Raw genomic sequence first — 459,497 nt, forward strand, 5'->3', positions numbered from 1 at the left:
CCAAGTCCGACATTTTGGTAATCCGTGCCTGCGCCATTTCAGCGATAGGGGTGAGGTAGCTATCATTGAGCGCCCATGCTTTCACGGCATCCAAGAATTCCGAAACGCTGAGTTCTTCGCGCAAATAGCGGCCATTGAGCCAGTCCAGCTTTGACGTGTCGAACACGGGGCCGCCGAGCGAGATATTGTGCACGTCAAATTCATCAATAAGCGTTTGTAGCGAGGTTTTCTCATCTTCTTCGCTGGCCGATTTGATGAAAAGGCCCAAGAAGTTCTGCATCGCCTGCGGCAGGTAACCTGCGCGCTGATAATATAAGATACTGGTTGGATTTTTGCGCTTCGACAGCTTCGATTTGTCGGCATTGCGGAGCAACGGCAAATGCGTAAGCACGGGCGGTTCCCAGCCGAAATATTGGTACAGCAATAGATGCTTTGGCGCGGATGAAATCCACTCCTCACCGCGCATGACATGCGTGATGCCCATCAGATGGTCATCGACAACATTGGCGAGATGGTAGGTCGGCAAGCCGTCCGACTTCATCAGCACCTGCATGTCAACAACCGCATATTCGAACGCAATTTCGCCGCGCAGCGTATCTTGCACAATGCATGTGCCCGTCGTTGGAATTTTCATCCGGACAACGTGCGAAACGCCTTCACTGTCGAGCTTTGCGATATCGTCAGCAGTTAGCGAAAGGCATGCGCCATCATATTTTGGTGGTTGCTTCGCCGCCATTTGCGCCGCGCGTGATGCCGCCAGCTTTTCTGGCGTACAATAGCATTTGAATGCATGGCCATCGGCCAGCAACTGGTCGCAATGCGCGGTGTAAATCGCGCTGCGTTCTGACTGGCGATAGGGACCGTGCGGGCCGCCAACATCAGGACCTTCGTCCCAGCTAAGGCCCAGCCAACGCAGCGATTCTAAAATCATTTTTTCTGATTGCGGTGTTGACCGTGCCTGATCCGTATCCTCAATCCGCAACAGAAATTCGCCCCCATGCTTCTTGGCAAAGCAATAATTGATGAGCGCAATATAAGCGGTGCCGACATGTGGATCGCCAGTGGGGGATGGTGCGACCCTGGTGCGGACAGGACGGGTGATGGCATTCATGATGGAGACTTCTTTCAATGTCGGTTCGGCGGCCCTCTAACAAGCTGCAGCCCGCTTGTCATCTGTGCGGTGCGTTGCCGGAAATTCGCTTAGGGGTAAAGTCTGCCTAGCGGAAACCTGTGAACGGGCGTAGCGGTTACGCTTAATGCCACAGATTCTCCCCAAACTCATGTCGCTTGGTACTGCCGTACCGCAACACCGTATCACGCAAGCAGACGTTTTGGCGATTTTGGCGCAGGCCAAAGGGCAGGCCCTGCCGCCGCGCATGGCTGAAATATTGGGCAACACAGGCATATCGCAGCGCCATATAGCAATGCCGCCCGAATATTATTTTGACGCCAGAAGCTGGGCAAAGCGGGCAGGCGTTTATGAGGTTGTTGCCGCACAGATTTTTGAAGCTGCGGCCATGCAGGCTTTGGCGCGGGCAAATTTACAGGCCGCTGACATAGGTCAGATTGTTTTCGTTTCCACGACGGGAACAATGACGCCCAGCCTGCCAAGCCGGATGATCGCGAAAATGGGTTTCGCGCCTAACACGCGCTGCGTGCCTTTATTTGGCTATGGTTGTGCAGGCGGTGTTATCGGCCTTGGCGTTGCCGCTGATCTGTTTCTTGCCTGCCCCGACAAACCGGTCCTGCTGGTCAGTCTTGAGCTATGCAGCCTCGCTTATGACCATGCGCGCATGGATAAAAAAGATATGGTCGCACTGGCCTTGTTTGCCGATGGCTGCGCAGCTGCGGTTATCGGGGCGGGGGCAGGGCCGCAATTGGGCGCGTTTGCGAGCCATGTCTGGCCCGACACCCTCGATATGATGGGCTGGCAGATTGGCGATACAGGATTTGATCTGGTGCTAGCACGCGACATACCTGTTTTCGTGAACAGCCATTTTGCGCCCGTATGCGACGCATTTCTCGCTCAGCAAGGCCTGACCAAAGTAGGCATGGCTGAACCCGCCTGCCACCCGGGCGGTGGGCGCGTGGTCGATGCGCTATCCGATTATCTCGGGCATAATCTGTCCGCGACGCGCAGTATCTTGCGCGATCATGGTAATATGAGTTCGCCGACGGTGTTGTTTGTGTTGGAATCCTTGCTTAGCGCAGGGTCGATTAGCAAGCCGACCTTGCTAACCGCGCTTGGACCCGGCTTTGTGGGCGCGATGGGAGTTTTGACGCCATGACAATATTTGATTGGCCGTTGTGGGCGATGGTGGTTTGTATTTATGTTATCATGCAGCGGCTGGCGGAACTGGTCTATGCCAATGCCAACACGCGTCGCTTGCGCGCTGAAGGTGGTCGTGAGCATGGCGCGAAACATTATCCTCTGTTCATACTGCTCCATAGCGGGTGGTTGATCGCTATCACCTTGTTTGCAAGGCCTTCCCCCGCACCGAACATGCTTTTGCTTATCATCTTTATCGCAAGCCAAGCCTTCCGTTTCTGGACGCTGGCGAGTATTGGCCGATGGTGGACCACGCGGATCATTAGCGCGCCGCATTTCCCCCGAGTGAAGCGAGGACCCTATCGTTTTATCAAGCACCCCAATTATGCTTTGGTCGTTGTGGAGATTGCTGTGTTGCCCCTTCTTTTGGGTGCGCCTGCGATGGCGATTATCTTCTCGATACTGAATGCCGCGTTGCTATGGTGGCGGATCAGGATCGAAAATGATGTGCTGATGGAGCGGGTAGGCACTACTTGACCCAATAGCCATCGGACGCTAATGGCGCGCATTCTCGGGACCAGAAGGGTGATTCTTTCTGGCACGTGGGAAATACTCAGAATAGCAGCACATTGTGTGATCGGCCGGGTGGGCCAAAGGCTGAGCCTCCACCGCAAAATACGGCTGCCCATCCAAAGTAACCGCTTAATAAAGGTGAAGATATGCCAACGATTAACCAGCTGGTCCGCAAGGGCCGGACTCCGCAGAAGACCAAGTCCAAGGTCCCTGCGATGGAGCAAAATCCACAGAAGCGCGGCGTTTGCACCCGCGTTTACACAACGACCCCGAAAAAGCCGAACTCGGCTTTGCGTAAGGTTGCGAAGATTCGCCTGACAAACCAGCGCGAAGTTATTTCCTATATCCCAGGTGAAGGCCACAACCTTCAGGAGCACAGCGTTGTGCTTATCCGTGGCGGCCGCGTACGCGACCTTCCCGGTGTGCGTTACCACGTGCTTCGCGGCGTACTCGATACGCAGGGCGTCAAGGACCGCAAGCAATCGCGTTCCAAATATGGTGCAAAGCGTCCGAAGTAATTCGAACGTCACCATTGGCCGGCCCGATTGGCGCGCTTCTGCGCTGCCACTGGTCCCAAGAGATAAAGGAAATAAAATATGTCACGTCGTCGTCGTCCTGAAAAGCGCATCATTCTTCCCGATCCCAAATTCGGTGATATCGTGCTTTCGAAATTTATGAACAACCTGATGCTTGATGGTAAAAAATCGGCAGCAGAGCGTATCGTTTATGGTGCTTTGGAAACTGTTGAAGCCCGCGCTAAGAAGGATCCTATCCAGACCTTCCATGAAGCGCTGGACAACGTAAAGCCAGGCATCGAAGTCCGCAGCCGCCGGGTCGGTGGTGCGACCTATCAGGTTCCTTGCGAAGTGCGTCCAGAGCGCGCGCAAGCACTTGCGATCCGTTGGTTGATCGGCGCTGCACGTAACCGCAGCGAAACCACCATGGCTGCCCGTTTGTCGGGTGAGTTGATGGATGCCGCATCGAACCGCGGAAACGCTGTCAAAAAACGTGAAGATACGCATCGTATGGCAGAAGCCAACCGGGCGTTCGCACACTACCGCTGGTAACAGCATGATTTTTTCCGTCATCCCGGCTCTCGCTGCGGTGGCGCGTTTGAAAAGCGTAAATCGGGGGCTGGCATAAACCAGCCCCTTTCCCTATAGGGCAGCGCGAACCGCAGCCCCGCACTGGAGTAACGAATATGGCACGCAGCCATCCACTCAATATGTATCGCAACATCGGTATTATGGCGCACATCGACGCCGGTAAGACCACCACAACCGAGCGTATCCTTTTTTACACCGGCAAGTCCTACAAAATCGGCGAAGTGCATGATGGCGCTGCCACGATGGACTGGATGGAGCAAGAGCAAGAGCGCGGCATCACGATTACGTCGGCTGCTACCACCTGCTTCTGGAACGATCACCGAATCAACATCATTGATACGCCAGGCCACGTTGACTTCACCATTGAAGTTGAGCGTTCGCTCCGCGTTCTTGATGGCGCAGTAGCCTGTTTTGACGGCGTTGCAGGCGTTGAGCCTCAGTCAGAAACCGTATGGCGTCAGGCTGACAAGTACGGCGTTCCGCGCATGTGCTTCATCAACAAGCTTGACCGTACCGGCGCAAACTTCAAATATTGCGTGCAGTCGATTATCGATCGTCTGGGTGCAAAGCCTGCTGTTCTGTACATTCCAATCGGTTTGGAAGCGGACCTTAAGGGTCTCGTCGACCTCGTGCACAACCGTGCGATCATCTGGAAAGACGAATCGCTTGGTGCGGACTTCTTTTACGAAGATATCCCCGCTGATCTGGCTGACGAAGCTGCGAAGTATCGCAGCGACCTCATCGAGCTTGCCGTTGAGCAAGACGATGTCGCCATGGAAGCCTATCTTGAAGGCAATGAGCCTGACGTTGCAACGCTGAAGGCGTTGATCCGCAAGGGCACGTTGAACCAGTCGTTTGTTCCTGTCTGCTGTGGTTCGGCGTTCAAGAACAAGGGCGTTCAGCCATTGCTCGACGCTGTTGTCGACTATCTGCCTTCGCCGCTCGACATTGAAGACGTTCAAGGCGTCAAGATGGACAGCCTTGAACCAGACAGCCGCCCAGCAGCTGACGATGCGCCGTTCTCGGCACTCGCGTTCAAGGTCATGAACGATCCTTTCGTTGGTTCGCTGACCTTCATCCGCATCTATTCGGGTACGCTCGTCAAGGGCACCTATCTGAACTCGGTGAAGGATAAGAAGGAAAAAGTCGGCCGCATGCTCGAAATGCACGCTAACGAACGTAAGGACGTTGATGAAGCATTTGCAGGTGACATTATCGCGCTTGCCGGCATGAAGGAAACGACAACTGGTGACACATTGTGTGCCGAACGTTTCCCAATCATTCTTGAGCGTATGGAGTTCCCTGAGCCAGTTATCGAACTGTCGGTAGAACCAAAGACCAAGGCTGACCAAGAAAAGATGGGCATCGCGCTCAATCGTCTGTCTGCTGAAGATCCATCGTTCCGCGTTTCGACTGATCATGAATCTGGTCAAACAATCATCAAGGGCATGGGCGAGCTTCACCTCGACATCATCGTTGATCGTATGCGTCGTGAATTCAAGGTAGAAGCAAATGTCGGTGCGCCGCAGGTTGCATATCGTGAATATCTCGCGCGTGAAGTTGACGTTGATTACACCCATAAGAAGCAGTCGGGTGGTTCAGGTCAGTTTGGCCGTATCAAGTTCACGGTAAAGCCAGGCGAGCGTGGCACGGGCATCATCTTCAAGGATGAGGTCAAGGGCGGTAACATTCCAAAGGAATATATCCCCTCAGTAGAAAAGGGTATGCGCGAAACAGCCGAATCAGGTTCGCTCATCGGCTTCCCAATCATCGACTTTGAAATCACGCTGTATGACGGCGCTTATCATGACGTCGATTCGTCGGCGCTGGCATTTGAAATCGCGGGTCGTGCTGGTATGCGCGAAGCCGCTCAAAAAGCCGGCATCAAACTGCTTGAACCAATCATGAAGGTCGAAGTTGTATCGCCTGAGGAATATCTGGGCGATGTGATCGGCGACATGAACTCACGTCGTGGTCAAATCCAGGGCACTGACAGCCGCGGTAATGCACAGGTTGTCGAGTCCATGGTGCCTTTGGCCAACATGTTCGGCTATGTGAATCAGCTCCGCTCGTTCACGCAAGGACGTGCAAACTACTCGATGTTCTTCAACCATTATGATGAAGTGCCGTCGAACGTTGCAGCCGAAATCAAGGAGAAGCTTGCCTGATAGGCAAAAGCCGACTAATGGCGGCGCCTGATTCAGACGGCGTCGTCCCACCTGATCAAAATATTACCTAATCGAAAGAAGGTTTGAGAAAATGGCAAAAGCTAAATTTGAGCGGACGAAACCGCATTGCAACATTGGTACCATCGGTCACGTCGACCATGGTAAAACCACGCTGACAGCAGCAATAACAAAGATTATGGCAGAAACATACGGCGGTACTGCTGTTGATTTCGCTAACATCGATAAGGCACCTGAAGAGCGTGAGCGCGGCATCACCATTTCGACTGCACACGTTGAATATGAAACTGCAAACCGTCACTACGCACACGTCGACTGCCCAGGCCACGCTGACTATGTTAAGAACATGATCACCGGTGCGGCTCAGATGGACGGCGCTATACTCGTTGTGAACGCAGCTGACGGCCCGATGCCACAGACTCGTGAGCACATCCTGCTTGCACGTCAGGTTGGCGTTCCTGCACTTGTGGTTTACATGAACAAGGTCGATCAGGTTGACGACGAAGAAATTCTCGAGCTGGTTGAAATGGAAATCCGTGAACTTCTTTCGAAGTATGATTTCCCAGGCGACGATATTCCAATCGTTCGTGGTTCGGCACTTGCTGCACTCGAAGGCCGTGACGACAACATCGGTAAGGAATCTGTTCTTGCACTGATGGCTGCCGTTGATGAAGCCATACCTCAGCCAGAGCGTCCAATCGACAAGCCATTCCTGATGCCAGTTGAAGACGTGTTCTCGATCTCGGGTCGCGGTACCGTTGTTACTGGCCGCGTTGAAACCGGTATCGTTAAGGTTGGCGAAGAAGTTGAAATCGTCGGTATCAAGGACACCAAGAAAACGACCGTTACCGGCGTTGAAATGTTCCGCAAGCTGCTCGACGAAGGTCGTGCAGGCGACAACATCGGTGCGCTTGTTCGTGGCGTAGGCCGTGAAGAAGTTGAGCGTGGTCAGGTTCTCTGCAAGCCAGGTTCGGTTACGCCGCACACTGAGTTTTCCGCAGAAATCTACGTCCTTTCAAAGGACGAAGGCGGCCGTCATACGCCATTCTTTGCAAACTATCGTCCACAGTTCTACTTCCGTACGACTGACGTAACCGGCGAAGTGATTCTTCCAGAAGGCACTGAAATGGTTATGCCAGGCGACAACGTAACGATCGCTGTTAAGTTGATTGCACCAATTGCTATGGACCCAGGTCTTCGCTTCGCAATTCGCGAAGGCGGACGGACTGTCGGTTCTGGGGTTGTCAGCACCATCACGAAGTAATATAGGCCGCGCATCCCGCCTGAATCCTTGATTCGGGCGGGGCGGTTTTAAGAAATTTAAAACAGCTGTTCCGGCTTCGAAAGCGTGAGTCGGAATTGCTGTTTTTCGGCTCTTTGATATTGATAGAATTTGGAAATTGGTGATACCATGGAAACGCAAAATATTCGCATCCGCCTGAAAGCATTTGACCATCGCGTCCTCGATCAGGCGACTGGCGATATTGCTGACACAGCACGCCGCACTGGCGCGCTTATTCGTGGACCAATTCCACTTCCTACCCGTATCGAAAAGTTCACAGTGAACCGCGGACCGCACGTCGATAAAAAATCGCGCGAGCAGTTCGAAGTTCGGACATATAAAAGGTTGCTCGACATTGTGCAGCCCACGCCACAGACCGTAGACGCGCTTATGAAGCTCGATCTTGCTGCTGGTGTGAATGTCGAAATCAAATTGGCGTAAGCCGATGCCTCTACGCAAGTAGAGTGAGACACTAGGAATACCGCCGAGTTCACTCGGGCTGCGTTCCCCGTCTTACCAGATTGTTCACTAAGGTGAGCGACTGGTACCTAGCCCGGACGGGGCAATGTTTAAAAATCAGGGCTGGATTTAGGCGTCACGCCCTCCTGGCAATCGTGCCAGCCGGGCCTCTGACATAAGTTGGAGTATGGATCATGCGCACTGGCGTGATCGCGAAAAAGATGGGTATGATGCGCCTCTTCAATGAAGATGGCCGTCACGTTCCTGTCACCGTTTTGGCGCTGGAAGGCTGCCAAGTGGTCGGAGCTCGTAACGAAGAGCGGGATGGTTATTTTGCCGTCCGCCTTGGTGCAGGAGCCCGTAAAGCGAAAAATGTAAACAAACCGCAGCGTGGTGAATTCGCAAAAGCACAAGTCGAGCCGAAGGCTCGCGTTGCCGAATTCCGCGTTGATAATGCCGACGGCTTGCTGCCAGTCGGCGCAACTGTTTCTGCAGACCATTTCATTGACGGCCAATTGGTCGACATCACTGGCCACACGCAGGGTAAAGGCTTTGCCGGCGCTATGAAGCGTTGGGGCTTCGGCGGTATGCGTGCGTCGCATGGTGTGTCGATTACCCACCGTGCCCATGGTTCGACTGGCCAACGTCAGGATCCAGGTAAGGTTTTCAAGAATAAAAAGATGGCCGGCCATATGGGTGACCGTCAGCGTACACAGCAAAATCTTGAAATCGTCCGCACGGATGTTGCGCGCGGCTTGATCTTCGTAAAGGGTTCGGTCCCTGGTGCGAAGAACGGTTGGTTGCTAGTGCGCGATGCCGTCAAGGTTCCAACCCCAGAAGCTGCTCCGTTCCCAGGTTCGCTGAAGAATGACAATGAGGCTCCAGTAGTCGAAGACGTCATCATCAATACCGAAGTTGAAGTTGCAGACACCCCAGCCGTCGAAGCCGAAGCGCCTGCCGCTGAAGCTGCTCCCGCTGTCGAAGCCGTTGCTGTTGAAGCGCCTGCTGCAGACGCCGGCGAAGAAAAGAAGGAGGGCTAAACCATGAAGCTCAAGGTTCAAACCCTCGACGCCAAAGCAAAGGGCGACATCGATCTGAATGACGACGTATTTGGCATTGAGCCCCGCGCCGACATTCTGCACCGTGTTGTTACTTGGCAGCGTGAGAAGGCTCGTGGTACGGCTCGTCCTACCCGTGAGCGTTCGGACGTTGCGCGTACCGGTAAGAAATTTGGTAACCAGAAGGGTGGCGGTACTGCCCGTCACGGTGACCGCGCTGCTCCAATCTTCATTGGTGGTGGTAAGGCTCATGGTGCCCGTCTGCGTGATTTTAACCCGTCGTTGAACAAGAAGATCCGTGCATTGGGTCTGAAGATGGCGCTATCGAGCAAGGCTAAGTCGGGTTCGTTGATCGTTCTTGAAAATCTTGATCTAGCTGCTGCGAAGACTGCGGCTCTTAAAGGTCAAGTTGGCAAGCTCGGTTTCGGCAAGTCGACACTGGTCATCGATGGCGACGCCGTCAGCGACAATTTCCGTCTGGCTTCCGCTAACTTGGTGGGTATCAACGTGATGCCAGCTGTTGGCGCGAATGTTTATGACATCCTGAAGCATGAAACTCTGGTTTTGACCCGCGCTGCGGTTGAGAAGCTCGAAGCACGCTTCGCCCTCACGGGAGGTGCCAACTAATGGCTAAGGATAAAGCAATCGACGTGCGTCATTATGACGTCATCGTTGCCCCGCACATCACCGAAAAAGCAACACTGCTGTCGGAACATAACGCTGTTGTGTTCAAGGTAACGGGAAGCTCGACCAAACCGCAGATCAAGGCAGCTGTTGAAGCTTTGTTCGACGTGAAGGTCACGAACGTGAACACCCTCGTGCAAAAGGGCAAGACCAAGCGTTGGAAGGGCAAGCCCTACACACGCTCGGATGTCAAAAAAGCGATCGTAACTTTGGCCGAAGGTCAAAGCATCGACGTGACCACCGGTATTTAAGGGCAGGATAATGGCACTCAAAAGCTACAAACCAACTAGCCCCGCCCGTCGCGGCCTTGTGCTGGTTGACCGGTCAAGCTTGTACAAAGGCAGTCCTGTAAAGGGTCTTACCGAAGGCAAGAGCAAGACCGGCGGCCGTAACAACAAGGGTCATGTGACATCGCGCGGTATCGGCGGCGGTCACAAGCAGAAATATCGTCTGATCGACTTTAAGCGTCGTAAGTGGGATATGCCTGCAACGGTCGAGCGTCTGGAATATGACCCCAACCGTTCTGCCTTCATCGCGCTCGTAAAGTACGAAGATGGCGAACTGGCCTACATCATTGCACCGCAGCGTCTTGCCGTTGGCGATACGATTGTCGCAGGTGAAAAAACCGACGTTAAGCCTGGCAACGCAATGTTGCTGAGCCAGATGCCTGTCGGCACCATTTGCCACAACATCGAAATGAAGCCCGGCAAGGGTGGCCAGATCGCACGTTCGGCAGGCACATATGTGCAGCTCGTTGGTCGTGACGGTGGCCGCGTTATCGTTCGCCTGAACTCAGGTGAGCAGCGCTACATTCTCGGTACGTGCATGGGCACTGTTGGTGCGGTTTCGAACCCTGACAATTCAAACACGACGTTGGCCAAGGCAGGCCGCAATCGCTGGCGTGGCATCCGCCCGCTGACGCGCGGTGTTGCTAAGAACCCTGTCGATCACCCGCATGGTGGTGGTGAAGGTCGAACATCAGGTGGCCGTCATCCGGTTACACCTTGGGGTAAGCCAACAAAGGGTGCTCGTACCCGCAGCAACAAGTCGACCGACCGGATGATCATCCGTTCGCGGCATGCTAAGAAGAAGAGGTAACTCATGTCTCGTTCCGTCTGGAAAGGTCCGTTTGTTGACCTCTATCTGCTGAAAAAAGCAGAAACCGCTCAGGAAACATCGAAGGCTGCGCCAATCAAGACTTGGTCGCGTCGCTCGACAATCCTGCCTCAGTTCGTTGGCCTGACGTTCAGCGTCTATAATGGCCACAAGTTCATTCCCGTTTCGGTGAATGAGGACATGGTCGGTCATAAGCTTGGTGAGTTCGCGCCTACGCGTACATATCATGGTCATGGCGCAGATAAGAAGGGCAAACGCTAATGGGTAAGGCATCCGCACCCCGTCGCGTCGCCGACAATGAAGCACTGGCTGTGGGCACAACCATCCGTGGTTCGGCTCAAAAGCTTGGCCTCGTTGCCGCGCTGATCCGTGGCAAGAAAGCCGAAGACGCGCTCAACATTCTGAAATTCTCCACCAAGGGGATGGCAGAAGATGTGCGTAAGGTTCTGGCATCCGCCATTGCCAACGCCGAAAACAACCATAACCTTGACGTCGACAGCCTTGTCGTTGCCGAGGCGAGTGTTGGCAAGGCGCTGACCATGAAGCGTTTCATGGCACGCGGCCGCGGCAAGTCGAGCCGGATCGTAAAACCATTCAGCCGTCTGCGTATCGTTGTGCGCGAACAGCAAGAAGAGGCATAAGTCATGGGTCAGAAATCAAATCCAATCGGGCTTCGCCTGCAAATCAACCGGACTTGGGATAGCCGTTGGTACGCCGAAGGTGCGGAATATGGCCGCATGCTTCTGGAAGATATCAAGATCCGTAAGTTCATCTTTGAAACTCTGCCACAAGCAGCGATTTCGAAGGTTGTTATCGAGCGTCCTGCTAAGAACTGCCGCGTTTCAATCTACGCAGCACGTCCTGGCGTGATCATCGGCAAAAAGGGTGCGGACATTGAAAAGCTGAAAAAGCTGATCAACAAATTCACCACCGCTGAAGTGTCGTTGAACATTGTCGAAATCCGTAAGCCGGAAGTTGACGCCAAACTCGTAGCGCAAGGCATTGCTGACCAGCTAATCCGTCGTATCGCTTTCCGTCGTGCCATGAAGCGCGCGATGCAGTCGGCCATGCGTCTGGGTGCAGAAGGTATCAAGATTACCTGCGGTGGTCGTTTGGGCGGCGCAGAAATTGCCCGCGTTGAATCATACCGTGAAGGTCGCGTGCCTGCACATACCCTTCGTGCCAACATTGACTATGCCGAAGCCGAAGCACTGACTGCTTATGGTATCATCGGCATCAAATGCTGGATCTTCAAAGGCGAAATTTTGGGTCATGACCCAATGGCAACTGACCGACTGATGATGGAAGCCCAGACTTCCGGCGTCCGTCCGCAGTCTGACCGCCGCTAAAGGTTAGGAACTAGACATGTTGCAACCAAAGAAAACAAAGTTCCGTAAGCAATTCAAGGGACGCATTAAGGGCGAAGCCAAGGGCGGGTCTGACCTGAACTTCGGTTCCTACGGCCTGAAGGCGCTTGAGCCAGAGCGGATTACTGCACGTCAGATCGAAGCGGCTCGTCGCGCGATTACACGTCACATCAAACGTCAGGGACGTTTGTGGATCCGTATCTTTCCAGACGTGCCAGTCACGAAAAAGCCTGCCGAAGTTCGTCAGGGTAAGGGCAAGGGCTCGGTCGAATATTGGGCAGCCAAGGTTAAGCCTGGCCGCATCATGTTTGAACTTGATGGCGTTCCTGGTCCACTCGCGGCTGTCGCATTTCAGCGCGCAGCCATGAAACTGCCAATTAAGACCAAGGTCGTGGCGCGTCTCGGCGACACCTCGCATCTGGGAGCATCATAAGATGAGCAAAACCGAAGATCTCCGCGTCAAGAGCGACGATCAGCTTGCTGTTCAGCTCGGCGAATTGAAGCGCGAAGCGTTCAACCTGCGTTTCCAATCGGCCACTGGTCAGATGGAAAAGCCGGCACGTGTGCGTGAAGTGCGTCGTGACATCGCCCGCATCAAAACCCTGCAGGGTGAGCGCCAGCGCGCCGCCGCAAAGTCGGCATAAGGAGCTACCCATGCCAAAACGTATTCTCACCGGGACTGTAGTCTCCGACAAGAATGACAAGACGATTGTCGTTCTGGTCGAGCGCAAAGTAAAGCACCCGCTTTACGGCAAGATCATCCGTCGCACGAAGAAATATCACGCCCATGACGAAAACAACGTCGTCAAAGAGGGCCAAGTCGTCCGCATCGAAGAGTGCGCGCCGATTTCTAAGAACAAGACCTGGCGCTTGGTGGCTGATGCCGCTGTAGACCCGGTCGCAGCAACAACGGAGGATTGATCCCATGATTCAGATGCAATCCAACCTCGATGTTGCGGACAACAGCGGCGCAAAGCGCGTGCAGTGTATTAAGGTGCTTGGCGGTTCCAAGCGTCGTGTGGCTGGCGTTGGCGACATCATCGTGGTGTCGATCAAGGAAGCTGCTCCGCGTGGTAAGGTGAAGAAGGGTGACGTGCACAAGGCCGTCATCGTTCGTACCCGTAAAGACATCCGCCGTGCCGATGGCTCGGTCATTCGCTTCGACTCTAACGCTGCTGTGCTTATCGGTAACAATAAGGAGCCGATTGGCACACGTATTTTCGGACCAGTTGTTCGTGAATTGCGCGCCAAGAACCACATGAAAATCATCAGCTTGGCACCGGAGGTGCTATAACAATGGCTCTCGCAAAAATCAAAAAGGGTGACACGGTCGTCGTGCTCGCCGGTAAAGACAAGGGCAAATCTGGCGAAGTAACCGCCGTAATGCCTAAGGACAGCAAAGTCGTCGTCGCTGGCGTAAATATTGCTGTACGTCACCGGAAGGCTTCGCAGGCTAACCCGCAAGGCGGTCTCGACCGCTTCGAAGCTCCGCTGCACATTTCGAATGTGGCATTGGCGGATCCCAAGACCGGCAAGGCAACACGCGTTCGCGTGGAAACCAAGGACGGCAAGAAGGTCCGTGTGGCCGTGAAGTCCGGGGAGACGATCAGTGGCTGATATTAAATACACCCCTCGTATGAAGAAGCTTTACGACGAAGCTGTCGTAAAGGGACTGACTGAGAAGTTCGGTTACACCAACCGTTTTGCTGTTCCAAAGATCGAGAAAATCACACTTAACATGGGTGTGGGTGAAGGATCGCAGGACAAGAAGAAGGTTACGACCGCTCTTGCTGAAATGGAATTGATTGCTGGTCAAAAGCCAGTCATCACCAAGGCGAAGAAATCGATCGCTGGTTTCAAGCTGCGTGAAGGTATGCCAATCGGCGTGAAGGTCACGCTGCGTGGCGCCCAAATGTACGAATTTCTTGACCGTTTGGTTACAATCGCAATGCCACGCATTCGCGACTTCCGCGGACTGAACCCAAAGAGCTTTGATGGTCGTGGCAACTTCGCCATGGGTCTTAAGGAACAGATCATCTTCCCAGAAATCAGCTATGACGCCATCGATGTGGTGCGCGGAATGGATGTGATCGTAACGACTTCGGCAAACTCGGATGATGAGGCGCGCGAACTGCTTAAGCTGTTCGGCTTCCCGTTCCCAGTAGAAGAAGCTGATGAAAAGGCGGCTGCATAATGGCTAAACTGAGCTCCATAAACAAGAATGAGCGTCGCAAGAAGCTGGCTAAGAAATATGCCGGTCGCTACGCAAAGCTCAAGGCGATGGCGAAAGACCAGTCGCTTGATGATAGCGATCGTTTGATCGCTCGTCTCAAAATGGCTGAAATTCCTCGTAATGGTAACCCGCACCGCGTGCGTAACCGTTGTGAAACCACCGGGCGTCCTCGCGGCGTGTACCGTAAATTCAAGCTGAACCGTATCGAACTGCGTAATCTTGCCAATAAGGGCATGATCCCGGGCGTTACGAAGTCGAGCTGGTAAGGATAAGATAGATGGCAATGACCGATCCTTTGGGTGATATGCTCACCCGTATCCGCAACGGCCAGCGGGCGAAGAAAGACTCTGTAGTCTCGCCAGCGTCCAGCCTGCGGACCCGCGTTCTCGATGTGCTGCAGCGTGAAGGCTATATTCGTGGTTACAGCGAAGAAGCTTTGGGTGCGCACAAGGGCATTCGCATCGAGCTGAAATATTTCGAAGGCGCACCTGCAATCCAGCATGTCGCCCGTGTTTCAAAGCCAGGTCGCCGCGTCTATTCAGGAAGCCAAGAGCTTCCGGTTATTCGCAACGGTCTTGGTATCACCATCGTTTCGACGCCCAAGGGCGTTCTGTCGGACGCTGAAGCGCGTGCACAGAATGTCGGCGGCGAAATCCTGGCGGAGGTATTCTAATGAGCCGCATTGGTAAGAAACCTGTTCCTATTCCTGCTGGTGTTACCGCCAGCATGGAAGCGGGCACACTTTCGGTCAAAGGACCGAAGGGCGAACTGAAAATGCCGATGAGCGAACTGATCTCTTACGAGATGCAGGACGACGGTCTCTTGGTGAAGCCTGCGAATGGCAGCAAAGCGGCGCGCGCCTTTTGGGGTATGCAGCGGACATTGGTACAGAATTTGGTCACCGGCGTGACTGAAGGCTTTACCAAGGTGCTTGAAATCACCGGTGTTGGTTATCGTGCCAACAGCCAGGGCAAGATGTTGAAATTGCAACTTGGCTACAGCCATGATGTTGACTTCGCGATCCCTGAGGGCATTGAAATCAAGACGCCTGATAACACTACGGTGGAAATTTCGGGTATCGATAAGCAGAAGGTTGGGCAGGTTGCTGCCGAAATCCGTCGCTGGAGAAAGCCAGAGCCATATAAGGGCAAGGGCATCAAGTACCGCGGCGAATATATCTTCCGCAAGGAAGGGAAGAAGAAATAATGGCAAAATTGTCTCTCTTTGCACGCCGCCGTCAGCGCGTTCGCTCCAAGTTGCGGGCGCAGGTTGCTGGACGTCCGCGTCTTTCCGTACACCGCACTGGCCGTCATATTTACGCACAAGTCATTGACGATTCGAAGGGTGCGACGCTTGCGTCTGCTTCAACGCTCGACAAAGACGTGAAGGCGAAGAACGGTTCGACAACTGAAGCTGCTGCTGATGTAGGCAAGCGGGTTGCCGAAGCTGCCAAGAAAGCTGGCATTTCCAGCGTGGTATTTGATCGTGGTGGGTTCCTGTTCCACGGTCGCGTCAAAGCGCTTGCAGATGCAGCGCGCGAAGGCGGATTGGAGTTTTAATGATGGCTGAGAACACTGAAAGCACTGCACCTGTGACTGACGGCGCAGCCCCTGAAGCAGCCGAAGGCCAGCGTCGCGGACGCGGCGGCCGTGGCGGCGGTGACAATCGCGGTAGCGGCGGTGGCCGTGGTCGTAACAATGATCGCCGTCCTGCGCAGGAAGAAGATGATGGTACGATTGAAAAGCTCGTGCACATCAACCGTGTTTCGAAAACGGTTAAAGGCGGTAAGCGCTTTGGTTTCGCAGCGCTCGTCGTTGTTGGCGATGGTCAGGGCCGCGTTGGTTTTGGCCATGGCAAGGCTCGCGAAGTGCCGGAAGCCATTAACAAGGCAACTGCTGCTGCGAAAAAATCGATGATACGCGTTGCATTGAAAGATGGCCGCACATTGCACCATGACGGCAAGGGCCATTTCGGCGCAGGCAAGGTTACCTTGCGTTCGGCGCCTGCGGGTACCGGCATCATCGCAGGTGGCCCAATGCGCGCTGTCTTCGAAAGCCTTGGCGTTGCGGACGTTGTGACCAAGTCGGTTGGTACGTCGAACCCATATAACATGATCCGTGCTACTTTTGCGGCTTTGTCTGAACAGACCAGCCCCAAGTCGGTAGCGCAGCGTCGCGGCAAGAAAATCGCTGACCTTCTTGGTCGCGGTGGCAGCAAAACTGCTGAAGCCGACGCAGAAGCTATTGCGGAGTAATCGATATGGCGAAGATTAAAATCAAACAGACCGGTTCGCCGATCCGTCGTCCCGCTTCACAACGCGCAACTTTAAAGGGCCTTGGCCTCGACAAGATGAATCGCGTTGTTGAAATTGAAGATACTGCCGAAGTGCGCGGAATGATCCGCACGGTTCGTCACATGGTCCAAATTCAGGACTAATAACATTAGCGCGAATTAAAGCGAAAGCGAGTGCACGACATGAAATTAAATGACATTAAAGATAACGAAGGCGCACGCCATCGTCGTATGCGCGTTGGCCGTGGTATCGGTTCGGGCAAGGGTAAGACCTCAGGGCGTGGTCAAAAAGGCCAGACCAGCCGTTCAGGTGTTTCGATCAACGGATTTGAAGGCGGCCAGATGCCACTTCACATGCGTATCCCAAAGCGCGGCTTTAACAATATCTTCGCTAAGGATCATGCAGAGGTCAATCTGGGCATGATTCAGAAGTTTATTGATGCGAAGAAAATCGACATCAAGTCCGTTGTTGACCATGCTGCATTGAAGGCCGCTGGCCTCGCACGTGGCGGCAAGGACGGTGTCCGTCTGCTCGCAAAGGGTCAATTGACATCTAAGGTCAATTTCTCCGTTGCTGGTGCTTCAAAGGCAGCGATTGAAGCTGTTGAAAAGGCAGGCGGCAAGGTTGATGTATTGACCAAGGTTTCTGCTTCGGAAAAGGCGGCTGCAAAGAAATCTTCCGTCAAGAACGCTGCTAAAGAAGCTGCGGCTAAGAAATAAGACTGGAGCGACGACTTCGCTCTTGTCATGCCAGCCCCGCTTCCCGATATGGGCTAGCGGGGTTTGACATTTCTGGGGGGCGTCCGGATACAGTCAGGCATAATTTTTGGGATTAAACCGATGCGTATGCAAATTGCGCTCGGCGTCAATCCGGAACCAAGGAACGATTATTATGGCATCTAGGGCCGATCAAATGGCCTCGAACCTCAATCTATCGAAGTTCGGGCAGGCAACAGAGCTGAAGAACCGCATTTGGTTCACTATAGGCGCGCTCATCATATTCCGTTTATTGAGCTTCGTGCCACTGCCCGGCGTCGATCCTGTCGCGCAAGCAGCCCTTTATGCCAACAACGCCGCTGGCGGCGTTCTCGACATCTTTAACACCTTCTCGGGCGGTAGCCTCGAGCGCATGAGCCTCATCGCGCTTGGCGTTATGCCCTATATTACCGCCTCGATTGTGGTGCAGCTTGCGGCATCCCTGTCGCCAACGCTTGCCGCCATCAAGAAAGAGGGTGAGAGCGGGCGCAAGAAGCTGAACCAATATACGCGTTATGGCACAGTGTTCCTGACTGCGGTGCAGGGCTATTTCCTTGCTGCTGGTCTTGAAAGTCTTGCTGCGGCCAATGGTATTGGCGCTGTAGTCGAACCTGGGTTGATGTTCCGCATTGTTGCGACCATCAGCCTCATCGGTGGCACCATGTTCCTCATGTGGCTGGGTGAACAAATAACCTCGCGGGGTATTGGTAACGGTATTTCGCTGATCATTATGGCGGGTATCGTTGCGCAAATGCCGCGTTTATTTGCACAATTGCTTGAAGGCGGCCGTACGGGGTCGATCAGCGGGTTTGTCATTGTCGGCTTCATCGCGATGTTCATTAGCCTGACACTGCTGATCTGCTTTATGGAGCGCGGCCAGCGACGTGTACTTATTCAATATCCCAAGCGGGCAACGCAACGTGGGATGATGCAGGCGGACCGCAGCCATCTACCTTTGAAAATCAACACAGCTGGGGTTATTCCACCCATCTTCGCTTCATCGCTGCTGCTATTGCCTATTACGATTACGCAATTGGGCGGCAATAATGTTGCAGGCGAAAGCGCCATGGGTGACTTTGTGATTTCGCTGAACCAATATCTTGCGCATGGGCAGCCAGTCTATTTAGCGCTCTACGGCCTTGGGATTGTCTTTTTCTGCTTTTTCTACACAGCGGTGGTGTTCAATCCGGAAGAGACGTCAGAGAATCTAAAGAAGGCCGGTGGTTTCATTCCAGGCATCCGCCCAGGTAAAAACACCGAATCCTATCTCGATTATGTGCTCACGCGCATCACGGTGCTTGGCGCAGCCTATTTGACATTGGTGTGCTTGCTACCAGATTATGTGATGGCCCAGACGGGGCAGCAGCAATTCTTTGCCATTGGCGGAACCAGTCTGCTTATTCTAGTCAATGTGACCATCGACACGATCTCACAGATACAGAGCCACTTGCTTGCGCACCAATATGGTGACCTGCTGAAAAAGGCGAAGCTGAAGGGTGGACGCGCCCGCTAAGCAGCGCGACATCGAAACGAAGCAGGGGATACGTTTCATGAATATCATCCTTTTGGGACCTCCGGGCGCAGGCAAAGGCACACAGGCTGCCTCGCTTGTTCAGAAATATGACATGGTCCAATTGTCTACAGGTGACATCCTGCGTGCGGCAGTTAAGGCTGGTTCGGATGTCGGTAAAATGGCTGATGAAATCATGAAAGCTGGGAAATTGTTTCCCGACGAGTTGATGGCGGAAATTCTTGGCGAACATATGGATGCCATTCCTGCTGACAAGGGCCTGATCTTCGACGGATACCCGCGCACTGCGCCGCAGGTGGCGTTGTTGGATGGTTTGCTTTCTGGGCGTAACCGGACGTTGAATCATGTCGTTGAGCTGGTTGTCGATGAAGACGCGTTGGTTGCGCGCGTGGTCGGCCGCTACACCTGCGCACATTGCGGTGAGGGCTATCATGATGTGTTCAAGCAACCTGTCGTTGCTGGCATCTGCGACAAATGCGGTGCACATGAATTTAAACGCAGGCCAGATGACAATGAGGAAACTGTGCGGACCCGCATGGCGGAATATCGCGCAAAGACCGAACCGATTTTACCTCTGTACGACGCACGCGGCCTAGTCAGCCGGGTTGATGGCATGGCATCGATTGAAGATGTGACCGATGCCATTGACGCCATTATTGGGTGACGTTGATTAGCATTGGAATTAATTGGCGTTAGCGTTCATGCAGTGCCGACGGAATGCTCTATTCTGATCAATATGAACGATGCTTTTATTTCCGTTAAATCAGGGCTAGACCTTTCACATGAAAAGCGTTCTTTCGTCTGCTGCACTACTTATGGTGACATCTTCTCCTGCTTTTGCTGACGTCAAAGCCGCGTCAGATGCGGGCTTCAATTCGGTCCATATTGCGACGGTGAACGCGACGCCTGAGGAAATCTGGAAACGCCTCATTGTACCCAAGGATTATTGGAACAAAGCACATAGCTGGTCCGGTTCAAGCGCGGGTTTTTATATTGATGTGCAGGCCGGTGGTTGTTTTTGCGAATTGTTTCAGGAAGCCGACGAAAATGGCACTTTGAAGACCGTCGGTAGCGTTGAACATATGCGGGTTATATTCGCACTCCCTGGCAAAGTATTGCGTATGCAAGGAGCGCTCGGCCCACTTCAGTCGGAGGCTGTGATAGGTACGCTAACCGTTGCTATGGAGCCTGCTAAGGATAATGCAGGTACGCGGGTCAGCTTCTCCTACGTCGTAGGTGGTTACATGCGCTACAAGGTTCCGGAAATTGCACCTGCCGTTGATAAAGTTCTTGGTGAGCAATTTAAAAGCATGCTGGCCCCTTTTGCCGCCGCAGAAACAGAAGTACCCAAGTTGGACAGCTTCAAGTTAGATATTGAGACGATTACGGAAGTAGCTTCTGATGAAACATCTGAAGCAACACCTAATGATAGTGCCTCCGCAAGTGAGCCGCCTCAAACGGAGCCAAATTAGTTGCCGAAGGGGCCACGCAGCACGAAATCCAGCAATAAAATCGAAATAGGCTGGTGCGAGATGGTTGATGTGCCAAGTCTTGGCCTGTCACAATTGCACGCCAAGATGGACACGGGCGCAGCAACATCGTCTATCCACGCCACGCGGATTAAACCCATTTTGCGCGACGGCAAACCCTATGTCGAGTTTTGGTTCCGGCTCAACGCAGGAGAAAAGCCCAAACGTTATGAAGCACCTGTTATCGACCGCCGCATGGTGCGGTCCTCCAACGGGGAACGACAAGATCGTTATGTAATCTCCGCGCAATTTTGTTTTGGTAAAATATGTTGGAACGGTCAGCTTACCTTAGCGAATCGGCGATCAATGGCCTTTCCCTTGCTAATTGGTCGGCGGGCGTTAAGGCGCGGCTTTCTCGTTAATAGCGGGCGGCGGTGGGTGTTGGGAAAACCCGCCAATCAAGGAAGCATAAGCACATGAAAATCGCAATGTTGGCACGGAATGCCAACCTATATTCCCACCAACGTCTCGTTGAGGCGGCACAAGCGCGTGGCCATGAGATTGACATATTAAACACCTTGCGTGTGACAATGAACATCACCTCACATCGGCCCGAAGCATATTATCAGGGAACAAAGCTCGGCAAATATGACGCGGTTATCCCGCGCATCGGGGCGTCCATTACCTTTTATGGCCTTGCTGTTTTGCGCCAGTTTGAGATGATGAATGTGTGGTCGTTGAATGAGAGTGTTGCCATTGGCCGTTCGCGCGACAAATTGCGGTCATTGCAGATTTTGGCGCGCAAGGGCCTCGGTCTACCGGTGACGGCCTTTGCTCATGACCCGCGCCAGACCGACGAAGTCATCCAGATGGTGGGCGGCGCGCCTGTTGTCATTAAGTTGCTTGAGGGCACGCAAGGGATTGGCGTTGTCTTGGGTGAGACCGAGAAATCGGCGCGTTCCGTTATCGAGGCGTTTCGCGGGGCAAATGTGAATATCTTGGTTCAGGAATTTATCAAAGAGGCCAACGCGACCGACATTCGCTGCTTCGTTATTGGTAATAAGGTTGTCGCGTCGATGCAGCGTCAGGGCGCCGAGGGCGACTTCCGGTCCAATCTGCATCGCGGCGGTACCGCATCATCCATTAAGATTACCCCCGAGGAGCGATCCACGGCAGTCCGCGCGGCCCGCGCCATGGGCCTCAATGTTGCGGGTGTAGATATGCTGCGGTCCAACCACGGCCCCGTAATCATGGAAGTAAACAGCTCGCCGGGACTTGAGGGCATCGAAAAAGCTAGCGGTAAAGATATTGCGAGCAAGATCATCGAATTCATCGAGGAAAACGCCAGCGACGGTAAAACCAAGACGAAAGGCAAGGGATAGCGCGCCTCTGGCCTTGACAGCGCGCGCGACTCACCGTAAGGCGCGGCTAATTCCGAACCTCTGGTACAGCCAGCAGCGCGATTATGCGTCAGCTGGTTTTGTGCGTTTCGGGATATCATCAGCGTTGAGATAGGGTTTGTCCTTTAGGGGGCACCTGTGGAGCAGGAGTAAATAAATTGGCACGTATTGCCGGAGTTAACATTCCAACCAACAAGCGCGTGATCATTGCGCTTACCTACATTCACGGTATCGGCCGCACTAAAGCCGTCGAAATCGCGACTAAGCTGGGAATTGATCATAGCCGTCGTGTGCAGGACCTTTCGGATGCCGAAGTTCTGCAAATCCGCGAAACTATCGATGCGGGCTATACCGTAGAAGGCGATCTTCGCCGCAACACATCGATGAACATCAAGCGTTTGATGGATCTCGCCTGCTACCGTGGCCTTCGCCATCGTAAGGGCCTTCCCGTCCGTGGTCAGCGCACGCATACCAATGCGCGCACCCGTAAGGGCAAGTCCAAGGCAATCGCGGGCAAGAAGAAGTAATTACTGGCCTTGGCCTAATTATTTTTTCTTCGCATTTTCGAATAGGATACACATTATATGGCACGCGAACCACAGCGCATTAAAAAGCGGGAGCGCAAAAATATCTCGGCAGGCGTCGCGCACGTCAACGCTAGCTTTAACAACACCATGATCACGATCACAGATGCCCAGGGCAACGCGATCAGCTGGTCGTCTGCAGGAACTATGGGCTTTAAGGGTAGCCGCAAGTCGACCCCTTATGCCGCGCAGGTTGCAGCAGAAGATGCCGGCAAGAAAGCTGCTGAACATGGCGTTCGCACTTTGGAAGTTGAAGTTAAGGGCCCAGGTTCGGGTCGCGAATCGGCGTTGCGCGCATTGCAGGCCGTGGGATTCACCATCACATCGATCCGCGACGTGACATCTATCCCGCATAACGGCGTGCGTCCTTCCAAGCGTCGCCGCGTCTAAGCATTCGTTTCAGGGGCGGCTGTTCAGTCGTTCCTTCTTTTACCCGCGAGCCGGCACGGTGCACCAAATTGCCGGTTTTGCAAAACCCAAGGGGAAATCCATGTCCGTCAATATTAAGAACTGGCAGGAACTGAAAAAGCCCAACGCACTTGAACTCAAATCAGGTAGCGATGCGAAGCGTAAGGCTGTATTTGTTGCCGAGCCACTTGAGCGTGGCTTTGGCTTGACGCTCGGCAACGCGCTGCGTCGCGTCTTGCTTTCATCGTTGCAGGGCGCAGCCATCACGTCGATCAAAATCGAGAATGTGTTACACGAATTCTCGTCGCTGGCTGGCGTGCGTGAAGATGTCACGGACATCGTTTTGAATATCAAGCAGGTTGCGTTGAAGATGGAAGGCGAAGGTCCAAAGCGTCTACAGCTTTCGGCCACTGGCCCTGGCGCTGTAACCGCTGGTGACATTGCTGTTTCGGGCGACATCCAAGTGATGAACCCTGATCTTGTCATCTGCCATCTTGACGATGGCGCAACGTTGAACATGGAAATCACTGCCGACAGCGGCAAGGGCTATGTGCCTGCGGTTGCCAATCGTCCGGCAGATGCGCCAATTGGCCTGATCCCAGTCGACAGTCTTTATTCGCCTGTGCGTCAAGTTGCCTACAAGGTCGACAACGCCCGCATCGGTCAAGAATTGGACTATGACAAGCTGTCGCTGACCATCGAAACTGACGGCACCGTTACGCCTGAGGATGCCGTGGCTTATGCTGCCCGTATCCTTCAGGATCAACTGCAAGTGTTCGTTCACTTCGAAGACTCGATGGCCGCATCTTCACCAATGGTAGGTATGTCCGCACCATCGGCTTCTTCGGAAGAATCGGATGCAAATCAGCTCAACCGTTATCTTCTCAAGAAGGTCGACGAGTTGGAACTGTCGGTCCGCAGCGCAAACTGCCTCAAGAACGACAACATCATCTACATTGGCGATCTCGTTCAAAAGAGCGAAGCCGAAATGTTGCGTACGCCTAATTTCGGCCGCAAGTCGCTGAACGAAATTAAGGAAGTATTGTCGTCGATGGGCCTCCGTCTGGGCATGGATATTCCCGGATGGCCACCAGAGAACATCGAAGAAATGGCTAAGAAGCTCGAACAAGAACTGCTTGGTTAAAAAATATTTGGGCCAAGGCAGTGCTTTGGCCCAACACACAGGGAAATGGCCGCCCTTAATTGGCCAGGATCGGGGTACCTAATACGGCCCCCCTACGAACGAAGGAATGAATTATGCGCCATAAAGTTGGCCACCGTAAGCTGCAGCGTACCACGTCGCACCGTACCGCGATGCTTCGCAATATGGCAGCGTCGCTTATCAAGCATGAGCAAATCAAGACGACTTTGCCAAAGGCGAAAGAATTGCGTCCTTACATCGAAAAGCTGATCACGCTTGCGAAAAAGGGTGGCCTGTCCAACCGTCGTCTGGCGATGAGCCGTTTGATGGATGACACGCAGCTGGTAAAGTTGTTTGACGAATTGGCAACGCGCTATGCCGACCGCAGCGGTGGTTACAGCCGTGTTATCAAGGCTGGTTTCCGTGGTTCGGATGCTGCGCCTATGGGCGTCATTGAGCTTGTTGACCGCAACGTAGATGCTAAGGGCCAAGACAGCGGTCCTGTAGAAGTGCTCGACGACGGCGAGTAAACACCTCTCACCTTAGAAATTTAAAAGGGTGGTATCCTATTGGGTGCCGCCCTTTTTCGTGGTTTCAATCCTGAACATTACGCTTTTGTCGTGCGTACCAGAAAAACAAGCTCGCTATAAACCACGCCACCGATAGGACGATCGTAAACTTGCCGCCGCGCATGTCGCCGCCTAAAATGCCGGCAAAGATTCCAATGGCGACTTGCAGAGCGCCGGATAAGAACATGGTGAATGGCAAGATGCGCTTGCGAAAACGCGATGCGATGCTGCCTACAATGGCAACAAATAGAACCGCGCCGAACCAAAGGTTCACGGGATTGTCTTCATTGCCGATCATGCCGACGGCCAAATTTGCCCAAACGACCATAAACCCGGCCAGCACCGCGAACATGGCCCCGATGCGGAAATACCAATTAGACGAAAGGCGCACGGCAAGTTCGATAAGGCCGCCGACAATACCGAAGATGATGGTTGCTACAATGAAGTCGGTTTCGTCCCAGTCCACTTCACTCGTGAATTGCATGGCCACCAATGGTGTCAGAATCAGCGCTATGGCCCCGCCCCAGCCTATGACGCGCCAAGGGCTCGCACTTGTGCGTTGAGACTGTTTACTCGTCATATGCATAACATTGCCCTTTTCGATAAATGAAGGCTATGCATTTATGGCGAAGCAATATTGTAAGCATGAGCAAGAAATGAGCATTTGGTGAAAAATGAAATCAGCTAGCTTTCGCTTCGGCCCCTTCACACTTGATGCTGAAAGCAGGTTGCTTGCACGCGATGGTGCGGCCTTGGACGTCTCCAGCCGCTATTTTGATGCGCTAGTCCTCTTGGTGCGCAATGCTGGCGACCTAGTGCCCAAAGCGCAGTTCATGGATGAAGTTTGGCGCGGCGTTCCCGTTACCGATGAGGCGCTGACTCAATGTGTGCGCTGTTTGCGCCGCATTCTACAAGATGACGCCGCGCGTCCCAGCTTTATCGAGACAGTACCAAAGCATGGCTATCGTTTTATAGCGACGGTGGACGTAGATACTGCAGTGTCGGTTAACGACCCGCCTGCAGGATATTCGGGCAAGTGGGATTGGCGAACATTTCGGAGGTTAGGCGGTGCTGGCATCATAGGCGGCGGCATTGCTGGTCTGCTTGGCGGAGTTTTTTATGGATTTGCAAGCGGTGCGCAAGGCATGGGCGGCGCATCTATTGTCCTCGTACTTACCGCCCTCACAGTAATGATTGCGCTGATTGGTGCCGTTGGTGTGAGTTTCGGCATGGCGACGATTGGTCTTATGAAGCCTGACCGAGGTCTATCGACAATTCTGGGTGGCGCGGCGGGTGGTTTCCTTGTTGGAGGCATCGTGAAGCTGCTTGGCCTGGATGCGTTTAATCTGATGCTTGGGCAATCGCCTGCCCACATCACTGGCGCACTGGAAGGAGCTATTTTAGGAGGAGCTGTGGGGCTTAGTTTGTATTTGGCTAGTCACAGATCATTTGGTCAGAGTTTGTCGCGTAGGATGCTCTCAGCGGCGTTCGTAGGGGCAAGTGCGGGCGTGGCCATTCCTTCTGCTGGTGGGCAATTGCTTGGCGGCAGCTTACATGCTTTGGCACAATTGTTTCCGCAATCACGGCTGCGCCTTGACCAGATCGGTGAACTACTTGGTGAGGATGGCTTTGGCCGAATGAGCCAAATGGCAACTGGGGGTCTTGAAGGAATGCTGTTTGTCGTCTGCATGACTGTTGCGATTATGTTGGCAGAGGGCCAACTGACCAAATAATTTCGACGAAGACGCAATTTAAGCTGGTGGACGACGCGTGAAATGATTGGCGTTCTTCGGTCAAGGCTATAGTCCTAAAAACGATATTCGAAAGATGGGGAAATGAATTTATGCGAAGCGCAATTTTGCTTGGGGCTGCGATCATGATGGCGTCAAGTTCGTCCATCGCTTTGGCCCAGAGTGCGGCAAGCGCCTCTGCTCCTGCGGGACTGACCTATCCTAAGACCAAGGCAGTCGATGTCGTTGATGAACAATTCGGCGTAAAGGTTGCGGACCCCTATCGCTGGCTTGAGGATGATGTCCGCGTCAATGCCGAAGTCGCGGAGTGGGTGAAATCACAAAATGCCGTTACCGACGCCTATTTGGAAAGTTTGCCGGGCAAGCAAATTCTTGCCGACCGGATGAAGAAGCTGTTCGACTATGAACGCTTTGGCTTACCTGAAAAAGCGGGTGGCTATTATTTCTTTAACAAGAATGACGGGCTACAAAATCAGTCTGTGCTATATGTTCGTAAGGGCCTAGATGGCGCCGACCGCATGTTGCTTGACCCGAATAGCTGGGCAAAGGATGGGGCGACCGCGCTCGATAGCTGGGTGCCATCGAAAAATGGCAAGCTGCTCGCTTATTCTATACAGGATGGCGGATCTGATTGGCGCACAATCAAGGTGCTCGATACCGCGACTGGCAAAGTTTTGGCCGACGAAATTAAATGGGCTAAATTCACGAATATCAGCTGGGTCGGTAATGAGGGTTTTCTATATTCCCGTTTTGCCGAACCAAAAGAAGGCGCGGCATTCCAGCAGCTGAATTATAACCAGACAGTATATTTTCACAAAATCGGTACGCCACAGTCCGAAGACAAAGCGATTTATGCTACACCTGATAAGCCCGAATATGGGCATAGTGCGCAGGTGACGCATGATGGCAAATGGGCGGTAATCACCACCTCGTCGGGCACAGATGAGAAATATGAACTGCACATCATGCCGCTCGGCAAAAAACCGACTTGGAAGGCGCAGCCTTTGGTCAAAGGATTAGAGCATGACTGGGGCCTTATCGAAGGCATGGGCAATATCTTGTGGTTTACCACCAACAAGGATGCGCCAAAGCTGAAGGTTGTGCGCGTCGACCTTAGTGGGAAAGCGCCGGTATTTACCGATGTTATCCCGGAGCGTGCAGAAACGCTTTCGCGGGCACAAATCGTCGGAAATCGCATGATCCTGTCGTACATCAAGGACGCCAAATCGATGGCACTTATGACCGACCTTACTGGGCAGCCTGTACAGGAAATACAACTCAACGCGATTGGCACTGCCAGTGGCTTCTCCGGTACACCTGGCGATGCAGAGACATTTTATGGCTTTTCGAGCTTTAATCAGCCTGGCGCCGTCTACCGATTTGATAGCAATAGCGGAGCATCGACGCCTTTTGCGGAACCGAAGTTGAGCTTCAACCCGCAAGACTTCAGCATTAGCCAAGTATTTTATCCGTCAAAGGACGGCACAAAGATTCCGATGTTCATCGTGCATAAGAAGGATATTGATCTTTCCCAAGGCGCGCCAACTTTGTTATATTCTTATGGCGGGTTCAACATTTCGCAGACGCCGACTTATTCGGCAACGCGTATGGCTTGGCTTCAGTCGGGCGGCGTATTTGCGCTGGCGAATATTCGTGGCGGCGGGGAATATGGCAAGCCATGGCATGATGCAGGTCGCCTTATGAACAAGCAAAACGTCTTTGATGATTTTGCAGCAGCAGCGGAATATCTGATTGCCAGCGGCATTTCGGCGAAAGGCAAAATTGCTATCGAGGGCCGCTCCAATGGCGGTTTGTTGGTGGGAGCTTCTTTGAACCAGCGGCCTGACCTTTTTGCGGCAGGACATGCCGCCGTGGGCGTTATGGACATGGTCCGCTTTGATAGGTTTACTGCAGGTCGTTATTGGGTCGACGATTATGGCTACCCGAGCAAGGAAGCGGACTTCAAAAAGCAGATGACCTATTCGCCGTATCACAACATCAAGTCAGGTGTTGAATATCCGGCGGTCATCGTTTCGACAGCTGATACCGACGATCGCGTGGTCCCAGGCCATAGCTTTAAATATATCGCTGCCCTTCAAGCTGCAGAAACTGGAAACAAACCGAAAATTATCCGTATTGAAAGCCGTGCGGGCCACGGGTCGGGTAAACCAACGGACAAGGTTATCGATGAATATTCGGATATTTACGCATTTCTGGCAAAGTGGACGGGTCTCACCCTTACTGAATAAATGATCATAAAAATCCCTGTTTAGATGATCGGATGCTGACAAGTTAGTGCAGCGTCCGATCAAGCCATATTCGATTGCCGTTTCATATTTGGTTACCTCGATTGCACATGCGAGCTACCTTTACTTGCCAGACCACCTAAAACGCGGCACAGTCTGCGCATGGCAAATATGATCGCGTTTCTTCTGGGCCTTATTGCCCTTGTTATGGCCTTTATCGGGTTCATTCCGCTGCTGGGGTGGTTGAACTGGCTGATTATTCTGATCGCGGGTTTAGGCGCTGCATTTGGGTTTCTTTCGGATAAGAATGCGGGCCGTAACTTCTGCCTTTTGGTAATGGCCATTTGCGCACTGCGCCTCTGGATGGGCGGCGGGATTATCTGACCCTCAATTGAGGGCCGGGGGCTTCACAACATGGCAGATGAAACAAAAACTGCGCAGCCCAGCGGGCTGCCTTATGCGATATCAGCCTATCTGATCTGGGGCGTGGTGCCTGTATACTTCAAGCTCTTAAGCCATGTACCGCCAATCGCCATAGTGGCGCAGCGGATCCTATGGTCCATCCCCTTGCTACTGATCATCATGGCGTTCCGCAAACAGTTGGGCGAATATACAGCTATTTTCCGGCACAACGCGCACTTACGCAACTTGCTCGCCTCCGCAGCGCTGATTGCGATTAATTGGCTCATTTACATCTGGGCCGTGTCGACCGACCACATATTGGCGGCCAGCCTCGGCTACTATCTTAATCCGCTAGTGAACGTGCTTTTGGGCCGTCTGTTTTTGGGTGAGCGGCTTCGTCCGTTGCAAATGGTGGCGGTCGCTGTTGCCGCCATCGGTGTTGCTATTCTCATCGGCGATGCGCTCGATACATTATGGGTCTCGGTGTCTTTGGCCTTCAGCTTTGGCCTATATGGTCTCATCCGCAAGGTGACGCCGGTTGGCTCAGTGCCTGGCCTCGCCATTGAAACGACGTTGCTTGCGCCCTTATCGCTTGGCGCAGTGTCTTGGTATGCGCAGGCTGGCACTGGCGGCTTTGGCGACGATTTGACGACGTCCGGACTTCTGATCCTTGCAGGTGCAGTCACGGCTATTCCGTTGTTGATGTTCGCAACTGCGGCGCGGCGGATGAGTTATGCCAGCCTCGGCTTCGTGCAATATATCGCCCCTTCGATTGCATTTTTATTGGGGATCTATGTCTATGGCGAGCCGTTAAGCACAACCAAGCTGGCCTGCTTCATCCTGATCTGGTTCAGTATTGCGATATTCTGCGCCGATGCGATCAAAACCTATCGGGCGGCTAAAGCTTAGGGGAAGCTAAGCCCTATACCGCCAGCGCAAAGTTTCGCCTGCGTGAAAGGGCACAACTGAAACGCCATCCAACTCAAGCAGTTCTGGTACTGGCGTATCGATACGCTCCAAAGTGACGCGGTCCTCATTCAGAGGCAGGCGATAAAAGCGAGGCCCGTTCTCTGACGCAAACGCCTCAAGCTTATCTAACGCGCCTTCTTCTTCAAAAACCGCTGCGTAGCTTTCCATAGCAAAGGGCGCGTTGAAGATTCCGGCACAGCCACAGGCGCTTTCCTTGGCGGATTTGTCATGCGGCGCGCTGTCGGTGCCAAGAAAATATTTGGCGCTGCCCGATGTTGCGGCCTTGCGCAGCGCAAGCCTGTGCACTTCGCGCTTCGCCACGGGCAGGCAATAGGCATGCGGGCGGATGCCACCTTCGAACATGGCGTTACGATTGATGTGCAAATGCTGCGGGGTGATAGTGGCGGCGATATTATCGCTGGCATCATCGACAAAGGCGACCGCATCCGCCGTGGTGATATGTTCAAATACGACGCGCAGCTCAGGCAATTCGCGGACCAGCTTTGACAAAGTGCGTTCGATAAACACCGCTTCCCGGTCGAATATGTCAACATGTGAATCGGTGACTTCGCCATGGATGAGCAACGGCATGCCGATGCGCGCCATATGCTCAAGCGCGGGCATGATGTTGGCAATGTTGGTTACGCCATGTGCGCTTCCGGTTGTTGCATGGGCAGGGTATAATTTTGCCGCCGTAAACACGCCTTCGGCAAAACCACGCGCCAGCTCTTCGCCTTTCGACGCGTCGGTCAGATAGGCCGTAATTAAAGGCGTAAAGTTGACCCCTTGGGGCACAGCCGCCAATATCCGTTCGCGATAGGCCGCGCCTGCTTCAACTGTTGTCACTGGCGGTGACAGGTTGGGCATAACAATAGCCCGTGCGAATTGCGCTGCGGTATATGGCACAACACTCCGCATCACGGCATTATCGCGCAAATGAACATGCCAGTCATCGGGGCGGCGGATGGAGAGAATCGTCTGATCGGTCATGGCTTCCCTTTACGCGTTTGCCGCCCTATCTGTCACCTATGCGAAACACCCGTCTATATGACCGACACATCATCCGTTTGTCACCTACCGAAACAGGGGAAGATGTGCGCCAATTCCTGCAGGGGTTGGTGACGCAGGATACTGCAGCAGAGATGCCCTTATGGGCGGGGCTTTTGAACCCACAAGGCAAAGCTTTGTTTGATTTCTTTTTGTGGGCCGATGGCGACGATGTGTTGATCGATTGCGAACGCGTGCAGGCAGAGGCACTTTTTCGGCGGCTGTCAATCTACCGGTTGCGGCGCAAGATTATGATTACAATGGATTCTGCCTGCGCGGTCTTTTGGAATGCAGACGGTAGTAGCGACCCACGTCATCCCAATATGGGTGAGCGATGGCTCGGAGCGTCTGCAGATGGTGATGTGGACGTTAGCGCCGAATATCGCGCACATCGGTTGGCTTTGGGCATCACTGAAGGGTTAGCAGAGCTTGGAAGTGAGCAAACCTTATGGCTTGAGGCAAACGCTGCCGAGTTGAACGGCGTTTCGTTTAACAAAGGATGCTATGTCGGGCAGGAAAACACAGCGAGAATGAACTGGCGGCAAAAGGTCAACCGGCGGCTGGTGGTTGTGCCGATGGAACAGGCCGATCTCAGCCGTCAACGCTGTGCCTACCCAGAACTCGGCCTGTCGGTAGAATTGCGCCGTGTGGAGGATATGACGACGCTGCAACTGCCGGAATGGCAGCGGGCGGCAATCACTTAATTCAGCAATTCGAGCTTCACCTTAGCAGTGCCAGTGAGGTGCATGCCAAGTTGCTTGGCCGCTGCATAAGACACATCCACAATGCGTGATTTGCCCCAAGGGCCACGGTCGTTGATACGGACAATGACTTCCTGACCATTGGCTAAGTTAGTAACGGCAACGCGGCTGCCGAAGGCCAAGGTGCGGTGCGCAGCCGTCATGGCGCTAGGGTCAAAGCGTTCGCCGCTCGCGGTGCGCCTTCCGCTCAGTTCGGCGCCATAATAGCTTGCGACACCAGTGCCGATTTCGACACGGCTGTCGTCGGCCTGCGCCAAGACGGGCAATGCCAGACATGCCATCATGAAAAACCCGTGCCTGTGCATAATGCCTCTCCAACAAAGAAAGGCACATATACAAAGCTTTTTGTCACGCCAACGACCGAGCGATATGTTGACCAAAAGCTGCGATTATCCGAAAACCTAAGTCCGCAATGCCTGCCGCCTACACGTCCAGATTGGCGACATTGAGCGCGTTTTCTACAATAAAGTCACGCCGTGGCTCAACGACTTCACCCATCAACTTTGTGAAAATATCGTCTGCGAGGTCGGCCTGATCAATCTCCACGCGCAGCAAGGAGCGATGATCCGGATCAAGGGTGGTTTCCCACAATTGCTCGGCATTCATTTCGCCAAGACCCTTGTATCGAGAAATCGAGAGCCCCTTACGGCCCGCAATCAATATAGCCTCAAGCAATTCGGACGGGCGCGTAATTGCACCCTTGTTTCCGACGCTCACCGCAGTGGTCGCGCGCTTGGCTTGATCGCCAACTGCGTCACCAGTCTCTTCGTCGCTCTCCACCTCGTCAACTGCTTCGGCCGACGCGGCGGAGACTTTAACAAGCCGCGCTGGGGTTTCGTAGCTTGCGGTCTCTTCGCTCGCCAACTTATGCAATTTGCGGGCTTCAGCGGACATGAGGAAGGCGGCCTCAATGATGTGATGATCCGTCACCCCACGCCATAGGCGTTCGAAATGATAGCCGCCATCTTCGGATACGCGGCCGGACCATTTGCCCTCCACATCCTGTGCAGCCATCCACGCTGCAGCCTTGGCAACGGCGGCGTTGCGGTCGGTGGCGTCAGGGTCCAGCGCGCCCGTGAGCGCCATGGCTTCGACAATCGTTGGGTCATAACGACGCGGCACAAATGCCATCAGGCTGCGCATACGGCGTGCATGGTCGACCAACGCGCCTAAATCCGCACCCGCGCGTTGTCCGCCTGCACCTTCCAAAACAACCCCGCTTAGGCCAAGTTCGGCTAGATGGTCGTCAAGTGCTTTGTCATCTTTCACATAGATTTCACTGCGGCCCTTCGCGACCTTGTATAAAGGCGGTTGCGCAATGAAGAGATGTCCGTTTTCGATAATTTCGGGCATTTGGCGATAGAAAAATGTGAGCAACAATGTGCGAATGTGCGAACCGTCAACGTCAGCGTCGGTCATGATCACGATCTTGTGATAGCGCAATTTCTCGATGTTGAAATCTTCGCGTCCAATACCTGTGCCCATCGCTTGAATCAGCGTGCCGACTTCTTTTGATGACAGCATCCGGTCAAAGCGTGCGCGTTCGACGTTGAGAATTTTACCCTTTAGCGGCAAAATCGCCTGATAATGCCGGTCGCGGCCTTGCTTGGCTGATCCGCCTGCCGAGTCACCTTCGACCAGGAACAGTTCGGACTTGGCAGGATCTTTCTCCTGACAGTCGGCAAGCTTACCGGGTAGCGATGCTACGCTCATGACGGATTTGCGGCTGGCCTCGCGTGCCTTGCGCGCGGCTTCGCGAGCGGCAGCGGCGTCGATGACTTTTTGGATGACGGTGCGTGCGTGGCCGGGATTCTCTTCCAGCCATTCGCTCATCCGATCTGCCATCAGGCTCTCCAAAGGCTGACGCACTTCAGAGGAGACCAATTTGTCTTTCGTTTGTGACGAGAATTTGGGATCAGGCAACTTAACCGAGACAATGGCGGTTAACCCTTCACGCATGTCATCGCCGGTCAGCGTGACTTTCTCTTTCTTTAAAACGCCCGATTTTTCAGCATAATTGTTCAAGGTGCGCGTGAGCGCCGAACGGAATGCTGCCAAATGGGTTCCGCCGTCGCGTTGCGGAATGTTATTGGTGAAGCACAATACGTTTTCATAATAGCTGTCGTTCCACTCCAACGCGACATCAATGCCTATGCCGTCGCGGTTGGACGTGATCGTGATGGGGTCGGCCAACAATGCCGCCTTGTTGCGGTCCAGATATTTTACGAACGCGCCAATACCGCCTTCATAATAAAGATCATGTTCTTTGACGTCAGAATGTCGGTTGTCGCGCAGCAAGATACGCACGCCGGAGTTCAAGAACGCGAGTTCACGATAGCGATGTTCAAGCTTGTCAAAGTCAAATTCTAGAACGTTTTTGAACGTGTCGGTTGACGCCATGAAGGTTACGCGCGTGCCCTTTTTGGGCTTACCCTCAACAATCGGTGCGTCACCGCGTACAACCAAAGGACCTACGGCATCGCCATGCTCGAAACGCATCCAATGCTCTTTGCCTTCGCGCCAGATGGTAAGTTCCAAAAACTCCGACAGTGCGTTGACAACCGAAACGCCAACGCCGTGGAGTCCGCCGGACACCTTATAGGCATTGTCGTCGGACGTGTTCTCGAACTTGCCGCCGGCATGCAACTGAGTCATGATAACTTCAGCTGCCGAAACGCCTTCTTCCTTGTGCATGCCAGTTGGAATGCCGCGACCATTATCTTCGACAGATACCGAACCATCGGAATTGAGTTCGATCAGTACAAGATCGCAATGCCCCGCTAGCGCCTCGTCGATGGCATTGTCGGAAACCTCAAACACCATGTGATGCAGGCCACTGCCATCATCGGTGTCGCCAATATACATGCCGGGGCGCTTGCGCACTGCATCCAAGCCTTTCAGAACCTTGATGCTATCGGCACCATATTCATTCTGATTGGGGTTGGCTGCGCTGTCCGCAGAGTAGTTGTCTTGCGGGTTTTCCGTTGTTTCTTCAGTCATAGTTGCACTGTAGGCCCAAAGCCCAAGAAACCCAAGGAAAAGCGCCTTAAAGTCGCCATTTTTCCACAGTCTTTTATGGTTGGCGATAACGAAAAATTTAACTCCGGATTTGCCATCTAAAATTAGGCAATGAAACTTTCGTATATCGCGCTAAGTCTAAAGACAAACCGGCGAACGGGAGACGGGAATTTACATGCTTATCGAAACCGAACTGGAAAAATCCTTTGGTGATTTCGGCGCGCTCATTGGCGCTTGGGGTGAAGAAAAGCCTGATGCGCGGGCGCTTGCCGATAGCATTTCTGAATACTCGTGGCGCGAAGTTGCGCTAGCAACAGCACGCATAGCGGCCCAGTTGCAACGCGATGGCCTGCAACGGGGGCAGGCGGTTGCCATATTGGGGACCAGCAATATTCCATATGCATTGGTGTATCTTGCCGTTTTGCGTGCAGGCGGCTGCGCTGCACCATTGACTACATCGGCAACGTCCGCGCAACTCGCCGCGATGTTCAAGGATTCCGGCGCAATGCATTTGTTCGTCGATTCTGCGAAACTGGCTGACATTCAAAATGTGGCGCTGGGTGATGTTAAAATCATCATGCTTGACAATGCCGTTGGTGAGCATCCAGCGCTGACCAACTGGATGGCAGAGCAAGACGCGCATTTCGACGCAACGCCACCTGCTGCGACGGATCCGTTCAACATCATTTATTCCAGTGGCACCACAGGAACGCCCAAAGGCATCATCCATTCGCACGCTATGCGCTGGCACCAGATGGCTGGGGGATTTAAGTCAATCTACACCCGCGATACGCGGTCGTTGGTTTCAACGCCTTTATATTCGAACACGACATTGGCGGTATTCCTGCCAACGGTTTGTCATGGCGGTTTTGCCCGGATTATGGAAAAATTTGATGCTCGGGCCTATCTTGACCACGCGCTAACCGATCAGACTACGCACACCATGCTCGTGCCTGTGCAATATCAACGGCTCATGGCGCATCCGCAATTTGATAGTTATGATCTCAGTAGCTTCATCGTGAAATTTTGTACCAGCGCACCTTTTGCTGCTGAACTGAAAGCGGATGTGCTCCAGCGTTGGCCGGGCGGTCTTGTCGAAATTTACGGTATGACCGAAGGCGGTGTTGTTTGCATGTTGCAGGCCCATCATCATCCCCACAAATTGCATACCGTTGGACAACCCGTCACGGGCCATGAACTGATCGTGTTGGACGAGGATGATAATCGCCTGCCCGCCGGTTCAAAAGGCGTGCTGACCGGTCGTTCGCCGACCATGATGTCCGGTTACAAAAACCAACCAGAAAAAACACGCGAGATGGAATGGCGCGACGAGGAGGGCAATATTTGGTTAAAAACAGGCGATATTGGCATTGTTGACGAGGATGGCTTCGTTTCGATCGTGGGTCGCGCCAAGGACATGATAATTTCTGGCGGGTTTAATATTTATCCGAAAGACCTTGAGGAATTGTTGGAGCAGCAGCCCGAAGTGGCCGAAGCTGCGGTGGTCGGCATGCCTTCCGATGCGTGGGGCGAAACACCTGTTGGCTTTGTACGGTTGAGGGACGAGGCAGCTTCGCCGGAATCCATTCTTGCGCGTGTGAATGGGCAGCTTGGTAAGACGCAGCGGATATCGATGCTATACTCTATCGATGAAATGCCGCGCAGCCACATTGGCAAATTGCTAAAGACAGACTTACGCGCTTTGGCGGCGGAGAAGCAAAATGGACGGTGAATTTGGGCCCGACCTTGTCGCCGTCATTTCTGTTTTACAAACGGCGCTGACACCTGCTTTCTTGCTGGTGGCGGTGGGCAGCCTCCTCAACGTGCTCACTGGCCGACTGGCCCGAATTATAGACCGTTCACGCGATTTGCAGCGCCAATATCCAAACACCGAAGGGGCCGCGCATGAACGCGTCGTTTTCGAATTGCGTATCATCGAAAAACGCATGCGCGTTGTCGGGGCGTCCATTTTGTTCGCGGTTCTGTCGGCCATTTCGGTTTGCATCATGATCGTAGCCCTGTTTGTGCTGGGGCTAACGAACGCGTCTGCAGCTTGGGTGGCGGTAGCATTATTTATGCTCGCATTGGCGTTGCTATCTGCCTGCTTGTTTCAGTTCGTCCGTGAAATCCGGCTGGCGACCTATGCCATTTATGTGCCAGAGGAATATCTCGAACTACCGCCGCCTTCAAAGCCTATGGAACGCAAGCGAGGCAAACGGACGTAGCACTTAACCGCCTTTTTTGGCCAATTTTTCCACGCGCGCAACAACCTCGTCACGAATATAGGGAGTGACAAACTTCCCGATTTCCCCGCCGTAAATCGCGATTTCCTTTACCAAACGGGAGGCAATAGGTTGTAGTGACACATCTGCCATTAGAAACAGCGTTTCGACGCGATCGTTCAATTGGCGGTTCATGCCCGTGAGCTGATATTCATATTCGAAATCCGTAACGCCGCGAATGCCGCGAATAACGGTGCTGGCACCTTGCGCTTCGGCAAAATCCATAAGCAGCGAATCGAACCCTACAACGCGAATATGCGCCGAACCGATGCTAGCGACTTCGCGCTCGACCATTGCAATCCGTTCATCATCAGAAAACATCGGGGATTTGGCTGCATTCGTAGTTACGCCGATGATCAGTTCATCCACCAGTTTTGCGCCGCGCCGTATGATGTCCATATGGCCCAGAGTGATGGGGTCAAATGTCCCAGGATATACGCCAATCCGGTGTGTCATTTAGCGATCCCTTTCGGTGATGTAATTTGCAATTGCGCGCAAAAGATCGGCTTCGGCGCCATAATTCGACAGATGGTCGTTGGCCTGCTGCACAAGCATTTCCGCTTGCTGCTTGGCGCGTTCGAGGCCCATGAGAGATACAAATGTGCCTTTATTGGCTGCCGCGTCTTTTTGAAGCGCTTTGCCGGCAAGTTCTGGATCACCTTCAACATCTAAGATGTCGTCGGCAATCTGAAAGGCGAGGCCAATGTCCCGGGCATATCCCCGCAAATGCGTCCGACCTTCCGCCGGGATATGTCCTAATATTGCGCCCATTTCAACGCTTGCTGCAATAAGCGCACCGGTCTTCAGAGCTTGCAGGCGCATGACGGTTTGAAGATCGAATGTTGATTTCTCTGCCTCGATATCCATCATCTGTCCGCCGGCCATGCCTTCTGGACCGCTAGCTAAAGCCAAAGTTGATACCAATTCGCCGCGCACGAATGGGTCGCCATGTGTTTGTGGGTTTGCGAGTATTTCAAATGCCAAAGCGTGCAGAGAATCGCCTGCCAGGACAGCAGTCGCGTCATCGAACGCACGGTGCACTGTTGGCTTGCCACGCCGCATGTCGTCATCATCCATGCAGGGCAAGTCGTCGTGGACCAAAGAGTAAACATGAATGGCTTCTACTGCCGTACCAACCCGCAGAGCAACCGCACGGTCCACATGGAACAGAGCTGCGGTCGCAGTTACAAGCAAGGGTCGGAGGCGCTTGCCACCGCCAATCGCCGCATGGCGCATAGCTGCATATAGGCGATCTCGGGCGTCGCCGGGTAGCTTCAGAAGCCCATCAAATTCCTGATCAATGTCTGCAGCAATTTGCGCGAGCGAGTCTTGTAGCAATGATGGGGGCGCCGCCATGGTGCTTATCCGGCGCCGAATGTTGTTGTGCCCGTTGGGGATCCGTCTGGCCCTTGCACAATTGCTTCAATGCGCGCTTTCGCTGTATCAAGCCGTTGTTGGCACAAAGCCCGCAACTCATTGCCGCGTTCGTACAAGGCTATGGATTCATCGAGCGGAGCTTCGCCGCTTTCCAGCTTGTGGACGATGTCTTCAAGCGCAAGCAACGCCTGTTCGAAATTCATATCGGCTACGTCTTGGGTCATTTCTCTGCAATGACGCCCGCTGCCGTTTGGGTCAAGTGCTTCGCGCTATCGCCATCTGTTGAAGGTCAGGCATAGGAGTGAAGGAGTCCCGCACATTTACACGCCTGCCTTCAACAACCAGTCGTGAAAGATTTTCACGGCTCTTTGCTTCAGCGCACGGGGACGGCAAACGAAGTAATAGCTGTATGGGCTTTCGACTTCTGTATTGAAAAGCCTTGTCAGGCGCGGGTCGCGCGCGTCGGAGAAGTGGCTTCCGTGCATGATAGCAACGCCAAGACCGTTTGCGGCAGCCTCCAGCATCAATGCGCCACTGTCCAAGCTATCGATAGCAGCCGGCTTCAGGCGGGGGACACCCATGGCCTGCCGCCATGCGTCAAATATCATAGGCATGTCGCTGTGTACCATGACTGTATGCTTTGCGAGATCCTCGGGCTTTTCGACATTATGCTCCTTCGCCCATTTTTCAGATGCGATAGCGTAAACAAGATTGCGGTCTAAGCGGACACTGTAAAGCTTGGAATCGACGTCTGCCGATATGATAATAGCTGCGTCGACTACATCACCTAGCAGATTTTCCGCATGGCCAGATGTGTCCACATCGATATGTAGCTTGGGAAACGCCTTACGCAGTTCAGGTAAGCGCGGTATCAGCCGTTGTGAGCCAAAAAGTGGCAATAGCCCCAAACGCAGGCGATATTCCCCGCCTCGACCGGCAAGCTCGTCCACCGCCTCGGCCATCGCGTCCATTGCTGGTTCAACGGCTGCCAGAAGTGCCTCACCATCGGCGTTAATGACCATCGCTTGGGCACGGCGATCAAAAAGAGATTTGCCGATAAAGTCCTCTAGCGCCTTGATACGGCGGCTAAGTGCGGGCGGAGATAGGGCAAGTTCGCTCGCGGCAGCTTTTGCCGAACCAAGCTTAGCGACGCGCAAAAAGGCTTCCAGTGAACGTAAAGGGGGCAATCTGCGCATATCATCTCCTCATTCTGTTGCGCTGCAACAAAAAATTCTCGATCCCGCAATCGTTCAAATGCCGCGAAATTCAGGTTAATCATATAGGTTGCAGTTGCATCATTTGCAACAGCCATTGCACTGTTCGCACTTGCACAAAAAATCAAATCGAGCCATATGAACGGGGCCTTATAGGCATCCTCTCCTAAAGACTATTTCAGGGTCGGCTTCGGTCGGCCCTTTTTTTTATCCAAATTCGGCCTTCGCGTGAATGCAGTATAGGCTTTTCGCGCCTGTCAGGATCAAGGGGGGAGCCATTAACTCCTAGATTTCCGGGACAACCAATGCGCGCCGTCCCCAAATGATCAGGAACAGTAAAGCCGCCGAGATCAGGATGAATGTGGCAGGCTCCCAATAATTGAACAAAGCAACACCAACCGCAGGTGCGACAATATAGGCGGCACCGTTAATCGAGGCGATTTTGCCTGCAACGTCGCCTTGCTCATGGCGATGGACTGCGAGAGATGCACCTGCCGTAAAGCCTGGCCGGAACAGCCCAAAGCCAAGCGAAGCAATGGCAAAGCCTGTGCTAATGCCATAAAAATCATGGCTGATGCCTGTCAAAATCGTGCCCACTAACGCCAAGATTGCGCCCAAGAGCACGGAATTTCTCGCCGCAAGTGAAAGCATAGGGATGAGGCCCCATTGTGCCAACAAGGTTGCCATTGCGCCAATGAGCATCACGGAGCCACTAGCTTGCACGGCCTCCCACGGGCGATCATGTAATCCAAGCCGGTCTCGTACCAGAAAGCCGACTACGCCTAAAATAATTGCCTGAGCATGGCCGCCGATCAACCCGGCAATCAGCCAAGACGCCATCCGTTCGTCGCGCCAAGGTAACCGGACCTCGCTGTCAGGCAATACCGAACCCAAGGCATCACCATCGACATCTTCATCATCTGGTGAATTCATAGATGCGGCATTTGGATAAGCTGCAACGGCACCGCGGGCTTCAAAACGCGGGGTATCATTGGGCAATTGAACGTGTAGTGCAATCAACACTGCCACACCAAAGGCAGCAAACATGATCAGCGGCCCAGCTAGACCGAAAGGTGGGAATAGAAAATAATGCGCTGTGGCCGGGCCAATCACGGTGCCAACACCAAAAGACGATGCAAGCATTGATAACGCCTTGGTGCGCTCGGCGCGTTCGGTTCGGGCGGCGACATAGGCCTGAACAGCGGGTGGTGCAGCCGAACCAAAACCGCCGTAAAGGCTTCGGAATAACGCAAACAGGATGAAGGTTACGACTGGGCCTATCAGGCCCGCGAGCCCCAGCCAGAGTACCAATCCGCACAAGCCCATTGATGCCGCAAAGCCGATCACGCCAACGCTCATCAGTTGTTTGCGACCACGACGGTCCGACAGGCGTGCCCATTTGGGGGCTGTTATAACCCACAATAATGCAGACCAACTAAAGGCAAGGCTGACCCATACGTCTGGCATATCCAATTCGCTGGCGATCGCGGGAAGGGCCGACTGCATTGCGGTGTTGCCCGCCGCGGCAACGAGCATCACCATGAACAATATGACAACGCGGCTACTGGGAATGGCTTGTACCGCGCTCATGCTTTTTTCCAATCATAACTGCGCGTCACTTTTGCCACATGCAGGCTGTAATCCGAATACCATAGATCTCGTCCAGCATCGCGTATTGCCGAATGATCGGGGTGGTCGCGCCACGCCTTTGCGCTTGCTTCGTCCGTCCAATAGCTGATGGTAATGCCAAGTCCATCGGTGCCACGTGTCGAATCTATGCCGATATAGCCGTCTTGCTGCGCGGCCAGCTCACTCATCATTGCGGCAGCCTTAGCGTAACCGTCGGCGTCCAGCTCCGTGCGCTGTGCTACAAAGATAACCGAAATTGTGCCGTTGCTTAGCTTTGCCATGTGAAAGGCATAGGACCGATAGACAATATATTGCAAGCCAAGGGGAACAGAATGTCATCTGACGCGGTTAAAGGAATCGCGGCCATTTGTGACTGTGCGTGTTTCCTGACAACCACCTCTGGATCCCTTTTATGATATCTACAAACTGGACTAAAAAAACGGTGTTGAAACGCATGAAGGGCCGCGTGCAACTCTTTTTGGGTCCGTGGGGCGTTTTCTTGAAAGGCTTTATCAAACATCCGATGATGGTCGGGTCGATCGTCCCATCGTCGTCGCAGACAGTGAAAAAAATGTTGGCGCCAGTCGATTGGGACAACACGAAATTGTTTGTGGAATTTGGACCGGGCATTGGGACTTTCTGCCAGCCCATATTGGACCTCATGCGCCCCGATGCCACGCTGCTGGTCATCGATTTAAACAAAGATTTTATTGGATATCTGCGCCACAATATTCGCGATAGTCGCTTCATCGCGGTCCATGGTTCGGCGGCGGAGGTGAACGCAATCATAAACAATTTCGGGTTTGCACATGCGGACTATATTCTATCAGGCCTACCATTTTCGACACTGCCCAAGGATCTTGGGCCAATAATTGCCAAGGAAACTGCAACGGCGATCCGGCCCGGTGGTGCATTTCTTGTCTATCAATTTCGCGCCCGAGCGCGTGATTTTATGACACCGCATTTCCGCAGGATCGTCCATGGGTATTCTTTATGGAATATATTGCCTTGCCACCTGTTCTGGGGCTGGAAAGATTGATTATGATTTTCGGATCAAGCGGAATTTGATCCGGCGACCAATCGTGTAATCGACGGAATTGACCAAAAAATAGGCAATGCCAGCCTTAAACCGGCTCCAAATAGTGTCCCGCTTTTTTAACAGAACCCGTGTCTGCTCTTCCGATTGGGAGACAAGTTCGTCAATCAGCGTGCACATATGCAAAGCAAGGCCAGCGTCTTTGATGCGCACCATAATTTCCAAATTGATAAACATGCTGCGGATATCCAAATTTGCGGAACCAATATAGACCATGTCATCAATGACCATAAGCTTCATATGGAGTGGACGCGGTTGATATTCGAAAATCCGAGTTTTGCGGCGCATCAGATAGCGATAAAGCAACCGCGCAGCGGCAATGGTTGCCCCATTATCGGTCTTTCCAGCCATTATGAGGCGCGACCCTTTGTTGCGCCTGGCGGTCTTGGCAAGGCGCCGTAATATGGTTTGGGAAGGCGAAAAATAGGCAGAAACAATGTCAAATTTCTTGCCGATATCCAAGGATCGTTTGAAGGTGAGCGCCCATGGCGAAATCCGGTTCGTTGGGCCGCCTAGTAACCATTGCACTTGACCAATACCCGGCCGCCATTGGCGAATAATATTGCGTATCTGTCGGAAACTGACGTTGCCGCCATTCGACGCTTGCGCCATATCCTCGAAATAATCGCTCAGTCGTTGGGCCTGCGGACCAGATACGATTATGCCAAGATCTTCCCAGCTATCGTCACCTGCACGCCCGAAATAGGAATCGGCAATGTTGAAACCGCCTACAAGCGCGTGGATAGCATCAATGATCAGCATCTTCTGGTGATTACGGATCAGGTAGCCAAGGCCCTTGCGGGTACTGAAGCTGTGATATTCGCCGCCTGCGTCAAGCAAAGCGTCGAAGAACCTATCGCTCACCTGTGTTGATCCAAAGCTGTCTATAATCAATTGCACGCGCACGCCGCGCGTCGCCGCCATAACGAGCGCGTCACGCATTTGCTGACCGGTCTCGTCTGCACAAAACATATAGAAAAACATTTGTATCGATTTTTGCGCCATTGCGATGAGCTGCAAAAGGGCGTTCAGGCGATCTTGCGGCTGATGAACCAAGTGCAGGTCATGGTCCCCAACCTGAAAGTGCGTTCCGGGGAAGCGGAGCTTGCCTGATTGGACTGTCATGTTGTTAGCGATACCGCTTTGCACAGTGCGCCGCAAGCGAGCCGCCCTTTTCATTGACATTTTGCCCTTTAATCTTTAGTGGCAAGCAACTTTCCGAAAATACGAAGAATCAGGAGCCAATATGGCACGCGTTACTGTTGAAGATTGCATCGACAAGATCACCAACCGGTTTGACCTTGTATTACTCGCCGCCGAGCGTGCGCGTGAAATCTCTGGTGGCGCTGAACTGACCATCGATCGTGATCGTGATAAAAATCCTGTCGTTGCTTTGCGCGAAATCGCCGAGGAAACCGTTCGTCCCGACCAGTTGAAGGAAGGCCTTGTGCAGTCGCTTCAGAAGGTACAGGTTGATGAGGATGAAGAAGCGGATGAGGTTGGCTCGATCAGCTTGTCCGCCGAGGCTCTCCGTTTGACTGCCGCTGCGCCAGCACGTGGTGCAGGCATGCAGCGCGATTACGATCGGTAATATTCACATCATTGTGGAATGGATCAGGCCCGGCTCGTCCGGGCCTTTTCTTTTGGCTTTCGGACACCGTGCTGATAAACAAATGAAATGGACGGAGATTTGGGGGAAGCAGCAGATATCGTCACCGGTGCAGCAGTTGCCCGGGCCGTCGAACCGTCAGCAGGCGAGGGATGTGGGCAATCTGGGACATGCCTTAATTGCGGCACCGATCTGCTTGGTGCGCATTGCCACGCCTGCGGACAAAAGGGGTCTGTGCACCGGACGATTGGAGCGTTTGGGCATGATATCCTACACAGTGTGCTGCACTTTGATGGCAAGATTTGGCGGACGTTGCCGCTTTTGTTTTGGAATCCCGGTGAACTGACGCGTCGTTATGTCCACGGCGAGCGGGCGAAGTTTGTATCTCCATTGGCACTGTTTCTGTTCACTGTTTTTCTTACCTTTGCGGTGGTTAACCAGCTGATGCCAGATGACACGGGCATGAGCGGCGCAGATGACGGCTCCCTCCAGGTGACAATTGATAGTCCCGATTTCGCGCTGGAACGGCAAAAGTTACAAACAAAAATAACGCGTTTAGAAAATGAAATCATTGATGCGCGTGACGCGGGCAAGCCAACAGCCGCGCTTGAAGAACAGCTTAGCTCTGACAAGCTCGGTTTGCGGTTTATGGGTACAGCGGCCGGAACCTTTGGCGCCAATAAAGGGAAGACTGACAACCCAAGCCTTAGGGACACCGATTTTCCAGGTGCCGCTGCTCTAATAAAAGCGGCTGAAACAGCGACCAAAAACCCACAGTTGCTGCTCTACAAAATGCAGTCCAATGCATATAAATATAGCTGGGCCCTAATTCCGATTTCGGTGCCCTTTGTTTGGCTGCTTTTTTTCTGGCGGCGGCAATATAAGATGTTCGATCATGCTGTATTTGTGACCTATTCGCTGACGTTCATTATGCAATTAGGTGTGATATGCACATTGTTAATCAGCTTCCCTCAAACCGAGGTTATAGGCGGATTACTGCTTAGTCTTTATCCGCCGATCCATATGTATCGGCAATTGCGAGGCGCTTATCAGACATCACGATTTAGTGCTTTCTTGCGTATGTGCTTGCTATCCGTTTTTGCGATTACGGCGCTGACCTTATTTGCCGTTCTCGTCATCACAATTGGCGTTACTTGAAAGCATATATGGCGTTTTTTTCTGTTGCCCAAATTTGACGCGATAGCCGCCAATTTGTGATGAGCGCTATTACCTGCGCATCGTTTTGATTCTGAAATTCAGCAAGGAAAGCGGCGGATGACTATTTCACGCCACGCATCGCGAACCGACTGAACTTGCCTGCGTTCTTTCGGAATTTTACTGAATTCACCAATGAACTGCTCTGCATTTAGCCTATATTTCTTAGGCGCGCAGAATAATGGGGACCCTGCTGCGCGCGCTGCCTCATTCTCGGCTTTGACAGACTTCGCCGCTTCTTCAAAAACGCGGATCATTGGCTTCAAGTCTTTCGCAAAGACCGCGCCCATGCCCTTTTTTTGCAAAGCTACAGCTTTTACAAAAAAGGTTTCAGCGTCCATGGCATTGGCTGGAACAGAGCACAACAGAGCACCCACGACCACAAGCACAGCATATTTCATTTTGTGACCTCAACTCTCTCCCGATTGGGGATAATGCGTAGAGGTCGCAAATAAAAGCTGAAAACTAAATGCCTTGTGGCGTAGCATCTCCGACCGGCGCAGATTTGCCGCGTCCAGCCTTCGGTATGGCGGTGCCTACCGTTGGAATGGACGAAGGCTTTACGACCTTGCCATCATCACGTTCGAATTTGCCAGTTTCCAAAAGCTGATTTATTTCGTCGCCAGAGAGCGTTTCAAATTCTAGAAGCGCGTTGGCTAGCAGCTGCAGCTGATCATTATGTTCAGTCAGCAAATCGGTTGCCCGTTTATGCCCGCCTTCAACCAACTTGCGAATTTCGGCATCGATCTTGCGCGCTGTTTCGTCCGACATGGCTGAACGTTGCGACATGCCATAGCCAAGATAGCCTTCTTGACGCTCTTCATATTGGAGTGGACCCATAGTGTCCGACATACCCCATTGCGTGACCATGTCGCGCGCAAGGCTGGTTGCATATTGGATATCGCTCGATGCACCTGAACTGACCTTGTCATAGCCGAAGATTAATTCTTCTGCCACACGGCCACCCATGGATACCGCAAGGTTGGCATGCATCTTGTCACGGTGATAACTGTAATTATCGCGCTCAGGCAGCCGCATGACCATACCCAAAGCGCGACCACGAGGAATAATCGTTGCCTTGTGGATGGGGTCCGATGCTGCCTCATGGATCGATACGATAGCATGGCCCGCCTCATGATAAGCCGTCATCTTCTTTTCATCTTCAGTCATGACCATCGACTTACGCTCGGTGCCCATCATCACCTTGTCTTTGGCATCCTCAAATTCTTGCATCGCGACCAACCGTTTGCCACGACGTGCGGCCAGTAAGGCGGCTTCGTTCACGAGGTTGGCAAGGTCAGCTCCGGAGAATCCCGGCGTTCCTCGCGCAATCACACGCCCATCGACATCAGGGGCCAACGGCACTTTTTTCATGTGTACTGCGAGGATCTTGACACGGCCATCAATGTCCGGACGCGGCACAACAACCTGACGGTCGAAACGGCCGGGACGTAGCAAAGCTGGGTCAAGGACATCAGGTCGGTTGGTCGCTGCAACGATGATGATACCTTCATTGGCTTCAAAACCGTCCATTTCGACTAGCAACTGGTTCAATGTCTGTTCGCGCTCATCATTCTGATTGCCAAGGCCCGCGCCACGACTGCGGCCTACTGCGTCGATTTCGTCAATGAAAACTATGCAGGGTGCGTTTTTCTTCGCTTGCTCAAACATATCGCGTACACGGCTGGCGCCAACGCCCACAAACATTTCAACAAAGTCAGAACCCGAGATCGAAAAAAATGGTACGCCAGCTTCGCCGGCAATTGCGCGGGCAAGCAATGTCTTACCGGTGCCCGGCGAACCAACAAGCAAAGCGCCCTTTGGAATCTTACCACCAAGGCGGCTGAATTTTTGCGGGTCTTTCAAAAATTCGACGATTTCCTGAAGCTCTTCGCGGGCCTCATCAATTCCGGCGACGTCATCAAAGGTTACCTTGCCATGTTTTTCTGTCAGCAATTTAGCCTTCGACTTACCAAAGCCCATGGCGCCACCCGCGCCGCCGCCCTTTTGCATTTGCCGCAAAACGAAAAACGCGATGCCTAGGATGAGCAGAAACGGCAGCGCTTGATATAACAGGATTAGAATCAGGCTCGGCTGCTCTTCCGCTTTGCCTTGAACATCTACGCCTTTTTCATCCAGCAACGGATAGAGGCTATTATCGCCCGGAATTGGAACGGTAACGAAAGCTTCGTCATTTTGCAGCTTGCCGCTGATACGCTCTGGCGCGATCGCGACGGATTTGACTTCGCCCGCCTCAACCTTGTCGCGGAAAGACGAATAGCTGATGCCCTTCGCCGTTTCTGACGAACCGTTAAATATCGAGGCGACAAGCAAAAGCGCCACAATAATCCCAGACCAAATGGCCAAGTTGCGGAGCATCGGGTTGCTTTTGGGCTCTTGTTCGTCGTTCATCATTGCTGCCTTGTTCTGTGCCCGCGTTCAATACGTGGATTAACTAGGCTAATGTAGGGTCGAATGTGTGAATGACAATATAGCGATTGGCAAAATTACGGGCTGTTTTTCTCAACTACGCCTGGGGGGTGCTTTGGAAAACTGCCAATCATCTCCACCCAGGCATTTGATATTGCCAATCATGGCAGTTCGGGCATTTTCAAGGTCGGCTAACAATCGGTCAATCGCTTCACCCCGCGGCGCAATATTGATGTCCATTGTCCTGATGCAGCGGATTAAGAGCCGTCGTTTCAATTCACGAGGAAGGCCGCTTGCCTTGCAGATGATAACGTCATTTACTTGGTTTATTCTCTGTGCGGCCAGCGTGTCTGTCATCCAGGCCAAAGCATCGGACGCATCTGCTAATGCACGTGCTGTCCGCAGCGCCCGAGGTGCAGAAAATGGATGCTGCGTGCTAGACAACCAGTTCCGCATCGCAACCCGATCAAAGTCGATGTTTGCGTTACTGGGGTCGTCGACTGCTTGAATGCCGGCAATGGAGCAGATCTCGGCAAGCTCCGCTTTTGTGAATTCTAAAACTGGCCGGATGACGCGGCCATTGCGGGCGCGAATGCTGGACAAGCCATCGACGCCGCTGCCCCGTGCAAGCCGCATAAGCAGTGTTTCCAATTGGTCATCGGCATGATGCGCTGTGGCAATGTGCTTGCAATTTTGCGCATCGGCCGCACGTTCCAACAAGGTGTAACGGGCCGTGCGCGCGGATGATTGCAGGTTGCCAGATATTTTTGCATCAGGTGTTAAAATGATATGCGGTATGTCCAAGTTGCGGCAAATTTCTGCAACAATTTTCGCCTCGCCAGCGGACTCTGGTCGCAATTGATGGTCTACAGTTACCGCAACCAATTTGCCGGGCAACGCTTGCTGCGCCAGCAGCAAAAGGGCAAGACTATCGGGGCCGCCCGAAACCGCACACAATAAGCGATCATCAGCACAGCCTAGACGGCAAAGTGCTGCCCTAAAACGGTCGAGAAAGACCGGTTCTAGCGTTACTTGCACTTAGCCCTTGTTTTGCTGGATGTGAGGCGTTCGGCCAAGCGACCAGTCGCCGCATCAGGATATGCCTTTGCTAATTCACCAAAAGCTTCGCATGCCTCCACTGCCTTTCCAAGGTCAGTCAAAGCTGAGCCCAAGAAAAGTAAGCTATCCGGCGCGCGGTCACCACGTGGATCAGCCTTATAATTTTCGTAAAAAACCTTCACCGCAGTTGCTGGTTTTTTGTCGTCTAACCATGCTCGGCCAAGCAAATTTCGCGCATAGCTTGCACGTTTATGTTTCGGAAATTTTGTGACGATTTCTTCAAGTATCGCTTGCGATTCCGGATAGAATTTGGCTTCCCATAAGCGGTAGCCATAAGTGTAGCCATCTTCGAACACATCACCACTTGCGGGGCGCTCGATTGCGGCCACCGCAGCGACGCGAGCTGGGTTTGGCTTAGCGGAGCTTGCCGGCTTTGTTGGAGATACGCTGGTTTTAGTTTTCGGCGCTGCAGCAGTGGGCACTGCTGTTGGCGCAACTGTCTCAACAGACGCTACCGCCTGGGCAGCCAGTTGCGCCTCAATCATTTTCAACCGGCCCTCAAGTCCGCGCATATTGTTGCCTTGCAATTCGACTTGCCCAGTCAGTGTTGCGAGCTGCGCTTCGAGCGCATCTATGCGCGCGGTTAGATCAACCGCTACAGATGTTGAACTGTTCGTTATGCTTGGTGCTGCCGGTGACTGAATCTCAGGTTCGACAAATTTACCGGCGCCATTAGGGAATACCTGGCGCTGAACAGCCCGCATTTCCTTCTCGAGTTTGCCTACGCGTCCGTCAATATTCGCATCCTGCGCCATTACTGGTGCGCTGAGCGCGAAAGCTGCACAGCCAAGAATAACGCCCCGAATATACATTAAGTTACTTCCCTTTACTAAACTCGAACGACGGGTATAGCTTACTGCAATCCTGCGATAAAGGCCATCGCTGCATTTCGATAAAAAAATTGAACTATATCGTAAATTCGTGCCGTAAAAATTAGGATCACTGATTTGGGTTGGCTACCAAAGATGCCGCAGGCGGCGGCGCATTTTCATTTATGCTACCACTCGTAACAGCTGTATCATCCACGGTCGTGTTTGGCTTTAGCGTTTTAGCCGTTGGCACCGTTTTGGGCACTGACGTTGGTGTTTGCGGCTCTGGATTTGGCTGTAATGCGTAAGTTCTGAAAATCAGATAAGCGGCTAGAACCAACGCGGCAAATGACGCTGCTGTCCATGCCAAATTCTTAGAAGGAACACGTGCGGGATCGGTTGGCTCATAATTTTGGAGCGGGGCCTCATATCTTTCATGTCCGCCGCTCGATAACTCGGCGCGCAGTGCATTCACTATCGCAATATCGTCTAGAGAAACCGTGCGTGCGTAAGATCGAACAAAACCAATCGTATATGTATGCCCCGGCAACGCGCTGAATTCGGATCTTTCAATAGATTCCAAATGGCGCATGGGCACGCGTGTCTCGGCTGCGAGGTCAGAGAGGCTCATGCCCATCCGCGCGCGCGCAGCCTTGAGCTCTTGACCTACAGTCATAGGCTCCGCTTCCACAAGAGGCATTTCGTTCACTGCAATCTCCACGACCCGCTCCCCCGCCTCTGCGTGCAGTTGCGCGGATAATGAGCGCCAATTCAATAATGTCAATGTTAATTGCAGAAAATTAGATAATACAGGCGCAATTCTTTATCCGATTTCAATACCTTGACCAATTGCCCAAGCTGTCAATTCTTCACGCAAATTCTCTGTAGGATTGTTGAGCAGTTCATTCATTTTTGCGCGAATATCAGAATGGCTGGTTGATCGGATCATGGCCTTGATAGGTCCAACGGCGGCTGGTGTAATCGACAATCGACGAATGCCGATGCCCATCAAGGCTAGTGCTTCCAGCGTCCGTCCACCCATTTCGCCACACACTGCGACGTCGACCTCGTGGCCGTCTGTAGCTTTCACAACCCGCCTAATGAACCGCAGGATAGCAGGGCTCAGCCAGTCATAGCGCTCTGCCAAGCGGGGATCTGCGCGGTCCGCCGCAAAAAGAAATTGGGTCAGATCGTTGGTGCCAATGGACAGAAAGTCAATCTTGGGCAGAAGGATATCAAGCGTTTCAGCCAAGGCCGGAACCTCAAGCATAGCGCCAAAACGGATTTTGTTAGGCAGCACTTTCTTCTGCCGACTTAAAAATTCAATCTGGCCGTCGAAAATGGCCTTAGCAGCATCAAATTCCCACGGCTCGGAAACCATCGGGAACATGACGTTTAGCGTGCGACCAGCCGCTGCCTCGATCAACGCGCGCGCCTGCGCCTTCATTAATCCGGCGTGATCAAGCGATAGCCGAAGTGCGCGCCATCCAAGCGCGGGGTTTTCCTCTTCGTTTGTCTCATCCTTCAGATAGGGGAGCGCCTTGTCTCCGCCGATATCCAGCGTGCGGAAAATGACTGGCTTGTCGCCCGCCGCGTCTAAAACGTCTCGGTAAAAGCGCTGCTGACGCTCGCGTTGTGGTAAGGTCGCCGAAATTAGAAACTGGAACTCAGTCCGAAAAAGGCCCACACCTTCCGCGCCGGTGGTCGCTAAAGCTGACATGTCATCGCGCAAGCCAGCGTTAATCATTAATGTAACTGGCACCCCGTCTTTAGTAACGGATGCTTCATCGCGCATCGCGGCATAGCGCGCCTTTTTCTTCTGCCGATCAACAAGATCATGTTGAAATATTTCCTCTGCGGCAGAGGAAGGGCGCACGATGACGCTTTTGTCATCGGCGTTCAGTAATAACATGTCGCCGTCGCGCACCTTGTGTCGAATGCCACGCACCCGACCAAGAACCGGAATGCCCATGGCACGTGCCACGATAACCACATGCGCGGTAAGCGAGCCTTCTTCTAGGACCACGCCGCGCAGACGCCTTTTGTCATATTCCAGCAGTTCTGCTGGGCCCAAATTGCGCGCGATCAGGATAGAATCTTTCTTTAGCCCCAGTTGCGCGGCGGTGCTCATTTGCCCGGAAACGATACGCAGCAATCGGTTCGAAAGATCCTCCAGATCGTGCATGCGATCGGCAAGCAGTGCGTCGTCAATCTGCCGCATGCGCATGCGCGTGCGTTGCTGAACGCGCTCAATGGCGGCTTCGGCCGTTAGACCGCTATCAATGGCCTCATTGATCCGGCGGCTCCAGCCTTCATCATAAGCGAACATTTTGTATGTCGCGATGACCTCTTCATGTTCTCCGCCAGTGCCAAAATCAATCTGGCTGGTCATGCGGTCGATTTGTTCACGCATTTTATCGAAGGCGGAATAAACGCGTTGGCGCTCGGCTTCGATATCCTCGGCGACCGTATGCTCGATGCGCACATTCGGCTGGTGGAAAATAGCGACGCCAGCGGCCGCGCCTTTAACAAGCGGTAATCCCGTTAGACTGATCGTGCCGGTTTCATTGCTGCCCCGTGCGGTTGGCTCGTCAATTAGGTCGGCGTTGGCAATGAGTTCCGACAACACCATGGCAACGGTTTGAAGCGCCTCAATCTCGACTTCTTCATATTTACGCGGCTCGACATGCTGGACCGCGAGCACGCCGACAGCCCGTTCGGACCGTACAATCGGCACGCCGGCAAAGCTGTGAAAGCGTTCTTCACCCGTTTCTGGGACATAACGAAAATTCGGATGTGCCGCTGCCTGATCCAGGTTCAGCGTTTCGACATTTTCAGCAATTGTCCCAACAAGACCTTCGCCCAGACCCAGTCGCGTGATATGCACGGCAGCTTGGTTCAACCCGCGCGTGGCAAATAATTCAAGTGCACCATCGCGTAATAAATAAATCGAGCACACTTCGCTCGACAGCGCTTCGCCAATGATGTTGACCACATGGTTCAGCTTACCCTGCGCATGATTTTTCGAGGCCATTACCTCGTGCAGACCAGTCAGGATATTACGGGCAGAACGTGTAGCGCTTTCCATCGGCTACACCTAGCAGAGACCGAACGGGCAGGCGATAGAAACTATTAAATTATTCGTAGTCAACCTGTTGAGGCCGTTTCATGCAGTATAGCCTCTTTAAGATGTAACTTTTGTTTTTTCAGATCGAGAATGGTTTTGCTGTCTGGATGCGGTCTGTTTTCTTCGCGCTCCAGCTTTTGTTCGAGTTCGGCATGCTTGTTACGAAGCGCGGACAGATGATTATTATGCACATTATTCTCCTTCAGTCTGAGACTCGGCTTTCTGATCCAAGGAGTAAATCACGAATTTTTGTGAGAGTCTTGAGGATAATTATCGGTCCAGCGCGCCTAAAAACCAGATTTGGGCTAATCGTGGTTTTTTAACGATGACTTGTAGACCACAGTCTGTGTAGAGCAGTTGCATGAACGATGATGGGTATCAGCAACAGCTTGTACAGCTTAAGATTGAGCATCGCGATCTTGATGATGCCATTAAGGCGCTCACCGCGCAGACGTTAAGCGACCAACTTCAAATCGCCCGTCTTAAAAAGAAAAAGCTTGTCTTGAAGGACCAGATCATGCGCCTAGAAGACCAATTGGTCCCAGACATTATCGCTTAGTTGTGAACGGCTAGTTTCGGCTTTTTACGCATCAAATTGCAGGCTGGCGAGACGGGCATATAATCCGCCTGCGGCGCTCAGCGTCGCATGATCGCCCTCTTCAACAATTTTGCCTTGGTCCATCACGATGATGCGGTCGGCCGAACGCACGGTCGCCAGACGATGTGCAATCACGATTGTGGTACGCCCAACCATCAGGCGCTCCAGCGCATCTTGAACCAGCTTCTCACTTTCCGCGTCCAAGGCGCTCGTAGCCTCGTCCAGTAACAAGATCGGCGAATCGCGCAGCAATGCGCGGGCAATGGCAAGACGTTGCCGCTGGCCACCAGACAGCCGTGCACCGCCTTCGCCGAGATAGGTTTCAAGACCTTCTGGCAATTCACTTAGGAAGCCCGCTGCATTCGCTTTTTCAGCCGCTGCCCAGATTGCGTCGTCGCTCGCGTCCCATTGGCCGTAACGCAGATTGTCGCGCGCGGAAGCTGCGAACAACACCGTGTCTTGCGGCACCAACGATATACGGCGCCGGAATTCGGCAGGATCTGCGCTGGTCAACGCGACACCGTCAATGCGCACGGTGCCTACTTCAGGGTCGTAGAAACGCTCAGCCAGTTGGAACAATGTGGATTTGCCTGCGCCTGACGGCCCGACAACTGCAACGGTTTCGCCCGGCGATACTTTCAGGCTGAAATCATCAAGCGCCGCTACCTCAGGGCGCGTGGGATAGCGAAAGCGGACATGTTGGAATTCCAACTGACCGCGCGCAGGCGGCATGATAACCGGGTTAGCGGGCGGCGCGATCTCAGGCACTTCATTCAGCAATTCGGCCAAGCGCGAAGCCGCGCCCGAGGCGCGCACAAGGTCGCCATAGACTTCCGTCAGCGCGCCAAATGACCCTGCGACCAATGCACCGTATAAGACAACCGCAAACAAGGTTCCCGAGGTAATAACGCCGTCCTTAACTTGGTCGGTGCCTTCCCAAACGAGTAAGGTGATACCACCAAATATCAAAGCCATAACGAGTGCGGTCAGAAACGCCCGCAATCTGATGCGCTTCTTCGCGGCATTGAAGGTGCCTTCAACTGCATCGGCAAATCTTATGCCTTCGCGACTTTCTTGGCCGAAGGCCTGAACAATCTTTATGGCCCCCAGCGCTTCTGAAATGATTGTGCCGACACTGGCGACATTGTCCTGGCTTTTGCGCGAAGCCTTTTCCAGCCGCCGTCCGAGAAACACAATTGGTAAAACGACGACCGGAATACCCGCGAGCAGCCATATGGTTAGGCTTGGCGCGAGGCCGAAGAGCAAGGTCACGCCGCCAATGCCGATAAAGATATTGCGCAGCGCAACGGATACGGTGGTACCGACAATTTGTTCGATAATCGCTGTATCGGCAGTCATGCGGCTGGCGATTTCGCCTGGACGATTTTCTTCAAAAAAACGTGGAGCCAAGCGCAATAGATTTTGTTGCACCGCAACACGAATGTCGCCCACCACACGTTCACCGAGCCAACTGACAAAGTAAAAGCGAAACGCCGTCGAAACACCGATGATAACCACGATGCCCAGCAGCAAATAGAAATAAGGCGCTGGATCTCCCCCATTTTTGACAAAGCCTTCATCGATGATCAGGCGCAAGCCATAAGGGATTGCAAGCGTAGACGCCGCTGCTCCAATCAACGCGAGCAGGGCATAAGTGATCTGGCGCGGGTATTTGATTGTAAAATGCCCGATCATCCGCAAGCTGCCAAAGTTAAGCTTAGGCTTAGCGGGAGCCGCCTCTTCGGATGGCGCTGTGGTTGGCGTATCGGAAATATCGTTTGTCATTGCGCCCGCCTAGCAGTGCGCCGAACCGGTAACAATCCGCCACAGTTCATGAAGGTGCTTTTCCTATGGTGCAATGCACAATAAATGCGTAAAGCATCAGGCCATTGCGGCAGAATATTACCGTCGCAAACTTTAAAGGCCTGAATATGCTTTACACAGGATATGACCTTCAACGCAGCTGGCTTGCCGGCGCAGGCTGGGTGGCGCAAAAACAGGCGGAATGGATTAGCGCGCTGCCTTCGCCGTTCAAATATGGCGGTGTGGCGCCGATAACGGCCTCTGCGTTGGAAGTTTTTGCCCATTCGGTTCAACCGCGCGGAAAGCCCGCATTCGGATTGCGTGAAGTTGTCATCGATGGCAAAAATTTCGCGGTTCAGGAAGAAAATTTAGCGCGCAAACCTTTCGGCCAGTTGAAGCGTTTCGTGTACGAAGGGAGCAGTGCAAAGCCGCGGCTTCTCATCTGCGCGCCGATGTCTGGGCATTTTGCGACGCTTTTGCGTGGGACAGTCGAGCGCATGATGGTCACGCATGATGTCTACATCACCGATTGGAAAGATGCGCGCGATGTGCCGCTGACGGGCGGTGGCTTTGACCTCGAAACCTATATTGATTATCTCATTGAGTGGCTCGAATTTCTCGGCCCCGACGCAGGCGGACGCGGCGCGCATATGTTGGCCGTCTGCCAGCCGTCTGTTCCGGCCTATGCCGCGACCGCAGTGATGGCGGCGAAGGACCATCCGCTGCGTCCGCGCACGTTGACGATGATGGGCGGGCCGATCGATACGCGCGAAGCGCCAACGGCGGTGAACAACCATGCGACCCAGCGCCCGCATGAATGGTTTGTGCAAAATGTGATCGCAACTGTCCCGCCTTATTACAAGGGCGCTGGCCGCCGTGTATATCCCGGTTTTCTGCAGCTTTCGGGTTTCATGTCGATGAACCTTGGCAATCATATGATGAGCCATTGGTCGATGTTTTCCGACCTCGTCAAAGGCGATGGTGAAAGTGCCGATCGGCATAAGGAATTTTACGACGAATATCGCGCGGTGTGCGATATGACGGCAGAATTCTACCTGCAAACCGTGGATACGGTTTTCCAGCGCCATTTGCTGCCCAAGGGGGAATTCAACTATCGGGGCAAGCTGGTGGATCCTGCGGCCATCACCGATATTGGTTTGCTGGCGATTGAGGGCGAACGCGACGACATTAGCGGATTGGGCCAGACACAGGCCGCGTTGAACATTGCAACGGGCTTGCCTGCGGCGTTCAAAAAATATCATATGGCACCAGAAGTCGGCCATTATGGCATTTTCAACGGCAGCAAATGGCGCGAAAAAATTGCGCCCGTTGTGGAAGAATGGATATCCAGCCACAATTGAGTGACGATATGTTCCTCCCTATTCGAACCTGCTTAATAGCATTTTGCGTAGCACGGATTTTTGCGGGTTTTCAGCTATGACCTTGCTTATTAAAGCCACTGTCGAACGCTGGCCGGTCAATGGGCATTTTACCATCGCGCGCGGGGCAAAGACATTTGTAGACCTGCTCATGGTCGCGGTGAGCGATGGCACGCATATCGGACAAGGCGAGGGCACGGCGATTTATTATCTCGGGGAGACGGCTGAAAAATGTCTGCGTCAGGTCGAGGGCATCGCCGACGCACTTGCGGCGCACCCGGTCCCGATGGCGCGTGCGCTTTTGCAAACCCAACTGCCACCTGGCGCGGCGCGTAATGCGTTGGACTGTGCGCTGTGGGATTTGGAGACCAAGCAGACCGGACAGCCGCTTTGGGTGTTGATCGGCATGAAATCACCACCCACGCCGTTGGAGACTGCCTTCACCATTTCCTTGGGCACGCCCGATGCGATGCATGCCGATGCACGCGCTGCGGCCGAAGGTGGCTATGGCATATTGAAGCTCAAACTAAATGGCGATGCGGATCGTGACCGTGTTGCTGCCGTCCGTGCTGGCGCACCCAAAGCGCGGATCATTGTGGACGCGAATGAAAGCTGGCGCGCGATGGATATTGTGGCCGAGGCAGAAGTCCTCAAGACGCTTGGCGTTGCGATGATTGAGCAGCCCTTGCCCGCGGGACAAGACGCTGCGCTTGCCAACCTATCGTCGCCCTTGCCGATTTTTGCGGATGAAAGCTGCCATGTTGCGGCGGACGTCCCACGCCTCGCCGGATTATATCAGGGCGTGAATATCAAGCTGGATAAAGCCGGTGGCCTGACCGAGGTGCTGGCGCTCTCTAAGGCCGCGGAGAACGCAAAGATGGATATCATGGTTGGTTGTATGCTGTCGACCAGCCTTGCCATTCAGGCGGCGTTTCTGGTGGCGCAGTCGGCATCATGGGTTGACCTTGATGGACCTGCGTTATTGCAAAAGGATCGGCCGGGCGGGTTCGTCTTTGCAGACGGACGCCTGTCCCCGACCTAATGCAGATTGTAAGCCTTATAGGCCGTCGAGATACTCAATCTCCGGTGCGCCAGCGAGGCAGGCGCCAAGTTTGGGGCCAGCGGCCTTGAAATAGTCGCTGGCGCCATGTGCGGTGAGCGCGTCTTGATCGACATATTGCTCCAGCACTTTGTAAACTTGCGGGTTGGACCGCGACCGGGTGAGCGTATAAAATAGGTTCCCCGGTTCATTGGCCCGAACCGCTGCAGACAATTCTGCAAAAACAGCCTCAAAATCTGCGTTCTTGCCTTCGGCAACGGTTAATGTTGCTATTACACCAATGGCGGACATGAGGCTGTTCCTTATGTGCGATTAAAAGATTTCGAAGAGGCCAGCGGCGCCCATGCCACCGCCAACGCACATGGTGACAACACCATATTTCGCACCGCGACGCTTGCCTTCGATCAAGGCATGGCCCGTGCAACGTGCGCCTGTCATGCCATAAGGGTGGCCAATCGAGATGGACCCGCCATTGACGTTCAGCAATTCGTTTGGAATGCCCAATTTGTCGCGGCAGTACAGGACTTGCACGGCAAAGGCTTCGTTCAGTTCCCAGATGCCGATATCGTCCATCTTCAGGCCAAAGCGCTGCAGCAATTTGGGGATGGCGAATACGGGACCAATGCCCATTTCGTCTGGCTCTGTGCCTGCAACCGCCATGCCGACATAACGGCCAAGCGGGTTGAGGCCCTTCTTCTCCGCCAATTTTGCTTCCATCAGGATGGAGGCCGATGACCCGTCGGACAGCTGGCTTGCGTTACCGGCGGTGATCGTCATGTCAGGGCCAAGCACCGGCTGAAGCGCCTGTAGGCCAGCCAGCTGCGTATCCGCACGATTGCCTTCATCCTTTGCTATGGTCACTTCTTTCTGGCTGACTTCGCCGGTTTCCTTGTTCACGACGTTCATGGTCGTGGTCACGGGCACGATTTCGGCGTCGAAATAGCCAGCGGCCTGTGCAGCGGCGGTGCGCTGCTGCGATTGCAGGGCATACTCATCCATCGCATCGCGGCTGATATTGTACCGCTTGGCAACAACTTCCGCGGTTTGCAGCATTGGCATGTAAATGGCATTGTGCATTTCGATCAGTTCACGGTCTGGCTGAACGCGCATTTCCTTGGTTTGCACCAATGAGATCGATTCTTGACCGCCAGCCGCCATCACATCAACATTGTCGACGATGATTTGCTTTGCTGCAGTCGCAATCGACATCAGGCCCGACGAACATTGACGATCCATCGTCATGCCCGATACCGACACGGGCAGGCCAGCGCGCAAACCAACTTGGCGGGCAAGGTTGCCGCCTTGTGTGCCCTGCTGCAGCGCGGAGCCCCAAAGGACGTCATCGATTTCGCCGCCTTCGATGCCAGCGCGCGCAACAGCGGCCTTCAACGAGTAGCTGCCGAGCGTTGCGCCCGATGTTGCGTTGAACCCGCCGCGATAGGCTTTGCCAATGGCGGTACGGGCGGTGGATACGATTACTGCGTCACGCATGAGAGAGGTTCCTTAAAGTGAAATTTATACGAAAAACTGGCTGATCCATTCTGCCTGAAGGGCTGGCTTGTCCTCACCCTCAATCTCGACAGTGAATTCAAGTGTCTGTTGCCATTGGCCGGGGCGCTTTTCAGCAAGCTCCAGCAATTTGAAATGGCCGCGCACGCGCTTGCCCGAACGGACAGGGGCCAGAAAACGGGTTTTGTTGCCGCCATAATTTACGCCCATTTTGACGCCCGCAACCTTGGGGCAATCGGACTTGGCGCTCATCACTGGGAACAAAGACAAGGTTAGAAAGCCATGGGCAATCGTGCCGCCGAACGGCGTTTGCTTGGCCATTTCTTCGTTGATATGAATGAATTGATGATCGCCTGTGGCATCGGCGAATTTGTTGATCATATCCTGATCCACCAAAATCCATTCCGATACGCCAATCTTTTCGCCGACTTTGGTCGCGAGTTCAGCGGGTGTAATTGCGGTCATACGGAGTCTCCTGCTTCCTAATTTGCTCGTATCGTGGCGGTTTCAAACGCGCAATACAAGCCCCGCCTGTTTGCCGTTACGGCATGCTAGCGGCGCTTTGACTTGTAAACGGCGAATCAGCTTTTTGAACGCGCCTTGGCTGTTTTGGGCGGCGCGGCATATGGCATCACCATCGTGCCGTCTGGCGCGGCGGTGAAAGTCGTCTGCGTGGGATAGGCAAAGGATATCCCTTCGCGGGCGAAGCTGTCGATAATCGCAATGCCAATATTGTGGCGCGCCTGAAACATGTCTTCAACATCATCGCTTTCAATGTCGAACACCAAATGGAAATCGAGCGAGCTTGCGGCAAAATTGTTGAAGCCTGCGCGGATGAATTGCGCATTATTCGCTTCCACCGCTTGGCGCAAAATGTCCGGCACACGGCGGGCAAGGGCAGGGGGTGTTTGATAGACAAGGGTCAGCACGAAGGTGACGCGCCGATATAAGGTCATGGTGTTGTTGGTGATTTCCTTTTCCAGCAATTTGCTGTTGGAAATAATCTTCTCTTCCCCCGTCAACGCACGAAGCCGCGTGCTTTTCATCCCGATGACTTCAACCCGCGCCACCGTATTGTCATAAGACACCGTGTCGCCGCGCCGGAACGGTTTGTCGAAAATGATTGAGATGGCGGCAAATAGGTCGGAGAAAATACCTTGCGCGGCAAGGCCTATGGCAATGCCGCCCACACCAAGCCCGGCAACAAGGCCCGTGACATTGACGCCCAGATTGTCGAGCACGACAATGGCGGCTACCGCAAATAAGACGAAGCTGACGAGCAAGCGAATGAGGACCATCGCGCTTTGCAACGTGTCATGTTCATGAATGCCTTCGCCCGCGCGCCGTTCAATCAGACCCAAGATGATTTCGCGCAGCCAGATCGCAACCTGAATAACAATCGCGATGGTGAACAAAATGTCGACGGTCTGGGTCAGTGCCGGTGGTGCATTGGCAATTTGGTTGACCAATTCAATCGACACCATGACGCGGAAAAATTTGCTCGTGCGGGCCAAGGTGCGGGCGATAATGGATTTCAGATGTGCGCGGTGCTCGCTATCGCGCGCGACCTTTGCAGCTATTCTTTTCAGCCAGCTTAGCGCAATAAACACCATGATGGCCGCCGCCAAGGCAATGCCCAGCTCAACATAATTGGTCTGCACCCAGATGGTCAGGGCGTTCCAATAGCTTTGCAGATGCGTGCCAATGGCTTCTGGAGCGATGCGCGGTAAGGTCGGTGCGGTGTGTGTGGTCATGCACCTTGTTTACGGTCGATGGCGACGGTGCACAAGTTTTGCGGTGTGTTAGCCCTCAAGCAATAAAGCATCGATAATCAGACATTGCGCGCCTTGGGCCACAAGGGCCCGCGATATCGCAATGTCGGCGACGATGTGGCGGGGCAAATCAAATTCATATTCGGCCAACATCTGCGTCAGCGCCGCCACATCGCCGTGCCATGTTCCATCCTGCATCTGTGCCGATAGGCATATTTGCGCCCCGGAAAAGGTCAGGCTGTGCCACGGCCGTTCATGCAATATGCCGATGTCGGCAATGGGCATGATTGCGCGTAAGGCATGTATGAGAGCGCCCGATTCTGTCCGCATGCTCATGACCCTTTCCGGCCGTGGATATGGCCCTGTTGGTTATAATTGGACATGAAGTGCCGCAGCTTTAACTCCATTTCGGGTCTAATTTCTCGCCCCATGCGTATGTCCAGCACAAGCCGCGGATCCCCCGCTGCCATGCGCCCGAATTTGGTCGGTGGTAGGCCCTGTTCCCGAAGAAACCGTTCAATAAGGCGCGTGATGTGCATCTTGTCTCCTCCACGTTCGACCCGGATTGGCTTGCCCGAATCAGTAAGAACAAATATAGAACAAAAGTGATAGGATAAATCCTACAAGTCTAGGAAATTTCCAACCGAACCGGAGGGAACAATATGGGGGAAGATCCAAGGGCTGCATTGGAGCGCTTGATTGCCGAAAATGCAGAAGATTTTGCGGGTCTGTCGAAATTGGTCGGCCGTAATCCGACCTATATTCAACAATTTATAAAGCGCGGGTCGCCCAAAAAACTGCCCGAGACGGAACGCGGGATATTAGCGCGATATTTTGGTGTGGACGAAAGCGTGCTGGGTGGGCCGGATGCGCGCGCGGCCAGAACGGGGATGCAGCTTATTCCAAAGCTTGCGGTCGGCGCGTCGGCGGGGCCCGGCGCGATTCCGGGGCGCGAAACGCTCGCGGGGAAAATCGGCTTTGACGAAAAATGGCTGCGTAAGCAGGGGCTGGATCCGGCCAAGCTATCACTGATTCAAGTGGAGGGCGATTCGATGGCGCCCACGTTGAACCATGGCGATGACATCATGGTCGACAACCGTGCGGCAGAAAGCCCATTGCGCGACGGCATTCATGTTATTCGGCTGGATGATGTCTTGATGGTCAAACGGCTGGCCAGCGGACCCGGCGGGCGTTTGTCGGTTTTGTCCGATAATCCGGCCTATCCCGCTTGGCCCGATGTGGACGGCGCAACCGTCGCGATCATCGGCAGGGTGGTGTGGGCAGGGCGGCGGCTTTGAAGGCTTGCCTCGGCCGCTTCGGTGCGGCACATGAATATCTATGTCTAACGTCACATCCACGCCCACACAGACGCCGCCGTTGAAGGCTGCGATCATTCCCGTCACCCCGTTGCAGCAGAATTGCACTTTGTTTTGGTGCACCGAAACGAACAAAGGCGCTTTGGTTGACCCGGGCGGTGACCTCGACAAGTTAAAGGCAGCTGTCGCGCAAACGGGCGTCGAGCTTGAAAAATTATTGGTGACGCATGGTCATCTTGACCATTGCGGGCAAGCAGGGATGCTGGCGCAGGAATTGGGCCTGAAGATTGAAGGCCCGCATGAAGATGACCGTTTCTGGATTGAAAAGCTCGACGGTGACGGTGCGCGTTACGGGATGGAAGCGCATAGTTTTGAGCCTGACCGCTGGTTGGTCGACGGCGACATAGTGACCGTGGGTAATCTGACGCTCGATGTCATCCACTGCCCCGGCCACACGCCCGGACACGTGATTTTTCACCACCAACCCAGCCGTTTGGCGATTGTGGGGGATGTATTGTTTCAAGGGTCCATCGGTCGCACCGATTTCCCGCGCGGCAATCATGCCGACCTGATCAATGCGATCACGACGAAACTGTGGCCATTGGGGGATGATGTGACCTTCATTCCCGGCCACGGTCCGACCAGCCAATTTGGCTATGAGCGCAAGCACAACGCCTTTGTGGCAGACGATGTGCTTGCTGCTCGATAAGTCAGAGAATGGCTGCGTAGACGTTCCACAAGGCCCAGCCAGCAAGGGCCAGCAAACTAATCATCGTGGTCAGCGTGCCGACCATACGGCCCTTGCCCAATGATCCGCCATCCATGCCGATGCCATGGGCGAAACGACCAATGATATAGACGAGGCCAAGGCCCCAAAGCCATTGGTTGGTTCCGCTTGTTGCCTCAAGCGCGGCGATGAGTATCAAAATGAACGGCGCGCTTTCGACGAAGTTTGCGTGCGCGCGCATCCGGCGGATAACAAATTCATTGCCGCCATCACCAATCGATACGCTTTCCTTAGTACGGGCCTGACCACAACGGATCATGAGCCAGATATTCACCAAAGCCGCGCCGGCAGCGATGGTAAGGGTTACGGGTAAACTCAACATATATTCTCTCCCTGTTTGTGTTGGCGTGCTTAACTGCTATCTCTCGGCTTGCAAAGCACCGAAAAACAAGTATAGCGCGCCGCTCACACAGACATGTGCGGACGAATGCGGCTGATTCTGGCGATTGCTTGCCACGACCATCTCTTTCGCCTAGCATGGCTTAGAACTTATTGACTTTGAAATGGAACAGGTGCCGAAATGGCTGTCCCCAAAAGAAAAACATCCCCTTCGAAGCGCGGCATGCGCCGTAGCCATGATTCGCTTAAGGTTGCTGCATATCAAGAATGCGCAAACTGCGGCGAACTGAAGCGTCCACATCATCTGTGCGACGCCTGTGGCCATTATAATGGTCGCGAAGTGGTGGCAGTCGCCTAATCCTGTTCAAGGAGAATAGCTGGTGTCGATGAAACCGCGTATCGCCATAGACGCGATGGGCGGTGACGAAGGCGTTCCTGTGATGATCGCAGGTGCGGCTTTGGCACGTCACCGGCATGAAAACTTCCAATTTCTATTGGTGGGCGACGAAACGCAGATTAAATCTGCGCTCGATCAGCACCCCAATTTGCGCGCGGCCTCCGAAATCCTGCACAGCGATGTTGTCGTCACAGGTGATGACAAGGTCAGCGCCGCCTTGCGCAAGGCCAAGACCAGTTCCATGGGCATGGCAATCGATGCCGTGAAGTCTGGCCATGCCAGCGCCGCCGTCAGCGCGGGCAATACCGGCGCATTAATGGCCACCGCCAAACTCGCCCTGCGCACGATGCCCGGTATCGACCGGCCGGCTTTATCTGCTTTGCTGCCGACGTTGGAAGACACCGATGTCGTAATGCTGGATTTGGGCGCCAACACCGAATGTGAGGCAAAGAATCTTGTCCAGTTTGCCGTCATGGGTGCGGCCTATTCGCGTATCATTTTCGGCTTTGACCGTCCGCGTGTCCGCTTGCTGAATATCGGTACCGAGGAAATGAAGGGCACGGACCAATTACGCGATGCGGCGCAGCATTTGCGCGACGCAACTGGCCTGAACATGGATTTTCAGGGCTTTGTTGAGGCTGATAAGATTAACCGTGGCGAATGTGATGTCGTTGTCTGCGATGGCTTTACCGGCAACATCGCGTTGAAGTCGATTGAAGGCACGGCGCGCTTCGTGACGGATCTTTTGCGCCGGGCCTTCACCAGCTCCATCCGTTCAAAATTCGGATTTTTGGTATCACGGCCCGCGACCGAATTGCTGCGGCATCATCTTGATCCCAATAATCATAACGGCGCGGTGTTCATGGGGCTGAATGGCGTGGTCGTCAAAAGCCATGGCAGCGCCAACATCAAGGGCGTGGCCAATGCCGTCGAAGTGGCGGCGCGATTGGTCGAAGAAGACATTACAGCGCGGATCACGCAAGATCTGGCGCGGATACAGGCCGAGTGACGCAAGTCGCTCTTCGTGCCGTTATCAAGGGCACTGGATCGGCGCTTCCACGCAGCCGCGTTTCGAACGCGGAACTGGCCAATAAGGTCGATACCACCGACGCATGGATTACCGAGCGGACCGGTATCAAATTCCGTCACATTGCCGAACCTGATGAAACAACATCCAGCCTAGCGATTGAAGCATCGCGCAAGGCGCTCGACGCCGCGGGCATGGCGGCAGGTGACATTGATCTCATCATTTTGGCGACCGCAACGCCCGACCAAACATTTCCCGCTTCGGCCACCATCGTGCAACATGCGCTGGGCTGCAATGGCGGCGTCGCTTTTGATGTGGCGGCGGTATGCTCGGGCTTCCTCTATGCTTTTTCCGTTGCAGAAAGCATGATCCGCGCGGGGTCCGCGCATAACGCATTAGTCATCGGCGCCGAAACATTCAGCCGGATATTGGACTGGGAAGACCGCACGACATGCGTGCTTTTCGGTGATGGCGCGGGCGCCGTTGTCCTGTCGGGGGAAGTTGGCACGCGCGGGGCGCTGGCGACAAAATTGCATGCCGATGGCCAGCATAATGAATTATTATATGTCGATGGCGGTCCATCCACCACGGGTACGGTCGGTAAATTGCGGATGAAGGGGCGCGAGGTGTTCCGCCATGCCGTGACCAATCTCACCAGCGTATTGCATGAGGTGCTTGCCGCGACAGAATTGACGCCAGCCGACATCGACTGGGTCGTTCCGCATCAGGCAAATGCGCGGATTATTGAGGCAACGGCCAAGAAATTGGCGCTCGACCCGAGCAAAGTTGTCCTGACGGTTGATCAGCACGCCAATACATCGGCAGCATCAGTTCCCTTGGCCTTAGATGTCGCGGTGCGCGATGGCCGGATCAAAGCGGGGGACATTGTCGTTTTGGAAGCCATGGGTGGTGGATTTACGTGGGGCGCATCCATAATAAGGATGTAATTTTCCAAATTATCGCTATTTTACAATTCCAATTTCTATTGTATGCAAAGTGCTGAACAATAAAAGTTACGGTCCGGAGATGAACATGGCTGATGCAGGAACATTAACACGCGCCGATTTGGCCGACATGCTCAACCGTCAAATCGGTTTGTCGCGTGCAGACGCCGCGGCGATGATTGAATCGATTTTGGGTCATATGACCACCGCCTTACTTGATGGCGAAAATGTCAAAATTTCCGGTTTTGGCACCTTCGTTCTGCGCGACAAAGCAGAGCGTATCGGACGCAACCCGAAAACAGGTGTTGAAGTGCCGATTACGCCACGCCGGGTTCTGACATTCCGTGCAAGCCAAGGCATGCGCCAAAAGGTTAAATAACTTTTATGCGCGAAAAATCGGCTGACGCCTTCCGTAATATTGGTGAAATGGCGGAGGCGTTGGGCGTTCGGACGCATATATTGCGCTATTGGGAAGAACAGTTTCCCATGTTGCGGCCCTTGACGCGTGCGGGTGGTCGGCGGCTGTATCGGCCTGACGATGTCGCATTGCTGCACACTATTCACCGTTTATTATATGAAGAAGGCTATACGGTGAAGGGCGCGCGGCGTTTCCTCACGGAAGGCGGGGCGCAAGATGCGCAACCGAAGGCACCGGCACCAGCACCAGCAGCGCCAGCACCGACGCAATCGTCCATATCTGCGTTCGATTTTGGCGCTTTGCAGGCGGTGCGCGACCGGCTGGCGTCCGCTTTGGCTGCGGCCTGATTAGGCCATATTCCGGGCGTAGACCAAGTCGCGGAACGGCACGGGGCCGACCATGAAGACGGTTTCGCCAATGGCCGCAAAGCCAGCCCGTTCGTAAAAGCCGATGGCGCGGGCATTTTTTTCGTAGACGGACAGCAATAGGCGTTTTGCCCCGCGTTTTTCGGCCAGCGCGAACACGAGATCTAACAGGGCTTTGCCATGACCACCGCCCTGCCATGGGCCCAGCATATAGATACGCTTCAGTTCGATATCGCCATCTTGCTGCAACGCAGGATGCGCAGCTGGTGTGACCATGGCATAGGCAATGGGTGCGCCCAGCGGGGTTTCACCAAGCAGGATATCCGTTCCCGGATCGCGAAGTGCCACGGCGTAATATGCGGCGCTATGTTCTTGCCGCAGATGTTCCATCATAGGTTGGCCGGGATGGTCAAAAGCGAAGGTGGCCATGAATGTCGCCGTACCCAGATACGCCAGCGCTTCGGCATCATCCGCATTGGCGGAGCGCCAGATAATGGGTGTCATTCGTCTTCGGGCCCGAGTTCGGGGTCAAGGTCGCGGGGGCGGATGAAATGGGTCAGTTGCCCGCATCGGCGATCCACATCGGCCCAGCGTGTTATGTTCAATTCCATCCGCGCAATCGCCGCCGTTGGATATTTTTCCCAGACCAAATCGCGTAAGGGCGAGCTGCCATCATCGGGGCAAATATCGAATACAAGATCTTCTAGCCCCGGATTATGCCCGACCATCAACAGATTTTTATGTTCGTCAGACTGATCGCGCAGTACGTCCATCAACGTCGCTGAGGAGGCGAGATAAATTCGGCGGTCCCAATTGGGGTCCATGCGCACGCCTGTGCCCTTCACAAATTGGTCAATGGTATCAATCACGCGGACAGCGGGGCTTGCGACCACATGGTCAAAAGTCAATCCGTTGCGCTTGGCCCAGACGCCCATAGTGACCGCTGCCTTTTCACCGCGCTTATTGAGCGGACGGTCAAAGTCCCGCGGGACCGTGTCATCCCAGCTCGATTTGGCATGGCGGAACAAGGTAAGGGTAAAGGTCAAATCGGGTTGCTCTCTTCCAACGGCTTTAAAGCGTCCTGCCGCAAATTTGTGTCAGACGAAAGACCTGATTTCACCGATTTGACCGCTTCTTCCAATGTCACGCGACGAATGGGCGTGCCCGGCGGGAATGCCGACAAAAGCCGGCTTGGGACCGCCGATGACAAGAGCACAAAATGGCCTTTGTCGCCTGCGCTGCGGATCAGGCGGCCAAAGGCCTGCGCCATTTTGGCGCGGATGATACGATCATCATATTCCATGCCGCCATGTTTCAAACGTCGCGCGCGGTGCAATATGTCGGGGCGGGGCCATGGAATTTGCTCCATGACAACCAAGCGTAGCGAATGGCCCGGCACATCCACCCCGTCGCGCAATGCGTCGGTGCCCAGCAAGCTGGCATGTGGGTCATCGCGGAATATGTCGACCAATGTCCCTGTATCAATGGGGTCCACATGTTGCGCATATAAAGGTAGGCCATCGCGCGCCAAGCGGTCGGCGATCCGCGCATATGTGGATCGCAACCGCCGTATCGCGGTGAACAGGCCCAGCACGCCGCCGCCCGATGCGGAAATCAACGCGGCATAGGCCCCCGCGAGTGCAGCAGGATCGCCCTTTTTAATATCCGTGACGATTAGCACTTCGGCCTGTGCGCTATAATCAAACGGGCTGATTGCCGAAAAATGCGTCGCGGGCTTGTCCAGATGACTGGCCCCAGTTCGCGCTTCAGCATTTTGCCAGTCGCCACCGCTGCGCAAAGTGGCCGAGGTGGCGAGCACGCCATGGCTGGGTTTCAGCACGATTTCTGCCACGGGCTTCATTGGGTCGAGCCAACGGCGGTGCATGCCAATGTCCATTTCGCGGCCTTCAAAGCGGTCAATCGCCAGCCAATCAACATATTCAGGGTCAATGGGGCCAACGGCGCGCGCTAACATAGATATCCATGCGCGCAACGTGTCGATGCGCCAGCTCAAGCTTGCGGTTGCGCCCTCAACGCGCGCACGGGCACTGCCATCGAGCCAATCGGGTGGGTCGGCTATCATCGCCTCCAACCGCTGCCCCAATATCGTCAGCGGCCTTGCCAGCGCCTCCAGCGCAATGGCGGCGTCGGCGGCTGCGTCAATGACTTGCGGGTCGGGATCGGCAAGCTCGGTCTCTAGACCATAACCGCTTTCGGTCGCGTTGGTTTCGTCGCGGGCAAATACCATCGCCCGAATTGCGGCGAGCAAATGCTCAATGGGTCCCGATGGTGTCCCTTCGGCCAAACGCGCAAGCCACCCGTCGCCGGGCAAAGCTTCGGCGGCGACGCGCGCCATTTCAATGGCGAGGCCACCCTCTTCATCATAAGAGGCAACGTCAGCGAGCCGCGCCGAAAGCCCGCGCCGCCGCCCACGTGCCTTGCCTTCGGGGCCAATGACCCAGCGGCGTAGCTCAATCGTTTCTTGGCCCGTCAGCGCGGCTGCAAACATCGAATCTGCGGCGTCGAACAGATGATGGCCTTCGTCAAAAATGATCCGGCTGGGCCGATTTTGTTCATCTCGTCCGCGCGCAGCGTTGACCATCATTAGCGCGTGATTGGCGATGACGATTTCAGCCTGTACCGATGAACGTGCGGCGCGTTCAATGAAGCATTTTTTATAATGTGGGCATCCGGCATAAATGCATTCGCCGCGCCGGTCGGTCAAAGCGGTCGAGCCATTGCGCCGGAACAGGGTTGGCAACCAACCGGGCAAATCACCGCCGATCATATCGCCATCATGCGAATAGGCCGCCCAGCGTGCGACCAGATGCGCAAGGATCGCCGCGCGTCCGGCAAAGCCGCCTTGCAAGGCATCCTCCAAATTGAGCAGGCACAGATAATTTTCGCGCCCCTTGCGCACGACGACCTTGGACTTGAACGTCTCATGGTCGGGGTAAATGCGCTTTGCTTCGCGCACCAATTGCCGTTGCAGCGCCTTGGTAAAGGTAGAAATCCACACGGTGCCATCGGCGGCAGTGGCCCACAGGCTGGCCGGCGCCAAATAACCAAGCGTCTTGCCAATGCCTGTGCCAGCCTCCGCCAACACCATATGCGGTTCGCCCTTGCCCTTGCGCGGCGCGAAAATATTGGCCGCCACTTGGGCAAAATCGCGCTGGCCCTGTCGCGTTTCGGCAGAGCCGCCGACGAGAGATGCCAAGCGGTCTTGAACGGCATCGGGCTGCAATGTCACGATGCGGGGCGGGGTGCGCGGCGGGGCTTCCTCCCATTCGGGCAGGCGGCTGAACAACCAACGTTCGGGCCGCTCGGGCTTTTTGAGTGCAGCCAACACCATATTGGCCCATGGCCAACGCAGCCGCATCAACGCTTGCGCCGAATCCCAAGCGCCCTCACGTTCGGCCCAATCTGCTGCGCGCAGCACCGACAGCAAATAATGCGCGGCGCGTAGTAAGAACAGTGGAACCTCTTGATCGGTGATTGGCGCGGGCAGACCCAGCGTCTTTGCCAAACCCTTTGGCGTCGGCACGGCAAAGCGCGCGGGGTAGACAAAAGCATATAGCTCCAGAAGGTCCAGCCCAGACAAATCAGGATAGCCAAGCCTTTGTGCGACCAAAGGTGCATTGAGCATGACCATCGGCGTTTCTGCTGCGCGGCCCGCCGCTTCGCCCTTGCTTATGCTTTGCACTTGTCCGTCGCTGTTGTTCATCCAAATACCGGCATGGCTTGCATGGAGCGCAGGAAAGGCTAGTGGAGTTTCCATCAGCCCTGATAGGCGTATTTGGAACGAAAGAGCAACACGTGACTGACCTTCGCGACATAGCATTGGCATCAAAAGCTTGGCCTTATGAAGAGGCGCGGCGTTTGCTGAAACGCTATCCCAATGGCAAGGCCGATGGTCAGGCGATTATTTTCGAATGTGGCTATGGCCCATCGGGCTTGCCGCATATCGGCACGTTTAACGAAGTGCTGCGCACGACAATGGTGCGCAATGCGTTCCGGACCTTGTCCGACGCGCCGTCGCGGCTCATCGAATTTTCCGACGATATGGATGGCCTGCGTAAGGTGCCGGACAATGTACCGAACCAAGCCATGCTCGCCGAACATTTGGGTAAGCCTTTGTCGCGAATCCCGGATCCGTTTGAAAAGTTTGAGAGCTTTGCCGCGCATAACAATGCTATGCTGCGCGATTTTCTGGATCAGTTCGGCTTTGAATATGAATTCATCTCATCCGCGTCACAATATGAAAGCGGCGCGTTTGACGATGCATTGAAAAATGTGCTGCGCAATTATCAGGGCATATTGGACATCATGCTGCCCACCTTGCGTAAGGAACGCGCGGCGACCTATTCGCCCATACTGCCGATCAGCGAAAAAAGCGGTGTCGTGCTGCAGGTGCCGGTTGAGGTTGTCGATGCCGAGGCGGGCCTTGTCCGCTTTGATGATAATGGCGACATGGTCACGCAATCGGTGTTGGGCGGCAAGTCAAAGCTGCAATGGAAGGTCGACTGGGCAATGCGCTGGGTCGCGTTGGGCGTTGATTATGAAATGTATGGCAAGGATTTGACCGACAGCGGCGTGCAATCGGGCAAAATCGCGCGCGTGCTCGGCGGACGCCCGCCCGAAAGCCTGATTTACGAAATGTTCCTCGACGAAAAAGGCGAGAAGATTTCCAAGTCCAAAGGCAACGGCCTCGCGCTGGAGGATTGGTTGAAATATGGCACGGAAAATAGCGTCGCTTTTTACGCCTTTCGCGAACCCAAAAGCGCCAAGCAACTGCATTTGGGCGTGGTGCCAAAGGCCGTGGACGAATATTTCCAATTCCGCGCGCAATGGCATGACCAACCGGTTGAAAAGCGGCTGGGCAACCCCGTGCATCATGTCCACAATGGCCAAGTCCCAAGCGGGCAGCCGCCGGTCACGTTCGGCCTGTTGCTGAACCTTGTCGGCGTGATGGGGGCAGGCGCGACAGAGGAGCAGGTTTGGGCCTATCTCGGCAATTATGCCGATAATGTCTCGCCCGAAAATGCGCCCGAGCTGGCAGAACTGATCCCGATTGCCTTGGCCTATAACCGCGATTTTGTCGCGCCGACCTTGCAAAAGCGTAAGCCCGAAGGTGTTGAAATTGCCGCCTTGCAAACGCTGGATGCGCGGCTGGCGGAATTGCCTGCCGATGCCAGCGCTGAGGATATTCAGAACATCGTCTATGAAATTGGCAAAGAGGGCGGATTTGAAAATCTGCGCGACTGGTTCAAGGCCTTGTACGAAACGCTTTTGGGTTCAAGCGCAGGACCGCGCATGGGCAGTTTCATTGCGTTATATGGCTTGGCCAATAGCCGCCAACTTATTGCAGAGGCGCTTGCATAGCCAAGGCGAGGGGCGACCAGTTCGAACATCGCAGGAGTGTTAACATGAAAGAACTGCCGTCCGTCGAGAAGCTGGCGATTGACCTCCTGGGAAAGTCGCTGGACCAGTTGGAGGTCGAAGAGGCCAAGGTACTACAACATATTCACCATGTGCAGCGCACCAGCCGTGATGTCGGCGATATTGTCGACGAGCAGGCTACCTTTGGTGAGCGCCTGTCAGACAAGGTTGCGGCGGTGGGTGGATCGTGGAAATTCATCATGGTCTTTGCCGCTGTATTGCTGGGCTGGATGCTTTTGAACACTGAGATATTGGGCAAATTGGGCAAAGCCTTTGACCCTTATCCGTTCATCTTTCTAAACCTGATGCTATCCACGGTTGCGGCGATTCAGGCCCCCATCATCATGATGAGCCAAAATCGCCAGTCGTCCAAAGACCGCATTGCCGCCGCGCATGATTATGAAGTGAATTTGCGGGCTGAATTGGAAATCATGCGGCTGCATGCAAAAATCGATGCGCTGCTGGAAATCATCAAGCGCGAAAATGCGGGTGCACCCTCCCTTAGGTGACCGCCTGCGCCAAAACGTCGCGATAATTGGGCGATAAAGTCATCTTCGGATGATGGCCGCCAGCTCCAAGCAAGCGATGGGTTTTTGCCAGATGATAGCAAGGCACGCCCATGAACAGATGATGCTCGCTGTGATAATTGACCCAATAAGGCGCGACTGTCGCGCGGGCGATAAGGCCCGCGTAAGTGGTCCGCGCATGGGTGAACGGATCGCCGCTGCCCGTAGGCGTGCAGGCATGTTCGGCGATGTTGCGGACACGCAGGAACAATTGAAAACTTGTGGCCAGCGCCGCCAGCCACAGCAGGAATGGCGTCCAACCCCAGACGAGCAAAGATATTGTCAGCAATATGGCTTGCAAGGTTAAGAAGCGGCCCACCGTGCGCGCCGTGGTCTTTGCGCCATCGATATTGATAACGGGCGCAGCAACGCCCGTCCGGCTTTGCATGTTGAGGGCGCGGCCCGCATGTGTGTCGGCTTTGCCATTGCTGCTTTCGCGGGTCAGCATGGCCTTCGCCCCGCGCAAAGCGACCGCAAATTGCGCACGGCGTTGCTTGTAAAATGTTTGCCCCGTCAGGTCACGGATGAATTTGCGGCGCAGGCTATCGCGGCTGGTGGGGAAGGGCGCGGACAAGGATAAATCGGGGTCTTCGGGCTGCTGCGTAAATTTATGATGCGTCAAATGATAGCTGCGATAAGCGAACAAATCGCTGCCCGTCGCCGCGCCTGTCGGCCATTGGCCTAGCCAATTGTTGATTGTCCGGTCGGGGTGCAGCAAACCATGCGCGCCATCATGCATCAGGATCGATAGGCCCAATTGCCGCCCGCCCAATATTGCCAGCGCCAAGGGCGTCACCAATAGCCCCACAAGCCAGTGATAGTCCCATGCCGCCGCGCCTCCAAAGGCTGCGAGCGCCACAACCGCCCAACCATGCAGAACTAGCCAGATGCCGCGCCAACGCGACAGGCGGGTAATGGCGCGCCAATCCTCTGCCGCGAAAACATCGCGCGGGTTGGCGGCCTTTACCGCTGGCATGGTGCGTCCTTATTCATGCAGAAAGCATAAAGCCTATTTGGGCGGCACGCAAATATGTCAGACCACCGCTGGCGTGACAAAATTGGCCATTTTTGCCTGCGCCTTGCGCGATTCACTGAAGCTGAAAATGGGCCAATCATGCAGCATGCCCGCAAGCTCGATCAGCTCCACCGAAGGCAGCTTGGCCTTCAATGCCCGTGAGTCCGTGACCAAAATATCATCGCCACCGGCAAAGGCCAATATCGGCGGTAATCCCTCCCAATTGCCGAAAATCGGGCTGCATCTTGGGTCAGTGCGGGGCAAGTCGCCCGCATATAGCAATCCGCCAGCGGCAATGCCGTTGATGGTCAGGATGCCGTCGCGGGGTTCCGTTTTCAACTGGTCGGGATGCGCAGGGTCAAGGTCCAGCCATGGGCAAATGAGCAATAGGCTGGCAGGCAAATTATGCCCTGCATCGCGTGCCATGTGCGCCAACGCGGCGGTCAAACCGCCCCCTGCAGAATCGCCGCCCATGACAAAGGCTGTGTCCCCCATGTCCGCCAGATAAGCGGTATAATAATCCATGGCCCAATTGGTGATATGCGCGGCCGTATTTTCCGGTGCGAGTGGATAGAGCGGCGCAGTGATGGACCAGCCATGTACCGACGCCATGCGTGACAGAAATTTCCAATGAATGTCCGTCGCCGGATAGACATAGCCACCGCCATGCCAGAACAGGATATGTGCCGTTGGCGCGCGGTCCTTTGGCGCAAGGTGCCACACAGAACGGCCCTGAAATTCGCTGTGCCGAATATCGACATCTGCATGCGCCTTGGGCGCTGGCGAGGGCGCGGAACGCACTTTTGCGATATTCTGTTCAAATTGCGGCCCGCCGCTGAACATCCGGCGATAATAGCCTGTGGTGCGAAGCACAAAGCCAGCAAGGCTGGCGGCAAAACTTGGCATAATTCACTCTCCCCTGACAAGGGAGCTATATCAACCCGCCACACCAATCAAGCAGTTCGCTTCCCGACAAGCCTGCTCGCCGGGAAGCGCATGCGTTTACTTCGACGCTGATATCCAATCGTCGATTTTCTTTTCGAGAACCGTCAGCGGCAACGCGCCAGTGTTCAAAACCTGATTATGAAATTCGCGTACGTCGAATTTTTTGCCCAATTGCGCTTTGGCCTTATCCTTCAGACGCATGATCGTCAGCGCGCCGATTTTATACGCCAAGGCCTGCGTTGGAATGGCGATATAGCGTTCCACCTCTGCGGTTGCGTCGGTTTTGCCCATGTCGCTATTGGCGAGCATATAATCGATCGCTTGTTCGCGCGTCCAACCCTTGCTGTGCAGGCCAGTGTCAACGACAAGACGCATGGCGCGGAGCATTTCGTCCGACAATGTGCCGAAGCGTTGATACGGGTCTTTGAACAGGCCCATGTCATAGCCCAAGGTTTCCGAATAAAGCGCCCAGCCTTCGACATAAGCGGTGTTGCCGCCAAAGCGCATGAAGGCAGGCAATTTCTCATTTTCCTGCGCGATGCTGATCTGGAAATGGTGCCCCGGCGCACCTTCGTGCAGATAGAGCGTTGTCATGCCAGGGGTTGTGCGGCTTGGCAGGTCATAGGCGTTGAAATAAAATGTGCCGGCGCGCGAACCGTCGGGCGTGCCGGGCTGATAGCTGCCGCCGGCTTCATATTTTTCGCGGAATTCTTCATAAGGCTTGATCTCAAGCGGTGCCTTGGGAAGATATTTGAACTGCGTCGAAATCTTTGAATCGACAATTTTGCCGATGTCATAATAGCCCTGCGTCAAGGCTTCACGGCTGGCGAGTTTGAACTTTGGATCCGAACGCAGATGTTCGAAAAACTCGGGCAAAGTGCCTTTGAAGCCAACTTCCTTGCGGATCGCTTCCATCCCCGATGTAATCCGCGCGACTTCGGATAGGCCAAGATTATGGATTTCGTCGGCCTTCAACGGCAGGGTCGTCGTTTGCTCGATCATATATTGATACAGGCCTTCGCCGCCCTTCATTGCCGATAGGCCCACTTGCTCACGCGCCAGTGGCAAATAGCTGTCGCGCAGAAAATCGCGCAGGCGGGCATTGGCAGGGTAAAGGCCGTTTTCGATAATATCGCGATATTCGGCCGTCAGCCGTGCCTTGTCGGCATCGCTGAAACCTTCTGGGAATTTCAGGACTGGACCATAATAAGGCGATTCTTCGGTTTTTTGGGCGAGCTGCGTATTCAATTGATCGACAACGTTTGTGATTGTCATCTTCGTTTCGAACACGCCCGTCGCCATGCCCTGACGGAAGCGGTCAATCGACCGGTCCATGAGCACGATAAATTCCTTATGGCGTTTCAGGTTATTGTCATAATCCTGCACTGTCTTGAACGGTGCTGCACCCTGTCCGCTAGCAAAGGTCGGGTAGAAAGTGTGAAAACCGAAAAAGTGATTGAGCGGACGGACAACGGTCAGGTCCATAATCTCTTTGGACAAGCCCTTGAGCGCGTCGGTCTGGTTTTGCTTAAATACGTCATAAGCGATTTTGTCGGTCGCGTTCAGCTGGTCACGGTCAATGCTTTTCAGCGCTTCCAAATTGGCTTCGGCGGCTTTGCGTTCATTGTCGAAATAGGCATCGCTGATGAAATCACCAAAACGGTCGGCATAGCGCATATCGCCCCGGAACATGGCGTTCAGCGGGTTACGCTGCAGGCTTGCCTCATCATCGGCGGCAAATAATGCCGAGAGCTTCTGGCTTTCGGTCGCGGCGGTTTCGGTCGCGGCCGTCTGGGCCTGCGCGGCGAAAGGCGACAGCAAGGCGGCGCTCGCGAGTAATAGGATATGGCGCTTCATTTTCATGCGATATTCTCCGACAATATTTCTTATGCACCTAAGGGGTGCGCTGTGGGTATGGCGCTTGCTGTCGGCTTCCTGACGGCCAAGCGCAATATGGTTTCGACAGACGACAATAAGCGCTGGGCAAGCGAACTGCGATGCCCTTTACGACATTTGTGCGGACGTTGCCTCCAGCCAGTCATTTTGCCGGTACCATTTGGTGATGATATGTTTCACCCCGCGCGTGACCGGCGTGCCGGTGTGCAATGTTTTGTAATTAAGCGTCCCGTCGGGTTTTGCATTGTTCCACATCAGCATCATGCCGGCCTGAGGACGAATGCCAAGGCCAAGATGCGGAAATTCGGTCGCGCCGCCCTCTTTGGGTTCGTTTAAGAAAATCATTGCGGTCCAACTGCGCTGGCCGCCCCCTGGGCCTTCATGTGCCCAATAGCTTTGGCTTGGGTGGAAAAAATCGTGATGCGCCTTAAACTCTTGGCCGACCTGATAGCGCTGCCCCTGCATGGTTTCGGCATAATTATTATCTATACCCAAAACATCGCTCATCCGGGCCTCAACCTTGGCGATGAATGGATCCCATCGGTTGAGATGGCAACTGTAACTGGTGCGAAAACCCTGTTGCTCCGTACCTTTGTATAAGGTGGAGGGCACGGCATCCGCATCAATTTTCGCAATCAATGTTTTGCAGTCTTTGGCGCTCAAAAAGCCCTGATACAGATATAATTGCGCGTCTTCATGGTCGACCTGCTGTACCAGCGGATTGGCGTTCAATCTTTTGGTCACATGCGCGCCGATCCGCGCCAGCTTGGCGGGATCATTATTGGGGTCAAATTCTGTTGCGGGCGTATCTGTCTGCATAAGATCACCGAATCACGGAATGATGCGCCCTCTTACCATGACCCACTCCGCCTTTTCGAGGGTGCTAATATTGGTCAGCGGATTTTCATTCACTGCGACCAGATCCGCGGAATAGCCAATGGCAATGCGGCCGATTTCATTTTCTAGCCCAAGCGTTTTGGCGGCCACTGTGGTGGCGCTGGCCAATGCTTCGGTTGGGGTCATGCCTGCGTTGACCAATAAGGCAAATTCGCTGCCATTGCGGCCATGTTCAAATACGCCCGCGTCGGTACCAAAGGCGACGGTGACACCCATTGCCTTGGCGCGCCGAACCTGACGGCCAGCGGCCTCAACGGCTTGCTTGGCCTTGACCTCAACCGTGGGGGTGTAAATGCCCTTGCCCAGTCGGGCGCGCACGCCCTCTAGCGCCATCAAAGTTGGAACCAAGGCAGTGCCCTTGGCTTTCATCACCTTCAACGCTGCCTCATCGGCAAATGTGCCATGTTCGATGGAATCAATGCCTGCTGCGGATGCCGCTTCAATACCGCGGGCACCATGGGCATGCGCCATGACCTTTAGGCCAAGCGAATGGGCGGTGTTGGTGATGGACAGCATTTCCTCGCTGGTAAAATGTGCCTCCAGACCGCGGCCCTGTTGCGACAAAACGCCGCCGGTTGCCGTTATTTTGATGACATCTGCACCCGCGCGCGACGATTTGCGCACTTTTTCGGCGCATTCTACGGGGCCTGTGCAGGTGTAGCCCGATTCCAGCGTGGCAATGACGTCATTGCGGAAACCGGACACATCGCCATGGCCGCCGACGATGGACAAAGCTGGGCCAGCCGCGATGATACGCGGGCCAATGATGCGCCCTTCTGCGGTGCCACGGCGCAAGACAAAAGCGGTATTTTGCGCAGAGCCCGCCTCACGCACAGTCGTAAAGCCAGCCTTGACCGTCAACGCGGCGTTCTTCACGCCCATGACCACGCCCCATTCATCAGGGTTCACCGCTTCGTCGCGAAAATCATCGCCGGGATCGCCAGTTAAATGAACATGAAGGTCAATGAGGCCGGGGACCAAGGTCTTGGTCGACAGGTCAACGACGCTGTCTGCTTGAAACGGGTTGTTGATGCCTTTGGCGATGTCTTTAATCCGCCCATCTTCGACCAAGATGACGGCAGGCCCAGTGGGGCCGGTTGCGGCATCGGGGATGAGATTGCCAACGATGATGGCTTGCGTCGCGGCGGACGCGGGCGCGGCCAATGACAAAGCGGCGCTTGCAAATAATAGGCAACGTAACATCAAAAACTCTCCCCCACTGATGGGCGCGAGTTTGGTCAGCTTGGGCCAAGGTTACAAGTAAAAAAGCCCGGACGCGGATGTCCGGGCCATTTCGTTTTTACGTGCTTACCAGAAAAAAGCGGGAATGACGTCAACCACACGGCCATTGCGCACATCGACCAAAAGGACATCGTCATAATAACGCACCCAACGGTAGCTGCCATAGGCGGCGGGCAGGCGATACTGCCAAGGGTCATTGATCCAAAAGCGCGGACCAAAATAAGCCGAACCTAAAGAAAAACCGATGGAGATGCGGCTATATTTACGGTCACGATAGGGGGCGTAATAGCGGCCGGGACGGTAATAATTTCTGTTCTGCTCGCGATATTTGCGCCAATTATAGCGGCCGTCATTGCGCCAATTGTCGCTCCAGCGGCCCATTTGATTGCGGTCTAGCCGGCCGTCACGGTTCCGGTCGTAGCGACGGTCAATGCGTTCATCGTCATTGCGGTCAAAGCGGCGATCCAGCCGGCCATCACGGTTCCGATCCCAATTCCGGTCCAGATTGCCATCGCGATTGCGGTCCCAGCGGCGGTCGAGGTTACCATCACGATTGCGATCATAATATCGGCCGACCTGACGCGCTTCGCGGCGTTCGGTGGGCACACTAGCGCGCTGGGGTTCGGCGCGACTTTTGACTTCCTCTGCTGGTGTAGGCTCTTGCCAGGACTGCAAGCGCCGCTGCATGCTTTGCTGCCGCGCGGCCCGACGTTCGGCGCGTTGTTCAGGCATAGGGTTGGCGCGGGCCTCTTGCCGTTCGGCACGCCGTTCCTCGCGCTGAAAATCCGCGACACCGTCAACCATCATGTCGGCGCGAACGGGTGCGGACGGGGCCGCATAGGCCGCGATAGGCGCAAGCGCGGTCGCGGTTGCCAAAGTCATGAGTATATATTTTTTCATGGCAGGTCTCCATGGCAGAGGCACTATGCGACTGCGTTGGACCCCGTCTGAACCGATTCTGCTGAAGCGAAGCTGAACCATGTATTCACGTTCATGAAAGGAAGCATTTTGATGAACGAAGGGGTTAGCGGATTTTGTTAAACGGAATATCCATGACGGGGAACTGCTCCCATCCCGTAAAATCAAAATGCCACCATTCGTTGGATAGGCCGACAAAACCTTCGGCTTCCAGATAGCCTGCCAAGCGCGCACGGTTGGCAATGGCCGCCGCAGAAGAGCCCATATAATCACGGTGCGCTTTTTCCGAAAAATCATCAAACTCGGTTGGCATTTCGACAAGCTGTCCGGTTTGCAGATCATGCAAGGTCAGGTCAACGGCGCAGCCCCGATTATGTTTCGACCCGCGTTTGGGGTTGGCGACATATTCTTTTTTCGGGCCAATCGGCGTTGCATCCCACAGCTTTTTGGTAATGCGCCAAGGGCGATAGGCATCGTAAATGGTCAGGCCAAAGCCATCGGCCAAAGCTGCCTTGCTGGCGCGGGCGACGGCCAAAGCTGCTGGAGCTGCCAAAAAGGCGCGGGCTTCGTCATATAATATTCGGCCGGTAAAATTGTTGGCGGTCGCATAGCGCATATCGAGCCGGATCATGGGATCGAGCTTGATCAGCTCTAACAGCCGCTTCGGATCATCGGGTGTGAGCGCGGCGGCCTTGTCCGCGGGAATGAAAAACACATCCCGGTCGGGACCGACAGGCGCACAACCGACGAGCGGCAGGGCCGCCAGCCCAAAGGCCACCTCACGGCGCGAAAAGATTATTCCGCGTCCTTCGCCAGCCATTCTTCAAGCCATTTGATGGTGTAATTGCCGTTCTGGAAATCCGGCTCTTCCAACAATCGTTGATGCAACGGAATGGTGGTCTTCATACCCTCAATCACAAATTCGCCCAGCGCACGGCGCAAGCGCATCAAGCACCCTTCGCGTGTCTGGCCATAGACAATAAGCTTGGCAATCATGCTGTCATAATATGGCGGGACTTTATAGCCATGATAGAGGCCACTATCGACGCGAACATACAGGCCGCCGGGAGGGTGATACCAGCTGACGGTGCCCGGTGACGGCATGAAGGTGCGCGGGTCTTCGGCGTTGATCCGGCATTCCACCGCATGGCCCGTGAAGGTAACCTCTTCTTGCTTAAACGAAAGCGGCTTGCCTTCGGCCACACGTATTTGTTCGCGCACAAGGTCAATGCCCGTAATCATTTCGGTGACAGGATGTTCGACCTGCAACCGTGTGTTCATTTCGATGAAATAAAATTCACCATTTTCCCACAAAAATTCGATAGTGCCTGCGCCGCGATAGCCCATATCGGCCATTGCCTTGGCGCATATATTGCCCATGCGATCCCGCTCGGCCGTTGCCAGCACAGGGGAGGGCGCTTCTTCCAACACCTTTTGGTGGCGCCGCTGCAAGGAGCAATCGCGCTCGCCAAGGTGGACGGCATGGCCATTGCCATCGCCGAAGACCTGAAATTCGATATGGCGCGGGTTGCCGAGATATTTTTCCAGATAGACCGTCGCGTCGCCAAAGGCGGCTTTCGCTTCGGACCCTGCTTGCTGCATCTGGGTTTCCAGCTCTTCTTCGCTGTTCACGACCTTCATGCCGCGCCCGCCGCCGCCAGAGGCGGCCTTGATGATAACCGGATAGCCAATGTCGCGCGCTATGGCTTTGGCTTCTTCGACATCCTCAATCGCGCCGTCGGAGCCGGGGACGAGTGGCAAGCCCAACGCGCCTGCGGTCCGCTTCGCCTCGACCTTATCGCCCATTGTGCGGATATGTTCGGGCTTGGGGCCAATCCATGTGATGCCATGGCTTTCGACGATTTCGGCAAATTGTGCGTTTTCGGACAAGAAACCATAGCCGGGGTGGATCGCATCGGCATGACTGATTTCAGCGGCGGAAATAATCGCAGGAATGTTCAAATAGCTGTCGGTCGCAGAAGGTGGCCCGATGCAAATGGCCTCATCCGCCAACCGCACATGCATGGCGTCGGCGTCTGCGGTCGAATGTACCGCGACCGTCTTGATCCCCATTTCATGCGCCGCACGGTGAATACGCAGCGCAATTTCGCCACGGTTGGCGATAAGGATTTTTTCAATGGCCATGTTTACGCAATCACCAACAAGGGTTGGTCAAATTCAACCGGCTGGCCGCTTTCGACCAAGATTTCGGTAACTGTGCCGGATGTGGCGGCGACAATCGGGTTCATGACCTTCATCGCTTCGATAATCAAAACGGTGTCGCCTGCCTTCACTTGTTGGCCCACGCTGACAAAAGGTGCGGCATCGGGCTCAGGCGTCAGATAGGCCGTGCCGACCATCGGTGACTTCATGGCGTTGGCGGAAACGGCAGGGGCGCTTGGCGCGGCTGCGGCGGCAACTGGTGCGGCAGCTGGGGCCGCGGCGGGCGCTGCCATCATCGGCGCGGCAACAGCGGTCATATTGCGGGATACGCGGATTTTGCGTTCGCCGTCCTCAACCTCAATCTCGCTGAGACCCGTGTCGTTCAGCATCGCCGCCAGTTCGCGAACAAGGTCCGTGTCGACCTGCATGCTGCCAGTGGTTCCTGTCTTTGCCGCCATGTAAAACTCCTTGGCCCCTAAATTACTTTGGAGCGCCTAATGTCAAAGTTGTAACGCTACGTCCAGCGCCAGTTCGTACGACTTTGCGCCATGCCCCGCAAACACCGCTTTTGCGGCCATGCCAACATAACTCAAATGCCGGAAATCTTCCCGTTGATGCGGGTCGGATAAATGCACTTCAAACACCGGAACAGTAATCGCCTTGATCGCGTCTAAGATTGCGATGGATGTGTGGGTATAGCCTGCGGCGTTCAGCAACACCGCCTTTGCACCAACGGCTTGCGCTTCATGCAGCCAATCGATCAAATGGCCTTCATGGTTGGACTGCCGAAAATCAATGACGGCCCCTGCGGCGCGCGCGCGGTCGTCCAAATGGCCGGCGATATCGTCTAGCGTATCTGTACCGTAAATTTCGGGCTCTCTTGTGCCCAGCAAATTGAGATTTGGTCCATTTAGAACAAAGATTACCGGCTGGTTAGCCAAAGTATATTCCCCAGATAATGTCAAAGCAGCGGTTGCGCACACTGCCCGCCCGTCACTATATGCAAGTGAATAAAAATTGCGAGATGAAATGACTTCTACCCTGTCCTCCGATACTATCTCCCTGACGCTCAATGGTGATCTGCGCCGTTTTCGTAGCCATGCCACCGTGGCCGATCTGGTCCGCGATATTGGCCTTGATCCGGCAAAGGTCGCGGTGGAACGTAATTTGGAGATAGTCTCGCGCTCCACCTTGGAAGACGTGGTCTTGGTAGATGGTGACCGTTTGGAAATCGTCCATTTTGTCGGCGGCGGACAGGACAGCACCCCTAATGATAGCTGGTCCGTGGCCGGACGCACGTTTCATTCGCGGCTGATTGTCGGGACGGGCAAATATAAGGATTTCGAACAAAACGCCGCCGCGCTTGTGGCGTCGGGTGCGGAAATTATCACCGTGGCCGTGCGACGCGTCAATGTGTCGGACCCCAAGGCACCGATGCTGACCGATTATATTGACCCTAAAAAATACACCTATCTGCCCAACACCGCCGGATGCTTCACCGCCGATGATGCAATCCGCACTCTGCGGTTGGCGCGCGAAGCTGGCGGCTGGGATTTGGTCAAGCTGGAGGTATTGGGCGAAGCGAAGACGCTCTATCCCGATATGCGCGAAACGTTAAAAGCGACCGAGGTTTTGGCCAAGGAAGGTTTCCTGCCGATGGTCTATTGCGTCGATGACCCCATTGCCGCCAAGCAATTGGAAGATGCAGGCGCCGTGGCCGTGATGCCGTTGGGGGCGCCGATTGGTTCGGGGCTTGGCATCCAAAACCGCGTGACGATCCGCTTAATTGTGGAAGGCGCAAAGGTTCCGGTTCTGGTTGATGCGGGCGTGGGTACGGCGTCCGATGCGGCAGTTGCAATGGAATTGGGCTGCGAAGGCGTGTTGATGAACACCGCGATTGCCGAGGCCAAAAATCCTATCGCCATGGCAACGGCAATGAAATTGGCGGTCCAGTCAGGCCGGATGGCCTATATGGCGGGCCGAATGGGTAGGCGTATGTATGCGGACCCCTCTAGCCCGCTTGCGGGATTGATTTAAAAGCATAAATTTATCGACCAAATGACCAAATAGGGCGTTGGTCGACCAATTTGGTGCGTTCGCGGTGACTTTGGTCGAACCGTCGACTGTCTTTGCGCTTTATCGAAACTGTCATGCATAGGTAACACAGTCGGTGTATCTATCTGTGCGTAGGCGGGCTTCTTTTCATGCTCCCCAGCTTCGGATGTTGGTCCGCCTGCAACCCTCTCCCCCCTTTGGCGGACTGCGCAATGCAGCGGCCAATTTGAAAGGTATATTTATGGCTACCCCCAAGCACATGATGTTATCGTTAACCCTTGCCTCTGCCGTGTTGGTCACCACGCCTGCCATGGCCACTGCAAAAACGCAGGAAGTGCGTCACGCCGATCTGGATCTTTCGTCGGCAGAAGGCCGCACACGGCTCGACACGCGAATTCGGCAGGCCGTGAAGCAAGTATGCGGCGCCCCACGCGGATGGACATTGGCCGAACGCCAAGACCAACAGAATTGCGAAGCCGCCGCATATCGTAAAGTGGGACCAATGCGGGAACGCATTGTCGCTGCCTATCTGGAAAAACGTGGGCTGGCTTTCGATAGCCGAGCAAGCGTCGCTACGAACTGATTAGAACCGAACCATGAAACCTCGGCAGACCGCTGCCGAGGTTTTTTATTTGCCCGCAAGCCGTTTGACGTCGGCGAGATATTTCCGCCCGATGCGCATCGCCTGATCCTCACCCAGCAAAGCGTGCCAGACTCCGCCACCTTCATGTCGAAGGCCCGTGATGAGATCGCGCCGCACAATATGGCTGCGGTGTATGCGCTGAAATTGTTCGGGGTCCAATCTTTGTTCCAGCGCTGAAATCGTCTGGTGCAGCAAATAGCTGCGGCCATTGGTATGCAGCCGCATATAATCCCGCTCGGCTTCAATCCGTTCAATGTCCATCGCCGCGACCCGAATAAGCTCCGCGCGGTGGGACACCCAAAATTCATGCGCGTATCGGCTATGCGTTTTTGCCGAAGTTTCGGGCACAGCCGCCTCAGCCTCAGGCGCACCAGATGCGCGGGTGATCGCACGGCCAAGACGCTCGCTCGACACAGGTTTCAGCACATAGTCGACGACGTCGAGGTCAAAGGCCTCAACCGCGAAATTATCATAAGCGGTAATCAGGATGATGGCAGGCTTTTTGGGCATTAACCCTAAGGCGCGGGCGGCGTTGATGCCGTCCATTTTGGGCATGCCAATATCGAGAAAAATCAAGTCCGGCGTCAATGTCTGGGCAATACGCAGCGCCTCCACGCCATCATTTGCCGTGCCGACGATTTCAATCATCGGATGATCCGCGCTCAATATTTGTAAGCGCTCAATCGCCAGCGGCTCGTCGTCAACAATCAACGTCCGCAACCGCTTCATGCTTTCATCCTCCGGCTCAGTGGCAAGGTCAGCATGGCTACAAAACCGCCGCCCGCAATCGCCTGCGCATCCAAGCGCGCCGCCGATTTATAGCGTGCTTCCAATCGGTCGCGGACATTGGCTAAGCCAATTCCGTTTCCGCCAACATCGTCTGCATCGACGGCTTCACCATCATCGCGCACGCTGAGGATAAGAACATTGCCTTCGGCCTTGGCGCTGATGGACAATTCTACGGGGCGGGTGGTGCGCGAGACACCATATTTAATGGCGTTTTCGACCAAAGGTTGCAGGATCAATGCGGGCACATGCTGGCCCATCAAGGCGTCTGGAATGTCGATTTTGACACGCAGCCTTTTGGGATAGCGCACGCTCTCAATGTCGAGATAAAGCCGCTGGAGTTCGACTTCTTCGGCAAGGGTGACATCTTCCAGCGGGTCGGACGACAGGCTATTGCGATAAAAATTGGACAGATTCTGGATCATCGCTTCGGCCTCTTTGGGCTTTCCAGTCATGACGAGGCTGGACAGCGAATTGAGCGTATTGAACAGGAAATGCGGATTGACCTGATAGCGTAAGGACCGCAGCTCAGCATCTTGGGCTGCTTGCGCAAAGCGGGAGGTTTTACGTTCGGCCTCGCGCACTTCACGCGCATAGCCAATGGCAACGTAGAGCGAACCCCATGCGATCAGGAAAAAATAATGCGTCACTGAAATATCGGCAATTTCCTGCCAAAAGGACAGGCCCAGTTGCGCTTTCAAATCTTCAACCGAGCGGCCAATGCTGGGGTCTTTAAACAGGCTGATAGGGTCATACAGGTTGAAGATATAGAAATTGGCAGATGCTAATATCATGGCGCACGGAATGGCACCCAAAAAGGTCAGACTGACCCGAAAGCTCAGCGATCGGCGGTCGGCCATACGTAAACCGACATAGAGCAGCCAAGTTACCAGCACGCCGACCAAGGCCACTATCAAGCGCCGTTCGAACAAGATTGCTTGCGCAGGAAAGTCCAGCAATGCGGCGCGCAGCGACAAGATCAACGCATAAAAGGCCCAAAAGCCCATTATCGTAAGCAATGCCATCTGATGGCCAATGAGCGGATGCGGGGATTTAGCTCTCTCCATATCCTTTCATACCGCATTTTGCGTGGCGTGCACCATGCGCATCGTTTCTCGTCGAACGCTTCGCCAAGTTCGTCGAATGTTTATCTTTGGCTTAAGGCCTGTCCCTAGGCTTCTTTGCGCCGATAGCGGAAATACCAGACCTCGTGTCCAAGGCGGCGTGCTTTCGCTTCATAGCGTGTTTCTGGCCAACCACCGGGGCGGTTCTGGAAATCGGATGCGTTGTTACACAACCAGTCAAATTGCTGCCGATGGCGTTGCATAATCATCAGCGCGTGGCGGACATAAATGGGATGGTCGGTGCCAAAGCGGAATTCCCCGCCGGGTTTCAATTTTGCCGCAATCAAATCGACAGGGCCGTCATTCATCATCCGGCGCTTTACATGGCGCGCCTTTGGCCAAGGGTCGGGATGCAGCAGATAGACGAAGGACAATGACCCATCGGGCACGCGGCGCAACATTTCCAGCGCATCACCCATATGCAGGCGGACATTGTGCAGGCCGCCTTCGCGGATATGCGATAGCGCTTGGGCAACGCCGTTCAGAAACGGCTCGCAACCAATAAATCCGTGATCGGGCAAAAGGTCGGCGCGGAAGGCCATATGCTCGCCGCCGCCAAAGCCGATTTCGAAATGCATCGCGCGGTCGTCACCGAACAGCTCTCTGCTCCCCAGCGGCCCTTCGTCCGGCACGGAAATCTGTGGCAGAAGATTATCGACCAAGTCATTCTGCTCGGAACGCAGCTTTTTGCCCTTTGAACGGCCATAGAGGCGGTTCAGTGTCGTTGGATCACCGATTTTGTTCGCAGTCATGCGGGTGGCGGCTAAACTTTCGGCCGCCACCCTGCAAGTTGAATTACGCCAAAGCCGCTTTCAAATCGTCGACCAAGTCGGTGCGTTCCCATGGGAAGAAGTCGCCTTCGGGCTTACGACCGAAATGACCATAAGCCGCGGTCTTGCGATAAATCGGCTTGTTCAGGCCCAGATGCGTGCGAATAGCGCGCGGCGTGAGGCCGCCCAGTTTCGCGATGCCTATGATCGCCGCTTCAATCTGATCATCGCCGACCGTGCCGGTGCGGTGCGTATCGACATAAAGTGACAAAGGCTTTGATACTCCAATGGCATAAGCAAGTTGAATAGTGCAGCGTGTGGCGAGACCAGCGGCAACGATATTCTTCGCCAAATAACGCGTGATGTATGCGGCAGAACGGTCAACCTTCGTAGGATCCTTGCCCGAAAACGCGCCGCCGCCATGCGGAGCTGCGCCGCCATAAGTGTCGACAATGATTTTGCGGCCAGTCAGGCCAGCATCGCCATCAGGCCCGCCGATTTCAAAGCTGCCCGTTGGGTTGATGTGATATTCGGTTTCGGTCAGCAGGCTTGCCGGCAAAATATCAGCGACAACGCTCTTCACATATGCATGAAGCTGCGCCTCTTTCTCGCCTTGGTCATAACCCGGCGCGTGCTGTGTGGACACAACGATAGCGGTCGCGGCCTCTGGCTTGCCTTCGCTGTTGTAGCGCAAGGTGACTTGGCTTTTGGCATCGGGCTCAAGGAAAGGCGCTGCGCCCGAATGACGGTCGGCGGCCATGCGCTCCAGGATCTTGTGGCTGTAATCCAGCGTCGCTGGCATCAGGTCAGGTGTTTCGGTGGAGGCATAACCGAACATGATGCCTTGGTCGCCAGCGCCTTCGTCCTTATCGCCCGAGGCGTCTACGCCCTGTGCAATATGGGCAGACTGGCCATGTAGGTTATTTTCGAAACGCAGGGTTTCCCAATGAAAACCATTTTGTGCGTAGCCGATTTCCTTAACGGTGCGGCGTACGGTGGCTTCAATCTCTGCCTTGGCGCCTTCGGCCCATTGACCATTTTCATACACGCCTTTGCAGCGAATTTCACCCGCGAGCACAACCAATTGCGTCGTGGTCAATGTTTCGCACGCGATGCGCGCTTCGGGGTCTTTGGATAAAAACAGGTCGACGATGGCGTCGGAAATCTGGTCCGAAACCTTATCAGGATGTCCTTCGGACACGGATTCGGACGTGAAGAGGTAATTTGAGCGCATGGTTTTTCCAGTCTATTACTGTGTCTGCGTATAAAGAATTCTTTATATCGTGAAGTGCCCTTAGCCTTAAGCGCGACGGTGGGCAAGCGGTAACAACGTCAGCAAGACAAGCACGCCCGCCAGAGCCAGCGGAATGATATTTCCAAATTGCGCGAAGAGGGTCGGTGCTTTGGCGCGCGGCAAAAACGCATCTATGCGGCCATCTGTGCCCAAAGGCAGGCTCTGCAATATCCGGCCATCGGCGTCGATTATCGCGCTTATCCCCGTGGGTGTGGACCGGATGACGGGCAAGCCTTCCTCAATAGCGCGCAGCCGGGCCTGCGCCAAATGCTGCGGCGGGCCAATCGTGCCGAACCATGCGTCGTTGGATGGGTTGAAGATGAAATCGGGCCGGTTTTTACGGTCCACCGTCTGGCCGGAGAAAATCATTTCATAACAAATTTGCATGCCAATTTTTACTGGCTTGCCGTCAACCGTCACGGTCATAGTCCGCGCGCCGGGGCCAGGCCAGAAATCGAGGCTGCCCGGCACCAATCGCGCCAATCCAAGCGGTTTCAGTAACCAAGGCAAAGGCAAATATTCGCCATAAGGCACCAAATGCGCTTTGTCATAATGGCCAAGTATCCGGCCATATGCGTCCATCATGGCGACGCTGTTGCGTGCGGCGACCAATGCACCTTTTTCAAAAATAAGGCGGTTTGCACCGGTCACCAGCACATCTTCATCGGCCATTAACGTGGTGAGCCGCGCACGCGCGCCAGCGGCGCTCTCCCCCGGCTGCCCGTAATAATAACGATAAGGATATCCGTCCTCCAGATAGTCCGGAATGGCGGCCTCCGGCCACAGGATCAGGCGCGGTGCTTGGGCGGGCAAGGGGCGGCTGTGCATTGCCAGCTTGGCGAAATTCAACGCGTCATAGCCGGGCGCATATTTGTCGGCTTGGGAGATATTGGGTTGGACCACGGTGATGGCGGTTCGCGCGCTGAGTGACGGCTCCGTCACATATATTTTGGCCGACGACACAATGGCCACGCCGACAATCGCCGCCAAAACAAATCCGCTTTTCCAACGCCGACTGCCGAGCAGCGCCATCGCACCGCTGACCAAGATCATCAGACCCCCAACGCCGTAGGTCCCGATTGTCGGAAGCCAAAGATCAAACCAGTGCGAAACAAAGCCGACCGCGAGCGGGTTCCAGACATAGCCGGTGAACACCCAACTGCGGAGCCATTCAGTGAGGATCCAAAGGCCCGCAAAGGCCAAGATGAGCGGGAGTTTTTTACCAGAAGCTTCCGCAACGCCACCTTCGTCTGCACGAGATTGACCCACAATTTTCGTTGAGAAACCGCGCAACCAATAAGCGCCACTGGCTGCCAAGGCGGGATACACCGCCAAATAGAGCGCAAGCCCCACCACCGCGATATAGCCAAGCCAAATCGGCATCGCCGCTTGAAAGGTAAATGCGACCGCAATCCATTGATTGCCAAAGGTGAAATGCCCGACCCCGAAAAGCCAGCCAATCGCAAAAGCACGCTTTGTATTTTGGGCATGCGCGATCAGGTGGATTAGCAACGCAAAACAAGCGAGCGTTAGCGGCCACAGCCCCCAAGGCGCAAAGCCGTAGGCCGACAGGGCGCCAGCGCCGATAGCGAACCAGCGCGGAAAACGATGAAGCAGGGCGGAGATTTTCTGCACATCCCGCCTTTGCCGCCCCAATGTGACAAATGCAATCGGACAAAGAAGGTCTTGAGCCTAAGTCGCGATGGACGAGGCAGCCAAAGCAGAGTTTCAGCAGCCAAGTGAACTTGCGCGGATTAACGATTGTCCAGTGCAAATGACGGCGGAGCTTGCTAGTGCCGACAGCATCAACAATCCCTTGCCCAAGCCGGTGATATCAAAATGCACTTACGTCCGTTCCATTTGGCCTTTCCCGTCCACGACCTTGCCGAAGCACGGCATTTTTACGGCGCTGTCATGGGCTGCGCCGAAGGGCGTTCATCCGACCAATGGATTGATTTCAACTTTTTCGGGCATCAGCTTGTCGCGCATTTGGATCCATCTGCGCGCAGTGTATCGACGCATAATCCCGTCGATGGGCATGACGTGCCCGTCCCACATTTCGGCGTTGTTTTGGACATGGACCAATGGGAGGCATTGGCCGAGCGCGTGAAGGCGGCGGGCATCCGCTTCGGCATCGAACCACATATCCGGTTCAAGGGGCAAGTGGGCGAACAAGCCACGATGTTCTTTTATGACCCAAGCGGCAATGCGTTGGAGTTCAAAGCCTTTGCCGATGATGCGAATTTGTTTGCGCGCTGACGCTTGCTTTTTAGCGCTTTAGGCGACAGCGCAAAGCGATGGACCTTCAAAATTTCGACATTGACCAATTTCTGCGGGAATATTGGCAGAAAAAACCACTGCTGATCCGCAATGCGTTTCGGGACTGGCAAAACCCGTTGGAGCCTGATGAGTTGGCGGGGCTGGCGTGCGAAGAGGAAATTGAATCGCGGCTGATTTGCCAAACCGAATCTGGTTGGGAGATGGAGCAGGGGCCGCTGGCCGAAGAACGGCTTTCTGGCCTTCATGAAAGCCATTGGACGTTGCTGGTGCAAGCGGTCGACCATCATGTGCCCGCCGTTGCCGACTTGATCGCGCCGTTTCGTTTCATCCCCAATTGGCGCATTGACGATGTGATGGTCAGCCTTGCCGCCGACCAAGGCGGGGTGGGGCCGCATTTCGACCAATATGATGTTTTCCTCATCCAAGGGCTTGGCCGCCGCCGTTGGCAGATTGGCGGGCACTGCGACGCCGATACCTTGTTGCTGCCGCATGAAGATTTGAAGCTGCTGGCCGAATTTGAGGCGACCGAGGAATGGGTGCTGGAACCCGGCGATATGCTTTATGTCCCGCCGGGCATCGCGCATAATGGCGTTGCGGTCGGTTCGGATTGCATGACCTATTCGGTTGGTTTCCGCGCACCATCGCGCGCCGACCTTTTGGGGCATTATGTTGACGATGTTCTCGACGGCATTCCAGATGATGAACTCTATCGCGACCCGGATTTGAAGGCCCAAGCCAATGCAGGCGAGATTTTGCCCGAGGCGCTTGCAGGTTTGCAGCAGATGGTGCTGGAATCGTTGTCCGACCCCGCCCATTTTGCGCGCTGGTTCGGTACCTTCAACAGCACGCCCAAATATCCCGATATGGACTGGCGGCCCGAAGTGCCCGTTACGCCGGAGGAACTGCGCGCGGCAATCACCGCGCAACTGCCGCTTTCGCGTAATCCGGCGAGCCGTTTGGCCTTTATAGCCACAGGCGCGGACGCGCTCATGCTGTTTGCCGATGGTGTCTGTTTCGACTGCATTGGCGAGACGGCGGCGTTGGCGAAAGCTCTCTGCGCGGACGACAGACTGTCTCTCGACGTTGAGGTGGCGGGTAACGCGGCGGCCATCGATTTGCTGACCCAGCTTTCCAACAATGGCTGCATCGCCTTCGACAGCGGGGATTGATCTGCGCACGCGGTTAAGCATCTGCGCGAAGAAAGCGCGTTATGCAAATGAGGCGGACGCGCTATCGGCGGTGGCAAAAGCGACAATCACGCTGCGACATTATGCCTGCGATCGTTGCGGGCAGTTTCACCTGACCAGCCGGACCAAAAGCAAGCGCATCCCGCGGCCGGTAACGCCTTAGCCTTCGACTTCGCGCCATGTTCCCGGCGCAAGGCCATCCATCGTCCATTCGCCAATCGCGCGGCGGACGAGGCGCAAGGTCGGATGCCCGACCGCCGCCGTCATACGCCGGACTTGCCGGTTGCGGCCTTCGCGAATGGTCAGCATGATCCAGCTATCAGGTACCGACAGCCGCACGCGTATGGGCGGGTCGCGCGGCCAGAGCATGGGGTCGGCAATCCGCTCGGCTTCGCAGGGCAGGGTCAAGCCATCCTTCAACGAAACGCCGCGCCGCAATTGCACCAGCGCATCGTCGGTCACATCGCCTTCGACTTGCACCAGATAGCTTTTGGCCATTTTATATTTCGGGTCCGAAATCCGCGCCTGCAACCGGCCATCATCGGTCAGCAGCATCAACCCCTCACTATCCATATCTAGCCGCCCCGCCGGATAGACGCCGGGCACATCGACAAATTGCGACAAGGTCGGCCGCGGCGAGCCCTCCGTCCCCTTGTCGGTAAATTGCGGCAAGACGCCATAAGGTTTGTTGAACAGAATGATGCGCGACATGCAGGTGCTGTAGCGAAAGCGCGGGGGGATGGGAAGTTAAGGAAGGTCGTGAGTCACGAAGCGGGCTTTGTAGATAGTGAGACCTTAAGTTATTCCGCCATTGTCATTGTCATTGCCTTGGCGATCGCTTTCTTTCAGGTTCGAGACTATGTCTTTTAAGAACTTCAGATAAACACAAAAAACCAGCCAAGCAACGCTTGCTAGTATAGGGTCTGGAATCTGAGCCCATGCCCCTTCGGGAACACTACCCCGCTTGCTCACAAAGGATAAGGCGTCACCAAAGCCTGCTGAATAGCCTATGGCTCCAGTCAGGGCTGCAAAACCCATCGCATATAGAAGTTCATCTGCGAAGGCATAGACCTTCGGGTGTTGATAAGCTAAAAATGTAATGCCTGTGACAGTGGCTATCGCCAAACCCACTAAAAAATCGTGCACTTAAGGCGCCCTCCAAACAATTAGAAGAGAATGTCACCTATCTGGAAATAGTCGAGTCATTCCGGAACTACTTCCGATAAGTTTACAAATTAAAATAACCAAATAGGCTAAAAAAATATTGACATCGTAACCATAAAAGGTTAGTTTATGTCATAGTCGAAAATTGCGAGTCGCGCTGTGACCCGCTTTCATCATCACCTTTGGGGTCGAAGAGCAATCTTCGGCCCTTTTTCTTTGCGCTCAGGAGGGCTTTTATGGCCATCAATAAAACAGCCGTGCCGGATGCGCGGTTGAATATGAAAATCCGTAGCCTTTTTCTGGACCATTTGGCGCAGACCGCCAATGTGTCCGCGTCTGCACTGGCGGCAGGTGTAAAGAGCAGTGCGGTCTATGCCGAGCGGCGGCGGACGCCGGCGTTTCGCGATGCTTGGGCGCTGGCTTTGGCAGAGGGCTATGCCCGGTTGGAGACAGAATTGCTGGCCGAAGCGTTGCAGTCCGCGAGCGGGCGGACCGCCGATGGCACGTTAAAGGCGCGCGCGCAAAAGCATAGGCTGGCGATTGCATTGCTCAACGCGCATCGTGCATCGGTGAAGGGTGGCGCACCTGTCGCGGCTGCCAAGCCTGCAGTACCGGATTTGGCGACATTAAAGGCGCAATTGGTCCTGAAGCTGACGCACATGCGGCAACGCGCCGAAGACAATGCCGCGGCGCGGCCCGAACCCGAAACGGAACCCGAAATTGAGGGCGCACCACATGCCGACGCTTAATGCGCAGGCGTTGCTGGCGCTACCTTATGAACAGATGGTTGAAGTCATCCGCCGCTGGACCCGGAAAAACATGGCCGACACGCAAAGCTGGAATTTTTGGGCGCGCGATGATCAGGCGGAGCCACCGGAAGATTGGCGCATATGGCTGGTGATGGCGGGGCGCGGCTATGGCAAGACGCGCATGGGGGCGGAATGGGTAAGCGCCATGGCCGCGCAACATCCCGGTGCGCGGTTTGCGCTTGTCGGCGCGACCTTGAATGAGGCGCGTCAGGTGATGGTGGAGGGCGAAAGCGGCCTGCTATCTCTGCCCTTTGGCGAACGGCCCGCTTTTGAACCCAGCCTGCGCCGCCTGACATGGGCCAATCAGGCAACGGCGACGTTATTTTCGGGCGCAGAACCCGAAAGCCTGCGCGGGCCGCAGCATGACTTTGCCTGGGCCGATGAAATTGCAAAATGGCCAAGCGGGATCGCCGCGTGGGACAATCTCATGCTTGGGCTTCGCCTTGGGGAGAGGCCGCGCGCAATGGCGACAACAACGCCGCGTCCGGTGCCTTTGGTCCGGCGGCTCAACACGGAAAAAGGGGTCGTGGTCACGCACGGACGGACAATGGATAACAATATGCATTTGCCGCCGGACTTCATTGCCTCGGTCCGCGCAATATATGCCGGCACGCGGCTGGGGCGGCAGGAATTGGATGGCGAGCTTATCGCCGATGCCGCCGGTGCGCTGTGGTCGAGGGACTTGCTGGAACGGCAACGCGCCGCGTGCGCGCCCGAACTCAAACGCGTGGTCATAGGCGTGGACCCGCCGGTGTCGGAAAAGGGCGACGCGTGCGGCATCGTCGCGGTCGGGCTGGGCGTGGATAAAAACGCCTATGTGCTGGCGGATCATAGCATCTCTGGCGCATCGCCCGAACGCTGGGCCCGCGCGGTGGCGGCGGCGGCCGACGCGTGGCAGGCGGACCGTGTGGTGGCCGAGGATAATCAGGGCGGCAATATGGTCGAAACCGTGTTGCGCGCGGCGGACATTGCGATGCCCATAAAGCGGGCGCATGCGAGCAAAAACAAATCCGTCCGCGCCGAGCCTATCGCGACACTATACGAAGCTGGGCGCGTCTTTCATGTCCGTGTTTTTCAAGAGTTGGAGGACCAGATGTGCGGCCTGATCGTAGGCGGCGGCTATGAAGGTCCGGGCCGCTCCCCCGACCGCGCCGATGCGTTGGTATGGGCCTTAAACGAATTGATGCTGGGCAAATCAGATCGCGAGCCGCGCGTGCGGTTGTTGTAAGCAAAAGGACAAAACACATGAATATCTTCGGTTGGAAATCAGCCGGGCGTGGGTATCTGCGTCCGGCCAAAACGCGTGTGCAGCAAGATCGTCTGCCGGGCCTGCGCGGCTATGCTTTGGGAAGCCTCGGCGAATGGCCCCGGCATTATGAAGCGCAGATGCGCGAAGGCTATTTGTCCAACGCGATTGCGCAACGCGCCGTTCGGTTAATTGCCGAAGGTTTGGCGTCCGCGCCGCTGACCGCGAGCGATGCCCGCGTGCTGGAGTTGGTGCGCGCTACGTCGGCGGGGCAAGCGTTGATGGAGACGGTGGCGACGCATTTGTTGCTGCACGGCAATGCTTATATCGAGATATTGTCCGGCAATGACGGGCGTCCCGCCGAGCTGTTCGCCCTGCGGCCCGAACGCATGACGATAGAGGCCGACACGCGCGGCTGGCCCGTGGCATTTGTGTATAAGGCTGGCGAGATTGCGAGCCGTTTGCCCGCCGATCATGTGATCCACATCCGGTCGATCCACCCGCTCGATGACCATTATGGCTTGGGCTGTTTGGGCGCGGCGTCGGGCGCGGTGGCGACGCATAATGCGGCGACGAAGTGGAACAAGGCGCTGCTTGATAATGCCGCGCGGCCATCAGGCGCTTTGGTCTATGACATGGGCGATAGCGGGACGTTGAACGGCGAACAATATGCGCGGTTGAAGGAGGAGCTTGCCGTCAGTTTTCAAGGCGCGGGCAATGCCGGACGGCCGATGTTGCTGGAGGGCGGCCTGAAATGGCAGGCCATGGCTTTGACCCCGGCGGAGATGGATTTTGCCGGACTGAAGGAAGCGGCGGCGCGCGAAATCTCGCTCGCTTTTGGCGTGCCACCGGTGCTGCTTGGTCTGCCGGGTGATGCGACCTATGCCAATTATCGCGAGGCAAACCGCGCCTTGTGGAACCAAAGCATCATCCCGCTCGCGCGCAAGATTTTGGACGCGCTCGCGCAAGGGCTGCGGCCCTATTTTGACGGATTGACACTGGACTTGGATTTGGATGCGGTCCCTGCGCTGGCCGAAGACCGCGAGCGGTTGTGGGCGCAAGTGGGCGCAGCGGATTTCCTAACCATCGCGGAGAAACGCGCAGCGGTCGGCCTTGGGGACGTGGATGAGGGCGCTATATCGAACGAAACAGGTGCAATCGAATTCAAGTTCAATCCGTGGCATGACACCGAAAACGGCCAGTTCACGTTTAAGGGACAAGGGCAGAGATTTTCTGGCGGCGGCGGAAGTTTCGGCGGTGGCGGTGCTTCGGGTAAGTGGAGTAAGCCCAAGGCACCAAAGCCAAAGAATGATGGCGGCGGTTTCCGAGGCGGGCAATCGGGCGGCGATGGAGCGAGTCGAAGTTGGGATGGGGCCAAACCGACCACGCCACCGACAAAACCGCTCTCCAAACCATTAGCAAAGCCAATAGAAACCCAGCCGGAAATCGTCAGAACCACTGTTCCGAAAGTTCTGGAAACACCTGTCGAGCGACCGTTGCCTTCAACGCGGAAAATTTCTGCAGGCGGCTATGATTTTGAGGCGGATGAGCAGGATCGGACGGTCCGGGCGTCTGGTCAGTTACGTTTACAGCCCGATCAGCCACGATCTCGCTCCGCGCAGACCAACGCAGGAAAACCCAATCGCGAACCAAAAGATCATGGCGGCCACTTCATTGCCCGCGAATTCGCCGGACCGGAGATCAGCTATAACCATTTTGCCCAGAATGCACGTTTCAATCTCAGCGAATACCGAGCCATTGAAAACAAATGGAAAAAGGCTTTGAAAGCTGGTAAGCGTGTGACTGTTGACATTAGAGCCGCTTACACCGGAAATTCGCGGCGACCAGATTGGATATTCGTGTTTTCAAATATTGGCGGCATTGATGAAATCGACCGCATGCCCAATAAAAAATAGGAGGAAAATCATGGCAACCGAAGAAATGGGCAAATTGCTGAATCAAATTGGGCAGCTTGTCGCCAAAACGCTTGGCAAAGTTCCCGATGATGTCTTTGTTTTTATCCGGGCTGCCGACCAGTTGAGCGGCGGGGCAATTTTTGAAAATCTGCCTGAACAAGTCATCTATCATGACTTCGGACATGACGTTCATGACACGATATTGGAATTATGGGACGCTGCGCCGGCTGACAAGAAATGGTCGATGCTGCTGTACGATATCAAGGACGGCCGTTTCGACGCCAAGTTCTTGTATACCGAGGACCTCAAGGATGACTGGGATTCGCTGGACTATCGGCAGGATGCTCTTCGCGCACGTTATGGCGACAAGCCTGTCATTTACCCCAAGAGGGACGGAAAATTCCGTATTCTGACGTTGGACGATTTTCCCAACGAAGATGAGAATCCCGCAGCCTAACTGGCGCCGCATTTCCAGCGCGTGTAATTCCACGTTTACCCAACGACAAATAGGAGGAAAATCGTGGCAACCGAAGAAATGGGTAAATTGCTGAATCAAATTGGTCAGCTTGTCGCCAAAACGCTTGGCAAAGTTCCCGATGATGTTTTCGTCTTCATCCAAGCTGCTGACCAAATGAGCGGTGGGGCAATTTTTGAAAATCTGCCTGAACAAGTCATCTATCATGATTTCGGACATGACGTTCATGACACGATATTGGAATTATGGGACGCTGCGCCGGCTGACAAGAAATGGTCAATGCTGCTGTACGATATCAAGGACGGCCGTTTCGATGTCGAGTTCATATACACAGATGATCTCGAGGATGAATGGGACTCGCTGGACTATCGGCAGGACGCTCTTCGTGCACGCTATGGCGACAAGCCCGTGATCTACCCGCCGATGTATGATGGCGATTGGCATGAAATAACCGAAAACGACCTGTCGGGTGACGCAAATCCCGCGACCTAACGGTCGTCGCATTTCCAAAAGACACAATGACCGCCGTTTGCCGTCTGCGCTACGCATGACGCTGCGCAGATCGCGCGCCCCGTAACGGCGGATACAGCCTGTTTGGGGCCGCTTTTTACATAGGAAACATCAATGGTTGATAAAGAACTGCAAGGTCTGCTGGAGCAGGCCTCCGAAACCGGTGCGCGTCGTGCGCTGGCCCAGTTGGGGCTGGATGATGCCAGCGCCGCCAAGGATATGGGCGAATTGCGCGAGCTTTTGTCCGCATGGCGTGACGCCAAACGCTCGGCGCGTAAGGCGGCGATTGGCTGGGTCGTGCGCATGGTGCTGGCGTTGTTGTTGATTGGCATTGCGTTCAGATTGGGCCTGCCCGGATTGGTCAGCCAATGAGGTTGGCGGGCTATGCCGCGATATTCGATGCACCGGACAAGGGCGGCGATATTGTCCGCAAGGGGGCATTTGCACGCGCGGCAAAGGCAGGACTGCCGTTGCTGTGGCAACATGACCAACGCCGCCGCATCGGCTTTGTCGAAAGCTTGAGCGAGGATGCACGCGGCCTGCGTGTGATAGCGCAGCTCGATGACGACAGCGCCGTTGTGCTGGCGGGTAGCGGCCTGTCCTTTGGCTATCGCGTGCGCGCAATGCAGCAACAGGAATATCGCGAGCTCACTGATCTCGACCTGATCGAAGTCAGCGTTGTCGCAACCCCCATGCAACCGCTCGCCCGCGTGCTGGCGGTGGAGGCGGGCGACCCAAGTTCCCCAGACATTAAAGATTTTACGCAAGGAGAATGACATGGATTATGAAACCAAAGCAGACAATTTGGACGCCGTTTTTGATGGGGCGGTGCCAGCGGTGGCCGTGTCTCGGCCCGTTTTGTCAGGGGGCAAAGTGACTGACCCGGCGCGGTCGGCCTTTGTCGATGGCTATTTGCGGCGCGGGTCGGAGGTCGAGTTGAAAAGCTTCACCGGCGTAACCCCTGCCGATGGCGGCTTTGCCGTGCCGCGCGAAATTGATGAAGTCATCGACAGCGTTTTGAAATCAATCTCCCCCATTCGGGCGATTTCGAGCGTGGTGCGCGTCGGGTCGGCTGGCTATCGCAAGCTCGTTACACAAAGTGGCGTGACATCGGGTTGGACCGCAGAAACCGCGACGCGTCCGGAAACGGGAACGCCGACATTCAACGAAATCGTGCCCAGCTTTGGCGATTTATACGCCAATCCGGCAGCGACACAGGCGATGCTGGATGATGCGGCATTTGATGTGGAAGCCTGGCTGGCGGATGAAATTGCGACCGAATTTGCGAAGGCCGAAGGCGCGGCGTTCATCACCGGCAATGGCACCAACCGTCCGCGCGGATTTCTAACAGCGCCGGTGGCGGCAACACATGATGCAACGCGGCCCTTTGGCACGTTGCAATATGTGCCAACGGGCGTGGCGGGCGGCTTTGCAGCGACCAATCCGCAAGATAAATTGGTGGAGCTGGTGCATGCGGTGCGTGCGCCATATCGGCAGGGGGCGAGCTGGGTGATGAATGCATCGACCTTGTCGATCATTCGCCGGTTTAAGACGAGCGATGGCGCGTTCATCTGGCAACCGGGCCTTACCGCCGGACAGCCGGATACGTTAATGGGCTATCCCGTCATTGAGGCCGAGGACATGCCCGACATTGCGGCGAACAGCCTGTCGATTGCCTTTGGTAACTTCAAGGCGGGTTATTTGATTGCGGAGCGGAGCGAGACCAATATCTTGCGCGATCCTTATTCGAACAAGCCTTATGTCCATTTCTACGCCACGAAGCGGATTGGCGGCGCGCTGATCAATTCGGCGGCGATTAAGTTGATGCGCTTTTCACTCACCTAAAAATTTCGGCCTCCGCCCGCTGCGTTGGTGGGTGGAGGCATTTTGGTTAAAATTCACCATATAATTTGCCATTATGGCTAAAAATAGCGCTGCTACCGTGCCGCGCGTCCCCTCCCCCCTATTTCAAAGGAACATCAGATGTTGAGCCTTGATCCGCTCGGCCTCGACAGCGCCATGCTGGCTGAGGTGCGGGCTTATGTGCGTGTCGATGCAGGTGTTGATGACAATATGATCGCCGCCTGCGCAGTCGCCGCCATTGAACATGCCGAGCAGTTCACACGGCAGATCCTCATTCGACGTGGCGCAAATGATATAGTCACCACAGGGTCAGGCTGGCAGATTTTGCAGGCGATGCCCGTGCAATCCGTCGTCAGCGTGACGGGCATTCCAGCAGAGGGCGCACGTTTCGCGATGGCTGCGTCCGCGTGGGAGACAAAGATTAGCTCACGCGGAGAGGCGTATTTTCGGGTGCTACAGCCCGGTATCGCCGGGCGTGCGGAGGTATCGCTTATCGCGGGCCTATCGGCGAATTGGGCGAGCTTGCCGGAATCGCTGAGGCTCGGTTTGCTGCGGCTGGCGTCCTATTTTTACAACAACCGCGATGCGGGGGATGACGCGGGGCCACCTGCCGCTGCATTGGCATTGTTGCTGCCATTTCGCCGGATGCAATTGGCATGAGCGGGGAATTCGCCGGCACGTTGCGCGAACGTGTCGTAATCGAAACGCGGCTAAGCACACGCGACAGCCGCGCAGGGGCGGTGGGAAATTATCGCTATGACGGGGAGGCCTGGGCCGCCGTGTCGCCCTTAATGCCCGCTGATTTGACGCGGGCCGATGCGCTGTCTGCATTGCCGCGTTGGCGCGTGACATTGCGCAAACGCGAAGGGCTTGGCCTAAGCACAAGGCTGACTTGGCGGGGGAAGTATCTGGCGGTGCGTGGCGCGCATAATGACCCGCAGACGCCCGCGCAGATGCAGCTGACCTGCGAAGAAGTGCGATGAATACCGAACGCTTGATGGCCAAGGCGGAGTCCTTGGGCGCGGCGCGCGTGCAGCAGGTCAGCGACCGATTGATAGCGGCGGACCTACCGCAAGGCGTGCGCGCTGAACGCAGTGAAGACGGCGTGACTTTGGTGGCCAAAAACCTGCGCCGCCGGATGCTGGACGACGCGATATTACGGAGTTTCGGACGATGAGCGATGCAGTGCAAGCCGTGCAAGCAGCCGCCGTGGCGGCGCTTTCGGCGCACCCGGTGTTGGCCGCGCAACTGAGCGGTATTTATGATGGTCCGCCACCGCGCGCCGCCTTTCCTTATCTCGCTGTCACCGACGGGCTGGTGAGCGATTGGAGCACCAAAACGCAGCAGGGACGGGAAGTCCGGCTGGCGTTTACCATCTGGGATGATGGCGAGGCCGCGACGAGGCTGGCCGACCTGATGGGCCATGTCGACGACGCCTTAAGGGCGATCCCACGCGATGTGCCGGGCTGGCGGATCGCGAGCTTGGTCTTCCTGCGGTCCTTCGTCGTGCGCGATCCGGCAGGGCCATGGGCGGGTCTGGTCGAACACCGCGTCCGGTTGCTGGCGGTCTAACCAAAGCAATTTTTCTCCGCCGATGCGCGGGCATTCTTGAAAGGATAAGGGCATATGCCAGTAGAAAGAGGAAGCGCCTTCCTGTTGAAGGTTGGCGATGGTGCAGCGACGCCCGTGTACGCAACGGTCGCTGGCCTACGCACTACGCAATTGTCGATCAATGGCGATCCAGTGGTCATCACCCATAAGGGTAGCGGCGCGTGGCGCGAATTGCTGTCGGGCGCAGGTGTGCGGTCGGTGTCCGTATCCGGAGCAGGCGTCTTTACCGGCTCATCGGCGGAAACGCGGATTAAAAACAACGCCCTTTCGGGGCAGTTGGACGATTATGAACTAAGCTTTGAAGGTGGAGAGCGGTTGCGTGGAAAATTCCTGGTCGCGCGGTTGGATTATGCCGGCGACTTCAATGGTGAGCGGTCCTACACGTTGGCGTTGGAAAGCAGCGGACAGGTAACGTCCTTATGATGCGGTCCGCCAATAAGGCGCGCGGTGAGGCGTCGTTAACGCTGGAAAGCGGGACGGTGGTGCTGCGCCCCAGCTTTGCCGCCTTGGTCGCGGCGGAGGAGGAATTGGGGCCGTTATTTGCATTGGTCGAACGCGCTGCGGCAGGCAATTTGAAGCTATCCGAAATGGTCGCTTTGTTCTGGCATTGCCGCCATGACGCGGATGCCAAAATGACGCGTGACAGCTTCAGCGAGAGCGTTGCCAAGGCGGGGCTTTCGGTGATGACGCCCGCGCTGAAAATCCTCCTTGGTCAGATATTGAGCGGGCAATGACCTTTGCCGATGTCGCGGCCCAATTGGCGGCGCGCACGGCCCTGATTTTAGGGTGGCGGCCAGATGATTTCTGGAACGCCACACCTGCAGAATTGCTGGGCATATTGCAGGCGATGGCAGGCGAAGGGGACGCGCCGCCCAACGCGGACGCCGTGCACCAACTGATGATGCGGTTTCCAGATAGCCCAAGCGGAGAGACATGATGGATGAAGAAATTGACAGGCTGGTCGTGTCGGTGCGCGCCGACACGCGGGCCTTTGCGCAAGACGTTGCCGCAATGCGTGCGGAACTCGATGGGCCATTTGCCGATGGGTTGGAACGCGCTGGGTCCGCGCTGGAACGCGGGCTGATGAGCGCCATTCAGCGCGGCAAATTCGGCTTTGACGATTTGCGCCGCGTGGCGTTGTCGGCATTATCCGAGATTGCGGCGGCGGCCATTCGTTCGGGCTTAAATGGCGGCGGTGGCGACGGCGCTGGAAACCTGCTTGGCACATTGGGGAGTTTGCTGGGCACGGCATTGGGCGCGCCGGGCCGCGCGACGGGTGGGCCAGTGTCCCCGGGCAAGGCCTATCGCATCGGCGAACGCGGGCCTGAATTATTTGTGCCGACGAGCAGCGGGAGGGTTGAAGCGTCGCCAGCGTCGGGCGCGACCACGCATGTGCGGATGACGATTAACGTGTCGGATGCGCGCGACACGGCGCCCGCGGCGCTTGAGCGATCATCACGCCATGTCGCGCGGGCCGTCCGCCAAGCTTTGGCGCGGGATTGAACCATGGCTTATTGGCTATGCGACAAACGTCGGCAGCAAAAATCATCACCAGTTATGCGTTTTGATCCGCGCTTTTGGACGGTGAACTTCCCCCGCCCGATGATGGCCTCGGTCGTCACGACGGGCCCGGAATCCTTACGCGCCGAGGCGGTGTTTTATCGCGGCAATGATCTGGCAGGCCTGATCTGGGACAGCGTCGATGCATGGGATCATCCCTTGCTAAGCTATGAAACCAACCGCGATTACCGCCGACTGACCGTTAGTTTTCGCTGGCGGTCTGAAGGCATCATGCCTCTGGATGCCGTGAATGGCCCGACGCTGACCATATCCGGCCGTGACGCCAATGGCGCGGACAAAAACTGGTATGTGCGGCTGTGGAACTATGCCGTTGGCACGCCGCAGGACGCCGAGATTGTCCTTGATTTTAGCGATCTGTCTGGCGGGTTTTTATTGCCGCAAGAAAGCGATCCTGTGTTTGCAGGCGATATTGACCGCATGTTCATTTCGCTCGTCCCGCCAAACTATACGGGCCAACCGAACAGCTTGAGCGCCCCAGCACAAGGCTGGGTTGAACTGTCGGAAATTCGCTGTGATGGGGCGGGTGTCATGCTCGATACGGGGGATGTGATGCTCCCCGAGCATGACCTGAAAATGGCGACGGGCTATGATGATGCCTATAACCAGACGCCCGCGCGACTAATCAGGCAAATTCACGCTTTGGGTTATCGCGGGACGATCAACCATTATGTCGGTATGAGCCATTATTTTCGGTTAGAGCCGCTGGGCAATGCGCATTATGTGAGCTTGAATGGCGGAGCGTTAAATGCACCTTGCATCGCCTGGCACCGCAGCTTTGCCGCGCAAGCCAAAGCGCTTGGGTATGATCTGATATTCTCGTTAAGCTATGAATTGTTTGACGCGCATAGCTGGAATGATTGGAAGCAGCGTGCGGCCAATGGCGACCCGGCGTTAACGGGTTGGGAGCCGCCCTCGACGCTTTTGTCGCCCGCGCATACAGGCGCGATGAACTACCTGAAGGCCGTTGCACGGGCCTTTGTCGCGATATTGAGAGACGCCGGATTGCCGGTGAAGTTTCAGATTGGCGAGCCATGGTGGTGGATCATGCCTGATGGGCGGATGTGCCTTTATGATGCGGCGACGACAGCAGCCTTTGGCGCGCTATCGGTCAGCATCCCGAGCATAAAGGGCCCCAAGACGGCGGCGCAAAAGGCGATGCTGGATAGGGCCGGACAATTGCTCGCCGCGTCCACAGCATCGATCTGCGATGCTGCGCGGGCGGAAGCCGGGAGCGCAGGCGCGCAGACTTTGTTATTGGTGTATTTGCCCACGGTGCTCGACGCCGAAGCGCCTGAGGCGATGCGCGCGAATGTGCCCTTGGGCTGGGCCAAGCCCGCGTTCGATGTTTTGCAACTGGAAGATTATGACTGGGTCATCACGGGTAATCATGGGGCTACGCGGCGTGCAGTGCCCTTGATGGCGACGCGTTTGGGCTATCCGATTGCCGAGCAACATTATTTCACCGGCTTCGTCCTTAAGCCCGAAGACAAAGCGCAATGGAGCGAAATTGCCTTTGCTGCCGCGCAAAGCCGCGCGCGCGAGACGGCACAAACCTATGTCTGGGCGCTGCCACAGGTCGCGCGAGATGGTTTTACCTATTTTGAAATTCGGCAAGAGGAGGATGCGGTGCAGGAATTTGATGATGTGCTTTTTCCGCTGCAAATCGGACGCGAAGCAGAGATGACGGCCGCATTTTCAACCAATATTGTTACCACCTTGTCGGGCCATGAACGCCGCAACAGCAGTTGGAGCAATGCGCGGCTCAGTTATGATGTTGGTCCGGGCGTCAGGTCCGAAGCCGAGCTGGGGCAATTGGTGTCTTTCTTTCGTGCGCGACGGGGGCCGGCAGTCGGATTTCGCTTCACGGATCCGTTCGATAATAGCTCAAACGGGATGACGGGAAATCCCAATAGGACGGACCAAAGCCTTGGGCTGGGCGACGGAGTACGCACATTGTTTCCCTTGCTGAAAACCTACGGCCTCGACGGCCAAGTCCGGCGGATTACCCGTCCGGTTGCGGCTTCGGTTCAGGTTGCAGTGAATGGCGTGCTAGCCACGGGCTGGTCGCTCGCAGCAGGCGGGATCATTAGCTTTGTCATTGCACCGCCAGCGGACGCAGTTGTGACCGCTGGCTATCGTTTTGACGTTCCGGTGCGCTTTGCCTCTGACCAAATGGATATGGCGCGGGCGACCTTCGGGGCGGGCGATATGCCGCATATTCCCTTGGTCGAAATTCGGGAAGCCATGTGATGGACGCGTGGATGGAAGGGCCATTGACCAGCATTGCCTATGGCTGGCGGCTGGAGCGAACCGATGGGGTGACTTTGGGATTCACGTCGCATGATGCCGATGTGGCGCATAACGGCCTATTATTGCGCGCAAGCCCCGGAATGCAGCCCACAACGATTTTGCAAAGCGTGGGACTGGACAAGGACGGGTTGGACGTGTCGGGCGCGCTGACATCGGATGATATCCGCGCCGATGATCTTGCGGCGGGCCGCTGGGACGGTGCGTATCTGGAGATATTCCTTTTTGACTGGGCCGACCCAACAAGCGGCAAGCGCACACTGGCCGCTGGAGAATTGGGGGCGGTGTCCTTCACCGATGATGCGTTCGAGGCCGAGCTTATCGGTGTGCAAGCGCGGTTGGAAAAAGCGGTGGCGCCGCAAACATCACCGTCCTGCCGTGCACAATTTTGCGACGCGGCCTGTGCCCTGAACAGTGCACGTTTCCGGCATTTGGCCATAATAGCCAGCAGCGATGATAACGAGATTTCGATCACTGCGCCTTTGGGCATAGCTGACGGGTATTTGGCTTATGGCACATTGCGTTGGCTTTCCGGCCCCAATTGCGGAGCGACGGCAAAAATAGCAGGCCATATAGGCAGGGTAATTCATCTATATAACGCCCCGTTTCACGTCGCAAAAGCGGGCGATTGCATCGCGTTGATGGAGGGGTGTGACAAGGTCATGGCCACCTGCGCTGGGCGGTTTGGCAATGGCGCAAACTTTCGCGGTGAACCTTATTTGCCCGGAAACGACCTCCTTACCCGTTACCCCGGTGGCAATTAGGATACAGCCGCCGTACACCGCGCCCCAAACCCACATAGCCGAATGTGCGATGACATGTGTTGGTGCACCGTTCCGACTGCATGGACGTTCGCCCGAAACTGGGCTGGATTGCGTGGGCGTGGTTGCGGCCTGTCTTTTTGCTGCGGGCCATCGTTTTGAAGCTCCAACCGGTTATCACCTGCGCGGTGATTTTGAAGTGCGCGCGCAGGCCTTTTTTGCGGACTCACGATTTCAGAATGTAGGTGACGGATCGTGGCGCGCTGGCGACATTATGCTGCTTCGGCCCGGGGCGCGGCAAATCCATTTGGCGGTATTGACGCAATTTGGCGCCGTCCATGCCCATATCGGCTTGGCTCGCGTCGTCCTTACGCCCCTTCCCATGCCTTATGACAAAATTGCCCAATGGCGCTTTCAAGGAGACTGACATGGCAACGCTTGTTTTGACCGCCGTGGGTTCCGCGATTGGTGGGCCACTTGGCGGCGCGATTGGGGGCGCAATTGGCAGGCAGATTGATGCGGAAATATTCGCGCCGCCTGCGCAGCAGGGCAGCCGCCTGAAAGAACTGGCGGTTCAGACATCAAGCTATGGCACCCAGATCCCCGCTATATTTGGCGTTATGCGGGTGGCGGGCACCGTAATCTGGTCCACAGATTTGATCGAAGAGCGCACGAAAAGTGGTGGCGGCAAGGGCCGACCTTCAACGGTGAATTACAGCTACCGCGTCAGCCTTGCCGTCGCCCTATCGAGCCGGCCAATCGCGCGGGTTGGTCGTATATGGGCGGATGGTAACCTGATCCGTGGTGCACAAGGCGACTTTAAAATTGATGCCCAGATGCGTGTGCATGACGGTCACGACAATCAACAACTTGATCCGTTATTGGCCTCGGCAGAAGCGCAGGGGCAATGCCCTGCGCATCGTGGCATTGCGTATGTTGTTTTCGAAGATTTTGCGCTCGCCGATTTTGGCAACCGCATACCGTCGCTCACCTTTGAGATTTTCGAACGTGATGGATCACTGGCTTTATCCGATTTGCTGCCAAAGATTTCGAAGGGCGAAATTGTCGGCAAAAGCACTATCGACATTGGCGGTTTTGCCGTTGCCGGCGCGAGTGTGCGCGAGGCCCTGGCGCCGCTTTTGGAGATATGTCCTTTGGAGCTTGTCGTTTGCGACAGCACGCTTGTTGTGCGCGACCTAGGCGTGCCGCAAGACTATCTCCATAACATCGACATTGCAGTTGAAGAAAATGGGCAGGTGTTGGAAAAACCCCAGAATGTCCTGCCAGCGGCGGCCAAAATTCCTGCCCATGTTTCCTTGCGTTATTATGATGCGGAGCGGGATTATCAGGCCGGTATTCAGCAAAGCCATAATGACGCAGGTGGCCGGGGAGAGATGCGATTGGAATTGCCTGCGGTGCTTAGCGCTGCCGCTGCAAAGGCCATCGTTGAAGCCAAGGATAGCGATCTTCGCTATGCGCGCCATTTCTGGTCCGGGGCCGCCGCAGCATCGGGCCGCTCTTACCAGCCCGGCGATCATTTCCGGACATCTGATAACCAGAAATGGCAAATTTCAGAAGCTGAAGTCGGCTTTGGAACTACGCACATCAAGGCAAAGGTACTGCCTCGGGCTATAGTAAAGGGCGCCTTGGCTAGCTCAGCGGGGCGGCATGTGCCATCCGCGGATCAGCCCATTGGTCAGACGCGGATTATCGCCATTGATATGCCTTTGGCTCCGGGGAGCGATCCGCATAAGCCAGCCTTGGCATTATTTGCAGCGGGCACAAAAGCGGGTTGGAAGCGGGCCGCGATTTCGCTTTCAGTCGATAATCAATGGAGCGACATCGGAACCACTGCTCTGCCTGCGGTGATGGGCAATACGCAAAATGCAATAGGACCGCATTCCCCGTTTTTGCTGGATGAGGCCAGCGTCTTGGATATCGAATTGCTGCACGCTGCGATGCATATGACGACGCGGGACGCATCGCCCTTGGCCGTCGATGCCCCGATATTCTGGATTGATGGAGAATTTGTGCGCGTTGGGCGCATCGCCGCTTTAGGGGGCAAGCGTTACCGGCTTTCGCGGCTCAGCCGGGGTGTCGCCGCGTCAGAAATGCATGCCCCTGCGCATGCCGCTGGTGCGCAAATTGTGCACATGGATGCATCTTCTGCGCACATAATATCTGAGAATTTATATCAGATGGGGCAAAGGGTAGCGCTGGATGTTCAGGGCCTTGGGGATGTCGAACCTGTAACGACTTCCGTTTTTGCGGCGGGACTGGCGATTACGCCTCTACCGCCGGTTCATGGCCGTGCGCAAAATGATGGCAGCGGGAATTTTGATCTCCACTGGAAACGTCGTTCGCGGCTTGATCTGGGATGGGTTGATGGCGTTGATCAAGCACAAGCAGAGGATCAGGAAAGCTACCGCGTTGGGCTTTATTGGGATGACGGCATCTTACGCGAATGGACGCTAACCGAAAATCGCCTGCGCATTTCGGCAAGCGAAATGGCCGCTTCAGGGACACCGCAAAACAGTTTGGTCACCGTTAAAGTGCAGCAAATAGGACGTTTTGCACTGTCTGGACCGCTAACCTTCGATCTGCGTTGATGCGTAAGCTCGGCGCAATTCATCTTACAAGGAGGATTTATGTCAGCATTAGAAACAGGACGTCATCGCCTGCCGCTTTTGGCTGTGTCGCAGGCGCAGAAAGAAATTACGCATAATGAAGCGCTCGTGTTGATCGATGCGCTTCTTCATATGGCTGTTGAAGCTGTCCAGCCGACTGCACCTGCCGTAACCGACAATGATATTGGAAAATCTTGGGTCATACATGGAGCGCCAACCGGGGTATGGGCGAATAAAGCGGGGCAGATTGCATGCTGGGTTGGCGGCAGTTGGCGTTTTGTTGAACCCCATGAAGGGATGCGGATTTGGAACAAATCCACACGGCGTCAGAGCCTGTTTATTTCGGGCCAATGGACGCTTGCGCCGGCGATACCTAGCCCAATCGGAGGCACTACAGTGGACAGCGAAGCGCGCGCTGCACTGGCAGCGATTTTACAATATTTCCGGTTGATAGGCATATTTGCAACATGAACCGGAAACGTCAGAAAACCTGACAAATATTATGATAAATCTGCAAAAATGGCGACATTTTGGCAACAGTATAGAGACATAGCGACTTGCATCAACGGAACAGAATTGGTAGACACGCGTTCTCGAATTTCTGTTCCTAATATATATAAGGGGAAAGTTGATGCGTAAGATAGCCATAAGTTTGGCGCTCGCTTCTACTACTCTGGCGTCACCGGCTTTGGCCCGCGACAACCAGTGGTATGTGGGAGTTGATGGCGGTGCCATGATAGTAGAAGACCTAAGCCTGAAGATATCCGGGAAAGCTAATGCTGCTTCAACGGATACAAAAAAGGCTTTTGATATTGGCGGTATTGTCGGTTATGATTTTGGTGGTTTCCGTCTTGAATCAGAAGTCTCGTACCGTAATGCCGATGTGTCGGGCTTCAAAAGCCAAGCACCACAACTCCCAATCAATTCGACTTCTACGTTGGCCCCAGGTGGCTCCTACAAAGTGGGTGGTAATACAACTGCTCTGAGCTTCATGGTCAACGGTTTGTTGGATTTCGGTGACGATGACGGTATACAGGGCTTTGTTGGCGCTGGTGTCGGTGTCGCACGCGTTGATTTACAAGCTGTTTATGCACCGCCTCCCCTCCTTGACGACTCCGACACTGGTTTCGCATGGCAGACACTTGCTGGTGTACGCGCGCCTTTGAACGACAGCTGGGATGTTGGTCTGAAGTATCGTTACTTTAACGCGGACAAGGTTGGTCTGGTTGATCGTCTTGGTCGTGCTGTAGAGACGCGCTTCCGTTCGCACAGCTTAATGGGTAGCTTGGTCTATAATTTCGGCGGCGAACCTGCGCCTGTTGAAGTTGCACCACCACCACCGCCACCACCCTATGTGGCTCCACCAGCTCCACCACCACCACCACCGCCGCCACCTGCGCCGGTTTGCAACACGGGTCCTTATATCGTGTTTTTCGATTGGGATAATTCGAACCTGCGTCCAGACGCGGCTTCGGTTCTCGATAATGCCGTTGCACAATATGCAAACTGTGGCAGCGCGAAGGTCATGCTTGCAGGTCACGCCGATAAATCGGGTACTGCAAAGTATAACGTTGGTCTCTCAGAGCGTCGTAACGGTACCGTTCGTGCGTATCTTGAGTCCAAGGGCGTATCGGCTGGTGCGATTGCTACCGAAGCATTCGGTGAAACTGCACCATTGGTACAAACTGCAGATGGTGAGCGTGAACCGCAAAACCGTCGCGTGGAAGTTACCTACGGTCCAGGTTCAGGAATGTAATTCCCAATCTGATTTCAGATTAAAAGAAAGGCTGGTCGAAAGACCGGCCTTTTTTTTGCTCTACGTGCGCGACCTTGCGGTTGACCGTGCCGACTAGACTTCAGGCTGCCGCCTTTGCCTTCACACGCGCCTGTACAGTTGCAGCTTCCAAAAGCCGAGCTTCAAGCCCTTTTAACTTGTTTTTATTTTCAATTTTGCCGCCGAATAAATCCGTCACATAAAATGTGTCGACAGCGCGCTCCCCGTATGTGGCGATATGCGCACTGTGTAATGTGACTTTGGATTCAAACAGCGCGAGCGCTAAATTGTTGAGCAAGGCTGGACGATCCAGCGCATTCACTTCGATCACAGTAAACCGATTGGACGCTTGATTATCGATCAATACCGATGGTGCTATTTTGAACGCATCGGCGCGGCGTAGCGCTTTTGGTTTTGCGTCCAATTGTATCATCAATCGCGCGCGGTTGGTCAGTGCATCTTCAATGTTTCGCTTCAGGCGGGTTAACTGGCTTTGCTCCTGAAAAGGACGGCCCAGAGGGTCTTGGATAAGGAAATTGTCGACCGCCATGCCATCGCTACTGGTGTGAATTCTCGCATCGATAATATTGCCGCCTGCCAAATGAATGGCGCCCGCTATCCGGTAGAATAGCCCTGGATGGTCAGCGGCAAAAACCGTGACGAGCGTTGCGCCTCTATCGGGATAGAAGCACGCATCAATCGCAAGGTCAGTGCCCGCATTGGACAGAAGGTGGCGGGCGTTGCGTTCAATAATGTCATCGGGCTCGGCAATCCAATAGGCATCGGGAAGCGTTTTAGCGAAAGTCGCGAAGTTACCGGCAGGCAGTTTCAACGCCGTCTCCAGCTTCGCTTTTTTCGAAATTATCCGTTCGTCCCGCCCGCGTTGCTTATGTCCCAAACGCAGCACTTCTTCGGTGGCTTCAAACAGGTCCGACAAAAGCTGCCGTTTCCAACTGTTCCAAACCCCCGGTCCAACGGCGCGGATGTCTACGACGGTCAAGACCAATAACAGCTTTAATCGCTCGGGTGATTGGACGGCTTGGGCAAAATCCAAAATGGTCTTGAAATCTGCCAAGTCTCGCTTGAACGCAGTGGCAGACATCAACAAATGATAACGGACGAGCCAAGCGACGGTTTCCGTCTCAGCTGGCGAAAGACCAAGCCGAGGGCATAAGGTTTCGGCAATTTCCGCACCTAAAACACTGTGGTCGCCCCCACGTCCCTTCGCAATATCGTGGAGCAATGTTGCAACGAACAATACCCGCTTGCTGACAATCTGCTGCACCATCACCGTAGACAGCGGGTGATCCTGCTTTAACTTGCCTCGGTTGATATCGGCCAGCAGACCGATGGCGCGGATCGAATGTTCATCGACCGTATAATGGTGATACATGTCGAACTGCATTTGGGCGACGACACGGCGGAAATCAGGAATAAATCGTCCAAAAACCGTGGATTCATTCATCCAGCGCAATACCGTTTCCGGGTCGCGCGGGGAGGTCAATATATCGAGGAACAACGCGTTCGCTCTTGGGTCCCGTCGCACAATTTTGTCAATCAGCCGGGCATCCCTTTGCGCAGCGCGCATCGCCAGCGGGTGGATTTCCAATTCATGCACATCTGCCAAATGAAATATTTCAAGCAAACGCACAGGGTCTTGCGCAAAAAAGTCATCATCGGGCAGCGCCAATCGTCCGCGATCCAGTTGAAAGCCGTTTAACTTTCGCGGTTTCCGACCAAAGCTGGGCAAGAAACGACGGCCTTTTTTAGCCATAGCTTCGTCCAAATGCGCAAGGAAAAGCCCCGTAACGTCGCCAACTGTTTTCGCGTTCAAAAAGTAAAACTGCATGAACCGCTCAACCGCCGAGCGTCCGGGACGGTCGGCAAATTGCATGAGCTCTGCAACTTCGCGTTGCAAATCAAATGTCAGGCGCTCTTCCGCGCGCCCAGTTATATTGTGCATATGGCAGCGCACGGACCACAAGAAATTCTCGGCTTTTCTAAACCGATTATATTCATCAATTGTGAGCAGGCCTACGTCGACAAGTTCCGCCGCGGCGGACACTTTGTGGATATATTTTCCAATCCAATAGAGGGTATGAAGGTCACGAAGCCCGCCCTTACCATCTTTGATATTGGGCTCGACGACATAGCGGCTATCGCCCATGCGCCGGTGCCGCCCATCCCGCTCCATCATTTTCAGGCGTACAAAGTCAGATGCTGAGTTGGCGACGACTTCATTCCAAAAACGCAGCGAAGCCTCTTTGTAAACGCCCCTATCGCCCCAAACAAATCGGCTTTCAAGCAAAGCGGTGCGGATGGTGAGATCCTCTTGTGCCATCTTTACGGTTTCATCGAGTGACCTGCTCGATTGGCCTACCTTCAACCCAAGGTCCCAGAGAAAATAGAGGATTGCTTCGACAACCTGCTCGGTCCATGAGCTGCGCTTAAACGGTGTTATAAAGGCAATATCGACATCGCTATGCGGGGCCATTTCCCCGCGACCATATCCACCGACGGCCAGAACTGCGATCCTTTCGGATGCGGAACGGTTGGCGGCGGGATATGCATGGACAGTGACATAATCATAGATCAGCCGCACAATCTGATCGACAAGAAATGCTTGCTCCGCCGACGCGCGATAGCCTTGTGACGGCGCAGCATTTAGGCGTCGTTGAATCTCAGCCCGACCGTTGGCCAGTGCCGTTTGCAATATCTCAACCACGCGTGGACGGCGCACCTCAGCCCCGCATTCACGCACAATGCCCTCAATCTGTTCGGCAAGCGCGCTCCGGTCGATAATGTCGCGCTGCTTCAATATCCGTTCTGCTGTTGATGCCATCAGGCGACCTTAGTCGCCATCCGGCATCATGTCAGCATTAACCAGATATTTTGGCATTATATTCGCGTCGCAACGTCACCCTGTCAATTTTCTGCGTGCCGAGACGGGGCAGGGGTTCGGCAACTTGCCAGAAATGCACAGGGATTTTGAAAGGTGCAAGACGCGCGGCCAAAAACGCTTTCAACTCATCTTCGGTGAGCGTGACGCCATCCTTTGTGTGATAGACAATGCCGGGTACCTCTCCATATTTGTCATCAGCGATGCCAAATACCGACAATTCCGCAATTGATTCATGCTCATAGGCGGCAGCTTCAACCTCGGGGCAACTGATATTCTCACCGCCTCGAATGATGATGTCTTTCTTGCGATCAACGATGAATAAATAGCCGTCTTCGTCCAGATAACCGATGTCGCCAGTCCGGAAAAATCCATCTGCGGTGAAGGCTTGGCGTGTGGCCTCTTCATTATTCCAATAGCCATTGAAATTGGCAATCGTCCGAATGCCGACTTCACCGCGTTCACCTTGCGGCAAGACATTGCCGTCATCGTCCAGCATTTGGACTTCGACAAGTGGCTTGGTGGCAGGACCAGTGCTGGTTGGCTTTTCCAGATAATTGTCGGTGAAGTTTCCGCAACCAACGCCGTTGGTTTCGGTGAGGCCATAGCCCAATAATGGATAGCCCCAGCTCATTTCCTTACGGATTTTCTTAACATGCTCGACCGGGCGCGGGGCGCCGCCAGCGGCAAATGCAGTGCAGCTTGTTAAATCATATTTGTGGCGCGCCGGGTGCGTCGCAAGTTCGATGCTCATCAACGGAACGCCCACGAAATAGGTAATGCGTTCTTTTTCAATGATCCGCATCGCCTCTTCGGCATCCCATTTTGGCATCAACACGAGTTTGCGGCCAATGGCGAAGCTTTGCAGCACCAAAGGTATCGACGCTGTGACGTGGAACAATGGTACGTTGACGAGCGCCGAAGGCTGCGCCGGCATCGCTTGGCCACTGGCGGACATAAGCTCGAAGAAGACAAGCGTTTGGCCCACATAGCTCATGGCGCCTTGGACGACAGCACGGTGGTCTGACACCGCACCCTTTGACTGTCCGGTCGAGCCCGAGGTGTATAAAATCGTTGCGTTATCGAGCGGGTCTAATGTGGGCAGCGCTGTTGCCGCGCCGCCACCTTTAGCGGTCAAAACGGATAGACCATCCAAGGGGAGAGTATCATGATTGATGATGAGGAGCTCGCAACCGCCAAGATCTTGTCCGGCCATGCGCGCTGCGCGCTGTTCATCGGCAAGGACAAAGCGGCAGCCTACCATGCGAATGCCTTCGGCCAACTCCCCGCCTTGCCACCAGCCATTGAGCAAAGTGGCAACGCCGCCGGCCATCACAATCGCCATATAAGCAATAATCCAATTGGCGGAATTGCGTGCCGCAATGCCCACACGCTCGCCCTTTTGCAGCTTGTGCCCTTCGACAAGGCCGCCTGCCAAGGCGCGCGCCGCTCCATAAGTTTCTGCGAAACTTAAGCGGATGTCGCCATCGACCAAAAATTCCTTGTCGGCGTGGGTCGCGCAGAAAAATGCAAAATAGTCCGCCATATTCCCTGGCGCTTTCGCGAAAACCGGCATTTGCACACCGTTTTTCTCGGCATATGTAACGGCCAAGGGGCCATCATTGGCCATGAGCCGGTTAATAGTGGCATCGATTGCAAGGTCCAACTGCGACGGCATATGATTCTCTCCTAAACTCTTTGTGCGACTTCTATTTGGCTCTATAGGAATGTCAAAAGATCCTGAGGAAATATTGTGTCATTCGAGATTATTTCAACCGCTGCTAGCTATATTCAATTTACCGACCTTGGCGTAGGTCCTGTTGCCCTTGATTTGGGCTTCTTCCAAATCCGTTGGTATTCGCTTGGATATCTGGTCGGCATCTTGCTTGGTTATTGGATGTTGCTGAAATTGCTTGCCCGTCCTGGTGCACCAATGTCACGCGAGCAAGCCGATGACATAATCCTTTACGCTACCTTGGGTATCATTTTGGGCGGACGTATTGGGTATATTTTATTCTACCAACCCTCCATTTTGCAGAACCCCATAGATGTCTTCAAATTGTGGGAAGGGGGTATGTCGTTCCATGGCGGCGCGATTGGTATCATTTTTTCGATTTGGCTTTTGGCGCGCAAGCATAAGCTCTCTTTCTTGCGGGTCTGTGATTATGTCGCCTGCGTTGTGCCCTTTGGCCTATTCCTCGTGCGCTTGGCGAATTTTGTGAATGATGAACTTTGGGGGCGCGTCACCGACGTGCCTTGGGCCGTTGTCTTTCCCAATGGCGGGGATTTGCCGCGCCACCCAAGCCAGATTTATGAAGCGGTGCTTGAAGGGCTATTGATGGCGGCGATATTGTGGCCATTATTCTGGAAAACTGCCGCGCGGTATAAACCTGGGTTCCTGACGGGTCTGGCCGCAGTCATTTACGGCACAGCCCGATTTTCCATCGAGTTTGTCAGGGAACCGGATCAGCAGTTACAGTGGCTGGTGGACACAAGCGGCTTGAGCATGGGCCAGTGGCTCACCCTGCCGATGATATTGGTGGGACTGTTCCTGATATTCACCGCAAGTGCCCGCAGGCAGCGCGCTGAGTCCTAACAGTGCTGTCTGACAGTGAGGACGTATCTGTCCGCCTGAGGCAACAGATAGAGGCATCAGGACCGATCAGCGTTGCCGAATATATGCGTGTTGCCAACACCGCATATTATGGGCGCGCTGACCCGCTGGGCGCAGAAGGGGATTTCATCACTGCGCCTGAAATCAGCCAGATGTTTGGCGAGATGGTGGGTATTTGGTTGAGCGATCTATGGCTGCGCCAACGCCCCGCTCGCTGCCATTATGTGGAACTTGGTCCTGGCCGTGGGACTTTGGCGGCCGACGCGCTACGCACAATGCGGCGTTTTGGTTGGACGCCTTCGGTGCATTTCGTTGAAAACAGCCCCGCATTGCGTGCCAAACAGTTGCAGGTAGTGCCAAGCGCGGTGTTCCATGACACTCTAGAGAGCCTGCCGACTGATACGCCATTGTTCGTCGTGGCAAATGAGTTTTTTGACGCACTGCCGGTTCGGCAGATGGTTTCAACACAAGGCGGCTGGCGTGAGCGGGTCGTTGTGCGGAATAACGAGGCGGGCTTTGCCGCAATGTCCGGCGCTACTGCGACCGATGACCTGATCCCCGAACAATTTCGTTCCGCCGCCATAGGTAGTATTTACGAAGTCTGTCCGGATGCGTCATCGATTATGCAGCAGCTTTCGGTCAGGCTTGCAAAGCAAGGCGGGGTGATGTTGGTCATTGACTATGGTTACACACAGGCTGCGTTGGGCGACACTGTGCAAGCAGTTCAGAGCCACCAATATGCCGACCCTTTCACGCATTCGGGCCAAGTTGACCTGACTGCGCATGTCGACTTTTTTGAATTGTCGAATTGTGCGAAAAAATATGGTCTTTTGGTCGCTGGGCCCAACGACCAAGGCGCCTGGCTCTCCGGTCTTGGTATTGACCAGCGTGCGCAAATTTTGGCGGCTTCGAATCCCAGCAGGGCCGCTGACATCAGCGCCGCGCGCAATCGACTGGTCGCGCCGGACGCCATGGGGGCCTTGTTCAAGGTATTGGCAGTGTATGCCCAAGATTGGCCTCAACCACAGGGCTTTGGTCTTTAACCAGCCCAGTCGGCGATCTGCCCCGCAACATCATTCGCGGCGGCATTTAGAGCCGCGCCTGCCGGTGCGGGCGCAATCGCGGTTACGGCACGGCGCGCCTCAAACCGGCGCTTTTCGGTGGCGTTGCCGCGGATGATTTTGACCACGTCATAGGTGACTACAGCTTCGTTCGTTTCGGCATCAATCCCAAATTCCAACAGACTCCCTGATATATAGCGCACGGCCTTTCCGCCTGCATCCACTTCATTGAGTACAAGATTGCCGGTCTTTGCCGATACAGTTTCGGCGACTAACATCTGCATCAAGCGGGCGGGCTTATCCGCCCAAAATGCGTCTTTCAGATAGGCAATACTGCTGGCGTCAATCTGAACCGGCACGCGATTGGTATCCAGCTTGCGGGGTACTTGTGGTATCTGGATAACCAAAGCGTCTGCCGCAGCTGCTGTTCGGGCTGTCCCGGCAGCTACCACATTGTCAGCCGTCAGAACCAGCATGGAGGCTGGCGCCTTGCCGCCGAAGCTAACACACGCACCAAGGGCCATGATGAGAGGTAACGCACATAAGCGTGATCCGGAGATTGTGCTGAACATCATTTTTGGTTCCTGCTGCCGGGTTTATAATCGGGTAAGGCGGGGGCGCCAACGACGCTGCCGATACCGCCTTGGTCCACTTTCTCGGTCACCGACTTTAACGATACCGACAAATCTCTCAAGTCGCGTGCCAGTTGCGTTACTTCGGGCAAGGTCTGGGTATTTAACGTTTCAATCGCGGGGTTCGCGTTGTTCAAGGTCGTTTCCAACGCAGCCAGACTGCCATTTGCGGACCGCAATGTTTTGCGTAATTCATCCAGCATCGGGCGACCTTCGCTGTCGAGTAGCTTATTAGTCGTGCCTGCCATTTTGGTGATTTCATCCGCGGCCAACCCTGCCTTTTGTAGGGTGATACGTGATTCCTGTATGGCCGCACGTAAATCAGGACCTTGCGTTGCCAATGTTCCCGAAAGGCTTTCCACATTGTCCAAAATTTGTTCGATAGATTGCTGATTTTTGTCAGACAATATGTTGGTCAGCCGTTCGGTCAAAGTCGACAACCGCTCCAAAAGCAAAGGCGCGTTGTTTAGCAATTCCCCCAAAGCGCCGGGCTTTGTGGGAATGACGGGTACGCCAGTTGGACATGCGCTCTGTGGGTTCGCCTTCGTACAATCGAGCGCGGGCGCGCCTTTGACAGCACCATCCAGTTGAATCTCAGACACACCGGTGAAACCGATGCCGTTGATCGTCGCAGTCGTTCCCTGAAGCACGGGCACGGTGCTCTTGATGCTGATGCGCACACGAACAAACTCCGGATCCGGTTCCCATAATTCGATGCTCTCTATCTGGCCGACCGGAACACCCGAAAAGGACACGCCTGAGCCTTTGGCCAAGCCATTGACCGATTGCTGAAAGAAAATGTCATATTCTTTCTTGTCGCCATCGCTTGTCCGCGACAGCCAAACGGTAAAGGCCGCCAGCAGCGCCAGAAGGAGAAGCGTGACAGCACCCACCATCACATAGTTGGATTTGGTTTCCATCGTACTGCCTTATGACCTTCCTAGCTGCTGCGTCTTTGCATGTGCGGTTTCGCCTTGGTCGCTGTGACCGCGCCGTGCCGCGCGGCCGCGTGGACCGCTGAAATATTCGTTGATCCACGGGTGGTCGATGGCGAGCAATTCTTCAATCGCACCAATTGCTATAACTTTCCGATCGGCCAAAACGGCCACGCGGTCACAAATAGAATAGAGCGTATCCAGATCATGCGTAATCAAAAAAACTGTGAGACCAAGCGTCTCTTTTAAATCGCGCGTTAAACTGTCGAATTTGGCAGCGCTTATGGGATCAAGCCCGGCGGTTGGTTCATCCAGAAACAACAATTCCGGATCCATCGCCAATGCCCGCGCCACACCCGCGCGCTTGCGCATGCCGCCCGATAGCTCGGATGGATATTTATCCGCAGCTTCTGGCGGCAAGCCGCTTAAGAAGATTTTGTAGCGTGCGATCTCTTCGAGCAATTCTTTGCTAAAATCAGGGTAAAATTCGCGCAAGGGCACCTGCACATTTTCCGCGACCGTTAAGGTCGAAAACAATGCACCGCCCTGAAACAAAACGCCCCAGCGCCGCCGGACGTCAGTTGCCTCGTCAACTTCCTTGCCAATCATGCCTTCATCAAAGACGCGGATTTCCCCCGCATCTGGTTCTTGCAAGCCGATGATGGACCGCATGAGCACCGATTTGCCAGTTCCCGACCCGCCAACGACGCCCAATATCTCCCCACGGCGGACTTCGATGTTGAGGTCTTGATGAATGATTTGGTCGCCAAAGCTGTTGCACAGGCCAGTGACGGAAATGATGTTGGGTGTGTGCATCGCTTAACCCCAACCAATTTCGCTAAAGAATACGGCAAAAAATGCGTCGAGGACGATAACTAGGAAAATAGCCTGCACGACGGCAGCGGTGGTCTTAAGGCCAACCTGCTCCGCATTGCCTTTGACCTGCATCCCCTGGAAACAGCCGGCCATCGCGATGATTGCGCCAAAGACCGGGGCTTTGATCATGCCGATCCAGAAATCGGTCATGGGCGTGACTTCGCGCAGGCGCTGCACAAATGTAGCGGGCGGGATATCTAGAACAATCCAGCACAATAACCCGCCGCCGATTATGGACATTAATGAAGCGAAAATACCCAGCAATGGCATCATCACCACAGCGGCAATGACGCGCGGCACGACCAATGCTTCTACGGGGACAACGCCAATGGTGCGCATGGCGTCAATTTCTTCGGTAATCTTCATCGTTCCGATTTGTGCGGCAAAGGCAGATCCGGAACGGCCCGCGACCATGATTGCGGTCATCAATATGCCAAGTTCACGCAGCGTGAGGCGCCCAATGAGGTTGATGGTAAAAACCTCCGCTCCAAATTGGCGCAGCTGCACTGCGCCTTGCTGCGCAATGACAATGCCGATGAGGAAGCTCATCAAGCCGACAATGCCCAATGCGCGGACACCGACCATATCGAAATGCTGCACAACGGCGTGCCAACGAAAGCGGCGCGGGTTCATTAGCAGGCTGAAAAATGCTTTGACCACTTGCCCGACGAATCCAAGGAATTGCAAAAAAGTCGTTATGCTAACGACAACACCGCCGCCGACTTCCGCCAAAAAGCGATGGAATGACGAACTCCGAGGTTTGACGGCGACTTCAGCCTGATCGACACCGCGAACGGCATCAATCAAGCGGCTTGCGTCCACTGCGCCGCCGGTGATTTGTGCATTATGTTCCTTAGCGGTTCGATAGACGAGCCAAGCACCCACGGTGTCCATATGGGTGACGCCGGAAATGTCGATTTCACAAACGGCGTCGCTAATCTCTCGCAAACTGCGGTCTACGTCACCAATTGACGCAATAGCGAAGTTACCGGACAGCCGGAGAACTTGCCCGCTGGGCAGATCTTCAACAGTGAAATCGGCAGGGTTAGCCATAGCCCTATAATTGGCCTATTATAGGGATTATCACAAGTCTGTAGACTTTGTCGGTAAAGTTATGCCTTTATGGGCATAATGACCGAAACCAAAACGACCTTGCTGGCCATATATGATATGGACAAGACTGTGACGCGGCGCGCTACCTATAATGGTTTTCTTTTGCATATGGCGTTTAACAAGGCACCGTGGCGATTGTTGCTTGCACCATTTTTGCCGATTGGTTTGCTGCTATATGCGCTAAAGATTTGGGACCGGTCGCGGTTGAAGCAATTTTCGCAAATTCTGTTGATTGGCAGACGCGTGCCAAAGGCGCATTTTGCCAAATATCTGGAAAGCCATGCGGATCTGGTTGTTGGCAAAAACGTCTATCCGCAATTGTTGGCGCGCGTGGCCGAGGAGAAAGCGGCGGGCTATCGCCATGTCATGGCAACTGCCTCTTATCGCTTATATGTCGAAGCGATTGCCAAAAGATTGGGCTTTGATGACGTCATTGCAACAGACCTATCGACCGACAGCAGCGGCCATGTGCTGGCGCGGATTGACGGGCATAACTGTTATGACGCGGCAAAGCTGGAGCTTGTGAAGGGCTGGATGGACAGCCACGGCCTTGACCGCGCCACTTGCCATATCCGCGCCTATTCCGATCATGTGTCCGACGCGCCGTTGCTGTGCTATGCCGACGAACCTTTCGCCACCAACCCGCATGGCCCGCTTGCGCGATTGGCGGAAACGAAGGGCTGGCCAATCCTCGACTGGCGCGTCGCGGAAACCTGATCCTACCCTAGTTCACCCACGAGCCAAACCGCCCCTACGATGAGTGGAATGCCCGCAAGGTCGAGATAAAATCCGGCCTTCACCATTTTGGGCAAGGCAATATGCCCGCTGGCCCATGCAATGGCATTTGGTCCTGTGCCTGACGGCATCATAAAGCCCCAGCTTGCCGCCATGGATGCCGCCATCGCCATCAACCATGGGTCAGCGCCCGTTGCCGCTACGAGGCCTGCTACCACGGGCAGCACGCCGCTGGCGGTCGCGACATTGCTGGCAAATTCAGTAATCAAAATGACCAAGGCGGTCAGCGCCAGCGCGATGATAACGGGATGCACCACAGATAATGGCTCCAGTGCCTCACCAAGCCACGCCGCGAGCCCGGACTGGGTGATGCCAGCCGCCAAAGCCAAGCCACCTCCAAACATCATGATGACGCCCCAGGGGGCTCTGTCTGCCTCCTGCCATGTTAGCAATGGACGCCCCGTACCATCAGGAATCAGGAACAGCAGCAAAGATCCCGCAATCGCTATGCTGCCGTCGGTTATCCCACCCTTGGGCAATAGTGGTTCCAACAAAGGTTGCCCAATCCATAGGCCGATAACCAGCATGAATATGGGCACCAGCCGCTTTTCCGCCACGGACATGGGCTGTGCCTTACCAATCGACGCGCGCGCGGCATCGACGTCAAAACTACCCGCGGTCACGTTCTGCACGCGCATCAGGATGAACGCGCATAAAGGAACGCCGACAATCACAACGGGCAGGCCATAGAGCATCCACGTTAGAAAGTTGATCTGGATGCCCAGTTGTTTTTCCACAAGCGCGGCGGCAATCGCGTTGGTCGGCGATCCGACAAGCGTTCCAAGTCCGCCAATCGACGCCGCAAAGGCAACTCCCATAATGAGCGCGCCTGCCAGCCCGTCGGTTTCACCAGACTTGGTTCCGCCAGCTGCCAGCACCGCGATCGCAATCGGCACCATGATGAGCACGATGGATGTGTTGGACATAACCATGCTGAGCAAGGCAGTTGACCCCATAAATGCAATCATGAGGCCTGTGACGCTATGTCCTGACCGCGCGAGGATCGCCAGTGCCACCCTTCGGTGCATGCCCGTACGTTCAATCGTGAGCGCCAAAAACGCGCCGCCCAAAATAAGGAACAGGATAGGCGAATAATATTCCTTCGCCACATCCGGTGCCGTCATAATATTCATTAACGGTAGCGCTAGAAACGGCAGCAATGCGGTCACCGTCAACGGCAAGGCTTGCGTCATCCACCACGTCGCCATCAAGATGGTGAGGGCTGCAACATGCCAGGCAGATGTCTCCATCCCCACAGGGGCAGGCAACGCAAGCATGGAGGCAAAGACGGCAAGTCCGCCCCAAAAGCCGATCCTTTCTGCCGTCATGGGTGCAGGCCAATCAGCGAGAGTTGGCGTCCATAGCCGGGTTCGCCCAAATGGCAACTGCGCCGGTAACTGAAGAAACGATCCGGCTGGCTATAGGTGTCTTCGCCCAGACATTCGACCGTCCTGATACCCGCCGCCGCCAGTCGCGCCGCGACATAGCCTTCGATATCAAATTGATAATGGCCTGCTTTGCCATCGGCAAAGAAGCGTTCGTTGGACGCGGTATGTTCGACGAAATTGCGGAAAAATCCTTCGTCCACTTCATAGCTTTTTTGCGCAATGCAGGGGCCAATGGCGCAGCTTATGCGACCTGCCTGCGCGCCGAGTTTCTCCATCGCATTTATGGTGTTTTCCAGCACGCCATGGATGGCGCCTTTCCAACCAGCATGGGCCGCGCCGATGACGCCTGCATCGGTATCTGCAAATAAAACGGGCACGCAATCGGCGGTCACTATGCCTAAAAGCACATTGGGACGGTCGGTCACCATAGCGTCGCCCTGTGGCGGGTCATCTTGCGAAATGGCATTGTCGACCTGCACAACATCGGCAGAATGGAACTGATGGACGCGGGCAAGCATCGCGCCGGGCAGCACCGATTGCACGCCGAGTAGCCGATTTGCAATGACGGATTCCCGCGCATCTTCAGCACCCAACCCGACGTTTAGCCCAGCATAGATTCCGGTCGACACCCCGCCCTTTCGTCCCAGAAAACCATGGGCGACTTTGCGCAATACGCCTGATTGGATTACCTCAACTGCCATGCCTTGCATGCCCTCCCTTCGCCTCTATTCGCAACTGCCGCGCTTGACGGCAAGCCATTAGGGTCAGAATCTATTAAATGCACCTTCGCGGCGTCAAAATGGCAAAGATATCGAGGTGAAATGTCCACCGCAGGCTGTTATTCTGCCTGCAAGGGCATTTTGTTTCGAGATCGCAGCCATTTTGGCGTCCTTCGGATTTGACCCATTTTGTCCATTGCCACGTTGGCAAGCTTGGACTTAGAACCACTAAGCCCCGCGCTTACCGCCTTGCACTGAACAAAATGGCCTCAAACCGCGAAGTTGCATTTAATAGATCCTGACCCTAGATTGCGAACCAGAAGATATGCAGCGACATATGCTTATATTTGGAATGGGCTACACCGCCACCCGCCTTGCCGACGCTTTGCGTGCCGATGGTTGGCTGGTGACGGGGACCAAGCGGATGAGCGGCGGCGATGCCATTGCCTTTGACGATGTAGTCGCGGTGCTGACCGCGCTGGAGACCGCGACGCATATATTGTCGAGTGTGCCGCCCATGGCCGAAGGCGGCGATCCGGTGCTTTTAAAATATGGCGCGGCGATTGCTGCGCGCGCGCCTGCATGGATTGGCTATCTGTCCTCCACCGGCGTCTATGGCGATACCGGCGGCGCATGGGTCGATGAACGTGCGCCAATAGGCAGCGGGCGACGCACCGCGCGGGCCGAAGCCGACCTTGCATGGCAAGCGTTGCGCGATGACGTCTGTGTCTTCCGTTTGCCGGGCATTTACGGCCCGGGCCGATCGGCGCTGGAGCGGGTAGTGGAGGGCAAGGCGCATCGTATCGACATGCCTGATCAAATTTTCAGCCGCGTCCATGTTGATGACATCGTCGCAGCGGTCATTGCCGCCTTTGATGGCCCCGCGGGTGTTTACAATATCGCCGATGATAGGCCCGCGCCGCAGAATGATGTCATCACCTATGCATGCGACCTGCTGCACCGCGATTGGCCGCCGTTATTGTCTATCGAGGCGGCCGGTCTGACACCCATGGCGCGTGGATTTTACGCCGAAAACCGCCGGATTGCGAATGGCAAAGCGAAGCGGCTTTTACACTGGACGCCGCAATATCCCGATTATCGGCTGGGCCTAGGGTCAGGACTACTTAAATCCACCTTCGCGGTTTGAGGCCATTTTGTTCAGTGCCAGGCGGCAAGTGCAGGGCTTAGTGGTTCTAAGTCCAAGCTTGCCAACGCAGCAATGGACAATATGGGTCAAATCCGAAGGACGCCAAAATGGCTTCGATCTCGAAACAAAATGCCCTTGCAGGCAGAATAACTGCCTGCGGCGGACATTTTACTTCGATATCTTTGCCATTTTGACGCCGCGAAGGTGGATTTAAGTGGTCCTGACCCTCGGCGTCTGCATGGCGACGACCAAGCCGAGCATCGCCAACGCGCCGCCCGCCAGCGCTAGCGTGGACCAGACATAGCCTTCGAATATCGTCGACAGGATCATTGCGACGACGGGAATGACGACGCCCGTATAGGCCGCCTTGCCGGGGCCAATGTCGCGGATCAGGCGGAAATAGAGCGGGAAGGTGACGACCGTTCCAATGATGCTGAGATATAGGACGCCGCCGATATAGCCCGGGCGCATGTCCAGTACAGGCGGACCCGCCGTGATGAAGGCATATATGCTATTGCCAATGCTGCCCCACAACATCGACCATGCCAATATCGTGATGGTTGGAAAACGCGCAATCTTTGGCGTGACCTGCAGCACGTTAGACACAGATACCGTCGCCACCGAACATAACACCAGAAAGAGCCCAAAAAGAACATCCGCCCCGCCCATGGGTGCAGCGCGATATTCCTGTAACATCAAAAGTCCGACCCCGACGCTGGCAATAATAGAGCCCCATTTGAACGCGCCGCTTATCGGCCGCCCCAACCAATATTTGGCCAACAATGCATTGGGCACAATCAACAAGGCGAACACCACCGCGACAAGACCAGAGGTCACATAATGTTCGGCCGTATAGACAAAGTTAAAGTTCATCCCGAATTGCAATAGGCCAAGCAACATCGTCCAACCGACCATCGACCGGTCAATTTTCAGCGATTGCCGCATGACCAGCGCGAGGATGAACATGCCGATTGCCGCCACGATGAAACGATAGGTCACCGACCATGTCGTGGGCACCGTGCCCAATTGATCGCGGATCACCAGCCAAGTCGAACCCCAGATCAATGACGTTACCATGAAGGGTATCCATACCCGCGGCGTGAGGAACCCTGGTTCCTCGGTGCGCTCCGTTTCGGACATGCTCATAATGCCGCTATCGCGCGGGCCAATGGGGCCACATCGGTTTCTGTATGCTGCCAACTGGTCACCAGCCGCGCCGCGCCCCAATTTTCGTCGACCACGCCCCAATCGTAAAAGTCAAAACCTTGCGCGCGTAACGCTGCCGCTTCGGCGGGCGTGAGACGCAGGAAAAGCTCATTGGCTTGCACAGGGTATAACAAGCGTTCACCCGCCGCCTGCGCAATGACCATCGCCGCTGTATTGGCGGACCGCGCATTGTGCAGCCACAGATCATCCTTCAACATCGCGAGCAATTGCACCGCAAGGAACCGGCCCTTTGACTGCAAATGCCCCGCGCGTTTGCGGCGATAGCGCGCAGCATCCGCCAGAGCAGGGTCAAAATAGACCAAGGCCTCTGCGCCCATGCCGCCATTTTTGACAAAGCCGAAGCTTAAGATGTCGACGCCTGCGTTCACCGTGACATCGGCGGGCGTGCAGCCCAGATGCGCCACCGCATTGGCAAAGCGCGCGCCGTCCATATGCAGGCCAAGCCCGCGTTCGCGGCACAAAGCCCCCAACGCCGCGACCTCGGCTGGGGTGTAGACCATGCCATATTCGGTGGCGTTGGTGATCGACACGGCGGCGGCCTGCACCTGATGCACATCCTTGCGAATGGCGTCGAGCGTGTTGGTGACGGTCGCGGGCGTTATCTTCGCCCCGTCGCCATCGACCAACATCAACTTTGCACCCGCGGTGTAGAAACCCGGCGCGCCGCATTCATCCACCTCAATATGCGCCTCACGGTGGCAAATAACGCCCTGATGCGGTTGCAATATGGAGGCAAGCGCAAGGCAATTTGCGCTGGTGCCCGTTGCCACCCACAAAACCGCGGCATCGCGGCCAAAAAGTTCGGAAAACGCCGCATCCAACCGCGCGCTATATTGGTCCCCGTCATAAGCGGTGTCGATATGATTGGCATCGGCCATGGCTTGCATGACAGCAGGATGCACCGGGGCGGCATTGTCGGAAAAGAAACGCATGGGCAGCGCATGGCGGGAAACCCCGTGCGGCGTCAAGGGCTAAGGGGAGGGGGGGGGATATTCAGTAACCCCTCCTTCCGTCGCCCCAGCGCAGGCTGGGGCCTATCGCGCCTATCGATCTAGCCGGACAGACGGAATGGGCACCAGCCTGCGCTGGGGCGGCTTATTGCCCACGTGCCGGGACGCTATCCGGAAACCAGCGCTTGCCCAACCAAAACGCGGCATTGACCAGCAGAATCAGCACGGGAACCTCAACCAACGGACCAATTGCGGCGGCGAAGGCAACGGGGGATGCCAACCCGAAGGCGGCGATCGCAACAGCAATTGCCAGTTCGAAATTGTTACCCGCCGCGGTAAAGGCCACCGCAGTCGTACGCGGATAATCGCTGGTGATCAACTTACCCATGAAAAAGCTGATCGTGAATTGCACTACGAAGTAAATGGTGAGCGGAATAGCGATGCGAACAGCATCGCCGGGCAAGGACAATATTTCATTACCCTTCAAACTAAACATCGCGGCAATGGTGAACAATAAAGCGATAAGTGTAACCGGACCAATTTTGGGCAAAAATACATGATCGTACCAAGTATCGCCCTTGGTCTTTGCCAGCCATTTGCGGGTTAGGTACCCACCTACAAAAGGGATGCCGAGGTAAATCAACACAGCCTCTGCTATGGTCCAGAAGCTGACGTCGATCACGCTGCCTTCCAAGCCGAACAATGGTGGCAAGAAGGCAAGAAAGAACCAAGCATAGATGCTGAAAAACAGGATTTGAAAGACAGAATTGAACGCTACAAGCGCCGCGACATATTGATTGTCTCCCTTCGCAAGCTGGTTCCAGACGATAACCATGGCAATGCAGCGGGCAAGACCAATGAGGATCAGCCCAGTCATATATTCGGGCTTGTCGGACAAGAAAATGACCGCAAGCGCAAACATCAATGCCGGGCCAATTATCCAGTTTTGGATCAGCGATATGGCGAGTACGCGCTTATCATGAAACACGCGGGGCAATTCATTGTAACGCACACGCGCCAGAGGCGGATACATCATCAGTATAAGGCCAATCGCGATAGGGATGTTGGTTGTGCCCCATGTCATATTGCTGATTGCCGCTGGTAGCGCATCAAAAGTCGAACCCAGCCCTACGCCAAGCGCCATTGCAAGGAATATCCACAAGGTGAGATAACGGTCAAGGAACGATAGGCGTTCAGACTTGGACAAATCGGTCATTTTGTCTCTCTTTTGGCAGGCAGTGACCACGCGCACCTTGATTCTTTGCAACCGTGGTTATGACCTGCTTCCACACTGGCATATTTTTAGAAAACTCCGAATAACTCGACTGTTTTTGAAGTCAATTGATAGTTCGAAATCTGTCGAGACGTCAGGATATCGGGATTTTGGCCCGCACATCATCGATATCTAAAAATTTGAGGGGCGATGTAGTTGGCGCCTTAGATGCGCAATAGGCTATCTTCCACATTTCCCCACGCGCCATGATGGACAAATTGCGACGCTGCGGCCAAGGTGTTGGGATATGCCATAAACGATAAGGATGCCCCACATGCCATTGACCGCCGGTTTGCTGATAATCGCTTCTTTAGGCGCAACGATGACGCCCGCGAAAGGCGATGATGCGGTGCAGAAGGTGGCGCAAAGCGCACGTTATAATGCTTTGGTGCAGCAGCTGGATTCCGAACATGACCGTATCGTGGATGAGATTATCACGCTCGTCGAAATTCCCGCGCCGCCGTTCAAAGAGGCTGAGCGGGCCAAGGCCTATCACGACATGTTGCGCGCGGCAGGGCTACAGGATGTTGAAATAGATGCCGAGGGTAATGCGATGGGCCTATATCGCGGGTCGGGCCCTGCGGGTGGGCCCGTGCTCGTCCTTGCGGCGCATCTTGATACGGTCTTTCCCGAAGGCACGCCGTTGAAGGTGCGCCGGGACGGCACCCGATTATATGCGCCGGGCATTGGCGATGATACACGAAGCCTTGCCGTCCTTTTGGCCTATGCACGGGCGATGAAGGACAAGAATGTCCGTCCGCGGACCGATATATTGTTTGTCGGCAATGTCGGCGAAGAGGGGCCGGGCGACTTGCGCGGTGTGCGTTATCTGCTCACCAAGGGCAAATATAAGGATCGGGTGAAAGCCTTTGTGTCGATGGACGGCACTGACCCCGAACGCGTGGTTAATGGCGGCGTGGGATCGCGGCGGTACCGGATTAGCTATAAGGGGCCAGGCGGCCATAGCTATGGCGCCTTTGGCTTGGTGAACCCCATGGTGGCGATGGGCCAGACGGTCACTGAATTATATAAAATACCCGTGCCGGCTTCCCCGAAAACCACTTATGCCGCGTCGGTCACGGGTGGCGGCACGTCGGTAAACTCCATTCCCAATGAAGTGTTTATGGAATTTGATTTCCGGTCCGAAAGTCCGGCGGAGCTGGCCAAAATCGAACAACGGTTTTTGTCGATCGTGCAGGACAGCGTAAATGCCGAAAATACGGCGCGCGCGGTTAGAGAGGGTAAGATTGTCGCGGAAACAAAGCTGATTGGTGACCGGCCAGCGGGGCTGACGGCGCAAAATGCCGCGATTACGCAAATTGCGGCGGCGGCCATACGCGCCAAAGGTATGACGCCGCAATTGTCCGCGTCTTCGACCGATTCCAATTTACCCATGAGCTTAAGCGTGCCCGCCATAACCATCGGATCGGGCGGAAGTGGCGGCCGCGCGCACGCGCTCGACGAATGGATTGACGTCGAAAAAGCGCAAAGCGTCAAGGGCATGTCGACAGGATTGCTGATGTTATTGACCATGGCGGATATGCCATAGCCCCCCGCATAACCTAGGATAACATCTAGCTTGTTGCGCGGCGCTTTAGGCAGTAGCAGCGAGGCAATTAGGGGTTATCCAAAATGTTGCGACGTAAAGCAGTTGTCATTGGTGCAGGTATTGGCGGCATAGCATGCGCCATGCGGTTACAAAGCCTTGGCTTTGACACCGAGATATTGGAGGCGTTGGACGCCCCCGGCGGCCGCGCTTATGTCCGCAAGGCGGATGGCTTTGTCTTTGACATGGGGCCAACGGTTTTGACCGTGCCGCATTTCATTGAGGAATTGTTTAGCCTGCAGCAAGACCATGCCATGCTGGGAGAGCCGGACTTTCCAGCCCATGTTTTGGATGAAGATAAGCGCGTGCGTGAAGGCATTTCGGGCGGACCGAATACCAGCAAATATGTCGAGATAGTGCCAATTCTTCCATTCTACCGCATCTATTTTGATGACGGCACATATTTTGATTATGACGGTGATCCGGTCAGCACGCGGACACAGATACAGCGTCTGGCGCCGGAGGATCTTGCAGGATATGAAGCCTTTCACGAGAAAGCCCGCGCGATCTTTAAACGCGGCTTTTTGACATTGGGCTATACTTATTTCGGCAGCCTTGGCTCGATGCTGCGCGTGGTGCCTGATTTGCTGAAGTTGGGCGCGGTGCGGTCTTTGTTCGGCATGGTCAGCACCTATTTCAAATCGGACAAAATGCGTCAGGTGTTCAGTTTCGAACCCCTTCTGGTCGGCGGCAACCCGATGAAGGTGCCGGCGATTTATGCGATGATCCATTTTGTCGAAAAAACCTGGGGCATTCATTATGCCAAGGGCGGCACGGGCGCGTTGGTGGCTGGCTTAGTCAAAAAATATGAGGATATGGGCGGCCTGTTGCGGTTGAATGCACCGGTGCAGCGCATTTTAGTGGAAGACGGCGTTGCCAAAGGCGTCGAGCTGGCAAGCGGTGAGATGATAACTGCCGATGTTGTGGTGTCGAATGCCGATTATGCGACCACCTATCTCAAGCTGGTCGATAAGGCGCATCGGCGCATTAACCGCGATGCTTTGGTGAAATTCCGCAAGCAATCCATGTCGTTGATGGTGATTTATTTCGGCTATGAATGCCGCGACAATGACCCGGATTTGCGCCATCACAACATCATATTGGGCCCGCGCTACGAAGCGTTGTTGGATGAGATTTTCGAGAAAAAGGTTATGAGCCCGGACTTCTCGCAATATCTGCATATTCCGACGCTAACGGACCCAAGCTTGGCGCCTGCGGGGCATCATGCGGCCTATACGCTTATCCCTGTACCCAATAACGCCAGCGGCATTGACTGGGACGTCGAAGGACCAAAGTTGAGCGCGCGGGTGCTGACCTTCTTGGAAGAACGCGGCTATATCCCCGATCTTGCCGCGCGGTTGAAGCATATGAGCTTCATCACGCCCGATTATTTTGCCGAAACATTGGGCTCTTATCTGGGCAACGGCTTTGGTGTCGAACCCGTCCTGACCCAAACCGCATTCTTCCGCCCGCACAATAAATCGGAAGATGTGCATAATCTCTATCTGGTGGGCCAAGGGACGCAGCCTGGGGGCGGCACGCCATCGGTTATGATGTCCGCCAAAATGACCGCCCGCGAAATCGCCCGCGACTTGGGCGTGGATGAAGCCATCGTAAACGGCGTGCCAAGTCAGCATTAGGCAAGACGACACCCCATAGCTGAAATTGTGGGAGAGTTATTGCCCGCAGCAAATATTAGAAAACGGGGAAAAAATCCTGGTGCTGCTGGGGAGGATTGAACTCCCGACCTCGTCATTACCAATGACGCGCTCTACCACTGAGCTACAGCAGCAATACCGAAGGTGCGGCCCTATGCGAAGGCTGGGGCTTAATGTCAAGCGGCTTGCGCGCTGGCTTGGCATTTGGCATCGCGCGGGCAGAGCGATAGCGCGCACAGGAGAATGGCATTGGCAAAAGATGCAGAGGACAAAGAGCGGATAAAGGCAGAGCGGCTGCGTGAAGCACTGCGCGCCAATTTGCGCCGACGCAAGGCAAAGCCAGCAGCTCCAGCAGCCGAAGATAAGGGAGCGGCGCCTTTGACGGAGAAAATCCGTCCCAAGGCATGACTATCTTCGTTGCACGTCGCGAAAGAGTCGTGAATAGGCTTGGACATGTTCTACCAGTTTGCACGCCCTTTTTTGTTCAAGGCTGATGCCGAGAGCGCACATAATCTGTCGCTGACCGCGTTAAAGCTTCTGCCGATTCCGTCGGTTGGTGCGGATAGCCCATCACTTGCCCAGACATTTGCGGGGTTGCATTTTGCTAACCCTATCGGTCTTGCACCTGGCTATGACAAAAATGCGGAGGTTCCGGTCGAAATCCTGAAATTGGGTTTTGGCTTTACCGAGGTGGGAACGCTGACGCCGTTGCCGCAAGAAGGCAATCCCAAACCGCGGCTGTTTCGCTTGGTTGAGGATGAAGCCGTCATTAACCGCATGGGTTTTAACAATGCAGGACAGCAAGCGGCCAGTGCGCTGCTGCGGAATATTCCCGAACAGGCACGGACAGGCCCAATTGGTATCAACATTGGGGCCAATAAGGACAGCGCCGACCGCGTGGCCGATTATGTCATTGGTGTGCGTGATATGGAGGCGCTAGCCGATTATTTGACCGTCAATATTAGCTCGCCCAATACGCCGGGCCTTCGCGCTTTGCAGGACAAGGCTGCGCTGGACGATTTGCTGGCGCAGGTCATGGCCGCGCGGACGCGCGATACGCCTGTGTTTTTGAAAGTTGCCCCTGATCTGCAGCCTGCGGACATTGATGATATTGTCGGCGTTGCCATGGCACGCGGCATTGCGGCGTTGATTGTGTCGAACACGACGATATCGCGCCCTGCTTTGCTATCACGCCATGCGGGGGAGGCCGGCGGGTTATCCGGCGCACCTTTGCGCGATATGGCGCAACAGCGTATCATCGATTTCCGTAAGGCCAGCGGTGGGCAGATGCCGCTGATTGGCGTCGGCGGCATTGCGTCGGCGCAGGATGCCTATGCCCGCATCCGTGCTGGGGCGTCTTTGGTGCAAATTTATAGTGCTTTGGTATATCAGGGGCCGGGTTTGGCGCGTAAGATAAACAAGCAGCTTGCACGCCTTTTGCAGGCCGATGGCTTTACCAACATAACCGAAGCGATTGGCGTCGACGGATAAATCTGCACTTGGCTTTATTGACCGAAGGTGGCTAAGCTGCGGGCATGAAAAAATCACTCTTCGCGTTTACCGCATCGGCCATCCTTTTCACCCAAGCGGCAACCGCCCAAAATGTTGGTGTTACCTCTTCTGCGGATCCTCGTGTGACAGAGGCAGGGATAGAAATGCTGCGCCAAGGCGGCTCTGCGGCAGATGCGGCGATGGCGATGATGCTTGCCCTGACGGTGGTTGAACCGCAATCGAGCGGCATCGGCGGCGGCGGTTTCTTGCTGTATCAGGATAATGCCAAGGGCATTTTAACGACAATCAACGGACGAGAAACCGCGCCAGCGGCCGCAAAGGCCGATCGTTTCGTTGGACCAGATGGCAAACCGCTCAGTTTTCTTGAGGCATTTCAAGGCGGTCATTCGGTTGGCGTGCCAGGCAATATACAGCTGATGGCGCAAACGCATGCCAAATGGGGTAAGTTGCCGTGGGCGACCGTGTTCAAGCCTGCAATTCGCCTTTCGGACAAAGGCTTCATCGTCAACAAGACGCTCGAATCACGGTTGCAGGCTATTCAGCGGCTGTGGCCTAATTTCGATGAGGCCCGGGCGATTTACTGGCGCGATGGCAAGCCCGTAAAGGCAGGTACGAAGCTCAAAAATCCTAAACTCGCGGCTACGTTGAAGCTGCTAGCAAAAAAAGGGCCTGATGCTTTTTATACCGGTACGGTTGCAAGCCAGATTGTGCAGGCTGTCACCACCAGCAAGTTAAGCCCCGGTGACATGACGATGACGGATCTCGCGCAATATCGTGCCAAAGAGCAGCAAGCGGTGTGCGCGCCCTATAGGGTCTATGTCGTGTGTGGCATGGCGCCGCCTTCATCGGGTGCAACCACTGTGCTTCAGATTTTGGGCACTTTGCAGCGTTTTGATTTGACCGCAACGGGCAAGGATAGCCCCAAAAGCTGGCATTTGATTGGCCAAGCGATGCAGTTGGCATATGCAGACCGCGAAAAATATTTGGCGGATGATGCCTTTGTTGATGTGCCGGTCGCTGGGCTTTTAAACCCCGAATATATTCAAGAACGCTCTGCGCTGATTGATCCAGAAAAAGCGCGCAGCGACTATCCCGCTGGTAAACCACCCGGTGCCGCGCCGCGCACAGCCGCGATTTCCAGCGAAGTTGCGGGCACGACGCATTTCACGGCGGTCGATGCCAATGGTAATATCGCCAATATGACGTCAACTATTGAAGGTCCATTTGGCAGCCAGCTCGTCGCAGGCGGGTTCTTTTTGAACAATGAACTTACGGACTTTACTTTTGCGCCCGAAAAGGACGGCGCACCTGTGGCAAATCGCGTTGCTGGCGGAAAGCGGCCTTTGTCTTCGATGTCACCAACGATGGTCTTTGACCGCGATGGACGGGCAGTACTGACGCTGGGTTCGGCCGGTGGTAAGCGGATCATCATGCATGTGACCAAAACGCTGATTGGCGTGCTGGACTTCGGCTTGCCACTTGATCAAGCGATAAAGCTGCCGAATATCTATTTTGGCGGCGGGCAGTTGGAGGTAGAGCAAGACACGCCGCTTGCGGCCATGGCGGATCAGATTTCTGCGTTCGGACAAAAGGTTCGGATCGCAGATCTCGGATCAAAGGTGAACGGCGCGCAATATATCAATGGCGCTTGGACTGGTGCTGCGGATCCCCGGAGCGAAGGGACATCGGCAACGATAGATGCGCAGGGTAAGGTCACGATTATTAGGCCCCCCGCCGCTGCGGACGTGCCTTTGCCCAGCGTCGGATAAAAGCGTCGGATAAAAGACACGCATTGCACCTGATTGCGAGTGACGCTACCCCAAATAAGATAACAAAACAGGCCAAGGCATGGCTGGAATTTTGCAGGAGAGCATATATGGCTGCTGAACAGTTTGACGACTTTGACAGCTTCCCTAATCTTGTAACTATGTTTTTCGCGCGTGCGCGTCACCGCGGCAACGCGCCATTTTTATGGGCAAAGCATGACGGGGATTGGCATTCAATCAGCTGGTCGGACGCTGCGCGGCAAGTAGCGGGTTTTGCAAAATCGCTACGTCAACTGGGCCTGCAAAAGGGCGACCGTGTCATGTTGGTGTCGGAAAACCGGCCCGAATGGTGCATTGCCGATTTGGGTATTATGGCGGCGGGTTGCGTTACTGTGCCGACCTATGTCACCAACACCGAACGCGACCATCAGCACATACTGGACAATAGCGACGCGCGCGCCGTGATCGTATCGACGGCTAAGCTTGCCAAGACATTGACGCCAGCGGCGCTGCGGTCATCGCAGGCGGAATTCATCATTGCCATTGACCCCCAGCCAGCGATGCAAAAGGGCCAATTATCGATGCATCACTGGGCCGATATGGTCAAAGGTACCGATGCTGATGTGCGCGCCAGCGAAACGGCGATGTTGTCTGTTACCCGCGACGATTTGGCTTGCATCATTTACACCAGCGGAACCGGCGGGGCACCTCGCGGTGTGATGCAACATCATGGCGCGATTTTGCATAACGCCGACGGCGCGGCAGCCGTCCTGCGGGAAGATTTCGGTTTGGACGAAGAAGAAGTTTTCTTGTCTTTCCTGCCTTTGTCGCACGCCTATGAACATAGCGGTGGGCAATTCCTACCGATCGGCGTGGGTGCGCAAATCTATTATGCTGAAGGGCTGGAGAAACTGGCCTCCAACATTGAAGAAACGCGACCAACGGTCATGGTAGTGGTCCCGCGTCTTTTTGAAGTGCTACGCCAACGGATGATTAAGACCGTCGAAAAGCAGGGCAAGCTGCCCAATTATCTGCTCGATAAGGCGCTGACCATCGGTGAGCGGGATTATTCAGGGCGCAAACGTCTTGTCGATGCGCCGATGCGGTTGATTTTATCGCGTACGATTAAGCCCAAAATCCGTGCGCGCTTTGGCGGCAGGATGAAGGCAATGGTATCGGGTGGCGCGCCGCTGAACCCTGATATTGGCGTGTTCTTCCAATCCTTGGGCATTACGCTGCTGCAAGGTTATGGCCAGACCGAGTCCGGCCCTGTCATCAGCTGCAACCGGCCGAGTGCAGGCATCAAAATGGACACCGTTGGCCCGCCGTTGAAAAACACCGAGGTTAAAATCGCTGAGGATGGCGAAATCTTGGTGCGCGGACCTTTGGTGATGAAGGGATATTGGCGCAACCAAGCCGAAACCGACCGTGTTCTGATAGATGGTTGGCTGCATACGGGCGATATCGGGCATATTGACGACGGTGGCCGCATTGCGATTACCGATCGCAAGAAAGACCTCATCGTCAACGACAAGGGGGACAATATCGCGCCGCAAAAAATCGAAGGCATGCTGACGCTTCAGCCCGAGATATTGCAGGCGATGGTGTCCGGCGACAAAAGACCCTATATCGTCGGTCTCGTCGTGCCAGACCCCGAATGGGCGTTGGAATGGGCGCAGGCGCAAGATATGAAATATGATTTTGCCGAGCTGCAAGCCAATCCGCAATTCCGCGCCGCAGTGCGCGCGGCTGTGGATCGCGTAAATGCGGATGTTTCGGTCACCGAAAAAGTGCGGCAGTTCGAATTTGCGGACGAACCTTTTTCCATCGAAAATGGCGAGATGACGCCCAGCATGAAAATTCGCCGGCATGTTATACGTGAGCGTTACGCCGCGCGGGTCAACGGGATGTATAAGGTTTAGGGGCAGAACCCCGAAAAGGTCGTTGTGACTGGGATATGGGCGCTAAGCGTTTTGCGCCCATATTAGAAACTCGACATTGCCTTGCGGCCCGGTAATCGGGCTGGTGGTTAGGCCGAGCACTGTCCAATTTTGGCTCGTGAGCCATGCCTTTATTTCGTCACAGACGCGTGTGTGCACGTCTGCGTCCCGGACAACGCCGCCTTTACCGACTTCGTCGCGGCCAGCCTCAAATTGCGGCTTAATGAGCGCGATGAGTTGCGCCTTGCTTTTGGCGAAGGATAAGGGCCGCTCAAGTACTTTGGCTAAGCCAATGAAGCTCGCGTCGCAAACGATGAGGTCAACTGGCTCATCTATGTGGGCGTCGGTCAAGATGCGCGCGCTTGTTTGTTCATGCACAATGACGCGGGAATCTTGGCGCAGCTTCCATGCCAGCTGATTTGTGCCGCTATCGACGGCGTAGACGCGTTTTGCGCCATGGGTCAGCAGCACATCTGTAAAGCCGCCCGTCGATGACCCTACATCGATGGCGATATTGTCGGTGACATCAATTTCAAACACCTCGAGCGCATGTGCAAGCTTAATGCCGCCGCGGGACACCCAAGGATGATCGCTGCCGCGCACGCTGATGTCCGCATCTTCGGCGATTTGCTGTCCCGGCTTTTGCGCCTTGGAATCGCCAATAAAGACATGGCCTGCCATAACCAGCGCCTGTGCGCGGGTCTTGCTTTCGGCCAGGCCGCGATCAAGGATGAGTTGATCTAATCGTATTTTTTTGGTCGCCATGCCGCAACGCGCTAGCGGAGCGTGGACGATTTGGCCATAAGGCAAAGCGATGCAAACTCGTTACATATCCCTAGTCGCCCTTCTTGCTCTCGCCGCCTGCGTTGCGCCGTCTGCGCCACCCGCGCCAAAAGCTGTGTCGGCACCGCCACCAGTGGCTGTTGCGCCGCCACCGCGATTGACGGGTGATTGGAATGACTGGCCCTTTACCCCCGGCAATTGGACCTACCGCCGCGATGGCCGCACTTCGGTTGCCCAGTTCGGCACGCCTGGGCGCAATGCGATCGTCAACTTTCGCTGCGATGCTGAGAGCCGCCGGGTTACATTATCGCGTGAAGCATCGGCGCCCGGCACGCGCATGGTTATCCGTACATCCTCCATGACAAAAACAATGGCGGCGACGGCAAGTGACGCAAATCCCGCATATCTGGCGGCCGACATCGCAGCCTCAGATCCCATTTTGGATGCTATGGCCTTTAGCCGCGGTCGCGTGTTGGTTGAAATGGAAGGGCAGCAGCCCGTTATTCTGCCGTCATGGGCGGAAATCACACGCATAGTTGAAGATTGTCGGGGATGAAGGCGTTGCGATTTGTCGCGGCGCAGAACCATAATTTTTGCCAGAATAAAAATTAATTACAAGACTTGTTTGTACGCGCCGTTTGATTCAACTTTGCCCCTGCGGAGGGCAGATAAATGTTTGATGCAAGCAAATTCCATTCAACGAAAGGAGGTGATCCGATGTCTCATGGTTCAGTTAAGAGGTCGGACAATTCCGTTCGGGAGATCGGCCGCTGAGCAAATCGGCGATGCCGCTCACGGCATGAAAGCAACTTCCGGCAGCGGGCGTCCGACCGCTGACCCATGTTTAAGGGCCGCTGGTTAAATCCAGTGGCCCTTTTCTGTTGTAGGTCTCGCAGTCGTTTTTTGCCATATCCATGTTTTTTGTCGAACATTGGTGGCATTTCCTTCTGAAATGCTTACATTCTTTATGAGATTTTTAAGGATGTTGAAAAATGCAGTTTATGCGCGTGAGCTGGAAAATTTTGGTCGGCGTGAAGGACCTGTTTGTCCTGTTGTTTCTGGCGCTTTTCTTTGCCGCTGTTTTCGCGCTGCTGAATGCAAATCCGAACCCGGCGGTGGTCCGCGATGGTGCGTTGCTGCTTAAGCTGGATGGCGTAATCGCCGAACAACCGGCCGAAATCGACCCGCTGACGGCGCTGACCGCGTCGACGGCTCCGGTTGGTGAAATCCGGCAGCGTGACATCATTCGTGCGTTGAAGCTTGCCCAAAGCGACAAGCGGGTAAAGGTTGTTGTATTAGACATGGAACGCTTCATGGGGGGTGGGCAAGCAAGCCTTGCCGCCATTGGGGATAGCATCGATGCCGTCAAAAAGGCGGGCAAGCCCGTTTATGCCTTTGCAACCGCCTACACCGATGACAGCTATCAACTGGCTGCGCACGCCACGCAGATTTGGATGGACCCATTGGGCGGTGCATTATTGGCAGGCCCCGGGGGATCGCAGCCTTATTATAAGGGATTGCTCGACCAATTGGGGATAAAGGCGAACATCTACCGCGTGGGTACGTTCAAAAGCGCAGTCGAACCCTTTATGCGGTCGGACCAGTCGGCTGAATCGAAAATGGCGATCAAGGGCGTGTATGATGAGATATGGGGCCAATGGAAAGCCGACGTCGCCAAAGCGCGCCCACAAGCGCAATTGGATCAATTGCTGAACAATCCCGCAGATGCGGTTGAGGCGGCAAAGGGCGACCTTGGCCAATTGGCGCTATCGACTAAATTAGTGGATAAATTGGGCGACAAAATCGCTTTCGGGAAATTTATCGCCAGCAAAGTAGGCGCGGATGACAAGAAAACGACGGGCGGCTTTGCACATACGCCTATGGACGCTTTGCTCGCCAGTTACGGTGCGCCATCGGCAGGAGAGCAGATTGGCGTTGTGACGGTCGCAGGAACGATTGTTGATGGTGAGGGCGGCCCTGGATCAGCCGCGGGCGATACCATATCCGCGCTGATTTATGAGGCACTGGATAGCAAGGATTTAAAGGCGCTTGTCGTGCGTGTGGACTCGCCCGGTGGCTCCGTAACCGCATCGGAAAAAATCCGCCTTGCGATTGCTGCGGCTAAGGCAAAGGATATTCCAGTTGTCGTTTCCATGGCCAATTTGGCGGCCAGCGGCGGCTATTGGGTTTCATTGCCCGCTGATGTGATATTTGCTGACCCTTCGACCATCACGGGCTCCATCGGTATTTTTGGGGTTATTCCCAGCGCTGAGGCGGGGCTTGCGAAAATCGGCGTGAATGCGGACGGCGTTAAGACGACGCCATTGTCCGGCGAGCCCGATGTCCTGAACGGCTTTAGCCCTGAATTTGACCGCGTGGCACAAAGCGCGATTGAAAATGGTTATCGCCAGTTTCTGACACGCGTGGCGACAGCGCGCAAAAAGACAACAGAGCAAGTGGATACCGTTGCCCAAGGTCGTGTGTGGGCCGGTGGTACTGCGCGCAAGCTTGGCTTGGTCGACCGATCAGGCAATATGAATGATGCTTTGGCGGAGGCAGCAAAGCGGGCAGGGCTAAAACCGGATGCTTGGCATGCGGTTTATATCGAACCACCTACCAGCTTTGCCGATACGCTGCTTCAAGGGTTGATGCCAAAGCAGGCACAATCGAACGCACCGATGGATATATTTGCCCACGCCGCATGGCAGCAAAGCCTGTTCATGCAACGCGTGGCGTCTGATCTCGAGTTGTTGATGAGCGTAAAAGGCGTGCAGGCAAGATGTATGGAATGCGGCGACTTCGCGCCGCCTGCGCCTGCCGCAGCGGAAAAAAATTGGCTGTCGGTTCTACTGAAGGTCTTCAGCTAAAACACGCGGTGAAGCTTATGCCTTCACCGCGCAGATTAGTCCGGAAGATGTTGTAACACCCAATATTTCGGGGTCTTGCAAAGCACGGGTGCGCCGCAGAAATTCTTCTACGGTTATCTTACGCATATCTTGGCCGCGCAGTTTCTTCAGACCGCTCAATTTGTTCAGTTGAATAAGCGATAGGCGGTCAACCATCCGGTCGGCCATGCACGCGGCAATGGGTTGCGAAAGTCCCGCATCCATCAATGCTGTGCGGACGCGGGTTTCGGGGGTGGCACAAGCCGAAAGCGCCAGTGCTATTATGCTAACCAGCGCTATTCGTTTCATATACCTTTTTCCTTCGCCCGTTCAACGCACTCCATAATAATGCGTTTTGCGTCCGTTTCATCACCCCAACCATTCAGCTTGGCCCATTTTCCGGGCTCCAGATCTTTATAATGGGTGAAGAAATGTTCGATCTGTTGCAGAACGATAGGCGGCATGTCCTTGTAGGTCACGACACCTGAATAATAAGGGAAGGTTTCGTTAACAGGGACGCAGAGCAATTTTTCATCGCCGCCTTTGTCGTCTTCCATCATGAGCACGCCAATCGGGCGGCATTTAACAACCGCGCCTGCGATGATGGGCGATCGGGCCACGACCAAAGCGTCCAAAGGATCGCCATCTTCACCTAAAGTGTGCGGCACAAAGCCATAATTGGCTGGATAGCGCATGGGCGTGTGCAGGAAGCGGTCGACGAATAATGCGCCTGATGCCTTGTCGAATTCATATTTCACCGGCTCGCCGCCAATGGGGACTTCGATAAGGACGTTGAGGCTTTCGGGAACATTGTCGCCCGCAGGGATGAGGTCAATACGCATGGGAGAATGCTTTCACGTTGTTATTATTGGGGCCGTCGCAGGTTGAGCAGACAATTCATCGCCGTCTGGCCTTTGCCTGTGACTTCGCGGTGCGGATAGCGCAAACTTCACAAATAGGCGATGCCTATTTGCGCAAAAAATGCGTTTCAGCTTACCCACAATCAAACTGGCGTTTTCTACTCTTTCTACTCTTTTGTCCCGCGTCTGCGTGACAATATGCGAATGTGCATCGTCGCAGATGTCGCGCGAAAGCACGGCGCGGCGTCCAGCCCTATTCCACTCACAGCAATTAGCCGCTAGGGCGCTTTGTTATGGCAAAGATACAAACACCCCAAGCCGTGCGCGGCACGCAAGACATGTTCGGTGAGACCGAGGAGCGCTTTGCGCATGTGGTCGCTACCTTCGAACGCGTGCGCAGACTATATGGCTTTAAGGGCCTGCAACTGCCGGTCATTGAGCCCACAGCGGTGTTTTCGCGCAGCCTGGGTGAGGCGACCGATGTTGTGTCGAAGGAAATGTATACCTTCGAAGATCGCGGCGGTGATTCCATCACGTTGCGTCCCGAATTTACGGCTGGGATTGCGCGCGCTTATTTGACCAATGGTTGGCAGCAATTTGCGCCGATGAAGCTTTCCGTGCACGGGCCATTGTTTCGCTATGAGCGCCCACAAAAGGGGCGTTATCGTCAATTTCACCAAATTGACGCCGAAATCATTGGCGCGGCGGAACCAGCGGCGGATGTAGAATTGCTCGTCATGGCGGACCAGTTGCTGAAAGAGCTTGGCATAAATGACGGCGTGACGCTTCAGTTGAATACGCTAGGTGACACGCCAAGCCGCGATGCATGGCGCGCGGCGTTGGTTGGCTATTTCAACGACCATAAGAACGCGTTGTCCGAAGACAGCCTCGCGCGGTTGGAGAAAAATCCGCTGCGTATCTTGGACAGTAAAGACCCCAAGGACCGGTCAATTGCCGATGCGGCGCCCGTGATTGATGATTATCTGTCAGGCGAAGCGCAGGATTTCTTCGGCGCGGTGACCGCGGGCCTTGATGCTGCCGGCGTCGCGTGGACCCGCAATGCGGCATTGGTGCGCGGTCTCGATTATTACCGCCATACGGCGTTTGAATTTGTGACCGACAGGCTCGGTGCGCAAGGGACGGTGCTTGGCGGCGGGCGTTATGACGGCTTGATCGAAAATTTGGGTGGCCCTGCCACACCAGCAGTCGGCTGGGCCGCCGGTATTGAACGGTTGGCGATGTTATTGGAACATGTCTCGCAGGATAAATTTGATGCCATCATTGTTGTCGAGAATGATGCGCGCTTAAGTGATGCCATTCGTTTAGCGCGTCAACTGCGCGCTGCTCAATTCGTCACTGAAATTGCTGCGACAGGTTCGCCGCGCAAGCGTTTTGACAAAGCTGCTAAATTGCCGTCGCACACGTTGATTTCTTTATCCGTGGCTGACGGTGCTCCTGCGATGCGCATTCGTGGCGAAGGCAGTGACATAGCAGCGCGGGTGGAAGCCTTTATCGTGGACGCAAATTGAAAATCTCCCCGCACCGTATCGCGCAAATTGAATCGCGTTTTTCCGAGCTTGAGGCGCGGATGGCTTCGGGGCAGTTGGAGGGCGACGCTTTTGTCGCCGCCTCCCGCGAATATGCCGAGCTGGAGCCTGTGGCCAAGGCTGCCGCCGAAGTCCGGCGCTTGCGTGCAGAAATCGAAACGCTTGGTGCTATGGCGCAGGATACTTCTGACCCTGATTTGCATGCGATGGCGGTCGAGGAGCTGGATGTTGTAACGCAGCAGCTATCCGATGCGGAAACATCGCTCGCCATTTCGTTGTTGCCGCGCGATTCTGCGGATGACAGACCCGCGATGCTGGAAATTCGTGCCGGCACGGGCGGCGATGAAGCTGCTTTGTTCGCGGGCGATCTCTACCGCATGTATGAACGTTATGCCGCGGGGCAGGGTTGGAAGATTGAACCAATTTCGGTCAGCGCCTCCGACGTGGGCGGCTATAAAGAAGTGGTCGTCGCGATTAAGGGCACAGGCGTGTTCGCCAAGCTGAAATATGAAAGCGGCGTCCATCGCGTGCAGCGCGTGCCCGTGACGGAGAGCGGCGGACGCATTCACACCAGCGCGGCAACGGTGGCGGTTCTGCCGGAGCCGACGGAAGTGGATATCCAGATTGAGGCTCGCGACCTGAAAATCGACGTGTATCGTGCGTCGGGTGCGGGCGGGCAGCATGTTAACACCACAGACTCAGCCGTGCGCATTACCCACTTACCCACGGGTATTGTGGTGACATGTCAGGACGGGCGTAGCCAGCACAAGAACAAGGAGCAGGCGATGCAGGTCCTGCGCGCCCGCATGTATGAAAAAGAGCGTGAGGAGGCCCAAGGTGCCGAAGCCGAAGCGCGCAAGGCGATGGTTGGCTCCGGCGATCGTTCCGAACGCATCCGCACCTATAACTTTCCCCAAGGCCGTGTGACCGACCACCGGATCAACCTGACGCTACATAAGCTGCCCGAGATATTGGAGGGCGGTGGCTTGGGCGAACTGGTTGACGCCTTGATTGCCGAGGATCAGGCCGAGCGTATGGCTGGGTTGGGGGAATAAGCGCTTCTCCCCTGCCGAAAGACGGGAGGGGAGCTGGCTCCGTCTAAACCTCTAACCGTCCATGTTCCAGCTTCGGCAACACATAACGCGCAAACATGTCGCATTCGTTGATGTGCGGATAGCCCGACAATATGAACGCCTCGATGCCTACGTCGCGATAGGCGTTAATCTTGGCAAGCACTTGGTCAGGGTCGCCGACGATAGCAGCGCCGCAACCTGAACGGGCGCGGCCAATGCCGGTCCACAGATTATCTTCCAGATATCCGTCATTTGCCGCAGCTTGCGCCCGCAATTCGGCCTGATGCGCAACGCCGAATGTTTGGGTGTCGAGCGATTTGTTGCGGATGGCCTCGCCCTGATCGGCATCAAGCTTGGACAGCAAACGGTCGGCATAAGCGCGGGCCTCTGCTTCGGTGTCGCGGACAATAACATGCGCGCGGAAACCATATTTCAGCGTGCGGCCAAACTTAGCAGCGCGGGCGGTCATGTCTTCGACCAAGTCCTTGGCACCCTGCACCGTTTCGGGCCACATGAGATAGACGTCACAACCTTCGGCAGCAGCGTCCTTTGCGGCTGGCGACAGGCCACCAAAATAAAGCGGCGGGCATTTACCGCTGACCGTTTTCATACGTGGCGGGTCGATGTCGATCTTGTAATGCTCTCCATCGATCGACAGATGTTCGCCGTTCAGCAAAGTCTTCAATATGTGCATCGCCTCAACGGTGCGGCGGTAGCGGGGTTCGGAAGCCATCTTATCGCCGGGCAAATCCGACGAGATGATGTTCACATTCAACCGTCCGCCCGAAATCTGGTCCAGCGTTGCGATCTGCCGTGCAAGCTGGGGAGGCCAGCTTTCCCCGATACGCACAGCCATCAGTAATTTGATCCGCGAGGTTAGCGCCGCAATCGCACTGGCGAAAGCGGTGGTGTCAAGGCCAAGGGTATAGCCCGATGGCAGCAAAATATTGTCAAACCCGCCTTTTTCGGCAGCTAAAACGATATTGCGGCAATGTTCCCAGCTGGAGGCCAGATTGGAGTCGGGGACGCCCAAAAATTCATAGTCATCATCGCAAAGCGCGGAGAACCAGCTCACTTCGACAGGCTTGTTCATGGCAGCGGCACTCCTCTTGCGGCGACAAGTACGCTGTACCAATCGGTGCGGGTCCATTGGATTTTGAAGGCATCAGCGGCTTCGGCAATCCGCGCCGGGTTTTGTGAACCGACAATCGGGATTGGCCGGGCGGGGTGCGCCATGATCCAGCTATAGGCAGCCGCCGTGCGCGAAACGCCGTGTGCGTCCGCAACCGCCGAAAGGGCCGCAGCGACATTTTGTTCACGCGCATTTTGTGGATCCCCAATGCGTCCGCCGCCCAATGGCGACCATGCCATCACGGCCAAGTCCATCGCTATCGCTTGATCGAGCTCGCCATTCTCAACGGTGTCAATCCGCAGGGGTGACAGTTCGGGTTGTGTTGAGACAATGGGAACGGAGCTAAATTGCGCCAGCGTCGCAATTTGCGCTTGTGTAAAGTTGGACACGCCGAACGCGCGGATTTTGCCTGCTTTATGCGCGTTTTCGATGGTGCGGGCAATTTCCTGCGGGTGCGTCAACACGTCTGGCCGGTGAATTTGCCATAGGTCGATGCGGTCCGTGCGCAAACGGGTCAGGCTGTCATCAATGGCTTTGGTCAGATATTCCGCGCTGCTGTCATAAGGCGTTGGCGGGGTGATGCCGCCCTTTGTCGCCAGCACCATGCGGTCCCGATATTCAGGGGCTTGCGCAAAGACATGGCCAAGCAGTTCTTCGGCCTTGCCAAAGCCTTGTTCGCCAAAACCGTAAATGTCGGCGGTATCGAAAAGGGTAATGCCAGCCTCAAACGCGGCATCAATGGCGGCGCGCGCGGCGGACAATTCAAGCCCAGCAAAGCGCCACATGCCCCATGCGAGGGACGAAATTTCTATGCCACTTTTGCCCAATGGACGGGTGCGTGACGGGGAAGGAAGGGTCATGATTTTTTGCTCTTTTTTGGTGAGGGAAAATAAGGAGGAGCTACGGATTCGCGGCTGATAAGTTCGTGGGGCAGGCGACGATGCTCAATTCCGCCTTCGCCAAACAACAGGTCAGCGGCAGTGGAGGCAAGGTCGCGTACGGGCTGGCGCACCGTCGTCAAGGGTGGCCAGACAACGCGGGCTAGTGTCGTATCGTCAAAGCCCGCAACCGAAAGCTGTTCGGGGATTTGAATGCCGCGCCGATGCGCGACCGCAAGTACGCCTGATGCCATGTCGTCGTTGGATGCGAAAATCGCGGTGGGTGGCTGCTTTAGCGATAGGAACTGCTCCGTCGCCGCTACGCCGCTTTCGAAATCAAACCGTCCCTCGGCAATCAAGGCAGTATCAACCGATATGCCGACGCGTCCCAAGGCGCGTTCGTAACCGGCTTGTCGTTCGGTACTCGCCTTATGATTTGGGTGGCCCTTGATAAAGCCAATCCGCCGATGGCCGATGTTGATCAGCTTCGTCGTCATGTCGTCAGCGGCTTGCATATCATCCATGAAGACCGAGCTGGTTAGTGCATGGTTGGTGCCCGGCGAGATACGCACAAAAGGAATGTTGAGCGCCTCAAGCGCATTCAGCACAGGCACGCAATCGGTGACGGGTGAGGAGAGTATTGCCCCATCGACATGCGTTTGTCGGACCATGCCGCGCACTTGTTCACCGACGTCTGGGTCGGCCACATCCACCGGCTGCGCGATCAAGCGCATGCCTTCTTGGTGGCATCGGTCCCAGCATCCCTGCATGATTTGGTGCATATAATATGGGCTGTGATTGTCGTAGATAAGGGCAATCTGCCCCGACTTGGTGCCCGCAAGAATGCGCGCGGCAATGCTTGGGCTAAAGCCAAGCTCCGACATGGCGGCGTCCACTTTTGCCTTAGTCGCTGCGCTCACATACGGATGGTCGTTCAGCACGCGGCTGACGGTTTTGACCGCCACGCCAGCCAGCTTTGCGACATCGCGTATGTTCGCGCGTGGGTTCATGCAGAAAAGGCCCTGCGGATGGCTGCGAATAGGTCTGCATATGCGCTGTCGGCGCGGGTGAAGACAGGTGGCTGACCATGGGGTGCAGCAATATCATGCGTGCCTTTGCCATAGGCCTTGCCGGACCAGAGATGGATCCAATCGCCATCGGGTATTACCACCGGCCGGCTGTCTTGGCCTTCCGTAATCACCGGTGCGACAATCATGTCAGCGCCATAAAGATATTGGTCCTGAATATCGAAATATGCAGGGTCATCATAATGCAGGAATATGGGCCGTTGCAGCGGAAGGCCAGTCGCCACCGCCTCGTTGCAAAGCGCGCGAACATAAGGCGCAAGCTGTGCATGCACTTGGCTCATCCGCGCAAAGTGGCTCAGAATTTCGGGGCTGCTGTCCAGTTGCAAATTGTCCGCGGGGCGGTTGCCTTCATGGCTGCGCATCACAGGGGCAAAGGCGGCAAGGTCAATCCAGCGGTGCATGAGCTCCGCCGTCCGCACCACGCCGTGCAGGCTCGTATATCCGCCCAAGTCGCTATGATGATAGGCGTTACCCAACAGGCCAGATGACAAAGCGGCCGTTATCACCGTGTTGATGCCATCATGGCGCGTGAAATCGACACATTGGTCGCCCGCCCATAATAAGGGGCAATGTCCCTGAACGCCCGAAAAACCGGCGCGCATGAAGAAGGTTGCGTCATGGGTCTTGCCGCGTGAGGCTATCGCATCAGCGTTTACCTTCGCCCATAAAACGGGCCAGCGATTATGCGCCTCCATTGGATCGGATCCGTCGAATAAGCGCACATCGGTCGGCAGATATTCGCCAAAGTCGGCCATCCACCCTGAAAGACCGAAATCGAGCATTTCCTGACCAATGATGCGGTCGGCAAACCAATTGGCCGCGTCAGGATTGGTGAAGTCCACTACGCCTGCGTCAAATTCACCGAAGTCGACGGCATAGGCGTCGTTACTGTCTTGCCGCAGCGCGAGATAATTATGGGCCAGCGCTTCTTGATAGAGTGCGCCATCCACCGCCAGATAGGGGTTCACATAACCCAAAAAGCGAATGCCCCTTTTGGCGAGCGAAGCTATCTGGTCGGGCAGTTCGGGATAGCGTGCGGCGTTCCATTTCCAGTCCCAAAACAAGCGTTTGCCAAAACTGGTTTGGCGGATGCCCACCCAATCTTCGCACCACAGACCCGTAATGGCCGCGCCAGAGGCGGCTATGGTCTCGAAGCGATCAAATGTATCCACGCCGTCTTTCAGGCCGACAATCGCGCCGGAAATTGCCCAGTCGGGCAAAGGCGGTTGGCGCCCAAAACGATCGGATAATTTCGTAACCAGAGCAGGCAAAGAGGCTGCATCGAAAAGCTCTAAATCGACATTTTCCGACCAGCATTCGATACCCACTCTGCCTGCTTCTGTCAGATCCAGCACGGCATAAGCCGCCGTCTCGAGGTGCACTGCATAACGCGCACTGCTCACCCATGTTGGCTGCGGATAATTGGTCGTCCAATAATCACCGCCCGCCAAGCCATCTGCATCCATGGTCTGTGTAAGCGCGGTCGATTTATCGCGGCCAACCCCAGGCTCCGATGTCCAGAATGGAAATCGCCGTCCGTTCAGCCGCAAATAAGACATTTGCTCTCCGCCGCCCCAAAAGGCTTCGGTCGTTGCGCACTGCATATCTAACCAAAGCCGGTTGAAGGCTGGATCGCTACAGCGAAATTTGAGGATGGATTGCGGCGCTTTTTCCTCAAACTGCAGCGTTGCGACGACGTCGGGTTGGTTTGCGTTCCAAAGCCGGATGCAGCCATCATCTTGGGCAAAGCAGTCTAGCTTTAATCTCGTTTCAACGATGTCGTCGATACGAAAATTGCCGCGCACCATTTCCAAATCAGGCGAACCAATGCCAATACGGATAGCAGGGGTGCCAGCGCGATGCGACAGAATGCATTTGTCATCGTGCAGCAGGTCGAAGCCGTCTGATTGCATGATGACTCTAAATGGCAACTTCTGTCCCTCTCGTCGTATCGAACCGGTTACTATGGCAGTAATGCAACAGTCATAGCTTAAATAATGTCGCTATATGACACCGCTAGACATAACAAGACGGTTTGGTTACATCAACCCCGTTATCAACGAAGTTATACCGACCTGAAACGTTCCGCTAGGCAATAATGTCTGCGGAATTTTTACAAACAGGCGGTATTTTTAGGGAGGCACAAGATGCGTAATTCCACATGTAATAAGTCGAAATTTGTCCGCGCGGCACTGCTGGGTAGCAGCGCCTTGGCGCTCGGAATTTCTGCTCCTGCATTTGCGCAGGTTGAAGAAATCGTCGTCACTGCGCAGAAGGTAGAAGAAAATTTGCAGGATGTGCCAATCGCGATCACTGCGGTTTCTGGTGATACGCTGACGGCGTCTGGCACTAATAGCCTCGAAAATTTGAGCCAGTTGGTTCCATCGGTAACGTTCCGCAAGGGCACAACAAATGCTAACTCGGCAGTTGTGTTGCGCGGCGTCGGAACGATTTCGTTCTCAATCGCAGCAGAACCAAGTGTTTCGACCGTTGTCGACGGTGTCGTGCTCAGCCGCTCAGGTCAGGCATTTGCCGATCTGGTGGAAATCGAGCGCCTCGAAGTATTGCGCGGGCCACAAGGCACCTTGTTTGGCAAGAACGCGTCGGCTGGTCTTATCAACGTCGTTTCCAAAGGTGGTACCGACACGCTTGAGGGTGAAGTTACCGTAGAGGGTTTTGAAGGTGGCGAATATCGCGGCCGTGCAACCGTTTCCGGCCCAGTCGCAGAGAGTCTGACATTCCGCGCAAACGCATTTTACGGCACATATGAAGGCAATATCACCAACATTTTGGGCGGTAACAAAAATAAGATCAATGGTTATGAGCATGTCGGCTTCCGCGGATTGCTTGATTTTGACAATGGTCCCGCACGGATCAAGCTCATCGCTGATTATTATGAAGCGGATGATGATTGCTGCGGCGAAGTCACTGGCGTGTCACGCGGTGCTGCGCTGGACGCAGAGTTGAACCTGCCATTGGGCGTGGCCCAAGGTGAAAATCAGCGTTTTGTGAACCATAATCTGGTGACGGAGTCGTTGGATCGTCAAGTCGGCATCACAATAAACGCAGATTTCGATGTATTTTCCGATCATACGTTGAGCGCGATTTACGGTTATCGTGATTGGAATAATACAGAAATCCGCGAAGGCGATTTCTTGCCTCGTGCTGTTGTGGGCACACCACAATTGCATGACCGTGGTCTTGTCGAAACCAACCAAAGCTCGCTTGAAGTACGTTTGGCCTCAGACCAAAGCAAAGCGTTCAAATATCAGGTCGGTGCGTTTTACTGGAACTCGGAAAATACGCAGGACTTCACACGTGAGGTTATCACATGTGCAACATCCACTTCGGCTGTTGATGCGCGAACGGGTGCTCGTCCCTGTAACCTTACAGATACGGTCAATACATTGTTCCCGACTGCCACATCAAGAAGCTTAGTTGATATTGAAAATTATGCTGTTTTCGGTCAGGCAACTTATGATTTCACCGACCGCGTCGGTTTAACCGTTGGTATGCGCTGGACGCATGACTCCATCGATTATACCCACAACCGTGCACCAGGCGTAAACCGCACCAATGGCGCAGCGGCAACGGGTGCTGGTATCTCGGGTTCGCCTGCTGGTGGCACAGTTGCAACGGGCGGTAACGGTACAGCGCTGTCAACCGGATCGTCCAGTAACAGCAATTTCTCCGGCAAGGCAGTGCTGACTGTGAAGCCAACTGACGATGTCATGGTCTATGGCAGCTATACGCGCGGCTATAAGGGCCCAGCGTTCAACGTCTTCTTCAACCACACTGCTCCCACCAATGCGGTGCCGATTGATGAAGAAACATCGGATTCGTTCGAAGCCGGTATTAAGAGCCAGTTTGCCGACAACCGCATCCAATTGAATGCGTCGGTATTCCAAGTGACCTATGACGGGTTCCAGGCGAACAACTTCGTGCTGTTGAATGGTGCAGTAGTTACCAACCTGACCAATGCTGGCCAAGTGCGCAGCACAGGTTTTGAACTGGATGCAGTGGCAAATCCTGCTGAGGGCCTCGATCTGTTCGGAAGCGTTGCTTATGCGGATGCCAAGGTTCGCAAGTTCAACGCGAACCCGCTGACCAACGCACCAGATGCACGTAACGGCACAAAACTGCCTTTGGCGCCAGCGTGGAGCTGGAACATTGGCGCGGCTTATGAAGCCCCGTTCAAGATGTTTGGTCGTGATGACAAGGTCTATCTGCGGACAAGCTTCAACCATGTTGGCAAGCAGTTTTCAGATCTGGGTCAAAGCGGCCCAATCGATAGCTATGGCTTGTGGAATGCGAGCATTGGTTATTCGGACGCCGAAGATAATTGGCGCCTGACGTTCATGGTGCGTAACATTACGGACGAAAGCTATGTGCTGCTGAATACCAGCGCAGGCCAGCGTTTGCATATCCCGCGTGATGCCGATCGCTACATGGGTGCAAGCTTGCGCTTCCGCTTCTAAATTCGCCTTAAAAGGCATATAGAAAGGGCCGGATCCGCAGGGATTCCGGCCCTTTTTTATCGATTATGTCGCAAATCACTAAAAATGGCGGCTTCGAGATAATCAGTAACCCAGTTCGACGAATATCTCACACGCGATGACCAACGACGTTTACATCTGTAATCGAATCGACTACAGATGTAGTCGGAGATTGAAGCATGTCATCAGAGCGTATCAGCGACGCTGAATTAACGATTATGGAAATATTGTGGGAACGCGCGCCGCTGACGGCTACCGACGTGGCCGCACGTTTGCCGGATGACCGCGCATGGTCTCTGCCCACGGTCAAAACCTTGCTGTCGCGATTGCTTGGTAAGGCAGCGGTTGAGCATCACGTCGATGGCCGTCGTTTTCTGTATTCGCCGCTTATTGGCCGTGAGGATTATGTCGCGCATGAATCAAAGCGGCTCGTAGATCGCCTTTTTGGCGGCAAGTTCATGCCATTGTTCGCGCATTTGGCGGAACAGGAAAATCTCAGCGCCGATGACATATCCGAAATCGAAAGATTATTGCAGGAGATGAAATCATGAGCATGGATTTCATGGGGGCATGGCTGTTCGATACCTTTGTGGTGACCAGTATCTTGATGTTGGCGGTTTTGCTGCTGCGGGGACCTGTGGCGCGGCATTTTGGTCCAGGCGTTGCATATGCACTTTGGTGTATTCCAGCTGCCCGTGTTTTGATGCCATCGCTAGAGGGGGCGCCCGCACCTGTTTTGGGGAGTGGGGCGACAATACAGGACAATGTGCGCGACGCTATCCTCGCAGTGATATACGCACCGGAAACTGCCGTTGCAGCCCAGCAAATGGCGGCCGCGCCATCGGTCAATTATGCTGTGCTTGGCTTGACAGTATGGCTTGGCGGCGCAGCATTGCTATTCATCATTCAGATGATCCGCTACGCCTCTATGCGCGACGAGCTTTTGTCTGAGGCAACCGAAGTCGCAAATATCAACGGCGTCAGAGTTGTGGCCTCGGATCAGGTGGCTGGGCCGCTCGCCTTCGGCCTGTTCAAACGCTATATTGCTGTGCCGCAGGATTTTAGCAAAAATTATTCACCGGCCGAACGCGAACTCGCCATCGCCCATGAAATGGCACATCACAAATCGGGTGACCTGTTCGCCAATCTGGCTGCATTCTTCATACTGTGCCTTTTCTGGTTCAACCCGGTCGCTTGGTTGAGCTGGAACGCCTTTCGCGTTGACCAAGAAGCCGCGTGCGACGCGCGCGTATTGGCAGGCAAATGTTCCGAAGAGCGCGCTATTTATGGACGGGCATTGGCGCGCACGGCGTTTGACGGTGTGCCAACTTTTGCCACTGCACTGAATTCCCCAAAAACTATCATCGAACGATTGAGGAGACTGAATATGAAAAACGCCAGCACGAAACGGCGCTTGTTTGGCAAAATCGGTGTCATCGCCGCTGCCGCTGTTGTCCTGCCACTGACCGCAACTGTAGTGCCCGCCGTGGTCGCGCAGGATGATACTGCTGCCGATAGTAAGTCGGAAACCGTCAAGCGCGATGTTCGGATCATCAAGATAAAGCGCGACGGTAAAGAGATCGATATCGTCGGCCATGACGGGGATAACAAAGATGTCACTAAGGTCGAACGTGACGGTAAGATCTTCATCTTCCGTACCGACAAAAAGCTGACGGAGGAGGAAGTCGAAAAAATGGTCGGCAAGGCTGAAGCGTCTCGCAAAGCGGCTGATGCGGCTATGGCCGACGGCGATAAATCGGCGATGGAATCAACCGATGTTGCGCGCGGTACGCCACAGACTAAGCGGATCATCATAAAATCCGCCGCCGACATACCTGAGATCGATATTCAAGGAATGACCGAAAACTGCACTTCCGCTGCGCAACCCGTCACCACGGATGTCGAAGGCGTGGATGGCACGCGCAAGGCGCGCGTTCGCCTTGTAATGTGTGGTAAGGGGCAAGCACAGATTGCACGGATTGAAGCAATAAAGGGCTTGCGCGAGGCACGTAGTGAGATTGCTTCGGAAAAAGACATGCCCAAAGCTGTGCGCAAAGATGTGATCGAAAAGCTGGATCAAGAGATCCGTAAGCTTGAGGCGCAAGCCGACAAGTAAATTAGCAGGCAAATTATTACAGAACCCTCAGCTCCCCTTTTCGGTTCTGTCGGGGCGGTTTTTACGGGCCGCCCCTTTCTCTTTGTTCCGTAATGCGCCATATCGCCGGAATGAAATGGCCCGACACCATCACAGCAGGCGAGATTGAGCAGCATGAGCCGCTTGTGCGGCGTGTTTTAGCGCCCAATGCGTCGCCTTATACTTATACGGGCACGCAGACCTGGATTGTTGGCAATCAGACCGACGTTGCCATTATCGACCCTGGTCCTGTGGGAAGCGGGCAAAGCGCTGGTGATCCCGCGGACATTCATGGCGAGGGCCATGTGGAGGCGATTTTACGCGCAGTTGGCGATGCAAAAGTCACCGCGATCCTGTGCACACATACCCATCGCGACCATTCGCCCGCAGCCGCGCCTTTGAAAGTCGCCACGGGTGCGCCGATAATTGGTTGCGCGCCATTAGTGCTGCGTGATGATGGGCCGCGTGCCGATAGTGCCTTTGACCCGGATTACCGTCCAGATCGCGTTCTAGGAGACGCAGAGGCCATTTCGGGCGATGGGTGGACGTTGGAGGCGGTGGCGACGCCGGGGCATACCAGCAACCATCTCTGCTTTGCTTTGCGCGAAAGCGGCGCGTTGTTCACGGGCGACCATGTGATGAAATGGTCGACCAGCGTTGTCAGCCCACCAGACGGCGATATGAGCGACTATCTGGCGAGTTTGCAGAAATTATATGATCGCGACGACCGCGTTTATTATCCGGCGCATGGCCCAGCGGTACACAACCCGCGTCAATTGGTGCGCGGCATGATTGGTCATCGCCGTCAACGCGAGCGCCAGATCGTGACGCTGCTGGAGGGCGGGGAGGGGCATGTCCCCAATATGGTCGCGGCGATGTATAAGGGGCTGGACCCACGCCTGATCGGCGCGGCGGGGCGTTCTGTCCTTGCGCATCTTATCGATTTACAAAATCAGGGCCGTGTGGCGACGCACGGGGATGGCTGGCATCTAATTGGTCAAGCTTGAAGCTCACTTAAAAGCGTGATATATCAAGAAGATTGTTGTGAAGCCGCTATTCCGGGGGGAAGACGTCGCATGGCTACTGTGGTTGGGACACAATCGCGCGCGCAGGGCGCCGATCATTTTTTCCGCATACTTGCAATAATCATGGCCTTTACGGTCGTTGCCGGCTTTTCGGTTCAATATCTTGCCGGACGATCCAGCTTTGGTGCGCGCACGCTTGTGCATATACATGGCCTTGCCTTCATGGCTTGGGTTGGCCTGTTTGTCGCGCAGGCGTGGCTTGCGACGCATGGACCGATTTCCCTCCACCGGCGCTTGGGCTGGATTGGCGCAGGCTGGATAATCGTTCTGCTGTTATTGGGCAGCCTCATCACCATTGACGTTGTTCAACGCGGGATGACGCCATTCTTCTTTCAACCGCAGAATTTCCTTATTGCGAACCCGTTTTCCGCAATTATGTTTGCGGCGCTTGCATGGACCGCCATCCGCCTTCGCCGGCAGACCGAATGGCATATGCGCCTGCATATTTGTGCGATGACGACCATCATTGGCCCAGCATTTGGCCGTTTGTTGCCGATGCCCTTGCTGGTCCCTTATGCATTTGAGATTGCCGGGATCGTTAGCCTTATATTTCCCATTGCCGGAATGGTCCATGATCTGCGCAAGCATGGCCGGGTGCATCCGGCATGGTATTGGGGCATCGCGGCGACCCTGTCGGTCATTCCGGTGTCGCATATCATTGCGAATTCGGCATTGGGTGACGCAATTTATGCTGCGGTCACGGCGGGACATGCCGGTGCGGGCGTTCCCGGCATGGAATTTGGCCCGCCACCACAAATGCCGCCAAGCTAGCCTTGTTTCACGCGCCCAAATCGACCACATAGGCGTTTCATTCAGGTGCCGGAACAGGTTCGGCATGGCAAAGGTATGATTATATGAACGCCCCGACGCTCCGCGAAAACTTGCAAGGCCTTGATTTATTAGAAGAAATCAAGCGACTGAAAAAAGAACGCAATGCCGTCATCCTTGCGCATTATTATCAAAAGCCCGAGATTCAGGATCTGGCCGATTTTGTGGGTGATAGCCTTGAGCTGAGCAAGCGTGCGGCAGAGACTGATGCGGACGTCATCGCCTTTTGCGGCGTAAAATTCATGGCCGAAACGGCAAAGATTTTAAGTCCGCAGAAAACCGTCATATTGCCGGATATGGCCGCAGGTTGTTCATTGGAGGATGCGTGCCCGCCGGGTAAGTTCAAGGCGTTTCGTGCGGCCCATCCTGATCATATCGCGCTGACCTACATCAATTGTTCCGCTGAAGTGAAGGCGCTGTCCGATATCATCGTGACTAGTAGCAGCGCCGAAACAATCCTGAGCCAAATTCCGCCAGAGCAGAAAATTATTTTTGGTCCAGACCGACATCTTGGCGGCTATCTTGCCCGCAAGTTCAACCGTGAGATGCTGTTGTGGCCGGGTGTATGCATTGTGCATGAGGCATTTTCGGAAACCGAGCTTTTGAAGTTGAAGGCGCAATATCCCGGCGTTCCTGTTGCCGCCCACCCCGAATGTCCGCCGCATATCATCGACCATGCGGATTATGTCGGCAGCACCAGCGGTATCTTGCAATATGCGCAGACGATGGACGGCGATACCTTGATCGTCGCTACGGAGCCGCACATCATCCATCAGATGGAAAAGGCGGAGCCAAGCAAGGCATTTATCGGCGCACCGGGTGCAGACGGTAACTGCGCGTGTAATATCTGCCCTTATATGGCGCTTAATACGATGGAGAAGCTGTATCTTGCGCTACGCGATTTGACACCGCAGATTGAACTTGATGAAACAGTTCGATTGGGCGCAAAGAAAAGCCTTGATCGGATGTTAGAGATGGCAAGCGGAACAGTCGGTAAGGGCGATCTCGGTCGGGCCTAATTGGTTGATGACGCGGTGTATCAAATATCTACTCGCCTTCACCGTTATATCGATATAATACAGCCGCAATATGCTTTTCTGGCGATCTTCTTCTAATAAAAAAACGGATATCGACAGTCGGCTTGCCGCTTTTGATGATAATTATGCGCAGCAATTTCCCGACGATCCGCAGCCATGGAATGATGCTGCCCCGATACCGGCCAAGCGCCTGTTTTTAGGCAAGACGCGCTGCTGGTGGTTCGGGCGCACGGTTGCGGCCTTGATCGCAATATTTGTTCTCTTGTTGCTTTGGCTCGCAGTTACGGCCCCCTTGTCGAAATCGCTTCAGCCGATTGCACCGCCGCGGATTACATTGCTGGCGTCTGACGGCACACCTATCGCGCGCAACGGCGCAATCGTTGATCGACCTGTCGACGTTACTGAATTGCCGCCGCATGTGGTGCAGGCCTTTTTGTCGATTGAGGATCGGCGTTTTTATTCGCATTGGGGCATTGATCCACGCGGCCTCGCGCGCGCGGCATGGTCAAACGCTTTTGGCAGCGGGATTACCCAAGGCGGCAGCACGATTACGCAGCAGCTTGCCAAATTCACCTTTCTAACGCCGGAACGCAGCCTTACCCGCAAGGCACGTGAAATGCTCATCGCCTTTTGGCTTGAGGGGCGCCTGACGAAAGATGAAATCCTCGGTCGTTATCTGTCGAACGTTTATTTTGGGGACAATGTCTACGGCTTGCGCGCTGCATCGCTGCATTATTTTTATCGTCAACCTGAGCGTTTAACGCTGAGCCAAGCAGCCATGCTGGCTGGCCTTGTGCAAGCGCCGTCACGTCTGGCCCCGACCAAGAATCCCGAACGTGCCGCAAAGCGTGCCAAGCTTGTTCTCAAGGCGATGGTGGCGAATAAGGCCATTACACAAGCCAAGGCCGATGCCACCCCCGTAGCGCGGCTGGACGTGCGTGTCCGGGAGACATTGCCGACAGGGACATATTTCGCCGACTGGGCCATTCCGCAGGCGCGGCTCCTCACCGAAAGCGGCTATTCCGATGTGCGGATTACCACAACCCTCGACGCCCGCTTACAGAATATTGCCCGCAAGGTTGTCGCCAGCGCAGGCGTTGGTGACGCGCAAATTGCATTGGTCGCGATGCGTCCAAATGGTGAGGTTGTCGCCATGGTTGGTGGCAAAAGCTACAAGCAATCCGCCTTTAACCGCGTAACGCAGGCCAAAAGACAGCCTGGATCGACATTCAAACTGTTTGTGTATCTGGCGGCGCTTCGTTCTGGCATGACGCCGCAGTCGATGATTGCCGATACCCCCATTAATGAAGGCAGTTATCGCCCCAAAAACTCCGGCTTACGCTATCGGGGTGATATCACTTTGGAGCAAGCATTCGCCCAATCAAGCAATGTCGCCGCTGTGCGCCTGTATCAAAAAGTAGATGGCAAAGAGGTGGAGCAAGCGGCGAAAGACCTTGGCATCCGTAGCCCGCTCACCTTGGACCCAAGCCTTGCTTTGGGCAGTTCAGGCATCACTTTGTTAGAATTGACGGCGGCTTATGCCGGTGTCGCGGGAAACCAATGGCCTGTTGAACCGCACGCCTTTAAACAAGAGGAGCAAGGCTGGATTGAATGGTTGTTCTCAGGCCCACGATCTTTCAGTGGACGTATGCACGGGATGTTGCTGGAATTATTAGGGGCATCGGTGAAGCAAGGCACGGGACGGGCCGCGCGGCTTTCCATACCGGCTTATGGTAAAACAGGTACCAGTCAGGATAATCGTGATGCTTTGTTTGTTGGCTTTGCTGGCGATTTGGTCGTTGGGGTATGGATCGGCAATGACAACAACACACCGCTAAGGGGCATTAACGGTGGCGGCTTGCCAGCGCGTATCTGGCGGGATTTCATGTCGCAGTCTATTCGTAATGCAGCGCCGGTCAACAGGCCAAAAACTACGCAGACTCCAGATCCAGAAGGCCCAATCGAACCATTTGACTTGCCTGAGTTGCAGGAATTGCCAATCGATATTAGCAATTCGGAAATACGTGTCGATCAGGGGCAGGGCGTGACTGTGAATACAGACGTAAATGGTGTTCCGTTTGAAATTACACTTGATCGTGATGGCGCCAATGTTCAGCCGACCCCATCTGTGCAGCGCCCCGCGCCGGAACCGCGTTGATGCGCGTTCTTTTCTGCCATGACTAAACTCATGCGATATTTTGCGGTGCTGTGCCTATTGCTGTCTCCGTTATGGGCTGTACCCGCACTTGGCGATGCAAGTGATATCAGCGCTGCATCACGCAGCGTTGTGCGGGTCATTGTATATAGCACTGCCGAAGGACAGCAGAGCATCGTTAGTATTGGGTCTGGCGTGGCCGTTGCGCGGGATAAAATCGTCACCAATGCTCATGTCGTTGAAATGGCGAGTTTTGACGACAGCGTGCAGATTGTCATCGTGCCTTCAGATGGCACGCAAAGCTATCGCGCCAGAGTTTCCGCCAGCCTGCCGCGTAAAGACCTTGCCCTATTGCAACTGACGTCTGGCACGCTCGTGCCTGCAAGTATTTTCGCAGGAGCGCCAGAAGATGGCGCAGATGTTTTTGCCATTGGCTATCCCGCGAGTGTCGATGTCGCGTTAGAGCAGAGCGAAGCCGATGTGCTGCGCCCACAGCAGCCCGTCAAAACGCGGGGAACGGTCTCCTCCGGACGAACGTCGAAGTCGGTGGAATCGCTTTTGCATACGGCGCCTATTGCCCCGGGGAATAGCGGCGGGCCAATTGTGGATGCCTGCGGACGCGTGCTGGGCATCAACAGTTTCGGTTCGGTCCCTACGGATGGCGGTGCGGAATTTTACTTCGCGATATCTGCGCGAGAGCTGTCGGCATTTCTTGCCAATCGCGGGGTCGCGTTCCGCTCCGTGCGGGGCGATTGCCGGTCGGTCGCTGAGTTGACGCGCGCCGAGGCGGAACTTGAGGCATCTACACGCGCCAAGATAGAGCAAGAAGCGCGTGTTGCCACTGAACTGCAACGCAGCCGTGAAGGCAAGGTACGCAGTGACGCCGAACATGCCGTCATTGGTGAACGGGAAAACCATTTGGCCTTAGCGGGGCTGTTGCTCGTGTTAAGCGCTGTCGCCGGCGGTGCTGCATGGCAGTTTTCCGAACGTGAGCAGCGGGAGAGATTCAAAGCTGCAGCCGCGGCTGGCGCTGTGCTTTTTGTCATGGCGGTGGGAATTTTTGCGGCGCGCCCCTCATTCGATGAAGTCGATGCGCGCGTTCGGGCGGCATTGACCGCCGATACGCCAGACGATCCCGTTGCCCAAAAGCGCGCTATTACTGCCGAACCGCAGACGAAAATCTGTGTGTTGCAGCCCCAACGCAGCCGCGTCACGATGTCCGACACAACAGACGTCGAATTTACGTGGCAGCCCGATGGATGCGTCAACGGACGCACACAATATGTCGAAAGCGGTGGCCGTTGGGTGCGCAGCTTTGTCCCCAATAATGACGCGCAAATTTCGATTATCAGCTACGCCCCGGAAACGGATATTTACCGTATTGAACGGTTCCTGCCAGGCAATGACGCCATGCAAGCCGCCCGTGCGGCACGGCAACTCTATGACGTGAAAACCTGCACTGCGGACCAAGGGCAACTGACCAATATCGAAAATATGAACAAGACCATATTGGCGCAATTGTCGCCCACGCCGAACGAGATTTTATTGTTCACATGTTCTGACCGCTGAATCTTGGATTGTGCGTCAGGACTTAGGGCTTATGGTGGCGTCATGATCCGTTCGCTGTCGATTTTGTTGTTGCTATTGTCCGCAACACTTGCCGGATGCTCCGAAGGCGTTGATAATGAACGCGTCCGGGTTGATGTGATTGAAAGCCGTCCCCGCCCTCTAAATATATCCGCATCACCGCTGCCCTTGGCGTCAGCTTATCTGCGCGCGGCAACGGCGCAAGGTTTGGTGACCTTTGATGAAAAAGGACGGGTCGCGCCCGGCCTCGCTAATCGCTGGATCGTCACTGACGATGGCATGAGTTATATCTTCCGCCTCAATAAAGGGCGCTGGAATGACGGGCGGGAGGTAGAGTCGAGAGAGGTTGCACGTCTTTTGACTGCGCGCATTCGGGAATTGCGTAAGGGGCGTCTTGGTTCCGAATTGGGTGTCATTGACCGTGTCGTCGCCATGACGGGTCAGGTGGTGGAAATCAGGTTGAATGCCCCGATGCCTTATCTGTTAGAATTACTGGCCTTGCCCGAGTTCGGGTTGCTCAGCAAAGGCGCCGGATCTGGCCCTATGCAAGCCAAAAAATTTGGACAGGCTATGCAGTTGCGGCGCAATGAAACCGATGATGAAGGCGCGCAAGTCTTGGGCAATGCGATTGTAACTTTGCGGCGTGGTGAGGCATCCACGGTGATTGCCCGTTATGCGCTGGGACAAAGTGACCTTGTCGAAGGCGGCCGGTTCGAAAGCTTTCCTTTGCTCGACGCGGCGAAAATTCGGGCGGATCAAATCCAGTTTGACGCGGTTCCTGGGCTATTCGGTTTGCACATAGTGAATAACGCTCCGTTTTTGTCGGATACCGCCAATCGAACGGCAATCGCCATGGCTATTGATCGCCCCAAATTGCTGACGGCGTTTGACATTGTGGCGTGGCAGGAAACGGTTACTTTGGTTCCCGAAAGCTTGCCAAATCGGGCGGACATACAACGGCCAGCATGGTCAACGCCATCTATGGAAGAACGCAGAACAATGGCGCGGGACACTATCGCCAAATGGAAAAATGCCAATGGCGCAATTCGGCCATTACGCGTTGCCTTGCCACGTGGTTATGGCAGCCGGATATTCTTTGCGCGCTTGCGCGCGGATCTTGCAACAATCGGTATTGATGTTGAGCGTGTGACCATGGACCGGCCGCATGACCTACTGCTCATTGACCGCACCGCCCAACAATCGAGCCCCATATGGTATCTGGATCAGCTATCATGTAAATTTGCGCCATTATGCAGCGCGCGGGCGGACGAGATTGTGGCCAAAGCGCGCCGCACGAGCGATAGCGCACTGCGCGCGCAGTTATTGGGTGAGGCAGAAGCCGAATTGCAGGCCAGCGTCGCCTTCATCCCCATTGCAAATCCTTTGCGTTGGTCGCTCGTCCGACCAGGTCTATTGGGGCATTTTGCCAATGGCCGTGGGTGGCACCTGTTGCAATATCTCGGGCGTGACCCGACATAGGCACAAAGGAGTAACTGCAGTGCCGATTTCGCAGGAACAATTTGCGCGTATTGCCAAGGATTTGCCAGCTATGGGTAATGACCCACATGCCGTTCGCGCGCGCGTAGAGGCGCTTGAGAAAATATTGGAGCGTGCCTTCGTTATTCCGGGCACGAAAATTCCCTTTGGCCTGGATAGTGTGATTGGTTTTGTCCCTGTTTTGGGTGACTTGGTAACCGCGGCCATGGGCGCCTATATTGTATGGGAAGGCCGCAATTTGGGCATGTCCAAATGGCAGCTTATCCGCATGAGCGCGAATATCGGTGTGGATACTGCGATTGGCGCAATCCCTTTTGTCGGCGATGCTTTTGACCTTGTCTGGCGTTCGAACAGCCGAAATCTCAGGATAATCAAAAAACATCTCGATAAACATCACCCCGCAACGCGGATTATTGAGGGCTAGGCCTAACGCCCACGCCAAATTTTGATTTGCGCTGTAGTCGGGGCGCGGCGCGTAAATATCGGACAGCGGCGGGGTTTGAAATCCTTGCCAAGGCAAATATGCACTTCTTGTAACCAGCCTTTGGCATTGGTCTTCACGGTTATGGCGTCGGTTGGCAGGCCATCATTCAGATCGGCCATTCGTTCAGCCAGCACTTGCGCCGTCAAAGGCGTCCCGCGTTCTGGTTCGCGAGATAGCCGCGCCATGTCGGGAAATTCAATTGTATTGAACAGCAACCGCGCTGCCCCGAAATAAGTGTCCGGCCTATTGGCCATGCAACTGCCATGCTTTGCCCATTGATGTTGCAGCAATTGGGGGGAGGGGCTGAGGCAGATATTGTCCCTGACCGCTCGCCGAGGCAGCACGCCAACCGCGCGGCAATATTGCGGGTAGTTGGCCCCTTTGGTTTCAGGCCACAGGCCATGCAGGATAAAGCCAAAGTCGCCCATTTCGCCTGAACATTGGAACCGTGCCGCAGGGTCGCGCATCCGCCCTCGGCAATATTCCGGACTCCAACTGAGTGCCAGCACATAGCCGTCTATTGCCGTGCGCCTTGCTTGGCCGGAGGGCGGCAATTCCAAGGCCGGGCGGGGTAGAAAGCGCGGCGGCTGGCATTGCCAAGCTTGTGCCATTAGCGGGGTAGGATGGGAGAAAGCCACGGCGCCTATAAAAGTGAGGAGTTTAAACCTGCGCAAAATCCAACCCGATGTCCGCCGCAGGCGCGCTTTGGGTCAGGCGGCCAACCGAGATATAGGTGACGCCAGTTTCCGCCTTGGCGCGGATCGTTTCCAACGTCACCCCGCCCGAAGCCTCAGTCGGCACACGGCCTGCAATGCGCGCCACCGCTTCGCGCAACATATCGGCGTCCATATTGTCGAGCAGCAAATGGCTTGCCCCCGCCGCGAGGCCGGGTTCAATTTGGGCGATGCTGTCGACCTCAAGGATGATGCGTTCAACCCCTGCATTTTTGGCGCGGGCGACGGCTTCTGCTACGCCGCCTGCAACGGCAACATGATTGTCCTTAATCATCGCTGCATCCCATAGGCCCATACGATGGTTCGTAGCGCCGCCTATGCGCGTTGCGTATTTTTCCAGCAGCCGAAGGCCGGGAATGGTTTTTCGCGTATCCAAAAGGGTGCAACCCGTTCCAGCGATGGCATCGACATATTGCCGTGTCATTGTCGCAATACCCGAGAGATGCTGCACGGTATTAAGCGCCGAGCGTTCTGCGGTGAGCATGGCGCGGGCATTGCCCTTTAAGCGCATCAGCTCTGTGCCCGCAGGCACTTGCGCGCCTTCCTCAACCAATAAATCAATTTCCATCAACGGGTCGAGCGCTTGGAAAAATGCGACCGCGATTGGCAAGCCAGCGGCGGTGATGGCATCGCGACTGTCCATAACCCCGTTGAAACGGACATCGGCCGGAATAACGCTTTCCGACGTGACATCCTTGCCCGTCGGTCCCAAATCTTCGGCCAATGTCGCATGGACGAAGGCGTCCATATCAAAAAAGGGAATTTCAAAAGGCATTTTGCTGATTTCCGGCGTGACTATGGGGGGTATTCCCCCAAATATAGGTAAGTTCGCTTTAGCCAGCAATCGCTGAAAACATCAAACCGAAGGGGTCAGTAACCCATCAGGCTCATGACTTCCTTACGGCTCGATTGATCGTCGAGAAAACAGCCAATCAGCTTTGATGTCACCATACCAACGCCGTGTACTTTTACACCGCGTCCGGTCATGCAACCATGTTGCGCCTCAATGACAACCGCAACACCCTCTGGCTTCAGATTTTCCCAGATGCAGTTCGCAACCTCGGCCGTCAGGCGTTCCTGCACCTGAAGGCGCTGGGCAAAGCCGTGTAAGACGCGCGCAAGTTTCGAAATGCCTACAACCTTGTCAGTTGGCATATAGGCAATCGACGCCTTGCCGATGATGGGTGCCATGTGATGCTCACAATGTGACTGAAAGGGAATGTCCTTAAGTAGCACGAGCTCATGATAGCCGCCCACTTCTTGAAAGGTGCGCGACAAATGCGCTGCGGGATCTTCGGCATAGCCTGCGCAATATTCACGCCAAGCACGGCCAACGCGCGCAGGTGTGTCGAGCAAGCCTTCGCGCTCAGGATTATCGCCTGACCAGCGGATGAGTGTACGAATGGCATCTTGAACGTCATCAGGAACGACAATTTTGCCATTCTCACCGATTTCGTCTTCATAATGAATATGGGCGATAGGAAATACCTTTTCGTGCTTGGTCATCTTTAGGCTCCGGCAGGCAAAGTGCCCGCGACTTTAAGCTTAAAGATATGCCGGTCCGCCTTTAAAAACTATACGGACAATAGCCTATAGGCGCTGCATCGCAATATATGACGATATAACCCCAGAAGCAGGAATGCTGGTTTGTAGCTGAAAATCAACCAATTGCCTGACCAGTTTTGGCCCAATCGGCCAAAAAGCCCTCAATGCCTTTATCTGTCAGAATATGCTTGAATAGGCCTTTGATGACCGACGGCGGTGCGGTCATGACATCAGCACCAATTTTCGCGGCTTCAAGAACATGGACACCGTGACGAACGCTGGCGACGAGGATTTCTGTGTCAAAAGCGTAATTGTCGTAAATCAGACGAATGTCGCTGATAAGCTGCATACCATCAAAGCCATTGTCGTCATGGCGACCAACAAAGGGCGATACGAATGTCGCGCCGGCCTTTGCAGCCAAAAGCGCTTGATTGGCAGAGAAACATAAGGTCACATTGACCAATGTGCCCTCAGAGGTAAGCGCCTTGCACGTTTTCAGTCCGTCGATGGTCAATGGCACCTTGATGCAGACATTGTCGGCAATTTTCCGCAGAATTTCGGCTTCCTTCATCATCGTCGCATGATCAAGCGCAACGACTTCTGCCGACACCGGACCATCTGTCAGGGCGCAGATTTCGCGGGTGACTTCAATGAAATCTCTACCAGATTTGGCGATCAACGATGGGTTAGTGGTCACGCCGTCAAGCAAACCCGTCGCTGCCAGATCCTTAATGTCTGCAATGTCAGCGGTATCGGCAAAGAATTTCATTGGACTTTTCCCTGATTGGAGATTCGATTTCATGTCTCTTGGCAAAATATCGGGCAAAGTAACAGGCTTATTGGAACTAGATTTGCGATCGTTGGGGATGATCATCCAGATGGTGACGTTCGCTGCATCATTGCCTATATGCGCTTCATGAGCTTGCCCAATAACCGCGTCCGCGTTGTCTTATTGACACAAGCGATTGGTCCGCTCGATTACCGGCTGCCCGACGATATGGTCGCAGGACCTGGCAATGTGGTGATGGTGCCCCTTGGCCCACGCAAATTGCCGGGGGTCATCTGGGATGATGATGTTTTTGGTGATGAGGCGATAGATTCGAGCAAGCTGCGCGCGGTGCTTGAGCTGGTGGAATGTCCGCCGGTTGCGCTGGGCTTGCGCCGCCTAATCAACTGGGTCGCGGATTATTATCTCACGAGTCATGCGGCTGTCTTGCGCATGGTATTGTCGTCTTCGGCGGCGTTCACGGCGACAGGAACCATTATCGAATATCGCCGCACAGGTTTTGAGCCTGCACGGTTGACCCCCCAACGCGCCGCGGCGCTGGACGCCTTGGAAGGTGCGCAAGGCCTTGTGCGTGAACTGGCGGCAGAGGCTGGCGTCAGTGACGCCGTCATTCGCGGGCTCATCAAAGCAGGGGCGTTTGAAGCCGTCACCATCAGTGTCGATTCGCCTTTGCCCGAACCGCTGGCGGATTTTGACACGCCAAAACTGAACGACGCGCAGCAATTGGCCGCAAACAGCATGGTGGAGGCTGTGCGCGCGGGCGGCTTCGACACCTTCGTCCTTGATGGCGTTACGGGTTCAGGCAAAACCGAAACCTATTTTGAGGCGGTGGCTGAGGCGATACGGCTCGGCAAACAGGTTCTGGTGCTACTTCCGGAAATCGCGCTGACCGCGCCGTTCCTTGCCCGCTTCGAAGCGCGATTTGGTGTCGAGCCAGCGGTGTGGCACAGCAACCTGCGATCCACACAACGCCGCCGTGTCTGGCGCGCAGTCGCCGATGGCAGCGCAAAGGTGCTGGTGGGGGCGCGTTCAGCGCTTTTCCTGCCCTTTGCCAATTTGCGCTTGATCATCGTCGATGAAGCGCACGAGACCAGTTTCAAGCAGGAAGACGGCGTGCGCTATCACGCCCGCGACGTTGCCGTCATGCGTGGCCATTTTGAAGGATTCCCTGTGGTGCTGGCATCGGCAACGCCAGCGTTGGAATCGCGGCATATGGTTACCATTGGTCGCTATAAAGGCCTTGAAATTCCGTCGCGCTTTGGTGCGGCGAAGATGCCGGAGATCAAGGCGATTGACTTGACGCTCGACGCGCCGGACGCGCAGCATTGGATAGCCCCGACATTACTCAAGGCGCTGGAAGAACGGGTCGAGCGCGGCGAACAAAGCTTGTTGTTCCTCAACCGGCGTGGCTATGCACCTCTGACCTTGTGTCGCACCTGTGGCCACCGGTTCCAATGCCCCAACTGCACAAGTTGGATGGTCGAACACCGCCTCGTACGGCGGCTCGCTTGCCACCATTGCGGCCATGTCATGCCGCCGCCGGAGCAATGCCCTGAATGCGGCGAGAGCGATACTCTGGTTGCCTGCGGTCCTGGCGTTGAACGCATCAGCGATGAGGTGAATCGCCTATTACCCAATGCGCGGACCATCGTTGCCACATCGGACACTTTATGGTCGCCGGAAAAGGCGGCGGAGTTCGTGTCACGTGTCGAGAACAAGGCGGTGGATATCATCATCGGCACCCAATTGGTAACGAAAGGCTATCATTTTCCCGAACTGACTTTGGTTGGGGTGATCGACGCCGATCTGGGGCTTGAGGGCGGGGATTTGCGCGCCGCCGAACGCACATTTCAGCAAATTGCGCAGGCTGCTGGCCGGGCAGGGCGCGGTGAAAAGCCCGGCGAGGTCTTTATCCAGACGCGCAACCCCAATCATCCCGTCATTGCGGCTTTGGTCGCGGGTGACCGCGATGCGTTTTATGACGCCGAGACAGAGCAACGCAAATCTGCTGGCGCACCACCGTTCGGACGTTTCGCCGCTATCATTATTTCTTCTGAAGATGAGCGCGAAGCCATTGAGGCGGCGCGCGCCGTCGGTGGCGCAGCGCCGCAGGTGGACGGCATGCATGTCTATGGCCCAGCGCCAGCGCCGCTCGCTATGTTGCGTGGCCGCCATCGACAACGTCTTTTGGTGCACGCACAGCGCTCGGTAGAGGTGCAGAATATCATTCGCGAATGGCTAGGCAGCCTACAATTTCCCCGCGGTGTGCGGGTAGGGATCGACGTCGATCCCTACAGTTTCCTGTAATAGCCCGTTCGAGCCTCAAATAGCGGATTTACCTGATGCGCCTAATGTTGCATCTTACCGTTAAATTATTCGGGGGAGGACAAGATGCACAAAATTTTATGGGCAGCGTTATTGAGCACTGCATCGGCAACAAGCGCATTTGCGCAAGACGCAAAGCCAGCCTCAGATGCGACCGTCGCCGCGCAACGCAGCGTTGCGACGCAGCTTCCCGCCGAAGATGGTCGTGACCTTGATTTTGCCGACAGGGGCTTTTTGGGCTCTTTGTCCGACCCCATCATCACCAATAAAGATGGCAAACCTGTCTGGAACCTGGGCGCTTATGACTGGATGGCCGATGGGCAATCCCCCGATACAGTGAACCCCAGCCTGTGGCGGCATATGGGCCTTTTGCGTAAACATGGTTTGTACGCTTTGACGGACAATGTCTGGCAGGTGCGCGGTTTTGATGTGTCGAACATGACGGTGATTAAAGGCCAAACGGGCTGGATCATCATTGACCCACTCACCAGCCGGGACACCGCAGCAGCGGCACTGAAGCTTGTGAACGAAAAGCTGGGTACTCGGCCTGTCACGGCGGTCATTTATAGCCACAGCCACGGCGACCATTTTGGCGGTGTGCGCGGGATCATCAATGAGGCCGACGTTAAAGCAGGCAAGGTTCAAATCATTGCGCCCGAGCATTTTCTGGCCGAGACAGCGTCTGAAAATGTCATGGCGGGTCCTGCGATGGGTAGGCGCGCGACGTTTCAATTTGGCAGTAATCTAACACCCGGCCCGCAGGGGCAAATGGGCAGTGGTATTGGTAAAGGCATTGGCGGAGGTGACATAACGCTGATCCCACCCACAATCGACATACGTAAAACAGGCGAGTTGCGCGAAGTCGACGGTGTGACTTTGGAGTTCCAAATGGTGCCGCATACCGAAGCACCAGCCGAAATGAACGTCTATATGCCAGCGGCGCGGACATTTCTGGCAGCTGAAATTGCGACGTGCAGTCTGCATAATATCCTGACCCCGCGCGGGGCGAAGGTACGTGATGCGTTGAGTTGGTCCGTTTTTCTGAATGAAGCCGTCAACCTGTACGGCGAGCGGAGCGATGTTATCGCATCTAGTCATTGCTGGCCGCGATTTGGCCAGTCGGAGGTTAAAGGCTGGCTCGCGGGGCAGCGTGACAATTATCGGTATCTGCACGACCAAACGGTCCGCATGATGAACAATGGCATGACTCAAGCTGAGATCGCAGAGGTGCTAAAAGCGCCTCCCGCAATTGGTGATCAGTGGTTCAACAAGGGCTATTACGGCACGTACAGCCATAATTCGAAGGCGATTTATCAATATTACCTGGGTTGGTATGATGCCGTACCTGCTAATCTCAATCCGCATCCGCCGGAGGTTCGCGCGGCCAAGATGGTCGCAGCATTGGGCGGTGCAAAGAAGGTATTGGCAGAAGCAAGAAAGGCGATGAAGGCAGGCGATTATCGCTGGTCATCAGACCTTTTGAATCAACTTGTCTTTGCAGAACCCAAAAATGCTGAGGGGCGGGCCTTGCTTGCCGACAGCTATGAACAGCAGGGCTATCAGTCGGAATCCGCGATCTGGCGCAATATGTTCCTGACGGGCGCGCGTGAACTACGTGCCGGCATGAAGGCGGGCATTAACGCGCAAAGCATCGATATGATTTCGGCTATACCAACGGGCTTGTTGCTGGATTCCGTTTCGACCCGGCTGGACCCCAATGTCATTGGTAATGCCACGCTGGCGCTGAATTTTGTGATTTCTGACCGAAAAGAAACCGCGAAAGTCACGGTTGGCAATTCGGTGATGTTCAGCGAAATGGGGCAGGTCCATGCCGCACCGATGGTAACGGTTACAGGCCCACGGCAATTGTTTCTGGCCTTATTGTTCCTGAAAATGCCGGCGGCGCAGTTGCAGGCCGCTGGACTGAAGATTGAAGGCGACAGGGCGGCAATTGAAAAGCTTCAGGCTGCGCTTGACCCGATGCCGGGCGCCTTCAACATTGTGGAGCCGTGAAGGACTACATTTCCCCGCGCTGGCGGCGGATGGCGTACCATTTTGCGACGTTGGCGTTGTGCTCTTGCAACGTGTCAGCAAAAATATGTCCGCCTTTCCCGTCGGCGACGAAATAAAATGCGTTGGTCTTTTGCGGGTTTAGCACGGCGGCAATGGCGGCGCGCGATGGGTTGGCGATGGGGCCTTTCGGTAGGCCCGCCATGGCATAAGTATTATAGTCGTTCACGTCCCGGATTTCTGACTTGCGAATGCGCCGACCAAGCGACTTACCCTTTGTTATGGGGTAAATAATCGTCGGGTCGGCTTGCAGCCGCATGCCCGTGCGTAAGCGATTGGAATATACGCCAGAGACCATACGCAATTCGGATTTAAGCGCCGTTTCCTTTTCAACAATGGATGCGAGTGTCAGCGCCTCTAACGGTGTTTTAACCATCGTGTTCGCGCTGCGCTCTTGCCACAGCTCGGCTATCGTTTTTGTCATGGCATCCTGCATGCGTTTCAAGACAGCAGCGCGCGGTTCGTTTTTGTCAAAGGCGTAGCTGTCAGGCAAAACCGAGCCCTCTGCCGGTACGGAAATGCTTCCGGTAAGCTGGTCATTGGCCATGAGGCGCTCATACACCATAATCGACGGCATGCCCTCGGGAATGGTGACCATGCGTTGCACGGTTTTTCCCTCTGCCAGGATCGATAAAATATCGGAATTGGATGACTTGGCCGGAATGACAAATTCACCTGCCTTGATGGTATTGGACGCGCCAAAAATCTTTGCCCGGCTCACAAATGCGTCAGCGGATTTGATTGCGCCGCTTTTTTCAAGTTGCCGTGCAGCCGATACCATACTTGACCCCGGCTTTATAATGACGGTCGTCTCACGCTCCAGCGGTCCAGGTGCTGTCCATCCGTGAATGAAGTTACCGGCGATTATTGCCAGCAGCAATGCTGCTACAACGACCGCCCATTTAGCGATGCTTCGGTTTGACTGTTTTCCATACCGTTTCGCCACAATTAACCCTTCTCATTCCCGCCGTCGCTTCGCGCCTGTGCAGGGAAGACAGGCTGGGGTAAGTTACGGCATCACCACGTGCGGTTAGTCAGCCAACTTCATAATGAGGCTGGCGTTTGTCCCGCCAAAACCAAAGCTATTGTTCAAAACAGCCTTCACTTCGCGTTTTTTGGCGACATGTGGGACAAGGTCAACGCCTTCGGTGCCTTCATCTGGATTGTCGAGATTGAGCGTTGGCGGCACAATTTGGTCACGCAGCGCAAGGATGCAGAAAATGCTCTCCACTGCACCAGCGCCACCGAGCAAATGGCCGATGGCGGACTTGGTTGAACTCATCGACACATTTGCCATAGCATCACCAAATAAGCGCTTTACCGCGCCCAACTCAATCGTATCGGCCATGGTCGATGTGCCATGTGCGTTGATATAATCAATATCGGATGGCGTCATGCCAGCCTTTTTCAGTGCCATCTGCATCGACCGAAACGCGCCGTCACCTTCGGGGTGCGGTGCGGTGACGTGATAGGCATCACCTGACAAGCCATAACCAACGACTTCGGCATAGATTTTTGCGCCGCGCGCCTTGGCATGTTCATATTCTTCCAACACGACAACGCCTGCGCCTTCGCCCATCACAAAACCATCGCGGTCCTTGTCATAAGGGCGGCTGGCGGCCTCTGGACGGTCGTTGTAGCTCATATTCAATGCACGCGCCTGCGCGAAACCTGCAATGCCCAGCGGGTTCACAGTGCCCTCTGCGCCGCCGGCCACCATGATGTCGGCATCATCGTCACGGATCATGCGTGCTGCATCGCCAATCGAGTGTGCGCCTGTGGAGCAAGCTGTGACGACGGCGTGGTTAGGGCCTTTGAGGCCATATTTGATGCTGACTTGGCCCGAGATCAAATTGATCAAGCGGCCATGGACGAAATGTGGGCTGACGCGGCCTGGGCCTTTTTCCGCGAGCAGCAACGCTTCGCTTTCAATACCGGGTAGTCCGCCGATTCCTGAACCAATCGAGCAACCCGCGCGGAGTTTTTGTTCTTCGCTCAATTCGGTTAGGCCAGCATCTTCCAATGCCTGGCCGGCTGCATCAATACCGTAAATGATGAAAGGATCGACTTGACGTTGGACCTTTTGGTCCACGCGTTTGTCGGGGTCAAAGCCCCATGGATGTTCCTTGCTCTTCACTTCGCACGCAATCAGACATTTCTGGTTGCTGGCGTCGAAATGCGTAATCATGCCAGCACCCGATTTTCCGGCAATCAGGTTGGACCAAGTGGTTTCAACATCTGCACCTAAGGGTGTAACCAGACCTAATCCAGTGACCACGACACGACGCATTGCGTTATCTCCAAAATCTAATCTTTACGGCCCATTACTGCGAATGGGGCCCAAAAAGCAAACGGCTTTCCGACGGAAGCGCACTAAACGCTGGTCGGAAAGCCGTTTAAATTTTTATCTAGCCGCGCATCATCGCGCGTAACGGCTTAGCCGTTGCTGTTGATGAAATCGATCGCGTCCTTGACGGTCGCAATCTTTTCAGCAGCATCGTCAGGAATTTCAACGTTGAATTCTTCTTCAAACGCCATCACGAGTTCAACGATATCAAGGCTGTCTGCGCCCAGATCATCAATGAAACTTGCCGCTTCTGTGACCTTGTCGGCTTCAACGCCCAGATGTTCAACGACGATCTTTTTGACCCGTTCTGCGGTATCGCTCATTTTTTGTGCCCCTTATTTGGTTGGGAGGATGAATTTCAGTTATTGCCCTAATGTGCAGATTAGCCGCTGGCAAGTGGCAAGCGATGCTTATCCACTAAAGCATCGCCATGCCGCCATTTACATGGATTGTTTGGCCCGTAACATAACCAGCCTCTCTTGAGGCAAGATAGGCAACAGCGGCACCAATGTCGGCGCCTTCGCCCATGCGGCCCATCGGAATACGTGCATTCAGCGCCTCTTTTTGGGCGTCAGGTAAGCTTTCGGTCATCGCGGTGGCGATGAATCCGGGTGCGACGCAATTGGCGGTCACATTGCGGCTGGCAAGTTCTTGCGCGATCGCTTTGGTCATTGCCGTAAGGCCGCCTTTGGATGCGGCGTAATTGGCTTGCCCGGGGTTGCCCGTGGTGCCGACAACGCTGGTGATGGTGATGATGCGACCAAAGCGCGCCTTCATCATGGGTTTCGTGGCGGCGCGCATGAGACGAAATGTGGCCTCAAGATTGATACGGATGACGTCATCCCATTCTTCATCCTTCATACGCATCGTCAAATTGTCCCGCGTAACGCCGGCGTTGTTTACCAAGATGTCGATTTGGCCGAGTTTTTCGAGCGCAGCGGGGACCAGCGCCTCAACGCTATCCTTGTCGCCTAAGTTGCAGGGTATCGCCACATGGTCGCCGCCTAAGGATGCCCGGAATGCTTCCAGCTTTTCCTCGTTCGAGCCGGATACCGCAAGGCGCGCGCCTTGGGCCGCAAGCGCCTGACAGATCGCGCTGCCAATTCCGCCCGATGCGCCTGTGACGAGCGCGGTCATGCCGGTTAGATCAAACATTTCATTCTCCCTTAAATTCGGGTGCGCGCTTTTCCAAAAACGCAGTTATGGCTTCATCATTGTCCGCAGTGGCATGCGCAAGGCTCTGCATCGCGGCGGACATTTCGAGGATATTTTTGAGATCCGCTGTTTGCCCTTCGCGCAACAAGCGCTTGGTCATGCGGACGGCATGTGGTGGGTTTGCCGCGATTTTGTCCGCAATCATGCGTGCGGCGGCCATAAGGTCGGCATCCTCTACCACTTGCGTAACCAGCCCGATACGCAAGGCTTCGGCAGCGTCGATGGTTTCGCCGGTTAGGGCGAGCTCAGTGGCTTTTGAAAACCCGACGATGCGCGGCAACAACCATGCGCCGCCGTCGCCGGGCGTGATGCCCAATCGCACAAAGCTCTCGGCGAACTTAGCCGAAGACGCAGCGATCCGAATGTCGCACATTGTTGTAAGGTCAAGCCCTGCGCCAATGGCTGCACCGTTGACCGCAGCGATGACAGGGACCTCAAGCGCTTGAAACATCAAGGGCAGACGCTGGATACCATATTTGTAATTACGGCGGGTTTCGGCAGGCAATCCTGCCCGCAAGCCGCCGCTATCCGGACGCATTTGTTTCAAATCACCGCCGGAGGAAAACACCGTTCCTGCACCCGTCAGTATGACGCAGCGTACCGACATATCTTGATCAGCCGCCATGAACGCGTCGCATATTTGTTCAACGACAGACACATCGGAAATCGGGTTGCGCTTTTCGGGCATATTCAGTGTGATGGTCAGTATGCCGCCATCGCGCGACTGGATAATTTGGTCGGTCATTAAATATCTTTCAACAAGGCTTCGATGTCATCCATGCTAATGACAGTTGATGTGTTAATGTCTTCACCGGCACTGCGCTTTACCATCGGCGACAGCACTTTCCCTCCAAATTCCACGAAATGGGTGACGCCAGCCTCCGCCATGGCAATTGCCGACTCCCGCCAGCGGACTCGGCCAGTGACCTGCTCCACCAATTGCCGGGATATAGTCGCTGGGTCGGACACGGGCGCGGCGGTCACGTTGGCGAACAAGGGTACTAATGGCGCCTGGATATTGGTGGTCGCCAACGCGTTTTGCATTTCGTCGGCGGCGGGTTGCATCAATGGACAATGAAATGGGGCGGATACGGGCAACAATAAACCACGCTTGATGCCATGGTCCTTCGCCAGTGCAATAGCGCGATCAATCGCGCCTTTATGACCGGAAATTACGACTTGTGACGGGTCATTATCATTGGCCACGGTGCAGGTTTCGCTTTCTGCAGCAGCAGCGGCCAAGCTCTCCGCTTTTTCGATATCCGCGCCAAGCAAAGCAGCCATTGCGCCTACGCCAACAGGCACTGCGGCCTGCATAGCGCGGCCACGCAGCTTCAGCAGCGCAGCCGTCACCGACAAAGACAATGCGCCAGCAGCACATAAAGCCGTATATTCGCCTAAGGAATGCCCAGCGACAAAATTGCATTTTTCCGACAACCGAACGCCGCCTTCTTTTTCCAGCACGCGCAAGGTAGCGATGGCATTGGCCATGATCGCAGGCTGCGCATTTTCGGTCAGTGTCAAATCGCTTTCTGGGCCTTCGCACATCAGACGGAACAGGTGCTGGCCCAAGGCTTCATCGACCTCTTCAAACACCGCGCGCGCGATTGGGCTGGCTTCGGCAAGTGCCTTGCCCATGCCAACGGCTTGGCTGCCTTGCCCGGGGAAAATGAATGCGCGCATAACTGCTCCTGTTGGTCGGTGTTCGTGCAAATTCGCCTATGGCGCAGCGCTGGATGTTGCAAGCCCGAACGGAACAATGCGATTGTCAGCATCATGACCAATGTCTGCGCGGCCCAAATACTTTATGCCCATTTTCGCGCACCATCTTTGAGCAATTTCTTCGGCATCTTCGCCAAAGGGGCGGTCATTTTCGGGGACATCACTGACGCGGCCAAGCCGCAATCCGGCCAGCCCTGCGGACTGTAAATGGCTCGTGACGTGGAAAAAGGCGCGGTCATAACCGTAGAGATATTCGCTGACTTCTTCGACCATCAATACATGGTCTTTTAGGTCAGGCATTAACGGCGTGCCGACTATCATCGCTAAGGTCATCAGATTGAACGCCGCGTATTTTGTGCCTGACTGTACATGCGGTTCAAGCGATTGCGGTGAACTATGTAGCATCCAGTTGAGTGCGCGCAGGACCGCGGCCTCACCACCATCACGCCGGATATCGGCTGGCATAGGCCCATGGCAGACACGGCCAATTTTGGCGCCATACAGCGCGCCGAGCAGATTGCCAGCGTCGCTATATCCCATATAGATTTTATCTGCCGCCGCTGACGTTAGCGCGGCAACGGCATCTTGTGCGATCCGGCAAGCCCCATAGCCACCGCGCACGAACCAGACCGCATCAAAGCTTGGGTCATTGGCAACGTCCACAAACGCGGCGCAGCGCACATCGTCTAGTCCAGCGAAATGGCCAGCTTCGGCAAAACATTGGTCGTGAAAGACGAGTTCAGCGGTCGGGTGGGCAGTGGCGGCAAGCGCAGAAACGCGCGCGGCGTCTTCGCGCGTAAATGGCGTTGATGGCGCGCAGATAGCTATCCGCATATTTCACTCTTTCCTTCGTTTGTCGCATCCGCCTTCGCTGGTGCGACGTGGTTTTGAAACAGAGCGTTCAGCGTCCCATTGCAAAAACTCGCGCCAACTCATAACCGCCACTTATGCACAAAAACAAATCCTATTTCTTTTGCGGCATTGGTGGTTCGGGCATGTTGCCCTTGGCCAATATCGTCCGCGATGCAGGCGCAAACGTCGCCGGTTCCGACCGCGCGCTGGACCAAGGCCGCTTGGGGCCGAAATTTGCATGGCTGCAAAGCCTTGGCATCGACCTTTTTCCGCAAGATGGCAGCGGCCTTATGAACGGCGACCAAATTCTGATCGCGTCCGCCGCGATTGAGGATAGCGTGCCGGACATTGCCAAGGCAAACGCGCTTGGCTGCGCCCGCATGACGCGGGCCGAGCTCCTCGCTAACCTGTTCAACACCGCCCCGCGCAGCGTTGCTATTGGCGGAACCAGCGGCAAATCAACGGTTACGGGCATGATTGGCTGGATATTGACCGATGCAGGCCTTGATCCGACGATCATGAACGGTGCGGTGATGAAAAACTTTGTCGCTGATAACGCGCCCTTTGCAAGCGCGCGTGTGGGGCAGGGCGAAGTCTTTGTTTCCGAAGTCGACGAAAGCGATGGCTCCATAGCTCTTTTCGCGCCCGAAGTTGCGGTACTCAACAATGTCAGTCTTGATCACAAAAGCCTTGAAGAATTACGGCAGCTATTCGGTGACTTTGCCAAAAAGGCGAAAGTCTGTGTTTGGAATGCCGATGATGCGGAGACTGCGGCATTGGTCGCGCCAATGGCATTGCAAGACGCCGTCAGCTTTGGCTTTTCCGCTGAAGCAAGTTTTCGCCCCAGCAATGTCACGGACCTTCCGCTCGGCAGCCGCTTTACCTTGCATGCCATGGGCGACGCTTATCCCGTGACGCTGATCGTCCCGGGCAGGCATAATATCGCCAATGCCCTTGCCGCAATCGCCGCCAGCGTCGCGCTTGGCGTGTCCGTTGCGCAAGCCGTGCGCAGCGTGGAACGCTTTAATGGCCTCGCCCGCCGTTTCGACATCGTGGGCACGGCCAATAACATCACCGTGATTGACGATTTTGGTCACAACCCGGACAAAATCGCCGCAACTCTTGCGACGTTAAAGGCCTTTCCCGGTCGCATCATCGCCTTTTTCCAACCCCATGGCTATGGCCCCATCCGCGTTATGGGTTCTGAACTGGCTGGCGTCTTTGCGGATAACTTGGGTGTGGATGACCATCTTATTCTCTGCGATCCTGTCTATTTCGGCGGCACAGTGGACAAAAGCATCGGCAGCCAAAGCATTACCGGCGCAGCGGCCAAAGCTGGCCGCAACGCCGAATATATTCCGACCCGCGAAGACTGCGGTAACCGCATCGTCGAATTGGCACGGCCTGGTGACCGGATTGTCATCATGGGCGCGCGCGATGATACGCTAAGCGCGTTTGCGGCGGACATCTTAGAGCGGTTAAAGCTTTAGGGGCGGCTAGCGCATTTTCGCAAACCCGCGAATCGCTTGCATTCCGCACCAATCCCTCCTAAGCGCGCCACTTCGCTCAGGTTCGCCTGACTGAAATAGAAGAAGGCCGGAGGGGCGTATGCATGGTGCTGCGTCAGCGATCGGTAGGAACAAGGAAACGCCCATGCCGCTGTACGAGCATGTATTTTTGGCGCGTCAGGACCTTTCACAGGCCCAAGTTGATGCGCTGGCAGAAACTGCCACCAAGATTGTAGAAGACAATAAGGGCAAGGTCGTAAAGACCGAAACCTGGGGTCTTCGTACATTGACCTACAAAATTCAAAAGAACCGCAAAGCGCATTTCGTGATGCTCGACATTGAAGCTTCGGGCGACACCATCGCTGAGCTTGAGCGTCAGACACGCATGAACGAAGATGTGATCCGTTACATGACCGTCCGCGTTGACGCGCATGAAAAGGGCCCATCGGTCATGATGCGCAAGAGCGACCGTCCAGAGCGCAGCGAGCGCGGTGAGCGCGGCGGTTTTGGTGGCGGCGACCGTGATCGTGGCGCCCCTCGTCCAGACCGCGCACCACGCGCAGAGCAGGAGGCTTAAAACATGGCACGTCCGTTTTTCCGTCGCCGCAAGTCCTGCCCATTCCAGGGTAAAGATGCGCCGCAAATCGATTATAAAGATGTACGCCTGTTGCAAGGTTACATTTCAGAGCGCGGCAAGATTGTCCCATCGCGCATCACCGCCGTTTCGGCCAAGAAGCAGCGTGAGCTGGGTCAAGCTATCAAGCGCGCCCGTCACATCGGCCTTCTGCCGTACATCGTGAAGTAAGGAGCCGAAACATGGATATCATACTTCTCGAACGCGTTGAAAAGCTTGGTGCAATTGGTGACGTTGTCACCGTGAAGGACGGCTATGCCCGTAACTTCTTGCTGCCAAACAAAAAAGCGCTCCGTGCAAATGAAGCTAACCGTAAGGTTTTCGAAGCTAACCGCGCGAAAATCGAAAGCGATAACGCAAGCCGTCGTGACGAAGCCCAAAAGGCATCGGGCAGTGTTGAAGGTAAGCAGATCGTTCTGATCCGCGCCGCTTCACAAACTGGCCAGCTTTATGGTTCGGTCTCGGTCAAGGACATCGTTGACGGTCTGGGCGCCCAAGACGCAAAGGTTACCAAGAGCATGATCGTTCTTGAGCGCCCAATCAAAACGCTTGGCGTATTTGGCGTTAAGGTTGTTCTGCACCCCGAAGTTACCGTCAATGTTCAGGTCAATGTGGCCCGTTCGGATGACGAAGCCGAGTTGCAGAAGGATGGCGTCAACGTTCTCGACCAAATGTTCGAAGCCGAACAAGCCGAGATCGCTGCTGAAGCCATCGAAGCACAGGTTGAAGCTGAAGTTGCAGCTGACGCAGCTGATGCTGCCGAAGCCGCTGCCAATGCAAAGCGCCGCGAAGAGCAAGCTGCCGCCAAGGCTGCTGCCGAAGCCGCTGGCCTTTCAGCTGAAGTAAGCGACGACGCATAAAGCATTCTATTGCTACATACAAAAAGCCGCCTTGTTGCAAAACAGGGCGGCTTTTTTGTGCCACCACTACATGTCATCCTGAAACTAGTTCAGGGTGACATGTGGTTCTAATGTGCTGTTTCATTGCTAGGAACACGTGCTAGCACTCACCCCATGACCGCGCCGATCATCATCACCGCCGACATGGGCAAGGCCGACCAAGCATGGGCCAACGGTCTGCGTCGCGCGCATTATCCGCCAGAGCGAAATTATATTGATGCGCATATCACTTTGTTTCACCATTTGCCGCCAAGCCATTTGCCAGAGATAAAATCGCGGCTGGCGGGGTTGGTGAAGGACTATCCTGCGCCAGCCGCGTATCTCCGTGATGTGGTGTTGCTTGGTAAAGCTGTAGCGTTCCGTATCGATAGTCCTGAGCTGCTTGCTATGCGCGACGAGCTGGCTGACAGTTTTTGTGGGCTATTGATTCCGCAAGATCAGGCACCACCCAAATTGCATATAACGGTCCAGAACAAGGTCGCGCCGCCTGTCGCCAAGGCGCTGCATGCGCAATTATTGGGCAGCTTCCACCCGCGCCCGCTCGCTATTTCTGCCCTGTCGGCGCATTATTATCGCGATGGACCGTGGGAGCATATCGGAAGATGGGCATTTCGCGGCTGACAATGCTTGACCCATATAAGCGCCGCGCTTATAGCGCCGCGTGCTTCCCCGCAAATGCAGGGATTCACGCATGGATGGCGAAGTAGCTCAGCTGGTTAGAGCGGTGGAATCATAATCCATAGGTCGGGGGTTCAAGTCCCTCCTTCGCTACCATCCTTGCGCGCAATTGGGGCAATTTCCCCTCAGTTGCACAAGCTGCATATCTACATCAGCGTAACAGATCCTGCCAACCGCTTGCGCGGTTGCCGCGCTTTGCTGCGTGGGCTACAATAAGGACATGAAAGATTGTTCCCAATGCATTGTACGGAACCGTGCAATTTGCTCCGGCCTCGACATACACGAGCTGGATCTGCTGGGTCGGCAAGGCCGAAAGCAAAAAATTGCCAAGGGTCAGACCGTATTTTGGGAAGGCGATGACGTCGTTGTCGTCGCAAATGTCATAGAAGGCGTGCTGAAGGTTTCGATGAGCATGTCCGATGGCCGAGAGCAGATTGTCGGAATTGTTTTTTCATCTGACTTTATTGGCCGGCCCTTTGGGCAGCAAAGCCCGTATAGCGTGACCGCCTTAACCGATGCCGAACTGTGCATTTTTTCGCGATCCACCTTTGACAGCTTCGCGCGCCAACATCCTGAGCTAGAACATAAGTTGCTGCGCCGGACATTGACTGAACTTGACCGTGCCCATGAATGGATGCTGCTGCTGGGAAAGAAAAGTGCGACCGAACGGGTTGCGACTTTGTTGCTCGAAATGTCTGTTCGTCTTGGCGAAACGGGCTGCACGGTTGATAATGGCGCATTGGACACATTTGAATTGCCACTTGATCGCCAGCAAATTGGCGACGTTTTGGGGCTAACGATTGAAACCGTCAGTCGTCAGTTTTCTAAATTGAAAGCTGATGGCGTTATCCATCTGCCAGATCGCCGGACAGTGAGCATCCTTAACCGTGCGCGGCTTCAAGATATTTCGGCGGCTGCCTGAACGGTGCTATAGGAACGTTTTAGTTTGGAGTAATATCCGCCGGGCCGCCGATGAGGACAAAATGCCGGTCGCAATAGCCGCAATCGACATAGCCTTTTTCATCAATTTGAAGCCAGACGCGGGGATGGCCCAATGCGGCTGGAATATCTCCACTGCCGTCGCAAGCGACACGCGGTTCGCGGACTCGGATTGTTTCGGGGACGTTGTTGTTCATGTGGGCCGCTTAGCAAAGCCGCAACCTAGCTGCAACGACTGAGAAATAGTGAAGTAACGATAATCGTGCGGTCACGAAATTCCAGCAGATGGCTTCCATGTGATTGCGCTGGCACCATGCGTTCGCTATCGCAACAATATGTCCGAACAAGCTATCTCGATCCAAAACCTCTCCAAAAAATATGCAGGAGGGAAGCAAGCGTTAAACGATGTCAGTTTTGACGTCGCGCAAGGGTCGATTTTCGGCCTTCTTGGGCCCAATGGCGCCGGTAAATCCACGTTGATTAATATCCTGGCTGGGCTGGTGATGAAGACATCGGGCAGTGCATCGATATGGGGATTCGACATCGACGCCCATCCGCGCAATGCCAAGGCGTCTATCGGCATTGTGCCACAGGAAATTATGTTCGACCCTTTCTTTACACCGAAAGAAGCGCTTGAATTGCAAGCGGGTCTATATGGTGTGCCCAAGTCGAAACGCCGGACAATGGAATTGTTGAAAGCCGTGCGGCTTGAGGACAAGGCTGATGCCTATGCGCGGACGCTATCGGGCGGGATGAAACGTCGCTTGCTGGTGGCGAAAGCCATGGTCCATGCGCCGCCGGTCATTGTCCTCGATGAACCAACGGCTGGCGTCGATATCGAGCTGCGTCAGCAATTATGGGATTATGTGCAGGAACTGAACCGCCAAGGCGTCACGGTTGTGCTTACCACACATTATCTCGAAGAAGCAGAGCAGTTGTGCGACCGGATTGCTATCATCAATCATGGGCAGTTGATTGCCAACAAACCGACACGTGAACTGGTTGGCATGGCGCGCGAAAAAGCGGTGGTTTTGACGCTGGATCGCGATGTAACCACTGCGCCTACGCATGAAGCCTTTGAAAAAACGGAGATGGTGGGCGAGCGCACGGTTGAAATTACTTACAACAAAGACCGTATGAATGCTGGCGAAGTGCTTTCGGTCGTTCAAGGCCTTGGATTGGGTATCATCGACGTAACCACAAAGGAGGCCGACCTCGAAGATGTCTTCCTCCGTTTGACAAGCGCCCCTTGATGGAAACGGATGTCCTGATCATTGGGTCGGGCGCTGCGGGTTTGACGGCGGCGTTACAATTGGCAGCGACGCGTAAGGTGGTGGTGCTGGCCAAGGGAGCGATTTCCGATGGCGCAACCGCATGGGCGCAGGGCGGGATTGCAGCGGTTCTTGAACCTGGCGATAATTTTGCGAACCATATCGAAGATACGATGATCGCAGGCGCGGGGCTGAATAACCGCGCCACGGTTGAATTTGTCGTGGAAAATGCGCCACTCGCGATCGAGCGGCTGGCAAAGCTTGGCGTGCCGTTCAATCTGGAGGGTAATGACTGGCACCTAACCCGCGAAGGCGGGCATAGCCATCGGCGTATCGTCCATGTTGACGATGCCACCGGGTGGGCTGTGCAACAAGCGTTGGAAGCGGCAGCCAGAGCGCATCCGAATATCAGCTTGGTTCCGGACATGGTCGCAGTTGATCTGATTTTGGGTAGAAATCAGGAGCGCTTTTCAACGTCAGGGCGCATCCATGGCGTTTATGCGTTGAACCGCAAAACGGGCCAGGTCGAGACCTTCACTGCGCGCGCGACCATTCTCGCGAGCGGCGGCGCCGGTCGGACATATCTATATTCCACAGCGCCTCGCGGCGCGACGGGTGACGGCATTGCTATGGCGTGGCGCGCCGGGTGCCGCGTATCGAATATGGAGTTCATGCAATTCCACCCGACCTGCCTCTATAATCTGGAGGTTAAAAATTTCCTGATAACGGAGGCGGTGCGCGGCGAGGGCGGCATCCTAAAAAACCCGAAAACTGGGCATCGGTATATGCCTGATTATGACAATCGTGCCGAGCTTGCGCCGCGCGACATTGTCGCCCGTGCCAATGACGCTGAAATCAAACGCGATGGTCTGGATTATGTCCATCTCGATATCAGCCACAAGCCACCCGAATTTGTGAAAACGCATTTTCCAAATATTTATGAAAAGCTGCTTGGTCTTGGCATCGACATCACGCGCGAACCAATCCCCGTCGTCCCAGCGCAGCATTATACCTGCGGCGGAGTGATTGTGGATCTGGACGGCAGGACTGATGCGCCGGGCCTATATGCGGCGGGCGAAGTAACGCAAAGCGGCTTGCATGGTGCAAATCGTCTGGCCTCCAATTCCTTGCTTGAATGCTTCGTCTTTGGTGATGCTTGCGCCCGTCATATCGATGCCAATTGGGATAGCCTGCCACCCCCGCCGCCGATTAGGCAGTGGGATGAAAGCCGTGTGATCGACAGCGACGAAGAGGTCGTGATTGCCCAATGCTGGCGCGAAATTCGGCAGTTCATGTGGAACTTTGTGGGTATTGTCCGGACGACCAAGCGGTTGGAGCGCGCGCAGCATCGTATCGATTTGCTGCGCAGCGAAGTCGAGGATTATTACAGCCATTTCCGTGTCACCCCTGACCTAATCGAACTGCGGAATTTGGTCGAGGTTGCAGCCTTGATTATCCGTTCAGCGCTGGCGCGGCATGAGAGCCGCGGACTGCACTTTACGCTCGATTATCCGGAAATGGCAGATGAGGCGCGCGACACGATTTTGATGCCATAGCCACAAAACACTTTCCTAGAGATGGCAAACTAAGGCAATGTTGCATCTGGTTATTTGGAGGCTTTCATGGACGTTAGAAATCAAGTTGCAGCTTTTCAGCTACGTAAATTCTTACGTCTTCCAGCCTTGGCGCTGCTGGCGGCCATGGCAATGCCCGCCGCCGCCGCGACGCCCGAGGAAACCGCGCGCGAAGTGCTGGCCAAATCGCCCATCATCGATGGTCATAATGACACGCCGCACCAAATTGCCGAGTTGTTTGACCGTGATTTTTCAAAGTTTGATCTAGCTGCTTTGCCAGCGGACGTGCTCGCCAAAACGCATACTGATATAAAAATGGCGCGCGCCGGATATTTGGGCGGGCAATATTGGTCGGTCTACGTTGCTGCGGCTTTGCCTAAGCATGAGGCGGTAACGCGCACAATTCAGCAAATCGATGTCGTGCGGCAGATGATGGCGCGCTACCCGGATACGTTCACCTATGCCGCAACGGCGGCAGAGGTTGAGGCGGCGATGAAACAGGGCAAGATCGCGTCGCTTATTGGTATGGAAGGCGGGCATTCGATCGGTGGTTCGCTGGAAATCCTACGGCAGACTTATGCGCTTGGCGCGCGTTACATGACCCTCACACACAGCCTGACCACCGATTGGGCGGACAGCGCAACCGACGTGCCAAGGCATGACGGATTGTCGCCCTTTGGTTTTGAAGTTCTCGCCGAAATGAACCGTCTAGGCATGATTGCAGATATCAGCCATGTGTCAGAGGCAACGATGCACGATGTGTTGGACAAGAGCACGGCGCCCGTCTTGTTTACCCACAGCAATGCACGCGCAATTACGCCGCACCCACGCAACGTGCCAGATTCGGTGCTGAAGCGTTTGCCACAAAATGGCGGCGTGGTGATGGTGACCTTCGTCCCTGGATTTACGTCGGCCGAGCGGCGTCAGTGGGAATTTGAGCGTTCGGCTGTCGCAGGGCGCGCGAAGACCGAATTTTCTGGAAATCCTGTCGGCGAAAAGGCGGCTCTCGACGCATGGATTGCCGCTAACCCGCAACCAAAGGCAACGCTGGCGCAAGTCGCCGATCATATTGACCATATCCGCAGAGTTGCAGGGATTGACCATATCGGCATTGGCGGTGACTTTGGCGGCGTGGACGAATTGCCGGTTGGCCTAGAAAATGTTTCAACCTATCCCGCCTTATTCGCAGAACTCGTCCGCCGTGGCTATTCGAAGGCGGACCTGGCCAAAATTGCCCAAGGCAATGTCCTGCGCGTGATGCGCGGAGTCGAGAAAGCCGCGCGCAAATAGTTTAGGCGGCAAATCCTTCGGCCAGATATCGTTCCGTAATATCGGCGTGCACGGCGGCACCCCGCGCCATCACGCTGTCGTCAAGGACCATACGGTTTGAGTGCAGGCCACAGCATGTACGCCAGTCGTCGCCTTCATGTGACGCCCCAAGGAAGAACATTGCGCCGGGAACTTTTTCGAGGACATAGGCAAAGTCCTCCGCACCCATGATGGGTGTATCGAGCGTGATCCAGCTTTCGGGACCGAACATATCCTCGACCACTGTTTTGCCGAATTGGACGGCGCGGTCATCGCAGATGGTCACCGGAAAGCCTTGTTCAATATGAACCTCAGCGCTGCAGCCATGGGCGGCGGCAATGCCGGGAGCAAGGCGGTGCAGTTCCTCGGCTACCCGTGCGCGTGACTGCGACGACAATGTACGAATGGTGCCAAGCAAGTGCGCGGTTTCTGGAATTATGTTGTTGGTCGTGCCCGCCGATATCTTGGCGATGGTGATGACCGCCGGGTTGAATACCGAAATCTTGCGTGTGACCATCGTTTGAATGGCGGACACAATTTCGCAGGCGACGGGGATGGGATCAATCGCATCGTGCGGCATAGAGGCATGGCCGCCAGCGCCCTTGACGGTGATGGTCAACACGTCTGACGATGCCATCAATGGCCCACTTCGTCCGCTAAACACGCCGCGCGGTGCGTTCGGCATGATGTGCAAGGCAAAGGCGGCGTCGGGCAAGGGATCAATCAGGCCGTCATCCAGCATGAAGCGCGCGCCGTGATGGCCCTCTTCGCCGGGCTGAAACATGAATTGAACGGTACCGGCCAATTGGTCGCGTTTGGCGCATAGCATCTTGGCCGCGCCAACGAGCATTGCGACATGGGTGTCATGTCCACAGGCATGCATCGCGCCATCGGTGAGCGAGCTATACTCAAGTCCGGTATCTTCATGCAGTGGCAAGGCGTCCATATCGCCACGCAGAAGCACCGTACGCCCATTGGCAGGGCCTTTGAGGGTCGCTATGAGACCAGTGGTTGACGGCCCCTCACGCAGCTCCAGCGGAAGGCCAGCGAGAGCGGCCTTTATTTTTGCCAAGGTTTTTGGATTTTGCAGACCTAATTCTGGTTCGGCGTGAATCGCGCGACGCAGATCAATAAGGTCGGGAAGGATATGTTCGGCGTCGGCGCGCCAGTCGGTGCTGATTAAGTCCATAGCTTAACTAGCACCAGCCTGGCGCAACCGACAACAGTCTTTACTTGTCCAAACGCACGGTCACATATTGCGTTGCCGCACCGCGACGCTTTACGCCAAGCAAAATCGCGCCACGACCAGCCGTTTGTGCATCCCTAACGGCAGCGGCTAGTGCTGCGGCCGAGTTCAAGTCCCGGTAATTTGCGGACACGATGACATCACCGCGCCGCAATCCGACCTGCGCGCCAGTGCCGGAGCCCGGTACGTCGATGACCACGCCCTTTACATCGGCCGTTAGGCCGAGCGCTCGTGCGATTTCGGCATCCAACGGAATGACGCTAAGCCCAAGTGCATCACGAATGACCTTGGAATCGGGCGTGTCGGTTTGTTTGTCGAAGTCTTTATTCTCTTCCGGGTTGAAGTTGCGTTGGGCTAGCTTCTCTTCGGGCGGACGGGCGCCAACCGTTGCGGTCAGCTTCATCGGCTTACCTTCGCGCAAAATATCTAGGGGAATGCGTGTCCCGGGTTTGATGTTCGCAACAATGTAAGACAAAGTCTCTTCCGGCGTCACTTCGCGGTCATTGACGCGGAGCACAATATCGCCTTCTTTCAGACCAGCCTTATCGGCGGCCTCACCTGCAACAATACGCGCGACAAATTCGCCACGATTCTTTTCAAGGCCAAGGGCGTCGGCAAGATCCTCACTCACAGGCGTAATGCTGATGCCAAGATAGCCACGCTCAGGACGAACACCCTTTTTCAGGGACTCAATAACCGGAATGGCTTCCTCGGCCGGAATGGCAAAGCCAACACCGATATTCGCGCCGACAGGTGAAATTAGGCGGTTGTTGATGCCGACAACCTCACCCTTCAGGTTGAACAATGGGCCACCCGAATTGCCTGGGTTAATTGCGGTGTCGGTTTGAATGAAGCGGTCATAAGCGCCGCCAGCGCCGATATTACGCTGAAGCGCCGATATGATCCCTGCGGTCACTGTATTGCCGAGGCCAAGCGGGTTACCAATAGCGATCACCCAATCGCCCACGCGGCTTTTCTGCGATTCTACCATTTTTACAAAAGGCAGACCCGATGCACGGATCTTCAGCAAAGCAATGTCCGATGATGGGTCACGACCAACTATTTCGGCCTGATATTCTTTACCATCGAAAAGGGTTACGGTCACACGGTCTACCGCGTCACCAGTCGGGCCACCAGCTACAACATGGTTGTTGGTGACGATGTAGCCGTCGGACGAGATCAGAAAGCCTGAGCCGCCACTTGCTTGTTCTTGCGTCACAGGGCGGCGTTCGCCCGTCATAGGGTTGAAGCTGGTTGCGACCTGCACCTTTTGCCGTGTGGCGATGTTGACCACCGCAGGTTGCAATTGCGCGGCAAGATCCGCGAAACTTGACGGCGCGCCGCCGGGAGCAAGGTTGGCTTGTTCCGAGACCGATAGGCCGGTTTGCGCGGTGACGGGGTTGCCGTTCACCAAAGCAACTGTGCCGCCAGCCATCAAAAGCGCGGTGGTAACTGCATAAGCGTAACGCACGGATTTCATTCCTCTCGTCTATTCAATTGGGCACATAGCCCTGAAAATTTGTTCATCTTTGGCGTGGTAAAGCTGAACACCAATTGAATGGATGCCTTTCAACTGGCCATCATTATGTGTCCGTCAATTAAATGCCTTTACGGAATTTTTCCAGATAGGCGTTCTGCGGTGACAAGATGATATTACTTGCACCTTCACCATTTTGGAATGTCTGACGATAGCTCTGCATCGCGCGGTAGAAATCGTAGAATGCGGGATCCTTACCATAACTTATTGCATAGATGCGGGCGGCTTCGGCCTCAGCGTCAGCGCGGATAATTTGCGCTTCCTTTTGGCCTTCTGCGTCAATGGCAATCGCTTCCTGATTTCGGGCGCTGCGCATACGATTATAAGCCGATTGTAAGGTTGCCGCTGGCAAGTCGGCGCGCTTGATGCGCACGTCAATAACTTCGGCCCCATATTTGCGCGCTTCACGGTTTAACGCGGTCTGGATATTCTCCATGACTTCGCCGCGCTCGGCGCTCAACAATGCGGCAAAGGTTCGCTTGCCAAGCTCGTTACGCAGCGATGAACCCAAAATTGTCCGCAATTGGTCACGCAGACGATCTTCGGTGCGGATGGTTCGGTACATTTTTGCGGGTTTGGTAATACGGAAACGGGCGAAGGCATCGACCTGTAACCGCAACTGGTCGGTGGATAGCACTTCCTGCTGCTCCATCTGGACGCTCAACACGCGCTTGTCGATCATTTGGATTTGTTCGACAAAAGGAATGCGGAACGTAAGCCCGGCGCGCGTTCTGCCGAACTCCTCGCCCGGTTCATACGGGTTCACAATCCGGTCAACCTTACCATAGCTGCTGATAATGGCCTGTTGCGTTTCAGGAACAACGTTCACCGACATGCTCATCAAGATGAGCGCGCCAATTGCGCCAACCGCGAGATAAATCGGATTGCGAAGAAGGTTGCTGGTCATTTCTTGGTCCCTGTAACGGTCACGGGTTCGGCCTTTGGAGCCGTTCTTTTCTGGAATTCGGGGATAGGAAGGTAAGGCGTTACGCCGCCCGTTTCGACAATGGTTTTGTCAACCTTACCCAGCACTTGTTCCATGGTTTCATAATATAACCGGCGCTTGGTAACCTCAGGCGCGGCACGATATTGCACATAAATTTTATCAAACTCTGCCGTTTCACCCAAGGCAAGCTCGGTCACGCGGCTGGCATAAGCGCGGGCATCGTTCAGATAGCTTTCACGCCGTTGTTGCGCCGCGTTTACTTCGCGGAAGGCGTCATTAACCTCGGCTGGCGGGTCAGACTGGCGGATCGAAATGCTCTGAATCAACACGCCCGCCCGATATTCATCGAGCACCTGTTGCATCCTACTACGCACTTGAAGTTCGATTTCGCCACGGCCAGGGCCAATGGCTTGTGTTAGATCAAAATTCGCAACCGCCGCGCGCATGGCGCTTTCCGCAACTTCTTTGACAGTTTCCTGCGGGCTGTCGAGTTGAAACAGATACAGCTTCGGTTCTTTAATTGACCAGCGGACGTCATAGGCCATGTCGATGATACTTTGGTCTTTTGTTAGGACTAAATTCTCGCTGCTTGCCTTTGGGGAGCCTACAGACGTCGTTTGAATTTGTTGCGTATCGATTTTCGTGATGCTTTGCAGTGGCGCAGGCAAAGTGAACTGGATCCCAGGCTTCACTGTGCGGTAATATTTCCCCAATTGTGTCACAACACCTTCTTGTTCAGGTCCAATCCGGTGCACGCTCGTCCAGACGATCCACAATGCTACCAAGGCGCCAATAATCAACGGGAACCAACTTTTGCCGTCTGGGCGTTGCGGTAATCCGCCAAATCCGCCGCCTTTTCTGCGCAGTAGTTCCTCAATCGATGGGCCGCGCGAACGCGCCCGTGCGCCGGGTTCGGGTGTAGGATCCCACGGATTCACGGGGTCGGGCTTCGATCCGCCGCCGCGTCCCGTTGTGTTGCTTGGGCCGCTTGTATCCCCAGAATCCGGGGAATCCCAAGGGCCTTTGTTATCTGCTGCCAAGATTACGGGTCCTTGCTTATCAAATTTGGTGCTCATAAAACCTTTATAGGAACGGTTTTTCAGAAAAACAGTGTCAATCCCGCAATTCTGAATCTATTCGGCATCTTATGTCTGATTTTACCATAATTTCTGATGCTATCGCTGCTGTCGTAGGAAGCCGCGCCAGTGGTTTAAAAGTCGCCGATAATGCAGTCTCGCTGATGCTTGACGTGTCTGGCTTAAATGCTAATCAGCGTGCTGAAATTGAAGCCGATGTCCGCAATGCAGCCACGCAGGCGGGCGCGCAATCCGTGCGTGTCATGTTGACCGCCGAACGCATCACGCCGCGCTTGATTGCGGTGGCAAGTGGCAAAGGCGGCGTAGGTAAATCTACTCTGTCGACAAATCTTGCCATTGCCATGGCGCGCGCTGGCCGTTCGGTTGGTCTGGTAGACGCAGATATTTATGGTCCGTCGCAACCAAGATTGATGGGTGTGGAGGGCGTGAAGCCGGAAGCTGAAGGCAAGATGATGATCCCGGTGATGGGCGCAGGCGGTGTGCCATTCCTGTCGATGGGGCAGTTGGTCAATCCGGGGCAAGCCATTGCGTGGCGCGGGCCAATGGCGGGTAATGCGCTGTCGCAACTTGTCGATGCCAAATGGGACAATGTCCGTGACATCGTCGTTGATATGCCGCCCGGCACTGGTGATATTCAACTTTCGATGATCCAGAAGCACAAGCCGATCGGCGCCGTGATTATATCGACGCCGCAGGACCTTGCCCTGATTGACGCGATGCGCGCCATAAGCTTTTTTGATACGGCAAAAGTGCCGATTATTGGCCTGGTTGAAAACATGGCCGGGTATCTGTGTCCGAATTGCGGGGAAATGAGTGATCCTTTCGGTTCCGGTGGAGCCGAGGCGGCGGCGAAGGAATTGGGCATTCCGTTCTTGGGACGGATACCACTCGACATCAAAATTCGCGTTGAAAGCGATGCTGGAACGCCGCCTGCAATGGGGGAGGGGCCAATCAGCGACGCTTATGGTGCAATTGCGCAAATGGTGGCGACTTGGCTTGATTCGCCGAAAGACAACGCCGTATGAATGATGCGCCAGCGGCAAAGGACGGCATAAGCCGCCGAAAGCTGTTGGTCGGCGGCGGCGCAGGTGTAGGACTTTTGGTTGCATGGGGGCTATGGCCGCGCCGTTATGCGCCAAATATGCGTGCTGCGGATGGCGAGCATGTTTTTGGTCCATGGCTCAAGATCGCGGAGGATGGCAAAGTCATCGTCGCTATCCCGCAAAGCGAGTCTGGCCAAGGCGTATACACCGCGCTGGCGCAAATTGTCGCTGGTGAGTTGGGGGCGGACTGGCGCTCGGTTGCTGTGCAGCCAGTTTCCGCTAGTCCGATCTTTGCCAACACATTGCTGGCGCGCGCATGGGCCCCTGCATTTTTATCAGAAAACATCGCTATAGATGCGGATATTGGCCCCGTTGCCCGCAGCATAAGCGAAATCGCTCGTCGTAACATGTTTGTAGTGACAGGTGGGTCATCCTCTATCCGGCAGTTCGAAAGACCGTGCCGCGAAGCTGGCGCAGCCGCGAGGACTTTATTATGTCAAGCAGCGGCAGCGCGATGGGGTATTGCATGGGAGCAATGCGAGACTGAACGTGGTTTTGTCATTGCCGGGCAACGGCGCTTGTCCTTTGCAGAATTGGTGGTGGAAGCATCGGCACTTGATCTGCCGTCGCCCATTCCGCTCAACCCTTCGGCGCGTAACCGGCTGTCGGGACGCGATGCACCGCGCCTTGATCTATCGGCCAAGGTTGATGGCAGCGTCAGTTTTGCCGGTGATGTGCGTTTGCCCGATATGGTGTTCGCGTCGGTTCGCGCCGGTCCAGCAGGCAACACGAGACTTTTGTCTGCGGATGAGAAAGCGGGACTGAATATTCGTGGTGTCCTGCAGGTGGTTAAGACCGAAAACTGGGTCGCGGCGGTGGCAAGCAATTGGTGGGCGGCAAACAATGCCCTCGATGCCATGGCACCTGTGTTCCGCACCAAAGGCCGGATGGCAGATAGCACGGAAATCGGACAGTCCTTGTCTGATGCCATTGCCAAAGGTCCTGGTTTTCGCGCGACCACATTTGGGGATATTGATAGCGCCATGGCGCCGGAAACAGGCGCGCGGATATTCAAGGCAGATTATACCGTGGGCGCTGCGGTGCACGCGCCGATTGAGACACGCTCGGCAACAGCTGACTTTCGGGATGGGCGCTTACAATTGTGGTTCGCGACCCAAGCGCCGCAAGCGGCGCGTATAGCTGCTGCTAAAGCTATTGGAATTAGTGTGGATGATGTCGTGCATCATCCCATGATGGCGGGTGGTAGCTTTGATCGAAATTTCGATAACAGCATAGCTGCGCAAGTGGCGGTGATTGCGAAGGCCGTGGGCAGGCCTGTTCAATTGACATGGTCACGTCCAGAAGATTTCCTTCGCGATCATGTGCGCAGTCCAGCACTGGGAAGGCTTTCGGCGGCCATAAATGCGAAGGGCGCAGTGACGGGCTTAACCGTTCGTGTCGCCGCAGCATCCACGATGCGTGAGCTTGCCAACCGGATAGACGGACAATCAACGGACGAGGCGCGTAAGGCAGCATCCGGTCAATATGATGTGCTGGCGCTGGAAGGCGCACAAATTCCTTACGCGATACCAAATGTCACAATCGACCATTTTCCTGTATCCATGCCCATGCCCACGGGCCCATGGCGCGGCCTTGCCAACAGCTATAATTGTTTCTTCATCGAAGGATTTATCGATGAATTGGCGCATAAGGCAGGGCTTGAACCATTGTCGTTCCGTATGCAGATGCTGGCTGGGCAGCCACGTTTGGCGCAATGCCTCACAGGTGTGGCTAACATGGTTGGCTCGAATGGCGGCGTTTTGGGCAGCGGGCGTGGCATTGCGTGCCACAGCATGCGCGGTAGTCATATCGCTGTCATTGTGACTGCCAGCAATAGCGAGACTGGCGTGCGAGTGGACAGCATTCATGCCATGGCCGATTGTGGTCGCTTGATTAACCCCGACCTTGCGCGCCAGCAGATTGAAGGCGGCATCGTGTTTGGATTGGCGCAAGCCTTGGGATCCGCTACGGACTTTGAAAGCGGGCTACCTACCGCAAGGAGGTTGCGCGATATCGATCTACCCAAATTAGCAGATGTGCCTGAAATCACCGTTGAACTTGCGCGAAATGATGAAGCGCCGGGCGGCGTTTCTGAATTGGGCGTTCCCGCGGTCGCGCCTGCTATTGCCAATGCCATTTTCTCCGCCGCCGGCATTAGGCTGCGCGAATTACCCTTATTGTCCAGAGGACTATGATGACATTACCGATTGACCACCCCCAAGTAGCCACACCAAAAATTGGCGTATTGCTTGTAAATTTGGGTACGCCCGACGCGCCGACGACGTCTGCCGTGAAACGCTACCTTAAGCAGTTTCTATCCGACCGCCGCGTCGTCGAAATCCCACCAATCATCTGGCAACCAATCTTGCGCGGGATCATTTTGAATACACGTCCGCAGAAATCTGCAAAAGCTTATGCAAAAGTGTGGACAGACAAGGGGTCACCTCTGGCATTTTTTACGGCTGGACAGGCTGAGGCGCTGCAGGCGCGTATGGGCGATAGTGCCGATGTCCGTTACGCCATGCGTTATGGCAACCCATCGGTCGCTGACCAGCTTTCGGCCATGAAAACCGCGGGCTGCAACCGCATCTTGATTGCGCCGATGTATCCGCAATATTCCGGCGCAACGACGGGGACTGTTTTGGATGAGGCCTATGCCGCATTGACCGCGATGCGCTGGCACCCCGCAATACGGACGCTACCTGCCTATCATGATGATAGGGCCTATATTGGTGCACTGAAAACGTCGATTGAGGCGTCGCTTGCTGGACTTGATTTCGAACCCGAAGCTATCGTTATCAGCTTCCACGGCATGCCAGAGCGCACATTGCACTTGGGTGACCCCTATCATTGCCATTGCCAGAAAACGGCGCGTTTGCTGTCAGAGGCAATGGGGCGCGAATTGGTTGTCAGTTTCCAGTCACGTTTCGGTCGTGCCAAATGGCTTGAGCCCGCAACGGACGACACCCTAATGCGGTTGGCGCGCGAAGGCACCAAAAAGGTCGCAATTTTTGCGCCAGGCTTCTCCGTTGATTGCCTCGAAACGCTGGAAGAATTGGCCATGCAGGGCCATGAGCAGTTCGAAGAAGCTGGCGGCACCCATTACGCCTATATGCCATGCTTGAACGACAGCAATGTCGGCATGGACATGGTGGAACGCATCGTCCGACGCGAACTTGCTGGCTGGATTTGACATCTGATACAGCAGGTTATGAATTTTTTAGACTAACGTTTACGGCAACTTGCGCTTGCCGACGTGCGCGGTAATCATCGTAAAGAATTGAGCGAGGAGAGCGGCGCATGACAAGGATTGCAGTGGTTACCGGCGGAACCAGAGGCATTGGCGAAGCGATTAGCTTAAAACTACAAGAAAAGGGCCGTCTGGTTATCGCCAATTATGGCGGAAATGATGCTGCAGCCATGGCTTTTTCAGAGCGTACCGGCATTGCCGTTCGCAAATGGGATGTCGGCGACCATAAAAGTTGCATGGATACCTGTGCCGCTATTGAGGCTGAATTTGGCCAAATAGATATCATGGTCAACAATGCGGGCATTACGCGGGACGCCACGATGGTTAAAATGACCTTTGAGCAATGGGACGAGGTAATTCGCGTTGACCTTACGGGCTGCTTTAACATGGCCAAAGCAGTGTTTACGGGCATGCGTGAGCGCAAATGGGGGCGCATTGTTAATATTGGTTCCGTCAACGGCCAAGGTGGGCAAATTGGTCAGGTGAACTATGCCGCAGCCAAATCAGGCATACATGGTTTTACAAAATCCCTTGCGGCCGAGGGCGCACGACATGGCGTAACGGCTAACGCCATCGCGCCAGGATATATTGGGACGGAAATGCTGTCGACGATTCCTGAAAATGTGATGGAGAAGATTGTCGCGCAAATTCCTGTCGGTCGCCTTGGGCAGCCTGAAGAAATCGCACGCGGTGTCGAATTTCTAACAAGCGATAATGCTGGCTTCATCACCGGATCGACCCTGTCGATCAACGGTGGTCAGCATATGTATTGATGACAATTTAGGGTCAGGACCTATTAAATGCACCTTCGCGGTTTGAGGCCATACTGTTCAGTGCAAGGCGGCAAGCGCAGGGCTTAGTGGTTCTAAGTCCAAGCTTGCCAACGCAGCAATGGACAGTATGGGTCAAATCCGAAGGACGTCAAAATGGCTTCGATCTCGAGGCAAAATGCCCTTGCAGGCAGAATAACTGCCTGCGGCGAACATTTTACCTCGATATCTTTGCCATTTTGACGCCGCGAAGGTGTTTTTAACAGGTCCTGACCCTAGACATGAGCGATATTTATCACCCGCCTGTGAAACGCAGCATGACCGTGGCCGGCCATCAGACGTCAATCAGTCTTGAACCATTGTTTTGGGACCGTCTTCGCGGTGTGGCGGAGGCAGATGGCCTTCCGATTAATGCTTTGGTCGCGCAGATTGATGTCGCGCGGTTGGAATCGCAAACGCCCTGTGGCCTTGCAAGCGCCATCCGCCTCTGGCTCATGGCGCGCGCATAAAAACCGCCGCTTGCGCGATGTATGGGGTTTCTTGGCGCCGCTTTTTCAAGGCTGCGTCATAGGCTTATTATATGTGAAGGGTCGAAACTAGCCGCTGGTTTACACCAGTTACGTCTGATCAAAGGCCCGCTTCGACGGCAATTCTTACCGCGTCAGCGGCATTTGACGTTGCAAGCTTTTTAAACATCAACATGCGGTGCATTTGAACCGTTTTTTCACTGAGTGAAAGGCGGTAGGCTATTTGTTTTGTACGGAAACCGCGCGCCATTTGCTGCAATATCTCGCGCTGGCGTGGTGAAAGACGATCCACAATTTGTGCTGCTTGTTGTTGCCGCACGAGCCCAATGCTCTCTTCTTCTGGCAGAACCTCAATTTGCGACCCAACGAAAAGCTCCAGCTTTCCTTCATCATCAAATAATGGCGCAATCATAACCGCATTGCGAAAGGGCGATCCGTCTTTGCGGTAGTTAATAAGTTCAGCCAAGGCAGGACGTTGTCCATAAACCGCGGATCGCAATTTCTCCGTCTGACCATTTTCGGTGTCGGGACCGCGCAAAAACCGGCAGTTGCGTCCAATTGATTCCGCCGCGGAATATCCTGTCAGCGCGCAAAAAGCATCGTTAACCGCAATCAGAGGATTATCTGCCTGTGTGGGGTCGCTAACAACTGTTGCAATTGGGCTAAAGCGAATCGACTCCAACACAGGATGTCGATTAGAAGACGTGGAATTCAGGAAAACTTTTTTTGTCACTTAGGGATTAATACTGTAGAAAACGGCCATTGGCAACCGTTCCTACTCAAAATCTATCAATATGCAGGGTTTCGTATCATTCTGCGCCGACGCGCTCAACGTCCGCGCCGACCAACTGAAGCTTTTCCTCAAGCCGTTCATATCCCCGGTCAAGATGATAGAGCCGGCTAACATGCGTTTCGCCTTCTGCTACCAATCCCGCGATTACAAGGCTCATGGATGCCCGCAGGTCGGTTGCCATGACCGGCGCACCTGTAAGCTTTTTGACACCATGAACAATCGCCGTTCGGCCCTTGGTTTCGATATGCGCGCCCATTCGGTTGAGTTCGGGCACGTGCATATAGCGGTTTTCAAATATGGTCTCGGTGAGCACGCTAGCACCATCTGCCATACAGAGCATTGCCATGAATTGTGCCTGCATATCAGTGGCAAAACCGGGATAAGGTGCCGTGGAAATGGTAAGCGGTTTAAGTTTTCCGTCTGAAGAGACGCGAATGCCCGTTCCCGTGTCTTCGACTTTCACGCCCGCTTGACGCAAAGCATCTAGCGTTGCGTCCATCTCGCTAGCCTTCGCACCTACCAACTCTACATCACCGCCAGTCATGGCGGCGGCACAGGCATAACTACCTGCCTCAATACGATCGCTCATTACGCGGTAGGTTGCGCCATGTAGGCGGTCTCTGCCTTGAATGATCAAATCCGATGTACCGATGCCTTCAATTTGCGCGCCCATGGCGACAAGCAGATTGCACAGGTCGACAATTTCTGGTTCGCGCGCGGCGTTATGCAATACGCATGTACCTTTGGCTAAGCTGGCGGCCATTAGGGCGTTTTCCGTCGCACCTACCGATACGACGGGGAAAGTATATGTCCCGCCCGGAATGCCCTTTTTGGCAATGGCTTTGACATAGCCAGCGGCCACCTCAATCTCGACGCCAAAGGCTTCAAGCGCCTTGAGGTGAAGGTCAATCGGTCGGTTGCCGATCGCACATCCACCCGGCAGAGAAACGGTTGCTTCACCAGCGCGCGCCAGCATTGGGCCAAGCACCAGGATAGAGGCGCGCATTTTGCGGACAAGGTCGTAAGGCGCGACATTGCTGGTAATCCGCGTCGCTTCCAGAGTCATTACGCGGCCGAAATCTTCGGGACGCGACCCTGCAACTGTTGTCGAAATACCGAACTGGTTCATCAGATGCTGAAAGCCGTCAATGTCAGCCAAGCGCGGTAAATTACGCAAAGTCAGTGGTTCATCCGTCAGCAGCGCGCAGGGGATCAGCGTCAATGCGCTATTCTTCGCACCTGAAATGGGAATTTTGCCTTTTAGGGCGTTGCCGCCACGTACGATTATCTTATCCATCGCAGTGTATTTAGCGGGAATTGGAGGCGGCGCAACTTAGGATTTGGTAAGTGCCGCCTCAACCTGCCCGAGCCGTTCCTTACCCCAGAACATCTCGTCACCCACAAAGAAGGTCGGCACGCCAAATGCACCGCGCTTTGCGGCAGCTTCGGTATTCGCCATCAGTTCCGCCTTCACCTCGGGATCTTCGGCCAAGGCAAGCAAAGCTGCGCTGTCGAGGTTAGCCTTGTCGAGAATATCGCGCACAACATTCAGATCGCCCAAGTCCGCTGTGTCATGCCACATCGCCGTCATGACGGCGTCCACATAAGGTACTAAGCAGTCCAGCCGCTGTGCTGCAACTGCACCGCGCATCACGTGTAGTGTGTTGAGAGGAAAACGAGGGTTCATGTTAAACGGTATCCCGTGCGCTTTTACGAAGCGTTGGAATTCCAGCATTTCATATTTTTGTTTGGCGGGCGTTTCGGCATAGCGCATCATTGGCGCCTGATTATTGGTAAGCTTGAACAAACCACCGAGCAGGATGGGCACATACACAATTTCTGCGCCGGTTCGGGCGCAAAGGCCTGGCAACATTTTGTAAGCCAAATAGCTATTCGGTCCGCCAAAATCGAAAAGAAATTCAACGCGATTTGTCATTAGAAACTCTCCGTCCAAGGACGCAAATCCAATTCATGCGTCCATGCGCTGCGGTGTTGCTGGTGCAAGGCGACATATTGCAGCGCAATCGCGTCGGGCGACAATATGCCGTCTGCTGCTTTTGCAGCCTCGAAATCTGACCGGATACCGCGGATGAAAGCGGTATCGATGCCGCCGTCAATAATGACGTGGGCGACGTGAATATTTTGCGGGCCCAGTTCACGGGCCATGGACTGGGCGAGCATCCGCAGCGCGCCTTTTGCGCCGGAAAAGGCTGAGAAGCCTTTGCCACCGCGCATACTTGCCGTTGCGCCTGTGAAAATGATGGTGCCCGATTGACGCGCAACCATTCTGCGCGCGGCCTCACGACCCATTAGGAAGCCAGCAAATGCAGCCATTTCCCATACCTTGCGGTACACTTGCGCGGTCATATCGAGGATTGAGAAGTTTACGTTCGCACCGATATTAAAGACGGCCACTTCAATTGGCCCGACGTCGCGTTCAATCGCATCGACCATTGCGACAACTTCGTCTTCTATACGGGCGTCGGCAGGGTAAGCTTGGGCTTGATAACCTTCTGCGCGTATTGATTGGGCGAGCGCTTCCAGTTGGTCGGCGTTACGTGCACGGCGGTTGACGCAAGCAACATAGCCTTCGCGCGCAAATGCCTTCGCGATTGCGCCGCCTGTGGCGTCACCTGCGCCGACGATTAGAGCTGCCTTACTCAATCTTTCTCAAGCGTGCATTGGAGCGGATGCTGGTTCTTTTGCGCGAAATCCATCACTTGCGTGACTTTCGTTTCTGCAACTTCATATGTAAAAATGCCGCAGACGCCGACGCCTTTTTGGTGGACATGCAACATCACACGCGTCGCCTGATCCGTGTCCATCTGAAAAAACGCTTTGAGGACATGGACGACAAATTCCATCGGTGTGTAATCGTCGTTCAGCAGCAGCACTTTATATAGGCTTGGCTTTTGTGTTTTAGGACGCGTGCGCGTAGCAAGGCCAACCCCGGGGCGACCGCCATTTTTATCGTCATCGTCTTGCGCCATCAATATTTGCATAAAGCTAAAATAGGATAGGGGAGGGGGACTCCGCAAGTCCCGTTTGCGATGTATTCTTATCCGCCAAAAAGAAACCGCCCTTTCCTTAACGGAAAGGACGGTTGCTTTATGGAATTGCACCGGATGATCTCGACTTCCTGCCGCCAAAAGGAGGAGAGAGAGGGAGGCAGGTGCGAGACCCACCGGCGCAATATCGTTCGAAAGCTTATGCAGCTTTCTTGAAGAGTTCAGTCGTCGCCGCGATGCGGTTCGAGATTGGTTGGAACATTTCGCTGACCAGCTTGACCACCGCTTCAGTGTTCTTCGAACCCTGCGCAACAGCAGTATCGAAGCCCTTACGCGCCAATTCACCCTGAAGCTTAACGAAATCGGTTGGCGACTTGACCGAAGTCAGTTCCTTCACGGCAACTTGGACTTCTTCGAAATTCTTTTTGGCAAATTCCATGTTGGTCTTGCCAATTTCCTGAGCGCCCTTGGCAACAATCTTGCCAGCTTCGAAAACGGCTTCCACATTGGCTTTATTGAATTCAACGGCTTCAGCAGCAAACTTTTTGCCCTTTTCGGCAGCCTCGGTTGCCTTTTCGCGGACGTCAGCGAAAAACTCGGTTGCCTTTTCAGCAGTTTTTTCTGCAGTGGCTTTAACAGTGTCAGTCATTTTTGATACTCCTTGAGCAATCGGTGTTGTTTCAACAGACACGGTTTTTAGGGCCGGCGAAGCAAAAGGTGTTTCCACCTTGGTCTTCACAACGGTGCTTGGAGCAGCTTTCACAGCTACACGCTTTGAAACCGCAACTTTGGCAGTTTTCGCAGGCGTGTTTGTTTCTGTCTTAGCAGTCATGTGTACGCACCATTTCTGTTGTGTTGCACTGCACAATAAATGCAAATGCAAACTATGTCAACAAAAAATGGTGCAGTGCACAAAAATCAGTTTGAGCAGCTTAATCCGCCAAAGTTAGACGTTCAAAGCGCTCATAATGGTGATCCGCAGAGCCGAATTGGTTTTCAATCATTGTCGCCCGCTTAAAGAAATGGCCAATGGCCAGCTCTTGCGTGATGCCAATGCCGCCATGCGTTTGAATGGCGCTTTGCCCGACAAACTTTGCCGACCGCGACACCTTCGCCTTACATGCAGATACCGCGGCCATCCGTTCGGCCGCCGGTAGATCGAGCTTAAGTGTAGCCATCGTGGTCATGGACTTTGATTGCTCAACCTCCATGAACATGTCGACCATGCGGTGCTGAAGCACTTGGAAGCGTGAGATCGGCTGACCAAATTGGTTGCGCTGACGCGCATATTCCAAAGTGCCTTGATGTAGCTTTGCGGTCACGCCGCAGGATTCAGCGCAGACGGCAACCGTTGCTTCATCAACAATACGCTCGATAAGTGGCAAACCCGCGCCTTCATCACCCAGCAACGCGTCAGCAGGAATGGCGACGTTTTCGAAATATATTTCAGACGCCTGGAAGCCATCCACTGTTGGGTAATCGCGGCGGACAATGCCCCTTGCATTGGCGTCAATCAGGAACAAGGACACGCCGTTTACATCGGTGGTCGCGCCGCCTGTCCGTGCGGTGACCAGCAAATGCGTTGCCCATGGTGCGGCGTACACGACACCTTTATGGCCGTTCAGAACATAGCCTGCGCCGTCCTTCTTCGCGGTCGTACGGATATTGGCGAGGTTATAACGGCCCTGTGGTTCAGCATAAGCAAAGGCAATGATGACATTGCCATTGATGATTTCTGGAATGACAGCATCTGCCACGGCGCCGCCGACGGCCTTTAACGCGCCGCCGCCAAGCACGACGGTCTGGAGATACGGCTCAATCGCGATGACCTTGCCCAGCTCTTCCATGATCAATGCGTTTTCGAGATAGCCGCCGCCAAGGCCGCCATGTTCTTCGCTGAAGGATGCACCCAACATGCCGAGGTCCTGCGCCAGTGCCTTCCAAATCGCGGGGTCACGTCCCGTACCGCTGGCAATCATCTTGCTGCGGCTATCGAAGTCATAGGTGTCCGCCAAAAAACGGCTTAATGTTTCGCGGATCATGTCCTGCGTTTCGGTGTAGCTGAAATCCATTATCGGCCTCTCTCAAGATTTTTGTCATTCCCGCAGTAGCGGGAAGTCATGGTCTGATTGATGTTTTTGAACAAGAGATCAGACCATATACCCCCGACCAAATGTGCTTTGCACGCCTTTGGCTCCGGGGGTGACACAGTTTATGTTTCTAGGCGGGATTAAATTCCCAATACCAACTTGGCGATGATGTTGCGTTGAATCTCGTTCGATCCACCGTAAATCGTCGTCTTACGGGTGTTGAAATAGGTCGGTGCAGCGCGGTGTGCGTAATCTGGACCGATCGGGTGTTCATTGTCGCCTTCGCCAAAGCCACGGAAATAAGGCGCGCCATAATGGCCAACTGCTTCCAATGCGAGTTCAGTAATACGCTGTTGGATTTCTGAGCCCTTGATTTTCAGCAAGCTGGATTCAGGGCCGGGGCCCTTACCGGCTGCTTCACCAGCAAGGCTGCGCAATTCGGTGAATTCAAGCGCGGTCAAATCAATTTCAAGTTCTGAAATCTTGCGTTTGAAAAACGGGTTGGCAATCAACGGGCGGTCGCCATCCTGTTCTGTGCGGGCAATCGCCTTAATCTTTTCCACGCCGCGCTTGGAACGCGCAACAGCAGCAATACCGGTGCGCTCATGCGCCAATAGGAACTTGGCGCAGGTCCAACCCTTGTTTTCTTCATAAACGCGATTTTCAACGGGCACGCGAACGTCTTCTAACCAAACCTCGTTAACTTCATGCTCGCCGCCCAAGGTGATGATTGGACGTACGGTCACGCCGGGCGATTTCATGTTGATCAATAGGAAGCTTATGCCCTCTTGTGCCTTCGCATCGGGATCGGTGCGCACCAAGAAGAAGCCCCAATCGGCATGCTGCGCCATGGTTGTCCAGGTTTTCTGGCCATTGACGACATAATGGTCGCCGTCACGAACGGCCTTTGTGCGCAAAGATGCAAGGTCGGAACCCGCGCCAGGTTCGGAATATCCCTGACACCACCAGTCATCGCCCGACAAGATACCAGGGAGGAACTTGGCTTTCTGTTCGGGTGTACCGAATGTGTAAATCACGGGGCCAACCATCGAGAGGCCGAAAGGCATTGTGCCAACACAGTCTGCTGCTGCGAGTTCTTCGGACCAAATGAAACGCTCAGTTGCAGTCCAACCGATGCCGCCATATTCAACGGGCCATGCAGGGGCGATCCAGCCCTTTTTGGCGAGAATGCGATGCCATGACAAGAAATCTTCCTTCGAAAGATCATGCCCTTCATCCTGCACTGAACGGAGATTCTGTGGGTAATTTTCGGCGATGAATGTGCGCACTTCCTTCTGGAAGGCAATTTCTGCGGGGCTGAATTCGAGTTGCATCACGATTCTCCTAAAAAGCTGAATCTGAACTAGTCGACGTTTACGTAAACGTCAACTGAATCTCATCGTGCCTTCACATAGCTACCCGGGGCTGATTCTAGCGCCTTCAGAGGACCATGGCCGGGTTGGCGCCCCCCCGTCGCTGGCACGCGTGTGTCGCCCTTCTCTGTTAGCCAGGAAAGCCAATCGGGCCACCAGCTACCCTTGATCTCCGTGGCACCTTCAATGAATGCTGCGAGCGAGGTCGGCGCGGCGTTATTGGTCCAATATTGATATTTCATTTGCGCGGGCGGATTGACTACACCGGCAATATGTCCGCTGCCCGCCAGCACGAATTTGGTGGGGCCAGTGAAATGATACTGTAATTTCCAGACGCTTTGAGCGGGTGCAATATGGTCCTCTCGGCCCGCTTGAATATAGGTCGGCGTTTTTACACGACGCAGGTCAATTGGGGTGCCGAGTACCGACAAATCATTTGGCTTTACAAGACGGTTATCACGGTAGAGGTCGACAAGATAGCTGCGGTGCCATTTGGCCGGCAGGTTGGTGACGTCGCCATTCCAATGCAACAAATCGAACGCGGGATAGTCTTCGCCCAGCAGATAGTTTTTGACGACAGTGGACCATATCAAATCCTTACCGCGCAGCATGTTGAAGGTTAGCGCGAGGAAGCGGCCATCCAAATAACCCTGTGGAGCACTCAGAGCGTCCGTCATCGCAATTTGATGATCATCGACAAAATGCAAAAGTTCGCCGCTAGAACTGAAATCGACCTGTGCGGTAAAAAAGGTCGCGCTACGAACTTTGTGCGCAGCGTCGGTTGCTGCGAGGACCGCGAGTGTTGCCGCTAAGGTCGTGCCTGCAACACAATAACCAATCGTATGGACATCAGGTACATCAAGGGCACTGCATACGGTATCAATTGCGTCGATTTGCGCCGCGATATAATCATCCCAAATGACATCCTTCATCGAAGCGTCTGCCGATTTCCAAGACACAACAAAAACTGTGATGCCTTGGTCGACGCAATACTTGATGAAGCTTTTTTCTGCCGTCAGGTCGAGAATATAAAAGCGGTTAATCCATGGCGGGAAAATAATGAGCGGCGTTTCCAGCACATTTTCGGTGGTCGGGTCATATTGAATGAGTTGATACAAAGGCGTTTGATGCACGACCTTGCCCGGCGTTGATGCGATGTTTTCGCCAAGTGTAAATGCGTTAGGGTCGGTGTGTGTTAACTGCCCCCGCTGCATATCCTGCAACAAATGTTGCATCCCTGACATCAGGCTAGCGCCCTGGGTCTCCAAAGCGCGCTCCAGTGCAACGGGGTTAGTAAAAGGCGAATTTGCAGGGCTCATCGCGTCAAGGATGCTACGCAGCGCAAAGCCCATTTTTGCTTTGTCATGTTCGGGCAAGCCATCCAATTGATCAACTGCGGCCAACATATGTTCGGACATGACCTGATAGCTTTGACGGACCAAGTCGAATACAGGATGTTCCCATTGTGGCGCAGCAAAACGGCGATCTGTTGTATCGACCTTGTCTCGACCCGCTTTCGCCAGCGGTTCCAACACGGTTCCCCAGGCATCCAACGCCGCGCGATAGGCCACTAACGGATCTGTCGTCGTCGCACCCGTTGGCGCGAACAACTTCATGAACTGCGTGGGGTCCATAAAAGGCGGGAATTCAGATGAGTCGGCCATAGCGACAGGCATATCAAAGCAAATGAAATTGTCGAAGATTGTTTTGTTGTGCGGCGCAGCGTGGACATTTGATTAAAAAGAGCGCAAAGGCGCGGGATAATGACATTTGAAAACATTCCCCCGCTTCTCGATGAAGCGCTCACCGCGCGTGGATATACCACGCTGACCCCCGTTCAAGACGCTGTAATTACAGAGGAAGCTGTCGGACGCGACCTCGTCGTGTCGGCACAAACCGGCTCAGGCAAGACCGTGGCCTTTGGCCTCGCTATGGCACCGCAAATCCTTGATGGTGGGATGGTTAGCCTTGCACGCGAACCTGCTGCGCTCATAATTGCCCCGACCCGCGAGCTTGCTTTACAAGTGAGCCGCGAATTGATGTGGCTCTATGGCAAAGCAGGCGTGCGTATTGCGACCTGCGTTGGCGGAATGGATGCATCGAAAGAACGGCGCACATTGAACCAAGGCGCGCAAATTGTTGTCGGCACCCCTGGACGGCTGCGTGACCATTTGGAGCGCGGCGCACTTGACCTATCGGCGTTGAAGGTCGCAATCCTTGATGAAGCCGACGAAATGCTCGACATGGGTTTCCGCGAGGAACTTGAAGAAATTTTGAACGCAACACCGGACGAGCGTCGGACGTTGTTGTTCTCGGCGACCATGCCAAAACCGATTGTTTCGTTGGCAAAACGGTATCAGCGCGATGCGTTGCGCATTTCGACCGTTGGCGAAGACCGCGGCCATGGCGACATCAGCTATCAAGTGGTCACGGTTGCCCCGCCGGACATTGAAAACGCCGTTGTGAACCTGCTGCGTTTGCACGAGGCGGAGACGGCTATTTTGTTCTGCGCCACCCGCGAAAATGTGCGTCGCTTGCATGCCAGCCTGACCGAGCGCGGCTTTAACGTTGTGGCTTTGTCGGGAGAGCATTCACAGTCCGAACGTAACCATGCGCTACAGGCTTTGCGCGATCGCCGTGCCCGCGTTTGTGTGGCAACAGATGTCGCCGCACGCGGTATCGATTTGCCGAACCTTTCGCTGGTTGTGCATGTTGAGTTGCCGCGCGATGCTGAGGGGCTTCAGCACAGGTCAGGCCGTACAGGTCGTGCAGGTCGCAAGGGAACTGCTGTGTTGATCGTGCCCTATCAGCGCCGCAAGCGTGTGGAATCCATGCTGCGCGGTGCGAAGATTGAGGCGGATTGGATCAAAGTTCCAACTGCGGCGGATATCCGTGCGAAGGATCATGAACGCCTACTTGAAACGCTTTTGACGCCAGTTGAGGTTGAGGACGAAGATCGCGCGCTGGGCGCCCGATTGCTCGAAACCATGTCAGCAGAAGACATTGCTGCCGCTTTAGTGCGCGTGCACCGTGCCAAGATGCCGCAAGCCGAAGATTTGCTGGATGACGGCAGTCGTGAACGTCAACGCGACGACCATCGCGCCGGGTTTGATGATTCGGTCTGGTTCAAGCTGAATGTCGGTCGCCGCAACAATGCAGATCCCAAATGGATTTTGCCATTATTGTGCCGCCGTGGCGGCGTGACCAAGAACGACATTGGTGCCATCCGGATTGCCGCGAATGAAACGCATGTTGGGATTGCAGCTGCTGCTGTCGCCAAATTCGCAAAGTCGATAGCACAGCCGGGACATGACGAGGACAATGACGTCGAAATCATCCAGGCCAATGGCCCGCCAAGGGAAGCCGCCCGCGAAAACAAGCGCAGGGGCCGCGATGGCGATCGTCCGCAACGTGCGCAGCTTGGTGTTAATTCACGGGGCGATGGTCCACCACGTGGTGACGGTCCACCCCGCGGCGGTAACTTCCGTGGAGACGGACAACGTGGCAGTGGTTCAAGCCGTGACGGCGCACGTCCATTCCGTAAGGATGGCCCACCCCCATCAAAACATGGTGTGAAGCACAAGGCCAAAGGGAACCGCCCGCGTTAGTTTATGCGCATATAGTTTTTCTGGAAATGCGGTAAAACTTCGCGCATGAGGGCGGTCTTGCATTAACCAACCCGAAACGGGAACTTATGTCCGAAGAATTCTACCGCATTAAACGCCTGCCGCCCTATGTCATCGCTGAAGTCAATGCGATGCGTGCGGCGGCGCGCGGCGCGGGTGAGGACATCATCGACCTAGGCATGGGCAATCCTGATTTGCCGCCACCACCGCATGTGATCGAAAAACTGTGCGAAGTGGCGCAGAAGCCGGATGCCCATGGCTATTCCGCGTCTAAGGGAATTCCAGGACTTCGCAAAGCACAGGCGAATTATTATGGGCGTCGTTTCGGGGTTGATGTGGATCCTGAACATGAAGTTGTCGTGACCATGGGGTCCAAAGAAGGTTTGGCAAGCCTCGCCACGGCGATCACTGCGCCGGGCGATGTGGTTCTGGCGCCGAATCCGAGTTACCCTATACACACTTTTGGTTTCATCATTGCAGGCGCAACGATCCGTTCGGTGCCAACCACGCCCGACGAAAATTATTTCCGATCGCTGGAGCGTGCCATGGCTTTTACCGTGCCGCGTCCGTCGATATTGGTCGTAAATTACCCGTCAAATCCCACCGCCGAGACCGTTGATTTGGCCTTTTACGAACGGCTGGTTGCATGGGCTAAGGAGAATAAGGTCTGGATCCTGTCCGACCTTGCATATTCCGAACTCTATTTTGACGGCAACCCGACACCATCGATATTGCAAGTCAAAGGTGGCAAGGATGTTGCGGTCGAATTCACGTCCTTGTCCAAAACATATTCGATGGCCGGATGGCGCGTTGGTTTTGCCGTAGGCAACCGTGACTTGATTGCAGCGATGACGCGGGTGAAAAGCTATTTGGATTATGGCGCCTTCACCCCCATTCAAGCAGCGGCTTGTGCCGCGCTGAATGGACCGCAAGACATTGTTGAGCAAAATCGTCAGCTCTACCACAAACGCCGCGATATCCTTGTTGAGGCCTTTGGGCGGGCAGGCTGGGACATTCCGCCGCCGCGTGCATCGATGTTTGCTTGGGCTCCTTTACCACCTGCGTTGGCGCATTTGGGCAGCCTTGAATTTTCCAAGCAGTTGCTGACCGAGGCGAAGGTCGCGGTTGCGCCGGGCGTTGGCTATGGCGAAGATGGTGAAGGCTATGTCCGCATTGCCATGGTAGAAAATGAACATCGTTTGCGACAGGCGGCCCGCAATGTGAAACGCTATTTGCAATCCATGGGTGTGAACACCCCTGCGCAGTCCAAGGCGATCTGACATGGCACGCGGCGAGTTTGCTTTTCATCATAGCTTCCGCGTGCGCTGGTCGGAGACCGATGCGCAAGGGGTCGTGTTCAACGCCCGATATCTCGATTATGCGGATATTGCGATTACCGAATATTGGCGCGCCGTGAAGTTTCGCGACTATGCCGATGGTGCACCGATGGAATTCCATGTCAAGAAAGCCACCGTCACATGGTTTGCGCCGATTAAGCCCGATGAGATGATTGAAGTCATGGCGAGGACTATTGCAACGGGACGCACCAGCATGACGCAGTTGGTTGAAATTCACGGTCTGACCGAAGATGGTTCGGATGATTTACGCGCAACGGTAGACTTGGTCAGCGTGCATGTGGATCTTGACGTACATCGTCCCATCCCTTTGCCCGATTGGGTGAAGGGTGTTTTTACGGCATTCGACAGCCAGGCAACCAACAAGCCGACTGCGCTGGCTGAGGGTTGACGCGTTGGCTCGCCATGCCACGCCCCCTAAGATTATTCTACTAACGCTGGCGTTGATGCTCATCGGCGGTTGCCAACAAAGCGGGGCCGACGCACAAAATGCACCCGTGATGGAATTTCCACGCCCTGAACGCACGGTATCGGCGATTGGTGACACCGAATTTTCAACCGAAGCGGCACGTGACCAAGCGGGCGAAGCCGAATATGTCATGGACTGGGCGGGTGTTCAGTTGGGGACCACTGTTGCCGATATTGGTGCCGGCGAAGGCTATTACACCATACGTCTTGCCGACCGCGTTGGCCCGAAAGGCCGCGTCTTGGCACAGGACATTAATCGCGGCGCGCTGGACCGCCTTGGGGAGCGCGTTACCCGTGAACAGCTCGACAATGTTGCCATCAAGGAAGGGGCGATGGATGATCCCCGCCTGCCGGAGAATAGCTTTGACCGGATATTCATGGTGCATATGTATCATGAGATTAAACAGCCTTACGCCTTTCTGTGGAGGATGCGGCCTGCGCTGGCAAAAGGCGGGCAAGTGATTGTCGTCGACCGCGACCGGGCGACTCACCAGCATGGCATTCCCCCAAAGCTGTTATTCTGTGAATTTGAGTCGGTCGGTTATCGACTGACGGGCTTTACCGAGGAATTGAACCTTGGCGGCTATATTGCCCGGTTTGAAGTCAATGGCGCACGGCCGGCACCATCGGCGATCCGCACCTGCGCTAGCCGCTACCCGCAATCCTGACATTTCTTTAGCCCAGCTAAAACACCGCCAAACACAGGCACGGATATTGTGGACGCCCGCGTTCTGCAAAAAAAGGGCGGCCTATTGCTAGACCGCCCTTTTGTATACCCCGAAAGGGAGACTGAATTACTTCAGTTCTACGGTTCCGCCAGCAGCAAGGATCTTCGCCTTGATGTCTTCAGCTTCTGCCTTGTTTACGCCTTCCTTGATCGCCTTTGGCGCGGACTCAACAAGAGCCTTTGCTTCGGTCAGACCAAGGTTGGTGATTGCGCGAACTTCCTTGATGACTGCAATCTTGTTTCCGCCGTCGCCGGTCAGGATAACGTCGAATTCAGTCTGCTCTTCAGCAGCTGGTGCAGCAGCGGCAGCAGGGCCAGCAACAGCAACAGCAGCAGCGGCGCTAACGCCCCACTTTTCTTCCAAAGCCTTTGCAAGGTCAGCCGCTTCAAGAACGGTCAAAGCCGAAAGTTGGTCTACAAGCTTTTCAATATCAGCCATTTAAATAACACTCCGATTTTCTGTCATATCTGTAGGGCTCGCCCAAATGGACGCAGCCGGTTTCATGTAAAAATTTACGCTGCCTTTTGGTCAGCATAGGCACCAAAGACGCGTGCCAATTTCGCAGCTGGTGCGGTCGAAAGCTGAGCGAGTTTCGTTGCCGGTGCTTGTACAAGCCCGATAACCTTCGCACGCAGTTCGTCGAGCGATGGCAATGAAGCCAGCGCCTTTACACCATTTACATCGAGGAAAGTGTCACCCATCGCACCGCCGACAATTTCAAGTTTGTCATTGGTCTTGGCGAACTCGACCGCAATCTTTGCAGCGGCGACCGGGTCCGACGATGTGGCGAGCGCTGTAGGGCCGGTAAGCAATTCAGCTACCGATCCATAAGGCGTTCCCTCAAGGGCGATTTTGGCAAGACGGTTCTTGGCAACCTTATAGCTTGCGCCCGCATCGCGCATCTTCAAACGAAGGTCGGTCGATTGTGCAACTGTTAGCCCGAGATTACGGGTAACGACAATAACCGCCGCTTCATTAAAAGTGGCGTTCAGCGATGCAACTGTTTCGGTCTTTTCAGAACGGTTCATGCATTACTCCTTATTCGGACTGTTCCAGCGAACCGGATCAGCCCAACACGAAAAGCGAAGCACCCGGATGGGCACTTGCGCTGACTTAGTCCGTGGGGAAGTTTCATGCCGAACGCACACGACAGCTTGTCGGAGCAGTGGCGAAGGATGGCAAAGCCAATCCTGAAATCTCTATCCCCGTCTAGGCTGGACATTAAGAACGGCAAATTCCGTTCACCAACTGTCTCGGACGGTTGCCGGTGGGACCGTCGCCCCACCGAACAGGAGGGCAACTAGCAGGGTTGGGGCCAGAGTCAAGGGTGTTACGGAAATCTGCGCGTTACAAGATCGCTGCTTGTTCGAAACTTGTGTAGCTTTGGACAATTTATCTTACTGGACAAGCTTTGCCGGCCTGACTTAATCAGGCTGCTCTCATAATCCAAGACAAGATAGGAGCAAATATGCCGGATGTCCGTGAAGATAGTATGGCCCTCATCGCGCGTTATTATGCCGCGTTCAATGCTATGGACATTGAGGCTATTTTGGCCTGCCTAACCGATGATGTGGCGCATGATATCAATCAGGGGGAGCGCGAAACCGGCAAGGATGCATTTCGCGCGTTTCTAGGCCGGATGGACCACGCCTATAGCGAGCAATTGCGCGACATTGTCATCATGACCAGCCGCAACGGCGCGCGTGCGGCGGCCGAATTCATGGTGCACGGCGTCTATAAGGTTGCCGACGAAGGTTTCCCGCCGGCCCATGGCCAAAGCTATGTTTTGCCCGCTGGCGGCTTTTTTGACATCAAAGATGGAAAGATCGCACGCGTGTCGGTCTATTATAATCTGGCCGACTGGATCGCGCAGGTTTCATGACCATCCGCGTCCGCAGTTTGACAGATAAGCAGGAACGCTATGCGGCGATTTCGGCGCTGTCCGATTTGCGGATCCGCATATTTCGCGGCTGGCCCTATCTCTATGACGGAACAGCGGAGTATGAAGCTGCATATCTTGCGGAATTTATTTCTGAGCCCAATGCAGTGCTGGTCGTTGCAACCGATGATGATGTGATTGTCGGTGCCGCCACCGCCTCCCCTATGGTGGGGCAGAAGCCGGAATTTCAGTTACCTTTGCGGGTTTATGGCCTGGATGTTGAACAGATTTTCTATTTTGGGGAGTCGGTTTTGCTGCCCGAATATCAAGGGCAGGGACTCGGCCATCAATTTTTCGATGCGCGTGAGGCGGCGGCGCGGGCGGCGGGCGCCACCCAAGCCAGTTTTTGCGCCGTGGTCCGTCCAGACGACCATCCGATGCGCCCGCAAGCGCCTCGCGATTTGGCGCCCTTTTGGCGCTCGCGGGGCTATGCACCCGTGGATGGATTGACGGCGATGCTCGAATGGCAAGACCTTGGCGCTGCTGACGAAAGCGCACATCCGATGCAATTTTGGATGCGCGACCTGTGACCGCGCCGGTTCGCATCGCCGCCGCCCAATATCCCATCGGGCAGCCGCAGAGCTTTGCCGAATGGCAAGCCAAGATTGCGGCATGGGTTGCCGATGCAGCTGTAAATAGCGCGCAGCTTTTGGTGTTTCCCGAATATGCCGCGATGGAGTTGGCGGCGATTGACACAGAAACCGCCAGCGACCTGCACGCCTCGTTGCGTGCGGTGGTGGCGCTGGGGCCGCAGATTGATGCACATTGTGCCGATCTGGCGCAGCATTTTGGCGTCACGGTGCTTGGCGGAACACGCCCGCATGCTTTTGATGACGGGCGGGTTGTCAACCGTGCAAGCCTCTATCTCCCCGACGGGCAGAGCGGACATCAGGACAAGATCATGATGACGCGATTTGAACGGGAGTCCTGGGATATCAAAGGCGGCAGCGACTTGCGCGTTTTTCGCACGCCTTTGGGCATGATCGGCATTTCGACCTGCTATGATGTCGAATTCCCTATGATTGCGCGGACGCAGGCGGCTGCGGGTGCGCAGGTCATCCTGTGTCCGTCCTGCACCGACAGCTTACAAGGCTATCATCGGGTTCGGATAGGCGCGCAGGCACGGGCATTGGAAAACCAGATTTTCGTGGTGCAAGCGCCTACGGTCGGCATGGCGCCTTGGTCCCCTGCGCTCGACGAAAATTACGGCGCGGCGGGTATTTTTGTGCCACCCGATGGTGATAGTCCGGACGATGGAGTGATGGCCATAGGGGCCGAAGGGCAGGGGGAATGGGTCTATGCGGATGTGGATGTTGCCCGCGTCGAACGCTGGCGCAGCGCCGGTTCAGTGCGCCCCTTTGCGCATTGGCCCGAACAATATTGCGGGGCAAAAACCGATGACCTGCCGGTGGAAATCGTTCCGCTCGATTAGGGGCTGATCCTAAGATCCTAAGGTTCAGCCTATTTCGAAAATGGAGTAAATCGGCCCGCTCGCCGTGCGTTCGCCCGTGCCGACAGCTACCACATTGTTCAGCCAGCTATAGCGCGCATCACCACATTCGAATTTCGCCGAAATGGCCAGGGAATATTCCGAAGCATCCAATGCCTCGCCCTTTGCAAAGCGGGCCATGGCATCGGCATTTGCAAGGAAACGTCCTTGATACGCTAGATAGATCAGCGCGCCGTCATCGGTTTGGAGCGTCAGGCGAACGTCGATAACCATGACACCGTCATTCCGGTTAACTACCCAATCATTGCCACCGGGTAGCACCGTGCCGTTCAACCGTTCGCCGGTGAAATGACCGCCTGTGACGGGCGCGATGCGGCGCATGCCGGCTGGGGTCTTGCCAATGCTAACCATGCCGGCAAAATCAACGGTCAAGGTCATTTGAATGAGGTGGCGATATCGTAAATTGGTCATTGCAGTGTTGCTACCATGGCGGCAGGATGGTGCAAGACATATTGGGGAGAGTGAGTTGGACAACATCATTGCGCGCCGTCCCGGCCCATCGGTGCAGGAGATATTGAATAAAGATACGAACGCCGCGCCGGACATCATGCGCGTGGAATCGCCTGCTGTTGGACAAAGCAGCGCAGATGTGTCGATTGACCGGTATTTTTCCAAAGACTGGCATGATCGCGAAGTGGAACAGGTGTGGCGCAAGACCTGGCAACTTGCGTGCCGGTTGGAGCATATCCCCAATGTCGGTGACCATGTCGTGTATGACATCGTCCATGATTCCTTGATTGTCGTGCGCACCGGCCCTGATGAGATTAAGGCCTATATCAACGCATGTCTGCATCGCGGCACAATGCTGCGCACCGAAGGCGGATGTGTGAAGCAATTTCGTTGCCCATTCCATGGCTGGACGTGGAAGTTAGATGGCGCATTATCCGTCATTCCGGGGCAATGGGATTTTCCCCATGTTGATAAGGATAAGATGAGCCTCCCCGAAGCACGGGTTGGTACGTGGGGCGGTTTTGTGTTCATTAATTTCGACGCCGATGCCGAGCCATTGGAAAGCTATCTCGAAAATCTGCCCGAACATTTCGCGCCCTTCAATCTGGAGGATCGCTACGTCGCGGCGCATGTCGCCAAGATTATGCCCTGTAACTGGAAACTGGCGATGGAGGCATTTGTCGAAGCCTATCATGTGCCCTTCGCGCATCCGCAAGTGCTAGGCTATTATGGCGACAGCAACACCCAATATGATGTTTGGCCAGGCGTGCGTCATGTCAGCCGCATGATCAGCGTACAAGGCGTTGCCAGCCCGTCGAAGCCAGCGACGACGCCCGAACAGACCATAGAGGAAATGCGCCGCGACGTGCCCTTTTTCGCAGGCAAACCTATTGAGGTGCACGCAGGCGAAACCGCCCGCGGCAAGCTGGCCGAACGCGCGCGCGAAAAAATTTCCCGCTCGATTGGTCGCGACATGTCCGCGCTATCGGATTCGGAATCACTCGATCTCATCGAATATATGCTGTTCCCCAATATGGTACCTTGGGGCGGGCAGGCGTTACCGATTACCTATCGTTTCCGCCCGAATGGCGATGATCCGGAAAGCTCGATCATGGAAATCATGTTCCTATTTTCCAAAGCGCCGGATGGTTCGCATCCGGAACCTGCAAAAATGACGATGCTAGGACCGGATCAAAAATGGGCCGACGCGCCGGAACTGGGATCAGCAGCGATGGTCGCGGATCAGGACACCGATAATCTGATGCGTATTCAGCGCGGCCTGCGGGCGTCGAAAAAACCGGGCGTTACCCTCGCGCGATATCAGGAAAGCCGCATTCGCCATTACCATGAGACGCTGGATCGTTATATGGATAAGGTGACGTAGCGGATTTGAACACACAGGCATGTTCCGTTAGTGGCTGCGCCTTAAGGGAGCATTCATGCCATTAGCATTCACCATTTACGACTGGGGCATATTGTTGGCCTATGTCGCACTGCTGGCTTTCGCCGGCTATCAGGCGACACGGCGGACCAAAACGGCGGATGACTATTTCCTTGCCGGTCATCATGCACCGGTCTGGCTGGTGGCGGTGTCGGTTCTGTCAACGATGCAGTCTGCTGCAACATTTCTTGGCGCCCCCGATAACAGCTATCGGGGGGATTACAGCTATCTCACTAGTAACTTTGCCGCGATCATCGCGGCCTTTGTTGTCGCCCGTTTCTTAATCCCCCGCTTCTACGCAATCGGCGCGACCACAGTATATGAATTACTGGAAACCCGTTTCGATGCGACGGCACGCCGCGCTGCGGCGGCGATGTATCTTGTCGGCCGAATTTTAGCGAGCGGCGCTCGGCTTTATATTGCCGCTATTGCGGTTTCGATGATCATCTTCCTAGATGTCGCGCCGCAGCATATCCTTATCGCATCGGCGGTGCTTGTCGTCTTCGGTATTGCCTTCACACTGTTTGGCGGACTGAACGCCGTTATCTGGAGCGATTTGGTGCAGGTCGTGCTCTACCTTGGCGGGGCTGTGCTGGTGCTCATCTTTTTGCTGGTGAAAATTCCCGCACCCGTTCCGGAAATCTGGGACGCGCTGCGTCATGCGCCGGGCGGAGTGGACAAGCTGCGGTTATTTGATTGGTCGCTCGACTTTACCAAGCCGTTTAGTATTTGGGCCATCCTGACCGGATTGGTTTTGCTCAATATCGGCAATGCGGGCCTTGATCAGGACACGACGCAGCGCTTCCTCGCATGCGAAAACGCCCAATCGGGCAAACGCGCGCTATATGCGAGCATGTGGGGGGCCATCCCTGTGGTGGCTTTATTTATGGCGATAGGGTCGCTGCTCCACATTTTCTACAACCGCCCTGAGCTGATGGGCGTTAGCGTTGGCGCGACCAACGCGTTCGCAGGTGAAAAAATCACGGTCTTCATGTCTTTCATCCTGTCCGAAATCCCGCCTGGCCTGCGTGGCCTGGTCACCGTCGGCGTCATCGCAGCGGCGGCTATTAATTCGGGCCTCATCTCAATGTCAGCGGTGGTAGTGAACGATTTTTACCGGCCTTGGCGGGAACGGCATGGCGCCCCATCCAGCGGGCAGCATTATGTCAACGCCGGACGTCTGGTAATGATATTGCTCGCGGTCGCGCTGTTTGCGATATCGATATTGTGTTACTATTGGCAGCATTATAGCGATACGCCATTGCTCGAATTTGTCCTTGGCGTCATGATCTTTGCTTATTCAGGCCTGCTGGGCGTCTATGGCACCGTGGTGTTTACGAAGCGTGGGGCAACATGGTCTGTGATTGCCGCTCTACTGGCGGGCTTTGTCACAATACTGATGCAACAGCATTATGTGGTGGATAGTCTTGGTCTGCCAACGGCGTGGAAGGCGCTGGCCTTCCCATGGCAATTATGCATCGGAACTGCGGTCGCCTTTGGTGTGTGCTGCTTGGGTCGTAATATCAAGGATATATCAGATACTGGGCGCGTACTGGCCTAAATGCGTCAAGCCCATATTGCCATTGACTTTCGATATCGCTGACTGATTTTCCGTCCAAAATGCCTTTACGGACATTGTCGGTTCCGGCCAGTTGATCGAAAAAGTGCGGAGCGCCGGCACTGAATTCAAACATGTCTGGGTACAATTCATGGACAGCCTTCACCAAAGCTATTCCGGTGCGGAACGGTTGGAATGTCGTTTTGTTGGTGGGGATGACCCATATACCATGACATTGCTGTCCGGCATATTTGGAAAAATTCGGTGTAAATGAAACAGGCTTAAATTCGACGCCTGGCAATCCCATCGCATTTAACCGTTCCGCCAGTACTGTGCCATCAATGAACGGCGCGCCTATATATTCGAAAGGTTTTTCGGTGCCCCGTCCTTCGGAGATGTTGGTGCCTTCGAACAACGCCGTGCCAGGATAAACGGCTGCGGTTTGAGGTGAGCGCATATTGGGAGAGGGCGGCACCCAAGGCAAATCCCAACCGAAATATGGCGCCAAGTTGCGATGCCAGCCGCGCATGGGAATGACACGAAGGCGCGTGCGCAGCTTATCCTCGCCGACAAACATCTGCGCAAGCTCGCCGAAGGTCATACCGTGCCGTACCGGCATGGCAAAGCTTCCTACAAAAGAGGCAAATGCGGGCTCGAGCACCGGTCCCTCGATCATCACTCCACCTATTGGATTGGGGCGATCCAGCACGATGACTTCGGCCCCCGATGTCTCCGCGGCGCGCAACATGTGCAAAAGTGTTGAGGAATATGTATAAAAACGCGTGCCGACGTCCTGCAGATCGACCAGCACAATATCAATGCCGTACATCATCTTTGCCGTCGGCATTTTGGTTTCACCGTAGAGGCTATGGACGGGTAAACCGGATTTGGAATCGATGTCCGAAGCCACTTTCTCCCCCGCTTGCGCCGCGCCGCGCACACCATGTTCCGGGCTAAAAAGTGCGACAAGATTAATGGCGGGATGCGCGCGCAGCAGATCAACATTGCGGACGCCTTTGCGATCAACACCTGTCTGGTTGGTCAACAATGCGACCCGTTTCCCTTTGAACGACTCCAGTCGGTCGGACAGTAAAACTTCGATCCCAGGGGTGATATGCCGGATGGGAGCAGCGCGTGATTTGACGAGTTTGGGGGCTTTTGGCTGGAGCGGTTCAGCCGCAATGGCGGTGATTGGAAGCAGCGCAATAAAGAAGGCCAATAATAATCGCATTATGAAAGGCTATTGAATAACGGCATGCGCCGCAAAGAAAAAGGGCCGGAGGTTTCCCTCCAGCCCCTTTTTGTTTTGGTGTAACGCAGCGCGTTATGCGCCAGCGACGTCTGCCAGATCAATCTTCAGGCCTGGGCCCATTGACGAGCTGATTGCAACGCGGCGGACATATTTGCCCTTTGAACCGCTTGGCTTGTTCTTGATGACAGCATCGACCAATGCGTCGAAATTCTTGCGCAGGTCGGAGTCGGTGAAGCTCTTCTTACCGATGCCGCTGTGGATGATGCCTTGCTTTTCAACGCGGAATTCAACCTGACCAGCCTTTGCCGCTTTAACGGCTTCGGCAACGTCCATGGTGACGGTTCCAAGCTTCGGGTTTGGCATCAGGCCCTTTGGACCCAAAGTCTTACCCAAGCGGCCAACGATTCCCATCATATCCGGCGTTGCAATAACGCGATCATAATCGAGATTGCCAGCCAGCATATCTTCCATCAGGTCTTCTGCGCCGACTTTGTCAGCACCAGCTGCAGTCGCTGCAGTCGCCTTGTCGCCACGTGCGAATACAGCAACCTTCATTTCCTTACCGGTACCAGCAGGAAGCGAAACCATGCCGCGCACCATCTGGTCAGCATGACGTGGGTCAACGCCCAAGTTCATCGCAACTTCGATGGTTTCGTCAAATTTGGCGGTCGCCAATGCCTTGATGGTCTTCAGCGCTTCATCCACGCTGTAGAGCTTGTCTGCATCGAGATGCGCGAGCAACTTTGCTTTTTTGGTTAGCTTGGCCATGTTCTCAACCCTCCACGACTTCTAGGCCCATGGCGGTAGCCGAGCCTGCGATGATTTTTACGGCCGCGTCCATGTCGTTCGCGTTGAGGTCGGCCATTTTGATGGTGGCGACTTCTTCCAATTGTGCACGGGTAATTTTACCAGCAGTCACCTTGCCTGGTTCTTTCGAACCGGACTTCAAACCCAAAACCTTCTTAATCAAGAAGGTCGCAGGCGGTGACTTCATCGCAAAGGTGAAGCTCTTGTCTGCAAAAACGGTGATCTTGGTTGGAATCGGCGTGCCTTTTTCCATGTCGGCGGTTGCCGCATTGAATTGCTTGCAGAATTCCATAATGTTCACACCGCGCTGACCCAAAGCTGGGCCGATTGGCGGGGATGGTGTGGCAGAACCTGCAGGAACTTGCAGGCCAATATAGCCGTCAATTTTCTTTGCCATATATGGCGTCCTTTCATTCTTTCCCCAAAATTGCCGAGGCAAAAACGGGTCAAATTAAGCGGTCAAACAGTCGTATCCAAATCTCTTTGGCTACAACCTCCCGCACGGGCTCTTCTGATTCTCATCAGCAGAGGGGGGCGAATAAGTGAAATGCGCCGGAAAAGCAAGCCGCGCCTGCGGCTGTGCTGATTACCGACATCTATCTCCACTCCCATGACGGGAACGGATTATCACTTCATCAATTCAACTTCTTCGAAGTCCAACTCAACCGGCGTTGCACGGCCAAAGATGCTGACCGATACCTTGACGCGGTTCTTGTCGAAGTCGAGTTCTTCGACCAAGCCGTTGAAGCTTGCAAATGGTCCGCCAAGTACCTTGACCTGATCACCAATCTCATAGTCGACCGAAACGCGCTTCTTGGGGGCGGCTTCGAGTTCCTGCTTCGTGTTCAGGATGCGGGCGGCTTCGGCTTCTGTGATAGGCTGCGGCTTGTTGCCTGCGCCCAGAAAGCCAGTGACCTTTGGCGTGTTCTTGACCAAATGGTAGACATCATCGTTCATATTCAGCTTTGCCAGAACATAGCCGGGGAAAAATTTGCGTTCGGCCTTAATCTTCTTGCCGCGGCGCACTTCGGTAACCTGCTCGGTCGGAACCTCGACAGCCTCTACCAATTGCGAAAGGCCGATGCGCTCGGCTTCGGCCAAAATCTGGTCACGGACCTTATTTTCAAAGCCCGAATAAGCGTGAATGATGTACCAGCGTGCCATAATATTATTACTTCCCCAAAACTCTCTGTAGGGTCTGCGCTTAGCCTTCGGCGAGCGCGAGCAGTCCCTTTACGATTGCGGCAAATACCGCGTCGACGCCTAAAAAGAAGATGGCAAGGATGATTGTCATGATCAACACCATGATTGCGGTCTGCACGGTTTCCTGCCTTGTTGGCCATACTACCTTGCCGATTTCGGTCCGCACCTGACGGATGAATTCACCGGGGCTATTTTTCGCCATATCGTTTCTTCCTATTCGATCCCGAGGATAGCCGCCAGCGCTCCGACCGGCGGGTCGAGAGCGATATAGGTTCCTATTTCGGAAAGACTAGACCTTTAGCGATGGATTCGCTGCAACGCAAGATGCCAAACAAAACGGGGTAAGGGGGGCGTGGGTGTTGGAGGTTTTGTCAGCCTTGAAAGCGGCGACATTTACCAAAGCCGCTGTCTGCTGATAGCCTGAGATATTTTAGAAGGTAGAGGCTAGGCGCGTTCTCTTTTAGGCACAAAGAGCCGTTGTTTTGCGCGCTGGTTTTGCGATGCCTCACGCGGCGGACGCGAGGCGGTATATACATATTGTTAAAGAGCGGGATCGGAGAGTCTCACCACCGATCCTACATCTCAAGAGACAACATAGAATGACATATTAACAGGTTGCCAATGATGACGATATCTGAATAAAAAGACTGGGTAAGGGCCGGAGAACTTTAAATGCGCGAACCAAGAAAATTTACGATCAAACAACTGCTCGTCGCTAACTCGAAATTTGTCATTCCAAAATATCAGCGAGGATATGACTGGAAGGGCGATGCTCAGGTAAAGGATCTTTTTTCCGACCTCATTTCTTGCTTGGAATCGCAATATAGTTCGAGCCTGTTTTTAGGCAGTATGATTTTCGATGTGTCGCGGGAAAAGGACCAATCTACTGTTGAAATCATCGATGGTCAGCAGCGTTTCACCACAATTATGATAACTCTTATCGCTGCACGAAATTACGCCCGGCATGTTCTTGGAAACGAAAAGCTGGCGTTGAAAGAGCAAGAGAACCTTCAAATTGAAGATCCTTACACTGATACGATATTTGACCGCTTTGATGCTTCGGAATCTATCCGCGAGGTATATCGGCATATGAGCGATTACGAATGGCGAGGGGACAGTTTTCCTGACTTCGTGGTGATGCCTGATAAAACTAAGAAAGCTGTCAAAAGGCAAGCCAGCAGAGTAGAGCCGATATACAAATATGCGTTTCAGCAAATTTCAATGCATTGCGAAAAGGACCTCGGCGCATTTCAACGGTTCATGAAGCAGCTTTATCATGACACATACATCATTCGGATTGATGTAGATGAGCAGTCGGAAGCATTTGAAATTTTTGAACGAACAAATGCTCGCGGCAAGCCACTAGAGGTCTCCGATCTTCTGAAAAACTACCTCTTTTCCAAAGATAAAGAGCTATTAAGTCAGTCAATGGAGCAGGTTTGGGAATCGATTTCCGAAGATGCTGGCAACAATATTATTCGAGTATTAAAATATTTTTGGATTTCACGGCGAGGGCATGTCGTAAACAGGGATCTTTACCGAAACCTTCGCACATATGCGTCTGAACGTGACGTCACCGATTTCGTTACCGAGCTACAAGAGTTTTCGTCATTTTTCCGAGCATTTTATGCGAACGAGCCATCTCAACTAGAGCATTGGCTGCACGGTCGGGGCGTTTCAAGCAACTCAATGTATCTGAGAGAGATTACGCGGTCATGCAATGCGTTGAAAGCCTTCCGAGTTACGCAGGCTTTGCCAGTGTTGTTTTCAGTCATCGTCGCTTATCTGGCGCTTCCTGAAGAACAGCAAAAACCGAAAACACTGATAAATATTTTTCGATGTGTTGAATCGCATCACTACATCAACAATCGGATTTGTAACAGAATTGGTAATGAGGTCGAGAAGCTGTATGCCTCCTACAGCGATAGATTTTTTAACGGTGACAGTTTCTATTCGACTTGGCAGGCTTTTGAAAAAGACCTTCTTAGTAGAACTGCGGAACGGGATGAATTTGCTTCGCAATTTGGCTTCATCGCTTACTCCAATCCAAATGATCGTGTGACGATAAGATATACTTTTGATATGCTGTGTAACATTGGCATGAAGGAAGGTCAGAGAGTAAATTTAATTGATTATTATCAGCTAGAAAACGGCGTTGAAAGTGTGTTCAATATTGAACATTTTTATTCTCAATCCCTAGCGACAGAAGACGAAGACTTCGTGCACGAAATAGGAAATTTGCTCGTTGTACCGAAGCAGATCAACGGTATTCTTCAGAACGACGATTTTGCAACCAAGATCGCAAAGCTGCGTAATCCGGAGAATTACGTAAACAAGATAAATCACGTCCCTCCGTATGTTCAAAGCTTTGTGACGGAAGCCGAGCAACTGGACGAATGGAATGAGCAAGCAATCTCGGATCGCACGGATCGTTTGGCATCCCAAGCGTATCAAGCCGCTCGCTACGGATACGCTTATAAATAACAAGCTTGGGTTGGGTCCTCTCACTTAAGCATCGGATTCACTTCAACTTCGGGGCATTGTCCTGTCGTATATGGGGGAACAGTTGCAGGCAACAATCAGGCACAATCTGCGAGCCGAGTAGAGATGGTGAGGGTCACGGCTGGCGGTTAGTGCACTTTGCGGACGAGCGCTGCAGTTGGCTTGACGATAGCCTGTGGTCGGCTATTTGCCTTTTAGACAATTCAGAACAGGAATCTCCATGCCATCCGGTCTTGCTGCTTTACTCGATGATATCGCCACAATCGCAAAAGTGGCTGCTGCGTCGGTCGATGATGTCGCGGCGGCAGCGGGCAAGGCAGGAAGCAAGGCCGCAGGGGTTGTCATCGACGATACCGCCGTGACGCCGCAATATGTCACGGGTTTCACGCCTGACCGTGAATTGCCCATCATCTGGCGCATTGCCAAGGGCTCATTCTTTAACAAGCTGGTGATCATCTTGCCGGTTGCCCTGTTGCTCAGCCTGTTTTTGCCATGGGCGATTACGCCAATCCTGATGCTGGGCGGCGCCTATCTGTGCTTTGAAGGCGCGGAAAAGGTGTGGGAGAAAATCGCGCCCCATGAGGAAGAGAGTCTCCTCGAAGAACTGGCTGAGCTGACCAGCAGCGAACATGAAGCGGCGATGGTTAAAGGCGCAGTGCGCACAGATTTCATATTGTCCGCTGAAATCATGGCAATTGCCTTGAACGAAGTGAAAGGCCTTGCGGAAACATCGATCTGGCTGGAGGCTGGGACATTGGCCTTTGTCGCTATCGTCATTACCATCGCGGTCTATGGCGTGGTTGGCTTGATCGTGAAAATGGACGATATCGGCCTGTCGTTGGCACAGCGCGAAAACGGAGGGTCACAAGCCATTGGCCGCGCGCTTGTAAAGGGCATGCCTAAATTGCTCGCCGCCTTGTCCACTATCGGCACAGCCGCGATGCTATGGGTGGGCGGACAGATCATCGTCCACGGCTTTGGCATCCATCCAGAGGAATTTTTGGGCCTCTATGAAGGCGCGCTGGCATGGGTCGCAGATGCGGCGATGAGCGGCGTTGTGGGCCTCGCCATCGGCGCGGTGATAGTGTTGGCGCATCACATACTTGCTAAGCGCAAGGCGCGTTGAGACTGAAGCCAGTCACCATTTCTAAATAGGAAAGAAAATGGCAGGAGTTGGGGGACTCGAACCCACGACCCTCGGTTTTGGAGACCGATGCTCTACCAACTGAGCTAAACTCCTGCACTCCGCTTTTCAGCGAAGAAGGGTGCCCTTAACGCCGATATGCGAACGGGGCAAGTCTGCTTTCGACAATATCGCGCTAGAAGCTCATCTCAGCATAGACGCGCGACACATCGCCGCCCCATTCGCCGTGATATTTCTCCAATAACATTTCGGACAGGGTTTTGCCGCTGGCGACGATTTCGCGCAGCGGGTCGAGATAGCCGGTTTCATTGTCACCGCTGGCGTTCAGGCAATTCCGCGCTGCCAAGCCAGATGACGAAATGTCGAGAATCCGTCCCGCCAAATCCAGCAACTTACCGCCGCCCGGTATCGCGGCGTTTAGGCCTTGTGCGGGTACAGCGCTGCGCAGCGCCTCGCGCTCTTCCATCGTCCAATGTTTGACCTCGTCCCATGCGGCATCAAGCGCGCCTTGATCATAGAGCAAACCGACCCAGAAAGCAGGGAGTGCACAGATACGGTTCCAAGGGCCACCATCGGCACCGCGCATTTCGAGGAAGCTCTTCAACCGCACTTCAGGAAAGGCAGTGGACATATGGTCTTCCCAGTCGCTGACCGTGGGCTTTTCACCCGGTAGCACGGACAGTTCGCCTTTTAGGAAGTCGCGGAAATCAAGGCCCGCCGCATCGATATATTTGCCGTCGCGATAGACAAAATACATCGGCACTTTGAGCATATAATCGACATATTGTTCATAACCGAAATTGGCGTCGAACACGAACGGCAACATGCCCGTGCGCTGTGGATCGGTATCGGACCAGATATGGCTGCGGTAGGACAAATATCCGTTTGGCTTGCCTTCCAAGAACGGTGAATTGGCGAACAAAGCGGTGGCCAAAGGTTGTAGCGCCAGCGATGTGCGGAATTTATGCGCCATGTCGGCTTCGCTCGCATAATCGAGATTAACCTGAATCGTGCACGTGCGCAGCATCATGTCGAGGCCCATGCTGCCAACGCGTGGCATATGCCGCAGCATGATGTCATAGCGCCCCTTGGGCATGATCGGTAGTTCGGCGCGCGTCTTGTCGGGCCACAGGCCTAATCCCAAAAAGCTGGTGTTGGTCTTGTCGCCAATGGCCTTTACCTGTTTCAAATGCCGGCCGGTTTCGGCGCAGGTCTGGTGCAGGTTTTCCAACGGCGCGCCCGATAGTTCGAGTTGGCCGGCAGGCTCAAGGCTGATGGCACCGTCGCTGCCGGTCATCGCGATAACCTTGCCGTTTTCGTATACCGGTTCCCAACCAAATTCGGTCATTGCCATTAACAATTCGCGAATACCGCCTGGTTCATCATAAGATGGGGCATGATGATCGGCACGATTATACACGAATTTTTCATGTTCGGTGCCAATGCGCCAGCGATCCTTGGGCTTTTCACCCTTGGCAATTGCGGCGACCAATTGATCGCGCGTTTCGATGACGGGATCTTTGCGGTTGGAAACGGTTTTTGTGCTCATCGCGCGGGTTTAGAAATGTCGCGGCGATATTGCCAGTAGATTAATGTTATCGCGTTATGCCCTGATAAGCTGCAAAATCTCGGCATAGGCTAAACTGCCCAGTCGCCATTTTTGGCCATCCAAATGGATATTGCGGATATGGCGGCGGTGTCGGCGCGCAATATGCGCGGGCCGAGAGACACGGGACGCGCATATGGAAGCGCGCGAATAAAAGCATTCTCGCTATCGGTGAAGCCGCCTTCGGGCCCAATCAATATCGCCGCTGGGCCATCGCCTATGGCGTCCAAAAAGGGTTCGCCGCCACGTTCATCACAAAAATATAGACTGCGGTCGGCGGGCCAATTCTTTAACAGCGCATCCAGTTTCGTCAGCGGGGCAATTTGCGGCAAGGCGGTGCGTTCGCATTGCTCTGCCGCCTCAATCATATGGGCGCGCAGGCGGTCGTCCTTAACCTTATCGACCACACAACGCGCGGTTAGCACGGGGATAAAACGCGCCACACCTAATTCGCACGCCTTTTCGGCAATCCAGTCAAAGCGGTCTTTTTTAATCAAAGCTTGGGCAATCCACAGATCAGGTGTTGTTTCGCGGTCGCGGAGCTTTGCCTCGACGGTCAGGTCAAGGTCGCGCTTGCCGACGCGCGTGACGGTTGCGAGATACTCGCCCGAAACATCGTCGAACAATTTGACCGGCGCACCTTCTTTCAGACGCATCACACCCAATAGATAATGCGCGCTATTGCCGGATATGTTCAGGGTCGCACCAAGCGTCAGCACTTGTTCCACAAACAAGCGCGGTGTGGATTTTGGGGGCCAGGCTGGTGTTGCGGGCATATGGAACATCTAACCGATAAAGCGGGCGGCGTCATCTGCGAACTTGCGCGCGTTCAACTTCGCAGATGACGTGTCGGATAAATTTTGGCAGGACTTGCGTTATGTCTTCGAAACTTGTCCCTGATAGCGAATATACCGGCATCATTGCCTTGTTGCCGGTCAAGCTGCGCGCTTTGGTTCTTTTGGCGCGGTTGGACCGCCCTATTGGCTGGTGGCTGTTGTTCTGGCCCTGTATATTTGGCTTGGCGCTGTCGGGCGGTCTCTTCCCGCGCTGGGACCTTGCGCTTTGGATGCTGCTTGGCGCGGTTGTGATGCGCGGGGCAGGTTGCGTCTATAATGATATTGTCGACCGTAAGCTGGACGCGCAGGTGGCGCGCACGGCGTCGCGGCCATTACCCAGCGGCGCGGTTAGCGTGCGCGATGCATGGGCGTTCCTGCTTAGTTTATGCGCACTTGGTCTGCTGGTGCTGTTCCAACTTCGGTGGGAGGCGCAGATTGTCGCTGTCAGCAGCATCCTCCTGGTTGCAGCCTATCCTTTTATGAAGCGCATTACGTGGTGGCCGCAAGTCTGGCTTGGGCTCGTGTTTAGCTGGGGCGCATTGGTTGGTTGGGTCGCGATCATGGGGCAGGTCAATACTGCGATGTTCTGGCTCTATGTGGGCTCGATTTTCTGGGTCGTTGGCTATGACACCATATATGCCATGCAGGACCGCGAGGATGACGCGTTGGTCGGGATTAAATCGAGCGCCTTGCGGCTGGGCGGCAGCGTCCGGCTGGGCGTGACGGTTTTCTATATCCTCACTATCACGGGCTGGGGCATGGCGATTTGGAGTGTACGGCCGGAAAAACAGGCTTTGGTTGCGCTTCTTCCGGTCGCTTTTCATTTGGGGATGCAGGTCATTTCACTAAAATCCGATGGCAGCAACGCGCTCGGCCATTTCCGTTCAAACCGCGTGGCAGGGTTGCTTGCTGCGCTTGCATTTTTGGTCGTTGGCGCGGCCGGACAATCATAAGCTAGGGCAAAGGGAGAGAATTATGGAACATCGTCGTATCGGCAAAAGCGCCATTTACGTGTCCGATATTTGCATGGGCACCATGACCTTTGGGTCGCAAACCGACGAGGCGGAGGCGCACCGCATTCTCGACAAATGTCTGGACGCGGGCATCAACTTTTTCGACACGGCGGAGGGCTATCCTGTCCCGCCCGACATAAAATGGGTTGGCCGGACAGAGGATATTGTCGGCCGCTGGATGAAGGGCAAGAACCGCGACACCATCATCATGGCGACGAAGGTTTCGGGGCCAAGCCACACATGGTTCAAATCCCCTAAGCGCGGCGGCATGACCACGCTGGATAGGCATAATATCATCACCGCAGTCGAAGAAAGCCTGCGCCGCTTACAGACCGATTATATCGACCTGTATCAAACGCATTGGCCCGACCATGGTCTTGCCTATGACGAAACGATGGAGGTGCTCGACGAGCTGGTGCGGTCGGGCAAGGTCCGCGTTCTGGGTTGTTCGAACGAGACCAGCTATGGCCTGATGAAGTCGCTGGCGACGTCCGAGCGGCTGGGTACGGCGCGCTATCACAGCATCCAGAATAATTTTTCGATCAACAACCGCCGGTTTGAGGATGAGCTGAAGCAAGTCTGCCGTCAGGAAGGCGTATCCCTGTTGCCCTATTCGCCGCTGGGTGGCGGCGTGTTGTCGGGCAAATATTTAGATGGCGCCCGCCCCGAAGGTGCCCGTTTTTCCCGCTATCTCGAAATGGCCGGATCGCGTCAGGTCGAAATGGCGCAGCGTTTTGCGGGCCCCCGCGCGCTCGAAAGCACGATGCGAATTGTCGAGATTGCCAAGGAGGCAGGGATGTCGCCAGTTACATTGGCAACGGCTTGGTCAAAACAGCATGACTTTGTGGCATCCACAATTGTGGGCGTGAGCAAGGAAGATCAACTCGACGACATCTTTGCCGCGATTGACCTGAAACTGAGCGCTGAAGTGATGACCGCGGTGCACAAGGTGACGAAAGAGATATTGTACCCGATGGGGTGAGGGGGATGACAGGGTGGTTACTCTAAGCCGCTTAACCAGACCTCAACCCATAATCTCCGTCTGCGCGTAGCCCAAAGCTTCGCCTAAAGCTTGTAGGCGGCGCGCGACGCTGTTGGACTGTAACCGCACGGCTGAGCCGCTTAAGTGCAGGCGTAACGTCGCGCCATCGCCATCTATGCGGCTGTCAGGTAATGCGCCGCCAGTGCCGCCGTCAAGGCGGTGGGCCAAGCGGATGGCGAGACCCCAGATGACGGCTTGTGCCAGCGCGCCGGGCTTGGCCAAGGCCGTCAGCATTTCGGGCAAGGTCCGCTTTCCGGCGTGCACCGTCCACAAGGCGGCAGCGATCACCGCGCGGTCGCTGGCGCTGACTCCGGGCCAACTGCCGTCCAATGCAAGGTCAAGCGCATGGTCCGCGCGATATTCCGGGTTCACGTTCCACACGCTGTCGGATAGCAAACACGCAACCCTGCAAAGCCGCGCGTCTTGCGCGCCTTGCCCTGCGAATACAGGCGCAATCCATTCGGCTAACGCATCGCCGTGAAAGGGAAATCGGCCCAAGCGCGCACCTTCAAATCGGGCCGCCGCGATCAACGGGTCTTGGCTACGTTCCTCTGCGGTCAGTTGTTCGTACAACAGCCCCTCGCGCAGGCCATAGATGCTCGTTACAAGCTTGCTGGGCATTAACAGCCCGACAATGCCACTCAACAAAGCGGTCGCACTGGGCAATGCGGAGATGCGGCCAGCCGCGACGACGTTCGACCGCGTCAGCGCGTCTTTGTCTTGTACCAGCGGCGTGAGCAATTCTGGTGCCTCGGGCGGAATTTCATAATTGGATAAGATGGTCAGCGGATAGCCGGTTTCATGCATGTGCAACCGCGCAAAGGTACGCCAGGAACCGCCGATCATGTAAAAGGGCAGGCCGGTTTCAATCGGGAACGCGCTTTGGCCCATTGTCTTGGCAATATCGTCGCGCAGCATTTGGGTGATTTGTTTGGACGATTTGCCCGTCAATATGTCATGCCGTAATGTGCCAAGCGGCAAGGACACGCGTGCGCCCAATGTGCCGTCGGCTATGCGGATAAGCTCAAGGCTGCCGCCGCCAAGATCACCGACATAGCCGTTGGCAAAAGGATTATCGCTGAGCACGCCATAGCCCGCTGCAGTGGCTTCGGCGTCGCCGTCGAGCACATCCACATTTATGCCAAGCGCGGCGGCCTTTTCGACCAACTCCTGCCCGTTTTTGGCTTCACGCGTTGCGGCGGTGGCGACCACGCGCAAGCTGTCGACCTTCATGGTGCGCGCCAGTGTTTCAAAGCGGGCCAATGCGGCCAGCGCCTTTTTCATCGTTGCCTTGTCAATTTCGCCGTCGCCCGCAAGGCAGGCGCCCAATTTTACGCGGCTTTTTTCGTTGTAAATCGGCAAAGGCGCGCGCGGCGACCCTGCATAAACCACAAGCCTGACAGTGTTGGAGCCAATATCAATGACGGCCTGACGCACCGCCCTCATCTTTGTCGGACAAGGCTCAAAGTTGGAACCTTCTTGTCATCTGCGAGCGCGCCGCCACGTCCCGAAAGCGACGCATTTGTCATGAAATAATGATGCAGATTAAATGGCATGCTACCCGCTTTTACCCTTTCATAGCGTCCGTCCGAACGCAGCATCCAGCTTTGCTGGTTGTCGAGCAGGTTTGCAACCATAACCTGATCCAGGATCTGATCATGCACGGTCGGGTTCTCAATCGGTAGCATATATTCGACGCGGCGGTCGAAATTGCGCGACATCCAGTCGGCCGAGGAGATGAAAACCTTCGCCTCACGATTGGGTAAATCCGCGCCATTGCCCATCGCCCAGATGCGGCTATGTTCCAAGAAGCGGCCGACGACCGATTTCACCCTGATGCGCGAAGACATGCCCTTCACACCGGGGCGCAAACAACAAATACCACGCACGACAAGGTCGATTTCCACACCAGCTTCGCTTGCCTCATATAATTTGTCGATGACCGCTTTATCCACCAGCGAGTTGAGCTTGGCCCAAATTGCGCCGGGCCGCCCAGCGGCAACATGGGCGATTTCATCGTCAATTAAAGACATGATTTTTTCGCGCAGGCCAAGCGGGCTCATGGTCAACAGTTTGAGTTCCGATGGCGGAATATAGCCGGTGATATAATTGAAAATCTGTCCGGCATCATGGCCGACGCGCGGGTCGGCGGTGAAGAAGCTGATGTCGGTATATACTTTGGCGGTGATAGGGTGATAATTCCCCGTGCCCAAATGGCAATATGTGCGGAACCCATCCGCCTCCCGCCGGACGACCAAGGAAATTTTTGCGTGCGTCTTCATATCTACAAAGCCGTAGACGACCTGAACGCCGGAATTTTCCAATTGCGACGCCCAATGGAGGTTTTGTTCTTCGTCAAACCGCGCTTTCAGTTCGACAATTGCGGTGACCGATTTTCCGGCTTCTGCGGCCTCACACAAGGCGCGGATGACGGCGGACTGTTTGCCGGCGCGATATAATGTCTGTTTGATGGCGACAACGTCCGGGTCGAGTGCGGCTTGTTGCAAGAAGGCGAGCACGACGTCGAAGCTTTCATAGGGGTGGTGGATGACGATGTCTTTTTGGCTGATCGCCGAAAAACAATCGCCATCATGTTCCATAATCCGTTCGGGAAAGCGCGGGGAATAAGGAGGGAATTTAAGGGTGGGGCGGTCTTCATCCACCAATTGGCTCAAATCGCCAATACCCAAAAAGCCAACGGTTTCGACAACAATGGACGCGCCTGCGCCAAGTTCGGAGCGGATCAATGCCGCCAATTCATTGGGTAGGCCTTTTTCCAGCTTTAGCCGGATAATCCGCCCGCGACGGCGGCGTTTAATCGCGCTACGGAAATAACGGACAAGGTCTTCGGCCTCTTCCTCCACTTCGATATCGCTGTCGCGGATAATGCGGAACGCGCCAGCCGCGATGAGCCGATAATCGGGAAACATTTGTCCGACGAAATGCTTGATCAACGCCTCTATAGTCACAAAACGCGTGCCGGGACCGGGTAGCCGGACAAAGCGGGCCAGCGATTGGGGAATTAAGACCAATTGCCTTACAACTTCGCCATCATCCTTGCGGCGCATATCGAAAATGAGGCTAAGGCCCTGATTGGGGATGAAGGGAAAAGGATGGGCAGGGTCAAGCGCTTGCGGGGTCAGCACGGGTAAGATCTGCTCGCGGAAATATTTGCTAACCGCAGCTTGGTGGCTTTTGGCAATCGCCGAAGGCTCGATGATTTTAATGCCCGCTTTGGCCAATTCGCCCATCAGCTTGCGCCACAATTTCTGTTGCTGGATCATGAGCCGGTCAGCCGCGGCGACGGTGTCGGCAAGCTGTTCGGACGCTGTGCGGCCATCAATCGATAGTTCCTCGATTTTCCGTTGCTGCTGCCCGCGCAGGCCAGCCACACGAACCATGAAAAATTCATCCAAGTTCGTCCCCGAAATCGATAGAAAGCGCAGGCGCTCCAGCAATGGATGCGCGGGGTTGGATGCTTCTTCCAACACGCGCTCATTAAATTTTAACCACGACAGCTCACGGTTGAAATAGCGCGCATCCGACGGCGTTTTGTGGGCTTTCAATCTGCTTGGGCTTGGCACGGACTTCACGAAAAAATTCCTTCTTCAACAGCTCAGGCGCGGTGCCATGGAAACATTACATATTTACGGCAGCAGAAACGCTAACTGTAACAGCATTGTTGCGTAAATGTTATTGTTGTTGTCGAACATATTGCAGCATCGGCTTTAAGGTCAGGTGAATCCAACTTTGTGGTCTAAAGCCAAAAGGTGAATTTATGTGGTCCTGACCCTAGACAGTTTCTGTTGCTTCGCGCATGATGATTACATGACTGTATGGTTTCACGAAAAGCTTGATCTTGCGGCACTGACTGCGAGTGGTGCGAATTGCATGCCCGGTTTTGTCGGCATTGAATTTGTCGATTATGGGGACAATTGGATTACAGCGCGGATGCCTGTGGATGCCCGCACAAAGCAACCTTATGGGCGGTTGCACGGCGGGGCGTCGGTGGTCTTGGCCGAAAGCGTGGGATCCACCGCAGCGGCGATGACGGTGGATCCCAGCAAGTTTGCGACCGTGGGCATGGAAATTAACGCCAACCATATTCGCCCCGTTAAGGACGGCTTTGTCTTTGCCACAGCAACGTCGGAATCGATTGGCCGCACGACACAAATCTGGTCAATCCGGATAGAGGATGAGGCAGGAAAGCTGGTCTGCATCTCACGTATTACGATGGCGGTTATTTCTACCGACCGCGCATAATTTATTGCGTAAAAGACAGTAAGCGGGCACGGGTGGCCATAATATGACACCGTTAGACAGAATTTGGGGTTGAGGCGAATGTCGCTACGTTATGTAAGAGAATTTAAGGGCTTTGCAGGCATCAGGCTGGAGGCCGACGATATCGGGTCCGCCGATGATCCGTCCATTGTCCTGCTGCATGGTTTTGGCCAGACTCGCAAAGTGTGGGAAGATGTCGCCATTGGTTTGGAACAAGCCGGACGCCATGTTATCAATGTCGATCTGCGCGGTCATGGCGGCAGCGAATGGCCGTCCGATGGTCGGTATGATTTTACCGCTTATGTCGAAGATTTGCGCGCCGTTCTGGGCCAAATGCGCACACGCCCTGTGGTTGTTGCGGCATCCCACAGCGCATGGATTGCGACCATGGCCTTGGCTGAAGATGCCGCGACCTTGGCATCGGGCCTGATTTTCGTCGATCCGCCCGCGGACCATGATGCACAGGCGGTGCGTGCAGAGGCAGACCGTATGTCAGCCGCGCTTGGGCAAGGCTTAAACCACGCCGATTATGACAATGCGATATTTGCGGCTTTCGACACACATGGCGCGGGCGACGCGCTGTCGGAGGCTGCGGCGCATATTGGCCTGCCGTCGTTGATTATTCGTGGTGCCTTAGGCCAAGTTGACCCGGATGCGGCACAGCCCGCATTTGTGGACAGCCTTCCCAATGTAGAGGCGATTGACGTCGATGGCGGCGGTTTGTTGATCGTGGCCGAACGGGCAGAGGCATTTAACGGTGTGCTCATTGACTTTTTGGAACGCAAGCAACCGCGCTTCATTCCGGAATATCGTTCCGGATCCGACGCGCGGACATTGCGGGATGCGATGGGCTGTTTTGCGACCGGTGTCACCATCATCACCGCGCATGCACCTGATGGACGGCCTGTTGGCTTAACCGCCAATAGCTTTACCAGCGTGTCGCTCGACCCGCCATTATTGCTGGTGTGCATCGCCAATGCTTCCGGCAGCGCAGAGGTTTTGCGCGGCATTGACGATTTTGCCGTCAATGTTCTGCAAATCGGGCAGCAGCCTGTCTCCAATCTGTTCGCTGGCAAAAGCGAGGATCGCTTTGCCGGAACGCGTTGGGAAGTGGGCGAATATGGCGCACCGATTTTGCCGAGCTCACTTGGCATATTTGAATGTAAGCGCCATGCATTGCATGAGGCGGGTGACCATTTCATCTTGGTCGGTCGCGTGGAAAAAGCGAGCTTTGAACCGCGCCGTGACCCATTGCTCTACTTCCGCGGCAAATACCGCCGCTTGCACTTTACTTAGGGTCAGGACCACTTAAATCCACCTTCACGGTTTGAGGCCATTTTGTTCAGTGCAAGACGGTAAGCGCAGGGCTTAGTGGTTCTAAGTCCAAGCTTGCCAACGTGGCAATGGACAATATGGGTCAAATCCGAAGGACGCCAAAATGGCTACGATCTCGAAACAAAATGCCCTTGCAGGCAAAATAACAGCCTGCGGCGGACATTTTACCTCGATATCTTTGCCATTTTGACGCCGCGAAGGTGTATTTAAGTGGCCCTGACCCTAAGGCATTTTCATGTCAATGTCGTCGCGGCGGAACAGGTGCAGGAAATCGCCTTTAACGTCGGGAAAGGGCGGCTTATGTGACACTTTGCTGCGCCGCAGTGCCCAATTAGCCCAATCCGCATATTCGGGATGATGCCGCGCAAGACGGGCATAACGCTTCTTTGCCCATAAGGAGTTTTTGAGAATCAGCGCCAGTCCGATGGGTAAAAGGATCAGCGGGCCTGGTCCAGGAACCGGACCAAGCAAAGGTGCGCCTAACAATATCAACCAACCCAATATCAGCATACACCAACGAAAGGCGTTGGATTTGCTCCAGGATTTTGCGACAGTTTTTGTCATCATCGATAATGTGGGGCAGGGTGGGCCGTCCCGCAAGTGACGCGATTATCGATTGAGCGCGTTTATAACACAATAGATTCATTTTTTTGACGTAAATGGACTGTAATTTCCAGAATCAGCATTATGTTGGAATAATCGTGACCAAAGCACTATCCCACTTTCATCCTATCGGCGTACTGCCGTCTGACATCGACTTCATGGGGCATGTGAACAATGCGCGCTACCTGAACTGGGTGCAAGAGGCGGTCTTGGCGCATTGGAACAAGCTTGCCCCGCCAGAGGCGGCTGCGAAATATCTGTGGGTCGCGCTCAAGCATGAGATTACCTACCGCAAACCAGCATTTTTGAATGACGAGGTGATTGCATCGGTGGTGCTTGAAAAGGTGCTGGGCGCGCGTTCATTTTACGAAACGGTGATCAAGCGTGGCGAGGATGTTCTTGCCGAGGTCAAGTCGAGCTGGTGCTGCATTGACGCAAAAACGTTACGGCCTGCAAGGATTGCGGCCGATGTGCAGGCATATTTTTTCCCGAAATAATCTTGCCCGAAACGGCGAGGATTAGAAAATAGGGTCGTCCGCGCCATCGCCAATTGGCGTCACGGCATTGTGTATCCCACATTCCACCTTGTCCCAGCCCTTCCAACGGCCCGAGCGCGGGTCTTCGCCCGGCGCGACTTTGGTGGTGCAGGGGGAGCAGCCGATGGATGGATAACCAAGCTGTACCAAGGGATGCGCGGGCAAGCTGTGTTCGGCCATATAAGCGTCGATCTTGGTTTGGTCCCAATCGGCGAGCGGGTTGACCTTCAAACGGCCATTTTTAACCTCAAAACGGGGCAGGGCGCGGCGTGTGGACGATTGAAACGCCTTACGTCCGGTAAACTGCGCATCAAAACCGGCCAATGCGGCATTCAGCGGCAGAACTTTGCGGATGTCACAGCAGCCATCGGGGTCATAAGACCAACGTAGGCCCGTTGCATCCTTTTGTTGGAGCAAAATAGGGTCGGGCGTCAGGATGCGTAAATCCAACAAACCGAGCTTCGACCGGAGCGCTTCCCGATAATCTATCGTCTCGGGAAAATGCTTGCCTGTGTCTAAGAACAAGACAGGTAATGTCGGATCAATGCTTGCAATGAGGTGGAGTAATACCGCGCTTTCAGCGCCGAAGCTGGAGACCACAGCGGCATCGCCCAACATATTTTCGCGCAACAAGATAGTCAGCATCTCGACCGTATCACGGCCCCGGAACATGTTATTCAGGCGCACTGCGTCGCCGTCTGTATATCGCGGGGCGGTGTTGATACGATCAGCGATGCGGACCATATTATCCATGCCGTAGCTTCCAAATAGGTACAACGCTATCGGCGGCCCCTTGATAGGCATGGTCATAATTCGCGAGCGCACGGGCGACCGCCTCGGGGTTTAACGAGGCTTCGGGTGCGAAGCTGTCAAAGCCGCAGCGGCGCATATATGCAATCTGGTCAACCAAAACGTCACCTTGCGCACGCAATTCGCCTTGATACCCAGCCTCCCGCAATATGCGGGCGGCGCTATAGCCCCGTCCATCGCGAAATTTGGGGAAGGCCACCTCGATCAACGTTAACCGGTCGAGAAAAGGAATTAAGGCCCGTGCATCATCATCCGGTTCCAACCTAACAGCGGTGGCATTGGATTGGTCCAGAAACGCATCCAGCGTGACCGACGGTTGTTCCGTCACTTCATCGGTGCGGTAACGAAACTCAACCATAAATCGCCTCCTTAAAGGGTTCGAGGCCGACACGGCGATAGGTGTCGACGAAGCGTTCATCACCCTGCCGCAGTGCCTTATAGACCTCGGTCGCCTTTTCCACCGCATCGACAACGCCGTCTTCGTCAAAGCCGGGGCCAATGATTTTCCCGATGCTGACGTCTTCAGCGCCAGAGCCACCAAAGGTCAGCTGGTAATTTTCCACGCCTTTTTTATCGACGCCCAATATGCCGATATGTCCGGCATGATGATGGCCGCAGGCGTTGATGCAGCCTGAAATTTTAAGCTTCAGCTCGCCTAGATCACGCTGCCGGTCCATGTCGGCAAAACGTGTCGCAATTTTCTGCGCGACGGGGATCGAACGGGCATTGGCAAGGCTGCAATAATCAAGGCCAGGGCAGGCTATGATATCGCTAATCAGGTCAAGATTGGCATCGGCCAATTCGGCATCGCGCAAGGCCTGCCACACGGCATAAAGGTCGCGCTTTGCGACATAAGGCAACACGATATTCTGCGCATGGGTGACGCGCAATTCGTCAAAGCTGTATTTTTCCGCGAGGTCAGCCATGATGTCAATTTGCTTTGATGTCGCATCGCCAGGGATACCGCCAATAGGCTTCAAACTGATGTTGACGATCGCGTAACCCGCTTGCTTGTGCGGCTTCACATTTTGGTCAAGCCATAGGGCAAAATCGAGATCATTGCGGTCCGGTTCTACATTTGCGGCATCATAAGCTGGCGGCGCAAAAAAGGCGCTGATGCGTTCCAGTTCAGCCAAAGGCGGATCAATGCCCAAGGTTTTCACATGCGCGAATTCCTCGGCCACTTGACGGCGGTATTCGTCCGCGCCGATTTCATGAATCAGGATCTTGATCCGCGCCTTGTACATATTGTCCCGCCGCCCGTAGCGGTTGTATACACGCAGGCAGGCCTCAAGATAACTCAACAGATCGTCTGCCTTGACGAACGGGTTGATCTCGGGCGCGATCATGGGCGTGCGGCCCATGCCGCCACCGACAAAGACGCGCGCGCCCAGTTCGCCATCTTGGCGGACAAGTTCCAGTCCGATGTCGTGCAAGCGCATCGCAGCTCGGTCTTCCGATGACGCAATCACCGCGATTTTGAACTTGCGGGGCAGATAGCTGAATTCCGGATGGAAGGTTGACCATTGGCGCAGCAATTCCGCCCAAGGACGCGGGTCGGTGACTTCGTCGGCCGCAGCGCCCGCATATTGATCGGACGAAATGTTGCGGATGCAGTTGCCGCTTGTCTGAATGGCATGCATCTCAACGGTGGCCAGTTCTTCTAATATGTCGGCACAATCCTCCAGCTTGATCCAGTTATACTGAATATTCTGGCGCGTGGTGAAATGGCCGTAATCGCGGTCATATTTGCGCGCGATATGCGCGAGCATGCGCATTTGCCGTGAATCGAGCGTGCCATAAGGAATGGCAACGCGCAGCATATAGGCATGCAATTGGAGATAGAGGCCGTTCATCAACCGCAAGGGTTTGAACTGGTCTTCCGTCATTTCACCTGCAATGCGGCGATTTATTTGGTCACGAAATTCGGCGACGCGCGCGTCCACCATAGCTTGGTCATAATTGTCATATTTATACATGTCAGATTATCCAATCACCAGCCGCAGGATCGGCAGGCTTGAGTGTGAGGTCCGTGCGGACGGTTGGTCCCAGCGCGCGAATGCGGTCCTTGATATGCGCTGGGCGCGGGCCATTTTCGGTTGGCAGCGCATCAATGATATAAGGCGCGTTGACGCGGCGTGCGCCTTCTTCGGCGTGGAGTATCGCCTCGCCCTGTTCGCCAACATCGGCGGCATCTTCGACATGGATGGACCAGCCATTGCCCGTCCACCATGTGACAGCGCCAGACACCAAATCATTTCCCGTCAGTAATTTCACGCAATTTTCTCCGCCTGTTTGGCAAAATGGTACAAACGATCTTCGGCATCAGATTTCAGGACGACATCGCCGACAATGATGATGGCGGGCGACATCACGCCTTCGCGCGCGATCATGTCGCCTAGGTCGGTTAAAATAGTACGCATCGCGCGGGCATTGGGCCGTGTCGCGCGCTCCAGCACAGCGACGGGCGTGTCGGGCGACAGGCCATCGCTAATAAGCTTTTCGGTAATGTCCGCCGCTGTTGCGATACCCATGTAAATGACCAAAGTGCGGCCTTTACCCGCAAGGCCCGCCCAATTCTGGTCTGTCAGGCCCTTGCATTGGCCAGCGACGAAAGTCACCGCGCTGGCGGCATCACGGTGGGTCAGCGGTAACATTGTCGCAGCTGCCCCGCCCATCGCGGCAGATATGCCGGGAACAACCTCCACATCAATGCCCGCATCGTGGCAGGCCTCGGCCTCTTCACCGCCACGTCCGAAAATAAACGGGTCGCCGCCTTTTAACCGCACGACCTTATGACCGGCCTGCGCCTCACGGACGAGAATATCGTTGATGCCGTTCTGCGGCACCGAATGGCGTGAACGGCTTTTGGCGACAGAAATCAGCCGTGCGGCGGGATTGATGAGCGCCATTATCGCGTCATCCACTAGGCCGTCATGCACCACAACGTCCGCGGACGAAATCAACCGTACCGCTTTCACGGTCAGCAATTCGGGGTCACCGGGGCCAGCGCCCACCAAATATACGCGTGCTTGTTCCATCCTGCTGTAATGGGCAATTGTGCCGCCAGCATCAAATCAGGATAAGTTGGCCAAGGCTTAGAAGAACTTTAGCGTCTCATTGTGCCGTTACAAATTCGGCGTCATATGGGCTTGCCCCATTTCGCGAATAGCATGGATTTTGCTCTGTATCGGTTCCCAGTCATCCTTTTCGGATATGGCCTGCCAGATATCTTCGACCTCATGGATCAACATCGAACAGATCGCGCCTTTCGACCAATAGGCGTGCCGGTTCCCCTCCACAGGCGCGTAATCGCGCAACAAAGCGGCAAAAGCGGATTCATATTCGCCGGTGGCGTCGCCTGCGTTCGCATTACAATGACGATAAAGGTAGAAGAATTGATCGATGGCGATTTTCTCCCGCGCCATTGTGCGTTCTGCAGCCTCGACCAGTTGCCGGTCCAATGCCTCTCCGCGTGACGCCACGCCCAAGCGCCACAGAAAGCGCCGTATGACGGCCTGTTGATACAGGGCCGGAAAACGCTCCAGCGCGGCAATCAATGGCGGCGCGTCAGACACTAGACGCAGCGCCACCGCCAACTGCCCCAAGTTCCAATGCAGCGCCTCGGCCTGTCTGCCAAAGGCGTAAAGGCCAGACTCGTCAAAATAAGCTGCGGTGAATTGCGGGTCCCAATATTCGGTGAAGCGCCAAGGCCCATAATCGAAACTCTCACCGGTGATATTGATATTGTCGGTGTTAAGCACGCCATGGACAAAGCCCGCGACCATATAGGATGCGGCAAGGTCAGCGACCCGTTCCACCGCCAGTCCAAGCAATTGTGCCGCAGGATTTTCCGTTAGGGCAACATCGTAAAGTTGCGTCAGGCAATAAGCGATGAGCTGTTGCATGAATTCGGTATCGCCCTCGGCAGCGACGCGCTGAAAACTGCCAATGCGGATATGGCTATGGCTCAACCGGACCATCACCGCCGATCGTGTGGGGGAGGGTTCATCGCCGCGTATCAATTCTTCGCCGGTTTCAATGATGGAAAATGTTTTGGAGGTGTTGACGCCCAAAGCCTCCAGCATTTCCGTGGCCAATATTTCGCGCACCCCACCTTTAAGCGTCAGGCGGCCATCGCCACGGCGGCTGTAGGGGGTGGTTCCCGACCCCTTGGTCGCGAGGTCAAGCAAGCGGCCGTCGCCATCGCGCATTTGCGCAAACAGGAAACCGCGACCATCGCCAATGTCGGGATTATACACGCGAAACTGGTGGCCATGATAACGCAAAGCCAGTGGTTCGGGCATATTGTCGGGCAATGGATCAAAGCGGCCAAAGTGGCGGACCCAGGCGGTGTCATCATAGTCCGCTAGCCCGACTGTTGCCGCCCAACGATCATTACGAAAGCGCAAGATTGTTTTCGGAAAATGCGCAGGTCGCACGGCGTCACCCATTTTTGCGCCAAGACTGGCGATTTGTGGATCAGGGCGGTAGAGGGAAGCGAAAGGTTTCATAATCATCTAACGCATCTGGGCGGTGCATAAGGGAAAGGCAAGTATGGCGGCGGTTCGCATCCTACATTTGCATAGCAGCTTTGATTTAGGTGACGCGCAATTACGCACAGTTCGCTTGATGAATCATTTTGGCAATCAAGCCGAACATACGCTTTTGTCTGCGGTTCATGACGCCTTTGGCGCGGCGGACGCCTTAGACCGGCGCGTCAAAATGAGCTTCCCCAAAGACGCAGCGCCCGCGCTCGGCGGCACGCCGAACATGGCCCGCTATCGCCGTTTGGCCGCATATATGAAGAAATTTCACCTCGTGCTGAGTTACAATTTCGGCGCGATGGATGGGGTTATGGCGCATACCTTGTTCACGCGCGGCATGAAATTGCCGCCATTGATCCATCATGAAGACGGGTTTGAGCAGGATGAAGTGGATAGGCTGAAATGGCACCGCAATTGGTTCCGCACTATTGCGCTGCAACGGGCTGACGCCCTTGTTGTGCCATCCAAAACGCTTGAGCATATTGCGCGTACTTTCTGGCATCAGCCGCTGGAGAAAATCGCGCGCTTCCCCAATGGTATTGATACCGAACATTATAACCGTCGTCCGCAGCGTGGGTCCTTCCCGGGTTTCCAAAAGCGTGACGGCGAAATTATCGTCGGTACGATTGCCGACTTGCGTAGCGTCAAGAATTTACCCCGTCTGCTGCGTGCGGTCGCAGCGGCGGACGCGAATATCCGGCTTGCCATTGTGGGTGAAGGGCCGGATCGTGATGTCATCATGGCAGAGGCAACACGGCTCGGTATCGCTGACCGCGTCATGATGCCTGGATATTTGCGTGATCCTGCCCGCTATATTCGGCTTTTCGACATTTTTGCGCTGTCGTCGGATAGCGAACAATATCCCATTTCACTGGTTGAAGCGATGACTAGCGCGCTGCCAATTGTGGCGACAGATGTGGGCGATGTCCGTAATATCGTATCGCGTGAGAACAGGCCATTTATCGTTGCACGTGATGATGAGGACGCGCTGGCGTCGGCTATCAATAGCTTGGCAAAAGATGCGGCGCTTCGTGCAACATTGGCCACTGCGAACCGTATTTTGGCATGTTCTCAATATGATGAGGATACGATGTTCGCGCGCTATCGGCAGCTTTATGGTTCTGCCATGAAACGTGCCGATTTTGCGCGACAAAGCTGACCATTTGCGATAGCGCCGACCGTTAGAAGCGCGTTGCACAGTGCTTTAGACAAGAGTTTTTAGGGGTAATATTTGTGTTCAAGGGTCTGAAACCCATTATCTATGGTGGCCGCGAAGTATGGCCATTGGTCGAAGGCGGCAAGGGTGTTGCGGCAACCAATCATGCAAGTTCTGGCGCATGGGCTGCGGCCGGCGGCATCGGCACAGTCTCTGCCGTAAATGCCGACAGCTATGATGAAAATGGCGAGATGATTCCGCAAGTCTTCCTTGGTAAAACGCGTGCCGAACGGCATGAGGAACTTGTCGAATATGGCATTCGCGGCGGCATCGCGCAGGTGAAGCTTGCGCATGAAATGTCCAATGGACGTGGCGCTATTAACATCAACGTGTTGTGGGAAATGGGCGGTGCACAGCGCATCTTGCACGGCATATTGGAAGCAACCAAGGGCATGGTGACAGGCGTTACCTGCGGCGCGGGTATGCCATACAAGCTATCCGAAATCGCGGCGCAATATGGCGTCTATTATCTACCGATTGTAAGCTCCGCCCGTGCCTTCCGCGCGTTGTGGAAGCGTGCCTATCACAAGGTGCCGGAATGGTTGGGTGCGGTTGTCTATGAAGACCCGTGGTTGGCCGGCGGTCACAATGGCCTGTCCAATGCCGAAGACCCGCGCAGCCCCGAAGATCCCTATCCGCGCGTGAAGGCCCTGCGCGATGTCATGCGCGTTGAAGGTATTTCGGATGATGTGCCGATTGTCATGGCCGGCGGTGTTTGGTTCTTGCGCGACTGGAACGACTGGATTGATAACCCCGAACTGGGGCAGATTGCATTTCAATTGGGCACACGCCCATTGTTGACGCAGGAAAGCCCCATTCCAGCGGGCTGGAAAGACGCGCTTACGAAAATTCCAGAAGACGGCGTATTATTGCATCAATTTTCGCCCACGGGTTTTTACTCCAGCGCGGTCATCAATCCGTTCCTGTTGGAGCTTCAGTCGCGTTCGGAACGTCAAATTCCTTATGTGCAGGCCGCCGACGCGGAACACACAGCGCAACTGGATGTAGGCGTGAAGGGTAAGAATTTCTGGGTTACCCAAGCTGACCTGATGAAGGCACGCGAATGGGATGCGCGCGGATTTACCGTTGCGCTAAAAACGCCTGACAACACGCTTGTGTTCGTGACGCCATCCTCCGGCGAAGTTATCCGGAAGGATCAAAAGGACTGCATGGGCTGCTTATCGCATTGCGGTTTTTCGTCGTGGAAGGACCATGACAATAACTCCACTGGCCGTCTTGCCGACCCGCGCAGCTTTTGCATTCAAAAGGCGCTGCAGAACATCGCACATGGCGCGCCGATTGATGAAAATCTGATGTTTGCCGGACACAGCGCCTATCTGTTCGGAAAAGATCCGTTTTATTCTAACGGCTTTGTCCCGACGGTGCAGCAATTGATGGATCGTCTGCTGACGGGCGATTGACGCCATTTCGCATGTGCCGGATATTGACTCTCGAGCCGTAATTTCTGCGGCCGAGGTTTTTATTCTGTTTGATTATGCCTCAGTTATCGAAGGTTGTGCAACACAGGCCGCATTATTGCCAACCTTCCAAAACTTGATCTGGCGGTCTGTGGCCGTCTGCCCACATACGGATGTTGGTAATCACGCGCGCGCCTGATGCTTCTCGCCCTTCAAAGGTCGCGCTACCCAAATGGGGCAGCAACACGACATTGGGGATGTTGAATAGCCGTGAGTCCACCGCAGGCTCATGCGTATATACGTCGAGCCCAGCGCCGGCGATGCGACCGTTTTCCAAGGCGTCAATTAACGCGTCCTCGTCAATCAACTCTCCGCGCGAACTGTTGATGATATAGGCATCCGCTTTCATCTGCGCGATGCGGTTGGCGTTGATGATTTTATCGGTTTCTGCCGTTAACGGGCAATGCAGGCTGATAATGTCCGACCGCGCCACGAGCCGATCAATGTCTGGTTCAAAGACGATGCCCAATTCATCCTCGACACTTGCGGGCAAGCGGTCGCGCTTGTTGTAAATGATGTTGAGACCAAAGGCTTTGGCACGCACGGCCACAGCTTCCCCAATCCGGCCAAGGCCGATGATACCCAAAGTCTTCCCACCAATACGGTGACCCAGCATACCCGTCGGGCTCCAGCCGCGCCATTCGCCGTTGCGCATGACACGCTGCCCCTCACCCAGACGGCGGGGGACGTTGAGGATAAGCGCCATAGTCAGGTCTGCGGTATCGTCCGTGAAAACCCCTGGCGTGTTGGTGACCATAATGCCCTTTGCCTTTGCGGCGGCCAGATCGATATGGTTAACCCCTGCGCCATAGCTGGCGATGAGCTTAAGCCGGGGCGGGGCGGCAGCGATGATATCTGCATCAATGCTGTCTGTGACCGTTGGCACCAGCACGTCGCAATCAGCCATGGCAGCGACCAAGGCGTCACGGCTTAATGGGCTATCATCGGTATTGAAGCGGGCGTCGAACAACTCCGCCATGCGTTTTTCAACCGCTGGCAGTAAACTGCGTGTCACGCGGATGGATGGACGTTCGATGCGGCTAAGTTCTGGCATAGACTGACTAAAGCGGAATTCGCGATAAGGTCAAGACAGGATGGTTGCGCTCGCCGCAACGCTTGCCGTATAAGATGAAAACGATGGTAAATAATATGGCTATTCAGAATAAATCGATCGTGCGTTATGGCGCAGTGGCGCTCGCGCTTTTGGGGGCCGCGTCTGCCGTTGGACAAGCGCAGCGCCAGCCGCCTTATTGGGCATCTATTCAGAAGCCTGAAGCCCGCATGCGCACAGGACCCAGCACAGAATTCCCCGTTACATGGGTTTACAAAAGACAAAATTTGCCGGTGAAGGTTGTCGCGGTCCACAGCGTCTGGCGTAAGGTTCAAGACCCTGATGGCGACCAAGGCTGGCTGCACGTGCGGTTGCTTAGCCCTAAGCAAACCGCAATCGTCATTGGTAAAGACATTGGCGCGTTGCGGGACTCGCCGCAAGCGAACGCGCATATTTCATGGCGCGTTGAACCCGGTGTTGTTGGCGTTATCGATGAATGCGAAAAGGGATATTGCCGTTTTGAAACCAATGGGCGGTACGGCTATATCGAAAGGTCCCGTATCTGGGGCGATGAGGCGCTGTAAATACGCGCCACAAACGCGCGAAGCTTAAGCTTCGACGCGTTCTGCCAGCACCGTTAGGCCGCTTGCGTTCACTTCAGCAAAACCACCTGCGATCATCAGGCGCTCCGGCGTTGCGCCTTGCGTTTTGTAAATCTCCAGCGCCGCATCGTTGCGTAGCGTGCTCATCATTGGGCTGTGGCCCTCTAACACGCCGAAATCGCCCTCAGTGCCCGGAACGACGACCATATAGACGTCGTCCGAGCGATAGAGCTTCTCAGGTGTTACCAGTTCGAAGTGGAGCGCCATAATGGCTTACGCCGCTTCCGCAGCCATTTTGGCTGCCTTTGCAACTGCTTCTTCGATACCGCCAACCATGTAGAAGGCGGCTTCTGGAAGATGGTCATACTCGCCATCCACAACTGCCTTGAACGACTTCACAGTGTCTTCGACCTGAACGAACTTGCCGGAAATACCGGTGAAGACTTCTGCAACGTGGAAAGGTTGCGACAAGAAACGCTGGATCTTACGCGCGCGGGTAACGGTCAATTTGTCGTCTTCTGACAATTCGTCCATGCCCAAAATCGCGATAATGTCTTGCAGCGACTTATACTTTTGCAGCGTTTCCTGAACGCGGCGGGCGGTGTCATAATGCTCTTGGCCAACAACGGCTGGTGTCAAAACGCGGCTGACCGAGTCAAGCGGGTCAACGGCTGGATAAATGCCAAGCTCCGAAATCGCACGGTTCAACGTGGTCGTTGCGTCCAAGTGGGCAAATGACGTTGCTGGTGCAGGGTCGGTCAAGTCATCTGCGGGAACATAAATGGCCTGAACCGAGGTAATCGAACCCTTTGTGGTCGAGGTAATACGCTCCTGCAACTGGCCCATGTCGGTTGCCAGCGTTGGCTGATAACCCACAGCCGAAGGAATACGGCCCAAAAGTGCGGACACTTCCGAACCAGCCTGTGTGAAGCGGAAGATGTTGTCGACGAAGAACAGAACGTCCTGGCCTTCTTCATCGCGGAAATACTCCGCCATGGTCAGACCCGAAAGCGCAACGCGTGCACGGGCACCGGGAGGCTCGTTCATTTGACCGAAGACCAATGCAACCTTCGAACCTTCTGGGGTTGGGTTGCCGTCGGCATCCTTGGCGATAACGCCAGCGTCGAGGAATTCGTGATAGAGGTCGTTACCTTCGCGGGTACGCTCACCCACGCCAGCAAACACCGAAACGCCGCCATGGCCCTTTGCAATGTTGTTGATCAGTTCTTGAATAAGAACGGTCTTACCAACGCCGGCACCGCCGAACAGACCGATTTTGCCGCCCTTTGCATAAGGTGCGAGCAAGTCGATAACCTTAATACCGGTGACGAGAATTTCGGCTTCGGTCGACTGGTCGGTGAACAAAGGCGCTTCTGCGTGGATCGGGTTGGACTTTGCAGCGCCAACGGGGCCACGTTCGTCAATTGGCTCACCAATCACGTTCATGATGCGGCCAAGGGTCATGGGGCCAACAGGCACAGAAATCTGCGCGCCGGTGTCACGCACTGGCTGACCACGGGTAAGGCCTTCGGTCGCGTCCATCGCGATAGTGCGAACGGTGTTTTCGCCGAGATGCTGCGCCACTTCGAGGACCAAGCGGTTACCGTTATTGTCGGTTTCAAGCGCCGACAAAATCGATGGCAATTGGCCAGTGAAGGTTACGTCGACAACAGCGCCGATGATCTGGCTAATGCGGCCAGTTGCGCCAACGACATTGGTTGCGGTCTGACCTGAACCCGCCTTAGGGGCAGGGGCCTTGCGTGCAGGCGCTTTAGCCTTAGGGGCAGCAGCCTTTGGAGCGGCGGTCTTTTTAGGGGCGGTAGCCATGTGTTTCTTCCTTGCCTTTGGATGTCGTTAGAGCGCTTCGGCGCCCGCAATAATTTCGATAAGTTCAGTGGTAATCGCCGCTTGGCGCGTGCGGTTATATTGAATGGTCAGCTTGTTGATCATGTCACCCGCGTTGCGCGTTGCATTGTCCATAGCTGTCATTTTTGAACCTTGCTCCGATGCCGCATTTTCACGGTTCGCGCGCAGCAACTGAACAGCTACATTGCGTGGCAGTAATTCAGCGAGAATTTCTTCCTCGTCGGGTTCATATTCCACCGTGGCGGACAGGCCAGCCGCGTCGCCTTCACCAGCGGTTACCGCGACGGGCATCAATTGAATCTGCGTTGGTTCTTGCGTTAGCACGGTCACAAATTTGCTGAAGAACAGATGTGCGACGTCAAATTCGCCAGCTTCAAAACGCGCAGTCAGATCTTCGCCCCATGCTTGCACATCGGCAAAGCTGAGCTTGCCCAGATCGCCGGGTTCAATGCTGTGGATGATATCGCCACGGAAAGTCCGGCTGAGCTGATCGCGGCCTTTTTTCCCGATGGTGTAAAATTTGACGGTCTTGCCTTCGGCCTTCAACGCCTCTGCCTGACGGCGGGCGAGACGGACGATGTTGGTGTTGAATGCGCCGGCAAGGCCCTTGTCGCTGGTAGCGACAACGAACAAATGCACGTCATTCTTGCCTGAGCCTGCAAGCAGCTTTGGCGATTGTGGACCAACAGATACCTTCGACGCGATGCTTGACACCACTGCCTCAAGCCGTTCGGCATAAGGACGCGATGCTTCGGCCGCTTCGGTTGCCCGACGCAGCTTCGCAGCGGCGACCATTTTCATCGCCTTGGTGATCTTCTGGGTCGATTTGACCGAGTTGATCCGTATTTTGAGGGCCTTAAGAGACGCCATCTATTCTTCCCTTTGCCGTCACTCTGAACGTGTTTCAGAGACTTTATTAAGATGCTGAAACACGTTCAGCATGACGGGTGATTGTTACGCGAAATTCTTTGTGAAAGTATCGAGTGCGGCCATCAGCGCCTTCTTGCTGTCGTCGCTGAAGTCGCGGCTGTCGCGGATGGTCTTCAAGATACCAGCATGGTTGGCGCGCAAGTCGGCCAGCATCGATTCTTCGTAGCGGGTCACGTCTGTGACGGGAATGCCATCAAGATAACCGTTGGTGCCTGCAAAAATCGACGCGGTTTGCTCTTCGAATGGAAGCGGCGAGAATTGCTTCTGCTTCAACAATTCGGTCAAACGTGCACCACGGTTCAAAAGCTTTTGCGTTGAAGCATCAAGGTCGGAACCGAACTGCGCGAATGCAGCCATTTCGCGATATTGTGCAAGCTCAAGCTTAATCGAGCCCGAAACTTTCTTCATCGCCTTTGTCTGTGCTGCCGAACCAACGCGGCTCACCGACAGACCCACGTTAATCGCAGGACGGATGCCTTGGAAGAACAAGTCGGTTTCCAAGAAGATTTGACCGTCGGTGATCGAAATCACGTTGGTTGGAATATAGGCCGAAACGTCACCTGCCTGTGTTTCAATGATTGGCAATGCGGTCAATGAACCACCGCCATTGGCGTCGGACATCTTCGCGGCGCGCTCCAACAAACGGCTGTGGAGATAGAAAACGTCGCCAGGATAGGCTTCGCGGCCTGGAGGACGACGCAGCAGCAAGGACATTTGGCGATAGGCCACTGCTTGCTTCGACAAATCGTCATATACGATGACAGCGTGCATGCCGTTGTCGCGGAAAAATTCACCCATCGCAACGCCGGTGTAAGGCGCAAGATACTGAAGCGGTGCAGGCTCCGAAGCGGTTGCCGCAACAACGATGGAATATTCCATCGCGCCTTGTTCTTCCAATGCGCGGACGATCTGCGCAACAGTGGAACGCTTCTGACCGACGGCTACATAGATGCAGTAAAGCTTCTTCGATTCGTCGGTACCCTTGTTGACTTCCTTCTGGTTGATGAAGGTGTCGATAGCGACAGCGGTCTTACCCGTTTGACGGTCACCAATGATTAATTCGCGCTGACCACGACCAACAGGCACGAGGGCATCAAGCGCCTTAAGGCCCGTTTGCACAGGCTCCGAAACCGATTGGCGCGGGATGATGCCTGGCGCTTTGACTTCAACGCGGCTGCGCTGCGTGGTCTTCAATGGGCCCTTGCCATCGATGGGGTTGCCAAGACCGTCAACAACGCGGCCAAGCAATTCCTTGCCGACTGGAACGTCCACAATCGTGCCGGTACGCTTTACAACGTCGCCTTCACGGATTTCGCTGTCCGAACCGAAAATAACAACACCGACATTGTCGGCTTCCAAGTTCAGCGCCATGCCCTGAATACCATTGGCGAATTCGACCATTTCACCAGCCTGCACATTATCGAGGCCGTGAATACGGGCAATACCGTCACCAACCGACAAAACGCTGCCGACTTCCGAAACCTGAGCTTCGGTGCCGAAATTGGCGATCTGGTCCTTAATGACCTTGGAAATTTCTGCGGCGCGGATATCCATGTTGCTACTTAGCCTTTCATCGCGTTAGCGAGGGTGTTCAAACGGGTTTTGATGGAGTTGTCGATCATCTGGCTACCGATTTTTACGGTGAGCCCGCCAAGAAGTGACGGATCGACTTTGGTCTGGATGGCGACGGTGCTGCCGACGCGTGTTTTAAGCGTTGCCAATAATGCCTTGGTCTGCGCTGCGCTGAGCGCATGGGCGGAGGTCACTTCGGCTGTAACTTCACCACGATGCGCCGCAGCAAGCGTTGAAAACGCGCGGGCAACGGAGGCCGTTTCATTCAAGCGGCGGTTGTCGGCGAGCACGCCCAATGTCTTTGCAGTCAGTGCATCAAGCTTCATCGCTTTTGCCACCGCGGCGATAGCTTTTTTGGCATCGTTCCGGCTGAGAACAGGATTCGTTGTGAGTGCTTTTAGATCAGCCGATTCGCTCACCGCTTTGGCAATCGCCTGCATGCTCTTTTCAACGGCATCGATCGCCTTCGCGTCGCGGGCCAGTTCAAACAATGCCGTCGCGTAACGGCCAGCAAGACTGGCTTGAATATTAGCGCTTGTGCCGCCGGAATGATCCACGCGTCGAATTCCTAAAATGTGAGACTGAAAAAACTTGCCGAGCGCACTGAAGGGTTACCCCTTGCTGGCGTCGCGCCGCGCCTAGCAGGGGTTTTGTTGCGATGCAAGATGGCGATTGTTGCTTGTTTCAACCCAATCGTTATCCTGAACTTGTTTCGAGAGAACAAACCGCGTTAGGGCGTTTTCCTGAAACAAGTTCAGGATGGCAATGGAGAGCGCGCAATGGGCAAAATGATTCGCATGACAATGTCGGATGGCGCAGAAATCGCCGTCTATCATGCCGAAGCCGAGGGGGCACGGCGCGGCGGCCTCGTTTTGGTACAGGAAATATTTGGCGTGACCGACCATATCCGCGAATTGTGCGACGAATATGCTGCCGATGGTTATGAAGTATTGTCACCCGCCATTTTTGACCGTGAGCATCCGGGATTTGAGGCGGATTATACGGGTCCCGACTATAATCGTGCCGTGGAGCTGGCGCGCGAACTGCACCCGTTTGTACAGTCGCTCGATGATGCAATGGTCTGCATCAATGCGCTGAAGGATAAGGGGAAGGTGTTTATCACAGGCTATTGCTATGGCGGCTCTGTCGCTTGGGCCGCTGCGGGGATTAGCGATGATCTCGCCGCCGCCAGTTGTTATTATGGTAGTCTCGTTCCGACAGTCTATGCTGACAACCCCCCCAAATGCGCGACGATTGCCCATTTCGGACGCTATGACGCGGGCATACCGATGGAGGGCGTTGAAGCCCTCATTGAAAAAGCCCATCCGACCGCGCAGATATTCGTTTATGATGCCAATCACGGGTTCAATTCCGACCGGCGCAAGGATTATCATGAAGCCAGCGCCGATTTGGCGCGGGAACGGACACTTGCCCTGTTTCAAGCCTGCGGTGGATGAATGCGGCTATGACACCAAGCGCTTGGATTAACGGTGGCGCAGGCGTGTCCATATATTGGGCAGTGGCTGAAACTGTGCTTGGCGCGATGTTGCTGGCCGCGACCGATAAGGGAATTTGCCGCCTGTCGTTTGACGAAAATGAAAGCGTCCTAACGCGCCGCTTTCCGAATGCGACCCTGCTGAGTAAGGGCGGTTCGCTCTCGGCGCTCATCGACGGTGCGGTCTTCGCCATTCAAAACCCAAAGCAGATGCCCCAATTGCCCTTGGATGTCGGCGGCACTGATTTCCAAATGGCCGTGTGGCAAGCGTTGCAGCAAATACCGGCGGGCGAAACGCGCAATTATGCCGAAATCGCCGTGGCGGTTGGAAAGCCTGATGCAGTGCGCGCGGCGGGCACGGCCAATGGTGCAAACCCTGTCTCGGTGCTTATTCCCTGCCACCGTGTTATCCGGTCCGATGGCGGCCTTGGCGGCTATGCTTATGGGTTGGATCGCAAGCGCCGTCTGTTGGCGTGGGAAAGCGGGCAGGGCGGTTTGTTTTCAGCTTAGGCCAGCGAGCGTTTCTTCAGGATATAACGCCCGTACGAAATAGAGTCCTTCGGGTGGCGCATTTTCCGCCAGAGCCGAGCGGTCGGCGGCATCTAGCGCCGCCTTTAGATCTGCGGCTGTCCAGCGTCCAAGCCCGACAGCGACAAGGCATCCGACCATAGACCGCACTTGATGGTGCAGGAAGGACAAGGCCGCTGCCTCGATAATGACATGCTGCCCCTCTCTCCGCACATTCAGGCGGTCGAGCGTCTTGACGGGGCTGGCGGATTGGCACGCGGTGGAACGGAAGGTCGTAAAATCGTGCAGGCCGACAAGTATCTGCGCGGCGTCATGCATCGCATCGGCATCCAGCTCCGGTCCGACGCGCCAGACGCGACCTTTTTCCAAAGTTAGGGAGGCGCGGCGGTTGAGGATGCGATATTCATAAGACCGGCCAATGCAGCTATAACGCGCATGCCAGTCATCGGCGACCGCTTCGCACGCCAATATCGCGATGGGGTGCGGACGCAAATGGGCATTCATGGCCTCCATCAAACGGAAGGCGGATAGGCCTTTTTCGATATCGACATGCGCGCGCATGCCTAACGCATGGACCCCTGCATCGGTGCGACCAGCGCTGTAGACCAAAGTTTTTTCGCCGGTGGTTTTGAATATCGCTTCTTCGATTGCCCCTTGCACCGAGGGGCCATGGTCCTGCCATTGCCAGCCCATATACGGGCCGCCGTCAAATTCGATGGTCAGCGCAAAGCGTGTCATGACAATATTGTCCCAGCGGGAATGGCCTTGCCGCGCAACAGGTCTGCGGTGGGCATCGCCGGTTTGCCGGCACGTTGGATGAGCGTTGGGCGAATGGCATGAACGCCACAGGCGATGGTGAGTTGGTCGTCGATAATCTGGCCTGCCGCGCCGTGGGTTGCGATGATGTCGGCGGCCAATACCCGATATCTTTCACCTTCAAATGCGAACCATGCGCCGGGTGCGGGGTTGAACGCACGGATTTGGCGTTCGACGGCTTCGGCGGATTGGGAAAAATCCAGCTTCGTTTCGGCCTTGTCAATCTTGGCAGCATAAGTGACGCCTTCGTCCGGTTGCGCGGCGCAGGGAAAGGCGCCTAAATCCGTCAAAACCCGAACCATCAGTTCCGCGCCAAGCTCGGCCAGCTCCATGGTCAGCACGCCCGTTGTCTTGTGACCGATTTCGATTTCCGTGGTTGCGCGGACAGGGCCTGTATCCAGACCAGCCTCCATCTGCATAACCATGACGCCCGTGGTGGCATCGCCAGCCAAAATTGAGCGTTGCACGGGTGCAGCGCCACGCCAACGGGGCAGCAATGAGCCATGGACATTCAGGCAGCCATGCTTAGGCGCCTCCAAGACCGCTGGCGGCAATATGAGGCCATAGGCCGCAACGATAGCAACATCGACGCTCAGTGCCGCGAAATCAGCCTGTGCCTCTGCCTGACGCAGCGACAAAGGGCATCGCACGCTTAGGCCCAGTTCCTCGGCGCGTTGTTGCACGGCGGAGGGGGTCAGTTTTTTGCCGCGATTGGCAGGGCGGGGTGGCTGCGTATAGACCGCGACCACATCATGCCCAGCCGCCACCAACGCATCGAGCGTTGGCACGGCAAATTCTGGGGTTCCCATGAAGGCAAGACGCATCGTCACTTTTCCTTTGTTCAAAAGCCCCCTAAGACCCAGCGCATGGCATCGCAAGAAATAGACGCACTGGCACAAGCATTGTCGAAGCTACCGGGGCTTGGCCCCCGTTCGGCCCGCCGTGTCGTGTTGCACCTGATGAAAAAGCGTGAGAGCGTTTTGCAGCCGTTATTGCGTGCGCTGCAGAATGTAGAGCAAAGGCTCGTTGTCTGCAGCACCTGTGGCAATATCGACACTGGCAATCCATGCGGCATTTGCGTCGACCCGCGCCGCGACATCCGATCAATTTGCGTGGTGGAGGATGTATCCGATCTATGGGCGCTGGACCGCTCGCGGCTTTTCCCCGGAAAATATCATGTTCTGGGCGGCCGCTTGTCGGCGCTCGATGGTGTCCGGCCAGAGGATTTGAATATTGACGGATTGGTCAACCGCATTGCCCATGGCGGCATTGATGAGGTGGTGTTGGCGATGAACGCCACGCTTGAGGGGCAGACAACGGCGCATTATCTGGCCGAGCGGCTGGAGCAGTTCCCTATCCGCTTGACCCAATTGGCGCATGGCGTGCCAGTGGGCGGGGAGCTTGATTATCTTGACGACGGCACTTTGGCGCAAGCATTGCGCGCACGACGACCCGTCGGTTGATTTATCCAAAAACCGTCCCTATCTGCGACCCATGGCCATATTACCTATTCTTGAAGTGCCCGATCCGCGGCTGAAAACCATCTCGAAACCTGTCGAGAGCTTTGACGACGATTTGAAAACGCTCGTCAATGACATGATCGAGACCATGTATGCCGCGCCCGGCATTGGCTTGGCGGCCATTCAAGTGGGCGTGCCCAAGCGCTTGTTGGTGATCGACTTGCAGGAAGAGGAAGCCGAAGGTGAAGAACCTGTGCGCAACCCGCGCGTGTTCGTGAACCCTGAAATCCTCGACCCGTCCAGCGAACATAGCCTGTATAATGAAGGTTGCTTATCAGTTCCCGACCAATATGCCGAAGTTGAGCGTCCAGCCCAAATCCGCGCCCGTTGGCAGGATTTAGACGGCAAGGTGCATGAAGAAACAATGACTGGCCTGATGGCGACATGTTTGCAGCATGAAATGGACCATCTGGAAGGTATATTGTTCATCGACCATCTGTCGCGGCTAAAGCGTCAGATGGTGTTGAAGAAGATCGAGAAAGCCCGCAAAATGGGCGGCGGTCATGTCCATGGGCCCGATTGCCGCCACTGATACGGTAAATTGAAACCCCGCCCTAAGCGGGGTGTCGTTATTTTGCGAACTGGGACGGCGCGGGGCTGATCGTTACAAACTTGCCCGCCTGAATTTCCTGCACCTCCAACATACGGTCGGTCAGGCCATTGGCGTTGAACCGGAACGCCCCATCAACACCAATGAAACCTTGGGGATCGGTCAGTTGCGCGACGGGAAAGCGTGTCCCCGGACGCCAGTCGCGGGCGACGCGGGCCACCAGCAACACTGAGTCATAGCCAAGGCTCGACAAGCGCAAGGGTGCCGTGCCAAAACGGGCACGATATTTGGCCGCATATTGCGTGTAGAGCGTGTCCGACACACTTGCGAACCACGCGCCATACATGGGAGAACTGCCCGCCAGCGACCCATCGATATTCCACAAATCCGGCCCCAAGATTTTGGTCGTGCGCAGTCCGCCGCGGCGCAAGGCAGGCACGGTTGTGATGGCCGCGCGGCCATTATCGGCAACCAAGACGGCGTCAATAGCGCCCATCTGTGCCAGACGGCGGGCGGCGGCTTCAGCAGACGCAGCCGTCCCGTTTGTTTCTTGAATGCCAACCAAAACGCCGCCGGCTGCGCGTACCGCGGTCGTGATATTTGATTGTGCACGTTGTCCGTAGACATTGGACGATACCACGCCAGCAAAGCGATTCATGCCTTTTGATTTGGCAAATAAAACCACACGTTCAATCGACTGGTTCGGTAAATGGCCGAGCAAGAACACATTTTGTCCGGCAACGCCGACATCGTTGGAGAAGCTGATAATCGGCACGCCGGCTGGACGGGCAATTTCTGCGACCTCAATCACATTGTCACTGCGCAGTGGGCCCAAGATAACTTTGTTGCCATCGGCAATCGCGCGCTGCGTTGCGGCGGCGACACCAAGGGCTGTGTCATAGGTGACCATGCGGATGTTGGTAACTTTGGTATCGGCCAGCGCCAACGCCGTTGCATTGGCAATCGACTGCCCCACTTCGGCGTCAGGGCCAGTCACGGGCAGCAAAAGCGCAACGCGGTGCATGCCGTCGGAGGGATCGGCGACCGCGCGCGGCGTCTTATTGCGCGGGACTGTGCTACAGGCCGCTAGCAGGATGATAGATGCCAATATCAGCAGCTTTTTGAATTGGCCTGCTAAAGCTTGCGGCTGCGCGCGCGTTGCGGCAATGGATGCACTCATTTTGGGTTCCTTGGGAAGAAGCTGCACATTCCGATGACTTTCGAATCAGGCTTATATGTCGTTGCGACCCCCATCGGCAACCTTGCAGATATATCGCACAGGGCAATCGAGCTTCTGAAAGCCGCAGAAATCGTTGCGGTTGAGGACAGCCGCGTCACCGGCAAATTGCTGCATCACCTTGGCATTAAAAAGAAAATGCGCCGCTACAACGACCATAGCGGGGGCGTCGAGCGCGATTCCTTGGTTGCCGCGGCGCGGGGCGGTGTGGTGGCCTTGGTGTCGGACGCGGGTACGCCCTTAATCTCCGACCCCGGCTATAAGCTTGTCCGTGCAGCCCGTGACGCTGGCGTGCCGGTGTTCACCATTCCGGGGGCAAGTGCCGTGACAGCGGCTTTGTCGATCTGTGGCCTGCCGACCGACCGGTTTTTGTTTGCAGGTTTTCTGCCCAATAAAGCCAAAGCGCGGGTCGAAACATTGATGGAGCTGGGACAGATCAAGGCGACATTGGTGTTTTACGAAGCCGGCCCACGTCTGGCCGCAAGCTTGGCCGCCATTGCCGACACTTATGGCGACCGCGAAGTAGCGGTGGCGCGCGAGCTGACCAAGAAATTTGAAGAGGTGGTGACTGGAACTGCGGCGGAGCTGGCGGCGCGTTATGCCGAACAGGAACCGAAAGGCGAAATCGTCCTCATCATTGGCCCACCTGCCGACGATGTGGCGACCGAAACGGGCGATGTCGATGCGGCATTGAAAGAGGCGCTCGAGACCATGTCTGCCGCCAAGGCCGCAGGCGCGATTGCCAAGCGCTTCGGGCTGGAACGCAATGCCGTTTACGCCCGCGCAACGGAATTGAAGGCGCAGTGAACCGCCTTGCCGCCGAAAAACGCGGACGGCGCGGGGAGGCGATTGCCGCATGGTTCCTGCGCCTGAAAGGATGGCGCATCGTCGGCGCGCGCGTGAAAACCCCGCGCGGCGAGGTCGACTTAATCGTACGGCGCGGAAAGAGCATCGCCTTTGTCGAGGTGAAGGCACGCACGAAAGCCGCTGATCTTGCCACGGCGATTGATGCCAGTCGGCTGCGCCGTGTGGCCGCTGCGGCGGAAATTCTCTTGCCCAAATATGGCAAAGAATGTGAAAATATGCAGATTGATGTGATTATGGTTGCGCCTTGGCGTTTCCCTAAGCATTTGCCAAATGTCTGGCACGGATAGGAACTCGCAAAATGGCAATCAAAATGGCGGTCCAGATGGACCCTATGGACGGTATCAATATCAATGGCGATTCCAGCTTCGCGCTGATGCTGTCCGCACAGGCGCGCGGTTATGATATCTGGCATTATGATGTCGGCACGCTGACGCTTGATGCCAATGATCGGCTGACGGCTTGGGCGCATCCGGTGCATGACCTGCAACGCGTAGAAGGCGCGCATTATCGCTTTGGCGCGCCGAAGAAGATTGATTTGGGCGCAGACATTGACGTGGTGTTGATGCGGCAGGACCCGCCCTTTCATGTGGGCTACATCACCGCGACCCATTTGCTTGAGCGGATTGAGCATGAGACATTGGTGGTCAACAACCCCGCCAGCGTGCGCAACGCGCCCGAAAAAGTGATGGTGCTTGATTATCGGCAATTTATGCCGCCGACGATCATCACCCGTTCGGCCGATGAAGTGCGCGACTTCCAAAAAATACATGGCGCGGTCGTGGTGAAGCCACTGCATGGCAATGGCGGCAAAGCCATTTTCCGCATTGATGCCGACGGTAGCAATTTGGGCGCCTTGTTTGAGGTGTTCAACAACACATGGCCCGAACCGCATATGGTGCAGCCATTCCTGCCCGATGTTGCGCTGGGCGACAAAAGAATCGTTATGATCGACGGCGAAGTGACGGGCGCGATCAACCGCCGTCCGGGCGAAGGCGAGTTCCGGTCCAACTTGGCCGTTGGCGGTAGCGCGGAGTCGACCGAGCTAACGGCGCGTGAACGCGAAATTTGCGCCGCGATGGGACCACGTTTGAAAGAGCTTGGCCTGATATTTGTCGGCATTGACGTCATTGGCGGCCAATGGTTGACCGAAATCAACGTGACATCGCCCACGGGTATTGTCGCGATTGATCGTTTTAATAAAACCGACACACCCTCGCTTATTCTCGATGCGATTGAACGCAGATTGTCAGGACAGAAATAATGGAAGACTGGATCATTCGCTTGGTCGAATGGGGCCATTATTGGGGCGTTGCTTTGCTCATGCTGCTTGAGACGATTTTCCCGCCAATACCGTCCGAAGTCATCATGACCGTGGCTGGTGTATCGTCGGCGCGTGGGACTATGAACCTTGCCGGCACCATTGCGGCGGGCACGGCAGGCGCCATGCTCGGCAATTGGATTTGGTATTGGGTGGCGGTCAAATTTGGCGAAAAACGGATGCAAATCTTCATCGAGCGTTACAGCCGTTGGTTGACGCTGGATTGGAATGAGGTTGAGCGCGGCCAAAGGCTGTTCCGCACGCATGGATCAATTATCGTACTGATTGCACGGATGTTGCCCACTTTGCGATCGCTGATTTCGATACCGGCTGGCTTGTTCGGCATGACATTTCGCCGGTTCATGATCTTCTCGACCATCGGAACCGCCGGATGGACCGCCGCCTTGGCGTGCGCTGGCTATTTCTTGGGATCGCAGTTCAAAGACGTTGAAAAATGGCTTGGGCCAATTTCGACCTTAGTGATCGCAGGGATCGTGTTGACCTATGTCTGGCGGCTCGTTCGCTGGAAACCTAGTTCCGTGTCTAAGCCCTTGGATGCGCGTTCTGATACTCATCCAGAAGCATAGCGGTATCGACGGCGGTGTAGACTTGGGTCGACGACAGGCTGGCATGGCCCAATAACTCCTGCAGACTGCGCAAGTCGGCACCGCCCGCGAGCAAATGCGTGGCAAAGCTGTGGCGCAGCGCGTGCGGTGTTGTCCTGTCCGACAGGCCCAATCGCGTGCGTGCGCCTTGCACCGCGCGGCGTACCAATGCGGGGGACAATGGTCCGCCTTGCGCGCCGCGAAACAATGGCTGGTCCGCGCTGGTCGCATAAGGGCATAAAGCGAGATATTCTTGCATGGCGGTCCGGACTTGCTCCAGCAAGGGCACGATGCGCGTCTTGTTGCGCTTACCTGTGACGCGCAAGGTGGTGCCAAGCGGCAAGATGTCGCCCATCAGGCCGGTTGCCTCACTGACGCGCAGGCCGCTGCCGTACAGCAACAACAGCAAAGCCCAATCGCGCGCGCCGATCCAGCCGTCTTTTGCATTTTCGGCGACATCATCGGCCAGCGCCAGAACATCGTCCGGATTCACCGGGCGCGGCAGGCTGCGCTGCACGCGCGGCCCCTTCATCACCGGCAAAGTGGCATCATCACCCAAGGCAAAGCGCAAGAAATGTCGCGCCGCCGACAGTTCGCGCGCTGTGGAACGATTGGTGAGGCCGTCACCGCGCCTGTCCGCCAGAAAGGCGCGCATGTCCGCCGATGAAATTTTGTGCAGCGTCACGCGGGTGACGTCATTACCCCAATGCAACTGCAGAAATCCTGCCAGCCGATCCGCTGTTGCATAATAAGCCCGCACACTATGCGGTGACATCCGGCGGTTGTCGGTCAGAAACGCGAGATATTCGGCAAGTAAGGACGACATGTCCATGTTGCTATCAGGCGGCGGCATCCGCCTCAAGTTTTACTATTTGCGGCAAGATGGCATCGAGCAATGGCATGCCCTGCGGCGTGACAGTGACATGGTTGTCTTCGCGCGTGATCAGGCCAAGCTGCGCGATTTTGTCGACTGCATCCATGTCTAGTAAGGCTGCGGCGGGGATACCCGTCTTTTGCGACAGGCGGCCAAGGTCAATCCCTTCCGCCAGCCGCAATCCCATCAACAAGCTTTCGGTAGCACGTGTTGCCGCATCAAGATGCTCTTCGCTGCTGATGCCGTGGATGTTACGTTCGACGGCGGACAGGAAATTCTCCGGCTTTTTATGGCGTTGAGTTGCAGCGTTCAGTCGCCGCCCATGCGCGCCGGGGCCAATGCCGATATAATCATCATAACGCCAATAGCTCAGATTATGGCGGCTTTCGCTGCCGGGGCGGGCATGGTTGCTGATCTCATAGGCTGGAATGCCTGCGGCGGATGTCATCTGGCCGGTCAGTTCATATAAGGTCGCGGCATCATCATCGTCGGCAGGAATGAAATGGCCTGTGCGCACCAAAGTTTCAAAGCGTGTGCCGGGTTCAATGGTCAGCTGGTACAGCGACATATGATCGGTACCGAAGGAAAGGGCGCGCTGCAGCTCGGCCTCCCATTGGGCAGCGGTTTGTTCGGGACGCGCGTAAATCAGGTCGATGTTGACACGGCCAAAATGGCGCTGGGCAATCGCCAAGGCATCGAGGCTCTCGGCAACCGAGTGCGCGCGCCCTAAAAATGTCAGCGCTTTATCATCCAGTGCCTGAAGCCCAAGCGATACGCGGTTGACGCCTGCCGCTGCAAGGTCCGCGAAACGCGCCGCCTCCACCGAAGAGGGGTTCGCTTCCAATGTGATTTCAATATCGTCGGCAAAGCCCCAATGCCGTTCTGCCGCTGCAATCAATGCGGCGACGGTGGATGGCGGCATCAATGATGGCGTGCCGCCACCGAAGAAAATGGAGGTCAAATTCCGATCCGCTATGCGCCCCGCCTCATAGGCCATGTCCGTCAGCAATGCCGCGCACCACGCCGCGTCATCCACCGTGTCGCGGACATGGCTGTTGAAATCACAATAAGGGCATTTGGAAACGCAAAATGGCCAATGGATGTAAAGGGCGAGGGGGGCGGGCACCAATTCTCTTAACCTATTTCGCTATGTCCGCGAAAGACGATCAAGAAAACACCGCCGCAACCAATTTGCGGAACGCATCCGCGCGGTGGCTCATTGCGTGTTTTTCTTGCGGATCCAATTCGGCAAAGGTCTCGCTGCGGCCTTCGGGAACGAACACAGGGTCATAGCCAAAGCCAAGCAAGCCGCGCGGTGGCCATGTGAGGCTGCCCTGCACACGGCCTTCGAAAACCTCTTGATGCCCATCGGGCCATGCCAGCGCGAGGGTGCAGATGAAATAGGCGCTCCGGTCGGTATCGGGGCCAAGCTCGGCCAACTTGCCCTCAACCTTGCCCATCGCCATATACCAATCACGACCCGGTCCGCCTTCGAAGACCTGCGTTTCCGCCCAGTCGGCGGTATAGACCCCCGGCGCACCGCCCAACGCGGCAACGCATAGGCCGCTGTCATCGGCCAGCGCGGGAAGGCCGGAACCTTGCGCAGAGGCATGGGCCTTTAGCAACGCATTTTCAGCGAAGCTGGTGCCCGTCTCGTCGGGTTCAGGCAGGCCAAGTTCGCCCGCCGACACCGGTTCGATACCAAAAGGGGCAAGCAAGGCGCGGATTTCACGGACCTTGCCCGCATTATGGCTGGCAATGACCAGCCTGCCGGGTTCGAGTTTGCGGTGAGTCATAACTTTTGCCTCAATTAAAAATCCGTCGCCCCAGCTTATACTGGAGCGATGGTTCCTTATTTGACCGCGTCGGCCTGCGCGGCAAAAATCCGGTCGGTTCCCATGCGCGCAAGGCGGAGCAAGCGGAGTAGGCCTTCTTCGTCATAGGTCGCGCCTTCGGCGGTGGCTTGCACTTCGGCAATCTGGCCGCCTTCGATCAAAACGAAATTTGCATCGGCATCAGCGTCGGAATCTTCGATATAATCCAAGTCCAAAACTGGCGTGCCTTTGAAGATGCCACAGCTCACGGCAGCAACCCGTCCGATGATGGGATCTTCCTTGATTGCGCCCGACGCAAGTAAGCCATTGACGGCCAAGCGCAAGGCAACCCACGCGCCCGAAATCGCGGCGGTGCGTGTGCCGCCATCGGCTTGCAAAACGTCGCAATCGATGGTGATTTGGTTTTCGCCGAGCTTCTTTAAATCTACGACAGAACGTAAAGAACGCCCAATAAGGCGCTGAATTTCTTGGGTTCGTCCGGACTGCTTGCCCTTGGCGGCTTCGCGTTGGCTGCGTGTATGTGTGGCCCGGGGGAGCATGGAATATTCTGCCGTCACCCAGCCTTCACCCTTGCCGCGCAACCATGGTGGAATACGGTCTTCGACGCTGGCGGTGACCAGAACGCGGGTGTCACCAAAACCGATGAGGCAGCTACCTTCGGCATGTTTGGTGAAATGGGTTTCAATCGAAATGGCGCGCATTTCGTCTGGCGCACGGCCGGATGGACGCATGATAATCTCCTGATAATAAGTTGCCGCCTGCCTTAGACTGCCCCGCTTGCTTTGCAAGTGCGCGGTGCGCTACACTGCCATGGTGAGCCAAACACCCATCCATGAATTGAATGACCGGACACGCATCATTTTTCGTATGGTGGTGGAAAGCTATCTGGACAATGGCGCGCCTGTGGGATCGCGGACAGTCTCCAAATTTGCAGGGTTGAACTTGTCGCCTGCCTCCATCCGCAATGTCATGCAGGATTTGGAGGAAGCGGGCTATCTCGCCTCCCCCCATACAAGCGCCGGACGCGTGCCTACCGAGAGTGGTCTGCGCCTGTTCGTGGACGGCATGATGCAATCGGCTGCTCCATCGGTCGAGGAACAACGCGCGATTGAATCGCAAATCCGTGGTGATGGCCCGATTGAAGAGGCGCTGGCAGCCGCGACGTCGGTATTGTCGGGCCTGTCCGCCTGCGCCGGTATCGTCTTGGTGCCAAAACGGGACGCGGTCCTAAAGGCATTTAGCTTTGCGCGCCTGTCCCCATCTCAAGTGCTCGCAATCATGGTGGGATCCGACAATAGCGTTGAAAACCGGTTGGTATCGATTGATCCGGCAATCAGTGAAACCATGTTAGTCGAGGCCGCGAACTATATTTCTGCACGCTTGTCGGGCTTAACCCTTTCGGAAGCGCTGGAACGCCTCGACAGCGAAATTCGGGCCGAAAAGGCGGAGCTTGATGTCGCCAGCCAAAAACTGGTGCGTGACGGCCTCGCTATTTGGTCGCTTGATGCCAATGACCGGCCAGTGCTCATCGTGCGCGGGCAGTCGAACTTGATTGACGATGCGGCGGCGGCGGACCTCGACCGCGTTCGGCAATTGTTGGACGAGCTCGAAAGCAAAGAAGAAATCGCGCGATTGGTCGACAGCGCACGTGAGGCGCAGTCGACACGGATTTTCATCGGTTCGGAAAATAATCTTTTCTCGCTTTCGGGATCGTCGGTCATCGCCGCGCCCTATCGGGAGGCAGGCGGCAAGGTCGTCGGCGTCATTGGCGTCATCGGCCCAACGCGCCTGAATTATGCGCGCATTGTCCCGATGGTCGACTTTACCGCGCAGGCGCTGAGCCGTTTAATTAAATGATGCGCGGGTTGATGAAATAGAATTGCTTTCTATATGCGAGCAGCAACAAACGACCATGCAGTCGCAACGTAAATGGGTTAATCAAGTTTATGACAAAGAAGAAATCAGCCGCAGCCGATCCCGCTGTAGAAAACGAACTTGAAGGCGTGCCAGAGCATATGAAAGACGATACGCCAGACGTAACCGATGCTGCCGATGCCAAGATTGCGGCATTGGAAGAAGCGCTCGCCGCTGCCCAGCAGGAGGTTTTATACGCGCAGGCCGAAACGCAAAATGTGCGCCGCCGTATGGAAAAAGAGGCGCAGGACGCGCGCGCTTATGCTGCAACGGGCTTTGCCCGCGATGTGCTGTCGGTGTCTGACAATCTATCTCGCGCCTTGGAAGCGATCCCCGCTGAAATGCGGGAAAGCGAAACGATGAAACCGCTCGTCATCGGCCTTGAAGCAACGGGCCGCGAACTGGACAGCGTCTTTACCAAAAACGGCATTACACGCATTGCCGCCATGGGCATGCCGCTGGATCCCAATCAGCATCAGGCGATGGTCGAAATTCCCAGCGCCGATGTCGAACCGGGCATCATCGTCGCTGAAATGCAGGCAGGATATATGATTAAGGACCGTTTATTGCGTCCTGCCTTGGTTGGGGTGGCGAAGGCGGCGGAGTAAGTCCGCGCGCATCATCACCATCAAGCCTGGGGTGGCGTAAGGTGACGCGCTCCGCTATCGAGCGCCTCTTATGACTACAACGGCAAGCCCCACGGACCGTCCGTCCCCTTGGCGCGATGAACTTCGCGCGACCTTGGCGCTTGCCTGGCCTTTGATCCTAACCAACCTGTCGATGTCATTGATTGGCGCGACCGATGTGGTGATGGTGGGGTGGCTTGGGCCGACCGAGTTGGCGGCGGCGTCACTTGGGTTCAACCTGTGCATGATAGCGGCGATTTTCTGCATGGGGCTCGTCACCGCAACGGCGCCGATGATGGCGAGCGAGCGCGGCGCAAAGGCGCATTCGGTGCGCGATATCCGCCGCACATTCCGGCAAGGCTTGTGGGTCGCGGTTGCGATCATGATTCCGATCTGGTTGGTCTTGTGGCAGACCGAAACAGTATTGCTAACGCTTGGTCAGCAAGCCGAGCTTGCGTCCAAAGCGCAAAGCTATGTGCGGGCCTATATGTGGTCGATCCTACCATTTTTATGGCTGATTATCGCGCGCAATTTCTTGTCGGCGTTGGAGCAGCCCTTATGGTCGCTGATCATCGGCACATTAGGCGTTTTTGCCAATGCGGCATTCAATTATGTCCTCATTTTCGGAAAGCTTGGTCTTCCACCACTGGGCCTGGTCGGTGCAGGCATTGGCAGCATATTGGCGAATGTGTTCATGTTTTTGGGCATGGTAGCGGTGATTAGCTATCATCCCAAATTTAGGCGCTATCATCTCTTTGGGCGTTGGTGGCGCAGCGACTGGCCGCGGTTTCGGGCGCTGTGGAAATTGGGTTTACCGATTGGCGTGACCATGGGCTTGGAGGGTGGCGTCTTTGGCGTTGCCGTCATGCTCATGGGGTTGATCGACACCGCTTCGGTCGCGGCGCATGCCATCGCGCTGCAGGTCGCAAGCGTGACGTTCATGGTGCCGATGGGTCTTGCACAAGCCGCGACGGTACGGGTGGGCATTGGCTATGGCCGACGCGATGCAGCGCTTATCCGCCGCGCTGGTTGGACCAGCTTCGTCATGGGAACGGGGTTTATGGCCGCGATGGCGGTGTTCATGTGGCTGTTCCCCGAATTGCTGGTTGCTGTCTTCATTGACCGTGATGCTGCGATCAATGCAGAGGTGGTGCAGCTGGCCATCAGCTTCCTTGCCATTGCGGCCTTGTTCCAAATTGTCGACGGCGCGCAAGTCGTGGGTGCGGGCATGTTGCGCGGATTACACGATACCAGCGTGCCCATGCTTATCGCGGCCTTTGGCTATTGGGTGGTCGGGATTGGTGTTGGCGCGTGGTTGGCATTTTACCAAGGGTGGAATGGCGTTGGCATTTGGGTCGGCTTGGCGACCGGGCTTGGCATAGTCGCCGTGCTGATGCTCGTGCGCTGGTCACTGCGCGCGCGGCTTGGGCTGTTGCCGTAAGAAGGGTAAAATGCCGTCATATTGCGACAGCGGCGGCGCGCCTGCAACTTGCGCCCCGTTACGCAAAAGAAATACATGCCGAACGATTTCGGCTTGCTGCTCCAACCCATATTGGTCGAGCTTCCATCCCGGTTTCAGGCTGTAATCATAACGGCAAAAGGGGTGTCGCCGCAGCGGCAAACATATGCCTTTTTGATGCTGCCACACATGCACCAGCTCATGGATGAACAGGCCTTGCAAGCTGAGGCTGGCATCGCAAAAATCGCTACAGTATAAATTGCCCTTGGGATGAAACCATATATGCCCGTTCGGGGCCATGACAACGCGGCGCGGCTGAAACCAAAAATACCTATAATTATGGATGCGGATACCATCATAATCGAGCGCTGACCCGAAAACGGACTGCGCTAGAGTCCGTTCGCGGACGGTCAGGGGTCTGCCCGATTTATGCGGCCCAAACATATTCAGCCATCAATGGCTTTCTTCTCGTCCGGATCACTACCGTCGATTTCCTGCACGCGCGCCTTTACTAATATGCGGACATTGTTCGAAAATAGAAATTCTGTCTCAATCACGCCCAAGCGACGGGGGATAACGTTCACGCCCCACATCATCACATGCTTGCCGCCTTTTTTGAAGGCGACTTTCTCTCCAGACGGAATAAGCACGCGGTTCATAGGCGCCATGGTTACAGCGCCGGTTTTTGCGTCGACAGTCACATCGTGCATTTCAACACGAATGGCCGATGGTGAACTTACGCGTAGTAAATGCACATCCTCTGGACCGCCATAAACGTTGAAGTGCATGGCCGATGGGTTGTTGTCGACAGGCGACAGGGTTAGCACCGCTTCTTTCACTTTTAACTGTGGTGTCGGGCTGCATCCGCCCAGCAAAAGGGCAGCCGCAGCGCCGCTGATTATGCATATACGTCGGTTCATAACGTCCTCCTTTTACTGTTAGGTGGGTGTGCTAGCGCGACCATCCTATACAGAGTTTTCACTTAACTTTTTCCCTATCTAGGAACGCCGAAGTCTTGTGCCAAGAGAATTGGCTCCTATATCGCCGCTACAACGTCACGTTACGCGGAACCCCAGTGCCTGATAGGGCTGGTGCGAAATGCGACAGGGTAAAGTTCAATTTTTAAAATTTCGGGGTAAGTTTTTATGGCTAAAGTTATTGGTATCGACTTGGGCACGACAAACAGCTGCGTTGCGGTAATGGACGGCGGCAAGCCCAAGGTCATCGAAAATGCAGAAGGCGCACGTACAACGCCATCGATCGTGGCCTTTGCTAAGGACGGCGAGCGTCTTATCGGCCAGCCCGCCAAGCGTCAGGCAGTTACCAATCCAGAAAGCACCATTTACGCGGTAAAGCGTCTAATCGGTCGCCGTTTCGATGATCCATTGACCAAGAAAGACATGGGCCTCGTTCCGTACAGCATCGTCAAGGGCAAGACCGGCGATGCATGGGTTAAGGCAGGCGGCGAAGAATATTCGCCTTCACAAATTTCAGCTTTCATTCTGCAAAAGATGAAAGAAACAGCGGAAGCCTATCTCGGCGAAACCGTCACGCAAGCGGTCATCACCGTTCCAGCCTATTTCAACGATGCCCAGCGTCAGGCCACAAAGGATGCTGGCCAGATTGCGGGTCTTGAAGTGCTGCGTATCATCAACGAGCCAACCGCTGCGGCGCTGGCTTATGGCATGGACAAGGATGAGAATAAAACCATCGCGGTGTATGACCTTGGCGGCGGTACGTTCGACATTTCGATCCTCGAAGTCGGCGACGGCGTGTTCGAAGTGAAGTCGACCAACGGCGACACCTTCCTGGGCGGTGAAGATTTCGACAGCGTGCTCGTCGAGCATCTTGCTGCTGACTTTAACAAGGCCGAAGGCATTGACCTGACGAAGGACAAGCTCGCGCTGCAACGTTTGAAGGAAGCGGCGGAAAAGGCGAAGATTGAATTGTCGTCCACACAGACGACCGAAGTCAACTTGCCGTTCATTACCGCTGACCAAAATGGTCCAAAGCACCTTGTGAAAACCATCACCCGTGCCGACCTTGAAAAATTAGTTGATGATTTGATCAAGCGCACGCTTGAGCCCTGCAAAAAGGCTTTGGCTGATGCGGGTATCAAGGCTGATGGCATTGATGAAGTCGTGATGGTCGGCGGCATGACCCGCATGCCAAAGGTACGCGACGTCGTGAAGAATTTCTTTGGCAAGGAACCGCACACAGGGGTGAACCCTGATGAAGTTGTGGCCATGGGCGCCGCCATTCAGGCGGGCGTGTTGCAGGGCGACGTCAAGGACGTGTTGTTGCTCGACGTGACGCCATTGTCTCTGGGCATCGAAACACTTGGCGGCGTATTTACCCGCATGATCGACCGTAACACGACAATCCCGACGAAGAAGAGCCAGGTCTATTCGACCGCCGAAGACAATCAAAATGCCGTGACCATCCGCGTGTTCCAAGGTGAGCGTGAAATGGCAGCAGATAACAAGTTGCTGGGCAATTTCGACCTTGTCGGCATCCCACCTGCACCGCGCGGCGTGCCACAGGTTGAAGTGACCTTTGACATTGACGCCAACGGCTTGGTTAGCGTGACAGCCAAGGACAAGGGCACAGGCAAGGAACAGCAGATCAAAATTCAGGCTTCAGGCGGTTTGTCCGATGCGGATATTGAACAGATGGTCCGCGATGCCGAAGCCTTTGCCGAAGAAGACAAGAAGCGTCGTGAATCGGCAGAAGCCAAGAACAACGCCGAAAGCCTTGTCCATTCCACCGAGAAGCAGTTGGAAGAGCATGGCGACAAGATTGACGCCGCGTTGAAGGGCGAAATCGAAGCGGCTGTTGCGGAAACCAAGACGGCCATCGAAGGTGGCGATGCAGAAGCGATGAAGGAAAAGGCAACTGCCTTGGCCCAAATCGCGATGAAGCTTGGCGAAGCAATCTACAAAGAAGAGCAAGCTGCCGGCGCATCGGCAGATGCCGCATCGGAAGACGCGCCAGCAGACGACAATGTCGTTGATGCTGAATTCTCCGAAGTCGAAGACGACAAGAAAGACTGATGTTGCATATTTCCGACCGTCGCTATCGAAACATAAGCGACGGTCGGAAAGACCGGGGGGTTAGTCATTCATGAATCTCGACATTGATTATTATGAATTGTTGGAAGTCGAGCGGACAGCGGATGAAAAGACGCTGAAATCCGCCTATCGCCGGATTGCGATGGAATGCCATCCCGACCGCAACCCAGGTTGCGACAAATCCGAAGCCAAGTTTAAGGCCATTAGTCAGGCCTATGACGTCCTGAAGGATCCACAAAAACGCGCAGCCTATGACCGGTTCGGCAAAGAAGCGTTTGAAAATGGTGGCATGGGTAGTGGCGGTGGCCAAGGCGGGGCTGGCTTTGGTGACTTCTCCGATATCTTCGAAAGCTTTTTTGGCGACGCTTTTGGCGGACGTCAGCGTGGCCCTGCACGTGGTGCGGATTTACGCTATGACCTCGAAATCTCTCTTGATGAAGCATTCCACGGCAAAGACGCGGAAATCACTATCGATGTCGCGACCGCGTGTGGCACATGCGAAGGCACTGGCGCGACACCGGGTTCCGGCAAACGTCGCTGCAACCTGTGTGCTGGCCATGGCAAGGTGCGCGCGCAGCAAGGTTTCTTTGTGGTCGAGCGCACATGTCCGACCTGTCACGGTCGCGGTGAAGTGATTGAGTCGCCCTGCCGGGCCTGCGGCGGCGAAGGGCGGGCGGATGAACGCAAAACCATCGCCGTCAATATCCCACCCGGCGTGGACGAAGGCACGCGCATTCGCGTTGCTGGTCGGGGCGAGGCTGGACCAAATGGTGCCGCGGCAGGTGACCTTTACATCTTCATTCATCTATCACGCCACAAGGTGTTCGAACGCGACGGCACAACATTGTTCTGCCGTGTGCCCGTCAGCTTCACCACAGCGGCGCTGGGTGGCGAAATCCGTATCCCCGGCCTCGATGGGGCTGAACATGTCATCGTCGTTCCAGAAGGCATACAATCGGGCAAACAGCTTCGCCAGCGTGGGGCAGGTATGCCAGTGCTACAAGGGCGTGGTCGCGGCGACATGGTCATTCAAATCGACGTGGAAACGCCGTCAAAGCTCTCTGCGCGGCAGAAGGAAATTCTGCGCGAGTTCCGTGAAACCGAAACGGGTGCAGAATGTCCGCAATCAACCGGCTTTTTTGACAAGCTGAAAGGCATTTGGGACGACATTACCGATTAGGCTCGGGTGCAGTAGATTAGAGCTTAATCTGATCCACCTCGCCCCTTAAAGAAATGATGAGGGGCTGGATATGCGTGAGCCGATCCTGTTCCTCATCCAATATCGCGTGGAACACCTGCTTCTTGAAACTTTGCGCGCGGCCTGCCGAAAATTCATGGCCCTGCGGTAGCGATGATATCAATATATCGATCATCCGTTCCGCGCCATGCAAACGGCCCCATAGATAGTCGTTTTCACGATACGCGCGGCTGAAGAACGCCCCGAAATTGTTGAACTCTATGCCCTTTAACGTGGCGGCTGTGCCGCCCGTGCGGATGGAGGCACAGTCGTCGGGGGATATGCGGTCCACCTTGACTGGGTCGAATTCGTCAAAGCCTTCATCCTGCAACAAAGGCAAAGTGGCGATGTCATATAAGGCATAGCCCAAATAGCCGAGCAGCATGATCCGGCGTGCCGCATCGGGCAATGTCAGCATGGCATCGCACAATATTTTGTCTACTTTGGCATCGGTACGCACAAGATCGCGTTGCGCCGCGAGATGGTCCATTAAGCCTGCGGGGTCTTCGACACCCGATTTGGCGGCCAGCGCGAAATCTGCGCCTAAAAACTCCGCCGTTTCCAGATCGAGAAACAGAGCTAGGCATTTGTAAATGGCGTCGCGCATCTTGGCGATATCATCGTCCGGCATGTCGATGATATTTTCGATCTCTTCGGTCAGGTGCCGGGCGAGAAAGCGCAAGCGCCGGATACGGAAGCGCAGATCATGTGCGCGGAAAAAGGCAATTTGGCGCGCGGTGGCTTTGCCCTGATGCGGCGGCATATGGTCGAGATTACGCGTCGCAATCTCGGTCCAAAGCGCGGCGCGTAAATTCCGGAAAAACGCGTTTGATGCATCCGGTAAACTGCGGCGCGCGGTGGCGACGATATCGTCCACAACGCTGGTGATTTTGAGATGGCTATAGGCGCGATAACCGAATCCTGCGGCAACAATCGCCTTTTCCTGCGCCGAGTGACGCCATTTTTGCATGCGGCTTGCGGTGGGTTTGGTGAGGAACCATGTCTTGCCCAGCAGCATCTCGACGGTGTTTTCCACCTCATTTCGCAAGCTGTCGATGACGCGTTGCATGCGTTCGATCCGCTCCGAACGGCCGGTGATTTTCTCGAGGCTATCGCGGATAGGCTGTTCACGCGGAATGTTGGACGTTGCCCCCAATATCGTTGCAAAAAACCCCGGTGGCTTGCGCGGCATATCGGCCGTGCCGTCGATATTGCGTTTACCAAATCGGAAGCTGGGCCGGCCTGGCTTTGGGTCGATATAAACAAAACGCCGGTCCACTTCGCGCCGTGCAGGGCGGTTGCGCAAGGCGGAAATCGCCTGATTAAATGGCGCATTGGCCAAGACCGAGCCGTCGATTAACATCGTATCTTCGGCGGCATTGGCGGCAAATTGCTGCGGCAATATGCGTTTCAAAAATGCGCTGCGGCCAAGCCATGGAATATTTTCCCGCGCCAGCAATCGGTCAAGCTCCCGCACCGAAAAGGGCGGGAAAGCGCCCGGGAAGCTGGCGGTGGCACGCGCCGCAAAAATCAGTTCGGGTATGTCGGCGAGGTCGGTTCGTCCGCGTGTTGAAAAATCGACCGTGATGCGATGTTCGGACTCCGTGACCTCTTCAGGACTGTTGAGGCGCAGCACCCGATCATGGCCATAATAGTCGGTTACCGTTACAAATAAATCCAGCGGCTGGCTGGCGGGTAAAAGCGGCGCATCTTTGGCGCTCGCCGCCATCGCGTTCAGCGCGTCTAGCAATAGTTTTGAAAACACGTTCCCGCCAAAGGGCGGCGCAAACCATCGGGCGCGGACAAAGCGGGACAGCTTGGCCGCGACCTCTTGCTGTGCCTCTTTTGCCACTGTCCGTTCAACCGCCCCGCCGCGTCGGCGCAAAACCATCCATGCAATCGGCGTTGCCCAAAATTTGGTGAAGCGCGACAGCGGGCGGGCATCGGGATCAAGCAGTACATCAACGTCTGCCATGTCCAGCCACATATCGGTTAATGGCTCCAATGATTGGCCCGTGACGATGGCTTGAGACAGGAAAATACCGTTGATTCCGCCCGCGCTTGACCCGGCGATGATGTCCGTCAAGACGCGCAATTTTACACCGCTCACCCGCGACATTTCGGTGAGCAGGTCGTGATAGACAATCTCGCTGCGGCGGGTGGGCGGGGTGTCATCATGAAATGCGCGGCTTGCGCGGACCATGTGCCAAATTTCGCGCGTGACGCCGTGCATGTAAATGGCAAGGCTGACCCCGCCATAACAAATGAGCGCCAGTCTGAGTTCTTTTTCGCGCATAGACATGATGTGGCATTAGGTCGCGTCACACGCAAGTGTTGATACTTTTGCATTAATTATTGAGTTCTTGATTTGTTCTGATACATATCGGCCATGGCAAAGGCAAAACGCAAATATGTGTGTCAGGCATGTGGGTCTGAATCCAACCGCTGGCAGGGGCAGTGCGACGATTGCGGCGAATGGAACACTTTGGCGGAAGAGGCCAAGGCAACTGTTTTTGAGCTGAAGCATCATTTGCATTCGGGTGGCCGTGCGGTTGAATTGTCCGGATTGAACACGGACATCAAACTTCCCGAACGTGCCTCGACCGGCATATCGGAATTTGACCGCGCATTGGGGGGCGGGCTTGTGCCGGGTTCAGCAACCTTGCTCGGCGGTGATCCGGGTATTGGTAAATCGACATTATTGTTACAAGCCGCCGCAAATCTTGCGCGGCGGGGCTTGGCCGTTGCGTATATTTCGGGCGAAGAAGCGGTCGACCAAGTGCGCTTGCGGGCCCGTCGGCTTGGCCTTGGCGATGCGCCGGTGCAGCTTGCCGCCGCGACTTCGGTGCGCGACATATTGACGACGATGGCCCAAGGCGCGCCGCCCGCTTTATTGGTCATCGATTCCATCCAGACCATGCACAGCGACCTTATCGAAGGCGCGCCGGGCACGGTCAGCCAAGTCCGCGCCTCGGCGCAGGAGCTTATCCGCTTTGCCAAGGAACGCGGCACAGCGCTCATGCTCGTCGGCCATGTTACCAAGGACGGGACGATCGCCGGGCCCCGCGTGCTGGAACATATGGTCGACACTGTATTGTCGTTTGAAGGCGAACGCAGCCATCAATATCGCATTTTGCGTGCGTCCAAAAACCGCTTTGGCGGGACTGACGAAATTGGCGTTTTTGCAATGGTTGAAGAAGGACTGACGGAGGTTGGCAATCCAAGCGCCTTGTTCCTGACCGACCGCGCCGAGCAGGTCACAGGCGCAACGGTGTTCCCGGCGTTGGAGGGGACACGGCCTGTCCTCGTAGAAATTCAGGCACTGACCGTGCGGCTTTCGAGCGGGGCGACACCGCGCCGCGCTGTCGTCGGCTGGGACAGTGGTCGCCTTGCGATGATATTGGCGGTGTTGGAAGCGCGATGCGGCCTTAGTTTTTCAACCGCTGAGGTCTATCTCAACATCGCAGGTGGCTATCGCATTTCCGACCCTGCTGCTGATCTTGCGGTGGCAGCGGCGTTGGTTTCGGCTTTGGCGGAGCGGCCATTGCCATCCGATGCAGTGCTCTTTGGCGAAGTGGCTTTGTCTGGCGAAATCCGCCCCGTTGCCCATGGTGCGTTGCGATTGAAGGAATCGGCAAAGCTTGGCTTTAGCCGCGCATTAGTGCCGCCGTCGGTAAAGGGGCAGGCCGGTATTTCCACGCAAGAGTTCCGCACGCTTGCCAATCTCGTTGACCATATGCTGGGACGCTCCTAAATCTGCTTCGAACGGTTTTAAAGGCAATAGGATCAGATGACAGCACTTGATATCATTGTCCTGTTCTTGTTGGGCAGCGGGGCCGCATTCGGTTTCTTACGCGGCTTTGTGCAAGAGGCGTTGTCGATGATCGCCTGGGTGCTGATCATCTTTGCCGTTCGTATGTTCCATACACCCGCGACGGCGGCATTGGCGGAGGCCGTGGGTTCGGACTCCGGCGCGGCCGTGCTCGCCTTTTTGGCGCTTGTCATCGTCATTTTTGCTATAGGCAAATGGATCGCGAAATCGATTGGTGCCAAATCGCGTAAGTCATTGCTTGGTCCGATTGACCGCGTTCTTGGTTTTGGCTTCGGTATGCTTAAGGGACTGATAATCGCAACGCTCATCTTCCTGCTCTTCGTGATGGGATATGATGTGGTATATGATGCGGATGAAGGGCGGCCCGAGTGGATGACCAGTTCGCGTACATATCCGTTACTCAACGCCAGCGGTGACGCCATGTCCGAATTTGTGCGTGAACAACGCCTCGCCGGCGATAGTGACGCCGAAACCGCGAACTGATGGACTCGGCGCTCTACAATCGGGATTTCTTAAGGCTGGCAACATCTCTGGTCGCGGGGCATCGCCTTGCAGACCCCGACGGCACCGCCGAAGTGCGTTCGCCCTTATGCGGCAGCCGTATTCAAGCGGATGTTGTGACCGACGCCGAAGGAATATTATGCGACCTTGCCCTGCGCGCGAATGCCTGCGCGCTTGGGCAAGCATCGGCAGCGATTTTGACGCAAAACGCCGTCGGAACCGCAATAACCGAAATCGCCAGATTGCGCGAAGGCGTGGCGCAGGCGTTACAGCAAGCTGGCGATATGCCAAGCTGCTGGCCGGAACTCGCTTTGCTTGCGGCGGCAACGGATTATCCGTCGCGCCATGCCGCGATTTTATTGCCATTTGACGCAATCCTCGCGGCCGCCGCGCAAACCAAAGAGAAAGTCTGATGGAAACTGCGCCACATCACCTCGTCGCTGATGTGATGTTGGGCGGGGTGGTGCTGCTCGGTGCGGCGCTGTTGGCGGTTTTGATTTTCCGGCGTTTGGGGCTTGGCGCGGTGCTTGGCTATCTGGTCGCGGGCATTGCCATTGGGCCGGATGGCCTTGCGTTAATTGACTCGCCTGAGACGATATTGGCCTATTCCGAAATCGGTATCATCTTGCTGCTGTTTCTCGTCGGGCTTGAGCTATCGCCGAGCAGGCTGTGGCTGTTGCGACGCGACATCCTGCTTTTTGGACCGCTGCAGGTGATATTATGCGGCCTTGGTATGTTTGTTGTCATCCATTTTGCGATGCCCAGCTTTAGCTGGCAAGCCGCCTTAGTTCTGGGGTTGCCACTGGCCTTGTCGTCCACCGCGCAGGTGTTGCCATTATTGCAATCGCGCGGCCGTATGAAGACCGATTATGGTGAAAAAAGCTTCTCCATTTTATTGTTTCAGGACATTTCGATTGTCCCCTTGCTCACTATCGTTGCCGCCTTGTCGCGCGCGCCCGCGGAAGAGGGTGCGATTGAGGGATGGTCTCTCGTATTTTACGCGGTGCTGGCGATTGTCGGATTGGTGCTGGCCGGACGCTATTTGCTGTCGCCTTTGCTTCGGTTGGTCGGCAAAATTTCGGAGCGCGAATTGTTTATCGTCACGGGCCTTTTCACTGTGTGTGTCAGCGCCGCGGTGATGCAGGCGATTGGCGTGTCGCCAGCACTTGGCGCATTTGTCGCAGGCGTCATGTTGGCGGAATCGCCTTACCGGCATGAGTTAGAGGCGGATATTGATCCGTTTCGTTCGATCTTACTGGGTCTGTTCTTCTTGGCAGTTGGCATGTTGCTTGATGTTGATGTCATCTTGTCGCAGCCCTTTTTCGTCGCGGGACTTGCGCTGGCTTTGGTCGCGATAAAGATTGTCGTCATCTTCGCGCTTGGCAGGTTTTTTGGTCTCCAGAACAAGCCATCAATCATCATGGCGATGCTTTTGAGCCAAGGTGGCGAGTTCGCGTTCGTATTATTTGCGGCGGCGCAGAACGCTTTGTTGATCGAGCCGGAAGCAGCGAGCCTTTTCGGCGCAGTCGTGACGCTGTCGATGGCAACCACGCCGTTCTTGATGATCGTTGCAGGCAAGCTTGCGGCGCGCAAGGTCGCGGGCGATGTCCAGTTGGATGACCCCGAGTTGGCGTCGCAGGCCAATGTCATCATCGTAGGGCATGGTCGTTTTGGACAGCAGGTATCACAAATCATGCAAGCGGCGGGACGTTCGGTGACATTGATTGATATTAACCCGCAGACCATCGACCGCAGCGGTGATTTTGGTTTCAAAGTTTTCTATGGCGATGGCACGCGCGTCGACTTGCTGCAGCGGGCAGGAGGTGAAGAGGCGCAGGCGATATTTTTCTGCATCGACGACCGGTACATGACCGCAGAGTCCTTGATGCCCGTGCGGGAGACATTTCCACGGACAAAATTGTTCGTGCGGGCTTATGGTCGGGAGCAGGCATTATTGCTGATGGAAGATGACGGCATCAGCATCATGCGCGAGGTGTTTGAATCCTCGATCCGCATGTCCGCAGACGCGTTAAAATATTTCGGCACTGACCGTGAAAAAATTCAAGACATCATTGCCGAATTCCGACGTCGTGACCGTAGTCGCCTGAAAGCGCAGTTCACCAGCGGTGATATGCATGCCGGAACCCGGCACAGCTTCGGCGGTGATGAATCCGATGATTTCCTGATCGCTGACGACTAAACTTCGCTATCAAGGAACGCGGCGACGTCGTCCAGTGCGACATCATTCGACAAAAACGTCTGCCCGATACCGCGCGCGAGCAAGAAGGGTAGCGTGCCCGCGCTCATTTTCTTGTCATGCCGCATATAGTCGACCAATGCCGCACCTTCGGCGCTAACACCGGCTTCGGATAATGATGTGGGTAGGCCTGCCTGCTTTAAGAGCTCCGTAACCCGCTCCGCATCCTCCGCAGGGCAAAAACCCATCCGTACCGAATAGCGAAACGCTAAGGCCATGCCAGCGGCGACTGCTTCGCCATGAAAAAGCCGGTCGGAAAAACCGGTGTCGGCTTCCAAGGCATGGCCAAATGTGTGGCCCAAGTTCAGCAGCGCCCGTGTGCCTGTGCGTTCGGTTTCGTCGGCGGCGACGATCCGTGCCTTGGACTGTACGGACCGGATGATAGCTTGGGCACGGATATCCGGGGATCCTGCAAAAAAGCTGTCGAGATTGTCCGCGCAAAAATCAAAAAACGGTGCGTCGTCGATGAGGCCATATTTCACCACTTCGGCAAATCCCGCTGCGAGTTGGCGGGTGGGCAGGGTAGACAGTAATTCTGGGTCGATGAGGACTAAGGAAGGTTGATGAAACGCCCCAACCAGATTTTTGCCTGCTGCGCTATTGATGGCGGTCTTACCGCCAACGCTGCTGTCGACTTGGGCAAGCAAGGTCGTCGGTATCTGCACAAATGCGCAGCCGCGTTTGATGATATGCGCGGCAAAGCCAGTAATATCCCCCACTACGCCACCGCCAAGGGCAATGATATGGTCGCTGCGTTCGACATGTTGTTCCAGCAACCAATCCGTCAACTGCTCCAACTGCGCCCAGCTTTTCCCCGTTTCGCCAGCGGGCAGGATGAATTGCGCGGATGATAGGCCCGCGCTGCGCAATGCCGCTTCAAACTTTGGCAGAACGGCTTGCGCAACATTTTCGTCAGTGATGACCAGCAAGCGGCTGTCGCGGGCATAAGGCGCCAAAACAGAGCCAATATCGGCCAGCAACCCGGCGCGGACATGAATGTCATAAGGTCTATTGGACAGGTCAACGGATATCACGGTCATGCGGCGAGGGCCTTCAAGATATTTTCAACGGTCCGCACATGCGGCGAGGTGTCGCTGCGAATATGGAGATTGGCAGCGGCATAAATGGGGTTACGTATCTTGCCAAGGTCGGTCAGCACCTTGACTGGGTCCTTGTCTTTTAACAATGGGCGGTGGTCGCGCCGCGAGACACGCTCGGCCAGTACCTGCACATCGGCATCAAGCCATATCGACGTTGCGCGTTCCAAGATGAGCGCGCGCGTTTCGTCATTGACGAAAGCGCCACCGCCCGTGGCAATAACCTTTGGTGCGCCTTCGATCAGGCGGGCAATCACGCGGCGTTCACCATCGCGAAAATAGTCTTCGCCATATTTTGCGAATATTTCCGTAATGGAGAGGCCTGCAGCTTTTTCAATTTCGTCATCGGCATCGACAAAGGATATGCCCAAACGGACGGCAAGCCGTTTTCCGATGCTGGTTTTTCCAACGCCCATCATGCCCACAAGCACCACCGGACGGTCAATGACCAATGCAGCGTGCCTGCTGGATTTTCGCTTTTTAGGTTCGTGATGATCAACCATGACGACATGGCCTATATATCGCCTTGGCGTCAGCCGAAAGCAGTTTGCCACTTTGTTGATTTTTGTTGTAAATACAGAAGAATACACAAAGCTAGGCGTGATAGTTACGTGAAATAGCATTTTTGCGGCTTCTATCGGTTGCAGCAAGGGGCATAGACTTGCTATTCTCTGCTGAGGGTTGCGGCAATGGCAACGGATGGTAATGGAACATATGACATTGCTGTTCGCAGATATGGAAACAGGTTCGCATCATTGACTAACAAGATTTCAAAAAGCGGCCTTTTGGTCGCCAGCGCTCTGGTCTTGGTATTTTCCTTGCCTGCGCTTGGGCAGCAGGGGCCTGAATCCCTGCTGCCTGAAGGCTTTGGTGATCCTGCACCCGCACAAACGCCTGCAGCGGGCAGAACTGCGCCCGTATCGCCAAATAATGCCAGCGCCTCGACCGCTTCCGCTGTGCGCGAAGATGCAGAAGCGACTGAAGAGGGGGAAGAGGAAGAAGATCCCGAATTGGTTATCCGTTTTGATGTCCCGCCTGCCGCACGGCAATCTTTGGGCGCAATCGGGATATTGCCGGAAGCGTCGGGCGGTTTTCCAGCGGACGCTTTTGGTAGGGTAGATGGAGCATTTTTAAGCCAGATGCTTAAGCGCACATCGGGGCCGATTGCTTCGCGCTGGGGTACGATCATGGCGCGGCGTTTACTCGCCAGCCGCACGAACACGCCTGCGGGTGTTAATGGCGCGGATTGGACAGCGGATCGTGCATGGTTGTTGTTGCGGATGGGCGATTCGGTTGTGGCGCGCAATCTCGTGCAGAAAGTGGATAGCGCAGATTACACAAAACGGCTCCATGAAGTCGCGATGCAGGCCTATTTGGCCAATGGCGATTTAGCGGGCATGTGCCCAATCACCGAAAGCGGTGTGCGCCTTGTGAACAATGGCCGCTGGAAAATGACGCGCGCCATTTGTGCATCTTTGGCGGGTGAACAAGGCAGCGCGACCGCATTTATCAATCAGGGCCGCTATCAAGGCTGGGTGCGCGGCGTCGATTATCTCTTGGCGGAAAAAGCGGTTGGTGCCGGCATGAACGGGCGGCGTTCAGTGAAAATCGAATGGGAAAATGTTGAGGGTATGAACCCTTGGCGCTTCGGCCTTTCCGCTGCTGTAGGCCTTGAACCGCCGGAAAGCCTGTTTGCAGATACGGGACGTCAGATTGACGGTTGGCGGGTGCAGTTACCGATGTTTACGCCAACAATCCGGGTCAAATATGCATCCAACGCTGCGGCGCTTGGTATATTGTCGAACCGGAATATGGTGGACCTCTATGCACAGGTTCTGGATGATCCGGATGCGCCTGACGCAGCGCGGTCACAGGCGGAAAGCCTTGGCAATGCTTACACCGCTTCAGATGCAGAGGCCAAAGTTGCGGCGATGACGTCCTTATGGACCACAGCGGCCGCAGGCGCGGACTATCATGCTTCATTAGTGATGACGGCGCGTGCGGCGGCGCTCATCACCCCCAATGCGGATCATCAGGCCGAGGCGGACCGGCTGATTGCCTCCATGCTGACGGCTGGTCTTGACCGATCTGCGGCGCGTTGGGTGGACATTGTAGCGGATGGATCGCTGGGTTGGGCGCTGGTGACATTGGCGGCGCCGGGGCGGGTAACGGCGGCTGATTATAGTAGCCTAGACGAATTTTTTGGCAATGATGACAGCACTGACGGACATAAATCGCGGCTTTTGCTCGCCGGCCTGTCGGGGCTTAGCCGTATTGAAACCGATGCGCGCACGGAATTTGCAAGCGACCTTAAAGTCAATATTTCCCGTCAAACCGCATGGTCAAAAGCGATTACCGCCGCTGCCAAACGTGGCGAGCAGGGAACGGTTGCGTTGATGGCGGTTGCGGCGCTGCAGGCGCCTTCTTGGTCGGCTGTGCCCGCCAATCATCTTTACTATATCGTCCGTTCCTTGCGACAGGTCGGTTTGGAGGCTGAAGCCCGGATGATTGCCGCTGAAGCAGTCACTTTTGCCTAACGACATGGCAATAACGATCGTCAGCCAGTAATGCGCTTACCCGATCGTGATCTGATTGCACGTTTTCTGGAAATGTTGGCGGCAGAGCAAGGTGTCGCCAAGAATACGCTTATGGCCTATCAAAGCGACTTGATGTCCGCATCGGGTCTATTACATGGTCAACTGGCAGCAGCGGGGCCTGACGGGCTAGCGGAATTGGCGCGTCAATGGCGCGATCTGGCCAACAGCTCCGTTGCACGCAAGGCATCTGCATTACGGCGTTTCTTCGCCTTTCTGCATGAGGAGGGCTTTCGCGCGGACAACCCGTCGGCAGCTTTGCCAAAGCCATCGCAAATGCGGCCCTTGCCCAAAATTTTGGACATAGAAGAAGTCGACACTTTATTTGGGGTGATTGCCGCAAAGCTTGCGCAGGCGCATCCCATGGCGAATGATTATCGGCTGTCGGCGCTGATTGAGCTGCTATATGGTTCGGGACTGCGTGCCACCGAATTGGTCGGCCTGCCGCGAAATGCGGTTGTGTCGGATAGACCGTTCATCATCGTAAAAGGCAAGGGCGACAAGGAACGATTAATTCCCATTTCCAACCGTGCGCGCCAAGCGGTGCATGAGTGGTTGGACTTTGTTCCGGAAAAGTCCCGCTTTCTGTTTCCCTCGCGCGGGGGGCATATCAGCCGTATTCGCTTGTTCCAGATCATTAAGGACCTTGCAGCGTCTGCGGGGCTAGACCCAGCAAAGGTCAGCCCCCATGTCCTGCGGCATGCCTTTGCCACGCATCTTTTGGCGGGCGGCGCGAATCTGCGGGCGTTGCAGTCCATGCTGGGACATGCGGACATCGCGACGACCCAGATTTACACACATGTCGACAGCAGCAAGCTCGTCGAACTGGTCAATCGGCGGCACCCATTGGCAACGCGCACATTGACCCGTCGCACATGAGGCTCTAACCCGCTGGCATGATGGTATATCTCGATTTTGAAAAGCCGGTTGCCGCTCTCGAAGCGCGCATCCTTGAATTGCAAGATGCTGCGCGTGAGAGCGATGTTGATGCGGGCGCCGAAATCGCCAAATTGCGGGCCAAGGCGGACAAGCAGCTGAAGGATACCTATGCCAATCTCACGGCATGGCAAAAAACGCAGGTCGCGCGGCACCCGGAACGCCCCCATTTCAAACATTATATCGAAGCGATGGTTGAAGACTTCATGCCCTTGGCGGGGGATCGTGCCTTTGGCGATGATCAAGCAATCATTGGCGGTCTTGGTCGCCTAAATGGCCGCCGCGTGATGGTCATCGGGCATGAAAAGGGCGATGATACGCAAAGCCGCCTGCGCCATAATTTCGGCATGGGTAAGCCCGAGGGGTATCGCAAAGCCATTCGCCTGATGGAACTCGCCGATCGGTTCGGTATTCCGGTGGTAAGCTTAGTCGATACGTCGGGCGCATTTCCAGGCATTCAGGCCGAAGAACGCGGGCAGGCAGAGGCGATTGCCCGCTCTACCGAGAAATGCCTAGAGTTGGGTGTGCCAATGATTGCCTGCATCGTGGGCGAGGGCGGTTCGGGTGGCGCTGTGGCACTGGCGGCCGCCGACCGGATATTGATGTTTCAATATGCCGTCTACTCGGTCATTTCGCCCGAAGGCTGCGCCTCGATTTTGTGGCGCACCGGAGACAAGGCTGCGGACGCCGCGCAAGCGATGAAGATGACGGCGGATGATTTGAAAACGCTTCGGATCATTGACCGTATTGTGCCGGAACCTGTCGGCGGTGCGCATCGCGATCATGCTGTGGCCGCCGCTGCGCTTGCAACCGCGATAGATGAGGAGTTGGACGCGCTGTCTGGTTTCTCATCGAAAGAATTATTGCAACAGCGCCGCGCAAAATTCTTGTCCATGGGGGCCTGAACCTTCAAGTATAAACCCCCTTATGGCCGTTATTGTGTGAGGCATTGAACGGGCGTGTCGCAAGCTGCGTTGCTCGTATTGAGGGAGGGTATTGATGCGTTTTTCGAAAATGTGTCTTTTTACCAGTGCGGCAGTTTTCGGACTGGGTATCATCGGCGGCCATGAGCCCGCCGACGCGCAGTCGCGAACCACAGGCCCAGCGGTTCCCAAACCATTCACCGCCCAAGAAAAGAATGAGGGCGCCAAATATCACACAGAAATTCTGAAAGAATTTGGCGGACCGATGCAAAGTCCGCAGACGGCCTATGTTGTGCGCGTCGGTAAGAATATTGCCATGCAGTCGGGCCTTGGAAACGCGCAAAGCGACTTTAACGTCACATTGCTCAATTCCTCGGTGAACAACGCATTCGCACTGCCCGGTGGCTATATCTACATCACCCGCCAATTGGTTGCTTTGACCAATAATGAAGCCGAAATGGCGGGCGTTCTGGGGCATGAGGTCGGGCACACCGCAGCGCGGCATAGTGAAAAGCGCAAAAATAATGCAACGCTGGCGGGCATACTGGGGATGGGGGGCAGTATATTAGGGGCGGTGCTCGGTAATTCGGGCGGCTTATTGGGCGCGCTAGGCGGTGGATTACAGCAATATGCAGGTCCGTTGGCGCAAGTCTTCACGCTCAAATATTCGCGTACGCAAGAGGAGGAAGCCGATGATTACGGCATCCGCTATCTCAGCAAAGCCGGATATGACCCAAGCGCGTTGGCATCGATGCTCAATTCCTTGGCGTTACAGACCAGCCTGGACATGCAGGTAGCTGGATTGGGTGATAATCGGGTTCCGGAATGGGCCAGCACCCATCCTGACCCGGCAAGGCGCGTTTCGCGTGCAGCGACGCGGTCGAAAGTATATCCCGCCAGTAGCGTGCGCAATGCGGACGCGCATTTGGCGGCCATTGACGGCATGCTATATGGTGATGACCCTGCGCAAGGGGTGGTCGAAGGGCACAATTTTCTGCACCCAGAACTGAAGATGCAATTCACCGTGCCCACTGGCTTTGGCATGCAAAACAGCAGCGATTCCGTCGCGATTAATGGCAATAGCGGGAAAGCCATATTCACGGGCGGCGCATTTGATGGCAATCGTAGCACCTACATCGCGAAAGCCTTAAAGGCGGTGTCGGGCGACAAGGCAACCATTCCAGCGGGAGAGATCCGGCGCACAACGGTGAATGATATCCCTGCTTTTTACACCGATGCGGTGGTCAATACCCAGCAGGGGCAGCGTGTTGTTTCAGTGTTCGCGTATGAATGGGCACCGGGAACTGCCTATCATTTTGTGACGATAGCGGCGAGCAACGCCAAACCATTTGACCGCATGTTTTACAGCATGTCGCGCCTGAACGCCGCGCAAGCCGCCGCCGTAAAGCCGCGTAAGTTGCGCGTTATCACCGCGGGGGCACAAGATAATGTCGCGTCGCTTGCGGCGCGCATGGCATATACATCGCTGCAAACCGAACGCTTTCGGGCACTGAACGGACTGTCACCCAGTGCCACCATTCGCGCTGGGCAGAAGCTGAAGATCGTTTCTTATTGAACGTAAAAGGGGTGTTGCACCACATTCCTTGGTTGCGAGGCGCGTCGAAATCCCACACAGCCTTACAAAATTGTGCGTTGTGATGAGAATATGGAAAATAGTCCGAGTATATTGTTCGTGGTTGCTGCCGCCTTGACCAATGGCAAAGGAGAAATCCTCCTGCAAAAGCGTCCTATGGGTGCTCAAATGGAGGGCTTATGGGAATTTCCGGGCGGTAAAGTGGATGTTGGTGAATCGCCAGAAGCCGCTTTGGTGCGTGAGCTTGCAGAGGAACTTGGGATAATCGTCACCGCGCAGGATTTGGTACCCGAAACCTTTGCCAGCGAACCATTGGGCGACCGAAATCTGGTGCTTTTACTCTATCGTTGCACCACATGGTTGGGCACGCCCAGCGCAATCTATGCGTCCGACATTCAATGGACTTTGCCGCAAGACATGGCGGATTTACCGATGCCGCCCGCCGATTATCCTTTGGTCCGCAAGCTGCAGGGCATTTAAGTGGTCCAAACCCTAGCCAGCTTGGTCCTTTGACAATATGTCCGCGAGCGACACCTGACCGCTTCCCCTTTTGGCAGGTCGTGGTTGGTTTTCGGACGGTGACCATCCGCTTAAAAAGATATGCGTGAAGCCCTCGGTAACCTTGCCCTGGGCGTCTGTGCGGGCAGCAAAGGCTTGATCGAGGCGCGCGGGCATGTCTTTTCCGAGATAGTTGCGCTGTCCTGCAAGTGCATTGCCAATGCCAGCGTCCCTTATGTCTGACACGATGGAGCGCCAGTTCCCATAACGCACGGCAGTGATGTCTTGATCCGCTACAGGCAAAGTGAAGCCAGCACGCACGATAAGGTCTGCGGCGCTGCGCAGGTCAATCTGTGGATGGATATGCGGTGTCACCCGATTGGCATCCGCCTCTAGCAACATTGCCTTGAGCGCGCTTAAGGTGCCAGCCCCAAACATATGACCAAGAAACAGCCCATCGGGCCGCAACAGGCGCCGGATTTGAATAAGCGCGCCAGGTAAATCATTGACGCTATCCAGCGTTCCTGCCGAAATCACGAGATCAAAGCTGCCGGGCGTGAAGGGCAGGCGGTCTTCTTCCAATGCAATAGGCGCATCGTCCGACGGTGGTATATTGACCAATGGTGCAAGCGTGCAGGGGACATTTGGCGGCAAGATTTCCGCGTACCATCGTCCAATGGGCCCGATGATCAGGGCATGTTCAAACGTGCGCGTCACCGCGGATAGTCGCTCGGCTATATCTTGCGCGATATGGTGCCATAGGAAATCATCCCCCGAACGCCTAGCGGCCCGCGCACGCAAGGCATGACGGCGGCGACGGTCAAAAATCTCCGGTGGATTCAAATCATTGCTCATTTGCGCCCTTGTGCAGACCCAATCTTTGTCCGACAAGTGTGATATGGCAAAAGGCAGCCACATTTTCCACAGCATGTTGAATTGGGTTTTGCCCGAACGCTGCCCCTGTTGCGGTATCATTACCGCAGCGGGCGGGCCTTTTTGCATGGAGTGCTGGCAAAAATTGGAATTTCTGGGGCCGCCTTGGTGTCGGGGGTGCGCCGCGCCCTTTGAATTTGACCGCGGTGCGGATGCTTATTGTGCCGCCTGTATAGCAAACCCGCCCCGACATGACGGCATCCGCGCCGCCGTAAAATATGATGACCTATCGGCGCAGGTGGCGCTTCGGCTGAAATATGGCGGCAAAATTGGCTTGGCGCGTGTCATTGCGCACCAATTGTTGCGCCATGTGCCGGAGGAGAAGGACCAACTGATCATCACGCCCGTGCCGCTGCATTGGACAAGGATCTGGTCGCGCAGCTTTAATCAGTCGGGGTTAATCGGAAAGCAGCTCGCAGACTTAACCGGAATCGCCTTTGTGCCCGATATATTGGTCCGGCATAAGCGCACGCCGAGTTTGCGCGGTTTGGACCCCAAAAGACGGCGCAAAGCCGTGGCCAGCGCCTTTGCAGTTCATCCAAAATATAAGGGGACATTGAAAGGGCGAAAAATCATCCTGATCGACGATGTCTTGACCACGGGTGCAACCAGCGACGGTTGTGTTGCGGTGCTGAAACGTGACGGTGCAAAATGGGTGCAGATATTCTGTTGGGCGCGGGCTTTGCGTGGCGGCGGGGGGCAAGCGGACATTGCGACTTCGTTCGACGCTTGACTTGCAGGAGTGGGAACACCATTTCAGTTCTATGATCGCAAATGTTGAAATCTACACCAAATTCGCCTGCCCTTATTGTGTGCGGGCCAAGCATCTTTTGGACAGCAAAGGCGTCACATATAGTGAATATGATGTAACCATGGACGCGGCAAAGCGCGCTGAGATGGTCGCACGTGCGCCGGGCGCCCAAACTGTGCCGCAAATATTCATCAATGATATTGCTATTGGTGGGTCCGATGATTTGCGCGCGCTCGACAATCAGGGAAAGCTGGATAGCATGTTGGGAGTTGGCGGCGCGCAATGATCACATTTGACCTGAATTGCAGCAACGGACACCAGTTCGAAGGCTGGTTCGCGTCCTCTGCTGATTTTGATACGCAAAAATCCAACGGTCTGCTCGCTTGCCCAACATGTAATGATGGCAAAATTCAAAAGGCGCTGTCGGTGCCCAATGTACCGCGCAAGGGTAACCAAGGGGCAGTAGCTTTACCTTCAGTCGCGCCCGCCGCAACCGAAACGAAAGCAGATGCGCCGGCTCCCGAAGCTTTGCCTCCCGCTGTGGCGGAGCTCGTGCAAAAATTGGCCCGCGCGCAATCTGAACTGCTGGATAAGTCGCAATGGGTGGGGGGCAATTTTGCCGAAACTGCGCGGGCTATCCATTATGGCGAAGAACCCGATCGCCTCATTCACGGCGAGACCAGTAGTGATGAGGCAAAGGCGTTGGTCGAAGAAGGCATTGGCATTGCGCCTTTACTCTTTCCCGTTGTTCCGCCCTCGGCAAAAAATTGACCGTCCGATTGCGCCCAGCTATGGCCGTGTCTGCTGCACCCATAGCTCAGCAGGATAGAGCATCAGATTCCTAATCTGGGGGCCACTGGTTCGAATCCAGTTGGGTGCACCAAATATTCTGGGTGCTTACCTGCAATTATTCGGACAGATTCGGTGCGAACGAGTGCCTAACGAACAAATATGTCTGCGTAGCGATCCTTCGATCCACCCGCCCGTTCTGCACTGATATTGATGCACCGCGAAAGCCATTTTCGTATCCTTTTAAGTGCCCAACATGTCAGCAAGATTTTGTAAAACCATGTAATATTTTAACTATCGGTGAAAAATGCATTTGGTCCCTGATAAACGCCTTGGTATGTAAAAGATTGCAAACAGGATATGGAGAGAAATGCTCGACCTAAACCGAAAGATTTATGTTGTTGATAATGACCTGGCGCTTCGCTCTTCATTGGCGATAATGCTGCGCTCGGTAGGCTATGACGTGGAATTATTCGATGACGGAGAGGCATTTTTACGCGCTGCGCAAGGCGGGCTTTCCGGATGTATCGTCCTTGATGTGCGACTGCGCGGCATTGGCGGTCTAGAAATTCAGCGAAGGCTGGCTGAGATGGGAAGCGTCGTCCCAGTCATTTTTATCACTGGTCATGGCGATGTGGAAATGGCGGTCAAAGCGATGAAAGCCAAAGCCGTCGATTTCTTGACTAAGCCCGTGCGCGAACAGGATCTGCTGGACGCTATCAGTGTTGCTATGCAGGATTTGCGACAGCGTGAGCTCGAATTGCAGCGCCGTATGCATAAGCTGAATCATGTTAACGCATTGTCGCCGCGTGAGCGGGAGATTTTTGTTGCGCTGTGTAATGGCAAGCTCGCCAAACAAATTGCCCATGAACTGGCTGTATCAGAAGCAACCGTGAAGGTGCATCGCCGCAATCTGATGCAAAAGCTCAGCGTCTCGTCGATTAGCCAGCTGATTCTGCAATTTGGCATTTTTTCGAACGAGAATAGGCTCGCAGCCTAGGTCCTGACCCTAGTTTTACTTCCGCCTGAATGGCGCAAGACGATCATCGCATGGATGTTCGATGTGCGTCTTGTGCTGTGCTGGAATAGCCAGCGTCCAAGCCGTGTTTGGCTAAGATTCTTTCCTTACAGATGTTTGCCTCAAAGCCTTGTCTCAACTTGGCTAAGCTTATGGATAAAAAACTAACCCGTAAGATTAGTTATATATCTTAATGCATATATCAATGCAACTTTTAGAAAGTTTAATTCCCCGAAAAATTAGTAAACCTATCAATGGATTAATTGTTTTTGATGTTGATCGGGGCGATGGACAATCTGTGGTTTAGACGATGATCTAAGCAGGATTTTTTATTTCATTGTCTCTCGTGCTGGGACCCAAAATCATAGTCCAGATTTTGGAAGAGAGAGCGAAAATGAAATATTTTGGCCGCGTGTGTCGGTGACCCGAACGCTGATTACAGCGGCGGAATAATCGATGCGTTTTGATCGCTTTGATTTCGGCCGGTTTTGGAGGTTCAGTTGGTCCGAGTTTCTATAAGAGTTTCACCGACCGGGCTTAGTCTTTGTGTGTCGCGTTACTCTGGGTTTTACCCATTTGCTGTGTTCAGTATATTGTCCCACGCGCGCCGTGCTTCGCTGCTGCTTGGCGGGATGATTTTTGGACTCAGTGCCGCGTCAGGCCCCGCTGTAGCCGCGCAGGCCGCCGATGATTGGGCGGGTACAAAGGGAGTGGTAACAGAGGCTGCAGCAACTGAGGTGCCCGTGACTGACGCCCAGCCTTTATGGACGTTGCAGCGATTGATCAGTGAAGTGGTGGCACAAAATCCGCGTATTCGCGCACAATCTGCTGCAGCGAAAGCCGCAGGTTATGATGTGACCGCGGCGCGTTGGCAATTTTTCCCTGCCCCCGCAGTACAGGCGGAGACGAGTGGCAAAGATCGCCAATTCATCGCCTCTGTTTCTCAACCCATTTACAGCTTTGGGCGGCTGGAATCTGACCTGAAGGCGGCAAAGTCTCGTTCAAGCCTTGCGAATGTACGCGTTGAAGAGGCGCAATATGTGCTGAGCTCTCGGGTGCTGGAATTATTTGGTCAATTATTGTCGACATCCCGATCGCTCGATGTGTTCCGTCAAGATGTCACTCGGTTGAGTGCATTGGAGGAAATGATCGGCCGCCGCGTGACCACCGGTCTTTCAGCGCCCGTCGACCTTAATCTAGTACTGACCCGCTTACGCCAGTCGGAAAATAACATAGTCAGCCTCACCGCGCGGCAGAATGCTGCCCTTGCTGGTTTGAGTGAACTTCTTGGCGCGCCTTTGACAATGCAAAACATTTCCTTGCCCGGGATGCCTGCACAAACATTGTCTAATGATCCCGCAGTCGCGCAGGACCCCGTTGAACAAAGCCTCGCCTACAGCCCCGTTCTAAAACGTGCGCGCGGTGATGTTGAAGTAGCGAATATCGACAGTAGCCGTGCCCTCAATGCCATCAAGCCAACGCTCTATGGCAAGTTTGAACAACGCATTGACGATGGTCGTTATGACACATCTGCTTTTCCGGCCAGCCGTGTTTTGTTCGGGCTGCAATATAGTTTCGGTTCCGGATTGTCGTCCCTGTCACGCGTCGGTGCTGCACGGGCGCAGGCGGAGGGTGCGCAACTTTCTTTAGATGCGGCGCAGGAGGATATTCGGGCGTCTGTTCGCTCCGATTTGGAAACGCGGGATGCAGCATTGCGGCTCGTTGAATCCTTGCGGTTAAACCTCATGATCCAAGAAGAGACTTTTGGTTCTTACAACCGCCTTTTCTTGGCGGGGAAACGCAGTTGGCTCGACGTTTTGAACGTGGTGCGCGAAGTGACAGAAAATGAACGCGCCCTTGCGGATGCAGAAGTTCAATATCTCCTTTCGGACTATCGCCTGCAACTTCAGACGGGGCAGATAAGATGGTAGATGCCTCTGGAAGTGACGGCTTAGTTACAATGATGGACGGGGCGGACGCTGGTGCAACAGCCGTCATCCTTTCCGCGACACGCGATGCGTCTTTTTCGCATGAAGGGTTGATGTGGCTAAGCCAGCAGCTCGTCTCCGCCGGTGTGACCGACTATCGGCTATTGAGCCGCGATTCAGTGATGTTGTCCCGGCATTTTCTGTCGGAAGATGCGGCTGATTTTCATCAGGTCGCACTGCTAGAGCTGTTTGAAAAGTTGAACATTGAGGCTGGGGAGTGGACGACCGAGCTGGCTTTGATCGCGCTACCGGCGGTCGCTCTTATTCCGGATCATGGCTATGCCTTTGTCTATGCAGCAGGCGGTCCGGGTGAATGGTTGGTAGAAACGCAGGTTGGTCGTCGGCAATATAGCGCGTGGCCTGTCGGAACATTGTTTTTGCCTGCGTCACCCGCCAGCAAAAAGGCAGTGCCACAAACTGCCGAAGAGCTATTCGAGACTATATTGCGTAAGGATAGGGCTTGGGTGCCTTTAGCCGCCGTTGCGACAACGCTGAGCTCGATATTGTTATTGGCGACCTCTCTATATTCCATGCAAGTCTATGATCGCGTCATTGGGCAGGGCGGTCTGTCCACTTTGATTGTCTTAACGGTTGGCGTTGTCATTGCGATTTTGGTCGAACTGGGGCTCAAATTGGCGCGCTCGTCCATTATGGATCGGGCCATCAATGCGATTGATGTGGACGCTTCGGTTTCTGTTTATGCACGACTGCTGTCGGTTCGTTTGGACCAAATGCCGGCAAGTCTTGGGACATTGGCGGCGCAGGTGCGTGGCTTTGAGACTGTACGCGCCTTTGCCCTTGCCAGAATTATTTACCTGGCAACGGACCTGCCTTTTGCCGTTTTCTTTCTGATGGTCATTTGGATGATTGGTGGATTTGCGGTGGCGATGGTTCCAGCGATTGCCTTTGTGATTGCTGCGGCTGGCGGTCTTTCCTTGCGACGCGCCATTGCCAAGCATGCGACCAATGAAATGTCGGTCGCCAACATGCGCCAAGGCGTCCTTGTCGAAACGATTCAGTCTGCAGAATCGGTAAAGGCAGCGGGGGCAGGGTGGTTGCTGCAGGGGCGTTGGAACTCCCTATCGCGGGAAAGTGCAAATGAATCAATGAAGCTTAAGCAGCTCAATGACCATGCCGCACATTTTTCAGGCCTTATGCAGCAGCTTAGCTATGTTTTCCTGGTCGCTACAGGAGCCTATTTGGCTGTCGATGGCCGAACAATGACAGTAGGAGCGATTATCGCTTGTTCGATCATATCAGGTCGGGTCCTCGGTCCGGTTGCAGCTTTGCCGGGTCTGCTGGTGCAGTGGGGTAATTCAAAAATTGCACTCGACCACCTTGAGAAACTGTTTGAACTTGAGCGTGACAATCATGGCATTCTTCAGTCGCTGTCGCCGTCACATGTTCAAGGTAAGCTTGAGGTCCGCAACGTTGAATTTGCTTGGCGGGGGCAGACAACACCCTTCGCGTTGAACGGCTTTACCGTTCAACCGGGCGAACGGGTTGGCGTTATCGGATCGGTCGGATCGGGTAAGAGCACGCTGCTGAAGCTTTTTGCCGGCGTCATAAAGGCATCAAAGGGTGTGGTGTGCCTAGACGGCATGGATGTACAGCATATCGCTGCGGACCGGCGGTCAGAGTTGATTGGATATTTGCCACAAACCACACGATTGATCAGTGGCACGCTGCGGCAAAATCTGACGCTGGGCCTCCCTTATGTCTCCGAAGATCTTTTGATGGCAGCCATCCAAGCCACCGGATTGGCGGAACAGATTGCCGGCCGTCCGGAAGGATTGGATGTTCGTATTTCGGAAGGCGGTGAGGGCCTATCTGGTGGGCAAAAGCAGCTTGTGGCGCTTACGCGTCTGCTAATGTGCCAATCTTCATTGTGGCTGCTGGATGAGCCGACATCTTCGATGGACGAAGGGACTGAGGAACGGTGTCTGATGGCGCTGAAGGAGCAGATCAGAACGGGCCAGACTCTCGTTCTCGTCACACACAAAGCACGCTTGCTTGATCTTGTGGATCGGCTTGTTGTTTTAACCCCTCAGGGCATCGCACTGGATGGTCCAAAGGACAAGGTTCTGGACGCATTGCGTCAACGAGCCGCTGCAGCACAGCAACAGCAGAGCGGCATCGTCACCACAAAATCAAATCTTCGCTCCTCTGTGCAGGCACCATCATGAACATGATTGAACATCATTCAAAATCGACGCGTGCGCAGGGTGGAAGCCTCTTTGCGGCGCTGCGTCACCCCTCCCGTGCGGTCATTATCGTAATGTCATCCTTAGTGGCGATTGCAGCGATCATCCTATGGGCTGGATTTGCAGAGATTGATCAGCTTGTACGTGCACGCGGCCAGGTCATTGCGGTGGAGCGTACGCAGATGATCGAGGCCACTGATAATGGTGTGTTGGCCCAAATGTATGTGCGTGAAGGGCAAATGGTGAAAAAGGGCCAGCTGCTTGCACAGTTGGACCAAAGCCGGGTCATGGCAGCCTATGATGATAGCCAGAATAAAGTTGCCGCACTGAAGGCTGCGCTCGCAAGATTGCGTGCTGAGGTTTATGGTGAGGACCTTAAATTTCCTCCTGAACTTGATGCCTGGCCCGCTTTTAAAGAAAACCAGAGGCAGTTGTTTCAGCGTCGACGCCAAGCCCTGCGCGAGGGCATTGGCGCGTTGGAAACAAACCGGAATCTTGCAGCGCAAGAACTGGCAATTTCAGAACCATTGCTCGCATCCGGAGATGTCGGTCAGGCTGAAGTTATTCGTCTAAAGCGGACACGTGCCGAACTAGACGGTCAAATCGTTACCTTACGCAATCGCTTTTTTCAGGATGCCCAAGCCGAAATGGTAAAGGCGGAGGAGGATCTGGCCGCACAAGAGGAATTGCTGCGCGAACGGACGGCTGTTTTACAGATGACAGATCTGCGAGCGCCGCTTGATGGGCAGGTCAAATCCATTGATGTCACTACCCCGGGTGCTGCCGTACGTCAGGGTGAGCCCATCCTGCAAATTCTCCCAACTTCCGGAAATCTGATTGTAGAGGCAAAATATTTGCCGACCGATGTGTCGTCGCTTCGAGTTGGTCTTCCGGCCATGGTGAAGCTCGATGCATATGACTCCGGCATCTACGGAAGCCTTGAAGGCTGGGTGGATTATATCAGCCCAGACACGCTGACGGAGCCCGGTCCGCAGGGCTCTGAGACGGTTTATTATCGCGTTCTTGTGCGCCTCGATCCAAAATTAAACGCTGCGAGCAAAATTAAGATTAACGCTGGCATGACCGCGACCGTGGAAGTCCGCAGCCGGACCCGAACCGTCCTGAGCTACCTTACCACGCCAATAACCAAAACCTTGTCCAACTCGCTTGGCGAACGCTGACACTGAATATCAGGAAAATTGAACCATGACTGACATTAAAAAGCAAAATCCGATCTCCGATCAAGATGGCCGCATGGCATCGTCGCATAGTAATGCTGTTCAGGACTACGCGCCGACAGCTCAAATTCCGGTCCAAGCGGCAGGCACTTTTGTTGACCCATTGGCTGTAGGTAAGCCAGTCAAAGGTAAGCGCCGGGGTAAGAAGGCAGCTGCCGCCTCGCAGGAATTGGCGTTTGTTGATGGTCAAGAGCAGTCGGCGAACGGCAAAGGCGAAGAAAAGGCGTCTGGCGGCGGGGGTAGTGGTAACCTTTTATATGTAGTTGGTGGCCTTGCTGTCGTAGGCGCCGGGGTGGCCCTGGCTGGAGGCAGTGGTTCTTCGCCTGCGCCCGAGGCCCCCAAAGATACAACCGCACCTAGCGCGCCTTCGGCATCAGTGGCAACCGATACTGGCAGTTCCTCTTCGGACCGCGTTACCAGCAATGGTCGAATTGATGTCGGCGGTCTTGAGGCAGGTGCGACGTGGGAATATTCGACCAATGGCGGCACAAGCTGGCAGGCGGGAAGCGGCACCAGCTTTACACTCACTGCGGGCAGCTATGCTGATGGTGCAGTTCTGGTGCGTCAAAAGGATGCCGCGGGAAATGTAAGCCCGAATGGCAAGCCTGCAGGTGCGGTGACCGTTGATTCAACGGCCCCTTCGGCAGCTGTCATTGCGCAAATTGCAGGCGATGGCACGGTCAATGCTGCAGAAAAGGCTGCAGGGGTCACCATAAGCGGTACAGGTGAGGCGAGAAGCAGCGTCTCTGTTGTTTGGGGAACGGTGACCAAAACAGCTACGGTTAGCGATGCTGGCACCTGGTCTGTTCAGTTTGCCCCTGCGGATGTACCCGCCGACGGCACCACGCAGGTGCGAGTCAGCCTTACAGATCTGGCGGGCAATGTCTCCGACTCTGCGCAACAGGCGGTGACCATCGACACCCGTATTCTTGTACAAGGCAACATCGTAGCCGGCCCGCTGGTGGCAGGCCATGGCCTAACTATATCTCTCTACAGCAGCGACGGGACGCTTCTTCAATCGGGTGTAACTGTTGCCAATGATGGGAGTTTTTCGGCACGCGTGGCTGCAAAGCTTGGCGATGTGCTCATCGCGAAAGTGGCCGATTCTGGGACCGGCGCGGATTATGCGGATGAAGCGACGGGTGGCGCGAAGGATCTGAACGCAGCCCTGTTTTCCGCGGTGGTTGTTTCAGATCTATCTGCTCCGGTTCAGGCGCAGGTCAACCCTGTGACCACATTGGCGGCCATCAAGGCTGGCCTTAGCGTCGATGGTGGTGGAACGGTTCGGGATGCGGCCGCGGTGCGGGATGCGAATGTGCTCGTCGCAAAGGCACTCGGACTGGACGATGTTAACCTTGTCCCGGTTGCAACCAATAGCGGCAATTATGTGCCATCCGATGGTCTCAGCGCGGGCGAAAAACTGGGCGCTGTTTTGGCTGCCTTGTCAGGGTTGGACGCTACAAATGCAGGTAATACGCAAACTTCTTTGACCTTCTTGGCCGCGCAGATTGGCGTTTCTGGTCAGCCTATTACAGAAGACGGCTTGGCCGCTCTTCTAAACGGTGCTGCGGCCGCTTCGCTACGCACCGATGGAAAGCTGGAGGCCGTAGTTTCCAATCTTTTTGCCAGTACACAGCAATCTGCGTCGGTCAGCATCAGTGCCATAGCGACCGATAACGTTATTTCAGCATCCGAACTTTCGGGTCTTGTCCTCACTGGCACCGTGGCATCAGGTGCAACCGCAGTCGCCCTCAATGTCGGAAGCTGGAGCGTAAACGCCGAAGTGAGCGGTGGAACTTGGTCTTACACTCTTTCCGCTTCTGATGCGTCTGCATTGGGTGCGGATGGCGCAAAAATTTTGGTTGCGACAGCTACATTGGCGAATGGACAATCCGTTACATCATCGCGGGCCATACTGCTAGACACAGCGTCGCCCGTTGCATCCATCGACATGATTTCAGGCAATGATGTTATCAATGCCGCCGAAAAATTGTCGGGCGTGGTCATTGCGGGCACTGCTGAAGCAAAATCATCTATTCTTTTGACATGGGCAGGCGAAGAGTTTTCGACTCAAGCGGGAATTGATGGTCGCTGGGAAGTTACAGTTCCGTCCAGCCGCGTACCCTCGGATGGCAATAGGTCCGTTTCGGTTGTTGCGACGGACGTCAATGGCAATGTGGGGCAAGCCGTAACCCGTAATGTTTCCGTAGATACAGCACCGCCGACAAAACCAGCAATAAATGTGCTGAGCCAAGATGATCTGCTTGGAGCAGCAGAAGTTACAAGTGGTATTGTCGTGACCGGGGTGGCTGACCCTGGGGTTAAAGTCCTGCTTAGTTGGGGAGGTAACATTCAATATTCTGCTTTTGCAAACGATCTTGGTGAATGGACTATCTCTATTCCCGCCTCTGGAATTCCGGCTCCAGGAATGCGCTCTATGGCGGTCCAAGCGGAAGATTCAGCTGGTAATTTGAGCGATAGTGCAACCCGAAATGTAACACTTTATGAGGCCCTTACTGCACCTGTTATCCTGTCTGTAACGGGTGACGATGTCGTCAATGTTGCGGATAGTGCAAACGGAATTGCATTGAAGGGACTTGCGCCGGCAGATGGCTTAGTGCGCGTCGAATGGGGATCCACAACGATAACGGTCAAGGCAGACGCACTTGGGAATTGGGTCGCGCAATTTGGTCTTGCAGATCTTCCGGTAGACGGAAATACGATGATTACAGCGACAATCGTTGATGCATTGGGTACTGAATTTGGGTCTTCAAGCCGAACGGTTGCAATTGATACCACTAACCCAGCCGGGGTACTTATAAATGCCATAGCACAAAATGACATTGTGAATGCGGTGGAAAAATTGGCTGGTGTTGATGTGTCGGGCACAGCCGAAACTAACGCTAAAGTTGACGTAATTTGGGGCAGTATTACGAAATCCATCAATGCATCTTCTACTGGCGCTTGGTCAGTAAGATTCGCAGTTGGTGACGTGCCTGTCGATGGGTCAACAACTGTCCAAGCAACGGCAACCGATGCGGCAGGCAATATAAGCCAAATTTCGTCACGATCGGTTACGATCGATAGCGGCGTTCCGGTTACACCTAATGTCAGCCTCGCGGTTGATACGGGGCAATCTTCTTTGGATCAAATTACCAGGAACAGTAATTTTAGAGTGCTTGGCGTAGAGGACGGAGCAAGCTGGAGTTATTCTTTCGATGGCGGTCAAAATTGGGAAGCAGGCAATGGCACAACATTTCTTCTTGCCGATGGGTCATATGAAGCAGGCCAAATACGGGTGCGGCAAACGGATGCCGCAGGTAATGAAAGCCCTGCATACTTAAATGCTTCGAAAATAACAATTGATACCGGGGCAGACGAACTCACGATTGATCAAGTTACGGGGGATGATATTGTTAGCCTTGCGGAGAAAGCTGCCAGCATTATTGTAACAGGCACTTTTGAACCAGGCTCCTCTGTGGTTGTCACATGGGGTTCGGTTGTCAAAAACGCGCTTCCTGTCGATGCCGAAGGAAAGTGGTCGGTTACATTTCTACCTTCGGAAGTGCCAGCGGATGGAAATAGGCTCATCTCTGCATCGGCAACAGATATCGCAGGAAACAGCACCAGCGTCTCTCCTATGGCGATCATTATCGATACAGTCGCACCGAATGCATTGGGCGTTCAACTCGCATCGGACACCGGCTCGTTATCCAATGATGGGATTACCAAGGACGGCACCATCGATATCAGCAATTTGGAGATTAACGGAGATTGGGATTATTCGACAAATGCCGGTGTAACATGGAGCTCAGGCTCCGAAACCAGCTTTGAGTTGGGTCAAGGTGTCTATGAAGCCAATACCGTTGTGGTACGCCAGAAGGATGCGGCAGGAAACATCGGCGCAAGCACTGCCATCACCAGAAAACTGATGGTTGATACGTCTGCGGTTGGGTTGGTGATATCGCAGGTGGCAAGTGATGGTGTCGTCAATATTGACGAAAAAGCATCTGGGGTCACAATTTCGGGCTTTGCTGAGGCAGGGGCCTCTGTTTTGGTCACCTGGGCTGGAGTTGATAAGCAAGTGACAGCAGGGCAGGATGGCAGCTGGTCCGTTAATTATCTGTCGTCACAGGTGCCCGTCGATGGTCAATATGACATTCAAGCTGTGCAAACGGATGTTGCGGGTAATGTCAGCGATGGCGTAATTCGACCTGTTACTGTCAATACGGCACGTCCCGCGGTTCCCCAAATTGCCGCGGTTTCGACAAATGACATTGTTAATGGAGCAGAGAAACAGGCGGGTATATTGGTTTCCGGAACCGCCGTCGCAAATGGCCGCGTAGCGGTACAATGGGGCGCGACGTCCAAGACAATCGATGCCGACAGCAATGGAAATTGGTCCGTTCTTTTCAGTGCATCGGACATTCCGGCAGATGGATCGACCGCCATTTCGGCTACCGTCACAAATTCCATAGGGAATACGAGCAATGCGTCGGTTGCGCGCACAGTTTTGGTAGATACTATTGTCGCAGCACCCTCCGTTGCCACTGTCTCTGATGATGGCCGTGTAAATGCGGCTGAGAAGACCTCTGGCGTTACGGTTACAGGTCTTGCGGAAGGCAATGCGGAAGTTGTTGTTCGCTGGGGCACAGCGGTCAAAACTGTCTCTGCAAATCAGGCAGGTCAATGGACCGCTAACTTTAGCGCCACGGACATTCCGGCAGACGGAAACATATCCATTTCTGTGTCACAGACGGACGCTGTTGGAAATCCATCCAATGTGGTCAGCGTGCCCGTTATGATCGACACACGGGCACCAAATCTGCCTTCAATCTCTGCCATTGCGGGTGATGACATCATAACATCGGCAGAGAAAATAGCGGGTGTTCAAGTATCTGGACGTGCAGAAGCGAATTCGAACGTTACCGCTACATTTGATGGCCTCTCTCAAACCGTTAGCGCAGATGACCTCGGCAATTGGTCAACCACCTTCGTGAGCGCGAACGTGCCGGCTGATGGTGATCAACTGGTTACAGTTACGGCGAAGGATTCTGCTGGTAACATCAGCGCAGATGCCAGCCGTTGGATAACCGTTGCAACGGCCCAAACCACTGCACCCGTCATTGCCGTTATCGCCGGCGATAACATAGTGGGCGCGTCTGAAAAGGCTGCTGGTGTTCGTGTTTCGGGTGTCGCTACTGCGAATAGCACCGTGACAGTTGCTTGGGGAACCGCGACCAAAACCGTATTTGCCAATGGGCAAGGGAGTTGGACAGCAAGCTTTGCGAGTGCCGATATACCAGCTGACGGGGCATACACGGTGACCGCAACGGTAAATGGCATATCGGGATCGCGACAGGTCAGTGTTGATGCGACACCACCCGCAGCACCTGCCTTGGTTACGGCTGCGGCTGCACAAAATGCGGCGGTCGCGACGGGGGAATCTGGTGCGGTGACGGTTTCTGCCGAGGCAGGCTCGTCTGTCCAGGTACTATTCACAAGCAGCGCTGGATCAGTCTCGAAGCTTTTGACCGCAACGGGTGCCACTCAGGCTGTTGTCTTGACCGCTGGCGATCTGACGACGCTAGGAAACGGCATGGTTAATGTCTCGGCTACCGCGACGGGGGCTGTAAGCGGTGTCAGCCAAAGCAGCACGGCAAGCTTTGTAATTGATACGGTTGCGCCGACTGCAGCACAATTAGGCGTAGTAGCAACCGATCAGGCGGTGGACATTCTTGAGCAGGCCCAAGGCGTGTCCTTTGCCGGCATGGTAGAAGCAAATGCCCAGGTTGTTGTGCAATGGGGCACTGCATCCAAATCAGTTACGGCGAGCAGTCAAGGCGCTTGGTCGGTTTTGTTTGCGACAGCAGATGTGCCTGCCGATGGCGTTCAGCCGGCTACAATTACGGTCAGGGATACGGCGAACAATATTGCCTCGTCTACAGCCAATGTTCAAGTTGCGACAACACCGCATATCGCATTGACCAAGGGTGCAGAGCTAATCGTTACGAAGGATATGTTCGCTTTATCCGCAAATGCAACCAGCCCGAGTTCTACGAGCATCTCTATTTCCGATTTGGCAAATGGTGAGTTCCGCAAGGGCGGATTTGCCGTTTCTCAATTCACACTAAAAGATGTTGAAGATGGGCTGATAACATTTGTTCATGATAATTCTGTCAATGCGCCGACTTTCAGCGTTGCGGTGAGTGACGGGACAATCTCTTCAGCGGCGAAAGCGGCGCAGATTTTCTTTGTGCCGACGAGCCTTGCTGGTCTTGATGACATATTAACGGGCACAAATGGATCCGATCTTATGATTGGCGGAGATGGCAACGATACTATCCGCGGCGGGCAAAGTAATGATGTCCTTTATGGCCATGGCAGTGGACTTGCTCAGGGCCTTGATAATGACATTTTTGTTTGGGGCGCGGGCGATGCTGGCCTTGGTGCTAGCGATGTGATCCGCGACTTTACCGCATGGAATGGGTCCAGCGGTGACAGACTGGATCTCTCTGCTTTGCTGGTGGGATATCAAGCGGGTACATCTGACATAACCCAATGGATTTCTATTCAGAACAGCATCACTCTGCCCGGGGCAACGGGCTGGGATGCCGGAAAAACGGGTGCACTTTTAACCATCGATATTGATGGAGCGGGGGCAGGGACTGTCACGCAGACCATTTTCTTGGAAAATGCTTCACTGACAACAATAAATCCCAATCAGCTCATCTCTACTGGTGTAATTTTAGCTTAAAATATTTTTGGGTGCCGCTTCGACGGTAATATTAACAGCCGACTAAAAAAATATAAAATTATAAAATGTTTGAGATTTTTTAAATAAAAATATTAAATATTAACTTGGGAATTTAACATGGCGCAAGATTTAAATGGACCTATTGTAGGTCCTGCAAAGAATGTTGTTAAAGTAAATATTTTGAGAACGAATGTAAAGCAAACTAAAGTCATTGATACTGACCTTGTTTTCGTTCTTGAGGATGGTCGAACCGTTTTCATCCGGGACGGCGCGGTTCAGTCTCTTCTGGATAATGGCTTTTCCGTTGAATTTAGCGATGGCGCCCAAGCTACGGGGCAAGAGTTGCTGCAATCCGCAGGCGCAGCGGAGATTTCCTCCGTGGCTTTGACCGGTCCTCAGGCATCATCCAATGATGCTGTTATAGTTGCGCAAGCACCGCAGGCCGTGGGGACGTCACCTGTTGCGCAGCCGTCCTCAGGCGGAGGCTTAAGGACTTGGCTAGCCATTGGTACGCCATTGGTCGGTGGCGTATTGGGCGGCGTACTTGGCGGCGGCGGAGGCAGCACGGCGACCGCGACGACGGACACAGGCACGACTGCGAACGTCAAACCAGCAACGCCCGTAATAAATGTTATAGCCAATGATGATAAGGTTAATGCGACCGAGAAGGCCGGTGGCGTGTCGGTGACGGGTACTTCGGAGGCCAGTGCAAGTGTAACGGTCAATTGGGGTAGTACGACGAAAACTGTTACGGCGGACAGCACAGGCCGTTGGTCGGCCAGCTTTGCAAGCACAGAAGTGCCTGCAGACGCCGCAGGAACAACGGTCAGTGCCACTCTTAAGTCTGCGGCCGGCATTTCAAGCGATCCCGCAACAAAAACGGTTCAAATTGATACAACACCGCCAGCGGCGCCTGTAATTGCGGCAGTTACTGGAGATGGCATTGTTGGGCCAATGGAAAAGGCATCGGCGACGGGTGTCGACATTAATGGGACAGCAGAGCCTGGCAGCGCTGTTTCCGTAAGTTTCGGAGAAATTAGTAAAACTGTTGTTGCTGATCTAGGTGGCAATTGGTCTGTCAATTACAAGTCGTCGGAAATTCCGAATCCTGGTGCCTATGCAGTTACTGCAACCGCACGCGACGCGAATGGCAACACCTCAACAGCGCCAGCTACGAGCCAAGTAACGGTCAGTGCTGCGGTGAATCTGACAGGTCAGATTGTTGCTGGTCCAGTGATTGTGGGCAATGGCCTATCGGTAGAAATTTATCTTGCTAACGGAACGCTCCTCGCTTCCGGGGTTCGGGTCAATGCGGATGGTACTTTTACTGCCACAAATTTGCCTGTCGGCCCAGGGGACGTCATTTTTGCAAAGGTTGTAGATAGCACAACCGGCGCAGATTATATGGATGAGGCGACGGGTGTCGCAGTGGATCTCAATACCGTTCTGCTTGCCGCAAAGGTAGTGGATAGCACATCGGTTACGATGCACATCAATCCGCTGACAACCATCGCTGCAATCAAGGCTGGGTTGGCTGCAGACGGCACTGGTACAGTTGCGAACGCAACGGCGGCAACAAATGCTAATACTGCTACGGCCCAAGCTTTTGGTCTTTCCGGAATTGATATCACGACAACGTCCGTTGTCGCGACCAATTCGGGTGGATTTACCTCTGCCGATGGTTTGTCATCAGGCGAAAAAATTGGTGCAGTCTTGGCAGCTTTGTCTGGTTTGGACAGTCTCAACGGCGGGAATAGCCAAACGACAGTGAGTGCCATCAGTCAGTTGCTCAATGTCGAGGGCAACAAAGGCCAGTTAACCGATCAAGGTCAGCTGGCGTTGATGCGCGGTGCAATCGCCGCTGAAGATAAGGTGGATGGAGCACTGCAAGGCATCATCTCTGATGGCGTTGCCGCGTCGGCCCCGACCGCCACTCAGGTGACGATTAATTCAATTGCTACAGATAATATCATCACCGCGGGCGAGGTGGCTAATCTAACGATTACCGGCACGGTTTCCTCTGGAGCTACGGGCGTTTCTCTTCTGTTCGGTAGCCGGACAGCGGCGGCGACGGTAAATGGTTCTGAATGGAGCTATGCCTTAACAGAGGCCGATATAACGGCGCTTGGTGCCGATGGCGCGAAGGTCATTCAAGCGCAGGCTGCGCTGTCAAATACCGCGCCCGTCACTGCGTCTCGATTGGTGACATTGAAAGTTGCGCCGCCCGCAACTCCGTCTTTGAATGCCGTTTCGGGCGACAATGCCATTAACGGTGCGGAAAAAGCGGCTGGGGTTGCCTTTGCCGGCACGGGTGAGGCTGGCAGCACGGTGGTTTTAATATTTGGTGGTGTCACCAAGACTGCGTTGGTCGATACCGCAGGCACGTGGACAACCCCGTTTTTGGCCTCGGAAATTCCGGCGGATGGCAGTGCAACGGTATCGGTGTCGGCAAGGGATGCATTCGGCAACTCCAGCGGTACGGTGACACGGCCCATTACGATTGACACCGTTGCCCCTGGCCTGCCGACAATTCGGTCGGTGACGGGCGATGACCTCATCGGCCCGACGGAAAAATTGGGTGGTGTCCAAATTCTGGGTACGGCCGATGCGCTGGCCAATATTCGCCTGACATTTGGCAATTTGGTGCGCACGACGACAGCAGATGCATCAGGCAATTGGAGTGTGAACCTTTTAAGCTCACAAGTGCCAGAGGATGGAGAATATGCCGTTGCGGTCACACAATCTGATGCCGCTGGTAATAGCAGCTCAGAGGTGACGCGGACGGTGCGTGTCGATGCACAACCGCCAGCCAAGCCCGTCATACTGCCTGTAGCAACGGACAACATCATAAATGCGGCTGAAAAGCTGAATGGCGTTTCTATCCGTGGGACAGCCGAACCGAATGTGTCGCTTGAACTCACTTGGGGAACGATCAGCCGTACCATTAGGGTTGCGGCGAATGGGACGTGGAGTGCGTCCTTCACAGGCGCACAGATTCCAGCCGACGGCACGGCAAATATCAGCGCGATTGCCACAGATTCCTCTGGCAACGTGAGTGAACCAGGTATTCGTACCGTCACCATTGATTCGCTCAGTCAGGATCTGACAATTGCTTCCGTCGCGACGGACAATGTCATCAATGCGGCTGAAAAAGCGGTGAATGTGACTGTCACTGGCCAAGCCGAACCGGGCGCAAATATCGTGGTAACATTGGGTGGAACCACTCGGAACGCCCTTGCCAACCAAAATGGTACTTGGGTTGTCAATTTCACGACTGCGGAAATTCCTGCCGACACAGACGTAACCACGGTGACGGCGCAATCAACCGACCAAGCGGGCAATATTAGCGGGCTGGTAGGGCGCGATATCCGTATTGATACCGCGATACCGAATGCACCCGTCATCAATATTGTGTCCGGCGATGACGCAATTAACGCTGATGAAGCAACATCATCGGTGGAAGTAACAGGAACTGCAGAAGCATTTGCCTTGGTGACAGTGACTTGGGGAACAGCCTCGCGCACCGCGAACGCGGATGCCGATGGTATTTGGCGGACAACCTTTGCGTCATCGCAAATCCCGCCAGAAGGGGCTAGCGTCCTTACAGCGACGGCGCGGGACAGTGCGCTTAACTTTAGTGTGGCGAGAGAACGGCCGATTCTCATCGACATCGGCACCGCCCGTCCGGTCATTAACAGCATCGCGGGCAATGATGTTATCAACGCGACCGAGCGCAATAATGGTGTGCTGGTCAGTGGGACGGCCGAAGCCGGGGCCACGGTCCGTCTTGTCTGGGGCACAGTGGTAAAATCGCCTGTCGCTGGCACCGACGGCACTTGGAGCCAATTGTTCATTGCTTCTGAAATTCCGCTGTCGGGCAATAGTAGTATTTCCGCATCGCCAACCGACCGATTTGGCAACATCGGTGCGGCCCAGACGCGTAATTTCTCCATCGACACCACCGTGTCGCCGGCGGCGTTTAACAATGTCACCGGCGCTGACAATATCGTCAATGCCAGTGAAAAGTCGTTGGGCGTGCAGGTAACAGGCACGGCCGAAGCGGGCAGTGAAGTTTTGGTGACATGGGGTACAACAGTTAAGTCCATAACCACCGATGCAGCGGGGGTCTGGGCGACCTTCTTCACCGACGCGCAAATCCCAAGCGACGGCGCAACAACGATTACAGCCGTCGTAACCGATTTGGCGGGCAATGTCAGCGTGCAGAGCGGACAGCCTGTTACCATCGATACGACCGCCCCCGTGGCGCCTATTGTGACCCTGCCGATTGCGGGTGACAATGTGATCAACAACTCCGAACGCACCGCTGGCGTGGTTGTGTCTGGTACGTCAGAGGCAAATGCCGATGTCACGATTGCATGGGGCACAACATCCTCCCAAACCGTGAGAGCTGATAGCTCAGGCGTGTGGTCGGCGACGTTTGCTAGTGCGCAAATCCATGCCGTTGGGTCTGCAACAATCAGCGTGACGCAGCGCGATGTTGCCGGCAACACCGGCCCCGCGGCAACAGCGACGGTCGTTGTCAACACGGGGGCGCCTAATGCGCCCGTCCTCGATGCTGTGGCTACGAACAACATTGTAAACGCAGTGGAAAAAGCCGCCGGTGTCACGATCAGCGGCACGGCATTGGGCCTATCAACGGTGTCCGTAAACTGGGGCATCACAAAGACCGTTATGGCCAATTTGGATGGCAGCTGGTCCGTCAACTTTGCCGCAGGCGAAGTGCCGGCGGATGGATCGCGCACTGTTGCCGTTTTCCAAACGGATACGCTGGGCAATGTCAGCCCGACCACATCGCGTGCAATTACAGTGGATACGGCACCACCAGCTGTACCCGTGATTACCACGCCGATTGCCGGTAATGACATCATTAATGCGACGGAAAAGAACGCAACTGTGACCATTTCGGGAACCGCGCCAAACTCCACAGCGGTGGAAGTCAGAATGGGCGGCGTCGTCAAACCTGTGACATCCAGTGGCACGGGTACTTGGTCGGTGACCTTTGCCAGTGGCGAAATTCCCGCAGATGCGACAGACGTGCTGATTGAGGCGCGGACCATTGATACCGCTGGAAACCCAAGTGCTTGGGTCGGAAAGTCCGTCGCTATCGATACGGCCGCACCCGCCACGCCGGTGATTTCCACCGTCGCGGGGGATGATTTGATCAACGCCACTGAACGCGGTGGTAACATCACCGTCAACGGCACGGCGGAGGCGAATGCTGCGGTTCGCGTTACGTGGAATGGTTTTGTCAGAAATGTAAACGCCAATAGCTCTGGTATCTGGAGCGCTACCTATGTGAGTTCGGAGCTTCCATCGGACGGCAGTTCCATCATCACGGCGCGGGCGACCGATTTGGCGGGCAATGCCAATGCGGTAGATGCCACGCGCAGCGTAACCACGTTAACATCGCCCCCCGCGCTGCCTGTTATTAATCAGGTGGCAACGGATGACAGGATAAACATTGCCGAACGGTCCGCTGGTATCACGGTGACGGGTACGGCGAGCGCCAATGCCAGCGTTGCGGTAACATTTGGCACAACAACCCATGTTGTTAATGCAAATGGGTCTGGCGTCTGGTCGGCTGATTTCACAACATCCCAAATCGCGGCGGAAGGGCTGACGCGTCCAATTACGGCGGTGCAAACCGATGTGAATGGCAATGTCAGCGGCACGCGCACCCGCAATGTCGAAGTGGACCTGACCGCGCCGACCAATTTGGTCATCAACCAAACGGGCGGAACGGACCTGACCATCAATGCCGCGGAAAAGGCGGCATCGGTTCTGGTGTCGGGTATAACGGATGCGGGCAACAAGGTGTTTGTCAATTGGGGCGGCGTTGGGAAAGAAGTGACGTCAACCAATGGCACGTGGAGCGTTAATTATGCGGCTGGCGAAGTGCCCGCAGATGCTGCGGTCTCGACCATCCGGGTGACCGCGCAGGATGAGGCGGGGAACATCAGTTCAGAGGTGACGCAGAACGTCACCATTGACGCGACCGCGCCTGCCGCACCTGTCATCAATATCGTCAGCGATAATGATAAGGTGAATGCGACGGAGGCGGCGTCTGCCATCACCATTTCGGGAACGGCAGAGGCCAATGCCAAGGTGACGCTGCGTTGGGGCAACACGACCGCGCGTGTTTTGGATGCAGATGCCAACGGCAATTGGAGCAGCATTTATTTGAGCACCGCTTTGCCAGCCGAGGGCATTAGCGCCGTCACCGCGACACAGACCGATGTTGCCGGAAACAGCAGTGGTCAGGCATCACGGTCGGTGGAAATTGACACTGTCTTGCCGGCGACACCAGCCATTACCGGCATGTCGAATGATTATGGCATTTATGGAGACTTTACGACCGACCGCAACGCGGTCGTGTTAACGGGCACGGGCGTTGCCAATGGGCAGATTGAACTGTTCATCAATGGCACATCCATCGGACTTGCAACGGTAGATTCGGCTGGACTGTGGGAATCGCCGGTGATCAACCTTGCGGCGCTCAGCTTTGGCAGCAGCTTGACGGCAAGCGCGCGAGCTTATGACCCCGCGGGGAACCAGAGCGCAACCGATGCCAGCCAAGTGATCACCAAACAGGCGCTGGGCGCAATGACGATCGATCTGGCGCTCTTGACATCGGCCGTTGGCTTCTCCTTTGTTGGGGCATCTGCTGATGATCGTATAAACGCAACCCTGGCCACGGGGGATATCGGTGGTGATAGCCATAAAGACCTTATTTTCAATTCTCCTTTCATGGACGCTACAAATGTAACCAATACAGGCGGCGTTACGGTTGTTTATGGACGGGCGAATTGGAACAATGTTGGCACCTTTGATCTGGCAAATCTAGGAACCAATGGGTGGGTGTTAAGATCGACGGTGGGTAATGACCAATTGGGTCATGGCGGATCCGGTGTTATCGGTGACCTGAATGGAGATGGCAAAGGGGAGCTGATCGCTGGTGCGATACTTGCTGAAAATGGTGCCCTTGCTGATGCGGGGGCGGCCTATATCGTCTTTGGCAGCGCTACGCCATTGGGCACTCCGGTGACCACTGGGGCCAATACACGCTATATTTTGGATACCACCCAGATAACACCCAGCATGGGCTTTGTCATACGCGGTCTGCAGGCGGGCGAGTTTTTGGGCGGTGCCACCTTGGGCATTTCCAGCCGTCCCGGCGCGAACAGCGATTTTAATGGTGATGGCATAAGTGATTTCTTCATTGCATCCCGAATTTTTGATAGATTGCCGGTGGGGTCACAGACCTTTGCAGTTGACACGGGGGCGGTGATGGTCGTGTTCGGTCAAGCGAGCGGGGTCTATGGCACGCTGAACGCCACCAGTGGTCAACAAGAAATGACCATTGATGACCTGACGGGCTTGGATAAGGGCTTTATTATTCGTGGTGCTGCTGCAGGTGATTCTGCTGGGTGGAATATTGCCTCTGCCGGGGATATGAATGGCGATGGTGTGACCGATTTGTTGGTGACTGCACGACTTGTCGATCGCCCGCTTTTCCCCAGTGCGGGGGCCGCCTATGTCATCTATGGTAAGAAAACGACCACAGGGCAGACTTGGGGTAGTTTGATTGATGATCCGGCCATGGCGGGTCGCAAAATCCTGGATCTTGGCACCCTACAAGCGTCCGATGGTTTCATGATGTGGGGTGAATTACAAAATGGTGAGTTTGGCCGCGTTGCTGAAGGGCTGGGCGATGTGAATGGCGACGGCTTTGACGATATTGTTGTCAGCGCGCCCACATCATCTGTTAACGGTTTCCTTCAGTCCGGTAAGGCATTTGTCATTTTCGGATCGGCAACAGGACAAGGGGATATTTCCAACGGGCGTCAGATTTTGAGCATCCCCGCCATGACATCATCCCAAGGCTTCGTTATCCAAGGCGCAACTGAAACCAGCGCGTTGCTCGGGAATAGTGTTGGCGCCGCCGGTGATGTGAATGGCGATGGCCTTGCCGATATCATGGTCGCTGTGCCTAATTTGGACCGCGGTGCAACTGGCGATGTTGGCCGTGCCTATATCATCTTGGGTAAGAATAATGGCGAAGGATGGGGCCAGAGCGTAGGCGATCAATCCATATTGGATCTCGCCAATTTTGGCGTGGGGGATGGCTTTTCCATCCTTGGCCGCAATGTGGCGGGTGAAAAAATAGGGGACAATGGGATCGGCGATAGCAGCCTCATCAGCCCTGGTGATTTGAATGGGGATGGCCTGGACGATTTGTTCATCAACGCCTTTAATGGGGATTTGCCTGGTCGGACCAATCCAGGTGAAGGTTACTTCATCTATGGCTCACGGGCATATGGCGGGGGCTTATCCCTCACCGGGTCAACCGCCGGCAATGCGTTGGGCGGTGGTGGCCTTGCGGACGTTATTGACGGGCAGGGCGGTGCAGACCGTCTGCGCGGCTTTGGCGGCAATGATACGTTGATCATCGGTGACGCCAACTTTGTCCGCGTCGATGGCGGCACGGGCACGGATACGCTGCGTCTGGCGGGGCCAACCGGCTTTGGCCTGAACCTCTCCACCCTTGCGGCGGGGGCGATTAAAGACATTGAACAGATCGACCTTGTTGCCGGATCGTTGAACAACACGCTGACAGTGACACAGCAGACATTGCTCGACCTTTCGTCCACCAGCGACCTGCTCAAGGTATTTGGCGATAGCGGCGATACGGTGAATGCAACCGGATTTGTTACCGGTGGCAGCCAGACGGAAAATGGCATCACATACAATGTCTACACAAATGGTTCGGCAACATTGTGGGTACAGGATGGCGTGGTGGTTAACACCCCCGCGCAATCAGGCTTCATAGCTCCAACTATTTCGTGGGCGGAACATGCGGTGCTTGCGGCCTAAGCGTATCGACCTGCCCGTAGCTATGCGGGCAGGTCTGTTAACGGTGTAATCAGAGCTTTGCGGACCTGCTGACGGGACCAATGGGCGCAGTAAAGGGAATGTTATGGCAGGCAGTCATGACGATGAAGATCCTGGGTTTTGGCCCGGCTATGTCGCCGCAACGGCTGGGTTGGTGCAGGGCATGCTCATCATGTCTATGGCATTAGGCATCGCTATTTTTGCGATGAGCAGCGTTGCGACGGGCGGACCCGAGGGCAGCGCCCGCCCAATTGGGCCCGGTGGCCCGTTGGATGTTGCCTCGGTGTTGCCGGCTTTAGCGCCTGTCCCCATCCCCGAACGGATGACGATGCGCGCCGCGGCGCCCATTCCGGATGAAGCTTTGCGCCCAATCCGCGTCTCTTTTGAAGGCGACGCGACGGTAACACCCGCTTCCACCGCGAGTGTCATCGGTGATGCGATATCCCAGCGCTCTGCATTGGGTGTGCGGCGCTGGCTTTTGGTGTCGGCAGGTGACCTAACTGACCCACGCCAAAGCCGCGCTACGTATGTGCGGATTATGGGGGTCCGCGCGGTGCTGATGAATTTGGGCGTGCCGGGCAATGCAATTGAAATGCGCATGGAAAATGCTGGGGCATCAACCACAGAGGCAAGCGGTGGGGCGGTTTTGATAGAACCTCTTATCGCCAGTAATTCCAGTGCATCAACGCGAACAGGTGATCAGCCATGAAGCGTGGGAAGAAAGCCGTTGGCGGGGCCGCCAATTATTGGCCAGGCTATGTCGATGCGATGGTCAATGTTGTCCTGAACTTGCTGTTCATGGTTGCGTTGTTTGGCATCACGCTCGCCGTATTTAGCAATCAATCGAAAAAGGGTGCAAACGGCGACACCGAAACCGAAGTTGCCGCTGTCTCACCGTCGGATGCAACGCTTGGCTGGCCTACGCCAGACGCTCCTGCCACGCCGCTTTTGCGTAATCCGGATGATGTGGGTGCGCCTGCGAATATTCGCGTTCCCTCCGCGCCTGTTGTGTCCGGCCCGCTTGGTCCCGCGCGCTTTGGTGATAATTCGGGCCGCGCAGAAACCGGCGTCGCGGCGCCGAACCAAAATACTCTTTCGGGCGGCGGGACCGAATCTGTCAATGCGACGGGCGCGGGTCAAGGCTTGCGTTCTGGGCGACAGGCTGGGCCAGATGCGACCAATATTGTTGTGGCCGATGCTTTCGTCCGCAAGTCGGCCCAGCCGGTGACTGTTACCCGTCGGGCGACATCTTCTGGGCAGGTCATCCTAACACTGGATGCGGAACCCGGTGCGGACCCAGTGGGCGCCTTTAACCGCGCCTCGGTCGCAACGGCGCTGAAAGAGAATATCCGTCCGAACAGCCGAACAGTGAAGCTGTGGACGTCCATTCCACGCGCGGACCCCAATATGCGGCGCAATGCGTATCTCGCGCTCACGACGCTGCGCAATCAACTCATCGCTGCGGGGGTTCCGGCATCCGCGATGGAGGTCCGGGTATATGAAGGGGCAGGCACCGCAACAGGTGGCTTGCGTCTATTTGTAGTCACAGAACCCTGACCATCCGTTGGAGCAATAGAAACGTCAGGGTAAGCTTAGGAAAAACATCATGGCAGAAACAATTATTTCAAAACTACCGATAGAGGAAGCGTCCGGTAATGGCGGCTTTATTGGACCACGTATGAAGGTTGCGATTAGCTGGGTTCGCGCGTTCGGCCTTTTGGCTGTTGTTATCCTCGCGGGCGCGACCGCTTTTAAGGACGCTGTTGCAACATCCATCGCTTCGACGCCGCATCCGGAACTGGTATATGCCATTTTCGCGGTGGCCTTTATTGCCGCGGTCTTGCTGGCCATTTTGCTGCATGATTTTCTCAAAGAGCAAGCATGGTTTGATACATTGCGGTCCAGCGCAGCCGAAGATCAGGACATCATGATTGCATCCATACCCCGTACAGGCAGCATGGCCTATTTTTACCGCGTCTATATGCAAACGCGGGGTATGCCGCTTGCGATCCGTCAACCCGCTATGGAAGATGAGATGAGCAGCGTTGAGTCGCAAATGTTCGCACGTTTGTCTTTGCCCAATTTGCTTTCGGGCAGCCTTGTCGGCCTTGGACTTGTCGGGACGTTTATCGGTCTGTTGCAAACGCTGGACGAATTGTCCGGTGTGTTCGCGGCTCTAGGCGGCGGCTCGGGCAGCGATTCCGGTGCGATGTTCTCAACCATGATTGTGAAATTGCAAGGCCCGATGCAGGGCATGGGCACGGCCTTCGTGGCCTCGCTTTATGGTCTGCTGGGCTCGCTGATCATTGGTCTAACCGTCAGCAGCGTGAAATCAGCCGGGGAACGTCTGTTCCGCGATGTGCGTGAATTTTTGAATGAAGAACTTTACCCATCTGGTGGTGCTTCGATGGTGGCTTGGCCCGCTACTGCGACCGCTATCGATGCCGCGCCACGCGGTGGGTTCACGCCCGAACAAACGGCAGAACTTCATGCGATGATTAGCCAAGAGCATAAGGCGATGCGTGATTTGTTCATTCATTGGGAGCAAAGCTTTTCAAGGCGGTTTGATCAGCTGGCCAATGTGGCGACCCACATCAATCATCAACTTGTCGATGCGGTAAATGCCGCAGGGGCGCAGGCCGAACGTCATGCAGAGCAATTGAAGTTAGTGTCGGAAGCTGAAGGGCGTCTCGCGACCGCTATCGACGACAAGGGAGGGCGGTTTGTCGACCAACTCGACTCTCTGCGTAAGGACTTGTCGGTTGCCCAACATGGGGTGTTTCCAGTGTTTGGACGGCTGGCGCTTGCCTTTGCTGTTGTCGGCGCACTGGCCGGTCTCGCGGCAGCCGCGCTGTCGCTCAGTTCAGGTAGTGCCGCGACAGCACCGAACGCCCCGCCTGCCGCTGTCGTAGCACCAGCAGCTGTTGCACCAGCGTCGGGATCAGCACCAGCTGCGGACGCCGCCTCAAATGCGCCGTCAAACGCCAACGAAGCGCTGGAGCAGGTGATTGTGGCCGAAGGTCAAAGCCTATCTCTCATTGCGTTGGATAGGGGGATTCCGCTGGAGGCTATGATTGCCGCAAATCCGCAATTGGCCGACCCAACGCTTTTGTTCCCAGGCGATAAGGTCAATTTGCCAAAAGCGGGTTCAGCACCTGCGGAGTAAAGTGAAGCTGGGCAATATCGCAGTTTTATGAACATGTGATTATAAAAGGCGGGGTACACAGCCCCGCCTTTTTTATGGCTTGCGCCTCCCGCCTTGTTATGGCGGTTCCGTCAAGACAAATGGCCGCAAGGGCCTAAACACTGACATGAAAAAGCCCGCCACTGCGCAAGAGCAGGGCGGGCTGATATTCTATGTGAAAACGAAACCGATTATTCGGCCGCTTTTTGCATATCCTTGCCAGCTTCTTCAACTGCGGCGCCAGCTTCGGCAGTAGCATCACCAGCCGCTTCTGCGGTGGCGTCGGCTGCGCCTTCGGCAGCAGTCATTGCGTTCTCAGCGCCAGCTTCCATAGCTTCGCCAGTGGCGTCGGCAGCTTCGGCGGTTTCTTCGGCAGCCTTTTCACCAGCTTCACCACATGCAGTAAGCGATGCTGCAAATGCAAGTGCAGCAACAGTTGCGACTAATTTCTTCATCTTGGTTCTCCTAAGTCCCTATAATCCCTAACGGGCCTATGAGGGTAACGGATGTTATTGGCTTTACGCAACTATTTTTCCAGCCCGCGTGAAATACCCCATTGGCGGGCGACGGTGTAACCAAGATAGCCTGTGCCAAACAACGCATATAAAGGCTCTGGCAGACCATTCAGATATGCGTTCATACCACGCGCGATATTGGCAGCTGCCTCTGGCTGCACGGCGGCAATTAACCCCATCGGTATCGCCCACAACAGCATGGCATACATGACATATAGAAAACTTGGTCGTGCGCGGCTTGTCCATGGGTCTGCGGATTGCGCCTCCGCCAAGACGGCGGACAATTGCGTGCGCAATGCGTCCATTTCCTGACTGCCTTGCAGCTTTATCAGTTCCAGCTTTGCCGCATCCCGTGCTTTCGGGTCGGGAATGATTTTGTCGATTAGGTCCGCAATCGGCCCAATGATACCTTCAATGAGTGACATGGCATGTTCCTATCAATAATTAACCAATACGGCTTGTGAGCCAGCCATATAGAAATGCTTCTTGCGCGGGGCGTGCTTCGGCCAAGTGGACATAATGTGCGCCCTGAAGCGCATCGATCGCTTTGGTTAGAACGCCTTCCGCTGCTGGCCCGCGTTTTGTCAAAAATGCCTCCAGCGCGCGCAACGTGTCAGGGCCGATCGCGCAATCTACGGCTATATCTGCATAATCTGCGCCATTGCGGTTCAGTGCATTCAACGCGCGTTGCAAAAATCCGATTGCCGTGCTTGGGCCCATATTGACGCCAGTGTCGAATAGCTCACCTGCCAATTTCGGGGCCATATGCGACACTTTGTCGAAGGCAGGCGCGCGCCAATATTGCTTTTTGTAAATCAGCGCAGCCACGCTACGCGGCAAAGTCTCCATCCGCCCCATATAGCCATGCTGACGGGCAACCGCTTGCGTGATGCCCCAACGCGTGGGGCCGCCTTTGTCGGCGGGATGGTCAACAAAACCACCCTCGCGCACAATCAGGTTATCAATCAATTTGTCAATATTGTCACGCATCGGTGCACCCTCACTTTCGACTATAAAATAACCAAATGGGTTATTTGTAGGAAAGAAAAATGTGCAAACGCGCTATTGGCGCGTGTTTGCGCGCAACATGTGTTGAAGTTTTTATATTGGATAATTGGTCGGGACGACAGGATTCGAACCTGCGACCCCCACACCCCCAGTGTGATGCGCTACCAGGCTGCGCTACGTCCCGACCGCCAATGAACTCGCCGAGACCATTGGAAGCGCGCCTATATGGTGGTGGTTTTGGAAAAGCAAGCGCGCTGTAGAAGCTTTCACGTTGCGTCAGCAGGGTGCAGGTGATAATCGCACCCGATTGTTTCATAGCAGCGCCGCACGCCGGCGTTCGATTTCATTAGTGCGAGGTTTTTTCATGGAGTTTGTTATCTTGAGTGCTGCCGCCGGTGGTGCTGGTGGTTCTGCATTTTTTGTGCAGTTGTTTCCGCTCCTTTTAATCTTTGTTGTGTTTTATTTCTTCCTGATCCGCCCGCAACAAAAGCGTGCGAAGGCGCATGAGGCCAAGATTGCCGCTGTGCAGAAGAATGATGAAGTCGTAACCGCGGGTGGCCTTATGGGCAAAGTGACTAAGGTCGCCGACGAATATGTGGAAGTAGAAATTGCACCAAATGTGCGGGTGAAGGCCGTTAAATCGACCATCGCCAACGTACAGCCGCGCAACGCCAAAGCTGCGAATGATTAACCGTCGGGGTTGAACGGCTTTGCCGCCAGCCCCAGATATTGCCTTCATAGTTCGTTCGGACCCAATCTATGCTTGATTTTCCCCGTTGGCGCATATGGATGCTCAACACATTAATTGTCGTGGGGATGGCCTTTGCTATTCCAAGCCTGCTGCCAACGTCGATGCGCGCGCAGCTTGCGCAATTTATGCCGACCCCGACGATCAATTTGGGGCTCGACCTTGCAGGGGGCAGCCATATCTTGCTGGAGGCGGACACTTCGCAACTTGCAGAGGCTCGGCTTGAAGCATTGGAAGACAGCGTCCGTACAGCTATGCGCCGCGCCAAACCGCAAATTGCGATTGCGGATGTCTCACGCTCGAACGGAGAACTTAGTTTTAACGTCACTGATATATCCAAGGTCGATGCGGCGCGTGAAGTTATCTTGCCGTTGATCAGCAATAATGTGGGGGCGCGTGACTGGAATTTCGGCGTAAACAATGGCAACCGCATTGTTCTGTCGCCAGCAAATTCGGGTAACGAAACCGCGCTGGATCAGGCGATGGATACGGCCAAGGATGTCATTGATCGCCGGATTAACGCACTTGGTACGCTTGAGCCGACAATCATTCGGCAGGGTGATAACCGCATCGTGGTTCAGGTTCCCGGATTGGATGATCCAGAAGCGCTGAAAGCATTGATTGGTAAGACAGCTAAGCTTGAATTTAAACTTGTCGATGAACAAGCTGACCCCGATCAAACCGCGCAAGGCAAGGCCCGCGTTGGTAGCCAAGTTCTGCCTTATCCCGACAATCCCACTGGGCTGCCGTATATCGCGGTGCGCCGTCTTGGCGGCATATCGGGAGATAAGCTGGTTAAGGCCGACCCGACATTCGATCCGCAGACAAACGAACCTGCTGTCACCATCCAATTTGATTCCGAAGGTGGACAGAGATTTGCCCGGATGACCCAGCAAAATGTGAATAAATTGTTCGCGATTGTGCTCGATGGGCAAGTCATCTCCGCGCCGCAAATTCGGGAACCGATTTTCGGCGGGGTATCTCAGATTTCGGGTAGCTTCACGACCGAAAGCGCCAATGCGTTATCGATCTCATTGCGCTCAGGTGCGTTGCCGGTGGATTTGACGATCGTTGAGGAACGTTCGGTTGGTCCCGACCTTGGTGCTGACTCTATCCGTCGTGGCGTTTTGGCTGCGGTCATCGGCACTACTGCCATTCTGGTGCTCATGTTCCTCGTCTATGGCCGGTTCGGCATGTATGCCAATGTCGCCCTTATCATTAACGTTTTGATGATTTTGGGGGTCATGTCCTTTGCCAATGCGACATTGACCTTGCCGGGGATTGCAGGCTTTGTTTTGACGATTGGTGCGGCGGTTGATGCGAACGTGCTGATCAACGAACGTATCCGCGAAGAACTGAAACGTGGCCGCCGCGTGGTGCAGGCCATTGAGTTTGGATATAAAGAGGCGAGCCGCGCGATTTTCGATGCAAATAGTACGAACGTTATTGCCGCGGTTTTGCTGTTCATTTTTGGTTCTGGACCCATCCGCGGATTTGCTGTGGTGCTGATGATCGGGATTGTAACCTCGGTATTCACCGCTGTGACAATCACCCGCATGTGGGTGTCGCTTTGGGTTAAGCGCACGCGTCCTACTGAATTGACGATTTGAGGATAATGCTATGAAACTGCTCAAACTCGTTCGTGATGACACCAATATCGACTTTCTCAAATGGCGCGTATGGGCCTTTGCGATCAGCTTGGTTTTGATGGCGACATCGGTGGGCTTGGTCGCGACCAAGGGCCTTAATTTCGGCGTTGACTTCATCGGCGGCCAGATGATCCGCGCGACGTTCACGCAAAGCGCTACGGCGCCTGTGACCGAACTGCGCGAAACAGTCGGCAGCCTTGGCTATGGCGATCCGACAATTCAGCGTTTCGGCGCGGAAAATCAGGTTTCGATCCGCATGAAATTGCCCGAAGGCGCGGATAAAAATCCCGAACTCGCTAATGCGATGGCGGAAAAAATCACCAGCAAGCTGAAGTCCGATCACCCCGATGTACGGATTGACGGTGTCGACTCAGTATCCGGCAAAGTTTCGGAGGAATTGTTCGGCAAAGGAATATTGGCACTTCTGGCCGCAATGGCGGGCGTGTCTATCTATATCTGGTTTCGTTTTGAATGGCAGTTTGGTGTCGGCGCAATCTGGTCTTTGGTCCACGACGTAACGCTTACATTTGGGTTATTCTCGCTGACAGGCTGGGAATTTGACCTCAACATCATTGCCGCCTTGCTGACCATCATCGGCTATTCCTTGAATGATACCGTCGTTATTTACGACCGTATCCGCGAAAATCTGATGAAGTTCCGTAAGATGGAAATGGCGTCATTGTTGAACCTGTCGGTCAATGAAACCTTGTCCCGTACAGTGATGACCAGCGTATCGATTTCGCTGCCTTTAATCGTGCTGGTTCTTTTTGGACCGGATGTAATCTTTGGTTTCAGCATGGCGATGGCATTTGGTATTGTCGTCGGAACCTACTCATCCATTTATCAGGCGGCACCAATCCTGATTTGGCTCAAGGTTGGATCACATAGCTTCGTTCCGACCGATGAAGGTTCGGGTTCGATGGCAGAGCGGATAGGCGAAGACTTCGGCGCGCAGCCTTAACGGCTACAGTTTGCGGACCAAACGGACGGCTTTGGCAATCCATGCTGGGTCGTTCACGACCTGCTGACGTGCGCCTGCTTCCAGCGGCAAAAGGTGAAGCTTGCTAGCATCACGGCCAAGCAAGCGGCCAAAGATGAACCGTCCGCCCGGCCGCGGCACAAGGACATCCAAGTTTAGCGCAGACGCAAAATCGTCCGGTTGTAACTGCTCAAGCCATAATTCATCGCCGCGCCGATATTCACCCATTGACGCCGCTATGCGAAGCCCGACCATGCTTCCGCCGACATTAGGAACCATGATGCGCTCCGCCTGCGTTGGCGCATGGGTTCCATCCTCATGCAGCACCGCCGCGACAGGCAGAAATTGTTGGTCTGGCAGGGCAACGAGGTCGCTGGAATCCACGCCCAATGCCTCCGCAATACGGTTAATCCAGATGAGAGATAGCACGCGCATACCGGTTTCTAATCGGCCGATGGTTTGTGCCGTTGTTGGTGGATTGCAGCGTTCGGCCACATCAGCAAGCGTTAGGCCCTTCGCCCTTCGAACATCGCGAATTCGACTTTGCATGGCGCACTCCATTACCAAATAGGTTTTTTCTTTCCTACAATATTTACCACATGGCAAGGGTGATTCGAACAGTCAAAGGAGATTATCGATGCCCGCCAAATCCTGCTCGAGCCGAAAATTTCACGATCCGCGCATGTTAGTCGAACATCCGGTGGCAGAAAGTCGTACGACCCAGCGCACTGTTACGATTAACCTGTCTGAATCCCCTCTGTCGTGGCTGCACGCGCGCGGGCATCTGTCGAACCGACAAATGCTGGCTGGCGAGACATTGCGGGGGGATTATGAAACCGCTGCACTAGGGCCGCATGTAACAATGTCGTGGGAGAATATCCCGCGCAGTCGGCAAAAACGCAGTGCGCCATCAGGGCTGCATCGAACGGAAAGGATGATGCAGGCCAAACGTCGCTTTGACGGCGCGCTGAGCGCGCTTGGGCCTGATTTATCGGATATTGCATGGCGCGTCATTTGCGTTGGGGAAAGTGTGCCCGCGGCGGAGCGCGAAATGTCGTGGCCCGTGCGGTCGGGAAAGCTCGTGCTGAAAATTGCGTTGGACCGGCTTGCGGCTTTTTACCGCATTCCGGGCTAGGATGCAGAATCCTCGACCATCATAGCAAGTTCGAGCCAGCGTTCCTCAGCAGTATCCTTTTCGGCACGCAGGGCTTCGGTCTTGGCACTCAGCTCGGCAAAACGCGCTGGTTTTTGCGCGTACAAAGCCGGGTCGCTCATTTCCTGCTCCGCCGCGGCAATTTCGGCTTCAATGTCTGTTATACGCTTTGGCAAAAGGTCATAGTCGCGCTGATCTTTGTAAGTCAGCTTGACCTTCTTTGGTGCGGCCGGGGCAGGGGCGGCGGTCGAAACGAGCTTTTCGGACTTTTTTGCGGTGGGCTTATCCCGTTTGTCCCGTTTTTCTTCCCAATCAGCATATCCGCCTGCGATGATATCGACATGGCCTGAACCATCCAAACCTAGCGTCAAATTGACCGTCCGGTCGAGAAAATCACGATCATGGCTCACGATCAAAACCGTGCCGTCATAATCGGCGATAACCTCTTGCAGCAGATCCAGCGTTTCCAGATCAAGGTCGTTGGTCGGTTCGTCCAGTACGAGCAAATTGGCTTCCCGAGCAAATTCCCGGGCGAGTAAAATGCGCGATTGCTCTCCGCCGGATAAGGAACCGATCCGCGCCTCAATCAACGCGGGATCAAACAGGAATTCCTTAAGATAGCCCTGCACATGCTTGCGCACACCGCGCACATCGATCCAGTCGCTGCCATCGGCCAACACATCGCGCACCCGCTTTTCGGGTGTTAGCAATTTGCGTTGCTGGTCAATGACGATGCCCGTGAGCGTCGGCGATAATGTGATGCTGCCCGTGTCGGGTTCGGTCTCACCTGTTAGCATGCGGATGAGCGTGGTTTTGCCCGTGCCATTTGCGCCGACTATGCCGATACGGTCGCCGCGTTGAATGCGGAGCGTGAAATCCTTGATAATCGTACGAACGCCAAAGCTTTTGCCGACATTTTGCGCGCTGATGACTGTTTTGGTTTTGCTGTCATCGCTGGAAGCCGCGAGCTTGGCCGTTCCTTGCGGGCCTATCATAGCGGCTCGCGCGGCGCGCATTTCCCATAGTTTGGCCAATCGACCTTGGTTACGCTTGCGGCGTGCGGTTACGCCGCGTTCCAGCCAATGTGCCTCAATTTTCAACTTGGCGTCTAGGCGGTCTGCATTGCGGGCATCTTCGGCAAACACGCGTTCGGTCCACGCATCATAGCCCCCAAAGCCGATTTCATTGCGACGCAGTAGACCACGATCCAGCCAGAAGGTTTGCCGTGTTAACCGCGTTAAAAATGTCCGGTCATGGCTGATCACCATGAACGCACCGCGATAGCGGGTTAGCCATTCTTCCAGCCATTCAATCGCGGCAAGGTCAAGATGGTTGGTCGGTTCATCGAGCAGCAAAAGGTCAGGCTCGCTTGCCAGTGCGCGGCAAATCGCGGCGCGGCGCTTTTCCCCGCCGCTTGCCGTTTTTGCCTCACGATCCAAATTGATGCCTAATTGGTCGGCGATGGCGCGCACCGCATATTCGGGAGGGCCTTTTTCACCATGAATGGCAAAATCCACGAGCCGGTCAAAAGTGCTAACATCGGGATCTTGTTCGAGCATTACTATGTTGGTGCCAGGTGTGACAACGCGGTTGCCCTTGTCAGCTTCGACGGTTCCCGCCACCAGTTTCATCAATGTCGTTTTGCCAGCCCCATTGCGACCGATCAGTGCCAATCGGTCGCGCGCGCCGATAAACAAATCAATATCCTGAAACAGCCAACCGCCACCTTGTTGGAGCGCAAGATTTTCGAAGGCGAAGATGGGAGGTTGCGACATATGGGCTGGCGGATAGGGGGTAGCAACGGCAGGGGCAAGCCAGATTGTCCATCTATTGTTTTTTGTCATTTCTGGGAATGACAATGTGGTTGTTGACGATGGGCGAAGCTTCAAGCAAAGCCTTGTTATGCGCACAATATATCTTAACGGACATTTCGTCCCTGAAACGGAAGGCAAAGTGTCGGTGTTTGACCGAGGCTTCCTTTTTGCGGACGCTGTTTACGAGGTCGTCTCCGTGCTCTACGGCAAGCTTGTGGATTTCGACGGTCATGTGCAACGCCTTGCCCGATCACTTGGTGAAATTGGCATCATCGGTGCGCCAGACGCAGACGACTGGCTTGCAATCTGCCGCGAATTGGTTGCGCGCAATAATCTCAAAGAAGGCATGATTTATTGGCAAGTGACACGCGGTTCACCTGAAGACCGCGACTTTGTATTTCCCCCCGCCGATACACTGCCGACGGTTCTTGCCTTTACCCAATCCCGCACGCTTGCGGACAATCCATTGGCACAACGGGGCATTCGGGTGATAACCATGCCTGATTTACGCTGGGGTAGGGCGGACATCAAAACAACGCAATTGCTATATGCCTCCTTGATGAAAAACGAAGCGATTGCGCGCGGTGCGGACGACGCGTGGATGGAGCGTAATGGCTGGATCACCGAAGGCAGCGCGCAAAATGCACATATTATTACGCATGCGGGCGTTTTGATCACGCACCCACTTAATCGCGAAATTTTGCACGGCATTACTCGCGCATCGGTGCTACCACTTGTCGCGCAACGCATAGAAGAGCGGCCTTTTTCTGTAAGCGAGGCGGAACAAGCCGCTGAAGCCTTTGTGTCATCCGCCTCAGGCTTTGTGATGCCTGTGGTGCAAATCAACGGACAAAAAATCGGGAATGGTCAACCCGGTTCGGCAACCGTTCAGCTTCGCCGTGCCTATATCGATTGGGCACGCCGAACAGCAATCTAAGCGGATGGCGTTAAGCGGGAGTTTGATATGCGAAAATTGATTGTGGCAGCCATGCTGGTGACGTGTGGGCTGATGGCCAGCGGCGCGATGGCGACTGAGGTGCATATTACAACCGTTAATCCGGTCATTGACCTTACGATTTCCGAAACAGTCGAAACCCCGCCAGATATCGCCACATTTTCGACCGGCGTTCATACACTAGCGCCAACGGCCAGTGCAGCAATCCGCGCCAATAATCTGCAAATGGCATCTGTGGTTGCGCGGCTGAAGACGCTAGGCATCGCTGATCGTGATATACAAACCACGCAAATCAATTTGAACCAGCAATTTGACTATCGCGACGGGCAGCAGATTTTTAAGGGCTATCAGGCCTCTAACATGGTCAATGCCAAGTTACGCGATTTAACCAAGCTTGGCGCTTTCCTTGACGCGCTTGCGATCGACGGCGCGACTAATTTCAATGGACCAACATTTGGCATTGATAACGACAGCCGCTTTCGGGAAGCCGCCCGGGATAAGGTATGGGCCTCTGCCATGGCGCGTGCGCAAAGCTTGGCGCGCAAAGCAGGCTATAATGATGTACGGGTGTTACGCGTCGAAGAAACGGAAAATCAAGGGCGTTATTCACCAATGTCGATAGTCGTGCGTGCGTCTATGAACGGGGCGGCGGATAAAACTACACCGATAGCACCGGGGGAACTTAGCGTTGCAGCAAGCATGTCTTTCACATTTGAAATGGTGAAATAATGGATTTTGCCCGTCACGCAACGCGCGACCTAAGCGCGCCATTCACTGTGCGTTCAATGCTGGGCGCTTAGGGAGGCACGATGATTAACCGACTTGTCCTTATGTCAATGCTCACCAGCATCTTTGTGCTTAGCCCTGTTGCGGCCGATCCGCGTCGTGGGGAGCAGAATGAGGCGCGGCAGGATATGCGGGCCGGCAAGGTCAAGCCATTGCGCGAGATTGAGGCAAATATTGTGCCGCGTATGCGCGGAATGCAGTATCTGGGACCAGAATATGACCCAACCGCACAAGTGTATCGTTTGAAATTTATCGACCGCGATCGGGTTATCTTTGTCGATGTGGATGGACGGACGGGCGCTGTGCTTCGGCAACGGTGATAGGATTTTGTGGCGGTACGCTAATCTGCTAGCCATATCGCGATACAAAGAGTGAGAGTAAAAGGGAACGGCATGCGCATCTTGATCGTGGAAGACGAACCCAATCTGGGCAAGCAGCTCAAGTCAACACTGGAAGGGGCGGGCTATGCCGTTGACCTCTCGGTTGATGGAGAGGACGGCCATTATATGGGCTCCACTGAAAATTATGACGCCGTCATACTTGATCTTGGTTTGCCAGAAATTGATGGACTGACCGTTCTTGACCGCTGGCGCAAGGAAGGCAGGCAATTCCCTGTCTTGGTCCTCACAGCGCGGGATAGCTGGTCGGACAAGGTCGCTGGCCTTGATGCAGGTGCTGATGATTATCTTGCTAAGCCATTCCAGACCGAAGAATTGATTGCACGGTTGCGGGCGCTCATCCGCCGTGCGTCTGGTAATGCGTCGAGCGAGTTGAATGTTGGCAATGTGCGTTTGGATACGCGTTCGGGTCGCGTCACTCTCGATGGGCAGCCGGTGAAGCTGACGGCACAAGAATATAAGCTGCTGTCGTATCTGATGCACCACAAGGGCAAGGTTGTTTCTCGGACGGAACTGATCGAACATATTTATGATCAGGACTTCGATCGCGACTCTAACACTATTGAAGTTTTCGTGACCCGCATCCGCAAGAAACTGGGACAGGATGTGATTTCGACGATCAGGGGCCTTGGCTATAGCCTTGAGGAACCGGTGAGCTGAAACCGCCGGTCGCCATTATGTCCGTACCAAAGCCGCCGACATGGCGCAGCCAATTCCAAAGCACAGGTTCGCTTACCCGTCGGATGATTCTGACGGCAGCGGCTTGGATTACGATTTTGCTCATCGGCGGGGGCGCGGCGCTGGACCGTGTGTTGACCAATACGGTTGAACAGAATTTTGATACCCAACTCGAATATGTCCTCACCGCGATGATTGCTTCGGCGGAGATTGGCCCTGATGGCGAAATCCGCATGAACCGGCCGTTGGGCGACCAGCGTTTTCTGGAGCCGAACAGCGGGCTTTACTGGCAGATTACCGGTAAAGACGCGATGCCATTCCCTTCTCGCTCGCTTTGGGACCGTGCGCTGAACCCGCCTGTTAGTCACAATGATCAGGCAGTCCATTTTCGAAACAGTAATGAATTTCCTGACGAGCCGCTGCGTATCGCCGAGCGCTCTATTAAGCTTCCTGATTCCGATGTCGCTTGGACATTTATGGTGGCGCAGAGCCGCAACAGCCTTGATGCGCAAATTCGCGAATTGCGATCAGTATTGGTGACAAGTTTCTTTCTGTTGGCGCTCGGCCTTATCATTTTGGCGGCATTGCAGACATTTTATGGTCTTTGGCCATTGCGCGCGGTGCGTATGGCGATTGCGCAGATGCGCAGCGGTCAGGAAAGTCGGGTGATAGATGCTTTGCCAGATGAAGTGATGCCTATGGTCAATGAATTGAACGCCTTGCTCGACCATAATGAGAAGCAGGCGGAGGAATCACGCCGTCATGCGGGTAACCTCGCACACGCGCTGAAGACGCCGTTAACAGTGATTATGAATAGCGCGACCGCGCAAGCCCCTGATATATCAGAGACCGTGATCCGCGAAGCCACAACAATGCGGCGTCAGGTGGATCACCATTTGGCCCGTGCCCGCGCCGTTGGCCGACGAGGTCTCAGCCATAGCCGTGCGGTGGTCTGGGGCAGTTTGGAATCGGTGGAACGTGCGGTGGGCCGTCTCTATGCCCATGTCCGTCTCGATATGGCCGGAGACACCGCAATTGCCGCACGGGTCGAACGGCAAGATTTGGATGAAATGCTTGGCAACCTAATCGAAAATGCGGCCAAATATGGCGGCGGTAGCGTTTTCGTGACCGTTGAGGATGTAGGCGACTTTGTTGAAATAATCGTTGAAGATGACGGACAAGGCATCCCCGAAAGCGATCGGGAGCGGCTGTTTGATCGCGGTGCGCGGCTTGATACAGGTAAGCCGGGTACGGGGCTTGGCCTTGCGATCGTTCGCGACGTTGTCGAAATTTATGGTGGGACTGTCGCGTTAGAAAAAAGTGATGATCTCGGCGGGCTTTTGGTCAGGCTACGTTTGCCAAAAGCGACAAGTTAATTAACTTCCGTCGCGAATTTGCTGATGATGGCGAATAACCTCATCAATAATGAAGCGCAAAAATTTCTCGGTGAAATCAGGGTCAAGCTTGGCATCACGTGCCAATTGGCGAAGCCGTTGTATTTGATTTTCTTCACGCGCCGGGTCTGCTGGTGGCAGCGATGACTTTGCCTTAAATTCGCCAACGGCCTGGGTTATTTTGAACCGTTCGGCGAGCATGAAAACCAACGCAGCATCGATATTGTCGATGCTGTCGCGAAAGCGGGCGAGGGTGTCTGCGTCATTCATTGTTGCCATCTGTGCCGATATTGACCGCGACGGACAAGGGAAAATGCACCATTTGCACTTGCCTATCCACGCTGCGCGCGTCACAGCGTGCGCATTATGACTGCAACTATCCACAAAATCGGCGGACATCAGGCGCCTTCGCTCGATCCAATTCTGAAATTGGTCGCACCGGGCATGAATAAGGTCAATGCGGTGATTCTGGACCGTATGCAGTCGGAAATCCCTCTTATTCCCGAGCTGGCGGGTCATCTGATTGCCGGTGGTGGCAAAAGAATGCGGCCAATGCTCACTTTGGCCTGCGCGCAGCTGTTAAATTATCCAGGCGACCGTCATCACAAATTGGCCGCAGCCGTAGAGTTTATTCACACCGCAACGTTGCTGCATGATGATGTTGTAGACGGCAGCGATATGCGGCGCGGCAAAACTGCTGCCAACCTGATTTTCGGGAACCCTGCTGCAGTGCTTGTGGGCGACTTTCTGTTCAGCCGGTCATTTGAGCTGATGGTCGAAGATGGTTCGCTCAAGGTTCTTAAAATCCTGTCAAATGCGTCGGCGGTTATCGCAGAAGGCGAAGTGAATCAATTGACCGCGCAGCGACAAATTTCGACGACGGAAGAAAAATATCTCGACATCATTGGCTCGAAAACGGCGGCGTTATTTGCTGCCGCGTGCCGCATCTCCGCCGTCGTCGCTGAAAGCGGTGATGCACAAGAAATGGCGTTGGATGCCTATGGCCGCAATCTTGGTATTGCATTCCAGCTTGTCGATGATGCAATCGACTATGTTTCCGATGGCGCGACCATGGGCAAGGACAGCGGCGACGATTTCCGCGATGGCAAAGTCACCCTACCTGTGATCCTCGCGCATTGCCGTGGCAACGCCGAAGAGCAGAAATTCTGGCGCGACGCGATGCTTGGCAATCGGGTGAGCGACGCCGATTTGGCGCATGCCTGCGCATTATTGCGCACGCATCGTGCCATTGATGACACTTTGGATCGGGCACGGCATTATGGTCAGCGCGCGATTGATGCGATTGCACATTTCTCCGCAGGCGAAGCTAAATCTGCGCTGACTGAGGCAGTGGAATTCGCAATAGCCCGCGCATATTGACGGATGAAGCGGTGCCGTCCGCGTTGAACATGTCCGAAGTATTGCCCGTCATGGCGGTTATGCCCGATTTGCTGGCATCGTTGCGCGCGGTCCCCAACGCCGTTCTTATTGCCCCGCCGGGTGCTGGTAAAACCACTAAGGTCGCACCAGCCTTGTTGGAAGAACCATATTGCAGCGGCCAGATCCTGCTACTGTCACCGCGCCGCTTGGCCGCGCGCATGGCGGCGGAGCGTATATCCGAAAATTTGGGAGAAACGGTCGGCGGGCAGGTTGGTTATGCGACACGGCTTGATAGCAAGCATGGTCCTGACACCCGCATATTGGTGATGACCGAGGGCATTTTCCGCAACCGGATTATTAGTGATCCTGAGTTATCAGGTGTATCGGCGGTTTTGTTTGACGAAGTTCACGAGCGCAGCATCGATAGCGATTTCGGCCTCGCGCTGGCGCTGGAGGCGCAAGCGGCTTTCCGGCCCGATCTGCGCTTACTGGCAATGTCAGCTACGCTGGATGGATCGCGTTTTTCGACATTGATGGACAATGCGCCTGTGCTGGAAAGCGAAGGCAAAAGATGGCCTCTGGAATATCTTTATGTCGGCCGCAGGACCGAACTGCCGATTGAAACCGATATTGTGCGTATATTGCGTCAGGCGCTGTCGGAGCAGCAGGGTGATATATTAGCTTTCCTCCCCGGCGTGCGTGAAATTGACCGTGCCTTTGACGCTTTGGGTGATTGCGGTCCTGATATTGTTGTGCACAGGCTGCATGGGCAAATTGATCCGGTGGACCAACGGCTTGCGGTTCGCCGTGATGCGAAAGGCCGCCGCAAGGTCATTTTCGCAACAAACATTGCCGAGACCAGCCTGACTATCGATGGCGTGTGTGTTGTGGTTGACAGCGGCCTTGCACGGCGTGCGCGCTTTGACCAAGCGGCAGGCGTCACGCGGTTGGTAACGGAACGGGCGAGCCTGTCTGCCGCAACACAACGCGCGGGACGTGCGGCGCGACAACAAGCTGGTGTTGCCTATCGAATGTGGGAGGAGGCGGGCAATGGTGGTCTGCCGCCGTTTGACCCTCCGGAAATACTTGAGAGCGACCTTGCGCCTTTGTTGATTGATTGCGCACGCTGGGGCGAGAATGATCCTGCGAAACTCCGTTGGCTTGATCTGCCGCCTGCCGCTGCTGTTCAGCAGGCACGTAAGCTATTGATGTCGGTGGAAGCGTTGGACGCGCAAGGACGGATTACGGCTCATGGGACCTCGCTTGCCAAGCTGCCTTTGCCGCCGAACCTTGCGCATATGGTGTTGAGTGCGGCCCATAGGGGGCAAGCAGAGGACGCAGCGATGTTGGCAGTCCTTTTGCAAGAGCGGGGCTTGGGCGGGCAAAGTGAGGATATTGATGCACGCTACGAACGCTTTGTAGGAGAACGCGGGGCAAAGGCAGAAGCGGCACGCAAGCTGGCACAGCGCATTGCGCGGCTGTGCAGTGGTAAAGGCGGGCTCGCTCCCTTGAGCATCGGCGGGTTAATCGCCACAGCATTTCCTGAGCGCATTGCGAAGCGTCGCGACGCCAAGGGCGAGAAATGGATCAGCGCAATGGGGCGTGGGCTTCAGCTTGACGCGGCATCACCTCTCGCAAGCGCGGAATGGCTTGCCGTAGCCGATTTACAAGGCGCGGCATCGGGCGCGCGTATATTGTCGGCAGCGGCGTTGACCGAAGCGGAAATTATCGGGCGATTTGCACATCGGATTACCAGTCAGGAAACATTGTCCTACGACAAAAATGCCGACCGCGTGGACGCACGCGTGCAGCGGAGGCTTGGTGCGATTGTGCTTAGCGAAGGGCACGTTGAAAAGCCTGACTCTGCAGCTGTTGCCTCCGCTTTGTTGGCTGCCGTGCAAGACATGGGAATAGATATACTGCCATGGTCGGCCTCGGCACGCACACTTCGGGAACGCGCGCTGTTTGCCGGTATTGCAGCGTTCAGCGATGAAGCATTGGCGCACAGCGCGCAACAATGGCTTCTGCCTTTGCTTGGTAAGGTAAACCGCTTGCGCGATGTTGCACAATCGGGTCTGGCGCAAGCGTTAGACAATTTGCTCGGATGGGACGCGCGAACTCGCATTGACCAAATCGCGCCCGCTTCGTTCAAAAGCCCCGCCGGAACCGCGCATGATATCGATTACAGAGCCGAAGCTGGCCCAACGGTCGAATTGCGCGTGCAGGCCTTGTTTGGCCTTGATACGCACCCGTTGGTGGGCATTGACCGCATACCGCTGGTTTTGAGCCTCACTTCTCCTGCAGGTCGCCCTATTCAGACCACGCGCAACTTGCCTGAATTTTGGCGCGGAAGTTGGCGTGATGTCGCCAAAGAAATGCGCGGTCGTTACCCCAAACATAATTGGCCCGACGCGCCATGGGAAAGTGTCGCCAGTCTCAAGACCAAAAAAGCACAAGCGCGCGAGACACCCCGCAACGCTTGACGACTCAGATGCTGTTCGGGCAAGGCGGTGGCGAATTAACCGTCAGGAAACACAGTATGTCCGCCCGTATCTTTCAACGCCCCAAAAATGCCATGCAGTCGGGCAGTGGACGCCGCGAATGGGTGCTGGAATATGTGCCCGCAGAACCCCGCAAAGCGGACCCGCTGATGGGATGGGCGGGATCAGGCGATACGCAAGCGCAAGTGCAGTTAACTTTCCCAAGTCTAGACGCCGCGCGCGCATATGCGGAGAAAAAGGGCATTGCCGCGACCTTCATCCCAACGCCGCCTAAAACGCTAAAGCTTCAGGCTTATGCGGATAATTTCCGTTAAGCGATCATTCCGGGCAGCATCAGCAGCTTGACGTCCATGACGAAGCCCCCCGCGCGTTTTTCCTGAACAAAAGTTGGCAAGTCGGCCAAGGAAACGCGGTGGACGGTGATATTCTCACCATCAACGCCGCCACCATCGCTCACCTTCCTTAGACCGCGCGCACGGACGAGTGAGAAGCTTTCGCTGACCATGCCAGGTGAGGAAAAATATTCGCCGACGATTTCCAAATGGTCTGCACGATAGCCGGTTTCTTCTTCGAGTTCGCGAGCGGCGGACATCAGCGTGTCCTCACCTTCTTCATGGTCACCAATTAGACCTGCGGGCAGTTCAATACAATTTGCGCCAAGCGGAACGCGATATTGCTCGACAAGCAGAACATGGTCATCCTCCATCGCTAGGATCACCGCCGCCTTGATACCGCGCGCACGACTGACATATTCCCATTTTCCGCGTGTCTTAGCCGTGATGAAGCGCCCTTGCCACATCACGGTTTCCGCCTCGTCTTGTGGGATCATAATTCGATAAGCCTGTCGGGAAGTTCGTTGGGATTTTCAGTGCCCTTGGGAAAATGCTCGGCCAAAACAACACCCATTTGTGCCACCGCGGCAGCAACACCAGCGCCGGGATGTCCGGCCTTCACCTGATCCAGCAAGGCAATCATTGCGTCACCCCAAATCTCTGGGGCAACCTTGGACGCGATAGCCTCGTCAGCCAAGATTTCCGCGCGATGCTCTTTCATCGACAGATACAAAAGTATGCCCGTTCGGCCCATCGTTTTGGATTCTGCTCCGACCTTGAACAGGCTCATGGCCCGGCCACGGACGCGTGCCAGCTTTATCGCTTTAGGCGTGAGGGCCAGACGTAGGGGCATCCATTTTAGGATGAAACATGTGCCGATCCATTTGAGGGCAACGGCAGTTAGTAGCAGGGCAAGATACTCACCCGTCGAATAATCATGGCCCCATCCACCCGAAAGGCCATTGATCAAGCCAATGTAAAACTCTGGCAACGTTACATATGTCGCCAAGGCAATGAATGCGACGGCGCTGGCCCATGCCATGGGAATGTCATCATAATGGTCCGAAAGATCCGTCACAATTGTCACGATTTCGCCGCTTGTATGTTGTTCCGCCTCCGCGACAGCAGCTGTCACCAGAGCATGGTCGGCTGCGCTCATCTGGCTGATTTTACGTAATGCCATATCAAATAATCCTACCAGCCACCTGACGCGCCGCCTCCGCCGAAGCTGCCGCCTCCGCCGCCAAAGCCACCAAAGCCGCCGCCTCCAAAACTACTGCCGCCACCAAAGCCGCTGCCACCACCCCAGATGATGACTGGCCCCATGCCGCCGCGCCGATGCTTACGTCCGCCGCCATTCATCGAACGGAACATTGGCAGAAATACAAAGAAGATGAGGAAGAGCACAAAGACGATCGCGCCAAAAGGGCCACTTTCATCGCGCTCACGGGGTTGCTGCGCTGCGCTGGCGATCTTCGCTGCCTCTTCAGCGGGAAGTTCAAGTTGCGTTACGATGCGGTCAACGCCCGCATGTATGCCACCTGCAAAATCGCCGGCCTTAAAACGTGGCGTGATGTCGTTACGAATGATCGTCGAGGACAGGCCGTCGGTCAGTATGGGTTCCAGACCATAGCCCACCTCAATCCGCATTCTGCGTTCATTGGGGGCAATAATCAGAATGGCGCCATTGTCCTTCTCGGCTTCACCTTTGCCATCCTGACCCAATGCCCATTCCCGACCAAGCCGGTAGCCATAATCGGATATTTCATAGCCTTCGAGACTGCTCAGCGTTGCTACCACCAATTGCCGTTTGGTGCGGGTTTCCAGTCCGGCCAGCTTGGCAGTGAGCGCGGCTTCTTGCTGTGGATCAAGTAGATCTGCTTGATCCACAACGCGGCCGGTCAGTTTCGGAAAATTTTGCGCAACTGCTGCTTGGCCTGTGAGGGCCAGCAGCAGAGCAATCATGAGGCCAAGGGCCTTATTCATATGCAATTCCCCAAATTGGCCTTAGGCCGCGGGCGCCATGTCCAGCGTTGGTGCGGTCTCGGCACCTTGTGTTGTGGCTTGATAGGGAACCATCGGTTTCGCGCCATGGATGATTTTTGCGCCAATGATGTCGGGGAATGTACGGATGGTGGTGTTATAACCGCGTACCGCTTCATTATAATCGCGCAGCGTAATGCGGACGCGGTTTTCCTGACCTTCTAACTGGTCCTGCAATTTCAAATAGCCTTCTTGGCTTTTCAACTGCGGATATTGTTCAACCGAAACGAGCAAACGCGAAAGGCTACCGGACAATTGGTTCTGTGCCGCCTGAAATGCTCTCATCTTTGCAGGGTCGTTTAAGTCTTCAGGGTTGACCTGAATATTGGGCGAGGTGGCTTGCGCACGTGCCTGTATGACTTCCGTCAGAGTTTTGTTTTCCTGCGCAGCCGCGCCTTTGACGATATTGGCTAAGTTGGGAATGAGGTTTGCGCGCTCTTGAAACGCGGCTTGCACATCAGCCCACTTCGCCTTGGCATTTTCTTCAGCCGTTGGAACGCTGTTGATACCGCATCCGGCTAACGAAGCCGCAGCAACGGGTAACAGAAGAAATTTCATATAAGTCTTACGCATCTAAAGAGTTCCTCCATTTGGCAAATTGCCGAGAAAAACAGCCCTTTATCGGGCGTGTGTTATATACATAAGGCGCGCTATAGGCTTTCGCAATGATTGCTGTCATTTGCGCGATGAAATTTACCAACATGGTTTGATGATGAATTTGCTTCGCTTTGGCACTATTTTCTGATGTATTGCGAAGCTGGACTTAGCGGTGGGCGCATTATTGCTGCACAGGTCACTTTACGCATAAAAGCAAATTGGGGGGTAGGATGAAAAAATGGATATTCGGGGTTTTGCTGGTCATAGCATCGGCAGCGGGCGGTTTCTGGGTCAGCGCGGACAAGGATATGAAAGCGCTCATTTCCCATCTACCGACAGACGCTAACGTGCTGTTCTGGAGTGTAGAGCAACGCGATGCGGCGTTTCGCACGATGGACCGAATCCCCATCCTTGCAAAAGCAAATGTCATTGCGAAAGGCGACAAGGTATATCCCTTGCCCCAAGGTACGCCACTTACGATTGATACGGATGTCGATGCGTATATGAAGGCGCAGCGTACAGCGGGACTTGTCATCATTCATGATGGCAAAGTGCGGATGGAAAAATATGGTCTCGATTTTGACGCTCAGGGCAAATGGACCAGCTTTTCTGTCGCGAAATCCTTCACCTCAACCTTGGTCGGCGCAGCCATAAAAGACGGCTATATCAAAAGCATCGATGATAAGGTTTCCGCTTATATCCCCGATCTAAAAGGATCGGCTTATGATGACGTCACCATCGCGCAATTGCTGACGATGACGTCCGGCGTAAAATGGAATGAGGATTATGAAGACCCCAAGTCCGACGTTGCCTTATTTAACGCGCACAAAGCTGAAAATGGTATGGACGTAACCGTTAGCTATATGCGCAATTTGCCGCGTGAGGCGCCTGCCGGCACTAAATGGGTATACAAAACCGGCGAAACCAATTTGATCGGTGTGTTGGTCAGCTCGGCGACAAAGAAGACTTTGTCCGCTTACCTGTCCGAGAAGCTATGGGCACCATTTGGCATGGAGCAGGACGCAAGCTGGCTATTGGGTGCGACCGGCCATGAAATCAGCGGCTGCTGTATCCAGGCATCAACGCGTGATTATGCACGTTTTGGTATGTTTATGTTGGGTGGAGCGAAGGTCAACGGCATAAGCATCTTGCCTGACAACTGGATCGCGCCTGCGACTAGTAAGCAAGCTGACATCGCTATGCCCGGCAAAGGCTATGGCTATCAATGGTGGACTTATGACGATGGCAGTTACGCCGCCCAAGGCATTTTTGGTCAAGGCATCTTTATTGACCCTAAGCGCAATCTTGTGATTGCATCGAACAGTAACTGGCCCAAGGCAACGGATCCCAACACGGTCGGTGTGCAGCGGGAAGCTTTTTATAAAGCGGTTCAAGCGGCGGTTGATGCAGAAGCCAAGTCACGCGCTAAATAGCTATTCTGCGGTGCAAAATAATTGCGATTTGTCGCAACTTAATTGCGCCGCAAGGCGTAGAAAAAAGGGGCTTTTCTAAGTCTTTATATTAGTTCAGCATAACGGCTTCACAGACGGGTTCTCAGTAGGAGATTAGCTATGGATTTTAAGACATTTTTGCACGCAGGTAGCAACCGGCGCGCGATGCTGAAGGGCATGGGCGTTGCAGCTGTCGGATTTTCCTTAACCGGTGCGCTTGCAGGATGTGGTGAGAAAGAAGCGGCAAAACTTGCCAATGGCGAAGCGGCCAAGCTGAATTTTTACAACTGGGACACCTATATTGGCGAAACCACGTTGGAAGATTACAAAGACAGCGCTGGCGTTGACGTGAATATGACCTTGTTCGCCAGCAATGACGAATTATTTGCGAAATTGCGCGCAGGCAACCCAGGCTATGACGTTATTGTGCCATCCAATGATTTTGTGGAGCGTATGGCCGCTGCGGATATGTTGGTTGAAATCGACAAGGCACAGATCCCCAATTTCAAGAACATCGCGCCAGAGTATCAGGATGTGCCTTATGATCCTGCGCGCAAATATTCCATGCCGTACACATGGCTGGCGCTTGGCATTGGTTATCGTAAGTCCAAGGTGAAGTCAGTGCCAGATAGCTGGAAAGTTCTATTCGACAGCGATGAATATAAGGGGCGCATTGCTGTGCTGTCTGAGGCCGGCGATATGTTCCGGTTATATGGCAAATATTTGGGTAAATCGGTCAATGGTCTGACCGATGCTGATCTCAAAATGATTGAAGCGATGATGATCAAGCAAAAGCCAAACATCAAATCCTTCCATGAAGACAATGGGCAGGATCTGTTGTTGAAGGGCGAGGTTGATCTTGTGCTTGAGTATAATGGGGATATTGCCCAGATTATGTCGGAAGACCCCGACATTGGCTTTGCCATTCCCAAGGAAGGTAGCCAGTTGAACTCGGACAATCTGTGCATTCCAAAGGGTGCGCCGCATCCGAAAAATGCCCATGCATTCATTAACTATTTGCTGGATGCCGAAGCGGGCAAGAAAATAACTGAAACAATCCTGTACCCAACACCCAATGCGGCGGCAAAGGCGCTGATGCCCGATGATTATAAAAATAATCCGGTCATTTTCCCGCCCGCCTCTGTTCTTGCGAAATGCGAATACGCCAAATTCAATCCAGAGCTGCAGCCGAAATATGAGGAGGCGTTTACCCGCGTTCGGGCGGCTTAATTAATGTCAGGGCCGATGCAGGACTGGGAAAGCCAGAAGAAGCCATTTGCTGCCGTTGCTACGGCACCGGTGTTCTGGCTTGCCTTGTTCTTCATCGCGCCCATGACAATCGTCTGGCTCTACAGCTTTGGGCAGAATGCTGGGCCTGCCGACATTGATATTTCCGGCACGCTCGACAATTACAAACGCGCGACCGAATGGTTGTATCTCTCGATCTTCCTTAAAAGCCTTGCGGTGGCCGCGCTCACCACATTGATTTGCCTTATCGTCGGATTTCCCGTGGCAATGGCCATTACCTTTGCCGCACCGAAGTGGCGGCCTTGGCTGCTGCTGGGTATCATGCTGCCCTTTTGGACCAACCTGTTGATCCGCACATATGCTCTGATGGCGTTGATGGGCACCAACGGTTACATGAACAAGGGACTGGGCGGGCTGTGGGAGGGGGCAAGCTGGCTGCGAACTTTGGTCGGTATGCAACCGCTTGAGGCATGGACGCCCGTACAGTTGCTTTACAATAATTTCGCGGTGGTGTTCGGGCTGGTCTATGTGCATCTGCCCTTCATGGTATTGCCCTTATATTCGGCGCTCGACCGGCTGGACAAAAGCCTGATTGAGGCCAGCCTTGATTTGGGAGCAGGCCATTTCAAAACCTTTATGCAGGTCGTAGTGCCTCTCGCTGCACCGGGTATTGTTGCGGGGGTTATGATCACCCTCATCCCGGCTCTCGGAGCCTATTTGACCCCTGACCTGATGGGCGGCACTGATAGCCAGATGATTGCAAATGTTATCGAGCGTCAGTTCAAGCGTGCCAATGACTGGCCGTTCGGTGCGGCTTTGTCCTTCCTGCTGATTTACGCAATGTTCATTTTGATTGCGCTGCAATCGATGCGGTCGAACAAAGTGAAGGAGGCGCGTTGATGTTTAACCGCACCGCCATCGCCCCACTCGAATATACCCGCAAGCTATGGATGCGCAGTTGGGTGGGGCTGACCATGCTGTTCCTTTATGCGCCGCTTATTGTCCTGATGATTTTTAGCTTCAACGACAGCAAGCGCAATGTCGTGTGGAAAGGTTTCACGCTCAAATATTATGAAAAGGCGCTGAACAATGACGGTCTGGTGGAGGCAATGGTCAATTCGCTCACCATCGCGTTTTTGGCGACCATCGTGAGTTTGGTCATCGGTGCGTTGGCCGCAGTCATGCTGTGGCGCTTTCGTTTTCCGTTTAAGGGGTTGGTTGAAGGCACGATGTCATTGCCGATCATCGTTCCTGAAATATGCCTTGGTGTCGCATTTTTGATCTTCTTTGCCAAAATTGACTGGCCAACTGATCTGCCTTGGCCGTTAAACCTATCGGCCATTACTATTGCGCACATCACCTTCTGCTTTCCCTTTGTTGCCATGGTCGTTCGCGCACGGTTGGCGAGTTTCAACAAGGAAGAGGAAGAGGCTGCAAAAGATCTTGGTGCAACCGAATGGCAAGCGTTTCGCGACGTTCTGCTGCCTCATTTAAAGCCGTCTTTAGTGGCAGGCGCTTTGCTCGCCTTCACACTTAGCCTCGACGATTTTGTTATCACCTTTTTTACCAGCGGTCCCGACACCATTACTTTCCCAGTAAAAGTATATTCGATGGTACGCTTCTCGGTGACGCCAGAGGTCAATGCCGCGTCAACCATCCTCATCATTCTCACTGTAGTCCTGACCTTCATCGCCCTTAGATACCAGGGTGTGAAGGGCATATCGGATGCCCATTGAGATGCGCCAAGCCGTCCACGGAACACTGATATGACTGAAACCAAAGAACCCATCATCCAAATCCGCAATGTGTCCAAACGTTTTGGCAAGGTAACGGCGGTCGACAATATCAGTCTAGACATTCGCGCTGGTGAATTCTTCGTTCTGCTTGGTCCTTCGGGCTGCGGCAAGACGACCTTGTTGCGGATGATTGCCGGGTTTGAATTGCCCACGGAAGGCCAAATCCTGATCGATGGACAGGATATGAGCCTTGTCCCACCGAATAAGCGCCCCGTTAACATGGTGTTCCAAAGCTATGCCGTGTTCCCGCATATGAACGTGACCGAAAATGTTGGCTATGGCCTGCGTATATCAGGCGTGTCGAAGGGCGAGATTCGCGACCGCGTGGCCGAGGCGCTTGAGTTGGTGAAGCTGGGCGGGTTTGAGGATCGTATGCCCGACCAAATGTCAGGCGGGCAACGTCAACGCGTTGCGCTTGCACGCAGCTTGGTCATGCGGCCCAAGGTATTGTTACTGGATGAGCCGCTTTCCGCGCTCGACGCAAAATTGCGTGCGCAGATGCAATTTGAACTGGCGGATTTGCAGGACAAGGTCGGCATCACTTTCGTGACCGTCACCCATGACCAAGACGAGGCGCTGTCGATGGCAAGTCGGGTTGCTGTGATCAATAAAGGTGAAGTCGCACAACTCGCACCGCCATCAGATCTGTATGAATATCCCGCCAACCGGTTCGTGGCGGATTTTGTAGGTTCGGTGAACATATTTGAGGGCACGCTGACGCTGGACGAGCCTGATAAGGCTGCCGTCGACTGCCCGGGCCTTGGCAAGGTTTACCTGAATCACGGTGTTACGGGACCGCATGGTGCAAATGTCTGGATCGCATTGCGGCCCGAAAAAATTTACCTGCATGTCCCCGGTGAAGGCAAAGCCGTCCGTGCCGCGGCGCAAGATGCGCCAGACGGCCACAATCTCGCGCGCGGCACGATTAAGGGTATGAGCTACCTTGGCGACATCACGCTGTATGATATTCAGCTTGAGGGTGGCCAAATCATCCGCGTCAGCCGCCCGAATCTGTCCCGCCATGACCAAGAAGACTTCACTTGGGATGACAAGGTCAGCATGCACTGGCGTGCCGACAGCCCGGTTGTTTTATTGAGTTAGAGGGCTAGCCCTCAATTGTCCGCAGCGGGCGCAGGCCGCAGATCGATCAATGTGACGATGATATTGCTGCTTTGGGTTCCATCTTGGGTTTTCGGCATGCAAAAGCGGTATGTTGACCCTGCTGACATCATGTTCAGGCTTTCGCGGAAAATTGGTGATGCTTGGCGCAAAGGGATTTTTTCCCATTCGCTTTTTTGCTGAACAATGCCCGTATTGGCGTCAAAAATGGTGAAGTCGACAAGCGCCATGTCGCCATCGACTGGCTTTTTACCCGCGGCGGATTTTACGATTTCGAAACCCAGGCCAGTTGCGGTGGATTGCGAACAGCTGCGTTCGGCGACTGGAATGACGGGCTTTGGTGGCGGGTTAGTGAAGGAGAGAAGGTCAACTTCAAATACCAGATCAGCGTTGGCGGGAATGGGACCAGTGCCCGCTGCGCCATAGCCTAGTGCCGCAGGGATGCAGAGGCGGTAGCTGCCGCCGACTTGCATCAATTGTAGGCCCTGCGCAAATCCGGGAATGACGCCGCCAACGGAGAATTGAGCCGCTTGGCCGGAGTCAAATTCAGTGCCGTCTGCGGACAGCATGCCTTTATAATTCACGGTGACCTTGGATTCGGCATTTGGCCGATCATCATTGCCCGGCTTGATGACAGTATAGGACAAGCCTTCGGCTGTTGCTGTTGTGCACGAAAGTACAGGTGGCTTGGGCTTAACTGCAACTGGCGCTGCGGCCTGTGCAGGTGTAAATTGCAGGAGCAGGGCGGGGGTGATGGCAGCAAATGCGGCGCGCTTAAGCATATGTGATTTCATGATTGTCCTCGGTAAAGGTTAGACGTGGTTTGTCTAGGTAACCGGAACAGTTACCCAATTGCCCGCAATTTTGGCTCCGCCTCATCCAGCGACTTGTGAATGATGCCGACAAGCTCGTCAATTTGAGTGGTGCTGATAATCAATGGTGGGCACATCACGATGCTGTCGCGAATGCCGCGCACCATGAGGCCGTTGCGGATGCAAATATCGCGAACGAGCGGTCCTGCTGTACCCTCTGCACAGCCAAAGCGCGCGCCTGTTGCCTTGTCCGCAACAACCTCGACGGCGCCAAGCAAACCAACGGAGCGCGCTTCGCCAACCAAAGGATGGTCGCGTAACGGTGCCAGCGCCTTGGCAAGATATGGCCCAGTTTCATTGCGGACCTTGTCGATTAGGCCCTCGCGTTCCATGATCTCAATATTGCGCAACGCGACGGCGGAGGCGACGGGGTGGCCGGAATAGGTATAACCATGGACGAAATCGCCACCGGTCTTGATTACCTTTACGATTTCCGCGCTGACTGCAACGGCGGAGATGGGCAGATACCCTGACGAAAGGCCCTTGGCCATGGCGATTATGTCAGGCTGGATGCCCATAGTCTCATGGCCCCACATATTGCCAGTGCGCCCAAAGCCGCAGATGACCTCATCACAGACCAAAAGTATCCCATATTTGCGGCAAATCGCCTCGACCTGCGGCCAGTAATTGGCAGGTGGAATGATAACGCCGCCTGCACCTTGTACGGGTTCGCCAATGAAGGCCGCGACATTTTCAGGACCGACTTCCAATATCTTGTCTTCAATGGCCTTGGCGCATGCGGTGCCAAAATCCTCCGGCGTCATGTCGCGGCCTTCATTATACCAATAAGGCTGGCGCACATGCTCTATGCCAGCCATTGGCAATATGCCAGGTGCGGGGAAGCCTTGGCCATGCATGGCCTTCATACCGCCCATGCTGACGCCAGCGACTGTAGAGCCATGATAGGCATTATGCCGGCTGATGATGATGGTGCGGCTATGCTCGCCCTTCACTTGCCAATAATGGCGGACCATCCGCAATATGGTGTCATTGGCTTCGGAGCCGGAGCTGTTGAAAAAAACATGCGGCAGGCGGCCACCCGTCAGGCTGGCAATCTTGTCCGCCAGCATGATTGCAGGCGCGTTCGCGGTTTTGAAGAAGCTGTTATAATATGGCAGCTCCAGCATTTGTTCGCGCGCGACCTCAGCCAATTCGTCACGGCCATAACCGACATTGACGCACCATAGGCCAGCCATGCCGTCCAATATGCGGTTTCCGTCGCCATCGTGAATATAGCAGCCTTCGGCATGGGTGATAATCCGGCTGCCGCCCAGATCCTCTATTTCCTGCCAATCGGCTTGTGCAGGCAAATGGTGGGCGATGTCCAAACGGCGAAGTTCGGCGATGTCGTAATTGCGTGGCATGTCTATGTCCCTAAGTCTTGTCGTCGCACCATCTTTGGCTGGTGCTTATTTCGTCTCGCGGTTTGTTCCGAGACGCGCGATAGCCCCAGCCTTTGTTGGGGTGAGGATGCATTATGGCGAAAAGCCTATCCGCGCTTGATAGCGATTATATCGGGTCACTTTTGTGTTCACAGATCGCCCCTTAACGCTTTTCCCAAAAGGTGAAAATAGGTTTGCGAATCTGGGTCATTTTCTGTCTCCCATTCGGGGTGCCATTGCACCGCGAGCAAAGGCGCGCCATTGGGCCACGCGCTATAGGCCTCCACCAAGCCATCAGGTGCGCGGGCCTCGACATTTAGTCCGTCTGCTAACCGGCCAATGCCCTGATAATGGACCGAGTTTACGTTCAATGCGCCTTTGGCATAAGCGCTGGCCAGTATGCCGCCATCGGTAAGATCGACCGCGTGGCGATGGTCAAACATTGCGTCAAACGGGACATCATCTGGCGCATGGTGGCGAAGGAGGGTGTCATTAACGCTGGTGTCCCGGCGTAAGCTGCCGCCCAAAGCGACGTTGATTTCCTGAAAACCCCGGCAAATACCAAATACCGGCTTTTGCGCATCAATCATGCGCTCAACCATTGACATGGCAATCTCGTCCCGACCGTCATCATAAGGTCCGTCACCGCCATCTTCGCCATACAGCCGAGTTGCGACGTTCGATGGGCTACCCGTCAGTAAAATGCCATCTATGCGTGGCGCGACGTCGGCGGCGGTCATCAGGTCGGGCAGGGAAGGGATAATCAACGCTGCGACATCGGCATAGGTCATAGCCGCGCGCATATAGCGGTTCATAACGGCTTGGGCGACTTCGCTGCCGACGGCACGGTTACAGGCGATAATACCCAGAACAGGACGTGCCGTCATAAAAGGCTACCGATCCACGCGCTCATCCTGCCGCTCCGATCAGCTCCCGGCCAATCAGCATCCGCCGAATTTCATTTGTGCCCGCGCCAATGTCGAGCAATTTGGCATCGCGCCAATAGCGCTCGACGGGCCAATCCTTGGTATAGCCAGCGCCACCAAGGGCCTGAATCGCTTCGCCAGCAACCTTCACTGCGCTTTCGCTGGCGAGCAGGATTGCACCCGCCGCATCAAAGCGCGTGGTCTGCCCGGCGTCACACGCCCGCGCGACATTGTAGACGTAGCTGCGGGCGGAATTGAGTGCGACATACATGTCGGCGACCTTCGCCTGCATAAGCTGGAAACTACCAATGGGTTTGCCGAATTGCTTACGTTCGCGCACATAAGGCAGAACCACATCCAAACAGGCCTGCATCACGCCCAGCTGAAGTCCGGCGAGCACGACGCGTTCATAATCCAGACCCGACATTAACACGCCGACGCCGCCATGTAGCGGGCCCATAATCTGTTCTTCGGATACGAAGCAATCGTTGAACACCAGTTCCGCCGTAGGCGAACCACGCATCCCTACCTTGTCGATTTTCTGGCCAATGGAAAAACCTTCCATGCCTTTTTCAATCAGAAATGCGGTAATGCCGCGCGACGCGGCCTCGGGCGCTGTCTTGGCATAGACAACCAAAGTGTCCGCATAAGGCGCGTTGGTGATCCAAAATTTGGTGCCGTTTAGGATATAGCCGCCCTGAACCGCTTCGGCCTTCAGCTTCATCGATACAACGTCCGACCCGGCACCCACTTCGGACATGGCAAGGCTACCGACATGCTCGCCCGAAATCAGCTTGGGTAGATATTTCGCCTTTTGCTCTGGGTTTGCCCAGCGGGCGATTTGGTTGACGCACAGGTTGGAATGCGCGCCGTAGGACAGGCCAATCGAGGCCGAAGCACGGCTGACTTCTTCAACCGCGACAACATGTTCCAAATAGCCAAGGCCGAGGCCACCATCGGCCGCATCAACGGTTATGCCATGCAAGCCAAGTTCGCCCATGGCACCCCACAGCTCGTCCCTAGGAAACCAATCATCCGAATCGATTTTGGCTGCGAGCGGCGCGATTTTGTCGGTAGCAAAACGCTTCGTCGTTTCGCGGATCATGTCGGCATTATCGCCAAGGGCAAAGTCTAATGTCATGCTTGTCATGGCCCTGCTCTGCCAGTTAATTGCATGTGCTGCAAGCATAGGACTAGCCAGTGGGCGACCTTTTGCTTACCGCTCATCGGATGTTTTTTAAGCGAGCGAATCTTCACTAATGCATTATGAAATTCTTATTGTTGGTGGCGGCCATGGCGGCGCCCAAGCCGCGATTGCGTTACGGCAGGCCAAATATGAAGGTAGCATTGGCGTGGTGAACGCTGAGCCGGAATATCCCTATGAGCGCCCGCCTTTGTCGAAAGACTATTTTGCGGGCGATAAAGCGTTTGAACGTATCATGATCCGGCCGGCTGCTTTTTGGGCCGAGCGCAGCATCGAGATGATGCTGGGAAAGCGCGTCGAGGCTGTCGATCCGTCTGCCCACAAGGTGACACTGTCTGACGGAGCGGCCATCTCCTATGGCAAGATGATTTGGGCGACCGGCGGCAGGCCACGGCCATTGCCTGTTGCGGGCGGCAATTTGCCTGGGATGCACGTGGTACGGACGCGTGCTGACGTTGATGCTATGCTGGACGGTCTCGATGATGTTGCCGATATTGTCATTGTAGGCGGTGGATATATTGGGCTTGAGGCCGCTGCTGTGCTCCGAAAAATGGGCAAGAATGTTACCGTGCTGGAGGCGATGGACCGCGTTTTGGCGCGGGTTGCTGGCGAGCCTTTATCGCGCTTTTACGAGGCGGAGCATCGCGCCCATGGCGTCGATGTACGCTTGGGCGTCGAAATTAGCGGCATACAGGGCGAAGATTTCGTAACCGGTGTATGTTTGGCCGACGGCGAAGTGATTCCCGCCCAAATGGTCATTGTCGGCATCGGTATCATCCCCGCTGTTGCACCATTGCTAACTGCCGGTGCCGCTGGTGGAGCTGGGGTTGATGTTGATGCCTATTGTCGGACGTCCTTGCCGGATATCTATGCCATTGGCGACTGCGCGGCCCATGCTAATGATTTTGCAGGCGGCAACGTCATGCGTGTTGAATCGGTCCAGAACGCCAATGATATGGCAAATGCCGTAGCCAAAAGCCTTACGGGTGAGCTGACGGCATATCATGCCGTGCCATGGTTCTGGTCCAACCAATATGATTTGCGCCTACAAACGGTGGGTATCAGCGCGGGTTATCATACCATGGTGTTGCGTGGCGACACGGCCGCTCGCAGCTTTTCGGTGGTGTATCTGAAGGCTGGCAAGGTCATAGCGCTCGATTGTGTTAACGCGACTAAGGATTATGTCCAAGGCCGCGTGTTCGTGACCGAAGGATTGTCGCCGACCGCTGAACAATTGGTTGATGCCAATGTACCATTGAAGGAACTTGCTGCAGTTTTGATGGCCAACTGATGTAACTTTGCCCCCAGTCCGTTCCGCCCTAACGGCCATTTTAGGCCCAACCAATACTGGCAAGACGCACCTTGCCGTGGAGCGGATGTGCGCACATTCCAGCGGGATGATCGGCTTTCCGCTCCGCTTGCTGGCGCGAGAAATTTACGACCGTGTTGTTGCCCTAAAGGGCGTGCAGAATGTTGCTTTGATTACGGGTGAGGAGCGGATTGAACCGCCGCAAGCCCGCTGGTATTGCTGCACCGTTGAAAGCATGCCCATTCAGAAGGACTTTGCTTTCGTCGCCATAGACGAAGCGCAATTGGGGGCAGATCCCGAACGCGGGCATATTTTTACCGACCGAATATTGCACGCGCGTGGGCGTGAGGAAACGATGATCTTGGGCTCGGAAAGCCTCCGCCCGATTATTCGCGCATTGCTGCCCGATGCTGAAATCATATCCCGCCCGCGATTTTCGACGTTGAGCTATGCCGGTGCGAAGAAGCTGTCGCGTTTACCCAAACGGTCAGCGATCGTCGCTTTTTCAATTGAGCAAGTATATGCCGTGGCGGAGACTTTGCGGCGGATGCGCGGGGGCGCTGCGGTTGTGATGGGGGCACTGTCCCCACGGACGCGTAATGCGCAGGTCGCTATGTTCCAATCGGGCGAGGTGGACTATCTCGTTGCAACTGACGCTATTGGCATGGGGTTGAACCTTGATGTCGCACACGTCGCATTTGTCAGCCTGTCCAAATTCGATGGCTCACGCCGCCGACGCCTGACCGTTGCCGAAATGGCCCAAATTGCGGGCCGCGCTGGTCGGCATCAGCGTGATGGCAGTTTTGGAACGTTGGCAGGCGAGGGCAGTGAATTCACGCCGGAAGAAGTTTTGGCAATCGAAGGGCACAGCTTCCCGCGTCTGGACTGGCTATATTGGCGTGAAGCCAAGCCGCGATTTAATGACATAGCGACTTTGATCGCGGATTTGGAGAAGAAGCCGCATCGGTCTGGATTATTGCCAGCGCCGAAGGCAATAGATTTGCTGGTGCTCAAGCGTTTGGCCGAAATGCCAGATGTGAAGGCTCTAATCCGCCATCAAGTAGACGTGGCACGGCTTTGGGAGGTCGCGAGCCTGCCCGACTTCCGCCAAATGGGTGAGGAACATCACAGCCGCTTCGTTGCGTCGCTGTGGCAGTATCTCGGTCAAAATAAACGTGTCATCCCGCAAGGCGTGTATGCCAGTGAACTTGCGCGGCTGGATAACATCCAAGGCGATGTTGATACGCTCTCGGCTCGAATCGCGGCGGTGCGGACATGGACGTATATTGCCCATCGGAGCGATTGGCTGACAAACCCTCCTGCCATGGCGGAGCGCGCACGCGCGCTGGAGGAAAAATTATCGGACGCCTTGCACGATGCCTTGCGTCAGCGATTTGTCGATAAACGCACATCGATGCTATTGCGGAAAAACGCCAAGGACGTGGGGTTATTACCGGTGGAGATTCAAGCCGACACTCATGTTCTGGTCGATGGAGAAGACATTGGCACTTTACAGGGCTTCGCGTTTCGGGTTGACCCGGCGGCGAAAGCAAGTGACCGTAAACTGTTATTGGCTGCCGCCGAACGGCATTTGGCAGCATATTTGAGACAAAAGGCAAAGGACGTAAGCATGGCAGAGGACAGCGAATTCTCGCTCGCAGCCGATGGAGAGGGCAAGCCCGCCATTTTCTGGCAGGGCGAAATACTGGGTGCGCTGACCAAGGGACGGACACTGCTCCAACCTACATTTTCGCCGGTAAAGGCGGTCGCTGGGCTTGAAGGTGACGCGTTGCGCGAAATTACAACCCGCGCAGAAAGCTGGATTGCGGGGCAATTGGCAAAGGCAATGGGCGGCATAATCGGGCTTTTGGACCTCGCGCAGCAAGCCGATGTCGACGGCAATGTCCGCGCGCTTGCAGTCCGTTTGGCTGACGAAGGCGGCATTGCGGGCCGCCATTATTTGGCCGATGCGATTGCGGCGCTTCCTAAGGAAGCGCGCGGCGCGGCACGAAAGGGCGGCATCGTTTTTGGCGCACTTGATATCTATCACCATGCCGCGCTGAAGCCAGCGGCGGCCAAATGGCGGGCCGCTTTGTTTGCAGCCCGCGACAACCGCGCGATGCCTGAACTTCCGCCCGAAAGCGCTGTGCATTTGAAGGCGTGGATTTTTGCTAGTGCGTCCGAAGCCCGCAACGCAGGCTATCGCCGGATCGGCGACGAATATGTCCGCATTGACTTGGCCGAGCGCGTTATCAAAAAAGCGCATGAAGCGCGCGGGCAGGGGAATCTGTTCGGTATGGACATGGCGTTCGCCACCTCGCTGGGTATCAGCGAAAACGGATTGAAGGCGCTGATGCGTGATGCAGGGTTCCGCCCAGCGGAGAAGGCGCCAGAACCTCAGGCGGAGGTAGTCGCTGAAACCGTTTCCGAGGCAGTTGAGATTGTCGCAGCAGAATCCGTTCCAGCACCCGAAGCTGAGGTCGAAGAAGGCACAGCAACTGCCGAAGTCGCAAAAAGCGCCCCAGAGGAAGCTGCGCCGCCAGTTATCGAGTTGCAAGCTGTCACTTTGACGCATTGGCGTTGGGTTGGCTTGCCAAAGCCCCGCCCGCCCGAGCAGCGTCCGCAACGCGCCAAGCCGCAATCGCAGGCAGCCCGCGCAACAAGTAAGCCAAGGCCCAAAAATGAACGGGAGCCGCTTGTTACCACGCAAACTGCCCAACCATCATCCCTGGCTTTGCAATTGGCAGCGCTTAAGGGGCTAAAACTCTAATTGGCTGGGGCTCAGTTGCGGATCGACAAGCTTCTGTTCTTTCTAAGATTTGCCAAGAGCCGCACGCTTGCCCAATACTGGGCGGAGGCCGGACATATCCGCGTCAATGGCCGTCGTGTAGAAAAGGCTAGCTTGTCCATCTCAACGGGCGATGTGATCACCTTGCCAATCGGTGAAGCCTTTGTGATGTTCAAACTGATATCGATACCAACACGGCGTGGACCCGCGAATGAAGCGAAGCTTTGCTATCAGCTTATGGACTAAAATATGACAGGCAGTTGCATTCCGCCGTTGACTTCTCCCCGCGCCTCGCAATAGGCAGCAAAGGGAAGCGGCTAATCTGCCGCTACGTTTTGGAGATTTTCGCAAGTGACTTATGTCGTTACCGATGCCTGCATCCGCTGCAAATATATGGACTGTGTTGAAGTATGTCCGGTGGATTGCTTTTATGAAGGCGACAATATGCTCGTCATCAATCCGAATGAATGCATCGATTGCGGCGTCTGCGAGCCTGAATGTCCTGCCGAAGCGATTTTGCCAGACACCGAAAACGGTCTTGAGAAATGGCTTGAATTGAACGCGACTTATAGCGCGGAATGGCCGAATATCACATCAAGCCGTGAACCACCTGCAGATGCGGATGAGTTTAAGGGCGTGGAAGATAAGTTCGACAAATATTTCAGTCCTGATCCCGGCGAGGGCGATTAAGCTCTCGCGGTGCGGGACGCCTTCAACCAATCTTTCTGATAGGATTCCACTTCACGCAAGGCGGCAAAAACCGTCATGTCTGGTGCTGTGCGACCTGTACGGCCGAGGGCATAAATTTGGCTGTAAAACCAATATTGCGTCGCAAATCCCTCAACACTGCGCACCATCTTGATCTTGCGTAAGCTAGATAGCCATTCAGGCAGCAGCTTCAATTGGTTTTCGACCTTGGGTAACATTGCCATACCACCGAGCAGCCTCTTTGGTGCTTCGGGCATGACGCATAATGGACGGGCAAGGCCGATGACATCAGCGCCGCCGTTGCGTAACGCTTGCTCCATCGCCGATGCGCTGCGGAAGCCGCCGGTCACCATCAACGGTATTTTTAACTCAGCCTTCATCGCTTGGGCGAAATCAACAAAATAAGCTTCGCGGGAGAGCGTGGTGTCTGCCACGTTCTGGGCTTCCTCCTCTTCCATGCCTTCTAAGCCCAGCAGCTTGGGTTGCTCATACGTGCCGCCCGAAATTTCGATGAGGTCTACACCTGCATCCTGCAACCACCGGGCTACTTGCAGACTGTCTTCAAAGGCAAAGCCACCGCGTTGGAAATCGGCACTGTTCAATTTTACCGAAATGGGGAATTCCGGCCCGACCAAAGTGCGCACGGTGTTTATAGTGAACATTAGGAAACGAGCGCGGTTCACAAGACTGCCGCCCCAACGGTCGGTGCGTTGGTTTGACCGTGGGCTTAAGAATTGCGATATCAAATAGCCATGCGCTGCGTGAATTTGAACGCCAGTAAATCCGCCATTTTTGCAATGTAATGCGGCCTGACCAAAGCGGCCAATGAGGTTCAGAATTTCGTCCTCGGTTAAGGCCACAGGCGTACCAAATTGCCCACCGGGTAATCCCAACTTGACGGCAGATGGTGCCTTGGGACGTGGGTTAATCGCACGCATCGTCTGCCGTCCGGCATGGCTGATTTGCGCCCAGAAATGATTGCCGTTTCGGGTCGCTGCCTTTGTCCAAAATTGGAGGGCTGCCATCATTTCCGCGTCGGGATGTCCGTCAAAAAATACGTTGCCGGGGCGCTCTAGATGGTCGGCATCAATATGAATATTGCCCGAAATATGGAGGCCAGCGCCGCCGTCGGACCAAATGGCGTATAGGCGCTGTAATTCAGGGGTCGGACGACCCAATGGGTCTGCAAGTCCCTCCGTCATCGCAGCCTTCGCGATGCGATTGTTCAGTACGGCCCCGCAAGGCAGCGTCAGTGTGTTGCTTAATTTCATTCTTGCTCGCCGGATTCTTCGACTTTTGCCTTGTCGGTAGCCTCGGTTTTGGCTGGGGCCTCTTTGACGCTTGCGGCAGGAACCGTAATGTCGGCGTCAGCCTGAACTGGCACATCGTCAACAGCTTCGTCTGTGTTGATCATATCGTCGCTGATTGTGCCTTCTAGACTATCAAGCCTATCCATACGCGTTTCGGTGGCCCGACTATCTTCCTTTGATCCGCCGCATGCGGACAGAAGCAGCATTATGGCAAGGGCAGGCGTGAAGTTGCAAAAACGCATAATATCCTCGTCAGTCTAACTCGGCGCATCCGTACAATTTTCACCCGCTTTCGCAAGGCTGTTGAGAAAATCGGGGAAAGTGGACCTCAATGCGGCGTCAAAATCAGATAAGCTGGCGTTAATGCTTAATGCGGCGAGGCTAGTTACTGGATATTCCGATATTCCGCAGGGCACGATTCCAGAAAAATGTTCGAGATCAGGGGAGATATTGACGGCAAAGCCATGCATCGTGACCCATTTGCGAATACGTACACCAATCGCGCCAATTTTTGCCTCTTGGCCATCGGGCGTGTCACACCAAATGCCGATGCGCCCTTCAGCGCGGCGAGCTTCGATGCCAAAATGGCCAAGCGCATTTATCACCCAGCCTTCAAGCGCATGGACGTAGCAGCGGACATCCTTCCCGTGGCGGGCAAGGTCCAATAGAACATAGCCAACGCGCTGGCCCGGTCCATGATAGGTGTATCGTCCGCCGCGCCCTGTATCATAAACTGGGAATTGCTGGCTCAGCAGTTCTGCGGGGTCCGCACTGGTGCCGCTGGTGTATAAGGGCGGGTGTTCCAGTAGCCAGATCAACTCTTTGGCATTGTCGTCACGAATGGCGGCCTGCAACGCTTCCATACGCTCTAGTGCGTCTGGATAGGGTGTCAGACCCGTCGATATGTCCCAGTCGATATTATGATCCAAAGTCATGATAGGTCCTTTAGCATGGTGCAAGCGGCTTGCCACCGTATATGTCTGCCTCTACGCCGCGCACAGCTAAGGAGAGTTTATGCCAAAGAAGCTTGATTATCGCGCTGTTTGGATGGACGCGCGGGCTTTGCTTGCCGTGCATAAAGAGGCCATTGCCGCAATTGCGGGCTTTTTCATATTCATGTCGGCATGGGTTTCGGCGTTTCTCATGCCGCCGCTGATTGTTGAAAATCTAGATGATAGAAATCAGGCCATATTAGAAATCAGTCGCTATTTCGAAGCCAACTGGCGCGTCCTTGTGCCGACGATGTTGGTAACCATATATGGTAGCCTGTCACTATATGTGCTGATGTCGGGCCGTAGCTTGGAAAAAGTTGGCGATGCTCTGAAAATCGCTGCGGCGTTATTCTTCCCTTATTTGCTTGCAAGTTTGCTCGTTGGTTGGGCCACTTTGGCGGGATTTCTTATGCTGATCATACCTGGCCTGTATCTCTCTGGCCGCTTTGCGATATTGCCTGCCGTCATCACGCAGGATGTCGGGGGAGGTGTCCGCAGTTCCGTCATCCGTTCCTGGCGCGTTACTCATAACTGCGGTTGGTCGATCCTTTTTTTGATGCTCTTCGTTGCCGTTATTTTGCGTATTTTTGCAGGTGTGGCCGATGCCGCAATCGTCGCCATTTGCCAATCCATCGCTGGCGAGGGCGGCGTCCCGATTGTCGTGTCCGCCGTCAAGGCGTTGTTTGTGGCCATAGAGGCCGTTGTGTTCATAGTGATGCTCGTCGCTGTCAACCGACAGCTTTCCGCGCAGACACCTAATCAATAAGCGGGATATGCGGCGCAGCATCACGCGGGATGAGACCATTCAGGCGGGGATCAGGGAAGGTTTCTAACTGCCGTTCATAGGCGATGAAACCGGACCTCTGGTAAAATGCCAGCGCATGGGGACCATCCAGCGTGCAGGTATGTACCCACATCCGCTGAACGCCAACCTCTGCCCAGCCCATTTGTAGCGCCATCGCCATCAGCCATTTACCATGACCTTTACCTGTCAATTCTGGCACCAGGCCGAAAAAGGCAATTTCGCATTGCCCGGCCTGCCGGAAATCTAACTCCAATATCCCGACCTCAATGCCGCGCCGGTCCAGAACGGCCCAGATACGCACGGCCGGGTCGTGGATGATGTGCAACAGGTCGGTGTCATGTAGCGCAAGCCGGGAAAACCAAAGCCATGGTTCGCCAATACGACGATACAAAGTGCGATAGGTTTCTGCCGATGGGGATTGCCATCGTTCTAGCCGGAGTTCTGACGCGGGCAGTGCCCGCAAAGGCGGACGGCGCGTCATTTCCAACGATGTGACAATGGCACCTAGTTCGCCACGTGCAATCGGGCTAAACACCATGTGAGCTTAGGCCCATACTACTTCGGGCGGCAGACTCATCAATATGGCGTCGACATTGCCGCCTGTCTTCAATCCAAAGGTTGTGCCGCGGTCATAGACCAAGTTAAACTCGGCATACAGGCCACGCCAGCGCAATTGGGCTTGTTTTTCCGCGGCACTGAAGGGGGTATTCATGCGGCGGCGGACGAGCTTTGGAAAGATGTCCAGAAAGGCATTGCCGACATCCCGGGTAAACGCGAAATTCTGATCAAACAACGCGTCGCTTGTGTTTTCGAGATGGTCGTAAAAAATCCCGCCGACACCGCGATGGACGTTGCGGTGCGGTATCCAGAAATATTCGTCCGCCCATTTACGATAACGTTCATATACATCTGGGCCATAAGGCGCGCAGGTGGCGCGAAGACGGGCATGGAAGTCGTCTGTATCTTCCGCATAGGGAATAGGCGGGTTAAGGTCTGCACCGCCGCCAAACCAGCTTTTTGTGGTGACGAGATAACGCGTATTCATATGTACCGCTGGGACATGCGGGTTGGCCATGTGCGCGACGAGGCTGATGCCCGTGGCGAAAAAACTGGGATCTTCAGCTGCACCATGAATGGTTTTGGCAAATTCGGGATTAAAGCTGCCGCCTACGGTCGACACATTCACGCCGACTTTCTCGAAAACCTTGCCCTTCATAACCCCACGGACACCGCCGCCACCGGGGGAGCCATCATGGTCGTTGCGATCCCATGGGGTATAATCAAACGACGCATCGGAACCAGCTTCGCGCTCGATCGCTTCGAACGAAGCGCAAATGCTGTCGCGGAGCGATTCGAACCATGTCCGTGCGGCCTGCTGGCGTTGATCTAATATCAGGGTCATTTCTCGCCTCTTGGGAATGAATGGGTCTGTCTAAGACCTTCTGCCAAAGCGATGCCAGCCGATACCGAAATGTTCAAGGATCGAAATCCTGTTGCCATAGGAATACAGACGCGCGCGTCGGCGCGTGCATGTACTTCGGGTGGCGCTCCTTTACTTTCTGACCCCATGAGGATGATGTCATCAGGTCGAAAGGCGAATTGTGGAAGCGGGGTAGAGGCTTTGCTGGACATTAAGACAATACGCGCGCCATCTAATGTTTCGAGAAATGCGGACCAGTCGGCATGACGTTGAATTTGGACATGGTCCATATAATCCATGCCTGAACGCTTTAACGCGCGTTCTGAAAAGGCAAAGCCGCAAGGCTCGATAATATCACATATGACGCCAAAGCAGGCCGATGTGCGCAAAACCGCGCCGACATTCCCTGCCATGTCCGGCTGATACAGCGCGATGCGCATGTGACACTCCTAACTAAATACCTATTTTTCGGCAATTAGCGTGTATTTTAGCCGGCGTACAAACAGTTATTGTGCAAAAAAGGGGGAAACAGGCTCACATCCGGCATCTGATCGTTAATTGAACATCGCCAATATAAGCACTTGGGTGTTTTCGTGCTAAGATCAGCGTATCTTGCGCGCAGCCTGACGTTCTTCAATTGAAATAATGCCGTCTTGATTGGCGTCGGTTTTACTAAAGCGTGCGTCAATCGCAGCGCGGTATTCTGCTTGGGAAACGGCCTTATCCCCATTGGTGTCGGCGCGTGCCATCATGGCTATGGTGCCAACACGGCCGCGTTGGCGGCGTTCACGCATGCTAGCCCCAATGCGTTCCATGCGCCGTTCACGCCGGTCTGCGCGTCGCTCGGCGCCAGCTTGATGAATTTCCATGAACTCGCTTTGGCTAATTGCGCCGTTATTGTCTGCGTCCATGATCGCAAAGCGCTTTGCCATCATGGCGGCCCGGTCGGCAGCATTTAATGTGCCGTCGCCATTTATGTCTATCTTAGCAAAGCGCGCATCGGCCGCTCTCATGGCTTCCGCCTTGGTGACAATGCGATTTCCGTATGAATCGGCTTTAACGGGTGCAGCATGAAGCGCCGCTGCGGAAGTAACAGAAAGGACCATGATGCCAGCATAGAGTGAAAGTTTCTTCATCGTTCTCGCTCCTTCTAATAATCCCCGCTAGTGAGTACGCATGAATATAGGATGAATATGTCGCGATAGGTTATCAAAACAATGGCCATGCTGTTGCAAACTGTCTCAGCTTAGTGGTGCAAACAATGCACAAAGGAAAGAAAGTTGGAGCGGGTAAGGGGAATCGAACCCCTCTAGCTAGCTTGGAAGGCTAGTGCATTACCACTATGCTATACCCGCGACGAACCGAATGGCCGTTTGGAGCGCTGCTATTGCCATTATCCGGCCACAGCGTCAACGCCCTGATTGCAAAAGAAAGGGCCGCAAAAGCGGCCCCTTCCAAAATTGATGTCACACTATCAGTGCTTCTTGTCTGCCCAAATGGTCCGGTAGGACATCCATGCTAGAACGGTGAAGATGAACAGGAAGCCCAAAGCTGCCCAACCTGCGCTTTTGCGGTTTTCCATCTTAGGCTCAGCGGTCCATGCCAAAAATGCAGAAACGTCTTTCGCCATTTGTTCCTTGGTGGCCTTTGTACCATCATCATAGGTAACCTGATCATCACCTGCAATTGGGTTAGCCATCGCGATGTTCAAGTTTGCGAACCATGGGTTGAAGTGCAAGCCGGCGGGCGTCGCGGCGTCAGGGAATTCCTTTAGCAGCTCCTTGCCTTCTGCATTCTTGTAACCAGCTTGATCACGGTAGCCCATCAACAAGGAGTATACATAGGCCGTACCATCGGCACGCGCCTTAGTGATCAGCGAAAGATCAGGTGGAAGCGCATTGTTGTTGGCCGCACGCGCCGCAACTTCATTCGCAAATGGTGAAGGAATCTTGTCTGCAGGAATGCCGGGCCGTGTGGCAGGTTCACCTGTTTCCGGGTTAATGGTCGGCACTTCTGTCTTCCATGCCTTGGCCAGTGCCTTCACTTGATCTTCATTGTAACCCAATGCCGCGAAATCGCGGAAGGCAACAAGATTGAGGCTGTGACACGCCGCGCACACTTCGGAATATACCTTCAATCCGCGCTGTAATTGACCGCGGTCAAACTTACCGAACGGACCGTCATGCGCGAAGCTGACGGCAAGCGGCTTTTCATGAAATTCATACTCAGCCGAAGGCTGCGCAGGTTCCTGAATAGCCTTGATGACGGTATCCCCAAGACCGAGTAAAAGCATGCCGCTGAAAAACAGGCCTACTAAAAAAGCACCTAAACGAACCATGATACTGCTTCCCTGTTTTACGCAGCCGCTTTTTCAAGCGGTTTGCCGGTTACAGCTTCGGTGATTGAGTTTGGCAGCGGAAGCGGCCGTTCAATACGCGAAACGATTGGCAAGATGATCAAGAAGTGGATGAAATAATATGCTGCCGCAATCTGGCTGAGAATAACCCACTGGGTATAAGGTGGTTTGCCACCGCAATAGGTTAACAAAATGATGCATGGAATCAATCCGAACCAGAAGAACTTGCGGAACAGCGGGCGATAATGCCCTGAACGCACTGGTGACGTGTCCAACCATGGCAGGAAGAACAGCAACAGAATCGAACCAAACATCGCCAGCACGCCCATCAACTTGGCTTCAATAATGATGATACCTGTGAACGGAATACCGAAATCGACAGTGAAAGCTTTCAAAATCGCGTAGAATGGCAAGAAATACCATTCAGGAACAATGTGCGCTGGCGTCGACAGCGGGTTAGCCGGAATATAATTGTCCGGATGGCCCAGCATATTCGGGGCAAAGAAGGTTACGGCTACGAAGAAGATCAGGAAGATCCCAAGGCCAAATCCGTCCTTTGCGGTATAATAAGGGTGGAATGGAACCGTGTCCTGTTCGCTCTTTACACTAACGCCGGTCGGGTTGGATGAACCCGGAATGTGCAACGCCCAAACGTGCAAAATGATGACACCTGCAATAACGAATGGCATCAAATAGTGCAGAGAGAAAAAGCGGTTTAATGCCGCTTGGTCAGGCGCGAAGCCGCCAAGGAGCCACTGACGCAATGGTTCACCTACCACAGGAATGGCCGAGAAAAAGCCGGTGATAACTTGTGCGCCCCAGAAGCTCATTTGGCCCCAAGGAAGAACATAGCCCATAAAGGCGGTCGCCATCATTAATAGAAAGATTGTGACGCCCAGCAGCCAAATCATTTCACGCGGCGCTTTATACGAACCGTAGAAAAGGCCGCGGAAAATGTGGATATAGACGACGATAAAGAAGAAGCTGGCACCGTTCATATGTGCATAACGGATGAACCAACCCGAGTTCACGTCACGCATGATATGCTCAACGCTGTTAAACGCACCGTCTACGCTTGCATAATAATGCATGGCTAAGATGATGCCGGTCACAATCTGGATGACCAAAGCAACGCCCGCAAGGACGCCGAAGTTCCAGAAATAATTGAGGTTGCGTGGAACCGGATATCCGGCACCAACGGCATTGTAGACTAAGCGCGGCAAGGGCAGGCGTTCATCAACCCACTTACTTACTGTGCCTTGCGGCTTATATTCTTGTGCCCAAGGGAAGCTCATGACGTTCTAGCTCCTCAACCGATTTTTACGACTGTGTCAGAAATGAATGCGAATTCCGGAACGACGAGGTTCGTCGGGGCTGGACCCTTCCGGATACGTGCGGCGGTATCATAATGCGAACCATGGCATGGGCAGAAATAGCCGCCATATTCACCCTTAACTTCTCCCGCGGCGGCGCCCAAAGGCACACAACCCAAATGGGTGCAGACACCGAGAGTAATAAGCCAATTTTCTTTGCCCGGCTTTGTACGGTCGGCAAGCGTTTGTGGGTCGCGCAATGCGCCGACATCAACCTTGTTAGCCTCTTCGACTTCGGCAGGTGTCAAGTTGCGGATGAAGACGGGTTGCTTACGCCAGCTGGTCTTGATCGACTGGCCGGGTTGAATAGCTGCTACATCGACTTCGATGGAAGCCAAGGCCAGTACGTCGGCGCTGGCGCTCATCTGCGATACTAAGGGCATTGCAACGGCGGCGGCGCCAACGCCAGCGAAGCTGACGGTTGCGATGTGAATAAAGTCACGGCGGCGGACGCCCGGTGTTTGGCCGTTGTCTGCAACTGACGGATTTTCTGCAGCAGTGTTGCTGATCGCTGCTTTACCCGCTTTTGCAGCAGATGCCTTAGGCGCTTTCACCGGCTTTTTCCCGGTGGTTTTTGTTTTTTTGACTGTCGACATAACCTGCCCTTTTTGCGTCGCGGAACTAAACCGCGCAATACCGTCGAAATCTTATCACTCCAATCACGTCCAGAAATCTGACGCACGATAGGGGCGATTCAGCGGCCACATAGACGTCTTTCCTGTCATTTGCCAACAGGCAATTTGGTTAACAATGTGGCAAATGACGCTGGCTGTGTTGCATTTTGCGAAACCAATGGAAATTAGGCGCTAACACTTGCTACCGACAACATGTTACGCCTAAAGGGCGCAAATATTATTCTATTATTGTTGGAGCATGACCCATGGCGACGAGCTGGACGCCTGAAAGCTGGAGAGACGCAACAGGCATCCACATGCCTGCATACAAGGATGCGGCTGCATTGTCAGCAACCGAAAACACGTTGCGTAATTATCCTCCCTTGGTTTTTGCCGGCGAAGCGCGCAACCTTACCGCTGATCTTGCAAAAGTAGCCGAAGGTAAGGCTTTTCTGCTTCAGGGCGGGGACTGCGCCGAGAGCTTTGCTGAATTTCACCCGAATAATATCCGCGATACATTCCGTGTCATCTTACAAATGGCTGTTGTGCTGACCTTCGCGGGCAAGTTGCCGGTGGTGAAACTTGGGCGCATGGCTGGCCAGTTTGCAAAGCCGCGCTCTACGCCAACCGAAACTATTAACGGCGTTGAGCTGCCGAGCTATTTTGGCGACATTATTAACGACATTGAATTTGTCGCCGAGGGGCGGGAGCCTGACCCAGCGCGCATGATCCGCGCGTACAGTCAGGCGGCATCCACATTGAACCTATTGCGCGCTTTTTCCAACGGCGGTTACGCCAATTTGCAGCAGGTAAATGCTTGGACTCATGATTATATGGGGCGCTCCCCATGGGCACAGAAATATAAAGAAACCGCAGATCGTATCAGCGAAGCTTTGGCCTTTATGGAGGCGTGTGGCATCACGCCAGAAACAGTGCCGCAGATTAAGGGGACGAGCTTCTATACCAGCCATGAAGCCTTGTTGTTGCCCTATGAGCAAGCGATGACGCGTCAGGACAGCCTGACTGGTGGCTGGTATGATACGTCCGCGCATTTCTTATGGATTGGCGATCGGACGCGATTTGAAGGGTCGGCCCATGTCGAATTTTTGCGCGGCATCGGCAACCCCATTGGCGTAAAATGTGGCCCAAGCTTAGAACCAGATGCATTGTTGCGGATGCTCGATACACTGAACCCCGAGCGGGAAGCAGGGCGGATCACGTTGATCTCGCGCTACGGTTACGACAAGGTAGAAACAGGCCTTCCGACCTTGGTGCGCGCCGTGCAACGTGAGGGACATCCTGTCATTTGGTCCTGTGACCCGATGCATGGCAATGTCGTCAAATCAGCGAGCGGATATAAAACGCGCCCGTTTGAACGTATCTTGGCCGAAGTGCGCGGCTTCTTTGCTGTGCACCGCGCCGAGGGAAGCTTTGGTGGCGGCATCCATATCGAAATGACAGGGCAAAATGTGACTGAGTGCACCGGCGGTGCAGTTGCCGTGACCGATGAAGGTCTGGCAGACCGTTATCACACACATTGCGATCCGCGCTTAAATGCGGCGCAGTCTTTGGAACTCGCGTTTCTTTTGGCCGAAATGTTGAACCAGGAAATGGCGGAGCGTGCAAAAAAGGCCGCTTAAGGCGGCTTTTTAGCATTAAAGCGTTACTGCTTTTGGGTTACTGAGCAGATTCAAGGCGATAACCGTAACCAAAAACCGTAAAGATCCGGAAACCATTTTCTGGTCGTAAAGCCAACTTCGCGCGAACCCTCGATATATGCATGTCTAATGTTCGTGTCGCTAGGGTTGCCGTTGTACGCCAAATGGTTTGCATGATATAGTGACGTGACAAAGTCCGGTCTTTGTTTTTGAAAAACATTTCCGCCAACTCAAATTCCTTGGCCGTCAATATGACGGTCTGCCCATGAATTGTTACGCTTTGCTCAAGTCGGTTCATTTTATAAGCACCATAGGTAACTTCAGTATCAAATGCGCCTCCAACCGCATTGCCGCGCAGCAAAGCGTTTACCCGAGCGGCAATAACATTACGGCTTTCTGGCTTTGTTATGTAATCGTCAGCACCAGAATTTAAGGCGTCGGTAATATCGCGCTTAGCAGACCGGTTGGCCATCATGATTACTGGTGGTCGTGTGGGTAATGTCTTATTCATCCATTCAAGTAAAGACGAGCCATCCGCGGCGCGAATATTCCAATCTAAGATGACGAGGTCAAATATGTCCCGCGACAATATTTCCTTAATGACCTTACTGTCAGTACAGCCAACGGCAACATACCCTAGGTCCTCGACTATCTGTTTAAGATAGTCGACAATATCCGAACCATGGTCAGCAATAAACACTTTCATCCTATGCCCACCCCATAACAAACCGCCGAAGATACGGCGATGGGATGTATCTAACGATATATTACTTAGTTACTAGATGGGTGAGAAAGATTTACCTATTTTTACATACAGTTACAAAAAAATTGATGCTGGCGCTTTTGTGGTTTGTGTAAAATGGCTGGGGCGGCAGGGATCGAACCTGCGAATGGCGGCATCAAAAGCCGCTGCCTTACCGCTTGGCGACGCCCCAGCGAGCCAGTAATCTGGCCGATGCGGGGGGCTTATATCGTGGGAATTTTATTGCGCAACTGCTTAATCAATGCGTTGCACCCAACCATGGTCATCCGCGGCAATTCCACGTTGGATATCCACAAGTTTTGCCCGGATTTGCTGTGTCATCTGCCCTGCACCGCCTGCGCCGATGGTGAAACTACCCGTTGCAGATTGCACTTTCCCAATTGGTGTAATCACTGCAGCAGTCCCGCAGGCAAAGGCTTCAACCAAGCGCCCACTTTCCGCATCGGCTCTCCACTGGTCAATGGCGTACTGTTCTTCACGCACGTTTAATCCTTGCGCGCGTGCCAAAGTCAGCACGGAATCACGGGTGATACCTTCCAATATCGTTCCGTCAGCTGGCGGTGTGATGATTGACCCGTCGTCGAACAGGAAAAACAGGTTCATCCCGCCCAATTCCTCTACCCAGCGATGTTCGGCTGCGTCGAGAAAAACGACTTGGTCGCAACCCTGCTTAATGGCTTCGGATTGTGCGATAAGGCTGGCTGCATAATTGCCGCCGCATTTTGCCGCGCCAGTGCCTCCCGGTGCCGCGCGCGTATATTGTTCGGACACCCATATCGAGATGGCTGGCGCGCCGCTTTTGAAATAATTGCCTGCCGCAGACGCAATGACCATGAACAGATATTCGGCAGACGGCTTCACACCCAGAAAAACTTCACTCGCGATCATGAACGGGCGCAGATAAATGGAACCACCGTCGACAGGAGGGAACCAGTCTTTATCAACCTCAACCAATTGCTTGCACGCTTGCAGAAACATCTCTTCGGGCAATTCGGGCATAGCCAAGCGCTTTGCCGAGCGTTGAAATCGGCGGGCATTTTGTTCAGGGCGAAACAACGCCATTCCGCCATCGGCCAAACGATAGGCTTTTAATCCTTCAAAAATCTCTTGCGCATAATGCAAAACGGCTGTCGCAGGGTCGAGCGTCAGCGGACCGCGCGGTCCAACCTTTGCATCATGCCAGCCCTTGTCGTCCGAATAACGGATTGTAACCATATGGTCTGTAAACACCCGTCCAAAACCAGGATCGACAAGCCGCGCCGCGCGTTCACTAGGATCGACCGGATTAGGGTTTGCCTCAAAAGGAAATGCGCCAGCGTTCATCGATGTTCTCATTCATTAGGGTCTTGCGCTGTCCTATGGCCTAGGCCAAGATACGTCAATATGGCTGTCCCATCCTCTGTTTCTGTCACGCCGACCGCGTCTCCTCTGTTCCTTCGTGAAAATGAAGTAAGGCGTGGGGTCGAACTTTTGTTCTTTGGATATACGCGCCTAACGCGTGCTATTGATGAAGGTTTGGCGGAACATGGCCTTGGCCGCGCGCACCATCGCGCGCTCTATTTCATTGCGCGTCAGCCCGACCTGCCGATTAGTGCCTTGTTGAAAATTCTCGCTATCACCAAACAGTCGCTTGGACGTGTTCTGACCGATTTGGGAGACCGGGGGCTTGTCGAAACGCGCACGGGGAATATTGACCGGCGTCAGAAGCTCTTACGCCTAACGCCCGAGGGCGTTCAGTTTGAAGCACAATTGTTTGATGCGCTGCGTAGCAGCCTGGCGTCCGCTTATGCTGCGGCGGGGCAGGAATCGGTCACAGGCTTTTGGCGTGTTCTTGAAGGTTTGATTCCTGCTGAGGACAAGGCCATGGTCATCGCCTTACAGAAAGATATTTAATGCGCGATACACTCATAAGGCTTGCAAACACCATCGCTCAGCGCGCGGACGCCGCCCCTGATAGCAGCTATGTCGCTTCTTTATTCGCCAAAGGCCGCGGCAAAATCGCGCAAAAGGTTGGCGAAGAGGCTACCGAGACTATTATCGCGGCGCTCTCGGGAAATGCGCAAGAGGTTACGGCCGAGGCCGCTGACCTGATTTTTCACCTGATGATTTTGCTGCGCGATGCAGGCGTAACGATGGACGATGTGCTTGCCGAACTGGATCGCAGGGAAGGGGTGTCTGGCTTGGTTGAAAAAGCTGCGCGGACATAAATCAAGGAGTGATACATGCCGATTGACCCCACACTGGAATATGACGACCAGAATATTTTCGCCAAAATCCTGCGCGGTGAAATACCGTGCCGCAAGGTGTTCGAGGACGAATGGGCCTTGGCGTTTGACGATATCAACCCGCAAGCGCCCGTCCATGTGCTGGTTATTCCCAAGGGTGCGTATGTCAGTTGGGACGATTTTAGCGCAAAAGCCAGCGATGCTGAAGTCGCCGGCTTTGTCCGCGCCGTGGGGCATGTTGCGCGCGAATTGGGGCTGGTTGAGCCAGGGTATCGCCTGCTCGCCAACATCGGAATAGACGCGCATCAAGAGGTTCCGCACCTGCATGTCCATATTTTTGGTGGAAAACCGCTTGGCCCCATGCTTATGCGGTGAAATTAAGTTGCGCTAATGCACGGAGTGTTTAGTTCGACTATGGAGCTATATTTTTTTGGGAGATGAGTATGATTTTCGGGCGCGTAAAGCCGCTTGATGCGATCTTGGCTACGGCCGAGAAAAAATCGCTCACGCGAACGCTGGGGGCTTTTCAGCTTACTATGCTAGGTATTGGTGCCATCATTGGCACCGGCATTTTTGTTTTAACGGCTGAGGCTGCAAATAAAGCTGGTCCGGCCATGATGATCAGCTTTGTCATCGCTGCCGTGGTTTGTGGACTTGCGGCATTATGCTATTCTGAATTGGCATCAATGGTGCCTGTTTCAGGGTCAGCTTACACTTATAGCTACGCGACTTTCGGCGAAATCATTGCATGGATTGTCGGCTGGGCGCTTGTCCTTGAATATGCCATCGCGGCCTCTGCTGTGTCAGTTGGTTGGTCTGGATATATGGTTGGGCTGGTTGAGAATATCTTTGCTATAGAGGTCGGTAATGACTTTGTTGCTGGGCCATTCGACGCAAACCCCGGTATTATCAACGTCCCCGCCATGCTCATCGCATTATTGTGTATGGCGTTATTGTTGATTGGGACCAAAGAAAGTGCGCGCTTTAACGCAATCTTGGTTGCTATCAAGGTGTCGGCTCTGATGCTCTTTCTTGTCCTGGCATTGCCAGCAATGAACGCAGAAAATTTCCAACCATTTAGCCCGAACGGCTTTTTCGCGAAGGAAGTTGTCGATCCGATTACGAATAACATGGTCACAGTCGGTGTTGCGGCTGCGGCGGCTTCTATTTTCTTCGCTTATGTCGGTTTCGATGCCGTTTCCACAGCGGCAGAAGAAACGATTAATCCGCAGCGGAATATCCCAATCGGTTTGATTGGTTCGCTGGCTATCTGCACCATCATCTACATGTTGGTTGCTGCTGGAGCTACGGGCGCTGTTGGAGCGCAACCGGGTGGTGAATTGTCACAATCGAAAGAAGCTCTGGCCTTCGTGCTCAATGAAATTGGTCACGGCTGGGCAGGGAAGCTTGTGGCTATTTCGGCAGCCATTGCATTGCCTTCGGTTATCTTGATGATGATGTTCGGCCAAACCCGTATCTTTTTCGTGATGGCGCGTGACGGATTACTGCCTGACGTGTTTTCCAAACTTCACCCGAAATATGGAACACCGCATGTCGTAACCTTGTGCACAGGTATATTTGTGGCATTGTTTGCTGCACTTTTCCCTGTTGGCAAATTGGCTGACATTTCAAATTCTGGCACTTTGTTCGCATTCTTTACCGTTGCGGTCGGTGTCATGATTTTGCGTCGTACCAATCCCGACCGCCCTCGGCCATTCCGTACACCTTTGTACTTCTTGGTTTGCCCCTTGGCTGCCGCAGGCTGTGTGTTCCTGTTCTTCCAGCTTTCTGGGTATACGGAACTCATGTTCTTGGGTTGGACAACAATTGGGTTGGTTGTGTATTTCCTGTACAGCCGCCGCCGGAGCCATGTTGGCCAAGGGATTGCGTAACATTGGAGCGCCGAAAAGCGGTTTAGCTGCAATTTCGTAAATTGGTTACCAAATGACAAAAGGACAGGGGCGCTTCGGCGCCCCTTTTCTTTGCCTTAATTGCGCGGAATGACGGGTAGCGGCTGGGTTGTGCCGGGACGCGTAAACAGCTTCCCCTTTTCGCACCACAGGACAAGGCTAAGCGCGACCAGCCCGCAACATAGAAAGCCAAAAGCAACGGGATAAACCGTGCCGTCAAACTGCTGCCCGATGATTGCACCAAGCGACGCCGCGAGCGCCGTGCGGACAAAGGTTTGAAACGAAGAGGCTGCGCCTGCCACATGGCCAAAGGGGGACATGGCAATCGACGAGAAATTAGAGCCTATAAAACCAATCATGGCTACATTGCCCGTTAGTAAGATAAGGAAAATGGGCAAGGAGGTTGGGGCAAATCTTGCTGCAAGTAATTGCAACGCGCCCAATGCGATAAAGGTCAACAAAGCGGTCTGCGACACACGACGCGCGCCAAAGCGTTCGACGATGCGCGAATTGGTGAAGTTTGACATGGCGATACCAATGGCGATGATGGCAAAACCGATCGTGAAAAAATCAGCGGCATTGAACACCTTGTCAAACATTTGCTGCGAACTGTTAAGATAGCCGAACAAAGCGCCCTGTGTGATGCCCGCGCCAATCATATAGCCCGCGGCGTTGCGGTTCAGGACAACCACTTTCCAAGCCTTGGCCAGCGCCTTTGGCTGAATAGGAATGACATTTTCGGGCGCCAATGTTTCGGGTAAGCGCAGATAGACCCAAATGGCGGCAGCGACGGCCATGCAGGCCATCAGGTCAAAAATCACGCGCCAGCCAGCGAAAAACAGGACCAATTGGCCGATTGTCGGCGCGATAATCGGCACGATCATGAATATAAGGAAGATAGTCGACATGCGCCGCGCCATGGCGTCGCCTTCAAATTGGTCACGGATGACCGAAATTACGAGAACGCCCATCGCTGCCGCCAAAAGCCCATGGACAAAGCGCATGATCATCATGATTTCAAAATCAGGTGCAAAGGAACACGCTAGCGAAGCTATCGCCGACCCCATAACTGCAATCAACAATATCGGTTTTCGTCCATAACGGTCGGACAATGGTCCGTAGATAAGCGCCCCGATCCCCGTGCCAGCCAGAAAAATTGAGATGATATATTGGATATGGTTCGGTTCAGAGAGGCCGAGCCCGCGCACCATAGCGGGGAAGGCGGGTAGCATTGCGTCAATGGCCAGCGCATTAAGCGCCATGAGCGACGACATCATGACGGTCAACTCACGCGGACCGATGGATTCATTAACTGGACTATGAGTTGGCATTTTGCGGCTATGCGGGAGCGGCCACTATTTTGCCACCCGCTAAATCGTCAAATCAACCCGGAGCTGCGCATGCTGCTGAAACCGTTTTTGCCGATGATGATATGGTCATGCACAGCTATCCCGAACTTTTTCCCTGCATCCGCAATGTCGCGCGTCATGGCAATGTCCTGTCGGCTGGGCGCGCTATCCCCGCTGGGGTGATTGTGGACAAGAATAATTGCCGCTGCACCAAGATCCATCGCGCGGCGGATGACTTCGCGGGTGTAAATGGCGGCTTGATCTATCGAGCCCTCGCTTGCGACCTCATCGCGGATCAACATATTTTTGCTGTTCAGATACAGTGTACGCACGCGTTCGATGGTCAGATGCGCCATGTCGGCGCGCAAATAATCGAGTAAAGATTGCCACGACGACAGGATCGGCAGTTCGCGCACAGGTTCGCTAAGAAGACGAAGTGCCGCGACTTGAACGATTTTGAGCGCCGCCACGCTGGTTTCGCCCATCCATTTTTCCTGCAAGATACTGTCTGCGTCTGCCGTCAGCAAAGCCGAAAAGTTGCCGTAACGGTGAATTAAATCCTTCGCGATCTGCTTAGTATCCCGGCGCGGAATGGCGAGGGCGAGAAGATATTCAACCAATTCATGATCGTGCAGGCTTTCGCCATTTTTTTCCAACAAGCGTTTACGCAAACGCGCACGGTGGCCCGTGCCATGATGGTCGCTCTTGTCTACATTATCTGTCATCAGGGCTATCCTGTTGTGATATATCCCTTTTCTGTGATTTTTGCATTCGGCGCAAGCGGCATAAAGCGAATGGCGTTGCAACCCGTCGACCTTTCCCGCATTTGGGTCACATGCAGGGACCTGCCAACGAAACACCAACGGGCGATGTCGATATGCACCCCAATAGAGGCGCATGGTGGAAGCGGCGTATTTTCGGTGGCGTCGGCATCATGCTCGCGCTGTTGCTGCTGTTTGCATGGGCTCAGCGTAACTATATTGCCGACTATTTTGTGCAAAATGCGTTTGTAGAGCGCGGTATCCAGGCAAGTTACAAAATCGATACTATTGGGTTCCGTACCCAGCGTATTCGCGACCTTGTCATCGGCGATCCTGCACGCCCCGACTTGACCGCGAAGCTGGTCGAAATTGATATGGCCCTGAACTTCTCGGGTGCAGAGGTGCGCGACGTCCGCGCGGATGGTGTCATGCTGCGTGGGCGTTATGTGGACGGCAAATTGTCCTTTGGCGCACTCGATAAATTTACAGACACTCAGTCTGCCGAGCCCTTTGAATGGCCCGACATTGCTCTAACCATCACAAATGCGCGGGCGCGGATGGACACTTCTTGGGGCATAATTGATGCAGACCTTAATGGCAGCGGCCTGCTCCGTAACCGATTTACGAGCAATCTCTCTATGCGTTCTGCCAGTATCGCGGCTGCGGGATGCACAGCGGCGGATATGAAATTTGATGGAAAGCTGATGCTGGAATGGCGCGAGCCGCGCTTGGTTGGGCCAATCACTTTCACCAATGTAAAGTGCCGCAGTTCTGGCGTGGCGCTTATCGCGCCGCGTTTCGATACCAATCTCAAGCTATCTGAACGCCTTGACGCGTGGGACGGCAACATCGCCTATGCGGCAGACGCGATCAACCTATCGCAAGTTCAGGTGCGACGCATATCTGGGAAACTATCGGTGGATGGCAAATTGGCCCGTTCCAAAGGCAGTATGCTTGTGTCAGCGCGAGGCGCAATGTCGATCGGCAATGCGGCAATGGATCGTGGCACCATTACAGGTTTGCGCGACTTGGCAGCACAAACCAAGGATACGCCCATTGGCCCAATCGTCGCGCGCATGACACCCGTTTTGGAACGCGCTGGCGATCAATTCTCCGCGCGGCTTGGTTTTGATGCCTATCAGGATTTTCAAGGCCGCAGCGGGGCCCGCATTGCCGACCTCTCTTTTACCAGTGCTTCGGGCGTCCGCCTGCGGCAAAATGGTTCATTTGGGGTGACTGGAACTGTGACGGGCTGGCGACTGGACGGGCCTATGCAATTTGTGCTGTCTGGACCCCATGTCCCCGCCATTACCCTCCGCCTCGTGCAATCGGGGCAAGCTTGGTTGGGTAACCTTGTCATTGCACCTTATGCTTCATCTGGGGCAAGCCTATCGTTACCAAAGTTTGCTTTTAACATTGCCCCGCATGGGGCGTGGCGCTTTGCCGGGCAGGTGCGGATGTCCGGACCTTTGCCCGGCGGGTTCGCTACTGGCCTGAATATGCCAATATCGGGGCGTTATGATGCAGGCGCCTTTCATCTGTATGATGGCTGCCAAAATGTCCGCTTTAACGCCTTGCGCCTATCGAGCTTAGCCTTGCGGGGCCAGTCGCTACGCTTATGCCCCGACGCGGGACGTCCAATGCTGCGCTTGCGTGACGGCAATGTCCGCTTTGCGACCAATGTCACAGGGTTAAATGTTTTGGGCACGCTAGGTAGTGCCCCCCTTGCCGCGCGTGGCACGCATGTGCGGTTTAGCTTCACCGATGGTTTCGCGGCCAAGGATGTGGTCGTCGAACTGGGGCAACCCGATGCGCGCTCTATTTTCAACATCGCCAGCATTGATGGCGCATTTGGCCAAGGCGGGGCATCTGGCACTTTGACCGGCGGGGCAGGGCTGATTGGTAATGTACCGCTGCTTATGGACCAAGCATCGGGCGAATGGCGTTATCTCGCCGAGACTTTGACCTTTAACGCACGGCTGAATGTTTTGGACGCCGAGCAAGTCGACCGGTTTAAGCCAATGCTTGTTCCTGATATGCTGCTCACGTTTGAAAACAATGTCATTAGTGCAAGCGGGGCTTTGGTTGAACCCACCACTGGCACCCGTGTGTCGGATGTCGATATCCGGCATGATTTGGGCAACAGCAGTGGGCGCGCCTTGCTTGCTGTTGATGGACTGCGCTTTAATGAAAGCTTTCAACCTTACTTGCTGACGCCGCTGGTTTTGGGCGTGGCCGCCAATGTTGATGGCAGCGTATCAGGCGATGGCCGGATTGAATGGGACGGGGCAGGGGTACGCAGCACTGGCCGGGTGTCCACGCGCGATATGAATTTGGCTGCCGCTTTTGGCCCTGTCGAAGAATTAACCACCGACATCCTATTTTCCGACCTTTTGGGGCTAGAAACCGTATCTGGCCAAATCGCAACTTTGGGGTCGGTTAACCCAGGCATTCCTGCACTGGGCGGATCGATCAGCTACCGATTGCTGCCTAATCGGCAGGTCGCAATTGAATCGGGGCGCTGGCCATTTGCGGGCGGCGAACTGATCCTTGAGCCAACGATCCTTGATTTCGGCGTTGAGTCCGAACGTCGCCTAACCTTTCGCGTCATTGGTATGGATGCGGAGAAGCTGTTAGCCGGATATGATTTCCAAAATCTGCGTGTGACTGGCGTTTTTGATGGGGTTTTGCCGATGGTGTTCAATCAAGATGGCGGCCGTATTGTGGGTGGCGCTCTCGTGTCGCGATCTGGCGGCGGGGAGGTAAGCTATCTGGGTGAGCTTGCCTATGAAGATATGGGTAGGTTCGCCAATTACGCCTTCAACGCCTTGCGCTCAATCCGCTATTCCACGTTAACTATTGGTGTCGAAGGTGACTTGGGCGGAGAAATCGTCACAGACATCAGCTTTACCGGTGTGCAACAGGGTGCATTAGCCAAGCGTAACTTCATCACCCGGCAACTGGCGCGTGTCCCAATTAAATTTAACGTCAGTGTGACAGCCGAATTCCTGAAACTTATCGGCTCTATCCGTGGGCTTTATGACGCCAATTATGCGGCGGAACGTGATCTGCAATTTTTGCTCGATGCGCAGAAAAGGCAGGGTACGAAACCGGAGCCTGCAGAAACCAAAGAAGAAACATCATATGAATAAACCATTCAGCAAAGGGAAAGCGAATATGGCGCAATGTTGCGATCAATTGACGAACCGCACGGACAATGCGATTCGCTGCTATATGAGAAAAATGATATTCTTGTGCACGCCCCTGATGGCGTCGGTTCTAACGGGATGCGTGCAGGTCACGGCGCCGGACAAGCCAATCGTCATCAACCTCAACATCGCGATCCGGCAGGAAATATTGTATAAGCTGGCCGCGGCTTCCGAAAAAGTGATTCAAGAAAATCCAGGAGTGTTTTGATGAGAAATTCTGTTGAAATGATCATCGCGGCCTTTTTATTGGGTGCTACCGCAACAAGCGCAACGGCCTTTCAGTCGGGACGGGAACCTGCCTATCAAAGTGCCCGGGAAAGCGGCTTAGTAGGCGAAAAATCAGACGGTTATTTGGGCTTTGTTGTTCCACCCTCGTCGTCGGTTCGCGCTTTGGTGGAGGATATCAACATTAAGCGTAAGGCCGTCTATTCAAAAGAGGCGCTGGCAAATGGCGCAACAGTCGAGGAAATGGCGTTGCGTACAGGGTGCCGCTTAATTGTAGAGCGCACTGTAGCAGGTGAAAAATACCAAACCCCATCAGGCATATGGAAAACCCGTGACGGCAGTGCACCTGAGTTGGATCCGCGTTGTCCGCAGTAATGTCGCTAAAATAGTTTGAATGGGCCGTGGCAGAGATGCCGCGGCCTTTTCTATTGCGTCGCAACAATCTTGCAGGCGCGCTGTTGACTTGGCGCGGGGGCTCTCCTAAAGCGCCCGTGCCTAGGCGGGGTTTGCCCGATTTCGAGGTGGTTTCCCTTGTTAAGAAAGGCTGGAATCACATGAATTCAAATAATCCCGGGCAGGACAATGACGGCATAAGTGACGCTCGGCTCGATTCGTTGGATTTGCAGCTGAAAGCGGCACGGAAAGCCGAAGCAGTTCGCGCTGGTAAAGATCAGGTTCCGGCCAAAGGAATGCGGCAAGGGAATAGGGTTTTGACAGAGCTGATTGCGGGTCCGGCTGGTGGTGCTTTGGTTGGCTGGTTGTTGGACCGCCTTCTGGGTATCGCACCTGCGCTCCTGTTGACGTGCATGTTTTTGGGCATCGCGGTCGCCTTCAGGAATATCATTAAGATTTCAGCTGAGCGTCCGGACTAATCTGGGCGCTTGACGTGTATATAACAGGGTAGTGAACGTGGCAGGCGAAAGCGGCAAAATCGATCCGATGTACCAGTTCAAGATTGAGCCGCTCGCGCAGCTTCAGCTTGGCGGTTATGACGTCTCCTTCACCAACTCTTCGTTGTTCATGGTGCTTGTCTTGGGCGCTTTGTGGCTGTTCATGGCGGGCGGAATGAAGCGTGAAATGGTCCCTGGCCGCTGGCAAATGGCCGTCGAAGGGGCAACCGGCTTCATCAACAACATGCTGACCGCAAATGTCGGTCCTGAGGGCAAGAAATATGTGCCCTTGGTGTTCTCGTTGTTCATGTTCATCCTGATGGCGAACTTCATGGGCATGATGCCCTTTGGTATTGTCCCCGGCGTGCATCCTTTTACCATTACAAGTCATCTGACGGTAACCGCTGTGCTGGCATTGTTCAGTTTTGGCACCGTATTGGTCGTTGGCTTTTGGAAGCATGGTCTGCATTTCTTCAGTCTGTTTGTGCCGCATGGCACACCATGGTGGCTGTTGTGGCTAATTCCGGTCATCGAACTTTTCTCCTTCATGATCCGTCCCTTCAGCCTTGCGCTGCGTTTGTTCGTCGCCATGACGGCGGGGCATATCATGATGAAGGTGCTTGCAGGATTTGTGATCAATGGCCTGAACGCTGAGGCCGCATGGGTTCCCCTGATCGTCAGCTTCCCTGCATTTTTGCTGATGATTGGCATCACTTTGCTTGAACTGCTCGTATGTGCCATTCAGGCGTATGTTTTCGCGCTTTTGACGTCGCTGTACATCAACGACGCCGTCAATTTGCACTAATTTTCAACCACTAAGTTTATTTTTCAACAGGAGTTTTTATCATGGACGCAGAAGCAGCCCAAATGATCGGTGCCGGTTTGGCAGCAATTGGTGCCGGTATCGCCGCTGGCGGTGTTGGTAACGTTTTTAGCTCGTTCCTTCAGGGCGCATTGCGTAACCCTGCAGCAGCCGACAGCCAACAGGGCCGTCTGTTCATCGGCTTCGCCGCCGTGGAACTTCTTGGTCTGCTCGCGTTCGTTATCGCGATGATCCTGATCTTCGTTGCCTAACTGACGGTTCGCCCCGGCACTATGCCGGGGCCTTCTTTCATAAGGACGAACGGATAATATGCCCCAGATTAGTCAGATCCTTGAAACCTATGCATCGCAGTTTTTTTGGCTGTTGATTGTATTCGGCTTGATCTATTTTACGGTCGGCCGTGTAATGTTGCCAAAGGTAGAAGCAACGATGGACGCACGCGATCGCAAGATTGCGGACGACCTTGCTGCTGCCGAACATGCACGGGCAGAGGCTAATAATCTGGGTGACAGCGGTGCTGCTGATTTGGCAGCGGCGCGGACTGCGGCGCAAGCCAAGTCCACCGCTGCCAAGACGAAAGCCGCAAAGGACGCCGATGTGCGTCTGGCGAAGGCTGATGCAGAAATCAGTGCAAAGATTGCCGCTGCTGACGCCGAATTGGCCAAGGCAACCGCCAAGGCTTTATCGGGTATCGAAACTGTGGCAGCAGAAGCCGCAGCTGATATCGTTGCCAAGGTTTCCGGTGCCAAGATCACATCTGCGCAAGCCGCAAAAGCAGTGAAGGCGGTAATGACCAATGGCTAATCCAGCAATAGTAACCGAAGCAACCGCAACCGCGCCTGCACCAGACGCCGCTGCCATTGCTACTCCAGATGCTGAAGCACATGCCACAACCGAAGCGCATGCTGGCGCTGAAGAACATGTTACGCCATCGGCGCTCGGCTTTGATGCATCCATGCTCGTCGCATTGGCGATGCTCGCAGTGATCGCCTTGGCACTTTGGAAAAAAGTCCCTGCGATGATTGCAGGCGCGCTGGACAACCAGATTGCTGGCATCCGTGCGCAATTGGATCAGGCGACCGCTTTGCGGGCCGAAGCGGAAGCTATCAAGGCTGAATATGAAGCCAAGGCGAAGCAAGCCGCGATTGATGCCGAAGCGATGAAGGCTTCGGCCGAAGAAGAAGCGAAGCTTATCATTTCGCGCGCTAAGTCCGACGCCACCGCGTTGATTGGCCGTCGTGCGCAAGCTGCGGAAGATAAAATTGCAGCCGCCGAGCGCGCCGCAATTGCCGATGTGCGCAAGACAGCTGCCACCGCTGCGGCGGCCGCTGCAGCGCAACTTATCGCTGCGCATCATGATGCAAAGGCCGATGCTGCGTTAATCGATCAGTCGATTGCGTCTCTAAACTAAGATAAGCTTTTATATCTTTGCCATTCTCGCGCCTGCGTGCGTGGGAATGACATTGTGTAGTGTTAAGACGTTGCCTACATGGCAGGCAATATGTCCAAAGCTGACCGCCCCGACCAACCCAATGCGGCCTCCCGCTTTAGCGAGGAAAAGGCGACTTACGCTGTGCGTGGTGCGGATACGCCGGATTTTGACACCGGCATTGCTGCCATCCGTAATGTATTGAAGACCCTTCCACTCAAACCCGGCGTATATCGCATGCATGATGCGCGGGGCGATGTGCTTTATGTTGGTAAGGCGCGCGCCTTAAAGAATCGCGTCGGCAATTATGTGCAGATTGACCGGCTGCCCAATCGCTTGCGCCGGATGGTCGCATTGACGCGGTCCATGACCATCGTCACCACCAATAGCGAGGCTGAAGCACTGTTGCTGGAGGCACAGCTGATTAAGCGATATCGCCCCGCTTACAATGTGTTGCTGCGCGACGATAAAAGCTTTCCCTTCATCCTGTTACGCGCCGACCATAAATTTCCGCGTATTCAAAAACATCGCGGCGCGCGGCGGCATAAGGGGCAATATTACGGCCCGTTCGCCAGTGCTGGTTCCGTCAACCAAACGCTGAATGCGCTGCAAAAACTGTTTTTGTTACGCAGTTGCACCGACAGCTTCTTTAACAATCGTGACCGGCCTTGTTTGCTGTACCAAATTAAGCGCTGCTCCGCGCCTTGTGTCGGGCGGATTGATGATGCGTCATATGATGGCCTTGTTGCGGACGCCAAATCCTTCCTCGATGGCAAATCCTCCAATGTGCAGGCCAAGCTGGCTAAGGAGATGGAGGCTGCGGCTGAAGTGCTTGATTTCGAGCGCGCCGCCATGGTGCGCGACCGGCTTCGCGCGCTGACCTTCATTCAAGGGTCGCAAGCGATCAACGCCGAAGGCGTGGGCGATGCGGACATTTTTGCGCTGGCGCATCGCAATGGGGTGATGGGCATTCAGGCGTTTTTCATACGCGGCGGGCAAAATTGGGGGCATCGATCTTTCTTCCCTGCGCATGTTGCTGAAATGAGCGAGGATGAGGTGTTTACTAGCTTCCTCGCGCAATTTTATGAGGATGTACCGCCTGCTAAGTCCATTTTCCTTGATCGGCAGCTGACCGAGGCCGATTTGTTGGCCCAAGCTTTATCCGAACGTGCGGAACGCAAGATCGAAATCAGCATGCCGCAACGCGGCGACCGTGTTCGTTTAGTCAAACAAGCCACGCGTAACGCCGAGGAAGCGCTTGACCGTAAGCTGGCAGAGAGCACCACACAGGGTAAATTGCTGCAAGAAGTGGCTGACCTGTTCGAATTGCCCGAACCGCCGCGCCGGATCGAAGTCTATGACAACAGCCATATTCAGGGGACTAACGCGCTGGGTGCAATGATCGTGGCGGGGGCAGAAGGCTTCATCAAAGGTCAGTATCGCAAGTTCAACATCAAAAACCCGGACACAGCGCCGGGTGATGACTTTGCCATGATGCGCGAAGTGATGGCGCGGCGCTTTGGACGGTTGATGGCTGAGGAAGGCGAACAGGAACGCGATGAAAACTGGCCCGACCTGGTCCTGATCGACGGTGGCAAGGGGCAAATGAGCGCCGTCATGCAAATCGTACGTGAATTGGGTGTGGAGGATGTCGCTTTTATCGGTGTGTCCAAAGGCCCCGATCGCCATGCGGGCCGTGAGACGTTCCACTTCCCCGATGGCCGCGAATTTACCTTGCCCGTCAATGCGCCCGTCATGTTTTATTTGCAGCGGCTACGCGATGAGGCGCACCGCTTTGCCATTGGCGCGCACCGCGCAAAGCGCAGCAAGGCTATTACCGTCAGCCCGCTTGACGAAGTTCCGGGCATTGGCCCATCGCGCAAAAAGGCGCTGTTGATGCATTTCGGTACCGCCCGCGCCGTGCGTAATGCCAGCCTTGAAGACTTGCAAAAAGCGCCCGGCGTGTCCGCCGCCGTCGCACAAACGGTCTATGATTATTTCCATAGCAATGGCTAATGCCCGCCCTGGCGGAATGCGGCCCGCTATTTTGATTGCATGGCGAAGCGGGTGCGATAGAGACATGTGATGACGAATAATCAACTGCTTCTGGAAGCTATCGCGCTCAAAAAATGTGTCACCTTGGTGTATAATAATGTGCCGATGAAGTTGGCCCCGCATGTTCTGTATTCCAAGCACAGTGCCGTGTTCACCGATGCCGTAATATTGGAAAAACATGGCGTGGCTCGCCGCGATAAGAAGCTGGGTGCCTTTCATTTATCTGGGCTCAACGACCTGCAACTAACGGACCAGCCATTTGAAATTGATGCCGCGTTCGAACCCACCGCTGAAAAATATGCCGGTGTGACCTTATTTATGGTCAGTACAGACGCAGGATAGAGCTTCCCCTCTCGCCGCAGTCTTGGCATGAGGGCACATGGACATTTCGGCATCTGCCATCATCTGCGCGGTCCGCAACCATGGTGAAACGGGCGCCATTGTCCGCGGCTTCACTGCGGAGTACGGCATGCTCGCGGGCTATGTCGCGGGCGCGCGGGGACGGCAATTGCGCCCGGTCCTTATTCCAGGCAATGTGATCAAGGGTGAATGGCGCACGCGTATCACTGGACAATTGGCGCGCTTGACACCCGAACCTGTGCATAGCCGCGCACATTTACTCAGCGAACCCTTGGCGACTGCCGCGATTGATTGGGTCACCGCACTTACCGCTGCAACATTGGCGGAAGGCATCGCCTATCCGCGTATCCATAGCGCGGCGGACGGCTTATTATCCGCGATTGAGCTTGCACCGGCGGCGCGGGTGTGGGCAGGGGCCGTGGCGCAATATGAAACATTGTTGCTGGCTGAACTTGGTTATGCCGAAGAACATGATAGCGACAGCGCGCCGGTGGCGATGATGGCGCAGACCCGCAAGCGGCTCGTCGCGCATGTCCTCGGCGACCGCCGCGCCGACGTTATGGCGGCACGCGAACGCCTCGTGGAGCGGTTGAAGCGTGCGGTGATGTGACGGCCGTACAATCGGTTTTGTGCGAACATAGTTGCATAAGCGCGCGGCCATTGGCAGGGGAAAGCCTGCCATTTCAGTATCGTCATGCTGAACGGATGCAAAAATTGAAGGACAGGTCGAATGTTAGTTGCCTTGTTACCCGGGGACGGAATTGGCCCCGAAGTCATCACGCAAGCCCGCCGCGTTTTGGATGCGCTCGCCATCGACGGGCTGGTCTTTGAAGAAGCGCTGGTTGGTGGTGCGGCGTATAAGGCGACCGGACATCCTTTGCCGGCGGACACGCTGGCGCTTGCCAAGCGCGCGGATGCGATTTTGTTTGGCGCGGTCGGCGATCCGGATTGCGATGCGCTAGAACGTCATTTGCGACCAGAACAGGCGATATTGGGCCTGCGCAAGGAACTGTCCTTGTTTGCGAATTTGCGCCCTGCGACGCTTTTTCCCGAACTGGCTGATGCCAGCGCGCTGCGTCCTGAAGTTGCGTCACAAATAGACATGGTCATCGTCCGCGAACTCAATGGCGATGTCTATTTTGGCGAAAAGGGTATGCGCAAAACCGCCACTGGCAAGCGCGAGGGCTATGACATCATGTCTTATGATGAGGATGAGGTCCGTCGTATTGCGCGCGTCGGTTTTGAAACCGCGATGGCACGGGACAAGAAATTATGCTCGGTGGACAAGGCCAATGTGCTTGAAACGTCGCAATTGTGGCGCGACGTCGTGATCGAAACCCATGCCGAATATCCCGAAGTCGCGCTGAGCCATATGTATGTCGACAATTGCGCGATGCAATTGGTGCGCAACCCCGGCCAGTTTGACGTGATCGTGACAGGCAATTTGTTCGGCGACATTTTATCCGACCAAGCGAGCATGTGCGCTGGCTCTATCGGTATGTTGCCCAGCGCATCCTTGGATGCCGCGCAAAAGGGCTTATATGAGCCCATCCACGGCAGCGCGCCCGACATTGCGGGGCAAGGTAAAGCCAACCCGCTTGCTACTATATTGTCGGCGGCAATGATGCTGCGTTACTCGCTGGGCTTGCCAGAGCAAGCGGACCGGATTGAAGCGGCCGTTGCGAAAGCACTATCTGGCGGCGCACGTTCGCCGGACCTCGGTGGTACGCATTCTACCCGTGAAATGGGCGATGCCGTGCTTGCTGCCTTGACCTGAACCCTGCTCTCCCCGAAAAGCGAACTTATGAAGAAAACAACAGGCCAGAATCGCGAAATTACTCGGCATTGGCGTCCCGCCACCCAAGCGGTGCGTGGCGGCACTTGGCGCAGCGAGCATGGCGAAACGTCGGAGGCATTGTTCCTGTCGTCGGGCTTTACCTATGACGATGCTGAAACCGTCGCTGCGCGCTTTGCGGGTGAACAGGATGGGATGACCTATTCGCGGTTGCAAAACCCGACAGTACAAATGCTCGAAGAACGCATTGCGTTGATGGAAGGGGCGGAAGCGTGCCGTGCCCAAGCCACGGGCATGGCCGCAATAACCACGGCGTTATTGTGCCAGTTGCAAATGGGGGATCATGTCGTCGCCGCGCGTGCGGCGTTCGGGTCATGCCGTTGGCTGACCGACAATTTGCTGCCCAAATGGGGTATCAGCACAACCACTATCGATAGCCGCGACAATGACGCGTGGAAGGCCGCGATTCAGCCAAATACCAAAGTGTTCTTCTTTGAAACGCCGGCAAACCCGACGATGGATATTGTCGACATGGCCTATGTTTGTGGCCTTGCGAAAGAACATGGCATTACGACTGTGGTCGACAACGCCTTTGCCACCAGCGTTTTGCAGCGGCCGATGGACTTTGGCGCCGACGTTGTTGCCTACAGCGCGACGAAATTGATGGACGGGCAGGGCCGCGTTTTGGCGGGCGCCGTCTGCGGTTCGCAAAAATGGATGGATGAAGTTTTGTTGCCGTTTCAGCGCAACACGGGGCCGAATTTGTCGCCATTTAACGCATGGGTTGTGCATAAGGGACTTGAGACCTTGGAATTGCGCGCCGTGCGGCAGTCAGAGAACGCGTTGGCGGTTGGCAAATTCTTGGAAAGCCGCGTGCCGCACATCATGCATCCCGGTCTCGAAAGCCATCCGCAACACGCACTTGCGATGCAGCAGATGAAAGCCTGCGGGCCAATCTTTGCATTTGAAGTCGATGGTGGCCGCAAACAAGCGCACGCTTTGCTCAACGGACTGCAGTTGATCGACATTTCCAACAACATTGGCGATGCGCGCAGCTTGATGTGTCACCCGGCCTCCTCCACCCATCATGGCATGGGGCCTGAAGCCCGCGAAGCGATGGGCGTCGGCGAAGGCATGATCCGCATCAATGTCGGCTTAGAAGACCCCGCTGACCTCATTGAAGATCTGGATCAAGCGCTAAAGGCGGCAGGTTTGTGACCAGCATATTGGATTCCTTCTTCGCGGTGAGCGCGACAACGGAAGGTATCACTGTGCGCGTCTCACCAAATTTTTTGGTGGAACAATCCGTCCCCGCGCAAGGACGCTGGTTCTGGTCTTACCATATTCGCATCGAAAATGGCGGAGACGAGCCTGTGCAATTGATGACGCGGCATTGGCGGATCACCGATGGTCGCGGCATGATTAACCATGTCGATGGCGACGGCGTGGTTGGCGAACAACCTGTGCTCCGCCCCGGCGAAAGCCATGATTATGTCTCCGGCTGCCCTTTGCCAACGCCGAGTGGCACGATGGAAGGGCAATATCGCTTTGTGCGGGAGGATGGATCGACCTTTCTGGCGGAGATCCCCTGCTTTACTCTGGTGGCACCAGCCACAGCGCGATGAGTTTAGGCGCATGAAACGTACGCATTTGCCTTTAAACGGTCTGCGTGTCCTCGACGCGGCGGCACGGCATTTAAGCTTTACGAAGGCTGCGGATGAACTCGCCGTAACGCCTGCTGCAGTAGGTCAGCAAATCCGCGCGCTGGAGGAAATGTTGGGTGTTGTGCTGTTTCGCCGCACGCCCAAGGGGCTTGAGCTAACCGACGAAGCGGCAAACGGCCTTGATGCCTTACGCGCCGGGTTTCTGCAATTTGAAGAATCGGTCCGCGCGATGCAGGCGGGGCAATCGTCCAATGCGCTAACCATTGCTGCGCCGCGTGACTTCACCGCCAAATGGCTTGCGGCGCGGCTGGCGACCTTTAGCAAGGCAAACCCCGATACGCGGTTTACATTGGTCGCGGCCGACGAAGATGTTGACTTTACCGAGGCCAATCTCGATCTCGCCATTCGTCTGACCACTGGGCCTGGGGAGAATGAAGGCATCCGGCTTGCGGCGGGCGCTTATGTGACTGTTGCTGCACCAGAGGGCGGTGCGGACACGCCAATCAGCTGGCCTAATTGTCCTGTGGCCGACGGCGTAGCTGCTCTGCGCTTGGCCGATGCCGGCCTTGCTATTGACGCCGCTGCGATTGGGCTGGGCCGTGCAACCGTTCCGCTCATCTTGGCCGAAGCCGACATCGCCAGCGGGAAAGTCCGTGCCGTCGATAATGCGAAGGAAAGCGATGACGCTTATTGGCTAGTTGCCCCCTTGCCACAATGGCGGCAGAAGAAGGTAAAGGCGCTGGTTGAGGCTTTGACAGCGTAGAATTACAGCAGCGGGTTACTCCGCCACATTGTCCAACAACCGCCCCATCAAGTTCGCAAAAACGGCGTTATCGACGTTTGCCGCATTGTTGTTCCAGCTTCCGGTCACGGTGTAAAAATCCCCCGCCTTCGACTTGGCCAAATAGCTCATCGAAATCACGCCGGGCTCTGACCCGCCCTTGTAGCCCAAATACGCCCATTTCGACGCAGAGGCTGGCGAAACGCCTTTGTTCACCGCCATGATGTTCAACATCGTTTCATTATTCATGCCGCGCATATTGTGCAGCAGGGCAGCAATATCTACTGGCGTGGCGAACCATTCAATGCTGTCGATCGCCGCTGGGCCCGAACCGAGCAATACGAGATTGACCTTCTCATAGGTAAGCTCTGCGGCCTTTTCGTCCAACAATGCGCGTTGTTGCGCCTCCGTTGCGGTCTCGAATGCCTTGCGTAACGCTGGATTGGTTTTCAGCGCAAAGGCCTCGACGGTGGTGAGCAGAGGCAAAGCTTTGTCCGGGTTGCTATGCCCCACCAGCGCCAGCTTCTTCTCAATCGCCTCACGTCCCAAGACGCCAATCAGTGCGTCAGTGGCGGTATTGTCGCTGATGGAGATCATCCAAGTCGCCAATGTTTGCAACGTCACCGGCGTATCGCGCGGCCAGCCCTGCGTGGCTGGGGACGAATAGCTAATGGCCGTCAGCGGCACAACGTCCGACCATTTGCGGCGGCCAGCATCGACCTGCGACGCAAGTTCGGCCAGCACATACAGCTTGAAGGTGGAACCAATAGCGAATTGCTGCGTGACATTTCGGCCCGCAATTTGCGTGCGTGTGCCGTTGGCCGCCACCTTTTCGATCAGATATCCTGCCGCGCCGGGCAAAGCCGCGAATTCGGCGTCAACTTTTGCAAGCGAGTCGCCTTTCACCTCAAAGCCTTTGATGACCAGGCCAACCACCTTATTCGGCGCAACTGCCTCGACCGCGATTTCAGCATTTGCGATTGCGCGTTCGAATTCGATCATCACCACAGCGCTAAATGGGCCATTTGGCGCGACCGAAGTGACCTTAAGCGGCTGGCCATATTGCGCGATGAATTGGTCGGACAAGGTCTTAAGCTGCTTTTCCGATACGAGGGCAAGAAACGAAGGCGCGAAGAAATCGGTCGCTGCCACCTTGCCCGAAAGCATAGCGGGCAGTTGCTCCACGCGAAGCTCGAGCGGGCCGCTGGCCTTTGCGGCTGACGGCGTGGGCGCTGCGCCTGTTTGCGCGCTAACGGGTGCGCCAACAGATGCCAGTGCGGCGATGGAGACTGCGAGGATGATGCGGTTCATGAAAGCGCCTTGTTCTGTTTTCGGGGGGCAATATTCCCTCAGAATGACAAGTCGCCCTCAGTGGTCAAGCGTCAATCGTATCCTCATCCAACTGCGCGGCATTTTCTTGGATGAAGTTGAACCGGTGTTCCGGATTTTTGCCCATCAACCGGTCGACCAAGTCGTTGACCACCGCGCGGCGTTCATATTCATGCGGCAAGGTGATGCGGATCAGCGAGCGAGATGTCGGGTCCATTGTGGTTTCTTTAAGCTGGTTCGGGTTCATTTCGCCCAAGCCCTTAAAGCGCCCGACATCCACCTTTTTGCCCTTGAATACGGTGGCTTCTAACTCGGCGCGGTGCGCGTCGTCGGCGGCGTAGACGCTTTGGCTGCCATGCGTCAGGCGATAGAGCGGCGGCCGTGCGAGGAACAGATGCCCAGCTTTCACAATTTCTGCCATTTCTTGGAAGAAAAATGTCATCAGCAAGGTCGCGATATGCGCGCCGTCAACGTCAGCATCGGTCATGATGATGATGCGTTCATAGCGCAGATTATCAGGGTTGCAGTCCTTGCGGGTGCCACAGCCCAGCGCCAGTTGCAGGTCAGCGATTTCATTGTTCGCGCGAATTTTGTCGGCGGTGGCCGAGGCGACATTTAGGATTTTACCCCGGATCGGCAGTATCGCCTGAGTCTTGCGGTTGCGCGCTTGCTTCGCGCTACCGCCGGCGCTGTCGCCTTCGACGATGAACAATTCGGTGCCTGTGGGATCATCCGAGGCGCAATCGGTCAGCTTGCCGGGCAAGCGTACCTTGCGGCCAGAGGTCGCGGTCTTGCGCTTGACCTCCCGTTCGGCCTTGCGGCGCAAGCGGTCGTCGACTTTTTCAAGGATGAAGCCCATCAACGCCTTGCCGCGCTCCATATTGTCGGCAAGATAATGGTCAAAATGATCACGCACCGCGTTTTCGACAAGACGCGTGGCTTCAGGCGAAGTCAGCCGGTCTTTGGTCTGGCTTTGGAATTGCGGGTTGCGAATGAACACCGACAACATCAATTCGGCTTCATTGAAAATATCTTCTGCCGAAATTTGCGCGGCTTTTTTCTGGCCAATCAATTCACCAAAGGCGCGCAGGCCCTTGGTCAGCGCGGCGCGTACGCCCGCTTCATGCGTGCCGCCATCTGGTGTAGGGATAGTGTTACAATACCAGCTATAGGATCCGTCCGAATATAAGGGCCAGGAAATGGCCCATTCGACGCGGCCCTGTGCATCAGGGAAATCCTGCGTCCCGGCGAAAAATTCGGTGGTGGCGCAGGCACGGGTGCCAAGCTGCTCCCGCAAATGGTCGGACAGGCCGCCCGGGAATTGAAACACGGCTTCGGCGGGCACGTCTTCGCTGGCCAGTTCGGCATCGCAGCGCCAGCGGATTTCGACACCTGCGAACAAATAAGCCTTTGACCGTGCCAGACGGAACAACCGCGCAGGTTTAAACTTGGCGTCTGCGCCGAAAATCTCTGGGTCGGGCGTAAAGGCAATTGTTGTCCCGCGCCGGTTGGGTGTTGGGCCCAATTCCTCCAACTTACCGAGTGGCAGACCTTGCGAAAAACGCTGACGGTAGAGCTGCTTGTTGCGCGCAACTTCAACCAACGTGTCTGTCGACAGCGCGTTCACTACCGAAACACCCACGCCATGCAACCCGCCGGAGGTCGCATAGGCCTTGTCGGTGAATTTACCGCCGGAGTGCAAGGTGGTAAGAATAACCTCAAGCGCCGACTTGTCTGGGAATTTGGGATGTGGATCGACAGGAATGCCCCGCCCATTGTCGGTAATGGTCAAGCGGTTACCGACACCCAAATGCACTTCGATCCGGCTGGCGTGGCCTGCAACAGCCTCATCCATTGAGTTGTCGAGCACTTCGGATGCCAGATGGTGCAACGCGCGTTCATCAATGCCGCCAATATACATGCCGGGACGACGGCGAACAGGCTCAAGCCCCTCCAACACCTCAATCGCAGAAGCGGTATAATCATTGGATGCGGCGGTGGCGGCCGCGCTGCCGCCGAACAGGTCATCGGTCATAATAATGCTATAGGCGCGGGAGAGTCGGCGGCGCAACAGCCGAACGAAACTCGTCTGTGGAAATAAACCGGATCAGCGTGTTTCCGGGGGCGTGGTCATAATGGCGAAATTGCCACTTGCCTGCGCAACCAACTTGTCATTCTGGGTGATACGGGCGGTTAAATGGGCAACGGTTCGGCCCTTATTTTCTAAAACGGTTTGGCACAGCAACAGGCCCTCCGCGACTGGCCGGAAATAGCTTATCGAGATATCAATTGTCGCGCACGCATATCCAGCATCGAGTGTCGAATAAAGCGCCGCGCCCATGCCTGTATCCGCCATTGCGTAGAGGACAGCGCCATGAACAACACCGTGCGGATTTAAATGCCGATCATCGACCGACAGCGAAAATGTGCTGCTACCGCAGCCTTGTTGATCTAATGTTAACCCGATGAGATCCGCAAATGGATGATCCATGCTCTATCTCATCGCTACCTTAACGAACCCTTGGGCCGCCAAATGGCATGGGGGGAGGAGGACGGCGTACACCGCGTGGAAGCTGCGCCTGATACGCACGGCCGCAATGTTCGACGCAATATGGGAAGCCGGGGTTTACTGGCACGCCGCAAAAATGGAAATCCGCTTCACCGGGGTGACCAAGTGGCCAGCGGCAAATGCGCTCATTCAAATCGAGCAAAGAGGTTTTATCCGCCATTTCTGGGCTTGGCTTTGCGGGCACAAGGCGGCGTGGCGGGGCAGGTGGGATGGGCGCTTGTTGATCGCCGGGGCCCTGACGCATGAAGCCGCCGGGGCCAATTGAAACGATGCGCGGCATTGCCGATGCGCGCGTTGCGGGCACTTCAGCTGCATCATCATCAGCGCGCACGGGTGCCGCTGGTTCGGCAACGGGTGCGGATGGGCGCGGACGCGCTGGCGCAGCGGCGACGGATGCTTTTGCAGGCGCAGGTGCAGCCTTTTTCGGCGCAGCTTTTTTATCAGCGTCGTTGGACTTTACAGGCGAAGGGCGCGATTTCAGGCCCAAACGGTGCGCCTTACCAATAACGGCATTGCGGCTAACGCCGCCAAGTTCGTCGGCAATCTGGCTTGCGGTCAGGCCTTTGTCCCAAAGCGCCTTTAACTGATCAATCCGCTGGTCGGTCCACGACATAAATGCAATTCCAATAACGAGTTCTATTTGCCGCCTGTATGACGCGATTGCGCCTTGCGGTTATCGTTGCAAGCCGATAGTCGATTGCGCGATGACTATCCACTATAAAAGCAATATTGGCCAAGATAGGGATGCGAACCCCCTTGTGCAACTGCCCGACGGCGAACGCCATATCCGCAATGTAAACTGGGTTGGGCTGCAAACCTTGTACATGAAAGAGGTGCGCCGCTTTTTTAAGGTGCAGCTGCAAACCTTGTGGGCCCCCTCCATTACGACTTTACTCTATCTGATTATCTTCACCGTCGCTTTGGGCTCGGTCAAGCCAACCGTGCTGGGTGTGTCTTTCGCAGATTTCATTGCGCCGGGCCTTATCATCATGGGCATGATGCAGAACGCGTTTGCGAACTCGAGCTTCTCTTTGCTGGTGGGTAAAATTCAGGGCACGATTGTGGATTATCTGATGCCACCTTTGTCCAATGCGGAGGTTTTGGCCGCGCTCACAGCGGCCGCAGTGACGCGGGCGTTTCTTGTTGGCGGGACAATATGGCTCGCGATGCTATTTTGGCCCGGTGTGCACGTTATGCCTGTGCATTATTGGGCCGTTTTGTGGTTTGGGCTGATGGGGTCCATGATGCTTGCGCTTATTGGGGTTATGACATCCATTTGGGCGGAAAAGTTTGACCATGCAGCAGCAGTCAGCAACTTCGTCGTTGCGCCTGCGGCTTTGTTGTCTGGCACATTCTATTCGGTCGATAAATTATCGCCTGTTTTTCAGGCGATTAGCCACGCTAACCCGTTTTTCTACGCGATTTCGGGTTTCCGTTATGGCTTTATCGGTAACGCAGATAGCCCGGTGATGTTTGGCGCGCTGCTTTTATTGGGCATCAATGCGGTGTTGGGGCTTTGCTGTTATCTCTTGCTGCGTTCTGGATGGAAATTACGGGCTTAAACGACGCCAAAAATATGTGTTTAAGCTGTCCTGCGGCTTAGCTGGCTGGCGTCCATGTCTGTGCCTGACAAAAGGGGCCAATGCATCCTTTGACGACCAAATTGCCTGATTTGCCCTTATAGACGATGGAGCGATAGGTTTTACCCGACTTCGGATCGTAAATCTGACCTTTCCATTCTTTGCCGTCCGACTTGAATCCCGTCAGGACATTCATACCCAATATCGTTCGGTTGCGCAGCGCCTTGTCAGGATTGTTTACGTCTTTTGCGGCTGCACCTGCTGGCGGGTTGACGAGAAACTTTACCAACTTCCCGCATAAAGCCGCGCCGCATTGGTACACTTCAACCACGCCATCCTTGCTTTGCGTGATCCAACGCCCGGAAATTGGTGCGGCGGCATGTGCCGGAACTGCCGCGCACATTACGGCGGCGATCATCCATGTTTTAGCGTGGTGCATATTTGGTCCTTTGCGTTGAAAAAGAACATAAACTGGGAATATGCAAGCTGCAATGCTTTTGCCCTTTTGCCCGTGCCATGCTAATTAGCTGGCGCATGAGTGAGATAATCCTTTTTGATTACTGGCGTTCGTCCGCAAGCTATCGTGTACGTATTGTGCTGAACCTTAAAAATGTGCCTTATACGCGTGTACCAACCAGCCTTCTGGACAATGCACAAAGGGCCCCAGATTATGTTGCGCGCAATCCGCAAGGCTTTGTTCCGATGCTGTCCATCGACGGGCATGATTTGACGCAAAGCCTGGCGATTATTGACTATCTCGATGCGGTATATCCCGCACCCGTGATGGTTTCGTCAAATCCGGCGGAGCGGGCGAAAACTTTGGCGCAGGCGTTGATTATTGCTGCCGACATACATCCCATCGATAATTTGCGTGTCCTAAGATATCTGAAGGACCAGATGGGGCAATCGCAAGAGGCTGTGGACCAATGGTACCGGCACTGGATAATCGAAGGCTTTACGGCGTTAGAGGCTATGGCCCCCGAACATGGCTTGTTCGGCGGCGACCTGCCCAATTTGGCGGATGTCTGCCTTGTCCCGCAAATGGCGAATGCCCGCCGTGTGCATACGCCGCTTGATGCCTTTCCCAAGCTATTGCGGTTGGACGCCGCGCTAACCGAGATTCCGGCCTTTGCCGCGGCGCATCCTGACCAAGTAAAGCCCGATTGATGCCAACTCAAAAACTGACACTCCGTGCGTTTCTGCCCTATCAATTATCCATTACATCGAACGCGGTCAGTGACCTTATCGCGCGCGCCTATCGCGGGAAATTTGCGCTAAAGGTCCCCGAATGGCGGGTCATGGCGCTGTTGGGCGAAAGCGATGTGGCAACGCAGCGTGAATTGGTTGCCACAACCGCGATGGATAAGGTCACCGTTAACCGCGCGTGCAAGGCATTGGAGGACCGCAGCCTGATTAGCCGTGTGCCGAACATGTTGGATGGCCGGTCACATCATTTGGCGCTTACGCCTGCAGGTCGCGATTTGTACGAACAAATTGTGCCTGAGGCGCTGGCATTAGAGGCCGAACTTGAGAAGATATTAGGCAGCGGTGAAGCGAAGTTGCTGGAGGCAATGTTGGCGCAATTGCGCAAACGGGTCGAGGAGTTGGGGTGAATTTGCGATAATTTCAATCGGTTGATATCGCGGGGCGCCCGACCTTCGCACTGGCGGTTGTGGGCATTTTACTCTCCAGGACGTCTAACCAGATTCGCGCATTTTCGCCCACGAAAACCTGCGGCCGTGATGGGGGCAGGTCCAATGCACCTTCCCATTGCCGAATGAGCCCCGTGGCTTCAACGATAGCGGCGTCAAATTTCTGTGGTTTGCGAAAGGCGTTGTTCATCAACGCGTCGCCAAAAAAGGTCCAATCATTACCGGGCGTGCAACCAAATGACGGGCGTTGCGACGATGCGGCCGTCACAATAACGGTTTGATCATTGGTGAGTAGCGGAATGAAGATACCGGAATAGCAGGCTGATAGAAGCACCATGCGGCGTTTAACACCGACACCATCCAGCAAATCGGCCAGCCGTTGTGGCGCGATCATACCGGCGGCATATTCCTTATCACGATAGGCAAGTCCCGAAACAGGATCACCATGGGTAGTAGCGAAAAGGATGAGGACATCTTCCTGTGTATTCATCTTGTCAGCAATCGCGGCCAATGCGGTAGCGAGGTTTGACGGTGACCCTTGCGGCGCGCCTGTGGCTTTATCATCGCCGCCAGTGGTTAAATATACAGTGCGACCTGCAGCCCCATAACGCCGCGCCAATATTTTGGCGGCTTCAGCAGATTCGCGCGCAAAGACCCCATCTGAATCAAGGCCAATGGAGACCACATAGGCATCAACGACTCCCGGCCTTTGCGGTTGCAGCGCATTGAGCGCTGTCGACAGCTTTTTGTGCTGCGCCAAATACCAATTTGCTGACCTGTTCTGTTCGGCAAACCAGCCGTTTTTTGCGGCTTCGACAGTATTGAAACTTTGTTGCTGGCTAAAGGCAGAGCCGGTCACGAGCAGTGAAAGCGCCATCGCTCCTGCCTGAACTAATCGCAATTTGGCGTTCTTAACTGCCATGTCCCTAAGTCTAAACGCAGAGTTGCAGTTGCCGCAACTGCAATATCGTTGCATGAAGGACAAAAGCCGGAGAAAGACTATGAAACTTGCATCATTGAAGTCAGGCCGTGACGGACATCTGGTTGTCGTTTCGGACAATCTTGCTTGGTATGCCGATGCCGCGCATATCGTTCCGACGTTGCAGGCTGCCCTTGACGATTGGGAAGAGTTTGCCCCTCGATTGCAAGCGCTCGCAACTGATCTGGAACATGCCGTCATACCGCGCGAACGTTTTCATGAACATGACGCCGCCGCACCTTTGCCGCGTGCGTATCAATGGGCGGACGGTTCGGCCTATGTCAATCATGTCGAATTGGTCCGTAAAGCGCGGGGCGCCGTTCTGCCCGAAAGTTTTTGGCATGACCCATTAATGTATCAGGGCGGTTCTGATGCATTCATGGGCGCGCGAGATGATATCCCTTTGGTTGATGAAGCATGGGGATGTGATTTGGAGGCGGAGATTGTGGTCGTGACGGGCGATGTCCCGCAAGGCACATCGGCTGCAGATGCCCTGTCTTATATCCGGCTGATTGGCCTTGTGAACGATGTGTCCTTACGCAACCTGATCCCTGCCGAGTTGGAAAAGGGTTTTGGCTTTGTCCAATCCAAACCCGCCAGCGCCTTGTCTCCCGTCTTTGTTACGCCGGACAGCCTTGGAGATTATTGGAAAGATGGAAAACTGCACCGTCCATTGAATGTCGACCTTAATGGTGTGCCATTTGGACGGGCGGTGGCTTCAGACGATTGCACTTTTGATTTTGGAACCTTGATCGCGCACCTTGCCAAGACGCGCAATATCGGGGCCGGGTCGATTATTGGTTCGGGCACAGTGTCCAACCGTGATGCCGATGGTGGACCTGGTAAACCCATCTCCGCTGGCGGCCTTGGCTATAGCTGTTTGGCCGAAGTGCGGATGGTCGAAAAAATACAGACGGGCAACATGGTAACACCATTCCTAAAGGGCGGTGACGTTGTGCGGATTGAAGTGCTCGACAAGGCCGGACACACTATTTTTGGCGCTATTGAGCAGACCGTTCGAATAAGTTGAAGGGCCTTCCGCTACCACCCCTTCAATATCTGTACCGCATATATTACGAAAGACGGCCATGCACATGTCCAACACAGCTATGAACCGACGTGCCATCCCCGCTGAAGCCGTGGAAAGCATCTGGCATGCCGCCGATCAATGGGCCATTCGCCGTATTGATTGGCAAGGGGCGAACCCACCGCGCGGGTCATTATTGTTTCTACCGGGGCGCGGTGACCATTATGAGAAATATTTGGAGACGCTGGCCTATTATGCCGATGCCGGCTGGCGCGTAACAGCGATTGATTGGCGCGGGCAAGGCGAATCCGGACGGCTATTGGCGGATCCGCATGTTGGCCATATCGATGATTTCGCAACGTGGATTGCTGACTTGCGGCATTTCTGGAATGCTTGGAAACAGGAAAAGCCAGGCCTTCATGTTGTGATGGCACACAGCATGGGTGGACAACTGGCGATGCGCGCTTTGGTGGAAAAAGCGATAGACCCTGACGCGGTCGTTTTAAGTGCGCCGATGTTGGGTATTCAGACCGGCGGCCTGCCGCTGGCCCTGAATCATGCTTTTGCAAAGCTGATGGTAAAAATTGGTAAGGGCAATGATGCCGCTTGGAAAATCAGCGAGAAGCCGATGTCGCCTATGGAAATGCGTGGCAAAATGTTGACGCATGACGATGCCCGTTACGAAGACGAAATCGCCTGGTGGAAATTGCGTCCTAATGTCAAATTAGGCCCGCCAAGCTGGCATTGGATCGAACGGGCAATTGCATCCATCCGTATGCTGGAAGCACCGGGCTTGCTGGAGGCCGTAAAAACGCCCATTTTGCTGCTCGCGACCACTGGGGACCAATTGGTTAGCACGCCGCGCGTCATCGCCGACAGTAAGCGCCTGCCACATGCCGAAATATTGATTTTTGGCAAGGAAGCCGCGCATGAATTGTTGCGGGAGGCGGATCCCGTGCGTGACCAGTGCCTCGCGCGGATCGACAGCTTTTTGGAAGCTAACGCACCGCGACCATGAGCGACTTTGACTTTGCGATTATCGGTGCCGGCATTGCCGGCGCAAGCCTTGCCGCCCAATTGTCCGCGCGGGCATCTGTAGCGTTGATTGAGGCAGAGGCGCATCCCGGTTATCATTCGACCGGCCGGTCGGCGGCATTTTGGGTCGAATGTTATGGCGGGCCAGCGGTGCAACCGCTCACCACCGCTTCGGGGCCGTTTCTGGCCGCGCCGCCTGCGGATTTTCATGACGGCCCATTGATGCACAAGCGCGGTGCGCTGCACATCGGCACATCGGAACAGACGCCGATGGCGGACAATATGCTCGCCGAATTTGCGGCCAGCGGCGTGCAGATCGATGTCAGTGACCGCGCGGCTGTAGCGGCGCGTGTTCCGGGATTACGCAGCGAATGGACGCATGGCCTTTGGGAACCAGACTGTTGCGACATTGATGTTGCCGCACTCCATGCCGCATATTTGCGCCAAGCCAAACAACAAGGCGCGGCGCTACACTGCAACAGCCGACTGAACGCCGCTAAGTGGCGAAATGGCCTCTGGCAGATTGCGGCAGGCGGCTTGAACTGCACGGCAAAAATCATCATCAACGCGGCGGGCGCATGGGCGGATGACGTGGCGCAAATGGCGCAGGTCCAGCCCCTGAACATCCAACCCTATCGCCGCACCATTGCACAATTGGTCGTGTCGCCAGACGTACCGGCGGACTTGCCCTTGGTCATTGGACTGGACGGTAGTTTCTACTTCAAGCCTGACGCAGGCGGCCGCTTATGGCTTAGTCCGCATGACGAAACGGCAACCTCGCCCTGCGACGCTGCACCAGAGGAGTTGGACGTTGCCACCGCCATTGATCGTCTGCAGACCGTTGTGGATTGGGACATTCAGCGCGTCGAACATAAATGGGCTGGGCTGCGCAGCTTCGCACCGGATCGATTGCCCGTCATCGGCCGTGATGGAGCGAATGACGCATTTTTCTGGTTCGCGGGGCAGGGCGGCTTTGGTATCCAGACCGCACCTGCCGCAGCGCAGCTTGCCGCGTCATTGCTCGATGAAGCTATCACCGCGCCGTCCAAAGTCGACGCGTATGTCTATACGCCATCGCGGTTTCGTTAACGCTGCGCCGCAATCTCCGCTGCGTCACTGGCCAGCCGATCGGCGCGTTCATTTTCCGGATGGCCACTATGCCCTTTCACCCAAATCCATTCGACCTGATGCCGGGCAGCGGCGTCGATAAGGTCACGCCATAAATCGGCGTTGCGGACGGGCTGTTTTGATGCGTTTTTCCAACCATTGCGTTGCCAGCCGTGGATCCATTTGGTGATACCATCGAGGACATATTTGCTGTCAGTGTGCAATTTGACATGGCACGGCTCGATCAGGGTTTTGAGCGCCTGAATCGCCGCGGAAAGTTCCATACGGTTGTTGGTAGTGTCGGGTTCGCCGCCCGAAATTTCTTTTTCATGCTTACCATAACGGATTACAGCGCCCCAACCGCCTGGGCCGGGGTTACCCTTGCAGGCACCATCGGTGAAAATCTCAAGCTTTTTCACGTATAATGCCCCAACATATTCTCAACATGTCTGCCATCACTGTAAAAATCCAGTCGGCGCAGGAAAGCCAGCGGATCTTTGCGCGTCACAAGCGCATTTGCCGGCGTGTTAATCCAGTCATAACACCGCGTAAGCAGGAACCGCAGGCACGCGCCGCGCAGCAATATAGGTAAAGCCTCCCGCGTTGCGGTGTCCAAGGGTAGGTAATCCGCATAACCCGAAAGCAAGCCGGCGCTCACCTCTGCATCAAAAGCGGTTCCATCATTGGAAAAGCACCATGCGCTGTGCGTTACCGCTAAGTCATAAGCGCGGACTTCCGAGCAAGCGAAGTAGAAGTCGATTAGCCCACTGACATTGTCGCCCAGCATCAGGACATTGTCCGGAAATAGATCGGCATGAATCGCCGCAACGGGCAGATCGGTTGGCCAATACGCCTCGAGATAATCACATTCGGCAAAGACCCTCGCCGAAAGACCAGTCGCGATGGATTCAAGTCCCTCAACCGTGCAGCGTGACGCCAAGGGCCGCCATGCCGAAACGCCAAGGCTATTTGGCCGCGACAAGGTAAAGTCTGCCAGCGCCTGATGCATGTGCCCCAATGCCGCGCCCGTGGAATGCGCCTGTGCCTCCGTCGGCTCCGTTACCGAAACGCCATCCAGAAATTCGATGAGGCAGGCCGGTCGACCCGCAATCGTCTGAAGCCATTGGCCATCACGATCGGTGATAAACTGTGGCACCTTGCAGCCTGCGTCGTGTAAATGTTTGAGCAAAGCATAGAAAAACGGCAGATCATCAGGATTTACGCGGTTTTCATAAAGAGTCAGGATGAAGCGACTTTGCGTGGTTTGCACGAAGAAATTGCTGTTCTCGACACCCTCTGCAATGCCCTTCAATGCGACAAGTTTGCCGACATCATAATGCGCCAGCAATGTGTCAACCTGCTGCGGCCCTAACTGGGTATAAACCGCCAAATCAGTTCGCCACGCTGGCCAGTTCGCGTGGCAGTTTGAATGTGACGGTCTCTTCTGCAGTCGTCACCTGCTGCTCATCCAAATCGAAATGCAGCGAGAGTGCGTCGATAATCTCACGCACCAAAACTTCAGGGGCCGACGCACCTGCGGTTAGGCCAAGCGTATGGACATCATCAAACCAATTGAGGCTGATATCTTCTGCGCGCTGAACCAGATAGGCAGTTGCACCGGACCGTACCGCAACTTCCACCAGACGCAGTGAGTTGGAGCTATTCGGCGCACCAATGACGAGAACAAGGTCACATTCATGCGCAATCGCTTTGACCGATTCTTGACGATTGGATGTGGCGTAACAGATATCCTCACCCTTGGGACCGACAATATTGGGGAAGCGCTGTTGAAGGATGCCCACGATTTCGGACGTATCATCGACAGACAATGTTGTTTGCGTCAAAAATGCGAGATTGTTCGGGTCTGCGGGCGCAATTGAACGCGCATCGTCAGCGGTTTCCACTAAAGTCATCGCACCAATGGGCACTTGGCCAAAGGTACCGATGACTTCGGGATGTCCTTCATGACCGACAAAAATGATGTGGCGGCCGGCTTCCACTTGTCGTTCGGCTTGCCTGTGGACTTTTGAAACCAAGGGGCAGGTCGCGTCGAAATAGGCGAGGCCGCGTTGCTGCGCATTGGCGGGTACCGATTTTGGAACCCCATGCGCGGAAAATACCACATGGCCGCCATCGGGCACTTCATCAAGCTCCTCAACAAAAACTGCGCCTTTGGCTTTTAGGCTATCGACCACATAGCGATTATGTACGATTTCATGGCGGACATAGACTGGCGCGCCATGTTGTTCGAGCGCTATCTCTACAATCTGGATGGCGCGGTCAACGCCGGCGCAAAAACCACGGGGCGCGGCTAGAAGCAGGCGGAGCGATTTTTTGGAGAGTGTTTGTTCAGTCATGCGCAATCTTCCTTAGTTAAAGTCGCTGCATCCGCCAAGACCTTTCCCCTGTTGCGCGGGCCGCAATGGGGGGATAAGGACCAATGCACGTTTCGCACCCGCGACCCAAGTATAAGAAAACCGAGGATTGCCCTTTATGAACTTCGCCGTCAAAGCCCTGACCATAGGTATTGCCGCAGCTACTTTGGCCGGTTGCTCACGCGACGGCGACCTGGATGTTGCTGCTGGTGTTGGCGTAAATGTCACGCGGTCCGGCTGCCCAACGGTTGCGGTGCCCGATGGCACGGGAGACATTACCATTTTTAACCCATCGAACAGCACGGACGCCGATGCTATCGATGTGGTTGCGGCAATCACGAATATTCGCGCTACATGCAATGAAAGTGGCGATAAAATTTTCTCGCAAGCAGCATTTGACGTGCAAGCGCGGCGCAGCGATGCGCGTGGAAGCCGGACGGTAACAATACCCTATTTTAACACGGTGGTTCAGGGCGGCAGCGCCGTTGTTGCCAAGCGCGTTGGCCAAGTCACACTGCAATTCGCCGATGGCCAGCAACGCGCATCGGCGCAGGCGCAGGCAGCGGGTTATATCGATAAGAACGCTGCTAGCCTGCCTGCAGAAATCGTGCAGAAAATCACCAAGAAGCGTAAACCGGGCGACCCCGACGCAGCGCTTGACCCCATGGCCGATCCCGAAGTGCGCGCAGCGGTTGTCCGATCAAGCTTTGAAATGCTCATCGGTTTTCAGCTGACCGAAGATCAGCTGCGTTACAATGTCACGCGTTGATCCGCGTTAATTTCAAGGCACAGTCATGACTCTTTTTGAACAATATGCAGCGCATGTCGATCATGCGCTGAACGCACTTGTGACGCTCGGAACCTTGCCAGCGGATTTGGACCGTAGCAATGTAACGGTCGAGCCGCCGCGCGATGCGACGCATGGCGATATCTCCACCAATGCAGCCATGGTGCTGGCGAAACCCGCAGGAACCAACCCGCGTGCCTTGGCGGAGGCTTTGTCGGTTGAACTAGCTAAGGTTGCTAGCGTTACTGCTGTCGAAATTGCTGGGCCTGGGTTTCTAAACCTGCGGCTCGATGCTTCGGCATGGCTTGAGGAATTGCGCGCTATGGCGACCTCAGGCGATGATTATGGCCGCTCGCATGTGGGTGATGGTAAGTCGGTGAACTTAGAATATGTCTCCGCGAACCCAACTGGTCCCATGCATATGGGGCATTGCCGCGGCGCTGTGGTCGGTGATGCTTTGGCCAAATTGCTCGAATTTGCCGGCTATCGGGTCATCCGCGAATATTATATCAACGACGCAGGTGGCCAAGTTGATGTCCTCGCCCGCTCAGCGCATTTACGTTATCGTGAGGCCTTGGGCGAGACCATCGAAATCGCGGAGGGTCTGTATCCCGGAGATTATCTAATCCCCGTCGGCCAGCAGCTGGCGAAGCGTTTTGGTGCTCAATATGTCGCCGCGCCAGAACACGAATGGCTTGCGTTGTTCCGCAAGGCCGCCGTTGCCGAAATGATGGAGATGATCAAGGCGGACTTGGCCTTGCTGGGCATCCACCATGACCTGTTTTCGTCCGAAGCTGAACTGCATGAAGCAGGTAAGGCGGATGTCGCAGAGAAGGAACTGCGTGCGCGCGGACTTGTCTATGATGGCGAATTGGAAAAGCCAAAGGGCAAAGAAATCGAAGATTGGGAGCCTGTAACGCTACCCTTGTTCCGCTCAACGCAATTTGGCGATGACCAAGACCGGCCTATCAAAAAATCCAACGGCAGCTGGACCTATTTTGGTGCGGATCTCGCTTATCATTTCCAGAAAAGCCAAGGCGTCGATGCTATGATCGACATTTGGGGCGCGGATCATGCGGGCACAGTCAAACGAATCAAGGCGGCTGTCAATGCGCTGACCGGTGGTAAGGTCGATTTCGATGTGAAGTTGGTGCAGATGGTTCGCCTGCTGCGCGGTGGCGAACCTGTTAAAATGTCCAAAAGGTCAGGCAGCTTCGTAACCTTGGCTGAGGTCATTGAAGAAGTGGGCAAGGACGTTGTCCGCTTTACGATGCTGACCCGCAAGGCTGATGCGCAGATGGATTTCGATTTCGCCAAGGTGGTGGAAGCATCGAAGGATAATCCGGTATTCTATGTGCAATATGCGCATGCGCGTATATCGTCGACCATGCGCAAGGCAGAGCTCGAAGGGCTTGGCCCCGATGGCACGCATATAGCGTTGCTGGGCGATGCGGAAATCGGCCTTATCCGTGAAGCCGCAAATTTCCCGCGGATTGTGGAAGCTGCCGCAAAATCAGGCGAGCCGCACAGAATTGCTTTTTATCTTAATGATTTGGCAGCTGCGTTCCACGCTTATTGGAACTTGGGCAATGACCAGCCAGATAAGCGTTTCATATTGGCACAAAATCCTGACATGACAGGCGCGAGGCTTTTCATGGCACAAAATATCGGGCAAGTTCTGCGCAATGGATTGCGGCTGATGGGGGTCGAAGCCGCATACAACATGTAATGACGGGGACGTGACGTGATGGACCGCAACAATGATGGGCTGAATCTCGACGACAATGATCGCTTGCCGTGGCTCGAAACCGCTGACGGTAATTCAGCTACCGCGAACGGATCGTTTATGCGGGGCGCCTTCTGGGCGGTTGGGGGCTTAGCGTTGCTCGCGGCGATTGTGGGGGGATATTATTGGCTTCAACCCCGACAAGCGGGCGGCGCAAATGGCACAGGCGAACTGATTGTCGCGCCCAAGGGCAGTTATAAGGAAAAGCCTGCGGATGCGGGCGGCAAAAGCTTTGAAGGTGAAGGCGATTCTGCTTTTGCCGCAAGCGAAGGTCAGAAAACAGGCGCTGTGCTTGCAGGGCCCTCCGTTGGGACTGTCCCGCTACCCCAACCCACAGCGGTGCAGCCAGCGCCCCCCGTTGCAATCAAGAGCGCGCCTACAAATGCCGTCTTAGTGCAACTTGGTGCGTTCGGCGATTCCGCTAAGGCCGAAGCGGCGTGGACGGGTCTAAAAAAACGCTTTGGTTTTTTGGCGGGACTGAACAGCAAGATTGCTCAAGCCAATGTAGAAGGAGGGCGCTCGGTTTTTCGCCTGCAGGCCGTCACTGCGAACTCATCCGAAGCGCAGCAACTCTGTGCGAAGTTGAAGGTAGCGGGTGAGAATTGCCTTATTGTGCGGTAGTGAAGCGACATCCCCTTTTTCATGTTGATGCGCTATACATAGCAACTTAAGCAGCGCCAAACCTTCTGAGGAAAAGAATATGCCTGCTTTATACGATGTCTCCATTCCTGCTTTCATTCGCGGTTTGAAAAACCTCTCGAACATGCTCGAAAAGGGTAAGGTTTTCGCTGCGGAGCAAGGTATAGATTTGGCAGAATTGCTGAATGCGCGGTTGATTGACGACATGGCCCCGCTGACAAAGCAAGTGCAGATGACAACCGATACGGCGAAGTTTGTCGCGGTGCGCGTCGGCCAAGTGGAAAACCAACCTTGGGCGGATGATGAGGTGACGTTTGACGATGTCCAAGCCCGTGTGGCCAAGGCCATATCCTTTCTGCAAGCCACATCACCCAATGGTTTTGAGGCCCGCGAAGATGCAAAGGTCGTGCTGACTACGCCTAGCGGTGATATTCCCTTTACCGGCAGTACATATGTGCATGGCTTTGCCATCCCCAATTTCTTCTTCCATCTCAGCATGGCCTATGCGCTGTTGCGCATGAAGGGTGTGCCCGTGGGCAAGCTCGATTTTCTGGGCGCAATCCGGTAATTATACACAGCTAAAGCGCCACGTCCCGATGCTCCATGCTTGCCTTGGGGGCGCGGCGGGCTTAGCGTTCTTTTTATGAAGCCGGTAATATTTGGCCTATCGGGCCTGACCCTGACGGATGATGAAAAACGACTGTTTCGCGATGTCGAGCCAGCAGGCTATATTCTGTTTAAACGTAATATTGAGGATCGCGCGCAGGTCCGTGCCCTGACAAATAGTCTGCGGACGTTGCATGGGCGCGACAATGTGCCCATCCTGATTGATCAAGAGGGTGGCCGTGTCGCGCGGATGCGTCCGCCGGTCTGGCCCGACTTCCCCGCTGGCGGCGCGTTCGACGCGCTGTATGACATCGCGCCCATCACCGCGATTGAGGCAGCCCGTTGCAATGCAGAGGCTATTGCACTCTCGCTGACCGAAGTCGGCATCAATGTGGATTGCTTGCCTGTTCTCGATGTGCGTGTGCCTGATACCCATTCCGCTATTGGCGACCGCGCATTAGGCAGCGACCCTATGCGCGTCGCGGCCTTGGGTCGTGCAATCCTTGATGGACTTGCCTTGGGCGGCGTCATCGGCGTCGTCAAGCACATGCCGGGGCAGGGGCGCGCCACCGTAGATACCCATCATGACTTGCCGCATGTTACTGCAAGCGCAGCGGAACTTGAGCAAGACCTTGCTCCATTCCGGGCGCTCAACACCGCCGCGATGGGCATGACGGGGCATGTTGTCTATGATGTTTGGGACAAAACGCACACCGCAACCATGTCACGCGTTGTCATTGACGACATCATTCGCCAGAGCGTCGGTTTCGATGGCCTATTGATGAGCGACGATCTTGATATGAACGCGTTGCAAGGTGATGTCGCAAGCCGTGCTTTGGCCTGCGTACAGGCGGGCTGCGACCTTGCTCTCAACTGCTGGGGCCGCTTTGATGAGATGGTCGCGATTGCTAACAATTTGCCTGAAATTACGCCGGTTGCCCGCGCACGGCTTGACCGCGCGATGGCACTTGCGCCGGTGCCGTTTGACGCCGACCGACTGGCACATTTACTCGACAAGCGCGACCAGTTATTGGCTTTGGCTGACGCCAGCACAAAACTCACAGGCGGAGCGACCGGCGCGGCATGACCGAGCCTATGCTCTTTGACGCAGAGGACGCCCTCCGCGACGAGAGCGCTGCCAAAGCGGAATTTGGTCCCGATGTTCTGACCATCGATATCGACGGTTGGGAAGGGCCGTTGGACCTATTGCTCGCACTCGCCCGCAATCAAAAGGTTGATTTGCGGCAATTGTCTATTCTCGCCTTGGTCGAACAATATCTGGTGTTCATTGATGAGGCGCGCGCGCTGAAGCTAGAGCTTGCCGCTGATTATCTGGTGATGGCGGCGTGGCTCGCCTACCTCAAATCGGCATTATTGCTGCCGAAGGACCCGACAATTGACCCGTCGCCGGAGGAGCTTGCATTGCGCCTGCAATTGCGGCTGGAACGGTTGAACGCCATGCGGGAAAGCGGCGCACGCTTAATGGCGCGTGACCGGATTGGTCGCGACGTGTTCTTCCGCGGCACACCTGAAGGGTTGCGCGTGGTTAAAGCGCGGGCATGGGAATGCGACTATTTTGAACTGATCACCGCTTATGGCCAAATCAACGCCCGCACAGCGCCTGCGATGCACATCGTTAAAAAGCGCCAAGTCATGACGTTGGAGGAGGCGTTGGACCGCGTGTCGGCCATGATTGGCCGTGCGATTGACTGGACAGCGATACATGCGTTTCTGCCGCCGATGGCAGACCCAGCCTTGCGTAAATCGGCTTTGGCCTCCAGCTTTGTCGCGGCCTTGGAACTCGCCAAACGTGGCATTGTAGATTTGCAGCAAGAGGCGACCTTCGCGCCATTGATGGTGAGGAAAAAGGCAAGATGATCGAAACCGATCCAGATCTGCGCGCGGTGGAGGCGACTTTGTTCGCCAGTGACCAGCCGATGACAGTTGAACAAATTCGTGGCTATGTCGGTGATAGCGTGGATGTTGCGGCAGCGCTTACGCAATTGGCTTTACATTATGAGGGGCGCGGCATTGAGCTCGTCCGGCGCGGCAAGTCGTGGCATTTTCAAACCGCTGCAGATCTTGCACATTTGCTACGCCGCGAACGCGAAGAAACCCGAAAGCTCAGCCGCGCTGCGGTCGAGACATTGGCGATTATCGCTTATCATGAACCCGTCAGTCGCGCCGAGATTGAGGCCATTCGCGGCGTGCAGATTTCAAAAGGCACCCTAGATGTTTTGATGGAAGCAGGATGGGTCCGCCCCGCTGGCCGCCGCGAAGTGCCGGGGCGGCCTTTACTTTTTGCCACGACGGCAGGTTTCCTGACGCATTTCGGGCTGACTAGCCGCAAAGATTTGCCGGGAATTGCAGACCTGAAAGCCGCGGGATTGCTGGACCCGATTGATAGCGCAATGGGTGAAATGCTGTTTGCTGGCGAAGAAAGTGACGCCGAACTGGCAATTGATGAAAACAACGCCTAAATAGGCGAAGGTCATGCGACATCGGGGTCGCAACATCCGGGGCGCGCCCCGTTAGGAGTTTAAAATGGGTGGTTTTAGCATCTGGCACTGGCTGATTGTTGGCATTTTGGTGTTGCTCTTGTTCGGCAAGGGCCGTTTTTCCGACATGATGGGCGACGTGGCCAAAGGCATTAAAAGCTTCAAAAAGGGTATGAGCGAAGACGACGAAGCGCCTAAGGCGCCGCCACAAATTGGCGCGGATACCGTTGTTGACGCTGAAAAGCAGACTGACAAGACTCAAGGTTAAGTCATTGACAACGCAGTATCATTCACCTCCAATGTCAGGGGGCTGATGTGTTTGACATCGCGTCATCCGAACTTCTGCTTGTCGTCCTTGTGGCGCTTTTGGTCATTGGGCCAAAGGATTTGCCCAAGGCTTTGCGTGTTGTCGGTAAATGGGTGGGCAAGGCGCGCGGTGTCGCCGCACATTTTCGCTCCGGCTTTGACGAAATGGTGCGTCAGTCTGAATTGGACGAGATGGAGAAAAAGTGGAAGGCTGAGAATGAGCGTATCATGCGTGCACATCCAGCGGATCCACGCGCAGATGTCATCGGCGATGACCCTGCAACACCTATAGCAGAAACGCCGGTCGACACATCGCCCACCGAGACGGCGGCTAAGACATGAACGAAATTGACGAAAGCAAAATGCCCTTGCTCGATCATTTGATTGAGCTGCGCAGCCGTTTGCTCTGGAGCTTTTTGGCGCTCGCTATCGCCTTTGGCATCAGCCTCTATTTCGCGCGGCCCATCTTTGGCTTTCTCGTGCAACCTTTGCTCGCTTCAGGTCAGACGAAACTGATCTATACCGCAATATTTGAGGCATTTTTTGTTGAGATTAAGGTCGCGTTTTTTGCTGCCACCTTCTTCTCCTTCCCTGTGTTTGCCACGCAATTGTGGCGCTTCGTTGCACCCGGCCTCTACAACAAAGAAAAGCGAGCATTTTTGCCGTTTTTGCTCGCAACGCCTGTGTTGTTCATCCTTGGCGCGTCGATGGCCTATTTCATGGCTATACCCGTTGCGTTGGAATATCTGCTCGGTTTTGGTGGTTCTGTTGGCGGAGTTGAGCAACAGGCACTTCCGGGTGTCGACAATTATCTGAATTTCGTAATGAAGTTCATTTTTGGCTTCGGCATTTCATTCTTGCTGCCGGTGCTGTTGATGTTGCTGGAACGCGCTGGCATTGTCACACTGGAGCAGCTTAAGAGCGCGCGCCGTTATGCCATTGTCGGCGCCTTTGCCATCGCCGCCGTCCTCACACCGCCCGATGTTGTCTCGCAATTGTTGCTCGCAATCCCCTTGTGCATTTTATACGAACTTGCGCTTGTCGCGATTTGGTTCACCCGCCGCCGCCGTAATAAGGCAGAGCCTAGAGAAGAGGTGGCTCTGTAAGTTTGAAGGCGCTGTTGACCTCATTTTTCGCGCTTCCTTCCCTTAGCAAACAAAAAGGGCCGGAAGTTTCCCTCAAGCCCTTCTTGTTACTACAAAATGCCATTTATCACGTGGCGCGGTCGCCTGCTTCACCAACAGATTCAATATCTTCGCCCACACCCTTGACGGTGTTGCAGGCCGCCGCCAGCAAGGATGCTGAGAGCAGGATGATCGTTGCAATTTTGCGCATGATATTCTCCAAGAGCTTGGCCCACAAATTAGACCTAGCAGGCTAACCCGCCGATCGCGCGGAGGTTCCGTTTTTTAGCGCGCGATTGACGGATCAATCCCTTGGTGGCGTTACGCGGACAATCTTTCTGATTAGAAACTGACCCGCGCCGTCACCCGGAAATCACGACCAGTCAATGGCACGAAATCCTTGGTAAAGGAGGCGGCACGTCGGGCGGTGACGTCGAAAATATTGTTTGCCGACGCAATCAGTGCAATGTTGCGATCCCGCCCGAATGGTCGCCAAGTCGCGGAAGCATTGACCAAAGTGAAACCATCTGTTGGCGTTTCAAATATCGCGGTCTTGGTTTGGTCGTCGCTCCATTCGACTTCGCCGCGCAGGTCAAAGCCGGCATTGGTCAACTCAACGCCGCCCAGCAAACGCAAGGGTGGGATGCGCGGCACATCGCCGCCACCAGACGAGATTTTGGCGCGTGTGTAATCGGCAACGCCATCGACCGACAGGTTGGTATTGCCAAAGCTCGCAAGGCGCTTGGATGCCTGAAATTCTACACCCCAAACCTTGGCGTCATTCTGGAAATATTGGAACACGGGCAAGTCATCTTCGATGTCGCCGGTCTCAGCCTCATAAATGAAATTGTCGAAGCGGTTGGTGTATAGCGTTGCGCTGAACGCTGTCCCGGGCGTGTCGAACCGCGCATAGAGTTCGCCATTCCACGCGCGCTCGCTTTTCAGATCAGGGTCGCCAATTTCATAAGCCTGCGTTGCGATATGCGGTCCATTGGAGAATAATTCCTCCACAGCGGGTGCGCGCCCTGTTCGCGAGACGTTCGCGCCGATCTTCAGATCGCCAATATGGTAACCAAGACCAAATGCGGCTGAGACATTATCAAATGAGCGCGCAAGGCCCAGAATGTCGGCACGCAGTTCAGCCGTGTCAAAACGTATCGCGACCTCAGCATCCAGATTGCCTTTGGTATATTCCTGCAGGGTGAACAGACCAAATTGCCGCGTCTTGTTTGGCGGGACGAAGGCTTCCGCGCCAATCGCTTCGAAATCGCGCGTTTGATATTGAACGCCGCTTGCCCCGCGCCAGCCGTTGCGTTCATTCTGCACAAATTCGGCGCGCGCCTCAATGCCTTGGCTGTTGAAGACTGTTCCGATTTCGTCGCCTTCAAATTCGGTATGGGTATAATCGGCATAGCCCGTGCGCAGGCGCAGTTTTTCGAACAAGCCGTCGCCTAAATTGACTTCACCGCGGAAGTCAAAGCGATATTGGCGCAAGCCAATGGTAACGGGCACTTCGCCTTCTTCACCTTCTGCATGTTCCGCGCCCTCATGCGCATGGGATGCGCCGGGGCGTGCGGGGATGCCATATTTAGTGTCATATATGCTGTACGACACGCCAAGATTGCCATTATCGTCAATAAACGCGATACCGCCGCCAGCGGTCCAGCTTTTTACCGCACTGTTGGGAATGCGTCCGCGCTGTTCGGCCAGCTCGCGTGCTTCTTCCGCTTCCTCGATATGGCCTTCGCTTGCCTCCTCGGCAGCCAATTCGCGCATATCCGCACGCAAATTAGGGGAGAGGACATAGCCGCCAGTACGCATATCATCGCTGTTGCGGTAGCTGCCGTCGAGATGGACGATAACGCGGTCGGTAATTGGCATATCAATTGACGCGCCGCCGGACCAGTCGCGCGCTGCACTGCCATATCCGGCCAAGGCATCGATGTGGATGTTTTCGTCCGGGATGGACCTTGGTATCCTTTTATCGAGCGCATTGACTGCACCACCAACGGCTTGGCCACCGAACAACAGGACAGCTGGTCCGCGCAGCACTTCAATCCGCTCTATTGTTAACGTGTCGATTGTTACGGCATGGTCCGCAGACGTGTTGGAGGCGTCGATATTACCAATGCCGTCTGTGAGAACAGCCACGCGGTTCCCTTGATACCCACGCAGTACAGGCCGCGATGCGCCAGGCGAGAAGCTTGTCGCCGAAACACCCGGCAAACTCGTCAAAATATCGCCCAATTGTGCGCGCGTTTTTTCCGCGAGCACTTCGCCCGAAATAGCGGATGTGCCGGAAAGAATGTCGAGCCGTTCGACATAAGGCGCTGTTACGACAATATCGTCTGTACCATGAAAATCGTCGGACAGCAGTTCGGTTTCGGTTGCAGTGCTGTTGCTCTGCTGGGCATAAACGGGTGCTGCCAAAGCCAGCGATAATGCCGAAATGCTTGCGGATATTGTGAAAAGCGGTGCGGTTTTCATAAGAGAACGTTATCCATAAGAGCAAGAGTTACGGCGATATATTATCCACAATGATACAATATAACAATACCTGAATTACAATTTGCGAATTAATCCACTTTTGCCACGCATATTGTCGCGCTCACGATCAGACCGTCTTGCGATTGCCTATGAACGCGCCTAGCTATCGGCGATATGAATATGCTTGGCTCAACACTTGATTTGATTGGCAACACCCCGCTCGTCCGCCTGAAAGGGCCAAGCGAGGAAGCCGGATGCGATATTTTTGGCAAATGTGAATATGTGAACCCTGGCGCATCGGTAAAGGATCGCGCCGCGCTTTACATCGTCCGGGATGCCGAACGGCAGGGCCTGTTGAAACCCGGCGGAACAATCGTTGAGGGCACGGCAGGCAATACTGGCATTGGCCTTGCTTTGGTGTGCAATGCGCTTGGGTATAAGACAATCATCGTCATGCCCGAAACGCAAAGCCAAGAAAAAAAGGATACGCTGCGCGCTTTGGGTGCGGAGCTCGTTCTTGTGCCGGCTGCGCCTTATGCGAACCCGGGGCACTTCGTGCACACTTCGCGCCGATTGGCGGAAGAAACGGAAAATGCGGTATGGGCAAACCAGTTCGACAATATTGCCAACCGCCGCGCGCATATTGAAACCACGGCTGAGGAAATCTGGGCACAGATGGACGGAAAAATTGACGGTTTCATTTGCGCCGCTGGCACGGGTGGGACGATTGCGGGCGTCGGACTTGGTCTCAAGGCGAAGGATGAGGCCGTCACTATCGCTTTGGCCGATCCGCACGGTGCGGCACTTTATAATTATTATGCATGCGGCGAGTTAAGCGCCGAAGGCAGTTCGGTTGCAGAAGGCATCGGGCAGGGGCGCATTACAGCCAATCTTGAGGGCGCTCCGATTGATACGCAATTCCGCATTTCCGATGAGGAGGGGCTTGTCTGGGTCCGGCGGCTTTTGGCGGAGGAGGGGCTTTGCCTTGGGCTATCTTCGGGGATTAATGTGGCAGGCGCCATCGCGCTGGCAAAGCATTTGGGGCCGGGTAAGCGTATAGTGACGATCTTGTGCGACACAGGCTTCCGCTATTTGTCTACCATTTATAACCCGGCGTGGATGCGCAGCAAAAACCTTCCCATAATGCCTTGGCAGCAAGACAGCTAAGCGCCAAATTAAGGGCTAAGGAGAACGTATATGGCCGAACAAAAGCAATCTGCAATTCAGCGTATTCAGGTAGGGCTTGTTGGGCTCGTTGTTGTGTTGTTGTTCGTGACATTGGCAAATATGGTCTTGGACCGGGTGAGCGATGGACCGCAAACTGGAGCCATGCCGGACGCAACGCCGCTGATCGTTGACAAGGACAAAACGCCGGATGAACCGCTGGCGGAGCTGGGCGTGACACCTGTAGCTAAGGAAACGGACGCCGAAAGAGCGGCTAAGGATACGGCAAAAGCACCGCTTTCATCTGCGCCTACGCGCTAACATTTGTTTGGTGATTGATAGATTGGCCCGGTTCGGCGTTAGGCAGTGGCTGCTTGTTGCTTTGGTAGCGGCATCGGCGGTTTTGCTGTGGTTCGTTGGCTTTGCCGCCACGCGTCCAGCGGATAATAGACCAAAGTCGCCATTAACACTGATGACGTCGTTGCCGCTGATATGGAGCGAAGGGGGGATTGAGGCAGATCTGGCCAAGGACGCTGCGCCGCACCCCGCTTTTGCGCGGCTGAGAACGCTTTATGACATTACGCCCATAGACAATCTGGAGACTTGGGATCCCAAGTCTCAGCACATGCTTTTGCTCGCGCAACCGCGAGCTCTTGCGCCACGCGAACTTGTCCGTCTCGATAATTGGGTGCGGCAAGGTGGCCTTGTGTTGATACTTGCTGACCCTGCCTTGCAATGGGGAAGCCTCTATCCCCTGGGCGACAAACGACGACCGTTGTTTACATCGATGCTCTCACCCTTATTCGCACATTGGGGGCTGGAGTTGGTCTTACCTTTGGAGGATGAGGTTCCCGCTTCCATGCGCAAAATTGGCGTGTTCAACATCCGGACGGTGACGGCTGGGGAATGGTTGCCCAGAGCGAGCAATGCCGCGAACCGCTGCGCAATATTGGCGAAAGGCCTATTGGCGGATTGCCGAATTGGCAAAGGGCGCGCCATTCTTGTGGCTGATGCGGATCTTCTCGATGCGGCCTTTTGGGAGGGGCGCGGGATGCGGATACTCACTGGTAAGGATGAGTTTGCCAATATGGCCATGCTGCAGGCGCTTCTGACAGCCCTGCGCGACAATAAGGGCTTGGACAGGGATTTTGTGGGAAAATGACGGGCGATGGGGGAAATAGTGCGAAAATCATCCGTAAAGCCGGTGATTTGGACGATTTGGGCACGAAAAAAATGCTCTCATTATGCAACCTACATGTTGGTCGATGTACCAAAGGTGACGGAATTTGGATGTTTTTTTATAAAATAATTTAGTTTTTCCATAAAATCCCTCTTTTCATCCATAAAATCCCTTGCTATGCACAGTCAACAAGGGGTGGATTCCTGATTCTATCGGTCGTTACGGCGTCCGCATGGCGATATGCTTCGCCATGATTAGAGATCTGCGCCCTTTTTTAAGGGGTGTGCAGTTAGTGTCAGCGTTGGTGGTCTATGCAGGTTCTGGGGTGTCGAATGTCGATGTCAAAGGCCGCACGACTATTCCTGCCGAACTGCGCGACAGTGTTCAGCAATCCAGCGGCAGCAACAGCGTATGTATATCGCGGCATTCCACCCTGCCGTGCTTGATTGGCTTTGGCGGCTCCGAACGCCTTAAGTTGCGCGCTGATATCGAGGCACAATGGCAAAGCGCTGTTAATCGCGGTGCTGAGTTTGACCGCGAAATCGCTGGTGTTTCGGCATCCTCGATTTTTGAGACTGCCTTTGAAGCCAGCGGCCGCTTTGTTCTTTCGCCGATGCTCAAGCATTTCGGTCGCATTGACGATCGTGCCTTCTTCTTTGGTGCAACAACGCATTTCATGCTTTGGAACCCAGATGTCTTCCTGAAAGAAGCTCCTGCAGCATTCAATCCCGTTAAGGACGAGCTGAATTATTGGCTTTCCCAGGCAAAGCGCGACAAATGAGCGCTTCAGTCCCCCATATTCCAGTCTTACTGGATGAAGTAATTCACTCTCTCGCCATCACCCCTGGTGCTGAGGTCGTGGATGGCACCTTCGGTGCAGGTGGATACAGCCAAGCGATACTGGCTGGCGGTGCGCGCGTTTATGCGTTCGACCGTGATCCCGATGCCCTTAATGAAGGTGCGGACCTTGCAGGCCGCAGCGAAGGCGCTTTGCGTCTTTACGCGGCCTGTTTTTCTAACATGGACGATGTTTTGATGGCTGACGGTATCTCGTCGGTCGATGGCGTCGTATTGGATATTGGCGTTTCGTCGATGCAGCTTGATCGCGCTGAGCGCGGCTTTTCCTTCCAAAAGGATGGCCCATTGGACATGCGCATGGGGCAGGATGGCATGACGGCGGCGGATTTTGTCAATGAAGCCGAAGAGGCGGACATTGCCGACATTATCTACCGATATGGCGAAGAGCATCGCTCACGCCGTATAGCGAGATCGATTGTTGCGGCGCGGCCCATAGAAACCACTGCGCAATTGGCAGCGATTGTTCGCAAGGCTGTTGGTCACAAGCCTGGTGCGCCGAAAGATCCTGCTACCCGTGCCTTCCAAGCCATTCGCATTCATGTGAACCGCGAATTGGACGAACTGACGGATGGCCTTGAGGCTGCTGAGCGTATGTTGAAGCCCGGTGGCCGTTTGGCTGTTGTCACCTTTCACAGTCTTGAAGACCGCATCGTAAAGCAATTTTTGCGCCGCCGCAGCGGTGCAGAGGCTGCCGGTTCGCGCCATGTGCCAATGGTCGGCAGCGACGGCCCATCACCTACTTTTAATAAAGCTGACAAGGCGGTCCGGCCATCGGACGCCGAATTGGCCCGTAATCCACGGTCAAGATCAGCAACTTTGCGTTCCGCAACCCGCACACACGCCCCCGCATGGGCAACAGGAGGACTTGCAGCATGAGTCTCGCAATGAAAAGACTTCAGAACATTGGCTGGTTAGCCTTGGTTTTCATGGTTGCCATTCTGTTGTACCCATTGTCGCTTAATGTAGCAGCGACGCATAGCGATTTGGTTGCGGTTGATCGCGAAATTCTGGAAACGAAGCGCGAAATTAGCTTCCTTCAAGCTGAAATCCGGACACGGGCGAGCCTTCAGCAACTGGAGGAATGGAATGAGCTTTTATACGGCTATCAACCACCATTGGCGCAGCAATTCGTCAATGGCGAAGCAGCGCTTGCAGAACTCACCGGAGATCTGCAAGAAACAAAACCTGTGATGATGGCTTCTGCAGATATTGACGTTGCGCCTAGTGCTAACCAAGCTAATCCAGCACCAACGATTGAGGCTGTGGTGAAAAAGTCGACCGCGATTGCAGCGGCGGTTGCGACCCCGATTTTCGCCGAGCCGGTAAAGCGCGCCGCACCAAAGCCTGTCGCGCCAAAGGTTGAGCAAACCCGAACAGAACGACTTGCGCGTATGGACGAAACGCTTTTGTCCGATGATCTGTTGCGCGATATTTCAGCTAAATCCGCGAACGAACGCCGCCGGTAATGAACCCCCAACTGGCCCGCACAACTACGCGAAAAAGCGGCGTCAACCCGCCACCATTTGCGGCGCACGGGTTTTGGCGCATGCTTATCTTGTTGTTGGCATTTGGCATGTTTGTCGTGCTGTTGATTGGTCGCCTCGCCACTTTGGCGTTGTTTGAAAGCACGCGGGCTTATGGCGCGACGAGCACTGAATATGTACCCGAGCGCGGCGACATTGTGGACCGCAATGGCGTTCCCTTGGCGCGCAGCATCTATGGCTATGCGATATGGGTAAAGCCTGAAGATATTTTGGGTGATCGTAAGCAATTGGCGAACCAATTGGCAGCCATCTTTCCGGATACACCAGCTTCTGAGTTTTATGCGAAACTGACAGCGGACAAGCCTGGCTACTTAAGGAAACGTGCGTTGCCAGAACAAGTTCGGCAGGTGCATAGCTTGGGCGAAATCGCCATTGAGTTTCCGCGTGAGGCTACGCGTTTGTACCCGCAGCATGATATGGCCGCACATGTCCTTGGTTTTGTAAACCGTGACGGCAAAGGCGCTATGGGCATGGAGCGCGTCATGAATGACTATCTGCGCGATCCGTCAAAACGTTCCGCACCGTTGAATCTTGCTTTGGATGTCCGCGTGCAAGCGGCGCTTGAAAGCGAGCTTGCTTCGGGCATGGCGGCAACGGCCGCTAAAGGTGCTGCAGGTGTCATCCTAGATGTGCAAACGGGTGAGGTCATTGCCATGGCTACCTTGCCATCGTTCAACCCAAACCGACCTTCTTTCGCGAATATTCCTGATGATGGGCAGCCCGTTGTGGATGGCCGCTACCCGATTACGCGGCAGACCAACAATGTCACCAACCGCGTTTATGAGCTTGGCTCTACCTTCAAGCCGTTAACCGTGGCTGCTGCGATGGATGCAGGTACCGTTCGTGATCTATCTGTGCGTTATGATGCGACAAAGCCTCTTCAGGTTGGCAAGTTCAAAATTCGGGATTCGCACCCTTTAGATCGCTGGATTAACGCCCCTGAATCGCTAATCCACAGTTCGAACATTGTGACCGCGCAAATTGCCGATAATTTGGGTGCAGCGCGCATGGATGCGATGTTACGTACGATGCATTTTAATGGGCGTCCCGAAATTGAGCTCGCGGAAAAAGCAATGCCGCTTTATCCTAAAAGATGGGATCGCCTTAAAAACATGACCGTTGGGTTTGGGCATGGCATTGCAGTGACGCCGCTGCATTTGGCGAGCGCTTATGCCGCAATGGTAAATGGTGGCATCTATCGTCCCGCAACAATGTTCAAAACCATACCCGGCGCGAAAATTCCCGGCAAGCGTGTGTTTAAGGCCGCAACCAGTGCACGGATGCGTCAAATGATGCGCATGATTGTCGTCGACGGGACTGGTAAGAAAGCCGATGCTCTTGGCTATCGCGTTGGTGGCAAAACCGGTTCTGCGGAAAAACCCGGCATTGGCGGATATAGCCGTAATTTGGTGGTCGCTACCTTTGCCGCTGCATTTCCGATGGATAATCCACGTTATGTCGTGCTTACCATGTTAGATGAACCTAAGGGTACTGAGGCTTCAAGCTTTCAACGGACCGCAGGTTATACCGCGGCACCTGTTGTGCAGAAAACAGTGACTCGCATCGGTCCACTTGTGGGGATCATTCCGGATATTAAACGCGATGTTGATGTATCTGAACTGATGCCTTTATTGTGGAAGGCGAAGGGAGAGCAATAGTGAAGCTCGGGCAATTGGTAAGCGGTGCCGATATGGTATTTGCAGACAGAATAGTGACCGGCTTCGCCATCGACCATCGGAAGATTGCGCCCGGCACGGTTTTTGGTGCTTTTGAAGGCACTGCATTTAACGGTGAAGATTTTATCGATGAGGCGATTGCCGCTGGCGCCATAGCTGTTGTTGCGCGTCCCGAAGCGGCTGTACGCGGCGCAGTGCATATTGCTGAAGCTAACCCGCGCCAAGCTTTCGCGCGTCTTGCCGCACAATTCTTTCAACCATTTCCAGCCCATGTGGCAGCGGTCACCGGAACCAATGGCAAGACATCGACGGCAGAACTGACGCGACAACTTTGGCGGATGGCGGGTCATAATGCGGCGTCAATTGGTACGCTGGGTATCACTACGGCATCGGATCAGGCGAAGACTGGACTGACGACACCCGACATTGTGACCTTCCTTGCGAATATGTCGGGTCTGGCGCGCGAAGGCATTAGCCATGCGATATTCGAAGCATCGAGCCACGGCCTTTCCCAATATCGCAGTGAAGGCGTTCCGGTATCGGTTGCAGCTTTCACCAATTTAAGTCGCGACCATCTCGATTATCACGGGACGATGGAAGCTTATTTTGAAGCGAAGATGCGGCTGTTTGACGAGGTTGTTGACGAAAGCGGCTGCGCCGTCATCTGGGCGGACGATGTTTGGTCCGATCAAGTCATTGCCCGCGCGCGCAAACGGGAAATCCGCCTGATTACAGTAGGTGAAAAGGGCAAGGGTATCCAATTATTGTCGCGCCAACCGACCCAGCTTGGCCAGACACTTGAACTGCGCATTCAAGGCGACGTGCATAAATTGAAACTGCCGCTGATTGGCGCATATCAGGCCGCGAACGCTTTGGTCGCGGCAGGCGTGGTTATGGCAAGCGGTGGAGATGTTGAGAGCCTGCTGTCGCATCTTGCGCGATTGCAGCCCGTGCGCGGACGTTTGGAGCGCGCGGTCATCACCAAAAGCGGTGCGCCCGTTTACGTTGATTATGCGCATACGCCCGATGGACTGCGCGCGGCGATTGCGGCCTTGCGCCCCCATACCAAGGGTAAACTTATTACTGTATTCGGTGCAGGCGGCGATCGCGATACGGGCAAGCGTCCCGAAATGGGTGCAGTGGCCGTTGCGGATTCCGACATTGTGATCGTCACCGATGATAATCCAAGAAGTGAAGATCCCTCGCTGATCCGTGCGGATGTGATGGCGGGGGCGAAGGGCGCGTATGAAATTGGCGATAGGCGTTATGCCATTGCCTTTGCCATTGAGCATGCTGAGCCGGACGATATTGTTCTGATAGCGGGCAAAGGCCATGAACAAGGGCAAATCATTATGGGCCGGGTTCTGCCCTTTGACGATGTCGAAGTTGCAAGGGAATGCGCGGCATGACGCCATTGTGGGCCTTTGAGGAATTGCTAGCAGCCACCGGCGGTACCGCGTCGGGGCACTTTGATGTAACTGGCGTCGCCTTTGACTCGCGTGAAATCGGCAAAGGCGATTTGTTTTTGGCTCTAAAAGGCGCGGAAACGGACGGGCATTTGTTCGTAGACAAGGCATTTGCCAACGGCGCTGCCGGCGCAATCGTATCGCAACCTGTGTCGCACCCACATATCCTTGTTTCTGATACGATGCAGGCATTAGAGGCATTGGGCCATGCATCCCGCGCGCGTACAAAAGCAAAGATCATTGGGGTAACCGGATCTGCAGGTAAGACAGGTACCAAGGAGACCCTGTTTGCCGCCTTAGACCGTTGTTCACGCGGGCGTGCGCATCGTTCGGTAAAAAGCTATAACAACCATGTTGGCGTGCCGTTAAGTCTGGCGCGGATGCCCGCAGATTGCGATTTTGGCGTCTTCGAAATGGGTATGAACCATGCAGGCGAAATGCGCGCCTTGAGCCATATTGTCCGCCCCGAAGTAGCCATCATCACGACAATCGCCCCTGCGCATATCGAATTTTTTAGAGATGAAAGCGGCATTGCCGATGCCAAGGCCGAGATATTTGAAGGCCTGATTGAAGGCGGCACGGCGATCTTACCCGCAGACAATGTGCATTATCCGCGCCTGCGTGCTGCGGCAGAGCAATATACCAACAGAATATTGTCCTTTGGCTTTAGCCCTGATGCGGATGTCCGCGTTATCGACTATCTCAATACGCCCCATAATGGGACGCTGATCAATGCAAAAGTATGCGACGCGATGTTGTCATTTACTTTGTCGCAACCCGGTCAGCATTGGATTGCGAACAGCATGGCGGTATTGGCTGCTGTACATGCGGCGGGTGGTGACCTGGCATCGGCAGGCTTGGCGATGGCTGAAATGGGTGGTCTATCCGGTCGTGGCGCGCGGCATGATGTGGTCGTTACTGGCGGCAGTGTCCATGTGATCGATGAAAGCTACAACGCTAACCCAGCTTCCATGGCCGCAACGATTGGCCAGTTGGGACTGTCGGGCGGTGGGCGGCGGATAGCTGTTTTAGGTTCGATGAAGGAATTGGGCGAAAAGAGTGATCATTATCACCGCGCGCTTGCCTTTCCCTTGGCCGCCGCGAAGGTAGATTTTGCAATCCTCGTCGGTAAAGAGATGGAAATTCTCGCCGAAGAGTTGAAAGCAGGGGTTGAGGGACCGAAGGAATTCGCGCATTGCGCGACGGCGCAGGAGGCCCTTATCCTTCTGCAACAATATCTTTGCGCATCAGATACGGTTTTGGTCAAAGGTTCCAATAGTATGGGGCTTTCTTCCATCGTTAACGCGCTGACGGGTGGGAGCAACTGATGCTATATATTTTGGCCGAATATCTTGGGTTTCCGGGTATTTTTAACCTTATCCGTTATCTCAGCTTCCGCTCTGGTGCGACGATTGCGACGGCAATGATCATCGGTCTACTCATTGGGCCACGCTTTATCAGCATGCTGCGTGTTCGTCAGGGCAAAGGGCAGCCCATCCGCAGCGATGGACCGCAAACCCACTTGGCGAAGGTCGGTACGCCAACGATGGGCGGGCTGATGATCTTGGTGTCGGTCGGCATTTCGATGCTTTTGTGGATGGACCTGAAAAACCTCTATGTCTGGGCCTGTTTATTGGTAACCGTTGGTTTCGGTATCGTTGGATTTCTCGATGATTATGACAAGGTCAAGAAACGCAGCCACAAGGGCGTTTCCGGCAAGGTCCGGTTGTTGTGGGAGTTTGCCATTGCAGGTGTCGCGGTATCGCTGATTGTTTGGCAATCGGGCGGCAATTTATATCTTCCCTTCGTCAACGGTCCCGTAATCGACTTGGGTTGGTGGTATGTGCCTTTTGGCGCGTTTGTTATTGTGGCCTTTGGCAATGCTGTAAATTTGACCGACGGCCTTGATGGCCTTGCGACTATGCCGGTTATTATTGCATCAATTGCATTTATGTTGATCGTCTACATGGTCGGCAATGCCAAATATGCAGAATATTTAGGCATTCCGTTCTTTTTGGGTGCAGGGGACCTCGCCATGCTGTGCGGTGCCATTGTGGGCGCGGGCCTTGCCTTTTTGTGGTTTAACGCTCCACCCGCTGCGGTGTTCATGGGCGATACCGGCAGTTTGGCCTTAGGTGGCACGCTAGGCGCAATTGCGGTTGTGGCGCATCATGAATTTGTCCTCGCGATTATCGGCGGCCTTTTTGTGGTGGAGGCGTTATCGGTCATCATTCAGGTGTTTTGGTTTAAGCGGACAGGTAAGCGCATTTTTCGCATGGCACCGATACACCACCATTTTGAACAACTTGGCTGGTCCGAACCAACCGTTGTCATTCGCTTCTGGATTGTGGCTTTCGTATTGGCGCTTGCGGGGCTATCAACCCTCAAGCTCAGATGATCACAACCCCTGCCTTTAAAGACCGGAAGTTCGTAATATTGGGACTTGCGCGCTCGGGCCTTTCGGCTGCGCGTGCGCTTGTCGCGGGCGGTGCCGAGGTTCTGGCATGGGATAATGACGAAGGCGCGCGCGCCAAGGTTGCCGATATTGCGACGATTGCTGACCCGTTGCTGAGCGACTTAACCGGCTATACAGCCATTGTCGTTTCGCCGGGCGTGCCTATCAACCGCCACCCGATTGCTGATAAGGCAAAGGCGGCAGGCATACCATTAATTGGCGATATAGAATTGTTCGCAATGGCACGACCGAACCTGCCACCGCATCGTGTCGTGGGTATTACAGGCACAAACGGTAAATCCACCACGACGGCATTGGTGCATCATTTGCTGGAAAGCGCTTCAATTCCCGTCCGCATGGGGGGGAATATTGGCTTGCCCATATTGTCGCAAGCGCCATTACCTGCAGGTGGCGTTTATGTGCTTGAACTATCAAGCTACCAAATTGACATAACGCAAAGTCTCGCGTGCGAAGCCGCGGCGCTCATCAACCTTTCGCCAGATCATCTCGACCGCTATGACGGCTATGAAGGCTATATAGCGTCGAAAGCGCGGCTGTTTGCAATGCAAACGGGCAAAGAGTTTTCTGTGTTTGGCAAGGGGGATGCCGATACCGAACGCGTCTACAACGAAGTGCTGGCGCGGCGCGGCGCAGAGTATGTGCATCTCGCCGATCCGCAATTGGTAACCGGTCAGGCCGAATGGCCATCGCTTCAAGGGCCCCATAATTTGCAGAATATTGCGGTGGCCATCGCCATCGTCGAATCTTTAGGGCTTACGGAAGCCCAGTGGCGGCCAGCGATGCGCAGCTTTGATGGGCTTGCCCATCGGATGGAGGTTGTCGCCGAGCGCAAAGGTGTATTGTTTGTTAATGACAGCAAGGCCACAAATGCGGCATCCACTGCGCCTGCATTGGCCGCATATCCGCGCGTGCATTGGATCGTTGGCGGCTTGCCAAAGACTGATAATCTCGACGAATGCATCCCCAATTTTGGCCATGTTGTGAAAGCGTATACCATTGGCGAAGCGGGGCCATTGTTCCATGAATTGTTATCACCATATATGCCCGTGGAACGCAGCGAGATGATGGGCGCTGCGGTGCATTCGGCGGCGGCGCAAGCTGAACCGGGTGACGTTATTCTGCTCTCGCCGGCCTGTGCGTCTTTTGACCAGTTCAAAGACTTCGAAGCCCGCGGCGACGCGTTTCGTGCGATTGTGGAAGCCTTATGAGCGACAACACAGAAGCACCATGGGTCCTTGCGGCCAAGACCGGTAAGATCGGCTTTGCCAATCGTTTGGGTCGTGGTGACCGTTCGCCATTAGGCGTGTGGTTTTGGGAACTCGACCGCGTCTTATTGTCACTGATGATGGTGTTAATCGCCATTGGTTTGCTGGCGGTTGCGGCTGCGTCCCCTGCGGGTGCACAAAGGCTTTCATCGTCGACGACGGAGCTTTCATCGCTGCACTTTTTCTATCGGCAATTGATATTTGTTGGCATTGGTGTCCCGATCATGCTGGCCATTTCGATGTGTCCGCGTGAAAAAGCGAGACGGTTTGCCGTTTACGGTTTCTGCATCTTTTTTGTTCTACTTGCCTTGGTTCCCATATTGGGACGTGAAGTGAACGGCTCACAAAGATGGATTGGTCCAGGTTTCGCAGGGTTGCAGCCGTCTGAATTTCTGAAACCCTTTTTCGCGGTCATGATGGCGTGGATTATTAGTTGGCGGTTGAAAGATCCAGGCTTGCCCGTTCTAGTCCTTACCAGCATTGCTACTGGCCTTGTGTGTCTCTTTCTGTTGCTTCAACCTGACCTTGGGCAAACGATTTTGTTCATGGGGACTTGGTTTGCGCTGATGATGGTTGCTGGTGTGCCTGCAAGCCGGTTGTGGTTCCTTGTGATCAGCGGTGTTGTATTCATTTTGCTCGCTTATAATTTTTATCCCGTCGCTACGCAGCGGATAGACGCATGGATTTTTGGTACGGAGGGGCTGACGCATGACAAGATGGCACTGGCGACCTTAACTAACGGTGGCTTTATCGGTCTTGGCCCTGGGCTTGGTATAAAGAAATATTCGCTGCCTGAGGGGCATACCGATTATATCTTTTCTGTCATCGGTGAAGAATTCGGCCTTTTATCCTGTATGGCCATTGCCATTTTATACTTCGCGATTTTGGTCCGGATCATCATTCGTCTGTTAGATGAGAAAGACCAGTTTGTGGTGATGGCAGTCACGGGTCTTGGTGCGCAGTTTTGCGGGCAAGCGATGATTAATATAGCTGTGAATTTGGGCGTTTTCCCGTCAAAGGGTATGACATTACCTTTCATCAGCTATGGCGGATCATCTATCATTGCGCTTTCGATTACGTGCGGCCTCATACTCGCGCTGACGAAGCGAAACCCATATCTTGACCGGTCGCTGTATATGGTGAAGGGACACAAGCCATGACCATTTCTCGGCATTATGTGTTGGCCGCTGGCGGTACGGGCGGGCATTTGATTCCTGCCTTTGCGCTGGGACAGGAACTGATCAACCGCGGCCATCATGTGGCGCTGATTACGGACGAGCGCGGGGCAAAAATTCCGGGATGCCCTGACGAAATTGCAACGCATAAATTACCCGCGGGGCGCATCACCAAAAATCCGGCGAGCTGGCTTCCCGGCCTAAAGGCGATTGCCGAAGGCCGCATGATGGCGCGCCGCTTATATGCAAATTTTGCGCCCAGCGCCGTGATCGGCTTCGGTGGTTATCCGGCATTTCCAGCATTATTGGGTGCTTTTGCCGAGAAAATACCAACGATTATTCATGAACAAAATGCCGTGCTGGGGCGCGTCAATCGTTTTACCGCGCGGCGCGTGAACGCCATTGCCACCGCTTATCCCGACGTGCTTCGCCTGTCGCCGCGCTATGCCAGCAAGGTGCATCTGGTTGGCAACCCAGTCCGCGAAGAGGTGCTTGATTTGCGGGACCAGCCTTATCCAGCATTATCGGCCGATGGCATATTTCGCGTACTGGTGACAGGCGGCAGCCAAGGCGCCACGGTGCTTTCCAATGTCGTGCCGGAAGGGCTGTCGATCTTGCCGGTGAGTTTGCGGCGGCGTTTGCAGGTGACACAGCAATGCCGCGCGGAAGATATTGACGCCGTGCGGGCCGCTTATGCGACGCATGATATTCCAGCTGAATTGGCGACCTATTTGCCCGATATGCCCGAAAAACTGGGTTGGTCGCATATGGTGGTATCGCGGGCAGGGGCATCGACGATTGCGGAGCTGACATGCGCTGGACGGCCAGCGATATTGGTTCCGCTGCCGAGTGCAACCGACGATCACCAAAGCTACAATGTTAAAGAAATGGTCGAAGCGGGCGGGGCGCGCGCCATTGCGCAGCCGGCATTCACCGCAGCTGAGCTTGCAAAACAAATCCAATTGATTGCATTGGAGCCCGGTGCGATGGAGAATGCAGCCAAGGCGGCCAAAAGCTGTGGCCGTCCTAATGCGGTTGCTGATCTTGCCGACTTGGTCGAATCCTTTGGTCGCGCTCCCATCATGCATGGATTAAAATCAAAATCTCAATCCAGTGGTGGCTTTAACCCGTCCCCCGCACTTGCCAAAGAGAATGCAGCATGAGAGGCGTGCCAACTGATATAGGAATTGTGCATTTCGTAGGCATTGGCGGCATCGGCATGTCCGGTATTGCGGAGGTCATGCACAATTTGGGCTACCAAGTGCAGGGTAGCGATATTGCGGATAGCTATGTCATCGACGGCCTTAGGCAACGCGGTATCAAGGTAATGATTGGCCATAGCGCCGAAAATCTGGGCGAAGCCGCAGTGGTGGTAACATCGACGGCGGTGAAGAAAGGCAATCCTGAACGCGACGCCGCTTTGGAAAGACGGATACCTTTGGTACGCCGCGCCGAAATGTTGGCTGAATTGATGCGGTTGAAGAACACCGTTGCTGTGGCTGGCACGCATGGCAAGACAACGACGACATCGCTGATTGCGGCGATGTTGGATCATGGCGGCATTGACCCGACGGTCATTAATGGCGGTATCATCAACAGCTACGGTTCCAACGCACGCCTTGGGGCAAGCGATTGGATGGTGGTTGAAGCGGATGAAAGCGACGGCAGCTTCCTGCGGCTTGATGGGACGCTTGCGGTCGTCACCAATATCGATCCGGAACATCTCGATCATTATGGCGATTTTGATGCAATCAAAAACGCCTTTGTCGAATTTGTCGAAAACGTGCCCTTTTATGGCGCAGCGATTATGTGTCTCGACCATCCCGAAGTGCAGGCTATTTTGCCGAAAATCCGGGACCGTCGGATCATTACCTATGGCTTTTCGGCGCAGGCCGACATTCGCGGCGAAAATGTTACCCCGCACCCCGGCGGTAACAGCTTCGATGTTGTTGTTCGCGCCCGCGACGGGTCGCTACGTACTATAAAGAATATCGAACTTCCCATGCCGGGCCGCCACAATGTACAAAATGCGCTCGCCGCTGTCGCGGTAGGCCTTGAAATGGGCATGAGCGACGAGGCTGTCGCGCATGGCTTTGACAAATTTGGCGGTGTTAAACGGCGTTTTACCAAAGTGGGCGAAATAGATGGCGTCACGATCATCGACGATTATGGCCATCATCCGGTCGAAATCCGCGCCGTACTGTCTGCAGCACGTGAAGGTGCGCAGGGGCGGGTGATTGCCGTGGCACAGCCGCACCGCTTCACCCGGCTGCGCGACCATATGGATGACTTCCAACAAGCGTTTAACGACGCGGATATGGTCTTCATCACGCCGGTCTATGCCGCAGGGGAGGGACCAATTGAGGGCATAGATGCCGGCTCGTTGGTAAATGGCATTAAAGCAAGGGGGCATCGTTCCGCCACGACTGTATCGGACGCGGGTGACTTGGCGCGCAAGTTGGCCGAAATTGTGCAGGCCGATGACATTGTTGTATGCCTCGGTGCGGGCGACATCACGAAGTGGGCCGCAGGCCTTGCCGACGCGATAAAGGCAGCGCGTGCATGACAACGGAGCGCCTGCCGCACGTACAAGGACGACTAACCCAAGGCGCTCCGTTGGCGCCCTTGGTGTGGTTCAAGTCTGGCGGCTGTGCGGACATATTATTTGAACCCAAGGATGTGGCTGACCTGCAATCCTTTTTGCGCGACCTTGACCCTACTGCGCCAGTGATGGCGCTTGGTCTGGGGTCTAACCTGATTGTCCGCGATGGCGGTTTCAGGGGCATTGTCATTCGTTTGGGCAAGGCCTTTGCGAAGGTTGCCTGCACCGATGCAATGACGTTGGAGTGCGGCGCGGGGGCGTCGGGCATATTGGTGTCATCCACCGCGCGCGACAAGGGCATATCCGGCCTAGAGTTTCTCCGTTCCATCCCCGGCACCGTAGGTGGATTTGTACGCATGAATGGCGGCGCTTATGGTGGTGAGGTAAAAGACATTTTGCGCGATTGCGATGTGGTGATGCGCGACGGGACGTTGGTGACTTTGCCGGTGGAAGATTTGCATTACAGTTATCGTCATTCCGAACTGCCCGATGGCGCAATTGTGGTGGCCGCGCGCTTCCAAGGCCACCTAGGCGATCCAGAAGCAATCCAGGCCGAGATGGACCGGATTAGCGCATCGCGTGAAGCATCGCAGCCATTGCGCTCCAAAACCGGCGGCTCCACCTTCAAAAATCCTGACGGACATAAAGCATGGCAATTGGTTGATGCTGCGGGATGCCGAGGTCTTCAGATTGGCGGTGCGCAGGTGTCCGAAAAACATACCAATTTTCTTATCAATACCGGCGATGCAACCAGTGCAGATATCGAGGCGCTTGGCGAAGAAGTGCGTGCCCGCGTATTGGCGCATTCGGGCGTAGAGTTAACATGGGAAATACAGCGCGTGGGTGAACCGAAATGAGTAAGCAAATTCACGTTGCGGTATTGATGGGCGGATGGTCGAACGAGCGCCCCGTGTCCCTGATGAGCGGCAATGGTGTGGCCGATGCGCTTGAAAAGGTTGGTTATCAGGTCAGCCGCGTCGATATGGACCGCAATATCGCGCAAGTCCTTACGGCCCTTCGCCCTGACGTGGTGTTCAACGCCTTGCACGGTGTTCCTGGTGAAGATGGCACGGTGCAGGGCATGCTGGATCTGATGGGCATCCCTTACACGCATAGCGGTATGGTGACCTCGGTCATCGCTATTGATAAGGAACTGACCAAACAGTGCCTCGTGCCTGCCGGCATCCCAATGCCCAAGGGTACGATGGTAGACAGCGAAAGCCTTTACATACGTGATCCTCTGCCGCGCCCTTATGTGCTGAAGCCAGTGAATGAAGGCAGCTCGGTGGGCGTCGCGATTGTCACCGAAGATAGCAATTACGGTAATCCGATCGCCCGCGATGCCAAAGGGCCATGGCAGGAATTTGACCGACTTCTGGCTGAACCTTTCATCAAAGGCCGTGAGTTGACTGTGGCGGTATTGGGCGACAAGGCATTGTGTGTGACCGAGTTGAAACCCAAAAGCGGCTTTTACGATTTCGATGCGAAATATACGGACGGGCTGACGGAACATATTTGCCCTGCGGAAATCCCGGATGATATTGCCCAATATATGCTGGATACGGCCCTGCGCGCGCATCAATTGCTTGGCTGCAAAGGCACCTCGCGCACTGATTTCCGTTGGGATGATAGCGTTGGCATGGACGGCGTTTTTGTTCTCGAAACCAATACACAACCCGGCATGACACCGCTCAGTCTTGTGCCCGAACAAGCACGGCATGTTGGGATCAGCTATGAGCAACTTGTGGACATTATCGTTAAAGAGGCGCTGGCATAATGGCGGGTGTCGCACGTAAAGCGCCCGCAAAACGCAAGGCAAAAAGCCCAAGCCCTCGGCAAAAGGTGCTGCAATCGTCGTGGGTTGATATGTTAATACGCGCGCTGCCATTGTCCGAACAGGATGTGCAGCGCATTATTACCTGGATCATATTGGCGGCGTTCACGCTGCTTGCCTTTGTTGCGGCGCAATATGCCGGACTGACGGCTGCTGCTTACCAACAATATGCGGCGCTTGCGGCAAAGGCCGGCTTTGAAGTCCAGCGTGTCGAGGTTACAGGCATGGAACGAGTGGACCAGTTGAAAGTCTATCAATTGGTGCTCGCCGAAAAAGATCGTGCGATGCCCTTGGTGGATATCGACAAGGTGCGCGCGGATTTGCTGCAATATGGGTGGATTAAGGACGCCCGCGTTTCGCGGCAGTTGCCCAACACATTGGCGGTAGAGATTATTGAACGCAAGCCTGCTGCGATTTGGCAACGGAACGGAAAATATTCGCTAATCGACGCGAATGGCATCGTTCTAGCAAATGTTCGTGCCGGTGAGGGGGGCGACTTACCGACGTTGAATGGTATCGAAGCCAATACACATATCGTCGCATTGAACGCCTTGCTTGATAATGCTTCGGCATTGAAATCGCAGGTTTCGGGCGCAACCTGGATTGGTAACCGGCGCTGGGATTTGCAGTTTCAAACGGGCGAAACGCTGGCTTTGCCAGAGGGTGAGGCTGAAGCTGCCAAGGCATTACTGAACTTTGCACGCTTGGATGGCGTTCACCGGTTGCTAGGTCGCGACCTTATCCATTTTGACCTGCGTGACCCTAATCGCGCTTATTTCCGCAAAGCACCAAAAGCAGAACCTACTAAAGTGCAACAGGCAGAGCCTGTTAAAGTGGATAATAAAGACGATAATAAAAATAACGAAATAACAAAAAAAAACAATGGATTGACGGCATGAAAACGGCGCGCGCTGAACGACTAATTTCGGCGATTGATATCGGTTCATCAAAAGTGTCGGCGTTAATTGCCCGACAAACGGAAAATGGTGATTTGCTAGTGCTGGGCACGGGGCAGCGCGAGAGCCGGGGCGTTACCCGTGGCTGCATTGCAGATGTCGAACAAGCCGAATTGTCCGTTCGCCATGCGGTCGAGCAAGCGGAGCGCATTGCTGGCCTTAACATTGACCGGGCTTGGGTCGGGATGTCTTCGGGTGGTCTCGATAGTATGTTGGCGCCCGTTGAAATCGAATTAGGCGGCGACCGTATCACGCAAGATGATGTGGACGAACTGCTCCAGGCTGGGCGTGCCAATATTCAGACAGGTGGTAAAATTGCGCTGCATATCCAACCTACATTATATGCGCTCGATGGTGTTGGCGGTGTGGCAAATCCGGTTGGGCTGCACGCAAATAGGCTGGGTGTTGACGTGCATGTCGTGCTTGCTGACCAATCACCGGTCCGCAACATGGATATGACGGTGCGCTCTGCGCATTTGGATGTTGATTCGCTGGTGGTTGGACCCGTTGCAACAGGCCTTGCCTGTTTGACGGCTGAAGAACGTGAGCTTGGCGTTGCGCTTGTCGAATTTGGGGCAGCGGTGACCAACGTGTCGGTATTCATAGGTGGGATGCTGGTCGGTCTTGAAACCATTCAAAAAGGCGGATCGGACATTACCGACGATATCGCGTCTGTCTTTGGTATTCGCCGTGCGCAAGCAGAGCGGCTGAAATGTTTTCACGGTTCGGCGCTGACTAGCCCACGTGACCATCAGGAAGTGCTCGACATCGGCCCGGACGAAAATGGCGTTGAACCGGGCAATCAAGCGCCACGCATCACTAAAGCGCAGTTGAATGCCGTAGTGTGCCAGCGCGTCGACGGCATTGTGACCGAAGTTGCGCAGGCGTTAAAAACATTGGGCTTTACGGGACCATCGGGACATCAGGTTGTCCTGACCGGTGGCGGCGCTGAATTAAAAGGTGCTGCTGAACATATGCAGAGCGCATTAGGTCGCACGGTCCGTATCGGGCGTCCAACTGGACTTGTCAGCATTCCCGAGGCACATTCTGGTCCCGCTTTCTCAACGCTTGTTGGGTTGATTCACTATGCTGCTTCAGAGCGGGTTGAACAGCAATCGGGCTATGAATTGCGCGCAGAGCATCTGGGCGGATCGATACCAGATTTGATTGAACGCATAAAACGGGCGGTTCGTGAGAATTTTTAGCCGGTAACCGCATAAATTCTGCGGCAAGTCGAAAAAATGGCCTGAAATTTCGACGATGAAGTCATCGCGCTTCTGGCCTGATAGAAACCTGTGCAAAACGGGTAAATTTCTGATGTGCGCTTTACGCTTTTGTGCCAAAAGCATCTAAATTTCGAACAAGCCAAAGAGGCTAAGGGGATAAAGTTATGAGCATCAATATCGGACCACCCATGGTTGACGAATTGAAGCCGAAAATTGCAGTGATAGGTGTTGGTGGTGCCGGCGGTAACGCGGTTGCCAATATGATTAGCGCTAAGGTTGAAGGCGTCGACTTCGTCGTGGCTAATACCGATGCGCAGGCATTGAACGCCTCGCCTGCGGATTATCGCATTCAGCTTGGGCCTGAGATTACGCAAGGTCTTGGCGCTGGTTCTCGTCCTGAGGTTGGCCGCGCAGCTGCAGAAGAAACGATTGAGCAAGTTAAGTCTGCTTTGGCGGGTTGCCATATGTGCTTCATCGCTGCTGGCATGGGCGGCGGAACCGGAACCGGTGCTGCGCCTGTTATCGCGCAAGCTGCACGCGAAATGAACATTTTGACTGTTGGTGTTGTTACCAAGCCGTTCCTTTTTGAAGGATCGCGTAGGATGCGCTCCGCAGAATCAGGCATCGCCGAACTGCAACAGCATGTGGACACCCTCATTGTTATTCCGAACCAAAACCTGTTTTTGGTGGCGAACCCGAACACGACGTTCAAAGAGGCATTTTTGCTTGCTGACGAAGTTCTGCAACAGGGCGTTCGCGGTATCACGGACCTCATGGTCATGCCTGGCTTAATCAACCTCGATTTTGCCGACGTCCGGTCCGTCATGCACGAAATGGGCAAAGCAATGATGGGTACGGGCGAAGCCGAAGGCGATGGCCGTGCACTTGAAGCTGCGGAGAGGGCGATTGCCAACCCGTTGCTCGACGGTGTCTCGATGCAAGGCGCAAAGGGCGTTATCGTGTCGATCACTGGTGGCGAAGATATGCGCCTGATGGAAGTGGATGAAGCTGCGAACCATATTCGTGAGCTGGTTGACCCTGATGCAAACATCATCTGGGGGTCGGCGTTTAACGAAAATCTGAATGGCAAAATCCGCGTTTCGGTTGTGGCAACCGGTATCGATAATGATGGCATAGCTGCATCGCCGGCAACGCAATCGCGCACGCCATTTTCGTTTAGCCGGCCGGCGCCTGAGCCCGTTGCGGCCGCTCCTGCGCCAACAGCGTCTTTATTCGAAACCACCGATTCTGCGCCAGCTGAAGAAGACGTGCAGGTTGCGGAACCAGCAGCTGAGGCTGAAGACGATAGCTTGGTCTTGGGCAGTGATTTTGAAGTCCCCACAGCTGATGAAGAAGCCAGCGAACAAAGCGCCCCAGAAACGAACGCCTTTTCGCCTACGTCTTGGGCAGGTGCAGATGCGCTTGAACTGAACACGCCAGCAGACGAAAATGCGAACGCAAATGCACCATCGCCTGCACCGGTAGACGTGACGCAGGCGCCAGAGCGAGCGGCGCCGCGCATTCCCACAGGTGGGACATTGTTTGAACGTATGTCGAACCTCTCTCGTGGTCTTTCCCGGTCCGACGATGACGATGATAAGGGCGCCGGTGGTGCAAGCAGCTCTGGCATTCCGCGTTTCCTTGATAGGCAGAACAACTCGTAAGCCAAGTCTACATCGCAGCGTCATTTCGTCCGCTTTAGGCAACCGTTTGTCGGAGCATTGCGTAAACATGCTTTGCGTCCGGCAATCGGCATTCCAATAAGGGCGAATGAATGTGACAATGTTACGTGGAGCAGCGATATTCTGTGCGCTCGCTTTTCAATCCGGAGTGTTCGCGCAAGCCTTTGATGAAAGCGCGCTCGAAGCACTGGATCAGGCAGCGCCCGCTGCACCGATCAGTGCGGAGCCCGCAGGGGCAGCTGAATTGCGCGCCGCCATGCGCCGGATATCATTTAATCCTTCCGATGCCGCCGCCATGGCTGACGCGGGTGATGCGTCACTTGCGTTGGGGGATGCCAACGCCGCCTTGAACTTCTTCACGCGTGCCAATGCACTCCGCCCCGGCAACAGCCGTATACTGTCAGGTTTAGCTACAGCGACGGTACACACGGAAAACCCCTTCGAAGCGTTGCGTTTGTTTGATCAAGCCGTGCGTCTGGGTGCCAGCGAGCGTTCGATTGCTTTGGATCGTGCATTGGCGTTTGACCTGTTGGGCAATTTTGGCCGCGCGCAGCAGGATTATAAGCTGGCGCGGACAGCATCGACCTCCGATGATCTCATAATCCGCCAAGCGGTGTCCTTGTCTCTCGCGGGACAAAAAGAGCCCGCCGACGCGATGCTTGTCCCGCTGCTGCAACGCAACAGTCCGGCTGCATGGCGTGCGCGGGCGTTTATTCTGGCGGCCCGTGGCGAGCTGCGTGAATCTACGAAAGTTGCGCAAGGCTTCATGGATGCAGGTTCGGCGCTGCGTATGGAGCGTTATTTCCGCTTAATGCCGTCCTTGACGGATGCGCAGAAAGCGGCGGCAATCCATTTGGGGCATTTTCCAACAAGCCAAGCGGTCGGGCGTGACAGTGAACAGGTGCGCCGCATTGCATCGGCGCTACCGCAAACGCCGGTCGTTTCCGGCGATAATCGCCTTATTCCATCCGGTACTGCCCTCGGACCAAAAGCTGCGCCCACGCGCGACAGCAAAAGCACGCCGAAGCCTGATCGTGCACGTAACCAAAATGAGCAGCAGCCGGTAGAAAGTCAGGCCGTCGTCGCCAATGTTCCCGAATCGCAAAAGCTGCCCAAGACAGAAACTGCGCGCCCATTGGTCAGTGCAGCATTAGTAAAGCCGGCAAGCACGTTGACGCCTTCGCCACTTTCAGCGCAGGCCCAAAATACGCCCGTGGCCGCAGAGCCTCAGCCCAAGTCCGCTGTCATTACGCTACAACCCACCCAAAACGCTGCGTCAGCAACGGAGGCGCTTGCTTTAACGCAGGCCCCTGCAGTCGCGGTTCAAGCGCCTGAACCTGTACCTGCGGAGCGGGTTGCGTCATCCCGGTTTGACCTGGGTGCTATTGTGGAAGCCATTGATATTCCGGAAAGCGAACAACGGCCGTCGCAAATTCCCGTTGATTTGAAAAAGCTTAAACCAGTCGTTAAGGTCGACCCAAAGCTTGCGGCTAAGGCCAAGGCTGAAAAGGATCATCCTGCCCGCTTCTGGGTACAAATCGCGACCGGAAATGCCGATGCTCTGGATTTTGATTATCGCAAACTTTCTAAAACTTATGCGGTCCTCTTAAAATCCCGAAAGGCCTTCACAGCCGAATGGGGCAGAACGGACCGGTTGTTAGTGGGGCCTTTTGCGGACCAAAAAGCCGCAAAAAAATGGGAAGGCGACTATAAAAAGGCCGGTGGCGATGCCTTTATGTGGAAAAGCGAGATGGGCGAGGTCGTTAATCCGTTGAAAACAAAATAGCGGCTTCCGGTTGGTCGCACTTGGCGGCATAAGCGCGGAATGTCGCATCTTGCCCCTTATGCTTCCTTTCCCGACCGCAGCCGTGGTCGACTTCACGATGAGCCCGCGCGCGATATTCGTGGACCCCGTGACATTTTCCAGCGCGATCGTGACCGCATCATCCATTCGATCGCGTTTCGTCGCCTGCGCCACAAGACACAGGTTTTTATCTCACCTGATGGTGACCATTTTCGTGTCCGGCTGACTCATAGCCTTGAGGTCGCGCAAATTGGCCGGACGATTGCCCGCGCGTTGGGCCTCAATGAAGATCTGACCGAGGCCTTATGTCTGGCCCATGATATTGGCCATCCACCCTTCGGCCATGCCGGCGAGGATGCGCTTGAAGAGGCGATGAAGCCCTTTGGCGGGTTCGACCATAATGCGCAGACGCTGCGCACGCTGACGCTGCTGGAATCGCCTTATCCGTCATGGCCGGGCTTGAACTTAAGTTGGGAATTGCTGGAAGGGCTGGCCAAACATAATGGTCCGGTTGCCAATGCCGGTTGGGCATTGGCCGAAGTTAACGCCGGCTTTGATCTTAACTTGACCGATTGGCCTTCGTTGGAGGCGCAGGTCGCGGCGATTAGCGACGATATCGCGTATGACAATCATGATATTGATGATGGCATCAGGGCAGGGTTGCTCGACATGGATCAATTGCTTGAGCTGCCGTTCGTGGCGGAGCGTTGGCAGGCGATATTGGCGCGCTATCCTGACGTAAAGCCACGCCGCTTGATCGGCGAACTGACGCGGGAACAGATTGGCGTGATGGTCAATGATGTGATTGAATCCACGCGCGCGAGAATCCAAGAATTAGGCATTAAAGACGCACATGATGTCCGCAATGCGGGCGTTATGATCGGTGGATTTTCGTCCGAAATGGCGACGCGAGAGCGGCGGCTCAAGAAGTTCATGTATCAAAAGCTCTACCATCACCCCACGCAGACTGCAGCGGCGGTGGAGGCATCAAAGATCGTACGCGAATTGTTCATGGCCTATCGCAATGATGTCCGCCTGCTGCCGCCCGAATGGCGCGAGAATTTGCCGGATGAAGACCCCGCGCGCAGCCGCCATATTGGCGACTTTTTAGCGGGCATGACCGATCGGTACGCCACCGACCGGCATCGCGAACTCTGTGGGACGCCAGCGTGATGCGGAAAATTGTTATCGCAGGTGGCTCGGGCTTGGTCGGAAAACAGGTGGCGGACCTGCTAGCCCGCAACGGGATGGATGTTCATTTGGTGTCGCGTCGACCGTCGGCACCATCGACACCCAATTTGCATGAGCATGTCGCTCCAAGCGATGATTGGTCCGCGATCATGGCAAATATCAAGCCGACTGTTGCCATTTCTTGTTTAGGCACAACGATACGCACCGCCGGATCTCAAGAGGCTTTCAAGGCAGTGGATCAGGACCTTGTGCTTGCCTTCGCAGCGGCCAGCCATAATGCCGGAGCACAACATTTTATCACGGTCTCCTCTGTCGGCGTCATGCCCGCTAGCAGTAATTTCTATCTCAGAACCAAGGCGGATATGGAGCAGGGGCTTCGTAACATTGGCTTCCAACGCTTTGATATTATGCGCCCAAGCTTGCTGACAGGCGGAAAGCGCGAAGCGCATCGTCCCGGCGAGGCATTCGGAATTTTATTGTCGCCATTTGTCGACCGACTCATGATTGGGCCATTGCGGAAATATGCCTCCACGCCGTCTCATATATTGGCACAGGCTATCGCGGCGCTGGCAATCGTCCAAGGCGAGGGCATTTTTATCCACGAAAATGATTCCATCCGCGCGCACGCCGGTTGACTCTGCAAAATGCTAACGCCAATGGAGGAGCGTCGCTGACGAAGCGGGAGAGCGTTCCATAAAGGGACCGCCGAAGGAGCAACCGCCCCGGAATCTCTCAGGCAAAAGGACCGCTTCGGCTTTTGCGACACTCTGGAAAGCGCGTTTTTTGGCCGTTTGCCAAGATACGCCACCGAAGGTGTAACCTGCTTCATTTGCCATGCACGGCAAATATCGCAGATAAAGCTCTCAGGTACCCGTGACAGAGGGGGCAGCAGACTTGGCGCTATCCAGCGTCGGTTGCTGCAACTTTTGAACGGACTGATATGAGCGAAGAAGACGAATTCGAACTCGAACCTATCGAAATATTGGAGCTGCCGCTCGACACATGGCATCGCGACAAAGGTGCGCGGATGGTCGAATTTGCGGGCTATCACATGCCTATCCAATATGAAGGCATCATGGCTGAACATATTTGGACCCGCGAGAATGCGGGGCTGTTCGATGTGAGCCATATGGGCCAATTGATGCTGACTGGTGATGGCGCGGCTGAAGCGCTTGAGGCGCTGGTTCCCGGCGACATTTCCGCACTGAAAGAGGGCAAGATGCGCTATTCGCTCTTGCTGGCCGAAGATGGCGGCGTTCTGGATGACATGATGATTACGGCCGCTCCCATGGGCCTTTATGTCGTCGTCAACGGTGCGGTGAAGTGGGACGATATGGGTTATCTGCGCGAGTATCTGCCCGACGAAATCACCATTAACAATATGGAAGACCGCGCATTGCTGGCTCTGCAAGGGCCCAAGGCGGTCGATGCGTTGAAGCGCGTCGTGCCGGGCGTGGATGCGTTATTTTTCATGGAGGCGGGTTTATTCTTTTGGGGGCCTCAGACTGACCCGGAGCCGCTTTGGATTAGCCGTTCAGGCTATACGGGCGAGGATGGATTTGAAATCTCCGTTCCGGCATCGCATGCACAAAAACTGGCGGACCAATTATGCGCGCAGCCAGAGGTTAAGCCGATTGGCCTTGGCGCACGCGATTCCCTGCGGCTTGAGGCGGGGCTTCCGCTCTACGGCCATGACATGAACCCTGACATTGACCCTATTGAAGCCAGCGCAGCATTCGCAGTGTCGAAGCGCCGCCGTGCCGAGGGCGGGTTTTTCGGGTCTGACCGCATCCTGAATGCCTTGGCCAATGGCCCCGCACGCAAGCTCGTCGGGCTTTCGGTCGAGGGCAAGATGCCCGTGCGCGAAGGCGCAGCTGTTTTTGCAGGTGCGGCGCAAGTGGGTGTCATTACCTCCGGCGGATTCGCCCCAAGCGTCGGCGCGCCGATTGCCATGGGCTATATTGACGCTGGCCATAACGCCACCGGCAGCACGCTTGAGGCGGAGGTGCGCGGCAAGCGTGTGTCCGTCACGGTTTCATCCTTACCCTTCGTCCCACATCATTATCATCGCAAAGGAGCGCAGACATGACCCGTTATTTCACCGACGATCATGAGTGGATCGAAGTCGATGGCGACAGCGCGACTGTTGGCATTACGGACTATGCACAAAGCCAGTTGGGCGACATCGTGTTCGCTGAAGTGCCCGCCACCGGCGCGACGCTGAAAAAAGGCGGCGATGCTGCGGTTGTGGAATCGGTCAAGGCCGCGTCAGATGTCTACGCACCCGTCAGCGGCACAGTCATTGAGGGCAATGGAGCCTTGGAAGGCGACCCCGCGCTGGTGAACAGCGATCCCGAAGGCGAGGGCTGGTTCTTCAAAATCACGCTCAGCGACACAAGCGAGCTCGACAGCCTGATGGATGCCGCCGCGTACAAGGCATTTGTCGACGGTCTATGAAGACCTACCTCGCCCTCATTGTGCCGCTGGCAATTCTGGCAGGCTGCGCCAAGCCAGTGCCGAAAAACCCGGTTTTGGTCGCGGATGTTGTTGACAATATCCACGCTTGGGATGGTGAAACCGTTACCGTTCGCGGCTGGCTCGGGCAGTGCCAGCGGCTTAGCTGCAACCTTTACTCGAGTTTATCAGATGCGATAATCGTCGCTTCGCAAAGGCCCGATCAAGCCAAGCTTAGTGCTGCGATAGACGGAATTTCCATCGGTTCGACCAAGAAATTCGATCAGGCAGCCGCTCCGCTACAATTTAGCGAGGTCATAGTTCGGGGAATAGTGAGCGACGAGTGTCACGGCTGGATGGTCGATTGCATGGATAGAGCCTCAGATATTTACCCGATATCGATCAAATCAATTTCTCCCACAAAGGTGAACTGAAATGCGTTATTTGCCGCTCACCCCATCCGACCGTCAGGCGATGCTTGGTGTCATTGGGGCAAAGTCGATTGATGATTTATTCGTTGATGTGCCTGCGCAGGCGCGGCTTGACGGGCCAATCCAAGGCCTGCCGAACCATGCCAGTGAAATGGCGGTGGAGAGACATTTTTCCGAACTTGCGCGGAAAAATATGACTGCATCGCATAACCCATTTTTCTTGGGCGCTGGCGCATATAAGCATCATGTGCCCGCGAGCGTCGATCACATCATCCAGCGTGGCGAATTCCTGACCGCCTACACGCCGTATCAGCCCGAAATTGCGCAGGGCACGCTGCAAATGCTGTTCGAATTCCAGACGCAGGTTGCGCGGCTGTTCGGCTGCGATGTCGCCAATGCGTCGATGTATGATGGCTCGACGGCTTGCTGGGAAGCCATTGGCATGGCTGGCCGCATCACCAAGCGGACAAAGGCATTGCTGTCATCGGGGTTGCACCCGCATTATGTCAGCGTGGCCAAGACGATGGCGCAATATACGGGCGATAGGCTGGACACCGCCTTGCCGGAGCTATCCGCCCAAACGGACAGCGCGCGGTTACTGGACGTCATTGATGACGACACAAGCTGTGTCGTGGTGCAATATCCCGACATATTGGGACGTATTGAGGATATGTCTGCGATTGCCGCTAAAGCGCATGCGCATGGCGCATTATTGATCGCCGTTGTGACGGAGCCTGTGGCCTTGGGCGCTATTAAAGCACCCGGTGAAATGGGCGCGGACATTGTGGTGGGTGAGGGGCAGTCGCTTGGCGTCGGCCTGCAATTTGGTGGGCCCTATGTTGGCCTGTTTGCGTGCAAGGAAAAATTCGTGCGGCAAATGCCCGGTCGCTTGTGCGGTGAGACAGTCGACGCCGACGGCAAGCGTGGCTTTGTCCTCACGCTGTCTACCCGCGAACAGCATATTCGTCGCGAAAAGGCGACATCAAATATTTGCACCAATTCAGGCCTTTGTGCGCTAGCCTTCAGTATACATCTAACCTTGTTGGGTGAGAAGGGCTTACGCGAATTGGCAAGCTTGAACCACGCGCTTGCCGTGCAGGCGGCCGATCGGCTTAGCCAAATTCCGGGCGTTGAACTGGTGAATGATAGCTTCTTCAACGAATTCACGTTGCATCTGCCGAAAGAGGCGCGACCCGTGGTGCGGGCACTTGCCGACCGCAAAATACTGGGCGGTGTGTCGCTGGGGCGGCTCTATCCGGGTGCAGATTCACTTTCGAACGGCCTATTGGTCGCGGTCACGGAAACCGCCACCAGCGCGGATGTCGAAACATTCGCCGCCGCTTTGCAGGAGATTTTGACATGAGCAGCATCAACCAAAGCGGATGGAAACCCGAAATGGGCAGCGCGAGCGACAGCGCCCCTGCAACCTATACGGGAAACAAAGCCTTAATGCTGGAAGAGGCATTAATCTTTGAAATCGGCACCGCCGGAACAACGGGCGTCGATTTGGCCGAAGCGCCAAAGGTCGCATCGCGGTTAGGCAATTTGGAACGGCATCGCGACATTGGTCTTCCTGGCCTTTCCGAGCCAGAAACCGTTCGCCATTATACACGCCTTAGCCGTCAGAATTACGCGATTGATCTGGGCTTCTTCCCGCTGGGAAGTTGCACCATGAAGCATAATCCGCGCCTGAATGAAAAGGTCGCACGCATGGCGGGTTTTGCCGATGTGCACCCGTTGCAGCCGGTAGAGACCGTCCAAGGCGCGCTTGGCGTTATTCACGAACTGGCCCATTGGTTGATCACGCTGACCGGTATGAAGGCCGTGGCGATGTCGCCAAAGGCAGGGGCGCATGGAGAGTTATGCGGCATCCTCGCCATTCGTGCCGCCCTTACCGCGCGCGGTGATGCGCGCTCGGTCATCCTTTGCCCCGAAAGCGCGCATGGCACCAATCCAGCGACGGCGGCTTTTGCGGGCTACGCGGTCGAGAATATTCCCGCGACATCGGAAGGCCGCGTTGATCTGGCGGCGTTAAAGGCGCGGCTTGGTCCTGATGTTGCAGGCGTCATGATCACTAACCCCAACACTTGCGGCCTGTTTGAACGGGACATGCGCGACATTTCGGACGCGGTGCATGCGGCGGGTGGCTATGTCTACTGCGACGGCGCGAATTTCAACGCCATTGTTGGCCGTGTCCGGCCAGGTGACTTAGGCATCGATGCGATGCACATAAACTTGCACAAGACATTTTCGACCCCGCATGGCGGCGGCGGGCCGGGTTCCGGCCCCGTTGTCTTGTCCGCGGCATTGGCGCCATACGCGCCGCTACCGTTTGTCGACAAGGATGGTGATCAGTATCAACTGGTTGAAGAAGAGACAGCTGGTGAGCACCACGGATCTAGCTTTGGCCGCATGGTGGCTTTTCACGGGCAAATGGGCATGTTCACCCGCGCGTTGGCGTACATCATGTCACATGGCGCGGATGGCTTGCGCCAAGTGGCCGAAGACGCCGTCCTAAACGCTAACTATATCTTACGCGGTCTCGAAGATGTGCTTGAGGCACCATTTGCCCATAGCGGCCCTTGCATGCATGAGGCATTGTTCAGTGATAATGGCTTGGCCGATGGTTATTCGACACTCGACATAGCTAAGGGTCTGATCGACGAAGGCTATCACCCGATGACAGTCTATTTCCCGCTCGTAGTCCATGGTGCGATGTTGATTGAGCCAACTGAGACCGAGAGCAAGGCGACGCTGCATCAGTTTATTGGTGCGCTGCGCAGTGTTGCGCAACGGGCGAAGGCCGGTGATCCGTCGTTAAAATCCGCACCGAAATACGCCCCGCGTCGTCGTCTGGATGAAACCCAAGCTGCGCGAAAGCCTGTGTTGGTTTGGCGTGAACCCGAACACGCGGTTGCAGCGGAATGAGTGGGCCGCAGCCCTTTGTTTTTGAAGCTGGCGCGGAAGTCAAACGCCACGCCCCGGCGACCGCGCGCAACCGTGATGTGCTTGCTGAAACTTTGGCGGACCTGTTGCCAACGGAAGGCCTTGTGCTGGAAGTGGCGAGCGGAACCGGCGAACATGTTGTGCACTTTGCAAAGCTGTTTCCTGCACTGACATGGCAACCAAGCGATCCAGACCCCATTGCCCTTGCGTCCATCGACGCATGGCGGGCGGAGTCCGACGTGCCGAATGTGCGACCTGCGATGTTGCTGGACGCGTCGGAGGATTGGCCAATATCGCGAGCTGATGCGGTTATCTGCATCAACATGACGCATATCAGTCCATGGGCTGCGACCGTCGGTCTATTGCACAGGGCAGCGCGGCTATTGCCGCCGTCTGCCGTGCTTTTCATTTACGGACCCTTCAACCAACGCGGCGTCCCTTTGGCCGATAGCAATGCTGCGTTCGATATGTCGTTGCGACAACAAAATCCCGAATGGGGCCTGCGCTATGTTGAGGATATTGTAGAAGAAGCGAACAAAATAGGATTACGCCTTCATCAAGTCATCGCTATGCCAGCGAACAATCTGTCGTTGATTTTCCGCGTTTAGCCGTGCGCAAATCACATTATTGACATGTAGCGATAATCTCTCAACACATTGCATCAGGCCTCTGCGAAAAAATGGCCAGTGCTAGGAGAGAATGATATGGCCGTTGCCAGCTACGATATAGTGAGCTTTGATGGTTTTTTAACGCACTGGGCGGCGGAACGGCCGGAATGGGCGGCGTTGTCGCAAGATGACCACCATTTTACCTATGGCCAGTTGGAAGAGCGTACCGCGAAGATTGTCGGGATGTTGCTGGGCTTAGGGCTGAAAAAGGGCGACCGGATTGCCTGGATTGGCAAAAATAGCGATTTATACTTTGCACTTTTTTACGGCGCGGCGCGGATTGGTATCGTGATGGTGCCCGTCGGATGGCGTCTTGCGCCTGCGGAATGGGCCTATATTGCCAAAGACACAGGCGCACGGGTACTTTTTGCGGGGCAGGGGTTTGAGGCGGGTGTGCAGGCTCTGGCCCGCGATATAGATGGTGTTGATCGGGTCATCGCCGAAGAAGAAGCCCGCGCATTGATTGACGCATCGGCCCGCATTGCGTTTGAACCTGCCGGCCCTGATGACGCCGTGCTGCAACTTTACACATCCGGCACGACGGGTAACCCGAAAGGTGCGGTGCTTTCCAACCGGAACCTGTTCGCACTGCGCAAAAATGCAGGGGAAGAGGAGCATGCCTATAGCAAATGGGAAGATGATGAGGTCGTCCTCATCGCCATGCCTTGCGCGCATATTGGCGGAACCGGACTTGGTATTATGGCCATGGCATCGGGTCTACCGGCGCTCGTACAGGCTGAGTTTTCGCCAGATTCGGTCTTTGATGCTATTGAAAAGGGCGGGGCAACGCGTCTTTTCATCGTCCCTGCTGCGCTGCAGATGATGGTCAACCACCCACGTTGCCGCAGTGTAGATTATAGCCGCCTGAAATATATCCTCTACGGCGCTGCGCCCATTCCGCTGGAGCTGCTGCGCCAATGTATGGATGTGTTCAGCGCAGAATTTATCCAAGTCTATGGGATGACGGAAACAACTGGCACCATCTGCATGTTGCCGCCCGAGGACCATGATCCCAATGGTAATACGCGCATGCGTTCGGCTGGGAAACCACTTCCCGGCGTGGAATTGCGCGTCGTAGATGGTGCAGGGAACGATGTTCCAGTGGGCGAAGTAGGTGAGATTTGGACGCGGTCGTCGAACAATATGATTGGCTATTGGAATTTACCCGACGCGACGAAGGGCACGGTTGCGGATGGTGGCTGGATAAAAACCGGTGATGCCGGATATCTGGATGAAGATGGATATATGTATATCCATGACCGCGTGAAAGACATGATCATCACAGGCGGCGAAAATGTCTATCCCGCTGAAGTGGAAAGCGCGATTTATGGACATCCTGATATTTTGGAGGTTGCCGTGATTGGTGTGCCAGATGCCAAATGGGGGGAATCGGTAAAGGCCGTATGCGTTCCCAAGCCCGGTGCCCAAATTGACCCAGAAAGCGTCATTGGCTGGGCCCGCGAACGCATTGCCGGCTTTAAGGTGCCGCGTTCAGTTGACATCATTGCGGCGTTGCCACGCAATGCCTCGGGTAAAATCCTCCGCAAGGATTTACGCGCGCCATATTGGGCAGGCTTTGAGCGACAGGTAAACTGACGCCGCTAAGATATTAAATCAGCGCCCGACGCTAACATATTTAAAACCAGCGGCGGCTGTGTCTTCAGGCCGGTAGATGTTGCGTAAATCCACAAGCACATCGCCCGCCATCGCGGCGTGTAGTTTTTTAAGGTCGAGGGCGCGATAGGCATCCCACTCGGTAATCAACGCCACGGCATGCGCATCTTGCGCCGCGCTGTAGGCGCTGTCGGCCATAATGACCTCGGGCAGGATTTTTGCAGCTTCTTCCATGCCCTCTGGGTCATGCGCGTGCACAATTGCGCCGGCGTCAAGCAGGGTCTGTACAATCGCAATCGACGGCGCATCGCGCATATCGTCGGTGTTGGGCTTAAACGTCAGGCCAAGCAGGCCTATCTTCAGGCCGCGCACATCACCGCCCAGCGCCGTGATAATTTTGCGGCCCATAGCGCGCTTTCTAAGGTCATTTGCCTGCACCACAGCCTCAACCACCCGAACGGGTGTTTCATGGTCCTGCGCGGTCTTGAGAAGCGCCAAAGTGTCCTTGGGAAAGCAACTGCCGCCATAGCCAGGGCCAGCATGCAGAAACTTCGACCCGATACGGTTATCAAGGCCAATACCGCGCGACACGTCTTGTACATTTGCACCCAGTTTTTCGCAAAGATCGGCCATCTCATTGATAAAGGTAATCTTGGTCGCCAAAAATGCGTTGGCCGCATATTTGATCAACTCCGACGAACGGCGGCTGGTGAACAATAAGGGCGATTCGTTGAGGAACAGCGGACGATACACAGCACGCATGACATCGCGGGCCCATTCGACATCGCTGCCGACGACAATACGGTCTGGGCGCTTAAAGTCCCCAATCGCTGCGCCTTCACGCAAGAATTCAGGGTTGGATACCACCGCAAAGTCAAGATCGGGGCTGGTTTCGCGGATGATGCGCTCGACTTCGTCGCCAGTGCCGACTGGAACAGTTGATTTTGTGACGACAACAGTGCGTGGGTCAATTGCGCGCGCCAATTCTTCGGCAGCGGCGTAGACATAGCTTAAGTCTGCATGGCCATCGCCTCGACGCGAAGGTGTGCCAACGGCGATGAAAACTGCATCACACCCTTTGACCGCTTCGGTCACGTTGGTTGAAAAGCTTAACCGGCCTGCATCGACATTGGTTTTCACAAGTGCGTCAAGACCAGGCTCGTAAATCGGCATGATGTTGGCGTGCAAGCGCGCGATTTTGGACTCGTCCTTGTCGACGCAGACAACTTCATGGCCGAAATCGGCAAAGCACGCGCCAGACACAAGGCCGACATAGCCCGAACCGATCATTGCAATTTTCATTATCTGTCCCTCTTGAGGCGGCTTAAGAATGTGTGCGCCTTATGATGTTATCCGCGAAGGGACAAGTCTTGGGACATTTGGTTCCAGCACTAGGTCGGAAAAATCATCCTATTTCCGAGATTGCGCAGCATGTTAGGGCTATTGTCAACGCGCGTTTGAGATAATCTCTGCTATTCGCTGGCTCGCATGCCCATCGCCATAAGAATATCGCCCATGGGCCATTGCAGCATAAGCGGCCTTATCGTCCAAAAGAGTCGAAATTTCGCTAATGATCCGCTGTGTATCGGTCCCTACGAGCTTCGTTATCCCTGCGGCGACGCTTTCGGGACGTTCGGTGGTCTCACGTAGGACCAATACCGGTTTGCCGAGCGCAGGGGCTTCCTCCTGAACACCGCCACTGTCGGTCAGAACGATATGGCTGATGGACAATAGCCGCGCAAAGCATGGATAATCCAGCGGCTCAATCATCGCAACATTGGGTAAATCCCCCAAAACGGCACGCATGACTGCACGGACTTCTGGATTCAAATGAACAGGGAAAATACATGCTACGTCGTCGCGCGCTGCAATGACTTTTATGGCAGCGGCGATATTCACCATGCCCGCACCAAAATTTTCGCGGCGGTGGGTCGTGATACTGATAATTTTGCGACCACGAAACCGCTCCTCCAGCGGCGCAAGGCGATGAATGAGCGACGGATCGTCGTCGATTCGTTTCAAGACCCAATACAGTGCATCCATAACGGTGTTGCCGGTTACAAAGACACAGTCGGCCGGAATAGATTCTGCCCGCAATGCAGCGGCGGATGTTTCAGTCGTGGCGAAATGCTGATGGGCAATATTGCTGATAATTTTGCGATTTACCTCTTCGGGCCATGGCTGATAAATATCGTAGCTACGCAATCCCGCTTCGACATGGCTAACCGGGATTTTACGATAAAATGCCGCTAATGCGCCAACCATAGCGGTTACGGTATCGCCTTGAACAATGACGCGATCTGGTCTCGCGTGGTCCATTACTATCCCAATTTTCTTCAACAGGTGCGCCGTTATCGCGTCCAGCGATTGTCCCGGTTGCATCAGGTTCAGGTCATAATCTGGTACGACGTTAGCGATTGATAACACTTGGTCCAGCATGTGCCGATGCTGCCCGCTGACCAGCACTTTGGTCAGCATATCCGGATATTGCGACAGAGCGTTTATGAGCGGAAACAGTTTAATGGCCTCGGGCCGCGTGCCGAAAATCACCAAATTTTTATACATCTTAGCCCCTGCATCCTCGGCTTACTCCAAGGCTGCAGATATTCATAACATATTAAAAAATAATGAAATTTTATTTACTGGACGATCTGTCGTCTAGAACGCGCGCTATTACAGAGGCGCTTCTTGCGCTTTCATTTCTTGTTCCAAGCGACGCGATACCGCCTCGGGGGAGCCGGTGAATCTGGCAAGTCGCGTATAAATGAGTGGTATGAGTATGAGTGTGATGAACGTTGCGAGCGTTACGCCAAAAACAATCACCACACCTATTGCAGACCGCGCAGCGCCACCCGCACCACTTGCAATAGCCAGGGGAATAGCGCCGAATACAGTCGCAATCGATGTCATCAAAATGGGCCGCAAACGACGTGTAGCGGCTTGTTGAACAGCCTCTAATATCTCCATGCCCTCGTCGCGCAACTGGTTGGCAAATTCGACGATCAGTATCCCGTTCTTCGCGGCCAGACCAACAAGCATCACAATGCCAATCTGGCTATAGAGGTTCAATGTCATGCCCGTGAGCGCAAGGCCAATAATGCCACCCCCGACCGCCAAGGGCACTGTCATGATGATTGTGACAGGATGAACAAAGCTTTCAAACTGCGCGGCAAGCACGAGATAAACGAGAATGATGGTCAGTAAGAAGACCAGCATGATTGAGCCGCCGGTTTCTTTGAAAGCCTGACTTTCGCCGCGATAGCCAACCGCCAATACTTCGGGTGAAGCTGCGGCTTGCTCTTCCAAAAAGGCCAAAGCTTCTCCCATAGTATAGCCAGGCGCGAGGCCACCCTGAAGTGTGATAGCGCGTAGCTTATTGAAGCGCCCCAGATCCCGCGCGCCTGCGGTTTCAGTATATTTTATAAGATTGGCCAGCGATACCAATGATCCATCACGCGTCCGAAGCTGGATTGCCGCGAGATTTTCGGGAGTGGCGCGATCTGCGGCATCCGCTTGCACAATGACGCGATATTCTTCGCCGCGATCCAAATAGGTTGATGCCCGGCGTGAGCCTAAAAGCGTTTGTAGCGCCTGACTGACTTCCGCGACAGAAATTCCGAGGTCACCTGCGCGGGCAGTGTCGACCTGAATCTGCATCTGGGGTTTGGTTTCCTTATAGTCGGAATCCATATTCACCAGACCAGGATTTTCGCTTGCGGCGGCCAATATGCGGTCTCGTGCAACGCTCAGCGATTCATAGGTTGAACCGGCAATAACGAAGTTTATCGGTTGGCCGCGTCCGCGCCCGATGGAGGAGCGTACTGAAGCGTTGCCGCGAACAGCGGGCAGCTCGGCTAGAATTTTGTTGACCTGCGCAACCACATCCTCGGTTTTTTCGGTCCGTTCGCTCCACGGTTTTAGAAAGACAATAAACGTCCCGCTGTTGAAATCGTCGCTGGGCCCAAATCCGCCGGGCGTGCGCTGAATGACGGAGCGTACAGTGCCCTTATCGATGAGCTTCACGATCGGTTCCGACGCCTGAAGCATATATTTGTCCATTGCTTCAAAACTAGTGCCCTCGGGCGCGGAGATGTTGGCGTTCAATATGCCTACATCTTCTGCTGGTGCGAGTTCCGATTCCAATGTGGTAAACAGAAATCCGGCAAGTAGAAGGAAACTAAGGACCCCCAATGATGTCGCCAATGGCTTTGCGATAACCCGCGAAAGCAGGCGAGTATAGCGCGCCTCCAGTCGCTGAAACTTATCATCAATCCATTTGGCAATCCGTCCACGTTCCTCTTGCTTCAACAGTTTGGAACACAGCATCGGGGCAAGGCTGAGGGCGACAAAGCCGGAAAAAGCGATGGCCGCAATCATTGCACCGGCCAGTTCGCGGAACAGCAAGCCCGTCTGGCCAGCAAGGAACATCACTGGGACGAAGACGGCACACACAACAATTGTTGTAGAGACAACCGCAAACGCTACCTGACGCGTTCCCGTTACCGCCGCGACTAAGGGCGGCTCGCCTTGTTCAATGCGGTGATAGACGTTTTCTAACACAACAATAGCGTCATCGACGACAAGGCCGATGGCTAATACCATTGCCAACAGCGTGAGCAAGTTAATCGAAAAGCCAAGGAACCAAAGGACTGCAAAAGTTGCGAGCAAGCAAATGGGCACCGTGACAGCGGGGATAATGGTCGCGCGCCAACTGCCCAAAAACAGGAAGATAACCAACACAACCAGCGCGGCTGCTTCTGCCAGGGTAACCCAAACACTGCTGATCGCCTTGCTAATGAAAAGAGAGTCATCGGAACCAACGCTAATAGTCATGCCTTGGGGCAATGTGGGCTTTATTTGTTCGGCAAGTTTCTTCGCGCTCTCCGCCACAGCCAGTGTGTTCGCCCCGGATTGGCGCACAATACCCATGCCAAGTGCAGACTCACCATTAAGGCGAAATGCTGCGTAAGGATTTTCCGGACCGGTCTCGATCCGCGCAATATCACCTAGTCGCGTCAGCGATCCATCTGCGCCGCGCGCGACAATCAACTGGCGAAATTCGGCTTCATCACCAAAGGGGCGGCTAACCCGCAGCGTGACATTTTGATCGGTGGATTCAAGTCGGCCCGCAGGAAGCTCTACATTCTGGGTGCGCAGGGCATTTTCAATGTCTATTGGCGTAAGGCCCAAGGCGGCCAAACGATCCGGCTGAAGCCAGATTCGCATTGAGGGGCGTGCTTCGCCGCCCACAAATACTCGCGCAACTCCGTCGATGGAGGAAAAGCGGTCAACCAGATTGCGGTCGACATAATCGCTAAGCTCCAGTCGCGACCAACCGGGTTTCGACACGACAAGGAACAGGATCGGCGATGCGTCGGCATCCACCTTGCGCACTTCGGGCGGCAATACTTCTTCGGGCAAGTCATCCGCTGCTCCTCCGACACGGTCACGGACGTCATTGGCGGCGCTATCTACCGACCGACCCGGCGCAAATTCGATGGTAATGTCCGACTGCCCATCGCGTGAACGCGATGTAATGGTCTGTATCCCCTCAATACCAGCAAGTGAATTTTCGAGGACTTGCGTAACGCGCGATTCAACAACTGTAGCTGCTGCGCCGGTGTATGTTGTCCCGACAGACACGATAGGCGGTTCCGTATCGGGATATTCGCGGACGGGCAGACTTAAAAAACCGACAATGCCGACGAGCACCATTAAAATCGCAATAACGGCTGCGAATACAGGTCTGCGAACGGATGTGTCGGAAATTGTCATGTCAGGCGAACATCAGCGCGCTTTGGCTGGAGCGCCGCTGGCCTTCGCGGGGCCAGTCCTTACGGTGGTGCCATCAGAGAGCTTTACGACGCCTTCGGTGACGATACTGTCGCCCACTTTCAAGCCTTCAACAATTTCCACAAGATTTCCGTCGCGCGTGCCAGTTTTGACCGGCGTGCGCTTCACTTTCAGGTCAGATGCAACTGTGTAGACAAAGCTGGTATCGCCTTCGCGGACTAAGGACAGCTCTGGCACAGCGGGGGCCGTTCGATTTTTTGATGCTATTGTGACGGATAACAGCATGCCCGGTTTCAACATGGCATCGCGGTTGGGCAAAACTGCACGCAATGTTGCGGTGCGGGTTTGTGGATTGATAACGGGGTCAATAGCGGTAATCTGGCCTGATGCGACATAGTCTGGAAAGGCCGCGGCCTTTGCCGTTATGACCTGTCCCACCCGAACATTAGCAAGCATTGTTTCCGGCACATTAAAGTCGAGCTTGATTGAACTCAGATCGCTCACTGCAGCAATTTCATCTCCTGCGCTAACCACTGCGCCAACAGAGATGCGCCGCAACGATACGTAGCCGGAGAAGGGCGCACGCACGACACGGTCGCCAATCGACGCTCGCGCTTCATTTGCTAAAGCCTTTGCCGCACTGGCAGAGGCTGTTTGCGCGTCCAAACTTGCGTTTGTTGCAAAGCCACGGCGATGCAATTCTCTGATACGCGCTAGTTGCTGTTCGGCCTCGCGTGCGCGGGCTTGGGCACTAGCTAGGGATGCCGTTTCCTGTCCTTGCGCCAGAACCGCAAGCATTTGTCCCTTTTGCACATAGTCGCCGTCGGAAAAGCCAAGTTGTGTTATGCGTTCTGTGACAGGCGCCCGCACCGACACTTGTTCATTTGCATTTGCCGTTCCCACAGCGACATAGACATCCGAAAATGCATGTGAGGTTGCCGCTTCAATAGTGACCCGCGGGGTAGGGCGCTCGCGCTTCTCTTCGCCGCCACATGCGGCCACACAGAACATCAATGATAGAATGATTGGCTTACGCATTTTTCACCGATTGGGAATTCAGGAAGGGGGTACTTCAAACATGCTGTTGGCGGAACTTATCCCAATCGGCCAGACATTTTCGACAAATGAAGCTTTACGTTGAGAAAATCTGTTTGGGTCGTAAGCGCTGCCAGGCTCAAATGTGTTGAATTCACTTTTCATCAATGCCGAATGATATGGTCGAATGCCGACAATGCTGCCTTCGTCCCTTCGCCCATCGCAACGATGATCTGCTTATACGGCACCGTCGTGACATCACCTGCGGCAAACACACCTGGGATATTGGTCGCGTTATGTGCGTCGATTTCTATTTCTCCGCGCGGCGACAATCTAAGCGGACCTTTGAGCCATTCGGTATTAGGCACAAGGCCAATCTGCACAAAGATACCTTCCAGATCGATGCGATGCGACTTGTCATTATTTCTGTCGGTGTAGAGCAAAGCCTGCACCTTCTCGCCATCGCCAACGACTTCCGTGCTCAGCGCGGAGGTAATGATATCTACATTGGGCAGACTGCGGAGTTTGTTTTGCAACACAGCATCGGCGCGCAATTGCGAGTCAAATTCGATCAATGTGACATGTGCAACAATGCCGGCAAGGTCGATTGCGGCTTCAACGCCAGAGTTGCCGCCACCTATTACCGCTGTGCGCTTTCCTTTATACAAAGGACCATCGCAATGCGGACAATAAGCGACGCCTTTGTTGCGATATTCTTCTTCGCCGGGGACGCCCATCTGCCGCCAACGCGCACCGGTGGACAGGATCAGCGTCTTGGCTTTTAATGATGCACCGCTGGCGAGTTTGACTTCGTGGAAACCATCAGCGCTAGCGGGGATGAGTTCAGCGGCCGTCTGCAAGTTCATAATGTCGACGTCATATTCACGGACATGCTGTTCCAACTGTGCGGCGAGCTTAGGCCCTTCTGTATGTTGGACTGAAATGAAGTTTTCGATGCCCATCGTATCTAGCACTTGGCCGCCAAAGCGTTCGGCCACAACACCCGTACGAATGCCCTTACGCGCGGCATAAATGGCTGCTGCTGCGCCAGCAGGTCCGCCGCCGACGACCAGAACCTCAAATGGTTCCTTGGCCGCAATCTTTTCCGCCGCACGGGCAATCGTGCCGGTATCGAGTTTCGCCATGATCTGCGAAAGATCCATGCGGCCTTGGCCAAAGGGTTCGCCATTTAAGTAAACCGCTGGCACGGCCATGACTTTGCGCGTTTCAACTTCTTCACGGAACATCGCGCCGTCAATGGCCACATGGCTTACGCCGGGGTTGAGCGCAGCCATGATGTTGATAGCCTGAATAACATCAGGACAATTCTGGCACGACAAAGAGAAAAAAGTTTCGAATGTGAAGGTGCCCTCGAGCGCCTTCACAGAATCAAGCAGTTCGGCCTCTTCCTTTGGCGGATGACCACCCATGTGCAATAATGCGAGCACCAATGATGTAAACTCATGGCCAAGCGGCAAGCCAGCAAAGTGCGTTTCCGCAGTCCCATCGGCGCGGCGAATAGCAAATGAAGGCACGCGGTCTGCATGACCATCATAGCGCGCCGACAACAAAGGCGATTGTTCTACTACGGTTTCAACCAACGTGCGCATTTCGGAAGACTTTGAGCTGTCATCCAGCGTTGCAATCAGTTCAACGGGCGTGCGCAAATTTGCCAAATAAGTTTTTAGCTGGGCAGTTGTAGCAGCATCAAGCATCGGAGAGGCCTTTTTTAAGCGAGCAAAAGCGCGCCGCGGACAAACGCGGCCGAAAATCTTTGAGAAACGGTAAATCGGGTGCTGCGCTGTTCACGCAGCACCCGATATTCAATTTAGATCTTGCCGACGAGGTCGATCGAAGGTGCAAGCGTTTCGCTGCCTTCTTCCCACTTCGCAGGGCAAACCTGACCTGGGTTTTCACGTACGTAGATTGCGGCCTTAATCTTGCGGACGAGTTCAACTGCGTTACGGCCAACGCCTTCGCAGGTGATTTCCATGACCTGGATCACGCCGTCTGGATCGACAACAAAAGTTGCACGGTCTGCAAGGCCTTGGCCTTCACGCAAAACGCCGAAATTGTTGCTGATCACATGGTTCTGGTCACCAAGCATGTGGAAGTTGATCTTGCCGATGGCTGGTGAACCATCATGCCATGCTTTGTGGCTGAAATGCGTGTCGGTTGATACTGAATAGACTTCAACACCCATGCCTTGCAGGTCTGCATATTGGTTGGCGAGATCTTCCAGTTCGGTTGGGCAGACAAACGTCCAGTCTGCTGGGTAGAAGAAAAACACGGCCCATTTGCCCTTAACGTCGGTGTCCGACACTTCGACAAATTTGCCCGCTTTATATGATTGCGCGGTGAATGGCTTAAGGCTTGAACCAATGATACCCATGTGAATTACCCTTTTTAATTGAGGAGAGGTTGATTTGGACTGAAGTGTCTGAACACGATTTTCTTGATTTAGTCTAGCAACGCTTTTTGCAATGACTAATCGTTTTTGTCGATAACAAATGTTTTGATGTGCAGCTACCTTAGGCGCAAATAGTCCATAGATAGCGCACATAATGCTATTTACACGCACATGCATGCTGCTCCATTTGCTCCAAGTACAACCGCCCCCATATTGCCAAAGCACTCAGTGCGGGAAAACCCTACAGCCCTTATTTATACAATGCTTAAAATTTTTGAAATCGATTTTCTGGAACAGGGGCAGTTTCTGAATAAGATACCCGCTCCCGTTAAAAACAGTAAGGCGCTCAAAGAATTTACAAGAAATATTAGTTATTCAGTGGGTTAAGGTCATAAATTCACTTGTGAATAGATCGCAGCCCGTGCACGTATGAAACACTGGTGTGATGCAGGAATAATGGAGGCAGCTATGAAAAAAGGTGCGTTAAACAGCATCATTGTGATACTAGCTGCAGGTCTTTGGGCATGCGGTGGCAGCGGAAGTGGCTCCGTTGAAAATACAGTCACCGCTCCACCTAAAGGTGTGATGCCTCCGCCGCCGCCGACGTCGACTTGCAGTTTGAACAGTCGCCAGAACTTTGCCTTTTCCGTCTTGAGCGAATGGTATCTGTTCCCCGAAACGCTGCCAACCTTAGTCAATCCTGCGTCCTACACTTCGGTGAGTGACTACATAGACGCTTTGACCGCAACTGCGCGTAGTCAGGGACGTGACCGGTATTTTACTTATATTACCTCTATCCAAGAGGAAAATGCTTACTTCTCGTCAGGTACGGCAGCGGGTTTTGGTATGCGGCTTTCATATCAAGGCGGACGTTTATTTGTGATAGAAGCCTTAGAGGGGGGTGCCGCACTTGCTTCGGGTATTGACCGCGGTACGGAGATTGGAGGAATCGGTAACGTTTCTTCGAATATCCGGTCGGTAGCGGATATATTGGCGGCACAAGGCTCGGTGGGTATATCAAGTGCGTTAGGTCCGAATACCGTTGGGACTAGTCGCGTATTACGCATAACGGATACTTCAGGCACGCGTAACGTTACTTTAGTCAAGGCCCAATATGAAATTAGCCCGCTCTCAACGCGCTATGGGATTAAAATCATAGACAATGGCGGCGGCCAGCTAGTTGGCTATATAAACATGCGCACGTTCATTTCGACCGCGAACAATCAGCTGCGAACTGCATTTGCAGATTTCCGGGCACAGGGTATCACAAACTTTGTTATTGATTTCCGCTACAATGGCGGCGGACTTGTTTCAACGGCGGAATTGATGGGCGACTTGCTGGGCGGTAACCGCGCAAGCAGCGACATTTTCTCAGTCACGCGTTTCCGCGCATCCAAGTCTTCAGAAAACGAAACGCGTCGTTTCGCACCGCAGTCCCAATCAGTGTCCCCGATCAAAATAGCTTTCATCTCAACAAACGCTACGGCGTCCGCCAGCGAATTGGTGATGGCAAGCTTCGCACCGTTTCTTGGGGCTAATGCTGCTTTGATTGGTAGCAACAGTTACGGCAAGCCCGTCGGGCAGATTGCACTTGACCTGACAGCTTGCGATGATCGTATTCGCGTCGTTGCGTTTGCGAAAGAGAATGCTGCTGGACAGGGAGATTATTTCTCGGGACTTGCGGGCACCATGCGTAGCACTTGTGCTGCCGCTGACGATATCACGCGGCCTTTAGGTGACCCGCAAGAGGCATCGCTTCGTACAGCGCTGGATTTCGTGGCGGGACGGAGTTGCACGCCAATTGCGCTCGCCCAAAGCGCGCAAAGCACGGCTTCACGGACCGAACGTCGTGTATTGCCTGCACCTACAAATGCTAGCCCAGCGCAACGTGACGTGCCGGGATTGTTCTAAAAGCACTTTGTTGGATGCGCTCAGTTAGCCGACGCTGCCTTGAGCGCGTCCAACACGCTCTGGGCATGCTCTTTGCGACAAATGAGCAGATCTGGGATATAAGTATCGACCTGATTATAGACCATGGGGCTCCCATCAATACGGCTGACGTGCAGGCCAAAGGCGGCTGCGACCGCGGCGGGTGCGCAACTGTCCCATTCATATTGCCCACCATTGTGCAGATAGATGTCGGCTTCGCCGCGTACGACTGCCATGGCTTTTGCGCCTGCGGAACCCATCGGGATGCATTCAGCGCCTAGAGCATTGGCCACGGTCAAAGCTTCTGCGGCTGGCCGCGTGCGGCTAACGACCATGCGCAGTTTTTCGGGGGCAGGGGGGATTTCCGTTGGTTGATCACTTCTGAGAACCACACCCAATCCCGGAAGCGCGACGGCGCCAATCACCGGCGTGCCATCTATCGCAAGCGCAACGTGAACTGCCCAATCTGTGCGGCCTTCACCATATTCGCGGGTGCCATCAACTGGATCAATGATCCACACGCGCGATTTTGACAGGCGGGCATCGGTATCCTTGCTTTCTTCGGACAACAATCCATCATCAGGCCGTTGTTCGGTAATTGCATGGATCAAAAACTGGTTAGCAGTCTGATCGCCAGCTTTGCCAAGCGTTTTCAATGACAGCAGTCCGCTATCCCGCACTTGCAGCAGCAATTTGCCCGCGATTTCAGCTAAATGCGCAGCCAATGCGCTATCGTCGGCGATAATGCTCATTTCAGCGGCATCAGTTGGCGAACGATATGCTCCGCGGCTTCGGCAGCGCTCATTTCAACTGTGTTCACGCGGATGTCGGGGTTTTCGGGTGGTTCATAGGGGCTGTCGATACCCGTAAAATTCTTTAATTGTCCAGAGCGGGCCTTTTTATAAAGCCCCTTCACGTCGCGCGCCTCAGCGACCTCAAGTGGGGTATCGACGAATATCTCGATAAACTCACCTTCAGGCATCATCGCGCGCACCATATCGCGTTCCGCCCGGAATGGCGAAATAAACGCAGTCAGGACAATAAGGCCTGCATCTGCCATCAGCTTTGCAACTTCACCTACCCGGCGGATGTTTTCAATCCGGTCGGTTTCGGTAAAGCCTAAATCCTTATTGAGGCCGTGGCGAATATTGTCGCCATCCAACAAAAATGTATGCCGGTTCAATAGATTGAGTGTCTTTTCCACTTCATTGGCAATCGTCGATTTGCCTGAACCAGAAAGGCCCGTGAACCACAATATTTTCGGCTTTTGGTTTTTGAGTGCCGCATGCGCGTCACGGCCAATGTCGGTAGCTTGCCAATGGACATTTTGTGCGCGACGCAAAGAAAAGTGCAACATGCCAGCGGCGACGGTGGCATTGGTGATCTTATCGATCAGAATATATCCGCCCAAAACATGGTTGGTCGCATATGGCTCGAACACAATAGGTCTATCGGTTGAGATTTCGGCGACCCCAATGGCGTTGAGTTCCAAAGTTTTGGCAGCCATATGCTCCATATTGTTCACATTTATGAAGAATTTGGGCGATTGTACGGTGGCCGATACGGTTTGCGTCCCAAGCTTCAGCCAATAAGCGCGACCTGGAACCAGTGCTTCGTCCGCCATCCACACAATGGTGCTTTCAAACTGGTCTGACACCTCTGGCGGATTGTCTGCAGCGGCAATCACATCGCCGCGTGAACAATCAATTTCGTCTGCAAAACACAGCGTAACGGACTGACCTGCAACAGCTTCGCTGAGCTCGCCTTCAAATGTAACGATTTTTGAAATTGTTGAAGTCTTGCCCGATGGCAGCACGCGAATGGCATCACCTGGACGTAATATGCCCGTTGCTATCTGGCCGGAAAATCCTCGAAAATCGAGATTGGGCCGGTTGACCCATTGTACCGGCATACGCAATGGCTTGCCTTGGTCTGCGTCATTATCGAGCGCGACGGTCTCCAAATGCGTGATCAGCGGTTGCCCCGCATACCATGGCATATGGACGGAACGCTTCGTAATATTATCGCCTTTGAAGCCGGAAATCGGCATGGCGGTAAAATCGTATATGCCGATACTATTCGCAAATGTGGTATATTCGGCGACGATGGCATCATATTTTGCCTGATTATATTCGATCAGGTCCATCTTGTTCACGGCCAGAACGATGTTTCTTATGCCCAATAACTTGGCAAGGTAGCTATGACGTCGCGTTTGGACGAGCACCCCTTTTCGGGCGTCGATCAAGATTACAGCAAGGTCCGCCGTTGACGCGCCTGTTACCATATTGCGTGTATATTGTTCATGGCCGGGGCAATCGGCAACGATGAATTTCCGCTTCTCGGTGGCAAAAAACCGGTAGGCGACATCAATCGTGATGCCTTGCTCTCTTTCGGCTGCAAGGCCGTCCACAAGCAAGGCAAAGTCGATTTCCTGCCCTTGTGTGCCAATACGTTTGGAATCGAATTCCAATGCCGAAAGCTGATCTTCAAAGATCATTTTTGAATCATATAATAACCGCCCAATAAGGGTAGATTTTCCGTCATCTACGGAACCGCAAGTTATAAAACGCAGCAAAGATTTATGCTGGTGCACCTCGAGATAGGCATCAATGTCTGAAGCGATGAGGTCATCGGTTTTGTAAATGGCATTATGGGGCTTCGTATCTGACATTAGAAATAGCCCTCCTGCTTTTTCTTCTCCATGCTGGCGGCCTGATCATGGTCAATGGCCCGCCCTTGGCGTTCGGAGGTCGTGGTCAGCAGCATTTCTTGGATAATTTCGGGCAAAGTGGATGCTTTGCTCTCAACAGCGCCCGTCAGTGGATAGCATCCCAGCGTCCGGAAACGAATGGAGCGTTCAACCGGAACCTCGCCGTCTTTCAGGCGGAAGCGTTCGTCATCAACCATCAGCAACATGCCGTCGCGGGTTACGGTGGGGCGTGGTGCGCTGAAATATAGTGGCACAATCTCGATATTCTCAAGGCGAATATATTGCCAGATGTCGAGCTCGGTCCAATTGGAGATCGGGAAAACCCTTATGCTTTCCGCTTTCGCCTTACGCGCATTATACAGGTTCCATAGTTCAGGCCGCTGGTTCTTCGGGTCCCATATATGCGTTGCGGTGCGGAAGGAAAAAATGCGCTCCTTCGCCCGGCTTTTTTCTTCGTCCCGCCGAGCTCCGCCAAAGGCGACATCGAAACCATGTTGGTCGAGCGCTTGCTTCAGCCCTTCGGTTTTCCACATATCGGTGTGCAGCGACCCATGATCGAATGGGTTAATACCGCGCGCGATCGCTTCCGGGTTTTGGTGGACCAATAATTCCATACCGGCATCGCGCGCAGCCTTTTCGCGCAATGCGTACATCGCCTTGAACTTCCATGTCGTATCGATGTGCAACAATGGAAATGGCGGCGGTGATGGGTAAAACGCTTTCCGTGCCAAATGCAGCATCACGGCGCTGTCTTTACCCACGCTATACAGCATCACTGGCTTTTCTGCTTCGGCGACAACCTCCCGCATAATTTGGATGGCCTCCGCTTCAAGGCGTTCAAGATGCGTTAGGGTTTTGGTCATAGTTTGTTTCTCTTCTTATGACCCTCATAGTCGGGTGTCATAGTATCGGGCAAACAAGACATTCTTGCATGCACAAATATCCCCGTTTTAGCGCACGCAAGCAAAAGCATGTGATTATAATGTTTGGACCTAATCGTCATGAGACCTATCTGGATCGAGCGGAACGGGAAAGCAGCATTTCAGTCGACAAGCGTTGAACCTAATGTCACGGCTTTGCCAAGAAGTTTTCGAATTTACGGCGCAGAATTGGTCGGTAAAGAACGCATATGGAAATGATATTTTGGGATATCGGGGGAATCGGGCATGATGGATAACGACATTTTCGAGCAGTTTATCGCGCAACTTCAACGTTATGTTCGCGAAAGGTTAATCCCGGCGGAGAAGGAAATTCTCGAAACAGACATTATTCCGGATTCTATCCTTGCTGAAATGCAAGAGATGGGCCTGTTTGGGTTAACGATGCCCGAAGAATATGGCGGCGCGGGCATGAATATTCAGCAATATGTCCGCACGATCCGTGAATTGAGTTACGCCATGCCATGCTTTCGGTCGATAACGTCCATCAACATCGGAATGGTGTGTTCCGCATTTAAAAATGGCGGAACGGAAGCACAAAAATCTGAATGGTTGCCGCGATTGGCAGCGGGCGAAGTCGCCTCTTTTGGCTTGACGGAACCGGGATCAGGGTCGGATTCGGCTGCTATGCAGACTATTGCGGCAAAATCGGGCAATGGCTGGGTATTAAACGGAACCAAGCGTTACATCACCAATGCACCTTTCGCGAAGGTCGCCCTCATTATGGCGCGTACCAGCAAAGAGGCCTTGCCAAAAAATGCGCATGTTTCGGCCTTTATCGTTCCGATGGACACACCGGGCATCACCGTGGGTAAGTCCGACAAGAAAATGGGGCAGGCGGGCAGCCACATCGCCGATATCATCATGGAAGATGTAAAATTGCCCGCCGATGCCATTTTGGGTGGGGAAGAGGGCAAGGGCTTTGGCTTTGCCATGCAGAGCCTCGACAATGGTCGCTTGTCGGTGGGTGCTGCCGCTGCGGGGTACGCGCGCCGTGCGCTGGATAGCGCGCTGCGCTATGCGAATGAGCGCAAGGCCTTTGGCGAACCGATTGCCAACTTCCAACTTATCCAGCAAATGTTGGCGGATAGTGACATCGAAATCTATGCGGCGGAATGCATGCTCGACGACGCCGCCCGCCGCGCGGATGCAGGCGAGAATGTCTTGCGGAAGGCCGCCGCGGCCAAAGTGTTCGCCACAGAAATGTGCGGCCGCGTGGTTGACCGTGTTGTCCAAATTTATGGCGGTGCGGGTTATCTGGCGGAATATGATGCCGAGCGTTTCTATCGCGACGCGCGCATTTATCGAATTTATGAAGGCACTACGCAGATTCTGCAGCTTCAGATTGCGAAACATATGCTCCGCGAATGGGCTGCCCAATCCTGATGTCGGAAGCTTGATGCATGTATAATTTGTTGGACGGTCTGAAGATTATCGAAGCGTCGTCCTTTGTGGCGTCGCCCACGGCTGGTCTATATTGCGCGCAATTTGGGGCAGAGGTTATCCGCGTCGATCACATTGGCGGCGGTCCCGATTATCATCGCTGGCCAGTTACGGAAGCCAATGACTCACTCTATTGGGAAAATCTAAACCGCGCGAAAAAGTCGGTGGCATTGGATTTGTCCAGCCCGCAAGGGCGGGAAATATTGCAGGAATTGGTGCGCGCTACGGGACAATTTATTACGAATTTCCCCGCAGAAGGCTTTCTGTCGCATGCCAAATTGGCGGAAGGACGCCCGGATCTCATAACCCTTCGGGTCATGGGCTGGGCGGACGGTGCGCCAGCGCTTGATTACACCGTGAATAACGCCGTTGGCTATCCCATGATGACTGGGCCTGGCCCCGAACCCGTCAACCATGTGCTGCCAGCGTGGGATCTCATCAGCGGCGCCTATGCGGCGTTTGCGATGCTAGCAGCCATTCGTAGGCGCGATCAAACCGGCGATGGCAGTGAGGTTCGCATTCCCCTGTCGGACGTCGCCATTGGCACCGTGGCAAATCTTGGCGGCATTGCTGAAGTGTTGCATGCTAATGCCAATCGCCCCCGTCTTGGCAATGCGGTCTATGGTTTGTTTGGACGTGATTTTGTCACTAAAGACAATGTGCGCACGATGATTGTCGTAGTTACCCATCGCCAATGGGCAAATTTGATCCATGCGCTTGGCTTGAACGCGCAAGTGGCCGCGATCGAGGCGGTGCGCGGCGTTAGCTTCGCCAAAGACGATGGCGTACGCTTTGAACATCGCGATGCGCTGTATCCGCTGTTCGAAAAAGCAATTGGTGCGCTCGATCATGCCCAAATGGCCGTAATGCTGGATGAAGCAGGCATCGTCCATTCTGCCTATCGTACCATGTTGGATGCCGCGCATGACCCACGATTGGTCGGTAATAATCCGATGTTTAGCGCTTTTGAAGCCAACCCATCTGGGTTCAGCTATCCTGCCGCTGGCGCCTTTGGAACCATACCCCAAATGCAGCGGGGCGACGCAAAGGGCGCGCCGCGCAATGGGCAGCATAGCGAGGAGATATTGAGCAGCTCGCTCGGCCTGTCCTCGGGCGAAATCGCCCGCCTCATTGACACTGGAATAATAGGAATTGCCAAATGAATAAGCTTCGCCGCGCCGCTATAGTCGCCCCCATCCGCACGCCCGTTGGCAAATTCGGTGGGGCGCTTTCCTCCTTAAATGCCGGTGAATTGGGTGGCATTATCCTAAAGGCGTTGATGGAGCGTACGAAGATAGATCCGACGCGTGTTGACGATGTGGTATTTGCGCAAGGATATGGCAGTGGCGAAGCACCGTGTATTGGGCATTGGTCATGGCTTGCGGCTGGCCTTCCCATTGAAGTGCCTGGGTATCATGTGGATCGGCGTTGTGGTTCGGGCCTGCAAGCCATTGTGAACGCCGCAATGATGATACAAACAGGGGTGAGCGACATTGTCGTAGCCGGTGGATGTGAAAGCATGTCGAATGTGGAACATTACACCACGGACATTCGCAAAGGCGTTCGTGCCGGCAATCTGACGCTGCATGACCGGCTGACGCGTGGGCGGGTGATGAGCCAACCCGTCGAGCGGTTTGGCGTGATTAGTGGCATGATTGAGACCGCAGAAAATCTAGCAAAAGACCATCAAATCAGTCGCGAAGCTTGTGATGCTTACGCCGCGCGGTCGCACCAACGCGCTGCCGCTGCTTGGGCAAATGGCTTGTTTGATGATGAATTGGTGCCCGTAAGCATCGCGCAGAGAAAAGGCGATCCAATCATTTTTGATCATGATGAAGGCTATCGCGCCGATGCCACGGTCGAAACCATGGCTGCGTTACGCCCACTCGAAGGTGGTGTCGTTACGGCCGGCAATGCGAGCCAGCAAAATGATGCAGCCGCAGCATGCCTTGTTGTGGCGGAGGACAAGCTTGAAGAACTCGGGCTTGAACCCATCGCATATTTTCATAGCTGGGCAGCCGCCGGCTATGAGCCTTCGCGCATGGGTTATGGCCCGGTCCCTGCCACAGAGCGTCTGTTCGCACGCAACGGGCTGAGCTGGAACGACATCGGCCTTGTAGAGTTGAATGAGGCTTTTGCGCCTCAAGTATTGGCCTGCCTAAAGGGATGGGGCTGGTCGGACGATGACAGCCGCCATGATATGCTAAATGTGAACGGATCGGGTATCTCGCTTGGCCACCCGATTGGCGCAACCGGAGGTCGGATATTGGCGAACCTGACCCGTGAAATGCATCGCCGGGACGTCCGTTTCGGCCTAGAAACGATGTGTATTGGCGGCGGTCAGGGAATTGCGGCGGTATTTGAACGCGCATGAATATTGCAGCCGCCTTAAAAGCCGCTTGGAGCTATCGCGACGCAGCAAAATCCGCACTATCTGAGCGCTTGGCGCAGGGTGATATTGATAATAATCAACGCGCTGCGCATGGGCTTGCTTGGATAGCAACCAGTGTAGCGGCATTGGAAGCGGTGAGCGCTTGGCTGGATAGCCATGACGGCGGGACGCAGCTTGACCAACAAGTTGCATCGCTGATTTTTGCTGAAACCTTTGGGCAGTTGACCGGCGGTTTGCCCATGGGGCAGAACGAGATTTTCCGTCCAGTCGATCTTGGGATGCGTGCAGCTGCACAGTCGCTTGCGAAAGAGTGCGCGTTATGGCTCGACAGCGACCAAGCGAAAACGCGCGCTGCAGTGGCGCAGGCTTTAGCCGATGGTCAGATGCCAAGCGAGGCACTGCAAGATGCAGAACTGGACGCAATTCGCGAACAATATCGGCGCTTTACGACAAATAGGATATTGCCGCACGCCCATAAATGGCACCTTGCGAATGACCTTATTCCTGATGAAACCATCTCTGATATGGCGTCGCTTGGTACTTTTGGCGTGTGCATTCCCACCGAATATGGCGGTTTGGGACTATCGAAGCTCGTGATGTGCGTGGTGACAGAAGAATTGTCGCGCGGTTGGATTGGCGCCGGGTCGATTGGCACGCGGTCGGAAATTGCGGGCGAGTTGATAGCGATGGGGGGCACACAAGCGCAAAAGGCTTATTGGCTTCCCAAGATCGCAAGCGGGGAAATATTGCCGACAGCTGTGTTCACGGAACCCGATACGGGTTCGGACCTTGGCGCGTTACAGACGCGGGCGCGTCGTGATAATGGGAAATGGGTCATTGACGGAGCAAAGACCTGGATCACCCATGCAAGTCGCTCTGACTTGATGACTATGCTCGTGAGGACGAATTCCGATGCACAGGGCTATGCTGGGCTGTCCATGCTGCTAGTGCCAAAGCCGCGGGGAACAGATGTGGATATTTTCCCGGCTAAGGGCATGTCTGGTAGCGAGATTGAAGTGCTCGGCTACCGCGGCATGCGCGAATATGCGCTGCAATTTGATGGAATGATTGCGCCTGATGAAGCTTTGCTGGGCGGTGAAGAAGGGCAGGGATTCAAACAGTTGATGCGCACATTTGAAGGCGCGCGTATTCAGACAGCGGCGCGGGCCGTGGGTGTTGCCAAGCGGGCGTTAGAGCTTGGTTTAGACTATGCGACCAACCGCAAGCAATTTGGCAAGTCGATTATCGGTTTTCCCCGTGTTGCGGATAAAATCGTCATGAGTTTGGCCGATTTCGTGATGACGCGCGAACTGACTTATGCAGCGGCGCGCGCAAAGGATTCCGGCAAAAGATGCGATATTGAGGCTGGTATGGCGAAGCTCCTGGCTGCGCGCGCGGCGTGGAGCAATGCCGATGCCGCGCTGCAGATACATGGCGGCAATGGCTATGCGCTGGAATATGAAATTAGCCGCCTTTTGTGCGATGCACGGATTTTGAATATTTTTGAAGGCGCCGCCGAAATTCAGGCGCATGTGATAGCCAAGGGTCTGATGGGAGGTCGCAAGGCATGAGTGAATGGGGCGCATGGATTGGACGTGAAGAAGTGCGGACAGATCGCATCGACCATGGACTGGTGGCGCGCTGGCTTGCCACCTTTGATCGTGCGGCTAGTGGCGATGGCACAGTGCCGCAGGGGTTACATTGGTGCCTATGCGTTCCAGACGCGGCAATGGCGGAACTGGGACCAGACGGCCACCCCGCGCGTGACGACAGCCCGAAAAGCTTTCTTCCGCCCGTACTGTTGCCCCGCCGCATGTGGGCATCCAGCAAAGTAGATTTTTTCACGCCGCTGCAATTAGGTGAAGCTGTAACACGCACATCGCGCATAGAATCCATCACCGAAAAATCAGGCGGATCGGGCCCATTAGTATTCGTCGATGTCGCCCATGAAACCATTGGCGAAGCTGGTGTTGCGGTTCGTGAGCTGCAGAGCATCGTGTATCGTGCGGCCGCCGCGGCAGGCGCTGCTTTATCACCGCCTGAAAATACTATGGGAAGCTTCGATGCAGAGGGGTGGAGCAATCACCGCATGCTCGTACCAACTGAGCCGCTATTATTCCGCTTCTCAGCGCTCACCTTCAACAGTCATCGCATCCATTATGATGTGCCTTACGCGCAAGGCGAAGAGCGTTATCGCGGACTTGTGGTTCATGGCCCTTTGACGGCCACATTGTTACTGGATTTGGCACAGCAAGAATTCGGCGATAACGCGTTAACACATTTTTCCTACCGCGGCCTTTCGCCGGCAATTTGTGGCGAGGCTTTGCATCTTGTCATGCGTGGATCAGGTACTGAGATTGAAATGGCCGCTTTTGCCGCAGACGGGCGGCAAGTCACCGCTGCAACCGCTCAAAGGAAACAATAGAATGTCTGAAAGTCCGGATATTGGCGAAATACGCCGTGCGGTGCAGGCATTATGCGCGGAGTTTCCTGGTGCGTACTGGCGGGAAAAAGATAGTGCGCGTGCCTATCCGGCTGAGTTTGTGGATGCGCTCACCAAAGCAGGGTTTCTCGCTGCGCTGATTCCGGAAGTCTATGGGGGATCTGGGCTAAAGCTGGATGCGGCAGCGGTGATCATGGAAGAAATTCAAGCGTCTGGCTGTAATGGCGCTTCGGCCCATGCGCAGATGTACATTATGAACACGTTGCTGAAATATGGCAGTGCAGAACAGAAGCAGGAATATCTGCCGCGTATCGCCACCGGAGAGCTGCGGCTGCAGGCCTTTGGTGTGTCGGAGCCGACCAGCGGTACCGATACGCTTTCGCTGCGGACTGTTGCCGTACGGGATGGCGACGATTACATCATCAACGGTCAGAAAATCTGGACCAGTCGTGCGGAATATTCCGACCTCATGATGCTACTTGCCCGCACGACGCCACGTGAAGAGGTTGCCAGCAAGACCGAAGGCCTCTCCATTTTTCTCGTCGATATGCGCAAAGTCATGGGCAATGGCATGACGATCAAGCCCATCCGGACAATGATGAACCATTCAACCACCGAAATTTTCTTCGACGATATGCGCATTCCCGCCTCCGCGCTGATTGGTGAGGAAGGCAAGGGGTTTCGCTATATTCTCTCGGGCATGAATGCCGAGCGGATATTGATTGCCGCCGAATGCATTGGTGATGCCAAATGGTTCATCAAAAAAGCGACGGATTATTCCAAGGAGCGCAATGTTTTTGGACGCGCCATCGGCCAGAACCAAGGCGTCCAGTTTCCGATTGCCCGTTGTTATGCGCACATGCGCGCTGCGGAACTGATGGTCCATCATGCCGCGCAGGTATTTGATGCAGGCGGCAATCCCGGTGCCGAAGCTAATATGGCGAAGTTGCTGGCATCTGAAGCCAGCTGGGCCGCAGCGGACATGTGCGTGCAAACGCATGGCGGCTTTGGCTTTGCGGAGGAATATGATGTTGAACGCAAATTCCGTGAAGCGCGCCTCTATACCGTTGCCCCGATTAGCACCAACCTGATCCTCAGCTATCTTGCCGAGCATGTTCTCGGTCTTCCGCGAAGCTATTAACATAAGGATACGCCATGAATTTCGAACTCGCTGAAGAGCATAAAATGCTCAAAGACCTTGTCCGCAAATTTGTGGACTCCCAACTGATACCGCTAGAAAGTGATGTGTTGGCGCGCGAGACCGCGGGCAAAGGCAGTTATCTAACCACAGACGAACAGGCGCGTGTTGATCTGGTGTCCAAGGATCTGGGTCTCTGGGGATTGGATGCGCCCGAGGAAGTGGGCGGGATGAACCTGCCGATGGTTGCCATGGTTGGTGTTGGCGAAGAACTTGGCCGGAGCGTTACCCCTTACACAATCCCCCCGGATTCGCCCAATTTGCGTATGATGATGGCAGCGGCGGATGAAAAACAGCGCACACATTATCTAGCGCCTTATGTGCGCGGAGAGACGATCTCTGCCATTGGTATATCGGAACCCGGCGCAGGCGCCGACCCGCAATTGATGAAGACCACCGCCGTTCAGGATGGCGACGACTGGGTTATCAACGGCCGCAAAATCTGGATCACGAAAGCCGACGAGGCCGATTTTACCATATTGATGGCCGTTACGGACAAGAATGCCGAAGGCCGAAATGGCATGTCGGCATTTCTGGTCGACCGCGACACGCCGGGCTTTAACGTCTTACGCAAAATTCCTATGATCGACGGCACGGCGACCTATGAAATCGCGCTCGACGATTGCCGAGTTCCAGGCTGGAAATTGCTTGGCAAGCGTGGGCAAGGATTTTTGCCCATGCAAGTCCGGTTGGGCACAAGGCGGATAGAAATGGCGTCTTGGTCGATTGGCATGGCGCAGCGCGCGCTTGATATGATGATCGATTATGCGCCGCAACGCGTGACATTTGGCAAACCGCTGTCGTCGCGTCAGACGGTGCAGAATTGGGTTTCGGATGCCGCAACGCGGATTCATGCCATGCGACTGATGACATATGACTGCGCTTGGAAAATGGATGAAGGGCGCGACACCAGACAAGAAATTTCGATGATCAAATCTTATTGCACCGAAACGGCCTATGACATTGTCGACCATGCGATGCAGATGTTTGGCGGGATGGGCATGACGCGCGAAATGCCGCTATATCTGCTGTCCAACAAGTTGCGGACGATGCGCATCTATGATGGGCCAAGCGAGATTCACAATTGGGTGGTCGCACGGGACTTGCTCGGAACGCGCGACTGATTTAGCCGATAAGAAGAATAATGCCGGAGGAGGGCGCCTAATCATGACTTATGAAACCATCACTTTGGATGTTACCGACCGGATTGCAACCATCACCCTAAACCGTCCCGAACGCATGAACGCGTGTTCGCTCGAAATGGCCGGCGAAATAAACGATGCTGTATCCAATGGTCTGGGCGATGCACGTTGTCTTGTCATTACGGGTGCGGGGCGCGGCTTTTGTTCTGGTGCAGATCTTTCTGCACGCGGTGATCGATCGGTTTCCCGGGGGGAGGGCAGCTACATCGCGCTGACTCGGCATTATAACCCGCTGATGATGAACCTTGCGCGTTTGAATATGCCTATTGTAACCGCCATCAACGGCGCCGCTGCTGGGGTTGGCTGCTCTATCGGTCTCTGCGGCGATTTTGTCATCGCGGGTAAGTCAGGCTATTTCCTTCAGGCCTTTGTGAATATCGGCCTCGTCCCCGATGGCGGCGCATCATGGATGCTACCGCGCTTGGTTGGTAAAGCGCGGGCAACGGAAATGATGTTGCTCGGTGAGAAAATCAGCGGTGAAAAAGCGGCTGATTGGGGCATGATCTACAAATGCGTGGAAGATGCAGCGTTGCAAACAGAAACACGCGCTCTGGCGACCCGGCTCGCTAACGGACCTACCGTCGCCTATGCGGTGATGCGCAAAAATATCCTGACGGCGTTAGAAAACTCTTACGCAGAACAATTGCTCGCAGAAGCCGAAGGGCAGCGCATTGCAGGCAGCTCGGCGGATGCGGTTGAAGGCACCAAAGCGTTTGTGGAGAAGCGTAAAGCGGCCTTCACCGGCCAGTAATGGGCGCGCCATGGGGCGGGGTACGACATTGCGTTCCACCCCCAAATATGGTGAGCCCTGCTGGGTTCGAACCAGCGACCTACTGATTAAAAGTCAGTTGCTCTACCGACTGAGCTAAGGGCCCTCCCGACCTGAACCTATTTGGGTTCAAAGGAGAGCGCTCCCCCTAATGGCGGTGGGAGGACTGGTCAAGCGCCTTTGGTCGGTTAAATCGCGATTGCAGGTGACGAATGTTAAGACCTGACACCGGGTCGCGCCAATCGGGGGCAATCATGGCCGCGGGCGTAAGGACAAAACCGCGCGAACGCAGGCCTGGATGGGGGATGGAAAGCCCAGGATTGCTGCCGGCCCACATGCCACCTGACCATAAGAGAATATCAAGGTCCAGCACCCGCGCGCGCCAGCTTTGGCCACGACGGACGCGCCCGAAATGGCTTTCTATTTCATGCAAGCGGGCAAGCAGCGCAGGGGGATCAAGTTCGGTCGCCACGACTGCAGCTGCATTAGCAAAGCGACGTAACGACGGGCCAATCGGGCGGGATTCTATGGTGGCAGAATGCGCGAACACATCTATGTCATCCATCTCCAGCGCAGCTATCGCTTGCGGGATGATGCGGTTTGGCGTGCCAATGACAGGATGTGGCTGATTTGAACCTATGCCAATGAGATAGAGATGCGACAGATCAAATATCCTCGGCAAGGCGGGTGTATAAAGCTGGGCGACGGTCGCGGAAGAAGCCCATGCTGGCCCGGTGCGCACGGGCTTGGTCGAGGTCAAAGGTGGAGACCAATATGCCCGTCTCGGCGTCATCCAAGTCAGCGACTACATCGCCCCATTCATTCGCTATGAAACTTGTGCCGTAAAATTTTTGCGCTGTCTGGCCGTGATCATCTTCGCTGCCCACTCTATTGGCCGCAATAACGGGCATACAGTTTGATACCGCATGGCCAATCATCGCCCGCCGCCACATGTGCCGCGTGTCCAATGTCGCATCCTGCGGCTCTGCACCGATGGCTGTAGGGTAGAATAAAAGCTCAGCCCCCATCAATGCCATGGCGCGCGCGCATTCGGGATACCACTGGTCCCAGCAAATGCCGACGCCAATGCGTGTGCCAAACACGTCCCAAACCTTGAAACCCGTATTGCCCGGACGGAAATAATATTTCTCCTGATAGCCGGGGCCATCGGGAATATGGCTCTTGCGATACACGCCCATGATTTCGCCATTGGCGTCAATCATAGCTATGCTATTGTAAAAATGCGCCCCGTCGCGTTCGAAGAAGCTGGCGGGGATAGCAACGCCCAGGCGCTTGGCCAATTTTGCCATGGCCATGACGGCAGGATGTTCGAGAGTGGGCCGTGCCAGTGCGAAATGCGCTTCTTCCTGCGTTTTACAGAAATAGGGACCTGAAAACAGTTCGGGCGGCAGGATGATTTGCGCGCCCATGTCAGACGCTTGCGCGACAAGGTCGCTGACGGCATCGATGTTTTCGGCTTCACTAGCCGCAAAGGGCAGTTGCAACGCGGCGACGGTAATATTTCTGGTCATGCGGCTTCTATAGCCGCACGCAGAAACGCGCTGCAATCATGATTGTCGTCGGACCGCATTTTTGCGTGTTTTGTGATGGCAGCGACACGCATTCGCGCCGCTGCCGCTGCCACCGCAAAATTATCAATCGCGCTTTTTGAACAACAATGTCATCCGGTCGGTTTCACCAATCGCCTCATATTTCGCGCGGTCAACATCCTTCAGGCGCAAGGCAGGTGGCAATGTCCACACGCCGTCTGGCCAATTTGCGCTATCCTTGGGGTTGGCGTTCACTTCGCTCTTGGCAACAAGTTCAAAGCCATGGATTTCCATGAAGTTGATGATGTCCGCTTCGCGCATATAGCCCTTACTGCCATTGGTATAGCTGTAGGGGGCGTCTGCCTTTGCTCGGTGCTGTTCAATGCCGATCAGGCCGTCTGGTTTCAATAGGTCGCGCATGGCCTTGATTTCGGCGTCTGCGATGTTCCAGTTGATCATATTATGCATCATCCGCATGATCAAAATGCGGTCAAAGCTGCCCTTGGCACCTTCCGGAATATCGCTGAGGGAAAAGGCGTTGAAATCCGTTGCAGGTCGACCCGATACGGCCGCAACATCAGACGGAAATTTGGTAATTGCGGCCGCAATACCTTGTTTTTGTTGCTCGCTGAAATGGGTTTTTGTACCGAAATACAGGCCAGTATATTTGCCATTTTCGTTCACATAACGGCCAAGAATGCGCGACACCCAAGCTCCACCAGGAGCATATTCACCAATGACATGATCTGGATGGATGCGGAAAAATTCAAATGTCTCCGCTGGGTGGCGATATTTGTCGCGCTTTGCGTCATTGGCGCGCGCGGGATCGGAAAGGATTTTAGCCAAACGTTCCTGATGCGCCTTATGCATCTTGTCATGGTCGGCCTTCGTGGCGCCGTGATGGTTAGCAAATGCCGGAACGGTGAGGGTCGCGGCTGCAAGGGCGAGTAGAAACGCTTTTTTCATCGGAAATCCTCTTCTTAATTGCAAACTCTGGATATGGTTATGCGCGCTTGAGAATCCAATAGAGTTATGTGGGCACTTGTTGGCTAGAGCAATGAAAGCTGCCGCCGCCGGTTAATACAGCGTCCGCCATGACCCCCACAACTTTACGGTCGGGAAACAATGTCTCCAAAACGGCAATTGCGGCATCGTCATTCTGCGCGCCATAATGGGGCACAACGATAGCGGTATTGCCAATGTAAAAATTCATATAGCTTGCCGGAACGACTTCTCTATCTTGGACGAAGCGCCCGACCGAAGGCATGCGGGTGACTCGACATCCAAATGTTTCGGCGCGTTTACAGGCATCTTCAAAAACGGCTTCATTGGGGTCATCGGCGCCGTGGCCTTGCGGAATGAGGATGTGGTTTACACCCACAAAGCGTGCGAGATTATCAATATGCCCATCGGTGTGGTCATTCGCCAAGCCGTCACCCAACCAAAGCAATCGTTCGATTCCAAGGTCATCGCGCAGCCGCGTCTCAATCGCCTCTTTATGAAGCGTGGGGTTGCGGTTCGGATTCAATAAACAATCAACAGTGGTCGCCGCGAGGCCTTCACCGTCCACATCGATGGAGCCGCCTTCCAAAATCCAATCCGCCTTCGTGACGTCAAATCCCGCAGCAATGGCGAGGTCATGGCCAATGCTTTTGTCACCCGGATAATCGAAGCGTTCTCCCCAGCCATTGAAGCCAAAATCGCGTGCGATGCGGCGATTACCGTTTTTTACGATGATACAAGCCGTGTCACGTAGCCATATGTCGCCAATGAGGTGCTGTTCGACATGAACGCCATTGTCGACAAGGTCCACGGCAATGGCGGTAGCTTCGGCGCTACCTGCAACCAAATGGACGCGCTCACCATGACCAGAGGCATGTACGGCGTTAGCAAATGCCGCAATTTGTTGCTGGGCGCGGTGTAGTGGTGCGCCCCACGCATCAGCTGAACTCGGAAAACCAATCCAGACCGATTCATGGGGGGCCCATTCCGCAGGCATGCGAAACGTCATATGTTTATTTCCCGCTGCGGCTTTTGTCGCGAACGGCGCGGAATTCATCGCCTTCGTTCCAGTTTGGCCACGCATTGGTCATCGCAAGCATCCGGCCAACACGGTAATATAGTTTCAGATCAGACATGACGCCGGACCAATCCCAATTTTCGTCAAATTCATCATCGGGCGCGTGATAACGGTTCTTTTCATAGTCCTCTGCTGCTGCTTGAGCCGCTGCTTTGCCACCAATGATTAGGTCATCGCCGCCTTCAAAATAGACCATCGGCACGCCAAGCTTGGCAAAGCTGAAATGGTCCGAACGATAATAGAATCCTTTTTCCGGGGTCGGTTCCATTTCAGGTGTACGACCTTCCGATTTGGCCGCTACTTCCAAATAAGCGTCAAGTTGTGACTTGCCTTTGCCAATGACGGTCAGGTTTTTGGCAGGACCAGACATTGAAAATGCATCCATATTCACACCACCAACAGTCTGCGACAGCGGGAAGATAGGGTTTTCTGCATAATATTTGGAACCGAGCAGGCCACTTTCTTCGGCCGTGACCGCAAGGAACACAACCGACCGGTCTGGCGTGCCGGCTTTGGTATAGCCCTCCGCAAGCGCCACAAGAGCGGCGGTTCCCGTGGCGTTATCAACGGCGCCGTTGCAGATGTCGTCGCCATCCGAAGCCGCCGTGCAGCGCCCCAGATGGTCCCAATGCGCGGTGTATAGCACATATTCATCGGGCCGCTTTGCACCCTTCATCACACCGATCACATTCTTACTGGCCTTGCGCGCAATATCATTGTCGAAGTTGAAAGAGGCGGTGAGGTTCAACGGCACGGCCTTGAAACCCTTTTGCTTTGCCGCCGCCATTTGCGTTTCCAAATTCTGGCCTGCTGCAGCGAAAATTTCCTTAGCTACAGATTTTTGAATCCAGCCATTGGCCTGAGTCTGGCTTTTGCCGCCATCTTTGGATTGTGCGAGGAACTGTGTGCCCGTCCAACTAGAATTGACGACATTCCAACCATAAGCGGCAGGCGCAGTATCGTGGATGATCAGAACGGCAGCAGCACCTTGGCGCGCGGCCTCTTCATATTTGTAAGTCCAGCGACCATAATAGGTCATGGCTTTGCCGCCGAAAGGACCATCAAGGCCTTCGTTTTCGAAATCTGGATCGTTGACCATGACGACAACGGTTTTTCCCTTCACATCAACACCAGCATAATCATTCCATCCCTTTTCAGGGGCAACGATGCCATGACCGACAAAGATCATGTCGCTTTGATTAATTTCGGTTTTTGGCGTTTCGCGGTAACTGCCGATGACATATTCACTGCCATAGGCAAAGGACATGACTTTTCCGTTCCGGTCAGCAATGTTTAGGGCTGAAACATTTTTCGCGGTAATTTCAATCAGGGGGACGTCCTGCGTCCAACTGCCATTATTTCCAGGCTCAAGCCCTGCCGCTTTGAACTTCGCGATCAGGTGCGCGACGGTCTTTTCTTCACCAATCGATCCAGGTGCGCGGCCTTCATATGTATCAAGCGATAACTCGCGGGTGACGTCCTTCATTGTTTGTTCCGACAAATCAGGAACCACAATCTGGGGTAATGCAGATGTCTCAGCATCTGACGATGCTATCGTCGGGCACGCACCTGTCAGGGCAAACGCCGAAACAAGTGCCAAGGAAAGCAGGCGCATGGAATTCTCCTATGAGGGAAAGATGAATGCGCGCCTTGTGCCAGACCCGTCCGCACCGCTCAAACGAAAAAGATTTGCAGGACGAATGCCCCGGCTTACGCTGTCTTATTGAGCAAGCTCCGCGCGCCGACATGGTTTACGCGCACAAAAAAAGGC

The 459,497-nt window shown here is 54.8% G+C and carries 453 protein-coding genes, 8 tRNA genes, 2 pseudogenes and 1 riboswitch (1 of these 464 only partly in view); of the genes and pseudogenes, 276 read left to right on the forward strand and 187 right to left on the reverse strand.

All coding sequences use genetic code 11. The features are described 5' to 3' along the window. Positions 1-1,129 carry the 5' portion of a glutamate--tRNA ligase gene (gltX, locus tag D7D48_RS01270; protein ID WP_221738612.1) on the reverse strand. The gene continues 401 nt to the left of window position 1, outside the view, so the window shows 1,129 of its 1,530 coding nt (coding positions 1-1,129); the start codon lies at positions 1,127-1,129; its stop codon lies off the left edge, out of view. A 127-nt stretch (positions 1,130-1,256) separates the two neighbouring features. Here gltX and D7D48_RS01275 point away from each other — a divergent pair, with 127 nt between their 5' ends. The 36 genes from D7D48_RS01275 to rplQ all read left to right on the forward strand — a co-directional run bounded on the left by D7D48_RS01275 (position 1,257) and on the right by rplQ (position 24,444). Further along, positions 1,257-2,288: a type III polyketide synthase gene (locus tag D7D48_RS01275; protein WP_125229573.1), complete on the forward strand. Its 1,032-nt coding sequence runs from the start codon at positions 1,257-1,259 to the stop codon at positions 2,286-2,288. Then, positions 2,285-2,806, forward strand: a complete 522-nt coding sequence (locus tag D7D48_RS01280; protein WP_125229574.1) for an isoprenylcysteine carboxyl methyltransferase family protein — start codon at positions 2,285-2,287, stop codon at positions 2,804-2,806. Before D7D48_RS01275 ends, D7D48_RS01280 begins: the two co-directional genes overlap by 4 nt. Positions 2,807-2,988: 182 nt before the next feature. Next, entirely contained in the window at positions 2,989-3,360 is a 372-nt protein-coding gene (rpsL, locus tag D7D48_RS01285) for a 30S ribosomal protein S12 (protein ID WP_125229575.1), read from the forward strand. A gap of 78 nt (positions 3,361-3,438) precedes the next feature. Continuing rightward, positions 3,439-3,909, forward strand: a complete 471-nt coding sequence (gene rpsG, locus D7D48_RS01290; protein ID WP_125229576.1) for a 30S ribosomal protein S7 — start codon at positions 3,439-3,441, stop codon at positions 3,907-3,909. A gap of 134 nt (positions 3,910-4,043) precedes the next feature. Beyond that, the gene (gene fusA / locus D7D48_RS01295) at positions 4,044-6,116 is read left to right on the forward strand and encodes an elongation factor G (RefSeq protein WP_125229577.1); all 2,073 of its coding nucleotides are present in this window, start codon (positions 4,044-4,046) and stop codon (positions 6,114-6,116) included. A gap of 91 nt (positions 6,117-6,207) precedes the next feature. Then, entirely contained in the window at positions 6,208-7,398 is a 1,191-nt protein-coding gene (gene tuf / locus D7D48_RS01300) for an elongation factor Tu (protein ID WP_125229578.1), read from the forward strand. 147 nt (positions 7,399-7,545) lie between these two features. Beyond that, positions 7,546-7,857, forward strand: coding sequence for a 30S ribosomal protein S10 (rpsJ, locus tag D7D48_RS01305; protein WP_022672862.1), 312 nt, complete (start codon positions 7,546-7,548; stop codon positions 7,855-7,857). 212 nt (positions 7,858-8,069) lie between these two features. Beyond that, complete coding sequence (gene rplC, locus D7D48_RS01310; protein ID WP_125229579.1) at positions 8,070-8,915, forward strand: 50S ribosomal protein L3; 846 nt, start codon at positions 8,070-8,072, stop codon at positions 8,913-8,915. Between the two features lie 3 nt (positions 8,916-8,918). Beyond that, on the forward strand, positions 8,919-9,560 hold the full coding sequence (gene rplD, locus D7D48_RS01315; protein ID WP_125229580.1) for a 50S ribosomal protein L4: 642 nt from the start codon (positions 8,919-8,921) through the stop codon (positions 9,558-9,560). Further along, positions 9,560-9,868: a 50S ribosomal protein L23 gene (locus tag D7D48_RS01320; RefSeq protein WP_125229581.1), complete on the forward strand. Its 309-nt coding sequence runs from the start codon at positions 9,560-9,562 to the stop codon at positions 9,866-9,868. The genes rplD and D7D48_RS01320 overlap by 1 nt, the downstream gene beginning before the upstream one ends. Before the next feature lie 10 nt (positions 9,869-9,878). Next, on the forward strand, positions 9,879-10,715 hold the full coding sequence (gene rplB, locus D7D48_RS01325; protein WP_125229582.1) for a 50S ribosomal protein L2: 837 nt from the start codon (positions 9,879-9,881) through the stop codon (positions 10,713-10,715). Positions 10,716-10,718: 3 nt separating this feature from the next. Beyond that, complete coding sequence (gene rpsS / locus D7D48_RS01330; RefSeq protein WP_125229583.1) at positions 10,719-10,994, forward strand: 30S ribosomal protein S19; 276 nt, start codon at positions 10,719-10,721, stop codon at positions 10,992-10,994. Further along, a complete protein-coding gene (rplV, locus tag D7D48_RS01335) occupies positions 10,994-11,374 on the forward strand; it encodes a 50S ribosomal protein L22 (RefSeq protein ID WP_125229584.1) in 381 nt (126 codons plus the stop codon). The genes rpsS and rplV overlap by 1 nt, the downstream gene beginning before the upstream one ends. Positions 11,375-11,377: 3 nt before the next feature. Beyond that, positions 11,378-12,082, forward strand: coding sequence for a 30S ribosomal protein S3 (gene rpsC, locus D7D48_RS01340; RefSeq protein WP_125229585.1), 705 nt, complete (start codon positions 11,378-11,380; stop codon positions 12,080-12,082). Between the two features lie 16 nt (positions 12,083-12,098). After that, positions 12,099-12,533 carry a 50S ribosomal protein L16 gene (gene rplP / locus D7D48_RS01345; protein ID WP_125229586.1) on the forward strand — a complete coding sequence of 145 codons (435 nt, stop codon included), beginning with the start codon at positions 12,099-12,101 and terminating at the stop codon, positions 12,531-12,533. Position 12,534: 1 nt separating this feature from the next. Then, positions 12,535-12,744 (forward strand): 50S ribosomal protein L29, encoded by a 210-nt coding sequence (rpmC, locus tag D7D48_RS01350; RefSeq protein ID WP_125229587.1) that lies wholly within the window; start codon positions 12,535-12,537, stop codon positions 12,742-12,744. A gap of 10 nt (positions 12,745-12,754) precedes the next feature. After that, the gene (gene rpsQ / locus D7D48_RS01355; protein ID WP_125229588.1) at positions 12,755-13,021 is read left to right on the forward strand and encodes a 30S ribosomal protein S17; all 267 of its coding nucleotides are present in this window, start codon (positions 12,755-12,757) and stop codon (positions 13,019-13,021) included. 4 nt (positions 13,022-13,025) lie between these two features. Then, complete coding sequence (gene rplN / locus D7D48_RS01360; protein ID WP_125229589.1) at positions 13,026-13,394, forward strand: 50S ribosomal protein L14; 369 nt, start codon at positions 13,026-13,028, stop codon at positions 13,392-13,394. Between the two features lie 2 nt (positions 13,395-13,396). Further along, a complete protein-coding gene (gene rplX, locus D7D48_RS01365; RefSeq protein ID WP_125229590.1) occupies positions 13,397-13,717 on the forward strand; it encodes a 50S ribosomal protein L24 in 321 nt (106 codons plus the stop codon). Beyond that, positions 13,710-14,294 (forward strand): 50S ribosomal protein L5, encoded by a 585-nt coding sequence (gene rplE / locus D7D48_RS01370; RefSeq protein WP_125229591.1) that lies wholly within the window; start codon positions 13,710-13,712, stop codon positions 14,292-14,294. Before rplX ends, rplE begins: the two co-directional genes overlap by 8 nt. Next, positions 14,294-14,599, forward strand: a complete 306-nt coding sequence (rpsN, locus tag D7D48_RS01375; protein WP_125229592.1) for a 30S ribosomal protein S14 — start codon at positions 14,294-14,296, stop codon at positions 14,597-14,599. The genes rplE and rpsN overlap by 1 nt, the downstream gene beginning before the upstream one ends. Before the next feature lie 11 nt (positions 14,600-14,610). After that, entirely contained in the window at positions 14,611-15,006 is a 396-nt protein-coding gene (gene rpsH / locus D7D48_RS01380; RefSeq protein ID WP_125229593.1) for a 30S ribosomal protein S8, read from the forward strand. Beyond that, on the forward strand, positions 15,006-15,539 hold the full coding sequence (gene rplF / locus D7D48_RS01385; protein ID WP_125229594.1) for a 50S ribosomal protein L6: 534 nt from the start codon (positions 15,006-15,008) through the stop codon (positions 15,537-15,539). Before rpsH ends, rplF begins: the two co-directional genes overlap by 1 nt. Next, positions 15,539-15,892: a 50S ribosomal protein L18 gene (rplR, locus tag D7D48_RS01390; protein ID WP_125229595.1), complete on the forward strand. Its 354-nt coding sequence runs from the start codon at positions 15,539-15,541 to the stop codon at positions 15,890-15,892. The genes rplF and rplR overlap by 1 nt, the downstream gene beginning before the upstream one ends. Then, entirely contained in the window at positions 15,892-16,587 is a 696-nt protein-coding gene (gene rpsE, locus D7D48_RS01395; RefSeq protein WP_425452504.1) for a 30S ribosomal protein S5, read from the forward strand. The genes rplR and rpsE overlap by 1 nt, the downstream gene beginning before the upstream one ends. Before the next feature lie 5 nt (positions 16,588-16,592). Further along, the gene (rpmD, locus tag D7D48_RS01400; RefSeq protein WP_125229596.1) at positions 16,593-16,769 is read left to right on the forward strand and encodes a 50S ribosomal protein L30; all 177 of its coding nucleotides are present in this window, start codon (positions 16,593-16,595) and stop codon (positions 16,767-16,769) included. A 39-nt stretch (positions 16,770-16,808) separates the two neighbouring features. After that, the gene (gene rplO, locus D7D48_RS01405; protein WP_125229597.1) at positions 16,809-17,345 is read left to right on the forward strand and encodes a 50S ribosomal protein L15; all 537 of its coding nucleotides are present in this window, start codon (positions 16,809-16,811) and stop codon (positions 17,343-17,345) included. A 172-nt stretch (positions 17,346-17,517) separates the two neighbouring features. Further along, the gene (gene secY, locus D7D48_RS01410) at positions 17,518-18,894 is read left to right on the forward strand and encodes a preprotein translocase subunit SecY (RefSeq protein WP_125229598.1); all 1,377 of its coding nucleotides are present in this window, start codon (positions 17,518-17,520) and stop codon (positions 18,892-18,894) included. A gap of 37 nt (positions 18,895-18,931) precedes the next feature. Continuing rightward, positions 18,932-19,576: an adenylate kinase gene (locus tag D7D48_RS01415; protein WP_125229599.1), complete on the forward strand. Its 645-nt coding sequence runs from the start codon at positions 18,932-18,934 to the stop codon at positions 19,574-19,576. A gap of 118 nt (positions 19,577-19,694) precedes the next feature. Then, on the forward strand, positions 19,695-20,384 hold the full coding sequence (locus D7D48_RS01420; protein WP_125229600.1) for a hypothetical protein: 690 nt from the start codon (positions 19,695-19,697) through the stop codon (positions 20,382-20,384). Then, a complete protein-coding gene (locus D7D48_RS01425) occupies positions 20,385-20,861 on the forward strand; it encodes an ATP-dependent zinc protease family protein (protein WP_185739746.1) in 477 nt (158 codons plus the stop codon). It abuts the gene before it with no gap. After that, positions 20,858-21,763 (forward strand): 30S ribosomal protein S6--L-glutamate ligase, encoded by a 906-nt coding sequence (rimK, locus tag D7D48_RS01430; RefSeq protein ID WP_125229602.1) that lies wholly within the window; start codon positions 20,858-20,860, stop codon positions 21,761-21,763. Before D7D48_RS01425 ends, rimK begins: the two co-directional genes overlap by 4 nt. A 176-nt stretch (positions 21,764-21,939) precedes the next feature. Beyond that, a complete protein-coding gene (gene rpsM / locus D7D48_RS01435; protein ID WP_125229603.1) occupies positions 21,940-22,308 on the forward strand; it encodes a 30S ribosomal protein S13 in 369 nt (122 codons plus the stop codon). A gap of 57 nt (positions 22,309-22,365) precedes the next feature. After that, a complete protein-coding gene (rpsK, locus tag D7D48_RS01440; protein WP_125229604.1) occupies positions 22,366-22,755 on the forward strand; it encodes a 30S ribosomal protein S11 in 390 nt (129 codons plus the stop codon). Between the two features lie 100 nt (positions 22,756-22,855). Continuing rightward, complete coding sequence (locus D7D48_RS01445; protein ID WP_125229605.1) at positions 22,856-23,917, forward strand: DNA-directed RNA polymerase subunit alpha; 1,062 nt, start codon at positions 22,856-22,858, stop codon at positions 23,915-23,917. Positions 23,918-24,030: 113 nt separating this feature from the next. After that, positions 24,031-24,444 carry a 50S ribosomal protein L17 gene (gene rplQ / locus D7D48_RS01450; protein WP_125229606.1) on the forward strand — a complete coding sequence of 138 codons (414 nt, stop codon included), beginning with the start codon at positions 24,031-24,033 and terminating at the stop codon, positions 24,442-24,444. 64 nt (positions 24,445-24,508) lie between these two features. On the opposite strand, the gene D7D48_RS01455 is transcribed toward rplQ, so the two are convergent. Further along, on the reverse strand, positions 24,509-25,069 hold the full coding sequence (locus D7D48_RS01455; protein ID WP_185739747.1) for a hypothetical protein: 561 nt from the start codon (positions 25,067-25,069) through the stop codon (positions 24,509-24,511). An 88-nt stretch (positions 25,070-25,157) separates the two neighbouring features. Between D7D48_RS01455 and D7D48_RS01460 the strand changes: the two genes are divergently transcribed. The 4 genes from D7D48_RS01460 to rarD all read left to right on the forward strand — a co-directional run bounded on the left by D7D48_RS01460 (position 25,158) and on the right by rarD (position 29,791). Further along, entirely contained in the window at positions 25,158-26,216 is a 1,059-nt protein-coding gene (locus D7D48_RS01460; protein ID WP_125229608.1) for a winged helix-turn-helix domain-containing protein, read from the forward strand. 110 nt (positions 26,217-26,326) lie between these two features. Continuing rightward, positions 26,327-28,483 (forward strand): prolyl oligopeptidase family serine peptidase, encoded by a 2,157-nt coding sequence (locus tag D7D48_RS01465; protein ID WP_125229609.1) that lies wholly within the window; start codon positions 26,327-26,329, stop codon positions 28,481-28,483. Between the two features lie 159 nt (positions 28,484-28,642). Continuing rightward, complete coding sequence (locus D7D48_RS01470; protein WP_125229610.1) at positions 28,643-28,864, forward strand: hypothetical protein; 222 nt, start codon at positions 28,643-28,645, stop codon at positions 28,862-28,864. Positions 28,865-28,894: 30 nt separating this feature from the next. Continuing rightward, entirely contained in the window at positions 28,895-29,791 is an 897-nt protein-coding gene (gene rarD, locus D7D48_RS01475; RefSeq protein ID WP_125229611.1) for an EamA family transporter RarD, read from the forward strand. Between the two features lie 6 nt (positions 29,792-29,797). Here rarD and pyrC read toward each other — a convergent pair whose 3' ends face one another. Beyond that, the gene (gene pyrC / locus D7D48_RS01480) at positions 29,798-30,841 is read right to left on the reverse strand and encodes a dihydroorotase (protein WP_125229612.1); all 1,044 of its coding nucleotides are present in this window, start codon (positions 30,839-30,841) and stop codon (positions 29,798-29,800) included. A gap of 38 nt (positions 30,842-30,879) precedes the next feature. Here pyrC and ygfZ point away from each other — a divergent pair, with 38 nt between their 5' ends. Then, entirely contained in the window at positions 30,880-31,602 is a 723-nt protein-coding gene (gene ygfZ / locus D7D48_RS01485) for a CAF17-like 4Fe-4S cluster assembly/insertion protein YgfZ (protein ID WP_125229613.1), read from the forward strand. Here ygfZ and D7D48_RS01490 read toward each other — a convergent pair. Then, the gene (locus tag D7D48_RS01490; RefSeq protein WP_245964296.1) at positions 31,599-31,943 is read right to left on the reverse strand and encodes a septal ring lytic transglycosylase RlpA family protein; all 345 of its coding nucleotides are present in this window, start codon (positions 31,941-31,943) and stop codon (positions 31,599-31,601) included. The genes ygfZ and D7D48_RS01490 overlap by 4 nt on opposite strands. A 139-nt stretch (positions 31,944-32,082) precedes the next feature. Next, on the reverse strand, positions 32,083-34,659 hold the full coding sequence (gene gyrB, locus D7D48_RS01495) for a DNA topoisomerase (ATP-hydrolyzing) subunit B (RefSeq protein WP_125229615.1): 2,577 nt from the start codon (positions 34,657-34,659) through the stop codon (positions 32,083-32,085). Between the two features lie 193 nt (positions 34,660-34,852). Between gyrB and D7D48_RS01500 the strand changes: the two genes are divergently transcribed. Both D7D48_RS01500 and D7D48_RS01505 read left to right on the forward strand, forming a co-directional pair. Continuing rightward, on the forward strand, positions 34,853-36,409 hold the full coding sequence (locus D7D48_RS01500) for a class I adenylate-forming enzyme family protein (protein WP_125229616.1): 1,557 nt from the start codon (positions 34,853-34,855) through the stop codon (positions 36,407-36,409). After that, a complete protein-coding gene (locus D7D48_RS01505; RefSeq protein ID WP_125229617.1) occupies positions 36,399-36,902 on the forward strand; it encodes a DUF2721 domain-containing protein in 504 nt (167 codons plus the stop codon). Before D7D48_RS01500 ends, D7D48_RS01505 begins: the two co-directional genes overlap by 11 nt. A gap of 3 nt (positions 36,903-36,905) precedes the next feature. Here the strand turns inward: D7D48_RS01505 and coaD are convergent, their stop codons facing one another. The 6 genes from coaD to D7D48_RS01535 all read right to left on the reverse strand — a co-directional run bounded on the left by coaD (position 36,906) and on the right by D7D48_RS01535 (position 41,460). Beyond that, complete coding sequence (gene coaD / locus D7D48_RS01510; RefSeq protein WP_125229618.1) at positions 36,906-37,415, reverse strand: pantetheine-phosphate adenylyltransferase; 510 nt, start codon at positions 37,413-37,415, stop codon at positions 36,906-36,908. Continuing rightward, a complete protein-coding gene (locus D7D48_RS01515; protein ID WP_125229619.1) occupies positions 37,416-38,315 on the reverse strand; it encodes a polyprenyl synthetase family protein in 900 nt (299 codons plus the stop codon). Positions 38,316-38,320: 5 nt separating this feature from the next. Continuing rightward, on the reverse strand, positions 38,321-38,560 hold the full coding sequence (locus D7D48_RS01520) for an exodeoxyribonuclease VII small subunit (RefSeq protein ID WP_125229620.1): 240 nt from the start codon (positions 38,558-38,560) through the stop codon (positions 38,321-38,323). 96 nt (positions 38,561-38,656) lie between these two features. Then, the gene (locus D7D48_RS01525; RefSeq protein WP_125229621.1) at positions 38,657-39,532 is read right to left on the reverse strand and encodes a LysR substrate-binding domain-containing protein; all 876 of its coding nucleotides are present in this window, start codon (positions 39,530-39,532) and stop codon (positions 38,657-38,659) included. A 303-nt stretch (positions 39,533-39,835) separates the two neighbouring features. Beyond that, on the reverse strand, positions 39,836-41,140 hold the full coding sequence (locus D7D48_RS01530) for an MFS transporter (protein WP_125229622.1): 1,305 nt from the start codon (positions 41,138-41,140) through the stop codon (positions 39,836-39,838). Further along, the gene (locus D7D48_RS01535; protein ID WP_125229623.1) at positions 41,137-41,460 is read right to left on the reverse strand and encodes an antibiotic biosynthesis monooxygenase family protein; all 324 of its coding nucleotides are present in this window, start codon (positions 41,458-41,460) and stop codon (positions 41,137-41,139) included. Before D7D48_RS01535 ends, D7D48_RS01530 begins: the two co-directional genes overlap by 4 nt. A 131-nt stretch (positions 41,461-41,591) precedes the next feature. On the opposite strand from D7D48_RS01535, the gene D7D48_RS01540 reads away from it, so the two are divergent. Beyond that, the gene (locus tag D7D48_RS01540) at positions 41,592-42,218 is read left to right on the forward strand and encodes a class I SAM-dependent methyltransferase (protein WP_125229624.1); all 627 of its coding nucleotides are present in this window, start codon (positions 41,592-41,594) and stop codon (positions 42,216-42,218) included. On the opposite strand, the gene D7D48_RS01545 is transcribed toward D7D48_RS01540, so the two are convergent. Next, a complete protein-coding gene (locus D7D48_RS01545; protein WP_185739748.1) occupies positions 42,219-43,454 on the reverse strand; it encodes a phospholipase D-like domain-containing protein in 1,236 nt (411 codons plus the stop codon). Positions 43,455-43,521: 67 nt separating this feature from the next. Here D7D48_RS01545 and rpoZ point away from each other — a divergent pair, with 67 nt between their 5' ends. Both rpoZ and D7D48_RS01555 read left to right on the forward strand, forming a co-directional pair. Then, complete coding sequence (rpoZ, locus tag D7D48_RS01550; protein ID WP_125229626.1) at positions 43,522-43,866, forward strand: DNA-directed RNA polymerase subunit omega; 345 nt, start codon at positions 43,522-43,524, stop codon at positions 43,864-43,866. 252 nt (positions 43,867-44,118) lie between these two features. Then, entirely contained in the window at positions 44,119-45,042 is a 924-nt protein-coding gene (locus D7D48_RS01555) for a DUF3667 domain-containing protein (protein ID WP_245964297.1), read from the forward strand. A 98-nt stretch (positions 45,043-45,140) separates the two neighbouring features. Here the strand turns inward: D7D48_RS01555 and D7D48_RS01560 are convergent, their stop codons facing one another. From D7D48_RS01560 to D7D48_RS01590, 7 genes are all read right to left on the reverse strand, one after another. Then, the gene (locus D7D48_RS01560; RefSeq protein ID WP_125229628.1) at positions 45,141-45,500 is read right to left on the reverse strand and encodes a hypothetical protein; all 360 of its coding nucleotides are present in this window, start codon (positions 45,498-45,500) and stop codon (positions 45,141-45,143) included. Positions 45,501-45,564: 64 nt separating this feature from the next. Next, on the reverse strand, positions 45,565-47,511 hold the full coding sequence (gene ftsH / locus D7D48_RS01565) for an ATP-dependent zinc metalloprotease FtsH (protein WP_125229629.1): 1,947 nt from the start codon (positions 47,509-47,511) through the stop codon (positions 45,565-45,567). Positions 47,512-47,622: 111 nt separating this feature from the next. Then, entirely contained in the window at positions 47,623-48,567 is a 945-nt protein-coding gene (gene tilS / locus D7D48_RS01570) for a tRNA lysidine(34) synthetase TilS (RefSeq protein WP_125229630.1), read from the reverse strand. Then, entirely contained in the window at positions 48,558-49,460 is a 903-nt protein-coding gene (locus D7D48_RS01575; RefSeq protein WP_245964298.1) for a tetratricopeptide repeat protein, read from the reverse strand. The genes tilS and D7D48_RS01575 overlap by 10 nt, the downstream gene beginning before the upstream one ends. A gap of 127 nt (positions 49,461-49,587) precedes the next feature. Continuing rightward, positions 49,588-50,241 carry a helix-turn-helix domain-containing protein gene (locus D7D48_RS01580; RefSeq protein ID WP_125229631.1) on the reverse strand — a complete coding sequence of 218 codons (654 nt, stop codon included), beginning with the start codon at positions 50,239-50,241 and terminating at the stop codon, positions 49,588-49,590. A 39-nt stretch (positions 50,242-50,280) separates the two neighbouring features. Then, positions 50,281-52,545: a phosphoenolpyruvate--protein phosphotransferase gene (gene ptsP, locus D7D48_RS01585; RefSeq protein ID WP_125229632.1), complete on the reverse strand. Its 2,265-nt coding sequence runs from the start codon at positions 52,543-52,545 to the stop codon at positions 50,281-50,283. A 59-nt stretch (positions 52,546-52,604) separates the two neighbouring features. Then, a complete protein-coding gene (locus tag D7D48_RS01590) occupies positions 52,605-52,775 on the reverse strand; it encodes a YdcH family protein (protein ID WP_125229633.1) in 171 nt (56 codons plus the stop codon). A 170-nt stretch (positions 52,776-52,945) separates the two neighbouring features. Between D7D48_RS01590 and D7D48_RS01595 the strand changes: the two genes are divergently transcribed. Next, positions 52,946-53,143, forward strand: coding sequence for a YdcH family protein (locus D7D48_RS01595; protein WP_125229634.1), 198 nt, complete (start codon positions 52,946-52,948; stop codon positions 53,141-53,143). A gap of 24 nt (positions 53,144-53,167) precedes the next feature. Here the strand turns inward: D7D48_RS01595 and D7D48_RS01600 are convergent, their stop codons facing one another. Then, on the reverse strand, positions 53,168-54,967 hold the full coding sequence (locus D7D48_RS01600; protein WP_125229635.1) for an ABC transporter transmembrane domain-containing protein: 1,800 nt from the start codon (positions 54,965-54,967) through the stop codon (positions 53,168-53,170). Between the two features lie 146 nt (positions 54,968-55,113). On the opposite strand from D7D48_RS01600, the gene D7D48_RS01605 reads away from it, so the two are divergent. Together D7D48_RS01605 and dgcA are read left to right on the forward strand one after the other, a co-directional pair. Next, positions 55,114-56,346 carry a polyhydroxyalkanoate depolymerase gene (locus D7D48_RS01605; protein WP_125229636.1) on the forward strand — a complete coding sequence of 411 codons (1,233 nt, stop codon included), beginning with the start codon at positions 55,114-55,116 and terminating at the stop codon, positions 56,344-56,346. A gap of 76 nt (positions 56,347-56,422) precedes the next feature. Next, on the forward strand, positions 56,423-57,406 hold the full coding sequence (gene dgcA, locus D7D48_RS01610; protein WP_125229637.1) for an N-acetyl-D-Glu racemase DgcA: 984 nt from the start codon (positions 56,423-56,425) through the stop codon (positions 57,404-57,406). 15 nt (positions 57,407-57,421) lie between these two features. Here the strand turns inward: dgcA and D7D48_RS01615 are convergent, their stop codons facing one another. The 6 genes from D7D48_RS01615 to D7D48_RS01640 form a co-directional block, all read right to left on the reverse strand. Further along, positions 57,422-57,715, reverse strand: coding sequence for a putative quinol monooxygenase (locus D7D48_RS01615; protein ID WP_125229638.1), 294 nt, complete (start codon positions 57,713-57,715; stop codon positions 57,422-57,424). A 21-nt stretch (positions 57,716-57,736) separates the two neighbouring features. Beyond that, complete coding sequence (locus tag D7D48_RS01620) at positions 57,737-58,915, reverse strand: acetyl-CoA C-acyltransferase (protein ID WP_125229639.1); 1,179 nt, start codon at positions 58,913-58,915, stop codon at positions 57,737-57,739. A gap of 24 nt (positions 58,916-58,939) precedes the next feature. Then, on the reverse strand, positions 58,940-59,398 hold the full coding sequence (locus D7D48_RS01625) for a MaoC family dehydratase (protein ID WP_125229640.1): 459 nt from the start codon (positions 59,396-59,398) through the stop codon (positions 58,940-58,942). Positions 59,399-59,514: 116 nt separating this feature from the next. Further along, complete coding sequence (locus tag D7D48_RS01630; protein WP_125229641.1) at positions 59,515-60,687, reverse strand: mechanosensitive ion channel family protein; 1,173 nt, start codon at positions 60,685-60,687, stop codon at positions 59,515-59,517. 48 nt (positions 60,688-60,735) lie between these two features. Beyond that, the gene (locus D7D48_RS01635; RefSeq protein WP_125229642.1) at positions 60,736-61,041 is read right to left on the reverse strand and encodes a hypothetical protein; all 306 of its coding nucleotides are present in this window, start codon (positions 61,039-61,041) and stop codon (positions 60,736-60,738) included. Continuing rightward, the gene (locus D7D48_RS01640) at positions 61,038-61,244 is read right to left on the reverse strand and encodes a hypothetical protein (RefSeq protein WP_125229643.1); all 207 of its coding nucleotides are present in this window, start codon (positions 61,242-61,244) and stop codon (positions 61,038-61,040) included. The genes D7D48_RS01635 and D7D48_RS01640 overlap by 4 nt, the downstream gene beginning before the upstream one ends. Positions 61,245-61,367: 123 nt before the next feature. Between D7D48_RS01640 and D7D48_RS01645 the strand changes: the two genes are divergently transcribed. Next, on the forward strand, positions 61,368-62,003 hold the full coding sequence (locus tag D7D48_RS01645; RefSeq protein WP_125229644.1) for a S24 family peptidase: 636 nt from the start codon (positions 61,368-61,370) through the stop codon (positions 62,001-62,003). A gap of 40 nt (positions 62,004-62,043) precedes the next feature. Further along, on the forward strand, positions 62,044-62,730 hold the full coding sequence (locus D7D48_RS01650) for an MBL fold metallo-hydrolase (protein ID WP_281274243.1): 687 nt from the start codon (positions 62,044-62,046) through the stop codon (positions 62,728-62,730). A gap of 1 nt (position 62,731) precedes the next feature. Here D7D48_RS01650 and D7D48_RS01655 read toward each other — a convergent pair whose 3' ends face one another. Further along, entirely contained in the window at positions 62,732-63,130 is a 399-nt protein-coding gene (locus D7D48_RS01655; protein WP_185739749.1) for an MAPEG family protein, read from the reverse strand. A gap of 198 nt (positions 63,131-63,328) precedes the next feature. Between D7D48_RS01655 and rpmF the strand changes: the two genes are divergently transcribed. The 5 genes from rpmF (at position 63,329) to D7D48_RS01680 (ending at position 66,280) form a co-directional block, all read left to right on the forward strand. After that, a complete protein-coding gene (rpmF, locus tag D7D48_RS01660) occupies positions 63,329-63,505 on the forward strand; it encodes a 50S ribosomal protein L32 (RefSeq protein ID WP_125229645.1) in 177 nt (58 codons plus the stop codon). A 28-nt stretch (positions 63,506-63,533) separates the two neighbouring features. After that, positions 63,534-64,553: a phosphate acyltransferase PlsX gene (gene plsX / locus D7D48_RS01665; RefSeq protein WP_125230831.1), complete on the forward strand. Its 1,020-nt coding sequence runs from the start codon at positions 63,534-63,536 to the stop codon at positions 64,551-64,553. After that, the gene (locus tag D7D48_RS01670) at positions 64,550-65,518 is read left to right on the forward strand and encodes a beta-ketoacyl-ACP synthase III (protein ID WP_125229646.1); all 969 of its coding nucleotides are present in this window, start codon (positions 64,550-64,552) and stop codon (positions 65,516-65,518) included. The genes plsX and D7D48_RS01670 overlap by 4 nt, the downstream gene beginning before the upstream one ends. An 85-nt stretch (positions 65,519-65,603) precedes the next feature. After that, positions 65,604-65,894, forward strand: a complete 291-nt coding sequence (locus tag D7D48_RS01675) for an integration host factor subunit alpha (protein WP_125229647.1) — start codon at positions 65,604-65,606, stop codon at positions 65,892-65,894. A gap of 5 nt (positions 65,895-65,899) precedes the next feature. Further along, the gene (locus tag D7D48_RS01680; protein WP_185739750.1) at positions 65,900-66,280 is read left to right on the forward strand and encodes a MerR family transcriptional regulator; all 381 of its coding nucleotides are present in this window, start codon (positions 65,900-65,902) and stop codon (positions 66,278-66,280) included. Here D7D48_RS01680 and D7D48_RS01685 read toward each other — a convergent pair whose 3' ends face one another. The 3 genes from D7D48_RS01685 to D7D48_RS01695 are packed head-to-tail and all read right to left on the reverse strand — an operon-like array spanning position 66,281 to position 70,076. Continuing rightward, positions 66,281-66,802, reverse strand: a complete 522-nt coding sequence (locus D7D48_RS01685; RefSeq protein WP_125229649.1) for a GNAT family N-acetyltransferase — start codon at positions 66,800-66,802, stop codon at positions 66,281-66,283. After that, positions 66,799-67,344, reverse strand: a complete 546-nt coding sequence (locus tag D7D48_RS01690; protein WP_125229650.1) for a SixA phosphatase family protein — start codon at positions 67,342-67,344, stop codon at positions 66,799-66,801. The genes D7D48_RS01685 and D7D48_RS01690 overlap by 4 nt, the downstream gene beginning before the upstream one ends. Continuing rightward, positions 67,341-70,076, reverse strand: coding sequence for an ATP-dependent DNA helicase (locus tag D7D48_RS01695; RefSeq protein WP_125229651.1), 2,736 nt, complete (start codon positions 70,074-70,076; stop codon positions 67,341-67,343). Before D7D48_RS01695 ends, D7D48_RS01690 begins: the two co-directional genes overlap by 4 nt. Positions 70,077-70,114: 38 nt before the next feature. Here D7D48_RS01695 and D7D48_RS01700 point away from each other — a divergent pair, with 38 nt between their 5' ends. Both D7D48_RS01700 and D7D48_RS01705 read left to right on the forward strand, forming a co-directional pair. Further along, positions 70,115-71,680, forward strand: coding sequence for a lysine--tRNA ligase (locus D7D48_RS01700; RefSeq protein WP_125229652.1), 1,566 nt, complete (start codon positions 70,115-70,117; stop codon positions 71,678-71,680). Between the two features lie 44 nt (positions 71,681-71,724). Next, positions 71,725-72,246, forward strand: a complete 522-nt coding sequence (locus tag D7D48_RS01705; RefSeq protein ID WP_125229653.1) for a DUF1003 domain-containing protein — start codon at positions 71,725-71,727, stop codon at positions 72,244-72,246. Here the strand turns inward: D7D48_RS01705 and D7D48_RS01710 are convergent. From D7D48_RS01710 to D7D48_RS01755, 10 genes are all read right to left on the reverse strand, one after another. Continuing rightward, positions 72,239-73,279 (reverse strand): fatty acid desaturase family protein, encoded by a 1,041-nt coding sequence (locus D7D48_RS01710; RefSeq protein WP_125229654.1) that lies wholly within the window; start codon positions 73,277-73,279, stop codon positions 72,239-72,241. The genes D7D48_RS01705 and D7D48_RS01710 overlap by 8 nt on opposite strands. A 57-nt stretch (positions 73,280-73,336) precedes the next feature. Then, positions 73,337-74,224 carry an alpha/beta hydrolase fold domain-containing protein gene (locus tag D7D48_RS01715; RefSeq protein WP_125229655.1) on the reverse strand — a complete coding sequence of 296 codons (888 nt, stop codon included), beginning with the start codon at positions 74,222-74,224 and terminating at the stop codon, positions 73,337-73,339. Between the two features lie 96 nt (positions 74,225-74,320). Then, complete coding sequence (locus tag D7D48_RS01720) at positions 74,321-76,126, reverse strand: DUF885 domain-containing protein (RefSeq protein ID WP_221738613.1); 1,806 nt, start codon at positions 76,124-76,126, stop codon at positions 74,321-74,323. Between the two features lie 141 nt (positions 76,127-76,267). Further along, complete coding sequence (locus D7D48_RS01725; RefSeq protein WP_125229656.1) at positions 76,268-76,978, reverse strand: prolyl hydroxylase family protein; 711 nt, start codon at positions 76,976-76,978, stop codon at positions 76,268-76,270. Between the two features lie 12 nt (positions 76,979-76,990). Then, the gene (locus D7D48_RS01730; RefSeq protein ID WP_125230833.1) at positions 76,991-78,259 is read right to left on the reverse strand and encodes a metal-dependent hydrolase family protein; all 1,269 of its coding nucleotides are present in this window, start codon (positions 78,257-78,259) and stop codon (positions 76,991-76,993) included. A gap of 105 nt (positions 78,260-78,364) precedes the next feature. Continuing rightward, positions 78,365-79,198 carry an RcnB family protein gene (locus D7D48_RS01735; protein ID WP_185739751.1) on the reverse strand — a complete coding sequence of 278 codons (834 nt, stop codon included), beginning with the start codon at positions 79,196-79,198 and terminating at the stop codon, positions 78,365-78,367. Between the two features lie 124 nt (positions 79,199-79,322). Beyond that, complete coding sequence (locus tag D7D48_RS01740) at positions 79,323-80,036, reverse strand: M15 family metallopeptidase (protein ID WP_125229658.1); 714 nt, start codon at positions 80,034-80,036, stop codon at positions 79,323-79,325. Continuing rightward, entirely contained in the window at positions 80,012-81,361 is a 1,350-nt protein-coding gene (accC, locus tag D7D48_RS01745; RefSeq protein WP_125229659.1) for an acetyl-CoA carboxylase biotin carboxylase subunit, read from the reverse strand. Before accC ends, D7D48_RS01740 begins: the two co-directional genes overlap by 25 nt. 2 nt (positions 81,362-81,363) lie before the next feature. Further along, complete coding sequence (gene accB, locus D7D48_RS01750) at positions 81,364-81,837, reverse strand: acetyl-CoA carboxylase biotin carboxyl carrier protein (RefSeq protein ID WP_125229660.1); 474 nt, start codon at positions 81,835-81,837, stop codon at positions 81,364-81,366. 42 nt (positions 81,838-81,879) lie between these two features. Continuing rightward, a complete protein-coding gene (locus D7D48_RS01755; RefSeq protein ID WP_125229661.1) occupies positions 81,880-82,320 on the reverse strand; it encodes a type II 3-dehydroquinate dehydratase in 441 nt (146 codons plus the stop codon). Positions 82,321-82,408: 88 nt separating this feature from the next. On the opposite strand from D7D48_RS01755, the gene thiS reads away from it, so the two are divergent. Together thiS and D7D48_RS01765 are read left to right on the forward strand one after the other, a co-directional pair. After that, positions 82,409-83,416, forward strand: a complete 1,008-nt coding sequence (gene thiS, locus D7D48_RS01760) for a sulfur carrier protein ThiS (protein WP_125229662.1) — start codon at positions 82,409-82,411, stop codon at positions 83,414-83,416. A gap of 259 nt (positions 83,417-83,675) precedes the next feature. Next, positions 83,676-84,017 (forward strand): UrcA family protein, encoded by a 342-nt coding sequence (locus tag D7D48_RS01765; RefSeq protein WP_185739752.1) that lies wholly within the window; start codon positions 83,676-83,678, stop codon positions 84,015-84,017. Between the two features lie 45 nt (positions 84,018-84,062). Here D7D48_RS01765 and D7D48_RS01770 read toward each other — a convergent pair whose 3' ends face one another. From D7D48_RS01770 to lnt, 5 genes are all read right to left on the reverse strand, one after another. After that, positions 84,063-84,806, reverse strand: coding sequence for a LytR/AlgR family response regulator transcription factor (locus tag D7D48_RS01770; RefSeq protein ID WP_125229664.1), 744 nt, complete (start codon positions 84,804-84,806; stop codon positions 84,063-84,065). Beyond that, the gene (locus tag D7D48_RS01775) at positions 84,803-85,888 is read right to left on the reverse strand and encodes a sensor histidine kinase (protein WP_245964299.1); all 1,086 of its coding nucleotides are present in this window, start codon (positions 85,886-85,888) and stop codon (positions 84,803-84,805) included. Before D7D48_RS01775 ends, D7D48_RS01770 begins: the two co-directional genes overlap by 4 nt. 146 nt (positions 85,889-86,034) lie before the next feature. Then, the gene (gene trmB / locus D7D48_RS01780) at positions 86,035-86,739 is read right to left on the reverse strand and encodes a tRNA (guanine(46)-N(7))-methyltransferase TrmB (protein ID WP_125229666.1); all 705 of its coding nucleotides are present in this window, start codon (positions 86,737-86,739) and stop codon (positions 86,035-86,037) included. 43 nt (positions 86,740-86,782) lie between these two features. Next, complete coding sequence (gene metK / locus D7D48_RS01785; RefSeq protein WP_125229667.1) at positions 86,783-87,991, reverse strand: methionine adenosyltransferase; 1,209 nt, start codon at positions 87,989-87,991, stop codon at positions 86,783-86,785. Between the two features lie 66 nt (positions 87,992-88,057). Further along, positions 88,058-89,686 carry an apolipoprotein N-acyltransferase gene (lnt, locus tag D7D48_RS01790; protein ID WP_245964300.1) on the reverse strand — a complete coding sequence of 543 codons (1,629 nt, stop codon included), beginning with the start codon at positions 89,684-89,686 and terminating at the stop codon, positions 88,058-88,060. A 204-nt stretch (positions 89,687-89,890) separates the two neighbouring features. Between lnt and D7D48_RS01795 the strand changes: the two genes are divergently transcribed. Then, positions 89,891-90,310, forward strand: coding sequence for a VOC family protein (locus tag D7D48_RS01795; protein ID WP_125229668.1), 420 nt, complete (start codon positions 89,891-89,893; stop codon positions 90,308-90,310). A 38-nt stretch (positions 90,311-90,348) separates the two neighbouring features. Then, on the forward strand, positions 90,349-91,500 hold the full coding sequence (locus tag D7D48_RS01800; RefSeq protein WP_125229669.1) for a cupin domain-containing protein: 1,152 nt from the start codon (positions 90,349-90,351) through the stop codon (positions 91,498-91,500). 177 nt (positions 91,501-91,677) lie between these two features. Here D7D48_RS01800 and D7D48_RS01810 read toward each other — a convergent pair whose 3' ends face one another. Next, complete coding sequence (locus D7D48_RS01810) at positions 91,678-92,229, reverse strand: pseudouridine synthase (RefSeq protein WP_125229671.1); 552 nt, start codon at positions 92,227-92,229, stop codon at positions 91,678-91,680. Positions 92,230-92,313: 84 nt separating this feature from the next. Then, on the reverse strand, positions 92,314-92,664 hold the full coding sequence (locus D7D48_RS01815; protein WP_125229672.1) for a hypothetical protein: 351 nt from the start codon (positions 92,662-92,664) through the stop codon (positions 92,314-92,316). Between the two features lie 254 nt (positions 92,665-92,918). On the opposite strand from D7D48_RS01815, the gene D7D48_RS01820 reads away from it, so the two are divergent. The 23 genes and pseudogenes from D7D48_RS01820 to D7D48_RS01925 all read left to right on the forward strand — a co-directional run bounded on the left by D7D48_RS01820 (position 92,919) and on the right by D7D48_RS01925 (position 110,144). Next, positions 92,919-93,431, forward strand: a complete 513-nt coding sequence (locus D7D48_RS01820; RefSeq protein WP_125229673.1) for a hypothetical protein — start codon at positions 92,919-92,921, stop codon at positions 93,429-93,431. A 34-nt stretch (positions 93,432-93,465) separates the two neighbouring features. After that, positions 93,466-94,719, forward strand: a complete 1,254-nt coding sequence (locus tag D7D48_RS01825) for a DNA-packaging protein (RefSeq protein WP_245964391.1) — start codon at positions 93,466-93,468, stop codon at positions 94,717-94,719. Positions 94,720-94,736: 17 nt separating this feature from the next. After that, positions 94,737-95,855, forward strand: a pseudogene (locus tag D7D48_RS10575) (phage portal protein); the annotation flags it as partial. A 3-nt stretch (positions 95,856-95,858) separates the two neighbouring features. Beyond that, complete coding sequence (locus tag D7D48_RS10580; RefSeq protein ID WP_245964392.1) at positions 95,859-96,653, forward strand: DNA/RNA non-specific endonuclease; 795 nt, start codon at positions 95,859-95,861, stop codon at positions 96,651-96,653. Between the two features lie 10 nt (positions 96,654-96,663). Then, positions 96,664-97,110, forward strand: a complete 447-nt coding sequence (locus D7D48_RS01835; protein ID WP_125229676.1) for a hypothetical protein — start codon at positions 96,664-96,666, stop codon at positions 97,108-97,110. A gap of 63 nt (positions 97,111-97,173) precedes the next feature. Continuing rightward, positions 97,174-97,620 (forward strand): hypothetical protein, encoded by a 447-nt coding sequence (locus tag D7D48_RS01840; RefSeq protein ID WP_125229677.1) that lies wholly within the window; start codon positions 97,174-97,176, stop codon positions 97,618-97,620. Positions 97,621-97,752: 132 nt separating this feature from the next. Beyond that, positions 97,753-98,010, forward strand: coding sequence for a DUF6127 family protein (locus D7D48_RS01845; RefSeq protein ID WP_125229678.1), 258 nt, complete (start codon positions 97,753-97,755; stop codon positions 98,008-98,010). Next, positions 98,007-98,414: an HK97 family phage prohead protease gene (locus D7D48_RS01850; protein WP_125229679.1), complete on the forward strand. Its 408-nt coding sequence runs from the start codon at positions 98,007-98,009 to the stop codon at positions 98,412-98,414. Before D7D48_RS01845 ends, D7D48_RS01850 begins: the two co-directional genes overlap by 4 nt. A gap of 1 nt (position 98,415) precedes the next feature. Next, positions 98,416-99,483, forward strand: coding sequence for a phage major capsid protein (locus D7D48_RS01855; protein WP_125229680.1), 1,068 nt, complete (start codon positions 98,416-98,418; stop codon positions 99,481-99,483). A gap of 138 nt (positions 99,484-99,621) precedes the next feature. Then, positions 99,622-100,161, forward strand: coding sequence for a head-tail connector protein (locus D7D48_RS01860; RefSeq protein WP_125229681.1), 540 nt, complete (start codon positions 99,622-99,624; stop codon positions 100,159-100,161). Beyond that, the gene (locus tag D7D48_RS01865) at positions 100,158-100,484 is read left to right on the forward strand and encodes a head-tail adaptor protein (RefSeq protein WP_125229682.1); all 327 of its coding nucleotides are present in this window, start codon (positions 100,158-100,160) and stop codon (positions 100,482-100,484) included. The genes D7D48_RS01860 and D7D48_RS01865 overlap by 4 nt, the downstream gene beginning before the upstream one ends. Further along, entirely contained in the window at positions 100,481-100,678 is a 198-nt protein-coding gene (locus tag D7D48_RS01870; protein ID WP_125229683.1) for a hypothetical protein, read from the forward strand. The genes D7D48_RS01865 and D7D48_RS01870 overlap by 4 nt, the downstream gene beginning before the upstream one ends. Next, positions 100,675-101,073, forward strand: a complete 399-nt coding sequence (locus D7D48_RS01875; RefSeq protein WP_125229684.1) for a DUF3168 domain-containing protein — start codon at positions 100,675-100,677, stop codon at positions 101,071-101,073. Before D7D48_RS01870 ends, D7D48_RS01875 begins: the two co-directional genes overlap by 4 nt. A gap of 54 nt (positions 101,074-101,127) precedes the next feature. Beyond that, a complete protein-coding gene (locus D7D48_RS01880; RefSeq protein WP_125229685.1) occupies positions 101,128-101,535 on the forward strand; it encodes a phage tail tube protein in 408 nt (135 codons plus the stop codon). Then, positions 101,532-101,846 carry a gene transfer agent family protein gene (locus D7D48_RS01885; RefSeq protein ID WP_125229686.1) on the forward strand — a complete coding sequence of 105 codons (315 nt, stop codon included), beginning with the start codon at positions 101,532-101,534 and terminating at the stop codon, positions 101,844-101,846. Before D7D48_RS01880 ends, D7D48_RS01885 begins: the two co-directional genes overlap by 4 nt. After that, positions 101,843-102,049, forward strand: a complete 207-nt coding sequence (locus D7D48_RS01890) for a phage tail assembly chaperone (RefSeq protein WP_125229687.1) — start codon at positions 101,843-101,845, stop codon at positions 102,047-102,049. Before D7D48_RS01885 ends, D7D48_RS01890 begins: the two co-directional genes overlap by 4 nt. Then, a complete protein-coding gene (locus D7D48_RS01895; RefSeq protein ID WP_125230835.1) occupies positions 102,049-102,615 on the forward strand; it encodes a tail tape measure protein in 567 nt (188 codons plus the stop codon). Before D7D48_RS01890 ends, D7D48_RS01895 begins: the two co-directional genes overlap by 1 nt. Before the next feature lie 3 nt (positions 102,616-102,618). Continuing rightward, positions 102,619-104,943, forward strand: a complete 2,325-nt coding sequence (locus D7D48_RS01900; protein ID WP_125229688.1) for a DUF2460 domain-containing protein — start codon at positions 102,619-102,621, stop codon at positions 104,941-104,943. Then, positions 104,943-105,764, forward strand: a complete 822-nt coding sequence (locus D7D48_RS01905) for a DUF2163 domain-containing protein (RefSeq protein WP_125229689.1) — start codon at positions 104,943-104,945, stop codon at positions 105,762-105,764. The genes D7D48_RS01900 and D7D48_RS01905 overlap by 1 nt, the downstream gene beginning before the upstream one ends. Before the next feature lie 49 nt (positions 105,765-105,813). Further along, on the forward strand, positions 105,814-106,188 hold the full coding sequence (locus tag D7D48_RS01910; RefSeq protein WP_125230836.1) for a peptidoglycan endopeptidase: 375 nt from the start codon (positions 105,814-105,816) through the stop codon (positions 106,186-106,188). A gap of 1 nt (position 106,189) precedes the next feature. Next, entirely contained in the window at positions 106,190-108,370 is a 2,181-nt protein-coding gene (locus D7D48_RS01915) for a phage tail protein (RefSeq protein ID WP_185739753.1), read from the forward strand. Between the two features lie 39 nt (positions 108,371-108,409). Then, positions 108,410-108,859 (forward strand): DUF2793 domain-containing protein, encoded by a 450-nt coding sequence (locus D7D48_RS01920; RefSeq protein ID WP_125229691.1) that lies wholly within the window; start codon positions 108,410-108,412, stop codon positions 108,857-108,859. Positions 108,860-109,019: 160 nt separating this feature from the next. Beyond that, entirely contained in the window at positions 109,020-110,144 is a 1,125-nt protein-coding gene (locus D7D48_RS01925; RefSeq protein WP_125229692.1) for an OmpA family protein, read from the forward strand. 100 nt (positions 110,145-110,244) lie between these two features. Here the strand turns inward: D7D48_RS01925 and D7D48_RS01930 are convergent, their stop codons facing one another. Beyond that, positions 110,245-113,004 carry a [protein-PII] uridylyltransferase gene (locus D7D48_RS01930; protein ID WP_125229693.1) on the reverse strand — a complete coding sequence of 920 codons (2,760 nt, stop codon included), beginning with the start codon at positions 113,002-113,004 and terminating at the stop codon, positions 110,245-110,247. Between the two features lie 37 nt (positions 113,005-113,041). Further along, positions 113,042-114,739 carry a class I adenylate-forming enzyme family protein gene (locus D7D48_RS01935; protein ID WP_125229694.1) on the reverse strand — a complete coding sequence of 566 codons (1,698 nt, stop codon included), beginning with the start codon at positions 114,737-114,739 and terminating at the stop codon, positions 113,042-113,044. A 75-nt stretch (positions 114,740-114,814) separates the two neighbouring features. On the opposite strand from D7D48_RS01935, the gene lgt reads away from it, so the two are divergent. Both lgt and D7D48_RS01945 read left to right on the forward strand, forming a co-directional pair. After that, the gene (gene lgt / locus D7D48_RS01940) at positions 114,815-115,657 is read left to right on the forward strand and encodes a prolipoprotein diacylglyceryl transferase (protein ID WP_125229695.1); all 843 of its coding nucleotides are present in this window, start codon (positions 114,815-114,817) and stop codon (positions 115,655-115,657) included. A 2-nt stretch (positions 115,658-115,659) separates the two neighbouring features. Next, complete coding sequence (locus tag D7D48_RS01945; protein ID WP_245964301.1) at positions 115,660-116,718, forward strand: class I SAM-dependent methyltransferase; 1,059 nt, start codon at positions 115,660-115,662, stop codon at positions 116,716-116,718. Here D7D48_RS01945 and D7D48_RS01950 read toward each other — a convergent pair. Genes D7D48_RS01950 through D7D48_RS01965 form a run of 4 tightly spaced genes read right to left on the reverse strand, consistent with a single transcriptional unit; the run spans position 116,715 to position 120,232 of the window. After that, complete coding sequence (locus D7D48_RS01950; protein ID WP_125229697.1) at positions 116,715-117,311, reverse strand: ABC-type transport auxiliary lipoprotein family protein; 597 nt, start codon at positions 117,309-117,311, stop codon at positions 116,715-116,717. The two genes, D7D48_RS01945 and D7D48_RS01950, sit on opposite strands and share 4 nt — an antisense overlap. Further along, positions 117,308-118,288 carry an MlaD family protein gene (locus tag D7D48_RS01955; protein WP_125229698.1) on the reverse strand — a complete coding sequence of 327 codons (981 nt, stop codon included), beginning with the start codon at positions 118,286-118,288 and terminating at the stop codon, positions 117,308-117,310. Before D7D48_RS01955 ends, D7D48_RS01950 begins: the two co-directional genes overlap by 4 nt. 9 nt (positions 118,289-118,297) lie before the next feature. Further along, entirely contained in the window at positions 118,298-119,119 is an 822-nt protein-coding gene (locus D7D48_RS01960; RefSeq protein WP_125229699.1) for an ABC transporter ATP-binding protein, read from the reverse strand. A gap of 3 nt (positions 119,120-119,122) precedes the next feature. Beyond that, complete coding sequence (locus D7D48_RS01965) at positions 119,123-120,232, reverse strand: ABC transporter permease (RefSeq protein WP_125229700.1); 1,110 nt, start codon at positions 120,230-120,232, stop codon at positions 119,123-119,125. 78 nt (positions 120,233-120,310) lie between these two features. Between D7D48_RS01965 and D7D48_RS01970 the strand changes: the two genes are divergently transcribed. Continuing rightward, the gene (locus D7D48_RS01970; RefSeq protein ID WP_245964302.1) at positions 120,311-121,009 is read left to right on the forward strand and encodes an HAD family hydrolase; all 699 of its coding nucleotides are present in this window, start codon (positions 120,311-120,313) and stop codon (positions 121,007-121,009) included. Positions 121,010-121,011: 2 nt separating this feature from the next. Here D7D48_RS01970 and D7D48_RS01975 read toward each other — a convergent pair whose 3' ends face one another. Together D7D48_RS01975 and pgeF are read right to left on the reverse strand one after the other, a co-directional pair. Next, entirely contained in the window at positions 121,012-122,415 is a 1,404-nt protein-coding gene (locus D7D48_RS01975) for an SLC13 family permease (protein ID WP_125229701.1), read from the reverse strand. Further along, positions 122,412-123,176, reverse strand: a complete 765-nt coding sequence (gene pgeF / locus D7D48_RS01980) for a peptidoglycan editing factor PgeF (protein ID WP_125229702.1) — start codon at positions 123,174-123,176, stop codon at positions 122,412-122,414. The genes D7D48_RS01975 and pgeF overlap by 4 nt, the downstream gene beginning before the upstream one ends. 355 nt (positions 123,177-123,531) lie before the next feature. On the opposite strand from pgeF, the gene D7D48_RS01985 reads away from it, so the two are divergent. Continuing rightward, a complete protein-coding gene (locus D7D48_RS01985; protein ID WP_185739754.1) occupies positions 123,532-124,341 on the forward strand; it encodes a Rossmann-fold NAD(P)-binding domain-containing protein in 810 nt (269 codons plus the stop codon). A 210-nt stretch (positions 124,342-124,551) separates the two neighbouring features. On the opposite strand, the gene D7D48_RS01990 is transcribed toward D7D48_RS01985, so the two are convergent. The 3 genes from D7D48_RS01990 to arsB all read right to left on the reverse strand — a co-directional run bounded on the left by D7D48_RS01990 (position 124,552) and on the right by arsB (position 127,734). After that, entirely contained in the window at positions 124,552-125,481 is a 930-nt protein-coding gene (locus tag D7D48_RS01990) for a DMT family transporter (RefSeq protein ID WP_245964303.1), read from the reverse strand. Between the two features lie 2 nt (positions 125,482-125,483). Beyond that, positions 125,484-126,500 (reverse strand): threonine aldolase family protein, encoded by a 1,017-nt coding sequence (locus D7D48_RS01995; RefSeq protein ID WP_125229705.1) that lies wholly within the window; start codon positions 126,498-126,500, stop codon positions 125,484-125,486. A gap of 163 nt (positions 126,501-126,663) precedes the next feature. Further along, complete coding sequence (gene arsB / locus D7D48_RS02000; protein WP_125229706.1) at positions 126,664-127,734, reverse strand: ACR3 family arsenite efflux transporter; 1,071 nt, start codon at positions 127,732-127,734, stop codon at positions 126,664-126,666. Between the two features lie 331 nt (positions 127,735-128,065). On the opposite strand from arsB, the gene D7D48_RS02005 reads away from it, so the two are divergent. Together D7D48_RS02005 and crtI are read left to right on the forward strand one after the other, a co-directional pair. Next, positions 128,066-129,340, forward strand: coding sequence for a M20/M25/M40 family metallo-hydrolase (locus D7D48_RS02005; protein WP_125229707.1), 1,275 nt, complete (start codon positions 128,066-128,068; stop codon positions 129,338-129,340). 83 nt (positions 129,341-129,423) lie between these two features. Continuing rightward, on the forward strand, positions 129,424-131,037 hold the full coding sequence (gene crtI, locus D7D48_RS02010) for a phytoene desaturase family protein (RefSeq protein WP_125229708.1): 1,614 nt from the start codon (positions 129,424-129,426) through the stop codon (positions 131,035-131,037). Between the two features lie 77 nt (positions 131,038-131,114). Here the strand turns inward: crtI and D7D48_RS02015 are convergent. Beyond that, positions 131,115-131,189, reverse strand: a tRNA-Thr gene (locus D7D48_RS02015). A gap of 109 nt (positions 131,190-131,298) precedes the next feature. Between D7D48_RS02015 and D7D48_RS10485 the strand changes: the two genes are divergently transcribed. The 4 genes from D7D48_RS10485 (at position 131,299) to D7D48_RS02030 (ending at position 136,255) form a co-directional block, all read left to right on the forward strand. Continuing rightward, positions 131,299-131,463 carry a hypothetical protein gene (locus D7D48_RS10485; RefSeq protein WP_185739755.1) on the forward strand — a complete coding sequence of 55 codons (165 nt, stop codon included), beginning with the start codon at positions 131,299-131,301 and terminating at the stop codon, positions 131,461-131,463. Positions 131,464-131,508: 45 nt separating this feature from the next. Continuing rightward, entirely contained in the window at positions 131,509-132,546 is a 1,038-nt protein-coding gene (locus D7D48_RS02020; RefSeq protein WP_125229709.1) for a quinone-dependent dihydroorotate dehydrogenase, read from the forward strand. A gap of 44 nt (positions 132,547-132,590) precedes the next feature. After that, a complete protein-coding gene (gene ggt, locus D7D48_RS02025) occupies positions 132,591-134,336 on the forward strand; it encodes a gamma-glutamyltransferase (RefSeq protein ID WP_125229710.1) in 1,746 nt (581 codons plus the stop codon). Between the two features lie 107 nt (positions 134,337-134,443). Further along, entirely contained in the window at positions 134,444-136,255 is a 1,812-nt protein-coding gene (locus tag D7D48_RS02030) for an AMP-dependent synthetase/ligase (RefSeq protein WP_125229711.1), read from the forward strand. Between the two features lie 42 nt (positions 136,256-136,297). Here the strand turns inward: D7D48_RS02030 and D7D48_RS02035 are convergent, their stop codons facing one another. Then, a complete protein-coding gene (locus D7D48_RS02035) occupies positions 136,298-137,038 on the reverse strand; it encodes a TlyA family RNA methyltransferase (RefSeq protein WP_125229712.1) in 741 nt (246 codons plus the stop codon). Between the two features lie 49 nt (positions 137,039-137,087). Between D7D48_RS02035 and D7D48_RS02040 the strand changes: the two genes are divergently transcribed. Both D7D48_RS02040 and sppA read left to right on the forward strand, forming a co-directional pair. Next, complete coding sequence (locus tag D7D48_RS02040; protein WP_125229713.1) at positions 137,088-137,612, forward strand: hypothetical protein; 525 nt, start codon at positions 137,088-137,090, stop codon at positions 137,610-137,612. A gap of 436 nt (positions 137,613-138,048) precedes the next feature. Then, positions 138,049-139,923, forward strand: a complete 1,875-nt coding sequence (sppA, locus tag D7D48_RS02045; RefSeq protein ID WP_125229714.1) for a signal peptide peptidase SppA — start codon at positions 138,049-138,051, stop codon at positions 139,921-139,923. 15 nt (positions 139,924-139,938) lie between these two features. On the opposite strand, the gene D7D48_RS02050 is transcribed toward sppA, so the two are convergent. Then, a complete protein-coding gene (locus D7D48_RS02050; protein WP_125229715.1) occupies positions 139,939-140,250 on the reverse strand; it encodes a hypothetical protein in 312 nt (103 codons plus the stop codon). Then, positions 140,247-140,783 carry an inorganic diphosphatase gene (ppa, locus tag D7D48_RS02055; RefSeq protein WP_125229716.1) on the reverse strand — a complete coding sequence of 179 codons (537 nt, stop codon included), beginning with the start codon at positions 140,781-140,783 and terminating at the stop codon, positions 140,247-140,249. The genes D7D48_RS02050 and ppa overlap by 4 nt, the downstream gene beginning before the upstream one ends. 311 nt (positions 140,784-141,094) lie before the next feature. On the opposite strand from ppa, the gene hisS reads away from it, so the two are divergent. Both hisS and prfA read left to right on the forward strand, forming a co-directional pair. Next, positions 141,095-142,330 carry a histidine--tRNA ligase gene (gene hisS, locus D7D48_RS02060; RefSeq protein WP_125229717.1) on the forward strand — a complete coding sequence of 412 codons (1,236 nt, stop codon included), beginning with the start codon at positions 141,095-141,097 and terminating at the stop codon, positions 142,328-142,330. Next, the gene (gene prfA, locus D7D48_RS02065; RefSeq protein WP_125229718.1) at positions 142,327-143,403 is read left to right on the forward strand and encodes a peptide chain release factor 1; all 1,077 of its coding nucleotides are present in this window, start codon (positions 142,327-142,329) and stop codon (positions 143,401-143,403) included. Before hisS ends, prfA begins: the two co-directional genes overlap by 4 nt. A 43-nt stretch (positions 143,404-143,446) precedes the next feature. Here the strand turns inward: prfA and D7D48_RS02070 are convergent, their stop codons facing one another. From D7D48_RS02070 to D7D48_RS02085, 4 genes are read right to left on the reverse strand one after another with little or no spacing between them, the layout of a single operon-like run. Continuing rightward, the gene (locus D7D48_RS02070) at positions 143,447-144,514 is read right to left on the reverse strand and encodes an LLM class flavin-dependent oxidoreductase (RefSeq protein ID WP_125229719.1); all 1,068 of its coding nucleotides are present in this window, start codon (positions 144,512-144,514) and stop codon (positions 143,447-143,449) included. Next, positions 144,511-145,416 carry an aldo/keto reductase gene (locus D7D48_RS02075; RefSeq protein ID WP_425452539.1) on the reverse strand — a complete coding sequence of 302 codons (906 nt, stop codon included), beginning with the start codon at positions 145,414-145,416 and terminating at the stop codon, positions 144,511-144,513. Before D7D48_RS02075 ends, D7D48_RS02070 begins: the two co-directional genes overlap by 4 nt. Continuing rightward, on the reverse strand, positions 145,410-146,441 hold the full coding sequence (locus D7D48_RS02080) for a LacI family DNA-binding transcriptional regulator (protein ID WP_125229720.1): 1,032 nt from the start codon (positions 146,439-146,441) through the stop codon (positions 145,410-145,412). The genes D7D48_RS02075 and D7D48_RS02080 overlap by 7 nt, the downstream gene beginning before the upstream one ends. Further along, positions 146,438-148,450, reverse strand: a complete 2,013-nt coding sequence (locus tag D7D48_RS02085) for an alpha-glucosidase (protein ID WP_125229721.1) — start codon at positions 148,448-148,450, stop codon at positions 146,438-146,440. Before D7D48_RS02085 ends, D7D48_RS02080 begins: the two co-directional genes overlap by 4 nt. Before the next feature lie 216 nt (positions 148,451-148,666). Here D7D48_RS02085 and D7D48_RS02090 point away from each other — a divergent pair, with 216 nt between their 5' ends. The 10 genes from D7D48_RS02090 (at position 148,667) to D7D48_RS02135 (ending at position 161,762) form a co-directional block, all read left to right on the forward strand. Beyond that, on the forward strand, positions 148,667-150,997 hold the full coding sequence (locus D7D48_RS02090) for a TonB-dependent receptor (protein ID WP_125229722.1): 2,331 nt from the start codon (positions 148,667-148,669) through the stop codon (positions 150,995-150,997). A gap of 197 nt (positions 150,998-151,194) precedes the next feature. Further along, positions 151,195-151,566, forward strand: a complete 372-nt coding sequence (locus tag D7D48_RS02095) for a BlaI/MecI/CopY family transcriptional regulator (RefSeq protein ID WP_125229723.1) — start codon at positions 151,195-151,197, stop codon at positions 151,564-151,566. Continuing rightward, entirely contained in the window at positions 151,563-153,131 is a 1,569-nt protein-coding gene (locus tag D7D48_RS02100) for a M56 family metallopeptidase (protein ID WP_125229724.1), read from the forward strand. The genes D7D48_RS02095 and D7D48_RS02100 overlap by 4 nt, the downstream gene beginning before the upstream one ends. Before the next feature lie 110 nt (positions 153,132-153,241). Beyond that, positions 153,242-154,156, forward strand: a complete 915-nt coding sequence (locus tag D7D48_RS02105; RefSeq protein WP_125229725.1) for an MBL fold metallo-hydrolase — start codon at positions 153,242-153,244, stop codon at positions 154,154-154,156. Positions 154,157-154,225: 69 nt separating this feature from the next. Then, a complete protein-coding gene (locus tag D7D48_RS02110; RefSeq protein ID WP_125229726.1) occupies positions 154,226-155,005 on the forward strand; it encodes a hypothetical protein in 780 nt (259 codons plus the stop codon). Between the two features lie 83 nt (positions 155,006-155,088). Continuing rightward, positions 155,089-156,081 (forward strand): quinolinate synthase NadA, encoded by a 993-nt coding sequence (gene nadA / locus D7D48_RS02115; protein ID WP_125229727.1) that lies wholly within the window; start codon positions 155,089-155,091, stop codon positions 156,079-156,081. A gap of 70 nt (positions 156,082-156,151) precedes the next feature. Then, on the forward strand, positions 156,152-158,257 hold the full coding sequence (locus tag D7D48_RS02120; protein WP_125229728.1) for a transglycosylase domain-containing protein: 2,106 nt from the start codon (positions 156,152-156,154) through the stop codon (positions 158,255-158,257). Between the two features lie 18 nt (positions 158,258-158,275). Continuing rightward, positions 158,276-159,823 (forward strand): S1C family serine protease, encoded by a 1,548-nt coding sequence (locus tag D7D48_RS02125; RefSeq protein ID WP_125229729.1) that lies wholly within the window; start codon positions 158,276-158,278, stop codon positions 159,821-159,823. Between the two features lie 42 nt (positions 159,824-159,865). Next, positions 159,866-161,320 carry an ABC transporter substrate-binding protein gene (locus D7D48_RS02130; protein ID WP_125229730.1) on the forward strand — a complete coding sequence of 485 codons (1,455 nt, stop codon included), beginning with the start codon at positions 159,866-159,868 and terminating at the stop codon, positions 161,318-161,320. A gap of 19 nt (positions 161,321-161,339) precedes the next feature. Beyond that, positions 161,340-161,762, forward strand: coding sequence for a DUF4112 domain-containing protein (locus D7D48_RS02135; RefSeq protein WP_125229731.1), 423 nt, complete (start codon positions 161,340-161,342; stop codon positions 161,760-161,762). A gap of 2 nt (positions 161,763-161,764) precedes the next feature. Here the strand turns inward: D7D48_RS02135 and D7D48_RS02140 are convergent, their stop codons facing one another. The 4 genes from D7D48_RS02140 to fsa all read right to left on the reverse strand — a co-directional run bounded on the left by D7D48_RS02140 (position 161,765) and on the right by fsa (position 164,870). Further along, the gene (locus D7D48_RS02140) at positions 161,765-162,433 is read right to left on the reverse strand and encodes a ribonuclease T2 family protein (RefSeq protein WP_125229732.1); all 669 of its coding nucleotides are present in this window, start codon (positions 162,431-162,433) and stop codon (positions 161,765-161,767) included. Between the two features lie 49 nt (positions 162,434-162,482). After that, positions 162,483-163,331 carry a carboxylating nicotinate-nucleotide diphosphorylase gene (gene nadC / locus D7D48_RS02145; protein ID WP_125229733.1) on the reverse strand — a complete coding sequence of 283 codons (849 nt, stop codon included), beginning with the start codon at positions 163,329-163,331 and terminating at the stop codon, positions 162,483-162,485. Positions 163,332-163,426: 95 nt separating this feature from the next. Then, positions 163,427-164,062 carry a GTP cyclohydrolase I FolE gene (gene folE / locus D7D48_RS02150; protein ID WP_125229734.1) on the reverse strand — a complete coding sequence of 212 codons (636 nt, stop codon included), beginning with the start codon at positions 164,060-164,062 and terminating at the stop codon, positions 163,427-163,429. Between the two features lie 154 nt (positions 164,063-164,216). Then, positions 164,217-164,870, reverse strand: coding sequence for a fructose-6-phosphate aldolase (gene fsa / locus D7D48_RS02155; protein WP_125229735.1), 654 nt, complete (start codon positions 164,868-164,870; stop codon positions 164,217-164,219). 147 nt (positions 164,871-165,017) lie between these two features. Here fsa and D7D48_RS02160 point away from each other — a divergent pair, with 147 nt between their 5' ends. Together D7D48_RS02160 and D7D48_RS02165 are read left to right on the forward strand one after the other, a co-directional pair. After that, the gene (locus D7D48_RS02160) at positions 165,018-167,195 is read left to right on the forward strand and encodes a primosomal protein N' (RefSeq protein ID WP_125229736.1); all 2,178 of its coding nucleotides are present in this window, start codon (positions 165,018-165,020) and stop codon (positions 167,193-167,195) included. Positions 167,196-167,279: 84 nt separating this feature from the next. After that, a complete protein-coding gene (locus tag D7D48_RS02165) occupies positions 167,280-169,226 on the forward strand; it encodes an alkyl/aryl-sulfatase (RefSeq protein ID WP_125229737.1) in 1,947 nt (648 codons plus the stop codon). Positions 169,227-169,230: 4 nt separating this feature from the next. Here the strand turns inward: D7D48_RS02165 and mltG are convergent, their stop codons facing one another. The 7 genes from mltG to D7D48_RS02200 form a co-directional block, all read right to left on the reverse strand. Beyond that, complete coding sequence (gene mltG, locus D7D48_RS02170) at positions 169,231-170,232, reverse strand: endolytic transglycosylase MltG (RefSeq protein WP_425452540.1); 1,002 nt, start codon at positions 170,230-170,232, stop codon at positions 169,231-169,233. Positions 170,233-170,313: 81 nt separating this feature from the next. Next, on the reverse strand, positions 170,314-171,573 hold the full coding sequence (fabF, locus tag D7D48_RS02175; RefSeq protein ID WP_125229738.1) for a beta-ketoacyl-ACP synthase II: 1,260 nt from the start codon (positions 171,571-171,573) through the stop codon (positions 170,314-170,316). A 146-nt stretch (positions 171,574-171,719) separates the two neighbouring features. Continuing rightward, positions 171,720-171,953: an acyl carrier protein gene (locus tag D7D48_RS02180; protein ID WP_125229739.1), complete on the reverse strand. Its 234-nt coding sequence runs from the start codon at positions 171,951-171,953 to the stop codon at positions 171,720-171,722. Positions 171,954-172,047: 94 nt separating this feature from the next. Beyond that, positions 172,048-172,785, reverse strand: coding sequence for a 3-oxoacyl-[acyl-carrier-protein] reductase (fabG, locus tag D7D48_RS02185; RefSeq protein WP_125229740.1), 738 nt, complete (start codon positions 172,783-172,785; stop codon positions 172,048-172,050). Between the two features lies 1 nt (position 172,786). Further along, positions 172,787-173,590: a crotonase/enoyl-CoA hydratase family protein gene (locus tag D7D48_RS02190; RefSeq protein ID WP_125229741.1), complete on the reverse strand. Its 804-nt coding sequence runs from the start codon at positions 173,588-173,590 to the stop codon at positions 172,787-172,789. Then, positions 173,590-174,528: an ACP S-malonyltransferase gene (gene fabD / locus D7D48_RS02195; protein ID WP_125229742.1), complete on the reverse strand. Its 939-nt coding sequence runs from the start codon at positions 174,526-174,528 to the stop codon at positions 173,590-173,592. Before fabD ends, D7D48_RS02190 begins: the two co-directional genes overlap by 1 nt. A gap of 36 nt (positions 174,529-174,564) precedes the next feature. Continuing rightward, entirely contained in the window at positions 174,565-175,401 is an 837-nt protein-coding gene (locus D7D48_RS02200; RefSeq protein WP_125229743.1) for an LD-carboxypeptidase, read from the reverse strand. 113 nt (positions 175,402-175,514) lie between these two features. Between D7D48_RS02200 and D7D48_RS02205 the strand changes: the two genes are divergently transcribed. From D7D48_RS02205 to D7D48_RS02235, 7 genes are all read left to right on the forward strand, one after another. Continuing rightward, the gene (locus D7D48_RS02205; RefSeq protein WP_125229744.1) at positions 175,515-176,909 is read left to right on the forward strand and encodes a glutamate ligase domain-containing protein; all 1,395 of its coding nucleotides are present in this window, start codon (positions 175,515-175,517) and stop codon (positions 176,907-176,909) included. A gap of 163 nt (positions 176,910-177,072) precedes the next feature. After that, positions 177,073-177,504 (forward strand): 30S ribosomal protein S6, encoded by a 432-nt coding sequence (rpsF, locus tag D7D48_RS02210; protein ID WP_125229745.1) that lies wholly within the window; start codon positions 177,073-177,075, stop codon positions 177,502-177,504. A 3-nt stretch (positions 177,505-177,507) separates the two neighbouring features. Then, the gene (gene rpsR, locus D7D48_RS02215) at positions 177,508-177,732 is read left to right on the forward strand and encodes a 30S ribosomal protein S18 (RefSeq protein WP_125229746.1); all 225 of its coding nucleotides are present in this window, start codon (positions 177,508-177,510) and stop codon (positions 177,730-177,732) included. An 11-nt stretch (positions 177,733-177,743) separates the two neighbouring features. Continuing rightward, positions 177,744-178,421 carry a 50S ribosomal protein L9 gene (rplI, locus tag D7D48_RS02220; protein ID WP_125229747.1) on the forward strand — a complete coding sequence of 226 codons (678 nt, stop codon included), beginning with the start codon at positions 177,744-177,746 and terminating at the stop codon, positions 178,419-178,421. Positions 178,422-178,574: 153 nt separating this feature from the next. Further along, entirely contained in the window at positions 178,575-179,081 is a 507-nt protein-coding gene (locus D7D48_RS02225) for a 2'-5' RNA ligase family protein (RefSeq protein ID WP_125229748.1), read from the forward strand. A gap of 76 nt (positions 179,082-179,157) precedes the next feature. Then, positions 179,158-179,234: transfer RNA gene (locus tag D7D48_RS02230), tRNA-Met, on the forward strand. A gap of 124 nt (positions 179,235-179,358) precedes the next feature. Further along, a complete protein-coding gene (locus tag D7D48_RS02235) occupies positions 179,359-180,060 on the forward strand; it encodes a Crp/Fnr family transcriptional regulator (protein ID WP_125229749.1) in 702 nt (233 codons plus the stop codon). A 19-nt stretch (positions 180,061-180,079) separates the two neighbouring features. Here D7D48_RS02235 and D7D48_RS02240 read toward each other — a convergent pair whose 3' ends face one another. Continuing rightward, complete coding sequence (locus D7D48_RS02240) at positions 180,080-180,274, reverse strand: zinc-finger domain-containing protein (RefSeq protein ID WP_125229750.1); 195 nt, start codon at positions 180,272-180,274, stop codon at positions 180,080-180,082. Positions 180,275-180,412: 138 nt separating this feature from the next. On the opposite strand from D7D48_RS02240, the gene D7D48_RS02245 reads away from it, so the two are divergent. From D7D48_RS02245 to D7D48_RS02255, 3 genes are all read left to right on the forward strand, one after another. After that, complete coding sequence (locus D7D48_RS02245; protein ID WP_125229751.1) at positions 180,413-181,330, forward strand: ABC transporter ATP-binding protein; 918 nt, start codon at positions 180,413-180,415, stop codon at positions 181,328-181,330. Continuing rightward, complete coding sequence (gene nadB, locus D7D48_RS02250; protein ID WP_125229752.1) at positions 181,330-182,904, forward strand: L-aspartate oxidase; 1,575 nt, start codon at positions 181,330-181,332, stop codon at positions 182,902-182,904. Before D7D48_RS02245 ends, nadB begins: the two co-directional genes overlap by 1 nt. A 66-nt stretch (positions 182,905-182,970) precedes the next feature. After that, the gene (locus tag D7D48_RS02255) at positions 182,971-184,212 is read left to right on the forward strand and encodes a dipeptidase (RefSeq protein ID WP_125229753.1); all 1,242 of its coding nucleotides are present in this window, start codon (positions 182,971-182,973) and stop codon (positions 184,210-184,212) included. Between the two features lies 1 nt (position 184,213). On the opposite strand, the gene D7D48_RS02260 is transcribed toward D7D48_RS02255, so the two are convergent. From D7D48_RS02260 to hflK, 4 genes are all read right to left on the reverse strand, one after another. After that, the gene (locus D7D48_RS02260) at positions 184,214-185,419 is read right to left on the reverse strand and encodes a M20 metallopeptidase family protein (RefSeq protein ID WP_125229754.1); all 1,206 of its coding nucleotides are present in this window, start codon (positions 185,417-185,419) and stop codon (positions 184,214-184,216) included. 40 nt (positions 185,420-185,459) lie between these two features. After that, the gene (locus D7D48_RS02265; RefSeq protein WP_245964306.1) at positions 185,460-186,956 is read right to left on the reverse strand and encodes a trypsin-like peptidase domain-containing protein; all 1,497 of its coding nucleotides are present in this window, start codon (positions 186,954-186,956) and stop codon (positions 185,460-185,462) included. Positions 186,957-187,074: 118 nt separating this feature from the next. Then, positions 187,075-187,920, reverse strand: a complete 846-nt coding sequence (gene hflC, locus D7D48_RS02270) for a protease modulator HflC (RefSeq protein ID WP_125229756.1) — start codon at positions 187,918-187,920, stop codon at positions 187,075-187,077. Further along, positions 187,917-189,035, reverse strand: coding sequence for a protease modulator HflK (hflK, locus tag D7D48_RS02275; RefSeq protein WP_125229757.1), 1,119 nt, complete (start codon positions 189,033-189,035; stop codon positions 187,917-187,919). The genes hflC and hflK overlap by 4 nt, the downstream gene beginning before the upstream one ends. 71 nt (positions 189,036-189,106) lie before the next feature. Between hflK and D7D48_RS02280 the strand changes: the two genes are divergently transcribed. The 5 genes from D7D48_RS02280 to D7D48_RS02300 all read left to right on the forward strand — a co-directional run bounded on the left by D7D48_RS02280 (position 189,107) and on the right by D7D48_RS02300 (position 194,688). Then, the gene (locus tag D7D48_RS02280) at positions 189,107-190,081 is read left to right on the forward strand and encodes an Mrp/NBP35 family ATP-binding protein (RefSeq protein WP_125229758.1); all 975 of its coding nucleotides are present in this window, start codon (positions 189,107-189,109) and stop codon (positions 190,079-190,081) included. Continuing rightward, the gene (locus D7D48_RS02285) at positions 190,078-192,354 is read left to right on the forward strand and encodes a xanthine dehydrogenase family protein molybdopterin-binding subunit (RefSeq protein ID WP_125229759.1); all 2,277 of its coding nucleotides are present in this window, start codon (positions 190,078-190,080) and stop codon (positions 192,352-192,354) included. Before D7D48_RS02280 ends, D7D48_RS02285 begins: the two co-directional genes overlap by 4 nt. Beyond that, a complete protein-coding gene (hemH, locus tag D7D48_RS02290; protein WP_125230840.1) occupies positions 192,354-193,352 on the forward strand; it encodes a ferrochelatase in 999 nt (332 codons plus the stop codon). Before D7D48_RS02285 ends, hemH begins: the two co-directional genes overlap by 1 nt. A gap of 107 nt (positions 193,353-193,459) precedes the next feature. Beyond that, positions 193,460-194,182 carry an acetoacetyl-CoA reductase gene (gene phbB / locus D7D48_RS02295; RefSeq protein WP_125229760.1) on the forward strand — a complete coding sequence of 241 codons (723 nt, stop codon included), beginning with the start codon at positions 193,460-193,462 and terminating at the stop codon, positions 194,180-194,182. A gap of 278 nt (positions 194,183-194,460) precedes the next feature. Next, entirely contained in the window at positions 194,461-194,688 is a 228-nt protein-coding gene (locus D7D48_RS02300; protein WP_125229761.1) for a ribbon-helix-helix domain-containing protein, read from the forward strand. 118 nt (positions 194,689-194,806) lie between these two features. Here the strand turns inward: D7D48_RS02300 and D7D48_RS02305 are convergent, their stop codons facing one another. From D7D48_RS02305 to D7D48_RS02345, 9 genes are all read right to left on the reverse strand, one after another. After that, a complete protein-coding gene (locus D7D48_RS02305) occupies positions 194,807-195,439 on the reverse strand; it encodes a LuxR C-terminal-related transcriptional regulator (protein WP_342769809.1) in 633 nt (210 codons plus the stop codon). 76 nt (positions 195,440-195,515) lie between these two features. Further along, entirely contained in the window at positions 195,516-196,796 is a 1,281-nt protein-coding gene (gene murA, locus D7D48_RS02310; RefSeq protein WP_125229763.1) for a UDP-N-acetylglucosamine 1-carboxyvinyltransferase, read from the reverse strand. Positions 196,797-196,832: 36 nt separating this feature from the next. Further along, the gene (locus D7D48_RS02315; RefSeq protein WP_125229764.1) at positions 196,833-197,435 is read right to left on the reverse strand and encodes a 2-hydroxychromene-2-carboxylate isomerase; all 603 of its coding nucleotides are present in this window, start codon (positions 197,433-197,435) and stop codon (positions 196,833-196,835) included. After that, complete coding sequence (locus D7D48_RS02320) at positions 197,435-198,163, reverse strand: SDR family NAD(P)-dependent oxidoreductase (RefSeq protein WP_125229765.1); 729 nt, start codon at positions 198,161-198,163, stop codon at positions 197,435-197,437. Before D7D48_RS02320 ends, D7D48_RS02315 begins: the two co-directional genes overlap by 1 nt. After that, positions 198,160-198,489, reverse strand: coding sequence for an ATP-dependent Clp protease adapter ClpS (clpS, locus tag D7D48_RS02325; protein ID WP_342769810.1), 330 nt, complete (start codon positions 198,487-198,489; stop codon positions 198,160-198,162). The genes D7D48_RS02320 and clpS overlap by 4 nt, the downstream gene beginning before the upstream one ends. Before the next feature lie 217 nt (positions 198,490-198,706). After that, positions 198,707-199,156 (reverse strand): phasin family protein, encoded by a 450-nt coding sequence (locus D7D48_RS02330; protein WP_185739758.1) that lies wholly within the window; start codon positions 199,154-199,156, stop codon positions 198,707-198,709. A 283-nt stretch (positions 199,157-199,439) separates the two neighbouring features. Continuing rightward, entirely contained in the window at positions 199,440-200,579 is a 1,140-nt protein-coding gene (locus D7D48_RS02335; RefSeq protein WP_125229768.1) for an acyl-CoA dehydrogenase family protein, read from the reverse strand. A 158-nt stretch (positions 200,580-200,737) separates the two neighbouring features. Continuing rightward, entirely contained in the window at positions 200,738-201,931 is a 1,194-nt protein-coding gene (locus D7D48_RS02340) for an acyl-CoA dehydrogenase family protein (protein ID WP_125229769.1), read from the reverse strand. 62 nt (positions 201,932-201,993) lie between these two features. Further along, entirely contained in the window at positions 201,994-203,634 is a 1,641-nt protein-coding gene (locus D7D48_RS02345) for a PHA/PHB synthase family protein (protein ID WP_245964308.1), read from the reverse strand. A gap of 99 nt (positions 203,635-203,733) precedes the next feature. Between D7D48_RS02345 and D7D48_RS02350 the strand changes: the two genes are divergently transcribed. The 4 genes from D7D48_RS02350 to D7D48_RS02365 all read left to right on the forward strand — a co-directional run bounded on the left by D7D48_RS02350 (position 203,734) and on the right by D7D48_RS02365 (position 208,087). Next, complete coding sequence (locus D7D48_RS02350; RefSeq protein WP_125229771.1) at positions 203,734-205,578, forward strand: DEAD/DEAH box helicase; 1,845 nt, start codon at positions 203,734-203,736, stop codon at positions 205,576-205,578. A gap of 86 nt (positions 205,579-205,664) precedes the next feature. Next, positions 205,665-206,876, forward strand: coding sequence for an LL-diaminopimelate aminotransferase (locus D7D48_RS02355; RefSeq protein ID WP_125229772.1), 1,212 nt, complete (start codon positions 205,665-205,667; stop codon positions 206,874-206,876). Between the two features lies 1 nt (position 206,877). Then, positions 206,878-207,342 (forward strand): acyl-CoA thioesterase, encoded by a 465-nt coding sequence (locus D7D48_RS02360; protein ID WP_125229773.1) that lies wholly within the window; start codon positions 206,878-206,880, stop codon positions 207,340-207,342. A 4-nt stretch (positions 207,343-207,346) separates the two neighbouring features. Then, the gene (locus tag D7D48_RS02365; RefSeq protein WP_425452510.1) at positions 207,347-208,087 is read left to right on the forward strand and encodes a class I SAM-dependent methyltransferase; all 741 of its coding nucleotides are present in this window, start codon (positions 207,347-207,349) and stop codon (positions 208,085-208,087) included. 126 nt (positions 208,088-208,213) lie between these two features. Here the strand turns inward: D7D48_RS02365 and rplL are convergent, their stop codons facing one another. Beyond that, on the reverse strand, positions 208,214-208,585 hold the full coding sequence (gene rplL / locus D7D48_RS02370) for a 50S ribosomal protein L7/L12 (RefSeq protein WP_125229774.1): 372 nt from the start codon (positions 208,583-208,585) through the stop codon (positions 208,214-208,216). 74 nt (positions 208,586-208,659) lie between these two features. Then, the gene (rplJ, locus tag D7D48_RS02375) at positions 208,660-209,175 is read right to left on the reverse strand and encodes a 50S ribosomal protein L10 (protein ID WP_125229775.1); all 516 of its coding nucleotides are present in this window, start codon (positions 209,173-209,175) and stop codon (positions 208,660-208,662) included. Between the two features lie 440 nt (positions 209,176-209,615). Between rplJ and D7D48_RS02380 the strand changes: the two genes are divergently transcribed. From D7D48_RS02380 to D7D48_RS02390, 3 genes are read left to right on the forward strand one after another with little or no spacing between them, the layout of a single operon-like run. Continuing rightward, positions 209,616-210,029, forward strand: coding sequence for a ketosteroid isomerase-related protein (locus D7D48_RS02380; RefSeq protein WP_125229776.1), 414 nt, complete (start codon positions 209,616-209,618; stop codon positions 210,027-210,029). Then, entirely contained in the window at positions 210,026-210,616 is a 591-nt protein-coding gene (locus D7D48_RS02385) for a GNAT family N-acetyltransferase (RefSeq protein WP_125229777.1), read from the forward strand. Before D7D48_RS02380 ends, D7D48_RS02385 begins: the two co-directional genes overlap by 4 nt. Continuing rightward, positions 210,613-211,518, forward strand: coding sequence for a carbon-nitrogen hydrolase family protein (locus tag D7D48_RS02390; protein ID WP_125229778.1), 906 nt, complete (start codon positions 210,613-210,615; stop codon positions 211,516-211,518). Before D7D48_RS02385 ends, D7D48_RS02390 begins: the two co-directional genes overlap by 4 nt. Before the next feature lie 24 nt (positions 211,519-211,542). Here the strand turns inward: D7D48_RS02390 and D7D48_RS10490 are convergent, their stop codons facing one another. Continuing rightward, positions 211,543-212,007: a DUF3237 domain-containing protein gene (locus D7D48_RS10490; RefSeq protein WP_185739759.1), complete on the reverse strand. Its 465-nt coding sequence runs from the start codon at positions 212,005-212,007 to the stop codon at positions 211,543-211,545. A gap of 55 nt (positions 212,008-212,062) precedes the next feature. Here D7D48_RS10490 and D7D48_RS02400 point away from each other — a divergent pair, with 55 nt between their 5' ends. Further along, positions 212,063-213,430 (forward strand): aromatic ring-hydroxylating oxygenase subunit alpha, encoded by a 1,368-nt coding sequence (locus D7D48_RS02400; RefSeq protein ID WP_221738615.1) that lies wholly within the window; start codon positions 212,063-212,065, stop codon positions 213,428-213,430. Positions 213,431-213,485: 55 nt separating this feature from the next. Then, positions 213,486-215,048: a sodium:solute symporter gene (locus tag D7D48_RS02405; protein WP_125229780.1), complete on the forward strand. Its 1,563-nt coding sequence runs from the start codon at positions 213,486-213,488 to the stop codon at positions 215,046-215,048. Here D7D48_RS02405 and D7D48_RS02410 read toward each other — a convergent pair. The 5 genes from D7D48_RS02410 to secE form a co-directional block, all read right to left on the reverse strand. After that, positions 215,011-216,276 carry an exo-beta-N-acetylmuramidase NamZ family protein gene (locus tag D7D48_RS02410; RefSeq protein ID WP_221738616.1) on the reverse strand — a complete coding sequence of 422 codons (1,266 nt, stop codon included), beginning with the start codon at positions 216,274-216,276 and terminating at the stop codon, positions 215,011-215,013. The two genes, D7D48_RS02405 and D7D48_RS02410, sit on opposite strands and share 38 nt — an antisense overlap. Before the next feature lie 93 nt (positions 216,277-216,369). Next, a complete protein-coding gene (rplA, locus tag D7D48_RS02415; RefSeq protein ID WP_125229782.1) occupies positions 216,370-217,065 on the reverse strand; it encodes a 50S ribosomal protein L1 in 696 nt (231 codons plus the stop codon). Between the two features lie 4 nt (positions 217,066-217,069). Next, a complete protein-coding gene (gene rplK / locus D7D48_RS02420; RefSeq protein ID WP_125229783.1) occupies positions 217,070-217,501 on the reverse strand; it encodes a 50S ribosomal protein L11 in 432 nt (143 codons plus the stop codon). Between the two features lie 230 nt (positions 217,502-217,731). Further along, the gene (nusG, locus tag D7D48_RS02425; RefSeq protein ID WP_125229784.1) at positions 217,732-218,268 is read right to left on the reverse strand and encodes a transcription termination/antitermination protein NusG; all 537 of its coding nucleotides are present in this window, start codon (positions 218,266-218,268) and stop codon (positions 217,732-217,734) included. A 40-nt stretch (positions 218,269-218,308) separates the two neighbouring features. After that, positions 218,309-218,509 (reverse strand): preprotein translocase subunit SecE, encoded by a 201-nt coding sequence (gene secE / locus D7D48_RS02430; protein ID WP_125229785.1) that lies wholly within the window; start codon positions 218,507-218,509, stop codon positions 218,309-218,311. A 470-nt stretch (positions 218,510-218,979) separates the two neighbouring features. Here secE and D7D48_RS02435 point away from each other — a divergent pair, with 470 nt between their 5' ends. Beyond that, positions 218,980-220,791, forward strand: a complete 1,812-nt coding sequence (locus tag D7D48_RS02435) for a DUF262 domain-containing protein (RefSeq protein WP_125229786.1) — start codon at positions 218,980-218,982, stop codon at positions 220,789-220,791. Between the two features lie 238 nt (positions 220,792-221,029). After that, entirely contained in the window at positions 221,030-221,935 is a 906-nt protein-coding gene (locus D7D48_RS02440) for a DUF808 domain-containing protein (RefSeq protein WP_125229787.1), read from the forward strand. A 38-nt stretch (positions 221,936-221,973) separates the two neighbouring features. Here D7D48_RS02440 and D7D48_RS02445 read toward each other — a convergent pair. The 3 genes from D7D48_RS02445 to D7D48_RS02455 form a co-directional block, all read right to left on the reverse strand. Next, a tRNA-Trp gene (locus tag D7D48_RS02445) sits at positions 221,974-222,049 on the reverse strand. A 79-nt stretch (positions 222,050-222,128) separates the two neighbouring features. Beyond that, positions 222,129-223,502: a glutamate--cysteine ligase gene (locus D7D48_RS02450; RefSeq protein WP_125229788.1), complete on the reverse strand. Its 1,374-nt coding sequence runs from the start codon at positions 223,500-223,502 to the stop codon at positions 222,129-222,131. Positions 223,503-223,591: 89 nt separating this feature from the next. After that, a complete protein-coding gene (locus D7D48_RS02455) occupies positions 223,592-224,335 on the reverse strand; it encodes a 16S rRNA (uracil(1498)-N(3))-methyltransferase (protein WP_125229789.1) in 744 nt (247 codons plus the stop codon). Positions 224,336-224,436: 101 nt separating this feature from the next. On the opposite strand from D7D48_RS02455, the gene ubiA reads away from it, so the two are divergent. Together ubiA and D7D48_RS02465 are read left to right on the forward strand one after the other, a co-directional pair. Beyond that, the gene (ubiA, locus tag D7D48_RS02460; RefSeq protein WP_125229790.1) at positions 224,437-225,348 is read left to right on the forward strand and encodes a 4-hydroxybenzoate octaprenyltransferase; all 912 of its coding nucleotides are present in this window, start codon (positions 224,437-224,439) and stop codon (positions 225,346-225,348) included. Positions 225,349-225,370: 22 nt separating this feature from the next. Further along, a complete protein-coding gene (locus D7D48_RS02465) occupies positions 225,371-226,390 on the forward strand; it encodes an aldo/keto reductase (RefSeq protein ID WP_125229791.1) in 1,020 nt (339 codons plus the stop codon). Positions 226,391-226,432: 42 nt separating this feature from the next. On the opposite strand, the gene D7D48_RS02470 is transcribed toward D7D48_RS02465, so the two are convergent. Beyond that, positions 226,433-227,887: a Ppx/GppA family phosphatase gene (locus D7D48_RS02470; RefSeq protein ID WP_185739760.1), complete on the reverse strand. Its 1,455-nt coding sequence runs from the start codon at positions 227,885-227,887 to the stop codon at positions 226,433-226,435. Between the two features lie 5 nt (positions 227,888-227,892). Beyond that, positions 227,893-230,043, reverse strand: a complete 2,151-nt coding sequence (locus tag D7D48_RS02475) for an RNA degradosome polyphosphate kinase (protein ID WP_125229793.1) — start codon at positions 230,041-230,043, stop codon at positions 227,893-227,895. Between the two features lie 235 nt (positions 230,044-230,278). Here D7D48_RS02475 and D7D48_RS02480 point away from each other — a divergent pair, with 235 nt between their 5' ends. Both D7D48_RS02480 and D7D48_RS02485 read left to right on the forward strand, forming a co-directional pair. Next, on the forward strand, positions 230,279-230,713 hold the full coding sequence (locus D7D48_RS02480) for a hotdog fold thioesterase (protein WP_125229794.1): 435 nt from the start codon (positions 230,279-230,281) through the stop codon (positions 230,711-230,713). A 78-nt stretch (positions 230,714-230,791) separates the two neighbouring features. Beyond that, positions 230,792-232,027, forward strand: a complete 1,236-nt coding sequence (locus D7D48_RS02485; protein ID WP_125229795.1) for an alpha/beta fold hydrolase — start codon at positions 230,792-230,794, stop codon at positions 232,025-232,027. Positions 232,028-232,288: 261 nt separating this feature from the next. Here the strand turns inward: D7D48_RS02485 and D7D48_RS02490 are convergent, their stop codons facing one another. Further along, positions 232,289-232,633, reverse strand: coding sequence for a hypothetical protein (locus D7D48_RS02490; RefSeq protein ID WP_185739761.1), 345 nt, complete (start codon positions 232,631-232,633; stop codon positions 232,289-232,291). 134 nt (positions 232,634-232,767) lie between these two features. On the opposite strand from D7D48_RS02490, the gene D7D48_RS02495 reads away from it, so the two are divergent. Beyond that, on the forward strand, positions 232,768-233,166 hold the full coding sequence (locus D7D48_RS02495) for an acyl-CoA thioesterase (RefSeq protein WP_425452511.1): 399 nt from the start codon (positions 232,768-232,770) through the stop codon (positions 233,164-233,166). A 21-nt stretch (positions 233,167-233,187) separates the two neighbouring features. Here D7D48_RS02495 and D7D48_RS02500 read toward each other — a convergent pair whose 3' ends face one another. The 6 genes from D7D48_RS02500 to D7D48_RS02525 all read right to left on the reverse strand — a co-directional run bounded on the left by D7D48_RS02500 (position 233,188) and on the right by D7D48_RS02525 (position 238,535). Then, positions 233,188-233,958, reverse strand: coding sequence for a phosphoadenylyl-sulfate reductase (locus D7D48_RS02500; RefSeq protein WP_125229796.1), 771 nt, complete (start codon positions 233,956-233,958; stop codon positions 233,188-233,190). Next, on the reverse strand, positions 233,951-234,373 hold the full coding sequence (locus D7D48_RS02505) for a DUF934 domain-containing protein (protein ID WP_125229797.1): 423 nt from the start codon (positions 234,371-234,373) through the stop codon (positions 233,951-233,953). The genes D7D48_RS02500 and D7D48_RS02505 overlap by 8 nt, the downstream gene beginning before the upstream one ends. Then, complete coding sequence (locus tag D7D48_RS02510) at positions 234,366-235,994, reverse strand: nitrite/sulfite reductase (protein ID WP_125229798.1); 1,629 nt, start codon at positions 235,992-235,994, stop codon at positions 234,366-234,368. The genes D7D48_RS02505 and D7D48_RS02510 overlap by 8 nt, the downstream gene beginning before the upstream one ends. Before the next feature lies 1 nt (position 235,995). Then, positions 235,996-236,292, reverse strand: a complete 297-nt coding sequence (locus D7D48_RS02515; RefSeq protein WP_125229799.1) for a DUF2849 domain-containing protein — start codon at positions 236,290-236,292, stop codon at positions 235,996-235,998. After that, complete coding sequence (cobA, locus tag D7D48_RS02520) at positions 236,289-237,056, reverse strand: uroporphyrinogen-III C-methyltransferase (RefSeq protein ID WP_125229800.1); 768 nt, start codon at positions 237,054-237,056, stop codon at positions 236,289-236,291. Before cobA ends, D7D48_RS02515 begins: the two co-directional genes overlap by 4 nt. A gap of 87 nt (positions 237,057-237,143) precedes the next feature. Then, a complete protein-coding gene (locus D7D48_RS02525) occupies positions 237,144-238,535 on the reverse strand; it encodes a protein adenylyltransferase SelO family protein (RefSeq protein ID WP_125229801.1) in 1,392 nt (463 codons plus the stop codon). 37 nt (positions 238,536-238,572) lie between these two features. On the opposite strand from D7D48_RS02525, the gene D7D48_RS02530 reads away from it, so the two are divergent. Next, a complete protein-coding gene (locus D7D48_RS02530) occupies positions 238,573-239,721 on the forward strand; it encodes a glycosyltransferase family 4 protein (RefSeq protein WP_125229802.1) in 1,149 nt (382 codons plus the stop codon). A gap of 74 nt (positions 239,722-239,795) precedes the next feature. Beyond that, positions 239,796-241,199: an NAD(P)H-dependent flavin oxidoreductase gene (locus D7D48_RS02535; RefSeq protein WP_125229803.1), complete on the forward strand. Its 1,404-nt coding sequence runs from the start codon at positions 239,796-239,798 to the stop codon at positions 241,197-241,199. A gap of 112 nt (positions 241,200-241,311) precedes the next feature. On the opposite strand, the gene D7D48_RS02540 is transcribed toward D7D48_RS02535, so the two are convergent. Further along, positions 241,312-242,310 carry a 2-hydroxyacid dehydrogenase gene (locus tag D7D48_RS02540; RefSeq protein WP_245964309.1) on the reverse strand — a complete coding sequence of 333 codons (999 nt, stop codon included), beginning with the start codon at positions 242,308-242,310 and terminating at the stop codon, positions 241,312-241,314. Positions 242,311-242,405: 95 nt separating this feature from the next. Between D7D48_RS02540 and D7D48_RS02545 the strand changes: the two genes are divergently transcribed. Beyond that, positions 242,406-242,891 (forward strand): SH3 domain-containing protein, encoded by a 486-nt coding sequence (locus D7D48_RS02545; RefSeq protein ID WP_125229804.1) that lies wholly within the window; start codon positions 242,406-242,408, stop codon positions 242,889-242,891. Positions 242,892-242,915: 24 nt separating this feature from the next. Here D7D48_RS02545 and D7D48_RS02550 read toward each other — a convergent pair whose 3' ends face one another. From D7D48_RS02550 to D7D48_RS02570, 5 genes are all read right to left on the reverse strand, one after another. Continuing rightward, positions 242,916-243,176, reverse strand: a complete 261-nt coding sequence (locus tag D7D48_RS02550; RefSeq protein ID WP_125229805.1) for an ATP synthase F1 subunit epsilon — start codon at positions 243,174-243,176, stop codon at positions 242,916-242,918. 6 nt (positions 243,177-243,182) lie between these two features. After that, positions 243,183-244,736: a F0F1 ATP synthase subunit beta gene (gene atpD, locus D7D48_RS02555; protein WP_125229806.1), complete on the reverse strand. Its 1,554-nt coding sequence runs from the start codon at positions 244,734-244,736 to the stop codon at positions 243,183-243,185. Between the two features lie 27 nt (positions 244,737-244,763). Beyond that, positions 244,764-245,645 carry a F0F1 ATP synthase subunit gamma gene (locus D7D48_RS02560; RefSeq protein ID WP_125229807.1) on the reverse strand — a complete coding sequence of 294 codons (882 nt, stop codon included), beginning with the start codon at positions 245,643-245,645 and terminating at the stop codon, positions 244,764-244,766. Between the two features lie 84 nt (positions 245,646-245,729). Then, positions 245,730-247,259, reverse strand: coding sequence for a F0F1 ATP synthase subunit alpha (gene atpA, locus D7D48_RS02565; RefSeq protein WP_125229808.1), 1,530 nt, complete (start codon positions 247,257-247,259; stop codon positions 245,730-245,732). A gap of 8 nt (positions 247,260-247,267) precedes the next feature. After that, the gene (locus D7D48_RS02570; protein ID WP_125229809.1) at positions 247,268-247,834 is read right to left on the reverse strand and encodes a F0F1 ATP synthase subunit delta; all 567 of its coding nucleotides are present in this window, start codon (positions 247,832-247,834) and stop codon (positions 247,268-247,270) included. A 222-nt stretch (positions 247,835-248,056) separates the two neighbouring features. On the opposite strand from D7D48_RS02570, the gene D7D48_RS02575 reads away from it, so the two are divergent. Both D7D48_RS02575 and D7D48_RS02580 read left to right on the forward strand, forming a co-directional pair. Next, entirely contained in the window at positions 248,057-248,734 is a 678-nt protein-coding gene (locus D7D48_RS02575; RefSeq protein WP_125229810.1) for a dienelactone hydrolase family protein, read from the forward strand. 8 nt (positions 248,735-248,742) lie between these two features. Beyond that, positions 248,743-249,282, forward strand: a pseudogene (locus tag D7D48_RS02580) (methylated-DNA--[protein]-cysteine S-methyltransferase); the annotation flags it as partial. Here D7D48_RS02580 and truA read toward each other — a convergent pair. Both truA and fmt read right to left on the reverse strand, forming a co-directional pair. Further along, positions 249,274-250,038, reverse strand: a complete 765-nt coding sequence (truA, locus tag D7D48_RS02585; RefSeq protein ID WP_125229812.1) for a tRNA pseudouridine(38-40) synthase TruA — start codon at positions 250,036-250,038, stop codon at positions 249,274-249,276. The pseudogene D7D48_RS02580 and the gene truA sit on opposite strands and share 9 nt — an antisense overlap. Continuing rightward, positions 250,035-250,940 carry a methionyl-tRNA formyltransferase gene (fmt, locus tag D7D48_RS02590; protein ID WP_125230845.1) on the reverse strand — a complete coding sequence of 302 codons (906 nt, stop codon included), beginning with the start codon at positions 250,938-250,940 and terminating at the stop codon, positions 250,035-250,037. Before fmt ends, truA begins: the two co-directional genes overlap by 4 nt. 42 nt (positions 250,941-250,982) lie before the next feature. Here fmt and recR point away from each other — a divergent pair, with 42 nt between their 5' ends. Then, positions 250,983-251,579, forward strand: a complete 597-nt coding sequence (gene recR / locus D7D48_RS02595) for a recombination mediator RecR (protein ID WP_125229813.1) — start codon at positions 250,983-250,985, stop codon at positions 251,577-251,579. Positions 251,580-251,610: 31 nt separating this feature from the next. Continuing rightward, the gene (gene def / locus D7D48_RS02600) at positions 251,611-252,168 is read left to right on the forward strand and encodes a peptide deformylase (protein ID WP_125229814.1); all 558 of its coding nucleotides are present in this window, start codon (positions 251,611-251,613) and stop codon (positions 252,166-252,168) included. A gap of 37 nt (positions 252,169-252,205) precedes the next feature. On the opposite strand, the gene D7D48_RS02605 is transcribed toward def, so the two are convergent. After that, positions 252,206-253,366 (reverse strand): penicillin-binding protein activator, encoded by a 1,161-nt coding sequence (locus D7D48_RS02605; RefSeq protein ID WP_125229815.1) that lies wholly within the window; start codon positions 253,364-253,366, stop codon positions 252,206-252,208. A 33-nt stretch (positions 253,367-253,399) separates the two neighbouring features. Between D7D48_RS02605 and rsmI the strand changes: the two genes are divergently transcribed. Genes rsmI through D7D48_RS02625 form a run of 4 tightly spaced genes read left to right on the forward strand, consistent with a single transcriptional unit; the run spans position 253,400 to position 256,195 of the window. Further along, complete coding sequence (gene rsmI, locus D7D48_RS02610; RefSeq protein WP_125229816.1) at positions 253,400-254,230, forward strand: 16S rRNA (cytidine(1402)-2'-O)-methyltransferase; 831 nt, start codon at positions 253,400-253,402, stop codon at positions 254,228-254,230. Continuing rightward, positions 254,227-254,577, forward strand: coding sequence for a YraN family protein (locus tag D7D48_RS02615; protein WP_125229817.1), 351 nt, complete (start codon positions 254,227-254,229; stop codon positions 254,575-254,577). Before rsmI ends, D7D48_RS02615 begins: the two co-directional genes overlap by 4 nt. A gap of 11 nt (positions 254,578-254,588) precedes the next feature. Next, positions 254,589-255,551, forward strand: coding sequence for a glutathione synthase (gene gshB / locus D7D48_RS02620; RefSeq protein WP_125229818.1), 963 nt, complete (start codon positions 254,589-254,591; stop codon positions 255,549-255,551). Next, positions 255,551-256,195 (forward strand): DedA family protein, encoded by a 645-nt coding sequence (locus tag D7D48_RS02625; protein WP_125229819.1) that lies wholly within the window; start codon positions 255,551-255,553, stop codon positions 256,193-256,195. Before gshB ends, D7D48_RS02625 begins: the two co-directional genes overlap by 1 nt. Here the strand turns inward: D7D48_RS02625 and D7D48_RS02630 are convergent. Genes D7D48_RS02630 through rph form a run of 4 tightly spaced genes read right to left on the reverse strand, consistent with a single transcriptional unit; the run spans position 256,152 to position 259,653 of the window. Then, positions 256,152-257,039, reverse strand: a complete 888-nt coding sequence (locus tag D7D48_RS02630) for a tyrosine recombinase XerC (protein WP_125229820.1) — start codon at positions 257,037-257,039, stop codon at positions 256,152-256,154. The genes D7D48_RS02625 and D7D48_RS02630 overlap by 44 nt on opposite strands. Positions 257,040-257,052: 13 nt before the next feature. Next, positions 257,053-258,216 (reverse strand): radical SAM family heme chaperone HemW, encoded by a 1,164-nt coding sequence (gene hemW / locus D7D48_RS02635; RefSeq protein WP_125229821.1) that lies wholly within the window; start codon positions 258,214-258,216, stop codon positions 257,053-257,055. A 37-nt stretch (positions 258,217-258,253) separates the two neighbouring features. Then, positions 258,254-258,883, reverse strand: a complete 630-nt coding sequence (rdgB, locus tag D7D48_RS02640; RefSeq protein WP_125229822.1) for an RdgB/HAM1 family non-canonical purine NTP pyrophosphatase — start codon at positions 258,881-258,883, stop codon at positions 258,254-258,256. A 56-nt stretch (positions 258,884-258,939) separates the two neighbouring features. Beyond that, the gene (gene rph / locus D7D48_RS02645) at positions 258,940-259,653 is read right to left on the reverse strand and encodes a ribonuclease PH (protein WP_125229823.1); all 714 of its coding nucleotides are present in this window, start codon (positions 259,651-259,653) and stop codon (positions 258,940-258,942) included. 82 nt (positions 259,654-259,735) lie between these two features. On the opposite strand from rph, the gene hrcA reads away from it, so the two are divergent. The 3 genes from hrcA (at position 259,736) to D7D48_RS02660 (ending at position 262,903) form a co-directional block, all read left to right on the forward strand. After that, positions 259,736-260,779, forward strand: a complete 1,044-nt coding sequence (hrcA, locus tag D7D48_RS02650; protein ID WP_125230846.1) for a heat-inducible transcriptional repressor HrcA — start codon at positions 259,736-259,738, stop codon at positions 260,777-260,779. Positions 260,780-260,868: 89 nt separating this feature from the next. Further along, a complete protein-coding gene (gene grpE, locus D7D48_RS02655; RefSeq protein WP_125229824.1) occupies positions 260,869-261,444 on the forward strand; it encodes a nucleotide exchange factor GrpE in 576 nt (191 codons plus the stop codon). A gap of 70 nt (positions 261,445-261,514) precedes the next feature. Continuing rightward, the gene (locus D7D48_RS02660) at positions 261,515-262,903 is read left to right on the forward strand and encodes an MATE family efflux transporter (protein ID WP_125229825.1); all 1,389 of its coding nucleotides are present in this window, start codon (positions 261,515-261,517) and stop codon (positions 262,901-262,903) included. Here D7D48_RS02660 and D7D48_RS02665 read toward each other — a convergent pair. Together D7D48_RS02665 and D7D48_RS02670 are read right to left on the reverse strand one after the other, a co-directional pair. Next, on the reverse strand, positions 262,871-263,365 hold the full coding sequence (locus D7D48_RS02665) for a vgr related protein (protein WP_125229826.1): 495 nt from the start codon (positions 263,363-263,365) through the stop codon (positions 262,871-262,873). The two genes, D7D48_RS02660 and D7D48_RS02665, sit on opposite strands and share 33 nt — an antisense overlap. Before the next feature lie 2 nt (positions 263,366-263,367). Continuing rightward, the gene (locus tag D7D48_RS02670) at positions 263,368-263,841 is read right to left on the reverse strand and encodes a copper chaperone PCu(A)C (RefSeq protein WP_125229827.1); all 474 of its coding nucleotides are present in this window, start codon (positions 263,839-263,841) and stop codon (positions 263,368-263,370) included. A 225-nt stretch (positions 263,842-264,066) separates the two neighbouring features. Here D7D48_RS02670 and dnaK point away from each other — a divergent pair, with 225 nt between their 5' ends. Both dnaK and dnaJ read left to right on the forward strand, forming a co-directional pair. Then, positions 264,067-265,974: a molecular chaperone DnaK gene (dnaK, locus tag D7D48_RS02675; RefSeq protein WP_125229828.1), complete on the forward strand. Its 1,908-nt coding sequence runs from the start codon at positions 264,067-264,069 to the stop codon at positions 265,972-265,974. A gap of 70 nt (positions 265,975-266,044) precedes the next feature. Further along, the gene (gene dnaJ, locus D7D48_RS02680) at positions 266,045-267,172 is read left to right on the forward strand and encodes a molecular chaperone DnaJ (RefSeq protein ID WP_125229829.1); all 1,128 of its coding nucleotides are present in this window, start codon (positions 266,045-266,047) and stop codon (positions 267,170-267,172) included. 16 nt (positions 267,173-267,188) lie between these two features. Here dnaJ and D7D48_RS02685 read toward each other — a convergent pair whose 3' ends face one another. Beyond that, a complete protein-coding gene (locus D7D48_RS02685; RefSeq protein ID WP_125229830.1) occupies positions 267,189-269,525 on the reverse strand; it encodes a patatin-like protein in 2,337 nt (778 codons plus the stop codon). Positions 269,526-269,618: 93 nt separating this feature from the next. Here D7D48_RS02685 and radA point away from each other — a divergent pair, with 93 nt between their 5' ends. Genes radA through D7D48_RS02705 form a run of 4 tightly spaced genes read left to right on the forward strand, consistent with a single transcriptional unit; the run spans position 269,619 to position 273,762 of the window. After that, complete coding sequence (gene radA / locus D7D48_RS02690; RefSeq protein ID WP_125229831.1) at positions 269,619-270,983, forward strand: DNA repair protein RadA; 1,365 nt, start codon at positions 269,619-269,621, stop codon at positions 270,981-270,983. A 36-nt stretch (positions 270,984-271,019) separates the two neighbouring features. Then, positions 271,020-271,544, forward strand: a complete 525-nt coding sequence (locus D7D48_RS02695; RefSeq protein WP_125229832.1) for a CvpA family protein — start codon at positions 271,020-271,022, stop codon at positions 271,542-271,544. Then, positions 271,544-271,975: an iron-sulfur cluster assembly scaffold protein gene (locus tag D7D48_RS02700; RefSeq protein ID WP_125229833.1), complete on the forward strand. Its 432-nt coding sequence runs from the start codon at positions 271,544-271,546 to the stop codon at positions 271,973-271,975. The genes D7D48_RS02695 and D7D48_RS02700 overlap by 1 nt, the downstream gene beginning before the upstream one ends. Further along, on the forward strand, positions 271,975-273,762 hold the full coding sequence (locus D7D48_RS02705) for a monovalent cation:proton antiporter-2 (CPA2) family protein (protein ID WP_125229834.1): 1,788 nt from the start codon (positions 271,975-271,977) through the stop codon (positions 273,760-273,762). The genes D7D48_RS02700 and D7D48_RS02705 overlap by 1 nt, the downstream gene beginning before the upstream one ends. Here D7D48_RS02705 and aroB read toward each other — a convergent pair. Together aroB and D7D48_RS02715 are read right to left on the reverse strand one after the other, a co-directional pair. Further along, positions 273,759-274,859 carry a 3-dehydroquinate synthase gene (gene aroB, locus D7D48_RS02710; RefSeq protein WP_125229835.1) on the reverse strand — a complete coding sequence of 367 codons (1,101 nt, stop codon included), beginning with the start codon at positions 274,857-274,859 and terminating at the stop codon, positions 273,759-273,761. The genes D7D48_RS02705 and aroB overlap by 4 nt on opposite strands. After that, positions 274,856-275,419 carry a shikimate kinase gene (locus D7D48_RS02715; protein ID WP_125229836.1) on the reverse strand — a complete coding sequence of 188 codons (564 nt, stop codon included), beginning with the start codon at positions 275,417-275,419 and terminating at the stop codon, positions 274,856-274,858. Before D7D48_RS02715 ends, aroB begins: the two co-directional genes overlap by 4 nt. A 252-nt stretch (positions 275,420-275,671) precedes the next feature. Here D7D48_RS02715 and D7D48_RS02720 point away from each other — a divergent pair, with 252 nt between their 5' ends. From D7D48_RS02720 to D7D48_RS02740, 5 genes are all read left to right on the forward strand, one after another. Beyond that, entirely contained in the window at positions 275,672-277,453 is a 1,782-nt protein-coding gene (locus D7D48_RS02720) for a hypothetical protein (RefSeq protein ID WP_125229837.1), read from the forward strand. Between the two features lie 30 nt (positions 277,454-277,483). Next, positions 277,484-278,389 (forward strand): tyrosine recombinase, encoded by a 906-nt coding sequence (locus D7D48_RS02725; RefSeq protein ID WP_125229838.1) that lies wholly within the window; start codon positions 277,484-277,486, stop codon positions 278,387-278,389. A gap of 17 nt (positions 278,390-278,406) precedes the next feature. Beyond that, positions 278,407-279,351: an acetyl-CoA carboxylase carboxyltransferase subunit alpha gene (locus tag D7D48_RS02730; protein WP_125229839.1), complete on the forward strand. Its 945-nt coding sequence runs from the start codon at positions 278,407-278,409 to the stop codon at positions 279,349-279,351. A gap of 94 nt (positions 279,352-279,445) precedes the next feature. Further along, positions 279,446-280,945, forward strand: a complete 1,500-nt coding sequence (locus D7D48_RS02735) for a M48 family metalloprotease (RefSeq protein ID WP_245964310.1) — start codon at positions 279,446-279,448, stop codon at positions 280,943-280,945. Between the two features lie 90 nt (positions 280,946-281,035). Further along, positions 281,036-281,443, forward strand: coding sequence for a (deoxy)nucleoside triphosphate pyrophosphohydrolase (locus D7D48_RS02740; RefSeq protein ID WP_125229840.1), 408 nt, complete (start codon positions 281,036-281,038; stop codon positions 281,441-281,443). Between the two features lie 12 nt (positions 281,444-281,455). Here D7D48_RS02740 and D7D48_RS02745 read toward each other — a convergent pair whose 3' ends face one another. Further along, entirely contained in the window at positions 281,456-282,463 is a 1,008-nt protein-coding gene (locus tag D7D48_RS02745; RefSeq protein WP_125229841.1) for a class I SAM-dependent methyltransferase, read from the reverse strand. Here D7D48_RS02745 and D7D48_RS02750 point away from each other — a divergent pair. The 13 genes from D7D48_RS02750 (at position 282,390) to D7D48_RS02810 (ending at position 309,218) form a co-directional block, all read left to right on the forward strand. Next, entirely contained in the window at positions 282,390-283,127 is a 738-nt protein-coding gene (locus tag D7D48_RS02750; RefSeq protein ID WP_342769811.1) for a ComF family protein, read from the forward strand. The genes D7D48_RS02745 and D7D48_RS02750 overlap by 74 nt on opposite strands. A gap of 31 nt (positions 283,128-283,158) precedes the next feature. Next, positions 283,159-283,431 (forward strand): glutaredoxin 3, encoded by a 273-nt coding sequence (grxC, locus tag D7D48_RS02755; protein WP_185739764.1) that lies wholly within the window; start codon positions 283,159-283,161, stop codon positions 283,429-283,431. Then, positions 283,428-283,916 (forward strand): DUF1178 family protein, encoded by a 489-nt coding sequence (locus D7D48_RS02760; RefSeq protein WP_125229843.1) that lies wholly within the window; start codon positions 283,428-283,430, stop codon positions 283,914-283,916. The genes grxC and D7D48_RS02760 overlap by 4 nt, the downstream gene beginning before the upstream one ends. Before the next feature lie 35 nt (positions 283,917-283,951). Next, positions 283,952-284,028: transfer RNA gene (locus D7D48_RS02765), tRNA-Arg, on the forward strand. A gap of 276 nt (positions 284,029-284,304) precedes the next feature. Continuing rightward, on the forward strand, positions 284,305-284,934 hold the full coding sequence (locus D7D48_RS02770) for a response regulator transcription factor (RefSeq protein WP_125229844.1): 630 nt from the start codon (positions 284,305-284,307) through the stop codon (positions 284,932-284,934). A 650-nt stretch (positions 284,935-285,584) separates the two neighbouring features. Continuing rightward, the gene (locus D7D48_RS02775; RefSeq protein WP_148097084.1) at positions 285,585-286,883 is read left to right on the forward strand and encodes a TolC family protein; all 1,299 of its coding nucleotides are present in this window, start codon (positions 285,585-285,587) and stop codon (positions 286,881-286,883) included. Further along, positions 286,877-289,126, forward strand: coding sequence for an ATP-binding cassette domain-containing protein (locus tag D7D48_RS02780; protein ID WP_125229846.1), 2,250 nt, complete (start codon positions 286,877-286,879; stop codon positions 289,124-289,126). Before D7D48_RS02775 ends, D7D48_RS02780 begins: the two co-directional genes overlap by 7 nt. Beyond that, positions 289,123-290,325 carry a beta-barrel domain-containing protein gene (locus D7D48_RS02785; protein ID WP_221738617.1) on the forward strand — a complete coding sequence of 401 codons (1,203 nt, stop codon included), beginning with the start codon at positions 289,123-289,125 and terminating at the stop codon, positions 290,323-290,325. The genes D7D48_RS02780 and D7D48_RS02785 overlap by 4 nt, the downstream gene beginning before the upstream one ends. 25 nt (positions 290,326-290,350) lie before the next feature. After that, the gene (locus tag D7D48_RS02790) at positions 290,351-297,139 is read left to right on the forward strand and encodes an Ig-like domain-containing protein (protein ID WP_125229847.1); all 6,789 of its coding nucleotides are present in this window, start codon (positions 290,351-290,353) and stop codon (positions 297,137-297,139) included. A 180-nt stretch (positions 297,140-297,319) separates the two neighbouring features. Then, positions 297,320-306,034 (forward strand): Ig-like domain-containing protein, encoded by an 8,715-nt coding sequence (locus D7D48_RS02795; protein ID WP_185739765.1) that lies wholly within the window; start codon positions 297,320-297,322, stop codon positions 306,032-306,034. 103 nt (positions 306,035-306,137) lie between these two features. Next, on the forward strand, positions 306,138-306,761 hold the full coding sequence (locus tag D7D48_RS02800; protein ID WP_125229849.1) for a hypothetical protein: 624 nt from the start codon (positions 306,138-306,140) through the stop codon (positions 306,759-306,761). Continuing rightward, the gene (locus D7D48_RS02805) at positions 306,758-307,609 is read left to right on the forward strand and encodes a hypothetical protein (protein ID WP_125229850.1); all 852 of its coding nucleotides are present in this window, start codon (positions 306,758-306,760) and stop codon (positions 307,607-307,609) included. Before D7D48_RS02800 ends, D7D48_RS02805 begins: the two co-directional genes overlap by 4 nt. Positions 307,610-307,658: 49 nt before the next feature. Then, positions 307,659-309,218 (forward strand): LysM peptidoglycan-binding domain-containing protein, encoded by a 1,560-nt coding sequence (locus D7D48_RS02810; protein WP_125229851.1) that lies wholly within the window; start codon positions 307,659-307,661, stop codon positions 309,216-309,218. A gap of 209 nt (positions 309,219-309,427) precedes the next feature. Here D7D48_RS02810 and D7D48_RS02815 read toward each other — a convergent pair whose 3' ends face one another. From D7D48_RS02815 to D7D48_RS02830, 4 genes are all read right to left on the reverse strand, one after another. Continuing rightward, the gene (locus D7D48_RS02815) at positions 309,428-309,691 is read right to left on the reverse strand and encodes a hypothetical protein (protein ID WP_125229852.1); all 264 of its coding nucleotides are present in this window, start codon (positions 309,689-309,691) and stop codon (positions 309,428-309,430) included. A gap of 71 nt (positions 309,692-309,762) precedes the next feature. After that, positions 309,763-310,176 (reverse strand): holin family protein, encoded by a 414-nt coding sequence (locus D7D48_RS02820; protein WP_125229853.1) that lies wholly within the window; start codon positions 310,174-310,176, stop codon positions 309,763-309,765. Between the two features lie 19 nt (positions 310,177-310,195). After that, positions 310,196-310,741: a glycoside hydrolase family 108 protein gene (locus D7D48_RS02825; protein ID WP_125229854.1), complete on the reverse strand. Its 546-nt coding sequence runs from the start codon at positions 310,739-310,741 to the stop codon at positions 310,196-310,198. A 125-nt stretch (positions 310,742-310,866) separates the two neighbouring features. Next, positions 310,867-310,943 (reverse strand) — tRNA-Pro (locus D7D48_RS02830). A gap of 180 nt (positions 310,944-311,123) precedes the next feature. Between D7D48_RS02830 and yajC the strand changes: the two genes are divergently transcribed. The 3 genes from yajC (at position 311,124) to secF (ending at position 314,117) form a co-directional block, all read left to right on the forward strand. Continuing rightward, a complete protein-coding gene (gene yajC, locus D7D48_RS02835) occupies positions 311,124-311,450 on the forward strand; it encodes a preprotein translocase subunit YajC (protein ID WP_125229855.1) in 327 nt (108 codons plus the stop codon). A gap of 68 nt (positions 311,451-311,518) precedes the next feature. Beyond that, positions 311,519-313,117, forward strand: coding sequence for a protein translocase subunit SecD (secD, locus tag D7D48_RS02840; RefSeq protein ID WP_125229856.1), 1,599 nt, complete (start codon positions 311,519-311,521; stop codon positions 313,115-313,117). A 10-nt stretch (positions 313,118-313,127) separates the two neighbouring features. Further along, positions 313,128-314,117, forward strand: a complete 990-nt coding sequence (gene secF, locus D7D48_RS02845; protein WP_125229857.1) for a protein translocase subunit SecF — start codon at positions 313,128-313,130, stop codon at positions 314,115-314,117. Positions 314,118-314,120: 3 nt separating this feature from the next. Here the strand turns inward: secF and D7D48_RS02850 are convergent, their stop codons facing one another. Further along, positions 314,121-314,684, reverse strand: coding sequence for a helix-turn-helix domain-containing protein (locus tag D7D48_RS02850; protein WP_125229858.1), 564 nt, complete (start codon positions 314,682-314,684; stop codon positions 314,121-314,123). 88 nt (positions 314,685-314,772) lie between these two features. On the opposite strand from D7D48_RS02850, the gene D7D48_RS02855 reads away from it, so the two are divergent. Continuing rightward, complete coding sequence (locus D7D48_RS02855; protein ID WP_245964312.1) at positions 314,773-315,270, forward strand: DUF6456 domain-containing protein; 498 nt, start codon at positions 314,773-314,775, stop codon at positions 315,268-315,270. Here D7D48_RS02855 and D7D48_RS02860 read toward each other — a convergent pair. Next, entirely contained in the window at positions 315,267-317,063 is a 1,797-nt protein-coding gene (locus tag D7D48_RS02860; protein ID WP_125229859.1) for an ABC-F family ATP-binding cassette domain-containing protein, read from the reverse strand. The two genes, D7D48_RS02855 and D7D48_RS02860, sit on opposite strands and share 4 nt — an antisense overlap. Before the next feature lie 127 nt (positions 317,064-317,190). Here D7D48_RS02860 and D7D48_RS02865 point away from each other — a divergent pair, with 127 nt between their 5' ends. The 5 genes from D7D48_RS02865 to D7D48_RS02885 all read left to right on the forward strand — a co-directional run bounded on the left by D7D48_RS02865 (position 317,191) and on the right by D7D48_RS02885 (position 321,295). Then, positions 317,191-318,039, forward strand: a complete 849-nt coding sequence (locus tag D7D48_RS02865; protein ID WP_125229860.1) for a D-amino-acid transaminase — start codon at positions 317,191-317,193, stop codon at positions 318,037-318,039. A gap of 27 nt (positions 318,040-318,066) precedes the next feature. Next, a complete protein-coding gene (locus D7D48_RS02870) occupies positions 318,067-318,786 on the forward strand; it encodes an SIMPL domain-containing protein (RefSeq protein ID WP_125229861.1) in 720 nt (239 codons plus the stop codon). An 80-nt stretch (positions 318,787-318,866) separates the two neighbouring features. Continuing rightward, the gene (locus D7D48_RS02875; RefSeq protein ID WP_245964313.1) at positions 318,867-319,163 is read left to right on the forward strand and encodes a hypothetical protein; all 297 of its coding nucleotides are present in this window, start codon (positions 318,867-318,869) and stop codon (positions 319,161-319,163) included. 72 nt (positions 319,164-319,235) lie between these two features. After that, the gene (locus tag D7D48_RS02880) at positions 319,236-319,901 is read left to right on the forward strand and encodes a response regulator transcription factor (RefSeq protein ID WP_125229862.1); all 666 of its coding nucleotides are present in this window, start codon (positions 319,236-319,238) and stop codon (positions 319,899-319,901) included. Between the two features lie 83 nt (positions 319,902-319,984). Next, positions 319,985-321,295 (forward strand): sensor histidine kinase, encoded by a 1,311-nt coding sequence (locus D7D48_RS02885; protein WP_125230852.1) that lies wholly within the window; start codon positions 319,985-319,987, stop codon positions 321,293-321,295. Here D7D48_RS02885 and D7D48_RS02890 read toward each other — a convergent pair whose 3' ends face one another. Next, on the reverse strand, positions 321,296-321,583 hold the full coding sequence (locus tag D7D48_RS02890) for a chorismate mutase (protein WP_125230853.1): 288 nt from the start codon (positions 321,581-321,583) through the stop codon (positions 321,296-321,298). A 96-nt stretch (positions 321,584-321,679) separates the two neighbouring features. On the opposite strand from D7D48_RS02890, the gene D7D48_RS02895 reads away from it, so the two are divergent. Genes D7D48_RS02895 through D7D48_RS02905 form a run of 3 tightly spaced genes read left to right on the forward strand, consistent with a single transcriptional unit; the run spans position 321,680 to position 325,508 of the window. Further along, complete coding sequence (locus D7D48_RS02895; protein ID WP_125229863.1) at positions 321,680-322,693, forward strand: polyprenyl synthetase family protein; 1,014 nt, start codon at positions 321,680-321,682, stop codon at positions 322,691-322,693. A gap of 29 nt (positions 322,694-322,722) precedes the next feature. Continuing rightward, positions 322,723-325,176 carry an ATP-dependent helicase HrpB gene (hrpB, locus tag D7D48_RS02900; RefSeq protein WP_125229864.1) on the forward strand — a complete coding sequence of 818 codons (2,454 nt, stop codon included), beginning with the start codon at positions 322,723-322,725 and terminating at the stop codon, positions 325,174-325,176. A 56-nt stretch (positions 325,177-325,232) separates the two neighbouring features. Further along, positions 325,233-325,508 (forward strand): ETC complex I subunit, encoded by a 276-nt coding sequence (locus D7D48_RS02905; protein ID WP_125229865.1) that lies wholly within the window; start codon positions 325,233-325,235, stop codon positions 325,506-325,508. Here the strand turns inward: D7D48_RS02905 and D7D48_RS02910 are convergent. Genes D7D48_RS02910 through D7D48_RS02925 form a run of 4 tightly spaced genes read right to left on the reverse strand, consistent with a single transcriptional unit; the run spans position 325,505 to position 328,142 of the window. Further along, entirely contained in the window at positions 325,505-326,023 is a 519-nt protein-coding gene (locus D7D48_RS02910; protein ID WP_245964315.1) for an NUDIX hydrolase, read from the reverse strand. The two genes, D7D48_RS02905 and D7D48_RS02910, sit on opposite strands and share 4 nt — an antisense overlap. Then, on the reverse strand, positions 326,020-326,709 hold the full coding sequence (locus tag D7D48_RS02915) for a TPM domain-containing protein (protein WP_125229866.1): 690 nt from the start codon (positions 326,707-326,709) through the stop codon (positions 326,020-326,022). The genes D7D48_RS02910 and D7D48_RS02915 overlap by 4 nt, the downstream gene beginning before the upstream one ends. Before the next feature lie 11 nt (positions 326,710-326,720). Next, a complete protein-coding gene (locus tag D7D48_RS02920) occupies positions 326,721-327,512 on the reverse strand; it encodes a TPM domain-containing protein (protein WP_125229867.1) in 792 nt (263 codons plus the stop codon). Between the two features lie 21 nt (positions 327,513-327,533). Then, the gene (locus D7D48_RS02925; RefSeq protein ID WP_245964316.1) at positions 327,534-328,142 is read right to left on the reverse strand and encodes a LemA family protein; all 609 of its coding nucleotides are present in this window, start codon (positions 328,140-328,142) and stop codon (positions 327,534-327,536) included. A 254-nt stretch (positions 328,143-328,396) separates the two neighbouring features. Between D7D48_RS02925 and D7D48_RS02930 the strand changes: the two genes are divergently transcribed. The 5 genes from D7D48_RS02930 (at position 328,397) to D7D48_RS02950 (ending at position 333,762) form a co-directional block, all read left to right on the forward strand. Then, the gene (locus D7D48_RS02930; RefSeq protein WP_125229869.1) at positions 328,397-329,599 is read left to right on the forward strand and encodes a serine hydrolase domain-containing protein; all 1,203 of its coding nucleotides are present in this window, start codon (positions 328,397-328,399) and stop codon (positions 329,597-329,599) included. Between the two features lie 138 nt (positions 329,600-329,737). Then, positions 329,738-330,847, forward strand: a complete 1,110-nt coding sequence (locus tag D7D48_RS02935) for an ABC transporter substrate-binding protein (RefSeq protein ID WP_125229870.1) — start codon at positions 329,738-329,740, stop codon at positions 330,845-330,847. Between the two features lie 3 nt (positions 330,848-330,850). After that, positions 330,851-331,765, forward strand: a complete 915-nt coding sequence (locus D7D48_RS02940) for an ABC transporter permease (protein WP_245964317.1) — start codon at positions 330,851-330,853, stop codon at positions 331,763-331,765. Continuing rightward, the gene (locus D7D48_RS02945) at positions 331,765-332,601 is read left to right on the forward strand and encodes an ABC transporter permease (protein WP_125229871.1); all 837 of its coding nucleotides are present in this window, start codon (positions 331,765-331,767) and stop codon (positions 332,599-332,601) included. Before D7D48_RS02940 ends, D7D48_RS02945 begins: the two co-directional genes overlap by 1 nt. Before the next feature lie 30 nt (positions 332,602-332,631). Beyond that, positions 332,632-333,762 (forward strand): ABC transporter ATP-binding protein, encoded by a 1,131-nt coding sequence (locus tag D7D48_RS02950; RefSeq protein ID WP_125229872.1) that lies wholly within the window; start codon positions 332,632-332,634, stop codon positions 333,760-333,762. 11 nt (positions 333,763-333,773) lie between these two features. Here the strand turns inward: D7D48_RS02950 and D7D48_RS02955 are convergent, their stop codons facing one another. The 4 genes from D7D48_RS02955 to D7D48_RS02970 all read right to left on the reverse strand — a co-directional run bounded on the left by D7D48_RS02955 (position 333,774) and on the right by D7D48_RS02970 (position 338,110). Beyond that, complete coding sequence (locus D7D48_RS02955; RefSeq protein ID WP_245964318.1) at positions 333,774-334,574, reverse strand: FKBP-type peptidyl-prolyl cis-trans isomerase; 801 nt, start codon at positions 334,572-334,574, stop codon at positions 333,774-333,776. Positions 334,575-334,624: 50 nt separating this feature from the next. After that, the gene (locus tag D7D48_RS02960) at positions 334,625-336,016 is read right to left on the reverse strand and encodes an aspartate aminotransferase family protein (protein ID WP_221738618.1); all 1,392 of its coding nucleotides are present in this window, start codon (positions 336,014-336,016) and stop codon (positions 334,625-334,627) included. Positions 336,017-336,183: 167 nt separating this feature from the next. Further along, the gene (locus D7D48_RS02965) at positions 336,184-336,921 is read right to left on the reverse strand and encodes a gamma-glutamyl-gamma-aminobutyrate hydrolase family protein (protein WP_125229874.1); all 738 of its coding nucleotides are present in this window, start codon (positions 336,919-336,921) and stop codon (positions 336,184-336,186) included. Positions 336,922-336,943: 22 nt separating this feature from the next. After that, complete coding sequence (locus tag D7D48_RS02970) at positions 336,944-338,110, reverse strand: isovaleryl-CoA dehydrogenase (RefSeq protein WP_125229875.1); 1,167 nt, start codon at positions 338,108-338,110, stop codon at positions 336,944-336,946. A gap of 109 nt (positions 338,111-338,219) precedes the next feature. Here D7D48_RS02970 and D7D48_RS02975 point away from each other — a divergent pair, with 109 nt between their 5' ends. The 4 genes from D7D48_RS02975 (at position 338,220) to fdxA (ending at position 342,951) form a co-directional block, all read left to right on the forward strand. Then, positions 338,220-339,455, forward strand: coding sequence for an NAD(P)/FAD-dependent oxidoreductase (locus D7D48_RS02975; protein WP_125229876.1), 1,236 nt, complete (start codon positions 338,220-338,222; stop codon positions 339,453-339,455). 7 nt (positions 339,456-339,462) lie between these two features. Beyond that, positions 339,463-342,243, forward strand: a complete 2,781-nt coding sequence (locus D7D48_RS02980; RefSeq protein ID WP_425452513.1) for a helicase-related protein — start codon at positions 339,463-339,465, stop codon at positions 342,241-342,243. A gap of 15 nt (positions 342,244-342,258) precedes the next feature. After that, entirely contained in the window at positions 342,259-342,507 is a 249-nt protein-coding gene (locus D7D48_RS02985) for an RNA-binding S4 domain-containing protein (protein ID WP_125230857.1), read from the forward strand. 105 nt (positions 342,508-342,612) lie between these two features. Then, positions 342,613-342,951 (forward strand): ferredoxin FdxA, encoded by a 339-nt coding sequence (gene fdxA / locus D7D48_RS02990; RefSeq protein WP_125229878.1) that lies wholly within the window; start codon positions 342,613-342,615, stop codon positions 342,949-342,951. On the opposite strand, the gene D7D48_RS02995 is transcribed toward fdxA, so the two are convergent. From D7D48_RS02995 to lipB, 3 genes are read right to left on the reverse strand one after another with little or no spacing between them, the layout of a single operon-like run. After that, positions 342,948-344,240 (reverse strand): NADH:flavin oxidoreductase/NADH oxidase family protein, encoded by a 1,293-nt coding sequence (locus tag D7D48_RS02995; protein ID WP_125229879.1) that lies wholly within the window; start codon positions 344,238-344,240, stop codon positions 342,948-342,950. The genes fdxA and D7D48_RS02995 overlap by 4 nt on opposite strands. Further along, complete coding sequence (locus D7D48_RS03000) at positions 344,237-344,521, reverse strand: hypothetical protein (protein ID WP_185739766.1); 285 nt, start codon at positions 344,519-344,521, stop codon at positions 344,237-344,239. Before D7D48_RS03000 ends, D7D48_RS02995 begins: the two co-directional genes overlap by 4 nt. A gap of 15 nt (positions 344,522-344,536) precedes the next feature. Further along, positions 344,537-345,214 (reverse strand): lipoyl(octanoyl) transferase LipB, encoded by a 678-nt coding sequence (gene lipB / locus D7D48_RS03005; protein WP_125229881.1) that lies wholly within the window; start codon positions 345,212-345,214, stop codon positions 344,537-344,539. A 79-nt stretch (positions 345,215-345,293) separates the two neighbouring features. Here lipB and D7D48_RS03010 point away from each other — a divergent pair, with 79 nt between their 5' ends. After that, entirely contained in the window at positions 345,294-346,037 is a 744-nt protein-coding gene (locus D7D48_RS03010; RefSeq protein WP_125229882.1) for a hypothetical protein, read from the forward strand. Here the strand turns inward: D7D48_RS03010 and D7D48_RS03015 are convergent. The 8 genes from D7D48_RS03015 to petA all read right to left on the reverse strand — a co-directional run bounded on the left by D7D48_RS03015 (position 346,027) and on the right by petA (position 351,821). Further along, positions 346,027-346,614, reverse strand: coding sequence for a GNAT family N-acetyltransferase (locus tag D7D48_RS03015; RefSeq protein ID WP_125229883.1), 588 nt, complete (start codon positions 346,612-346,614; stop codon positions 346,027-346,029). The two genes, D7D48_RS03010 and D7D48_RS03015, sit on opposite strands and share 11 nt — an antisense overlap. Before the next feature lie 6 nt (positions 346,615-346,620). After that, positions 346,621-347,478, reverse strand: a complete 858-nt coding sequence (hemF, locus tag D7D48_RS03020; RefSeq protein ID WP_125229884.1) for an oxygen-dependent coproporphyrinogen oxidase — start codon at positions 347,476-347,478, stop codon at positions 346,621-346,623. After that, positions 347,475-347,936 (reverse strand): tRNA (cytidine(34)-2'-O)-methyltransferase, encoded by a 462-nt coding sequence (locus D7D48_RS03025; protein WP_125229885.1) that lies wholly within the window; start codon positions 347,934-347,936, stop codon positions 347,475-347,477. Before D7D48_RS03025 ends, hemF begins: the two co-directional genes overlap by 4 nt. 162 nt (positions 347,937-348,098) lie before the next feature. Beyond that, complete coding sequence (locus D7D48_RS03030; protein WP_125229886.1) at positions 348,099-348,632, reverse strand: EF-hand domain-containing protein; 534 nt, start codon at positions 348,630-348,632, stop codon at positions 348,099-348,101. A 145-nt stretch (positions 348,633-348,777) separates the two neighbouring features. Next, positions 348,778-348,851: transfer RNA gene (locus D7D48_RS03035), tRNA-Gly, on the reverse strand. A gap of 119 nt (positions 348,852-348,970) precedes the next feature. Next, positions 348,971-349,834 carry a cytochrome c1 gene (locus tag D7D48_RS03040; protein WP_125229887.1) on the reverse strand — a complete coding sequence of 288 codons (864 nt, stop codon included), beginning with the start codon at positions 349,832-349,834 and terminating at the stop codon, positions 348,971-348,973. Between the two features lie 17 nt (positions 349,835-349,851). After that, complete coding sequence (locus D7D48_RS03045; protein ID WP_125229888.1) at positions 349,852-351,147, reverse strand: cytochrome b; 1,296 nt, start codon at positions 351,145-351,147, stop codon at positions 349,852-349,854. Positions 351,148-351,161: 14 nt separating this feature from the next. Further along, a complete protein-coding gene (gene petA, locus D7D48_RS03050; RefSeq protein ID WP_125229889.1) occupies positions 351,162-351,821 on the reverse strand; it encodes a ubiquinol-cytochrome c reductase iron-sulfur subunit in 660 nt (219 codons plus the stop codon). A gap of 284 nt (positions 351,822-352,105) precedes the next feature. On the opposite strand from petA, the gene D7D48_RS03055 reads away from it, so the two are divergent. Then, the gene (locus tag D7D48_RS03055; protein ID WP_125229890.1) at positions 352,106-353,479 is read left to right on the forward strand and encodes a class II 3-deoxy-7-phosphoheptulonate synthase; all 1,374 of its coding nucleotides are present in this window, start codon (positions 352,106-352,108) and stop codon (positions 353,477-353,479) included. Between the two features lie 37 nt (positions 353,480-353,516). On the opposite strand, the gene D7D48_RS03060 is transcribed toward D7D48_RS03055, so the two are convergent. The 3 genes from D7D48_RS03060 to D7D48_RS03070 all read right to left on the reverse strand — a co-directional run bounded on the left by D7D48_RS03060 (position 353,517) and on the right by D7D48_RS03070 (position 355,583). Continuing rightward, positions 353,517-354,203 (reverse strand): response regulator transcription factor, encoded by a 687-nt coding sequence (locus D7D48_RS03060; RefSeq protein ID WP_125229891.1) that lies wholly within the window; start codon positions 354,201-354,203, stop codon positions 353,517-353,519. Between the two features lie 154 nt (positions 354,204-354,357). Continuing rightward, positions 354,358-354,432, reverse strand: a tRNA-Gln gene (locus D7D48_RS03065). Positions 354,433-354,494: 62 nt separating this feature from the next. After that, positions 354,495-355,583, reverse strand: coding sequence for a branched-chain amino acid aminotransferase (locus D7D48_RS03070; RefSeq protein WP_125230858.1), 1,089 nt, complete (start codon positions 355,581-355,583; stop codon positions 354,495-354,497). A gap of 60 nt (positions 355,584-355,643) precedes the next feature. Here D7D48_RS03070 and D7D48_RS03075 point away from each other — a divergent pair, with 60 nt between their 5' ends. The 4 genes from D7D48_RS03075 (at position 355,644) to D7D48_RS03090 (ending at position 358,377) form a co-directional block, all read left to right on the forward strand. Further along, positions 355,644-356,153, forward strand: a complete 510-nt coding sequence (locus D7D48_RS03075; protein WP_125229892.1) for a MarR family winged helix-turn-helix transcriptional regulator — start codon at positions 355,644-355,646, stop codon at positions 356,151-356,153. Next, positions 356,153-356,467, forward strand: coding sequence for a phosphoribosyl-ATP diphosphatase (locus tag D7D48_RS03080; protein ID WP_125229893.1), 315 nt, complete (start codon positions 356,153-356,155; stop codon positions 356,465-356,467). Before D7D48_RS03075 ends, D7D48_RS03080 begins: the two co-directional genes overlap by 1 nt. A gap of 15 nt (positions 356,468-356,482) precedes the next feature. Continuing rightward, complete coding sequence (locus D7D48_RS03085) at positions 356,483-356,860, forward strand: histidine triad nucleotide-binding protein (RefSeq protein WP_125229894.1); 378 nt, start codon at positions 356,483-356,485, stop codon at positions 356,858-356,860. A gap of 68 nt (positions 356,861-356,928) precedes the next feature. Further along, the gene (locus D7D48_RS03090; RefSeq protein ID WP_125230859.1) at positions 356,929-358,377 is read left to right on the forward strand and encodes an amino acid permease; all 1,449 of its coding nucleotides are present in this window, start codon (positions 356,929-356,931) and stop codon (positions 358,375-358,377) included. A 95-nt stretch (positions 358,378-358,472) separates the two neighbouring features. Here the strand turns inward: D7D48_RS03090 and D7D48_RS03095 are convergent, their stop codons facing one another. Then, positions 358,473-359,726, reverse strand: a complete 1,254-nt coding sequence (locus D7D48_RS03095) for a multidrug effflux MFS transporter (RefSeq protein WP_125229895.1) — start codon at positions 359,724-359,726, stop codon at positions 358,473-358,475. A gap of 47 nt (positions 359,727-359,773) precedes the next feature. Next, positions 359,774-360,469 (reverse strand): RadC family protein, encoded by a 696-nt coding sequence (gene radC / locus D7D48_RS03100; RefSeq protein WP_125229896.1) that lies wholly within the window; start codon positions 360,467-360,469, stop codon positions 359,774-359,776. Positions 360,470-360,579: 110 nt separating this feature from the next. Here radC and D7D48_RS03105 point away from each other — a divergent pair, with 110 nt between their 5' ends. The 15 genes from D7D48_RS03105 to D7D48_RS03175 all read left to right on the forward strand — a co-directional run bounded on the left by D7D48_RS03105 (position 360,580) and on the right by D7D48_RS03175 (position 373,718). Further along, entirely contained in the window at positions 360,580-363,657 is a 3,078-nt protein-coding gene (locus D7D48_RS03105) for an intermembrane phospholipid transport protein YdbH family protein (protein ID WP_125229897.1), read from the forward strand. Positions 363,658-363,748: 91 nt separating this feature from the next. Continuing rightward, positions 363,749-363,922 (forward strand): YnbE family lipoprotein, encoded by a 174-nt coding sequence (locus tag D7D48_RS03110; RefSeq protein ID WP_245964319.1) that lies wholly within the window; start codon positions 363,749-363,751, stop codon positions 363,920-363,922. Next, a complete protein-coding gene (locus tag D7D48_RS03115) occupies positions 363,922-364,314 on the forward strand; it encodes a YdbL family probable chaperone protein (RefSeq protein WP_125229899.1) in 393 nt (130 codons plus the stop codon). The genes D7D48_RS03110 and D7D48_RS03115 overlap by 1 nt, the downstream gene beginning before the upstream one ends. Positions 364,315-364,445: 131 nt before the next feature. After that, complete coding sequence (locus D7D48_RS03120; protein ID WP_425452515.1) at positions 364,446-364,811, forward strand: AtpZ/AtpI family protein; 366 nt, start codon at positions 364,446-364,448, stop codon at positions 364,809-364,811. Between the two features lie 67 nt (positions 364,812-364,878). Next, on the forward strand, positions 364,879-365,634 hold the full coding sequence (locus tag D7D48_RS03125) for a F0F1 ATP synthase subunit A (protein WP_185739813.1): 756 nt from the start codon (positions 364,879-364,881) through the stop codon (positions 365,632-365,634). 41 nt (positions 365,635-365,675) lie between these two features. Further along, positions 365,676-365,903 carry a F0F1 ATP synthase subunit C gene (locus tag D7D48_RS03130; RefSeq protein ID WP_125229901.1) on the forward strand — a complete coding sequence of 76 codons (228 nt, stop codon included), beginning with the start codon at positions 365,676-365,678 and terminating at the stop codon, positions 365,901-365,903. 58 nt (positions 365,904-365,961) lie between these two features. Next, positions 365,962-366,456 carry a F0F1 ATP synthase subunit B family protein gene (locus tag D7D48_RS03135; RefSeq protein WP_125229902.1) on the forward strand — a complete coding sequence of 165 codons (495 nt, stop codon included), beginning with the start codon at positions 365,962-365,964 and terminating at the stop codon, positions 366,454-366,456. Next, positions 366,449-367,063, forward strand: coding sequence for a F0F1 ATP synthase subunit B family protein (locus D7D48_RS03140; protein WP_125229903.1), 615 nt, complete (start codon positions 366,449-366,451; stop codon positions 367,061-367,063). Before D7D48_RS03135 ends, D7D48_RS03140 begins: the two co-directional genes overlap by 8 nt. A 90-nt stretch (positions 367,064-367,153) precedes the next feature. Then, positions 367,154-369,097, forward strand: coding sequence for an excinuclease ABC subunit UvrC (uvrC, locus tag D7D48_RS03145; protein WP_125229904.1), 1,944 nt, complete (start codon positions 367,154-367,156; stop codon positions 369,095-369,097). Between the two features lie 69 nt (positions 369,098-369,166). Next, positions 369,167-369,478 (forward strand): hypothetical protein, encoded by a 312-nt coding sequence (locus D7D48_RS03150; protein ID WP_125229905.1) that lies wholly within the window; start codon positions 369,167-369,169, stop codon positions 369,476-369,478. A gap of 37 nt (positions 369,479-369,515) precedes the next feature. Next, the gene (gene recO, locus D7D48_RS03155) at positions 369,516-370,106 is read left to right on the forward strand and encodes a DNA repair protein RecO (protein ID WP_125229906.1); all 591 of its coding nucleotides are present in this window, start codon (positions 369,516-369,518) and stop codon (positions 370,104-370,106) included. A 120-nt stretch (positions 370,107-370,226) separates the two neighbouring features. Then, on the forward strand, positions 370,227-371,273 hold the full coding sequence (leuB, locus tag D7D48_RS03160; protein WP_125229907.1) for a 3-isopropylmalate dehydrogenase: 1,047 nt from the start codon (positions 370,227-370,229) through the stop codon (positions 371,271-371,273). 27 nt (positions 371,274-371,300) lie between these two features. Further along, entirely contained in the window at positions 371,301-372,509 is a 1,209-nt protein-coding gene (locus D7D48_RS03165) for a trans-sulfuration enzyme family protein (protein WP_125229908.1), read from the forward strand. Next, on the forward strand, positions 372,506-372,916 hold the full coding sequence (gene apaG, locus D7D48_RS03170; protein WP_245964320.1) for a Co2+/Mg2+ efflux protein ApaG: 411 nt from the start codon (positions 372,506-372,508) through the stop codon (positions 372,914-372,916). Before D7D48_RS03165 ends, apaG begins: the two co-directional genes overlap by 4 nt. Before the next feature lie 10 nt (positions 372,917-372,926). After that, complete coding sequence (locus D7D48_RS03175) at positions 372,927-373,718, forward strand: LysR family transcriptional regulator (RefSeq protein WP_125229909.1); 792 nt, start codon at positions 372,927-372,929, stop codon at positions 373,716-373,718. A 15-nt stretch (positions 373,719-373,733) separates the two neighbouring features. Here the strand turns inward: D7D48_RS03175 and D7D48_RS03180 are convergent, their stop codons facing one another. From D7D48_RS03180 to D7D48_RS03195, 4 genes are all read right to left on the reverse strand, one after another. Beyond that, on the reverse strand, positions 373,734-375,047 hold the full coding sequence (locus D7D48_RS03180; protein ID WP_125229910.1) for a serine hydrolase: 1,314 nt from the start codon (positions 375,045-375,047) through the stop codon (positions 373,734-373,736). 64 nt (positions 375,048-375,111) lie between these two features. After that, positions 375,112-377,100 carry a DNA topoisomerase IV subunit B gene (gene parE / locus D7D48_RS03185; protein ID WP_125229911.1) on the reverse strand — a complete coding sequence of 663 codons (1,989 nt, stop codon included), beginning with the start codon at positions 377,098-377,100 and terminating at the stop codon, positions 375,112-375,114. A gap of 72 nt (positions 377,101-377,172) precedes the next feature. Continuing rightward, positions 377,173-377,556 (reverse strand): PaaI family thioesterase, encoded by a 384-nt coding sequence (locus tag D7D48_RS03190; RefSeq protein WP_125229912.1) that lies wholly within the window; start codon positions 377,554-377,556, stop codon positions 377,173-377,175. A 19-nt stretch (positions 377,557-377,575) separates the two neighbouring features. Further along, complete coding sequence (locus D7D48_RS03195) at positions 377,576-378,247, reverse strand: GcrA family cell cycle regulator (RefSeq protein ID WP_125229913.1); 672 nt, start codon at positions 378,245-378,247, stop codon at positions 377,576-377,578. 91 nt (positions 378,248-378,338) lie between these two features. Here D7D48_RS03195 and D7D48_RS03205 point away from each other — a divergent pair, with 91 nt between their 5' ends. Continuing rightward, positions 378,339-379,196 (forward strand): ABC transporter permease, encoded by an 858-nt coding sequence (locus tag D7D48_RS03205; protein ID WP_125229914.1) that lies wholly within the window; start codon positions 378,339-378,341, stop codon positions 379,194-379,196. A gap of 37 nt (positions 379,197-379,233) precedes the next feature. On the opposite strand, the gene D7D48_RS03210 is transcribed toward D7D48_RS03205, so the two are convergent. Continuing rightward, positions 379,234-379,653, reverse strand: coding sequence for a DUF2147 domain-containing protein (locus tag D7D48_RS03210; protein WP_125229915.1), 420 nt, complete (start codon positions 379,651-379,653; stop codon positions 379,234-379,236). 95 nt (positions 379,654-379,748) lie between these two features. Here D7D48_RS03210 and maiA point away from each other — a divergent pair, with 95 nt between their 5' ends. Both maiA and D7D48_RS03220 read left to right on the forward strand, forming a co-directional pair. Next, positions 379,749-380,381, forward strand: a complete 633-nt coding sequence (maiA, locus tag D7D48_RS03215) for a maleylacetoacetate isomerase (protein WP_125229916.1) — start codon at positions 379,749-379,751, stop codon at positions 380,379-380,381. Then, positions 380,381-380,827: a MarR family winged helix-turn-helix transcriptional regulator gene (locus D7D48_RS03220; protein WP_125229917.1), complete on the forward strand. Its 447-nt coding sequence runs from the start codon at positions 380,381-380,383 to the stop codon at positions 380,825-380,827. Before maiA ends, D7D48_RS03220 begins: the two co-directional genes overlap by 1 nt. A 13-nt stretch (positions 380,828-380,840) precedes the next feature. Here D7D48_RS03220 and D7D48_RS03225 read toward each other — a convergent pair whose 3' ends face one another. After that, complete coding sequence (locus D7D48_RS03225; protein WP_185739768.1) at positions 380,841-381,788, reverse strand: C13 family peptidase; 948 nt, start codon at positions 381,786-381,788, stop codon at positions 380,841-380,843. Positions 381,789-381,867: 79 nt separating this feature from the next. Between D7D48_RS03225 and D7D48_RS03230 the strand changes: the two genes are divergently transcribed. From D7D48_RS03230 to D7D48_RS03240, 3 genes are all read left to right on the forward strand, one after another. Beyond that, positions 381,868-382,875 carry a fumarylacetoacetate hydrolase family protein gene (locus D7D48_RS03230; RefSeq protein WP_125229919.1) on the forward strand — a complete coding sequence of 336 codons (1,008 nt, stop codon included), beginning with the start codon at positions 381,868-381,870 and terminating at the stop codon, positions 382,873-382,875. Between the two features lie 64 nt (positions 382,876-382,939). Then, positions 382,940-383,890 carry an alpha/beta fold hydrolase gene (locus tag D7D48_RS03235; RefSeq protein WP_125229920.1) on the forward strand — a complete coding sequence of 317 codons (951 nt, stop codon included), beginning with the start codon at positions 382,940-382,942 and terminating at the stop codon, positions 383,888-383,890. Further along, positions 383,887-384,996, forward strand: coding sequence for an NAD(P)/FAD-dependent oxidoreductase (locus D7D48_RS03240; RefSeq protein WP_125229921.1), 1,110 nt, complete (start codon positions 383,887-383,889; stop codon positions 384,994-384,996). The genes D7D48_RS03235 and D7D48_RS03240 overlap by 4 nt, the downstream gene beginning before the upstream one ends. Here the strand turns inward: D7D48_RS03240 and rnhA are convergent. Genes rnhA through ispH form a run of 3 tightly spaced genes read right to left on the reverse strand, consistent with a single transcriptional unit; the run spans position 384,993 to position 387,371 of the window. After that, positions 384,993-385,433: a ribonuclease HI gene (rnhA, locus tag D7D48_RS03245; RefSeq protein WP_125229922.1), complete on the reverse strand. Its 441-nt coding sequence runs from the start codon at positions 385,431-385,433 to the stop codon at positions 384,993-384,995. The genes D7D48_RS03240 and rnhA overlap by 4 nt on opposite strands. Continuing rightward, complete coding sequence (thrB, locus tag D7D48_RS03250) at positions 385,430-386,404, reverse strand: homoserine kinase (RefSeq protein ID WP_125229923.1); 975 nt, start codon at positions 386,402-386,404, stop codon at positions 385,430-385,432. Before thrB ends, rnhA begins: the two co-directional genes overlap by 4 nt. A 1-nt stretch (position 386,405) precedes the next feature. After that, positions 386,406-387,371, reverse strand: coding sequence for a 4-hydroxy-3-methylbut-2-enyl diphosphate reductase (ispH, locus tag D7D48_RS03255; protein WP_125229924.1), 966 nt, complete (start codon positions 387,369-387,371; stop codon positions 386,406-386,408). A 136-nt stretch (positions 387,372-387,507) separates the two neighbouring features. On the opposite strand from ispH, the gene D7D48_RS03260 reads away from it, so the two are divergent. The 10 genes from D7D48_RS03260 (at position 387,508) to tatC (ending at position 395,117) form a co-directional block, all read left to right on the forward strand. Beyond that, positions 387,508-388,158: a hypothetical protein gene (locus D7D48_RS03260; protein ID WP_245964321.1), complete on the forward strand. Its 651-nt coding sequence runs from the start codon at positions 387,508-387,510 to the stop codon at positions 388,156-388,158. 25 nt (positions 388,159-388,183) lie between these two features. Beyond that, positions 388,184-389,905: an arginine--tRNA ligase gene (gene argS / locus D7D48_RS03265; protein ID WP_125229925.1), complete on the forward strand. Its 1,722-nt coding sequence runs from the start codon at positions 388,184-388,186 to the stop codon at positions 389,903-389,905. Between the two features lie 18 nt (positions 389,906-389,923). Continuing rightward, the gene (locus tag D7D48_RS03270; RefSeq protein WP_125229926.1) at positions 389,924-390,583 is read left to right on the forward strand and encodes an SPOR domain-containing protein; all 660 of its coding nucleotides are present in this window, start codon (positions 389,924-389,926) and stop codon (positions 390,581-390,583) included. A 79-nt stretch (positions 390,584-390,662) separates the two neighbouring features. Continuing rightward, a complete protein-coding gene (locus D7D48_RS03275; RefSeq protein ID WP_125229927.1) occupies positions 390,663-391,169 on the forward strand; it encodes a DUF1993 domain-containing protein in 507 nt (168 codons plus the stop codon). Positions 391,170-391,244: 75 nt separating this feature from the next. Continuing rightward, complete coding sequence (gene nagZ / locus D7D48_RS03280; RefSeq protein WP_125229928.1) at positions 391,245-392,294, forward strand: beta-N-acetylhexosaminidase; 1,050 nt, start codon at positions 391,245-391,247, stop codon at positions 392,292-392,294. Between the two features lie 8 nt (positions 392,295-392,302). Then, positions 392,303-393,085, forward strand: coding sequence for a segregation and condensation protein A (locus D7D48_RS03285; protein WP_425452541.1), 783 nt, complete (start codon positions 392,303-392,305; stop codon positions 393,083-393,085). Beyond that, a complete protein-coding gene (gene scpB / locus D7D48_RS03290) occupies positions 393,082-393,687 on the forward strand; it encodes an SMC-Scp complex subunit ScpB (protein WP_125229930.1) in 606 nt (201 codons plus the stop codon). Before D7D48_RS03285 ends, scpB begins: the two co-directional genes overlap by 4 nt. A 64-nt stretch (positions 393,688-393,751) precedes the next feature. Beyond that, the gene (locus D7D48_RS03295; RefSeq protein WP_125229931.1) at positions 393,752-393,973 is read left to right on the forward strand and encodes a twin-arginine translocase TatA/TatE family subunit; all 222 of its coding nucleotides are present in this window, start codon (positions 393,752-393,754) and stop codon (positions 393,971-393,973) included. Between the two features lie 47 nt (positions 393,974-394,020). Beyond that, entirely contained in the window at positions 394,021-394,353 is a 333-nt protein-coding gene (gene tatB, locus D7D48_RS03300; protein WP_125229932.1) for a Sec-independent protein translocase protein TatB, read from the forward strand. After that, positions 394,350-395,117: a twin-arginine translocase subunit TatC gene (gene tatC / locus D7D48_RS03305; RefSeq protein ID WP_125229933.1), complete on the forward strand. Its 768-nt coding sequence runs from the start codon at positions 394,350-394,352 to the stop codon at positions 395,115-395,117. The genes tatB and tatC overlap by 4 nt, the downstream gene beginning before the upstream one ends. A 106-nt stretch (positions 395,118-395,223) precedes the next feature. Here the strand turns inward: tatC and D7D48_RS03310 are convergent, their stop codons facing one another. Then, positions 395,224-395,346, reverse strand: a complete 123-nt coding sequence (locus D7D48_RS03310; protein ID WP_125229934.1) for an entericidin A/B family lipoprotein — start codon at positions 395,344-395,346, stop codon at positions 395,224-395,226. A gap of 131 nt (positions 395,347-395,477) precedes the next feature. Then, positions 395,478-397,622, reverse strand: a complete 2,145-nt coding sequence (locus D7D48_RS03315) for a TonB-dependent receptor (protein WP_125229935.1) — start codon at positions 397,620-397,622, stop codon at positions 395,478-395,480. A gap of 174 nt (positions 397,623-397,796) precedes the next feature. On the opposite strand from D7D48_RS03315, the gene D7D48_RS03320 reads away from it, so the two are divergent. The 29 genes from D7D48_RS03320 to D7D48_RS03460 all read left to right on the forward strand — a co-directional run bounded on the left by D7D48_RS03320 (position 397,797) and on the right by D7D48_RS03460 (position 429,816). Continuing rightward, a complete protein-coding gene (locus D7D48_RS03320) occupies positions 397,797-398,789 on the forward strand; it encodes a cysteine synthase A (protein WP_125229936.1) in 993 nt (330 codons plus the stop codon). Positions 398,790-398,819: 30 nt separating this feature from the next. Further along, positions 398,820-399,107, forward strand: coding sequence for a hypothetical protein (locus D7D48_RS03325; protein ID WP_125229937.1), 288 nt, complete (start codon positions 398,820-398,822; stop codon positions 399,105-399,107). 10 nt (positions 399,108-399,117) lie between these two features. Continuing rightward, positions 399,118-399,948, forward strand: coding sequence for a Gldg family protein (locus D7D48_RS03330; protein WP_125229938.1), 831 nt, complete (start codon positions 399,118-399,120; stop codon positions 399,946-399,948). A 310-nt stretch (positions 399,949-400,258) separates the two neighbouring features. Next, on the forward strand, positions 400,259-400,747 hold the full coding sequence (locus D7D48_RS03335) for a division/cell wall cluster transcriptional repressor MraZ (RefSeq protein ID WP_125229939.1): 489 nt from the start codon (positions 400,259-400,261) through the stop codon (positions 400,745-400,747). Beyond that, the gene (rsmH, locus tag D7D48_RS03340) at positions 400,744-401,700 is read left to right on the forward strand and encodes a 16S rRNA (cytosine(1402)-N(4))-methyltransferase RsmH (protein ID WP_125229940.1); all 957 of its coding nucleotides are present in this window, start codon (positions 400,744-400,746) and stop codon (positions 401,698-401,700) included. The genes D7D48_RS03335 and rsmH overlap by 4 nt, the downstream gene beginning before the upstream one ends. Beyond that, positions 401,697-402,290 (forward strand): hypothetical protein, encoded by a 594-nt coding sequence (locus D7D48_RS03345; RefSeq protein ID WP_125229941.1) that lies wholly within the window; start codon positions 401,697-401,699, stop codon positions 402,288-402,290. The genes rsmH and D7D48_RS03345 overlap by 4 nt, the downstream gene beginning before the upstream one ends. Continuing rightward, positions 402,290-404,026: a peptidoglycan D,D-transpeptidase FtsI family protein gene (locus D7D48_RS03350; protein WP_125229942.1), complete on the forward strand. Its 1,737-nt coding sequence runs from the start codon at positions 402,290-402,292 to the stop codon at positions 404,024-404,026. The genes D7D48_RS03345 and D7D48_RS03350 overlap by 1 nt, the downstream gene beginning before the upstream one ends. A 32-nt stretch (positions 404,027-404,058) precedes the next feature. Further along, complete coding sequence (locus D7D48_RS03355; protein ID WP_125230863.1) at positions 404,059-405,453, forward strand: UDP-N-acetylmuramoyl-L-alanyl-D-glutamate--2,6-diaminopimelate ligase; 1,395 nt, start codon at positions 404,059-404,061, stop codon at positions 405,451-405,453. Then, a complete protein-coding gene (locus D7D48_RS03360; protein WP_125229943.1) occupies positions 405,450-406,838 on the forward strand; it encodes a UDP-N-acetylmuramoyl-tripeptide--D-alanyl-D-alanine ligase in 1,389 nt (462 codons plus the stop codon). Before D7D48_RS03355 ends, D7D48_RS03360 begins: the two co-directional genes overlap by 4 nt. After that, a complete protein-coding gene (gene mraY, locus D7D48_RS03365) occupies positions 406,838-407,908 on the forward strand; it encodes a phospho-N-acetylmuramoyl-pentapeptide-transferase (protein WP_125229944.1) in 1,071 nt (356 codons plus the stop codon). Before D7D48_RS03360 ends, mraY begins: the two co-directional genes overlap by 1 nt. Further along, positions 407,905-409,194: a UDP-N-acetylmuramoyl-L-alanine--D-glutamate ligase gene (murD, locus tag D7D48_RS03370; RefSeq protein ID WP_125229945.1), complete on the forward strand. Its 1,290-nt coding sequence runs from the start codon at positions 407,905-407,907 to the stop codon at positions 409,192-409,194. The genes mraY and murD overlap by 4 nt, the downstream gene beginning before the upstream one ends. Next, a complete protein-coding gene (locus D7D48_RS03375; protein WP_125229946.1) occupies positions 409,191-410,411 on the forward strand; it encodes an FtsW/RodA/SpoVE family cell cycle protein in 1,221 nt (406 codons plus the stop codon). Before murD ends, D7D48_RS03375 begins: the two co-directional genes overlap by 4 nt. Beyond that, on the forward strand, positions 410,408-411,589 hold the full coding sequence (gene murG / locus D7D48_RS03380) for an undecaprenyldiphospho-muramoylpentapeptide beta-N-acetylglucosaminyltransferase (RefSeq protein WP_125229947.1): 1,182 nt from the start codon (positions 410,408-410,410) through the stop codon (positions 411,587-411,589). Before D7D48_RS03375 ends, murG begins: the two co-directional genes overlap by 4 nt. After that, positions 411,586-412,992, forward strand: coding sequence for a UDP-N-acetylmuramate--L-alanine ligase (gene murC, locus D7D48_RS03385; RefSeq protein WP_125229948.1), 1,407 nt, complete (start codon positions 411,586-411,588; stop codon positions 412,990-412,992). The genes murG and murC overlap by 4 nt, the downstream gene beginning before the upstream one ends. After that, positions 412,989-413,885, forward strand: a complete 897-nt coding sequence (gene murB / locus D7D48_RS03390) for a UDP-N-acetylmuramate dehydrogenase (RefSeq protein ID WP_125229949.1) — start codon at positions 412,989-412,991, stop codon at positions 413,883-413,885. The genes murC and murB overlap by 4 nt, the downstream gene beginning before the upstream one ends. Beyond that, positions 413,882-414,805: a D-alanine--D-alanine ligase gene (locus tag D7D48_RS03395; RefSeq protein ID WP_125229950.1), complete on the forward strand. Its 924-nt coding sequence runs from the start codon at positions 413,882-413,884 to the stop codon at positions 414,803-414,805. Before murB ends, D7D48_RS03395 begins: the two co-directional genes overlap by 4 nt. Next, complete coding sequence (locus D7D48_RS03400) at positions 414,805-415,761, forward strand: cell division protein FtsQ/DivIB (RefSeq protein ID WP_125229951.1); 957 nt, start codon at positions 414,805-414,807, stop codon at positions 415,759-415,761. The genes D7D48_RS03395 and D7D48_RS03400 overlap by 1 nt, the downstream gene beginning before the upstream one ends. After that, positions 415,758-417,023 carry a cell division protein FtsA gene (gene ftsA, locus D7D48_RS03405; RefSeq protein WP_125229952.1) on the forward strand — a complete coding sequence of 422 codons (1,266 nt, stop codon included), beginning with the start codon at positions 415,758-415,760 and terminating at the stop codon, positions 417,021-417,023. Before D7D48_RS03400 ends, ftsA begins: the two co-directional genes overlap by 4 nt. Before the next feature lie 185 nt (positions 417,024-417,208). Further along, positions 417,209-418,708, forward strand: coding sequence for a cell division protein FtsZ (gene ftsZ, locus D7D48_RS03410; protein ID WP_125229953.1), 1,500 nt, complete (start codon positions 417,209-417,211; stop codon positions 418,706-418,708). Between the two features lie 112 nt (positions 418,709-418,820). Then, positions 418,821-420,512, forward strand: coding sequence for a hypothetical protein (locus tag D7D48_RS03415; RefSeq protein WP_125229954.1), 1,692 nt, complete (start codon positions 418,821-418,823; stop codon positions 420,510-420,512). A gap of 39 nt (positions 420,513-420,551) precedes the next feature. Continuing rightward, entirely contained in the window at positions 420,552-421,703 is a 1,152-nt protein-coding gene (locus D7D48_RS03420) for a deoxyguanosinetriphosphate triphosphohydrolase (RefSeq protein ID WP_125229955.1), read from the forward strand. Continuing rightward, positions 421,703-422,356 carry an NAD-dependent epimerase/dehydratase family protein gene (locus tag D7D48_RS03425; RefSeq protein ID WP_245964396.1) on the forward strand — a complete coding sequence of 218 codons (654 nt, stop codon included), beginning with the start codon at positions 421,703-421,705 and terminating at the stop codon, positions 422,354-422,356. Before D7D48_RS03420 ends, D7D48_RS03425 begins: the two co-directional genes overlap by 1 nt. 34 nt (positions 422,357-422,390) lie before the next feature. Next, positions 422,391-422,479: riboswitch (glycine riboswitch) on the forward strand. A 182-nt stretch (positions 422,480-422,661) separates the two neighbouring features. Beyond that, complete coding sequence (gcvT, locus tag D7D48_RS03430) at positions 422,662-423,810, forward strand: glycine cleavage system aminomethyltransferase GcvT (protein ID WP_125229957.1); 1,149 nt, start codon at positions 422,662-422,664, stop codon at positions 423,808-423,810. Beyond that, positions 423,807-424,178, forward strand: coding sequence for a glycine cleavage system protein GcvH (gene gcvH / locus D7D48_RS03435; RefSeq protein WP_125229958.1), 372 nt, complete (start codon positions 423,807-423,809; stop codon positions 424,176-424,178). The genes gcvT and gcvH overlap by 4 nt, the downstream gene beginning before the upstream one ends. Continuing rightward, the gene (locus D7D48_RS03440) at positions 424,175-424,609 is read left to right on the forward strand and encodes a hypothetical protein (protein WP_125229959.1); all 435 of its coding nucleotides are present in this window, start codon (positions 424,175-424,177) and stop codon (positions 424,607-424,609) included. Before gcvH ends, D7D48_RS03440 begins: the two co-directional genes overlap by 4 nt. A 1-nt stretch (position 424,610) precedes the next feature. After that, on the forward strand, positions 424,611-425,969 hold the full coding sequence (gene gcvPA / locus D7D48_RS03445) for an aminomethyl-transferring glycine dehydrogenase subunit GcvPA (RefSeq protein ID WP_125229960.1): 1,359 nt from the start codon (positions 424,611-424,613) through the stop codon (positions 425,967-425,969). Further along, the gene (gcvPB, locus tag D7D48_RS03450) at positions 425,966-427,534 is read left to right on the forward strand and encodes an aminomethyl-transferring glycine dehydrogenase subunit GcvPB (protein ID WP_125229961.1); all 1,569 of its coding nucleotides are present in this window, start codon (positions 425,966-425,968) and stop codon (positions 427,532-427,534) included. Before gcvPA ends, gcvPB begins: the two co-directional genes overlap by 4 nt. Continuing rightward, positions 427,531-428,160 carry a DUF938 domain-containing protein gene (locus D7D48_RS03455; protein WP_125229962.1) on the forward strand — a complete coding sequence of 210 codons (630 nt, stop codon included), beginning with the start codon at positions 427,531-427,533 and terminating at the stop codon, positions 428,158-428,160. Before gcvPB ends, D7D48_RS03455 begins: the two co-directional genes overlap by 4 nt. A 96-nt stretch (positions 428,161-428,256) precedes the next feature. Beyond that, positions 428,257-429,816 carry a fatty acid--CoA ligase gene (locus tag D7D48_RS03460; RefSeq protein ID WP_125229963.1) on the forward strand — a complete coding sequence of 520 codons (1,560 nt, stop codon included), beginning with the start codon at positions 428,257-428,259 and terminating at the stop codon, positions 429,814-429,816. An 18-nt stretch (positions 429,817-429,834) separates the two neighbouring features. Here D7D48_RS03460 and D7D48_RS03465 read toward each other — a convergent pair whose 3' ends face one another. The 6 genes from D7D48_RS03465 to ahpC form a co-directional block, all read right to left on the reverse strand. Then, positions 429,835-431,136 carry a UDP-glucose dehydrogenase family protein gene (locus D7D48_RS03465; RefSeq protein ID WP_125229964.1) on the reverse strand — a complete coding sequence of 434 codons (1,302 nt, stop codon included), beginning with the start codon at positions 431,134-431,136 and terminating at the stop codon, positions 429,835-429,837. Between the two features lie 144 nt (positions 431,137-431,280). Then, on the reverse strand, positions 431,281-432,399 hold the full coding sequence (gene wecB, locus D7D48_RS03470) for a non-hydrolyzing UDP-N-acetylglucosamine 2-epimerase (protein ID WP_125229965.1): 1,119 nt from the start codon (positions 432,397-432,399) through the stop codon (positions 431,281-431,283). A gap of 108 nt (positions 432,400-432,507) precedes the next feature. After that, a complete protein-coding gene (locus D7D48_RS03475) occupies positions 432,508-435,609 on the reverse strand; it encodes an efflux RND transporter permease subunit (protein WP_125229966.1) in 3,102 nt (1,033 codons plus the stop codon). 12 nt (positions 435,610-435,621) lie between these two features. Further along, the gene (locus tag D7D48_RS03480) at positions 435,622-436,665 is read right to left on the reverse strand and encodes an efflux RND transporter periplasmic adaptor subunit (RefSeq protein WP_125229967.1); all 1,044 of its coding nucleotides are present in this window, start codon (positions 436,663-436,665) and stop codon (positions 435,622-435,624) included. 161 nt (positions 436,666-436,826) lie between these two features. Beyond that, on the reverse strand, positions 436,827-438,377 hold the full coding sequence (gene ahpF, locus D7D48_RS03485) for an alkyl hydroperoxide reductase subunit F (RefSeq protein WP_125229968.1): 1,551 nt from the start codon (positions 438,375-438,377) through the stop codon (positions 436,827-436,829). Between the two features lie 113 nt (positions 438,378-438,490). Then, entirely contained in the window at positions 438,491-439,054 is a 564-nt protein-coding gene (ahpC, locus tag D7D48_RS03490) for an alkyl hydroperoxide reductase subunit C (RefSeq protein ID WP_125229969.1), read from the reverse strand. 486 nt (positions 439,055-439,540) lie between these two features. Here ahpC and D7D48_RS03495 point away from each other — a divergent pair, with 486 nt between their 5' ends. Further along, entirely contained in the window at positions 439,541-440,983 is a 1,443-nt protein-coding gene (locus D7D48_RS03495; RefSeq protein ID WP_125229970.1) for a S41 family peptidase, read from the forward strand. Positions 440,984-441,003: 20 nt separating this feature from the next. Here D7D48_RS03495 and D7D48_RS03500 read toward each other — a convergent pair whose 3' ends face one another. From D7D48_RS03500 to cysD, 3 genes are read right to left on the reverse strand one after another with little or no spacing between them, the layout of a single operon-like run. Continuing rightward, a complete protein-coding gene (locus tag D7D48_RS03500; protein WP_125229971.1) occupies positions 441,004-441,753 on the reverse strand; it encodes a 3'(2'),5'-bisphosphate nucleotidase CysQ in 750 nt (249 codons plus the stop codon). Further along, complete coding sequence (cysN, locus tag D7D48_RS03505) at positions 441,750-443,672, reverse strand: sulfate adenylyltransferase subunit CysN (RefSeq protein ID WP_125229972.1); 1,923 nt, start codon at positions 443,670-443,672, stop codon at positions 441,750-441,752. The genes D7D48_RS03500 and cysN overlap by 4 nt, the downstream gene beginning before the upstream one ends. Further along, positions 443,672-444,574, reverse strand: a complete 903-nt coding sequence (cysD, locus tag D7D48_RS03510) for a sulfate adenylyltransferase subunit CysD (protein WP_125229973.1) — start codon at positions 444,572-444,574, stop codon at positions 443,672-443,674. Before cysD ends, cysN begins: the two co-directional genes overlap by 1 nt. A gap of 306 nt (positions 444,575-444,880) precedes the next feature. Between cysD and D7D48_RS03515 the strand changes: the two genes are divergently transcribed. From D7D48_RS03515 to D7D48_RS03550, 8 genes are read left to right on the forward strand one after another with little or no spacing between them, the layout of a single operon-like run. Further along, positions 444,881-446,035, forward strand: coding sequence for an acyl-CoA dehydrogenase family protein (locus tag D7D48_RS03515; protein ID WP_125230864.1), 1,155 nt, complete (start codon positions 444,881-444,883; stop codon positions 446,033-446,035). Positions 446,036-446,052: 17 nt separating this feature from the next. Further along, positions 446,053-447,255, forward strand: coding sequence for a CoA transferase (locus D7D48_RS03520; RefSeq protein ID WP_125229974.1), 1,203 nt, complete (start codon positions 446,053-446,055; stop codon positions 447,253-447,255). Then, on the forward strand, positions 447,252-448,466 hold the full coding sequence (locus tag D7D48_RS03525; protein WP_125229975.1) for an acetyl-CoA C-acetyltransferase: 1,215 nt from the start codon (positions 447,252-447,254) through the stop codon (positions 448,464-448,466). The genes D7D48_RS03520 and D7D48_RS03525 overlap by 4 nt, the downstream gene beginning before the upstream one ends. Then, positions 448,463-450,055, forward strand: coding sequence for an acyl-CoA dehydrogenase family protein (locus D7D48_RS03530; protein WP_125229976.1), 1,593 nt, complete (start codon positions 448,463-448,465; stop codon positions 450,053-450,055). The genes D7D48_RS03525 and D7D48_RS03530 overlap by 4 nt, the downstream gene beginning before the upstream one ends. Next, complete coding sequence (locus tag D7D48_RS03535; protein WP_125229977.1) at positions 450,052-450,909, forward strand: HTD2 family dehydratase; 858 nt, start codon at positions 450,052-450,054, stop codon at positions 450,907-450,909. The genes D7D48_RS03530 and D7D48_RS03535 overlap by 4 nt, the downstream gene beginning before the upstream one ends. A 1-nt stretch (position 450,910) precedes the next feature. After that, positions 450,911-452,068: an acyl-CoA dehydrogenase family protein gene (locus tag D7D48_RS03540; protein ID WP_125229978.1), complete on the forward strand. Its 1,158-nt coding sequence runs from the start codon at positions 450,911-450,913 to the stop codon at positions 452,066-452,068. A gap of 14 nt (positions 452,069-452,082) precedes the next feature. Then, positions 452,083-453,249 (forward strand): acyl-CoA dehydrogenase family protein, encoded by a 1,167-nt coding sequence (locus D7D48_RS03545; protein WP_125229979.1) that lies wholly within the window; start codon positions 452,083-452,085, stop codon positions 453,247-453,249. 43 nt (positions 453,250-453,292) lie between these two features. Further along, positions 453,293-454,078: an enoyl-CoA hydratase-related protein gene (locus tag D7D48_RS03550; RefSeq protein WP_125229980.1), complete on the forward strand. Its 786-nt coding sequence runs from the start codon at positions 453,293-453,295 to the stop codon at positions 454,076-454,078. 48 nt (positions 454,079-454,126) lie between these two features. Here D7D48_RS03550 and D7D48_RS03555 read toward each other — a convergent pair. From D7D48_RS03555 to D7D48_RS03580, 6 genes are all read right to left on the reverse strand, one after another. Beyond that, positions 454,127-454,202 (reverse strand) — tRNA-Lys (locus D7D48_RS03555). A 42-nt stretch (positions 454,203-454,244) separates the two neighbouring features. Further along, a complete protein-coding gene (folK, locus tag D7D48_RS03560; RefSeq protein WP_245964322.1) occupies positions 454,245-454,778 on the reverse strand; it encodes a 2-amino-4-hydroxy-6-hydroxymethyldihydropteridine diphosphokinase in 534 nt (177 codons plus the stop codon). After that, positions 454,762-455,628 (reverse strand): N-carbamoylputrescine amidase, encoded by an 867-nt coding sequence (aguB, locus tag D7D48_RS03565; protein WP_125229981.1) that lies wholly within the window; start codon positions 455,626-455,628, stop codon positions 454,762-454,764. The genes folK and aguB overlap by 17 nt, the downstream gene beginning before the upstream one ends. Positions 455,629-455,751: 123 nt before the next feature. Next, positions 455,752-456,612 carry a class I SAM-dependent methyltransferase gene (locus D7D48_RS03570; protein ID WP_125229982.1) on the reverse strand — a complete coding sequence of 287 codons (861 nt, stop codon included), beginning with the start codon at positions 456,610-456,612 and terminating at the stop codon, positions 455,752-455,754. A 64-nt stretch (positions 456,613-456,676) separates the two neighbouring features. Beyond that, positions 456,677-457,657 carry an agmatine deiminase family protein gene (locus tag D7D48_RS03575; RefSeq protein WP_125229983.1) on the reverse strand — a complete coding sequence of 327 codons (981 nt, stop codon included), beginning with the start codon at positions 457,655-457,657 and terminating at the stop codon, positions 456,677-456,679. Between the two features lie 4 nt (positions 457,658-457,661). Next, positions 457,662-459,341 (reverse strand): M28 family metallopeptidase, encoded by a 1,680-nt coding sequence (locus D7D48_RS03580; protein ID WP_125229984.1) that lies wholly within the window; start codon positions 459,339-459,341, stop codon positions 457,662-457,664. Positions 459,342-459,497 lie beyond the last annotated feature (156 nt).

The organism is Sphingorhabdus wooponensis (assembly GCF_003933235.1).
In the GTDB taxonomy this organism is placed as follows: Bacteria; Pseudomonadota; Alphaproteobacteria; order Sphingomonadales; family Sphingomonadaceae; genus Sphingorhabdus_B; species Sphingorhabdus_B wooponensis.

Bases quoted from the DNA above. Each gene is read 5' to 3' on its own strand.
- dnaK (WP_125229828.1), top strand. From the start codon at position 264,067: ATGGCTAAAGTTATTGGTATCGACTTGGGCACGACAAACAGCTGCGTT.
- D7D48_RS02050 (WP_125229715.1), bottom strand. From the start codon at position 140,250: ATGAAACGAATAGCGCTGGTTAGCATAATAGCACTGGCGCTTTCGGCT.
- D7D48_RS01515 (WP_125229619.1), bottom strand. From the start codon at position 38,315: ATGGCGGCGCCCCCATCATTGCTACAAGACTCGCTCGCGCAAATTGCT.
- D7D48_RS01845 (WP_125229678.1), top strand. From the start codon at position 97,753: ATGGTTGATAAAGAACTGCAAGGTCTGCTGGAGCAGGCCTCCGAAACC.
- D7D48_RS02200 (WP_125229743.1), bottom strand. From the start codon at position 175,401: ATGCGGATAGCTATCTGCGCGCCATCAACGCCATTTACGCGCGAAGAC.
- D7D48_RS02810 (WP_125229851.1), top strand. From the start codon at position 307,659: ATGGCAGAAACAATTATTTCAAAACTACCGATAGAGGAAGCGTCCGGT.
- petA (WP_125229889.1), bottom strand. From the start codon at position 351,821: ATGTCGACAGTCAAAAAAACAAAAACCACCGGGAAAAAGCCGGTGAAA.
- D7D48_RS02670 (WP_125229827.1), bottom strand. From the start codon at position 263,841: ATGAACCGACGTATATGCATAATCAGCGGCGCTGCGGCTGCCCTTTTG.
- crtI (WP_125229708.1), top strand. From the start codon at position 129,424: ATGTTGCGACGTAAAGCAGTTGTCATTGGTGCAGGTATTGGCGGCATA.
- D7D48_RS01545 (WP_185739748.1), bottom strand. From the start codon at position 43,454: ATGAAAAGGGCGGCTCGCTTGCGGCGCACTGTGCAAAGCGGTATCGCT.
- recO (WP_125229906.1), top strand. From the start codon at position 369,516: ATGGACATTTCGGCATCTGCCATCATCTGCGCGGTCCGCAACCATGGT.
- D7D48_RS01730 (WP_125230833.1), bottom strand. From the start codon at position 78,259: ATGTTACGTTGCCTATTATTTGCAAGCGCCGCTTTGTCATTGGCCGCG.
- D7D48_RS02455 (WP_125229789.1), bottom strand. From the start codon at position 224,335: ATGCCCGCAACACCAGCCTGGCCCCCAAAATCCACACCGCGCTTGTTT.
- D7D48_RS02095 (WP_125229723.1), top strand. From the start codon at position 151,195: ATGTCATCAGAGCGTATCAGCGACGCTGAATTAACGATTATGGAAATA.
- D7D48_RS01605 (WP_125229636.1), top strand. From the start codon at position 55,114: ATGCTTTACACAGGATATGACCTTCAACGCAGCTGGCTTGCCGGCGCA.
- ptsP (WP_125229632.1), bottom strand. From the start codon at position 52,545: ATGGAAAGCGCTACACGTTCTGCCCGTAATATCCTGACTGGTCTGCAC.
- rimK (WP_125229602.1), top strand. From the start codon at position 20,858: ATGAAAATCGCAATGTTGGCACGGAATGCCAACCTATATTCCCACCAA.
- D7D48_RS10485 (WP_185739755.1), top strand. From the start codon at position 131,299: ATGGCATTGGCAAAAGATGCAGAGGACAAAGAGCGGATAAAGGCAGAG.
- cysD (WP_125229973.1), bottom strand. From the start codon at position 444,574: ATGACCAAAACCCTAACGCATCTTGAACGCCTTGAAGCGGAGGCCATC.
- trmB (WP_125229666.1), bottom strand. From the start codon at position 86,739: ATGACTGCGAACAAAATCGGTGATCCAACGACACTGAACCGCCTCTAT.
- D7D48_RS02775 (WP_148097084.1), top strand. From the start codon at position 285,585: ATGATTTTTGGACTCAGTGCCGCGTCAGGCCCCGCTGTAGCCGCGCAG.
- D7D48_RS02030 (WP_125229711.1), top strand. From the start codon at position 134,444: ATGGCTGCTGAACAGTTTGACGACTTTGACAGCTTCCCTAATCTTGTA.
- dnaJ (WP_125229829.1), top strand. From the start codon at position 266,045: ATGAATCTCGACATTGATTATTATGAATTGTTGGAAGTCGAGCGGACA.
- D7D48_RS01950 (WP_125229697.1), bottom strand. From the start codon at position 117,311: ATGATGTTCAGCACAATCTCCGGATCACGCTTATGTGCGTTACCTCTC.
- D7D48_RS03115 (WP_125229899.1), top strand. From the start codon at position 363,922: ATGAGAAATTCTGTTGAAATGATCATCGCGGCCTTTTTATTGGGTGCT.
- D7D48_RS01415 (WP_125229599.1), top strand. From the start codon at position 18,932: ATGAATATCATCCTTTTGGGACCTCCGGGCGCAGGCAAAGGCACACAG.
- D7D48_RS03030 (WP_125229886.1), bottom strand. From the start codon at position 348,632: ATGAAGAAACTTTCACTCTATGCTGGCATCATGGTCCTTTCTGTTACT.
- rplA (WP_125229782.1), bottom strand. From the start codon at position 217,065: ATGGCCAAGCTAACCAAAAAAGCAAAGTTGCTCGCGCATCTCGATGCA.
- D7D48_RS01540 (WP_125229624.1), top strand. From the start codon at position 41,592: ATGATATCTACAAACTGGACTAAAAAAACGGTGTTGAAACGCATGAAG.
- D7D48_RS03575 (WP_125229983.1), bottom strand. From the start codon at position 457,657: ATGACGTTTCGCATGCCTGCGGAATGGGCCCCCCATGAATCGGTCTGG.
- D7D48_RS03085 (WP_125229894.1), top strand. From the start codon at position 356,483: ATGCCGATTGACCCCACACTGGAATATGACGACCAGAATATTTTCGCC.
- clpS (WP_342769810.1), bottom strand. From the start codon at position 198,489: ATGGCGCAAGACGATGACGATAAAAATGGCGGTCGCCCCGGGGTTGGC.
- D7D48_RS02940 (WP_245964317.1), top strand. From the start codon at position 330,851: ATGTCAGGGCCGATGCAGGACTGGGAAAGCCAGAAGAAGCCATTTGCT.
- D7D48_RS02340 (WP_125229769.1), bottom strand. From the start codon at position 201,931: ATGCAACTCGAATTCAGCCCCGCAGAAATTGCCTTCCAGAAGGAAGTG.
- D7D48_RS03210 (WP_125229915.1), bottom strand. From the start codon at position 379,653: ATGCACCACGCTAAAACATGGATGATCGCCGCCGTAATGTGCGCGGCA.
- D7D48_RS02405 (WP_125229780.1), top strand. From the start codon at position 213,486: ATGCCATTAGCATTCACCATTTACGACTGGGGCATATTGTTGGCCTAT.
- ppa (WP_125229716.1), bottom strand. From the start codon at position 140,783: ATGCGTATTGACCTCATCCCTGCGGGCGACAATGTTCCCGAAAGCCTC.
- D7D48_RS03440 (WP_125229959.1), top strand. From the start codon at position 424,175: ATGAAGACCTACCTCGCCCTCATTGTGCCGCTGGCAATTCTGGCAGGC.
- fabG (WP_125229740.1), bottom strand. From the start codon at position 172,785: ATGTTTGATCTAACCGGCATGACCGCGCTCGTCACAGGCGCATCGGGC.
- rph (WP_125229823.1), bottom strand. From the start codon at position 259,653: ATGCGTCCATCCGGCCGTGCGCCAGACGAAATGCGCGCCATTTCGATT.
- D7D48_RS02265 (WP_245964306.1), bottom strand. From the start codon at position 186,956: ATGAAATCCGTGCGTTACGCTTATGCAGTTACCACCGCGCTTTTGATG.
- D7D48_RS02500 (WP_125229796.1), bottom strand. From the start codon at position 233,958: ATGGATAATATGGTCCGCATCGCTGATCGTATCAACACCGCCCCGCGA.
- D7D48_RS03140 (WP_125229903.1), top strand. From the start codon at position 366,449: ATGGCTAATCCAGCAATAGTAACCGAAGCAACCGCAACCGCGCCTGCA.
- D7D48_RS02190 (WP_125229741.1), bottom strand. From the start codon at position 173,590: ATGACCGACCAAATTATCCAGTCGCGCGATGGCGGCATACTGACCATC.
- D7D48_RS01910 (WP_125230836.1), top strand. From the start codon at position 105,814: ATGACATGTGTTGGTGCACCGTTCCGACTGCATGGACGTTCGCCCGAA.
- D7D48_RS02875 (WP_245964313.1), top strand. From the start codon at position 318,867: ATGATTAACCGACTTGTCCTTATGTCAATGCTCACCAGCATCTTTGTG.
- D7D48_RS03550 (WP_125229980.1), top strand. From the start codon at position 453,293: ATGACTTATGAAACCATCACTTTGGATGTTACCGACCGGATTGCAACC.
- ftsA (WP_125229952.1), top strand. From the start codon at position 415,758: ATGAAAACGGCGCGCGCTGAACGACTAATTTCGGCGATTGATATCGGT.
- D7D48_RS02355 (WP_125229772.1), top strand. From the start codon at position 205,665: ATGTCCGAAGAATTCTACCGCATTAAACGCCTGCCGCCCTATGTCATC.
- D7D48_RS01650 (WP_281274243.1), top strand. From the start codon at position 62,044: ATGTCTAACGTCACATCCACGCCCACACAGACGCCGCCGTTGAAGGCT.
- D7D48_RS03545 (WP_125229979.1), top strand. From the start codon at position 452,083: ATGAATTTCGAACTCGCTGAAGAGCATAAAATGCTCAAAGACCTTGTC.
- D7D48_RS01600 (WP_125229635.1), bottom strand. From the start codon at position 54,967: ATGACAAACGATATTTCCGATACGCCAACCACAGCGCCATCCGAAGAG.
- D7D48_RS02315 (WP_125229764.1), bottom strand. From the start codon at position 197,435: ATGACAAATCGCGTTGAATTTCTTTTCGATTTTGGCGGACCGAATAGC.
- D7D48_RS02005 (WP_125229707.1), top strand. From the start codon at position 128,066: ATGCCATTGACCGCCGGTTTGCTGATAATCGCTTCTTTAGGCGCAACG.
- D7D48_RS03525 (WP_125229975.1), top strand. From the start codon at position 447,252: ATGAATAAGCTTCGCCGCGCCGCTATAGTCGCCCCCATCCGCACGCCC.
- D7D48_RS02350 (WP_125229771.1), top strand. From the start codon at position 203,734: ATGACATTTGAAAACATTCCCCCGCTTCTCGATGAAGCGCTCACCGCG.
- rpsQ (WP_125229588.1), top strand. From the start codon at position 12,755: ATGCCAAAACGTATTCTCACCGGGACTGTAGTCTCCGACAAGAATGAC.
- aroB (WP_125229835.1), bottom strand. From the start codon at position 274,859: ATGACCGTGATATCCGTTGACCTGTCCAATAGACCTTATGACATTCAT.
- nadB (WP_125229752.1), top strand. From the start codon at position 181,330: ATGGAAACGGATGTCCTGATCATTGGGTCGGGCGCTGCGGGTTTGACG.
- D7D48_RS01835 (WP_125229676.1), top strand. From the start codon at position 96,664: ATGGCAACCGAAGAAATGGGCAAATTGCTGAATCAAATTGGGCAGCTT.
- dgcA (WP_125229637.1), top strand. From the start codon at position 56,423: ATGACCTTGCTTATTAAAGCCACTGTCGAACGCTGGCCGGTCAATGGG.
- D7D48_RS02160 (WP_125229736.1), top strand. From the start codon at position 165,018: ATGAGCTTGCCCAATAACCGCGTCCGCGTTGTCTTATTGACACAAGCG.
- D7D48_RS02450 (WP_125229788.1), bottom strand. From the start codon at position 223,502: ATGAGCACAAAAACCGTTTCCAACCGCAAAGATCCCGTCATCGAAACG.
- D7D48_RS02695 (WP_125229832.1), top strand. From the start codon at position 271,020: ATGACAGCACTTGATATCATTGTCCTGTTCTTGTTGGGCAGCGGGGCC.
- D7D48_RS01905 (WP_125229689.1), top strand. From the start codon at position 104,943: ATGGACGCGTGGATGGAAGGGCCATTGACCAGCATTGCCTATGGCTGG.
- D7D48_RS01970 (WP_245964302.1), top strand. From the start codon at position 120,311: ATGACCGAAACCAAAACGACCTTGCTGGCCATATATGATATGGACAAG.
- D7D48_RS03045 (WP_125229888.1), bottom strand. From the start codon at position 351,147: ATGAGCTTCCCTTGGGCACAAGAATATAAGCCGCAAGGCACAGTAAGT.
- D7D48_RS02955 (WP_245964318.1), bottom strand. From the start codon at position 334,574: ATGAAATCACATATGCTTAAGCGCGCCGCATTTGCTGCCATCACCCCC.
- rplN (WP_125229589.1), top strand. From the start codon at position 13,026: ATGATTCAGATGCAATCCAACCTCGATGTTGCGGACAACAGCGGCGCA.
- D7D48_RS03535 (WP_125229977.1), top strand. From the start codon at position 450,052: ATGAGTGAATGGGGCGCATGGATTGGACGTGAAGAAGTGCGGACAGAT.
- D7D48_RS02895 (WP_125229863.1), top strand. From the start codon at position 321,680: ATGACTGCAACTATCCACAAAATCGGCGGACATCAGGCGCCTTCGCTC.
- D7D48_RS02525 (WP_125229801.1), bottom strand. From the start codon at position 238,535: ATGATTATGAAACCTTTCGCTTCCCTCTACCGCCCTGATCCACAAATC.
- rplO (WP_125229597.1), top strand. From the start codon at position 16,809: ATGAAATTAAATGACATTAAAGATAACGAAGGCGCACGCCATCGTCGT.
- accB (WP_125229660.1), bottom strand. From the start codon at position 81,837: ATGGCGGCAAAGACAGGAACCACTGGCAGCATGCAGGTCGACACGGAC.
- D7D48_RS02665 (WP_125229826.1), bottom strand. From the start codon at position 263,365: ATGTTTGGGCCGCATAAATCGGGCAGACCCCTGACCGTCCGCGAACGG.
- D7D48_RS01420 (WP_125229600.1), top strand. From the start codon at position 19,695: ATGAAAAGCGTTCTTTCGTCTGCTGCACTACTTATGGTGACATCTTCT.
- D7D48_RS02360 (WP_125229773.1), top strand. From the start codon at position 206,878: ATGGCACGCGGCGAGTTTGCTTTTCATCATAGCTTCCGCGTGCGCTGG.
- D7D48_RS01500 (WP_125229616.1), top strand. From the start codon at position 34,853: ATGCTTATCGAAACCGAACTGGAAAAATCCTTTGGTGATTTCGGCGCG.
- D7D48_RS03180 (WP_125229910.1), bottom strand. From the start codon at position 375,047: ATGAACCGCATCATCCTCGCAGTCTCCATCGCCGCACTGGCATCTGTT.
- D7D48_RS02970 (WP_125229875.1), bottom strand. From the start codon at position 338,110: ATGACAAGCATGACATTAGACTTTGCCCTTGGCGATAATGCCGACATG.
- D7D48_RS02715 (WP_125229836.1), bottom strand. From the start codon at position 275,419: ATGGTTGATCATCACGAACCTAAAAAGCGAAAATCCAGCAGGCACGCT.
- D7D48_RS01455 (WP_185739747.1), bottom strand. From the start codon at position 25,069: ATGCATATGACGAGTAAACAGTCTCAACGCACAAGTGCGAGCCCTTGG.
- rarD (WP_125229611.1), top strand. From the start codon at position 28,895: ATGGCAGATGAAACAAAAACTGCGCAGCCCAGCGGGCTGCCTTATGCG.
- secY (WP_125229598.1), top strand. From the start codon at position 17,518: ATGGCATCTAGGGCCGATCAAATGGCCTCGAACCTCAATCTATCGAAG.
- D7D48_RS01860 (WP_125229681.1), top strand. From the start codon at position 99,622: ATGTTGAGCCTTGATCCGCTCGGCCTCGACAGCGCCATGCTGGCTGAG.
- D7D48_RS01275 (WP_125229573.1), top strand. From the start codon at position 1,257: ATGCCACAGATTCTCCCCAAACTCATGTCGCTTGGTACTGCCGTACCG.
- D7D48_RS02725 (WP_125229838.1), top strand. From the start codon at position 277,484: ATGCGCTTACCCGATCGTGATCTGATTGCACGTTTTCTGGAAATGTTG.
- D7D48_RS02930 (WP_125229869.1), top strand. From the start codon at position 328,397: ATGAAAAAATGGATATTCGGGGTTTTGCTGGTCATAGCATCGGCAGCG.
- D7D48_RS03515 (WP_125230864.1), top strand. From the start codon at position 444,881: ATGGATAACGACATTTTCGAGCAGTTTATCGCGCAACTTCAACGTTAT.
- D7D48_RS01505 (WP_125229617.1), top strand. From the start codon at position 36,399: ATGGACGGTGAATTTGGGCCCGACCTTGTCGCCGTCATTTCTGTTTTA.
- rplD (WP_125229580.1), top strand. From the start codon at position 8,919: ATGAAGCTCAAGGTTCAAACCCTCGACGCCAAAGCAAAGGGCGACATC.
- fsa (WP_125229735.1), bottom strand. From the start codon at position 164,870: ATGAAATTCTTTGCCGATACCGCTGACATTGCAGACATTAAGGATCTG.
- D7D48_RS01890 (WP_125229687.1), top strand. From the start codon at position 101,843: ATGACCTTTGCCGATGTCGCGGCCCAATTGGCGGCGCGCACGGCCCTG.
- D7D48_RS02280 (WP_125229758.1), top strand. From the start codon at position 189,107: ATGTCTGATTTTACCATAATTTCTGATGCTATCGCTGCTGTCGTAGGA.
- D7D48_RS02965 (WP_125229874.1), bottom strand. From the start codon at position 336,921: ATGACGGCACGTCCTGTTCTGGGTATTATCGCCTGTAACCGTGCCGTC.
- D7D48_RS03580 (WP_125229984.1), bottom strand. From the start codon at position 459,341: ATGCGCCTGCTTTCCTTGGCACTTGTTTCGGCGTTTGCCCTGACAGGT.
- yajC (WP_125229855.1), top strand. From the start codon at position 311,124: ATGGAGTTTGTTATCTTGAGTGCTGCCGCCGGTGGTGCTGGTGGTTCT.
- D7D48_RS03075 (WP_125229892.1), top strand. From the start codon at position 355,644: ATGGCTGTCCCATCCTCTGTTTCTGTCACGCCGACCGCGTCTCCTCTG.
- D7D48_RS01810 (WP_125229671.1), bottom strand. From the start codon at position 92,229: ATGTCGCGCATCATTCTGTTCAACAAACCTTATGGCGTCTTGCCGCAA.
- secF (WP_125229857.1), top strand. From the start codon at position 313,128: ATGAAACTGCTCAAACTCGTTCGTGATGACACCAATATCGACTTTCTC.
- D7D48_RS01885 (WP_125229686.1), top strand. From the start codon at position 101,532: ATGATGCGGTCCGCCAATAAGGCGCGCGGTGAGGCGTCGTTAACGCTG.
- D7D48_RS02865 (WP_125229860.1), top strand. From the start codon at position 317,191: ATGCGCACAATATATCTTAACGGACATTTCGTCCCTGAAACGGAAGGC.
- hisS (WP_125229717.1), top strand. From the start codon at position 141,095: ATGGCAAAGATACAAACACCCCAAGCCGTGCGCGGCACGCAAGACATG.
- D7D48_RS01675 (WP_125229647.1), top strand. From the start codon at position 65,604: ATGGCTGATGCAGGAACATTAACACGCGCCGATTTGGCCGACATGCTC.
- D7D48_RS03570 (WP_125229982.1), bottom strand. From the start codon at position 456,612: ATGAAAAAAGCGTTTCTACTCGCCCTTGCAGCCGCGACCCTCACCGTT.
- D7D48_RS03460 (WP_125229963.1), top strand. From the start codon at position 428,257: ATGGCCGTTGCCAGCTACGATATAGTGAGCTTTGATGGTTTTTTAACG.
- D7D48_RS01975 (WP_125229701.1), bottom strand. From the start codon at position 122,415: ATGACGGCAGAAAGGATCGGCTTTTGGGGCGGACTTGCCGTCTTTGCC.
- D7D48_RS02385 (WP_125229777.1), top strand. From the start codon at position 210,026: ATGACCATCCGCGTCCGCAGTTTGACAGATAAGCAGGAACGCTATGCG.
- D7D48_RS02735 (WP_245964310.1), top strand. From the start codon at position 279,446: ATGCGTTTTTCGAAAATGTGTCTTTTTACCAGTGCGGCAGTTTTCGGA.
- D7D48_RS02685 (WP_125229830.1), bottom strand. From the start codon at position 269,525: ATGCGCGAAAAAGAACTCAGACTGGCGCTCATTTGTTATGGCGGGGTC.
- pyrC (WP_125229612.1), bottom strand. From the start codon at position 30,841: ATGACCGATCAGACGATTCTCTCCATCCGCCGCCCCGATGACTGGCAT.
- rplL (WP_125229774.1), bottom strand. From the start codon at position 208,585: ATGGCTGATATTGAAAAGCTTGTAGACCAACTTTCGGCTTTGACCGTT.
- D7D48_RS02140 (WP_125229732.1), bottom strand. From the start codon at position 162,433: ATGGCACAAGCTTGGCAATGCCAGCCGCCGCGCTTTCTACCCCGCCCG.
- murG (WP_125229947.1), top strand. From the start codon at position 410,408: ATGACCATTTCTCGGCATTATGTGTTGGCCGCTGGCGGTACGGGCGGG.
- D7D48_RS01880 (WP_125229685.1), top strand. From the start codon at position 101,128: ATGCCAGTAGAAAGAGGAAGCGCCTTCCTGTTGAAGGTTGGCGATGGT.
- rpsR (WP_125229746.1), top strand. From the start codon at position 177,508: ATGGCACGTCCGTTTTTCCGTCGCCGCAAGTCCTGCCCATTCCAGGGT.
- D7D48_RS02855 (WP_245964312.1), top strand. From the start codon at position 314,773: ATGCCCGCCAAATCCTGCTCGAGCCGAAAATTTCACGATCCGCGCATG.
- D7D48_RS02480 (WP_125229794.1), top strand. From the start codon at position 230,279: ATGACTGTATGGTTTCACGAAAAGCTTGATCTTGCGGCACTGACTGCG.
- D7D48_RS03345 (WP_125229941.1), top strand. From the start codon at position 401,697: ATGAGTCTCGCAATGAAAAGACTTCAGAACATTGGCTGGTTAGCCTTG.
- parE (WP_125229911.1), bottom strand. From the start codon at position 377,100: ATGACCGATGACCTGTTCGGCGGCAGCGCGGCCGCCACCGCCGCATCC.
- D7D48_RS01470 (WP_125229610.1), top strand. From the start codon at position 28,643: ATGGCAAATATGATCGCGTTTCTTCTGGGCCTTATTGCCCTTGTTATG.
- argS (WP_125229925.1), top strand. From the start codon at position 388,184: ATGACTCTTTTTGAACAATATGCAGCGCATGTCGATCATGCGCTGAAC.
- D7D48_RS03220 (WP_125229917.1), top strand. From the start codon at position 380,381: ATGCCAACTCAAAAACTGACACTCCGTGCGTTTCTGCCCTATCAATTA.
- D7D48_RS03000 (WP_185739766.1), bottom strand. From the start codon at position 344,521: ATGCGTTTTTGCAACTTCACGCCTGCCCTTGCCATAATGCTGCTTCTG.
- D7D48_RS10490 (WP_185739759.1), bottom strand. From the start codon at position 212,007: ATGACCAATTTACGATATCGCCACCTCATTCAAATGACCTTGACCGTT.
- rpsG (WP_125229576.1), top strand. From the start codon at position 3,439: ATGTCACGTCGTCGTCGTCCTGAAAAGCGCATCATTCTTCCCGATCCC.
- D7D48_RS02070 (WP_125229719.1), bottom strand. From the start codon at position 144,514: ATGAACAAGCCTGTCGAAGTGAGCTGGTTCTCCGCGCTTTGCGATGAT.
- D7D48_RS03375 (WP_125229946.1), top strand. From the start codon at position 409,191: ATGAGCGACAACACAGAAGCACCATGGGTCCTTGCGGCCAAGACCGGT.
- tuf (WP_125229578.1), top strand. From the start codon at position 6,208: ATGGCAAAAGCTAAATTTGAGCGGACGAAACCGCATTGCAACATTGGT.
- rplC (WP_125229579.1), top strand. From the start codon at position 8,070: ATGCGCACTGGCGTGATCGCGAAAAAGATGGGTATGATGCGCCTCTTC.
- D7D48_RS01535 (WP_125229623.1), bottom strand. From the start codon at position 41,460: ATGGCAAAGCTAAGCAACGGCACAATTTCGGTTATCTTTGTAGCACAG.
- D7D48_RS03240 (WP_125229921.1), top strand. From the start codon at position 383,887: ATGAGCGACTTTGACTTTGCGATTATCGGTGCCGGCATTGCCGGCGCA.
- D7D48_RS02550 (WP_125229805.1), bottom strand. From the start codon at position 243,176: ATGGCGCTCCACTTCGAACTGGTAACACCTGAGAAGCTCTATCGCTCG.
- D7D48_RS01460 (WP_125229608.1), top strand. From the start codon at position 25,158: ATGAAATCAGCTAGCTTTCGCTTCGGCCCCTTCACACTTGATGCTGAA.
- D7D48_RS02745 (WP_125229841.1), bottom strand. From the start codon at position 282,463: ATGCAAAAAGGCCCGCCCGCTGCGGTAATGATACCGCAACAGGGGCAG.
- D7D48_RS02925 (WP_245964316.1), bottom strand. From the start codon at position 328,142: ATGCGTAAGACTTATATGAAATTTCTTCTGTTACCCGTTGCTGCGGCT.
- secD (WP_125229856.1), top strand. From the start codon at position 311,519: ATGCTTGATTTTCCCCGTTGGCGCATATGGATGCTCAACACATTAATT.
- hflK (WP_125229757.1), bottom strand. From the start codon at position 189,035: ATGAGCACCAAATTTGATAAGCAAGGACCCGTAATCTTGGCAGCAGAT.
- D7D48_RS01575 (WP_245964298.1), bottom strand. From the start codon at position 49,460: ATGTATATTCGGGGCGTTATTCTTGGCTGTGCAGCTTTCGCGCTCAGC.
- fmt (WP_125230845.1), bottom strand. From the start codon at position 250,940: ATGCGTCTTGCCTTCATGGGAACCCCAGAATTTGCCGTGCCAACGCTC.
- rpmC (WP_125229587.1), top strand. From the start codon at position 12,535: ATGAGCAAAACCGAAGATCTCCGCGTCAAGAGCGACGATCAGCTTGCT.
- aguB (WP_125229981.1), bottom strand. From the start codon at position 455,628: ATGACCAGAAATATTACCGTCGCCGCGTTGCAACTGCCCTTTGCGGCT.
- D7D48_RS02780 (WP_125229846.1), top strand. From the start codon at position 286,877: ATGGTAGATGCCTCTGGAAGTGACGGCTTAGTTACAATGATGGACGGG.
- rsmH (WP_125229940.1), top strand. From the start codon at position 400,744: ATGAGCGCTTCAGTCCCCCATATTCCAGTCTTACTGGATGAAGTAATT.
- tatC (WP_125229933.1), top strand. From the start codon at position 394,350: ATGAACGAAATTGACGAAAGCAAAATGCCCTTGCTCGATCATTTGATT.
- rplJ (WP_125229775.1), bottom strand. From the start codon at position 209,175: ATGAACCGTTCTGAAAAGACCGAAACAGTTGCATCGCTGAACGCCACT.
- nadA (WP_125229727.1), top strand. From the start codon at position 155,089: ATGAACGCCCCGACGCTCCGCGAAAACTTGCAAGGCCTTGATTTATTA.
- D7D48_RS03520 (WP_125229974.1), top strand. From the start codon at position 446,053: ATGTATAATTTGTTGGACGGTCTGAAGATTATCGAAGCGTCGTCCTTT.
- D7D48_RS03355 (WP_125230863.1), top strand. From the start codon at position 404,059: ATGGTATTTGCAGACAGAATAGTGACCGGCTTCGCCATCGACCATCGG.
- fusA (WP_125229577.1), top strand. From the start codon at position 4,044: ATGGCACGCAGCCATCCACTCAATATGTATCGCAACATCGGTATTATG.
- D7D48_RS02820 (WP_125229853.1), bottom strand. From the start codon at position 310,176: ATGTCACTCATTGAAGGTATCATTGGGCCGATTGCGGACCTAATCGAC.
- folE (WP_125229734.1), bottom strand. From the start codon at position 164,062: ATGACCAAGCACGAAAAGGTATTTCCTATCGCCCATATTCATTATGAA.
- metK (WP_125229667.1), bottom strand. From the start codon at position 87,991: ATGCGCTCAAATTACCTCTTCACGTCCGAATCCGTGTCCGAAGGACAT.
- D7D48_RS01795 (WP_125229668.1), top strand. From the start codon at position 89,891: ATGCACTTACGTCCGTTCCATTTGGCCTTTCCCGTCCACGACCTTGCC.
- D7D48_RS02890 (WP_125230853.1), bottom strand. From the start codon at position 321,583: ATGAATGACGCAGACACCCTCGCCCGCTTTCGCGACAGCATCGACAAT.
- D7D48_RS03025 (WP_125229885.1), bottom strand. From the start codon at position 347,936: ATGCGCATCGCGCTGTATCAGCCGGACATGGCAGGGAATGTCGGCGCG.
- D7D48_RS02380 (WP_125229776.1), top strand. From the start codon at position 209,616: ATGCCGGATGTCCGTGAAGATAGTATGGCCCTCATCGCGCGTTATTAT.
- D7D48_RS01770 (WP_125229664.1), bottom strand. From the start codon at position 84,806: ATGAAGCGGTTGCGGACGTTGATTGTTGACGACGAGCCGCTGGCGATT.
- D7D48_RS02180 (WP_125229739.1), bottom strand. From the start codon at position 171,953: ATGAGCGATACCGCAGAACGGGTCAAAAAGATCGTCGTTGAACATCTG.
- D7D48_RS01465 (WP_125229609.1), top strand. From the start codon at position 26,327: ATGCGAAGCGCAATTTTGCTTGGGGCTGCGATCATGATGGCGTCAAGT.
- sppA (WP_125229714.1), top strand. From the start codon at position 138,049: ATGCAGTTTATGCGCGTGAGCTGGAAAATTTTGGTCGGCGTGAAGGAC.
- gshB (WP_125229818.1), top strand. From the start codon at position 254,589: ATGGCAATCAAAATGGCGGTCCAGATGGACCCTATGGACGGTATCAAT.
- hrpB (WP_125229864.1), top strand. From the start codon at position 322,723: ATGTCCGAAGTATTGCCCGTCATGGCGGTTATGCCCGATTTGCTGGCA.
- D7D48_RS01685 (WP_125229649.1), bottom strand. From the start codon at position 66,802: ATGACACCCATTATCTGGCGCTCCGCCAATGCGGATGATGCCGAAGCG.
- D7D48_RS01955 (WP_125229698.1), bottom strand. From the start codon at position 118,288: ATGGAAACCAAATCCAACTATGTGATGGTGGGTGCTGTCACGCTTCTC.
- D7D48_RS02705 (WP_125229834.1), top strand. From the start codon at position 271,975: ATGGAAACTGCGCCACATCACCTCGTCGCTGATGTGATGTTGGGCGGG.
- D7D48_RS01720 (WP_221738613.1), bottom strand. From the start codon at position 76,126: ATGAAAATGAAGCGCCATATCCTATTACTCGCGAGCGCCGCCTTGCTG.
- atpA (WP_125229808.1), bottom strand. From the start codon at position 247,259: ATGGATATCCGCGCCGCAGAAATTTCCAAGGTCATTAAGGACCAGATC.
- D7D48_RS01625 (WP_125229640.1), bottom strand. From the start codon at position 59,398: ATGACCGCAATTACACCCGCTGAACTCGCGACCAAAGTCGGCGAAAAG.
- D7D48_RS02130 (WP_125229730.1), top strand. From the start codon at position 159,866: ATGATCCGTTCGCTGTCGATTTTGTTGTTGCTATTGTCCGCAACACTT.
- D7D48_RS01925 (WP_125229692.1), top strand. From the start codon at position 109,020: ATGCGTAAGATAGCCATAAGTTTGGCGCTCGCTTCTACTACTCTGGCG.
- ahpC (WP_125229969.1), bottom strand. From the start codon at position 439,054: ATGGGTATCATTGGTTCAAGCCTTAAGCCATTCACCGCGCAATCATAT.
- D7D48_RS03055 (WP_125229890.1), top strand. From the start codon at position 352,106: ATGGCGACGAGCTGGACGCCTGAAAGCTGGAGAGACGCAACAGGCATC.
- D7D48_RS02800 (WP_125229849.1), top strand. From the start codon at position 306,138: ATGGCAGGCAGTCATGACGATGAAGATCCTGGGTTTTGGCCCGGCTAT.
- D7D48_RS01715 (WP_125229655.1), bottom strand. From the start codon at position 74,224: ATGCCAAGTTTTGCCGCCAGCCTTGCTGGCTTTGTGCTTCGCACCACA.
- coaD (WP_125229618.1), bottom strand. From the start codon at position 37,415: ATGACACACCGGATTGGCGTATATCCTGGGACATTTGACCCCATCACT.
- D7D48_RS01765 (WP_185739752.1), top strand. From the start codon at position 83,676: ATGGCTACCCCCAAGCACATGATGTTATCGTTAACCCTTGCCTCTGCC.
- D7D48_RS01920 (WP_125229691.1), top strand. From the start codon at position 108,410: ATGTCAGCATTAGAAACAGGACGTCATCGCCTGCCGCTTTTGGCTGTG.
- D7D48_RS03105 (WP_125229897.1), top strand. From the start codon at position 360,580: ATGCAGGGACCTGCCAACGAAACACCAACGGGCGATGTCGATATGCAC.
- ggt (WP_125229710.1), top strand. From the start codon at position 132,591: ATGAAAAAATCACTCTTCGCGTTTACCGCATCGGCCATCCTTTTCACC.
- nagZ (WP_125229928.1), top strand. From the start codon at position 391,245: ATGAAGCCGGTAATATTTGGCCTATCGGGCCTGACCCTGACGGATGAT.
- D7D48_RS03195 (WP_125229913.1), bottom strand. From the start codon at position 378,247: ATGTCGTGGACCGACCAGCGGATTGATCAGTTAAAGGCGCTTTGGGAC.
- D7D48_RS03070 (WP_125230858.1), bottom strand. From the start codon at position 355,583: ATGAACGCTGGCGCATTTCCTTTTGAGGCAAACCCTAATCCGGTCGAT.
- D7D48_RS02490 (WP_185739761.1), bottom strand. From the start codon at position 232,633: ATGATGACAAAAACTGTCGCAAAATCCTGGAGCAAATCCAACGCCTTT.
- ftsH (WP_125229629.1), bottom strand. From the start codon at position 47,511: ATGAACGACGAACAAGAGCCCAAAAGCAACCCGATGCTCCGCAACTTG.
- D7D48_RS03040 (WP_125229887.1), bottom strand. From the start codon at position 349,834: ATGGTTCGTTTAGGTGCTTTTTTAGTAGGCCTGTTTTTCAGCGGCATG.
- D7D48_RS02935 (WP_125229870.1), top strand. From the start codon at position 329,738: ATGGATTTTAAGACATTTTTGCACGCAGGTAGCAACCGGCGCGCGATG.
- D7D48_RS02825 (WP_125229854.1), bottom strand. From the start codon at position 310,741: ATGCGTGACAATATTGACAAATTGATTGATAACCTGATTGTGCGCGAG.
- D7D48_RS03165 (WP_125229908.1), top strand. From the start codon at position 371,301: ATGAAGAAAACAACAGGCCAGAATCGCGAAATTACTCGGCATTGGCGT.
- D7D48_RS02345 (WP_245964308.1), bottom strand. From the start codon at position 203,634: ATGGCCGACTCATCTGAATTCCCGCCTTTTATGGACCCCACGCAGTTC.
- D7D48_RS03285 (WP_425452541.1), top strand. From the start codon at position 392,303: ATGCTCTTTGACGCAGAGGACGCCCTCCGCGACGAGAGCGCTGCCAAA.
- D7D48_RS03110 (WP_245964319.1), top strand. From the start codon at position 363,749: ATGATATTCTTGTGCACGCCCCTGATGGCGTCGGTTCTAACGGGATGC.
- D7D48_RS03015 (WP_125229883.1), bottom strand. From the start codon at position 346,614: ATGGTGTTTAGCCCGATTGCACGTGGCGAACTAGGTGCCATTGTCACA.
- D7D48_RS02870 (WP_125229861.1), top strand. From the start codon at position 318,067: ATGCGAAAATTGATTGTGGCAGCCATGCTGGTGACGTGTGGGCTGATG.
- D7D48_RS03400 (WP_125229951.1), top strand. From the start codon at position 414,805: ATGGCGGGTGTCGCACGTAAAGCGCCCGCAAAACGCAAGGCAAAAAGC.
- D7D48_RS03455 (WP_125229962.1), top strand. From the start codon at position 427,531: ATGAGTGGGCCGCAGCCCTTTGTTTTTGAAGCTGGCGCGGAAGTCAAA.
- D7D48_RS02740 (WP_125229840.1), top strand. From the start codon at position 281,036: ATGGAAAATAGTCCGAGTATATTGTTCGTGGTTGCTGCCGCCTTGACC.
- D7D48_RS03190 (WP_125229912.1), bottom strand. From the start codon at position 377,556: ATGGATCATCCATTTGCGGATCTCATCGGGTTAACATTAGATCAACAA.
- D7D48_RS02945 (WP_125229871.1), top strand. From the start codon at position 331,765: ATGTTTAACCGCACCGCCATCGCCCCACTCGAATATACCCGCAAGCTA.
- D7D48_RS02260 (WP_125229754.1), bottom strand. From the start codon at position 185,419: ATGGACTTAATCAGCACCGACTGGCGCGCCGACGCCGAACATATCCTT.
- D7D48_RS02510 (WP_125229798.1), bottom strand. From the start codon at position 235,994: ATGTATAAATATGACAATTATGACCAAGCTATGGTGGACGCGCGCGTC.
- D7D48_RS02540 (WP_245964309.1), bottom strand. From the start codon at position 242,310: ATGCCAGAACTTAGCCGCATCGAACGTCCATCCATCCGCGTGACACGC.
- D7D48_RS01800 (WP_125229669.1), top strand. From the start codon at position 90,349: ATGGACCTTCAAAATTTCGACATTGACCAATTTCTGCGGGAATATTGG.
- D7D48_RS01680 (WP_185739750.1), top strand. From the start codon at position 65,900: ATGCGCGAAAAATCGGCTGACGCCTTCCGTAATATTGGTGAAATGGCG.
- gcvT (WP_125229957.1), top strand. From the start codon at position 422,662: ATGAGCGAAGAAGACGAATTCGAACTCGAACCTATCGAAATATTGGAG.
- hemF (WP_125229884.1), bottom strand. From the start codon at position 347,478: ATGACCCTGATATTAGATCAACGCCAGCAGGCCGCACGGACATGGTTC.
- D7D48_RS01990 (WP_245964303.1), bottom strand. From the start codon at position 125,481: ATGTCCGAAACGGAGCGCACCGAGGAACCAGGGTTCCTCACGCCGCGG.
- rpmD (WP_125229596.1), top strand. From the start codon at position 16,593: ATGGCGAAGATTAAAATCAAACAGACCGGTTCGCCGATCCGTCGTCCC.
- D7D48_RS02485 (WP_125229795.1), top strand. From the start codon at position 230,792: ATGTCGCTACGTTATGTAAGAGAATTTAAGGGCTTTGCAGGCATCAGG.
- D7D48_RS02035 (WP_125229712.1), bottom strand. From the start codon at position 137,038: ATGGCGACCAAAAAAATACGATTAGATCAACTCATCCTTGATCGCGGC.
- rplF (WP_125229594.1), top strand. From the start codon at position 15,006: ATGAGCCGCATTGGTAAGAAACCTGTTCCTATTCCTGCTGGTGTTACC.
- cobA (WP_125229800.1), bottom strand. From the start codon at position 237,056: ATGGAACAAGCACGCGTATATTTGGTGGGCGCTGGCCCCGGTGACCCC.
- accC (WP_125229659.1), bottom strand. From the start codon at position 81,361: ATGGCCATTGAAAAAATCCTTATCGCCAACCGTGGCGAAATTGCGCTG.
- D7D48_RS02125 (WP_125229729.1), top strand. From the start codon at position 158,276: ATGACTAAACTCATGCGATATTTTGCGGTGCTGTGCCTATTGCTGTCT.
- D7D48_RS01645 (WP_125229644.1), top strand. From the start codon at position 61,368: ATGGGGGAAGATCCAAGGGCTGCATTGGAGCGCTTGATTGCCGAAAAT.
- D7D48_RS03465 (WP_125229964.1), bottom strand. From the start codon at position 431,136: ATGAAAATTGCAATGATCGGTTCGGGCTATGTCGGCCTTGTGTCTGGC.
- D7D48_RS02335 (WP_125229768.1), bottom strand. From the start codon at position 200,579: ATGGATTTCAGCTACACCGAAACGCAGGACATGATCCGCGAAACATTA.
- D7D48_RS01725 (WP_125229656.1), bottom strand. From the start codon at position 76,978: ATGCAGACAGATACGCCCGCAACAGAATTTGACCCCAATAATGATCCC.
- D7D48_RS03530 (WP_125229976.1), top strand. From the start codon at position 448,463: ATGAATATTGCAGCCGCCTTAAAAGCCGCTTGGAGCTATCGCGACGCA.
- D7D48_RS02255 (WP_125229753.1), top strand. From the start codon at position 182,971: ATGGACGTTAGAAATCAAGTTGCAGCTTTTCAGCTACGTAAATTCTTA.
- D7D48_RS02815 (WP_125229852.1), bottom strand. From the start codon at position 309,691: ATGAAGAAATTAGTCGCAACTGTTGCTGCACTTGCATTTGCAGCATCG.
- fabF (WP_125229738.1), bottom strand. From the start codon at position 171,573: ATGCGTCGTGTCGTGGTCACTGGATTAGGTCTGGTTACACCCTTAGGT.
- D7D48_RS02435 (WP_125229786.1), top strand. From the start codon at position 218,980: ATGCGCGAACCAAGAAAATTTACGATCAAACAACTGCTCGTCGCTAAC.
- D7D48_RS02110 (WP_125229726.1), top strand. From the start codon at position 154,226: ATGGCTACTGTGGTTGGGACACAATCGCGCGCGCAGGGCGCCGATCAT.
- D7D48_RS01735 (WP_185739751.1), bottom strand. From the start codon at position 79,198: ATGAAAAAATATATACTCATGACTTTGGCAACCGCGACCGCGCTTGCG.
- D7D48_RS03320 (WP_125229936.1), top strand. From the start codon at position 397,797: ATGAATATGCTTGGCTCAACACTTGATTTGATTGGCAACACCCCGCTC.
- D7D48_RS03275 (WP_125229927.1), top strand. From the start codon at position 390,663: ATGCCTGCTTTATACGATGTCTCCATTCCTGCTTTCATTCGCGGTTTG.
- D7D48_RS01870 (WP_125229683.1), top strand. From the start codon at position 100,481: ATGAATACCGAACGCTTGATGGCCAAGGCGGAGTCCTTGGGCGCGGCG.
- D7D48_RS03360 (WP_125229943.1), top strand. From the start codon at position 405,450: ATGACGCCATTGTGGGCCTTTGAGGAATTGCTAGCAGCCACCGGCGGT.
- D7D48_RS02995 (WP_125229879.1), bottom strand. From the start codon at position 344,240: ATGAAATTAAGCAACACACTGACGCTGCCTTGCGGGGCCGTACTGAAC.
- D7D48_RS03540 (WP_125229978.1), top strand. From the start codon at position 450,911: ATGTCTGAAAGTCCGGATATTGGCGAAATACGCCGTGCGGTGCAGGCA.
- D7D48_RS02700 (WP_125229833.1), top strand. From the start codon at position 271,544: ATGGACTCGGCGCTCTACAATCGGGATTTCTTAAGGCTGGCAACATCT.
- D7D48_RS02240 (WP_125229750.1), bottom strand. From the start codon at position 180,274: ATGAACAACAACGTCCCCGAAACAATCCGAGTCCGCGAACCGCGTGTC.
- D7D48_RS01965 (WP_125229700.1), bottom strand. From the start codon at position 120,232: ATGGCTAACCCTGCCGATTTCACTGTTGAAGATCTGCCCAGCGGGCAA.
- D7D48_RS01530 (WP_125229622.1), bottom strand. From the start codon at position 41,140: ATGAGCGCGGTACAAGCCATTCCCAGTAGCCGCGTTGTCATATTGTTC.
- D7D48_RS02785 (WP_221738617.1), top strand. From the start codon at position 289,123: ATGAACATGATTGAACATCATTCAAAATCGACGCGTGCGCAGGGTGGA.
- D7D48_RS03295 (WP_125229931.1), top strand. From the start codon at position 393,752: ATGGGTGGTTTTAGCATCTGGCACTGGCTGATTGTTGGCATTTTGGTG.
- wecB (WP_125229965.1), bottom strand. From the start codon at position 432,399: ATGTATAAAAATTTGGTGATTTTCGGCACGCGGCCCGAGGCCATTAAA.
- D7D48_RS03495 (WP_125229970.1), top strand. From the start codon at position 439,541: ATGAAAAAAGGTGCGTTAAACAGCATCATTGTGATACTAGCTGCAGGT.
- D7D48_RS02975 (WP_125229876.1), top strand. From the start codon at position 338,220: ATGCATTATGAAATTCTTATTGTTGGTGGCGGCCATGGCGGCGCCCAA.
- hemH (WP_125230840.1), top strand. From the start codon at position 192,354: ATGACATTACCGATTGACCACCCCCAAGTAGCCACACCAAAAATTGGC.
- D7D48_RS01490 (WP_245964296.1), bottom strand. From the start codon at position 31,943: ATGATGGCATGTCTGGCATTGCCCGTCTTGGCGCAGGCCGACGACAGC.
- D7D48_RS03080 (WP_125229893.1), top strand. From the start codon at position 356,153: ATGCGCGATACACTCATAAGGCTTGCAAACACCATCGCTCAGCGCGCG.
- ftsZ (WP_125229953.1), top strand. From the start codon at position 417,209: ATGAGCATCAATATCGGACCACCCATGGTTGACGAATTGAAGCCGAAA.
- rplV (WP_125229584.1), top strand. From the start codon at position 10,994: ATGGGTAAGGCATCCGCACCCCGTCGCGTCGCCGACAATGAAGCACTG.
- arsB (WP_125229706.1), bottom strand. From the start codon at position 127,734: ATGACCGATTTGTCCAAGTCTGAACGCCTATCGTTCCTTGACCGTTAT.
- rpsN (WP_125229592.1), top strand. From the start codon at position 14,294: ATGGCTAAACTGAGCTCCATAAACAAGAATGAGCGTCGCAAGAAGCTG.
- pgeF (WP_125229702.1), bottom strand. From the start codon at position 123,176: ATGGCAGTTGAGGTAATCCAATCAGGCGTATTGCGCAAAGTCGCCCAT.
- D7D48_RS02560 (WP_125229807.1), bottom strand. From the start codon at position 245,645: ATGGCGTCTCTTAAGGCCCTCAAAATACGGATCAACTCGGTCAAATCG.
- ispH (WP_125229924.1), bottom strand. From the start codon at position 387,371: ATGACTGAACAAACACTCTCCAAAAAATCGCTCCGCCTGCTTCTAGCC.
- D7D48_RS02860 (WP_125229859.1), bottom strand. From the start codon at position 317,063: ATGTCGCAACCTCCCATCTTCGCCTTCGAAAATCTTGCGCTCCAACAA.
- D7D48_RS02465 (WP_125229791.1), top strand. From the start codon at position 225,371: ATGGAACATCGTCGTATCGGCAAAAGCGCCATTTACGTGTCCGATATT.
- D7D48_RS02090 (WP_125229722.1), top strand. From the start codon at position 148,667: ATGCGTAATTCCACATGTAATAAGTCGAAATTTGTCCGCGCGGCACTG.
- gcvPB (WP_125229961.1), top strand. From the start codon at position 425,966: ATGAGCAGCATCAACCAAAGCGGATGGAAACCCGAAATGGGCAGCGCG.
- D7D48_RS01620 (WP_125229639.1), bottom strand. From the start codon at position 58,915: ATGCGTGACGCAGTAATCGTATCCACCGCCCGTACCGCCATTGGCAAA.
- D7D48_RS01520 (WP_125229620.1), bottom strand. From the start codon at position 38,560: ATGACCCAAGACGTAGCCGATATGAATTTCGAACAGGCGTTGCTTGCG.
- rplI (WP_125229747.1), top strand. From the start codon at position 177,744: ATGGATATCATACTTCTCGAACGCGTTGAAAAGCTTGGTGCAATTGGT.
- D7D48_RS01915 (WP_185739753.1), top strand. From the start codon at position 106,190: ATGGCAACGCTTGTTTTGACCGCCGTGGGTTCCGCGATTGGTGGGCCA.
- scpB (WP_125229930.1), top strand. From the start codon at position 393,082: ATGATCGAAACCGATCCAGATCTGCGCGCGGTGGAGGCGACTTTGTTC.
- D7D48_RS03175 (WP_125229909.1), top strand. From the start codon at position 372,927: ATGAAACGTACGCATTTGCCTTTAAACGGTCTGCGTGTCCTCGACGCG.
- D7D48_RS01320 (WP_125229581.1), top strand. From the start codon at position 9,560: ATGGCTAAGGATAAAGCAATCGACGTGCGTCATTATGACGTCATCGTT.
- grpE (WP_125229824.1), top strand. From the start codon at position 260,869: ATGACAAAGAAGAAATCAGCCGCAGCCGATCCCGCTGTAGAAAACGAA.
- D7D48_RS03230 (WP_125229919.1), top strand. From the start codon at position 381,868: ATGAAACTTGCATCATTGAAGTCAGGCCGTGACGGACATCTGGTTGTC.
- D7D48_RS01595 (WP_125229634.1), top strand. From the start codon at position 52,946: ATGAACGATGATGGGTATCAGCAACAGCTTGTACAGCTTAAGATTGAG.
- rpsC (WP_125229585.1), top strand. From the start codon at position 11,378: ATGGGTCAGAAATCAAATCCAATCGGGCTTCGCCTGCAAATCAACCGG.
- D7D48_RS03130 (WP_125229901.1), top strand. From the start codon at position 365,676: ATGGACGCAGAAGCAGCCCAAATGATCGGTGCCGGTTTGGCAGCAATT.
- D7D48_RS02080 (WP_125229720.1), bottom strand. From the start codon at position 146,441: ATGAACCCACGCGCGAACATACGCGATGTCGCAAAGCTGGCTGGCGTG.
- radC (WP_125229896.1), bottom strand. From the start codon at position 360,469: ATGACAGATAATGTAGACAAGAGCGACCATCATGGCACGGGCCACCGT.
- D7D48_RS01935 (WP_125229694.1), bottom strand. From the start codon at position 114,739: ATGCCGTCGCAGTTGGACCTTGCAATCGATGCCACTATTAACCGGCTC.
- D7D48_RS02910 (WP_245964315.1), bottom strand. From the start codon at position 326,023: ATGATCCCACAAGACGAGGCGGAAACCGTGATGTGGCAAGGGCGCTTC.
- rpsK (WP_125229604.1), top strand. From the start codon at position 22,366: ATGGCACGCGAACCACAGCGCATTAAAAAGCGGGAGCGCAAAAATATC.
- D7D48_RS02730 (WP_125229839.1), top strand. From the start codon at position 278,407: ATGATGGTATATCTCGATTTTGAAAAGCCGGTTGCCGCTCTCGAAGCG.
- D7D48_RS02915 (WP_125229866.1), bottom strand. From the start codon at position 326,709: ATGGCATTACGTAAAATCAGCCAGATGAGCGCAGCCGACCATGCTCTG.
- D7D48_RS01855 (WP_125229680.1), top strand. From the start codon at position 98,416: ATGGATTATGAAACCAAAGCAGACAATTTGGACGCCGTTTTTGATGGG.
- D7D48_RS02575 (WP_125229810.1), top strand. From the start codon at position 248,057: ATGGGCAAAATGATTCGCATGACAATGTCGGATGGCGCAGAAATCGCC.
- D7D48_RS02100 (WP_125229724.1), top strand. From the start codon at position 151,563: ATGAGCATGGATTTCATGGGGGCATGGCTGTTCGATACCTTTGTGGTG.
- radA (WP_125229831.1), top strand. From the start codon at position 269,619: ATGGCAAAGGCAAAACGCAAATATGTGTGTCAGGCATGTGGGTCTGAA.
- D7D48_RS03270 (WP_125229926.1), top strand. From the start codon at position 389,924: ATGGACCGCAACAATGATGGGCTGAATCTCGACGACAATGATCGCTTG.
- D7D48_RS03150 (WP_125229905.1), top strand. From the start codon at position 369,167: ATGACGAATAATCAACTGCTTCTGGAAGCTATCGCGCTCAAAAAATGT.
- rpsL (WP_125229575.1), top strand. From the start codon at position 2,989: ATGCCAACGATTAACCAGCTGGTCCGCAAGGGCCGGACTCCGCAGAAG.
- D7D48_RS01630 (WP_125229641.1), bottom strand. From the start codon at position 60,687: ATGACCACACACACCGCACCGACCTTACCGCGCATCGCTCCAGAAGCC.
- D7D48_RS03225 (WP_185739768.1), bottom strand. From the start codon at position 381,788: ATGGCAGTTAAGAACGCCAAATTGCGATTAGTTCAGGCAGGAGCGATG.
- D7D48_RS03260 (WP_245964321.1), top strand. From the start codon at position 387,508: ATGAACTTCGCCGTCAAAGCCCTGACCATAGGTATTGCCGCAGCTACT.
- murC (WP_125229948.1), top strand. From the start codon at position 411,586: ATGAGAGGCGTGCCAACTGATATAGGAATTGTGCATTTCGTAGGCATT.
- murB (WP_125229949.1), top strand. From the start codon at position 412,989: ATGACAACGGAGCGCCTGCCGCACGTACAAGGACGACTAACCCAAGGC.
- fabD (WP_125229742.1), bottom strand. From the start codon at position 174,528: ATGCGCGCATTCATTTTCCCCGGGCAAGGCAGCCAAGCCGTTGGCATG.
- D7D48_RS01640 (WP_125229643.1), bottom strand. From the start codon at position 61,244: ATGCACATCACGCGCCTTATTGAACGGTTTCTTCGGGAACAGGGCCTA.
- thiS (WP_125229662.1), top strand. From the start codon at position 82,409: ATGACTTCTACCCTGTCCTCCGATACTATCTCCCTGACGCTCAATGGT.
- rpsH (WP_125229593.1), top strand. From the start codon at position 14,611: ATGGCAATGACCGATCCTTTGGGTGATATGCTCACCCGTATCCGCAAC.
- hflC (WP_125229756.1), bottom strand. From the start codon at position 187,920: ATGACCAGCAACCTTCTTCGCAATCCGATTTATCTCGCGGTTGGCGCA.
- D7D48_RS02960 (WP_221738618.1), bottom strand. From the start codon at position 336,016: ATGCCACGCAATTACGACATCGCCGAACTTCGCCGTTTGGACATCGCC.
- lipB (WP_125229881.1), bottom strand. From the start codon at position 345,214: ATGACTTTGGATCATAATATCGACTGGGACATATCGACGGGTCTGACA.
- D7D48_RS02105 (WP_125229725.1), top strand. From the start codon at position 153,242: ATGAAATGGCCCGACACCATCACAGCAGGCGAGATTGAGCAGCATGAG.
- D7D48_RS02905 (WP_125229865.1), top strand. From the start codon at position 325,233: ATGTCCGCCCGTATCTTTCAACGCCCCAAAAATGCCATGCAGTCGGGC.
- D7D48_RS02285 (WP_125229759.1), top strand. From the start codon at position 190,078: ATGAATGATGCGCCAGCGGCAAAGGACGGCATAAGCCGCCGAAAGCTG.
- D7D48_RS01825 (WP_245964391.1), top strand. From the start codon at position 93,466: ATGGTTGAAGTCATCCGCCGCTGGACCCGGAAAAACATGGCCGACACG.
- D7D48_RS02205 (WP_125229744.1), top strand. From the start codon at position 175,515: ATGCACAAAAACAAATCCTATTTCTTTTGCGGCATTGGTGGTTCGGGC.
- D7D48_RS02120 (WP_125229728.1), top strand. From the start codon at position 156,152: ATGCTTTTCTGGCGATCTTCTTCTAATAAAAAAACGGATATCGACAGT.
- rpsS (WP_125229583.1), top strand. From the start codon at position 10,719: ATGTCTCGTTCCGTCTGGAAAGGTCCGTTTGTTGACCTCTATCTGCTG.
- D7D48_RS03350 (WP_125229942.1), top strand. From the start codon at position 402,290: ATGAACCCCCAACTGGCCCGCACAACTACGCGAAAAAGCGGCGTCAAC.
- D7D48_RS01895 (WP_125230835.1), top strand. From the start codon at position 102,049: ATGGATGAAGAAATTGACAGGCTGGTCGTGTCGGTGCGCGCCGACACG.
- nusG (WP_125229784.1), bottom strand. From the start codon at position 218,268: ATGGCACGCTGGTACATCATTCACGCTTATTCGGGCTTTGAAAATAAG.
- rplQ (WP_125229606.1), top strand. From the start codon at position 24,031: ATGCGCCATAAAGTTGGCCACCGTAAGCTGCAGCGTACCACGTCGCAC.
- rplP (WP_125229586.1), top strand. From the start codon at position 12,099: ATGTTGCAACCAAAGAAAACAAAGTTCCGTAAGCAATTCAAGGGACGC.
- D7D48_RS02790 (WP_125229847.1), top strand. From the start codon at position 290,351: ATGACTGACATTAAAAAGCAAAATCCGATCTCCGATCAAGATGGCCGC.
- D7D48_RS01900 (WP_125229688.1), top strand. From the start codon at position 102,619: ATGGCTTATTGGCTATGCGACAAACGTCGGCAGCAAAAATCATCACCA.
- maiA (WP_125229916.1), top strand. From the start codon at position 379,749: ATGAGTGAGATAATCCTTTTTGATTACTGGCGTTCGTCCGCAAGCTAT.
- truA (WP_125229812.1), bottom strand. From the start codon at position 250,038: ATGACACGCTTTGCGCTGACCATCGAATTTGACGGCGGCCCGTATATG.
- D7D48_RS02660 (WP_125229825.1), top strand. From the start codon at position 261,515: ATGACTACAACGGCAAGCCCCACGGACCGTCCGTCCCCTTGGCGCGAT.
- D7D48_RS02625 (WP_125229819.1), top strand. From the start codon at position 255,551: ATGGAAGACTGGATCATTCGCTTGGTCGAATGGGGCCATTATTGGGGC.
- D7D48_RS03310 (WP_125229934.1), bottom strand. From the start codon at position 395,346: ATGCGCAAAATTGCAACGATCATCCTGCTCTCAGCATCCTTGCTGGCG.
- D7D48_RS01615 (WP_125229638.1), bottom strand. From the start codon at position 57,715: ATGTCCGCCATTGGTGTAATAGCAACATTAACCGTTGCCGAAGGCAAG.
- D7D48_RS02040 (WP_125229713.1), top strand. From the start codon at position 137,088: ATGCAAACTCGTTACATATCCCTAGTCGCCCTTCTTGCTCTCGCCGCC.
- D7D48_RS02245 (WP_125229751.1), top strand. From the start codon at position 180,413: ATGTCCGAACAAGCTATCTCGATCCAAAACCTCTCCAAAAAATATGCA.
- D7D48_RS02950 (WP_125229872.1), top strand. From the start codon at position 332,632: ATGACTGAAACCAAAGAACCCATCATCCAAATCCGCAATGTGTCCAAA.
- D7D48_RS01930 (WP_125229693.1), bottom strand. From the start codon at position 113,004: ATGGCATCAACAGCAGAACGGATATTGAAGCAGCGCGACATTATCGAC.
- ubiA (WP_125229790.1), top strand. From the start codon at position 224,437: ATGTCTTCGAAACTTGTCCCTGATAGCGAATATACCGGCATCATTGCC.
- D7D48_RS02605 (WP_125229815.1), bottom strand. From the start codon at position 253,366: ATGAGTGCATCCATTGCCGCAACGCGCGCGCAGCCGCAAGCTTTAGCA.
- rsmI (WP_125229816.1), top strand. From the start codon at position 253,400: ATGACTTTCGAATCAGGCTTATATGTCGTTGCGACCCCCATCGGCAAC.
- recR (WP_125229813.1), top strand. From the start codon at position 250,983: ATGGCATCGCAAGAAATAGACGCACTGGCACAAGCATTGTCGAAGCTA.
- D7D48_RS01525 (WP_125229621.1), bottom strand. From the start codon at position 39,532: ATGCGCAGATTGCCCCCTTTACGTTCACTGGAAGCCTTTTTGCGCGTC.
- D7D48_RS02750 (WP_342769811.1), top strand. From the start codon at position 282,390: ATGTTGAATTGGGTTTTGCCCGAACGCTGCCCCTGTTGCGGTATCATT.
- D7D48_RS02920 (WP_125229867.1), bottom strand. From the start codon at position 327,512: ATGAATAAGGCCCTTGGCCTCATGATTGCTCTGCTGCTGGCCCTCACA.
- D7D48_RS03060 (WP_125229891.1), bottom strand. From the start codon at position 354,203: ATGAAAGTGTTTATTGCTGACCATGGTTCGGATATTGTCGACTATCTT.
- D7D48_RS03475 (WP_125229966.1), bottom strand. From the start codon at position 435,609: ATGACAATTTCCGACACATCCGTTCGCAGACCTGTATTCGCAGCCGTT.
- D7D48_RS01775 (WP_245964299.1), bottom strand. From the start codon at position 85,888: ATGGCATTGCTTACGATAATGGGCTTTTGGGCCTTTTATGCGTTGATC.
- D7D48_RS02410 (WP_221738616.1), bottom strand. From the start codon at position 216,276: ATGCGATTATTATTGGCCTTCTTTATTGCGCTGCTTCCAATCACCGCC.
- D7D48_RS02770 (WP_125229844.1), top strand. From the start codon at position 284,305: ATGCTCGACCTAAACCGAAAGATTTATGTTGTTGATAATGACCTGGCG.
- D7D48_RS01865 (WP_125229682.1), top strand. From the start codon at position 100,158: ATGAGCGGGGAATTCGCCGGCACGTTGCGCGAACGTGTCGTAATCGAA.
- D7D48_RS01445 (WP_125229605.1), top strand. From the start codon at position 22,856: ATGTCCGTCAATATTAAGAACTGGCAGGAACTGAAAAAGCCCAACGCA.
- cysN (WP_125229972.1), bottom strand. From the start codon at position 443,672: ATGTCAGATACGAAGCCCCATAATGCCATTTACAAAACCGATGACCTC.
- rpsJ (WP_022672862.1), top strand. From the start codon at position 7,546: ATGGAAACGCAAAATATTCGCATCCGCCTGAAAGCATTTGACCATCGC.
- atpD (WP_125229806.1), bottom strand. From the start codon at position 244,736: ATGGCTACCGCCCCTAAAAAGACCGCCGCTCCAAAGGCTGCTGCCCCT.
- D7D48_RS01560 (WP_125229628.1), bottom strand. From the start codon at position 45,500: ATGAAATATGCTGTGCTTGTGGTCGTGGGTGCTCTGTTGTGCTCTGTT.
- D7D48_RS01740 (WP_125229658.1), bottom strand. From the start codon at position 80,036: ATGGCTGGCGAAGGACGCGGAATAATCTTTTCGCGCCGTGAGGTGGCC.
- secE (WP_125229785.1), bottom strand. From the start codon at position 218,509: ATGGCGAAAAATAGCCCCGGTGAATTCATCCGTCAGGTGCGGACCGAA.
- D7D48_RS03420 (WP_125229955.1), top strand. From the start codon at position 420,552: ATGTCGCATCTTGCCCCTTATGCTTCCTTTCCCGACCGCAGCCGTGGT.
- D7D48_RS02530 (WP_125229802.1), top strand. From the start codon at position 238,573: ATGGCGGCGGTTCGCATCCTACATTTGCATAGCAGCTTTGATTTAGGT.
- D7D48_RS03500 (WP_125229971.1), bottom strand. From the start codon at position 441,753: ATGAGCATTATCGCCGACGATAGCGCATTGGCTGCGCATTTAGCTGAA.
- D7D48_RS01995 (WP_125229705.1), bottom strand. From the start codon at position 126,500: ATGCGTTTCTTTTCCGACAATGCCGCCCCGGTGCATCCTGCTGTCATG.
- D7D48_RS03395 (WP_125229950.1), top strand. From the start codon at position 413,882: ATGAGTAAGCAAATTCACGTTGCGGTATTGATGGGCGGATGGTCGAAC.
- murD (WP_125229945.1), top strand. From the start codon at position 407,905: ATGATCACAACCCCTGCCTTTAAAGACCGGAAGTTCGTAATATTGGGA.
- D7D48_RS03325 (WP_125229937.1), top strand. From the start codon at position 398,820: ATGGCCGAACAAAAGCAATCTGCAATTCAGCGTATTCAGGTAGGGCTT.
- rpsE (WP_425452504.1), top strand. From the start codon at position 15,892: ATGATGGCTGAGAACACTGAAAGCACTGCACCTGTGACTGACGGCGCA.
- D7D48_RS03425 (WP_245964396.1), top strand. From the start codon at position 421,703: ATGCGGAAAATTGTTATCGCAGGTGGCTCGGGCTTGGTCGGAAAACAG.
- D7D48_RS02225 (WP_125229748.1), top strand. From the start codon at position 178,575: ATGACCGCGCCGATCATCATCACCGCCGACATGGGCAAGGCCGACCAA.
- grxC (WP_185739764.1), top strand. From the start codon at position 283,159: ATGATCGCAAATGTTGAAATCTACACCAAATTCGCCTGCCCTTATTGT.
- D7D48_RS02020 (WP_125229709.1), top strand. From the start codon at position 131,509: ATGTTCTACCAGTTTGCACGCCCTTTTTTGTTCAAGGCTGATGCCGAG.
- D7D48_RS01820 (WP_125229673.1), top strand. From the start codon at position 92,919: ATGGCCATCAATAAAACAGCCGTGCCGGATGCGCGGTTGAATATGAAA.
- D7D48_RS01985 (WP_185739754.1), top strand. From the start codon at position 123,532: ATGCTTATATTTGGAATGGGCTACACCGCCACCCGCCTTGCCGACGCT.
- D7D48_RS02165 (WP_125229737.1), top strand. From the start codon at position 167,280: ATGCACAAAATTTTATGGGCAGCGTTATTGAGCACTGCATCGGCAACA.
- gcvH (WP_125229958.1), top strand. From the start codon at position 423,807: ATGACCCGTTATTTCACCGACGATCATGAGTGGATCGAAGTCGATGGC.
- ygfZ (WP_125229613.1), top strand. From the start codon at position 30,880: ATGCGAAACACCCGTCTATATGACCGACACATCATCCGTTTGTCACCT.
- gyrB (WP_125229615.1), bottom strand. From the start codon at position 34,659: ATGACTGAAGAAACAACGGAAAACCCGCAAGACAACTACTCTGCGGAC.
- rplR (WP_125229595.1), top strand. From the start codon at position 15,539: ATGGCAAAATTGTCTCTCTTTGCACGCCGCCGTCAGCGCGTTCGCTCC.
- D7D48_RS03235 (WP_125229920.1), top strand. From the start codon at position 382,940: ATGTCCAACACAGCTATGAACCGACGTGCCATCCCCGCTGAAGCCGTG.
- D7D48_RS03480 (WP_125229967.1), bottom strand. From the start codon at position 436,665: ATGCGTAAGCCAATCATTCTATCATTGATGTTCTGTGTGGCCGCATGT.
- plsX (WP_125230831.1), top strand. From the start codon at position 63,534: ATGAAACCGCGTATCGCCATAGACGCGATGGGCGGTGACGAAGGCGTT.
- D7D48_RS02850 (WP_125229858.1), bottom strand. From the start codon at position 314,684: ATGCAAAGTCGAATTCGCGATGTTCGAAGGGCGAAGGGCCTAACGCTT.
- D7D48_RS02880 (WP_125229862.1), top strand. From the start codon at position 319,236: ATGCGCATCTTGATCGTGGAAGACGAACCCAATCTGGGCAAGCAGCTC.
- D7D48_RS01655 (WP_185739749.1), bottom strand. From the start codon at position 63,130: ATGTTGAGTTTACCCGTAACCCTTACCATCGCTGCCGGCGCGGCTTTG.
- D7D48_RS01960 (WP_125229699.1), bottom strand. From the start codon at position 119,119: ATGCACACACCCAACATCATTTCCGTCACTGGCCTGTGCAACAGCTTT.
- D7D48_RS02330 (WP_185739758.1), bottom strand. From the start codon at position 199,156: ATGACTGACACTGTTAAAGCCACTGCAGAAAAAACTGCTGAAAAGGCA.
- D7D48_RS03010 (WP_125229882.1), top strand. From the start codon at position 345,294: ATGCCAAAGAAGCTTGATTATCGCGCTGTTTGGATGGACGCGCGGGCT.
- def (WP_125229814.1), top strand. From the start codon at position 251,611: ATGGCCATATTACCTATTCTTGAAGTGCCCGATCCGCGGCTGAAAACC.
- D7D48_RS01850 (WP_125229679.1), top strand. From the start codon at position 98,007: ATGAGGTTGGCGGGCTATGCCGCGATATTCGATGCACCGGACAAGGGC.
- murA (WP_125229763.1), bottom strand. From the start codon at position 196,796: ATGGATAAGATAATCGTACGTGGCGGCAACGCCCTAAAAGGCAAAATT.
- D7D48_RS01710 (WP_125229654.1), bottom strand. From the start codon at position 73,279: ATGCCAGCGGTAAAGGCCGCCAACCCGCGCGATGTTTTCGCGGCAGAG.
- phbB (WP_125229760.1), top strand. From the start codon at position 193,460: ATGACAAGGATTGCAGTGGTTACCGGCGGAACCAGAGGCATTGGCGAA.
- rdgB (WP_125229822.1), bottom strand. From the start codon at position 258,883: ATGACTCACCGCAAACTCGAACCCGGCAGGCTGGTCATTGCCAGCCAT.
- D7D48_RS02440 (WP_125229787.1), top strand. From the start codon at position 221,030: ATGCCATCCGGTCTTGCTGCTTTACTCGATGATATCGCCACAATCGCA.
- D7D48_RS02885 (WP_125230852.1), top strand. From the start codon at position 319,985: ATGATTCTGACGGCAGCGGCTTGGATTACGATTTTGCTCATCGGCGGG.
- D7D48_RS03205 (WP_125229914.1), top strand. From the start codon at position 378,339: ATGACTATCCACTATAAAAGCAATATTGGCCAAGATAGGGATGCGAAC.
- D7D48_RS01280 (WP_125229574.1), top strand. From the start codon at position 2,285: ATGACAATATTTGATTGGCCGTTGTGGGCGATGGTGGTTTGTATTTAT.
- D7D48_RS03090 (WP_125230859.1), top strand. From the start codon at position 356,929: ATGATTTTCGGGCGCGTAAAGCCGCTTGATGCGATCTTGGCTACGGCC.
- rplX (WP_125229590.1), top strand. From the start codon at position 13,397: ATGGCTCTCGCAAAAATCAAAAAGGGTGACACGGTCGTCGTGCTCGCC.
- D7D48_RS02545 (WP_125229804.1), top strand. From the start codon at position 242,406: ATGGCTATTCAGAATAAATCGATCGTGCGTTATGGCGCAGTGGCGCTC.
- D7D48_RS02300 (WP_125229761.1), top strand. From the start codon at position 194,461: ATGAGCGATATTTATCACCCGCCTGTGAAACGCAGCATGACCGTGGCC.
- D7D48_RS02805 (WP_125229850.1), top strand. From the start codon at position 306,758: ATGAAGCGTGGGAAGAAAGCCGTTGGCGGGGCCGCCAATTATTGGCCA.
- rpoZ (WP_125229626.1), top strand. From the start codon at position 43,522: ATGGCACGCGTTACTGTTGAAGATTGCATCGACAAGATCACCAACCGG.
- rplB (WP_125229582.1), top strand. From the start codon at position 9,879: ATGGCACTCAAAAGCTACAAACCAACTAGCCCCGCCCGTCGCGGCCTT.
- uvrC (WP_125229904.1), top strand. From the start codon at position 367,154: ATGTCCAAAGCTGACCGCCCCGACCAACCCAATGCGGCCTCCCGCTTT.
- D7D48_RS03125 (WP_185739813.1), top strand. From the start codon at position 364,879: ATGTACCAGTTCAAGATTGAGCCGCTCGCGCAGCTTCAGCTTGGCGGT.
- D7D48_RS02630 (WP_125229820.1), bottom strand. From the start codon at position 257,039: ATGTCGTCCTTACTTGCCGAATATCTCGCGTTTCTGACCGACAACCGC.
- rpmF (WP_125229645.1), top strand. From the start codon at position 63,329: ATGGCTGTCCCCAAAAGAAAAACATCCCCTTCGAAGCGCGGCATGCGC.
- D7D48_RS03315 (WP_125229935.1), bottom strand. From the start codon at position 397,622: ATGAAAACCGCACCGCTTTTCACAATATCCGCAAGCATTTCGGCATTA.
- D7D48_RS01875 (WP_125229684.1), top strand. From the start codon at position 100,675: ATGAGCGATGCAGTGCAAGCCGTGCAAGCAGCCGCCGTGGCGGCGCTT.
- D7D48_RS02505 (WP_125229797.1), bottom strand. From the start codon at position 234,373: ATGGTTGAGTTTCGTTACCGCACCGATGAAGTGACGGAACAACCGTCG.
- rpsF (WP_125229745.1), top strand. From the start codon at position 177,073: ATGCCGCTGTACGAGCATGTATTTTTGGCGCGTCAGGACCTTTCACAG.
- D7D48_RS03095 (WP_125229895.1), bottom strand. From the start codon at position 359,726: ATGCCAACTCATAGTCCAGTTAATGAATCCATCGGTCCGCGTGAGTTG.
- D7D48_RS02235 (WP_125229749.1), top strand. From the start codon at position 179,359: ATGAAAGATTGTTCCCAATGCATTGTACGGAACCGTGCAATTTGCTCC.
- D7D48_RS03135 (WP_125229902.1), top strand. From the start codon at position 365,962: ATGCCCCAGATTAGTCAGATCCTTGAAACCTATGCATCGCAGTTTTTT.
- D7D48_RS01695 (WP_125229651.1), bottom strand. From the start codon at position 70,076: ATGGAAACTCCACTAGCCTTTCCTGCGCTCCATGCAAGCCATGCCGGT.
- gcvPA (WP_125229960.1), top strand. From the start codon at position 424,611: ATGCGTTATTTGCCGCTCACCCCATCCGACCGTCAGGCGATGCTTGGT.
- nadC (WP_125229733.1), bottom strand. From the start codon at position 163,331: ATGCCTTTTGAAATTCCCTTTTTTGATATGGACGCCTTCGTCCATGCG.
- rplK (WP_125229783.1), bottom strand. From the start codon at position 217,501: ATGGCAAAGAAAATTGACGGCTATATTGGCCTGCAAGTTCCTGCAGGT.
- leuB (WP_125229907.1), top strand. From the start codon at position 370,227: ATGTTAGTTGCCTTGTTACCCGGGGACGGAATTGGCCCCGAAGTCATC.
- D7D48_RS01635 (WP_125229642.1), bottom strand. From the start codon at position 61,041: ATGAGCATGCGGACAGAATCGGGCGCTCTCATACATGCCTTACGCGCA.
- mraY (WP_125229944.1), top strand. From the start codon at position 406,838: ATGCTATATATTTTGGCCGAATATCTTGGGTTTCCGGGTATTTTTAAC.
- D7D48_RS01705 (WP_125229653.1), top strand. From the start codon at position 71,725: ATGAAAGAACTGCCGTCCGTCGAGAAGCTGGCGATTGACCTCCTGGGA.
- D7D48_RS02760 (WP_125229843.1), top strand. From the start codon at position 283,428: ATGATCACATTTGACCTGAATTGCAGCAACGGACACCAGTTCGAAGGC.
- ahpF (WP_125229968.1), bottom strand. From the start codon at position 438,377: ATGCTTGATGCTGCTACAACTGCCCAGCTAAAAACTTATTTGGCAAAT.